369 protein-coding genes, 4 tRNA genes and 1 pseudogene (1 of these 374 running past the window's edge) are annotated in these 383977 nt (G+C 46.9%); 198 read left to right on the top strand and 176 right to left on the bottom strand.

Annotated elements, in window-relative coordinates; all coding sequences use genetic code 11:
- Window positions 1–412, top strand: the final stretch of a protein-coding gene (locus tag MF542_RS11095; protein ID WP_247019231.1) for a crotonase/enoyl-CoA hydratase family protein. Its footprint begins 452 nt before the window's first position; the window shows 412 of its 864 coding nt (coding positions 453–864); its start codon lies off the left edge, out of view; it ends in the stop codon at window positions 410–412.
- Window positions 413–414: 2 nt separating this feature from the next.
- Here MF542_RS11095 and MF542_RS11100 read toward each other — a convergent pair whose 3' ends face one another.
- The 3 genes from MF542_RS11100 to MF542_RS11110 all read right to left on the bottom strand — a co-directional run bounded on the left by MF542_RS11100 (window position 415) and on the right by MF542_RS11110 (window position 3486).
- Window positions 415–1719: a multicopper oxidase family protein gene (locus tag MF542_RS11100; protein ID WP_247019233.1), complete on the bottom strand. Its 1305-nt coding sequence runs from the start codon at window positions 1717–1719 to the stop codon at window positions 415–417.
- Window positions 1719–3080, bottom strand: coding sequence for a TolC family protein (locus tag MF542_RS11105; RefSeq protein WP_247019235.1), 1362 nt, complete (start codon window positions 3078–3080; stop codon window positions 1719–1721). Before MF542_RS11105 ends, MF542_RS11100 begins: the two co-directional genes overlap by 1 nt.
- Window positions 3081–3141: 61 nt before the next feature.
- The gene (locus MF542_RS11110; protein ID WP_247019237.1) at window positions 3142–3486 is read right to left on the bottom strand and encodes a hypothetical protein; all 345 of its coding nucleotides are present in this window, start codon (window positions 3484–3486) and stop codon (window positions 3142–3144) included.
- A 190-nt stretch (window positions 3487–3676) separates the two neighbouring features.
- Here MF542_RS11110 and MF542_RS11115 point away from each other — a divergent pair, with 190 nt between their 5' ends.
- Window positions 3677–5278, top strand: a complete 1602-nt coding sequence (locus tag MF542_RS11115; RefSeq protein ID WP_247019238.1) for a cation:proton antiporter family protein — start codon at window positions 3677–3679, stop codon at window positions 5276–5278.
- 36 nt (window positions 5279–5314) lie between these two features.
- Here the strand turns inward: MF542_RS11115 and MF542_RS11120 are convergent, their stop codons facing one another.
- The 3 genes from MF542_RS11120 to MF542_RS11130 all read right to left on the bottom strand — a co-directional run bounded on the left by MF542_RS11120 (window position 5315) and on the right by MF542_RS11130 (window position 7388).
- Window positions 5315–5689: a hypothetical protein gene (locus MF542_RS11120; protein ID WP_247019240.1), complete on the bottom strand. Its 375-nt coding sequence runs from the start codon at window positions 5687–5689 to the stop codon at window positions 5315–5317.
- A 175-nt stretch (window positions 5690–5864) separates the two neighbouring features.
- Entirely contained in the window at window positions 5865–6077 is a 213-nt protein-coding gene (locus MF542_RS11125; protein ID WP_247019242.1) for a hypothetical protein, read from the bottom strand.
- A 21-nt stretch (window positions 6078–6098) separates the two neighbouring features.
- On the bottom strand, window positions 6099–7388 hold the full coding sequence (locus MF542_RS11130) for a M20/M25/M40 family metallo-hydrolase (RefSeq protein WP_247019245.1): 1290 nt from the start codon (window positions 7386–7388) through the stop codon (window positions 6099–6101).
- A 199-nt stretch (window positions 7389–7587) separates the two neighbouring features.
- Here MF542_RS11130 and MF542_RS11135 point away from each other — a divergent pair, with 199 nt between their 5' ends.
- Window positions 7588–9324 carry a sensor histidine kinase gene (locus MF542_RS11135; protein WP_247019246.1) on the top strand — a complete coding sequence of 579 codons (1737 nt, stop codon included), beginning with the start codon at window positions 7588–7590 and terminating at the stop codon, window positions 9322–9324.
- On the opposite strand, the gene MF542_RS11140 is transcribed toward MF542_RS11135, so the two are convergent.
- The 3 genes from MF542_RS11140 to MF542_RS11150 all read right to left on the bottom strand — a co-directional run bounded on the left by MF542_RS11140 (window position 9321) and on the right by MF542_RS11150 (window position 12213).
- Window positions 9321–9620: an antibiotic biosynthesis monooxygenase family protein gene (locus MF542_RS11140; protein WP_247019248.1), complete on the bottom strand. Its 300-nt coding sequence runs from the start codon at window positions 9618–9620 to the stop codon at window positions 9321–9323. The two genes, MF542_RS11135 and MF542_RS11140, sit on opposite strands and share 4 nt — an antisense overlap.
- 71 nt (window positions 9621–9691) lie before the next feature.
- A complete protein-coding gene (locus tag MF542_RS11145) occupies window positions 9692–10027 on the bottom strand; it encodes a zinc ribbon domain-containing protein YjdM (protein WP_247019250.1) in 336 nt (111 codons plus the stop codon).
- A 62-nt stretch (window positions 10028–10089) separates the two neighbouring features.
- A complete protein-coding gene (locus MF542_RS11150) occupies window positions 10090–12213 on the bottom strand; it encodes a penicillin acylase family protein (RefSeq protein ID WP_247019251.1) in 2124 nt (707 codons plus the stop codon).
- 124 nt (window positions 12214–12337) lie between these two features.
- Here MF542_RS11150 and MF542_RS11155 point away from each other — a divergent pair, with 124 nt between their 5' ends.
- Window positions 12338–12844, top strand: a complete 507-nt coding sequence (locus tag MF542_RS11155) for an SRPBCC family protein (RefSeq protein WP_247019253.1) — start codon at window positions 12338–12340, stop codon at window positions 12842–12844.
- A gap of 37 nt (window positions 12845–12881) precedes the next feature.
- On the opposite strand, the gene MF542_RS11160 is transcribed toward MF542_RS11155, so the two are convergent.
- The 7 genes from MF542_RS11160 to MF542_RS11190 form a co-directional block, all read right to left on the bottom strand.
- Complete coding sequence (locus tag MF542_RS11160) at window positions 12882–14501, bottom strand: AMP-binding protein (protein ID WP_247019255.1); 1620 nt, start codon at window positions 14499–14501, stop codon at window positions 12882–12884.
- A 76-nt stretch (window positions 14502–14577) separates the two neighbouring features.
- Window positions 14578–14973, bottom strand: coding sequence for a RidA family protein (locus MF542_RS11165; protein ID WP_343264885.1), 396 nt, complete (start codon window positions 14971–14973; stop codon window positions 14578–14580).
- The gene (locus tag MF542_RS11170; protein ID WP_247019259.1) at window positions 14973–15413 is read right to left on the bottom strand and encodes an acyl-CoA thioesterase; all 441 of its coding nucleotides are present in this window, start codon (window positions 15411–15413) and stop codon (window positions 14973–14975) included. The genes MF542_RS11165 and MF542_RS11170 overlap by 1 nt, the downstream gene beginning before the upstream one ends.
- 4 nt (window positions 15414–15417) lie before the next feature.
- Complete coding sequence (locus MF542_RS11175; protein WP_247019261.1) at window positions 15418–16599, bottom strand: acyl-CoA dehydrogenase family protein; 1182 nt, start codon at window positions 16597–16599, stop codon at window positions 15418–15420.
- Window positions 16600–16601: 2 nt separating this feature from the next.
- On the bottom strand, window positions 16602–17417 hold the full coding sequence (locus MF542_RS11180) for an enoyl-CoA hydratase family protein (protein ID WP_247019263.1): 816 nt from the start codon (window positions 17415–17417) through the stop codon (window positions 16602–16604).
- Window positions 17407–17892 carry a MarR family winged helix-turn-helix transcriptional regulator gene (locus MF542_RS11185; RefSeq protein ID WP_247020112.1) on the bottom strand — a complete coding sequence of 162 codons (486 nt, stop codon included), beginning with the start codon at window positions 17890–17892 and terminating at the stop codon, window positions 17407–17409. The genes MF542_RS11180 and MF542_RS11185 overlap by 11 nt, the downstream gene beginning before the upstream one ends.
- Window positions 17892–18653 carry an SDR family NAD(P)-dependent oxidoreductase gene (locus MF542_RS11190; protein WP_343264883.1) on the bottom strand — a complete coding sequence of 254 codons (762 nt, stop codon included), beginning with the start codon at window positions 18651–18653 and terminating at the stop codon, window positions 17892–17894. The genes MF542_RS11185 and MF542_RS11190 overlap by 1 nt, the downstream gene beginning before the upstream one ends.
- A 188-nt stretch (window positions 18654–18841) precedes the next feature.
- Between MF542_RS11190 and MF542_RS17825 the strand changes: the two genes are divergently transcribed.
- Window positions 18842–21226 (top strand): oxidoreductase, encoded by a 2385-nt coding sequence (locus MF542_RS17825; RefSeq protein WP_247019267.1) that lies wholly within the window; start codon window positions 18842–18844, stop codon window positions 21224–21226.
- A 44-nt stretch (window positions 21227–21270) separates the two neighbouring features.
- Here the strand turns inward: MF542_RS17825 and kynU are convergent, their stop codons facing one another.
- Genes kynU through kynA form a run of 3 tightly spaced genes read right to left on the bottom strand, consistent with a single transcriptional unit; the run spans window position 21271 to window position 24002 of the window.
- Complete coding sequence (gene kynU, locus MF542_RS11200) at window positions 21271–22515, bottom strand: kynureninase (protein ID WP_247019274.1); 1245 nt, start codon at window positions 22513–22515, stop codon at window positions 21271–21273.
- Entirely contained in the window at window positions 22516–23148 is a 633-nt protein-coding gene (gene kynB / locus MF542_RS11205; RefSeq protein ID WP_247019276.1) for an arylformamidase, read from the bottom strand.
- An 8-nt stretch (window positions 23149–23156) separates the two neighbouring features.
- Entirely contained in the window at window positions 23157–24002 is an 846-nt protein-coding gene (gene kynA, locus MF542_RS11210) for a tryptophan 2,3-dioxygenase (RefSeq protein WP_247019278.1), read from the bottom strand.
- Window positions 24003–24109: 107 nt separating this feature from the next.
- On the opposite strand from kynA, the gene MF542_RS11215 reads away from it, so the two are divergent.
- The gene (locus MF542_RS11215) at window positions 24110–25009 is read left to right on the top strand and encodes a LysR family transcriptional regulator (protein WP_247019280.1); all 900 of its coding nucleotides are present in this window, start codon (window positions 24110–24112) and stop codon (window positions 25007–25009) included.
- 5 nt (window positions 25010–25014) lie between these two features.
- Here MF542_RS11215 and MF542_RS11220 read toward each other — a convergent pair.
- Window positions 25015–25091: transfer RNA gene (locus MF542_RS11220), tRNA-Arg, on the bottom strand.
- Between the two features lie 29 nt (window positions 25092–25120).
- On the bottom strand, window positions 25121–25561 hold the full coding sequence (locus MF542_RS11225) for a GNAT family N-acetyltransferase (RefSeq protein WP_247019282.1): 441 nt from the start codon (window positions 25559–25561) through the stop codon (window positions 25121–25123).
- A gap of 133 nt (window positions 25562–25694) precedes the next feature.
- Between MF542_RS11225 and MF542_RS11230 the strand changes: the two genes are divergently transcribed.
- Together MF542_RS11230 and MF542_RS11235 are read left to right on the top strand one after the other, a co-directional pair.
- Entirely contained in the window at window positions 25695–27233 is a 1539-nt protein-coding gene (locus MF542_RS11230; protein ID WP_247019284.1) for an ATP-binding protein, read from the top strand.
- A gap of 72 nt (window positions 27234–27305) precedes the next feature.
- Window positions 27306–28115 carry a thermonuclease family protein gene (locus tag MF542_RS11235; protein WP_247019286.1) on the top strand — a complete coding sequence of 270 codons (810 nt, stop codon included), beginning with the start codon at window positions 27306–27308 and terminating at the stop codon, window positions 28113–28115.
- On the opposite strand, the gene MF542_RS11240 is transcribed toward MF542_RS11235, so the two are convergent.
- The 3 genes from MF542_RS11240 to fdxA all read right to left on the bottom strand — a co-directional run bounded on the left by MF542_RS11240 (window position 28073) and on the right by fdxA (window position 30444).
- On the bottom strand, window positions 28073–28954 hold the full coding sequence (locus MF542_RS11240) for an RNA polymerase factor sigma-32 (protein WP_247019288.1): 882 nt from the start codon (window positions 28952–28954) through the stop codon (window positions 28073–28075). The two genes, MF542_RS11235 and MF542_RS11240, sit on opposite strands and share 43 nt — an antisense overlap.
- 203 nt (window positions 28955–29157) lie before the next feature.
- On the bottom strand, window positions 29158–29658 hold the full coding sequence (locus MF542_RS11245) for a CarD family transcriptional regulator (RefSeq protein ID WP_247019291.1): 501 nt from the start codon (window positions 29656–29658) through the stop codon (window positions 29158–29160).
- A 450-nt stretch (window positions 29659–30108) separates the two neighbouring features.
- Window positions 30109–30444, bottom strand: coding sequence for a ferredoxin FdxA (gene fdxA, locus MF542_RS11250; RefSeq protein WP_247019293.1), 336 nt, complete (start codon window positions 30442–30444; stop codon window positions 30109–30111).
- Window positions 30445–30759: 315 nt separating this feature from the next.
- On the opposite strand from fdxA, the gene MF542_RS11255 reads away from it, so the two are divergent.
- Entirely contained in the window at window positions 30760–31524 is a 765-nt protein-coding gene (locus tag MF542_RS11255) for an isocitrate lyase/PEP mutase family protein (protein WP_247019295.1), read from the top strand.
- Here the strand turns inward: MF542_RS11255 and MF542_RS11260 are convergent.
- Together MF542_RS11260 and MF542_RS11265 are read right to left on the bottom strand one after the other, a co-directional pair.
- Window positions 31521–31913, bottom strand: a complete 393-nt coding sequence (locus MF542_RS11260; RefSeq protein ID WP_247019297.1) for an RNA-binding S4 domain-containing protein — start codon at window positions 31911–31913, stop codon at window positions 31521–31523. The genes MF542_RS11255 and MF542_RS11260 overlap by 4 nt on opposite strands.
- A 12-nt stretch (window positions 31914–31925) precedes the next feature.
- The gene (locus MF542_RS11265) at window positions 31926–34784 is read right to left on the bottom strand and encodes a helicase-related protein (protein ID WP_247019299.1); all 2859 of its coding nucleotides are present in this window, start codon (window positions 34782–34784) and stop codon (window positions 31926–31928) included.
- A 139-nt stretch (window positions 34785–34923) separates the two neighbouring features.
- On the opposite strand from MF542_RS11265, the gene MF542_RS11270 reads away from it, so the two are divergent.
- Window positions 34924–36663, top strand: coding sequence for an amidase (locus MF542_RS11270; protein WP_247019301.1), 1740 nt, complete (start codon window positions 34924–34926; stop codon window positions 36661–36663).
- 37 nt (window positions 36664–36700) lie between these two features.
- Here MF542_RS11270 and MF542_RS11275 read toward each other — a convergent pair whose 3' ends face one another.
- Window positions 36701–37279: a carboxymuconolactone decarboxylase family protein gene (locus MF542_RS11275; protein WP_247019316.1), complete on the bottom strand. Its 579-nt coding sequence runs from the start codon at window positions 37277–37279 to the stop codon at window positions 36701–36703.
- 112 nt (window positions 37280–37391) lie between these two features.
- Between MF542_RS11275 and MF542_RS11280 the strand changes: the two genes are divergently transcribed.
- Window positions 37392–37781 carry a winged helix-turn-helix transcriptional regulator gene (locus MF542_RS11280; protein ID WP_247019318.1) on the top strand — a complete coding sequence of 130 codons (390 nt, stop codon included), beginning with the start codon at window positions 37392–37394 and terminating at the stop codon, window positions 37779–37781.
- 149 nt (window positions 37782–37930) lie between these two features.
- The gene (gene rpmB / locus MF542_RS11285) at window positions 37931–38218 is read left to right on the top strand and encodes a 50S ribosomal protein L28 (protein ID WP_247019320.1); all 288 of its coding nucleotides are present in this window, start codon (window positions 37931–37933) and stop codon (window positions 38216–38218) included.
- Window positions 38219–38297: 79 nt separating this feature from the next.
- Here rpmB and MF542_RS11290 read toward each other — a convergent pair whose 3' ends face one another.
- The 3 genes from MF542_RS11290 to cobS are packed head-to-tail and all read right to left on the bottom strand — an operon-like array spanning window position 38298 to window position 42189.
- Entirely contained in the window at window positions 38298–39290 is a 993-nt protein-coding gene (locus MF542_RS11290) for an esterase-like activity of phytase family protein (protein WP_247019323.1), read from the bottom strand.
- Between the two features lie 25 nt (window positions 39291–39315).
- Window positions 39316–41175, bottom strand: coding sequence for a cobaltochelatase subunit CobT (gene cobT / locus MF542_RS11295; protein WP_247019325.1), 1860 nt, complete (start codon window positions 41173–41175; stop codon window positions 39316–39318).
- 18 nt (window positions 41176–41193) lie between these two features.
- Window positions 41194–42189: a cobaltochelatase subunit CobS gene (cobS, locus tag MF542_RS11300; RefSeq protein ID WP_247019327.1), complete on the bottom strand. Its 996-nt coding sequence runs from the start codon at window positions 42187–42189 to the stop codon at window positions 41194–41196.
- 151 nt (window positions 42190–42340) lie between these two features.
- Between cobS and MF542_RS11305 the strand changes: the two genes are divergently transcribed.
- The 7 genes from MF542_RS11305 to MF542_RS11335 all read left to right on the top strand — a co-directional run bounded on the left by MF542_RS11305 (window position 42341) and on the right by MF542_RS11335 (window position 50871).
- On the top strand, window positions 42341–42604 hold the full coding sequence (locus MF542_RS11305) for a BolA family protein (protein ID WP_247019328.1): 264 nt from the start codon (window positions 42341–42343) through the stop codon (window positions 42602–42604).
- Window positions 42605–42691: 87 nt separating this feature from the next.
- On the top strand, window positions 42692–43243 hold the full coding sequence (locus MF542_RS11310) for a protein tyrosine phosphatase family protein (protein WP_247019331.1): 552 nt from the start codon (window positions 42692–42694) through the stop codon (window positions 43241–43243).
- A gap of 327 nt (window positions 43244–43570) precedes the next feature.
- Window positions 43571–46255: an aconitate hydratase AcnA gene (gene acnA, locus MF542_RS11315; RefSeq protein ID WP_247019338.1), complete on the top strand. Its 2685-nt coding sequence runs from the start codon at window positions 43571–43573 to the stop codon at window positions 46253–46255.
- A gap of 298 nt (window positions 46256–46553) precedes the next feature.
- Complete coding sequence (locus MF542_RS11320) at window positions 46554–47273, top strand: DUF1223 domain-containing protein (protein WP_247019341.1); 720 nt, start codon at window positions 46554–46556, stop codon at window positions 47271–47273.
- A 41-nt stretch (window positions 47274–47314) separates the two neighbouring features.
- A complete protein-coding gene (locus MF542_RS11325) occupies window positions 47315–47482 on the top strand; it encodes a hypothetical protein (RefSeq protein ID WP_247019343.1) in 168 nt (55 codons plus the stop codon).
- 83 nt (window positions 47483–47565) lie between these two features.
- Complete coding sequence (locus tag MF542_RS11330; protein WP_247019345.1) at window positions 47566–49536, top strand: DEAD/DEAH box helicase; 1971 nt, start codon at window positions 47566–47568, stop codon at window positions 49534–49536.
- A gap of 60 nt (window positions 49537–49596) precedes the next feature.
- The gene (locus MF542_RS11335; RefSeq protein ID WP_247019347.1) at window positions 49597–50871 is read left to right on the top strand and encodes a tetratricopeptide repeat protein; all 1275 of its coding nucleotides are present in this window, start codon (window positions 49597–49599) and stop codon (window positions 50869–50871) included.
- Here MF542_RS11335 and MF542_RS11340 read toward each other — a convergent pair.
- Window positions 50868–51152, bottom strand: a complete 285-nt coding sequence (locus tag MF542_RS11340) for a hypothetical protein (RefSeq protein WP_247019349.1) — start codon at window positions 51150–51152, stop codon at window positions 50868–50870. The genes MF542_RS11335 and MF542_RS11340 overlap by 4 nt on opposite strands.
- A 96-nt stretch (window positions 51153–51248) precedes the next feature.
- Between MF542_RS11340 and MF542_RS11345 the strand changes: the two genes are divergently transcribed.
- Entirely contained in the window at window positions 51249–52367 is a 1119-nt protein-coding gene (locus MF542_RS11345; RefSeq protein ID WP_247019351.1) for a M50 family metallopeptidase, read from the top strand.
- Here the strand turns inward: MF542_RS11345 and queG are convergent.
- From queG to MF542_RS11365, 4 genes are all read right to left on the bottom strand, one after another.
- Window positions 52364–53401 (bottom strand): tRNA epoxyqueuosine(34) reductase QueG, encoded by a 1038-nt coding sequence (gene queG / locus MF542_RS11350; protein ID WP_247019353.1) that lies wholly within the window; start codon window positions 53399–53401, stop codon window positions 52364–52366. The genes MF542_RS11345 and queG overlap by 4 nt on opposite strands.
- 1 nt (window position 53402) lies before the next feature.
- Window positions 53403–54071, bottom strand: a complete 669-nt coding sequence (locus MF542_RS11355) for a glutathione S-transferase family protein (protein WP_247019355.1) — start codon at window positions 54069–54071, stop codon at window positions 53403–53405.
- A 166-nt stretch (window positions 54072–54237) separates the two neighbouring features.
- Window positions 54238–58746, bottom strand: a complete 4509-nt coding sequence (gene gltB / locus MF542_RS11360; protein ID WP_247019357.1) for a glutamate synthase large subunit — start codon at window positions 58744–58746, stop codon at window positions 54238–54240.
- Between the two features lie 14 nt (window positions 58747–58760).
- Window positions 58761–60188, bottom strand: coding sequence for an NAD(P)-dependent oxidoreductase (locus tag MF542_RS11365; RefSeq protein ID WP_247019359.1), 1428 nt, complete (start codon window positions 60186–60188; stop codon window positions 58761–58763).
- Between the two features lie 338 nt (window positions 60189–60526).
- Between MF542_RS11365 and MF542_RS11370 the strand changes: the two genes are divergently transcribed.
- The 3 genes from MF542_RS11370 (at window position 60527) to MF542_RS11380 (ending at window position 63323) form a co-directional block, all read left to right on the top strand.
- Window positions 60527–61360: an undecaprenyl-diphosphate phosphatase gene (locus MF542_RS11370; protein ID WP_247019361.1), complete on the top strand. Its 834-nt coding sequence runs from the start codon at window positions 60527–60529 to the stop codon at window positions 61358–61360.
- A gap of 355 nt (window positions 61361–61715) precedes the next feature.
- Window positions 61716–63059 carry a DEAD/DEAH box helicase gene (locus MF542_RS11375; protein ID WP_247019363.1) on the top strand — a complete coding sequence of 448 codons (1344 nt, stop codon included), beginning with the start codon at window positions 61716–61718 and terminating at the stop codon, window positions 63057–63059.
- 54 nt (window positions 63060–63113) lie between these two features.
- A complete protein-coding gene (locus MF542_RS11380) occupies window positions 63114–63323 on the top strand; it encodes a cold-shock protein (RefSeq protein ID WP_247019365.1) in 210 nt (69 codons plus the stop codon).
- 67 nt (window positions 63324–63390) lie between these two features.
- On the opposite strand, the gene MF542_RS11385 is transcribed toward MF542_RS11380, so the two are convergent.
- Complete coding sequence (locus MF542_RS11385; protein ID WP_247019367.1) at window positions 63391–64416, bottom strand: DUF6782 family putative metallopeptidase; 1026 nt, start codon at window positions 64414–64416, stop codon at window positions 63391–63393.
- Window positions 64417–64464: 48 nt separating this feature from the next.
- The gene (locus MF542_RS11390; protein ID WP_247019369.1) at window positions 64465–67278 is read right to left on the bottom strand and encodes a phosphoenolpyruvate carboxylase; all 2814 of its coding nucleotides are present in this window, start codon (window positions 67276–67278) and stop codon (window positions 64465–64467) included.
- A 212-nt stretch (window positions 67279–67490) separates the two neighbouring features.
- On the opposite strand from MF542_RS11390, the gene MF542_RS11395 reads away from it, so the two are divergent.
- Both MF542_RS11395 and MF542_RS11400 read left to right on the top strand, forming a co-directional pair.
- Complete coding sequence (locus tag MF542_RS11395) at window positions 67491–67847, top strand: YigZ family protein (protein ID WP_247019371.1); 357 nt, start codon at window positions 67491–67493, stop codon at window positions 67845–67847.
- A gap of 32 nt (window positions 67848–67879) precedes the next feature.
- The gene (locus tag MF542_RS11400) at window positions 67880–68986 is read left to right on the top strand and encodes a THUMP domain-containing class I SAM-dependent RNA methyltransferase (RefSeq protein WP_247019373.1); all 1107 of its coding nucleotides are present in this window, start codon (window positions 67880–67882) and stop codon (window positions 68984–68986) included.
- Here the strand turns inward: MF542_RS11400 and MF542_RS11405 are convergent.
- Window positions 68975–69601 carry a class I SAM-dependent methyltransferase gene (locus MF542_RS11405; RefSeq protein WP_247019375.1) on the bottom strand — a complete coding sequence of 209 codons (627 nt, stop codon included), beginning with the start codon at window positions 69599–69601 and terminating at the stop codon, window positions 68975–68977. The genes MF542_RS11400 and MF542_RS11405 overlap by 12 nt on opposite strands.
- A gap of 95 nt (window positions 69602–69696) precedes the next feature.
- Window positions 69697–70230, bottom strand: a complete 534-nt coding sequence (locus tag MF542_RS11410; protein WP_247019377.1) for a MarR family winged helix-turn-helix transcriptional regulator — start codon at window positions 70228–70230, stop codon at window positions 69697–69699.
- A 103-nt stretch (window positions 70231–70333) separates the two neighbouring features.
- On the opposite strand from MF542_RS11410, the gene MF542_RS11415 reads away from it, so the two are divergent.
- From MF542_RS11415 to MF542_RS11425, 3 genes are all read left to right on the top strand, one after another.
- Window positions 70334–71053, top strand: coding sequence for a hypothetical protein (locus MF542_RS11415; protein ID WP_247019379.1), 720 nt, complete (start codon window positions 70334–70336; stop codon window positions 71051–71053).
- A 183-nt stretch (window positions 71054–71236) separates the two neighbouring features.
- The gene (locus MF542_RS11420; protein WP_247019381.1) at window positions 71237–71476 is read left to right on the top strand and encodes a hexameric tyrosine-coordinated heme protein; all 240 of its coding nucleotides are present in this window, start codon (window positions 71237–71239) and stop codon (window positions 71474–71476) included.
- 1 nt (window position 71477) lies between these two features.
- Window positions 71478–72011, top strand: a complete 534-nt coding sequence (locus tag MF542_RS11425) for a redoxin family protein (RefSeq protein ID WP_247019384.1) — start codon at window positions 71478–71480, stop codon at window positions 72009–72011.
- Window position 72012: 1 nt separating this feature from the next.
- On the opposite strand, the gene MF542_RS11430 is transcribed toward MF542_RS11425, so the two are convergent.
- Both MF542_RS11430 and MF542_RS11435 read right to left on the bottom strand, forming a co-directional pair.
- A complete protein-coding gene (locus MF542_RS11430) occupies window positions 72013–72513 on the bottom strand; it encodes a hypothetical protein (protein ID WP_247019386.1) in 501 nt (166 codons plus the stop codon).
- A gap of 47 nt (window positions 72514–72560) precedes the next feature.
- Window positions 72561–73355 carry a thioesterase family protein gene (locus MF542_RS11435; protein ID WP_247019388.1) on the bottom strand — a complete coding sequence of 265 codons (795 nt, stop codon included), beginning with the start codon at window positions 73353–73355 and terminating at the stop codon, window positions 72561–72563.
- Window positions 73356–73583: 228 nt separating this feature from the next.
- On the opposite strand from MF542_RS11435, the gene MF542_RS11440 reads away from it, so the two are divergent.
- From MF542_RS11440 to ptsN, 7 genes are all read left to right on the top strand, one after another.
- Complete coding sequence (locus MF542_RS11440; RefSeq protein WP_247019390.1) at window positions 73584–74195, top strand: ribonuclease D; 612 nt, start codon at window positions 73584–73586, stop codon at window positions 74193–74195.
- Window positions 74196–74204: 9 nt separating this feature from the next.
- Window positions 74205–74909 carry an LPS export ABC transporter periplasmic protein LptC gene (gene lptC, locus MF542_RS11445; protein ID WP_247019393.1) on the top strand — a complete coding sequence of 235 codons (705 nt, stop codon included), beginning with the start codon at window positions 74205–74207 and terminating at the stop codon, window positions 74907–74909.
- A gap of 31 nt (window positions 74910–74940) precedes the next feature.
- Window positions 74941–75465, top strand: a complete 525-nt coding sequence (locus MF542_RS11450; RefSeq protein ID WP_247019395.1) for an LptA/OstA family protein — start codon at window positions 74941–74943, stop codon at window positions 75463–75465.
- Between the two features lie 256 nt (window positions 75466–75721).
- The gene (gene lptB, locus MF542_RS11455; protein WP_281501675.1) at window positions 75722–76441 is read left to right on the top strand and encodes an LPS export ABC transporter ATP-binding protein; all 720 of its coding nucleotides are present in this window, start codon (window positions 75722–75724) and stop codon (window positions 76439–76441) included.
- A gap of 15 nt (window positions 76442–76456) precedes the next feature.
- Entirely contained in the window at window positions 76457–78043 is a 1587-nt protein-coding gene (gene rpoN, locus MF542_RS11460) for an RNA polymerase factor sigma-54 (RefSeq protein WP_247019406.1), read from the top strand.
- A 286-nt stretch (window positions 78044–78329) separates the two neighbouring features.
- Window positions 78330–78911, top strand: coding sequence for a ribosome hibernation-promoting factor, HPF/YfiA family (gene hpf, locus MF542_RS11465; protein WP_247019413.1), 582 nt, complete (start codon window positions 78330–78332; stop codon window positions 78909–78911).
- Window positions 78912–78948: 37 nt separating this feature from the next.
- Window positions 78949–79440, top strand: coding sequence for a PTS IIA-like nitrogen regulatory protein PtsN (gene ptsN / locus MF542_RS11470; RefSeq protein WP_247019414.1), 492 nt, complete (start codon window positions 78949–78951; stop codon window positions 79438–79440).
- Here the strand turns inward: ptsN and truA are convergent.
- The 5 genes from truA to MF542_RS11495 form a co-directional block, all read right to left on the bottom strand.
- On the bottom strand, window positions 79437–80180 hold the full coding sequence (gene truA / locus MF542_RS11475; RefSeq protein ID WP_247019430.1) for a tRNA pseudouridine(38-40) synthase TruA: 744 nt from the start codon (window positions 80178–80180) through the stop codon (window positions 79437–79439). The two genes, ptsN and truA, sit on opposite strands and share 4 nt — an antisense overlap.
- A complete protein-coding gene (gene fmt / locus MF542_RS11480; RefSeq protein ID WP_247019432.1) occupies window positions 80180–81100 on the bottom strand; it encodes a methionyl-tRNA formyltransferase in 921 nt (306 codons plus the stop codon). Before fmt ends, truA begins: the two co-directional genes overlap by 1 nt.
- A 22-nt stretch (window positions 81101–81122) precedes the next feature.
- On the bottom strand, window positions 81123–81641 hold the full coding sequence (gene def / locus MF542_RS11485) for a peptide deformylase (protein ID WP_247019440.1): 519 nt from the start codon (window positions 81639–81641) through the stop codon (window positions 81123–81125).
- Window positions 81642–81716: 75 nt separating this feature from the next.
- Window positions 81717–82070, bottom strand: coding sequence for a DUF1491 family protein (locus MF542_RS11490; RefSeq protein WP_247019442.1), 354 nt, complete (start codon window positions 82068–82070; stop codon window positions 81717–81719).
- Between the two features lie 17 nt (window positions 82071–82087).
- Window positions 82088–82456, bottom strand: a complete 369-nt coding sequence (locus MF542_RS11495; protein WP_247019444.1) for a PilZ domain-containing protein — start codon at window positions 82454–82456, stop codon at window positions 82088–82090.
- Window positions 82457–82600: 144 nt separating this feature from the next.
- Here MF542_RS11495 and MF542_RS11500 point away from each other — a divergent pair, with 144 nt between their 5' ends.
- Window positions 82601–84052: a sigma-54-dependent transcriptional regulator gene (locus MF542_RS11500; protein WP_247019446.1), complete on the top strand. Its 1452-nt coding sequence runs from the start codon at window positions 82601–82603 to the stop codon at window positions 84050–84052.
- Window positions 84053–84118: 66 nt separating this feature from the next.
- Here MF542_RS11500 and MF542_RS11505 read toward each other — a convergent pair whose 3' ends face one another.
- Window positions 84119–86410: an NADP-dependent malic enzyme gene (locus MF542_RS11505; protein ID WP_247019448.1), complete on the bottom strand. Its 2292-nt coding sequence runs from the start codon at window positions 86408–86410 to the stop codon at window positions 84119–84121.
- 132 nt (window positions 86411–86542) lie between these two features.
- On the opposite strand from MF542_RS11505, the gene mutS reads away from it, so the two are divergent.
- From mutS to MF542_RS11530, 5 genes are all read left to right on the top strand, one after another.
- Window positions 86543–89290 (top strand): DNA mismatch repair protein MutS, encoded by a 2748-nt coding sequence (gene mutS / locus MF542_RS11510; protein WP_247019457.1) that lies wholly within the window; start codon window positions 86543–86545, stop codon window positions 89288–89290.
- Window positions 89291–89305: 15 nt separating this feature from the next.
- A complete protein-coding gene (locus MF542_RS11515; RefSeq protein ID WP_247019466.1) occupies window positions 89306–92080 on the top strand; it encodes a [protein-PII] uridylyltransferase in 2775 nt (924 codons plus the stop codon).
- A complete protein-coding gene (gene murJ / locus MF542_RS11520) occupies window positions 92077–93639 on the top strand; it encodes a murein biosynthesis integral membrane protein MurJ (protein ID WP_247019468.1) in 1563 nt (520 codons plus the stop codon). The genes MF542_RS11515 and murJ overlap by 4 nt, the downstream gene beginning before the upstream one ends.
- Before the next feature lie 68 nt (window positions 93640–93707).
- On the top strand, window positions 93708–94706 hold the full coding sequence (gene trpS / locus MF542_RS11525; protein WP_247019470.1) for a tryptophan--tRNA ligase: 999 nt from the start codon (window positions 93708–93710) through the stop codon (window positions 94704–94706).
- A gap of 138 nt (window positions 94707–94844) precedes the next feature.
- Window positions 94845–95486, top strand: a complete 642-nt coding sequence (locus MF542_RS11530; protein ID WP_247019472.1) for a DUF4136 domain-containing protein — start codon at window positions 94845–94847, stop codon at window positions 95484–95486.
- A 69-nt stretch (window positions 95487–95555) separates the two neighbouring features.
- Here the strand turns inward: MF542_RS11530 and MF542_RS11535 are convergent, their stop codons facing one another.
- Both MF542_RS11535 and MF542_RS11540 read right to left on the bottom strand, forming a co-directional pair.
- Complete coding sequence (locus tag MF542_RS11535; protein WP_247019474.1) at window positions 95556–96404, bottom strand: AraC family transcriptional regulator; 849 nt, start codon at window positions 96402–96404, stop codon at window positions 95556–95558.
- A gap of 143 nt (window positions 96405–96547) precedes the next feature.
- A complete protein-coding gene (locus MF542_RS11540) occupies window positions 96548–97441 on the bottom strand; it encodes an MBL fold metallo-hydrolase (RefSeq protein WP_247019476.1) in 894 nt (297 codons plus the stop codon).
- 193 nt (window positions 97442–97634) lie between these two features.
- Here MF542_RS11540 and MF542_RS11545 point away from each other — a divergent pair, with 193 nt between their 5' ends.
- From MF542_RS11545 to MF542_RS11555, 3 genes are read left to right on the top strand one after another with little or no spacing between them, the layout of a single operon-like run.
- Window positions 97635–98855 carry a D-alanine--D-alanine ligase gene (locus MF542_RS11545; RefSeq protein WP_247019478.1) on the top strand — a complete coding sequence of 407 codons (1221 nt, stop codon included), beginning with the start codon at window positions 97635–97637 and terminating at the stop codon, window positions 98853–98855.
- Between the two features lie 12 nt (window positions 98856–98867).
- Window positions 98868–99623 carry an alpha/beta fold hydrolase gene (locus tag MF542_RS11550; protein ID WP_247019480.1) on the top strand — a complete coding sequence of 252 codons (756 nt, stop codon included), beginning with the start codon at window positions 98868–98870 and terminating at the stop codon, window positions 99621–99623.
- On the top strand, window positions 99616–101367 hold the full coding sequence (locus MF542_RS11555) for a Mur ligase family protein (protein WP_247019482.1): 1752 nt from the start codon (window positions 99616–99618) through the stop codon (window positions 101365–101367). Before MF542_RS11550 ends, MF542_RS11555 begins: the two co-directional genes overlap by 8 nt.
- 9 nt (window positions 101368–101376) lie before the next feature.
- Here the strand turns inward: MF542_RS11555 and MF542_RS11560 are convergent, their stop codons facing one another.
- On the bottom strand, window positions 101377–102189 hold the full coding sequence (locus MF542_RS11560) for a tetratricopeptide repeat protein (RefSeq protein ID WP_247019490.1): 813 nt from the start codon (window positions 102187–102189) through the stop codon (window positions 101377–101379).
- Between the two features lie 61 nt (window positions 102190–102250).
- Between MF542_RS11560 and MF542_RS11565 the strand changes: the two genes are divergently transcribed.
- Window positions 102251–103099, top strand: coding sequence for an SDR family oxidoreductase (locus tag MF542_RS11565; RefSeq protein WP_247019492.1), 849 nt, complete (start codon window positions 102251–102253; stop codon window positions 103097–103099).
- On the opposite strand, the gene MF542_RS11570 is transcribed toward MF542_RS11565, so the two are convergent.
- Together MF542_RS11570 and MF542_RS11575 are read right to left on the bottom strand one after the other, a co-directional pair.
- Entirely contained in the window at window positions 103100–103603 is a 504-nt protein-coding gene (locus MF542_RS11570; protein WP_247019494.1) for a universal stress protein, read from the bottom strand. It abuts the gene before it with no gap.
- A 59-nt stretch (window positions 103604–103662) separates the two neighbouring features.
- Window positions 103663–104685: a DUF2333 family protein gene (locus MF542_RS11575; protein ID WP_247019496.1), complete on the bottom strand. Its 1023-nt coding sequence runs from the start codon at window positions 104683–104685 to the stop codon at window positions 103663–103665.
- Between the two features lie 150 nt (window positions 104686–104835).
- Here MF542_RS11575 and MF542_RS11580 point away from each other — a divergent pair, with 150 nt between their 5' ends.
- From MF542_RS11580 to MF542_RS11590, 3 genes are read left to right on the top strand one after another with little or no spacing between them, the layout of a single operon-like run.
- On the top strand, window positions 104836–105237 hold the full coding sequence (locus tag MF542_RS11580) for a DUF6491 family protein (protein ID WP_247019498.1): 402 nt from the start codon (window positions 104836–104838) through the stop codon (window positions 105235–105237).
- A 47-nt stretch (window positions 105238–105284) separates the two neighbouring features.
- Complete coding sequence (locus MF542_RS11585; RefSeq protein WP_247019500.1) at window positions 105285–105647, top strand: DUF952 domain-containing protein; 363 nt, start codon at window positions 105285–105287, stop codon at window positions 105645–105647.
- Between the two features lies 1 nt (window position 105648).
- The gene (locus MF542_RS11590; protein WP_247019502.1) at window positions 105649–106716 is read left to right on the top strand and encodes a quinone-dependent dihydroorotate dehydrogenase; all 1068 of its coding nucleotides are present in this window, start codon (window positions 105649–105651) and stop codon (window positions 106714–106716) included.
- Here the strand turns inward: MF542_RS11590 and MF542_RS11595 are convergent.
- From MF542_RS11595 to MF542_RS11610, 4 genes are read right to left on the bottom strand one after another with little or no spacing between them, the layout of a single operon-like run.
- A complete protein-coding gene (locus MF542_RS11595; protein WP_247019504.1) occupies window positions 106713–107534 on the bottom strand; it encodes a putative metalloprotease CJM1_0395 family protein in 822 nt (273 codons plus the stop codon). The genes MF542_RS11590 and MF542_RS11595 overlap by 4 nt on opposite strands.
- A 42-nt stretch (window positions 107535–107576) precedes the next feature.
- Window positions 107577–108134 carry a periplasmic heavy metal sensor gene (locus MF542_RS11600; protein WP_247019506.1) on the bottom strand — a complete coding sequence of 186 codons (558 nt, stop codon included), beginning with the start codon at window positions 108132–108134 and terminating at the stop codon, window positions 107577–107579.
- Entirely contained in the window at window positions 108135–108620 is a 486-nt protein-coding gene (locus tag MF542_RS11605) for a hypothetical protein (protein WP_247019508.1), read from the bottom strand. It abuts the gene before it with no gap.
- A gap of 21 nt (window positions 108621–108641) precedes the next feature.
- Complete coding sequence (locus MF542_RS11610) at window positions 108642–109217, bottom strand: sigma-70 family RNA polymerase sigma factor (protein ID WP_247019509.1); 576 nt, start codon at window positions 109215–109217, stop codon at window positions 108642–108644.
- 204 nt (window positions 109218–109421) lie between these two features.
- On the opposite strand from MF542_RS11610, the gene MF542_RS11615 reads away from it, so the two are divergent.
- Both MF542_RS11615 and MF542_RS11620 read left to right on the top strand, forming a co-directional pair.
- Window positions 109422–110723, top strand: coding sequence for a UDP-glucose dehydrogenase family protein (locus MF542_RS11615; protein WP_247019511.1), 1302 nt, complete (start codon window positions 109422–109424; stop codon window positions 110721–110723).
- Window positions 110720–112054 carry an MATE family efflux transporter gene (locus MF542_RS11620; protein ID WP_247019513.1) on the top strand — a complete coding sequence of 445 codons (1335 nt, stop codon included), beginning with the start codon at window positions 110720–110722 and terminating at the stop codon, window positions 112052–112054. Before MF542_RS11615 ends, MF542_RS11620 begins: the two co-directional genes overlap by 4 nt.
- A gap of 21 nt (window positions 112055–112075) precedes the next feature.
- On the opposite strand, the gene arsC is transcribed toward MF542_RS11620, so the two are convergent.
- Both arsC and MF542_RS11630 read right to left on the bottom strand, forming a co-directional pair.
- Window positions 112076–112423, bottom strand: a complete 348-nt coding sequence (gene arsC / locus MF542_RS11625) for an arsenate reductase (glutaredoxin) (RefSeq protein WP_425531252.1) — start codon at window positions 112421–112423, stop codon at window positions 112076–112078.
- Window positions 112424–112548: 125 nt separating this feature from the next.
- On the bottom strand, window positions 112549–113334 hold the full coding sequence (locus MF542_RS11630) for an SDR family oxidoreductase (protein WP_247019516.1): 786 nt from the start codon (window positions 113332–113334) through the stop codon (window positions 112549–112551).
- A 107-nt stretch (window positions 113335–113441) separates the two neighbouring features.
- Between MF542_RS11630 and MF542_RS11635 the strand changes: the two genes are divergently transcribed.
- Complete coding sequence (locus tag MF542_RS11635) at window positions 113442–114347, top strand: LysR family transcriptional regulator (protein ID WP_247019518.1); 906 nt, start codon at window positions 113442–113444, stop codon at window positions 114345–114347.
- A gap of 5 nt (window positions 114348–114352) precedes the next feature.
- Here the strand turns inward: MF542_RS11635 and MF542_RS11640 are convergent.
- Window positions 114353–114427: transfer RNA gene (locus MF542_RS11640), tRNA-Gly, on the bottom strand.
- A 193-nt stretch (window positions 114428–114620) separates the two neighbouring features.
- On the opposite strand from MF542_RS11640, the gene metZ reads away from it, so the two are divergent.
- Genes metZ through MF542_RS11665 form a run of 5 tightly spaced genes read left to right on the top strand, consistent with a single transcriptional unit; the run spans window position 114621 to window position 119205 of the window.
- Window positions 114621–115829 carry an O-succinylhomoserine sulfhydrylase gene (metZ, locus tag MF542_RS11645; RefSeq protein WP_247019520.1) on the top strand — a complete coding sequence of 403 codons (1209 nt, stop codon included), beginning with the start codon at window positions 114621–114623 and terminating at the stop codon, window positions 115827–115829.
- 8 nt (window positions 115830–115837) lie between these two features.
- Window positions 115838–116260 carry a Co2+/Mg2+ efflux protein ApaG gene (apaG, locus tag MF542_RS11650; protein ID WP_247019522.1) on the top strand — a complete coding sequence of 141 codons (423 nt, stop codon included), beginning with the start codon at window positions 115838–115840 and terminating at the stop codon, window positions 116258–116260.
- 12 nt (window positions 116261–116272) lie between these two features.
- On the top strand, window positions 116273–117721 hold the full coding sequence (locus MF542_RS11655; RefSeq protein WP_247019524.1) for a TrkH family potassium uptake protein: 1449 nt from the start codon (window positions 116273–116275) through the stop codon (window positions 117719–117721).
- Between the two features lie 48 nt (window positions 117722–117769).
- Window positions 117770–118594: a hypothetical protein gene (locus MF542_RS11660; protein ID WP_247019526.1), complete on the top strand. Its 825-nt coding sequence runs from the start codon at window positions 117770–117772 to the stop codon at window positions 118592–118594.
- Window positions 118591–119205 carry a YceI family protein gene (locus tag MF542_RS11665; RefSeq protein WP_247019528.1) on the top strand — a complete coding sequence of 205 codons (615 nt, stop codon included), beginning with the start codon at window positions 118591–118593 and terminating at the stop codon, window positions 119203–119205. The genes MF542_RS11660 and MF542_RS11665 overlap by 4 nt, the downstream gene beginning before the upstream one ends.
- A gap of 21 nt (window positions 119206–119226) precedes the next feature.
- Here the strand turns inward: MF542_RS11665 and MF542_RS11670 are convergent, their stop codons facing one another.
- From MF542_RS11670 to MF542_RS11680, 3 genes are all read right to left on the bottom strand, one after another.
- Window positions 119227–119640, bottom strand: coding sequence for a tellurite resistance TerB family protein (locus tag MF542_RS11670; RefSeq protein WP_247019530.1), 414 nt, complete (start codon window positions 119638–119640; stop codon window positions 119227–119229).
- A 64-nt stretch (window positions 119641–119704) separates the two neighbouring features.
- Window positions 119705–120640, bottom strand: coding sequence for a DUF6492 family protein (locus tag MF542_RS11675; RefSeq protein ID WP_247019539.1), 936 nt, complete (start codon window positions 120638–120640; stop codon window positions 119705–119707).
- Window positions 120641–123424: an ATP-dependent DNA helicase gene (locus MF542_RS11680; RefSeq protein WP_247019541.1), complete on the bottom strand. Its 2784-nt coding sequence runs from the start codon at window positions 123422–123424 to the stop codon at window positions 120641–120643.
- Window positions 123425–123586: 162 nt separating this feature from the next.
- Here MF542_RS11680 and MF542_RS11685 point away from each other — a divergent pair, with 162 nt between their 5' ends.
- Window positions 123587–125170 (top strand): lysine--tRNA ligase, encoded by a 1584-nt coding sequence (locus tag MF542_RS11685; protein ID WP_247019544.1) that lies wholly within the window; start codon window positions 123587–123589, stop codon window positions 125168–125170.
- A gap of 58 nt (window positions 125171–125228) precedes the next feature.
- Here the strand turns inward: MF542_RS11685 and MF542_RS11690 are convergent, their stop codons facing one another.
- From MF542_RS11690 to hrcA, 7 genes are all read right to left on the bottom strand, one after another.
- Window positions 125229–126182, bottom strand: coding sequence for a metallophosphoesterase (locus MF542_RS11690; RefSeq protein ID WP_247019546.1), 954 nt, complete (start codon window positions 126180–126182; stop codon window positions 125229–125231).
- Between the two features lie 72 nt (window positions 126183–126254).
- Window positions 126255–126446 carry a helix-turn-helix transcriptional regulator gene (locus MF542_RS11695; protein WP_247019548.1) on the bottom strand — a complete coding sequence of 64 codons (192 nt, stop codon included), beginning with the start codon at window positions 126444–126446 and terminating at the stop codon, window positions 126255–126257.
- The gene (locus tag MF542_RS11700; protein WP_247019557.1) at window positions 126443–126826 is read right to left on the bottom strand and encodes a hypothetical protein; all 384 of its coding nucleotides are present in this window, start codon (window positions 126824–126826) and stop codon (window positions 126443–126445) included. The genes MF542_RS11695 and MF542_RS11700 overlap by 4 nt, the downstream gene beginning before the upstream one ends.
- Before the next feature lie 9 nt (window positions 126827–126835).
- Entirely contained in the window at window positions 126836–127699 is an 864-nt protein-coding gene (locus MF542_RS11705; RefSeq protein ID WP_247019559.1) for an alpha/beta fold hydrolase, read from the bottom strand.
- Between the two features lie 153 nt (window positions 127700–127852).
- A complete protein-coding gene (locus MF542_RS11710) occupies window positions 127853–129229 on the bottom strand; it encodes an MATE family efflux transporter (RefSeq protein ID WP_247019561.1) in 1377 nt (458 codons plus the stop codon).
- A gap of 241 nt (window positions 129230–129470) precedes the next feature.
- Complete coding sequence (gene grpE / locus MF542_RS11715; RefSeq protein ID WP_247019569.1) at window positions 129471–130076, bottom strand: nucleotide exchange factor GrpE; 606 nt, start codon at window positions 130074–130076, stop codon at window positions 129471–129473.
- Between the two features lie 20 nt (window positions 130077–130096).
- Entirely contained in the window at window positions 130097–131134 is a 1038-nt protein-coding gene (gene hrcA / locus MF542_RS11720) for a heat-inducible transcriptional repressor HrcA (RefSeq protein WP_247019571.1), read from the bottom strand.
- 160 nt (window positions 131135–131294) lie between these two features.
- Between hrcA and rph the strand changes: the two genes are divergently transcribed.
- The 3 genes and pseudogenes from rph to hemW all read left to right on the top strand — a co-directional run bounded on the left by rph (window position 131295) and on the right by hemW (window position 133802).
- Complete coding sequence (gene rph, locus MF542_RS11725) at window positions 131295–132017, top strand: ribonuclease PH (protein WP_247019579.1); 723 nt, start codon at window positions 131295–131297, stop codon at window positions 132015–132017.
- Between the two features lie 74 nt (window positions 132018–132091).
- Window positions 132092–132619: pseudogene (locus MF542_RS11730) on the top strand (non-canonical purine NTP pyrophosphatase); the annotation flags it as partial.
- Complete coding sequence (gene hemW / locus MF542_RS11735) at window positions 132597–133802, top strand: radical SAM family heme chaperone HemW (protein ID WP_247019582.1); 1206 nt, start codon at window positions 132597–132599, stop codon at window positions 133800–133802. The pseudogene MF542_RS11730 and the gene hemW, both read left to right, overlap by 23 nt.
- Here the strand turns inward: hemW and MF542_RS11740 are convergent, their stop codons facing one another.
- The gene (locus MF542_RS11740) at window positions 133803–135167 is read right to left on the bottom strand and encodes a penicillin-binding protein activator (RefSeq protein WP_247019584.1); all 1365 of its coding nucleotides are present in this window, start codon (window positions 135165–135167) and stop codon (window positions 133803–133805) included. It lies immediately after the preceding gene.
- Between the two features lie 108 nt (window positions 135168–135275).
- On the opposite strand from MF542_RS11740, the gene rsmI reads away from it, so the two are divergent.
- Genes rsmI through gshB form a run of 3 tightly spaced genes read left to right on the top strand, consistent with a single transcriptional unit; the run spans window position 135276 to window position 137517 of the window.
- Window positions 135276–136148, top strand: coding sequence for a 16S rRNA (cytidine(1402)-2'-O)-methyltransferase (rsmI, locus tag MF542_RS11745; RefSeq protein WP_247019586.1), 873 nt, complete (start codon window positions 135276–135278; stop codon window positions 136146–136148).
- 1 nt (window position 136149) lies between these two features.
- Window positions 136150–136512, top strand: coding sequence for a YraN family protein (locus MF542_RS11750; RefSeq protein ID WP_247019588.1), 363 nt, complete (start codon window positions 136150–136152; stop codon window positions 136510–136512).
- A 57-nt stretch (window positions 136513–136569) separates the two neighbouring features.
- Complete coding sequence (gene gshB / locus MF542_RS11755; RefSeq protein ID WP_247019590.1) at window positions 136570–137517, top strand: glutathione synthase; 948 nt, start codon at window positions 136570–136572, stop codon at window positions 137515–137517.
- Window positions 137518–137590: 73 nt separating this feature from the next.
- On the opposite strand, the gene MF542_RS11760 is transcribed toward gshB, so the two are convergent.
- From MF542_RS11760 to mnmE, 5 genes are all read right to left on the bottom strand, one after another.
- The gene (locus tag MF542_RS11760; protein WP_247019592.1) at window positions 137591–138514 is read right to left on the bottom strand and encodes a ParB/RepB/Spo0J family partition protein; all 924 of its coding nucleotides are present in this window, start codon (window positions 138512–138514) and stop codon (window positions 137591–137593) included.
- 37 nt (window positions 138515–138551) lie between these two features.
- The gene (locus MF542_RS11765) at window positions 138552–139346 is read right to left on the bottom strand and encodes a ParA family protein (protein ID WP_247019593.1); all 795 of its coding nucleotides are present in this window, start codon (window positions 139344–139346) and stop codon (window positions 138552–138554) included.
- A 48-nt stretch (window positions 139347–139394) separates the two neighbouring features.
- On the bottom strand, window positions 139395–140018 hold the full coding sequence (gene rsmG / locus MF542_RS11770) for a 16S rRNA (guanine(527)-N(7))-methyltransferase RsmG (RefSeq protein ID WP_247019595.1): 624 nt from the start codon (window positions 140016–140018) through the stop codon (window positions 139395–139397).
- A gap of 13 nt (window positions 140019–140031) precedes the next feature.
- Window positions 140032–141903 carry a tRNA uridine-5-carboxymethylaminomethyl(34) synthesis enzyme MnmG gene (gene mnmG / locus MF542_RS11775; RefSeq protein WP_247019597.1) on the bottom strand — a complete coding sequence of 624 codons (1872 nt, stop codon included), beginning with the start codon at window positions 141901–141903 and terminating at the stop codon, window positions 140032–140034.
- 129 nt (window positions 141904–142032) lie between these two features.
- Window positions 142033–143382: a tRNA uridine-5-carboxymethylaminomethyl(34) synthesis GTPase MnmE gene (gene mnmE / locus MF542_RS11780; protein ID WP_247019599.1), complete on the bottom strand. Its 1350-nt coding sequence runs from the start codon at window positions 143380–143382 to the stop codon at window positions 142033–142035.
- A 125-nt stretch (window positions 143383–143507) separates the two neighbouring features.
- Here mnmE and MF542_RS11785 point away from each other — a divergent pair, with 125 nt between their 5' ends.
- Complete coding sequence (locus tag MF542_RS11785) at window positions 143508–144008, top strand: methylated-DNA--[protein]-cysteine S-methyltransferase (RefSeq protein WP_247019601.1); 501 nt, start codon at window positions 143508–143510, stop codon at window positions 144006–144008.
- A 3-nt stretch (window positions 144009–144011) separates the two neighbouring features.
- Window positions 144012–144710 (top strand): alpha/beta fold hydrolase, encoded by a 699-nt coding sequence (locus MF542_RS11790; protein WP_247019603.1) that lies wholly within the window; start codon window positions 144012–144014, stop codon window positions 144708–144710.
- Here the strand turns inward: MF542_RS11790 and MF542_RS11795 are convergent.
- From MF542_RS11795 to hemE, 5 genes are all read right to left on the bottom strand, one after another.
- Window positions 144686–145210 (bottom strand): isochorismatase family protein, encoded by a 525-nt coding sequence (locus MF542_RS11795; protein WP_247019611.1) that lies wholly within the window; start codon window positions 145208–145210, stop codon window positions 144686–144688. The genes MF542_RS11790 and MF542_RS11795 overlap by 25 nt on opposite strands.
- The gene (locus tag MF542_RS11800; protein WP_247019612.1) at window positions 145207–145752 is read right to left on the bottom strand and encodes a cysteine hydrolase family protein; all 546 of its coding nucleotides are present in this window, start codon (window positions 145750–145752) and stop codon (window positions 145207–145209) included. The genes MF542_RS11795 and MF542_RS11800 overlap by 4 nt, the downstream gene beginning before the upstream one ends.
- A 70-nt stretch (window positions 145753–145822) precedes the next feature.
- The gene (rho, locus tag MF542_RS11805) at window positions 145823–147079 is read right to left on the bottom strand and encodes a transcription termination factor Rho (protein ID WP_247019614.1); all 1257 of its coding nucleotides are present in this window, start codon (window positions 147077–147079) and stop codon (window positions 145823–145825) included.
- 186 nt (window positions 147080–147265) lie between these two features.
- Entirely contained in the window at window positions 147266–147712 is a 447-nt protein-coding gene (locus tag MF542_RS11810; RefSeq protein WP_247019623.1) for a CopD family protein, read from the bottom strand.
- A gap of 23 nt (window positions 147713–147735) precedes the next feature.
- Window positions 147736–148767 carry a uroporphyrinogen decarboxylase gene (gene hemE, locus MF542_RS11815; protein ID WP_247019625.1) on the bottom strand — a complete coding sequence of 344 codons (1032 nt, stop codon included), beginning with the start codon at window positions 148765–148767 and terminating at the stop codon, window positions 147736–147738.
- Between the two features lie 412 nt (window positions 148768–149179).
- On the opposite strand from hemE, the gene MF542_RS11820 reads away from it, so the two are divergent.
- From MF542_RS11820 to MF542_RS11845, 6 genes are all read left to right on the top strand, one after another.
- A complete protein-coding gene (locus MF542_RS11820) occupies window positions 149180–150079 on the top strand; it encodes a pyruvate, water dikinase regulatory protein (protein ID WP_247019627.1) in 900 nt (299 codons plus the stop codon).
- Window positions 150080–150084: 5 nt separating this feature from the next.
- Complete coding sequence (locus tag MF542_RS11825) at window positions 150085–150681, top strand: Maf family protein (RefSeq protein ID WP_247019629.1); 597 nt, start codon at window positions 150085–150087, stop codon at window positions 150679–150681.
- Window positions 150682–150693: 12 nt separating this feature from the next.
- Window positions 150694–151521 carry a shikimate dehydrogenase gene (locus MF542_RS11830; RefSeq protein WP_247019638.1) on the top strand — a complete coding sequence of 276 codons (828 nt, stop codon included), beginning with the start codon at window positions 150694–150696 and terminating at the stop codon, window positions 151519–151521.
- Entirely contained in the window at window positions 151518–152108 is a 591-nt protein-coding gene (gene coaE, locus MF542_RS11835; protein ID WP_247019639.1) for a dephospho-CoA kinase, read from the top strand. The genes MF542_RS11830 and coaE overlap by 4 nt, the downstream gene beginning before the upstream one ends.
- Window positions 152109–152112: 4 nt before the next feature.
- On the top strand, window positions 152113–152778 hold the full coding sequence (gene dnaQ / locus MF542_RS11840; RefSeq protein WP_247019641.1) for a DNA polymerase III subunit epsilon: 666 nt from the start codon (window positions 152113–152115) through the stop codon (window positions 152776–152778).
- Between the two features lie 106 nt (window positions 152779–152884).
- Window positions 152885–154429 (top strand): AMP-binding protein, encoded by a 1545-nt coding sequence (locus MF542_RS11845; RefSeq protein ID WP_247019643.1) that lies wholly within the window; start codon window positions 152885–152887, stop codon window positions 154427–154429.
- 54 nt (window positions 154430–154483) lie between these two features.
- Here MF542_RS11845 and lepB (MF542_RS11850) read toward each other — a convergent pair whose 3' ends face one another.
- Window positions 154484–155269, bottom strand: coding sequence for a signal peptidase I (gene lepB, locus MF542_RS11850; protein WP_247019652.1), 786 nt, complete (start codon window positions 155267–155269; stop codon window positions 154484–154486).
- Window positions 155270–155435: 166 nt separating this feature from the next.
- Window positions 155436–156209 (bottom strand): signal peptidase I, encoded by a 774-nt coding sequence (gene lepB / locus MF542_RS11855; protein ID WP_247019654.1) that lies wholly within the window; start codon window positions 156207–156209, stop codon window positions 155436–155438.
- 307 nt (window positions 156210–156516) lie between these two features.
- Here lepB (MF542_RS11855) and dnaK point away from each other — a divergent pair, with 307 nt between their 5' ends.
- Window positions 156517–158448: a molecular chaperone DnaK gene (gene dnaK, locus MF542_RS11860; protein WP_247019673.1), complete on the top strand. Its 1932-nt coding sequence runs from the start codon at window positions 156517–156519 to the stop codon at window positions 158446–158448.
- Window positions 158449–158542: 94 nt separating this feature from the next.
- Window positions 158543–159688, top strand: coding sequence for a molecular chaperone DnaJ (gene dnaJ / locus MF542_RS11865; RefSeq protein WP_247019675.1), 1146 nt, complete (start codon window positions 158543–158545; stop codon window positions 159686–159688).
- Between the two features lie 37 nt (window positions 159689–159725).
- Here the strand turns inward: dnaJ and MF542_RS11870 are convergent, their stop codons facing one another.
- Complete coding sequence (locus MF542_RS11870) at window positions 159726–160031, bottom strand: ArsR/SmtB family transcription factor (protein ID WP_343264886.1); 306 nt, start codon at window positions 160029–160031, stop codon at window positions 159726–159728.
- A gap of 114 nt (window positions 160032–160145) precedes the next feature.
- Here MF542_RS11870 and MF542_RS11875 point away from each other — a divergent pair, with 114 nt between their 5' ends.
- Window positions 160146–161048, top strand: a complete 903-nt coding sequence (locus MF542_RS11875; protein ID WP_247019678.1) for a permease — start codon at window positions 160146–160148, stop codon at window positions 161046–161048.
- Window positions 161049–161082: 34 nt separating this feature from the next.
- Here MF542_RS11875 and MF542_RS11880 read toward each other — a convergent pair whose 3' ends face one another.
- Window positions 161083–161676, bottom strand: a complete 594-nt coding sequence (locus MF542_RS11880; protein ID WP_247019680.1) for a TetR/AcrR family transcriptional regulator — start codon at window positions 161674–161676, stop codon at window positions 161083–161085.
- Between the two features lie 190 nt (window positions 161677–161866).
- Between MF542_RS11880 and MF542_RS11885 the strand changes: the two genes are divergently transcribed.
- The 6 genes from MF542_RS11885 to MF542_RS11910 all read left to right on the top strand — a co-directional run bounded on the left by MF542_RS11885 (window position 161867) and on the right by MF542_RS11910 (window position 169192).
- The gene (locus tag MF542_RS11885; RefSeq protein ID WP_247019682.1) at window positions 161867–163111 is read left to right on the top strand and encodes a parallel beta-helix domain-containing protein; all 1245 of its coding nucleotides are present in this window, start codon (window positions 161867–161869) and stop codon (window positions 163109–163111) included.
- A gap of 2 nt (window positions 163112–163113) precedes the next feature.
- Entirely contained in the window at window positions 163114–164172 is a 1059-nt protein-coding gene (locus MF542_RS11890; protein WP_247019684.1) for an SO2930 family diheme c-type cytochrome, read from the top strand.
- Window positions 164173–164305: 133 nt separating this feature from the next.
- Window positions 164306–167014 (top strand): TonB-dependent receptor, encoded by a 2709-nt coding sequence (locus tag MF542_RS11895; RefSeq protein WP_247019686.1) that lies wholly within the window; start codon window positions 164306–164308, stop codon window positions 167012–167014.
- Between the two features lie 107 nt (window positions 167015–167121).
- Window positions 167122–167898: a 4-hydroxy-tetrahydrodipicolinate reductase gene (dapB, locus tag MF542_RS11900; RefSeq protein WP_247019687.1), complete on the top strand. Its 777-nt coding sequence runs from the start codon at window positions 167122–167124 to the stop codon at window positions 167896–167898.
- Window positions 167899–167908: 10 nt separating this feature from the next.
- Entirely contained in the window at window positions 167909–168322 is a 414-nt protein-coding gene (locus tag MF542_RS11905; RefSeq protein WP_247019689.1) for a DUF350 domain-containing protein, read from the top strand.
- A 12-nt stretch (window positions 168323–168334) separates the two neighbouring features.
- Window positions 168335–169192 (top strand): S1 family peptidase, encoded by an 858-nt coding sequence (locus MF542_RS11910; RefSeq protein ID WP_247019691.1) that lies wholly within the window; start codon window positions 168335–168337, stop codon window positions 169190–169192.
- On the opposite strand, the gene MF542_RS11915 is transcribed toward MF542_RS11910, so the two are convergent.
- Both MF542_RS11915 and MF542_RS11920 read right to left on the bottom strand, forming a co-directional pair.
- Window positions 169161–169670 carry a DUF2244 domain-containing protein gene (locus tag MF542_RS11915; protein ID WP_247019693.1) on the bottom strand — a complete coding sequence of 170 codons (510 nt, stop codon included), beginning with the start codon at window positions 169668–169670 and terminating at the stop codon, window positions 169161–169163. The two genes, MF542_RS11910 and MF542_RS11915, sit on opposite strands and share 32 nt — an antisense overlap.
- Window positions 169671–169719: 49 nt before the next feature.
- Complete coding sequence (locus MF542_RS11920) at window positions 169720–170946, bottom strand: UbiH/UbiF/VisC/COQ6 family ubiquinone biosynthesis hydroxylase (protein ID WP_247019701.1); 1227 nt, start codon at window positions 170944–170946, stop codon at window positions 169720–169722.
- Window positions 170947–171257: 311 nt separating this feature from the next.
- Between MF542_RS11920 and MF542_RS11925 the strand changes: the two genes are divergently transcribed.
- A complete protein-coding gene (locus MF542_RS11925) occupies window positions 171258–173618 on the top strand; it encodes an FtsK/SpoIIIE family DNA translocase (RefSeq protein WP_281501682.1) in 2361 nt (786 codons plus the stop codon).
- A gap of 28 nt (window positions 173619–173646) precedes the next feature.
- Entirely contained in the window at window positions 173647–174321 is a 675-nt protein-coding gene (locus tag MF542_RS11930; RefSeq protein WP_247019709.1) for a LolA family protein, read from the top strand.
- A gap of 8 nt (window positions 174322–174329) precedes the next feature.
- Here the strand turns inward: MF542_RS11930 and aroQ are convergent, their stop codons facing one another.
- Entirely contained in the window at window positions 174330–174866 is a 537-nt protein-coding gene (aroQ, locus tag MF542_RS11935) for a gamma subclass chorismate mutase AroQ (protein WP_247019712.1), read from the bottom strand.
- Between the two features lie 151 nt (window positions 174867–175017).
- On the opposite strand from aroQ, the gene MF542_RS11940 reads away from it, so the two are divergent.
- Genes MF542_RS11940 through MF542_RS11950 form a run of 3 tightly spaced genes read left to right on the top strand, consistent with a single transcriptional unit; the run spans window position 175018 to window position 176743 of the window.
- Window positions 175018–175605, top strand: a complete 588-nt coding sequence (locus tag MF542_RS11940; protein ID WP_247019714.1) for a hypothetical protein — start codon at window positions 175018–175020, stop codon at window positions 175603–175605.
- 22 nt (window positions 175606–175627) lie between these two features.
- Window positions 175628–176410, top strand: coding sequence for an exodeoxyribonuclease III (gene xth / locus MF542_RS11945; protein ID WP_247019716.1), 783 nt, complete (start codon window positions 175628–175630; stop codon window positions 176408–176410).
- A gap of 6 nt (window positions 176411–176416) precedes the next feature.
- Complete coding sequence (locus MF542_RS11950; RefSeq protein WP_247019718.1) at window positions 176417–176743, top strand: hypothetical protein; 327 nt, start codon at window positions 176417–176419, stop codon at window positions 176741–176743.
- 62 nt (window positions 176744–176805) lie between these two features.
- Here MF542_RS11950 and MF542_RS11955 read toward each other — a convergent pair whose 3' ends face one another.
- The gene (locus MF542_RS11955; protein ID WP_247019720.1) at window positions 176806–177501 is read right to left on the bottom strand and encodes a response regulator transcription factor; all 696 of its coding nucleotides are present in this window, start codon (window positions 177499–177501) and stop codon (window positions 176806–176808) included.
- A gap of 219 nt (window positions 177502–177720) precedes the next feature.
- Between MF542_RS11955 and ribA the strand changes: the two genes are divergently transcribed.
- The gene (ribA, locus tag MF542_RS11960; protein WP_247019721.1) at window positions 177721–178815 is read left to right on the top strand and encodes a GTP cyclohydrolase II; all 1095 of its coding nucleotides are present in this window, start codon (window positions 177721–177723) and stop codon (window positions 178813–178815) included.
- Window positions 178815–179333: a L,D-transpeptidase family protein gene (locus tag MF542_RS11965; RefSeq protein WP_247019723.1), complete on the top strand. Its 519-nt coding sequence runs from the start codon at window positions 178815–178817 to the stop codon at window positions 179331–179333. The genes ribA and MF542_RS11965 overlap by 1 nt, the downstream gene beginning before the upstream one ends.
- Here MF542_RS11965 and MF542_RS11970 read toward each other — a convergent pair whose 3' ends face one another.
- Window positions 179334–180026: a YggS family pyridoxal phosphate-dependent enzyme gene (locus tag MF542_RS11970; RefSeq protein ID WP_247019725.1), complete on the bottom strand. Its 693-nt coding sequence runs from the start codon at window positions 180024–180026 to the stop codon at window positions 179334–179336.
- Window positions 180027–180088: 62 nt separating this feature from the next.
- Here MF542_RS11970 and MF542_RS11975 point away from each other — a divergent pair, with 62 nt between their 5' ends.
- On the top strand, window positions 180089–180691 hold the full coding sequence (locus MF542_RS11975; protein ID WP_247019727.1) for a thiamine phosphate synthase: 603 nt from the start codon (window positions 180089–180091) through the stop codon (window positions 180689–180691).
- 3 nt (window positions 180692–180694) lie between these two features.
- Here MF542_RS11975 and MF542_RS11980 read toward each other — a convergent pair whose 3' ends face one another.
- Window positions 180695–181570 (bottom strand): outer membrane protein, encoded by an 876-nt coding sequence (locus MF542_RS11980; RefSeq protein ID WP_247019729.1) that lies wholly within the window; start codon window positions 181568–181570, stop codon window positions 180695–180697.
- Between the two features lie 247 nt (window positions 181571–181817).
- Between MF542_RS11980 and MF542_RS11985 the strand changes: the two genes are divergently transcribed.
- From MF542_RS11985 to MF542_RS12005, 5 genes are all read left to right on the top strand, one after another.
- Window positions 181818–182252 carry a DUF3576 domain-containing protein gene (locus MF542_RS11985; protein ID WP_247019731.1) on the top strand — a complete coding sequence of 145 codons (435 nt, stop codon included), beginning with the start codon at window positions 181818–181820 and terminating at the stop codon, window positions 182250–182252.
- Window positions 182253–182360: 108 nt separating this feature from the next.
- Complete coding sequence (gene leuS, locus MF542_RS11990; RefSeq protein WP_247019733.1) at window positions 182361–184925, top strand: leucine--tRNA ligase; 2565 nt, start codon at window positions 182361–182363, stop codon at window positions 184923–184925.
- Between the two features lie 9 nt (window positions 184926–184934).
- Window positions 184935–185423, top strand: coding sequence for an LPS assembly lipoprotein LptE (gene lptE / locus MF542_RS11995; RefSeq protein WP_247019735.1), 489 nt, complete (start codon window positions 184935–184937; stop codon window positions 185421–185423).
- A gap of 12 nt (window positions 185424–185435) precedes the next feature.
- Window positions 185436–186455 (top strand): DNA polymerase III subunit delta, encoded by a 1020-nt coding sequence (gene holA, locus MF542_RS12000; protein WP_247019737.1) that lies wholly within the window; start codon window positions 185436–185438, stop codon window positions 186453–186455.
- A 13-nt stretch (window positions 186456–186468) separates the two neighbouring features.
- Window positions 186469–187032, top strand: coding sequence for a GDSL-type esterase/lipase family protein (locus MF542_RS12005; protein ID WP_247019739.1), 564 nt, complete (start codon window positions 186469–186471; stop codon window positions 187030–187032).
- On the opposite strand, the gene MF542_RS12010 is transcribed toward MF542_RS12005, so the two are convergent.
- Window positions 187029–187667 carry a TetR/AcrR family transcriptional regulator gene (locus MF542_RS12010; protein WP_247019741.1) on the bottom strand — a complete coding sequence of 213 codons (639 nt, stop codon included), beginning with the start codon at window positions 187665–187667 and terminating at the stop codon, window positions 187029–187031. The genes MF542_RS12005 and MF542_RS12010 overlap by 4 nt on opposite strands.
- A gap of 112 nt (window positions 187668–187779) precedes the next feature.
- Here MF542_RS12010 and MF542_RS12015 point away from each other — a divergent pair, with 112 nt between their 5' ends.
- Window positions 187780–188328, top strand: coding sequence for a CPBP family intramembrane glutamic endopeptidase (locus MF542_RS12015; RefSeq protein WP_247019743.1), 549 nt, complete (start codon window positions 187780–187782; stop codon window positions 188326–188328).
- A gap of 245 nt (window positions 188329–188573) precedes the next feature.
- On the opposite strand, the gene secB is transcribed toward MF542_RS12015, so the two are convergent.
- Window positions 188574–189128 carry a protein-export chaperone SecB gene (secB, locus tag MF542_RS12020; RefSeq protein ID WP_247019745.1) on the bottom strand — a complete coding sequence of 185 codons (555 nt, stop codon included), beginning with the start codon at window positions 189126–189128 and terminating at the stop codon, window positions 188574–188576.
- A 128-nt stretch (window positions 189129–189256) separates the two neighbouring features.
- Window positions 189257–189754 (bottom strand): FxsA family protein, encoded by a 498-nt coding sequence (locus MF542_RS12025; protein ID WP_247019747.1) that lies wholly within the window; start codon window positions 189752–189754, stop codon window positions 189257–189259.
- A gap of 112 nt (window positions 189755–189866) precedes the next feature.
- Here MF542_RS12025 and MF542_RS12030 point away from each other — a divergent pair, with 112 nt between their 5' ends.
- The 5 genes from MF542_RS12030 (at window position 189867) to MF542_RS12050 (ending at window position 193372) form a co-directional block, all read left to right on the top strand.
- Complete coding sequence (locus MF542_RS12030; RefSeq protein ID WP_247019749.1) at window positions 189867–190514, top strand: Tim44/TimA family putative adaptor protein; 648 nt, start codon at window positions 189867–189869, stop codon at window positions 190512–190514.
- A 72-nt stretch (window positions 190515–190586) separates the two neighbouring features.
- On the top strand, window positions 190587–191720 hold the full coding sequence (mltA, locus tag MF542_RS12035; protein WP_247019750.1) for a murein transglycosylase A: 1134 nt from the start codon (window positions 190587–190589) through the stop codon (window positions 191718–191720).
- Window positions 191720–192322, top strand: coding sequence for a Smr/MutS family protein (locus MF542_RS12040; protein WP_247019752.1), 603 nt, complete (start codon window positions 191720–191722; stop codon window positions 192320–192322). Before mltA ends, MF542_RS12040 begins: the two co-directional genes overlap by 1 nt.
- Window positions 192319–192687: a helix-turn-helix transcriptional regulator gene (locus tag MF542_RS12045; protein ID WP_247019754.1), complete on the top strand. Its 369-nt coding sequence runs from the start codon at window positions 192319–192321 to the stop codon at window positions 192685–192687. Before MF542_RS12040 ends, MF542_RS12045 begins: the two co-directional genes overlap by 4 nt.
- A gap of 133 nt (window positions 192688–192820) precedes the next feature.
- Window positions 192821–193372 (top strand): hypothetical protein, encoded by a 552-nt coding sequence (locus tag MF542_RS12050; RefSeq protein ID WP_247019756.1) that lies wholly within the window; start codon window positions 192821–192823, stop codon window positions 193370–193372.
- A 42-nt stretch (window positions 193373–193414) separates the two neighbouring features.
- Here the strand turns inward: MF542_RS12050 and MF542_RS12055 are convergent, their stop codons facing one another.
- Window positions 193415–193951: a GNAT family N-acetyltransferase gene (locus MF542_RS12055; RefSeq protein WP_247019758.1), complete on the bottom strand. Its 537-nt coding sequence runs from the start codon at window positions 193949–193951 to the stop codon at window positions 193415–193417.
- Window positions 193952–194116: 165 nt separating this feature from the next.
- Here MF542_RS12055 and MF542_RS12060 point away from each other — a divergent pair, with 165 nt between their 5' ends.
- Window positions 194117–195655: a YifB family Mg chelatase-like AAA ATPase gene (locus MF542_RS12060; RefSeq protein WP_247019759.1), complete on the top strand. Its 1539-nt coding sequence runs from the start codon at window positions 194117–194119 to the stop codon at window positions 195653–195655.
- Here the strand turns inward: MF542_RS12060 and MF542_RS12065 are convergent.
- Both MF542_RS12065 and MF542_RS12070 read right to left on the bottom strand, forming a co-directional pair.
- Window positions 195652–196521 carry a hypothetical protein gene (locus tag MF542_RS12065; protein WP_247019761.1) on the bottom strand — a complete coding sequence of 290 codons (870 nt, stop codon included), beginning with the start codon at window positions 196519–196521 and terminating at the stop codon, window positions 195652–195654. The genes MF542_RS12060 and MF542_RS12065 overlap by 4 nt on opposite strands.
- A gap of 99 nt (window positions 196522–196620) precedes the next feature.
- A complete protein-coding gene (locus MF542_RS12070; protein WP_247019763.1) occupies window positions 196621–197613 on the bottom strand; it encodes a M23 family metallopeptidase in 993 nt (330 codons plus the stop codon).
- A 110-nt stretch (window positions 197614–197723) separates the two neighbouring features.
- On the opposite strand from MF542_RS12070, the gene MF542_RS12075 reads away from it, so the two are divergent.
- Window positions 197724–198473, top strand: coding sequence for a sulfite exporter TauE/SafE family protein (locus MF542_RS12075; protein WP_247019765.1), 750 nt, complete (start codon window positions 197724–197726; stop codon window positions 198471–198473).
- A gap of 1 nt (window position 198474) precedes the next feature.
- Here the strand turns inward: MF542_RS12075 and MF542_RS12080 are convergent, their stop codons facing one another.
- From MF542_RS12080 to hisB, 6 genes are all read right to left on the bottom strand, one after another.
- Complete coding sequence (locus tag MF542_RS12080; RefSeq protein ID WP_247019767.1) at window positions 198475–199182, bottom strand: hypothetical protein; 708 nt, start codon at window positions 199180–199182, stop codon at window positions 198475–198477.
- A gap of 90 nt (window positions 199183–199272) precedes the next feature.
- A complete protein-coding gene (locus MF542_RS12085) occupies window positions 199273–199599 on the bottom strand; it encodes a phosphoribosyl-ATP diphosphatase (protein WP_343264887.1) in 327 nt (108 codons plus the stop codon).
- Between the two features lie 2 nt (window positions 199600–199601).
- The gene (gene hisF, locus MF542_RS12090; protein WP_247019771.1) at window positions 199602–200366 is read right to left on the bottom strand and encodes an imidazole glycerol phosphate synthase subunit HisF; all 765 of its coding nucleotides are present in this window, start codon (window positions 200364–200366) and stop codon (window positions 199602–199604) included.
- Window positions 200366–201091, bottom strand: a complete 726-nt coding sequence (gene hisA / locus MF542_RS12095; protein WP_343264888.1) for a 1-(5-phosphoribosyl)-5-[(5-phosphoribosylamino)methylideneamino]imidazole-4-carboxamide isomerase — start codon at window positions 201089–201091, stop codon at window positions 200366–200368. The genes hisF and hisA overlap by 1 nt, the downstream gene beginning before the upstream one ends.
- A complete protein-coding gene (gene hisH, locus MF542_RS12100; RefSeq protein WP_247019775.1) occupies window positions 201091–201747 on the bottom strand; it encodes an imidazole glycerol phosphate synthase subunit HisH in 657 nt (218 codons plus the stop codon). The genes hisA and hisH overlap by 1 nt, the downstream gene beginning before the upstream one ends.
- A 23-nt stretch (window positions 201748–201770) precedes the next feature.
- Window positions 201771–202370, bottom strand: a complete 600-nt coding sequence (hisB, locus tag MF542_RS12105) for an imidazoleglycerol-phosphate dehydratase HisB (RefSeq protein WP_247019777.1) — start codon at window positions 202368–202370, stop codon at window positions 201771–201773.
- A gap of 240 nt (window positions 202371–202610) precedes the next feature.
- Between hisB and MF542_RS12110 the strand changes: the two genes are divergently transcribed.
- The 6 genes from MF542_RS12110 (at window position 202611) to MF542_RS12135 (ending at window position 208004) form a co-directional block, all read left to right on the top strand.
- Entirely contained in the window at window positions 202611–203576 is a 966-nt protein-coding gene (locus MF542_RS12110; RefSeq protein WP_247019779.1) for a DUF2268 domain-containing putative Zn-dependent protease, read from the top strand.
- Window positions 203577–203642: 66 nt separating this feature from the next.
- Window positions 203643–204611, top strand: coding sequence for a DUF2268 domain-containing putative Zn-dependent protease (locus MF542_RS12115; RefSeq protein WP_247019781.1), 969 nt, complete (start codon window positions 203643–203645; stop codon window positions 204609–204611).
- 123 nt (window positions 204612–204734) lie between these two features.
- Complete coding sequence (gene hslV / locus MF542_RS12120) at window positions 204735–205304, top strand: ATP-dependent protease subunit HslV (protein WP_247019784.1); 570 nt, start codon at window positions 204735–204737, stop codon at window positions 205302–205304.
- Window positions 205305–205318: 14 nt separating this feature from the next.
- On the top strand, window positions 205319–206626 hold the full coding sequence (hslU, locus tag MF542_RS12125; RefSeq protein WP_247019786.1) for an ATP-dependent protease ATPase subunit HslU: 1308 nt from the start codon (window positions 205319–205321) through the stop codon (window positions 206624–206626).
- Window positions 206627–206759: 133 nt separating this feature from the next.
- The gene (locus MF542_RS12130) at window positions 206760–207599 is read left to right on the top strand and encodes an N-acyl homoserine lactonase family protein (protein ID WP_247019788.1); all 840 of its coding nucleotides are present in this window, start codon (window positions 206760–206762) and stop codon (window positions 207597–207599) included.
- 36 nt (window positions 207600–207635) lie between these two features.
- Window positions 207636–208004, top strand: coding sequence for a histidine triad nucleotide-binding protein (locus MF542_RS12135; protein ID WP_247019790.1), 369 nt, complete (start codon window positions 207636–207638; stop codon window positions 208002–208004).
- Between the two features lie 86 nt (window positions 208005–208090).
- Here the strand turns inward: MF542_RS12135 and MF542_RS12140 are convergent, their stop codons facing one another.
- Genes MF542_RS12140 through MF542_RS12155 form a run of 4 tightly spaced genes read right to left on the bottom strand, consistent with a single transcriptional unit; the run spans window position 208091 to window position 210419 of the window.
- Window positions 208091–208270: a Trm112 family protein gene (locus tag MF542_RS12140; protein WP_247019792.1), complete on the bottom strand. Its 180-nt coding sequence runs from the start codon at window positions 208268–208270 to the stop codon at window positions 208091–208093.
- A gap of 10 nt (window positions 208271–208280) precedes the next feature.
- The gene (locus tag MF542_RS12145) at window positions 208281–208916 is read right to left on the bottom strand and encodes an LON peptidase substrate-binding domain-containing protein (RefSeq protein WP_247019794.1); all 636 of its coding nucleotides are present in this window, start codon (window positions 208914–208916) and stop codon (window positions 208281–208283) included.
- Between the two features lie 11 nt (window positions 208917–208927).
- The gene (locus MF542_RS12150) at window positions 208928–209863 is read right to left on the bottom strand and encodes a tetratricopeptide repeat protein (RefSeq protein WP_247019795.1); all 936 of its coding nucleotides are present in this window, start codon (window positions 209861–209863) and stop codon (window positions 208928–208930) included.
- 19 nt (window positions 209864–209882) lie between these two features.
- A complete protein-coding gene (locus MF542_RS12155) occupies window positions 209883–210419 on the bottom strand; it encodes a prolyl-tRNA synthetase associated domain-containing protein (protein WP_247019797.1) in 537 nt (178 codons plus the stop codon).
- A gap of 178 nt (window positions 210420–210597) precedes the next feature.
- On the opposite strand from MF542_RS12155, the gene MF542_RS12160 reads away from it, so the two are divergent.
- From MF542_RS12160 to MF542_RS12175, 4 genes are all read left to right on the top strand, one after another.
- Window positions 210598–210672 (top strand) — tRNA-Gly (locus MF542_RS12160).
- A gap of 121 nt (window positions 210673–210793) precedes the next feature.
- Complete coding sequence (locus MF542_RS12165; protein WP_247019799.1) at window positions 210794–212086, top strand: alpha/beta hydrolase; 1293 nt, start codon at window positions 210794–210796, stop codon at window positions 212084–212086.
- Window positions 212087–212308: 222 nt separating this feature from the next.
- The gene (locus MF542_RS12170; RefSeq protein ID WP_247019801.1) at window positions 212309–213406 is read left to right on the top strand and encodes a calcium-binding protein; all 1098 of its coding nucleotides are present in this window, start codon (window positions 212309–212311) and stop codon (window positions 213404–213406) included.
- Between the two features lie 229 nt (window positions 213407–213635).
- Window positions 213636–215087, top strand: coding sequence for a serine hydrolase (locus tag MF542_RS12175; RefSeq protein ID WP_247019803.1), 1452 nt, complete (start codon window positions 213636–213638; stop codon window positions 215085–215087).
- 96 nt (window positions 215088–215183) lie between these two features.
- Here MF542_RS12175 and MF542_RS12180 read toward each other — a convergent pair whose 3' ends face one another.
- From MF542_RS12180 to MF542_RS12190, 3 genes are all read right to left on the bottom strand, one after another.
- Window positions 215184–217256, bottom strand: a complete 2073-nt coding sequence (locus MF542_RS12180; protein WP_247019805.1) for a glycoside hydrolase family 97 protein — start codon at window positions 217254–217256, stop codon at window positions 215184–215186.
- 165 nt (window positions 217257–217421) lie between these two features.
- Window positions 217422–218936 (bottom strand): tryptophan halogenase family protein, encoded by a 1515-nt coding sequence (locus MF542_RS12185; protein ID WP_247019807.1) that lies wholly within the window; start codon window positions 218934–218936, stop codon window positions 217422–217424.
- A gap of 94 nt (window positions 218937–219030) precedes the next feature.
- A complete protein-coding gene (locus MF542_RS12190) occupies window positions 219031–221811 on the bottom strand; it encodes a TonB-dependent receptor (RefSeq protein WP_247019809.1) in 2781 nt (926 codons plus the stop codon).
- A 378-nt stretch (window positions 221812–222189) separates the two neighbouring features.
- On the opposite strand from MF542_RS12190, the gene MF542_RS12195 reads away from it, so the two are divergent.
- From MF542_RS12195 to MF542_RS12205, 3 genes are read left to right on the top strand one after another with little or no spacing between them, the layout of a single operon-like run.
- Window positions 222190–223713, top strand: a complete 1524-nt coding sequence (locus tag MF542_RS12195) for an MFS transporter (protein ID WP_247019811.1) — start codon at window positions 222190–222192, stop codon at window positions 223711–223713.
- Between the two features lie 3 nt (window positions 223714–223716).
- The gene (locus MF542_RS12200) at window positions 223717–225597 is read left to right on the top strand and encodes an alpha-amylase family glycosyl hydrolase (RefSeq protein ID WP_247019813.1); all 1881 of its coding nucleotides are present in this window, start codon (window positions 223717–223719) and stop codon (window positions 225595–225597) included.
- Window positions 225578–227188, top strand: a complete 1611-nt coding sequence (locus tag MF542_RS12205) for an alpha-glucosidase family protein (RefSeq protein WP_281501663.1) — start codon at window positions 225578–225580, stop codon at window positions 227186–227188. Before MF542_RS12200 ends, MF542_RS12205 begins: the two co-directional genes overlap by 20 nt.
- 43 nt (window positions 227189–227231) lie before the next feature.
- Here MF542_RS12205 and MF542_RS12210 read toward each other — a convergent pair whose 3' ends face one another.
- Together MF542_RS12210 and MF542_RS12215 are read right to left on the bottom strand one after the other, a co-directional pair.
- Window positions 227232–228257 carry a LacI family DNA-binding transcriptional regulator gene (locus MF542_RS12210; RefSeq protein ID WP_247019818.1) on the bottom strand — a complete coding sequence of 342 codons (1026 nt, stop codon included), beginning with the start codon at window positions 228255–228257 and terminating at the stop codon, window positions 227232–227234.
- 170 nt (window positions 228258–228427) lie between these two features.
- A complete protein-coding gene (locus MF542_RS12215; protein ID WP_247019820.1) occupies window positions 228428–228991 on the bottom strand; it encodes a TetR/AcrR family transcriptional regulator in 564 nt (187 codons plus the stop codon).
- Window positions 228992–229213: 222 nt separating this feature from the next.
- Between MF542_RS12215 and MF542_RS12220 the strand changes: the two genes are divergently transcribed.
- From MF542_RS12220 to MF542_RS12230, 3 genes are read left to right on the top strand one after another with little or no spacing between them, the layout of a single operon-like run.
- Window positions 229214–229840 carry a glutathione S-transferase family protein gene (locus MF542_RS12220; RefSeq protein ID WP_247019822.1) on the top strand — a complete coding sequence of 209 codons (627 nt, stop codon included), beginning with the start codon at window positions 229214–229216 and terminating at the stop codon, window positions 229838–229840.
- Window positions 229841–229864: 24 nt separating this feature from the next.
- On the top strand, window positions 229865–231874 hold the full coding sequence (locus MF542_RS12225; protein WP_247019824.1) for a pyridoxamine 5'-phosphate oxidase family protein: 2010 nt from the start codon (window positions 229865–229867) through the stop codon (window positions 231872–231874).
- 11 nt (window positions 231875–231885) lie between these two features.
- On the top strand, window positions 231886–232395 hold the full coding sequence (locus MF542_RS12230) for an HPP family protein (protein WP_247019826.1): 510 nt from the start codon (window positions 231886–231888) through the stop codon (window positions 232393–232395).
- A gap of 87 nt (window positions 232396–232482) precedes the next feature.
- On the opposite strand, the gene MF542_RS12235 is transcribed toward MF542_RS12230, so the two are convergent.
- The gene (locus MF542_RS12235) at window positions 232483–233796 is read right to left on the bottom strand and encodes a hypothetical protein (protein ID WP_247019828.1); all 1314 of its coding nucleotides are present in this window, start codon (window positions 233794–233796) and stop codon (window positions 232483–232485) included.
- A 117-nt stretch (window positions 233797–233913) separates the two neighbouring features.
- Between MF542_RS12235 and MF542_RS12240 the strand changes: the two genes are divergently transcribed.
- Window positions 233914–234534, top strand: coding sequence for a PAS domain-containing protein (locus tag MF542_RS12240; protein WP_247019830.1), 621 nt, complete (start codon window positions 233914–233916; stop codon window positions 234532–234534).
- Window positions 234535–234559: 25 nt separating this feature from the next.
- Here the strand turns inward: MF542_RS12240 and MF542_RS12245 are convergent, their stop codons facing one another.
- Window positions 234560–236344 (bottom strand): AMP-dependent synthetase/ligase, encoded by a 1785-nt coding sequence (locus MF542_RS12245; protein WP_247019832.1) that lies wholly within the window; start codon window positions 236342–236344, stop codon window positions 234560–234562.
- 216 nt (window positions 236345–236560) lie between these two features.
- On the opposite strand from MF542_RS12245, the gene MF542_RS12250 reads away from it, so the two are divergent.
- The 3 genes from MF542_RS12250 to MF542_RS12260 are packed head-to-tail and all read left to right on the top strand — an operon-like array spanning window position 236561 to window position 243222.
- Window positions 236561–237742, top strand: a complete 1182-nt coding sequence (locus tag MF542_RS12250; RefSeq protein ID WP_247019834.1) for a PAS domain-containing protein — start codon at window positions 236561–236563, stop codon at window positions 237740–237742.
- A gap of 32 nt (window positions 237743–237774) precedes the next feature.
- A complete protein-coding gene (locus tag MF542_RS12255; protein WP_247019837.1) occupies window positions 237775–242592 on the top strand; it encodes an NAD-glutamate dehydrogenase in 4818 nt (1605 codons plus the stop codon).
- Between the two features lie 12 nt (window positions 242593–242604).
- A complete protein-coding gene (locus MF542_RS12260) occupies window positions 242605–243222 on the top strand; it encodes a hypothetical protein (RefSeq protein ID WP_247019839.1) in 618 nt (205 codons plus the stop codon).
- Window positions 243223–243227: 5 nt separating this feature from the next.
- Here the strand turns inward: MF542_RS12260 and MF542_RS12265 are convergent, their stop codons facing one another.
- The 7 genes from MF542_RS12265 to MF542_RS12295 all read right to left on the bottom strand — a co-directional run bounded on the left by MF542_RS12265 (window position 243228) and on the right by MF542_RS12295 (window position 251767).
- Complete coding sequence (locus MF542_RS12265) at window positions 243228–244457, bottom strand: right-handed parallel beta-helix repeat-containing protein (protein WP_247019841.1); 1230 nt, start codon at window positions 244455–244457, stop codon at window positions 243228–243230.
- 107 nt (window positions 244458–244564) lie between these two features.
- Window positions 244565–245470 carry a LysR family transcriptional regulator gene (locus tag MF542_RS12270; protein ID WP_247019843.1) on the bottom strand — a complete coding sequence of 302 codons (906 nt, stop codon included), beginning with the start codon at window positions 245468–245470 and terminating at the stop codon, window positions 244565–244567.
- A 66-nt stretch (window positions 245471–245536) separates the two neighbouring features.
- Entirely contained in the window at window positions 245537–246220 is a 684-nt protein-coding gene (locus MF542_RS12275; RefSeq protein ID WP_247019845.1) for a helix-turn-helix domain-containing protein, read from the bottom strand.
- 210 nt (window positions 246221–246430) lie between these two features.
- Complete coding sequence (locus MF542_RS12280) at window positions 246431–247555, bottom strand: nuclear transport factor 2 family protein (protein WP_247019847.1); 1125 nt, start codon at window positions 247553–247555, stop codon at window positions 246431–246433.
- Between the two features lie 95 nt (window positions 247556–247650).
- The gene (locus tag MF542_RS17830; protein ID WP_247019849.1) at window positions 247651–248685 is read right to left on the bottom strand and encodes an AraC family transcriptional regulator; all 1035 of its coding nucleotides are present in this window, start codon (window positions 248683–248685) and stop codon (window positions 247651–247653) included.
- Between the two features lie 48 nt (window positions 248686–248733).
- Window positions 248734–249870: a tetratricopeptide repeat protein gene (locus tag MF542_RS12290; protein ID WP_247019851.1), complete on the bottom strand. Its 1137-nt coding sequence runs from the start codon at window positions 249868–249870 to the stop codon at window positions 248734–248736.
- 328 nt (window positions 249871–250198) lie between these two features.
- The gene (locus MF542_RS12295; protein WP_247019853.1) at window positions 250199–251767 is read right to left on the bottom strand and encodes a LytR/AlgR family response regulator transcription factor; all 1569 of its coding nucleotides are present in this window, start codon (window positions 251765–251767) and stop codon (window positions 250199–250201) included.
- A 192-nt stretch (window positions 251768–251959) separates the two neighbouring features.
- On the opposite strand from MF542_RS12295, the gene MF542_RS12300 reads away from it, so the two are divergent.
- Window positions 251960–253384 (top strand): trypsin-like serine protease, encoded by a 1425-nt coding sequence (locus tag MF542_RS12300; RefSeq protein ID WP_247019855.1) that lies wholly within the window; start codon window positions 251960–251962, stop codon window positions 253382–253384.
- A 250-nt stretch (window positions 253385–253634) separates the two neighbouring features.
- On the opposite strand, the gene MF542_RS12305 is transcribed toward MF542_RS12300, so the two are convergent.
- Window positions 253635–255080: a protein kinase domain-containing protein gene (locus MF542_RS12305; protein ID WP_247019857.1), complete on the bottom strand. Its 1446-nt coding sequence runs from the start codon at window positions 255078–255080 to the stop codon at window positions 253635–253637.
- 143 nt (window positions 255081–255223) lie between these two features.
- Here MF542_RS12305 and MF542_RS12310 point away from each other — a divergent pair, with 143 nt between their 5' ends.
- Window positions 255224–256639 carry a hypothetical protein gene (locus MF542_RS12310; RefSeq protein WP_247019859.1) on the top strand — a complete coding sequence of 472 codons (1416 nt, stop codon included), beginning with the start codon at window positions 255224–255226 and terminating at the stop codon, window positions 256637–256639.
- Window positions 256640–256724: 85 nt separating this feature from the next.
- On the opposite strand, the gene infC is transcribed toward MF542_RS12310, so the two are convergent.
- Both infC and thrS read right to left on the bottom strand, forming a co-directional pair.
- Window positions 256725–257261, bottom strand: a complete 537-nt coding sequence (infC, locus tag MF542_RS12315; RefSeq protein WP_255835586.1) for a translation initiation factor IF-3 — start codon at window positions 257259–257261, stop codon at window positions 256725–256727.
- 133 nt (window positions 257262–257394) lie between these two features.
- Window positions 257395–259383 carry a threonine--tRNA ligase gene (gene thrS, locus MF542_RS12320; protein WP_247019863.1) on the bottom strand — a complete coding sequence of 663 codons (1989 nt, stop codon included), beginning with the start codon at window positions 259381–259383 and terminating at the stop codon, window positions 257395–257397.
- Window positions 259384–259646: 263 nt separating this feature from the next.
- On the opposite strand from thrS, the gene MF542_RS12325 reads away from it, so the two are divergent.
- The 6 genes from MF542_RS12325 to MF542_RS12350 all read left to right on the top strand — a co-directional run bounded on the left by MF542_RS12325 (window position 259647) and on the right by MF542_RS12350 (window position 264073).
- Complete coding sequence (locus MF542_RS12325) at window positions 259647–260399, top strand: alpha/beta fold hydrolase (RefSeq protein WP_247019865.1); 753 nt, start codon at window positions 259647–259649, stop codon at window positions 260397–260399.
- Window positions 260399–261052 (top strand): endonuclease III, encoded by a 654-nt coding sequence (gene nth / locus MF542_RS12330; RefSeq protein WP_247019867.1) that lies wholly within the window; start codon window positions 260399–260401, stop codon window positions 261050–261052. Before MF542_RS12325 ends, nth begins: the two co-directional genes overlap by 1 nt.
- Before the next feature lie 77 nt (window positions 261053–261129).
- Window positions 261130–261564 (top strand): RidA family protein, encoded by a 435-nt coding sequence (locus MF542_RS12335; protein WP_247019869.1) that lies wholly within the window; start codon window positions 261130–261132, stop codon window positions 261562–261564.
- Window positions 261565–261635: 71 nt separating this feature from the next.
- Window positions 261636–262022 carry a hypothetical protein gene (locus tag MF542_RS12340; protein ID WP_247019871.1) on the top strand — a complete coding sequence of 129 codons (387 nt, stop codon included), beginning with the start codon at window positions 261636–261638 and terminating at the stop codon, window positions 262020–262022.
- A gap of 113 nt (window positions 262023–262135) precedes the next feature.
- Window positions 262136–263602 carry a M20/M25/M40 family metallo-hydrolase gene (locus MF542_RS12345; protein WP_247019872.1) on the top strand — a complete coding sequence of 489 codons (1467 nt, stop codon included), beginning with the start codon at window positions 262136–262138 and terminating at the stop codon, window positions 263600–263602.
- Between the two features lie 60 nt (window positions 263603–263662).
- Window positions 263663–264073, top strand: a complete 411-nt coding sequence (locus MF542_RS12350; RefSeq protein WP_247019874.1) for an HIT domain-containing protein — start codon at window positions 263663–263665, stop codon at window positions 264071–264073.
- Here the strand turns inward: MF542_RS12350 and MF542_RS12355 are convergent.
- From MF542_RS12355 to MF542_RS12385, 7 genes are all read right to left on the bottom strand, one after another.
- Window positions 264052–264441 carry a hypothetical protein gene (locus MF542_RS12355; protein WP_247019876.1) on the bottom strand — a complete coding sequence of 130 codons (390 nt, stop codon included), beginning with the start codon at window positions 264439–264441 and terminating at the stop codon, window positions 264052–264054. The two genes, MF542_RS12350 and MF542_RS12355, sit on opposite strands and share 22 nt — an antisense overlap.
- An 88-nt stretch (window positions 264442–264529) precedes the next feature.
- Window positions 264530–265153: a DUF6445 family protein gene (locus tag MF542_RS12360; protein ID WP_247019878.1), complete on the bottom strand. Its 624-nt coding sequence runs from the start codon at window positions 265151–265153 to the stop codon at window positions 264530–264532.
- Between the two features lie 50 nt (window positions 265154–265203).
- Window positions 265204–265650 carry a GNAT family N-acetyltransferase gene (locus MF542_RS12365; protein ID WP_247019880.1) on the bottom strand — a complete coding sequence of 149 codons (447 nt, stop codon included), beginning with the start codon at window positions 265648–265650 and terminating at the stop codon, window positions 265204–265206.
- Window position 265651: 1 nt separating this feature from the next.
- Window positions 265652–267232, bottom strand: a complete 1581-nt coding sequence (purH, locus tag MF542_RS12370) for a bifunctional phosphoribosylaminoimidazolecarboxamide formyltransferase/IMP cyclohydrolase (RefSeq protein ID WP_247019881.1) — start codon at window positions 267230–267232, stop codon at window positions 265652–265654.
- A gap of 57 nt (window positions 267233–267289) precedes the next feature.
- Window positions 267290–269029 carry a heparinase II/III family protein gene (locus tag MF542_RS12375; protein WP_247019883.1) on the bottom strand — a complete coding sequence of 580 codons (1740 nt, stop codon included), beginning with the start codon at window positions 269027–269029 and terminating at the stop codon, window positions 267290–267292.
- A gap of 22 nt (window positions 269030–269051) precedes the next feature.
- The gene (gene rpe / locus MF542_RS12380) at window positions 269052–269714 is read right to left on the bottom strand and encodes a ribulose-phosphate 3-epimerase (protein WP_247019885.1); all 663 of its coding nucleotides are present in this window, start codon (window positions 269712–269714) and stop codon (window positions 269052–269054) included.
- Between the two features lie 70 nt (window positions 269715–269784).
- Complete coding sequence (locus MF542_RS12385; protein WP_281501664.1) at window positions 269785–271113, bottom strand: RsmB/NOP family class I SAM-dependent RNA methyltransferase; 1329 nt, start codon at window positions 271111–271113, stop codon at window positions 269785–269787.
- 105 nt (window positions 271114–271218) lie between these two features.
- On the opposite strand from MF542_RS12385, the gene MF542_RS12390 reads away from it, so the two are divergent.
- From MF542_RS12390 to olsB, 3 genes are all read left to right on the top strand, one after another.
- Window positions 271219–271965: a hypothetical protein gene (locus MF542_RS12390; RefSeq protein ID WP_247019889.1), complete on the top strand. Its 747-nt coding sequence runs from the start codon at window positions 271219–271221 to the stop codon at window positions 271963–271965.
- The gene (locus MF542_RS12395) at window positions 271965–273299 is read left to right on the top strand and encodes an AmpG family muropeptide MFS transporter (RefSeq protein ID WP_247019891.1); all 1335 of its coding nucleotides are present in this window, start codon (window positions 271965–271967) and stop codon (window positions 273297–273299) included. The genes MF542_RS12390 and MF542_RS12395 overlap by 1 nt, the downstream gene beginning before the upstream one ends.
- A gap of 76 nt (window positions 273300–273375) precedes the next feature.
- Window positions 273376–274269 carry a l-ornithine N(alpha)-acyltransferase gene (gene olsB, locus MF542_RS12400; protein ID WP_247019893.1) on the top strand — a complete coding sequence of 298 codons (894 nt, stop codon included), beginning with the start codon at window positions 273376–273378 and terminating at the stop codon, window positions 274267–274269.
- Between the two features lie 53 nt (window positions 274270–274322).
- Here olsB and MF542_RS12405 read toward each other — a convergent pair whose 3' ends face one another.
- The 4 genes from MF542_RS12405 to MF542_RS12420 are packed head-to-tail and all read right to left on the bottom strand — an operon-like array spanning window position 274323 to window position 276354.
- Window positions 274323–274949, bottom strand: a complete 627-nt coding sequence (locus MF542_RS12405; protein WP_247019895.1) for a DUF938 domain-containing protein — start codon at window positions 274947–274949, stop codon at window positions 274323–274325.
- 3 nt (window positions 274950–274952) lie between these two features.
- Window positions 274953–275195, bottom strand: a complete 243-nt coding sequence (locus tag MF542_RS12410) for a DUF6460 domain-containing protein (protein ID WP_247019897.1) — start codon at window positions 275193–275195, stop codon at window positions 274953–274955.
- A gap of 30 nt (window positions 275196–275225) precedes the next feature.
- Window positions 275226–275639: a hypothetical protein gene (locus MF542_RS12415; RefSeq protein WP_247019899.1), complete on the bottom strand. Its 414-nt coding sequence runs from the start codon at window positions 275637–275639 to the stop codon at window positions 275226–275228.
- Window positions 275640–275649: 10 nt separating this feature from the next.
- Window positions 275650–276354 carry an EI24 domain-containing protein gene (locus MF542_RS12420; RefSeq protein WP_247019901.1) on the bottom strand — a complete coding sequence of 235 codons (705 nt, stop codon included), beginning with the start codon at window positions 276352–276354 and terminating at the stop codon, window positions 275650–275652.
- 137 nt (window positions 276355–276491) lie between these two features.
- Between MF542_RS12420 and MF542_RS12425 the strand changes: the two genes are divergently transcribed.
- Window positions 276492–277481 (top strand): adenosine kinase, encoded by a 990-nt coding sequence (locus MF542_RS12425; RefSeq protein WP_247019902.1) that lies wholly within the window; start codon window positions 276492–276494, stop codon window positions 277479–277481.
- Here MF542_RS12425 and htpX read toward each other — a convergent pair.
- Window positions 277478–278473 (bottom strand): zinc metalloprotease HtpX, encoded by a 996-nt coding sequence (htpX, locus tag MF542_RS12430; RefSeq protein WP_247019904.1) that lies wholly within the window; start codon window positions 278471–278473, stop codon window positions 277478–277480. The genes MF542_RS12425 and htpX overlap by 4 nt on opposite strands.
- A 155-nt stretch (window positions 278474–278628) precedes the next feature.
- On the opposite strand from htpX, the gene MF542_RS12435 reads away from it, so the two are divergent.
- Both MF542_RS12435 and MF542_RS12440 read left to right on the top strand, forming a co-directional pair.
- A complete protein-coding gene (locus MF542_RS12435) occupies window positions 278629–279501 on the top strand; it encodes a CPBP family intramembrane glutamic endopeptidase (protein WP_247019906.1) in 873 nt (290 codons plus the stop codon).
- Window positions 279502–279523: 22 nt separating this feature from the next.
- Complete coding sequence (locus tag MF542_RS12440) at window positions 279524–279679, top strand: DUF1674 domain-containing protein (protein ID WP_247019908.1); 156 nt, start codon at window positions 279524–279526, stop codon at window positions 279677–279679.
- Between the two features lie 5 nt (window positions 279680–279684).
- Here MF542_RS12440 and MF542_RS12445 read toward each other — a convergent pair whose 3' ends face one another.
- A complete protein-coding gene (locus MF542_RS12445; protein WP_247019909.1) occupies window positions 279685–281412 on the bottom strand; it encodes a hypothetical protein in 1728 nt (575 codons plus the stop codon).
- 110 nt (window positions 281413–281522) lie between these two features.
- The gene (locus MF542_RS12450) at window positions 281523–282488 is read right to left on the bottom strand and encodes an NAD-dependent epimerase/dehydratase family protein (protein WP_247019911.1); all 966 of its coding nucleotides are present in this window, start codon (window positions 282486–282488) and stop codon (window positions 281523–281525) included.
- Between the two features lie 96 nt (window positions 282489–282584).
- Here MF542_RS12450 and MF542_RS12455 point away from each other — a divergent pair, with 96 nt between their 5' ends.
- On the top strand, window positions 282585–283571 hold the full coding sequence (locus MF542_RS12455) for a DUF481 domain-containing protein (protein ID WP_247019913.1): 987 nt from the start codon (window positions 282585–282587) through the stop codon (window positions 283569–283571).
- Here MF542_RS12455 and MF542_RS12460 read toward each other — a convergent pair.
- From MF542_RS12460 to MF542_RS12470, 3 genes are all read right to left on the bottom strand, one after another.
- Window positions 283568–283990 carry a secondary thiamine-phosphate synthase enzyme YjbQ gene (locus tag MF542_RS12460; protein WP_247019915.1) on the bottom strand — a complete coding sequence of 141 codons (423 nt, stop codon included), beginning with the start codon at window positions 283988–283990 and terminating at the stop codon, window positions 283568–283570. The genes MF542_RS12455 and MF542_RS12460 overlap by 4 nt on opposite strands.
- Window positions 283990–284397, bottom strand: a complete 408-nt coding sequence (locus MF542_RS12465; protein ID WP_247019917.1) for an Hsp20 family protein — start codon at window positions 284395–284397, stop codon at window positions 283990–283992. Before MF542_RS12465 ends, MF542_RS12460 begins: the two co-directional genes overlap by 1 nt.
- Before the next feature lie 174 nt (window positions 284398–284571).
- On the bottom strand, window positions 284572–285864 hold the full coding sequence (locus MF542_RS12470) for an SPOR domain-containing protein (RefSeq protein WP_247019919.1): 1293 nt from the start codon (window positions 285862–285864) through the stop codon (window positions 284572–284574).
- Window positions 285865–286002: 138 nt separating this feature from the next.
- Here MF542_RS12470 and MF542_RS12475 point away from each other — a divergent pair, with 138 nt between their 5' ends.
- Window positions 286003–287115 (top strand): tetratricopeptide repeat protein, encoded by a 1113-nt coding sequence (locus MF542_RS12475; protein ID WP_247019921.1) that lies wholly within the window; start codon window positions 286003–286005, stop codon window positions 287113–287115.
- Here MF542_RS12475 and MF542_RS12480 read toward each other — a convergent pair.
- Both MF542_RS12480 and MF542_RS12485 read right to left on the bottom strand, forming a co-directional pair.
- Window positions 287112–287402, bottom strand: a complete 291-nt coding sequence (locus MF542_RS12480) for a hypothetical protein (protein WP_247019924.1) — start codon at window positions 287400–287402, stop codon at window positions 287112–287114. The genes MF542_RS12475 and MF542_RS12480 overlap by 4 nt on opposite strands.
- 12 nt (window positions 287403–287414) lie before the next feature.
- Entirely contained in the window at window positions 287415–288131 is a 717-nt protein-coding gene (locus tag MF542_RS12485) for a ParA family protein (RefSeq protein WP_247019926.1), read from the bottom strand.
- A gap of 207 nt (window positions 288132–288338) precedes the next feature.
- Here MF542_RS12485 and MF542_RS12490 point away from each other — a divergent pair, with 207 nt between their 5' ends.
- Entirely contained in the window at window positions 288339–288767 is a 429-nt protein-coding gene (locus tag MF542_RS12490; protein WP_247019928.1) for a MarR family winged helix-turn-helix transcriptional regulator, read from the top strand.
- Between the two features lie 50 nt (window positions 288768–288817).
- Here MF542_RS12490 and MF542_RS12495 read toward each other — a convergent pair whose 3' ends face one another.
- Window positions 288818–289582, bottom strand: coding sequence for an outer membrane beta-barrel protein (locus MF542_RS12495; RefSeq protein WP_247019930.1), 765 nt, complete (start codon window positions 289580–289582; stop codon window positions 288818–288820).
- A 170-nt stretch (window positions 289583–289752) separates the two neighbouring features.
- Here MF542_RS12495 and MF542_RS12500 point away from each other — a divergent pair, with 170 nt between their 5' ends.
- The 6 genes from MF542_RS12500 (at window position 289753) to MF542_RS12525 (ending at window position 295539) form a co-directional block, all read left to right on the top strand.
- The gene (locus MF542_RS12500) at window positions 289753–291525 is read left to right on the top strand and encodes a histidine kinase (RefSeq protein ID WP_247019932.1); all 1773 of its coding nucleotides are present in this window, start codon (window positions 289753–289755) and stop codon (window positions 291523–291525) included.
- Window positions 291526–292236, top strand: a complete 711-nt coding sequence (locus MF542_RS12505; protein ID WP_247019934.1) for a LytR/AlgR family response regulator transcription factor — start codon at window positions 291526–291528, stop codon at window positions 292234–292236.
- Window positions 292237–292366: 130 nt separating this feature from the next.
- Window positions 292367–293407 carry a GDP-mannose 4,6-dehydratase gene (gene gmd / locus MF542_RS12510; RefSeq protein WP_247019936.1) on the top strand — a complete coding sequence of 347 codons (1041 nt, stop codon included), beginning with the start codon at window positions 292367–292369 and terminating at the stop codon, window positions 293405–293407.
- A 26-nt stretch (window positions 293408–293433) separates the two neighbouring features.
- Complete coding sequence (gene fcl, locus MF542_RS12515; protein ID WP_247020114.1) at window positions 293434–294363, top strand: GDP-L-fucose synthase; 930 nt, start codon at window positions 293434–293436, stop codon at window positions 294361–294363.
- A gap of 56 nt (window positions 294364–294419) precedes the next feature.
- Complete coding sequence (locus tag MF542_RS12520; RefSeq protein WP_281501666.1) at window positions 294420–294722, top strand: glycosyltransferase; 303 nt, start codon at window positions 294420–294422, stop codon at window positions 294720–294722.
- 61 nt (window positions 294723–294783) lie between these two features.
- Complete coding sequence (locus MF542_RS12525) at window positions 294784–295539, top strand: FkbM family methyltransferase (protein ID WP_247019940.1); 756 nt, start codon at window positions 294784–294786, stop codon at window positions 295537–295539.
- A gap of 94 nt (window positions 295540–295633) precedes the next feature.
- On the opposite strand, the gene MF542_RS12530 is transcribed toward MF542_RS12525, so the two are convergent.
- The 5 genes from MF542_RS12530 to MF542_RS17835 form a co-directional block, all read right to left on the bottom strand.
- Window positions 295634–296272 (bottom strand): WecB/TagA/CpsF family glycosyltransferase, encoded by a 639-nt coding sequence (locus tag MF542_RS12530; protein ID WP_247019942.1) that lies wholly within the window; start codon window positions 296270–296272, stop codon window positions 295634–295636.
- On the bottom strand, window positions 296269–297321 hold the full coding sequence (locus MF542_RS12535; protein ID WP_247019944.1) for a glycosyltransferase: 1053 nt from the start codon (window positions 297319–297321) through the stop codon (window positions 296269–296271). The genes MF542_RS12530 and MF542_RS12535 overlap by 4 nt, the downstream gene beginning before the upstream one ends.
- Before the next feature lie 20 nt (window positions 297322–297341).
- Window positions 297342–298436: a hypothetical protein gene (locus MF542_RS12540; RefSeq protein ID WP_247019946.1), complete on the bottom strand. Its 1095-nt coding sequence runs from the start codon at window positions 298434–298436 to the stop codon at window positions 297342–297344.
- A gap of 857 nt (window positions 298437–299293) precedes the next feature.
- Entirely contained in the window at window positions 299294–300310 is a 1017-nt protein-coding gene (locus MF542_RS12545) for a glycosyltransferase family 4 protein (protein WP_247019948.1), read from the bottom strand.
- A gap of 82 nt (window positions 300311–300392) precedes the next feature.
- A complete protein-coding gene (locus MF542_RS17835) occupies window positions 300393–301700 on the bottom strand; it encodes an O-antigen ligase family protein (RefSeq protein ID WP_247019950.1) in 1308 nt (435 codons plus the stop codon).
- 336 nt (window positions 301701–302036) lie between these two features.
- On the opposite strand from MF542_RS17835, the gene MF542_RS12555 reads away from it, so the two are divergent.
- Window positions 302037–305288, top strand: a complete 3252-nt coding sequence (locus MF542_RS12555; protein ID WP_247019952.1) for a glycosyl hydrolase — start codon at window positions 302037–302039, stop codon at window positions 305286–305288.
- 174 nt (window positions 305289–305462) lie between these two features.
- Window positions 305463–306347 (top strand): dienelactone hydrolase family protein, encoded by an 885-nt coding sequence (locus MF542_RS12560; RefSeq protein WP_247019955.1) that lies wholly within the window; start codon window positions 305463–305465, stop codon window positions 306345–306347.
- 108 nt (window positions 306348–306455) lie between these two features.
- On the opposite strand, the gene MF542_RS12565 is transcribed toward MF542_RS12560, so the two are convergent.
- The gene (locus tag MF542_RS12565; RefSeq protein WP_247019957.1) at window positions 306456–307289 is read right to left on the bottom strand and encodes a helix-turn-helix transcriptional regulator; all 834 of its coding nucleotides are present in this window, start codon (window positions 307287–307289) and stop codon (window positions 306456–306458) included.
- A gap of 210 nt (window positions 307290–307499) precedes the next feature.
- Here MF542_RS12565 and MF542_RS12570 point away from each other — a divergent pair, with 210 nt between their 5' ends.
- The 3 genes from MF542_RS12570 to MF542_RS12580 all read left to right on the top strand — a co-directional run bounded on the left by MF542_RS12570 (window position 307500) and on the right by MF542_RS12580 (window position 310487).
- A complete protein-coding gene (locus MF542_RS12570; protein ID WP_247019959.1) occupies window positions 307500–308219 on the top strand; it encodes a CPBP family intramembrane glutamic endopeptidase in 720 nt (239 codons plus the stop codon).
- A gap of 220 nt (window positions 308220–308439) precedes the next feature.
- Window positions 308440–309072 carry an ATP-binding cassette domain-containing protein gene (locus MF542_RS12575; RefSeq protein WP_247019961.1) on the top strand — a complete coding sequence of 211 codons (633 nt, stop codon included), beginning with the start codon at window positions 308440–308442 and terminating at the stop codon, window positions 309070–309072.
- The gene (locus tag MF542_RS12580) at window positions 309069–310487 is read left to right on the top strand and encodes a hypothetical protein (protein ID WP_247019963.1); all 1419 of its coding nucleotides are present in this window, start codon (window positions 309069–309071) and stop codon (window positions 310485–310487) included. The genes MF542_RS12575 and MF542_RS12580 overlap by 4 nt, the downstream gene beginning before the upstream one ends.
- Window positions 310488–310555: 68 nt before the next feature.
- Here MF542_RS12580 and MF542_RS12585 read toward each other — a convergent pair.
- A tRNA-Ala gene (locus MF542_RS12585) sits at window positions 310556–310631 on the bottom strand.
- Window positions 310632–310742: 111 nt separating this feature from the next.
- Window positions 310743–311063, bottom strand: coding sequence for a TIGR02300 family protein (locus MF542_RS12590; protein WP_247019965.1), 321 nt, complete (start codon window positions 311061–311063; stop codon window positions 310743–310745).
- Between the two features lie 122 nt (window positions 311064–311185).
- Between MF542_RS12590 and aroA the strand changes: the two genes are divergently transcribed.
- Window positions 311186–312505, top strand: coding sequence for a 3-phosphoshikimate 1-carboxyvinyltransferase (gene aroA, locus MF542_RS12595; RefSeq protein WP_247019967.1), 1320 nt, complete (start codon window positions 311186–311188; stop codon window positions 312503–312505).
- A 31-nt stretch (window positions 312506–312536) separates the two neighbouring features.
- Window positions 312537–313862: a S41 family peptidase gene (locus MF542_RS12600; RefSeq protein ID WP_247019969.1), complete on the top strand. Its 1326-nt coding sequence runs from the start codon at window positions 312537–312539 to the stop codon at window positions 313860–313862.
- A 42-nt stretch (window positions 313863–313904) separates the two neighbouring features.
- Here the strand turns inward: MF542_RS12600 and MF542_RS12605 are convergent, their stop codons facing one another.
- On the bottom strand, window positions 313905–314315 hold the full coding sequence (locus tag MF542_RS12605; protein WP_247019971.1) for a VOC family protein: 411 nt from the start codon (window positions 314313–314315) through the stop codon (window positions 313905–313907).
- A gap of 135 nt (window positions 314316–314450) precedes the next feature.
- Here MF542_RS12605 and cmk point away from each other — a divergent pair, with 135 nt between their 5' ends.
- The 5 genes from cmk to pyrF all read left to right on the top strand — a co-directional run bounded on the left by cmk (window position 314451) and on the right by pyrF (window position 318700).
- Window positions 314451–315083 (top strand): (d)CMP kinase, encoded by a 633-nt coding sequence (gene cmk, locus MF542_RS12610; protein WP_247019973.1) that lies wholly within the window; start codon window positions 314451–314453, stop codon window positions 315081–315083.
- 189 nt (window positions 315084–315272) lie between these two features.
- Window positions 315273–316970 carry a 30S ribosomal protein S1 gene (rpsA, locus tag MF542_RS12615; protein ID WP_247019975.1) on the top strand — a complete coding sequence of 566 codons (1698 nt, stop codon included), beginning with the start codon at window positions 315273–315275 and terminating at the stop codon, window positions 316968–316970.
- Between the two features lie 286 nt (window positions 316971–317256).
- Window positions 317257–317535: an integration host factor subunit beta gene (locus MF542_RS12620; protein WP_247019977.1), complete on the top strand. Its 279-nt coding sequence runs from the start codon at window positions 317257–317259 to the stop codon at window positions 317533–317535.
- 44 nt (window positions 317536–317579) lie between these two features.
- The gene (locus MF542_RS12625) at window positions 317580–317933 is read left to right on the top strand and encodes a LapA family protein (RefSeq protein ID WP_247019979.1); all 354 of its coding nucleotides are present in this window, start codon (window positions 317580–317582) and stop codon (window positions 317931–317933) included.
- Window positions 317934–317986: 53 nt separating this feature from the next.
- Window positions 317987–318700 (top strand): orotidine-5'-phosphate decarboxylase, encoded by a 714-nt coding sequence (gene pyrF, locus MF542_RS12630; protein ID WP_247019980.1) that lies wholly within the window; start codon window positions 317987–317989, stop codon window positions 318698–318700.
- A gap of 9 nt (window positions 318701–318709) precedes the next feature.
- On the opposite strand, the gene MF542_RS12635 is transcribed toward pyrF, so the two are convergent.
- Window positions 318710–320224 carry a LytTR family DNA-binding domain-containing protein gene (locus tag MF542_RS12635; protein WP_247019982.1) on the bottom strand — a complete coding sequence of 505 codons (1515 nt, stop codon included), beginning with the start codon at window positions 320222–320224 and terminating at the stop codon, window positions 318710–318712.
- A gap of 109 nt (window positions 320225–320333) precedes the next feature.
- Between MF542_RS12635 and MF542_RS12640 the strand changes: the two genes are divergently transcribed.
- Window positions 320334–322052: a serine hydrolase domain-containing protein gene (locus tag MF542_RS12640; RefSeq protein WP_247019984.1), complete on the top strand. Its 1719-nt coding sequence runs from the start codon at window positions 320334–320336 to the stop codon at window positions 322050–322052.
- Between the two features lie 25 nt (window positions 322053–322077).
- On the opposite strand, the gene MF542_RS12645 is transcribed toward MF542_RS12640, so the two are convergent.
- The gene (locus MF542_RS12645; protein ID WP_247019986.1) at window positions 322078–322650 is read right to left on the bottom strand and encodes a TetR/AcrR family transcriptional regulator; all 573 of its coding nucleotides are present in this window, start codon (window positions 322648–322650) and stop codon (window positions 322078–322080) included.
- 111 nt (window positions 322651–322761) lie between these two features.
- Here MF542_RS12645 and MF542_RS12650 point away from each other — a divergent pair, with 111 nt between their 5' ends.
- Both MF542_RS12650 and MF542_RS12655 read left to right on the top strand, forming a co-directional pair.
- Window positions 322762–323388 (top strand): glutathione S-transferase family protein, encoded by a 627-nt coding sequence (locus MF542_RS12650; RefSeq protein WP_247019988.1) that lies wholly within the window; start codon window positions 322762–322764, stop codon window positions 323386–323388.
- Between the two features lie 49 nt (window positions 323389–323437).
- A complete protein-coding gene (locus MF542_RS12655; protein ID WP_247019990.1) occupies window positions 323438–324109 on the top strand; it encodes a cupin domain-containing protein in 672 nt (223 codons plus the stop codon).
- On the opposite strand, the gene MF542_RS12660 is transcribed toward MF542_RS12655, so the two are convergent.
- Window positions 324106–324567: a GNAT family N-acetyltransferase gene (locus MF542_RS12660; RefSeq protein ID WP_247019992.1), complete on the bottom strand. Its 462-nt coding sequence runs from the start codon at window positions 324565–324567 to the stop codon at window positions 324106–324108. The genes MF542_RS12655 and MF542_RS12660 overlap by 4 nt on opposite strands.
- Window positions 324567–324965 carry a DUF3052 family protein gene (locus tag MF542_RS12665; protein ID WP_247019994.1) on the bottom strand — a complete coding sequence of 133 codons (399 nt, stop codon included), beginning with the start codon at window positions 324963–324965 and terminating at the stop codon, window positions 324567–324569. The genes MF542_RS12660 and MF542_RS12665 overlap by 1 nt, the downstream gene beginning before the upstream one ends.
- A gap of 205 nt (window positions 324966–325170) precedes the next feature.
- Here MF542_RS12665 and rpmI point away from each other — a divergent pair, with 205 nt between their 5' ends.
- From rpmI to MF542_RS12690, 5 genes are all read left to right on the top strand, one after another.
- The gene (rpmI, locus tag MF542_RS12670; protein WP_247019996.1) at window positions 325171–325368 is read left to right on the top strand and encodes a 50S ribosomal protein L35; all 198 of its coding nucleotides are present in this window, start codon (window positions 325171–325173) and stop codon (window positions 325366–325368) included.
- Window positions 325369–325403: 35 nt separating this feature from the next.
- A complete protein-coding gene (gene rplT, locus MF542_RS12675) occupies window positions 325404–325763 on the top strand; it encodes a 50S ribosomal protein L20 (protein WP_247019998.1) in 360 nt (119 codons plus the stop codon).
- A gap of 136 nt (window positions 325764–325899) precedes the next feature.
- Window positions 325900–326979: a phenylalanine--tRNA ligase subunit alpha gene (gene pheS / locus MF542_RS12680; protein WP_247020000.1), complete on the top strand. Its 1080-nt coding sequence runs from the start codon at window positions 325900–325902 to the stop codon at window positions 326977–326979.
- On the top strand, window positions 326976–329375 hold the full coding sequence (gene pheT, locus MF542_RS12685) for a phenylalanine--tRNA ligase subunit beta (protein WP_247020002.1): 2400 nt from the start codon (window positions 326976–326978) through the stop codon (window positions 329373–329375). The genes pheS and pheT overlap by 4 nt, the downstream gene beginning before the upstream one ends.
- A gap of 121 nt (window positions 329376–329496) precedes the next feature.
- Entirely contained in the window at window positions 329497–330489 is a 993-nt protein-coding gene (locus MF542_RS12690; RefSeq protein ID WP_247020004.1) for an SAM-dependent methyltransferase, read from the top strand.
- Here MF542_RS12690 and MF542_RS12695 read toward each other — a convergent pair.
- The gene (locus MF542_RS12695; RefSeq protein WP_247020006.1) at window positions 330478–330870 is read right to left on the bottom strand and encodes a response regulator; all 393 of its coding nucleotides are present in this window, start codon (window positions 330868–330870) and stop codon (window positions 330478–330480) included. The genes MF542_RS12690 and MF542_RS12695 overlap by 12 nt on opposite strands.
- A 119-nt stretch (window positions 330871–330989) precedes the next feature.
- Here MF542_RS12695 and MF542_RS12700 point away from each other — a divergent pair, with 119 nt between their 5' ends.
- Window positions 330990–331652, top strand: a complete 663-nt coding sequence (locus tag MF542_RS12700) for a glutathione S-transferase family protein (RefSeq protein ID WP_247020008.1) — start codon at window positions 330990–330992, stop codon at window positions 331650–331652.
- Here MF542_RS12700 and MF542_RS12705 read toward each other — a convergent pair.
- Window positions 331649–332272, bottom strand: a complete 624-nt coding sequence (locus tag MF542_RS12705) for an alpha/beta fold hydrolase (protein ID WP_247020010.1) — start codon at window positions 332270–332272, stop codon at window positions 331649–331651. The genes MF542_RS12700 and MF542_RS12705 overlap by 4 nt on opposite strands.
- 130 nt (window positions 332273–332402) lie before the next feature.
- On the opposite strand from MF542_RS12705, the gene MF542_RS12710 reads away from it, so the two are divergent.
- Window positions 332403–332921 (top strand): SixA phosphatase family protein, encoded by a 519-nt coding sequence (locus MF542_RS12710; protein WP_247020012.1) that lies wholly within the window; start codon window positions 332403–332405, stop codon window positions 332919–332921.
- 151 nt (window positions 332922–333072) lie between these two features.
- Window positions 333073–333741 (top strand): hypothetical protein, encoded by a 669-nt coding sequence (locus MF542_RS12715; RefSeq protein ID WP_247020014.1) that lies wholly within the window; start codon window positions 333073–333075, stop codon window positions 333739–333741.
- On the opposite strand, the gene MF542_RS12720 is transcribed toward MF542_RS12715, so the two are convergent.
- From MF542_RS12720 to tsaD, 5 genes are read right to left on the bottom strand one after another with little or no spacing between them, the layout of a single operon-like run.
- Window positions 333742–334122 (bottom strand): Rieske (2Fe-2S) protein, encoded by a 381-nt coding sequence (locus tag MF542_RS12720; protein ID WP_247020016.1) that lies wholly within the window; start codon window positions 334120–334122, stop codon window positions 333742–333744.
- A complete protein-coding gene (locus MF542_RS12725) occupies window positions 334122–334532 on the bottom strand; it encodes an EVE domain-containing protein (RefSeq protein WP_247020018.1) in 411 nt (136 codons plus the stop codon). Before MF542_RS12725 ends, MF542_RS12720 begins: the two co-directional genes overlap by 1 nt.
- 11 nt (window positions 334533–334543) lie before the next feature.
- Entirely contained in the window at window positions 334544–334843 is a 300-nt protein-coding gene (locus tag MF542_RS12730) for a YciI family protein (protein WP_247020020.1), read from the bottom strand.
- A 9-nt stretch (window positions 334844–334852) separates the two neighbouring features.
- On the bottom strand, window positions 334853–335845 hold the full coding sequence (locus MF542_RS12735) for an NAD(P)H-dependent glycerol-3-phosphate dehydrogenase (RefSeq protein ID WP_247020022.1): 993 nt from the start codon (window positions 335843–335845) through the stop codon (window positions 334853–334855).
- A gap of 57 nt (window positions 335846–335902) precedes the next feature.
- Entirely contained in the window at window positions 335903–337024 is a 1122-nt protein-coding gene (gene tsaD, locus MF542_RS12740; protein ID WP_247020024.1) for a tRNA (adenosine(37)-N6)-threonylcarbamoyltransferase complex transferase subunit TsaD, read from the bottom strand.
- 144 nt (window positions 337025–337168) lie between these two features.
- Here tsaD and hemC point away from each other — a divergent pair, with 144 nt between their 5' ends.
- The 9 genes from hemC to MF542_RS12785 all read left to right on the top strand — a co-directional run bounded on the left by hemC (window position 337169) and on the right by MF542_RS12785 (window position 345980).
- Complete coding sequence (gene hemC, locus MF542_RS12745) at window positions 337169–338128, top strand: hydroxymethylbilane synthase (RefSeq protein ID WP_247020026.1); 960 nt, start codon at window positions 337169–337171, stop codon at window positions 338126–338128.
- Window positions 338125–338823 carry a uroporphyrinogen-III synthase gene (locus MF542_RS12750; protein WP_247020028.1) on the top strand — a complete coding sequence of 233 codons (699 nt, stop codon included), beginning with the start codon at window positions 338125–338127 and terminating at the stop codon, window positions 338821–338823. Before hemC ends, MF542_RS12750 begins: the two co-directional genes overlap by 4 nt.
- A gap of 16 nt (window positions 338824–338839) precedes the next feature.
- On the top strand, window positions 338840–340069 hold the full coding sequence (locus tag MF542_RS12755; RefSeq protein WP_247020030.1) for a COG4223 family protein: 1230 nt from the start codon (window positions 338840–338842) through the stop codon (window positions 340067–340069).
- A gap of 3 nt (window positions 340070–340072) precedes the next feature.
- Window positions 340073–341425: a heme biosynthesis protein HemY gene (locus MF542_RS12760; protein ID WP_247020032.1), complete on the top strand. Its 1353-nt coding sequence runs from the start codon at window positions 340073–340075 to the stop codon at window positions 341423–341425.
- Window positions 341426–341682: 257 nt separating this feature from the next.
- Window positions 341683–342120 carry a hypothetical protein gene (locus MF542_RS12765; RefSeq protein ID WP_247020034.1) on the top strand — a complete coding sequence of 146 codons (438 nt, stop codon included), beginning with the start codon at window positions 341683–341685 and terminating at the stop codon, window positions 342118–342120.
- Between the two features lie 12 nt (window positions 342121–342132).
- On the top strand, window positions 342133–342423 hold the full coding sequence (locus MF542_RS12770) for a helix-turn-helix domain-containing protein (protein WP_247020036.1): 291 nt from the start codon (window positions 342133–342135) through the stop codon (window positions 342421–342423).
- Between the two features lie 92 nt (window positions 342424–342515).
- The gene (trhO, locus tag MF542_RS12775) at window positions 342516–343514 is read left to right on the top strand and encodes an oxygen-dependent tRNA uridine(34) hydroxylase TrhO (protein WP_247020038.1); all 999 of its coding nucleotides are present in this window, start codon (window positions 342516–342518) and stop codon (window positions 343512–343514) included.
- Between the two features lie 15 nt (window positions 343515–343529).
- A complete protein-coding gene (locus MF542_RS12780) occupies window positions 343530–345188 on the top strand; it encodes a U32 family peptidase (protein WP_247020040.1) in 1659 nt (552 codons plus the stop codon).
- 6 nt (window positions 345189–345194) lie between these two features.
- Window positions 345195–345980 carry a sulfotransferase domain-containing protein gene (locus MF542_RS12785; protein WP_247020042.1) on the top strand — a complete coding sequence of 262 codons (786 nt, stop codon included), beginning with the start codon at window positions 345195–345197 and terminating at the stop codon, window positions 345978–345980.
- Between the two features lie 41 nt (window positions 345981–346021).
- Here the strand turns inward: MF542_RS12785 and MF542_RS12790 are convergent, their stop codons facing one another.
- From MF542_RS12790 to MF542_RS12820, 7 genes are all read right to left on the bottom strand, one after another.
- Entirely contained in the window at window positions 346022–346351 is a 330-nt protein-coding gene (locus MF542_RS12790) for a HesB/IscA family protein (RefSeq protein WP_247020044.1), read from the bottom strand.
- An 11-nt stretch (window positions 346352–346362) separates the two neighbouring features.
- Window positions 346363–346857 carry an SUF system Fe-S cluster assembly protein gene (locus MF542_RS12795; RefSeq protein ID WP_425531254.1) on the bottom strand — a complete coding sequence of 165 codons (495 nt, stop codon included), beginning with the start codon at window positions 346855–346857 and terminating at the stop codon, window positions 346363–346365.
- A gap of 74 nt (window positions 346858–346931) precedes the next feature.
- Window positions 346932–348173, bottom strand: coding sequence for a cysteine desulfurase (locus tag MF542_RS12800; RefSeq protein ID WP_247020048.1), 1242 nt, complete (start codon window positions 348171–348173; stop codon window positions 346932–346934).
- 3 nt (window positions 348174–348176) lie between these two features.
- Window positions 348177–349463 carry a Fe-S cluster assembly protein SufD gene (gene sufD / locus MF542_RS12805; protein WP_247020050.1) on the bottom strand — a complete coding sequence of 429 codons (1287 nt, stop codon included), beginning with the start codon at window positions 349461–349463 and terminating at the stop codon, window positions 348177–348179.
- A gap of 24 nt (window positions 349464–349487) precedes the next feature.
- The gene (gene sufC / locus MF542_RS12810) at window positions 349488–350225 is read right to left on the bottom strand and encodes a Fe-S cluster assembly ATPase SufC (protein ID WP_247020052.1); all 738 of its coding nucleotides are present in this window, start codon (window positions 350223–350225) and stop codon (window positions 349488–349490) included.
- A 14-nt stretch (window positions 350226–350239) separates the two neighbouring features.
- Window positions 350240–351709, bottom strand: coding sequence for a Fe-S cluster assembly protein SufB (gene sufB / locus MF542_RS12815; RefSeq protein WP_247020054.1), 1470 nt, complete (start codon window positions 351707–351709; stop codon window positions 350240–350242).
- Window positions 351710–351750: 41 nt separating this feature from the next.
- Complete coding sequence (locus MF542_RS12820; RefSeq protein WP_247020056.1) at window positions 351751–352212, bottom strand: SUF system Fe-S cluster assembly regulator; 462 nt, start codon at window positions 352210–352212, stop codon at window positions 351751–351753.
- A gap of 199 nt (window positions 352213–352411) precedes the next feature.
- On the opposite strand from MF542_RS12820, the gene MF542_RS12825 reads away from it, so the two are divergent.
- From MF542_RS12825 to MF542_RS12835, 3 genes are read left to right on the top strand one after another with little or no spacing between them, the layout of a single operon-like run.
- Complete coding sequence (locus MF542_RS12825) at window positions 352412–353347, top strand: thiamine pyrophosphate-dependent dehydrogenase E1 component subunit alpha (protein WP_247020059.1); 936 nt, start codon at window positions 352412–352414, stop codon at window positions 353345–353347.
- Window positions 353347–354339: an alpha-ketoacid dehydrogenase subunit beta gene (locus tag MF542_RS12830; RefSeq protein WP_247020061.1), complete on the top strand. Its 993-nt coding sequence runs from the start codon at window positions 353347–353349 to the stop codon at window positions 354337–354339. Before MF542_RS12825 ends, MF542_RS12830 begins: the two co-directional genes overlap by 1 nt.
- 1 nt (window position 354340) lies before the next feature.
- Window positions 354341–354985 carry a cytochrome b/b6 domain-containing protein gene (locus tag MF542_RS12835; protein WP_247020062.1) on the top strand — a complete coding sequence of 215 codons (645 nt, stop codon included), beginning with the start codon at window positions 354341–354343 and terminating at the stop codon, window positions 354983–354985.
- 73 nt (window positions 354986–355058) lie between these two features.
- Here MF542_RS12835 and MF542_RS12840 read toward each other — a convergent pair whose 3' ends face one another.
- Together MF542_RS12840 and MF542_RS12845 are read right to left on the bottom strand one after the other, a co-directional pair.
- Complete coding sequence (locus MF542_RS12840; protein ID WP_247020065.1) at window positions 355059–355520, bottom strand: c-type cytochrome; 462 nt, start codon at window positions 355518–355520, stop codon at window positions 355059–355061.
- A gap of 122 nt (window positions 355521–355642) precedes the next feature.
- Complete coding sequence (locus tag MF542_RS12845) at window positions 355643–356059, bottom strand: GcrA family cell cycle regulator (protein ID WP_247020067.1); 417 nt, start codon at window positions 356057–356059, stop codon at window positions 355643–355645.
- Window positions 356060–356218: 159 nt separating this feature from the next.
- Here MF542_RS12845 and MF542_RS12850 point away from each other — a divergent pair, with 159 nt between their 5' ends.
- The 7 genes from MF542_RS12850 to MF542_RS12880 all read left to right on the top strand — a co-directional run bounded on the left by MF542_RS12850 (window position 356219) and on the right by MF542_RS12880 (window position 364091).
- Window positions 356219–357043, top strand: a complete 825-nt coding sequence (locus MF542_RS12850; protein ID WP_247020069.1) for an ABC transporter permease — start codon at window positions 356219–356221, stop codon at window positions 357041–357043.
- A 164-nt stretch (window positions 357044–357207) separates the two neighbouring features.
- On the top strand, window positions 357208–358392 hold the full coding sequence (locus tag MF542_RS12855; protein WP_247020071.1) for an aspartate aminotransferase family protein: 1185 nt from the start codon (window positions 357208–357210) through the stop codon (window positions 358390–358392).
- 24 nt (window positions 358393–358416) lie between these two features.
- Window positions 358417–359355, top strand: coding sequence for an ornithine carbamoyltransferase (argF, locus tag MF542_RS12860; RefSeq protein WP_247020073.1), 939 nt, complete (start codon window positions 358417–358419; stop codon window positions 359353–359355).
- Window positions 359356–359393: 38 nt separating this feature from the next.
- A complete protein-coding gene (locus MF542_RS12865; protein WP_247020075.1) occupies window positions 359394–360344 on the top strand; it encodes an Hsp33 family molecular chaperone HslO in 951 nt (316 codons plus the stop codon).
- Between the two features lie 179 nt (window positions 360345–360523).
- On the top strand, window positions 360524–361330 hold the full coding sequence (locus tag MF542_RS12870; RefSeq protein ID WP_247020077.1) for a DODA-type extradiol aromatic ring-opening family dioxygenase: 807 nt from the start codon (window positions 360524–360526) through the stop codon (window positions 361328–361330).
- 75 nt (window positions 361331–361405) lie between these two features.
- A complete protein-coding gene (locus MF542_RS12875; protein ID WP_247020116.1) occupies window positions 361406–362461 on the top strand; it encodes a DUF418 domain-containing protein in 1056 nt (351 codons plus the stop codon).
- A 61-nt stretch (window positions 362462–362522) separates the two neighbouring features.
- A complete protein-coding gene (locus MF542_RS12880; RefSeq protein WP_247020079.1) occupies window positions 362523–364091 on the top strand; it encodes a phytoene desaturase family protein in 1569 nt (522 codons plus the stop codon).
- Here MF542_RS12880 and ygjK read toward each other — a convergent pair.
- Together ygjK and MF542_RS12890 are read right to left on the bottom strand one after the other, a co-directional pair.
- On the bottom strand, window positions 364081–366456 hold the full coding sequence (gene ygjK, locus MF542_RS12885) for an alpha-glucosidase (protein WP_247020081.1): 2376 nt from the start codon (window positions 366454–366456) through the stop codon (window positions 364081–364083). The two genes, MF542_RS12880 and ygjK, sit on opposite strands and share 11 nt — an antisense overlap.
- A 26-nt stretch (window positions 366457–366482) precedes the next feature.
- Window positions 366483–367010 carry a hypothetical protein gene (locus MF542_RS12890; protein WP_247020083.1) on the bottom strand — a complete coding sequence of 176 codons (528 nt, stop codon included), beginning with the start codon at window positions 367008–367010 and terminating at the stop codon, window positions 366483–366485.
- A gap of 149 nt (window positions 367011–367159) precedes the next feature.
- Here MF542_RS12890 and MF542_RS12895 point away from each other — a divergent pair, with 149 nt between their 5' ends.
- Window positions 367160–368656 carry a cytochrome c peroxidase gene (locus MF542_RS12895; protein WP_247020085.1) on the top strand — a complete coding sequence of 499 codons (1497 nt, stop codon included), beginning with the start codon at window positions 367160–367162 and terminating at the stop codon, window positions 368654–368656.
- Here the strand turns inward: MF542_RS12895 and MF542_RS12900 are convergent.
- Window positions 368653–369273: a TetR/AcrR family transcriptional regulator gene (locus tag MF542_RS12900; protein WP_247020087.1), complete on the bottom strand. Its 621-nt coding sequence runs from the start codon at window positions 369271–369273 to the stop codon at window positions 368653–368655. The genes MF542_RS12895 and MF542_RS12900 overlap by 4 nt on opposite strands.
- A gap of 180 nt (window positions 369274–369453) precedes the next feature.
- Here MF542_RS12900 and MF542_RS12905 point away from each other — a divergent pair, with 180 nt between their 5' ends.
- The 9 genes from MF542_RS12905 (at window position 369454) to glpK (ending at window position 381641) form a co-directional block, all read left to right on the top strand.
- The gene (locus MF542_RS12905) at window positions 369454–371241 is read left to right on the top strand and encodes an acyclic terpene utilization AtuA family protein (protein ID WP_247020089.1); all 1788 of its coding nucleotides are present in this window, start codon (window positions 369454–369456) and stop codon (window positions 371239–371241) included.
- Window positions 371241–372863: an acyl-CoA carboxylase subunit beta gene (locus tag MF542_RS12910; RefSeq protein ID WP_247020091.1), complete on the top strand. Its 1623-nt coding sequence runs from the start codon at window positions 371241–371243 to the stop codon at window positions 372861–372863. The genes MF542_RS12905 and MF542_RS12910 overlap by 1 nt, the downstream gene beginning before the upstream one ends.
- Window positions 372864–372872: 9 nt before the next feature.
- Entirely contained in the window at window positions 372873–373691 is an 819-nt protein-coding gene (locus tag MF542_RS12915; RefSeq protein ID WP_247020093.1) for an enoyl-CoA hydratase/isomerase family protein, read from the top strand.
- The gene (locus tag MF542_RS12920; RefSeq protein ID WP_247020095.1) at window positions 373691–375691 is read left to right on the top strand and encodes an acetyl/propionyl/methylcrotonyl-CoA carboxylase subunit alpha; all 2001 of its coding nucleotides are present in this window, start codon (window positions 373691–373693) and stop codon (window positions 375689–375691) included. Before MF542_RS12915 ends, MF542_RS12920 begins: the two co-directional genes overlap by 1 nt.
- Window positions 375692–375696: 5 nt before the next feature.
- A complete protein-coding gene (locus MF542_RS12925) occupies window positions 375697–376509 on the top strand; it encodes a TIGR03084 family metal-binding protein (RefSeq protein WP_247020097.1) in 813 nt (270 codons plus the stop codon).
- 11 nt (window positions 376510–376520) lie between these two features.
- Entirely contained in the window at window positions 376521–377672 is a 1152-nt protein-coding gene (locus MF542_RS12930; protein ID WP_247020099.1) for an acyl-CoA dehydrogenase family protein, read from the top strand.
- 7 nt (window positions 377673–377679) lie between these two features.
- Window positions 377680–378891 (top strand): acyl-CoA dehydrogenase family protein, encoded by a 1212-nt coding sequence (locus tag MF542_RS12935; RefSeq protein WP_343264884.1) that lies wholly within the window; start codon window positions 377680–377682, stop codon window positions 378889–378891.
- A gap of 17 nt (window positions 378892–378908) precedes the next feature.
- Window positions 378909–380033 (top strand): acyl-CoA dehydrogenase family protein, encoded by a 1125-nt coding sequence (locus MF542_RS12940; protein WP_247020102.1) that lies wholly within the window; start codon window positions 378909–378911, stop codon window positions 380031–380033.
- A gap of 117 nt (window positions 380034–380150) precedes the next feature.
- Entirely contained in the window at window positions 380151–381641 is a 1491-nt protein-coding gene (gene glpK, locus MF542_RS12945) for a glycerol kinase GlpK (RefSeq protein ID WP_247020104.1), read from the top strand.
- A gap of 9 nt (window positions 381642–381650) precedes the next feature.
- Here the strand turns inward: glpK and MF542_RS12950 are convergent, their stop codons facing one another.
- On the bottom strand, window positions 381651–382064 hold the full coding sequence (locus MF542_RS12950; RefSeq protein ID WP_247020106.1) for a VOC family protein: 414 nt from the start codon (window positions 382062–382064) through the stop codon (window positions 381651–381653).
- 218 nt (window positions 382065–382282) lie between these two features.
- On the opposite strand from MF542_RS12950, the gene MF542_RS12955 reads away from it, so the two are divergent.
- Both MF542_RS12955 and MF542_RS12960 read left to right on the top strand, forming a co-directional pair.
- The gene (locus MF542_RS12955) at window positions 382283–382735 is read left to right on the top strand and encodes a TerB family tellurite resistance protein (protein ID WP_247020108.1); all 453 of its coding nucleotides are present in this window, start codon (window positions 382283–382285) and stop codon (window positions 382733–382735) included.
- Window positions 382736–382965: 230 nt separating this feature from the next.
- Window positions 382966–383577: a pentapeptide repeat-containing protein gene (locus MF542_RS12960; RefSeq protein WP_247020110.1), complete on the top strand. Its 612-nt coding sequence runs from the start codon at window positions 382966–382968 to the stop codon at window positions 383575–383577.
- Window positions 383578–383977 lie beyond the last annotated feature (400 nt).

Below are 383977 nucleotides of genomic sequence, written 5' to 3' on the forward strand. Positions count from 1 at the left end.
CTGTGCAAGCTGGTTCCTGCCGCGCCTGGTGGGTATGCAGAAAGCCATTGAATGGTCTTATACGGGTAAAGTTTTCGGGGCGGAAGAAGCCCTTGAAGGCGGACTGATCAGCGAGATTGTGGAACCGGACCAACTGCTTGCCCGTGCTATTGAAATTGCGCGCAGTTTTACCAAGAATACCAGCCCAATGTCTGTAGCGCTGAACCGCCAGCTTTTATGGCGCATGATGGGTGCAGATCACCCCATGGTGGCCCATGCCGCAGAAAGCCGAACCATGTATCACACCAGCAAACATGACGGCAAAGAAGGTGTTCAGTCCTTCCTTGAAAAACGCGCACCTGATTTCGCGGACCAGATATCAAACGGCGCCCCAGCCGGGTTTAACTGGAACGCCGAGCCTGATTTCAAATAAGCCTAAAGCGCAATACCGTCAGCGGTTAGTTCCTCATCGGTTGCTAACCGCGCTTGCTGCTCCGGTTTTTCTTCGTACCAACCCGGATCATCATAGGATGTAATATCCGGCCGTACCTTCAGAATAGTGAACATACCGCCCATGGTGATGTAACTCATCGGGCCATTTGCCCCCACCATAGGGATACTATTTTCAGGGATATTCATATGGCCCATTTCCACATGCTTGCCGTGATCTCCCATCCCGTCTGACCCCATCATCATTGTGCCAGGCAGAGCAGAATTCAGCGCTTCGTCAAGCTTATCGCCATCAGCGCCGATCACCAGATCTAGATCATGGCCCATCTGGTTCATTACATGGTGGGTCATATGGCAGTGCATCGCCCAGTCCCCAGGGTTATCTGCGATAAATTCAACGGTGCGCGTAGCTCCTGTTGGCACAAGAACAGTGGTTTCCGGCCACTGGGCCTCCTTCGGGATCGGCCCACCATCTGTTTCCGTTACCTTGAAAGCATAACCATGCAGGTGGACCGGGTGATGATCCATCGCGGAAAGGTTACCATACCTTATCCTCACCCGTTCACCCTGCTTGGCAACCAGTGCATCCGTACCAGGGAAACAGCGGGCATTGAAGGTGAGCACATTGAAATCCGCCATGGCGTTTGGGTCTGGCCGATTTGTACCCGGTTCAATAGACCACTCAGAAAGCATCATCACAAAATCCCGGTCCGGGAGCGGACCCGCAGGTTTGCGCGGATGGATGACAATCATACCCATCATGCCCATAGCCATTTGGGTCATTTCATCATGGTGGCTATGATACATAAAGGTGCCGTGCTGGATGAGTTTGAACTCATAAACATAGGTCTCATCAGGCTCAATCGGGTGCTGGTTAAGGCCGCCCACACCGTCCATCCCGCTTGGGATAATCAAGCCGTGCCAATGCACAGTAGTGGCCGCGGGCAGTTTGTTGGTTACATAAATACGAACCGTATCCCCTTCCACAGCTTCAATTGTTGGGCCGTGGACTTGCCCATTATAACCCCAGCAATTTGCCTCCAGGCCCGGCGTAAACTCATGGGCTACCTCTTCCGCGATCATATGGAAAACCTTCACCCCGTCCCGCTGTTTATAAGGGAGCGTGGAACCGTTTGGTGTAATCACCGGACGGTAGTCCACATTGGGTTTACCAGGCGTCTGAGAAGCTTTCGGGTCAACGGTTTGCGAAGCACGAGAAGCACCGGCTGCGAGGCCCGCGAGCGAAAGTGCACCGCCTAATTTAAGCGTATCTCTTCTTGAAAATGTCATTAGTGGCCTCCCTCTTCCGCGGCTGCCATGCTTGGCATATTCACTGCACCCATCTCGAGGCTTACACCGCTGAGGAGCGCGCCTGAGATAATCTCAGCATCCAGATATTTTCCCTTTAAGTTCAAAGCGTTATATTCTGTCGTCAGTTGCTGTATTTTTGCGTCCAGAAGCATTAGGGGGCCAATCTGCATCGCCGCCATCTGCTGCTCGCGGAAAGAAAATTCTTCTTCCGCTTCCTGCCGCATACCGCTGCCAAATTCCCCGTCTGCCATCTTGAGCATTCGGGTGTAACGGTGCTGTGCATCCGCCTTGTTAGAAAGTTCGAGCAGCATTGCTTTATACTGATATTCCAAAGCTTTAAGCGCAGCTTTCGCTTTGCCCGTACGCACCTGCCCCCAGTCAAAAATCGGCACAGGCAAGCCAATTGCGAAGCCTTCTTTCACCTCGCCTTCTTCCCGTTCCAGCACGGCAGCGGCTTCAAGATGCTCGAACCACACATCCACTTTCGCGAGGCCAAGGCGTGCAGCCTGTGCCCGAAGTTGTGCCCTTTTTGCTTCTAAAATGAGGTTTTTCTCAATCACTGCGCCCAAAAATGTGCCCATTTCCATGCCCTCACCGGCTGGCGGTAAACCGTCTGTGCCGACAGATGCTGCCGGGCTTAACGGGCGACCAGCGATAGTGGAAAGCCGTTCCCGCGCGCCGTAGACCATCAGCTCAGCCGACGCTGCAGCCAACGATGCCTCAACGGCCTGACGTTTCAGTTTCGCATACTGGCCATCAGTGATGTTTTTCACACGCTTCAGCTCGGCCCCAATTTCTGCACCCGCTTTCCGCACCGTATGCATTTCCTGCATCAGCTCAAGTGCACGCTCTGCCTGCCAGAGCATAAGCGCAGCGCGTTTTGCTTCCGCTACCGTGCGTACTATCGCTTCTGTGGTTTTAAGCTTTGCTTCTTCAAGTTCCGCTTTCGCCACCTTAATTCGGCGACCACGAGTTAAAAGCTGGGTAATGTTAAAAGCGAGATCGAAATCGAGCGCCGTTTCATCCCCAAAAACAAACTCTCCCTCAAAGGTGGGGTTGATCAGCAGCCCGGCCTGCACCTCTGCGGCAGATGCCATATTCAGTTCTTCAAGGCTTGCCTGCAATTCTGCATTATATTGAAGTGCGGATTTCACCACATCTGTGGCGGTAATTCCCCCTTCAAACGGAAGCGCGGGTTCGGCAAGTTCCGAGCGTGTAATCACTTCTCCTGTGCGGGCGCGGAGATCATCATTCACCCCGCCAAGCCCACTGTCCTGCGTATATGTTGCGCAGGCGCCAAGCCCCAAAAGAGCCATTGCCACACTGGCAGATTTCATCATTTTTATCACTTGATTAGTCCTGTAACCATTAAACAAACAACTCCGATAAAAGCTGTTGGTCCTAGGTCAGCAGGCGGTCCCCCAGATCATAGGGGTTAAGGGTGGGCGGCAAACCATCTGCATCTGGCGCGCGCGGCTGTTGCGGGCGTGTACGCAGCGGGCGCGGGATAATAATTTCCGCAGTTTGCTGGGTGAATTTATCTGCGGTTTTAGCCTTGGAACCATCAAGTTTGGCTTCAAGTTCACAACATTCATCCACGCTTTTCTGAACCATTTCATCATGGCAATCCGCCATCTCGCTCTGCACAGCGGGCATAGACGCATTCGCACCGCCCATAAGCATATCGCACGGGCAGGTAAAGAGCATCACAGCAAACAGAAGCGTTATATGAAATATCCGGTTCATGACCCCTTTATAGCGGAGGCGGAGGCTTTCTGTCTATTCACAGAATGGCGAACACACCTTGCGCGCGGCACCAACACCACACAAAAGCCTACGAACCGGGCCGCCTAAACACTTGTGAAGACATACTTTTTTATTTAATAATAACGGCTTATCAACATGGTGAAATCGCACCAAACAGCCGGAGGATAGGATGGATTTCCAGTGGGTCGCAATTGCGCTGGGTGATGTTGCCTGGATTTCCCTTGCTTTCATTCTTGGCTTATTATCCCGCTCAGTAGGCCTGCCGCCACTGGTTGGCTATCTGGCAACGGGCTTCCTGCTGAATATATACGGTATCGCCAGCGGCGAAATGCTTGAAAAGCTGGCTGATCTGGGCATCACACTCCTATTGTTCACCGTTGGGCTTAAGCTGAATTTACGGGTTCTTGCACGGCCACAGGTGTGGGCGGTAACAAGCCTTCACACCGCCATCGTTGTTGTGGTTTTTGGCTTCAGCATATACGCCCTGGCGCTCGCGGGTGTGCCGTTCCTGTCTGATCTCAGCCTCTCACACGCGCTGTTGATCGCTTTTGCGCTCAGTTTCTCCAGCACTGTGTTTGTTGTGAAAGTTCTTGAGGAAAGAGGCGAGGTTGCCTCTCTTCACGGCCAGATCGCCGTTGGTATCCTGATTATGCAGGATATAGCCGCCGTTGCCTTCCTCGCTATTTCCACAGGCAAATGGCCTTCCGTTTGGGCGGCACTCATTGTTCTTCTTATCCCGCTGCGCTTTGTGCTGCACCGCCTGCTACAGTATGTGGGGCACGGCGAACTTCTGGTGCTCTACGGTTTTATGCTCGCCATGGGCGGTGCGGAACTGTTTGAACTGGTGGGCATGAAAGGTGATCTCGGGGCGCTGGCACTCGGGCTTCTTATTGCCTCCCACCCCAAAGCAGATGAAATGGCTAAAACCATGCTTGGTTTCAAAGACCTGTTTCTGCTTGGCTTTTTCCTCGCTGTGGGCCTTTCGGGGCAACCAACTTTGATGGCGGTAACCGCTGGTGTCTTGCTGGCGCCGCTTGTTTTCTTCAAATCTGCGCTGTTCTTCGCACTTTTAACCCGCTTCCGCTTGCGGGCGCGCACATCGCTGCTCGCATCTGTAAATCTCACTAACTTCAGTGAATTTGGCCTTATCGTGGCGGCCATCGGCGTTGGAAACGGCTGGCTTGATAGCCAGTGGCTTATTGCCATTGCTACAGCGCTTTCGCTTTCGTTCGCTATCGCAGCGGCGCTCACCACCATCTCCCGCAGAATATACAGGCAAAAACAGAGCTTCTGGAAATCGCTTCAGAAGGATGAACTTATTGCGGATGACCAACCGCTGGATACCAAGGGTGCCACCATTGCCGTGATCGGCATGGGCGGCGTTGGCACCGGGGCCTATAACACCATGCGGGACAAATATGGTGATACGGTTATCGGTATTGATATTGATCCGGTAACGGCCAAGAACCACAGAAAAGCCGGGCGCAATGTACTGCACGGCGATTCAAGTGATGCTGATTTCTGGGACCGTATTCAGGCAGACCATTCCCTTGAACTAGTGATGCTTGCCATGCCCAAGTTCACCACCAATCTGGCTGTGCTGGAGCAGCTTAAACAAGTGTCTTTTGAAGGCCGCGTAGCAGCCACTGCCAAATTTTCCGATGAAGCCACAGCCCTCAAACAAGCAGGCGCAGATACGGTGTTTAATATCTACACAGAAGCAGGCGCAGGCTTTGCAGGCCATGTTGTTTCTCAGAAGAGAGAGGTCTGATGTTTAAAGTTAAAGATGTTTGAATCTTTCATTCGTTTACCAAATCATATTCACAATCCATGATACAATAGTAACAAAGCCAACAGCCAATGAGCTAAAGAATAACCCGACAATTCCCCACACAATGAGACTGCGAAGCCAATCTCTGACTGGCTCTGTCAGATCCTTAGATTTTTCCGTTTTAACTTTAATCTGGGAAGGGTCAAATTTTAGGTGCCACAGTTCAACCTTTACATTCTCTGGAAAATCCTCAAACGCTGTTCTGCGAGCCATGGAAGGAAAAGCACTATAAATTTGTTGAATATCCCTTTTTCTATACCCTTCGACAAAGAGATTGATAGCACCTGAATATTCAGGTTTGCGGATTCCCGATAAAAAGAGATATTTCCCTGCCTCTAAATTATCTTTCATACTCAGTAGAAGGCTTCCATACGCTTCAAGAAGCATGGAGTCATATGCACGAGCTCTGATATTCCCTTGCAAAATCTGCTTGGCCCGCCATGGTTCGTGCTGGCTTACAATATCTGCCCAACTATTTTCTGGTAAAATGTCCACTGTCCCCAATCCAATTTGCTGTAACCACTAGCTATCGTTCTTCATTTCTTTTACTGGGAAAGGTAACTTTCCAATCATTCCTAAAAGCTAAAATCAGGGAAACAACACCAAGAACCACAAAGATTACGTTTTTGAATTCAATCAAATCATAATAATCCGACTGGTGACCAATCACTGCTAATATGGTTAGAAAAACAGCAACCGACGCAAGCAAAGTGATCACTAAGAACTTCACAAAGCGCATATATCCCCCATCACACTCAACCTACTGCGACAATCTATAAATCAGCAGCGCTGCCTTTTCTGTGTTGCGTTTGAAGCTTTCCATATCCGCGGTTTCATCTTTGGTGTGGCCGTCCATGCCCATAAGGCCAAGACCATCAAGCGCCATTTCCACATGATCAGCCGCGAAGGAGATATCAGCAGCCCCCGCCCGGCGCGGGTTCACGGCGATGACTTCACCGTAGCCTAAATCCTCGCTTACTTTGCTGTAGAGCGACAGGAGCTTATAGTTGCCCTCCGTTGGGGCCATTGGCGGATAGCCATCCCCGAACACCAGCTTGGCACTGGTATGCGCCAGATTTTCACTGGCGATTTTATGCATTTCAGCTTTCGCGGCCTCTAGCTGCTCCGGCGACAGGGCACGAATACCGCCTGTAACCCTAAGCGTTTTTGCCACCACATTATTTTTACCAAAGGCCGTGCCTGTAGCCGTGGCTGCATCTTCTGTAGTGCGTGTGCCGCCCACAATGCGGCCCGGGTTGAAGGTGAGGTTTTCAACGGTTGAAAGCTTTTCCCGGAAACCGTTCAGGATACGGGCGGCTTCAAACACAGCGCCGTAACCTACTTCATCAGTGAAAATCTGGGAGCTGTGGGCCGCACGGCCTGTAACGTCTAAGGACCAGTTCACACTGCCTCGGCGCGCCACAACAGCTGTTTTAACATTACCGTCCCCGTCTTCGAAACCCAGCGCGATATCTGCCCAGATAGCAGCATCCACCAATGCTTTCTTAGACGCGGTAAGCGGGCGGCCACTTGCTTCTTCATCCCCTGTCATCACAATGCGGATGCTGACATCATCGAGCACGCCAGCGGCCTTAAGCGCCCGCATGGCAGCGATGATGATAACATCCCCACCTTTCATATCCGTGATGCCGGGGCCTTTCACTTTGCCTTCCCCAAGCGGTTCAAATTTCTGGAAAGCATCGCCTTTCGCGAACACAGTGTCCAGATGCCCGATCATAAGAATTTTAGGCCCCTTGGTGCCGCGAGAAGCCACAAGATGCCCTGCGCGGTTGAAGCTTTCACCCGGTGCCCATTCAGTTTTGAAGCCCAGTTCATCAAGCTCTTTTATGAAAACATCGCCCACCGCACGCACGCCAGCGAAATTCATGGTGCCGCTGTTGATGTTCACCGCTTTTTCTAAGGTACTGAGGGCCTGCGGCATGCCTGCTTCCACCGCCTTCAAAATGGCAGCTTCGGTTTTATCATCCGCTTTTGCAGCCGTTACCACACATAGAACAGCCGTAAGTAGAACAAGAATTTTATTGAGCATACTATCCCTCATCACCTTAAATCGCCTCAGTACGTTAACTGCCTGCCTTAATAGGACAAGTAAAAAACATGCGATTTTCAAGAAATTAGATACAATTTTAGGAATTGGATAACGAATCAGCTATAGTGTGATCTTGTTCAGGGAGAATTTTTCTATCTGTATTGGGGGAGTGGGGTGTATTCTACGAGGGAGCCACACGATGCAGGACGGCATTTATAGCAAACATCTGGGCGATGATCCCCACCCGGTCATTGATATCGGGAAATGGAAGCAAACTGCCAATATTCTTTCGCGCCTGTATGGGGCTTCCTGCGGTACGATTGTTCAGCTTTATGAAGGGGAATTTAAAACCGTTGTCGTAAGCGATAACGAGGATAATTTCCTGAAAGAAGGGGATAGTTGGTCCCTTAAAATTGAAAGCTTTTGCCGGCGCATTATGGAAACCGGTGAAGGGCTTTATGTGGAAAATGCCCCCTGCATTGAAGAATGGAAACATATCCCCCCAGTGGCAGACGGGCCTGTGGTTTCCTATCTCGGGCTTCCGATTTACTGGCCGGATAACACGCTTTTTGGCACTATCTGCGTGATTGATACCAAAGGCACCGAGTATGACGATACACTTGTTGATCTGATGGAGCAGTTCCGCGACCTGATTTCAAAAGACCTGCAGCTTATCGAGAATTTCGAACGCATTCTTTCGCTTGCTGTGAAAGTGGCGGGGGATGCGACCCTTGAGGAGATCCTCACACTCTTGACCCGCGCACAGGAAGCAACTGCTATTGATAAAGGCATGCGCTGTTCCGTGCTGCTGCTTGAAGATGGGCGGTATCTGCGCACAGGCGCAGGGCCAAGCCTGCCGCAGTTTTATATGGATGCGATAGACGGGGTGGAAATTGGCCCCAATGTGGGGTCTTGCGGCGCGGCCGCTTATAGCGGTGAGATGGTGATTGTAGATAATCTCAACACTCATCCAAATTGGGAACCATTTAGGGAGCTTACACAAGAGGCCGGGCTTCACGCCTGCTGGTCTTTCCCTATTCTGTCCTCCAAAGGTGAAGTGATGGGGGTTTTCGCGGCTTATTTCCCTGAACCTAAAACACCTTCCGAACAGCAGATTGAAAATATTCAGGCAACCACCTTTAACCTGAGAATTGCCATTGAGCATCACCGGATGCTGGATGAGCTTGAGGAAGCTAAAAAAGTGGCTGAAGTTGCCAACCAGGCCAAGCTCGATTTCCTCAACAATATGAGCCATGAGCTTAGAACGCCGCTTAATGCCATCATCGGGTTTTCTTCCATTATGGAGGAAGGCATTATGGGCCCGCTCAATAATGCAAAATACGAAGAATATATCCATGATATCAAAACATCCGGCCAGTTCCTTCTGGATATGGTGAATGATATCCTCAAGATTTCAAAGATTGAAGCTGATGATATGTCTCGTACACCGCAGCCGGTGGAAATTAAGGAAATTATTGAAGAATGCGTACATATCCTGCGGCCGATCACTGCGGAAAAATCCCTCACCTACAGTTCTGAAATTCCAGAGGCAACACCAACCATTTATGCTGATCCACGCCACCTGAAACAGGTAACACTAAACATCCTTACAAACGCCGCGAAATACACCTCTGAAGGTGATACCATTACTATTTCAGCAGCAGAGACAGAGGATGCTGTAAAATTATTGATCACTGATCATGGCCCCGGGATTTCCGAAAAACATCTGGAAGAGATTTTCGTACCCTTCAAGCAGTTTAATGATGGCTATATTTCATCAGCCGGCGGTGTTGGGCTCGGGCTTCCGCTCGCGAAAGCACTTATGGAGAAAAACGGCGGCGGGCTAGAGATTGAAAGTGATGTGGGTAAAGGCACGCAGGTGGTTATCCACGTGCCTCAAATCGTTGCTGCCAAGCAGAAAACCTACGGAAATTAAGCGTGCTCAAACAGATCATAATGATCGAGCCATACTTCTTCCATAAAAGTATCCATACCTGACGGGATAAGTGGTTCTTGCCAGTCATCGCCTGCAAACGCTTTTACATGTTCAAGGCTTTCCCAATTGGTAACCAGCATAAAATCATGGTCAGCATCATCAGGCAGGCGCCCTGCTGAAAGCGATAATAACCCGTCGTGTGATTTGATCAGCGGTAGTGCAATTTTCCGAAAATTCACCTGAAAATCGCTATATCTTCCGTCTGCTATTTTGGCTTTAAATACCCGTGAAATCATAGTGTGATGTCCTCCCCACTTGGCACCCTAATGCGTGTCGTTTCGGGAGGGTAATCACAAAACTGTGCAGCTTAAATCTTCTTCACAAACTTAGATTTGAGGCCCATGGAGCCAATGCCGTCGATCTTGCAGTCAATATCATGGTCACCATCCACAAGGCGGATGCTTTTCACCTTGGTTCCTACTTTCACCACAGAGGACGAACCTTTGACTTTCAAATCCTTGATCACTGTTACCGCATCACCATCCTGAAGGATGTTGCCAACCGCATCACGCACCACATTTTCATCCGCTGCTTCAGCCGCATTCGGGTTCCATTCATGGGCACATTCAGGGCACACCAGAAGGGCGCCATCCTCATAGGCATAAGGGCTTGCACATTTTGGGCACGGCGGTAGATCGCTCATCAGGTAATCCTTTTACTATTCACACGCGGGTATAAGCCGCTGCCCCTTATTCCACAAGCTTCTTAAAGCCTTCGGTCGGATGTTTTCTCGGCTTCAAGTGCCTCAAGCGTCATGGGGAGCTTGCGTTCTTTCTCTGCCGTAAACAGCGGTGCCTGATCCGCATAATGAGGAGAGCTGCTATCAAGGGTCGCACTGCCAAAATTATGGATGCTGGTTGAATTCACAGTGCCGTCCGGTGCCCAATCAACAAACATGATATAGCTGTCACCCGCCGTGGCCTTAAGTTTGCCTGTGTCTGCGTTGATATCACTATAAACGGCCCTCAGCACATCAGGGGCACCAGATATAGGCCACGTGAAATCACCTCGTACCAGTTTGCTCACTTCTCCCCACTCCGGGTTCAAAACACCGTAAAATTTACTGATGAAAGCCACCACACCTTCAAAAGTTTCACGCACATCAGGTTTTGGTTCACCGCGCATTTCCGCAAGAATAAACGGTGTGGCGGTTAACACACCAAGAGCTGCCTGACGGTTTTCTTTCCCGGTGGAAAGATCCCACTTGGTGAGTATTTTTTGGGCCTCAGCTACTTCACTGCCTTCGGGGAGCTGAAGCGCCAACACCTCAGCCAGCACTTTCGCCGCCACTGAATCCCTGTGGTAACTGTTGTTATATTTGTATGTTTTGAATTCCTCAGCCGTGATGCTCTCATCCGCACCAAACAGGTCCCTGATCATCAGCGCTCGGTTCGTCATACCAGTTTCAATGCCCATGCTCGGCGTGAAATCACCTGGCTGCGCCTGTCCTTCGCCCACACTTGCAACAAACGGTGTGTTGTTCGCGTTGAAAACAAAGCCTGAAGGTGGGTTCACCGTGCGCGGTGTTTTACTGAAAGGATGATATTCCCGCCAGATAAGATCTGAGCGGTCCCCCGGCAGCAAACCGCGCCAATCCACACCTTCAATACGCTTCGGCATCATAGCGTTATAGTAATGGGCGATATTGCCGTCCTTATCCGCATAAATATAATTGATACTAGGCATCGCGCCCATACCAAGGGCGGCTTCAAAATCTGCCTGCGTACGGGCTTTATTAAGCCGGATATTCATATCAAGTGTACGCACTTCATCCATCCCTGCCCAGCGGAGCGCAAACGCCCCTTTTTTGTTCCTGAATACCGGACCATGTTCTGAATAATAAATCGGCTCTTCAAATGTCCAGCGGATAGGGCCGAGGAAATAAATTTCAATCTCCGCTGTGCGGATTTCAAAATCACTCCACTCGCCATCAAGCCTATACTGATTGGGGTTATCAGGGTTTATCACCAGCTTATATACATCAACCAAATCCGGCTTGTTCACCGTGTTTGACCACCCGAGGGTGGGGCCATGCCCATGAAGAATAACAGGGGAACCGGGGAAGGTACTGCCAGCCATATCCCAGCCTTCGTTTGATTTCACCCTGGCTTCATACCAGGCCACAGGGCCAGTGAGCGGCTGGTGGGAATTAACCAGCAAGCGCGTGTGTCCATCCGCTGAACGAGAAGGTGCCACCGCAATACCCTGGCTGCCAATATCAGGCTGTGGTTTTTCCGTTGGCTCAAGCGCTGAAGATTTATCAAGTCCAGTGCCGTAGCTGCCATCCGCCGCCGCAGCCACTGTCTGATCAAAGCCGTAAAACAGTGGGGTTTTAAAGGTGAAGCCTGCCACCACATCCTTGCCTGTTACAGGCAGAAGGTATGGCGATATAAGCCCCGGGTTTTCAGAAGCAAAATAATTAAGGCCGTCCGCATAGGCTTCAGCGTGCGCACGTGCCTCTGCGCTCAGGCGGGTATCATAGCCTGCGTTTACAACGTCCCAAACCCGCATCATCTGGATCAGATAATCGGTTTTTGAGGCTTCCACCCCTTTAAGGGTCGCAAGCTTGCCGCGAGTGGCAAGAAGCACATCCTGCATGGTGGCAAAATCATCTTCCGCATGAGCGAAGGCAAGGCCAAAGGCCACATCAATATCCCGGTCACCGTAAATATGCGGCACGCCGTAAGCATCCCGAATAATGCGGACATCGTATTTTTCGTGAAGGTTAGAGAAAGAAGCCGGATCAACAGAGCTGCGCATGGTAAGAGCAAAGCCCGCATACACCACAACGAATAGGATCAAAACCACCCCAAGGATTTTCTTCAGCATACCTGCTCCCGTTTTTAATGCTCCCGCAAATGATATAGCGCGCTAAGAGACGAAGAAAAACAAGGGGAAAATATAGATCATCACCATCACTTGAGCTAAGCTCCTCATAAAACGGGAGGCAGCGATGAAAAAAACACTAATCCTATCCGCGCTTATGGCAGTAAGCCTGAGCACGGCGGCGACAGCTGAAATTGTAGAAGCAAAATCAGATCGCTATGTACTGAAGCAAGAAGCAACCTCCAGCATGTCAGCGGAAGACCTATGGGCACGGCTCGTTAAGCCAGAAACCTGGTGGCACCCGGATCATACTTATTCTGGCAGTTCAGAAAACCTATCGCTGGATCTTCAAGCTGGTGGCCTGTGGCGCGAAGACTGGGATGGTGGCTCTGTTTCCCACGGCACGGTGATTTATGTGAAGCCCGGCAGCACGCTCCGCATGAACGCACCTTTTGGCCCCTTACAGGAAATGGCTGTGAATGTGGTGTGGACCATCACCCTCACCCCAACAGAAGGTGGCACCAAAGTAACCTTCGATGAAATCGCTAATGGCACTGAAGGCGCGGCCTTAGATAAGCTTGCCCCCGCTGTTGATTTTGTGAAAACCGAAGCCATCAAACGGCTAACCCAATAGCAGTTTTATGAGCCAGCGCTTTTGCGCTGGCTTTTTTTTATTCTTCCCGCAGCTTAAAGCGCTGCAGTTTACCAGACTGGGTTTTCGGCAAACTGTCTCGGAATTTTACCGAGCGCGGATATTTATAGGGTGCGATGGTGTTTTTCACGAAGGTCTGGATATCAAGGGCAAGAGTATCCTCTGCCTCAACACCACTCTTTAAAACGATGTGCGCTTCTACAAGCTGGCCACGTTCTTCATCAGTGGCACCCACCACCGCACACTCTGCCACCGCTTCATGCTTTAAGATCGCCTCTTCCACCTCTGGGCCAGAGATATTATACCCCCCTGACTGGATCATATCATCCACCCGCGCCACATAGATGAAACAACCATCATCACTGCGGGTAAAAGCATCCCCTGTGATATTCCAGCCGTCTTTCACATATTTCTGCTGGCGATCATCCGACATATAGCGGCAGCCGGTTGGCCCCTTAACCACAAGCCTGCCTACAGTGCCATTTGGCACTTCAAGGAAGTTTTCATCCATAATTTTTGCACTGTAACCAGAGACGCACATGCCCGTGCAGCCGGGCTTGGCATCTTCCATCCGGTTGGAGATAAAGATATGAAGCAGTTCTGTGGCGCCAATACCGTCTACGATCGGCACCTTCATTAGGCTATGCCACAGATTATAAACATCCGCAGACAGGGTTTCCCCCGCTGATACCGCAACCCTTAATGAGCGCATCTGGTAAGCACTGTCTTTCTCAGAAAGCATCACCCGGTATGCTGTTGGAGCCGTAAAGCAGATGGTAGCCTGATACTGCTCAATATATTTGATGAGATTGAGCGGAGATGCATCTTCAAGCAGCACCGCAGATGCCCCAAACCGGAGCGGGAAAACCGCCAAACCGCCAAGCCCAAAGGTGAAGGCAAGCGGTGGGGAGCCAATAAATACATCACTTTCCTTCACCTGAAGGACTTCATCCGCATAGCCGTCCGCAATGATCAGCAGGTCCCGGTGGAAATGCATGGTCGCTTTCGGTGCCCCTGTTGTGCCCGAGGTAAAGCCCAGAAGCGCTACATCATCACTTGCGGTTTCTACCGCATTAAATGTTACAGGTTTGCAGAGCGCCAACCTATCCAACTGGCCTTCGTGCCCTGTCATGCCGTCAAAGCTGATCACGCTTTCAAGCATTTCTGATGCTGCGTGGCAGAGGTTCATTTCTTCAATGATACGCATTTCGCAGAGCGCCAGTTTAATCTCTGCTCTCTCAACAATCTTCGCAAGCTCACCAGCTCTCAGCATCGGCATGGTGTTCACTGCCACTGCACCCACTTTGGTAACCGCAAGCCACACCGCCACCATAGCCGGATTATTCTGCGAACGAATAAGCACACGGTTCCCTGGTTTCACCCCAAAATCATCCACCAGTGTGTTAGCGATACGGTTCGACCAGTCCGCCAGTTCTTTATAGGTGCGCATCCGTCCGTGCCCGATAAGAGCGATACGGTCGCCAAAACCTTTTTCCACCATACGGTCCGTTAGCTCATAAGCCGCATTCAGTTTTTCCGGATACTGGAATTTAGTCTCATCCAGCACCAAATCTGGCCACTGATCCTGAGGCGGCAGATTATCCCGCGTGAAAGTATCGGTATGTCCCGTATATGACATTGGCTAACTCCCCTGCCGCACCCTGCGGCGTATTTCCCAGAAGCTAATCGGTACAGTTACTTACCCAGCAAACCGATTAATCGGCGCTGATTACACAAGTGGTTTCGATTTCAATCTTTGCGCGGTCTTCCATAAGGCCGGAGACCTCAACACATGCCATAGCCGGATAGTTTTTCCCCATCACATCCCGGTATGCCTGCCCCACTTCACGGAGCCGCGTGAGATATTCCTGTTTGTCGGTTATATACCAGGTCATGCGCACCATATGCTCAGGCCCGGCGCCACCTTCAGCCATGATAGCCTTGGTATTCAGAAGCACCTGCCGAAACTGCTCAACAAGATCATCAGACTGGAATTCTTCATTTTCATCCCAACCCACAACGCCTGCAACAAACACCATATCACCTGAAGCTTTGATACCGTTTGAATAACCTTTGGGGCGCACCCAACCTTCTGGCAAAAGCGTTTTCATCATATCATCTCCGTCTCGCCAGTATCCACCACATACTCAGCGAGCATTACCCGCATGGGGCCGCTGAACGGTATGGATTTCATGGTCTCAAGATTGGTCTGCACAATTGTAAGGATAGCGGACAGGCGCACTTCACCGCCACACAGCGCTTTCACGCAGATGGTCGCGGATGATGTACCAAGCCGCTCGATCACCAATCCCATATCAAGCATATCATCGCAGTAACTGGGTTTCTGGAACTCCACCGCGATTTGCACCGTGGGCACGCCGACCTTCTCAATCGTATGCATCTGCCCGAAAGGGCGCTCCATTGCTTCTCGGAAGAAATCCTCTACGGTATCATTGATCATTTCAAAATAGCGCGGGTAATAGACAATGCCCACCGGGTCTGTGTGCCCGTGGCGGATCAATTGTTTGCGTGTAAATATCCGGCCTGCCATAATTCTATCCTGCCGCTTCAGCAATATGAGCGCGGGCAATCACCACTTTCTGCACCTCTGATGCCCCTTCATAAATGCGGAGCGCCCGGATTTCCCGATATAATTCTTCCACCTTCACGCCGGAGACCACACCCATGCCGCCAAAGATCTGCACTGCCCGGTCAATCACCTGCTGGGCCTGATCAGTGGCATGCAGTTTCGCCATTGCGGCCTCGCGGGTTACCCGTGGCTGGCCGCTGTCTTTTGCCCATGCAGCGCGGAAAATCAGCAGTGCTGACGCATCAATATCAAGGGCACTTTCACCTATCATGGCCTGCACGAGCTGAAGATTATGGAGCGGCGCGCCAAACAGTTCGCGGCTGTCTGCCCGCTTCACGGCTTCATCAAGCGCGCGGCGTGCAAACCCAAGGGCCGCTGCACCCACGGTAGAACGGAAAATATCAAGGGTCGCCATCGCTGCCTTAAAACCGCCACCCAACTCACCCAGCTGGTTCCTTGCTGGCACGCGGCAGTTGTTGAATTTAAGGGTAGCAAGTGGGTGCGGTGCTATCACATCAATACGCTCGCTGGCATCAAGCCCTTCGGTATCCGCATCGAGCACAAAAGCTGTCAGGCCGCGTGCACCCTCACCGGGGCCAGTGCGCGCGAACACTACATATTGGTCTGCAATACCACCGTTCGAGATAAAGGTTTTTGCCCCGCTGATGATATAGTGATCACCGTCCAGTTCCGCCGTGGTGCGGGTTGCCGCCACATCTGAACCAGATTCCGGTTCCGTAAGCGCAAAAGCTGCGCAAAGCCGGCCTTCACCAACGCCCGTAAGATAGTGCGCCTTCGTTTCCTCAGAACCGTATAGCGAGATTGTGCCAGAACCCAGCCCCTGCATGGCAAAAACAAAATCTGCAAGCCCGGAATAATACGCAAGCGTCATCCGGATAAGGCATAAGGAACGCACATCAAGGCCATCATGAACGCCGCCATAAGCTTTCGGCACCGCATAGCGAGTGAAACCACCCTCTGCCAGAAGGGTAAGGATCGCCCTGCAGCTGCCGTCCAGGTCGTGATGTACATCTCGGCTTTCCACAAATGGCACCAATACTTCCTGGCACCATGCATCCAAACGGCGGGCTAAATCACGGTGGTGGTCTTCAAGAAACGGCCAGTTGAGAAAGCTCATATCCGCCATGATCAATTCCCTTCAAACACCGGTTTTTCTTTGGCAACAAAAGCGTGGTAGGCGCGCTCAAAATCCTTGGTTTGCATGCAAATGGCCTGCGCCTGTGCTTCTGCCTCAATGGCTGTATCGAGGCTCATATCCCATTCCATATTCAACTGGTTCTTGGTCATACTGTTGGCAAAGGTTGGGCCGCTGGCGATTGAACCCGCCAGCTTATAAGCTGCTTCCATCAACTCGCCTGCTTCCACCACGTCATTGAAATATCCCCACGCCAAGCCTTCATCAGGGGACATGCCTTTCCCGGTATAGAGAAGCTGTGACGCTCGGCCTTGACCGATAATGCGCGGCAGGACCGCACATGCGCCCATATCGCAGCCCGCAAGACCAACCCGGTTAAAGAGGAAATATGTTTTCGAAGCCTCTGAGGAAATACGGAGATCAGCGCACATAGGAATGATAGCACCTGCGCCCGCTGAGATACCGTCTACTGCCGCAATAACCGGCTGCGGGCAACTACGGATCGCTTTCACCAAATCGCCTGTCATGCGGGTGAAATCCATCAGTTCGGTCATATCCATGCCCACAAGCGGGCCGATAATATCATGCACATCACCGCCAGAACTGAAGTTACCGCCGTTCGGTGCAAACACCACAACCTTCACTTCCTTAACGTAGGTAAGGGCGCGGAATGTATCCCTTAGTTCCGCATAAGACTGGAATGTTAAAGGGTTTTTCCGCTCAGGGCGATCAAGCCTTACTGTCGCAATACCATCTTCAAATTCCCACAGGAAATGTTCCGGCTTATAAGTTTGCGGATCAAAGCTCATCGTCTGTCTCCTCGGTGCCCCCCATGTCGGCGGCATACTCAATTTTGGATAATAAGGTCAGCAGCTGTGCCAGTTCTTCATCTTTGAAGTTTTTGAAAAACTCACCCACCCATGCTTCATGTTCCTTGGCCATTTCTTCAAACCGGCTTTTACCTTCACGGGTGATATAAAGAAGGTGCGTACGCTTGTCTGTCGGCATTGGCGCCTTCAGGATCAAACCATCCTGCTGCAACCGGTTAGCAAGCCCCGTGAGGTTTCCGTTGGAAACCATCAACATGCTGGATAGTTCCCCCATGGTTACGCCGTTTGGGCGGCGGTAAAGTTCCGCCAGCACATCAAAACGAGGAAGCGTGGTTTCAAAATCTTCCCTGAGGCGCGAACGCACATGTTTTTCCACCTTACCAGTGGATGATAGCATCTTAAGCCAGATACGGAGATTCTGTTTTTCCCGTCGGCGGGTGCGCGGCTGTTCCATCACATCACTTCCCCACCTGCAACATTAATGCTTTGTCCGGTGATAGACCTGCTTTCATCACGGCAAAGCCAAAGTGCTGCATTTGCGACTTCTTCCGGCTCAATAAGGCGCTTTTGCGGGTTACCTTTCACCAGTTCACCGAGGGCTTCTTCTTCGCTGCGCCTGGTTTTTGTGGTGATATTCTCAATAGCATCCGCCACAATTTGAGTATCTGTAAAACCAGGGCACACACAGTTAGCAGTGATGCCTGTGCCCGCAAGTTCAAGCGCTAAGGCCTTAGTCATCCCCACCACGCCGTGCTTGGCCGCACAGTAAGCCGAGGTGTAGGCATAGCCTTTGTGCGCCGCCGTGCTGGCAATATTGATAATTCGGCCCCAGTTTTTCACTTTCATGGGCGCAAGTGCTGCCTGCGTACAGAGGAAAGTGCCGGTGAGATTCACACCGAGCATCTGCGACCAGATTTCTTCAGACATTTTATGGAAAGGCGCCGTTAATGCAGCACCTGCATTATTGATCAGGATATCCACATCACCAAGACCCGCGAATACTTCAGTGACATGCCCGGCATCTGTCACATCAAGGGAAATGGCTGAGATATTATCGCTGGTGGAGGCAAATTTCTGAAGGCGGTCCAGATTACGGCTGGCAATAGTAACACTGGCGCCTGCATGTGCGAGAGACTGTGCAATAGCAGCACCAATACCTGTGCCACCACCTGTTACCAGTACATGTTTTCCATCTAGCGCCACGAACCCCTCCATTTTCATATATTTTATATATAAAATAATAATAGCTGTCAATTTACCCTTATAATTCAATAAATTTATTCATTAACCATACTACATTCTATTTTTAGTTTAAGCTTAAACATTGTGTTTTCCTGTAATCTACGGTACGCCTTATACGTAGGAAAAGCGTACTCACTTTAATGACGCAGGGAGAATAAACGGTGAAAATCTCCATTATCGGTGGCGGGCCGGGTGGGCTCTATTTCGCGTTACTCACTAAAAAAGCACGCCCCAACTGGGATATTGAGCTTTATGAGCGAAACCGCGCCGACGATACCTTTGGTTTTGGCGTTGTATTCTCTGATGCTTCCCTTGATGAATATGAAAGTCGGGACAAAGAGACCTACACCCGCATGCGGGAAGAGTTTGCTTATTGGGATGACATCAATATCGCCTTCAAGGGCGAGATGATGACCTGTGAAGGTAATGGCTTTTGCGGCACATCCCGCGTGCATCTCCTGAATGTATTCCAGGATCGCTGCCGCGAGTTGGGTGTGAAAATGTATTTCGAGGAAACCATTGATCCAGTCACGATTGAGACTCGGTTTGCTGATTCTGATATGATTCTTGTATCCGACGGCATTGGCTCCGCCATACGCGAAGCCCATAAAGGGCCTGAAGGCTTTGATGTCAGCGTTTCCATGAAAAGCAACCGCTTCTGCTGGATGGGCTCCACCCGTCCGCTTTCTGATTTTACGTATTTCTTTAAAGAGACCGAACACGGCGCCATTTGCGCGCACACCTACCAGTACGAAGACAAGCACTCCACCTGGATTTTTGAAATGTCTGATGCCTGCTGGCAAGCGCAAGGGTTTGAGGAATTTGATGAAGAAGGCAGCGCTAAAAAACTGGAAGCCCTTTTTGCAGACGAACTTCAAGGCCATCCTCTGATCCTGAACCGGTCCCATTGGCGGCAGTTCCCTCGTATTTTCTGTAACAACTGGTCTGTGGGCAAAATGGTAATTTTGGGAGACGCAAAAGCTTCCGCCCATTTCTCAATCGGTTCCGGCTCCAAGCTGGCGATGGACTGCGCCATCGGCCTTTATGAAGCTGTGATCAAACACCTTGAGACAGACGGGCATGAAGCAGCCTTTGCCGCTTATGATAAAAGCCGCAGAGTGCCAGCCCAGATCGTACAGCATAATGCGGATGTATCACTTGCATGGTTCGAGCATATGGACCGCTCGTGGGATATGGACCCCTACCAGTTCGCCATGGTGGTAATGTGCCGGGCAAAATCAGTGACATATGATAATCTGATCGTGCGGGACCCAGTCTTTATCGAAGCCGCAGATACCGAATGGTATGAACGGTATTTCCGTGAAAGCGGTTATGATTACCGCAAAAGTCGCCCTACACCCATGTTCACCAAATTTAAATTACGGGATATGGAACTGAGGAACCGCACGGTTATGTCCCCCATGGCGCAATATAGCGCTGATGAAAACGGCAATCTGACCGACTGGCATTTTGTGCATTATAGCGGCGCAGCGCGCGGCGGCATGGGTATGATGTTCACAGAAATGACCTGCCCATCGCCTGATGCCCGCATCACCCTTGGTTGCCCCGGCATGTGGTCAGACGAGCAAGAAGCCGGGTGGAAGCGGATTGTGGATTTTGTGCACGAAAACACAGGCACCAAAATCTGTATGCAGCTGGGGCATTCAGGCAGGAAAGGCTCCACCCAGTTAGGGTGGGAGAAAATGGATTACCCCATTGAAGATGGGAGCAAAAACTGGCCGCTGGTCTCTGCGTCTCCTATTCCATATTTTGATGGTATCAGCCAAACACCCAAGGAACTTGATGAAGCTGGCATGGCAGCCATCACAGCTGATTTCGTGCAGGCAGCAGAGCGGGCGAACCGTGCTGGGTTTGATATGCTCGAGCTTCACTGTGCCCACGGCTATCTACTCGCCAGTTTCCTGTCACCGCTTACCAACACCCGCACGGACAATTATGGCGGCAGCATAGAAAACCGGATGCGGTTTCCTCTTCAACTATTCAAAGCAATGCGCGCGGTATGGCCCGAGGAAAAACCAATGTCTGTACGTATATCAGCCAGTGACTGGAAAGAAGGCGGCATCTCCGAGGCCGATACCTTCGCTATCGCTGACGCCTTTTCTGAAGCGGGTTGCGATTTGATCGATGTATCAGCCGGGCAAACAGTGCCAGACCAGAAGCCCATTTATGGCCGCATGTTTCAAGCCGGTTTTTCTGAGGCGATCCGCAATGTGCCAAAAGTGGCAACCATGGCGGTTGGGGCTATCACGGATGCTGGGCAGATCAACACCCTTCTTCACACCCGCAGGGCTGACCTGGTTGCCATGGGCAGGCCCTTTATGTGGAACCCCTTCATTGTGCGGCAGGCAGCGGCCTGGTACGGCGTAAAGCTAGAGAATGATGACTGGGAAAAACAGTATCAAGCCGGGCAGGCGCAAGCTTATTCCGTACAGCCTAAAGCGCGCATACAGCAACTTGAATGGCAGCACAAAGCAAGGCCAAAGCGGCATCACAGCTTTGCAAAAAACATTGAAGATCAGGCATAAAAAAGGGCGCGTTCAGCGCCCTTTTTTACATGATAAGGCGGAGCTTAAGTCACCTTATTCACTGTCTGGTATTTTTCCTGCTGATAAGATTTGCTTTTAAGAATATCCCGCAAAATTTCCACCGCATGATAAAGGTTTTCAAACGACATAAAGAGCGGCGAGAAACCAAACCGCATTCGGTCTGGCGCACGGAAATCACCAATCACACCCATATCAATCAGGTTCTGCATGATGGCGTAACCGTCTTTGTGTCTGAAAGAGATATGCGCCCCACGGTCGGACGCATCTTGGGGTGACACCACTTCAAGGCCCAACCCACCGCATTCCTGCAATACAAGCGCTTGGAAGGTAGCGTTAAGCTTCTGCTGCTTCTGAAACCGCACGCTATTTTCAGTTTCCAACATGAGATCAAGCCCTGCTTCAAGCGCTGAACCACCCAGCACAGCGGTAGTCCCTGTAAGCATACGGCCAATGCCTTCTGTTGGCTCAAACTCATCTACGAACTGAAACGGGGCCTTGTGACTGAACCACCCGCTGATGGGGTTTTTCATCGCCGCATGATGGCGTTTGGCTGCAAACAAAAAAGCCGGCGCCCCGGGGCCACCATTTAAGTGCTTGTAGCCGCAGCCCACCGCAAAATCAGCCTTCGCTGCATTCAGTTCAGTTTCCACAGCCCCCACCGAATGGCTCAGGTCCCATACCGTCAAAGCACCGCATGCATGGGCTTTTTCCGTGATTTCAGCCATTGGAAATATCTCACCAGAGACATAATGCACATGGGTGAGCAGAACCACAGCGGTATCATCACCGATGGCATCCATAATGTCGGCGCGCTCATGGGTCTCAACGGTATAGTGCTCACCGGTTAACTGGCGCACACCATCAATGATGTATAGGTCCGTCGGGAAATTCCCCTTCTCGCTGATGATTTTTCTGCGGCCGGGGTTCAGGTGCAATGCGGAGACAAGGGTTTTAAAAAGATTTACAGACGTGCTGTCAGCAAGCACCACTTCCCCATCATCCACGCCGATCAGCTTAGCGATTTTATTCCCCACACGGTGGGACATATCGTACCATCCGGCTGTGTTCCAGCCTCGGATCAGCTCATTGCCCCATTCATTTTCCACAGCACTTGCCATCCGCTTTTTCGCATCTTTCGTGAGCGGCCCAAGCGAATTACCGTTCATATAAATAACGCCCTCAGGGATAAGGAACCTGTCTGCATATTCTTTGAGAGGATCAGCCGCATCCATGGCTTTCAGAGCATCAAGTGTGAGTTTTTCAGCCATTTATTTGCTCCTCAAAACAGCGCGAACAGGGCTGGCATCCGCCCCTTTTATCTTAAGTGGCAGCGCGATAAGTTCATATTCGCCTTCAGGCACATCATCCAAGACAAGGCCTTCAAGAATGGCCATTCCGTTTTCCTTCATCGCCATATGGGCATGCAGCTCTTTTGATGTTTCAGGATCAAGAGACGGGGTATCAACACCGATAAGGCGGCAACCATTTTCGGCCAGATACCGGATAAGCCCGGCATCTACCGCACGGAACCCTTCAGGCCAGCGGCGGTGTGGGAATGTTTCAAAAGTTCGGATCAGCACACGCTCAAGCGTTCCAGCCTTATTGAGTTGCGGCTTGAGTTCTTCAAGCGTGATATCCCCCGTGCCGTCCAAAGCATATACAAGCACACAGTCACCCATATAAGTTTCGAGCGGTGCTTCAGCGATATCTTTCCCAGCTTTATCATAGTGGGAAGGCGCGTCTGCATGAGCCCCTGAATGGGTGGAAAGCGTGAGCTTTGACACAAGCACAGGACAGCCATCTTCAATTTCCCACGTCGCTTCAATACCGAAAGGCGTGTCTCCCGGCCACATGGGTGTCTCTGCGCTCAGGGTCTGGCTGATATCATATGTTTTCGTCATACCGTTTCCTAAAGGCCTGTACGCACATTCCAGAGCTCAGGGAAGAAGCGGAGATCAAGCGCTTTCACAAGGAAAGAAACACCGCCTGTGCCGCCCGTACCTTTGCGGTATCCGATGATCCGCTCCACGGTTTTCATATGGCTGAAACGCCACATCTGAAATTGGTGCTCAAGATCCACAAGCTTCTCTGCAAGCTCATATAATTCCCAATATTTACCCGTTTCGCGGTAAACAGTCGCCCACGCGGCTTCCACCGCATCCGAAGGCTCATAAGGCAGGGACCAATCCCTGTTCAGGCATTCTTCAGGGATATTAAAACCGCGCTTTGAAAGCAGCTCGATACAGAGATCATAAATGCTTGGTGCTTCAAGCGTTGCTTTTAAAGGCTCATAACGCTCAGGCTTACTGCGGTGCACTTCAAGAAGCTTGGCGTTTTTATTGCCGAGCGCAAATTCGATGGCTCGGTACTGGAAAGACTGAAAGCCCGAACTTTGGCCCAGTTTATCTCTGAAACTGGAGTAATCAGACGGCGTCATGGTGGAAAGCACATCCCAGCTTTGCCGCAATTGTCCCTGAATACGGGAGATACGCGCCAGCATCTTAAACGATGCCCCTAGATTATCGTTTTTGATATGCTCCATAGCCGCCGCAAGCTCATGGATACAGAGCTTCATCCACAGCTCAGATGCCTGATGGATCACCAGAAACAGCATTTCATCATGGCTATCAGTGCGTGGGTTCTGGCAATCAAGCAGCTTGTCCAGATTCAGATAGCCGCCATAGCTGATATCCTGATCCCAGTGAATGTTTTCACTTTCCACAGCCCGAAGGTCTGATTTTCCCGTCTCTGTCATACGCTTAACTCCTGCAGTTTCTCTAAAAATAGCAAAAGCACCATTTGAAGGCATTTCATAAATATGCATGATATAATGAATTTATTTAATACCTAATGGAGAAAAGCATGATCCGGCTGGGATTGCATCATCTGGCAATGATCAAAAGCCTGAATGCCACGGGGAATGTTTCTGCCACCGCGAGAGAGTTAGGGCTTACGCAGTCAGCCATCAGCCACCGGATGAAAGAAGCAGAACGCCGGATAAATACACAGATTTTCCACCGGGACAGCCACTCAATTGTGCTAACACAAGCGGGTAAACGGCTTCTTAGGTCTGCCGAGATTATTCTTGAAGAAGCTACTGCGGCGGAACGTGATCTGGATCATCTTTCCACGGGCCACCGGATGGTATTAAGGATGGGGGCTACTTGCTATATGGGTTTTGATTGGTACCCCTCTTTCCTGCATGCACTCGAAAAGAAACTGCCAGACTACATGGTGGAAATAGCACCCACTATTGATGAAAACCCAGCAAACCTTTTGAATGATCAAGTAGCAGATTTTGTATTGATGGCCGGAACGCTTGAGCAGCCAGACCTGAAAAACACTCCACTATTTACTGATGAACTTGTTGCTGTTCTTCCGCCAAATCATCCACGCTGTGGAGAAGCTTTTCTGGAACCTGATATGTTCCGTAAAGAAGTATATGCAACCCACCATACCCTGCCAGAGACAGGGCGGGAATATGAAACCCTTTTTAAGCCCGCAGGTATTTACCCCAAGGAAGTTATCTCTGCAGGCCAAACTCAGGCTATTTTTGAACTTATTCTGGCGGGTCGTGCCAGTACAATTTTACCTCGGTGGTCCGCGCAGGTTCACGCAAAAAGACTGGGGCTGACCCTAAAACCAATTGGCTCTAAAGGAACCCTCATACAGTGGCACGCAACTTACAAAAAATCTTCAAAACAGGAGGCATCTATCCAGCAAATACTGGAGATATTAAAGGAAACTACCAAAAGAGAATAAAATGGTGGTGACCCCAACTGGATTCGAACCAGTGGCCTACAGATTAGGAATCTGTCGCTCTATCCTGCTGAGCTATGGGGCCATCACATATGTCCTCTTAACACGGTGTTTCTAAAGCTTCAATTCCATATCAACACGGTGCATGCCCTTACCCCAACCATCTTTGATATTACGAATTTCTATGGCACCAAACTTGGCAAAAAACTGATCAGCATGCTGGCTGGTGGCAATATCAATAGCGGTTGCTTTCATCTCTCTTGCGCCACTTATTACTGCTTCCATCATCTGACGCCCAATACCCGCACCTTGGCCCGATGTGCTTACAATAATCCAGGTAACCCGCGCCCTATTCATTTCCTCAATATAGGCCAATCCATAAGCTGCAACCACAGCACCTCCTGTGTTTTGAAGCACCATGTACGTATCCTGATTAGCCTTCAGATACGTTGCGTAATCTTCTTTTTCATTTTCCGCAAAATAGGCAGGGCAGTTCTCATCGAACAGCGCCATACAGGCTTCGAAATACTTAGCTTGATACGGAATAAAGTGCAAAATAAGTGTCCTTTCTACGCCAAGGTCCTTCTCTCATCATAGAGGAGTATCCCCTAACATACCAAAATTTAACCATTTTCCGTTGTAATTATAGTAGCGAATTTCGGGGGGCTGAAAGCAGGAGTATTTCTTCTTGAAGCTGACGAAACTTCTTATTCCGGTTTTTGCCGTTGTAATCATCAGTGTTACAGCGATTACTGGCCTTGTTTCCTTCATGGTAAAGAAAGAAGACACAGCGGCGCTCAAAGAAGAACGCGCTATCCTTACTCATGAATTGGAAACATTTAATAACCAGTTAGCCGCACTCGCAGAAGATAATGCCGAATGGGATAAAGCTGTCGAGAACCTCTATCTTAGCGAAAACCTAGTTTGGCTAAGACACACCGTTGCATCCACCATTCACGGGAAAAACGAGACAGAAGGTATCGCCGTTATCAGGCCCGATGGTACTATTTTGTATGCAGAATTTGAAAATAATTACCCAGCTCCAGATCAACTTTTATCGGAAAACTTGATAGTTACCATCAATAGTCCGCGCCCGGCACAGCCGCTCACTGCTGCAGTTCAGGGAACTGGCATGTTTATTACGGAAAACCGGATATTCGGGTATGCGTTTCATGAAATATCCTCTGATACCACTATGGACATTGAGGGCGTCCCTTCTTTAGGTCCACGGCCTATCCTGGTATTTTTCAGGGAACTGAATGCACAATCCATTACAAACCTCAAACTTGGCAATGCCATTAAGAATCCTCGTATTCAAAATGATTTACCAACGGTACTACCTAGTGTTTCCATTGTCGGCACAAACGGCCCAATTGCATATCTGGTTTGGGAGCCATTTAAGCCGGGCAGTGATATAGTAGCAGCCGTTGGCATACCTATCTTTTTCCTGGGGTTGGTGATTTTTATCTCACTGATATTTTTCACAAGAAATGCTTTTACGCTCATCAGGGAACTGGAACGAGCCAACAAATCAAAATCAGCTTTTCTTGCTTCCATGAGCCATGAAGTAAGGACACCGCTTAATAGCATTATCGGGTTTACTGAGCTTTTATCTCTTGAATTATTTGGAAAGGTAGAAGGCGAGAAAAACAAAGAGTATCTCAGCCTTATCAAGGGGAGCGGCGAGCATCTGCTGGCTATCATCAATGATATCCTTGATATCTCCAAGCTTGAAGCGGGGAAATATGATGTTCTCTCTGAACCTATTGAAACAGATGCACAGATACGTAGCTGCTTGAAACTTCTGGAGCCTGCCGCCCTTGATAAAGCCATTACCATCACAAGCAGCTGCGCACCCACAAAAATCATCACAGATGCGCGTATCTTCCGGCAGATACTAATTAATATTCTTTCGAACGCGATTAAATTTACAGGGAAAGAGGGTAGCATTCATATAAGCGCCAAACCTGTTGACGATAGATTCCGAATTCGTGTTGTAGATACCGGGATTGGTATGTCACCTGAAGATCTGGAAAAAGCTCTTGTTCTTTTTGGGCAGGCATCTGGCGCACAGCAACAAGATATAAAAGGTACAGGACTTGGTCTTCCTCTCGTGAAACGGTTTATGCAGCTGCTTGATGGCGAGATGGATATAACCTCCGCCCGAAATAAAGGCACTACGGTTTCTCTTTGTTTTCCCATGAAAAATAAAGGGAAACGGCTTTAATTTTCTCTTTGCAGTTTACTGATTCTCTGGCTTACTGGCTCTATGACTGGGGGCTCTATACATACATTTTTCATGCTAGCTTATTTCTGGCTTTCTGCACCGCCGGAAATTGATTTCGACACAACAGATTTAGGGCTATCCAAGTGCGGCAATGCCGTTATCGCAGAAGCCATTTCTGGTGATACAGTCAGGCTGTCCTCGGGTGAAGATATTCAACTAGCTGATATTAAAGCTCCAGAATATTGGCCGGCACCTTCCCAATATAAAAGCTGGCCGTATGCTGCTATTTCCAAAGATATTCTGCATGAGATGGTAAGCGGAAAGGCAGCAGATTTTTATTGCAGCAAAAAGCATATGAATTTTCAGGGCACAAAAGTTGCCCATATACTCATAGAAAATAACATGTGGCTCCAGCAGAAACTTCTCTCCGAAGGTACAGTGTTTTTCTATCCTGGCGCTCTATCAAAGCCAGCCGTTAAATCTCTCTATATACAGGAGCAAACGGCACGCGAAAGCGGCAAGGGTATTTGGGAAAAAAGTATCTACGGCCCTAAGACAGCGCTCGATACCGACCTCAAATCTGGTTGGTTTCATATTGTCCGCGGCACTGTGGTTTCCGCAAAAAAAGTGCGCCAAACTATTTATTTGAATTTCGAGGAGAACTGGCGGGAAGATTTCACTATAGAAATCCCAGCGAAAACAGCGCGAGCCATGAAAAAAGCGGGTCTAAACCCGCTTGATATGGAACATAAATCTGTTGAAGTGAGAGGTATTATTGAATGGGGCGGAGGCCCTAAAATCATCCTCACATCCCCAAACCGGTTGAGGCTACTACCGAATCAGCCTTCTGCAAGGCCTGCCATTACGGGATCACCTACCTGATTGATAAGCGCTTGCTTCAACTTACCAAGAGCTTGAGCTTCAAGCTGGCGTACCCGTTCTTTGGAAATACCAAGCTGACCACCAAGAACCGCAAGAGTTACACCCTCTTCCTTAAGCTGACGCTCACGGATAATGAAGGTTTCACGCTCGGTTAGGTTTTCCATTGCCTTTTCAATAAGTGCTGCTTTCTTCGAGCTATCATGGGTTTCCATGATTTCCTGCTCTGGCGCGGGCGATTCTGAAACGAGCAAATCCTGCCATTCCTGTGCAGACTCGTCAGCAACAGGTGCATTAAGCGAACGATCATTAGCCGTCATACGGCCTTCCATCGCTTCTACATCCACAAGGCGCACACCCATTTCTTCAGCAATCTGGGTTCTGGCAATGAAAGAAAGCGGACGGTCAGGGTCAACCCCCATGCGGGCTTTAAGGCGTTTCAGGTTAAAGAAGAGCGCTTTATGTGCTGATGTCGTGCCCGTACGTACAATCGACCAGTTGCGGAGCACGTAATCCTGCACAGCAGCACGAACCCACCAGCTGGCATATGTGGAAAAACGAACATCGCGTGATGTCTCGAACCGGTAAGCTGCTTCCATCAGGCCCACTGTGCCTTCCTGAATAAGGTCTGAAACCGGTAATCCATAGTGGCGGTATTTGCTGGCTGCTGCAATCGCAAGCCTAAGGTGTGCTTCGGTAAGTTTCTTGAGCGCATATTCATCGCGTTCCTGCTGCCACGCAAGAGCAAGGTCACCCTCTTCTTCACGTTCAAGCATCGGAGCCTTCATCGCAAAACGAATAAGCCTACGGTCTTCTGTCGTCGCCCAATTTCCTCGCGCCAAATCACCCTCCCAGTTGACAGTGCCAGTACTATGGTCAATGCATCATTGATTTTAATGCATTCGATTAATGGAATGCATTATGAAGGATTTTTTCGCAATTGCAGCATTTTTTTTAAGGAAAGGTTAAAAAAGTTTGTGAGCATAAAAAAACCCACCTGAAAAATCAGGCGGGTTTTTCGCAGAAATCATTGGAGTCGCAGGGATTAAGCAGCTAGCTCTTTCTCTAGCTTCACCATTGCTGCTTCTTCGTCGATATCCTCAACTGCAGCAAGTTCACGAGCCAAACGACCAAGCGCTGATTCGTAAATCTGGCGCTCACTGTACGACTGTTCAGGTTGATCAGCACCACGGTGCAAATCACGTACAACTTCGGCAATTGAAACCAGATCACCACTGTTGATCTTGGCTTCATATTCCTGTGCACGGCGGCTCCACATTGTACGCTTGATGCGCGCCTTACCTTTAAGTGTTGTGAAAGCTTCTTTCAGTGTAGCATCAGAAGACAAACGGCGCATACCGCTTTGCTCTGCCTTGTTTGTAGGCACGCGGAGTGTCATCCGTTCCTTTTCAAAGCGAACTACATAAAGCTCTAGCTTCATACCAGCGATTTCCTGAGCCTCAAGCTCAGTAATTTTACCAACGCCATGTTTTGGATAAACGATGTAATCACCAACGGAAAAAGGATTTTTATTTGCTTTAGCCATTCTGGTCTATTGTCCTTCTCTATATACTCAAACTGTTCAAACCCCATAACCCCCATCGGTTATAAACCCGTCTGAACAGAAAAATGGTTTCACACGCAACCAGTTTGGCTTTAGGTCGCGGAAACCCCTGAGGAAATATCACTTGATTTTCCCCATAAAAATGCTTCAAACTCAAATCGCGAGCTATCGAGAAATGCGTTTGCAGCTTCATTAAATTGTGGTGGTGCCAGCCACCCGTGAAAAGGCTCAGCCAGTTACGGTTTGCCTAGAGACCATTCACGTCATTGAGAATGACTATAACATAAATTTCATAAAAAAAGTAGCCCTAAGGCCAGCTTTTCTGCGTTTTTTGAGCATTTACTCATAAAAACACAAAAGCCGAAGAAATACTCTCCGGCTTTTTTTGTAATAATATTAGCCTGTTAACAGACGCGCTCAAACCTTTGTGATTTAATCGCCTTCCCCAGGGTTTTCTGAAAGTAATTCAGTTTTACCGTCTTTTTTGGCCCAATCGTCAGCATCTGGCATCGGATCTTTCTTAACGGTGATATTTGGCCATTCTTCAGAGAACTTAGTATTAACTTCCAGCCAATATTCCAAACCATCTTCTGTATCAGGCAAAATAGCTTCCGCAGGGCATTCTGGCTCACACACCCCACAATCGATACATTCGTTCGGATTAATCACCAATGTGTTCTCACCCTCATAGAAACAGTCTACAGGACACACTTCTACACAGTCAGTATATTTACAGTTGATGCAGGCCTCAGTGACAATATAGGTCACGGGGTTTCTCCTTCATTATTCCTAAAACCATCAAGGGTTGGTTTCAGGGCAGTATATGCCTAAAACTGGCTAAAACAGCAATGCCTTTAGTCAAATATTCCAATCAACTATATGACATATGCCTTTTATTTAAGGCTCTTTTGCTGACTTAACAGGGAAAAAGCAAGCATCTTGCGGCTCATTTTTTCTTAACTGTCACACCATAAAACCCAGATATATTCGAAACTTCAGATTGAGGTCCGATAGTGGCCAGCGCCCAGAGATAGACTCACTTACGAAAGGAAAGCAACTAAACCACCAAACTGGAATTCAAGTATGACACATGCACTAAAATATCATCACTTCAAAACCCTACATCAACAAGAGCAACCATTTCAGCTCTATAATATATGGGATGCAGGAAGTGCTAAGGCACTTGAAGCCACAGGTACGCAGGCTATTGCCACAAGCAGCGCCGCAGTTGCCATGGCGCAAGGATATGAAGACGGCGAATATATGCCCTTTGCGGACCTTCTTAGAACAGCACAACAAATTGCCACATGTAGTGATCTGCCATGTTCCGTTGATTTTGAAGCTGGTTACACACAATCTGACAAAGAACTCGCAGCAAATACTAAAGCTCTTCTTGAAGCTGGTATCATCGGCATTAATTTTGAGGACTGGGATAAATCTGAAAGTAAATTAAGGCCCGCTGAAGAACAAATCTCCAGAATCCGTGCCATCAAACAAACATCCGACAAGCTTGACCTACCCCTTTTCATCAACGCCCGAACGGACTTATTTCTCAGGGAGAGTAATCCAAACAATCATCAAAACCTGTTAGAGGAAGCAATTGAACGCGCTCATGCTTACAAGGAGGCTGGTGCTGAATGTTTCTTCGCGCCCTGCCTGAATGACCCAGCGCTGATTAAAGAGCTATGCGAAAAAAGCCCCATCCCCATAAACATCATGATGATGGAGGGTGCCCCAACAAAAGTCGAGCTAGCGGAATTAGGAGTGAAGCGTATCAGCTTTGGATTCGCACCTTATCTGGAGGCTATGGCTGGCATTAAGAAAGCTGCGAGAGCTTTTATGGCCTAACGATCCATCAGTTTATCAATAGCACGCCGTTCGGCTTTTGTCGGGCGGCCAGCGCCTGCTTCCCGTGTTGCGCCCTGCGGCTCAAAAGCTTGCTGTTCTTTTGGTATGGGTGGCGGAGTGAGATCTTCGTAAAGCGCTTGTGCTTCTGGTGCAGGACCACGACGTACACCAGGCGCGATCATTTTAATGACCTTAATCTCATTCTCTTTTGGGAATGTCAGCACATCGCCAGTTTTGATGGTAACGCTGGCTTTCGAGATATGAGAACCATTCAGGCGCACTTTACCAGTTTTACAAACCTTGCCGGCCAAAGTGCGGGTTTTAAAAAAACGGGCGTGCCACAGCCATTTATCAAGCCGTATCTTTTCGCCCGTTTCTTCAAAATTCATTATGCGCCAGACTTACTTTTTAGTCAGAGCGTCTTTAAGGCCTGCAAGTGCCGCAAACGGCGAATCAGGGTCTGCCTGCTTTTCACGCTTAGGCGGACGTGCTGAATGAGTGCGTGGGCCAGATGGCTTACCACCTTTGCCTTTACCCTTAGGACCACGGCCTTTACCTTGAGGTTTACCGCCGTCGCGGTTGCCTTGAGGGCGACCACCAGCACGCGGCTTGCGCTTCGGTGCCCACTGGAAGAAAAAGCGTTCAACCAGTTCTTCTTCAACGGATACTTCCTCAGTGTTTTCCTCAGCAGGCGCTTCAGCAGTTTCAGCTTTTGCTTCTTCAGCCGGAGCCTCTACCGCCTCAGGAGCAGTTTCCTCAGCAGGCTTTTCTTCGCCTTCTACAGGCGTTTCTGCATCCGCTTCAGCTTTTGGCTCTTCAGCTTTCGGCTCAGGCGCGATTTTACGAACTTCATGCTTATAGCCAGCCGCCTTCATCACATCTGCGAAATCTTCACCCGACAGGCCAACAAGGCCCATAATCTCAGGTGTTACTTCAAACCATTCAACATTCTGGCCAAGCGGGCGCACAGCATCAGCCAAACGCTCAAGCATATCCATGCGAACAGCTTTTTTGCCAACCGGCACGAAACCAGCAAGTTCATAGAACTCATCAGGTGCTGTTGTTTCTGTTTCCACCCAAACCATGCCCGGTGTCGGGATTGTAGGCAGTGCAGAAATTTTACCAGCCATTGCCCACATCAGCAGGCGCAGCTCTGTTGCATGTGGCTTCATCACAAGCGGCATATAAAGGCTGGATGCACCAATACGAATACCAAAACGGCGAAGTCCTTTACGAGCTTCCTGATCAAGCTGACGCAGATCACCATCCACATTCTTACGAGACATTACACCGTAATTCTCTAGAAGGCGGAAAGCCACACCTCGCGCAAGGCCAGTAAGCGGCGCTGCATCTTCAGGCGCTTCCACTTCACCGTTCAGTTCCTGTGCAAGCTTCACAAGCGGCTCAAGCTTTTCAGCGATCCGCGTATCCAGCCATTCCTGCGTTTTGGAGAGAACAAGTTCAGCGTTTTCACCAGTTAGCAACGTGTTTGCCACAAGCTTCACACGCGGGCCGAAAAGAGCACCACTATCATGAACAGTTGCAACAGGTGCGCCTTCCCACATTAGCTTCGGGAATGCGAGGCCTTCCTCAAAATTGAACTCAAGTGTTTTCACACCGATGTTTGCAAACAGTTTTGCACGGCGTGTCAGTTCAGCCTGCAGTGCCTGCTCGGCAGCTGCTTTGAGGGTCTTCTGGTCGTCACGAGCTGCGCCCGGTTCAACACGGAAAGAGAAACCATTTAGTTCACCGATTTCGTGTCCTTCGACAGAAACCTTATTTGTATCGTTATCGATGCTCACGCTGAGTTCGCCCCTTTGCCTGAGCGAGCGCATGAGGACAGCCGTACGGCGATCCACAAAACGCTGGGTTAATTTTTCATGCAGCGCATCAGATAATTTATCTTCCACACTACGCGTTACATGTGCCCAGTGGGCACTATCCTGTAGCCAGTTTTTCCGCTGAGAAACATATGTCCAGATGCGGATACTAGCGATTCGACCGGCCAAGGTATCTATATCACCGTGGCAGTTGTCAAGCCGCTTAACCTGCTTAGCGACCCAATCATGCGGAATTCTGCCCGCCGGGCCCATTAAATCCACATAAATTCGTCTGAGCAGGCTTATATGATCTTCTTGTGACAATTTTCTGAAATCAGGAATTTGGCAAACATTCCAAAGCCTTTCCACAGATTCCGGATTATTGGCGAGCCGTGCAATCTCTTCATCTTCACCGAGAACCTTCAGTGCCCGATAATCTGTAGCTTCACGGGTTCTATGAAGGCCATCTGTCGTCGCAGGTTCATCAAGAGAGCGTAAAAGCCGGGGAATCGACGCATAGCTAAGCCTGTGATTACGCCAGAAAATTCGCTTAACAGGTTCAAACTGATGCTCTTCGATCTGGGCAACCATCATTGGGTCCATGGCGTCGCCCTCACCACCGCCGAGAGTAGAGAACGTGCCGTCTTTCTTATAGCGGCCTGCACGACCTGCTATCTGGCCAGCCTCTGCCGCTGTCAGGTCCCGGAACGTGCGGCCATCAAATTTTTGTAATCCAGCGAAGGCCACATGACCTACATCAAGGTTCAGCCCCATACCAATGGCGTCAGTTGCCACCAAATGATCCACTTCGCCTGACTGGTACATTTCCACCTGCGCATTTCGGGTACGCGGGCTAAGCGCACCCATCACAATTGCAGCCCCACCTTTTTGACGCTTAATAAGCTCTGCCATGCCGTACACATCACTTGAGGAAAACCCGACAATTGCACTGCGGCGTGGCATCCGAGTGATTTTTGTTGGTCGGATATGAGACAAGTTAGAAAAGCGCGGGCGCGTAAGAATTTCTGCTTCCGGGATCAGCCGCTGAATAAGATGGCGCATTGTCTCAGCACCCAAAAACAGCGTTTCATGTTTGCCCCGGGAATGAAGAAGATGTTCGGTGAAAATATATCCACGCTGCGGATCAGCGGCCATTTGTATCTCATCAATGGCAACAAAATCAGTAGTGCTGTAACGCGGCATTGCCTCCGCCGTACACATAAAGTAACGAGCGCCTTCCGGTACAATTCGTTCTTCCCCGGTTAGAAGCGCAACCTGATTCTTACCTTTAACGGCCACCACACGGTCATAAACTTCACGCGCGAGCAGTCGCAGCGGGAAGCCCATGACACCGCTGGAGTAAGCAAGCATACGCTCCACCGCATAGTGGGTTTTCCCTGTATTCGTAGGCCCAAGAACCGCTTTGATAATGCCTGCCATAATACTCTCGCTGGCTGAAAACTGAAGCGTCGTTGATATCGTTCCACGGATAGATTGCCAAGCCAAGAATCACCAAAGCGTGATTCTCATAACGGTTTATTTATGTATGATAGCGTCAGTTATTTCAGGGGAGGGAAATATGTCAGTTAAGAAACACACACCTAAAACGCTTGATCGCCGTGCTTTTCTGCGCTCTGCAGCCGCAACGGGCGCTGTTGCCGCTACTGGGGCTGTGCTTGCCCAAGAAGGGAATGCACCGCTTGAGAAGCCGGCAGACCTCAATTACGCAGAGAAAATACTCGGCCTCACATATACTGACGACGAACGCGCCACGATTTATGATGGTCTGGAAGGCGTAGTAGACCGTGTACGCCTACGCCGGGCCAATGCACCACTACAAAATGAAGATGCCCCGGCGCTGACATTTGACCCACGCCTGCCAGGGAAAACCTACCCAGCACAGGAAAATAAGATAGCGCTCGCTAATAGAAGCGCAGGTAATCTGCCTAAAAAAGATGAAGATATCGCCTTCGCTCCACTCTGGAAGCAATCAGAATGGATACGTACTGGCAAAATTTCTTCCGTACGCCTAACAGAGATTTACTTAAAGCGTATCAATGAGCTAGCACCTAAGCTCGAATGCTTTGTAACCGTAATGGCAGATACAGCTCGTAAAGAAGCCCAAATGGCTGACAGAGAAATGTCCGCAGATCAATACCGCGGGCCGCTTCATGGTATTCCTTATGCGCTTAAAGATCTCGCAGATACCAAAGGTGTGAAGACAACATGGGGCGCAGAACCATATAAAAACCGCGTACCTGATGAAGATGCTGAGTTGGTAATACGCCTGAGAAACGCTGGTGCAGTGCTCCTCGGAAAAACAACACTTGGCGCCCTTGCTTATGGCGACCGCTGGTTTGGTGGCCTCACCCGCAACCCATGGAACCTGGAAGAAGGGTCTTCTGGTTCAAGTGCGGGTTCTGCATCTGCCACCGGAGCTGGTCTATGCGGCTTCTCTATTGGTACGGAAACGCTGGGCTCGATTGTCTCTCCGTCCACGCGCTGTGGTGTAACCGGCCTGAGACCTACCTTCGGCCGCATCCCGCGTTCTGGCGCAATGGCGCTTTGCTGGTCTCTGGATAAGTTTGGGCCTATCTGCCGAAGTACAGAAGATACTGCACTGGTACTAGCTGCCCTTAACGGGAAAGATGCCGGGGATCCAAGTTCTCTTGATCACGGCTTTAACTATAATGCCGAGACTGCCGCTAAAGGTCTAAGAATTGGCTATAATCCTGCCTGGTTTGAAAATGCTACGGACACCGATAAAGCCGTACTCAAAGCCATAAAAGATATGGGTTTTGAAATGGTTGAAGTAAGCTTGCCGGATATGCCGTATGGCAGCCTGATCACCACCCTCGAAGTGGAAGGTGCCGCAGCCTTTGAAGAACTGACGCTTACAGACCGAGATAATCTTCTGAAATGGCAAGCACCACAAGCTTGGCCAAATACCTTCCGCGGCGCACATTTCCTGTCAGCTGTAGAAGCATTGCAAGTAGACCGTTTCCGCAGGCAGGTAATGGAGATGATGGATGGTATCTATGAAAAAGTAGATGTGATCATCTCACCAAACTTCGCGGCTGGTCTGCTCCTGATCACCAACTATACAGGCACACCGTCACTTACACTGCCAATCGCCATGGAAAAACGCCAGGTTACGCAGCGTATCCACGGTCCTGAACTAGCAGAGGATCGTGCTCCGGTTGATCTACCACACACCATTACAATGTGGGGGAATATGTTCCGTGAAGATCAAATCATCGCGCTTGGCCGGTTGCTCGAAGAAAAATTCCGTTTCGATAAAAACCGGCCTTCGCTTTAATACAAAAAGGGCAGCCTTAATCGGCTGCCCTTTTTGATTACCCTCTTAACGTAGGTTTTTTCCACGCCTTGGCTTGTGCAGCTTGATCAAGCGGTGTCTGTGCAATCGCATTTGTGTAATTGCTCATCATCTTAACAGCCAGCCCCAGCACCACTTCAAGGGCGTGTTTTTCACTGTAACCTGCATCAAAAAAAGCCTTCAATTCAGCTGGCGCCAGGCTTCCTTTTGTACGCACCATATCCCGGGCAAAAATTCTCAGCGCTTCATGCTTGGCGTTTGAAAGAGCCCCACCATTTCTAAGCGCTTCAACATCAACCTCCGGCAAGCCTGAGTTTTCAACCAGAATCGTATGCCACGGCATGCAATATTCACAGTTATTTTCAAAGTTTGCAGCTTGGTAGACAATTTGTTGCTCGGCGGCGGTAAAACTACTTTCTCCAAAGGCATCCCAGCCAGCCATATAAGTTGCAAGCAACCCTTGTGACTGCGCCATTACTTTTTCAACATTCGGAATCAGACCAAAAGCGGCTTTAGCAGCTAACAGATGTTCCTTTGATGCCTCAGGCGCCGTTGTTTCATCAAAACGGGCAAAAGGTTTAACTTCATAATCAGACATACATTTATCCTTCTCGGAATTAATAGAGAAACTCTTGTGTTTTAAACCTGATCATGAGATTACTTTTATGCAAGTACGCACCTTTTGGTAACTATGAAAAAGGTAAAAGATTATGTATGAGATGCCAAAATCAAAATCTGATGTTGCTGGCGATGTCTTTTGTGCAAAATGTCCCGCCCGATATCTTATTACCAAGCTCTCCAGCAAGTGGAGCCTGCTCATTATTGATGCGCTGAAAGATGGGCCTATGCGTAATGGTGAACTTATGAGGTTTATTGACGGCATTTCTCAGAAGATGCTGACCCAGACCATCAAAGAACTTGCGGAAATGAAGCTTGTACACAGAGAAGATCACCAAACTATACCGCCTCATGTGGTATATAGCCTGACGCCGCTTGGAGAAGGCTTACAGGAGAAAATCTGCTCGCTTGACCGATGGATCGAAGAGAATGTCATTGCGATGGTCGAAGATAATAACTCTATTCCGTTGAAGCTAATCTAGGCTTAGCACGCTAAAAGGCGCAATAAACCTTGACCCTGCTTGGCGAATCACATAAGTAGCGCGCTATCCGTGCTGATTTTAGCATGTGAGATGTAAACGATCATAAAGATTCCAGCGCATAAGCGCTGAGAAAAAGAAGGATAAAGATCATGGCTCGCGTATGTGAACTAACTGGTAAAAAAGTAATGACTGGTAACAACGTGTCTCACGCACACAACAAAACTCGTCGTCGCTTTCTACCGAACCTAACAAATGTAACTCTTCTTTCTGACACTCTAGGCCGCTCCGTGCGTCTGCGCATTTCTACACACGCGCTACGTTCTGTTGAGCACAACGCTGGCCTGGATAACTTCCTTCTTAAAGCTCGCGACGCTGATCTTTCAGCTACAGCGCTGAAGCTGAAGAAAGAAATCAAGAAGAAGCAAGCTGCTGCATAATCAGCACCTTACTTTAAGGTTTCATAAGCGCTGCGATGGCAACATCGCGGCGCTTTTTATTTGTGCAAAGCAAAGATGACTAAGAAGGCTGCCAGTCAAAGACCATCAGAAGGGTACGTTGGCGCAGGCTGAAGTTGTCGTCTGACATCATATAGATGCGGATACGGCCATCCTGCAGCGGTACGATATCCATCGCTTCCATATTATCGACACTGTAAGGCGGTTCTATATGCGCAAGCTCACGGCCTTTGAGTTCACCTGCCGCTGTTATATCTTCCGCTTTTAGAAGCATAATCTTCGCAGAAACACCATCAAGCGGTGAATAATGGCGCATCAGAAGCAGAACATCCCCGTTCGGAAGTGCTGCAGCATCTGTAGGAGAATAATTTTGTGGCGGAATAAAACTGATACGGCGGGAAGTTTCCTTACTTGTTACCCAAGCAGGTAGTGCCCCTTTGGCATCCTGTCCATGCTCGGCAAATAATAGAAGATCACCACTTGGAAGCTGAGCGATTGCCTCCATACCACTATTTGACGCCATCTCCGAATAATCCGCAGCAACAGGATACACAACTGGTTCACCAGCGATTGTATCTGTTGTCATCAAACGGTGGTCCTGTTCAAAGCTGATCAGATACTTTCCAGCCTGCGTCCGAATAATACTTTCGGCATCAAAGGAAGCTTTAGCCAGAAGGCCTACTCCCGGGAAACTATTGATACTCCCTGGGCTAGTGAACAGCGTATCTTTACCAGCATCAATGTGAGCTGCGAACCAATCACCTTTGTCGTTCACGGCAATCAGTTTCTTACCATCATCCTCCACAACCATGCCAGAGAAACCGCCGAAATCATCATTATCAGCAGTTAGGGCCCAACCTCGCATGTAGGTAAGCTCACCTACTTTAAACAAGCCCGGGTCTTCTTCATTCAACGGCAATTTTTCCACGCGTACATTAAAGGGCACGCCTTTGCCTTCCAGTTCAGCAGCCAAATGCTGGCGCCCGAAATAACTGGAAACACCAGCAAGCAAGGAAAATACAATGATTCCAATAACCAAAAGTTTGTTACGCATGTGCCGTAAACCTATTTAACTGCAACTACCGAATTTTTCGTGGTGTTGGTACTATATCTGCGAACAAGGCTGCAAGCTGTTCTGTCATCGCGCCGCCCAATTGCTCTGCATCAAGTATGGTAACCGCCCGCTGATAATAGCGTGTTACATCATGGCCGATACCAATGGCGATCAATTCCACAGGAGATGCTTTTTCAATCCATTTGATCACCTGTCGCAGGTGATTTTCAAGGTACGTACCTGTGTTCACTGAAAGCGTGCTATCATCCACTGGCGCACCATCAGAGATAACCATAAGAATACGGCGTTCTTCAGGGCGGGAAATAAGCCGGTGATGAGCCCACAAAAGCGCTTCACCATCAATGTTTTCCTTCAGGAGCCCTTCTCGCATCATAAGCCCCAAATTGCGGCGCGCTCGGCGCCATGGGCTGTCTGCAGTTTTATAAACAATATGCCTTAGGTCGTTGAGGCGGCCCGGCTTTTCAGGACGCGATGCCTGCAGCCATTTCTCGCGGGATTGTCCACCTTTCCACGCCTTTGTAGTAAAGCCGAGAATCTCTACTTTCACACCACACCGTTCAAGTGTACGAGCAAGAATATCAGCTGAAATCGCTGCAATAGAAATCGGCCTGCCGCGCATAGAACCTGAGTTATCAAGTAACAGTGTTACCACCGTATCCTTAAATTCGGTTTCTGATTCGAGCTTGTAAGAAAGCGGTCTTAAAGGGTCTGTCACCACCCGGGAAAGACGCCCTGAATCAAGAAGGCCTTCTTCAAGATCAAAATTCCAATGACGACGCTGCTGCGCAAGTAAGCGGCGCTGCAAACGATTTGCAAGCTTGGACACAGCACCCGACAAATGCGCCATCTGCTGATCGAGATATTTCCTCAGACGTTCAAGCTCTTCAGTGTCACACAGCTCTTCCGCTTTGATAATTTCATCAAATTCTTCAGTGAAGACCTTGTAAAAATGTCCTTCAGGAAGTTGATCAAGCGGGCGGTTTGGCCGCCAAGGCATTGCGCCTTCATGCTTGCCTTCCCCGGCCTCAGCTTCGGTATCGTCTGTATCTTCAACACCCGCCTCAGATGATGCTTCATCATCATCCGCTTCGCCTTCACTATCTTCCGTGCCTTCAGCGCCGTCGGCATCACCCGCTTCATCTTGGCTGGATTCTGCTTCCTGTTCTTCAGGCGCATCGGGGGCGGTTTCCTCTGGGCTTTCGGATGTTTCTTCCTTGTCTACCTGCTCGCCCTCACCTTCGCCAACAAGTGCGGAAATGATAGTGCGGCTAATCACAGACAGACCGCGCTGGTCGTCCACCTTATCCTCAAGCGTATCGAGAAGATGGCCAATGCTTTCTTCAAGCCATTTACGCTGACCTTCCACCGCAAGAGTTGCCTCTTCTGGGGGTGCCATACCTGTCAAACGTTCACGGGCTAGAAGCCCCACAACATTCGCGAGCTTTGCCTGCTCATCATCTGATGGGCGCATAAGGCCGCTTTCAAAAGCACGCTTGCTTTCAAGCACAGCCATATTGGCTTTCATACCCGGCATTTGCCGAGCACCAATTGCTTCAAAGCGCGCTTGCTCCACCGCATCAAATATCGCTCGAGACACAGCACCGCCCGGCGCCAGCTTTTGGTGAAGCGCAGCATCATGATGACGGTGCTTCATAGCCATACTGTCGGCGTGTCCGCGCACTTCAGAAATATCTTTCATCTGAATTTTGTGCGGCAGCGTCGGCACACGGGCTTCATTCCCAACAAGGCCTGGTATATCTGCTGTGAACTTGACCTCAAGATCACGATCACCGGCAGCGGCCTTGGTGGTAGAGATTACAGCCTGCTCAAAGACTTCGCGGTTTTTCTGGCTTCCATCAGCCATGAAGCGTCCTCTCCGGGCTTAACCAACAAGCAGATTTGTTGCAGATTCTTTCAGTTCATCACCAAAAGCCCGCTGATAATATTCAGCGACAATTGCGCGCTCAGCTTCATCACATTTGTTAAGGAAACTTACACGGAAAGCAAAACCAACATCGCCGAAAATCTGCGTATTTTGTGCCCATGTGAGAACCGTACGCGGGCTCATCACCGTAGAGATATCACCAGCCATGAAGCCTGTGCGTGAAAGATCAGCCACCCGAACCATATTTTCAATGGTCTTGCGGCCTTCTTCGCTACCATATTCAGGCAACTTCGCCACCATAATATCGGTTTCTGTACTGTGCGGCAGATAATTAAGCGTAGATACAATATTCCAGCGGTCCATCTGGCCCTGGTTAATTTGCTGCGTACCGTGGTAAAGGCCTGTGGTATCACCAAGGCCAACCGTGTTTGCTGTTGCAAAGATACGGAATGCCGGGTGCGGACGAATGACACGGTTCTGATCTAGAAGGGTAAGCTTGCCTTCAACTTCAAGAACACGCTGGATTACAAACATCACATCCGGGCGGCCAGCATCATATTCATCAAACACAATCGCCGTTGGGTTCTGAAGCGCCCAAGGCAGAATACCTTCCTGGAACTGAGTAACCTGCTTGCCATCCTTAAGGACAATGGCATCTTTACCAACCAGATCAATACGGCTGATATGGCTATCAAGGTTCACGCGGATAGTGGGCCAGTTAAGGCGTGCTGCAACCTGCTCGATATGCGTTGATTTACCTGTACCGTGATATCCCTGGATCATCACACGGCGGTTGTGACTGAAGCCTGCAAGAACCGCAAGTGTGGTGTCTGGATCAAACACATAACTGCTGTCCACATCCGGCACATGTTCTGTATGCTCAGCAAACGCTGGCACTTCCATATCAATATCAATACCGAAAGTTTCACGAACCGAAACTTTGGTTTCAGGCATATCCAAACTTGGCAACTTATCGGCCGCAGCTGCGGTCATATCACATCCTTTTCCCGTGACTTACAATCTGGCACTTGCCAAATAGAAATTGATCACCATCCTAAGAGGTGAGGGGCAAGTTTTAGCAGATACGCAAATTCCTGCCACCCCGATTATAGGTAATATTATTTTATGTGAGAGTAAGGCAAAAATGGGTGAAGTCACTAAACGAATTGAAAAAAGGCTAAATGACGCACTTTCCCCGCTGCATCTTGAGATTATAGACGACAGCGAAATGCACCGAGGGCACGGTGGTTATAGGGAAGGCGGCGAGAGCCATTTCACTGTTGTGATAAAAGCAGAAGCCTTCACAGGCAAAAACCGCGTAGCCATGCAGCGCATGGTGATGGATGCTCTTAAGGAAGAACTAAAAGGCCCTGTTCACGCGCTTTCCATTAAAGCAAGCGCTCCATAAAACAGAGCCCGAACAATCTTTTTACATTAATTATTAGTATATTTGCGCTATAATGCATGCGGGGTTGAGAGTGAAGGAAGCAAAAGCATGAAGTTTTTAGTACCTTTATCAATGCTCTTAGCGCTCATTTGGAATAGTCCCGTTGTTGGCCTTCAAGAGCAACAAGCGCAAACAACCCCAAAAGAGGATACTCTTCAGGTTCCAAACCTTCAGACACCTATCAAGGGCCTACTCGTTGGCGGTCAGCCTGAAAAAATGGACATAGCTAAAATCAAAGCACTTGGCTTTGATACCATTATAACGCTGCGCCCTTATACGGAGGAAACAACCGCCATAGGTTATAACGAAGAAATGGTGGTTGAAGATTTGGGTATGACCTTCGTGCGCATTCCCATTCAGACAGAAATTGATCTTAATGACAGAAATTTGGCGCTTCTAAACCAGGCACTTGAAGCCGCTGGGGGCAAAGCCTTCGTTCATTGCCGTACGGGTAACAGGGTTGGTGCCATGCTCGCGCTCCGCGCCTTTAAAATGCAGAGGGTGCCATTTGCAGAAGCGATGGAGCTTGGCAGAAAGGCGGGCCTGAACACATGGACAGACGCTACAGAAAAACGCCTTAAAGGCGAAGCTGATCAGTGATCAACCTTATTACCTTCCAACCTGACTTCGCTTCAATTGCATAGAGCTGTGGCGCAAGCCTGCGATGGTAATGGCCATTAAACTCAGGGCCACTAGAAATTCTGCTGTCGTAAATTCAGTCATTGTATTTTTCCTTCTTTGACCTACATAAAATTATATCCAAATAAGGCGCAAACATGGAGAAAATGGGGAGTCTTCGTTGCAAATTGGGCCACTTTGCGTCATAAACGCTTTGTCAGAACAAACAGCTTTATGTGGTGCAACACACCCTATCCCTGCTCTTCCATGTGATGCGCCCCAACCCCTTGATATGGAGGTCTTCGTCGCATGGCATCAGTTGGACAGGACACACTAAATACCCGCCGTACACTTTCCGTTGGTGGTAAAGATTATGATTATTTCAGCTTAAAAGCCGCGGAAGCACATGTGGGTGATATCTCTCGTCTGCCTTATACGCTGAAAGTGCTCCTTGAAAATCTCTTGCGCCATGAAGACGGTACATCTGTTAAAACTGAAGACATTCAGGCACTGGCTGATTGGCAAAAAGAACGGAAAATTTCCCACGAAATCGCTTATCGCCCTGCGCGGGTATTGATGCAGGATTTCACTGGTGTCCCTGCTGTTGTAGATTTGGCTGCAATGCGTGCGGCAATGGTGGAAATGGGCGGTGACCCTGAACTTATTAACCCACTGGCGCAGGTTGACCTCGTGATCGACCACTCTGTGATGGTAGATAAGTTCGCCACCAAATTTGCCTTCAAGGAAAACGTTGATTTGGAGATGAAACGGAATGCCGAGCGGTATGAGTTTCTTAAATGGGGCCAGAACTCGCTGGATAATTTTAATGCTGTGCCGCCCGGCACTGGCATCTGCCACCAAGTAAACCTTGAATATATCGCCGACACTGTCTGGACCACCGAGGACGATAGCGGTAATACGCTTGCTTATCCTGATACCTGTGTGGGAACAGACAGCCATACCACCATGATAAACGGCCTTGCAGTGCTCGGCTGGGGCGTAGGCGGTATTGAGGCGGAAGCGGCCATGCTTGGGCAGCCCGTTTCCATGTTGATCCCAGAAGTGGTTGGCTTCAAGCTCACAGGTAAACTTCTTGAAGGCATTACAGCTACAGATCTGGTGCTTACAGTTGTTCAGATGCTACGTGAGAAAGGCGTGGTAGGTAAGTTTGTTGAGTTTTACGGGGACGGCCTTGATGAGCTTACACTGGCAGATCAGGCAACCATCGCCAACATGGGCCCTGAATACGGTGCCACCTGCGGTTTCTTCCCCATTTCCCAGCAAACACTGGATTATTTAACCTTCACAGGCCGAGATGAAGAAACGGTGGCACTTGTTGAAGCCTATGCCAAAGAGCAAGGTATGTGGCGCGGCCCCGGCTCTGAAGAACCAATTTTCACCGATACTCTGGAGCTGGATATAGCCACCGTTAAACCGTCGCTCGCAGGCCCAAAACGCCCGCAAGACCGAGTTGAGCTTGCCATCGCAGATACAGCCTTTGAAGACGTACTTGAAAGCTTTGGAAAAGCGGGTGATGATACGGATTACAGCGTTGAAGGTGAAGATTTCAGCCTGAACCACGGTGATGTTTGCATCGCGGCAATTACCAGCTGTACGAATACATCAAACCCCGGTGTTCTTGTGGCGGCAGGCCTTGTTGCCAAAAAAGCAAATGAACTGGGTTTAACAAGAAAACCATGGGTTAAAACTTCCCTTGCCCCCGGCTCACAGGTAGTAACGGACTATCTGGACAAAGCTGGCCTTACAGAGCATCTGGATGCTCTTGGTTTTAACCTTGTAGGATACGGCTGCACCACCTGTATCGGTAATTCAGGCCCACTGGCACCACCAATTTCCAAAACCATCAATCAGTGCGATCTGGTTTGCACCAGCGTATCTTCAGGTAACCGAAACTTTGAAGGCCGCATTAGCCAGGATATCAAAGCCAACTATCTGGCAAGCCCTCCGCTTGTGGTGGCTTATGCTATCGCTGGTTCTATGAAAATTAATGTCGCCACGGATGCTATCGCACAGGATAAAGACGGCAGCGATGTTTTCCTGAAGGATCTATGGCCCACGAACGCAGAAGTTCAGGCAGCCATCAACGCCGCTCTTACCCGCGATATGTTTATTGAGCGCTATGCCAATGTATTTGAAGGCACACCAGAGTGGCAGGAAGTACCGGTTTCGGAAGGCAAAACCTATAACTGGAATGAAAAAAGTACTTATATCCAGCACCCACCTTTCTTCCAAGGTATGGGGCATGATGTTAAGCCAACAGAAAACATTATTGGCGCACGTCCACTTGCACTTCTGGGCGATAGCATCACAACAGACCATATCTCACCTGCTGGTGCTATTAAGGCAGATAGCCCGGCAGGAGAATATCTTCAGTCCAAAGGTGTGGAAAAACGGGATTTTAATAGCTACGGCTCTCGCCGCGGCAACCATGAAATTATGATGCGCGGTACGTTTGCCAACATTCGCCTTAGAAACCTGATGGCGCCAGGCACTGAAGGAGGGTGGACCACACACCAACCATCTGGTGATGTGATGAGTATTTTCGATGCTTCCATGCGATATCAGGAGGCTGGTGTCCCACTTGTGGTAGTTGGCGGCAAAGAATATGGAACAGGTTCTTCTCGCGACTGGGCAGCTAAAGGCACAAACCTTCTTGGTGTGAAAGCTGTATTGGTGGAAAGCTTTGAACGTATTCACCGCTCAAACCTTGTGGGCATGGGGGTCCTCCCGCTCCAGTTTAAAGACGGTGTCAACAGAGAAACCCTGAATCTTACAGGAACGGAAACTTTCGATATCACAGGCATAGAAGGGACGATAGAACCCCGGCAAGACGTGAGCGTTACTATTCATTATGAGAATGGCTCTTCGAAAGCCATCACGGCGCTTTGCCGGATAGATACCGAGAATGAAGTCGATTACTTCAAAAATGGCGGTATTCTACATTATGTACTGCGCCGACTGGCATCAAATTAACAGAATCAAATCGAAGATTCGGTCACGATGGGTAGCTTAAATGGTTACCCATCGCCTTATAAAACCATACTTTTTCATAAAAAATGAGATATTTTCACAAAAAAACAAACCCTTTAAACTTTAGGTTTTTCGAAGAAAACCACTCTTAAATCGCTTATATACCCTTGCTTTTCCATACAGAAACCGCATAGAAGAGAAAAATTTTACTATTAAGGCGTGTTTCAAGGCGTTGCCTCAGCAACTATTCACACACAGGTGATTGGTTAGTTACGAAGCAACATCATACATAATAGTGGTTATGAAAAAACTGTTGTTACCATTGTTGTTTGTTTTGTTTGCTTTCAGCCCGGCAAAGGCTGAGGAGCCACGCTTAACTGTGCTTGAGCTATTTACCAGCCAAGGCTGTTCAAGTTGCCCACCTGCTGACGCGATCCTCAAAACCATGCGTGATCGCCCTGGTATTTTAACTCTTTCATGGCCGGTTGATTATTGGGATCGTCTTGGTTGGGAAGATACTTTCGCAGCCCCATATAATACTATGCGCCAGACAGCTTATAATAAGCGCTTTGGTCGTGGCGGTGTTTTCACACCACAGCTAATCCTTGATGGCTCTGTTCAGTGTATTGGTTCCAAGATGGAAAAAGTGCGCAAGAATGTCGCGAAAGCAAGAGCCCGCACACGCATTGATATCACACCGGAAATGTCGATCTCGGGTAATCAACTTACTGTAACATTACCAGAAGACGCCAACGCAGAAATGATTGCTGTTCGTGTTGTATGGTATCTATCGGATGCTGAGGTGGCTATTGGCGAAGGCGAAAATGAAGGCCGCACACTCCATTATACTAATGTGGTACGTGCGACAGACCTTCTTGATGAATGGAAAGGCCGGCAGCGCACTTATACCATTGATCTAGGCACAGGTATTGATGCCGGTGCAGATAATGTCGCAATTCTTCTACAGGAAGAATATGGTCACGGCGCTATCATCGGCGCGAACCATATGCCAATTTCATAAGCTGATAGCGATACAGCTTATCCTCTAAAAACGGAATCTTCTTGACTCCTTACCGCGCGCCAGATAAACAGCGCGCGGCGAAAGAGCCGGCCTGCCTTCTGTTTGAACGCTTTCCGAAGGATTATTCAGGCCAGAAAGAACGAAGTTTCCGCGTGATGTCACGCTACCCATTTGATTTGAACGGTCAGCCGTTCCCCTCATCAGGTTAAGGAAAAAGCGTTCCCGCCACATTGTTAAAAGTTTTGACCTGCAGCAGGAGCCTGTAGGCCTTGACCTATTGATTGGAAATAGAATGACCAAATTTGCTGAGCTTGGCCTGAGCGCGCCGATTCTTGATGCGCTGACTCGCCTTGAGTTCGAAAATGCTACTGAAATTCAGGCAGCATCAATCCCACATCTTCATGAAGGCCACGATCTTACGGGTATTGCACAAACAGGTAGCGGTAAAACAGCTGCGTTTGTAATCCCCGCGCTTGAGCGTATCCTGCAGAAAGAAGAACGTGCGAAACCAGGTATGCCGCGTGCGCTTATCCTTGCACCAACCCGCGAGCTTGCTATCCAGATCACTGAAACGGTAAAGGAACTGTCTTCCTGCATGCGCGCCAGCTGCTGCACTATTTATGGCGGTGCCCCATACCGCACGCAGACGCACATCCTGCGCCGCGGTGTTGACATTCTTGTGGCAACTCCTGGCCGCCTCAAGGACCATATGAAGCGTGAAAACATCTTCCTTGATGAAGTTGAATATTTCGTTCTCGATGAAGCTGACCGCATGCTGGATATGGGGTTCATTGATGATGTACGTGATATTGCGAAACAAATCCGTGGCTATCACCAATCTATCATGTTCTCTGCAACCATGAACCCGCGCATCCGCGACCTTGCAGAAACACTTCTGAACGAACCAGTGAATGTTGAAGTTGCCACACAGGCAACCATTGCTGATAATCTTTCACACTCGGTTATGTATGTGCCTGGCCACCAGAAGAAAGACCTTCTTCTACACATGCTGGAAACCAAACAGCCTCATAAATCACTCGTATTTGTTCGCACTAAAAAAGATGCTGAAGAATATTGTGAATTCCTCAAAGAAGAAGGGTTCACAGCTGATACACTCCATGGTGATAAGGTTCAGAAAATCCGCCAGCGCACCATCCGTGATTTTAAAGCAGATAAGTTTGATTTCCTTGTGGCAACAGATGTTGCAGCACGTGGGCTTGATGTGAAAGATATCACGCACGTTTTCAACATTGATGTACCGGTTGATCCTGAGAGTTATGTACACCGTATTGGCCGTACCGCTCGCGGCGGTGCCCACGGCGAAGCTTATACATTCTGTGGCAAGAATGACATGGGTAAACTGCGTGCCGTTGAAGCTCTTATTAAAATGGAAATCTGGGTTGATGCAGATCACCCATACCCACTGACTTTCAACAAATCTAAAACCAAACGCGGTGATTTCCTCAAATCACGCGGTAAAGGCAAACCGGGTGATCGCAGAGGCCGCAGTGATAACCGTGGTGACCGTGGCGGCAGAAACGATCGCCCACGTCGTGATCGGGATGATCGCCCTCAACGCCGAGATAGAGATGAGTTCTCAGCTCGCGGTGAACGTAATAGCCGTCCAAACCGTGATGAACGCCCTCGTCGCGATAGAGACGATCGCCGTCCACAGCGTAGAGACCGTGAAGACTATAATGCGCGCAGTGACCGTAATGAATGGTCAGACCGCCCTCGCCGCGATAGAGACGACCGTCCACAACGCAGAGAACGTGGTGACTATAGCGCACGCAGCGACCGCAACGATTGGTCAGACCGTCCACGCCGTGACAGAGATGATCGTCCTCAACGCAGAGATCGGGATGACCGTCCGCAACGCGACAATTGGAAAAGCGAAAAACCACGTCGCGAACGGGAAGATCGCCCACAGCGTCGCAATCGTGATGAACGTAAAGAACGTGGCAGCTGGGATGAAAAACCAGCCTTCCGTAAAGCACGGGATGACCGTGACGAACGTAAACCACGCGGTGAAAGAACAGAGCGTTCTGAACGCCCAAATCGCAGCGAGACGCCTGAAGTTAAGAAAGACAAGAATTTCGGCAAGCCAAACAGCAAAGCGAAAGCAAAGGTTAAAGGTGGTAAACGCCCTGCAGTTGCCGCACGTAAGGCCGCAAAGAAAGCAGCAGCGATGAAAAGCAGCACACCACGCCGCGGCGCTGCAAGAAACGCTGGCGGTAATCAACCGCTGCGCCGTCGTGGATAATAATCCTAAGTTTACCTAAGGTTTATTGCCTAAACGAATAACATGCCTAGTATGATGTTCATGAAACATCTGCTAGGCATTTTTATATCTTCGTCCATCGTGGCTGGCGCCGCGCTGGCCTCCGATTCCATTATCTATGAAACAGAGAAGGCTTTTGACCGCAGTCAGGCTCTTAGGGGCGAAGGCGTTGCGGCATTTCGCACGGGTAATGTGGAACTTGCACTGGAAAAACTTCAAGCGGCGCTTAAAGAGCGGCCAAATCACCCGGTTCTTCTTAACTATCTTGCATATATTGGTGCACAGCAAAGCGATGAGGCCTTAACAAAACAAGCAGCAGAAGGCTTTTTAAAAGTTGGGCTACAGCCACCAGCAAACATTCTTGGCGCTATGGCAGAACGAACACCAGATAACAAAGCCCTGTATGATAAACTGAAGCAGTCCGGGGCCTCAAAAGGCAAGCCAGAAATTGCTTTTACCGTTGGTACTGAAGCTGGTTTGGTTGAAGGTGTGGCGATCAAAGATGCCTCAACTGCTTTCCTGTCTACTGTGGCAACTGGCACCATCTTTAAAAAGGAAAATGATACGCTCATTCCTTTCTTTAAAGCGACGGAGTTAGGAGCCAGAAATTTCTTTGGTATTGCGTACAGTAAAAACACCGATAGCCTGTTTGCAACATACGCTACTCTTGATAATTACGAATGCGGAACAAATTGCCCTACTGGGGTAATTGAGCTTGATGCCACCACTGGCAAGCTACGCAGAAATGCCTTTATAGATTCAAATAAGAAACAGCCACACCAAATTGCAGATATCGTCATAGGGCCTGATGATGAGGTTCTTTTAAGCGATGCCCAAGGTAAAGCAGTTTATAAGTTGAAAGACGACAAGCTTGACGAGATAGAAGCCCTCCCAACCAGTATGAGCCCACAAGGTATTGTGAAACTGGGTAATGGTGACATTCTTGTTGCAGATTATGGCCGGGGTATCTGGCTTCTGAAAAATGGTAAAAAGCAATTACTCGGCACACCTGATAATTTGATGCTGATTGGCCTTGATGGTCTGTATCTTAAGAATGGTAAACTGATTGCGATCCAAAACGGTACCAACCCAAACCGCATTTTATCACTCACTCTTGCAAATGATCTTAGCCATATCAAAAGCTATGAAATTATGGTGCAAGGATCAGAGGTCATGACGGAGCCCACATTAGGTACATTCTACAAAGATAGCTTCTATTTCGTCGGTAACAGCCAATGGGCCAAATACCCGAACGGACACAATATCAAAGAAGGTATGCAACAAGAACCAACGAACATCGCCAAGATTAGATATTAATTTGCAACAACATAAAAAGTTGTGCCGCGCAATATGTGTGAATATTCGGCGATATTGATAGGGTAACCTATACGAAAAAAGAAGGGGGAGTATGTTTCAACCCACATGCTTTCCCCTGTGGGCATTTTAACCTGAATACGCCGAAGCCCATTACTGTCTTCTACATCTTCAAGAGCTATTACCTCAGCTTTAACGGTTACAACAAGTTTAGGCGGCAGGTTATAGAAATAAAAATAGGCGAGAACCCCCAGAAACACAGCAAAACCGATAATCCTCAGCACTAGCCCCTCTCCCTCCACTCACTCTCAAAAGCTTGTGTAATACAATATTTGCTTTCCTTGAAGCTTCTGGGTTAACTGAAACGGGAGGACGAGTCATTGAATAAAATCGTGAAATCAATACTTAAGCTAAGCGCCTTTGCGGTAGTAGGTGCTGTTATCGGAGCAAGTGCCGCCGCCTTTGCTGATTTCCAAATGCCTGATCTGGGATTAAGTAAAACGGTTACAGTTATTTCCTTAATTCTGGCGATACCAATTGGTTTATTCACCTCTATTTTGTTTCACGAACTCGGCCATATGCTTTTTGGTGTGCTGGCTGGAATGAAAGCTCATGCATTTATCGTAGGCCCCTTTCAGTGGACCTTCGAAGACAACAGACGCCTACCATCATTTGAGTTAACAGCAAGCTTCAATGGCGGCATGGCGCTCTGCAAACCGTCCAGCCCTGATGCACCTGCCCGAGAATTTACACTGTTGATCATCGGCGGACCTGTTGCCTCTTTCCTGTTAACCGGGGTTTGCATATTGGCTCTTCCTTATACAGATCCGGTCACAACGATATTCCTTGGTATGACCGCTGGTATTTCGTTCTTTCTCGGAACCGTGAATCTTTACCCGCAAACCATCGGCAACCTTCATACAGATGGGGGCAGGCTTTTAATCAACCTCAAAGGCGGAAAGAAAGCTGCGGAAATGAACGCTCAAGTCCAGATGTCCAGCTATCTGTTTACGCCGGGGTCACCAAAGGATTGGCCTGAAACACTCATTAAAACATTACAAAACGCAGAAGAACACAGCCCTGAATGGTTGGCCGGGCAATATTATGGTTATACTTTATCGGTACTTAACCAAAATTGGAAAGAGGCGCGCACGTATCTGGACAAACTTTTGGAAAAAATAGAGGACAGGCCAGCCTACGAACAGGTTTCTTACCAACAAGAAGAGGGGCTTTTTCTTGCCATCAGTACATTCGATTTTGAAGCGGCAAAGGCGAAACTGAATCTGAGAGAGAAAACACTTTTCACATCAAAGCATACCAAAGAAATCTATCATGCTATTCACTACGTTGCAGATGCTAATTATGAAGATGCTCTATTAAGCCTGCAAAAAGCTGAAGATTTAATTCCTCAAGGCCACTTTAAAGGTTTGAGGGAGCTTTCTGAAATAGAGATTAAGATTATTAGAGGGTATATTGAAGAACAACGAAAAGCTGCTTAGCTAAGTTCTTCCAGCGCCCACCGGGCTGCATCCACCACTTCTTCCGCATCATCCGCCAAGAGCGTTCTAACTTGAGGCAAATATGCTTTATTTGCGCTATTTCCAATGGCGTAAAGCACGTTGCGTACAAACCTGTCCCGCCCAATACGCTTAATTGGGCTGCCGGAAAACACTTCCCTGAATGATTTGTCGTCTAAGCCAACTAAATCACCTAATTCGGGGGCATTAAGTTCCACACGAGCATGGAAAGCTGCTTCAGAAGAAGCTTGGGCAAACTTATTCCAGGGGCATGCAGCCAAACAATCATCACAGCCATAAATGCGGTTGCCCATCGGTTTGCGAAATTCTTCCGGAATGGGCCCTTTATGCTCAATCGTCAGGTAACTGATACAGCGGGCGGCATCCAGTTCATAAGGTTGCGGGAAAGCATCTGTCGGGCATGCAGCAATGCAGGCAGAACAACTACCGCACTGATCCCTGTGAGGGTTATCTGCCGGCAATTCCATATCCGTGTAGATAGCACCAAGGAACACCCAGCTACCAAATTCTGGCGATACCATGTTAGTATGCTTACCCTGCCAGCCAAGGCCCGCAGCAGCCGCAAGCGGCTTTTCCGGCACCGGGGCTGTATCCACAAACACTTTTAAATCACAGTTAAATTCTGGCACAATCCAACGGGCAAAGGCCTTAAGCCGCTTCTTTACCAGATCATGATAGTCCTTACCGCGCGCATAAACAGAAATATTTGCGCGATCTTTTTTGTCCAAAAGTAAACGCGGGTCATCTTTTGGTCCATAATTGACCGACAACATAATGACCGATTTAGCTTCTGGCCACAGATTTTGCGGATGCTCACGTTGATGCATACGTTCAGCCATCCACTCCATGGAAGCATAACGTTTCAGTTCAACAAATTTTCTAAAGCCTGCAATAATTTGCTCAGAAGTAGCTGCTTCCGTGATCCCGAATTGATCAAAGCCGAGCTCAAATGCTTTTGCTTCAAGCCGCTGGCGGATATCTGCATCCGCCGACATATCAGAAATCCAGTTCGGAATAATGCTCAGCAGGTGCTAAGCCATTGATTTTGTCAGATAAAAGCGACCGTACAGACCGGCGGCACTTCACGCGCATATACCATTCTTTTACCTGCGGCCATTCCTGCCAATAGATATTACCAAAATAATCCGCCACAGAGATATGCGCCGCTGCTGCCGCATCCGCCATGGTGAACTGGCTACCGGCTAGATAATGCCTACGCTCCACAAGAAACGAAACATATTTCAGGTGGGTTTTGAGGTTATGGGCCGCACAGCGAATTGCCTGCGAATCCGGCTCGCCCATACCAAAGAAACGCTTATAGAGCTTTTCCTGCACCAAATGGCGCGTCACTTCAGAACCAAGCTTGGTATGAAACCAACCCACAAGCCGCCGGGTTTCATAGCGTTCATCAGCATCACCAAACAGCATTGGTGGTTCAGGTACGATTTCTTCAAGGAATTCAGCGATTGCCATTACGCCTGAATAAGCTTTGCCATCATCCATCACCAGAACCGGAACTTCACCGGCGGGGTTAAGCGCCAAAAACTGGGGCCTGCGCTCCCACTCTTTTTCAATGCGCAACGTGAAATCAATGCGCTTTTCACTAAGAAGCACACGAACAAAACGGGCGGCAGGACTGAGCCAGTGATGATAAAGTACGGGCATAATCGGTATTTGTAATCAGTATGGATTAATAGAAACTAAAAGCAGTTTAGAACTAAAAATTCCAAAAGGAAATATCTAGTCGCCTGCTTTTGTTCTTAGCCCTATAAATACTAAAAATAAAGCCCAGAAAATATGGAAAAGCCCGGAAAAACCGGGCTTCACACATTTATGCGATATTTGCCTCAGCGGCGCTATCATCCGTTACCGGATGATCAAGCTTATCAATCATTTCCTTTGGCACCACCTGCCAGAAGTTTTGGAGCTTCGTTTCCCAGTTTGAAAGGATAGTTGCCCCCCAGCGGGAATGGGTCTCGCGGGTATGTTCTTCAATGGCAGCCTTGAGATCAGCTTCCCAATGAGCTGAAGACAAACGGTTATAAAGAAGGCTTTCGGTATTAATGTGTTCTTCAAATTTACCATCTTCATCATAAACAAAAGCCATACCACCCGTCATTCCGGCACCGAAATTATCCCCAACAGCACCAAGGATGATGGCTTTACCGCCTGTCATATATTCACAGCCGTTCGCCCCGCAGCCTTCAACTACCACAGTTGCGCCAGAATTGCGCACAGCGAAACGCTCACCCGCCTGGCCTGCTGCAAACAGCTTTCCTGACGTAGCACCATAAAGAACCGTGTTACCGATGATGGTATTAGATTGCGAATTAAATGATGCCCGATTTGACGGCCGTACAACAATAGTACCGCCAGAAAGACCTTTACCCACATAATCATTGGCATCACCCGCCACCTCAATCTTAAGGCCCTGCACCGCAAACGCCCCAAGGGACTGCCCAGCAGAACCGCGCAAACGCACGGTCACATGATCAGGCTTCAAGCCTGTCATACCAAAATGCTGGGTGATCTCGCTTGAGAAACGGGTTCCAATAGCCCTCAGCGTATTCTGTACACTGTAGGTAAGCTGCATCTTCTCACCTTTGCTGAATACAGCTTTCGCATCCTCAAGCATCTGCGCATCAAGCGTATCCGGCACTTCATTGCGGCCTTCAAGGGTACAGATGCTTTGGTGGTTCCTGCCACCTACCTGCACAAGGAGCGGGTTCAAATCCAGATCATCAAGGTGATCCGCACCGCGACTTACCTGATGAAGAAGATCCGTACGGCCAATGATATCATCCAGCTTCTCGACGCCAAGTTCAGCGAGAATTTCTCGGGTTTCCTCGGCAATAAAGCTGAAGAGATTCACTACTTTCTCTGGCGTGCCATCAAATTTGGCACGCAGCTTTTCATCTTGCGTACACACGCCAACCGGGCAGGTGTTTGAATGGCACTGACGCACCATAATACAGCCCATTGCAACGAGCGAAGCCGTGCCTACACCGTATTCTTCAGCGCCCAGCATCGCGGCTATCACAACATCACGGCCGGTTTTAATTCCGCCGTCTGTGCGGAGCTTCACCCGGTGACGCAGTCCATTCAGTGTCAGAACCTGGTTAACCTCTGCAAGGCCAATTTCCCAAGGGGTGCCAGCATATTTAATACTGGTTTGCGGGCTTGCACCTGTGCCGCCGTTATGGCCCGAAATCAGGATGACATCCGCATGCGCTTTCGCAACACCCGCTGCGATCGTACCAATCCCCGCGGAAGACACCAGCTTCACACACACCTGAGCGCGCGGGTTGATCTGCTTCAAATCATAAATCAGCTGTGCCAGATCTTCGATGGAATAAATATCGTGGTGTGGCGGCGGTGAAATAAGCGTTACGCCCGGTGTTGAATGCCGTAGTTTCGCAATCATCTCGGTTACTTTAAAGCCAGGCAACTGCCCGCCCTCACCGGGTTTTGCACCTTGCGCCACTTTAATTTCAAGCTCTTCACAGGCGTTCAGATACTCAGCCGTTACACCAAAACGACCAGAAGCAATCTGCTTAATCGGGCTGTTGGCGTTATCACCATTTTCATAAGGCGTATAACGTTTGCTATCCTCTCCGCCTTCACCAGAAACAGACTTGGCACCAATACGGTTCATCGCAATGGCCAGCGTTTCGTGTGCTTCCACTGAAAGCGCCCCAAGTGACATACCCGGCGTGATAAAACGTTTCCTGATCTGGGTGATCGATTCCACGGTATCAAGCGCTGTACCTTCCTCTGGCCTGCGGAAATCAAGGAGATCACGCAAGTTCACAGGCGGCATTGCTGCAAGACCCTTGGAATAGGTCAGATACTTGGAATAATTGTCTGACCCCACCGCGCTCTGAAGTAAGTGAATAAGCTGGCCATCATGGCTGTGCACTTCTTCACCACGGCGGAAGCGGTAGAGGCCACCAATTGGCAGAACCTGTTTGCTGCTTTCAAAGGCTTTCGCATGTTGTTCCAGCACTTTCTGCTGAACACCCACAAGACCAATCCCAGAGATTTTGGTTGGCATACCCGGGAAAAACTCTGCCACCAAAGAGCGAGACAGCCCTAGCGCCTCAAAGTTATTGCCGCCACGATAGCTGGAGATAATGGAAATGCCCATCTTAGACATGATCTTTAGAAGGCCTTGATCAATAGCTTCTGTAGCGCGCACCACACATTCAGTGAGATCATAATCACCAAACAGCCCCTTTGCCTGCCGTTCGGCAATCATATCCTGCGCAAGGTAAGCATTTACAGTGGTCGCGCCTGCACCAATAAGCACAGCAAAATAATGCGGATCAAGACACTCAGACGAGCGAACATTCAAACTTGTAAAGGTTCTAAGCCCTTCACCAACCAGATAAGTATGAAGGCCACCTGTCGCAAGAATCATCGGCACAGGTGCACGTTCCGCACTGATGTTTTCATCGGTCAGGAACAAATGGCCCCTGCCTTCGCGCACTGCATCTTCTGCTTCACGGCGAATACGGTTCAGCGCTTCACGTAGCGCCCCCTGCCCACCGTTTACATCAAACGTACAGTCGATTACCTCAGCTTCATCACCAAAGTGAGAAATAAGTGTTTTCCATTCCCGGTTTGAAACCACAGGACTATCAAGCACAATAGCGCCTGCCTGCGTATGGCCTTCATCAAGCACGTTCGCAAAGTTACCGAAACGGGTTTTAAGGCTCATCACCCGGCTTTCACGCAAACTATCAATCGGCGGGTTAGTTACCTGTGAGAAATTCTGGCGGAAATAATGTGAAAGGTTCCGGTACTGGCTTGAAAGAACCGCAAGCGGGGTATCATCCCCCATTGAACCAATAGCTTCCTTGGCTGTCATCACCTGCGGCTGAAGGATCAGCTCAAGATCTTCATGGGTGAAGCCAGCAGCAATTTGCCTGCGGCGCAGGTCTTCCCCCTCATAAGACGGGAATTCTTCACCCCGGTAGCCCGGCAGATCATCAATCCCCCGAAGATCATTTACCCAATCCTCAAACGGCTGTGATGCGGCAAGCTCATCCTTAACCTCACCGTCGTGGTAGAACTTACCTTCCTGAAGATCGAGCGCCACCATCTGTCCTGGGCCAAGGCGGCCTTTCTCTAACACATCATCTTCGTCCACAACAACCATACCGGTTTCTGAACCAACGATAAGGAAGCCATCCTTGGTAACCGTAAAGCGCATTGGGCGTAGGCCATTCCGGTCCACCGCCGCCATAATCCAGCGGCCATCTGTAGCTGCAAGCGCGGCCGGGCCATCCCACGGCTCCATCACACTGTTGGTGTAGGCATACATATCCCGGTGGGCTTTCGGCATGCTTTCCTTGTTGGACCAGGCCTCAGGCACCAGCATAGTTTTTGCCATCGGTGCATTTCGGCCTGCGCGCACCATCACTTCAAACACCGCATCAAGGGCGGCACTATCAGATGCCCCTTTTGGTACCACTGGCTTGATATCTTCAGAACTATCACCAAAAGCGATAGACGCCATCCTGATCTGGTGGCTTTTCATCCAGTTCACATTACCCCGGATGGTATTGATCTCACCATTATGAGCAAGCATACGGAACGGCTGCGCAAGCCACCACTGCGGGAAAGTGTTTGTTGAATAACGCTGGTGATAAATCGCGTAGCTGGAGGTATATTTCTCGTCCTGCAGATCAGGATAGAAAACAGATAACTGCTCCGCGAGAAACAAGCCTTTGTAAATCACATTCCGGCAGGAAAGCGAACACATGTAGAAATCACCTACCTGTGCAGCCACCACCGCACGTTCAATCCGGCGGCGGATGATATAAAGCTCACGCTCAAAAGTTTCATCATCCACGCCTTTAGAATTAGCGATCATGATCTGCTCGATTTCAGGGCGGGTTGCCTCTGCTTTCTCACCGATCACAGAAATATCCACTGGCACCTGACGCCAGCCGTAAATTGTATATCCGAACTTCAGGATTTCTGTTTCTACGATTGTGCGGCACGTTTCCTGCGCAGAAAGATCAACCCTCGGCAAGAAGGCCATGCCAACAGCCAAGCGACCAGCAGATGGCTCATGGCCTGTGGCACGCACATGCTCTTTGAAAAATTCCTGCGGGATTTCAAGCATAATGCCTGCGCCGTCACCGGTTTTACCGTCAGCATCAACCGCACCCCGGTGCCAGATCGCACGAAGCGCTTCAATACCGCGCAATACAACGTCGCGAGAAGCTTTTCCGTCCATCGCGGCAACAAGACCAACTCCACAGCTGCTGCGCTCATCCTCTGGGTTATAAAGCCCGATTGGGCCCGGAACATGTTCATTATAACTATTCATTGTCTGGCCCTCGATTATGCTGCGTCTTGCTGTTTTGCAGTGAGATAGGATTTGATGTTTTCAGCGGCATCACAGCCATCACGGATCGCCCACACCACAAGAGATGCACCGCGCACAATATCGCCAGCCGCGAACACACCCGGCAGGTTGGTCATCATGGATGCATGATCAACGGTTACCGTACCCCAGCGGGTTACCCGCAACTCTGGCGATCCAAAGAGCGCTGGCAGATCTTCAGGCTCAAACCCAAGGGCGAGGATCGCAAGATCACAATCAATATTGAAAGTGCTATCCGGCACAGGCTCAGGTGCTTGTCTGCCTGTGGCATCCGGCGCGCCGAGACGCATACGGTATGCCCGCACAGCTTCAACATTTTCACCGCCAAGGAAAGCTTCAGGGCCGCAAAGCCACTCAAATTCCACACCTTCTTCCTCGGCGTTTTGCACTTCGCGTACACTGCCCGGCATATTTGCGCGGTCACGGCGGTAAAGGCATTTTACTGATTTCGCCCCCTGGCGAACAGCAGTACGCACACAGTCCATCGCCGTATCTCCACCGCCGATAACCACAACATTTTTGCCTTCAGCGTTTAAGGCACCGCTTTCATATTCTGGTACACTGTCACCAAAACCAACTTTGTTGGAGGCTGTAAGATAATCAAGCGCTTCCCGAATATTACCAAGGCCGACACCTGGAGCTTTCAGGCCGCGCGCGCGGTAGACACCGGTGGCGATCAAAAGCGCATCATGTTTCTCGCGAAGTTCAGAAAGCGTTGCTTCCCGGCCAATTTCATAATCGAGATGAAAGGTGATGCCTGATTGCTCTAACCGCCCTGTTCTGCGGCCAACCACATCTTTTTCAAGCTTGAAACCCGGGATACCGTATACCAGCAACCCGCCTGCACGGTCATGCCTGTCATAGATATGTACCTGAAAGCCATCTTTTCTGAGCTCTTCAGCGGCAGCGAGGCCAGCGGGACCAGCACCAATAATGCCGATGCTTTCTTTGCGTTCAGCCGCTGGTGTAATAGGCTTGATCCAACCATTTTCCCACGCGGTATCTGCAATATATTTCTCAACACTGCCGATGGTAACGCTATCAAAATCCTTCTCAATAACGCAGTTACCTTCACAGAGGCGGTCCTGCGGGCAGATACGGCCGCAAATTTCAGGCATATTGTTTGTGCTGGATGCCATTTCGTATGCATCCTCAAGGCGGCCTTCTGCTGTCAGGCGCAACCAATCAGGAATGTTATTCCCTAGCGGACAATGGATATGGCAGAAAGGCACGCCACACTGGGAACAACGGCTCGCCTGTTCTTTCGCGCCTTCCGTATCAAACTCATCATAAATTTCATCAAAATCAGCTTTACGATCACCTGCCGTACGCTTGGTTGGCATTTGCTGGTTAATCGAAACAAATTTTAAAAGGTCGTCGGCCATGATCATCCCTTTTCCTGACAGTCACGAAAGGGCGCTCGGCCATAAGATGGAACATCTTTCAAGGTCGGCTGAAATGGCGCCACAGTTTCGTGAAATAATCGTGCTTACGAATCTATTTGTACGCACTATATGTTCAATTCTTGGAAATATCACTAAAAAAATTGCATTTAGGTCAATGTGACTGACCAATTAAAACCTACATCATTGGTTTCCAACAGCTTGTTAAGGAAAAATTAGGTATTTTTAGTACCGATTTGATACTAAATTGTTCCTCGCGCGAAAAATCAAGGCCTGATATATGTGGTTTTATTCTTTTAATCCTTACTCAGGAGCCTAGCGTGACCGCCCTTCAGCTCTTTATTCTTGCCCTCGTACAAGGCATCACAGAATTCCTGCCGATCAGCTCCTCTGGGCATTTGATTTTAATCCCCGCCCTCACAGGCTGGGCTGATCAGGGTGCAATGATGGATGTGGCTGTGCATGTAGGCACGCTCACCGCTGTGCTTCTCTATTTCAGGCAGGATACAAAGGGCCTTACGCTTGCGGGGCTTGGCAGTATCGGGATCGCCCCCGCCCGCCGTGCTGTTGAAGGCACACTTTACATGAAGTTATTCTGGGGGCTGATTATCGGCACCATTCCAATGGTGATTGTCGGCGGCCTGATGGTAGCCACAGGCGTGAATGATATACTACGCACCGCAGAGGTGATCGCCTTCACTTCTATTTTCTTCGGTATCCTTCTTTATATCGCAGACAAAAAGGGAGCGACTGAGAAAACCATGGAGCGTATGGCCATTAAGCCCGCGCTGATGATTGGTGTTGCACAGGTTTTTGCGCTTATCCCCGGCACCAGCCGCGCTGGTGTTACCATGACAATGGCCCGCTATCTGGGCTTCACTCGGCAGGAAGCAGCTCGCTTTTCCATGCTGCTTTCCATTCCTGCGATTATCGCCTCAGGTGCCGCCACTGCCCTTGATGCGTTTGAAGAAACAAGCAGCCAGCAGTGGGTGGATGCAGGGATTGCCGCAGGTCTCGCATGCCTCACGGCCCTAGCTGCTATCCATTTCCTGATGAAATGGTTAGAGCGTGCCAACATGACCATCTTTGTGGTCTACCGCGTTCTCTTAGGCATTATCCTTTTTGGCCTTATTGGTACGGGATATATCAACTGATCCCTGCCTCGCATAGAGAGTAATCTGAGGCTATCCGTCCTAATTTAAAACTCTATAACCACCTCATGAAATGGCGTGGTATAGCCCGTGTTATATGCAAGCTTCCTGATTCTCAATCATTACAAGCCTTGCTATTTTGCATGATCTGTGTTCTACGCTGCCGAAATGCTGTGTGTAGAAGATTTACATCAGCGGCATAAAATTCTCGACACTGGTCTTAAGATTACTGCCTTGAATAGCCAATTTTGGCACATAATATACTGGCAGTTGATCTACACTAGCTCCCAAAAATAAGCGCCTGAAATGCTATCATGTTGATAGCATAGAATGATTGCAGGCCGATTGAAGAGACTATTTGACCAATTTCCAAGATCTCGGCTTAGCCGACCCTATCCTGAAAGCCGTTAATACAGCAGGATATAGAACACCAACACCAATCCAACGTGATGTTATTCCTGCTATAAATGCTGGCAAGGATGTGATTGGCATTGCCCAAACGGGAACCGGGAAAACTGCGTCCTTTGTTTTGCCTATTCTTAATAAGATAGCGGGTACCAGGAAAAAAATCTGGCCAAAAACATGCGGCGCACTCATTCTCACGCCAACGCGAGAACTGGCACAACAAATTGCCGAAGGTATCAAAACTTATAGCACGTTCATGAAAGTCAGCGCTCCGGTTATTGTTGGTGGTGTCAGCTCTAAACCCCAGATAAAGGCCTGCGCGCGTGGTGTTGATATTATTGTCGCCACCCCTGGTAGATTGCTTGACCTTATAGAAGCGGATGCTATTCGTCTTGATCAAACATTTCAGGTGATCGCAGATGAAGCAGACCAAATGATGGATATGGGTTTTCTGCCCGCCATCCGTAAAATCATGCAGGCGCTCCCGAAAAAACGCCAGACAGTTCTCTTGTCCGCAACCATGCCACCTAAAATTCGCAGCTTGGCAAAAGATTTTATGTATAAGCCAACTGAAATCTCCGTTGCCCCAGCTTCAAAACCAATTGACCGTATTACTCAAACAGTAAAACGTGTTGAAAAAGCTGCAAAGAAAGCCGCGCTTCTGGAAATCCTCTCAGATAAAGATGTCTCGAAAACAGTTGTCTTTACCCGAACGAAACACGGAGCGAACAAACTGGCTGTTTACCTTGATAAAGCGGGATACCCCGCCCTTGCTATACATGGTAACAAAAGCCAGTCTCAGCGGGAAAAAAGTTTGGCAAGCTTCAGAGCTGGAAAAACCAAAATTCTCGTCGCCACTGATATTGCTGCCCGCGGTATTGATATTGATGATGTATCACACGTTGTTAATTTTGAGCTTCCAAATGTTGCAGAATCGTATGTTCACCGTATTGGCCGAACAGCCCGTGCCGGCAGAAACGGCATTGCCATATCCTTCTGTGACCCTTCGGAAATGGAATATCTTCGCGATATTGAAAAGCTAACGGGCCAAAGCCTATTGCCCGGCTCACCGCGTGAAACCCAAAAACGCCGGAAGCCGCGACCATCAGGGAATTCAGGGAAAAAGAAAAATTCGGCGGCCTTACGAAAGGCGCGCGCTAACCAAAAAGGTAAACAGCCCTCTAAACACAAGGCACGCAAAAACCAACAAAAAACGCGAAAACCGGAGGGCGGTATGCCCAACGACGGACTGATGCGCACGCTTGGTAAGAGCAAACCTCAATCGGCTGCTGCTTAGTAATTAGTACCCACATTAGTTTTAAAATAGTTTGTAAAATAAAAGGAAATACAAATGACTACAGGAACAGTTAAATGGTTCAACAGCACTAAAGGCTACGGTTTTATCGCACCTGACGATGGTTCTGCTGACGTGTTTGTTCACATCAGTGCTGTTGAACGTTCTGGCCTACAAGGTCTGAACGAAGGTGATGCAATTGGATTTGAAATCCGCGTTGACGAAGCACGCGGCAAATCTTCTGCTGAAAACCTTCAGCTACAGTAAATGCTATTGGTGAGGCAGCAATGCCTCACCGCTTTTATGATCTACCACTAACTACCCCCCCTGAGCCTTAAACTGAAACATCATATGCTTTAGCTTTACCAGCGGTATTTTTGTCATAGACTGTATTGTACAATCCATCTTTCAGGGACTTTGCTCCACCAAGGGTTAAATATGCCGGCCGGTCTTCTTCTGGCAGCATATCGAGAAGGTCATCCACCTGCGCATTACGGAGATAGGATTTAATCTCCGCTACATCTTGCGTTGGCAAACTTTGTAACAGTCTTTCATAGGCCATCAGGCCGCGTTTTTCATAATATACCCGGTGAGGTCCTTGATACCAGCAATCAAACGCGCGGCGGGCGGCTTCGGGTTCTGGCATACTGTCTATATCGGCAGCGTAGGCACGCGCTAGCTTGCCCCAATCAAGGGACGAGAGTGCCCCCAGCCATGCCGCATCATAACCTGCTTCCTTAAGGCGCCATGAAGCTCGAATTGCTTCCACTTCTGCCATTGCTTCAAGGAAACAGGTAACGCGCACTCTGCTTTCAGCATCCAGCATGATAGGAATTTTACCCTCCACCTGCATAGAATTCAGATAAAGACTGCGTTGATCCTGCCAGAAATGCATCAGTTCATGGAGGAAGTAGTGAGCCTGCTGCACACCGCCATAACGGGCGCTGAAAGTAAACCGTGCCTTCAGTTTCCCCGCAGCCTTGAGCGTATTTAAAGCTTCTGTAGGGTCACCTTCTTTTTTGAGTTTGATGGTATGAGGAATATAGGCACCGCTACGGCCGTAAAAACGGTGTTTGATATCATAACCGCTAGCTTCCAGCTCATCCACAATACGGCTGAAAAAAGCATCTTTCCGCACGAGACCAAACAACCACTTGGTTTTCTCAGTACCCGGCATCAGCACATACTGCATATAATGCTTCAGGCGTGATTTACCGTGAACGCTATAAGATAAGTTTTCTGCGCGTAGCATATCGCCGCCCATCACCTGCATTATTTCATCATGGGGAAAACCGTATGGTTTTAACCCGTTAATGTAAATGCCCAATGCTGGAAACCGGAAGGTTAAGGCGGCACCCATATAATACCGCCTAAATATTTGATGTTTCATGTGAAACGCCAAGGTGTTTTAACCAAAAGCACCTGCTTTCAGGGCAATCAAACCACTAAGCGTAAGGACCAGATCATAGGCTTTTTCGATTTCATCGAAAATCTGGCTATGCACTTTGCCGTACCCCGATGATGCACCTGATTTATAGGTAGATTCTTCACCAAATACATCGTCATCGCTTTGGGGGGGCGCTTCGGGGAAAATCTTCCTCAATTGCTCAAGCGTATCCGGCACTTCAAGGTGCAGCATCTCAACAAGCAGCTCCTCAAGTGAGAAATCAAAGCGCGTACTAAAGCGCGGGATTTCCATCGCCTTCATGAAGATATACTGGATAAGACCAATCCTGATCTGGTGAAATTCAAACAGTTCGCTATCCACACCTTCATCAAGAATAGTGAGGGCTGCATCATCCGTTAGGCAATCCGTAAGCATACCCGCATCCCGGCGAAGATCACGAATACAGGCATCCACCGTATCACTTTCAAAAAGCCCTTCCATAATACCAGACAAGCGGCGGAGCTGTTCCCGCTGTTTCCCAGAGTCCGTTTCATCGCAGCGATCAAGCCAGTAACCGGGGCTAAGGAGTTTGGCATAAGCTTCAATCACCCCCACATCCGAGCGTGCGAGCGCATTGAGCGCCATATTAGTGATCATCTGCAGACGGTTGCTTTCACCGCGAATACGGTTGAATTTATCAGGCGAGAGACCGATGGCCGTGCCGAGCCCTGCGCAGCTGTTCGCCAGGTAACCAAGCTGCTGCAGAACCGCATTATGTGGGATCGCTCTAATTTGCGAGATACGCTCAAGCCGCTGGTGCACCGCACCACCGCTTTGGCGGCGAAGAGACCGCGAACCGGTTGGGAACAAAAGGCTGCGACCAATGCTGTCAATCAGGCGTACATAGCCTTTGTTATCCGTAAGCGTGTTTTGATATTCCACGAGTGTGAGGAAGAAATCCAGTGCCCAGCCCCGCTCTTCATAAAGCTTGTCATCGTCAGCCGAATAACTGTCAAACCGCACTTCAAGAAAATCCGTAAGGGTTGCGAGCGCGGTTTCTTCCGCTAGGAACCAGAGAAAACCTTCACCACCCTGGAAGCTTACTTCATGCTTTTCTGCCTGCTTTAATTCAGACAGCCACTGCCGCACCCGTGGTGGGTGAGTATATAGGAACCGCTTCTTCAGGCTTTCAGGGAATGCACCACGGCCAATAGATTCGCCGTGAGTATCAAAGAACAATAGCTGCACATCACCGAGCCCGCGCTGTTTCCAGAGCCTTACCACCCGCAGTTTGAAGCGCTCAATGGCAAGTGACGCCGCCGGTTGACCGATATAGCGCCCGGAATCAGAGAAACCAAGCTGGATACAGAAACGGCCCTGCTGCTTGATGTAAGCGAGGAAATGCGGGTTATCCAGCACTTCAGCAATCACACGGTCACCACGTTCAAGCCCGATGGCTGTTTCAAAAAGCGGGGAGATTTCAACGTGATCATCCACCCCAAACAGTTTGGCATAATAAAGTGCGGTCAGAAGTGTGAAAGGTGTGTCGGATTCGGCCACCAGCATGCGAATACGGGTTGCCGCATCAAAATGCTTCATAAACTGTGCCGCCAGCATAAACACCCTGCGCGCAGTTGTTTGCTCAGCAGCTAACGTACCGTAGTGGATAGACTGCTCTTCAACGCTATCCAGCTTTTCTGTAACAGCTGCAAGGAAATGGCGGCGCACAGCACTTTGATCAGGCGCGTTAGTCATCTGTAGCTCGTGACCAATAGCATTGTGGAGCTGCTGAGCATTCAAGCGAAAATGGATATGGGAAAGCCCCATGCCCACTGTACGCCATTCTGTATAGAGCGTGGCAGCAGCACGCCACATATCATGCGGCAAATCTGTTTTGAGAAGGTCTTCAAACGCGCTGTTAATCGCATCCTTGGCCTTTTCCTTACGAGACATGTTTTCCACCGCAAGCTGGTTCAGCTTCCCAAGCCCTGTGGGGCTTTCCTTATGGGCTTGCAGCGCTTGTTCGCCCGCTTCGAAGCATTTACGGAGTTCCTGAAAACCTGCAGTTACACGAGCGGCAGCATCAGCACCCTCACCACCATAAGGAAGCGAGCGGCACAAACTGAGGCATTCATCAAGGCCTGCCAGCGCGGAGCGGTAACGGAAAATAAGCCCCAAAGACCAATCAATATCAGTACGGCCATCAAGATCAAACCCAACCCAGCTCGCAACCGTCGCCACCCGTGGGCGCAGGTTTTTATAATCATCCGGGTAAAGTTCAGCGGCGCGATCAAAAACAACTTCATAGAAACGGCGGATAGAACGGCGAATATTTGAAACAGCAACCCGCGCATACTCAAGCTCTTCATAAAGCGTTGGGGAGGTTTGCGGCTGCACGCTATCAAGCGGCATATTTTCAGTGGCTTTTGCCGTATCCCCACCTTTTGCCAGCGCACAGAGATATTTCTCAGCATAAGCCCAGGCATCTGTTGAAAGCGAAAAAGTTGGATGCGCGGTTACTACAAGCCCAGCCACATCATCTTCGATTTTGGCTTTAAAAGCTTCAAAAGGCAGTTTAGCGCCCTTGTCATCCACACCAAGGCCATCAACCAGCGCTTCAAGGCGGGTAATATTTTTATCCGCCACCAGTTCTGTCCATTGGCTGGACATACGCTTTAACCGATCATCGAGGCAGCGACGGCCCCGATCTTTCAAATCTGCAGATAAATCTGCGAGCGTTTTTTCCCCACCAATCAGGCCTGAAGCTAAGCCATACGCTGCTGATAAATGTTGTCTTCTTGTTTCGCCTTTAAGCAAAGTTGCCTGTTCAGCCATGGTCAATTCCTCAACTCAATTGCTGCTAATAAATGATGAACTTTATGGTGGGGCGTATTTGTGTTTTTTTATATGCCGCTCGTATAAATTATGTTGCGCAAAATAGCAAGTATTCAGCAACATAATTTCAAAATACTATCATAAAAATATCATTACAACCATCAAGCAAACGGAATTTGACACTCTTCCCGCCACAGGCCTATAGATGCGCCATGCAGATTTTCGAAGGCATCATATCAGACCGCGGCTCCAAATATGCGGTATCAGGCGCACCGTGCAAAAACGCTGATGAAGCAAAAGCTTTTATCAAACAGCTTTGCCGTAAAAAGAAGTTTGCCAAGGCAACCCATAACACTTGGGGCCTCTTGTCCTCCGGTGAAGGCGCTATCAAGAATGATGACGGTGAAAGCGGTGCGGGCATGATTATTGTGCGTATGCTGGAGCGGGAAGAACTGAAAGATCATATCATTGTAGTAACCCGCTGGTATGGCGGCAAACATTTGGGTGGTGACCGTTTCCGCCATGTGCAGGATGCGGTTCACTATTATATGGCACATGCTTTCAGCTAGACGCTTCCCCAAAAAGCCTGTACCTAGGCGCCATGACTGCTGATTTAGAAATATTCCTCTCGACCGTACCGGGCTTAGAGAATGCGCTCCTTGCTGAAGCTCTGGAAAAAAACTTCACAGATGCTGAAAAGACCAAGGGTGGTGTTACCGTACGTGGCAATTGGCCTGAAGTATGGCGCGCGAACCTGATGATGCGCGGTGCCAGCAAGGTTCTTGTGCGGCTTGGATCTTTCAAAGTTCAGCATCTGGCAAAGCTTGATAAGCAGGCACGCAAATTCCCGTGGGGGGATACATTACGCCCCGATGTGCCTGTACGTGTTGAAGTAAGCACGAAGAAATCCCGTATCTACCACTCTAAAGCTGCTGCAGAGCGGTTGGAGACGGCCATCCGCGAAGAGCTGGGCGCTGAAATTTCAGCTGACGCCGACCTGTGTATCAAAATACGTATTGTAAACGATATCTGTACGATCAGCCTTGATACATCTGGTGAAGGCCTTCACAAGCGCGGCCACAAGGAAGCCGTGAACAAAGCACCTATGCGCGAAAATCTAGCAGCTCTTCTTTTAAGAGAATGCGGCTATGAAGGAACAGAACCTGTTGTTGACCCAATGTGTGGTTCGGGCACATTCGTGATTGAAGCTGCTGAAATTGCAGCAAGCCTTACGCCCGGAAGAACAAGAAACTTTGCCTTTGAGAAGCTGGCAAGCTTCAATCAGGAAGCTTGGGAAGCACTGAAAGCACAAAACAAAGCCGAAGAAACAAACATGCAGTTTTACGGGTTTGACCGGGACTCTGGTGCCGTAAAAATGAGCGCCGCAAACGCCAAACGTGCGGGTGTGGAAAGCTTAACCATCTTCACCAAACAAGCCATTAGTGAACTTACCCCACCGGATGGCCCCAAAGGGCTGGTGATTATAAACCCACCTTACGGGGCGCGTATCGGTGATGTTAAAAAACTGCAGCCGCTCTATGAAACGCTTGGGAAAACCCTGAAAGCCGGTTTCAGAGGCTGGCGTATTGGCCTTGTTACCAACAACGATGATCTCGCCAAAGCGTGTGGCCTGCCTTTCAGGAAAAAGAAAACAGCTTTTTCACATGGCGGCATCCCGGTAAAGCTTTATTCCACGCTACGAATCTGATTTTTTTGCCACAATAAACAGCCCTTTATTTTTAGCGGGTTGCCAATCATAGAGAATCTCAAAGCCCGCAGCCCTCATGCTGGCTCTGAGTTCATCTGCCGAAAAGACTTTCACAAACGGCAACAACCGCAGCGCACGACCAACAGGCAGGATATATTTCATCCACGCCATGAAATCGGCAATACATGCTGTGCTGGTTATAAACACACCGCCAGGCTTTAGGGCAGCATGAGCTTTTGCCATCAGTGCCTCTTTATCCGCCACCAGATGCAAAAGACTAAGCGCTAAAACAGCATCCTTGCTTTCAGACGCCACTTGCAGATCATCAGAATCCAGAACACGAAAATCGATGTTATCTACACCTTCGCTTTCCGCCTTCGAACGCGCGATGCTGATCATGTTTTCCGATATATCCACCGCATCAATATGCTTTACAAAGGGCGCATGTAAAACTGCTGTAGACCCTGTACCGCAACCGATTTCCAGAAGTTCAGATTCAGGTGTGAAATACTCCCGGCTGATTTCCAGCTTTTTTTCGTATGCCGCTTCATCAGCAATAGGTGATTTGGAATATTTCGTTGCTATTCTATTCCAGAAAGATGCGGAATGAGCCATCTATTTCCCCTCTCATGGCAAGCGCGCCTTTAAAACATATGGAGAGGAAAAATCCAGCTACAAGCTAAACCTAGGTATAGTTCTCGTTATCTGTACTAATGAATATGTTCAGCACATATACGGTCAGCATCATCACTGGAAAGCGCCACTTTTAAAAGCCCGCAACCATGCTCTGGGAAGTCAGTGTGTTCTACCTGAAAATATTTACAAGTTTTGCAAGCGCCAAAGGCCTTGCCGCCACGTTTCTCAAGGGTATCTAAAAGCAGCTTTTCAAGCCCTGCTTCTAGTTCAGCAGAAACTGTATCTTGTACCTGTACAAACTGCCGTACAGGGTCTTCCTGAAGCAATTCACCCCCTGCCTCCGTAAGGTTGATATGAATATTTCTTTTGTCCGTTGGGTCTGATGATTTTTCAATCAAACCTTTCCGTTCAAGCGCTGCAAGCGTTTGGGAAACAGTCCCCTTTGTCATGCCCAAATAGGCGGTAACTGCAGAAGGGGAGCGTGAAAACCGGTTCGCACGCCCAAGATAACGCAAGGCTTCCCACTGAGTAGGTTTCAAACCGTGGGTGTGAGCATCATTCTGGAGCACACGCCCAATACGTTCCAAAAGGATAGCAATATTATTCATTTCAATCATGCCACCATAGTATCGACTAAAAACTTTTCTTGCAAGCGGAAGATTTCCTGTGTATATCACATTTGTTTCGAGTCGATACCAATGGAGAAGCCCAATGAAATATCTTGCTCTTACAGCCCTGTTTCTATCGCTTGCTGCCGAGCCTTCCTTTGCCCATGACATCGTGAGCAAGAAAGACAAAAGCAAAAAAGCCGCGTTCGACATCACCAAAGCCTCTGCCACCACTGACGGCAGGCTAGCGACCTTTATGATGGAAGTTGCTGGCACCGCTGGTAGTGAAAAACCAAAAGCAACTGGCCAGCTAAATGGTGCAAAGGTGGAAAGCTACGTTTGGCCAACAAGCCTTGACCCGGCAACCGTTGGGTTTGATCCCAAAAGCGGCATCCTAGCACTCGCTATCACCGCCCACCCTGATTTCGATGACACCCCCCTTTATGATGAAAATCAGGATGGTGACCCTGCAAATGACGGTAAAGACTGGCATTCCCACTGGGTAGTTCTCACCCAGGATAGCAAATGCGGCGCAGGCTTAAAGGTGCGTGATGTATCCCCTGGTGTTGATATGCTCCCCGCTACTGCCCCCATGCTTCCAATCGCGCTTGATAGCCCGGGCATGAGCCCAATCCTTACGGGTAGTACTGCAAAAATCACGGTGCCTGTAAAAGGTAGCGAAGGAATTTCTTTTGATGCTGTAACAGCCGAACTGCAAGTGAACACAAGTACTGATACACCGCTCTTATGCGTAACCGGTGTTCATGATGTAGCGTCTGGCGATTTATCACTGCCCGGCATCGTAATGGCCGAAAAGGAATAACACAGTTCCACTCTTCCTCCTCTCTGCTGGCAAGGTGACATTTCTGATAGTGTATAGACAGCTCTTCTGAATAAACCTCCATATTGAAGGCATTTGATAACAGAGCCCACTTAGCTGATATCAGATGCTATTCAGAAGACGTCACCACCGGTGGAGAGGGGGTTCCCTTGTTGGAGAACCTCAATGAGCAATACACAAAACAGTTTCCCGCAAACGCTTGTAACCACAACACCTGAAGAAGGGTTTAATCTGGCTATCAAGCTTGCCCGTCTTGCTGTGCGTGCCACCCAACCTGACAAGAATAAACTTATGGCACTGAGGCCTGAGTATGCAGAAAATGCGGATAGCTTAATTGCCGCAAGCCACGTGGTTGCTATCCATTTTCAAACCATTGCTCAGGCAAACTGTCACTGGAAATATTGATATGAAAACTGCACCAGAACTCGATGTAACGGAATGGCTCAACACCACGGAGCCGCTAAACCTTCAGAAACTAAGAGGTAAGGTGGTGGTGATTGAAGCCTTTCAGATGCTTTGCCCGGGATGTGTTTCCCATAGCTTGCCTCAGGCCATAAAAATTGCACAACTTTTCCCGCAAAAAGATGTTCAGGTTATCGGCCTGCACACAGTATTTGAACATCACGCTGCACAAGGTAGCCGTGAAGCGCTAGAGGCCTTTATTCACGAATATAAAATCCCTTTCCCTGTGGCAATTGACAGACAAACGGATAAACATCTGCCAGCAACCATGGAAACATACCAAATGCAAGGCACACCGACCTTAATTCTTGTTGATAAGGAAGGCCGCCTAAGAAAACAGAAATTCGGTATGACAAACGATATGCAAATTGGTGCTGAAATTATGTCGCTGATCGGTGAAAACTCTGCCCCTGAACCGGAAACAGAGAACAGCCCACCTCAGGCCGGAACATGCACAGATGAAGGTTGTAGCATCTAAATTACCGTAAATTCCAGAGACGGAGAAATTCGTCTCTGAGCTCCGTTTTATCTCTACTCAACGCCTGAGATGGTATAACTGGGATATCAACGAACAGTGAATAGCTTTTACCTTCGCGATCAGGAAAACGGTGAATAACCTGCCCGTTTTTCACACCAATTTCCCTCTTGGCGAAACCACCATCATCAAGCTCCACCAGAACTTGGTCAAACGGTGTATTATGTCCGTGTGATAACTGGTTTCCCGAGAACTCAAACACATCACCTAACTTCTCAGTAAAACCCATTTTTCCTGTTTTCTTGTCTCCTCTGGATAAAACCAAAGCTACAAGAATTCCTATCGCAAAACTTTGTATCTCTGGAAACTCATCAAACACAAGGTAGAAACAGACTGTAATCACTATAACGATAGCGATATATTTGCCAATAAAGAGCAATATCGATTTTAACTCCCTGAGACGGGATGGGTCATACGCAGTTTGTAGCTTTTCTTTCTCGGTCAATGCCTTCCCCCTTATGCTCATTGCGCTAAAGAAGATGTAGGCACTAGCTATTCAAAATACACCATACATTGCCGTGAGATAGCACAGAGGTTGCCGTCTTCATCGAAAATACGGCCATCTTGCTGGCTATAACCATTTGCCGCTGCCTCTAAGGTGTAATCCAGATACATCCACTCTGATGTTACCTCTTCCGGCGGACGAACAAATTCAAGTGACCATGAAAGAGAGCTTACCCTCACAAGTTTCTTGAAATGAGACAGCATGATAGGTGGCGGCATATCTGCAAGCGCTACGATCCGCTCCTCAGGGTATGCACTCATATCTTCTGTATGCTTTACCCACATGCCGCAGCGACGATCTTCCATACCAGAAAGCGGGATACCACCGCCTGTCCAGTGAATATCAAAATGCTTCAGAAAATTCGGGATACTGCCCATATTTTTGGGCATCAGCGGCACGCTTTCACGAGGCTCTGGTTTAAACTCAGATGCCTGCGGCACAAATTTAGCTTCCCGCGGCAGGCCAAAAGCTGCACTTGCATGAAGATGTATACCGGAATCGTCCGCTACATCAGCTGTCATCTGGGTAACAGATTTACCCTCTCTCAGCACACGCGGCACCACATTTGTGGGCGTGATAGGTGTAGGCCCAACAAAATTTACCAAAAGCGAACGCAAGGATTTGGGGTCTGACAGTTGCTTTTTCATGCCTGTAACCGCCATCGAGGCCACAAGGCCACCAAAGGCGGCCCGCCCCTGCTGCCAGCTCGGAGACAGGTGCGTTGACATATCTTCGTTTGTTTCAATGTCTTTCAAAATTTCCGTCAGCATCCGCTCAGACATGCATATTTCCTCATTTAATCGGTACAAACCCATCGTTTATGGGCCAAATATAAAAGCTCTTCTAGTCAATTATCGTCGGCACCACAATGGTTGTTTAATAATGAAACTAGAATTTGAAAACTTCATGTCAACGCCCCCAGAAAAGAAATTCAAAACATCTCGCCATAAGACCTTTTTTCTGCCACAAGGCCTTGTATAGTATCAGAATAACTGGTTTTCGGAGGCATTATGGCAATTTACATGTATGAAGGCGATCTGCCTGATGGGCTTGATTTTGGCGGATCTGTCGCGATTGACAGCGAAACCATGGGCCTTAACCCGCACCGTGACCGCCTTTGTGTTGTGCAGCTTTCAAGTGGCGACGGCAATGCCCACCTGGTACGCTTTAAGCGCGGTGAATATAATGCACCAAACCTGAAAGCTCTGCTTGAAAACCCTGATGTCCTGAAGATTTTCCATTTCGCCCGCTTTGATGTTGCGGTGATGAAAGCGTATCTGGGCGCTGATACTGCACCGCTTTACTGCACGAAAATCGCCTCCAAACTTGTTCGCACATATACGGACCGCCACGGTCTTAAAGACCTTTGCCGTGAACTGGGTGGCATCACCCTTGATAAACAGCAGCAATCAAGTGATTGGGGTGCAGATGAGATTACGGAAGCGCAGCAGGAATATGCCGCTTCTGATGTGCTATACTTACACAAGATTAAAGAGAAACTGGATATGATGCTGGCACGTGAAGAGCGTACACATCTTGCGGAGGCCGCCTTCCAGTTCTTGCCTGTCCGCGCTGATATGGACCTGCGCGGTTATGAATATATGGATATATTCTCCCACTAGGATGATGCAATGGTAAAGCCAACCGCAGATCATTATCATAGCACCGAAGAAGCCCGCGCTGTTGCGCGCGATGCCCTGCGCCCTATGGCGCGTCAGGCAACCAGCCCTCTGTGGGATAAATTTATCCGCACTATGCAGTTAGTACTACCTGTAACTGCTGCCGTCCTAGGTACCGTTACAATACTTTGGCCTTATCTAAATGATAATGAGGTGAGCTTTACCCTTTCCACAGAAGATGTAGCCAAAGGTGATAGCACTATCCGTATGATGAAAATGCGGTATGTGGGCACAGATGCCGTAAATCAATTGTTTGAAGTTGAAGCAGCTTCAGGCCAGCAAGATAGCCCAACAGCACCGCGGATCAGCCTTTCTGATATCAAGGCCAAAATGACCCTGGAGGAAACAGGCCCTGCCACGGTTACAGCCCGAACAGGTATCTACCGCACCAAAGAAAGTACTCTTTCCCTGGTGGGCGGCGTTAATCTGATAACCGGCAACGGCTTTACCCTTAATATGGCTGGCGCTGAAATTGATCTTAAAACCCATATTGCCGTAGGCCAAGGGTCTATTACCGGACAATCAGACCTTGGTACCTTAGAAGCAGCCCGAATGGAAATTTTCGCCGACGAACGCGAAGGTATTTTTGATGGCGGCGTAAAAATGCATATTGTACCAAAGCGTCCCACAAGTAACAAAACCACTGCCGAAAAATAGCCTAAGAAGATTGATAGCAAGGACCCTATTGATGCAAAAACTAATATCGATTTCACTGATACTCTGGGCAGCGCTAACATTCGCGACAGACGCACAGGCGCAATCAGCACTAAAAGACCATGACACGTATCAACCACTTGATGTCACTGCTGAACGGCTTGAGCTTCGCCAAAATCCGAGTCGTGCTGTTTATATCGGTGCGGTAAAGGTTATACAGGGTAACCTGACCATGACAGCTGATACATTATCTATATTTTATGCTGGGAACAAAGATTCAAAAGAAGACCCAACAATTCATCGTTTTGATGCACAAGGAAAAGTATCTTTTGTTTCCCCTACAGAATCACTCTCGGGTAATTGGGCAGTTTATGATGTAAGCGAAAACCTAATAACTTTAGGGGGCGATGTCGTTCTTACACAGAATAATAATGTGCTGCGCGGCGAACGGCTTGAATTTGACCTGGTATCAGGACTTGCAAAACTTGATGGGCAGGTGCGCGGCAAAACAGATGGCCGAGTAAGAGGCCGCTTCAGTATTCCTGATAAAGATAAATAAGCTAAATAGCTGATATATAAAGGGGCATAACCTTCACCTAAAACCCTGTGCCCCTTTTACTCCTTACAGTCTTCACACTATCGCCTCACAAAAAATATCCTCTTTTTTAATGGAACATTGAGCTTGTTCATGATTTATTGATAAAGCTCATGCATAAAATGAGCCAACCGAACTTTGCCGTGGTACAGCAAAGTCGGACCTAAAGGAGTTGGGGTTTATAATGAATGTAAATAGTAACAGCGCGAATGATGGCCACATGGGCCTGCAGGTACGCGGGATTGCCAAATCTTATAATGGCCGCCCGATCCTGCGCGATGTCTCCCTCTCCGTGAATCAGGGAGAGGTGGTTGGCCTCTTGGGGCCAAACGGTGCTGGTAAAACAACATGTTTTTACTCAATCACTGGCCTGATCGCCCCTGATCAAGGCCGTATTGAGCTGGATGGTGATGATATCACACACCTCCCCATGTATCGCCGTGCGCGCCTGGGTATCGGATACCTGCCGCAGGAAACGTCTATTTTCCGAGGCATGACAGTTTCCGAAAATATTGAAGCTGTGCTTGAGGTAGTGGAAACAGACCGCGCGAAGCGCGACGCCATGCTCAATGAGCTACTTGAAGAATTTTCTATCACACACTTAAGGAATACACCGGCGCTGGCCCTTTCCGGTGGTGAGCGCCGCCGCTGTGAGATCGCTCGTGCCCTTGCAGCACGCCCAAATTTCATCTTGCTTGATGAGCCATTTGCAGGGATTGATCCAATCGCCATCGCGGATATTCGTGATCTTACCAAACACCTGAAAGACAGGGATATTGGTGTATTAATCACAGACCACAATGTGCGTGAAACCCTCGACATTATTGACCGTGCCAGCATTATTTATGATGGCCATGTGCTCTTTGAAGGCACACCAGATGAAGTACTGGTGAATGAAGATGTACGCCGTGTGTATCTTGGCGACAGCTTCAGCTTGTAAGGAGTATCTGCGCAGATGGCCTTAACCCCAAGATTAGATTTAAGACAAAGCCAGCAACTGGTAATGACGCCGCAATTGCAGCAGGCGATCAAACTGTTGCAGCTGTCTAACTTGGAGTTAACAGATTATGTCACTACAGAGGTTGAGCGTAATCCACTTCTCGAAATGGGTGAAGCCACACCGGAAGGAGCTGACAATCAGTCTGGTGGTGAACAAGGCGGTACAGCAACTGGTGATGACCTGAGAGAGAGTGGTGGTGGTGACACACCTGTTGACGAAGGGTTAATCGCCGCTGATACCAGCATGAACACAGCGCTCGACACCAGCAGCACATCAGATAGTGCGCTTGATACCAATATGGAAACCAACATCTATAACAATGATGCGGTTTCTGACCGGGTTTCCAGCACACCTGAGGGCGGTGCCGGCAGCTTAAGCTATGATGGCGGTGGTGCTGTTAAAGGCGGCGGCGGCATGATGGACGAGCGCAGCCTTGATCAAACCCTCGAAGGTGAAGAAAATCTCCATGATTTTCTGATGCGCCAAATGGCTGTTCTATACTCAGAACCTGCAGACCGCTTAATTGCCACCCATCTGGTAGACCTTGTGGACGAAGCTGGTTATGTGGATCAAGAAGCGGTTCTTGATGTGGGGGAACGCCTGGGCGTTGAAGATGACGACGTCCTTAAAGTGCTTGGTGGCCTTCAAACCCTAGAACCATCTGGAGTGTTTGCGCGAGGGCTAGCAGAATGTCTCGCTATCCAGCTTAAAGAATTAGACCGATACGATCCTGCCATGCAGGCGCTCGTTGAAAACCTTGATCTGCTTGCCAAAAGGGATATGGCGGCTATTAAACGCCTGTGCGGTGTTGATCAGGATGATATCGCAGATATGATCCGGGAAATCCGTGCACTAAACCCGAAACCCGGCCTCGCTTACGGCGGCGTTAACGTACAACCTGTTGTACCAGATATTTTCATCCGCAAAAGCCGTGCTGGCACATGGGTGGTGGAACTGAACAGTGACACACTCCCAAAAGTTCTGGTGAACTCACAGTATGTTAGTGAGCTTAAAGAAGTGGGCGGCAACAAAGAAGCAAAGGCTTTTGTTTCAGATTGCCTTGCAGACGCTAACTGGCTTGTGAAAGCGCTTGATCAACGTGCTCGTACAATTCTTAAGGTGGCAACTGCGCTTGTTAAAAAGCAGGAAATGTTCTTTGAATTAGGTGTGCGGTTCCTGAAACCGCTTACCCTTAAAGATATCGCAGAAGAAATTGATATGCACGAATCAACCGTATCTCGTGTCACCAATAACAAGTTCATGTCCTGCCCTCGCGGCATGTTTGAATTGAAGTATTTCTTCACCTCTTCTATTTCCTCCGCAGATGGCGGGGATGCCCATTCAGCGGAATCAGTGAAGTTCCGCCTGAAGGAAATCATTGATGCGGAAGACCCCAAGAAAATTCTGTCTGACGATAAGCTGGTAGCGCTTATGAAAGCAGAAGGCGTGGATATCGCCCGCCGAACGGTTGCCAAATACCGTGAAGCCATGAAGATCCCGTCTTCAGTTCAGCGCCGCCGCCTGAAGAACATGGCATCTTAGGCTTCCCTGAGTCGTTTCAATTTTTGTAATTTTCCACAATTTTTTCTCGAATAAAAAAACGTTTAATTACAAAATTTTGACATAAATCAACGTTTGTTAACCATACTATAACCATATTCTGTGGTAGGCTGTTTTTGTAGCCGCAATGGCTACAGCCTCAGCGCCTAACGCCCCTTCTGGGATAAGGCGTATCCATAGGCGCTGTATAACAGGGTCGCAATGGCCCTGCTAGCTAGATGGCAATCCCGAATTGCCCAAAAACGCTAAGAAAGGAAGTATTGCTCTTATGGAAATTAATGTAACCGGACGGAAAATGAATGTTGGTGAATCTCTAACAGAACACGTTGAATCCCGCCTGGAAAGTATTGCTGACAAATATTTCAGCAGAACCATAGATGCAACAATCACTTTTATAAAAGAAGGACACCTCTGTCGCGCAGACATATCGTTTCATGCCAACCAAGGGATCAATTTTCAAAGCCGCGGGGAGGCGGAAGATCCATATGTTGCTTTCGAAGAAGCAGCAGAAAAAGTAGAAAAACAGTTGCGCAGATACAAACGACGCCTTAAGAACCACCACAAACAAGCTAGGCACGATGCCGCCATGGAACTGGCACATGATTTGGTAATCGCGCCTGAAACGGACGAAGGTGATAGCGCACAAGCAAGCGCTGAAACTGATCAGCCGATCATTATTGCTGAAAATCGGAGAGAAATTCCGAACGTGAGCGTAGGAGACGCAGCAATGTTAATGGATCTGGCAGACGCAAACGCATTTATGTTCAGAAACACCAAAAGCGACACACTTGAGGTCGTTTATCGCCGTGGTGATGGAAATATTGGGTGGATTAGCCCAAGCGGTTCATAAGAACCGTTAAACAGTCAGATAGGAGCGTCCGAGCCTTGTGATAAATCAGGGCTCGGCATTAAAAGGCATGGAACTCAGTGATCTGCTTCAGGCAGACAGCATTCTTGCTGACTTTAAGGCCTCAAGTAAGAAACAGGCTATTCAGTCTTTATCTCGTATGATCGCAGAACAAGCAGGCGTGGACCCTCGCGAGGTGTTCGAACGTACGCTTGAACGAGAAAAACTTGGCAGCACAGGCGTTGGCCGTGGTGTTGCTATTCCGCACGCACGTGTAGACGGCGTGGACGGCATCAAAGGCTTTTTCGCGCGTCTAAGCGCCCCCATTGAATTTGATAGCGTTGATGACCGCCCGGTTGACCTGATGTTTATGTTGCTCGCGCCAGAAGAAGCTGGGGCAGACCACCTTAAGGCGCTCGCTAAGGTTTCCCGTACACTCCGCGATGAAAAAACGTGTGAAAAACTGCGTGCAACAGACGACCCAAGCGCTCTTCTTGCCATGCTTGCAGGCCCACAGGTTTCTGTGGCTTAATATTCCACTTTTCTGAAATATAGACCATCTGGCGGCGCGTTATGACCAATAGCATTACGGTCCTTGGCATCAAGCGCCGCTTTTACATCAGCACGGTTCCATTTACCGCGCCCAACAAGCGCAAGTGTACCCGTGATTGACCGTATCTGGTGATGAAGGAAAGAACGCGCACCTGCAGTTAGATGCACTTCATCACCAACACGCTCTACACCAATATAATCAACTGTTTTAACAGGGCTTTTTGCCTGACAGTGTACATGGCGGAACGTTGTGAAGTCGTGCAGGCCAACAAGTTCCTGAGCAGCATCATGCATGGCTTCCGCATCAAGTGGTGTTTTTACGTGCCACATTAACCCCTTCTGGTGGGTAAGCGGTGCTCTGCGATTTTTGATTTTATAGATATAGTGCCGCTTAAGCGCAGAAAAGCGCGCGTCGAACTCATCATCCACAGCTTCCACTTCAAGCACAGAAACCGGATGTGGTTTCAGGTGATAGTTAAACGCACCCTGCACCTGATCAGCCGTCATATCGCGCGTGATATCAACGTGTGCTACTTGCCCAAGACCGTGTACGCCAGCGTCCGTTCGGCCGGAGCCTGACACAAGAATACGTTCGTCGCCCGGCAAGAATTTGAAAGCTGCATCCTCTAGCACTTGCTGCACAGACATAACATCCGCCTGCCGCTGCCATCCCGCAAAAGGCCTGCCATCATATTCGATTGTAAGCTTGAAGCGCTGCATTAGGTGGCTCCCAAACAAACACCAGCCGCAACCGGGTTGCCGCGAAGGAATGCTTCTGCGTCAGCAGCCCCCTTGCCCGCTTTCTGTACCTTTGTGAGGCGGTAAGCCCCCTCACCACAGCCAATAAGAAGTGTGTCATCCAGCGTTGTACCAGCATCACCTGAAACGTCCGCCACCTCGCCGGCCAACACTTTCACCCGCATACCATTCAGCTCAAAGAATGCACCGGGGAATGGAAACAATCCACGTACCTTACGGTCGATCTCAGTGGCAGAGGCGGTCCAATCAATGCGCGCTTCCGCTTTATCAATTTTATGGGCATAGGTTACGCCCTCTTCTGGCTGTACCTCAATGATTGCCGTACCATCAGCAAGTGAAACAACTGCCTCATTAATAAGGCCTGCCCCCATATCCGCCAACACATCATGAAGGCTTGCCGTGGTATCGCCAGCTCCAATAGCTACCTCATCACGAAGTATTACCGGGCCCGTATCAAGCCCCGCTTCCATCTGCATGATACAAACACCTGTTTTATCATCACCCGCCATAATCGCCCGGTGGATAGGTGCCGCACCGCGCCACCGCGGCAACAAGGATGCATGAACGTTTACACAGCCATGCCTTGGCGCATCAAGCACCGCCTGCGGTAGAATTTGGCCATAGGCCACAACAACAGCTACATCAACGTTGAGCGCAGAAAATTCAGCAATTGCCTCTTCTTTTTTCATAGAAAGCGGCGTACGCACTTCAACGCCCAGTTCTTCTGCAACAGTATGTACAGGGCTTTTACGCTCTTTCTTACCCCGACCAGCTGGTCTCGGCGGTTGGGAATAAACCGCCGCGATTTCGTGACCAGCACCATAAAGTGCTTTCAGTGTTGGCACCGCAAAATCCGGTGTGCCCATAAATACAATCCGCATAGCCGTGCCTTATCTGAAAGAATTAGAGAATAGTTGCGTCTTTAGTCGCTTTACGTACTTTTTTAATAATCATGTTGCGCTTCAGCTTAGAAAGATAATCAATAAAAACCACGCCATTCAGATGATCAATTTCATGCTGTACACACGTAGCCATCAGGCCTGTCATAAGCTCTTCCTGCTCGTTGCCATCATAATCAAGGTATTTCACCTTAACCTCAGCAGGGCGTTCAACTTCTGCATAATGCTCAGGAACAGAAAGACAGCCTTCATTATAGAGATTAAATTCTGGTGATTCCCAAGTAACTTCCGGGTTTACAAGGAAGGTTGGCTGCGGGTTATCTGCATCCCCTTCAGTATCAAGTACGATTACGCGCTTTGGCACAGCTACCTGAATAGCAGCAAGACCAATGCCCGGCGCGGCATACATGGTTTCCAGCATATCATCCATCAAACGGCGCACTTCATCATCAACCCGTTCCATCGGGTCTGACATCTTCTTTAGAAGTGGGTCTGGTACGTTAACAATATCAAGCTTCGCCATGTTACATCCGTTTCAGCATATATAAACTTGATGATTACCTATGGACCGCAGGCCTGAACGTCAAGGATTTTGGCGCTAAAACTCAGAAATTGGGGCATCAAGTTCGTAGAGAGATTTCATATCTTCAATCTCAAGCACCCAGATATCAGGATCAAAACTCCGTTTTTTAGCAACCACTTCAGCAGCACACATATCATTTTCACGCTCAAATTCTTCCGAGAAAACACCAATTTGCCGCCAGATTTTGTTGCCATCAAAATCCATGGATTGTTCAAAAAGCTGCACACCCGCCGCAAAACGGTTCAACTTCAAAATCACGCCTCCGCGCTCTGCATCACCTTTATGAAGAACAAAGGCAGGCATATCAGCTGCAAAGCAGGTACGTACCTGGGCGTCCACCCAGAGGCTGGTTTTAATACGGTTTTCCATAAAAAGGGGTATGGCCTTTACGGTGCTTCTTCGTCAAGCCCCAGAACATGGGCACGGTCTGCAAAAGCTTCCTGAATTTTTGCTGTAGAACAACGGAAAGAAAGCCCCATAGCATTATCCCTGTTCCAACTGACGGTGGCAGGGAATTCACCGCGACCAGAGATATAAAGAGTAAGATCAGTGCCTGTTTGAATTGGAAGGTCAATCCGCACACGTGCGCCGCCTAGAGACAGGTTCCACACCTGACAGGTAATTTCATGGCTATTCAGTCGTACCTTAGCGGGCCACAGCACCGACCGGCGTTGATAGTTGCGGTTGTCTTCGCCACTACCCTCATGGGTAACGTCCTCAATATCAGTCTTGTTCATACCAGGCTGCCAATTCATTCTCTTCACCCGTGTTATACTACACGAATCTAAAATAATTCTCACCAGACAATTCAAATTGTATTTATCCGTCACCCTTGCAAGGTGCTTGTTAAACAGCCGGCAATTGCATAAAATTACGGAAACAGCAAAATAGGCGACCTTATGGCACCTGAGACAGCGAATATCCTTATTGTAGAAGACAGCCCAACACTGGCCCTCACCTACCGGGAATATATGCGGCCACTGGGAACAGGCATTCATCTCGCGGAAACCGGGAAAGAAGCCCTCACGCTTATTGAAGAAACAAATCCAAATATAATACTTCTTGACCTTAAACTTCCAGATATGGACGGTATTGATATCTTGAAGGAAGTAAAAGCACGGGGACTGGCTGCCAGAATTATCGTGATCACAGCCCACGGCTCTGTCACAACAGCTGTTGAAGCCATGCAGGAAGGCGCAGATGATTTCCTTTTAAAACCTTTCACTGCGGAGCGGATCACAACAACCGTCAAAAATGCGCTTGAAATGCACCGATTATCAGGCCTTGTGGAACAGTTTGAAGGCCGGAAAGCCAAAAAGTTTGATAAGTTTATCGGTGAAAGCCCAGCCATGCAGGCTGTTTACCGTATGATTGAAGATAGCGCCCCTTCAAAAGCCAGTGTCTTCATCAACGGCCCTTCGGGAACGGGTAAAGAATTGTGTGCTGAAGCGATCCACCAATTAAGCCCAAGGCACAGCAAACATTTCGTGGCGTTAAACTGTGCCGCGATCCCTGAAAATCTGATTGAAAGCGAGATTTTCGGCCACCTTCGCGGTGCTTTCACGGGCGCTACAGCTGACAGGGAAGGCGCGGCCGTACGGGCTGACGGGGGCACTCTGTTTCTTGATGAAATCTGTGAAATGCCACTCGACCTACAGTCTAAGTTGCTTCGCTTCATCCAAACAGGGCAAGTTGTCCCTGTAGGGAGCAACACACCTATAACTGTCAATGTTCGTTTCGTATGTGCAACAAACAGAAACCCCTGGGATGAAGTGGAAGCTGGACGCTTCAGGGAAGACCTGTTTTACAGGCTTCACGTAGTTCCTATTCATGTCCCTCCACTGAAAGACCGGGGCGAAGACAGCATCGCTATTGCCGAACATCTGTTGAAAACATTCGCAGCAGAAGAACAAAAGCAATTTGAAGGCATTGATACCACTGCCAAAGACATAATCCTCTCTCATGCATGGCCGGGTAATGTACGCGAACTGGGCAATGTTATCCAAAGTGCCGTGGTTTTAAATGACGGAAAAGCCCTTACAGGCGATATGCTTAGCAAGCTAATGGGTCCAGCGCGCCAACAAAAAGCCTCCCCAGCAGGAGAAACCATTCTCCCTGGCGGCAGAAGACAGATTGTAGAAACTCAGCCCGAGCAAGAGGTAGCTTCCACAACATCATCACAAAACTGGATTAATGGTACTATTGAGCCGTTAGCTGTTACTGAGCGGAAGATTATAGAGCGCGCCATTGAACTTTGCAGCGGCAAAGTAAGACAGGCAGCCCATAAACTAGAAGTAAATCCATCCACCCTCTACCGCAAATTGAAAGAGTGGGATACATCTGAAAACTGATGCCTCTTAACTAAAAAAGGCCTTACAAAAGCAAGGCCTTTTTTGAATCTATAATTAGCTTAGTAACTATTTTTTGCTTTTCTTCATTACCTCAAGGGCATGCGCATTACTTGCCGCCAAACCAGCCATATTCACCAAATCAGATGATGAAGATGTCATACGGGCCACCTGAATTGAATGGTTCATGCCAAGTAACAGTGGGCCAATAACCTTAGCATCACCAAGTTCAGAAAGCAGCTTGTAGGCAATGTTCGCAGAGTGAAGCGCTGGCATAATCAAGATATTCGCAGGGCCTGACATGCGCATAAATGGATAAAGCTCTTTCAGATCTTTATTCAGCGCCACATCAGCCTGCATCTCACCGTCATATTCAAAATCAACATCGCGATCATCAAGAATACGTACAGCTTCCTGAAGATGGCTTGTTTTATCAGATGGCGGATTACCGAAGTTAGAGAAAGACAGGAACGCAACTCGTGGGTCATGTCCCATACGGCGTGCAAACCCAGCAGCGCTTTCAGCAATATCAGCGAGATCTTCCGCGCTTGGATTTTCATTCACTGTTGTATCAGCCATAAATACAGTACGGCCTTTGGCTACCACAATGGAAAGACCAAATGGACGCTGCCCTGGAAGCGGATCAACAACACGTTTAATGTTTTTAAGCGCACGCCAATAATGGCGGGTTACACCCGTAAGAACCGCATCCGCATCCCCTGTTGCCACCATACAGGCAGAGAATACGTTCCGGTCCCGCTTGATCATACGCTGGATATCACGAAGCAGGTAACCACGGCGGTTCAAACGCTCATACATATAATCAACGTAGGCCTGCGTGCGGTCTGTATTGCTTGCGTTCTTAATCTCAAAGGCTTTATCGTCCACACCCATCTCACGGAGTTTTTCACGGATTGGTGCTTCATAACCCACAAGAACAGGAATACCGTATCCTGCAGCTTTAAAACCAACGGCTGCGCGCAGAACTTTTTCTTCTTCTGCTTCCGCAAACACCACACGGCGTGGTTCGCGGCGCTTGAGATCTTCAAACATACCGGAAAGCGTGCCAGCTGTCGGATCAAGGCGTGCAGACAGTTCAACTTCATACGCGGCCATATCTTCAATCGGCTTACGAGCAACGCCTGTATCCATTGCAGCTTGTGCCACCGCCATCGGCAGACGGCAGATGAGACGCGGATCAAACGGTGCCGGGATAATATAGTCTGGGCCGTAATGAGGCTGCTCGCCACCATAAGCTGCTGCTACTTCATCAGGCACATCTTCACGAGCCAATTCAGCGAGAGCTTTTGCACAAGCAATTTTCATTTCTTCATTGATGGTGCGTGCACGTACATCAAGAGCACCACGGAAGATATACGGAAAACCAAGAACGTTGTTTACCTGATTTGGATAATCAGAACGGCCTGTTGCCATAATGGCATCTTTACGCACTTCAGCTACTGCTTCCGGTGTAATCTCAGGGTCAGGGTTTGCCATCGCGAAAATAATTGGCTTATCAGCCATGGATTTCACCATATCCTGCGTAATCGCACCCGGGCCAGCGAGACCAAGAACAGCATCAGCGCCCGCGATCGCTTCTTCAAGCGTGCGGTCATCTGTTTCAATAGCGTGGGCTGATTTCCACTGGTTCATACCTTCTTCACGGCCTGAATAAATCACGCCTGTGCGGTCAACCATGGTTACATTTTCATGCGGAAGGCCCATTGCCTTGATCAGCTCAATACAGGCAATACAAGCTGCACCAGCACCAATCGCCACAACCTTAGTATCTTTGATATCGCGACCAGTGATATCAAGCGCATTCAGGAAACCCGCCGCTGTGATAATCGCAGTACCATGCTGATCATCATGGAATACAGGGATATCCATTGCTTCGCGAAGACGCTGCTCAATAATGAAACACGCAGGCGCACCAATATCTTCAAGGTTAATACCGCCGAAGCTAGGGCCAAGCAGTTTCACACAGTTTACAAATTCATCTATGTCTTCACTGTCGACCTCAAGGTCAATCGAATCCACATCAGCGAAACGCTTGAAAAGTACAGACTTTCCTTCCATCACCGGCTTGGATGCCTGCGCACCAAGATTGCCAAGACCAAGAATCGCTGTACCGTTTGAAATCACCGCAACAAGGTTACCCTTGGTGGTATAGTCATAGGCTGTATCAGGGTCTTCTGCGATTGCCTCTACAGGGACTGCCACACCTGGGCTATAAGCAAGCGAGAGGTCTCTCTGCGTTGCCATTGGTTTTGACGGTGTAATCTCTAATTTACCGGGGCGACCAGCCGAGTGAAAGCGAAGCGCTTCAGCATCCGTAAACTTGGATGATTTTGTAGGCATTGGGGATCCTTTGTTCTCTTGTAGCCGTTGGGGCCATATTGCTATAAAAGCAAGCTACTTATATGCCGCATACTATGGCATAAAGCCTATGACAATTGAAATTTAACAAGTTTACCGAAGGTTTTTTATATAATGGCGTCGAGTTCAGTATCCGGAGCAGTAGCAGATATTCAAGAAGAAACATCTGCAAATACTGATAATATATGGACAAAAATGGCCAAAGCTCCGGGCGTTACTCCAATGATGGCGCAGTTTCTTGAGATTAAAGCAGCTTACCCTGATTGCCTTCTTTTTTACAGAATGGGTGATTTTTACGAGCTGTTTTTCGAAGATGCAGAACGCGCTTCAGCGGCGCTTGATATCACACTCACAAAACGCGGTAAGATTGACGGTAATGATATCCCAATGGCAGGCGTACCTGTGCATGCCTCAGAAATATATCTCTCTCGCCTTATTAAAAAATCTTTCAAAGTAGCTGTTTGCGAACAAACCGAAGACCCTGCTGAAGCCAAAAAGCGCGGGTCTAAAGCTGTGGTGCGCCGCGAGGTGGTACGCCTAGTAACCCCTGGCACCATTACGGAAGAAAATCTTCTCAACCCACGGTCAAACAACTATCTGGTGGCTCTTGGCCGCGCGCAGAAAGATATGGCGCTCGCGGTTGCTGAAATGTCTACAGGCGAGTTTTTCGTTTTGCCGACCAAGGCTGGCAGACTTGACGCTGACCTCGCGCGCCTACAACCCGGTGAACTACTCGTACCCAACGACATGATAGCAGACGATACACTCTCTGCTGGCCTGTTTGATTGGCGCAGTATCATCAGCCCAATGGATAAAAGCCGATTTGATAGCGGCTTTGGTAGCCGACGCCTCCAGGAATTGTTTGATGTTTCAACCCTGGATGGTTTCGCGAATTTCACACGCGCGGATCTAGCTGCCGCTGGCGCACTGGTTGATTATCTCGATGATACCCAGAAGGGTAAAATGCCAAGGCTATACCCACCTAAGCGCCTGTCTGCTGATGGCACAATGATGATTGATGCTGCCACACGCCGTAGTCTAGAGCTTGTGCGTACACAAACAGGCGAGACATCCGGAAGCCTTCTTTCAACAGTGGACCGCACAGTTACTGGCGCGGGGGCTCGTCTCCTTGCCAAGCGCCTTTCCGCGCCGCTTACAGACCCTGTTCGCATTAACGAACGGCTGGACTGTGTGGATTATATGCATAAGCGTAGCACACTGCGCCTTGATGTGCGGGATACACTAAAGAACACACCAGATATTGAACGGGCACTGGCAAGGCTTTCTCTAGGCCGCGGCGGACCCCGTGATTTAGCCATGATCCGCGAAGGCCTTAAGGCAGCGAAACTTATTCAGACTTACCTTAGCGGCCCAAGTGGTGCACTGGATGAAGTTCCTGATCTTATTCAGGATGCCCACGAAGATTTGGGTAGCCACAATGACCTTATTGATGAGCTTGCACGCGCCATTGTCGATGAACCACCGCTTATTACCCGCGATGGCGGTTATATCCGCGAAAACTACAGTGAAGCGCTTGATGAATACAGAACACTCAAGGACCATAGCCGCCGATTGATCGCCCAGCTTGAGGCCGAATATCAGCGGCTTACAGGTATCAACAGTCTAAAAATCAAACATAATAATGTGCTCGGCTTCCATGTAGATGTAACCGCAAAAAATGCAGATAAACTGTTACAAGAACCACTAAATGAAACCTTTATTCACCGCCAGACCCTTGCAAATGCGGTACGTTTTTCTACAGCTGAACTTTCAAAGCTAGCAGGCAAAATTTCTGAAGCTGGTGATCGCGCACTTGCGCTTGAAGCTGATATGTTCACGGGTTTAGTCGCTATGATTATGGAGTTGGCTGGCCCAATTTCTATGGCAGCTGATGCTCTCGCAATGCTGGATGTCTCCACAAGTCTTGCAACCCTTGCGGAAGAAGATCGTTATATCCGTCCTGAGGTAGATGACAGCCTTGCTTTTGATGTGATCGGCGCTAGGCACCCGGTTGTAGAAAAAGCTCTAATGGCCGCAGACAGCAAACCATTTGTTGCAAATGACTGTGACTTATCACCCGAACAACGCCTTTGGCTGATTACTGGCCCGAATATGGCTGGTAAATCTACGTTCCTTAGGCAAAACGCGCTTATTGCTGTACTCGCACAAATGGGAAGCTTTGTGCCTGCCGCCAGCGCCCATATTGGTTCCGTGGACAGGCTTTTCAGCCGTGTTGGTGCTTCTGACGACCTGGCTCACGGCAGATCAACCTTTATGGTAGAAATGGTGGAAACTGCCGCGATCCTTAATCAAGCGGGCCCACGCTCACTCGTTATTCTGGATGAAATCGGCCGCGGCACAGCTACTTATGATGGGCTTTCCATCGCTTGGGCCGCTGTTGAAAACCTTCATAACATCAACCAGAGCCGCGCATTATTCGCGACCCACTACCATGAACTGACAGCTCTTAAAGAAACGCTGGAAAGCGTATCTCTCCGGTCAATGAAGGTACGGGAATGGAAGGGTGATGTTGTCTTCCTTCACGAAGTAGCCGCAGGCGCAGCTGACCGGTCATATGGTATTCAGGTTGCCAAACTTGCAGGTTTGCCAACAGCGGTTATTAACCGCGCACGTCAGGTACTTGATCATCTTGAAAACAGCGATAAAGGCGATAAAGCCCAAGGTCTTATTCAAGATCTTCCGCTATTCCATAATGCAACTCTCAACGAACCTACTGCCAGCTACGAGATTGCACCTTCTGAAGTTGAGGAAAAACTCTCGGAAATTAATCCAGATGAACTCTCGCCAAAAGAAGCGCTTGAAATAGTTTATAATCTGAAGGACCTTTTACCGAACCCTTAAGAAGAAGACCTTGTAATGAGCAAAATCCGCAATAGGCGCGCCCTTATTAACCGCAAAGAATTGGTTATTGCGTTAGATGCACTTGTGGAAAATACACCCAAGGAAAAATGGCAGCTGGAGCTGGTAAAAGTCCTGAAAGCTGCCCACCGCTCAGGTTGGGAAGAGGTAAAACGTCGTTTTTTTGAAGATGCTGAAAAAGGTCATGTTTCAGCGGAATCCCTTTCGTATGTGATGGACCAACTACTTCGCACGCTGTTTGATTTTGTCACAAAGCATGTCTATCCACTTAACAATCCAACTTCTTCAGAGCGTTTAGGACTTGTGGCAACCGGTGGATATGGGCGCGGTGAACTGGCACCATATTCAGATGTAGATCTGCTGTTTCTTATCCCTTACAAATCCACACCATGGGCCGAGAGCGTCGTTGAATACATGCTCTATGTACTGTGGGATTTAGGCTTAAAAGTTGGGCACGCCACTCGCACACCTGATGAATGTGTCCGCCTCGCAAAAGAAGATCTGAGTATTCGCACATCGCTTCTCGAAGCACGCTTCCTATGGGGCGATGAAAAACTCTTTAAAACCGCAGCCAAACAGTTCTGGCGTCGGGTAGTAAATAATTCCGGCCCGGAGTTTATCGAAGGCAAGCTTGAAGAACGCGATAAGCGCCACAAAAAACTGGGAGATAGCCGCTATGTGGTGGAGCCCAACATCAAGGAAGGTAAAGGCGGACTTCGGGACCTTCAAACTATGTGGTGGATTGCCCGAAACCTTTACGGTGTAAACCGCTCGAACGCTGTAAAGCCCGATATTCTCACTAAAGATGAAAACCGTCAGTTCCAAAAAGCGGAATCTTTCCTCTGGACAGTACGTGTTGCCCTTCATTTCCTCGCAAACCGCGCCGAGGAACGCTTGAGCTTTGATATGCAAAGGCAACTCGCCGAAACGCTTCACTATAAAGACCACCCTGGTGCGAGCGGCGTTGAACGCTTTATGAAACACTATTTTCTTGTTGCAAAACAAGTAGGTGACCTTACTCGAATTTTCTGCGCCGTACTTGAAGAGCGGGAACAAAAGAGCTTCTTTGCACGCTTCCGCCGCACCAAAAAGCTGAAGCAATTCGCTGTTGAAAGCGGCCGCTTAACTGTAGTCAATGAAGATGATTTCAAAACAGACCCTGGTCTGATGGTGAAAATATTCCGGATAGCTGACGAGCACGACCTTGATATTCATCCATCTGCGCTACGGCTGATGAAACAGAATTTAGGGAAAATTTCCTCCCGCGTACGCAGGCATCCCGATGTGAACGATGATTTTCTCTCCGTTCTCACCAGCCAGAAGGAAGGCGAGATCAATCTTCGCCGCATGAATGAAGCAGGCGTTTTCGGACGCTTTATTCCTGATTTTGGCCGCGTGGTGGCCCAGATGCAATATGACATGTATCACCACTATACCGTGGATGAACACACCATTCGCGCCATCGGCCTTTTAGCAAAAATAGAGGCAGGAGAGCTTGCGCAAGATCACCCGCTTTCAACGGACGTTATTCAAAAGGTTATCTCCCGCAAAGTGCTATATGTGGCTGTACTTTTACACGATGTTGCAAAAGGCCGCGGCGGTGACCACAGCGTTTTAGGCGCTGAAGTAGCTGAAAAATTATGTCCGCGCCTGGGCCTTAAACCTGCAGAAACTGAAACTGTAGCGTGGCTCGTACGCTGGCACCTTCTCATGAGCAACACTGCCTTCAAACGAGACCTTTCAGACCATAAAACCATTCTGGATTTTTGCGAACTGGTAAAAAGCCCAGAACGCCTGAGGCTTTTACTCGTACTTACGGTGGTTGATATTCGCGCGGTTGGTCCCGGCGTTTGGAACGGCTGGAAAGGCCAGCTCCTCAGGGAATTATATGCTGCTGCTGAGGAAGTACTACTTGTAGGGCACGCAACTCGTGGCCGTCAGGAACGTGTAAAGGCGAAGAAAGAAAAGCTTGCAGCATCACTCAGTGACTGGAATGAAAACGACATCGACAAACACCAGAACCGTATGAACGATGCCTACTGGATTGCGGAAGAAAACGATACGCTCATTCAGAATGCTCGATTGATGCGCCGTATAGACGAAAACGGCGATATACTGGGCGTGACAGCCCGGATCGAAACCTTTCAGGATATGACAAATGTCGCCATTTATGGGGAAGATCACCCGGGCATGTTTGCTCGTGTGGTTGGCGCGCTTGGTGTTGCTGGTGCCACAATTACTGGTGCGAAAATTCATACCTCTAAAGACGGCATGGCTGTCGATAATTTCACCGTACAGGATCTGGAAGGCCATGCTTTTGATAGCCGCCGTTCACTTGATAAGCTTGAAGAAACCATTCTGGCCACCCTTAAAGGCAAGGTACGCCCCAAGGAGCGCCTGAAAAACAAAAAGGTATTTGGCAATAAATCAGACGCCTTTGAAGTAGAACCCGTGGTATTGATTGATAACAAAGCCTCAAACTGGTCAACAGTGATTGAGGTTAACGCTAAAGATCGTCCTGGACTACTTTATGATTTAGCCTATGCACTTTATGGCCTTAAACTTTCCATTTTCTCAGCACATATTTCCACCATTGGTGAACGAGCTGTTGATGTATTTTATGTACGCGATCTAACGGGCCAAAAACTATCAAACAAAGTACGCCTGAGAAATATTGAAGAAAAACTCCTGAAGGCCGCGAGTGGCAAACCTATTTTTGGCTCAAAACCAACCAAAACAGAAAAGAAAAAAACACTGGAGAAAACCGAGTGAGCCTTATTAAAGGTATTTCAACGGTAGGGGGATTTACCCTTCTAAGTCGCGTTTTCGGGTTTGTCCGAGATATGTTTATGGCCAAATATTTAGGTGCAGGCTTGGCGGCAGACGCTTTTTTCATAGCATTTAAGTTACCCAACTTCTTTAGACGACTTTTTGCAGAAGGTGCCTTTTCCGTTGGTTTTGTGCCACTTTTCTCTAGGCGGCTGGGGAAACACATAACACCTGAAAGCCGAAAGACCGCAGAAGAATTTGCCAGCCACGTGCTTAGTTGGCTGTTTCCCATCCTTCTTTTCTTCCTTATTGTTATGGAAATAGGCATGGTGCCTATTATGTTTGGGCTCACTGGTGGCTTTGAGGGCGATACTCAGAAGTTTAATTTTGTAGTAGAACTGGGCCGATACATATTTCCCTACCTACTTTTGATATCTCTGATGTCATTCTTTTCAGGCGTCCTCAATGCTTATGGTCGCTATTCAGCCGCTGCCTTTGCACCTGTAATCCTAAATATCTTTATGATTATAGCGCTTTATATCTATGGAGAAAGTGAACTGGAGGCGGCTAAAAAACTTGCTATTACAGTTTCTGTTGCAGGTTTTGCTCAACTCCTTTGGGTTTATGGCGCAGCCCTAAGAGCTGGTATTCGTATCTATCTACCAAGACCGAGACTATCAGAAAATGTAAAAGAGCTTTTGAGTTTAATTGGCCCTGCAGCAATTGGTGCTGGTATTATTCAAATCAACCTCTTGATCGATGTTGTTATTGCAGCCCGCTTTCTGCCTGAAGGGTCCGTTTCCTGGCTCTTTTATGCAGATAGACTTAATCAATTACCTCTCGGCGTAATTGGCATTGCAGTTGGCACAGTTCTATTGCCAAGTATTTCTCGTCTGCTTGCAGGCGGAGATGAAGCGGGTGCAAACCGCCAACAAAACCGAGCACTAGAGTTTTCACTTTTCCTTACCTTACCGTCTGCTGCAGCACTTATGGTAGCTGCTGGCCCCATCATAGCTACCCTCTTTGAAAGAGATGCCTTTAACAGTGCAGATACAGCAGCAACCGCACTAGCGCTTACTGTTTATGCTGCTGGACTACCAGCCTATGTAATCGCGAAAGCTCTTACACCCGGTTATTTCGCCAGAAGAGACACTAAAACACCGGTAAAGTTTGCGGCAATTTCCCTTATGATTAACACAGTGCTTAATATTATTCTTATTCAGTTCATGGGACATGTGGGATTAGCTGCAGCCACTGCAATTGCCGCCTGGGCTAGCGTATTTATGTTCTACGGCGGCTTAAAAAAACGAGGTCAACTCACACTTGAAAGAGATACAGTCAACCGATTGATGAAGTTTTCCCTATCTGCCTTCATTATGGCAGGCGTTCTCTTTTACAGCCTGCCATATGTTGCGGAGTATTTCATTACTGATGGTATTACTCGTATCTCTACGCTTGTCGGCGTCATCATTTTCGGTGTGATACTCTATTTTATCCCAGTTTTCAGTATGAAGGCGCTGACTATCACAGAATTGAAGCGATTTATCCGTCCAAATGCCTGATCGCTGCTTGACCGGATGAAACCAGCCTGTAATAAGGCAGCTACACGCTGAATAATTGGAGATATACAGTGAAAAATCGCGTTTTTTCTGGCGCTCAGCCATCAGGTAAGCTGACACTTGGTAACTACCTTGGCGCGCTCCGCAACTGGGTAAAGCTGCAGGAAAATTATGAATGTATCTACTGTGTGGTGGATATGCACGCGATCACTGTCTGGCAAGACCCAAAAGAGCTTGCGGCCCAAACTCGTCAGGCGGCGGCAGCTTATATTGCCTCTGGTGTTGATCCAGAGAAATCAATTCTCTTTAACCAGAGCCAGGTTTCAGGCCATGCTGAACTTGCCTGGATTTTTAACTGTATTGCTCGCCTTGGATGGCTTAACCGCATGACCCAGTTCAAGGATAAAGCGGGCAAGAACCGCGAGAATGCTTCGACAGGCCTTTATGTGTATCCAAACCTGATGGCGGCAGATATCCTACTCTATCAGGCAACACACGTTCCTGTTGGGGAAGATCAGAAACAGCATCTTGAGCTAACCCGCGATATCGCACAGAAGTTCAATCATGATTTTGGTGTAGACCTGTTCCCGATCACTGAACCGCTAATCCTTGGCGAAGGTGCACGAGTGATGAGCTTGCGTGATGGTACCAAGAAAATGTCCAAATCTGACCCTTCTGAATATAGTCGTATAAATTTGAACGACGATTCAGATACTATTGCTCAAAAAATCCGCAAAGCTAAGACAGATGCAGAACTGATCCCGGGTAAGGCTGATTTACTCGAAGGCCGTGCAGAAGCACAAAACCTTATTGGTATCTATGCTGCCCTTTCAGAGGTAAGCCGAGATACAGTCTGTACTGAATTCGAAGGAAAAGGCTTTGGTGACTTCAAAAAAGCCCTAACAGAACTGGCGGTTGCCAAGCTCGCACCAATCACTGAAGAAATGGCACGCATTGAGCAAGATCATGCTTATATTGATGGCATTTTAAGATCTGGCGCAGAAAAAGCTGATGCAATTGCACAACCTATTCTTAAAGAAGTGAAGAAAGCTGTAGGTTTCTTGAGCTAACATTCATGAAAGCCCCACTTTCGTTCAGCTATCGTTCATACACTGAACCCTACCATTATGTCACATTAGCGGGAAAGCTGTTGATGTGACCTTTGGGCTGTTTATAGTGTTATTCAAAGGGATGAGCGGAGACTTGTAATGACCAAATTTTTTAGCCGAGTGCTTCTGGTACTGGGTGTTGTGGCACTAAGTGCCTGTGCTAGTAATTTCCGGAGTAATGTAACAACATTCCACGAAATCACAGCCCCCGGCGGTGAACGTGTGTTGTTAACCCCAATGAACCCTGAAAAGCAGGATAGTATTGAATTCCGCCAGTATGCAGATGCAATCGCGGTACAATTACAGGGATATGGCTATAAAGAAACGGGCGAGAGCGAACCAGAATTAATTGCTGGCTTTGATGTAACTATTGATGATGGCCGTGAAAAGCTTATTAACCGCCCGGGTATCACTCCTTACCCATATTGGACAACCGGTTACTGGGGATATGGACGTTTCTGGCGTTCACCTTTCTTTGGCCCATACGGCGGCTTTGGTTATGGTTTTGGTAACGGCTTCAACAATGAAGTTGTTGCCCGTACAGTTTATCTCGCGACACTACGTGTAGAACTCCGCAAACCTGATGGTACTCTTGTTTATGAAGGTCGTGCCGAAACAGAGACACGCCGTAAAGATCTTCCTAAGGTTATGCCGTATCTCGCAAAAGCACTATTTGAACAGTTCCCGGGGAATAGCGGTGAAACTCGCAGAGTAGTGATTGAAAAAGAGAAAAAGCAGTAAATACCCCCTCTGCAATGAATATCAAAAGGCTCGCATAATGCGGGCCTTTCTTTTTTGCGTACAAGCTTACTATCGAAGCGGGATACGAATATCCGTACGGAGTTCTGAGGTCGGTGTAACTTTCGGATCATTAATATATACCTCAAGAGGCGGCATATCCCGAGGCTCCTCCCCAGACTGCAGCAACCATCTACCGTAAAGCCACTCATAAGCAGCCTTCAGGTTTGAATATGGCCCTTTATGTTCCAGCACCGCGTACTTGCCGCCCTCAACATCGAAATAATCAAGGCTATCAAGCCCTTCGGGGAACCCCTCTTTTAAGGAAACGGCGACATGAGACCGAAATTCCGCGCTTGGTTTAGAATCTGGCGCATCATGATAGATGGCAAACAAACTATTCACCTGATCCATTAAAGAATTTGCCATCAAGACAGAGCCCAGACCTTTAAACGCCTTTCCAATGCGCTGATATGGCCCAACATGGCAAACGCCTGCAGCTCGAAATCCATTCATTTCCACTATTGATATTGGATACATGCTCTCATTCCCTTCACTTAAGGATAGTAAGTTAGTGATTTGAGCACCCTGTTCCCGGAAATCATTCGGCGAAACGCCGTGAGCCTTCTTAAATGCACGAGAGAAACTAGCCAGGTTTTGGAAACCGACTTGCTTCGCAACATCCCTTACAGAAGCGTCTTCATGTACAAGAAGGTTTGCAGCCTTGCTAAGGCGTAGATTTCGCACAACACCCGCAAGTGTTTCCCCTGTCATCGCTTTGAAAACACGGTGCCAATGATAGCGGGACATGCAGGCAATATCTGCGAGCGTATCAAGGCTTAATTCTTCATCCAGATTCTCATAAATATACGAGAGAACCCGATTAAGCCTTTTCTCATAGCTGGCAAATGGTTTGTTCATCAACACCCTCCTGTCCCGGTTACTTTAGAGCTGGAGAATGCGTCAGCAAGAGTTTGCATGTATTGCTGAATGTAAAATTGCTTCGATACATGAAAAAGGCCCGCAAAACAGCGAGCCTTTCAAATCGATTGTATCAGCAAATACTAAACGCTCTTATATACAAACTCGATGAAACGGTCTGTCCAACCATCACGGAGGGAACCAACCTGCTTTTCCACTTCAGCAAGTGCTTTCATCTTCTGGATATCTTCAAGGCTTTTGCCTTCGCCTTTTAGTTTGGCAACAATTGTACGGGATTCCTGAAGCACTCCAAGATATTTCATCAAGCCAGCTTTATCCGTTACTTGCCCATGCCCCGGGATAATAATGGTTTCTTCATTCGACATAGATAGTGCTTTTTTAGACGCTGCAATCACGCCATCAATATCACCGCCATTATCTACATCAATGAACGGGAAACTGCCGGCAAAGAATAAATCGCCCATATGGATAAGGTTAGTTTCCTTGAAATAAACGAAACTATCACCGTCTGTATGTGCATTTTTCACATGGATAAGGCGCGCATCATCATCGTTCAGGTGCAAAGACATTTCATCATTAAAAGTAACCACAGGAAGCGCAGGACCTGGCTGTGCTTCCATTTTGTTATTGAACGCCTTGATGAAGGCTCCTTTTGAAAGACGAACCCGCACATTATCATGCGCCACAATCACCGTACCGGTTTTACCAACATTTTCGTTGCCGCCTGTATGGTCACCATGGAAATGCGTATTGATAGCAAAGCGAATTTCAGCATCAGAAATTTTGGCAATTGCCGCCTTGATACGGTCAGTAAGTGGTGCGAACTGATCATCGATAATGAAAATACCGTCTGGCCCCGCAGAAATACCAATATTACCACCAGCACCATAAAGTACATGCAAATTACCGCGCAAATGTTCGGTTTTAATTTCAACCTGATCCCAATTCTGGGCAGAAGCCGTGCCTGCAATGGTTCCCGCCAGCAACAACCCTTTCACAAAATTCTTGATCCTCACCCTATGCTCCTACTTCAAATTTAGCCCTGCACGGATACTAGCCATCGCCAGATAAGGGTCAATCACCACACTGAAAGTTGATAAGTGCTGTTTTGCCGTCAATCTGCCATTCTTTTTCGTTATTTGCCTTTGCTCAGCAGCCGATTATTGGCTACATGAAAGAAGAGTTTGATTTAAATCCTTAGGGGGAACCATGGCAGGTAAAAAAACCATCGCTGTTGTCTTCGGCGGCCGTAGTGTTGAGCACGACGTAAGTATTCTAACTGGCTTGCAGTTTCTTGAAGCGCTCGACCCTGGTAAATACGATGGTATTCCTGTTTATGTTGACCCCCTTGGCCAGTGGTGGACAGGCACCGCGCTGACCAAGCGCTCTCACTATCCGCTGAAGGGCGATGCACATAAGGATTTGCAGCAGATCCATCTGGATTTAGCAACTGCAGCGGCGGGCAGACCTCAGTTTACAGCATTCCAAAAAAGCTTAATGGGTGAAAAACGTATTCAGATACCGTTTGATCTGATTGTTCCCGCTATTCACGGCTCTAACGGTGAAGATGGTACGTTGCAGGGCCTTCTTGATTTTGCAGGCATTCCATATGCAGGTTGCCGTACGCTTGGTGCCGCTGGCACAATGGATAAAGTATTTGCGAAAAAAGTAGCCCGTGCCGAAGAGCTAAAGGTTTTGCCAGAACTGATAGTAAACCGCCCAGAAAAAGGTACTTTCCTGGACCCCGAGAAAATCAAGCAAGAGCTAGTGGCAGCTCTTGGCTCTGAAACTTACCCACTGATTGTTAAACCTTGTAACCTCGGCTCAAGCGTGGGGGTTGGCAAGGCTGATGATATAGATGGCCTGATCGCGGCTCTTATGACCGCCTTCCGCTTGGATAGTGAAGCAATTGTGGAACCTTTTGTACCAAATCTGGTGGAATACAACATCGCCTGCATGAACAGCCCTGACGGTTCTATTGAAACATCAGCAATTGAACGCCCTGCAATGGATGCAGATGTTCTTGATTTCAAAAATAAATATTTGGCTGGCGGTACACCAGGTGGCCCCAAGCTTGATAGCGGACCAAGCGAAGGCATGGTGTCCCTAAACCGCACACTCAACCCTGATGAACTTACAGCTGAGCAGGAGAGCTTTATCAGGGGTACAGCGAGCGGCATTTTTAAAGCCCTCAAGCTTGCAGGCTCCGTACGGATTGATTTTTTGTGTGATGGTGAAACAGGCGAAATCTGGCTCAATGAAGTAAACACCATTCCAGGGTCATTCGCTTATTTCCTATGGGAAGCCGCTGAAACCCCCGTAAGCTTTCTATCACTTACAAATCGTATGATTGAAGAAGGCTTTGCCCTCTCTTCCTCAAGACTTGGCGCGACGGATGCGCAAGCTGGCGATTCCAAAATTTTTGCCTAAGGCTAAGACATCGTGACTGATAAAAGCTGGTTTTATAAAGAATTAGGCGCAAGCGAGAACACAATTCACTGGCTTCACGGCTGGGGTACGAGCCACGCTAGCTTCAGTCGCATGGCTGAGCTTTTCAAAAAGGATGCTTCAAACCGGCTTTATGATCTACCCGGTTTTGGAAATACACCTGCCCTTAGTAAAGATGCTGGAACCTTCGAATATTCTGAAGCCTTTATCAAACAACTAGACCCGAGCCAAAGCCACATAATTATTGGCCACAGCTATGGTGGCCGCGTCGCTATTCAACTGGCAGCGAAATACCCTGACCGTATTAAAGCTATCATTCTTGTGGCAGGCGCTGGTTTGCAGCGCAAACGTTCCCTCAAATTTAAAACCCGAGCATTCCTACTGCGTACTCTTGGTAAACTGGCACGTTTCTCAGATAGTCTTTTCAAAACCAGTTTCCGAGAAGCTTATACCAACAAATTCGGTAGCACAGATTATAAAAATGCTGGTGTTTTACGGCAAACACTGGTGAAAGCAGTAACAGAAGACCTTAGCCCACAAGCAAGGGAAGTCCGCTGCCCTACCCTTCTGGTGTACGGTAGTGAAGACACGGATACACCACCAGAGATTGGCAGGAAATACGAACGGCTCATTCCTCTGGCGCGCTATGAAGAACTGAGCGGTTATGATCACCACGATATACTGAGCCGAGGTGCGTATCAGTGCGAAGCACTTATCAAAGCTTTTTTGAAAGATATTGAAAATGCCTGATCTTTCCACAAACCTGATTATGTCTGTTCTTGGCGGATTATTTATCCTGTGGTTTGCCTATGAACGAGGTCTAGCCCTTTTGATGTTCTTCCAGCAGGAAGAATATGATGGGCCAAGGTTTGTATCCTGGATCAAACAAAAACAGGGTTATGATAAAACAACCAGCATATGGCTTCTTGTGGCTGTGCTTATCGGAATTATTTCCCACACATTACTGGCAAACACCCAAGCTGCTTTCATAATTGGTGTTGCGAGCTTCCTTGTATGGCCAACAATGGCTGTAGCGATATTTCAAGGCATCTGGCTTTCACGAAAAAACCGAAAAAACTCTAAAAAGCCTCTTGTATTAACCCAGCGCGCCAAACGTATTTTACAAGTTTATATGCTGCTTTCAGCAGCAGCTTATACATTTCTGATCTTGGCTTCCAAACTATCGCCTAAGGGCTCACAGTTCAGTATCAGCGTTGAAACAGACAGCGAAAGCTGGCTGGATATGATTGGTTTTGTAAAGGTAAGTTACGATTGGCAAATTGTTGCTATAGCGGCGCTGTTGATTGTATTTGTTCAAGCTCTGCCCTTCCTTCTGGTGCTTGCCAACAAGCTTCTGGAACCATTTGAAGAACGCGTGAAGGCGAAATTTCGACAGGAAGCAATTGATAAATTTGCTGAGCTTCAGCCAAAGGTGATCGCGATTACTGGCTCGTTCGGCAAAACCTCTACCAAACATATCCTTTCCCACATCCTAGGCGCGGCGGCACCAACACTTGCAACACCCGGCAGCGTGAACACAGATATGGGTATCACACGGGTAATCCGGGAAAGCCTTACAGCTGAACACCAGTTTTTCATCGTGGAAATGGGCGCATACGGCCCAGGTTCAATTGCGCGGCTATGTAAACTCACTCCACCAAATGTTGGCTTAATCACTGCGGTTGGCGCAGCTCACTATGAACGCTTCAAAACGCTTGAAACCGTTGCACGCGCCAAGTTTGAAATCGCAGAAGCAACTTTCGCCAACGGTGGCCAGATGGTTGTGAATAAAGACGGTATCGAGGCAAGCCTTCTAAATGAGCGCCTGCATGCTGTGGCGGGCGACTATAAGTTAGTGGGCACGGAAGGTGATGTTATTTTCAAAGGATACACCTCCACACCCGAAGGTATTGAGGTAACTGTAGAAGCAGAAGGTGAAGAACATATCCTGAAATGCCCACTGTTTGGCGAGCATCAAGCGGGTAATGTAGCAACAGCGGCTGCAACAGCCCGCGCCGTTGGATTACCTTGGAGCGCGATTAAAGGCGCCCTCGCTTCTGTACCACAAATCAGATACCGCCTTGAAGTGAGCAAATCAACATCCGGGCCAACCCTTATTAATGATGCCTATAATAGTAACCCGGTTGGGTTCGCCGCCGCACTTGAAACACTTGATGTGCTGAAAAAAGAGGGCGGGCGCCGCATTCTTGTGACCCCTGGTATGGTTGAGCTTGGCTCGATGCATGATAAGGAGCACGAACGCCTGGGCGCCTTGGCTGCAAAACACTGTGATATTGTGCTCATTGTTACACCTGACCGAATCCCAACCTTCGTTAAGGGATTAGAACAGGCAAACGATGGCAGCGTGACCGTGATGACCTTTACCAAACAGGACGATGCCGAAAAATGGGCTAAAGCAAACTGGAGAGAAGGTGACGCGGTTCTCTTTGAAAACAACCTGCCTGACCTTTATGAAGCCGAGGTAAGTTTCTAAGAAAGAACCTTAATCTTTTATCTGCAGATCAAGCCGCTCGAGGTTAGCTCTTGCGGCTTCTGCATCGATACCCTCGGGATCAAGCTCAATAACTTTCAACCAGCTTTTACGGGCTAGTTCAAACTGGCCCATAGCATCTTCAAGATTCCCACGTTCCAGATAACCAATGGAGGCCTCTGGGAACAGTTTCTGATATTCATCAAGATATTGCTGCGCTTTGATATAATTATCTGATGCACGGGCAGAAGAAGCGGCAAAAATAAGAATATCCTTACGCTCACCATCAATAACGATAACCTGTTCTATCAAACCAAGCGCTTCAGAGAAGGAACCGTCAGCCGCAAAAATTTGCGCCTTATCAAGAAGCAGATTCGCATATTGCAGGGAATTTTCAGTAGCCAGCGAAAGTGCCGTATTAATTGCAGCTTCCGCATTCACAGTTTCATCAGCAAAAAGCCAGGCATTTGCCGCCTGCCCATACATATCAGCCAGCATTTCAGCCGTTGCTGTGATACGTTGACCGCGCCGGATAGGCATATCCTTACCAATACGCATATCCTCGGCAATACGTTCCAGCCTGATACCAGCTTCCGCAAATTCACCAAGCCCAAACAATCCCACCGCTTCACAGTGACGTGCAGGAACGCCCCCGCCTTCGCCCTGCCAGACAAGCGCCATATTAATCGCTTTATCAGGCGTGCGCTCAGCCATTTCAAGGCAGCGGTCATACCGTTTTTCTTCGGCTTCCTGAGCGTAAACAGCAGAAGATGTGACAGACAAAATTGCCGCACAGATAAATGATGTAATGACAGATTGCTTCATGCGAGGCACAGTGCAAAAACCACATGGCAATTTCAAGGCAGAATTATAGGGAATAGTTTCAATGGCGCATTTGTTGGTTTTTGGTCCAGGATATACAGCAACACCCATCATGGAACGCGCTATCAGCGAAGGATGGAGTGTAACAGCCACCTATCGCGACGAGGTAAAAAAATCCAACTTGGAGCAGAAAGGCATTACCGCCATCCCTTTTGATGCTGACTCTTATGACTGCCCACCTGAAACACACATTCTCATTACTCCAACGCCTAAGGATGGCTGCCCCATTTTTAAACGATGGGGAAGTTGGGCTGAACAACAAAATAACATCTCCTCCATAAACTATCTTTCCAGCACCAATGTTTATGGTGATCATGGTGGTGATTGGGTTGACGAAGAAACTCCAACAACGCCCTCCCTTAAAAGAGGGAAGTTGCGCCTTGAGGCTGAAAGAAACTGGTCAGATCTAGCCAATAAAATTGGCGCAAGGACAGGACTTTTCAGATTGGCCGGCATATATGGGCCTGGCCGCAATGCGCTTGTTAGCCTGCAAAAAGGTAAGGCGCGCCGCATTATCAAAGATGGTCAAATTTTCAGCCGTACCCACGTGACAGATATCTGTGAAGCAGTTTGGGCTTTTATGAATGATGGCAACGCAAATGGCGTTTTCAATCTAGCCGATGATGAACCATGTGCACCGCACTTGGTAATCGAAGAAGCTGCTGAATTACTTGGTGTCACGCCGCCACCTCTTGAGAATTTTGAAACCGCTGAAATGAGCGAGATGGCGCGTAGTTTCTATATGGAATCAAAGCGTGTAAGAAATGACAAAGTAAAAGCGCTTATTGGTAAAGCGTTTCACTATCCAAACTATAAAGTTGGCTTGAGAGAACTTTTAAAAACAGATGGTTGATTAAGCCATTGCATCAACTTGCTCGAAAGTCATACTTCCGGGCACAAGCATTACGATACACGGCATATCACCGACCTCTGATGTGAAATAATCTACAAGTGGGCCCGGTTCTCCTTCAGGTCCTGCACCAAGCACAAGACCAAATACATCACCGTGTTCCTTGATATATTTCCGCAGTTCGTCTTTGGGTTCACCTTCTGCGATATGAATACTAGGGCTGATACCGCAATACTCATGCAGTTTTGTGGATACACCGTTTAAAAGTTCTTCTGCTTCTTCAATAGCTTCTTCACGCATACGGTCTGCAACCGCTACCCAGTGCTGAAACTCGGAAGGGCGAATACAGTGGAAGAGAATAAGGCCACCACCAGTGATATGAGCAGCACGCGCAGCGGCAAAACGGATAGCCACTTTAGATTCTGGCGAATCGTCAACAACAACAATCAGCTTACGCTGACGTTTCTTGATAGGCCTGATTGGGCCATGAATCTCTTCCTCAATCACAAGCATTCCCCTTGAATTGAAGTTAGATTGACAGCCCAAGCGCCTTGATGCAAGCCCCTTTATTTCAGGAGAATATTTGCCACTTCTTTCAATTGGGTACGAGCCCGTAGCAGATAAAAGCCTTGGATAGACAGATGATTAGCAAGCGTTCCGTCTGTAGCACCGTTTACCACCACAGTTGGATCAAGTGTTGCGGCAGACCGCATAGAACGCAGTAGTTCATCATAGATAGAAGCAAGTTCACGGTTCTGGATCACGGGTGCAAAATCTTCCCGTAAAGCTTCAAGAAGTACCGTATAGGCATATACCTGCCCTTTAACCTGATAGAAAAGATCATCAGCACCGGTATCAGGTAGAAAACCACCTGCATTATCGCCAATATATGTCTCAAGGGCTGCAGAAGATGCACCAAGATCAAGTGATATACGATCAAGGGTCGCGAGTAAATTATCCGAACGGCGTTCAAATACTGCATCCCCAGACGCTAATTTCCGATTATATGCCTCAAGCTGTTTTACCGCTGCTTTATAATAAGCATCACTTGGTGTTGTAGGTAGAAACGAGGTTGAAAGGTCCATTACCCAAAGGTTTGGTTCTTTAGCAAGATTACCCGCAGCCGCTTCAAGATCTGGGTCTACAGCACTGGAGCCACGGCTACGCCCCAACTGATCACGAAGTTCAAAAGCAAAGCGAGACAAAGCACCTAACATGCCGCGTTGATAGTTCGGCGTATTGTCCAGATAATAACCTGGCAGGAAAAACGGATCATTTGGCGTCCAATTATAGACATTAACCTCTCTATTAACCAAATTTGATAGAACAGCAACCGATTGCGAACCACCAGCAGGGGCTTTTGCATTAAGCGCAAGCTTATCATCTATCCGGTTTACAATTGGCATACCCACAAGAATATAAATGATAAAAGCGAGCGGTACAGAAACAGCTATCTTGCGCCATGTGCTGCCAGATACCGTTTTTAGCCAGCCTGTAAGCCAGCGCCACAGCCATATAAAGCCATTCTTAAGGGCTGTGAATGCTTGCTGCATTTTCTCTTTCAGCCACAGTAAAATTTCTTTACCCACTTGGTTTTCTCCTCGCATCGCCAAGTTATTATGTCGTAATATAGTGTGGCAAAAACAAGGGAGTCAGCACTTTTTTGCTGCATTATACCTGTTCAGCTTACATTCAGCCTTAGTTTATAGGCTATAACCAGCGTTTAGAAGGAGGACTATGTGCGCATTTTAATTACCATCGCAATTATTGCCGCGACTGGCTGGGCGAATGGTGAACTATTTGCACAAGATCTCCAGCCACAGGAAAATGCTGAACAAATCCAGGATACAGGCCCTACTGAAGGAAAGTTTTGCTTAGAAACCGATAATATTACTCAGTACAAAGTGGAATCAGACCAACTGATCCGTTTCGTGATGCGATCAGATTTTGATATCCTTATGCGCGTCAAGCGGCACTGTTCCCAGCTTTATTTCCATAAATATATTTCCTACACCCCCGTAAACGGCTTGCTCTGTGAAGGTGTAGACGAAATCAAGACCCGTAGCGGTTTACCTTGCCGTATTGAAAGCCTTGAAAAGATAGAAAAAAAACAGCCCGAAGAAACAAGCACCATACCTTGAGCTATTATTGGCTTGCGTCTTAGCTGTTTCCTGCATAGTAAACAGGCATGGAACAGAGCGCGACCACCGTTTATAAAATACTGCGCCCATCAGAATGGGAAGAAGCCAGAGCGAACAGTGCTTATTTAGGCTCCGCGGACGATATTCGTGATGGTTTCATTCATTTCTCCACCGCAAAGCAGATGCCGGGTACCGCCAGCAAATATTTCACAGACACAGATGAAATATATGTTCTGGCATTCAAACCATCTGTATTCCCCACTGAAGAAATGAAATGGGAGAAATCCCGCGGTGATCAATTGTTTCCACATCTTTATGGCCCGCTTGATGTGGCACTTGCGCACATAGAAAAAAAGCTCGTGCGGCCCGCAGACAAAGATTTTGATTTTTCAGATATTATAGGCGACTAAAATGCCCAACATATTCCCGCTCATTCGCCCGTTCATCCACGCACTAGAAGCTGAAAAAGCTCATAATGTTACGATTTCGGCCTTAAAAGCGGGATTTGGGAGGTTTTTTAGTTCGCACAATCATTATCCAGCTCTGGCTTCAGATGTAATGGGTCTTCATTTCCCAAATCCAATAGGGATTGCTGCAGGTTTTGATAAAAACGCTGATGTTATTGTACCGGTAATCAATATGGGTTTTGGTTTCGCAGAGGCCGGTACCGTTACCCCCATGCCGCAGGATGGCAATCCAAAGCCAAGGCTTTTCCGACTTCCTGAAGACCGCGCTGTTATCAACCGTTTTGGTTTCAATAACGAAGGTCTTGCTTACTTTAAGAACAAGCTTAAGCAGGTAAAAACTGAAGCTCCGTTCGGGGCAAATGTTGGTGCCAACAAAACTTCTGAAGATAAAACTGCAGATTATGTGAAGGGTATTGAAGAGCTATACGGCCTTTCTTCTTATTTCACTGTGAATATCTCAAGCCCCAATACGCCTGGACTCAGGGCGCTTCAATCAAGGGAAGCTCTCACCGAACTCGTAGAACGCGTTCTGGAAGCACGTGAAGAAAAAATGAAAAGTGGTATGCAACGCATCCCTATCGTGGTGAAAATTGCGCCAGATCTGCTTGAAGAGGGTATTGCTGACATTGCCCATATCGCACTCAACACCGATATTGACGGTCTTATCGTAAGCAATACCACCATCGAACGCCCTGAGACCCTGAAGAGCAATAATAAAGGTGAAGCGGGAGGCCTTTCTGGTGCACCGCTTATGGATAAAGCTACCAGTGTTCTTGCAGCCATGTATAAGGCTACAAACGGCACTGTACCTCTTATCGGTGTTGGCGGTGTCGCAAGTGGGCACGATGCTTACCGTAAAATCCGTTCTGGCGCATCCCTTGTTCAGCTATATTCAGCCCTCGTGTATGAAGGCCCAGGGCTTGTAACCCGGATCAAAGACGAAATGGCAGTTTTACTGGAAAAAGATGGCTTTAAATCCATCAGTGAAGCTATCGGTGCTGATCACCACTAGGCAAAGAGATTAATTATCTGAGCCGCTGATCCAGAAACTCCGGAGGCACCAACAGAAGATGTTGGTCCAAAGCTGGTTGAGTTAATCGGTGTTGGGTTAAAACCATTTTCCTCTTCTTCGCTTTCTTCAGTAGCGTTAATGCTCAAGGAAGCGCCTGAACTTTCCTCACCTTCCTCAAGTTCACCAGAACGCTCAGCTGCACGGCGTGACTGCAACTCTGCTCTTGCTTCAGCAAGGCCTTGTGCAGCTTGCGCGGCCACCGCTCTATCCTGCGAAGAAGGTTCCGCAGGCGCAAGGGCCGCACGCTGTACCACTTCAAGTTTTTGAATTGTGGCTTCTGGATCATCGGGGATTGGCGCGGAATCGATCTGTACCTGTCCGGCTACAGCATATTGAACACCGTCAGGCCCACGCACAAATTCATAAGAAGGGGCGCTTGTATAAGGTGCGCCGACCGCTGCATGTGCTTGCTCATGCGTTCGCACTTCCCTGTCACGGGCTTTTAATTCTTCTACCTGCCTCTGTTCTTCTTCTGATAAATCAGCTTCAGCCGTAGATGAACGGCTACTCTCTGTTCTTTCAGAGGCTTCCACAACTTGTAGAGCAATGGAACTTGCACCACCTAAATTAGTTTGTTGGGAAGAAACTCCCGACACACCAGTCGTTTCACTTGATGCCTCTACTAGAGTGCGTGCGACATTTACCACACTTGATGGATCCGCCTCGGCGCGCTGCGCACCAATATTGGTTGGGACCGGCGGACGCCGAACACCAATAGGGGCCACCCCAGTTGCTGGAAGTGTAGATGCGCTTGTCATACGTGCATAATAGCATGCTTAACCGCAGGAGTCCGCAGGTTTTTAAAACAGGTTCTCAGGTGGAGGTCGAGCATCTCGCTCATCATCTCCTCCTCCATGTTGAGGAGGATGCTTTCTTTCGTGTGGCGAGGGACCATGCCTGCGGTATTTTTTCCTGCGTTCAAACTTAAACATTTCCTCAGAAATCTTTTTCCGCGTTTCCCAGTCAAGTGAAGGAATAAATTCAAGCATCATCATTTTTAGTGGTTCATGAACCACCGCCATCTTCTTCAGACGCTCATCAAGCAAAGTTTCAAGTGCTTCTTTATCTACGGTTTCAGCCGCCACTAAGGCTTTAATCTGAGCTTCCGTTTTTTTCATGTCACGAAAACCCGAATTCAAGGTGGGACGTTTGCTATGCAACAGCTCCCTTACCGCAACCTTTTGCTCATCTGTAAGGTAACTTCCGATCCGGCGCATATTGAAGGCAAAAGAAGGTTTGCCGTCAAACCTAACCTTTTTCATTCCTGTTTTGCCGCCGATATAATGACCAACGAAAAAAACATTTAACGCTAAGGATAACCCCAGAAGGATGAGGAGAAATTTTGTCTTGCCCAACATCTATTCCAATTCCTCTACGTCGCTTGCTGATGCAAACCAATCTTCACTAAGATCAAGATCATCATCAGCGGTCGCCACCGTTGTTTGTGCACCAACCATAATACCAGCGGTTAAAACTGCAACAAAAGCAAAACCTTGGGCAGCATATGATACAGCCGAAAAATGGAATGTTTCAGCAAACAGTGTTTTAATGTGTGTAAATAACCCCACGTTTCCTGATGAAACTGCATACATAGCTTGCGCCTGTTGTTCAGGAATACATGCCAAACGGTTCAGGAAAGCATCACTATTACCGTCACTTGCTGTTTCAGGCCCCATAGCAATACCAGCTTCAAACATTTGATCAATTTCCAGCTCTGCTTCCAAAAGAGCAATACCAACCTCTGTTTCTGCATATATCTGCGCTGCTTCCCGTACCTCTTTTGGCCAAACGGAAATATCTGCACCATACATGCAAAGCAATTCTTCAAATGTATCCTGTTTCATACGTGCCACCATATGATCACCTTATCCAAGCGCCGACAGCAGATCGGTTTTTTCTGCTGCTAACACCTGCCTCATTTTAGTGCGAGACCGAACCAGAAGCGATTCAAATGCTTTCAGTTTCAATCCCATAACATCAGCTGCCTCCTGATTAGACAGCTCATCAAAATAACTAAGTTTCACGGCGGTTTGTTGTCGTTCTGAAAGCGCATCAAGCGCACGAGATAATCTTTTTCCAACCGCATCTTTTTCAAGCAGTACTTCCACGCTTGCCGTTTGATCTACCTGATCAAAGTTCTCGGGCAACTGCTCAATTGTTTTCTTACGTTTTTCATCCAAACACCTGTTTACAACAACACGGTGAAACCATGTGGTAAATTTGGCTTTACCCGCATTAAAACTATCTGCGTTAGTCCATAACTTTACAAAAGCATCCTGAACCAAATCTTCAGCTCGAGCCATATCACCCAGAAATCGGTATGCCAGTGCCCGGTAGCGCATGCCGTGACGCAGGGTTAACTGCCGAAAAGCACCCTTATTACCTTCCGCCACCTGAACCATCAAACTTTCGTCTGTTGCATCTTCAACTTGCAAACGCACGCAATTTCACCACAATTGATTTGCATTTACCCAATTATACGAAGGAATATTTAAAATCCTTCGTTATAATTTAGATATTTACTACGAAAAGTAAGTTGTTTGTATCTTGATCACATGATGGTAACAAACAACAGTTAGCGGACTGTTTAATCTAACCATCTTTTCGGAATGATAATTTTTTAGCTCTACTCTGGAGAACTCACCATGAAAATCGCAGTTATTGGCACAGGCTATGTAGGACTGGTTTCTGGCACCTGTTTTTCTGAATTTGGCCATACTGTAACATGCGTTGATAAAGATGCTGGTAAAATTGAACGCCTGCATCAGGGGATTATGCCCATCTATGAACCAGGCCTTGATGTGATGGTTGAGCGTAACACGGAAGCAGGCAGGCTTTTCTTCACAACAGATCTGAAAGAAGCGATGGAAGGTGCTGAAGCAGTATTTATCGCTGTTGGTACCCCAAGCCGCCGTGGTGATGGCCACGCTGATCTTCAGTATGTGTTCGCAGCAGTTGAAGAACTAGCTGACTATATCTCCGATTATACTGTGATTGTGACCAAATCCACAGTACCCGTGGGGACAGGCGCTGAAATTATCAAGCGCCTGGAAGGTAAGCTCGATGAACACCTTTATAGCGTTGCATCTAACCCTGAATTCCTGAGAGAAGGTGCTGCAATCGAAGATTTCATGCGCCCTGACCGTGTTGTGGTCGGCATTGACAGTGACCGTGCAAAAGCGGTTATGAGCGAACTTTATCGCCCACTTTTCCTGAACGAGACACCTGTTGTATTCACAAACCGTGAAACATCAGAGCTTATCAAATATGCAGCAAATGCATTCCTCGCAACAAAGATCAGCTTTATTAACGAAATGGCTGATATGTGCGAAAAAGTTGGTGCTGATGTACAGCAAGTTTCAAAAGGTATTGGCCTTGATAACCGTATTGGCGGTAAATTTCTTCACGCAGGCCCCGGCTTTGGTGGAAGTTGTTTCCCGAAAGATACAAGAGCGATTGTTCACTCCGCCGATGATTATGAAGTACCGATGAAAATCATCCGGTCCGTTATTGAAGTTAATGAAGAGCGCAAGCTTGCGATGGCAGATAAGGTGATTAAAGCCTGTGGTGGCAGCGTTGAAGGCAAACGCATTGCTGTTCTTGGCCTAACCTTCAAACCAAACACAGATGATATGCGCGAAAGCCCAAGCTTGGATATTATCCCAGCCCTTCAGAAAGCCGGTGCGGAAATCCATGCTTTTGATCCAAAAGGAATGGAAGAAGCCAAACATATGCTTGAAGATGTTTCTTTCCATGATGAGCCATACAGCACGATGGAAGATGCGGATGCGACAGTGATCATCACTGAATGGAACCAGTTCCGCGCCCTTGATTTTGGCCGCATGAAAGACCTGATGAAATCTCCTGTGCTTGTTGATCTCCGCAACATCTACGGTAAAGCAGATATGACATCAAACGGCTTTGATTATACTGGCATTGGGCGTTGATCACAGAAACTTCGCCATATAAAGCAAATGCAGACAAACGTATCTGGGCCATCGCAGGCCCAGCTATTCTAGCAAACTCCAGCGCCCCTCTTGTTGGTCTTATTGATACATGGGTAATAGGCCACATGCCGGATGCTGTTCATCTGGCAGCCGTTGGTGTAGGCGCTTCTGTTTTCAGCCTACTATTCTGGGCTTTTGGTTTCCTGCGGATGAGCACGACAGGGCTTATTGCCCAAGCTCACGGCCAGCAAGATACAGAACAAATCGCACGTATTTTCATTCGTTCCAGCATGCTTGGTGTAGTAATCGCGCTAATATTACTCTCTTTTCAGGCTTTTATCTTTTCGCTTAGTATCACTGCGTTAGTGCCACCTGAAAATACACAGCCTTATTTCGCGCAGTATTTCAATATCCGTATCTGGTCCACACCGGCAGTATTATTTGTCTATACTCTCAATGGGTATTTGATAGGCACGGCACAGGCAAAAGCTGCGCTTTATCTGCAGCTTGTACTCAATATTCTTAATGCCGTCCTCAATCTCATTTTCGTACTCGGGCTTGATATGGGTGTGGCAGGTATCGCGCTGGGATCTGTTATTGCAGAATGGTCAGCTATATTTGTTGGGCTTTATTTTGTCTCCAAGCGTCTTGGTTTCTCCCCTCTCAAAATGGCAATTGCATCAAGCCAGACATGGATTTGGGAAAAAGTGAAAAAACTGGCGGCAACAAACGGTTTTATCTTTCTGCGTACACTATTACTGATGACAGCCCTTGCACTTATTACTAGGAACGCTGCGAAATTGGGGGATACGGCCCTTGCTGCTAGCCAGGTGCTGAATGTTTTTCTACTTCTTATTGCCCTAGGATTAGACGGTTTTGCTTATGCAGCTGAAGCACTGGTAGGTGCTGCTTATGGCAAAGAAAATAAAAGAGAATTCCGCTTTTGGGTAATAAGAACAAGCCTTTGGGCTTTTGGAGCGGCACTTATTTACAGCCTCTTTTTCCTGATTTTTGGTGAAACAATAATTAGCACACTAACAAATATTCAAGATGTACGGTTGGAGGCATTTTCAGCAATTTTCATCATGGGCTTAATGCCTGTTATGGCGGTGTGGAGCTACCAGTTCGATGGCATTTACATTGGTGCCACGTCTGGTAAGGGCATGTTTATCACCATGATTTTCGCCTTTTTGGCTTACCTTTTAGCACTGGAATATTTTGGCACTACGTTTGGTCTTCAGGGGCTTTGGACAGCTGTGCTTATATTCATGACAGCCCGGGGTATTGCACAAGCGATTTATTACCCCAAGCTGGAAAAAACTCTCAAATAGTTAGCGAGCTAATAAAAATTCTTAAAGAATTTCAAGCACACTTTCAGGTGGGCGACCAACGCGTGCCTGATCATCCTTGAAAACAATCGGACGCTCAATAAGCTTTGGCGTGTTGTGCATAGCTTCAACAAGCGCAGTATCATCTTCCACGTCTTTCAGGCCCTGTTCTTTATAGTCTGCTTCACCGGTACGCATGATTTCTCGTGGTGCTTTACCAAGCTGCGTTAAAGCCGTTTTGATCTCATCAACTGAGGGGGCATCTTCAAGATACAAGCGCACTTCAGGGCTTAAGCCCTTTTCTTCAAGGATCGCCAAAGTCTGACGTGATTTACTGCAACGTGGATTGTGCCAAATAACAAGGCTCATGATGATCTCCCTTGATCAAACGATATAAAGGTAAGTACCTAAAAATACTCTTTTCATACGCTCAGATAACCACACCGCCTGAAAATAACAAGTATGAGAAGTGAATATTCGTTTGGAGAGAAAAGGCTTCAAACATGCTCAGGCAACCCAACTAAAGCACGACCTTCAGGGGTTTTGATCGAAAAATCAGTGCCTACATATAACTGTCCCTCATCACCACACAAAAAAGCTATGGCTTTTGCTACCCAGTCCACCGGGATATGGCTATTCCAGTCAAGACGACTTACAGGATTAATAGCTGATGCTTTTATGCTGTGCATCATATCGGTCGCCACAGTACCAGGGCTTATACCAATCACTCGAATGCCATACCTACCAAGCTCTTGATTAGCGATTTCGGTTAACTTCTTACTCGCCGCTTTGTTCGAGCAATAATGGCTCCAGCCTTCAAGAATACTATTAGCCGCACCAGAACTTAAATTTATAATTATGCCACCACGCTGTTTCTTCATAGGGCCAATAGCAACCTTTATACCGTGGTATACCCCTTTATAATTTACATCTCCCGCATATCCCCAAGCGGCAGGGTCACTTTCTTCGAGTGTGGCGATAGGATCGATAATACCAGCATTATTGATAAGAACATCAAGGCTTCCGAACTCAGCAAGGCATGTATCCACGGCACGCTGGACATCATCAAATTTAGCAACATCGCATTGTACAGCCAGTGCTTTTCCACCACCCGCATTGATTTCTTCTGCTAGCCTTTCAATGTTCGCAGGGCTTTTGCCAACCAACAGTAAGTTAGCACCGCCCTTAGCAAAATATCTTGCTGTAGCTGCACCAATTCCTCTGCCAGCTCCAGTGATTAAAACAGTTTTTCCAGCAACATTTCTTTTCCAGTGCTCTGACATTTCATATTCCTCAGATAGACTAATCCAAATAGAGACTGCAGTGTATTTAGAAGATGTTCGGCAATAAATTATGTTTTATGCAATTAATTCATGCTAAAAATGCACGAATGAATATCAAGCTGATCCATATATTCCTTGCGGTTTACCGAACTGGTAGCTTTGCTGCGGTAGCTGAGGAAGAAAATGTTGCACCCTCTTCTATTTCCCGCGCAATCTCTAAACTGGAAGACCGGCTGACCGTACGTTTGTTTAACCGAACGACACGCACTCTAGCCCCTACTGAGGCCGGGGATTTATATTACCATAAAGTGGCGCCGCTGATTGAAGAACTATATAGCTCAGAGCAAGAGATAGCAGACCATACACAGGCCCCTTCTGGCCGCCTCAGGATTACAGCGTCTGTTTCTTTTGGTCAGCTTTTGCTCATACCACTTATCAAAGAATTCAAAACCCTCTATCCCGGCATTGAACTGGATCTATACCTTACAGATCACCGAACGGATATTATCGGCGAAAAAATAGATATCGCCATCAGACACGGTGATATTACTGATAACAGCCTGATTGTTCGTAAATTGATGGATGTGCAGTATCTTCTGGCCGCATCGCCAGCATATCTTGAAAAACATGACCCAATAGAAAAGCCCAAAGATTTAGCGAAGCATTCTCTTATTTCTTTTACACTTGACGATTATAAATCCTTCTGGCGTTTCAAAAAAGCTGAGCACACCTTTGAACTTCCAATACATTCCGCTATTTCCGTATCAAACGCATCGGTAATACGCACGCTGTTGAAAGATGATCTGGGTATTGCCCTGCTGGCAAACTGGACAATCGCCAGCGACCTATCTGATGGTACATTGGAGCAAGTTCTTCCTGCCTGGGATGTAGCAGCCACGTCTTTCAACCAAACGATTTCGCTGGTTATGCCCTCAAGGGCCTACACCCCCATGAAAACCCGAGCTTTTATTAATTTTCTATCTGAGAAACTAAACCAAGAGCGCAACTTCTAAACTTGTGGAGCGGGTGAAGGGAATCGAACCCTCGACACCAAGCTTGGGAAGCTTGTGCTCTACCACTGAGCTACACCCGCGTTTCTTGTTGGATATCCCTTCTACCCTTTGCTTTCAATCGCTATCAGCGGAAAGTTACCAGATTGGGACAAGATAAAATGTTCAAACACCAAAGAAATTCAAGCGATAGCGCGGATTGCGCCATCTGATGCCTTGACCTAAAAGGCAGTTAACGCCAACGTGGCTTAACAGGTGAATTATGGAGAAAATGCCATGAAACCAAAAACAGGAACAGACCGCAGCATTACATCAACTTGGGCACGTCAGACCCAAATGGTGCGTGCTGGCAGCATGCGATCCGAATTTGGTGAAATGGCAGAAGCCCTCTTTATGACCTCTGGCTTTGCTTATGATAGCGCAGAAGAAGCTGAGGCGCGCTTTGATGGTCGGGCTGAAGGTTTCACATACAGCCGCCAGACAAACCCTACCGTTTCTATGTTCGAAGAACGGATGGCTGTCCTTGAAGGGGCTGAAATTGGCCGAGCTACTGGTACTGGTATGGCTGCAATGACAGCTTCCCTACTCGCGAGCCTTAAGGCTGGAGATCATGTCCTTGCTGCACGGGCGCTTTTTGGCTCTTGCCGCTGGCTGATGGATGAACTTCTACCTCGCTACGGCATTGAGACAACAGTGATTGACGGCACAAACGTTGAAGAATGGAAAAATGGTGTGAAACCAAACACCAAAATTTTCTTCACTGAAACACCGACAAATCCAACACTTGAGATTGTTGATCTGCGCGCAATCGCTGATATTGCGCATGAAAACGGCGCCAAACTGGTGGTAGATAATGTATTTGCCACACCAGTGTTGCAGCGCCCGATGGAATTAGGCGCTGATATCGTAACCTATTCCACCACCAAACACATAGACGGGCAAGGCCGCTGCCTTGGAGGTATTATCCTATGTGATAAAGAATGGGATGAAGAGTTCCTTTACCCCTACTACCGTCATACTGGCTGCGCTATGACACCATTTAATGCGTGGGTAATGCTGAAAGGCCTGGAAACGCTGGGTATGCGTGTACACCAGATGTGTGATAACGCTGAGTTCATTGCGCACGGGATTGCAGAAAAACTTGATACAACACGTCACCCGGTACTGGAAAACTTCCCTCAGCGTGAACTTGCTTTCAGCCAGATGGAACGTGGCGGTACCATGGTAGTGTTCGAACTACCGGGTGGCCGTGACCAAGCCTTTAAGTTCCTGAATGCGCTTGAGATTATTGATATCTCGAATAACCTTGGTGATAGCCGCTCAATCGCAACCCATTCGTGGAGCACTACGCACAAGGCACTTGCAGAAGAAACACGGTTAGAGCTTGGCATCACACCTGGGCTTATTCGTCTTTCTGTTGGCCTTGAGGACCCAAATGATTTAATGACAGACATAAACCGCGCACTTGGAGTTGCGGGACTATAAGGAAGTTTATGTCTGAAGAGCTGATAGAAGGCGTTTTAACTTTTGAGGAAACAACACTGGAAATTAAGGTTTCAGTGCAATCCTATTTCCTCGATGGACAATCAGATCCGGAAGCTAACCAATATGTATGGGCCTACCGAGTAATGATTGAAAACCTGAGTGACACGCCTGTGCGCCTTCTCAGCCGCCACTGGATCATTACCAATGGTTCAGGCCAGAATAATGAGGTGAAGGGTGAAGGTGTGATTGGTGAACAGCCACTCATCCTTCCCGGTCAGCATTTTGTATACACAAGTGGTAGCCCTCTAGACACGCCGACAGGCTTTATGCGCGGTAGCTACGAGATGGAAGACCCTGACGGCGAAAGATTTAGGGTTGCCATTCCTGCATTTTCCCTAGACAGTCCTTATTGCTCAACAGAGATTAACTAACGAGAGCCTAAGGTGCTGGACCCTAGACCTATTCTCTATACACTTGGTGCGCTTATCTGCATGCTTGCAGCGGGTATGATCCTGCCGCTGCTGGTAGATGTAATCGCAGGTAATAAAGATTGGGAAATCTTTATGCTGGCGATGTTCCTCACGCTTACCATTGGCGGCATGCTGATGCTGGCAAATCAGGGAACCGGCGATAACCTCAACCTTCGGCAAGCCTTTCTCCTCACCAGCCTTACATGGGCCGTGCTTCCCGCGTTTGCTGCGCTTCCTCTAGCTTTTTCTGAGCTTAATCTATCCTATACAGATGCTTACTTCGAAGCTATGAGCGGATTGACTACCACCGGCTCCACCGTCATTTCAGGGCTGGATAATGCACCTCCCGGCCTACTGCTCTGGCGCGCACTTCTACAGTGGTTTGGTGGTATTGGTATTATTGTAATGGCCGTAGCTGTTCTGCCGATGCTTCAGGTTGGTGGTATGCAGGTATTCAAGGCTGAAAGCTTTGATACTGTTGAAAAAATTCTACCCCGTGCAGGGCAAATTTCTCTCAGTATTTCAGGGCTTTATGTAGCGTTTACCGCCCTGTGCATGTTGTTTTATATGATTGCAGGCATGAGCATGTTTGATGCTCTCGCGCATTCTATGACCACAATCGCCACTGGCGGATTTTCCACATCAGACGGCTCTATCGGGCATTTTGATAGCTTCGCCATTGATATGGTGACCATCCTTTTCATGATTGTGGGTTCAATACCTTTTGTATTGTTTCTGCAAATACTCCGCGGCAAGCCACTTGCAATCTGGCGAGATGAACAGGTACGGGCTTTTAGTAAACTCACCCTGTTTCTATGTTTCAGTGTTACCCTTTGGCTGGTGATCTGGAAAGATTTCTCACCAGAAGAAGCCTTCCGGTATGGTGCTTTTAATATTATCTCTATCCTCACGGGCACAGGCTTCGCCTCAACTGATTACAGCCAATGGGGTGGATTTTCTGCGACTTTATTCTTCTTTGTGATGTTCATTGGCGGCTGTGCGGGGTCAACCAGCTGCGGTATCAAGATATTCCGCTTTCAGGTGCTGTTTAAAAGCATGCAAAGCTGGGTGAACCATATTGTTCGCCCGAACGGCATGTTTGTACCAACCTATAACAAACGCCCGATAACCCATGATGTACGAAGCTCTGTTATGGCTTTCATGAGCCTGTTTTTTGCTACCTTCATTGTGCTTGCGCTTGGTGTGGCCAGCACGGGGGTAGACTGGATAACAGCTTTCTCAAGCGCTGGTACTGCACTTGCAAATGTTGGCCCAGGGCTTGGCGAACAGGTAGGCCCAGCCGGAAATTTCTCTGGCCTTAATGACAGTGCAAAATGGATGATGTCTTTTGGCATGCTTATAGGGCGGCTTGAACTGTTCTCGGTGTTGGTATTATTTTCACCCACTTTTTGGCGCGGATAACACAGCCGTTATGTGTTTATTCAGGTTTCTCGCGCTAGGATACTGAATATGAAACACATATTACTTTTGACGCTTATATTCATATCTTCCCCTGCTTCCGCCGATATTGCTACTGGTTGGAGGGCGTATGAAAAGGGTAACTATGAAGAAGCTCTTCATGCCGCAACCTTGAGCACAGAAAAGGAAAGATATGCCCTTGGCTGTCTTGCTGGCGTTGCACAAGGCGGGACCATAGATAAAGGCCAGCTCGCTGTTAAAACTCTACATTTGACAATCGAAAGCTGCACAGAAGCTTTTAAAATTGACCTAGACAACTTTGAAATTACAGCTGCACTATCAACGGCACTTAGTTTTGAAGGTAAACGAAAAAGAGCAACAGATCACGCTAACATCGCGCGCGCGCTCTTATTTAATCTTATTTCCAAACACCGTGAAAAAGCCGAAAGCTTCGGAGCTTATGCAACGTGGCATTCTGAAGTCTATGCCGCAGGCTTCTTCGCACGCATGGCATTAGGTGCCAAGAAAAGCATTGCCAAGGAAATGTTTGAAGAAGGCAAATTACGCGGTGAATTTGATACGGGCCTTCAACTTGAATACGTGAAGTTTCTTGCCCGCGGTAAAAAAGCTGAACGAGCAAAAGCTGTTATAGAAGCCGAAAAACTTATCAAGGCGGAACGGAATTCTCCGCTTGATCAGTATTTTATCACGATCGGCCGTGGGCTGCTCGAAGCCCTTAAAGCTGGTGATAAAAAGCTCCTTAAAAAAAGACTAAAAACAGCCTCTCTCTTCGTGGCTATCGAAGACGAAAAATCAGAACCAACTTACAAGCTTGATCCATGGCTTATTGAATATGCAGAAGGCTTAAAGGAATGAGATACCCTTTCATAGCTCTGCTTTTCCTGACACTTGCAGGCTGTGCTTCTGTGGCGCGAATTGTGTATCCTTTAAATGATGACCCGCTCAAAGCTGTGCCTGGTAGTTATGAACTGGACCCAACTCATGCCAACATCATCTTTTCGGTTAATCACTTGGGTTTTTCACTCCATCATGGTCGTTTTAACCAGATTGAAGGCTCTCTTGTAATTGATCCGGCAGCACCTCAAGATGCTCAGCTTTATACGCGTATTGATATGGCATCTGTGGATACCAACAGTGAAGCACTCGATAACATGCTGAGAGCAGATGGGATGTTTGATAGTGAAAACTATCCCTACGCTAGCTTTGAAAGCGCTCGCATTCAGCTTACAAGCGAAAAAACGGCGGAGATTGTCGGAAACCTGACCATCAGGGGTATTAGGAAAGAGATAACTTTATCTGCTGAATTTATCGGTAGCGGCACAAACCCCGCCACAGGTAAGAAAACCATTGGTTTTTCAGGGAAAGGTCGCTTCAAAAGGTCAGATTTTAATCTAAAGCAGTGGCTACCGCTGGTGGGTGATGAGGTTAATCTGATCTTGGAAGCAGAATTCACCCGCGCGAACTAAAACACACGGGTGATAAATTTCTTAAGCAAAGCTCTTCTGGCGGCTTGCAATGCCACGTTCAATCGCTGCCGCTGTCAGGCGGTCAATATCAAAGAAGTGGCGGATAATCTCAAGAAGACGAAGTTCTTCCTGGCTCAATGAACTATCAGATGCAGCAACTTCACATGCAAGTGCGTAAACAAGATCAATATGTGTTTCAGGCACTGCTTCAGCTACAAGGCCAAGTACAGCATCTAAGCCTTCTTCGCTTTGCATTAGATCCACACATGTATCTGTATCCTGGCGCAAACGCTCAATATTATAATCACGAAAGGCCGGCAGATAGCCAACAAGGCCTGTCATTCGGGTAAGTTCTGTATCAGATAGTTGTCCATCAGATGCGGCAACTGTCACCATCGTATAAACCAAAGCGGTTTCAGGGCTAATTGTAGACATACATAGCTCTCCTTTTCTTAAGGCGATTTATCGCCAATCAGTGACGGTATGTAAATGGATTTATTTAAAATAGGTAAAAGCGCTTTCGTTTAACCCATGAAGCTTCCGCCCAAAATTCTTTCGCTTCTTCAACCGCTGAAATTAAACCAAATTCCAACCATGTTTCTGAAACCAACTGTCTATTTAAGAGACATCTGTTTTCAATAATTTCCCGGTGCACTCCAAGGCATTTTATATTTTCCTCGCTTAGGCGACTAAGTACACCCTCAATTTCCTCGAGCTTATCTGATTTTGAAGCAAGAATGGAAATCGCACCACGTCCAGTTTCTTCATAAAACTTACCATGCCCTCCAAAACATTTTATCAGATAGGCCTGATACAGGTAAAACTCTGTAAACCCTTCCTGCATAAAGATTTCAGGGAAGTTTCTTTCATCTGTTTCAACAAGATCAGAAATCAAAGCTCTTACGATTTGAGTTTTGAAAAGAAAAGGGGGAACCGTAGGTAAAGCATTCTTAAAATTTTCAGGAAGGTCTGCTCCCAGATACATAAGGGCTTTATCAAACTGCTTTCTGAAATGGGAAACCAAAGCATGCTGGTAACTTTTAAGTTTACCCTCTTCTGTAAAGAAGTGTTGTTCCGTCACATTACGTATAAAATGGTTCTTACAATCGAGAACCAAATATTCTTCTGTTTCAACAACCTGACTAGCCATTAACTTGAGAATTTGCTGACTTCGCCAGCCTATCTTCTTTAGTTTTTGTCCTGCGACAGCATCATAAGAGTGCAGTTTCACCTTATCCTGCAGAAGCCCATAGTCCCCCAAAACATAGTTATCCAGAGATTTTGTAACAAAACGGTGCGCTCGGTCATTAACAATAATATGGATAGTACCAATCAGATCAGGCTCAACATATTTGGCAAGAGATCTAGCCTGAAGCCTAAGTAGATTCACCTCATCGCGATACGTAATCGTTACAATATCTAGCTGCCGGCTCACTTAATTAGTTCCTTCCGACGAAAAAAACTCCCGAACACTCTTTACAGCTTCCGCCAGACCAACTCGTTCAATTTCCACCCCTTCAGGCATTGCTTCCATCAACCGCGTTGGGGTTTGGCCGTCCAGCATCACAAACACGCCGCGATCATTCGCACGCCGCACAAGCCGGCCAAAAGCCTGCGCGAGCTTGAGACGGGTAAGCATTTCATCATAGTGCCTGCCGCCAAAAGCATTCCGGCGTGCTCTGTGCAAAATGGTTGGTCGCGGCCAAGGAACACGATCAAATACAATAAGACGCAGGCTATCACCGGGTACATCCACCCCGTCCCGCACAGCATCAGTACCTAACAGGCAGCTATTAGGATCATCTCTGAAAATATCAACAAGCGTTGCGGTATCCACGGGATCTACGTGCTGCGCATAAAGCGGCATGCCGTTTTCTTCCATGTTCCCAGCGATATATTCATAAGTTGTTCTGAGACGACTAATAGCAGTGAATAGCCCAAGAGCTCCACCGCCAGATGCCATAAAGAGTGCCCGGTATGCCGCCGCCACTTGAACAGCATCCATTTTATTCACATCACCAACTATCAACACCTTGGTAGATTTCGGGTAGTCAAAAGGGGACAAAACTGAAAGCCGCTTTGGCGGCACCATCAGATGCTGAGCACCTGTTCGCATATCAGCCGATTGCCAATCTTCCACTTCAGTCGCTTTGTCTCTCAACGTTGCGGATGTAATCAGGGTTCCGTGGGTTTCTGCAAGTACACATTCTGAAAATGGTTTGGTTGGGTCTATGAAATGGCGGTGATACCCGATATCCCGTTCGCGGCCATCAATACGCTCTATCTCAAACCAGTCAATAAAGCCCTCAGGCGATAGCTTTCCAAGGCCTTCAGCCATAGCAGCCCAGTTGGTAACAATCTCTGCGCGCTGTTTCAGCGACCTCGCTGAACTCTCTAACCGGCCACGAGAGGTGCTATCAAGTACATCAGAATCTTCATCTAGCCGTTTTATCAAAAGGTTTGAAAGCCCTGACATAGGCTGTGAAAGCGCAGCGAGCCCTTCAAACAGAGCTTGCCCCGCTTCCACCAATCCTTCAATTGGATCAGCGATTGAACACTCAATGGTATGCGGTCCCCGTCCATCAGCGCGGGTAAGCACTTGTGCCCTGATATGCATAAGGAAAGTTTCAAACCGCGTTACCGGAGCAGAACCCGCAACGCGGCCCATCCAGTTATCTGACGGTAACAAACGCGCAGCCTCAAGGGTTTCCTCTAGAAGCTTCTGTGCATCCATATCATCAGCAACAAGCTCTTCCAGCCGGCTTTTAAGCCCCCTTGCCCGTGTGCTGCCACCACTTTCTTTGCCTCTGATCCAGCGCCGGAGTTCGGCACCTTCAAGCCCGGATAAATTCAGGGAAAATGCACTATCTGCTGCATCAAAAACATGGTGTCCTTCATCAAACACCAAACGTTTTGGAAGATCAGGGTCTCCAATCCTCGAAACCGCTTGCGCAATCACCAGCGCATGGTTCGCTACCACAAGATCAGCATGTTTTGCTTTGCGGGCAGATTTTTCAATATAACAGCGCCTGAAATGTGCGCAGGCGGAATAGAGGCATTCACCCCTACGGTCAGTGAGCCCTGCAATACGCCCTACCCCAAAATGAGCACCAAGCCAGCTTGGAAAATCCCCACCGATCATATCACCGTCACGGGTATAACGTGCCCAGCGAGCTACAAGCCCGATCAGGATTTTATCCCGGTCTTCACCCTGATTTGGGTTAGTACGCATCATTACTGCACGGGTGGTTTCCTCAATATTCAGAAGGCAGGCGTAGTTTTCACGGCCTTTTCTGATAACTGCCCGTTTATCCTTAACCCGAGGGTCTGGATAAAGCTTGGAAAGCTCCTGATCCAGTTGCCTCTGTAGGTTTTTTGTGTAAGTGGATAGCCAAACGGCACCATCATTCCGTTCAGCCCAGCGGCTTGCGGGTGCGATATACCCGAGGGTTTTCCCTGTGCCGGTCCCTGCTTCAAGAAGTTGGATATTCGGCCCTTCAAGCATTTCACGCGGCCTGAACACATGGGTAGCAGCAGCAGCATAACGTTTTTGCCCTTCGCGCTGTTCTGATCCATTCCCCAAAAGTTCTGTGAGCCTTGAAAGGCTTTCCTCCGGTTCAATCGCTTCATCACCTGGCGGCGGCGGCGGTGCCCCATCTTCCCATTCAGGAAGAGATGTCCAGACCAGCAAACCATCTTCACGGCTATGGTCAGCAAATTCTTCCATATACCCAAGCGCAAGTGGGCCCCATGTCCAGCCCGCTTTGGCCATCATCATCAAAACCCGGCCGCCTCCAGCCCTGTAGCGGTAGGTTTCTGCCGCCATATCAGATAAAAGCCGCTCCGCAATCGTATGAAGAGCGAGGCAGATGTCTTCATGAGTGTCTGTGTTTTTATCAAGTACCAAAGCTTCAAGAAGGCCCTGTACTGTCGGCAAACAATAGCGAGCAGGCCGAACGAATGCGTATAATTCTAGCAGATCATATGCTCGTAGGTACGGCATACCAAGCCTGCGTGCCGCCATAACCCGGTTCACCAGCATATGCGCCTTTGTGCTTAGGCGTTTTGCTGCTGTTTCATGGTCAAGTTCTTCAAACTCGCCGTGTTCCGTAAGAATGGTGACAAAGCGCACGCCAACCACCGCCACAGGTATAGCCTCTAAGGAGGCTCCCGCACGGTCAGCTTCAACTACTAAATCCGGGCCAAATAAGTCAGACATGGGCGGAGCATAATGTTATGCATTCGTAAAAAACACCCGCTAATGTGATTTTATAGAATTTATGCCATAACATATTGGTGTTTTTCTTGACGAAAGCCCTTAGAAACCCTAGCTTCCGCGAGTTTTAAACCAAACAGAAACCTATAAATAACGGTGACGCTTATGACAAAAGACGTAGATTTAGCTCTATCCAGCAACGCTTGGCCTTTCAAGGAAGCAGAAAAGCTGGTCAAACGCTATAAATCTGGCGCGCCGGAAAAGGGATATATTCTGTTTGAAACAGGGTATGGCCCATCAGGCCTGCCGCACCTTGGTACATTCGGCGAAGTCGCCCGCACAACAATGGTGATGCGTGCCTTCCAGGAAATTTCTGATATTCCAACAAAACTTATTTGTTTCTCAGATGATATGGATGGCCTTCGGAAAGTGCCAACAAACGTGCCAAACCAAGAACTTCTTGAAGGTGCGCTAGGTAAGCCTCTCACTGAGGTGCCAGACCCGTTCGGTACACACAATAGCTTTGGTGAGCATAATAACGCACGCCTGCAGGCTTTCCTTGATCAGTACGGGTTTGATTACGAGTTTTACTCCGCAACTGAATGCTACAAATCAGGCCGCTTTGACGAGACGCTACTAAAGCTTTGCCGCAACTATGACAAAGTAATCAAAGTGATCTTACCAACGCTTGGTGAAGAGCGCCAGCAAACATACAGCCCGTTCCTGCCGATTGACCCAGATACAGGCCGCGTGCTGCAGGTTCCTGTTCGTGTGGAAGATCCTGAAAAGGGCATCATCAGTTTTGAAACAGAAGCGGGTGAGCGCATCGAAGTGCCAGTAACCGGCGGTAATGTGAAATGCCAGTGGAAAGTTGACTGGGCTATGCGCTGGGATGCCCTTGATGTGGATTACGAGATGGCGGGTAAAGATCTGGATGAAAGTGTGAAGCTTTCTTCTATCATCCGTCGTATCCTTGGTGGCCAACCACCAGAGGCGCTGAGCTATGAGCTGTTCCTTGATCAGGAAGGCAAAAAAATATCCAAATCCAAAGGGAACGGTATCTCTATTGAAGAATGGCTCGCTTACGCAAGCCCTGAGAGCCTATCGCTTTACATGTTCCAGAGCCCACGGAAAGCGAAACGCCTGTATTTTGATGTGATCCCAAAGGCTGTAGACGAATATTATACTTTCCTGGCGAAGTACCAAACACAGGAACTGGCAGACCGCTATAAAAACCCTGTATGGCACATCCATGGTGGTAATGTTCCGTCAGAAAGCCTGCCTGTAAGCTTCGCGCTGCTTCTGAACCTCGTTTCTGTGGCAAATACAGAAGAGAAAGAAGCGCTTTGGGGCTTTGTGAGCAAATATGCTGAAGGTGCAACCGCAGAGAAATTCCCGGCACTTGACCGCCTGATGGATTACGCACTCAAATATTATGAAGACTTTGTAAAACCAACAAAGAGCTTCCGCTTGCCAAACGAGCAGGAAAGCAAAGCGTTTGAAAGCCTCATCGGCCGCCTTGGCGCACTTGACGCAAATGAGACAGACGCTGAAGTGATCATGACAGAGGTTTACTCAGCTGGTAAAGACGCTGAATTTGAAAACCTGCGTGAATGGTTCAAAGCCTGTTATGAAGTACTTCTTGGCCAAAGCCAGGGCCCACGTATGGGTGGCTTCTTTGCGCTGTACGGTCTTGAAGATAGCATTAAGCTCGTAAAAGCAGGCCTTGCTGGAGAGCTGGCAGCATAACGCTTGGCACATAAACGAATACTGAAAAGCCCGGCAGAGTTACCGGGCTTTTTTATATTTAATCGCAGGCTTTAACGTTTTTTCCCGTATTAAAGCTTTTAAACTCAAACCCGGTTTTTCCATTCCATTTCACAAAGGAAAGATCGAGAACACCATCCCCTGCTCCATTGAAACGTGTAAGGTTATCTTCGCTGAGAAAACCCTGTTGAACGCAGTGGACCTTGGTGGAACCGTGGATAAGAAGCACAGGCTTTTCATAAGCCGCAGCTTTTTCTTTCAGGTTTTGTATAAAGCTCGCATAGGGATCACAGTTTTCCTGAAGACCACTCCCACAAGCTTCTTTACCAAGAAAAGAGGAATCCTCTGTAACATCAGCATGAATAAACACCACCATACCATCTGCCTCAGCAGCAGCATGGAAGCTTTCTTCAAGCCAGGCTTTGTTTTTGGCGTCTCTTAGATCAACAGCTATCAGGATTTCATTTTTGTTGTTCGCCACAACTTCTTCACGCCCGTTCCCCGTACCAACAATATGCTGTGTGGTGACATAAAGATTTTGATACTGAAAACGAACAAGTTCCGGATAGCTGGTATCCCGGTTAATATTCATAGTCGTGCGGTTTTCAGGTAAATAATCACTGCGGTAAGCTCGTTCACGGATTTCATAGAGCTTTGCCAGCTCATTATCGCCCTTACGGTCACAGTCAGTCCAGTCATTATCACCGAGGGTCAGAAAAACAGGCTTTTCAGTAATACTAAAAATGGCGCTAAGGTTTTCTTCGTAACGCTTTTCACTACAGCGTTTACCACCGCTTTTCATATCACCAAAGAAAAGAGCGAAAGGAATATCAGAAGCTTTCAGCTTTTTAGCAGCTTGTTCCAGATAATTAATCTGGCTACCACCATAAGGCATGTCACCAAATGCAAGGAATTCAAACCCCTTCTGATCATCTGCCAACACGGATGTTACCCCTAGTGCTGACACGGCCAAACCAGTTAATGCCTGTTTCATGATATCCTCCACACAAAAATCAACCCGCAGAATATGCAGGCTGATTATAATTATTTTGTGGGACTATAAGCCCTATTCAGGCTGAAAGATATCTTCAATTGCGCATTCAAAAATTCGGGCAAAACTGAAGGCAAGTGGCAAGCTGGGGTCATATTTCCCGCGTTCGATTGAATTAATCGTTTGCCGCGATACGCCAATTTTTTCAGCCAAAACCTGTTGGCTCCAGTCTCTTTCAGCGCGTAAAACTTTTAAGCGGTTTTTCATTCGTATTTTCTCGCAACATAAGCTTGCGCCAGTCCTTGCACGCCCATCATCATTGGCATCACCCAAATAATAGGCAATTTAGGGAACCCAATTCCTTCGAGAAAGCCATAGGCAAAAGTACTGAAACCCACAAGTAAAAAGCTGATCAGTGTCGCTTCCATTGCCTTCTTACGCTGAAGCTCATCCCAGCTTCTAGAGAACTCTAAAGCAGCTCGAAGAACCAGAAACACAGGGAACATCGGTAGAAGGGCCAAGATAATCTGTTGCCACTGTGGGAATTCGATTTGCTTCAGGGCGATATTTACTCCTATCAGGATAAAAGCATACGCCGAGAAGGCCAAAACCATTGATTTCATATATTTCTTTGCAGGTGTTGTCATGGTTTCCCCCTATTTTAGAAACGTTTCTAGAGCTGCTGTAAACACTTCTGGCTGATCAATCATAATGAAATGAAAGCTATCATCCACCATTTGCAGTGTGAAATTTTTAACGCCGCTATATTGGTCAGCATAAAAAGCCGTAAGTGCATCTTTTTTAAGAGGCATCTGCTCCGCTGTTGCCGCAAGCATAAGGACTTCTGCTTTTATTGTTGGCAAACTATCGCGGTAATCTGTTCCAAATGCTTCAGAGAAAGCGGTAGCGACTGTTGCCTGATCAGACGTTTCAGACCATTCCACAAGAGTTGGAATAAACTCAGGCGTGTTTGAAAGAATACGCAAACCCATTTTCTGCTGCTGATCATATGCATCACGCGGCATATTCATCATCGCTGTTTTCATATATCTAGCCTGTGTTTTAGCGGCATCTGGTGAAATACCAGCCACGAACAAACCAGCCATAAAAGGTGCGCTATCCACTACCACTACCTTTTCAATCATCTCAGGCGCAGCATTCGCAAGCATAAGAGACATCAATCCACCAATGGAATGGCCAACTACCTTTACATTTTCAGCATTGTTTTTCTTAAGCTCTGAGCGAACTTCTTCCACTGTTTTCGCAAGGAAACCATCAAGTTCTGCTCTTGGGGCAACGCCTGCAAACCCAGGTGCAGTCACCACAAAAATATTGTGCGTTGCTTCAAACTGCTTCACCCACGGCTGCCAAAGCTCACCGCTTGAAGCAAGCCCAGGAATGAAAACAAGGGTTTCACCACCTTTGTTTCCAAACTGTTCTATATCCGCCTTCGCCATATCTGAAATCATGCCAAAGGCAAGGAATGCAACAACCGCTATTCTTATCATCAAGCATTTCATTATATGATCCTCCTGTCGTGACTACCTGTCATAATGTCTAGCTTGCTTTACATATAAGCACACACGACATTATGTCAAGTATATTTGTCATTATGTAAAATATCACGCCAAAACATGACAAACCCCACCATTGAGTGGGGTTTGTATTGATCGTTAGAAATGTTGAAACACACCGAATTTCATATGATGTTTTCTGTTGGAAAGAAAAAGTACTCCCATAGTAAGTACCAAAAGGGCCACTTCCCCCATAGGGAAGGCATACCAAAGTCCTTTCGCTCCCCATACATTCACCGCTATGAATAAAAGAGGAACAGTAAACAGATAAGGTTTGGAAATACCGAGTATGGCAGCTTTTCCTGCTTTCCCTATCGCCTGAAAGTACATGGCTATCATCATAAGGGGGCCAGAGATAAAAAAGGCACTGACCATAATAGGTAAAACCCGAGAAACTTCAGCTATCACTGATGCTTCACTAACAAATATTTCACCAATCTCTGCCGGGAAAAAGGTGAATAGTATCTGAGTAGATACCCCATACAGGCCTGCTATTATCAATGCTGCTTTTAAACCTCGGTCACTTCTTTCCCAATTCCGGGCGCCATAATTGGTCCCCACAATAGTTTGCATTGCCTGCGCCAAACCAAGCAGCGGAAAGAAAACAAATGTCATAACCCGGGTAATAATACCGTACGCAGAGACAGTGGTCGTATAGGTATCGGAAGGCGTTCCCTGAAGAGCAAACAAGATCACTGTAGAAACCAAAGCCATTCCCATAAAATTCAGGCTTTGCGGAATGCCTAGCCCTATTATTGCCTTCCAACCAACAACAAGCTTATTTCCGAATAAAACCGCAGGACTAATTAGCTGTTCATCTTTCATTCGAAAGTAAAAAATAAGAAACAGAGCCAATATTTGAGCGGTAACCGTTCCATAAGCTGATCCAGCAACACCCCAATCCATCTCAACAATAAAGATATAGTTAAACCCTATATTCAAAAGCGATACGGCCAAGCTTCCACCAGCCATTAAGCCTAAACGTCCTTCATTTCTGAGAGCATCAGAATTCACCGATAGAAAAAATAATATCGGCGTGAAATAGATATTAATCCCGAGATAAAGGTGTGCTTGTTCTGCGATATGGCCATTCCCTGCAACAACAAGAGCAACAGCAAAGTCACCAAACAGGTAAAAACCAGCTATCAATACAAAACTGATAAAAACTGTCAGTCCGTGAGCGGATGTAAAAACCTGTTCAGCCTCAGCTTTCTTACTGCCGCCTAGGCTTCTTGCCAGTAAACTGGCCATACCTGAAGATACAAGCACAGAAAGAGCAATGATCATCATATAAGCTGGAAAAACGGCCGTCACCGCTGCAAGTGCATCTGCACCAACATACCACCCAAGAAACATAGCATCAGCAACGGCTACCAAGCCGTTGAGTACCATTACGAATATAATGGGAATTGCCGTTTTGGCATAAAGAGTGCCCATTGGCCCTCTGGTAAAATCAACATTCAACGTTGAAGACATATTCTGTTCTCCTCACGCATCAAACGCCTCATCAGGATAGGGCCCGCGTTGCCATCCTTTGCGCGATGCAAAGAAGAAAACAAAATAAATCAAAGATAGAACTTCACCGAAATATGCGGATGGCAGGTGTTCTATAACCAAGCCTTTAGCTAGGAAAGCCCCCGCTTTTTGTCAAGCAATCAAATAAAAAAGCCCTGCAGAAATACAGGGCCTTCTAAGCTTTGTTATTGGCTGAAGTGCCTTAGGCTTCAGTATCTACTTTAGGAGCACCACCTTTAGCAACACCCACCATTGCAGGACGTAGGAGGCGATCTTTAATCACATAACCTGCTGCAACAACCTGCATTACAGAACCATTTGGATGATCTTCTGTTGGCACTTCGAACATAGCCTGGTGGAATTTATGATCGAACTTCTCACCAACCTCTGGCTCAATTTTCTTGATGCCGTATTTTTCCATGGTGTTCAGAAGCTCACGCTCTGTCATCGCCACGCCTTCAACGAAGGCTTTCATATCATCAGAAACTTCTTCCGGTTGGCTATCAAGCGCACGGCGCAGGTTATCGCCAACATTCAGCATATCACGAGCGAAGTTGGTTACAGCGTAAGCACTGGCATCCTGCTTATCTTTATCAGCACGGCGGCGTACATTTTCTGTTTCCGCAGCGGAGCGCAGCAGGCGATCTTTAAGATCAGTTACTTCAGCCTGAAGCTTGGCGATTTCTTCCGCGTCAGCACCATCGGCAAAATCAATCTTTTCATCATCTTCAACGATCTGCTCAGCAGCATCGATTTCTTCTTGGGTCAAGCCTTCGTCTGCAGCTTCTTGTTTTTGTTCGTCAGTCATCTCTAATACTCAGTTTAGCCTTACAAAAGGCGGCTTACCACTTGGGCGGTGTAATCAACCATCGGGACAATGCGTGCATAATTCAGCCGTGTCGGACCAATGACCCCAATCACACCAACAATTTTATTTGCACCGTTCATATAGGGAGAAACAACGACAGATGAACCCGAAAGGGAAAATAAATTATTCTCTGCCCCAATAAACAGGCGCACTCCGCCCCCGTCTTTGGCGAGTTCCATCAATTTGATCAAGTCTTTTTTACGCTCAAGCTCTTCAAAAAGGTGTTTTACCCGCTCCAGGTCATCCGCGGCCCCTACATTCTGAAGTAAATTGGATTGCCCGGATACAATAAGCGATGCCGGATGCTCTTCGCCACCAGCCCAAACAGCAAGCCCGCTTTCCACAATTCTGGATGTGAGCCCATCTAGTTCTGCCTGTCTGCTGGATAGCTCCAACTGGATGGCAGCTTTCATTTCTTCAAGGCTTTTCCCCACAAGGCGGCTATTCAAATAATTACCCGCCTGCACAAGCGCAGATGGCGGCAAGCCGATGGGGAGATCAATAATCCTGTTTTCAACCGCACCATCTTCTGAAACAAGCACAACAAGAGCTCGGTTTGGTGCGATAGAGACAAACTCAATATGCTTCACTGCAAGCTCTTGCTTTGGCACCATTACAAGGGATGCACACTGGGAAAGGCCAGATAAAGCCTTTGAAGCCTCACCAAGTACATCTTCAACAGAGCGGCCTTCCTGTGCACACTTACCTTTAATAGATTCTCGTTCGTCTTTCGTGAGGTTACCCACTTCCATCAAACCATCTACAAACAAACGGAGACCAAGGTCTGTGGGGATACGGCCCGCTGAGGTATGCGGGGAAATAAGAAGCCCGGCTTCCTCCAGATCAGCCATGGTGTTTCTAATGGTTGCTGGCGAAACAGAAATACCCTCCGTGCGGCTAAGAGTCCGCGAACCAACCGGATCGCCGGTATCCAGATAGGTTTCAACTATCTGCCGGAAAATGGTAATTGACCGTTCATTAAAACTGGAAAGCGACATAGAAAACCAAACCAATCTCTGCAAGCATCAGAGGCCTATCCTAAAAAGCATATATAAGCGCGTCAATTAAGAGTTCCAGCCCTTCTATCCTTTGACGGGAAGCCCTTCTCACTGTAGAAGAAGCATCAATAAAAATTATCTCTTACTTGAAGGACAAGACATGCGACCAAGCGGACGTGCCGTTGATGAAATGCGCCAAATTGAAATGATCCCTGGATTTTCAAAACATGCGGAAGGCAGCTGCCTCGTAAAATTTGGTGATACGCATGTGCTGGTAACAGCAACCTTTGAAGAAAACACACCGCCATGGCTTAGAAACACTGGTAAAGGCTGGATCACAGCGGAATATGGCATGCTGCCACGCTCTACGCACAGCCGCATGAACCGTGAAGCAGCCAAAGGTAAACAAACAGGCCGGACACAGGAAATCCAACGTCTTATCGGCCGGGCAATGCGCGCGGTTGTTAACCTTGAAGATCTCGGTGAAAAACAGGTTCGCATTGACTGTGATGTAATTCAGGCCGACGGCGGTACACGCACAGCCTCTATCTCTGGCGCGTATGTTGCTCTCCACCAGTGTCTTACCTGGATGTATAACGAAGGCCATATGGCAAAGATGCCGCTAATTGACAGCATTGCTGCTATTAGCTGCGGTATTTACCAAGGTACGCCAGTACTTGATCTGGATTATGATGAAGATAGCGCTGCAGAGACAGATGCTAATTTTGTTCTGACGGGTAAAGGCGGCATCGTGGAAATTCAGGGTACTGCAGAAGAAGAACCATTCAGTGAAGAAGAATTCCTCCGTCTCCTAAGGCTTGCGCGTATGGGCTGTGACACCATTGGTAAAGCTCAGCAAGAAGCGATTAAGGAATACACCTAATGGCCCGCAAGTTTGATGGTAACAAACTGATCATCGCCAGCCATAACAAAGGCAAAGTACGCGAAATTGGGGAGCTTCTGGCTCCCTTCGGTGTGGAAACTATTTCTGCGGGCGAACTGGATTTGCCAGAACCAGTAGAAGATGGCCTTACTTTTATTGCAAACGCTGAAATTAAGGCGTTGGCCGCAGCGACAGCGGCAGGCATCCCTGCTCTTGCAGACGATAGTGGCCTTGAAGTAGCAGCTCTCGGCGGTGAACCAGGTATTTACAGTGCTCGCTGGGCTGGACCATCAAAAGATTTCAACGTAGCAATGGCTGCGGTAAATGAAAAAATGGGTGATACGAAAGACCGTACAGCAAATTTCACATGTGCCCTAACGCTTGCATGGCCTGATGGACACATGGAAAGCTTTGAAGGCAAAGTATTTGGTGAACTGACCTGGCCAATGCGCGGCGATAAAGGGTTTGGTTATGATCCAATATTTGTTCCAAATGGCCGTACAGAAACATTTGCGGAAATTGAGCCAACAGAAAAACACGCTATGAGCCACCGTGCAGATGCGTTCAAACAGTTAATCAATGCCTGCTTTGACACCAAATAACCTGCCTGCCCTTAAGGGTAGTGATTACAAAGGGCCAGCTGCCATTTATGTGCACTGGCCTTTTTGCCAAAAAAAATGCCCTTACTGTGATTTCAATAGCCACGTACGTGATCATGTTTCACATGAAACATGGCGAAATGCCCTCGTGCAGGAAATTGAAACCATGGCGACAAAGTTTCCAAACCTTTCTGCCAAATCTATTTTCTTTGGTGGCGGCACACCAAGCCTGATGGAGCCAGAAACAGTATATGTTGTTATTGAAGCCATTCAAAAACACTGGGCGCCAAACCGAGGAATTGAAATAACGCTGGAAGCAAACCCTTCAAGTGTGGAGGCTTCAAGGTTTCAAGCTTACAAACAAGCTGGTGTAAACAGACTTTCTGTTGGTATTCAATCACTTAGAGATGATGCTTTAAAGTTTCTTGGCAGATTGCATAATGCTGGCGAAGCCCTGAAAGCTTTAGAAGTTGCACGAAACAACTTTGATAGAGTTAGCTTTGATTTAATCTATGCCAGACCTCAGCAAAGCCTTACAGATTGGGAAACCGAACTTAAAGAAGCCTTGGCCTTTGATCCTACACACCTATCACTCTATCAGCTTACTATTGAAGAAGGCACGGCCTTCTACCACCAGTTCCACAGGGGTAAGTTTACCCTGCCTGATGAAGACGAAGCAGCAGAACTGTATGGTCTGACGCAGCAATTAACAGAGGCCAAAGGTCTACCCGCCTACGAAACATCCAACCACGCAGCTGCAGGCGAGGAATCCCAGCATAATCTTTGTTACTGGCAGGGGGGTTATTATGTAGGTATTGGCCCAGGTGCGCACGGCAGGCTTCCTGCGCAGGACCACGGTTCCGCATATGCGCACGCGCAAATCAAACGCCCTGAGGACTGGATGAAAGCTGTTGAAGCAAACGGCACAGGCCTCGAAACCCTAGAATATGTGGATGCCGAAGACAGAGCTGTGGAAGCATTGATGATGGGACTACGCCTAAGGGACGGTGTTGATATAGCCGCTTGGGAACAAAGATTTGGTTATCCCGCAAACCAGATTATCAATAATACAGAACTATTGAACATGAAAACTGATGGTTTTATCACTGATAGAAGCGATAAACTGCAGTTATCAGCTAAAGGGCGACCTCTGTTAAATTACATACTGCAAAAGCTTGTAACCTGATTAGCGGCTGAGTGTGAAGCCAAAGCTAGGGAAAGCTTCAGGGGCAGGATCAATCACTTTAAACCCGCGCCGATTTACTTCAAGAACCGCAAGTGTGCGTTCAATCGTACCGTCAGGCAAAAAGCGGAACAGACCATCAACCCCCATAAAACCTGTTTCACTGGTTAATATATCAGCAGAAAAACGATCTTTTACTGAGTTTACATCCATATCTTCCCTGATCAGGAAAGAAACAAGCGACATAGCGTCATACGCGAGCGTAGCGATACGTGGTGGTACTTCACCGTAAGCTTCTTCAAAACGCGCCATAAAAGATAATGGTGCTTCCGGTTGAGGACCAGCAAACCAAGCACCTTGAAGAGGAGGTTCCCTAAGGAGGCTTTCATCGCTCCAAAGGCCTGTACCAAGAAGCTTAATTTTGTTTGGGTCTACCTCATAAAAAGGCAGGAGTGGTGCGAGATTTTTAAGAAGATCGCCACCTTCCGGCAGCAAGATAGCTTCATATTCTACATCTTCGAGAACTTCACTTTTCTCAATATCGTCCGCGATTTCATCCGTAAGATCATCTCTAAGAGAGCGAAGAAAACGGATTTCATCACGGCGATTTTTCCGGCGCTCATCATAGCTTGCAATACGCTTTACTGGGTCTTCTAAAGCTTCCATATCAGGAGGATAGCTTTCAATGGCGAGGATATCAGCACCAGCTGAACTTACTGTTTCACCAAAAATGGCCTGCACGCGGTTCCCATACCTGCCTTGGGGCACAAGTGCTGCATATTTCCGCATTCCGCTTTGGTACGCATAATTCAGCACACGCTTCACCTCAGTTTCAGGCATAAAGCCCATAATGAAACGGCCTTCTTTCGCCACACCACTATCATTTGAAAAACCAATGAGAGTGATACCGTGAGGTGCAAGCACATCCCCCGCAGCTTCAACATTACTGGCAAGAAGAGGTCCAATAACCACAGAAACGCCAGCTTCTATGGCCTGTTCCGCAACAATTTTAGTTTGTGCATAATCCGCCTGCGTATCAAACGGCAGAAGCTTTACACTTGGGTTATATGCATCAAACAGCGCCATCGTGGCTGCACGCAGAAGAGCTTTTCCTGTTTCCCCTTCGGAACCAGAAAGCGGAAGCATGATACCAACAATAATATCTTCTTCTGCTTCAACTTGAAGCGTACCCACAGAAGTTTCATCAGGGAGGATGTTTTCCTGTGCTGTATCAGAAGGCTGTTCTATATCAGGGACAGTTGTCCGCGTTACCGGAGCAGGCGTTTCACCTCCACAAGAGGCCAAAAACAAACCAAGTGTGATAACAATCATCACTTTCAGCTTTGATTTTTGAATGCCTTCCAGCATAACTGCCCTTCTTAAACAATCGGTACCGCGTATGTGGAACCTACTCAAAATTTGTGTTGCTGTAAAATACTGCTACAGTTTTTTAAAGTATTAATTTGGATCAAAAAGATGGCTGAAATCAGGTCAGGGCAAAAAATATCAGCTGGGCTTTATATTGTTGCTACGCCTATTGGCAATTTAGGTGATGTAAGCAAACGAGCTAATGAGATTTTATCAGGGGTGAATTATATTGCTTGTGAAGATACCAGGGTTACAGCCAAGCTCCTGTCAGCCCTTCTTCTCAAGAAACCTCTTATTCAATATCATGAGCATAACGGCGAGATTCAGCGACCAAAAATCCTTGGCAAAATCGCAGAAGGCGCTTCTGTCGCTTTGGTTTCTGATGCAGGTACACCGCTAATTTCAGACCCAGGCTATAAACTTGTAGATGAAGCTCGCGAAGCGGGTCACCGGGTAACTGCAATCCCGGGCCCCTGTGCTCTCGTTACTGCTCTTTCACTCGCAGGGCTACCAACCGACCGTTTTATGTTTATGGGGTTTCCGCCCAATAAAACCAAAGCCAGAACCGAATGGTTCGAGGCTGAGAAAAATACAAAAGCCAGCCTTATTTTTTATGAGAGCGCAAAACGCCTACCCGCATGCCTTGAAGATGCCGCTTCAGTTCTTGAAGGCCGGAAAGTGGCTGTTTGTCGCGAACTTACTAAGAAATTCGAAGAAGTTGTTAGAGGCAACTTAAATGATATAGCAGCTCACTACGCAGAAAGTGGCCCACCAAAGGGTGAAGTAGTAGTTATTCTAAGTGCACCAGATAAAGAAACAATCAAGCAAACTGGCAGCGTGGAAGCAGATACAGATAAACTGCTTGAAAAAGCCCTTACCTATATGCGGGTGAAAGATGCTGCCAGCTTCGTTTCTGATTTAACAGGCATAAAGAAGAAAGAACTGTATAATAGAGCCTTGGAGCTTTCGGGGAAAAACTAGTTTGACGACAGAACGCCAAAAAAGCGAAGCCAGAGGCCGAAAGGCCGAAAAAATTGCAGCCAATTGGTTGCGCCTTAAAGGATATACTATTCTTGAAGAACGGTTTCGCTCAAAGCGCGGAGAGATAGATATCATCTGCAAGCGCGGTTGTGAAATCCTGATTGTCGAGGTAAAAGCCCACAAAACCCGTGAAAACAGCCTCTATGCAGTAACACCACGCCAACAGCAGCGAATAGTTCATGCCACTGAAGACTGGCTAAAAACCCAATCTTTTGAAAAATATTCACTTAGGTTTGATGTAATAGCCATTGCACCAAAGCGCCTTCCGGCCCATATCAAGGATGCGTGGCGGCCGGGCTTTTAATGTTATCTGGCTAAACCTCAATAATTAAATATGTTTCCAGCAAGTAAGGATTAAATTATGGCAACACAGCGCAAGGTCGCATTCCAGATGGACCCTATGGAAACTGTGAATATAAATGGCGACAGTACCTTTGTTCTGATGCTGGAAGCACAGGCCCGTGGCTATGAACTTTGGCACTATCTTGCTGAAGACCTGAGCTACCGCGAAGGTGTGGTATATGCGAAAGCACGCCCTGTTACGGTGCGCCGTGAAGAAGGCAATCATTTCACTTTTGGCGAAGCTGCTTGCATTAAAATTGCGGATATGGACGTCGTTTGGATGCGCCAGGACCCACCATTTGATATGGCCTATATCACTGCCACCCACCTTCTTGAGCTTGTCGCTGATGAAACGCTGGTTGTAAATAACCCCGCTGAAGTAAGAAATGCGCCAGAGAAGCTTTTTGTAACTAAATTCATAGATTTAATGCCGCCTACCCTTATCACTCGCCGTGAAGACGAAGTTAAGAAATTCCGCGCTGATTTTGGTGAGATCATAGTAAAACCACTGTATGGAAATGGCGGTGCCGGTGTATTCCATCTGAAGGAAGGTGACAGCAACCTTGGTAGCCTAATGGAAATGTTCCTGGCTTCAAGCCGTGAACCTGTGATGGTACAGCAGTTCCTGCCTGATGTGGTTAAAGGCGATAAACGCATTATCCTTGTAGACGGCGAAGCCGTTGGTGCTATTAACCGTGTACCGGCAAAGGGTGAAATTCGTTCAAACCTTGTAGCTGGTGGTTCCGCTGAGAGATCAGGGCTTACAGAGCGCGAAGTGGAGATTTGCGAGCGCTTGAAGCCTGAGCTTAAGAGCCGCGGCCTTACCTTTGTAGGCATTGATGTGATCGGTGATTGGCTCACCGAGATTAATGTAACCTCCCCCACAGGCCTTCAGTCAGTAAACCAATTTGATGGTGTAAGCCTTGAGGCAGTAATTTGGGATGCTCTAGAAGAAAAACTGAATTAACTACTTCATACAATATCCAATAAAAAAGGCTGTGAAATCGATCACAGCCTTTTTCTTTAATATATTCAGATACTTAGAATCCACAAACACCAAGCTTACTGCAAAGCTCATCAAGCTTTTCAAGGTCTTCATAAGCGATAACTACCTTGCCAGCCTCGCCTTCATGTTCGATAGATACTTTCATACCAACCGCCGCTGTAAGGTCTTTCTCGAGCGCGATAGTATCCGCATCTTTCTTCTTGGCTGAACCAGTACCACCTGGACGTGGTTGACGCTTCTGTTTGCCTTTGCTTTCGTTAGCTAAAGCTTCTGTCTGGCGTACGCTAAGCCCTTCTTTTACTACCCGTTTTGCCAGTTCAAGCGGATCGCTACTACCAATCAGTGTACGGGCATGCCCCATAGAGAGGTCACCGCGAGCCACCATCTGCTGTACTTCTTCAGGCAGTGTTAAGAGGCGAAGAAGGTTAGTTACATGACTGCGGCTTTTACCAACCACCTCTGCAACGGCTTCCTGCGTATGCTTGAATTCCTCCATCAGACGCTTGTAGCCAATAGCCTCTTCAATAGCAGTCAGATCCTGGCGTTGAATATTCTCTATGATAGCAATTTCAAGAACTTCGGTATCGCTCAGTTCCTTCACCACAACTGGTACTTCATGAATACCTGCACGCTGTGATGCACGCCAGCGCCGCTCACCTGCAACGATCTGGAATTTCTCCGGGCCTAATTCACGAACAAGGATTGGCTGTAACAGCCCCTTTTCTTTAATTGAGGCAGAAAGCTCATTAAGTGCCTCTTCATCAAAATGCACACGCGGCTGGGCAGCATTTCTTTCAAGGAATTCTATAGGCAGACGGCGGCGGCCACTTGGCGCGCCATCAGAACCTGTACCGTCCTGAATAGCAGTTTTTTCTGAAACTGTATTTAATGCTGGTCTATCATCTGCCAGAAGTGCTGAAAGCCCTCTTCCCAGCCCTTTACGAGCATTTTTTGCCATTATATAAACCCTAACTAATTGTTTTTATTTAATTATTTTAAGCAGCTATTTTACTGCCACGCCCAAGTACTTCTCGTGCCAATTCAATATAAGCTCGGCTGCCTGTGCAGCGATGATCATAAAGAATAGCTGGCTTACCGAAGCTCGGTGCCTCTGAAATTCTTACATTCCGCGGGATCACAGTTTGATAAACCTTATCGCCCAAATATGCACGAACATCTTCTGCCACTTGTTCTGACAAATTATTCCGTTTGTCAAACATCGTGAGTACCACACCGTTAATTTCCAGCTCTGGGTTCAGGCTGGCTTTAACTTGCTCAATAGTTTTTAGAAGAAGACTAAGGCCCTCGAGAGCAAAAAACTCACACTGAAGCGGTACAAGCACACTATCCGCTGAAACCAAGGCATTAATGGTAAGAAGCGAGAGAGATGGTGGGCAATCTATGAGAATATAATCATATTCATCGTAAGCAGATGCCTTCTCAAACGCCTGTTTTAGGCGGAAATTACGCTGAGGAAGCTCTGCGAGTTCAAGGTCAGCACCAGAAAGATCAACGGTAGACGGTATAATAGAAAGTCCTGGTACTTCTGTTTCGAGAACAGCATCACCAAGCGGTGCGGCTCCAAGTACAACATCATACGAAGTAATTTCACGGGCTCCGCGATCGATACCAAAACCTGTGCTGGCATTTCCTTGAGGATCTAAATCCAGAATAAGCACCCGCTTTTTCACTGCAGCCATAGCAGTAGCCAGATTAATCGTTGTTGTTGTTTTGCCAACCCCACCCTTTTGGTTAGCAACAGCAATAATATGAGCTTGCCCGTTAGACATTCCAGAAAACTCCCCCGTTTTGCCAATAAAGGCAATTTTTACATACTGTTACAGCTGTTTTATGTTGCTTAGCCTTAAGATGACCCCGCTCGGGTCCGATAGGCTATCAAAGCGGTTGATATCCATCTTCCAATAAGCTTGAGCTTCGGTCAATTCCTCTTCTGCAGTTTCTCCCTTCAGAAGCCACATTTCTACATTTTCTTTGAGGAAAGGTTTAGCCCAATTCATCAACTGAAGCACACGAGCGCATGCTCTGGAGGTAACAATATCAACGTCAAACGGCTCTAGTTCTTCGATACGAACGTTGTGAATCTGCGCGTTTGCGGATGTTTCACGTGAAACCTGACGCATAAAAATACACTTACGGCCGACTGATTCCACCATATGAGCTTCGCCAACTCCCATGCTTGCAAGAACAAGTGCCGGGAAGCCGGCTCCTGAACCAATATCAAGCATTTTGATCTGCTTTTCACCGAATCGCTCTTTAAGAAGTGGTGCCATTTGTGCCGAATCGAGAAAATGGCGTCTCCAGATGTCATCGAGAGTACTGTTAGAGACTAAGTTCTTGGCCTTCTGCCATTTAACTAATAGATCGCCATAGACCTTAATTTTATCCAGTGTTTCACGTGAAACATCTAAATCACGTTCAAGATCAGAAAAGCTGTAAGACATAAATTTCTCTATATTACGCGGCAGAACGTTTTTTGATATGACCAAGAAGAAGAGTAAGTGCTGCTGGTGTAACCCCTGCTATACGAGCAGCTGCTCCAAGCGTTGCTGGACGTGCTTCTTTAAACTTTTCCTGCATTTCATTGGAAAGTCCGGGAATATCAGCGAAATCCAGATCTTCAGGAATGACCTTTTCTTCATCTTTCCTGAAGGCAGCAATATCCTGTTCCTGACGCTCGAGGTAGCCCTGATACATCGCGTCTATTTCAAGCTGCTCTGAAATTTTAGTTTCAACAACGGAAAGTTCATCAGGCCAAATATCTTTCAGGCGTGCAAAATTAATTGTGCTAAAACCAAGCAACACCATTCCATCACGACGAACACCATCCTGCTTAATCTTCAAACCAGCCTTTTCTGCTTCATTCGGTGTAAGGCTTAAAGATTTCAGAATTTCTTTAGCTTCAGCAAGAGCTTGCTTCTTTTTATTAAAGGATTGCTTACGCTCTTCTTTTACAAGGCCAACCTCTATCCCTTTATCTGTCAGACGCTGATCAGCATTATCAGCACGAAGAAGAAGGCGGTATTCAGCCCGCGATGTAAACATGCGGTAGGGTTCACGCGTTCCCTGAGTTACCAAATCATCAAGCATTACACCTATGTAAGCATCTGCCCGGTCCAACACAAAAGGTGTTTCTTCACCTATAGCTTTAAGAGCAGCGTTTGTGCCAGCCATCAATCCTTGTGCGCCGGCCTCTTCATAACCGGTGGTGCCGTTGATTTGACCAGCTAGATACAGCTGACCTGCACGGTGTGTTTCAAGTGTTACTTTAAGTTCGCGCGGATCAATAAAATCATATTCAATAGCGTAACCTGGCTGAATAATCTCTGCATTCTCTAAGCCAGGAATAGACGCTATTAAATCCTTCTGTACTTCTTCAGGCAAACTAGTAGAAATACCATTAGGATACACCGTATGGTCATCCAGTCCTTCAGGCTCAAGGAATATCTGGTGGCTATCCTTATCTGCAAAGCGGACGATTTTATCTTCAATAGAAGGGCAATAGCGCGGTCCCTTACTATCAATTTTCCCACTATACATAGGTGCCCGATGCAGGTTATCGCGGATAATTTCGTGAGTACGAGCTGTGGTACGTGTTAGGTAACAACTAATCTGCGGCACTGTAACCTTCTCTGTAAGGAAAGAAAACGGCACAGGATCTTCATCACTTGGCTGCTCGATACACTGATCCCAATCAATCGTACGTCCATCAAGACGCGCAGGTGTTCCGGTTTTAAGGCGCCCAAGATCAAACCCTATATCCATAAGGGTATCAGAAAGTCCAAGAGCGGGAGCTTCACCCACCCTGCCCGCTGGTGTTGTTGTTTCACCAATATGAATAAGACCGCGCAGGAAAGTTCCTGTAGTAATTACAACAGCTTTTGCGGATAGCTTAGTGCCATCCATCAACACCACACCTTCGATAACAGGTTTATCACCATCTCGGTTTACAATCAGGTCCTCAACGCCGCCAGCAACCAGTGAAAGATTTTCATAGTCATTCAGAATTGCCTGCATGGCATTGCGGTAAAGCTTGCGGTCAGATTGTGCGCGGGGTCCCTGTACTGCTGGCCCTTTTTTACGGTTTAGAAGCCGGTACTGAATACCAGCGCTATCAGCAACAAGCCCCATCAGGCCATCAAGTGCATCAATCTCACGTACTAGATGACCCTTACCCAAACCACCAATCGCGGGGTTACAAGACATCTCACCAATGGTCTCAAGCTTATGAGTAACCAGTGCAGTTTTAGCACCAACACGCGCAGAAGCTGCTGCTGCTTCACAGCCAGCATGCCCACCACCCACAACAATTACATCAAAATCAGTCATTCAATTCACCAATGGCAAAACATCAGGACGTGCATACAGCACACCAAAACAGGCGCTGGGTATAATAAGAAATAAGGGTTAAGTCAAAGCTAAGCTGCTATGTGCGCGGCGCATGTTTCACGTGAAACATCATTTTCCGATACAAAAATCAGAAAACACAACATCCAGCATATCTTCCACACCAACACGGCCAGTGATTTTACCGAGCGATCGAGCAGCCATTCGAACATCCTCCGCGGCTAAAACAGGATCCAAGCCAGCATTATCCTCGAATCGGTAAAGATGATCTACGGTGTCCTCAAGCGCTTTTCTATGTCGTACTCGTGTAAGGGATGGTAGTTCGCGGGGAGCCATCGCTTCCCTTACAAAATCTTCTACAGTGGATAGAAGTTCATCCAAACCATCGTTATCTCTTACAGATGCGGTGATAGCTTTCATACCGCTTGGTACATCATCATGTTTCACGTGAAACATAGAAACACGATCTGTTTGCGTGATTACGAGAATTGCATCTCCATCAAGCCACTTGGAAGCTGCCTCAGGGATAGTTGGCCACCCATCAGCACGAACAAGTACAAGGCGAAGATCAGCTTCCTCAGCTTTCTTTTCAGCGCGCCTTATACCTTCGCGTTCAATATCTCCCTCACCTTCCCGTAGGCCAGCTGTATCAATCAACCTTACAGGATAGCCACCCAGGTCAAGGTTCACTTCAATCACATCTCGAGTAGTGCCCTTCTCATCAGAAACGATAGCAACATCAGATTTAGAGAGCGCGTTCATCAAGGTAGATTTACCAGCATTTGGCTCGCCGAGGATAACAATGCGGAAGCCGTCACGGATTGCTTCCGCCCTTTTATTATCTTTCAGGTATCCCTCAATATCATCTCTAAGCGATGTAATATTAGGGAGTACGGCACCGGCCACACCTTCAGGCAAATCTTCATCAGGGAAATCAATATCTGCTTCCAGATGGGCCAGGTGGCCAATCAACCTACCCCGCCAATCTTCGTAAAGATTTTTTAAAGCACCATCCAACTGTCTTAGTGCTTGTTCTCGCTGTGCTGCTGTTTGCGCATGAATTAGATCATTGAGGCCTTCAGCTTCCGTAAGATCAAGTTTCTCATTTTCGAAGGCACGTTTAGAGAACTCACCGGGTTCCGCCATGCGGAGACCATCAATTTCAGTGAGAGCTTCAAGAACACCCGTGATCACAGAACGCCCACCATGGAGGTGAAGCTCCACCACGTCCTCTCCTGTAAAACTGGCGGGTGCAGGGAAAGTGAGCACAAGAGATTTATCAAGCCTTACACCTGTTCTGTGATCTTTAAGCTCACGGAGAGCAGCCATACGAGGCTTTGGAAGATCTTTGCCCGAGAGTATCATAAGGGCTTCTAGCGCCTTTGGACCAGATAATCTGATAACAGCAACGCCAGCTGTACCAGCACCAGAAGACAAGGCGAAAATCGTATCCATCATCATAAGACTAAATGCTCTTCACTCAGTTTTTTATTGCAGCAAATCTTTGCGTTCATTAGCAAAAGAAAGCTATAGCCGCTATAGTGAAGTTAAGCGCATTCTTAATGCAAATTTTTCAGGGCCATCTTATGTCACAAATTTCCATGCACACCCCTATCATTGATATTACTATCACTGAGCTTGAAGGCAGTATTGTTGCACTTGATTGGGGATGGAGCCCATTTCAGGAAGAAAATCCTTCACCACTTCTACTGGAAGCTAAACGACAACTTGACCTGTATTTTGATGGTGACCTCACGGAATTTAATCTGCCGCTCAACCCAATGGGTACCAAGCATCAGGAAAAGGTTTGGAAGGCTATGTGTGATATCCCATACGGGGATACCCGCACGTACGGTGATGTAGCTAAAGAGATTGGATCAGCAGCCCAAGCAGTTGGCAGCGCCTGTGGCCGTAATCCCATTCCTATCTTAATTCCCTGTCACCGTATTATGGCATCCGCAGGCCGTATGGGCGGATACTCGGGTGACGGTGGTCTTTATACCAAAAGAGCTCTCCTGGTACTTGAAGGTGCCTTAACTGTTGACGAAGGTAAAGCTCTTGAGGCCTCTGGCGCTCTAGATGGTTAGGTTATGAATTACCCCCTTTATCTCATCCCCGGCACTATGTGTGATGGAAGGCTATGGCATAAGCTTACACCTTATCTGAGCACATATGAAATTCATCATGCAGTCTATGCAGGCCAAACCAGTATGGATGATATGTTGGCTGCTGTGGTAGAAAACAAACCTGAGAAAAGCCATCTTATAAGCTTCTCTCTTGGTGGCTATCTAGCTATGGAAGCAGCCCTTAAAAATCCTGATAATTTCGAGCGCATCATCATTATTGCGAGCTCACCTTACGGCTTATCTGATGATGAAAAACAGCTACGCAGAGTAAACGCAAAAATGCTTTCACGGATGACCTACAGAGGTATGTCCAGAAAACGCCTGAGCCAGTTTGTTTCTCCAAATAATATGACTGATAATTCAGTTACAAATACTATTCTACAGATGGAAAAAGACCTTGGTCAGGATGAATTGATCAACCAGTTGATCGCCCCAATTGACCGCAGGAACCTGAAAGAAGATTTGATAACTATTGGAAAACCAATTCATTTCATTATGGCGGAAGAAGATGAACTAGTACCAATTGGTGCTATTGAAAAGCTTGCAGAAGCTTATGAACACATCCATCTCCACCGAATGGAAGGCTCAGGGCATATGATTCCGCTGGAAATACCAGAAAAACTAGCTGAAATTATAAATTATGTAATAAAATCAGATAGATAGTTTATTTTTACATTCATTTCTTCAAATTTAGTGAGTATTTTTTCCTGAACACTGTCAGCGGACATACCGTTCATTGCAGTTGCCACCACCGCATCAGCCAAAACAGATATTTCATACCCATTCTCTATAGCGGCCTCTACAGTTGCACGAACACAGTGCTGAGTATGAACTCCCATTATCACAAGCTTTGATATCTGCTCAGCCTTTAAAACCGCATCCAGTTCAGTTCCATAGAAAGCATTGCCTGTCGTTTTCTGAATTATGGTTTCCCCACCGGTAGGTTTCACTTCATCCTTGAAATTATGCAGCGGTTGCCCTGCCCGGTACGGGGAAGATGGATCAGATGAACAGTCCTGAATATGAAAAACAGGCCAATTTTCCGATCGCACCCAATCCAGCATTCTTTTCATTACCTCTTCAGCGTCAGGGTTATTTCTTTCACCCCACTTAGGGTGATCCATAGCTTTCTGAACATCAATAATGAGAAGAGCTGTTTTCATCTATTTGATATCACCTCTGCCGAGGTACAGATAGAAGCATAATCTGCTCCAATATGAACAAGTGTAATATGGTGAACATCATCAGCAGACCATGAAGTCCCTCTGCAATCAGTTACCCCTGTTGCAGCAGTCGCATCTGAAATAACTGAAACGTGATACCCTAAAGACGCAGCCATTCTTGCAGTACAATCCACAGAATGTTGCGTTAACACACCTACAACAGCCAAATGTTCAATAGAAAGAGACTTCAGGTATGTATCAAGCTCCGTTCCCACAAAGGCATTGTTGGTGGACTTTTCAATAATCTTTTCTCCAATTTCTGGGAAAACTTCTTCTTTAAAATCGTGAAGAGGCTGTCCTTCCCTATATGGTGAAGTAAGCTCTTTTGAAGAGTGTTTAATATGAACAACAGGCCATTTTTTATGCCGCCAATGAGATAAAAGTTCAGCTATTTTCCTTTCAGCATCAAGGTTATTGCGAATACCCCATTTAGGGTGATCAATTGCTTTTTGAACATCAATAATGAGAAGAGCTGTTTTCACTGTAACTTCCATAACAAAAAAGGCCCACCACAGTATGGCAGGCCTTTCTGAAATTTCTAGCTACAAAAATTTAGTTATTCATCTGCGAGAAGAAATCTTCGTTGTTCTTTGAGTCTTTCAACTTCCCAAGTAGGAATTCCATTGCATCCACGGTACCCATCGGAGTGAGAATACGGCGTAGTACCCACATTTTTGAAAGTGTTGCAGGATCAACAAGCAACTCTTCTTTCCGTGTACCGGATTTAAGAATATCAATCGCAGGGAACACGCGCTTATCAGCAACCTTACGATCAAGGATGATTTCAGAGTTACCTGTACCTTTGAATTCCTCAAAGATAACCTCATCCATGCGGCTACCAGTTTCAATAAGGGCTGTTGCGATAATGGAAAGAGAACCACCCTCTTCGATATTACGCGCCGCACCAAAGAAACGTTTTGGTCGTTGGAGCGCATTTGCATCCACACCACCTGTTAGTACCTTACCAGAAGATGGTACCACTGTGTTGTAAGCACGGGCCAGACGGGTGATACTATCAAGCAAAATCACAACATCCTTGCCGTGTTCCACAAGACGTTTGGCTTTCTCAATCACCATTTCAGAAACCTGAACATGGCGAGAAGCAGGTTCATCAAATGTGGAAGATACCACTTCACCAGCCACCGAGCGCTGCATGTCTGTTACTTCCTCAGGACGTTCGTCAATAAGAAGTACAATCACATAACATTCAGGGTGGTTTGTTGTAATGCTCTTCGCAATATTTTGCAGAAGAACTGTTTTACCTGTGCGTGGTGGTGCCACAATAAGAGCACGCTGGCCTTTACCAATTGGAGCCACAAGATCAATCACACGCGGTGATTTATCTTTCACAGTTGGATCATCCGGGTCCAGCTTCAATTTTTCATCTGGGTAAAGTGGTGTCAGGTTATCAAAGTGAACCTTGTGGCGTGTCTTCTCTGGCTCTTCAAAATTAATCTGTGAAACTTTAAGAAGTGCAAAGTAACGCTCACCATCTTTTGGTGCACGGATCTGGCCTTCAACGGTATCCCCTGTCCGGAGGCCAAACCGGCGAATCTGGCTTGGGCTGACATAAATATCATCCGGCCCTGGTAGATAATTAGCCTCAGGGCTTCTAAGGAAACCAAAACCGTCTGAGAGTGTCTCAATAACACCGCCACCCATGATTTCTACATCATCTTCTGCAAGCTGCTTTAGGATAGCAAACATCATATCCTGTTTGCGCATGCTGCTGGCATTTTCAATACCTACTTCTTCTGCAAGCGCTAGAAGATCGGCTGGGGTCTTATTCTTGAGATCCTGTAAGTGCATGGGATCGTCCATATTATTATTTCTATTGTCCGGATTATTATTGGCTTGCGCCACTTTAATTGGAAGCTAATGCCAACTTACTCAACACGGTTGTCGGCTTTGGTGGGATTCAAAAAACGCCTCCAGTAGATCACTGAAGGCGCAATAAAATTACCATGCACTCACTGAGTGTCAAGCTATTTAGATTTAGAATGGTTTTGCCACAGCGAGGATAACAACCACAATAATGAAGATTGCAGGTACTTCATTTATCTTGCGGTAGAAGCTTTCACTTTTATCTCGTTCGCCAGCTGCAATTTTCTTACGCCATTTGGAAAGAACACCATGAAAACCTGAAAGGATAAAGACAAGAAGCAGTTTTGCATGAAGCCAACCACCTGCATCAAAACCAATATTGAAGGCAAGTGTTAGTCCTAGAATCCAGGCAATGGTCATAGCAGGATTGATGATAATCCGCATCAAACTTGCTTCACGCTCAATCCACTTACCATCTTCTTCGCTGCCAACTTCACACTGCATATGATAAGCAAAATACCGAGGCAGCATAAACATGCCCGCCATCCAGAAAATCACAAAAATGATATGGCCGGCTTTTACATAAAAATAAGCGTCACCTAGAAATCCCGGTTCCATGGCTTTTCTCTCCCTCGGGTATTTTAGCGTCTGAAGTTCTTAATAGTTTCAGAAAGCAAGGCTACATTCTCTGGCGGTGTTTCAGGTACAAAACCATGACCAAGGTTAAAGATGTGCGCGCCGCCCTTCAGGCTTTCCATAATCCGGTTCGCTTCGCTCACCATCAAATCACCACCTGAAACCACTAGGTGCGGATCCATATTCCCTTGTACACAAACCTTACTTTGAACCTCACTTGCAGCCCACTCAAGCGGTACACCTGTATCAAGGGATACAGCATCCACCCCTGTCTCCTCTACAAAACGTGCTAGAGCGGCGCCTGCAAGCCGTGGGAAGCCGATGATAGGTGTTTCGCTATGCTTCACCCTAACCTTCTCAACAATGGCTTTGGTGGGCTTTATAATCCATTCATCAAACATTGTTTCCGGGATCGCCGCTGCCCAGCTATCAAAAATTTGTACAGCATCAGCACCCGCTTCAATCTGACGGCACAGATATTCAGCTGTTGCATCCACCAGCATATCCAGGATGCGGCCAAATAGTTCAGGGTTACCGTATCCAAGCTGACGAGCAGCTGCATGGTCCTTACTACCTTGTCCCGCAATCATGTATGTTGCCACTGTCCAAGGTGCCCCGGCAAAACCAAGAAGCGTTACATTTTCAGGAAGCGCTGAAGAGAGATTTGAAACCGTCTTATAAACGTTCCCAACTTTATCGTGGAAGTTCGCCATCGATAGTTTTGAGAAAGCTTCTTCTGTTGCTACCGGATCAAGCTTTGGCCCAAACCCAGTCTCAAACCAAACCTGCTGACCTAATCCGTCTGGTACCACAAGTATATCTGCAAACAGAATTGCGCCGTCCATGCCGTAACGCCTGATAGGCTGCAAGGTTACTTCTGTCGCTTTATCGGGGCTATAGCAAAAATCCATGAAAGACGGACAGGTAGAACGTACCTCTCTGTATTCAGGCAAATATCTTCCTGCCTGACGCATGAACCAGAATGGAACTTTTTCACCGGGGTTACCCTTGAGAGTCTCTAGAAGAATTTTAGCCATAATGCTTTTACCTGACAGTTTTATACACGGGACGATCTATAGGGCGACCATACTAATACTTAAATATAAATATAATAGAATCTTGTAGTAGTAGTGAATCCCTGTGAATCATGGGGAAAACTATTTATCCACAAGCTTGTGCACAAACAAGGGTTCTGCGGCATTTTAACAGTGATTCTGTGAGTAAGACTCTGGACTGTGCAGAAAACCTCGCGATTCGAGACTTTGACTCTGTCTGTGGAAACTGGGGATAACCGAAAAAGACTCAGATTTGGCGACTCAGGTTATTAAACTTTGCACAGGCTTGGGATAAGATTCACTCCTGTGTGAACTCTCTCTATACAAATTGGGGGTAAGTGGCCTAATGTGCTTTTCAACATTTACACCAACAAGTTATCCACAGGTTATTCCCATGAGTCCTCCACTGCCCGGTTTTCAGGAATCTGAGTCAAGCAATGAAGTTCAATTTCATCTGCATCTGGTCTCTGACTCTACAGGTGAAACTCTTGAGGCAATCGTATCAGCAGCTCTTGTTCAGTTCGAAGGAGTGAATGTTCACAAACATTATTGGCCACTTGTGCGTTCGGCAATGCAAATGTCTCGTTTGATGGAAGATATATGTGAGCAGCCAGGCCTTGTTATGTATACGTTGGTAAATACAGAAATCAGACAAGTCCTTGAACAGTCTTGTATGGAAAAAAACATTCCAGTGCTTTCGATCCTTGATCCGGTGATTAATCTACTCGGTTCATATTTCGGGCAACAAGCTTCTCATAAACCAGGGCGTCAACATACGATGGATGCTCACTATTTTCAGCGAATTGATGCCCTTCATTTTACTATGGCACATGATGATGGCCAATTAGTAGAAGATGTAAATGAAGCAGATATTATATTGGTAGGTGTATCCCGTTCATCGAAAACACCAACCAGTATCTATCTGGCTAATAAGGGTTATAAAACATTGAATGTTCCGTTTGTGCCCAATTGCCCGATGCCGATGGAACTCGATAACCTCAAAGATAAATTCGTGCTTGGATTAACGACAAGTCCAGAACGCCTTGTTCAAATCCGGACTAATCGTTTGCGCTCTATCAATGAAGATGAAGAAGCGGATTATACAGACCGGGATCAAATTCAGGATGAAATCAAAGAGTGTCGCCGTTACTGCACAAAACGTGGCTGGCAAACCATTGATGTAACCCGGCGGTCTATTGAAGAAACAGCAGCTGCAATCCTGAACCGTTATTATCAGTGGTTAGAGAAAAACGGAAAAACACACGCACATGAATTACCGTCTGATCTTAGGTAAGTATGATGACTGAATTTATTTTAGCTTCAGGCAGTAAAACGCGGGCGAAAATGCTGAAAGATGCTGGCGTGAATTATACCGTTCAAACGGCATCTGTTGATGAAGATACTCTCAAAGAAGCGCTGGTTGCTGATGGTGCAGCCCCTCGCCATATCGCTGATGCTCTAGCAGAAATGAAAGCACGGGCAGTTTCTTTCATGCATCCACAAGCGCTGGTTTTAGGGGCTGATCAGATTTTGGTCAAAGACGATAAAATATTCTCGAAAGCTTCAAACCAGCAAGAAGCAGAAGCCACATTAAAAGAACTATCAGGCGGTGAACACAGGCTTATCTCAGCAGCGGTTATTTGCCAGAATGGGCAAGCGATTTGGCGCTCAGTTGATCAGGTGAAAATGGATGTAAGGCCATTATCTGATACCTTCATTAAACAATATTTAGATACACTGGGTGATGATGCTTATTGGTCTGTCGGTTGTTATCAGCTCGAAGGTATAGGCGCACAGCTCTTTAACCGGGTGGATGGTGATTATTTCACCGTGCTTGGTATGCCTCTCCTACCTGTTCTTGATTTTCTGCGCCGCTATAATTTGTTGCCGCTCTAAAGAGTATTTCCCATGAAAAAAGCCGCTGTTATCGGATATCCAATTGCTCAGTCTCTTTCGCCCGTTATTCATAACCACTGGTTTGAACAAAACGGAATTGAAGGTAATTATGAAGCGATTGAAGTGGTTCCTGAAGAATTGGGTATGGCTGTAGAACGCCTTAAAACAGAAGGATATTCGGGTTTTAATGTAACGGTGCCCCATAAAACAGATATCATCAAATATCTGGATAAAGTAGCTCCACTTGCCCGTCAGATGGGTGCTGTGAATACGGTGAAAATAGCGGAAGATGGTACATTAAGCGGGTTTAATACGGACGGTATTGGTCTTGTAAAACATTTGAAAGATATTGTGCCTGAATATCCAAAAGACAAACCTGCTCTGATTATTGGTGCTGGTGGTGCAGCTCGCGCAGCGGCACTTGGGCTCGTGAATGAAAACCTGCCTATGGTGATGATCACTAACCGGACACGAGGAAAAGCCGAAGCAATCGCGGGTGATGTTGGTCGTGGCCGTATGACGGTGGTGGACTGGAAAACCCGCGCACAAGCGGTGGCCGCAGCGGGTCTTATTGTGAATACCACGGTGCTCGGGATGGCAGGTCAGCCTGCTCTTGAGTTAAGCCTTGATCATGCAGCCAGTGATACCGTGGTGTATGATATTGTTTATAAGCCGCTTGAAACTGAATTACTGAAAGATGCAGGGGAACGTGGCTTGAAAACTGTTGATGGGCTAGGAATGCTTGTGCACCAAGGAGCAGCAGCCTTTAAAATCTGGTTCGGCGTAGAGGTAGGATTTGATGCTGACCTCCGCAAAACTTTGGAGGCAAAAATCACATGATTATTGTGGGTTTAACCGGCTCCATCGGTATGGGAAAATCAGAAACTGCCAAAATGTTTGTAGCTGAAGGGGTGCCCGTATTTGATGCTGATGCGGCAGTTCATAGGCTTCAGAAGAAAGGCGGTAAGGCTTTACCCTTAATCGAAAAAGCTTTCCCTGGTTCTGTTGCGGGTGGTGAGCTTGACCGTGCCAGCCTTGGAGCGCAGGTGTTTGCTGATCCGGCGAAGAAAAAAGTCCTTGAGAATATCATGCACCCTATGGTGGGCGATGAACGCATTGCTTTTTTTGAAGCGGCAGAAAAAGCAAACGCTGATATTGTGGTTCTTGATGTACCCCTTCTTTTTGAAACGGGTGGTGACAAAGGTTGTCACTATAGTGTGGTAGTGTCTGCTCCTGCTGAAGTTCAGCGTGAACGGGTACTTGCGCGTTCCGGTATGACTGCAGAAAAATTTGAAGATATTCTTAAACGCCAGATGCCAGATGCTGACAAACGCGCGAAGGCAGACTATATCGTTGATACAGATAAAGGGCTTGAGCATGCAAAAGCCCGTGTGAGAGAAATACTCACTACTATAAGGAACAGATAAAACTATGCGTGAGCTTATTTTCGATACAGAGACCACAGGCTTTGATCCACTTTCAGGTGACAGGCTTATTGAGATTGGTCTTGTTGAGATGGTTGATAAAAAGCTCACCGGTAATAATCTGCACCAATATGTAAATCCTGAACGCGAAGTGCCAGAAAGTGCCGTGAAAATTCACGGTCTGACAACTGAGTTTCTCAGTGATAAACCCGTATTCACTGAAGTGATGGATGAATTTCTTGAGTATGTCGGTGATGATAGTGTGCTCGTGGCGCACAATGCCGAGTTTGATATGAAATTTATCAACTGGGAACTTGAGAACGCTAGCCGCCCTATCATTCACAAAAAGCGTTTCATTGATACACTAGCCATTGCCCGGACCAAATTTCCGGGTTCACCAAACAGCCTTGATGCGCTTTGTAAGCGTTTTGCCATCAACAATACCCACCGTACCCTTCACGGTGCGCTTCTTGATGCTGAAATTCTGGCAGAAGTTTATATTGAGCTGGAAGGTGGCCGCCAAAGCGGGATGGACTTATCTGTTGCTAAATCATCCCGCGCTGTAATCCAGAAAAAAAAGCGTGAAAAGCGTACTTTCCCTGTGAGCGAAGAGGATTTGACAGCGCATGCTGAGTTTATTAAATCTTTAAAAGATCCAATCTGGAATAGTTAGAAACGCAGCAGGTATCTCCCCCTTTTCCTTGCTGTCTATAATCACTGCAGTTCATGTGGTGGGGAATTTTGGCGTTCTTAATGGCGTCAGTAATGGGGAGAAAATCATGATTAAGCATGATGTAATAGCGCAGGATTATATCGCCTATCACGCTGATACCAAACCAAACAAATTGGCAACCATGGATATGGCGAGCGGCCGCCAGTTCACCTATTCTGAAATGAATGTCAGGGTTGGTCAGCTCGCGACCTATCTGAAATCCAGAGGGATTTCCAAAGGTGACCGTGTTGCTTTTTTGGCCCTGAATTCTACCGATATTCTAGATATCCTATTTGCCGCTTGGCGTATTGGTGCCAGCGCCTTGGCCCTGAATTTCCGGCTTACAGCCAGTGAGCTTGAATATATCGTGAATGATGCGGGGCCTGATCTACTTTTCTACGATCATATGTTTGCTGATGTGGTGGAAGAACTGAAGCCGCTTGTGAATATTAACCACTATGTGGGGATGGACGGCCTTGGTGGTGTTGAGACTGATTTAGAAAAAGCGATTGCATCTTCTGAACCTCTCCTTACTCGAGAATATCAAACTCTCGATGAAGAATGCATGCTTATGTATTCTTCCGGCACTACCGGGAAACCCAAAGGGGTGATTATCACCCACGGTATGATCTTCTATTCTGCTATTAACCTGCTGCAGCGGGCACAGAATACGGCGGAATCTGTCTGGCTTACTGTTATGCCGCTCTTCCATATTGGAGGGTTGAATATTTCCTCGCTCCCTGCCCTTTGGATTGGTGGAACAACATTGGTAATGCGGATGTTTACATCTGATGCTGTGCTTGATGCCATTGATAGTTCGGACCTTGGTATAACCCACACTATTCTCGTGCCTGCCATGCTTAATGACATGCGGTTTAACTCAAAGGCAGAAACCACTGATTTCTCTCGCATGGTAGTATCAATCGCAGGCGGTGCCAGTGTGCCGGGGGAGCTTGTAAAATGGTGGTACAGTAAGGGCTTTGTTATCTGTGATGGTTACGGCATGACAGAATCTGCAGCTTCAAACTGTGTTGCTGAGCCATCAGATGTCCCTGAATTTATTGGTACGTCTGGCAAGGGATTATTTCTTACAGAAATGTGCCTGAAGGACCCGGATGGTAACGATGTGAAGCAAGGTGAAGTGGGCGAAATCTGGATGCGTGGCCCTACCATCACTCCTGGCTACTGGAACAATGAAGAAGCCAATAAAAACTCCTTTGTGGATGGTTGGTTCAAATCAGGTGATATTGCATGCCAAGATGAAGGTGGACGGTATATCATCGAAGATCGCTCTAAAGATATGTATATCTCTGGCGGGGAAAATGTATATCCAGCAGAGGTGGAAAGTGTGCTTTTCGGCCTCGAGGCTATTGCAGATGTAGCGGTTATTGGTGTGCAGTCAGACCGCTGGGGCGAAACTGGTTGTGCGGTTGTTGTGCTCAAAGACGGCATGAGCTTAGATATTGATGAAGTTCATGCTTACTGTGAAGGTAAGTTGGGTAAATTTAAGTTCCCCAATCACCTTACTTTTATGGAAGAGCTACCTCGTACCACAACGGGTAAAGTGAAAAAGTTTGAGCTTAGGGAAACGATACCTACTCTAATTCCATAAAAAGTAGGTGATTTTTATGGATAGGTAGCGGTTTATCACCGCTACCAAAGATATCTAATGGATAATATTGAAGAAGCGACCGTATGGGATGAAACCTAGGCAACCCACATCTTTACCCTGATCACAGTCATAAAGGCTGAAAGTGGTTATATCAGCTTCGCCAACAATGAATTTCTGGTGGATTGGCCCCATATTTGAAATGTTGCGGCTGTCCGAGCTGCCATCCCGGTTATCACCCATCATGAAATAATGGTCTTGAGGCACAACAAAAACTGGGGTGTTATCATAAGGACCCCTGTCAGTTGCTTCATAAATACGGTGCTTTACGCCGTCAGGCAGAATTTCTTCATACTCTTTTACCCTTTTGTCGCTACCCTGATAGTTGGTATAGTTCACGTCACGGATAAAGGTACGTTGTACCATCTTTCCATTAATATAGAGACGGCCTTCCCGCATTTGGATACGATCACCTGGCAGGCCAATGACACGTTTGATGAAATCATCCCCACCACGGTGAGGAAGTGTGAAAACAACAACATCACCACGTTCTGGATTTCCTGAAAACACCTTATCTTCTGAGATAAAATCAGGGTCAAAATAATAGCTGTAGCGGTTATAACCGTAAGTAAATTTTGAGACGAAAATCCGGTCACCTACCTCAAGAGTTGGTTCCATACTACCGGACGGGATATGGAAAGCACCCCATGCGAAGGTGGTGAAAATAAGGTAAAAAGCAACGATTGAAACAATATCTTTAAGAAGAGCTACTAGCTCATTCTTTTTGGGTTTATCTTCTACTGCTTCTTTTTCTTCTTTTATTTCAACCGGTTTATCGGTCATCTGCCGTCCTCTATTTTCATTCCGCACTTTATTATTCAGTGCATCTTTGTTGGCGAGTGTACTGTGGGCGGCAGTATTTGCAATCGCGCATTCATTAAAAACAGAAAACTCCCTGTGAGTGTACTGCAGCTAATGATGATGAACTGTAAGAGTTGGGCTCAGACTATCAGCGGATAATATTGAAAAAACGTCCATAAGGAATAAAGCCAAGACAACCCACATCTTTACCTTGATCACAATCATAAAGACTGAAAGTGGTGATATCTGCCTCGCCTACGATAAATTTCGAATGCACAGGCCCCATGCCTGAAATATTGCGGCTGTCAGAGCTGCCATCCCGGTTATCACCCATCATAAAATAATGGTCCTGAGGTACGACAAACACAGGTGTGTTGTCATAGTGGCCGCGGTCTGTTGCTTCGTAAATTCGGTGTTTCACGCCGCCTGGCAGAGTTTCTTCATATTCTTTTACGCGGCGGTCATTCCCCTGATAATTGGTATAGTTCACATCGCGGATAAATGTGCGGTCTATCATCTCACCGTTGATATAAAGGCGGCCTTCCCGCATTTGGATGCGGTCACTGGGCATGCCAATTACCCGTTTGATGATATGATCATCACTACGGTGCGGTTGAACGAATACGACTATATCACCACGATCAGGGCTGCTGGCAAACAGACGGTTCTCAGAAATGAAATCCGGGTCCATTGGGAAACTGTAGCGGTTATAACCGTAAGCAAACTTTGAAACAAAGATACGGTCACCAACTTCAAGAGTTGGTTCCATACTGCCTGACGGGATATGGAAAGCACCCCATGCAAAAGTGGTAAAAATGAAATAGAAAGCAACGATTGAAACGATATCTTTAAAAAGAGATCCGGCTTCATTCTTCTTTTCAGGGGCATTTTTTTCTGCCGCTTGAGATACGGTTTCTGTCATTTTTTCCTCAACTGCTGAAGCTGGTAAAGCCAGCTATATATCGTTCTTTATGAGGATCACTAAGTTTCAATTTCATGAAATTCAAGCTTTCCGTGGTTTTTTAGTCTCGAATAATTCAAAAAACTTACATTTTTTATTGGCCTTGAGGCTTGCGGGGCGCTCAGGCCAACCCTATATAGGCTTCGAAAGAGGTTGTTCCTTTGAACACACTTCTATTGTTAACAATAATCTAACTAAGCCCTAGAGGCTGCATTCTGGTGCTCCATGAGGCCATTCAGCAGTCGGCTATAACGGGATGAGGTATAAAATGGGTAAAGTAATTGGTATCGATCTGGGTACAACAAACTCCTGTGTATCCATTATGGACGGGTCTAAGCCAAAAGTAGTTGAAAACTCTGAAGGTGCACGTACTACACCTTCTATCGTTGGTTTTACAGATGAAGGCGAGCGCCTCGTTGGTCAGGCAGCTAAACGTCAGGCTGTAACAAATCCGGGTGATACACTCTTCGCTATTAAGCGTCTTATTGGTCGCACTTTTGATGACCCAACAACGCAAAAAGATAAGGGCATGGTTCCTTATGAGATCGTTAAAGCTGATAACGGTGATGCGTGGGTAGAAGCAAAAGGAGATCAGTTCTCTCCAAGTCAGGTTTCTGCAATGATCCTTCAGAAGATGAAGGAAACAGCAGAGAGCTACCTTGGTGAAGATGTAGATCAGGCTGTTATTACAGTTCCTGCTTACTTCAACGATGCTCAGCGTCAGGCAACAAAAGACGCTGGTAAAATCGCTGGCCTTGAAGTTCTCCGTATTATCAACGAGCCAACAGCAGCTGCGCTTGCTTATGGCCTTGAGAAAGAAGACGGTCACACAATCGCTGTATTTGACCTTGGTGGTGGTACATTCGATGTATCCATCCTTGAAATCGGTGATGGTGTATTCGAAGTAAAATCCACAAATGGTGATACGTTCCTCGGTGGTGAAGATTTCGACATGCGTCTTGTTGAATATCTGGCAGATGAATTCCAGAAGGAAAACACTGTTGATCTTCGCAACGACAAAATGGCACTTCAGCGTCTGAAAGAAGCTGCAGAGAAAGCGAAGATTGAGCTTTCTTCTTCTTCTCAGACAGAAGTGAATCTGCCGTTTATCACAGCTGACGCTTCTGGTCCGAAACACCTTCAGCTTAAGCTGACACGTGCGAAGCTTGAAAGCCTTGTTGCTGATCTTGTTCAGCGTACACTTGAGCCTTGTAAGAAAGCGCTTAAGGATGCTGGTATTTCAGCAGGCGAGATTAACGATGTTGTTCTCGTTGGCGGTCAGACACGCATGCCTAAAATTCAGGAAGTGGTTAAAGAGTTCTTTGGCCGTGAGCCACACAAAGGTGTGAACCCTGATGAAGTTGTGGCAATGGGTGCTGCTATTCAGGCTGGTGTACTTCAGGGCGATGTGAAAGACGTTCTTCTTCTTGATGTAACACCGCTTTCCCTTGGTATTGAAACACTTGGTGGTGTGTTCACTCGTTTGATCGACCGTAACACAACAATTCCAACCAAGAAGTCTCAGGTGTTCTCAACAGCTGAAGATAACCAGGGTGCTGTAACTATCCGCGTATTCCAGGGTGAGCGCGAGATGGCTGCAGATAACAAAATGCTTGGTCAGTTCGATCTTGTTGGTATTCCACCAGCACCGCGCGGTGTGCCACAGATTGAAGTTGGTTTTGATATTGATGCCAACGGTATCGTGAATGTATCCGCGAAAGATAAAGGTACAGGTAAAGAACAGCAGATCCGTATTCAGGCATCTGGTGGTCTATCTGATGCTGATATCGATGCGATGGTGAAAGACGCAGAAGCAAATGCTGATGCGGATAAAGCCCGCAAGGAAGCTGTAGAGGCGAAAAACCAGGGTGAAGCAATGATTCACTCGGTTGAGAAAAACCTTGCTGAACACGGCGATAAAATTGGCGAAGAAGATAAAAAAGGCATCGAAGCTGCAATTGCTGAACTAAGAACAGCACTTGAAGGTGATGACCTTGAAGACATCAAAGCTAAAACTGAAGCACTTACACAGGCTTCAATGAAGCTTGGTGAAGAAATCTACAAAGCTAGCCAGGCAGACGCTGAAGGTGCGACAGACGCACAACAGGCTGATGCTGCTGCCAAAGCTGCGGAAGCAGACGAAGGTGATGATGTTGTAGACGTTGACTTCGAAGAAGTTGACGAAAACGACAAGAAATAAGGCAGCTGCCTAACGTCAAACATATAGGGAGCTGCCTCCAATACAGGGGGCAGCTCTTTATTTTGACTGGATGTGAAAGCTAAAGGGTAGCTTGATGTCAAAACAAGATTATTACGAGCTTTTAGGTGTTTCAAAAGACGCTGACGAGAACACGCTTAAGAAAGCGTTCCGTAAAGCAGCGATGAAATACCATCCGGATAAAAACCCGGGTGATGCGGAAGCAGAGAAAAAATTCAAAGAGATGGGCGAAGCCTACGACGTACTCAAAGACCCTGAAAAACGGGCTGCGTACGACCGTTACGGCCATGCTGCTTTTGAAAATGGTATGGGCGGTGGCGGCCAGGGTGGCCACGGCGGTGCTGGTTTTGATTTCTCTGATGTATTTGAAGAATTTTTTGGTGATTTCATGGGCGGTGGTGGCCGCAGGCAGCGTGGTGGACGTGGTGGCCCGGCGCGCGGCAATGATATGCGCTTCAACATGGAAATCAGCCTTGAAGACGCTTTTAACGGCAAAACAGATAAAATCACCGTACCAACATCTGTTGCCTGTGATCCATGTGGTGGTTCTGGTGCTGAGCCAGGTTCAAGCCCAGAGGTATGTGGTACTTGTGGTGGGCACGGTAAAGTGCGTGCGAACCAGGGCTTCTTTATGGTGGAGCGTGCTTGTCATACCTGTCAGGGTACTGGCCGTGTTATCAAGAACCCGTGTAAATCATGTCGCGGTGCGGGCCGGGTAAATAAGGAAAAAACCCTTCAGGTGAAAATCCCTAAAGGAGTTGAAGAGGGCACACGTATTCGCCTTGCAGGTGAGGGTGAAGCAGGCCAGCGCGGTGCGCCGGCGGGTGATCTCTATATCTTCCTTTCCATCAAGCCACATCCAATTTTCAAGCGTGATGGTGATTTGCTCTTCTGTCAGGTACCAATTCCGATGTCTACAGCAACGCTTGGTGGGCAGATTGAAGTACCAACGATTGAAGGTAAACGTGCTCGGATCAAAATTCCTGAAGGCACACAATCGGGCCGTCAGTTCCGCTTGCGGGGCAAAGGTATGCCTGAGTTAAACGGTGGCTATGTTGGTGATATGATCATCGAAACCAGCGTTGAGACACCAGTGAACCTTACTAAGCGCCAGCGTGAGTTGCTGGAAGAGTTTGCCGCAGAAGGTGGAGATAATGTTTCACCACGTTCTGAAGGTTTCTTCTCAAAAGTTAAGGATTTCTGGGAAGACCTGACCGAATAGATTTCGGCACGTTTATAGAGATAATAAAAGCGTCAGCTTATCGGCTGGCGCTTTTTTCATATCCCATACAGCATTCTTCCTGCAAAAAACTGATAAGCCCTTCTAAATGCTCAAAGTTTGGTAGGCAGAAGATTGTGCGGCTTTTCTTGTTTTGAGTGATTAATCCTACCTTTACCATACGGCTCAGATGATGGGAAAGGGTAGAGCTTGGGATTTCCAGTGCCTTTTGAATATCGCCTACAGGGGCACCCTCATGGCCAGCTTTTACGAGAAAGCGGAAGATTGAAAGTCGGTGCATATTGCCAAGTTCAGCGAGGCTCGCCGCTACATTACTGTCATCCATCATTGTGATCTACTCGATAATATTTCGAAGTTTATGGAAATATAATTGACATGGCTCTTGAAATCAATATAGCTGATTATTATTTCGATATTTCTAGAAATATAGGATTATAAAATGTCCCAACAAATGTATGACGTATTGGATATGTTTTTGTTTCTGGCCGTGGAACTATCAATTTTGTTTCTCGGTATCAGTATGTTTGTGGGTGTTTTACAGAGGCATATTCCATCTGAACGCATTGAAACCCTTTTAAGCGGTCATAGCAGGTGTGGTTATTTCATTGCGGCAGGCCTCGGTGCTATCACACCCTTCTGTAGCTGTTCGACTATCCCCATGCTCAAAGGTTTGATCCGTGCCAAGGCTGGTTTTGGGCCTATGATGGTGTTCCTTTTTGCTTCTCCGCTTCTTAATCCGGTTATTGTTGTACTGCTTGCAGCAACTTTTGGCGCGTCTCTCACGCTCACCTATGTGCTTGCGGCGCTTCTTGTGTCTCTATTTGCTGGTTGGCTTCTGGAAGCCTTGAATTTCAACCGCTTTATTCGCCCAGTAGAAGCAGAGGAAAAAACGGCATGTGGAGCACTGAGTTGTGGTGATGCGGTAAAGACCAAAGGCAAGTATGAAGGTGTTTGGAAAGATGCCTGGAAGGATTTTGTTGGGGCTTTGCCGTATCTTTTAACAGGTATTGCGATAGGTAGTGTGATTTATGGGTATATGCCAACAGAGCTTGTAAGCAAGTATGCCAGTGCTGATAATCCGCTCGCTATTCCGGTTGCCGCTGTTATTGGCGTACCGCTTTATATTCGGGCGGAAGCTGTGATCCCTCTTGCTGGTGCGCTACTTTCAAAAGGGGTAGGGGCTGGCACCATTCTGTCACTTATTATCGGGAGTGCTGGTGCAAGTTTGACTGAACTCATTCTTCTCAGGTCGCTTTTCACCTACAAGCTGCTGATTGCTTTTGTAACAGTGATCTTTTCTATGGCAATAATTGCAGGTTATGCGGCTTTTCTATTCTTTTGAAAGTAAAAGAAAAGGCGCCTTGGGGCGCCTTCCTTTAACTACTGATATAGCGAAGTACCATGATCTCAAGCTCATCAACCAGTTTCTGAGCGTCTTCCTCAGTTTCCTGTTCAATAGCAATATCAATAATCATGGATATCACCGTGGTGCAAAGCTTGAGGATAGTATCATACCTGTCTGCAGGGAAATTAATACCTGTCGCGCTAAAGGCGAGCTGCATTAATTCTGTTACATCGCTTTCTTCGCTTGGCGTTACATCATAAAAACCAAGTTTAGCGTTCGCCCACCGGGTAAGCGCCCGGTAGGATGGGTGATTCCAGGCTTGTTTCCAGAAAGTTTGCAGTAGTGAATTTACGATTTCTGCAAGATCAGCATCAGAAGATAGGTCTTTTACTGTATCTTCAATAACAAGACGAACATCATTGAAGGCTTGTGTGTAGAGGGTGCTGAGGATTTCTTCTTTATCTTCGAAATATTGGTAAACGGAACCAACAGGAATACCAGCTTTTTTTGAAATAGCCGTAGTGGTAACGCCTTCAACACCGTGAAGAAGAAGCAGGTCCTGTGTTACCTGCAAAATAGTTTGTACCCGTGCTTTAGCACGCGCCTGCTTTGGTAATTTTTTCATATTTACACCAGCTGTACGCTGTCTCCCCCCTTACTGCAAACCATGAAGTGCCATAAGGGCCGTCTGATTGCAAATAAAGAAAAGTGAAATTGTTTCATATTTTATTGACACTACAGGTGTTTTTATGCACCTTAATATAGGCGGAATGGAACGTGCTGGAAGTTGGGGCTTCCGGACAAGGGGAAGAATAATGAACAAACTATTTAAGGTAGCGGCTGCCAGTATGCTTCTTATGGCAACAAGCCCTTATGCCTATGCTCAAGAGACAATTCAAATTGAAGCGGGTGAAAATATTCAGGAAAGCTTGCAGGAAGCGCTTATTCTCGCGGAGCCTGGTTCAACAATAGAACTGCCCGCGGGTAAATTCAGCTTCACTGGTGCTCTATCACTTGATGTACCAAATATTACGCTGCGCGGTGCAGGTATGGATAAAACTATCCTTTCCTTTGCGGGGCAAAAAACAGGTTCTGAGGGTTTGTTGATCACCTCAGATAATGTCTGGATTGAAGGGCTGGCGATTGAAGATACCCCGGGTGATGGCATTAAAGCCAAGGGCGTGGACACAATTTCCTTTATCAATGTGCGGGTTGAGTGGACAGGGGGCCCAAAGGCTGAAAACGGATCTTATGGCCTTTATCCAGTCGAATCAAAAAATGTCCTTATCGATGGCAATGTAGTGATCGGCGCATCTGATGCCGGCATTTATGTAGGGCAAAGCCAGAATATCATCGTTCGTAACAGCCGGGCGGAATATAATGTGGCGGGTATTGAAATTGAAAACTGCTATTTCGCTGATGTGTACGATAATGTAGCCACCCACAATACCGGCGGTATCTTGATTTTTGATATGCCAAACCTGCCGCAAAAAGGTGGGCACTCTATTCGCGTTTACAACAATAAAGCAGTGAATAACGATACGGCTAATTTTGCGCCTCCCGGTAATATTGTTGGCACAGTACCAATGGGTACAGGCATTATGGTTATGTCGAACCGAGATGTTGAAGTGTTTGGTAATGAAATGGCTGAAAATGCATCGGTGAATATGCTGATTGCCGCTTATCCGCGTGAATATAATGATCCTGAATTTAATCCGTTGCCGCGTAATATTTACGTGCATGACAACACATACGGTCGCGGTGGTTGGGCACCGGATGGTGTGGCGAAGGAAATGATTGAGCCGAAAACGGGCCTTCCAATCCCAGACATTGTTTGGGACGGTGCTGTTGGTGGTGTTTGGGCTGCCTTCTTTGGCCCGGATGATGAAGATGCTATCCATATCAAGGAAAAAGAAGGAACCACCTTCGCTAACCTTGATTTTGTCTACGATATGATTGTGCCGTGGAATGCTGGTATTGACCGGGATATTGAAGATTATAATGGTTCAATCCCACCTCGAGATCCTGTTGTGTTGCCGCAAGATAAGGCAGGGAAGTAAACATGGTGGTTGCTGTGCGCTTTTTTGTTTTCCTGAGTATGATTGCTGCCTTCTTTGCAGAGCAAGCAGGGGCAGAGGTTAATGATGCAGCGCTGATGAAAAAGCGCCCGGCAAAATTGCTTTCTGATTATAGGTTATTTTCTGATGTCTCGGCTCATACGCCTGCCGATGGTGTGTTGCCTTACGGTATGAAAATGCCACTGTTTACAGATTATGCCCATAAATACCGTTTCGTTTATATACCTGAAGGTATGTCAGCCACATATTCAGAACATGAAGTGATGGAATTCCCTGTTGGAACCACGCTTATTAAAACCTTTGCGTATCCAGCGGATTTCAGAAAACCAGATGAAAATATTCGGCGTATTGAAACCCGGCTTTTGATCCGTCAGGAAACAGGTTGGAATGCGTGGGCTTATGTCTGGAATGAGGATCAGAGCGATGCTGTTCTCAAAGTAGCGGGTAAAACACTGCCGGTAAGCTGGGTTGATGAAACAGGTGAAAGCCGCTTTATTGATTATGTTGTGCCAAACAAAAACCAGTGTAAGGGCTGTCATACCCTTGGGCGAGAATTCACCCCTATTGGCCCCAAAGCCAGATATCTGAACTTTAGTTATGAATATCATGACGAAAAGAAAAACCAGATCACAAAATGGGTTGAAACTGGTAAGCTTAGTGGTGCACCAACACCAGATAAAGCGCCTACAGTTCCAGAGTTTGATGATTTAACGGCAAGCCTGGACCGCCGCGCCAGAGCTTATCTGGATATCAACTGTGCCCATTGTCACCGAAGTGAAGGCCCAGCATCTACATCAGGTTTGTTTTTAACTTACGGAGAAACAAATAAAGTTACGTGGGGGTATAAAAAAACGCCCGTTGCTGCAGGCAGAGGATCAGGCGGATTTTCTGTTGATATCGAACCCGGGCAGCCAGAAAAATCGATTTTACTGTACCGGGTAAACTCTGTGGATCCTGGCGTAATGATGCCAGAGGTTGGCAGAACGACAATCCACACTGAGGGGGTGGACTTACTTAAAGAATGGATCAAGAAGCTTGAATAAAAGGACGATGTAAAAGTTTAAAAGGTTGCTGCAAGCTCGCCTCAAAAATGGGGCGGGCTATGATTGTTTTTGGGGAAGAAAGCAAATTAGTAGCAAAGATTACTACCGGGAAGAAATATCATAGGAGGGGGTTATGAGTTTAAACCGTGCTGTATTATTAGCCGGAGTGAGCGTATCCGTTTTAGCTGGAGCTGTAGGGGCTCTGGCACAGGATACAAGTGATGGTGGGGCCTTGCAGCTTGAAGAAATTACGGTAACTGCGCAAAAAAGGGCGCAGAACCAGCAGGATGTCCCTATTTCTATTAATGCGTTTTCTGCGAACTTTCTGCAGACAATTGCTGCGGAAAACCTAACAGATATCAGTACTTACACACCGGGCCTTGAAATCTCAGGGGTTACCCAGCCAAATTTCAGAATTCGCGGTGTTGAAACCAGTGATTTTGGTGTGGGGACAGACCCTGCAGTAGGTATTTTCATTGATGGTGTTTATGCGTCGCGTTCTGGGGCCGGGGTTATTTTCTTTAGTGATATTGAACGGATTGAGGTTCTTAAAGGGCCGCAAGGTACACTGTTTGGCCGGAACACAGCGGCCGGGGCTGTTTCCATCATTACCCGGAAACCAGATCTTGAAGAGTTTAGCGCGCGCGTAAGAGCCAGATACGGCAAATATGATAAAAAGCTGATAGACGGGATGATTAATATCCCGTTCTCAGAAACTGTTGCTCTCAGGGCAAACCTGCTTGTGAACAAGCAGAATGGGTATGAGGATGATGCCCTTACAGGGGAAGATTACGGCAGGCAGGATAATGTGACAGGCCGCGTACAGCTTCGCTGGGAGCCAAGCGAGAGAACGGCCTTCAATCTTGCTTATGAATTTGATCATACTGATCAGGATGAAGAACGACCAATTGTTGGCGTTGCAAACGGCCAGTATAGAACAGCGCCAGATGCTTCTGAATTAAATGATCTTCCGGGGCATGTAGATTTCCTCCATGCAGTGCTTGGTGCACCGCAGGGCCTAACGCGTGCGCAGTTTGGGGCACTGCCGATCAATACGGTTACAGATATTCCTCTTGCAGCTTTTTATGCAAATTTTGCTGCGGCCGGTTACGTGCCGCCATCAGGAAACCCTGATTGGACTTTTTTCCGGTCCGGCAACAGTGTGGGCGGTGCTGACCCGTTCGGGCCGTTATCATCCGATATTGCCAATGGGGAAGAACGCCGGAACTTGGACGGTATTACCCTTACTGTTACACATGAGCTTGATTGGGCGACATTCACGTCAATTTCTGCCTATAAAGCCTTTAACACCAATAATTTGCAGGATGAAGATGGTACCGCGGATGTAAACTTTTATTTCGATACAGATAATGTTGAAAGCAACAAGCATTTCTATCAGGAACTGCGTCTGAACGGGGTAACAGACAGGCTTACATGGACGGCAGGTGCCAGTTATTATTGGGAGAATGCCAAACAGCGCTCCGAAACACATGCCACGCTCGATTCAATCGATACGCTTCTCTATAATGTTGGGGCTACACCGGGTATTCTGGCGCAGTCCTTTAATCCAGCGGACGGGATCAACGCCTGTGAAAGTATCTTCCTTGATAGTTTCAGTGGTTTTATCAGCTTTAACAACCTGCCGCTTAACTGTGTGGACCCTAGCCTGCCGGCCTTATCACTTGAGGCGATTTCCAATTTAGCGCTTACATCGCTTAGCGGGCGGCTTTGGGAAGAAACCATGTTTGGTGAAGGTACGTTTAATGCCTTTGCAGCGTTTGCAGATGTAACCTATGCGGTGACAGACCGATTGAATATTAACGCAGGCCTTCGCTACACCCACGATAAGAAGTCATGGGAATGGTTCAATGATACTCGGACGATTGAAGGCAGAGAAAGGCTTGAAATACCGGGCATTGGCAACCTTGCAGATATCATGCAGGGCATCCTTGCGAATGTTACAGGCGGTAGTGGTGATTTTGTCTTTGATGTTGGGGGCCTTGAAGGCATAGCGTTTGAGCGCAAAGACAGTTGGAATAATTTTAGTCCGAGGATCGCTGTGGATTATAAAATTACTGATGATGCGCTTATTTATGCATCCTGGGCGCGGGGGTATAAGGCTGGTGGTTTCAATACTGTGCAGATCAACAGTTTCTTCGATAATGAAACTGTGTGGAACATTGAAACCGGCTTTAAATCCCAGTGGTTTGAAGACAGCCTCCGGTTCAATATGTCCTTCTGGAAATATAAATATAATGATCGTCAGTCGATCAGACTTCTTGAGGTGGATAGCAGCAGCGTGCCGCAGTATCTCACGCAAACAGAAGACATTTCCGGTAAAGGTATTGATCTAGAGCTTCTATGGGCGCCAACCGGGAACCTGCGTTTCTTTGCTAATGGCGGCTATCAGGATATTACCTGTTCGGAAAACTGTGGCCGTTCCGCGGTGGGAGACCCAACGGGTGAACCTAAATACCGGATAAGCTTTGGTGGTGATTATATCTATCCACTGGGGGATAGTGGTTCGCTTAATTTCCATGCTGATCATAGCTACACAAGTGCACGCCGCGAAAATGGCGAATGCCGGGCAGAAAACACATGTGGTATCGTATCCGTTGGTAATGTGATCTGGGAAACAGGGCTTGCCCAGCATTTCACCAATGTTCGTGTGGGATGGACCAATGCGGATGAAGATATCAGCTTCTCTTTCTTTGCGCGTAATATCTTCAATAACCGCTATGCGGGCGGTGCGGGCGGCTTAACCCGTGATACCTTTGGTACGCCTGTATCAAGGCTTACAGAACCAACCACATGGGGCTTTGATCTGATTTTCAATTTCTAGGCTAAAGCACTCCATTAGAAAAATTGATGAGGCTGGTTCTTCGCCAGCCTTTTCTTTTGGGCAAATGTCATGGTAGGCAGAAGGCAGACAGAATAAAGGGATGCATCATGCTGAAAGTTGGAATCATTGGTGGTTTGGGCCGAATGGGACAGGCGATTGCCGCTGTGCTTATTGGAAACAAAGAGGCAGAAATAACTGCAGTTTCTGAAATGGCGAGCCATAGCAAAATAGGCGCTGAAGTATATGGTGTTACCCTATCAGATGATACGGCTAGCGTGTTTGCATCCTCTGATGTTGTGATTGATTTCACGCCGCCAGGCAACACTGCAAAGCACGCTAAAATGGCAGCAGATGCCGGTGTTGCTTTTGTGGTTGGAACGACAGGCCTTACAGAAGAAGACTATGCGGCTCTTGATGCGGCAGGCGAAAAAGCGGTGATTATTCAGGCCGGGAACTATTCTTTAGGGGTGAACCTGCTTATGGGGCTAACCCGTCAGGCTGCAGCAAAACTGGGCACTGATTGGGATATCGAAGTGGTGGAAATGCACCATAAGCACAAAGTAGATGCGCCTTCAGGTACAGCGCTTATGCTGGGGGAAGCGGCAGCAGAGGGGCGCGGCAAGCCACTTTCTAATTTGCGCGCTGATGTACGTGACGGCATGACAGGCGAGCGTGAAGAAGGCTCAATCGGGTTCGCGGCTCTTCGTGGTGGTTCTGTGATTGGTGAGCATGATGTTATTTTCGCAAGTGGGAGCGAACGTATTACTCTCTCTCACAAAGCAGAAAACAGAACTCTCTTTGCTGATGGTGCCGTGCGAGCAGCCCTTTGGACAAAAGGCCAAAACTATGGCAGATATTCCATGATGGATGTTCTGGGGCTTTAGGGGGAAGAAAATGGAACTCGCACTTAATTCACTGCTGGACGGCCTGCCGTTTTTTTTGATCCATTCCGGTACAACGCTTTTGATGCTGATTATGGGTATGTTTATCTATACTCGTATTACCAATCATGATGAGATTTCCTTGATCAAAGAAGGGAATATTGCAGCAGCGCTTTCTTTTTCAGGGGCGACAATCGGCCTTGCACTGCCGCTGGCTTTCTCACTCGCAGCTTCTGTTTCCCTTTGGGATATTGTCTTCTGGGGGATTATTGCGCTTATCCTCCAACTTGTTGCGTTTCGTATCGTAGATATGTTTGTGAAAGATCTTTCAAAGCGAATTGAAGCAGGTGAACTGGGTGCGGCGATCTGTCTTATTAGTGTGAAGCTCTCTACAGCGTTTATCAATTCAGCGGCTATCAGTGGTTAAAGATCAATACCCATGCGGCGTAAGTTTGAATTAGCGATCTATTTCGTTGTTATTGTCTTCTTTATTTTCCGTTATGCGGGAAGTGAAGGGGATATTGAACGCCGCCCTGAGTTTGACCCTAAGCCAGTTATAGAGCCTCGGCCGGATTATGGTTCCAAGCCGGTGGTAAACCTCCCGCTTCCAACAGATGTGGCGAGCGCAGTGCGGGTTGAGCTTGAAGAAAAAACAACGAACGGCGTTGGTACCGCGTTTGCGGTGGACGGAAACGGTACCTATGTAACGGCCCGACATGTGGTGGACGGCTGTGCAGAGGTGTTTTTCATTGATGAAAAAAACAGGCTTTATCCCGTAAAATCAGCATTTAGCCTGAAAACCAGAGATTTCGCGATTATTAAAGCTGTGAAGGGCCCAGCAGTTCATTTTGATCTCACAGATAGTGTACCAAAACGCGGGCAGGAAGGCTTTATGATGGGCTATCCGCAAGGGAAACCCGCAGATGTACGGGCAGAGGTTATCGGCACTACTGTAATGCGCTCATCAGGGCGTTATCGTATGCGGGAGCCTGTTGTAGCCTGGGTTGAACGCGACAGGCGTCCGGGCTTTAGTGGTTCGCTCGGCGGTATTTCTGGCGGCCCGGTTTTCAATGAAGATGGTGTCGTGATCGGTACTGTTGTGGCAGGTTCTCCGCGTAGGGGCCGTGTTTATACGACCAACCCTCATGTTTTTGAAGAAACAGATCTGCTTGATGAAAGCCACAGAGGCAGGATTGCCAAGTTTGAAGAAGGTATATCATATTCAAACTATGATCTTATTGGCCGAAGGCTTCGGGCAGGAAGGCTTATTTCTCAGGTATATTGCCGGGCTGGTTAGGGCTGCGGTTTTTCCAAATGTATAGCTCTGTCTCCAGCTTTTCTTTCAGCTTTCGTTTTTCACCCGGTAACAGGAAACTGCCGATCACCACAGTTTGCTGATGTAAGCTGAGGCTAAGCTCATTTCTGTAGCGGTCAATTTTCCTGATATTCACTTTGGTCCAGTAGGGTTCAAACTGCCAGCTTTCCATCTTCCCGTTTGCTGCGTAGCGCTCAACAATCAGGGAAGCTTCTGTCAGTTTTATCACTTCTCTTACGCGGGCACGGCGGTAATTCAGGTAGAAAGCAAACCATAAGGCCAGAAGGTCAAGCACCAGAAAAATCACAACAGGCCAGGCGCCAACGATATAGAACCGGATACTGCCGAGAATACATAAAACCATCAATATCCTGAGCAATATGGAAAAATGCTCAGGCTTTAAAGATCGGTGCGGATAAAGCACCAGATCAAGTTGGGTATCTGTACCTAATGCGCTCACAATTGCTTCCCTTGACAGCCCATTATACGAGCACGGGGTAGCGTTTGGATTAAAGCGCTTTTTCGCCTCGTAGCAGTTTTGGTAGATCACCCACTGTACCACGGGCATGCGACATGAAGAAATTCTTCAGCGGTACCACTTTATCAACGGCTGCCATACCAAGGTCTCTCGCGAGCATCAGTGGTTCAATATCGTTAGAGAACAGGCGGTTGAAGATATCTGTGATGGCATAGATAGAGGCATTATCTGTGGTGCGCCACTGTGCGTAGCGGTCGAGCACCTGCGTAGAGCCAATATCAAGGCCAACTTTACGCGCATCCACGAGCACTTCAATAAGGGCTGCCACATCCTTAAGGCCCAGATTAAGCCCTTGGCCAGATATCGGGTGGATACCGTGGGCAGCATCACCAAGAAGCGCTAGTCGTTCGGCCACATAATCATGCGCATACTGAAGAGAAATAGGATAAGCCCAGCGGCCACCAATAATTTTTACGTCACCAAGGAAATCACCAACCCGGCGCTGTACTTCTGATTGGAAGGCGCGGTCTGAAAGGCCCATGATTGTTTCTGTCAGGTGGCTTTTCTCTGTCCATACAAGAGAAGAACGGTTGCCGGTAAGCGGCAGGATCGCGAACGGACCAGAAGGTAGGAACCGTTCGTGCGCAATACCGCAGTGGCCAAATTCATGCTCGATAGAACATACAATACCGTGCTGCTTGTAATCGATCTTGGATGTTGGAATGCCAGCATGCGCGCGCACCATACTGCCGCGACCATCAATCCCGAGCAGCAGTTTTGATGTGATTACACGGCCATCTTCCAGAGTGACTGTGGCAGATGCTTTATCCCGTTTTATATCAGCCACTTTTGTTGGCGCCAGAAAGGTAAGGTTATCAAGCTCTTTCATACGCTCAAAAAGGGCGATTTGGGTATGGCGGTTTTCAACCAGATGACCAAGAGGGCCATCGCCTAGTGTTTCATTATCAAAATGCAGATGCAGAAGGGACGGTCCGTCAGATACTCTGATCTCAAGGATTGGCTGTGCATACGGCTCCATATACTGCCAAACGCTAATAGCTTCAAAAAGCTGGCAGGAAGCAAAAGCAAGCGCGCTTGAACGGCCATCATAAGAAACATCCGTAAGGGCTTCTTGGGCTGCTCTGTCAACAACGGTTACATCAAAGCCGTGATCAGCCAAGCCGATCGCTGCCGTAAGGCCAGCCAAACCGCCGCCAATGATGGTGATGTCACTTGTAAGTTCTGTTGCTTCAGCCATTCTATTGTCACCTGAAAAATATCATCTGTTTGGTCTAAGCCTATTCCCTCTGGCTGTCCAGAGGCAGGTTGCCGCAGAGAGCGATTATAGCAGAAAAAGCCCGCCACTTTATCGCCGCTCTTGTCCCCTAGCATGTTTACGCACTAAAGTACTGATTGGATAAACAAAACATTCTTCACTCGGGGAAGGGAGCATCACTGGTGGCAGCACGGAAAAAGCCAGCGGCAGGCGCTGCGGCAAAAGCGAAAAAGGCACCGAAAAAAGCGGTAGTGGTCAAAAAGGACAAAGCACCTTTATTGCCCCCAGCCTTTATGCTGTTTCTAAAAAGTAGCAGTTGGCGGCTGTTTGGTGCGGCGCTGTTCCTCATTGGAGTGGCGATTGTTTTGTCGCTAGCGACCTATAATCCAAGTGATCCAAGCATTAATAATCAGACATCAGCAGAAATTACTAACCTCCTTGGAAGTGTTGGGGCCAATATCGCTGATGTGTTGATGCAAACGCTGGCACTTATCAGCTATATGCTTGTCCTGCCATTCCTTGTATGGGGTATCAAGGTGATGCGCCTTCGTTGGCTCCCTATGTTCGCCCTGAACATTGCGATGGTGCCGATTGCGCTTGTTTTATTCGCAATTGCAGCAAGCCCTGTGGCGCCTGATCCCTCATTTACTATTCAAACAGGGTATGGTGGTTCACTTGGGCAGCAGTTCTATCAGCTTCTGAATGAAATGTTTGATGGCGTCATAGTGATCCCCGTGTGGGTCTATGGTGTCGTTTTCACTATTATCGGGTTGCCGGTTTATGCCTTCTCGCTAGGGCTTAACAAAGCCGAATGGGCAGCTGTTGGGCGGACTATTAAAAATACCAGCGTTTGGATTGGCTCCAATATCTGGGCAGGCTTGCGCGCTATTGGCCGGGGACTGGCACTTACGGCACGTGTGATGTTCCGTAATAGTGATACTGCTGAAGATACATACGAAGAATATGAACGGATAGAGCCTGCAGCCACGCGCACAGAACGTAAGAAACGTGAAAAAGAGGTAGTAACACCAAAAGCCGAGAAGCGGGTGAAAGCACCAGCTGAGCCGAAGCGAGGCAGGCGAGAAGCCCGTGAAGCACAGGTAACCCTTGATTTCGGTGATACCGGTGATTTTATGCTCCCTGCTCTTGATCTACTTGCACCTTCACCACCACCTGAGAAACTGAACCGTATGAGCGCTGATGCGCTTGAGCAAAATGCTCGTATGCTTGAAGGTGTATTGGAAGACTTTGGTGTTCAGGGTGAAATTCAGGATGTGCGCCCAGGCCCTGTGGTAACGCTTTATGAGCTTGAGCCAGCACGCGGTGTGAAATCTGCCCGAGTGATTGGTCTCGCAGACGATATTGCCCGCTCTATGAGCGCTATTTCCGCTCGTGTGGCGGTGGTACCGGGCCGTAATGCCATTGGTATCGAGCTTCCTAATGCGGACAGGCAGACAGTGTTCCTCAGGGAACTACTAGCTTCTAAGGATTATGAGGCGACTAAAGCCCGTCTTCCTGTGGTGCTAGGTAAAGATATTGGCGGTGCGCCTGTAGTGGCAGATCTTGTTTCCATGCCTCACTTGCTTGTTGCGGGTACAACAGGTTCCGGTAAATCGGTTGGTATCAACACCATGATCCTGTCGCTTCTTTACCGTCACAGCCCTGAAACGCTCCGTTTCATCATGGTTGACCCGAAAATGCTGGAACTTTCCGTTTATGATGGTATCCCGCATCTATTGACCCCAGTAGTGACAGAACCGAAGAAAGCAGTTGTTGCGCTTAAATGGGCGGTACGCGAAATGGAAGAACGCTACCGCAATATGTCCAAGCTTGGTGTGCGGAACTTGGCAGCGTTTAACAAGCGTATTCAGGAAGCCAAAGAAAATGGTGAAGTACTGGCGCGTGAGGTACAAACAGGTTTTGATAAAGAAACTGGCCAACCAATTATGGAAAGCCAGGAGTTTGATTTCGAGCCACTACCGTTCATTGTAATCGTGATTGATGAGATGGCTGATCTCATGCTTGTGGCTGGTAAGGATGTGGAAGCTACCGTGCAGCGCCTTGCCCAGATGGCTCGTGCCGCCGGTATTCACGTTGTGATGGCAACCCAGCGCCCAAGTGTGGACGTAATCACCGGTACCATTAAGGCCAATTTCCCAACCCGGATCAGTTTCCAGGTTACTTCGAAGATCGATAGCCGAACTATCCTTGGTGAACAGGGGGCTGAACAGCTTCTTGGAATGGGGGATATGCTCTTTATGGCAGGCGGCGGCCGTATCCAGCGTGTGCATGGTGCCTTTGTTTCCGACAGTGAAGTAGAAGATATTGTAAATCACCTGAAGAAGCAGGGCGCGCCTGAATATCTGGATAGCGTGACAGAAGAACCTGAAGAAGGCTTTGACAGTCCGTTCATCCCAGGTCCAGCTCAGTCAGACGAAGATAAAGCCAACAGCCTTTATGATCAGGCCGTGAATATTGTACTTAGGGACCGTAGGGCCTCAACAAGTTATATTCAGCGCCGCCTGAAAATTGGCTATAATAAAGCCGCAACGCTTATTGAAGAAATGGAAGAACAAGGTGTTATCAGTGCACCAAACCATAAGGGGCAGAGAGAAATTCTTGTGCCTGAGCGTGAAGAAGAATTTGGCGGCTAAAAAGAAGAACGACACGAAGGATAAGCTAATGCTGAAAGCATTGATGTTTGGAGTTATTGCACTGTCTGCTGTGCCCGCCACGGCGCAGGACAACAGCTTGCCGCCACTTAAGGAAGAAACGGTGGTGGAAGCCCCGACCCTTAAGGCGCTTAAGCTTGTGCAAACCTTTATGGATGAGGTGAAGAGCCTGAAAGCGCATTTTGTACAAATGGCACCGGGGGGTAACCGTTCAGAAGGTACGCTTTATATGGCGCGGCCCGGTAAAGTACGTTTTGACTATGATGGTGATATCCCGTTTCTTGTAGTAGCGGATGGTAAAACCGTAAATTTCATTGATTATGAGATCGGGCAAGTAACCAAATGGCCCGTGAAAGATACACCGCTTAGAGCCCTTCTTGGGGACTCTACTGATCTTGCCTCTATCAATGCTCATATTGAATATGAACCATCTGGTATTGAAGGTCTTGTGGCACTTACGGCCCAAGACCCTGATAAGCCGGAGATAGGGCGTATCACCGTATATTTTGAAGAAGCTGATGTGCCGGGTGGCCTGAAACTTCTTAGTTGGGGTGTGGTGGATGCTCAAGGCCAACTCACCACTGTTGAGCTATCAAAGCAGGAAGCTAATCTACCGATCGCTGATAAGCGCTGGAGTTTTGATGATCCTCGCGGCGTAAACAAACGTCGTAGAAATCGTAGATAGGGTGTGTTCTAGAGAGAACAGTGTTCAGAGCTTTTGGGTAAAACGCCTTGGGCTGCAATAACCCAAGCCAATTTTATCTCGGTGCTTACGCGCAGTTTTTCCGCGGCATTTTGAAGTTGTTTACAGCTAATGTCGCTGTCTTTTAGAGCAATTAGAAATTCCTGAGTGATAACATCAATTTGTGGGCGGATATCTTTGCCGAGATCAGGGGCGGTTTCAAACTTGATGTTATTCTCAGCCCATCCTTTTATATAGGATGTTTGCAGTTGTTTAGCGGCTGTAATTTGAGCCTTCAGAGCTCGGCTTGCTCGTTCCTGAGGAATACCCACAGTCTTTGCTTTTTCCATAATGCGTTTGAAAATAATGGCTTCCCGTTTCTTATCTTCAACAGGCAGTTTATTAACATATTTATACTGCGCGACGGCTTTCATTAAATTCAAGCGCTTGGATATTATGTCCGGCATTACTTCGCCGGAAGCAGAGGCATGAGCAGTAGCGGCAACCACTAGAATACCAAGGAATGCTGTAACCTTTTTAAGAAACATAATTTATCCAGTCGTTATAGAAATAGAATTGAATTTCCTGTTGGGAAAATCATATGAGCAACAAGAATGATTTATAGAAATTATTCTACAATAAAATACAAATTAGGTTACAAACAACAGATATAGTCTGACCGATATATAGGATTGTTCATTGCAAGATATTGATAGCGACATTGACGAGTTATTTGAAGATTTCCCAAGTCTGAAATCTGTCGCCCCTTTCATTGAAGTAGCCCAGAATGTGCGCTGGTTCAGAAGCGTTGGTGATCCGCCAAGCGATTATTCCCGCCAGATTGCTCGTGATTATGCAGATTTACTCGGTTTTCCGGAAGCTGATCCTGTGTTTCTGCCAGAATGGGAAGATGCAGCGGCTGCCGCTGAAAACCCAGAGCTTAACAGCATGGCATGGGAAGCAGAAGAACAACTCCGCGCTTCTCTAACCACCGATGTGCTTGATGTGATTGATGAAAACGTACTTGAGATGGTGATGGCTCATGTTGCAAAATCTATCTCAACAGTGATTGAGGAAAGCGCACGGGAAGCGGCAGAATATCTGCGCATTGATGATGAAGAGTTTGTGCAGGCAATCTCTGGTGCTGCGGCACAGGCCTGTTATCAGGCAGCGCTTGTAAGTATGGCAAACCCGGAGGATGATCATCCGTTTGTGAAGCGCTTCCAGTTGTTTGAACAGGGTCACTGGCCTATTACTATCATTGGAAGCAGTTTCCTGATTTTCTAATTTTCAAGCGAAGAGATTTTTTATGCGGCTCATTACATGGAACATTAACTCGGTTCGCGCACGTCTTGATATCGTGAAGCAGCTTATTGAAGAATATCAGCCAGATGTTCTTTGCCTGCAGGAAACCAAGGTGCAGGACCATATGTTCCCTGAAAAATTCTTCGCGGAAAATGGTATGCCACATCTGGCAATCCACGGCCAGAAAAGCCACCACGGCGTGGCGATTGCAGCCAAAGGCGAGTTCGCTGATAGTTTCAAGATTGATTGGTGCGAAAAAGGCGATGCCCGCCATGTGGCGATCAAACTGAATGAAGGCCCGACCGTACATAATTTCTATGTGCCCGCAGGTGGTGATGAGCCAAACCCTGAAGTGAATGATAAATTCGCCCACAAGCTTGAGTTTCTGGAGGAAATGACAGAGTGGTCAGCACAGCTTGAAGAGCCAAGTATTCTGGTGGGTGATCTTAATATCGCACCTCTTGAAGAAGATGTATGGGACCATAAAAAGCTGCTTAAGGTGGTGTCGCACACACCTGTTGAGGTGGAAGCTATGCTGAAGCTGATGGAAGCCCATAGTTGGCATGATGTGATGCGTGAGTTCGTACCAGAAAACGAGAAACTCTATAGCTGGTGGTCATACCGCGCGAGGGATTGGTCAAAAGCAGATAAAGGCCGCAGGCTTGATCATGTCTGGACCAGCCCAAGCCTTAAGGGCAAAGCCGTGAAGATGGAAGTACTCAGAAATGCACGTGGCTGGGAAAAACCATCAGACCATGCACCAGTGCTTGTGGATTTTGAATTATAGAAGCGTATGAAGATAAGGAAAATACTAGCTAAAACACTGGCGGTTTTTGCCGCCTATTTGGCTATTATTGTTTCTTATATTTCGCTACTGGTGCTGGATGACCCAACTTTCGAACAAGTCTGGAATGTTACCTACAGGGTTGGATTTCCCGTTAGTTTGATGAGTTCTCTACCCTATATGCTGGTAGATATACTTATGCACCGATTTTTAAGGAAAGATTGGGTAAAGGCCTTTACAGGCACGTTTTCCTTTAGTGCAATCCTGCTTGTAGTTTCGTTCTTTATGGGTGGTTATATCTATTTCAATGTGCTGGATATCTCAGGCCTGATTTAACAGTTTGAGAATACAAAAAAGGGCGCTGAAAGCGCCCTCTTCTTTAAAACTCTTAAACCTGCTTAGTGCGCGAGGCCTTGCAGGCTATAGCCACCTGGTTCTGTAACCAAAAGGCGTGCCATACCTGGCTCGCTTTCAATCTTCTGGCGTAGGCGGTAAACGTGCGTTTCAAGTGTGTGTGTTGTCACACCGGAATTATAACCCCATACCTCAGCAAGAAGCTCTTCACGGGCAACAGCATTGCCGCCAGCGCGGTATAGGTATTTAAGAATAGATGTTTCTTTTTCGGTCAGGCGTACTTTTTTGCCAGATGCTTTTTCTTCAAGCATTTTACCAGAAGGACGGAACTGGTAAGGGCCAATATCGAAGGTTGCGTCTTCGCTTTGCTCATATTGGCGGAAGTGAGCACGGATACGCGCCATCAATACAGTGATGTTGAACGGCTTGGTGATATAGTCGTTTGCACCAGCATCAAGACCAAGCACTGTATCTGCATCAGATACGTTACCCGTAAGCATCAGGATCGGTACAGAAACGCCGTTTTTGCGAATACGCTTACAAAGCTCACGGCCATCCATATCAGGCAGGCCAACATCAAGAAGCATCATGTCCACTTGATTGTCTTTAAGGAACTCAAGTGCATCAGCGGCACAACCATGTTGCTCAACAGCAAACTCCTCATAAAGAGCAAGCTGATCAGCCAAACCCTCACGTAAATCTACGTCATCATCAACAAGGAGAAGTTTTCTTACCGCCATTCGTCTATCCTTCAGTTAAATTCTATTATTCTTCATTATAATAGCATGAAGCTCTATTAGTTTTAAATACTCTGGCCTATATAGGCGTTGAATCTAGAAAGTGATATCAACTCCGCTCACATTTGTTTGAACGGCAAGTTATTACTATATAGTTACGACGTAACATAAAAATGTAAATGCCCTACTGACAATTGAAAAAAATAGCCTATATGTGGGCACATGAAGACCTTAGACCATACCCTGTTGAGATTAGAACGTGCAGCTGATGATTTGCGGCGCGGTATCCCTGTTGTCGTAAAAGATGGTGCTCGCGCGCTGTTGGTTTTTCCTGCGGAAATGGCGAACACGCCAGCTCTTAAGAATTTCGATGATTTGGTATCCGGTAGTTTTGTTATGCTAACAAACAATCGGGCGCTTTCTCTCAAAGTGGCTGGTAAAGGTTGGGCTGTGGTACGGGTTGCACGTCCAGCCTGGATGACAGCCGAGGATATGACAGCCCTTGCGGACCCTACTCTTGATCTATCCACACCGCTGAAAGGCCCGTACAAGCGCCTCGAGCATCCTGACGAAGCGATTGATAAAGCCGCTATTAAAATGGTGAAGTGGGCTCACTTGCTACCAGCCGTTATTGCTGCTGAAATTGAAGATGCGGCTGCATTTGCTGAACAGCATGGTTTTTATACTGTGGAAGCGGATGATGTATTGAAGGTGGATTACACACAGGCAAGCGCCCTTACCCAAGTTGCCTCCGCGCGTGTGCCGCTTGAAGGAGCGGAGAACACAAGGCTTGTTTCCTTCCGTCCTATTGCAGGAGGCATTGAACATATTGCTATTTTGGTGGGTGAGCCATCCCCATCCGAGCCCGTATTGATGCGTATCCACAGTGAATGTTTCACTGGTGATTTGCTTGCGTCCCTTAAATGCGATTGTGGTGAGCAGCTTAAAGGCGCCATTAAGGCTATCGCAGAAGCAGGGGGCGGCATTGTGCTTTACCTAGCGCAGGAAGGCCGTGGTATTGGCTTGATCTCTAAGTTAAAGGCATATGCCCTTCAGGATCAGGGATATGATACGGTGGATGCCAACACCCGCCTAGGCTTTGATGTGGATGAACGTATTTTCGCACCCGCCGCAGAAATGCTCAAGGCGCTTGGCTTCGAAAGCGTAAGGTTGATGACCAACAACCCCAATAAGGTTGAAGGGCTGGAAAGTTACGGTGTGAAGGTTGCGGAGCGTGTGGAGCATAAGTTCCCACCAAACCCACATAACGTAAGATATCTTGCCGTTAAGAAGGACCGCACAGGGCATCTTCTTTAATGATTTGGCAGGTTACAGCATTAGAGCAGGATAGCAGGCAGGGCATGTTGGAAGGCCCTCTTGTTTCTGCCAAATGTGCGTTAGGGAGATCTGGGATTATCCCTGAAGACAGCAAAGAAGAAGGGGATGGTATGTCGCCTGTTGGCACATATCCGTTCCGCCGTGTTTTTTTCCGCCCCGATAAAATCGAAGAACCCATCACGCTTCTTAATGTGCAGCCGCTTTCTGCTGACCTTGGTTGGTGTGATGACCCGGAAGATAAAGCTTACAACAAACTGGTACGTCTGCCTTATGGCCCCAGCCATGAAAAGCTGTGGCGGGATGATGATGTTTACGATGTGATTGTTGAATTGGGCCACAATGATGCACCGCCTGTAGCTGGGAAGGGCAGTGCTATTTTTATGCATATTGCTCGTGAGGGTTATACACCGACAGAAGGCTGTATAGCGCTGAAACTTGAAGATATGCTTGCGTTTCTCAGGCTGGTTAAGCCTGAGGACCAGATCAAAATTGGCTGATTAAGCCCGGGAAGAATAATCCCGTTCTCCGAAAATACTGGTACCTACACGAATATCTGTTGCACCCATGCTGGCGGCTAGTGCGTAATCCTTGCTCATGCCCATTGATAGCTTTGCAATGCCGTGTTGGCGGCCAAGCTTTCTAAGAAGGGCGAAATGAAGGGATGGGTCATCGCCAACGGGCGGAATACACATCAGGCCTCTAATCTCAAGACCAAGGGTTTTGCATTCAGCAAGTAAGGCTTCTAGATCTTCCACCATACAGCCGCCTTTTTGCTCTTCTTTGCCGGTGTTTACTTGAACATAAATTGGTAGCTGGCGGTTTTGTTTTTCCATTTCGCTCGCTAAAGCACGGGCAAGCTTGATGCGGTCAACGGTCTGGATTTCATCAAACAGTGCTACAGCATTTGCAGCTTTGTTTGTCTGTAGGCTGCCGATCAGGTGAAGTTCAATACCCTCGTAGTTCGGCTTTAACTCGCCCCAGCGTTCTTCAGCTTCCTGTACACGGTTCTCTCCGAAGATACGTTGGCCAGCTTCAAGAGCCGCTATAATACGTTCTTGTGGTTGAATTTTAGAGACGGCAATAAGGCGCGGGTTTGGGTTTGGCATATCAGCATGTTTGCACATTGCTTCAACTTCATCCTTGATGGTTTCAATGTTTGCGGCAATTTGCTCTTTGAGTTTAGTGCTCATTTTATTGTCCTTAGCCGTGAAAGCGCATTTTCGTGGCTCATGGTATGTGCTAGGGAAAGAGTATGGTCAAGTCACTCCTTCATAAAAGATCAATCTGCAGCGCACTTGCTTTAGGCAGGAAGGCTGGTGTGCCCAATCTTATTTTTATGACTGATAGTGAACGTGTGCCGGATATTGTTAGTGCCTGTTCAAGGCTTCCAGCTGGCAGTATTATTATATGCAGGGATTATCACCATGTTGATCGCCGTGGTTTTGCGGCGGAACTCAGAGCTATTACCCGTGAAAACAATCAGTTTTTAATGGTGGCAGGGGATATAGAGCTGGCGCATTATGTGGGGGCGGATGGTTATCATATGCCTGAATACCAGTTGAAAAAACCACCAAATCTGGCTGGTTTTGGTCTTGTAAGTGCTGCATGTCATACACGAAAGAGCTTGAAGAAAGCGGAAAGACTTGCGGTGGATTTTGCCTTGGTGTCGCCGGTGTTTCCAACAGCCAGCCATCCGGGTGCAAGACATCTTGGTGTTCACAGGTTGAAGCGCATCATTGAAGGTGTAAAGGTGCCCGTTGTTGCCCTCGGTGGTGTAAATAAACATACAGTGGGTGCGCTTAAAGGATTACCACTAATTGGTATTGCTGCAATTGATGCTTTTTCGGCAGAATAGCTATTAGAATTTCAGGCGACCACCAAGGAAGATAGCCTGCGCACTATCAGCCTGCTCTGAATTAACCAGCCAGTGCTCACCATAATCATAGTAACGCACACCACCGGTAAGGCCTAATGTATCTGTAAGGCGATAGCTTGCACCAAGTTCAACCGAAATCACGTTACGAGCTTCGTTTTCAAGGCCGTTCAGGTCTGCACCTTCCGTATACTCACTAAGAGAAAGGCGCGCGCCAAAAGCATCGTCCTGGTAGGAAAGGCCTACATCAAAACCAATAGCGTCATTTGTAAACAGATTGGTATGGCGCGTTACTGACGCATCAACACCAAAACCTGAATACCCAAGTGCAACACCAAAGTTTTCTTCGCGGTTTGCAATGCTGCTGTCAGCAAAGGCAGTAAGTGACTGAACACCGTCCAGAGAAAGTTTGAAGCTGCTTTGAACTTCAATATTCAGACCGCTTTTTGCCTCACCATCTTTTGCGCCAAGCGTCAGGCCGATACGGCTACTACGATCAACCAGTTCTTCGCCAAATTCATTATCCAGTGAACCGGTCGGAGACAAAAGCGAAGAAAAAGACGGGCGTAATTCATAATCCTGCTTCTTCCATTTATGGCTAGAGCGCGAATCGCTCAGTTTAAATGGGGAGCTTTCTTGCCCGCTTTTATCCCTTAAACTTAACTGAAGTTCTTTAAGAGTTCTGGGTGCAGATGGTGATTTTACACTGTGAGTGTTAAGTGCTTGCTGCACAACATAGGACGCAAGATTAGGCTCGAAATCCGCAGATTGCGCAGAAATATCAGCATCGGCGGCAAAAGCTGTTGCCGTTGATGTCATTGCTGCAAGAGCAACGAAGCTATATTTTACTACGCGTTTCATACTTTGGAAGATTCCAAAAAAAGATTACAAATTCCTTACATGGTATGGGCTTATACCCCTATTTTGCAATAGGTTGAGGCAAAAATGCGGTGAGTTGTTGCTCCCTTGCCACTATTTGAACGCATTTCTGGCTAGTAACTGGAGCAATGGGTCGTTATAAACCGCATAAGGCTCTTTCTGGAATCAGTAAGTTTGCGGTATAAACAGCCGGAAAAGCACATAAAAAACGAATCTACGGGGTTTAAGTATGTATAAATTTGCCCGTTCGCTGATGATAGTTTCAATGACTGTAGCGCTTGGTGCCTGCAGCATATTCGGCGGCAATAAAAGCGGATCAGATGCGGGGCCAAAGGTCACGGCGATTGGTGTGAACGGTTATCTATGGCAGGCAACACTCGATACGCTTTCCTTTATGCCGTTTGATCAGCTCCAGCCTTCTGCTGGCGTTATTCTAACTGGATGGCATTCAACACCGGAAGCGCCAAATGAGCGTGTTAAATTGACAATTCGTTTCCTTAGTCTGGACTTGCGTTCTGATGGTCTTAAGGTTTCTGTAATTCGTCAGGAAAAGCAGAACGGCGAATGGATCAATGTACCAGTACAGGCGGGAACTGCGTTGAGAGTTGAAGAAGCAATCCTTACTGCTGCTCGCCAAATGAGAATTGAAAACACTGAAAACTAGGTTCAGTGCTTTAAAAAATGAATATGTGTTTGGCCGGGCTATTAGCGCGGCCGTTTCCGATTAAGGCCCCCGTTTTCCGGAGCCGTTACAAGGTTAAGAGAAAATACCATGTCGCGCTATAACGCAAAGGCAACTGAAGCCAAGTGGCAAAAGGTTTGGGCAGACGCCAAAACTTTCAAAACAGATACAAATTCTGACAAGCAAAAATATTATGTGCTTGAAATGTTCCCATACCCATCTGGACGTATCCATATGGGCCATGTGCGGAACTATACCCTTGGCGATGTTGTTGCGCGTTACCGTCGTGCTAATGGTTTTGAAGTGCTGCACCCAATGGGTTGGGATGCGTTTGGTATGCCGGCTGAAAATGCTGCGATGGAGCGCAAGGTACACCCAGCTGACTGGACATACGATAATATCGCCAACATGCGCGATCAGCTTAAGCAGGTAGGCTTTGCGATTGACTGGGACCGTGAGTTTGCCACGTGTGATGCTGAATATTACGGTAAAGAGCAGCAGCTGTTCATTGATTTCTTTAAGAATGATCTTGTTTACCGCAAGGAAAGCTGGGTGAACTGGGACCCGGTTGATAACACAGTGCTTGCGAACGAGCAGGTGATTGACGGTAAAGGCTGGCGTTCTGGTGCGGATGTAGAGCGCCGCAAGCTTTCCCAGTGGTTCCTGAAAATTACAGACTTTGCTGATGATCTCTTGGATGGTCTTAAGACACTGGACCGTTGGCCAGATAAGGTACGTCTGATGCAGGAGAACTGGATTGGTCGTTCTGAAGGTTTGAAATTTGATTTCACTGTTGATGAAACAGGCGAGAAGCTTCCAGTTTATACAACACGCCCTGATACGATCTTTGGCGCTAGTTTCTGTGCGATTTCTGCTGATCACCCGCTTGCGCTTAAGCTTGCAGAAGATAATGCAGAAATGGCTGCTTTCATGGAAGAGTGCCGCGCGGGCGGAACCACAGAGGAAGCGATCGAGAAAGCGGAGAAGAAAGGCTTTAACACAGGCCTTCATGTGCAGCATCCGTTTGACCCTGAATGGAAACTGCCAATCTATATCGCAAACTTTGTTCTGATGGATTACGGTACAGGCGCGATTTTCGCTTGCCCTGCTGGCGATCAACGTGATCTTGATTTTGCACGCAAGTATGATTTGCCAGTAATTCCTGTTGTACTTCCTGAAGGGGAAGAAGAAGCAGGCTTCACTATCGGTGATGAGGCCTACACAGGTCCAGGCAAGATGATTAACAGCCGCTTTATGGACGGTATGGCGCATACTGACGCTAAGGCAGCGATGATTGACCGCGCCGAAAGCGAAGGCTGGGGTGAGCGTACAGTGAACTTCCGCTTGCGTGACTGGGGTGTTTCCCGCCAGCGCTATTGGGGTACCCCAATCCCGTTCGTACACTGTGACGATTGTGGTGTGGTGCCAGTAAATTCGGAAGACCTACCGGTTAAACTGCCGGAAGATGTTTCTTTTGAAAAGCCAGGTAATCCGCTTGAACACCATCCAACATGGAAGCACACTAAATGTCCGTCATGCGGCAAGGACGCAGTGCGTGAAACCGATACCATGGATACCTTTATGGATAGTTCGTGGTATTTCCTTCGTTTCGTAACACCAGACGCGGAAGCACCGTTTGAAGCAGGTGCGGTGAATGAATGGTTGCCTGTAAACCAATATATTGGTGGTGTTGAGCACGCTATTCTCCACCTTCTTTATGCTCGTTTCTTCACTCGCGCCCTTAATCATGTAGGCCGCACGGATATTAAAGAACCGTTCGAAGGCTTATTCACGCAAGGCATGGTGAACCACGCTACATATAAAGATACAAACGGTGATTGGGTTTTCCCTGAACTTGTTCGTAACCGTGAAGACGGCACTCTCTTCCGTTCTGATAATGGCCTTGAAGTAACTGAAGGCCGCATTGAGAAAATGTCCAAATCCAAGAAAAATGTGGTGGACCCGGACGATATCATTGATCAGTACGGTGCGGATACGGCCCGTTGGTTTGTGCTTTCGGATAGCCCTCCAGAGCGTGATCTTCTTTGGACAGAATCTGGTATTGAAGGCGCGTGGCGCTTTACCCAGCGTGTTCACCGCATGGTGCTCGAAACTGCGAAAGATTTGCCTGCTGCAGGCACAGCTGTTCCAACTGATCTATCTGATAGTGCGCTTCAAATGCGTAAGGCAGTGCATAAAACGATCAAAGGTATTACTTCTGATATCGAGAACCTGCATTTCAACAAAGCAGTGGCGCGTATTTATGAATATGCAAATGCTGTTAGCGCGAAATCAGAAGGTGCTGGTAGCGCTGAGGTGAAACGTGAAGCACTAGAGACGCTTATCCTTCTTATCAGCCCGATGATGCCGCATTTGGCGGAAGAAATGTGGAAAGAGCTAGGCCACGATAGCCTTGTATCTGAAGCAAATTGGCCAAAAGCCATTGAAGAATTCACCGTGGATAACACAGTGAAAATGGCGGTTCAGGTGAACGGTAAGGTGCGCGATACTATCGAAGTAGCGAAAGATATGCCAAAGGATGAAGTTGAAGCTGTTGCGCTTGCAAGCGAGAAGGTGAAAAACTTCATCGATGATAAAACAATCCGTAAAGTGATTGTGGTACCGGGCCGTATCGTTAACATCGTTGCTAACTAAGGAAAAAACATGATGCGTTTGATTGCTGTATTTTCGCTCTTCCTGCTCACGGCTTGTGGGTTCAAGCCGCTTTATGAGGTAGGCGGTTCGAGTGCAGCGCTTCAGGCGCAGTTTTCTCAGATAGAGGTTGCGCCTATCCCTGATCGTCTTGGTCAAGTTATGCGTAACCGTTTGTTGGACAGGCTTAATTCATCGGGTAACAAATACCGTTTGGAAGTGGTACTTGAACAGTCTTCTGAGCAATATGGAACTCGGCCGGATACTGCAAAAACGCAAGAACAGCTTACTATGTTTGCGAACGTGAAGCTCATTTCCTTCGAAGGGGCTGAGCCTAAAGTAGTGATTGAAGAGCGTATGCGTGCCCGCACTTCTTTTGATGTTGTTCAGTCTGATTTTGCAGCGGTGGCACAACGGGAAGATAGCGCTGAGCGCTTGGCGCTTGAGATGGCAGAGCGTATTCAGCGCCGTTTGGCTCTTTATTTTTCTCAGGCAAACTAGGGGCGAACGCCGGTGAAGGTTAAACCAGCCGAGATACCATCTATCCTGAAGTCACTGTCACCAAACATACGGGCGGTGCTTGTTTTTGGGCGTGATGAAGGTTTGGCGCGGGAACGGGCTGATACCATTAGTAAGCAGATTGCCCCCGATCTCTCTGACCCGTTTCAAGTTGCGAAACCAAGCACAGCTGAAATTAAAGAAACTCCGTCACTTCTCCTAGATGAAGTATCGGCCATTTCCATGATGGGGGGCCGCAGGCTTGTGCGTGTGGATGGTGCAGGCAATGAAACCACACCAGCTGCCAAACTGGTGCTTGAAAGTGAGATGGGTGATGGCCTTCTCGTCATGACTGGCGGTGACCTGAAAGGTACATCAAGCCTCAGGAAATTGCTGGAAGGGGCAAAAAATGGTCTTGCGATCCCTTGCTATGAGGATAGCACGCAGGATTTGATGGGGCTTATCCATACCATGCTGTCAGAAGTGGGGCTTGGTGCTACGCAGGATGCAGTTTCTTATCTCGTGGAAAATCTGGGTAGTGACCGTATGGTTTCCCGTGGAGAAATTGAAAAACTGATTATCTACAAAGGCACAGGCACAGGGCAGGTAACACTTGCAGACGCGGAAGCCTGTGTGGGGGATACAGCTGCCCTTGGTATTAACCAGATTGCTGAGGCCGTAACTGGTGGTGATCTGGTGCGGCTTGAGAAGCTTATGGAACGTGCCCGTACATCAGGTGAAAATGCCATTGCCATTCTGCGGACACTGCAAAACCGGGTGATGCGCCTGCATTTAGCCCGCGGTTTTATGGATCAGGGCATGTCAGTTGGTGAGGCAGTTGGTAAGTTGCGCCCGCCAGTGTTTTTCTCTGAAAAGCCAAGATTTCAGCAGGAGCTTTCCCGCTGGCCCACCAAGAAGCTTGAGCGCGCGCTTGAAATCCTGATGGAAGCAGAGCTTGACTGCAAGACAACAGGTAATCCAGCAGATGTGATTTGTGCCCGAGCGCTTCTTAGTATTGCTAAAGCGGCACGTTAAGTAAGGATATTTCATGACCATCACATTCATTGGCGATAGCTTCACTCTTGGTGTTGGCGACAGCGAAGATAAAGGCTGGGTTGGCCGCGTGTGTGAGGAAGCTGGTGTTTCTTATAAGAATGCGGGCGTGCAGGGTGATACCAGCGATGATATCACCGAGCGCTGGAAAGAGGCTGCAGTAGGTGCTGATAAGCTGGTGTTTTGTTTTGGTGCTAATGACTGTCTTCTTAATGAACACCGCCGTGTGCGGGTGGGCAAAGTTGAGCGGCTGAAGAATGCTAAAGCTATTATGATGGCAGCGTCCCGTATGGCGCCTACGCTTTTTATCAGCCCGTTCCCAATTGCTGAAAATGAAATTGCTACCAAATGCATTGCAGACACCGCGCGGCAGCTAAGCGTGGTAGCGAAGATGAATAAAGTGCCTTATGTAAACATCTTTGAAGCGATGAAAGGTGCTAAGGCTTGGCATAGTGAAGCACTAGCTGGTGATGGTGCTCATCCGGGTACGGGTGGGTATGCAGAAGCGGCAAAGCTCATCACTGAGCATTCGGTGTGGCAGGATTTCCTGAAGGTTTAGTCTTCAAGGATCAGGTAACCGTAGCCAAACAGAGCGACTTCCCGACAAAACTCCTCTTTTGATAGATCATTACTGAAAGCCGCAAGCTGGCCTTCGAACATGCAGCGTTCAATAAAGATGTTGTTGAGGAAATAGGCGAGCATTTTTGCTGTTCGTTTCAAATCAGGCCGTTTTACTTCTTCCCTGTAAAGGTTCAGTACAGTTTCCATACTGGCGAGGGTCATTGCTTCAAAACGTGCTGCGCTTTCGCTTACGAGCGATAGGTGTTGTCTGCCGTGAAGGGCTACAGCGCGCATAATATGGCGCTGGTCTGTTAATTGGTCCCATGCAACGAGGGCAATTTGTTCCAGTGCGCCTTTTAGCGTTACACCATCAAGGTTCGGGCGTGCTTCAGGGGAGGCTGACCATTCTTCAATGCGCGCGATATAAAGATCAAACAGTACCTGAATAAAACCCTGTTTTTTATCGAATCGGCGATAGATTGAGGCAGCGGAAACCCCAGCTTCTTTTGCGATCTCCGCTGTTGTGATGTCAGCAAAATCTTTTTCCTTAAGTAATTTTTCAAGCGCATTCAAAAGCTTATCACGAGTTAGCCGAGAACGGGTTTGATGGGTTTTGCGAACACCTTGACTCATTGATAGAAATCCATATATGTAAAAGTAAATTACATTTACATTATAAAGTGAAATATGAATAAAAACAACACTTTATTATGAGTAACAGGCATCAAAAAGAAAGGCCCGGGTTATGACAGCACTCATTCTTCTCGTACTATTGGTTACCGCAGTGGGTATTCCTCTTATCAGTTTGTGGCTTGATAGGCGGTTTGAACGAAATCTGGAGGCGGGTAACGCTGATGCGCGCTTAATGTCCTATAAGGATGTGATGATTTTTCTTTGGAGTATGACTGCGATCGTTCTTGCTGGCCTGTTTGTGTCTAATATCCCGTTCGCTGCTATAGGTTTGCACTTTTCCTTTAGTCAATCTGTGCTGATAGGCCTTGGTGTCACGGTTATACTGCTTGTGGTGATGGTTATGCAGCATCTACATCTCTTGAAATCACCGGAGGCAATGGCTGATGTCGAGGCCACTTTTACTGGCAGCGAGGGTATCCGCAGGTTTATGCCGAGGAATGAAACTGAATATAACCGTTTTAATCTGGTTTCTATCACGGCAGGGATTACGGAAGAGATTATCTTCAGGGGGTATATTATCTGGGCGCTAAGCCTTGTGATGCCTATTTGGGTTGCTGCGGTACTATCGCTGGTGTCTTTTGTGGCAGCGCATGCTTATTAGGGTATATCCAAGGCATTGATGGGTGTTGTGCTAACAGGGGCAGCCTTAACCCTTATAACAATTCTGTCGGGCTCACTTTTACCTGCGATTATCTTGCATATCGCTGTGGACCTGAACAGTAATCTTATCTGCAGGCTCGTAAATAACAAAGCCAGCGCTTAATCTCACAGGCTTAAAAAAGAACCAGCCTCAAAGACTTGCGTCTCTGAGGCTGGTACATTTCGGAAAGTTTGTGCGCTACAATCTTAGTTAAGATTGATTGGCGCAGGTTCTTCGCCGCCTTCCGCAGCTGGGGCCGCGTCAGCGTTTTGCGCTTCCTGTGCAAGTTGTGCACGGTAAAGAGCTTCGAAGTTGATTGGCTCGAGAAGCAGTGGCGGGAAACCACCGTCACGAGTAGCATCTGCAATAATGCGACGAGCAAATGGGAACATCAGTGTAGGAGCCTGGATAAGCAGGAATGGCTTAGCGTGCTCTTCAGGGATGTTGCGCATACCGAACATAGAACCGTAAGAAAGCTCTACAACGAATGCTACATGCTCTTCGCCTGTTTCTGTTTTGTGTGTAGCTTTAGCAGTGATCTTTAGATCTACTTCAAAAACTTCTTCGTTAACTTGGCGAACACCAACGTTAACATTTACATCAATTGCTGGCTTTGTAGTCGCAGCAGCTTGAAGGCTTGCTGGAGCATTTGGATTTTCAAAAGAAAGATCGCGAATATATTGTGCCAGAACACCTGCTTGTGGTGCTGTATCAGCCGCGCCACCTACTGGTGTTTGTTCGTTTTTATGTTCTTCAGCCATTGTAATAACTCTTAATGTTTTTTGTCTCCCGCCCCCCGAGACAAAACGGACAGGCGTATCTGGGGAAAACGGCTAGCATGGTTTTAGGCCTCGAACAACATGGAAATGCGCCAAAGGCCTAGGATTCTCTATTTTTTATCTGGATTTTTATCAAAATCATGCTGAGTGATGATCTGAACGTGGCTATCTTCTTTCTCGCTCTGTTCTTCCCAGTATTCACCATCAACAACTGTGTTGTCTCTGCGGGTGTGTGATGTATGTGTGCTTGAGCGAACTACCACGTGCGCGAGCCCCGCTTTCCCAAGTAGTAGGCGCAGTGGTGGGATAAGAAGTAAGGCACCTAGTGTATCCGTTACAAAACCCGGGATGAGCAGAAACAAGCCTGCAATGAGCAGGAAGAAACCGTGGATCAGGTTTTCACCAACCGGCTTACCTTCCCGTGAAGCAGATTGCATGTTTGCAAACACCTGCATACCCTGGAACCGAACAATAGAAAGGCCTACTGCCGCAGTTAAAAGGCAGAGAAGAACAGTAGAGAAAGCGCCGATTTCGCCACCTACATCAATGAGCACACTCAGCTCTATTACCGGGATACTGATAACAAAAAGTAATATGATTAACGCCATTTCTTGTTCTTTCGTTCGATTCCTCTTATTTATAAAGGATGAATCTGGTCCAGGTTCAATAGGCAGCGTATGTAAATATACAAAAATCGAATGAAAGAGTGCGTGTAAAGCTATGATGGATATAATTCTGCTTGCAATGGTTGCGGCCTTCATATTGTTGAGATTGCGTTCCAAGCTGGGTGAACATTCTGAACAGGATCGTTTTCCGCCTCCGGCTGCGAACGGTGGCTCTATGGGACAGCAAAATAGCACCTATGATGCTGAACCAGTGCAAAATGAGAACACCGTTGTTGATCTAGAAGGTGATCCTGCTCTTCGTCATACATTTATGGATATTCGCCGTCAGGATAGTAGTTTTGATGTGAACCAGTTCCTTGATGGTGCGCAACAAGCTTATGGTATGATCCTTGAAGCTTTTTGGGCCGGGGACCGTGAAACACTAAGGAATTTCCTTGATGATTCCGTTTATGGGCAGTTTGAAGCAGCGATTACATCTCGTGAAGCGGGTGAACTAACCCTTGAGAACCGCATTGTTGATATTGATAGTACTAAGGTCGTGGCTGCTGAACTTGCTAACAAAGTGGCGGAACTTACCGTTCAATTTAAATCTGAAATTGTAGCTGTTACCCGTGATAAAGACGGTAATGTTATTGAAGGCGATGTAAGCGACGTTGTTGAAATGAATGATAGCTGGACCTTTTCTCGCAACGTGAAATCGCGAGACCCTCGCTGGACACTGGTCGCTACACGCGCAGGGTAGATCATGCGGACGCTAAACCTATTTATTTTGATTCTTGTCATTCTAGCGCTGCCCCTGTTGGCGGCGCTTTTTATGCTTGAAAGAAAGCCAGAGGGCCTCAATTTCAGCCGCGCGGCCTTTGCTGATCTCCCCGGATGGCAGAATGATGCGCTGATGGAGGCATTACCTGCACTTCTGAAAAGCTGTGAGAAAATCAAGATTATTCCAGTAGGTCGCCGTATGCCGGGGGCGTCTATTGGTGGTACTTATGGTGATTGGCGAGAGGCGTGTAATGCAGTTGAAACAGTTACCGACAGAGCTTCGCTTGAACAGGTGTTAACCACACATTTTACGCCGCTTTCTGTTTCCGCAGGCAGCAACCCTGATGGGGTGTTCACGGGCTACTATGAAGCCCTTTTGAAAGGCAGTCTTCAGGAAACAGAGCGCTTTAATGTACCGCTTTATAGTCGACCACCTGAGCTGGTTATGGTGGATCTTGGTAAATTCCGCCCCAGTCTTAAAGGCCAGCGTATCGCAGGGTCTGTTAAGAATGGCAGGCTTGAGCCTTATTCCAGTCGGAAAAATATTGAAGAAGGTGCGCTTGGTGATCGTGGGCTTGAAATCCTGTGGGTGGATAGTGCGGTGGATGCCTATTTTCTTCATGTGCAGGGTTCTGGTCGTGTATTAATGCCAGACGGCAGCTTTTACGGTATTGGGTATGCTGCGCAAAACGGTCATGCGAACCGGCTTATTGGTCGCCGCCTTATAGAAATGGGTGCAATTGCCCGTAAGGATATGTCTGGTCAGGCGATCAGGCAGTGGCTCGCAGACAACTCTGATCAAATGATGGATGTTTTGAAAACCGATCCATCTTTTGTGTTTTTCCGCCCACTAAAGAATGGTGATGGACCTTATGGTTCAGCAAATGTTGTGTTAACGCCGGGCCGGTCACTGGCTGTAGACCGCAAACATCTGCCGCTTCATGCGCCTGTGTGGCTATCCGCTTCACACCCTGATCCAACTGATCCCACTGTTGCAGAGGTGCCGCTCAACCGACTTATGGTGGCGCAGGATACAGGCGGTGCTATCAGTGGTGAAATCCGCGGTGATGTTTTCTGGGGATTTGGTGATGATGCAGAAGAAATCGCAGGTCGTATGGCAAATCGTGGGCGCTACTGGTTACTGCTTCCTAACAAACTTGCAGATAAACTGCTGGAGCAGGATTGATGCCGCCAATGGGCGACAAGAAAAAGAAGAATCCGCTTTCTGAGCAGGACAAAGCCTTGTGGGAGCAGGTTGCTAAAACCATAACGCCCCTTAAGGAACGTCCGAATGCGCCTGAAATGAAACCAAGAACCATGGTACGGCGCAAGGAAGATGCAGCCCCTATTCCTGATGAATGGCGGCGCCACAATGCCCCGGTACCAAACAACTTTGTCGAAAAACGCACTCAGCGAAAGATTGCGACAGGCAACAAAGATGTTGATCGTTCTATTGATCTCCACGGCTTGAATAAAGAACAGGCCTATGGTGTGCTCCGTTCTGCAATTGAGGGCGGTATCAGGCGCGGCGATAAAGTGCTTCTTGTGGTAACGGGCAAGGGCGGTAAACGGTTTGCCCAGCTTGCACCGGATACACCCACAGCATACCGAACGCGAGACGATTTCGACCAGCATGGTGGTATCTTAAAGCAAGTAGTTCCGGAATGGCTTCGAGGTCATGAAATGCGGCCATTTGTTGAAAGCTTTGGGCCTGCTGCAAAGCATCATGGTGGCGATGGTGCTCTCTATGTGTTGCTTCGTAAACGGTTTGCGCGGAAGAAGACATGACTCCGTTTGGTGTGAAAATGCGAGAGCTCAGGGCGAAAAAAGGTGTGAAGCAGGCAGAGATGGCTGCTGATCTTGGGGTAACACCTGCTTATCTTTCAGCGCTTGAACACGGTAAACGTGGCGCGCCTTCCTGGGCTTTTATTCAGAAGATTATCCAGTATTTCGAGCTTATCTGGGATGATGCAGAGGAACTAACTGATTTGGCACATCTCTCAAAACCAAAAGTAACCATCGATACGGCGGGCCTTGATCCCAGAGCAACACGTGCCGCTAATCTACTTTCCCAGCGTATTGGGCGCCTTGATAGTCGTGCGCTTGATCAATTACTTGCTCTTCTTGGTGAACGTCCAAGCCGCGGCCAGTAACGAAACTGTCCGCCTTGTCGTAGGAATATCCATTTCACCGCATCATGCCCCACTTCATCGATAGGCTGGTTGTCACGGCTTGGAAAATACAGATGTTTCCGTATGTCATTTGAATAAATACGGAAGAAAATCCATGAACAAGTTTACTGCGACAGCGACAGCAATCTTGACGCTTTGTATCTCAGGTAGCGCTCTGGCCTATACTGGGAGTGAAGTCCCTAAAATTGCTGCTCTTACCCTAACTCTTTCTGATCCGGGTTGGGACGGAAAGAAAGTGCCCGAAGGCCAGCAGTGTTTGAAGTTTGGCGGTAGTGGGCGAACGCCTCGGATCGAGGTGCGGGATATTCCGAAAGGAACAGATGTACTGATTTTTGAGTATAGTGATCATAATTACCGCCCTAATGATCATGGAGGGCATGGCAAGATTGGTTATACACTTACCGAAGCAAATACATACAGCATCACTGTACCCTCTATTGAGGGACATACGTTTGAATTGCCGGAAGGTTTTTTCCTTGTTGAAAAACATCGAGGCAAAGGGTGGGATAAAGAAGGGGCATATATGCCGCCGTGTTCGGGTGGGAATGGCCACAACTATTATGTCACGGTGAAAGCGGTGAGTGATATGGAAAAAACCAGTTACCGTCTGCTTGGTGAAAGCCGTCTCGAGATGGGGATTTTCTAGGTAACTGGCGGCGGCTTGCTTCCCAAGTGCAGGCCGCCAAAGCTAATCGGTTTCGGGCTTCCATTTTTCCTTGCTAAGCAGCCAGCTATTTACTTTCTGGTGGAAATTAATCCATCCGGGAATGGTCTCTCGGCTGCCTGTAAATTCAAAACCAGTCTTGGCCAGTGTTTTGTTGGGGCTTTCATTTTGTGCGTTAGGCTCGCAGCGTATCTGTTTCAGGTTGAACTGCTCGAAATAGCGGCTGATACTTTCGCTGATAAAATAGCTGCCTAGCCCAGATTTTCGGCTTAAGGGGTTCCATACATGAAGGTGGATATACCCCTCTTCTCCGTATGTAAGCTTGTTAATGCTTGAATGGCCGATAGGGGTGCCATCCAGCTCCCACATAAGGTAATGAGCCTGCTTTTCTGAGGAAGGCCGTTGATAGTCAGTCATGAGTAAATCAAGCCACTCTTCTTGCTTGGGCAGTTTCGATTTATCAACACCCATTTTCAGCAGATGAGCATCCGTAGCTTTCAGGAAATAATCAAGAACCAGCTGAAAGTCTTTTGGCTCAATATCTCTGATATGGGCGTTCATATATGTCTCCTTTAGGGAAACAATGCCTGAGTGACCAGTTTCCTGCAAAGTAGCATTCCTTTTTATGGTTTTAACTTATTCTTTCGTTCATGATTTGTTCACTTAGGGTGTGGTTTATGTTATGGCTGTTAAATACTCTTATTAAGAGTGATTCGGTGAGGGGTTATGGTTGCCATTGTTCAAACAGTTGCCTTTGAAGGCATAGCAGCAAAGCCTGTAGAAGTGCAGGTTCAGATTTCAAGCGGCTTACCTACTTTCACGATTGTTGGTTTGCCCGATAAAGCCGTGAACGAGGCCAGGGAACGGGTGCGGGCAGCACTTGCTGCTATTGGTATGGCCTTGCCTGCGGAACGGATCACTGTGAACTTGTCCCCTGCGGATATGCCAAAGGTAGGCAGCCACTTTGATTTACCTATCATCCTGGCACTTCTTATGGCTATGAAGGTGGTTGATACTGATAGTGTTGCAGATGCTGTTGTGATGGGGGAACTTGGGCTTGATGCCAGCATAAGGCCTGTGGCGGGTGTGTTGCCTGCGGCTATTTTTGCCAACAGTCTTGAGGCACCATTTATTTGCTCAAAGGCGAGTGGAGCTGAAGCCGCATGGGCAGGCGGTAGTGATATTATCGCGGCCCCCCACTTACTAGCCCTTATTAACCACTTGCGCGGTACACAGATACTGCAAACCCCAGAGCCAAAAATGGTGGAAGAAGCCAGTGAACAACTGGACCTTTCAGATATCAAAGGTCAGGAAGCAGCAAAACGAGCGCTCGAAATTTCAGCAGCTGGCGGGCATACGCTCCTTATGGTTGGGCCTCCGGGTTCTGGTAAATCTATGTTGGCCTCACGGCTGCCTTCTATTCTTCCACCAATGACACCAGAAGAGGCACTGGAGACCAGCATGGTGATGTCTGTCTCCGGGATGCTAACGGAAGGCCGGATTAACCGCGCTCGCCCATTTCGTGCCCCTCATCACAGTGCCAGCCAACCAGCGCTTATTGGCGGTGGTGCTAAAGCAATGCCGGGGGAAGTGTCGCTGGCTAATGGTGGTGTGCTTTTCCTTGATGAACTACCTGAATTTAACCGCTCCACACTTGAAGCACTAAGGCAGCCTATTGAAAGTGGTGAAGCCGTAATTGCTCGTGCACAGGCTCATGTAACCTACCCTGCGCGTTTCCAGTTGGTGGCAGCTATGAATCCTTGCAGGTGTGGATATCTGGATGATGCGGGACTGGCGTGTTCCCGTGCGCCTCGGTGTGCTCTTGATTACCAATCAAAAATATCTGGCCCTCTTTATGATCGTATGGACCTGTTTATTGATGTACCTGCGGTTTCCGCGAACGATCTTACTTTACCACCTTCTTCTGAGAGTTCAGTGGACGTCGCTGAACGGGTTGCCGCGGCACGTCAGGTGCAGTTGGAGCGATTTGCCCATATAGAGGGGGAACGGCCACCTACATGTAATGCTCATGCGGATGGTAAGCTTCTGGAAAAAATTGCGACACCTGATGCTGAAGGCAAAGCGCTGCTTGAAAGAGCGGTAGGGCAGTTAAGGTTATCAGCCCGAGGGTATCACCGTGTGCTTCGGGTATCCCGCACTATCGCTGATCTTGCTGGTAGTGAAGCTATTCAAAACGCTCATATTGCTGAAGCACTTTCTTACCGCCGTATGGATCCGCATATTGGGCATAAGGCAGCTGTTTAATGACACATAAAGAATGCACCGACGTTCTGCCCGAATTGTTCAAGGATTGCAGTTGTTTGCGCATTAGTGAAGGATAGGTGTTGTTTCACAAGCGCAAGGTTTTCCGTGGATGTTTTACCGGAAAGAGAAAGCCTTTCCATGCGCCAGCTTATTGCTTCAACAAAATCATGATCATAGTGCCAGGATACCAGCTCTGCTAAACGGTCATCAGTTTCTTCACTATACTCAGTACGGTTTAACCAATCTTCTTTGTTTAATAAATTGGTTAACCAATTTGCTGTTTCCAGATCGTACTCACACATTACCATTTTCATCTGATCCTGCACGTAATACCAAGTGGCTTCATTCAGCTTTTCATCAAGGCCCAGTTGAAACAGAAACTGCGACTTGCCTTTGCTTAACTGCCCCATAGACCAACGGTAAGCTACTTCTTTTGTTATCTTATTATTAGCTGATGCTGCAATTTCTTCTGAGTGCTTTTTCATTTCTTCAAGCGTTAGAGCAATGGCTTCTTGCGCCATTTTTTTATTAGCCTGATAGGCTTCTGCTGTTTCAGAGTTCCCTAGTAAACGAAGGTGGTTTATCAGCCTTTTGGTGTAACTAGCTTTCTGGCAATATGTAGGATGGCTTTCATGTTGAAGGCCTTTGAGAAGACTGGTTTGATTATTGGTGGCGTCCGCAGCCCAATCGTAAAGCTCAATTCTCAGGCTTTTGTTTTGAACATCAAATTTCAAAGGTGATAAATCTATAGTATCCGGATTGGTGGCTTTTGATTTAACCTTTTCTATAAGTTTAAGGGCTGTATCGTTGGCTTGTGCTGGAAATGAGCACCAAACCAATATGCAAATAATAAGTATTCTAATCATTTTATTTCCCCCTCGTTTACCACCAAGAAGGCTATGATTTTTTAGCCAGTGCTGGCTAATAAAATAAGTGTGAAAAACAAGTATTAGTAGATTGTTTTTCTATCCAACCAGTTCCACTTGTACCGTATCTTCAAATTTTTCAATTGTACCGTCTTTTGCCTGGCGGATGATGAGGATTTCCCCGGTCCATATGCCAGGCATAAAACCGCCCGCGGGCCGACGCATACCGATATAGCGGCGGTGGTTTTGTTGGTTTTTCTCTATGGATTTGGTGTATTCCTTAGCGACAGAACCATCAGGTCGCCTGATTTTCAGAAGCCATTTATCACCCTTTAACGTGCCAAAGGTGCGGCCGTTGAGAAACAGTAATTTAGTGTCCTTAGAAATTTGTGTTTGTGGTGTTTCCCATTGGCTTTCAGATGTTAAAACCTCAGTCGAAAAAGAGGCAGGCAAAAGCGTTAAACCTGTATAATTAAGCTTATTTATCCATGCGCTCTCAGAGCTGGCAACCGAACAACTAGCCTGCATTGGTTTTTTGTCAAACGGGTCATACCAAATGTTGCTTTGTCTCAGGGCAAAATGCATATGTGGGTAACCAGTAAGCCCAGACAGGCCTACCTCACCAATCTTTTGGCCGGCTTTCACTGCATCCCCTTTTTTTACGAGGATGCTGCCTTCTTTCATGTGGCCATAATAACTGATCATGCCGCCAGCGTGCTTTATGCCAACAACATTGCCGAGCCCTACCTTGGTTTTTTCAGCATGGTTAGATTTGTTGGCAAATTCATCTTTGATGCCGTCACGGGTAACATCAACCACACCGTCTGCTGCTGCAAGCACGGCTATACCTTTTGCCATTTCACCAAGGTTTGCCAATGTGAAGTCAGTGCCTTTATGATTATGTTGGCTGCGGTCACCGCAGGTGTAATCAGCGCGTTCTGTACCCGGTGCCCGGTCTACATAGCGTGCGATCCAGCAGTTTTCTCCCAGTTCACATTTCAGGGGAAATGATAGTTCCGGGAAAGAGGCTTGTTCCTGTGCAAATACTGGTGTCGAACTAAGAAAAGTGGCTAAAGCAAATATCAGTCGCATCTATGGATTCCATTTGTATGTGGCGCTATATACAACTAGCAATCTATAGCGTTATAGCAAGCGTTATAGAGTTTCACTCATGAATAGCATGTGAATAATGAGGCAATTTTATGCAGTTAATACCTGAGTTTTTAAGTTTATTTGATGCGGGTATTTTAATTGTAAGCAGTTTCTTCACCTCTTTCCTGTCAGCAGCGATTGGCCTTGGAGGCGGGGTAACGCTTCTGGCGGTGATGGCGCAAATTCTGCCAGCGCCTCATATTGTGCCTGTGCACGGCGTAGCGCAGCTCGGCTCAAACATCAGCCGTTCTACACTAATGCGGAAGCATATTGATTTCCGGGTGATAGGATATTTCCTTATTGGTAGCCTTGTTGGTGCGGCGATTGGTGGGCAACTGGTTGTCTCTATCGAAGCAGGCATCCTACAGATTATTCTGGCGGCGTTTATTCTCTATGCCACCTGGGGTCCGAAGCCGTCAGCGAAAGCATCATCCAGATATGCGGTCGGCATTGGCGGCACACTCTCTACCCTGCTTACCATGTTCGTTGGGGCTACTGGTCCGTTTGTAGCGGCACTTTTCAAACCGCAAGGGTTCAAGCGGGAAACACAGGTGGCAACCATGTCTGCAGGCATGGTGGTGCAGCACAGCCTGAAGCTGGTAATTTTTGGATTGCTTGGTTTTGCTTTTGGGCCTTATATCCCGCTTCTCGCCATGATTATTGGCTCGGGACTGCTGGGTACGTTAGCAGGAAGGCATTTACTTCTGAAAACAAGTGAGGAGCTTTTCACAAAACTCCTCAATCTGGTGCTTACGCTTCTTGCGTTACGCCTACTTTATGTAGGTGTTACTGGCCTTTAGGCTATACAAAAAGCTTTGTGATTGCTGCTGTAACTCCGGCAAGTTCTTTGATCGCTGGGGATATCGCAACAATAGAATCCCAAAGAGATTTGGTTACAACTTTATCCGGTTCTGGTTTGTTAATTTCTTTTGTAAAGCGATCAAACACCTCAGCGGCGGCTTCATTTTTACTATTTTCAATATGACCTAATACCACGCTTAAAGCAGCTGCAAGTTCAGGGTTATTTTCTTTTTTACCGTTGATAATTTCTATGGAACCAGAGCCGACAACAACAGCAGCATTTTCCCCGTTAATGATGATGTCGCCGGTTTTAATAGCGGCATTTGATATCTCGGCCATTGTTTTTTCCAATTCTTCAATACGGTCATGTACCGCCTCAGCGGCAACGTGAGCACCTTCTGCAGCAGCTTGAACTTCATCGTTTTGTTGGGCTTTTGCTTCAGCAACGGCGGTTAGATGCTGTTCCATCGCTTCCTTGTCAGCAAAATGACATACTAATCCACCGGCCATTAAAATGAAAAATAACGCTACCAAACCGGCGCCTGGACCACCATCTGATGAGACGGAGCCTATGAATACTAATAAGAAAATAAAGAATCCAACACCAGAAGCGATGTTTATGATTGTTCGGGTATTTTGGACGTTTTCATATCCTTCAGGGTCATAAATTTTCCCTTCAGGATCAAGAGGCTGCCGATTATCCCCCATACCTTCCCCCATTTGCGTTTACGCAGTGATGAGGGAGTGTACAGTAAATTAGAAAAATCACGAATGATAATTAAGGAGCGATGACACTCCTTATTTCAGGCGGTTTGCTTTCTCAACAAGGCCGGAGAGACCTTCGCGGCGTTCTAGTTCCGCCGTTACGTGCGCAAGGCCTTTGCCGCGTGCTTTGAGAAGGATCATCAGATGAAAGAGTAGGTCTGCGGATTCTTTGATAAGCTCAGCATCGTCTCCTGCCGCTACAGCCATAGCGGTTTCAACAGCTTCTTCACCCACCTTCTGAGCGATTTTCTTGTCGCCCTTTTTGTAAAGCTTGGCTACATAGCTGTGGTCAGGGTCAGCGTTTTTGCGCTCTTCAAGTAAGAGTTCCAACTGTTCCAAGGTTTGCCAATCTGCCTTCATCATTAGATTGTCTCCCGCACTGCAATGCCGCCAGCTTTCATATGTGCTTTGGCTTCCGCGATTGTATATTCGCCGAAGTGGAAAATGGAAGCTGCAAGAACTGCCGATGCATGTCCTTCTTTAACACCGTCAACCAAATGGTCAAGATTGCCTACGCCCCCTGATGCAATAACAGGCACATTCACGCTGTCTGATATCTTCCGCGTCAGATCAAGGTCAAAGCCTTCACGGGTGCCGTCTCTGTCCATGCTGGTCAGGAGGATTTCGCCAGCACCGAGGCGCGCGGCTTCCTTTGCATATTCAACAGCATCAAGCCCTGTCGGCGTGCGGCCACCGTGGGTGAACACCTCCCATTTCTCGTGCCCAACCTTTTTGGCGTCAACAGCAACCACAATACACTGGGCGCCAAATTTGGTGGAAAGTTCACCAATTACAGCAGGATTGTTTACCGCAGCTGTCATCAGAGAAACCTTATCAGCACCAGCGAGCAAAAGCTTGCGAACGTCTTCTTCTGTGCGGACACCGCCGCCTACTGTAAGGGGCATAAAGCATTCTTCCGCTGTGCGCTGCACTACATCAAGGAGGATATCCCTGCGGTCGCTTGAAGCAGTAATATCAAGGAAGGTCAGCTCATCTGCGCCCATTCCGTCATAAACACGGGCTTGTTCCACAGGGTCGCCAGCGTCGATCAGATCAACGAAATTTACGCCTTTCACAACGCGACCGTCCTTCACATCAAGGCACGGAATAATACGGGATTTAAGCATTACGCCTCTCCCGCAGAAATTTTAAGCGCGGCTTTCAGGTCCATACCGCCATCATAGATCGCGCGGCCAGTGATCACGCCTTCCAGATTGCCAGCATCCGCGACACGGCGGATATCATCCAGGTCTTTCACACCACCTGACGCGATAACCGGAATGGAAACAGCGTCTGCAAGCTCAGAAGAAGCTTCCGCGTTCACACCTGTTAGTGTGCCGTCCCGGTCAATATCAGTGTGGATAATGGCGGCAACGCCTGCATCTTCGAATTTCTTTGCGAGTGTGGTTACTTCAAGCGTACTTACTTCCGCCCAGCCTTCAACAGCAACCATGCCTGCTTTGGCGTCAATCCCAACAGCGATTTTACCGGGGAATAGCTTACAGGCTTCTTTTACCAGAGCCGGGTCTTTCACAGCCAGTGTACCTAGGATAAGGCGAGAAAGGCCCGCATCCAGCCAGCGTTCCATGGTTGCGATATCGCGAATACCGCCGCCAAGCTGTGTTGGAACATTGGTGGCTTTCAAGATAGCTTCTACAGCTGCCGCGTTCACAGGTTCGCCTGCGAAGGCGCCGTTCAGGTCTACAAGGTGCAGCCACTTGCAGCCAGCATCTACAAACTGTTTCGCTTGTGCCGCTGGATCATCATTAAAAACAGTGGCTTCTTCCATGGCCCCTTTATAAAGGCGCACGCAGTTACCGTCCTTAAGGTCAATTGCAGGATAAAGGGTAATCATGGTTGCCACTCCAAAAAGGCTTTGAGGAATTTGAGGCCAACTGTCTGGCTTTTCTCAGGGTGGAACTGGGTTCCGATCATATTATCTTTGCCGACAATGGCTGTTACCTGCCCACCATACTGGGTGGTAGCAAGAAGCGCGTTCTCGTCAGCCAGTTCCATATGGAAGCTGTGCACGAAATAAGCATGATCATCAGCGTTCAGCACGCTTGCCACCGGATGCGCTTTACCAGCTTCTGTTACTGAAACTTCGTTCCAGCCCATGTGCGGAATTTTCAGGTTTGTGTCAGTGGGCTGCATTGGTTTTACTGTACCGTTCACCCAGCCCATCCCTTTATGGATGCCGTGCTCATGGCCTTCTTCAGCCATTAACTGCATGCCCACGCAGATACCAAGGAAAGGTTTCCCATTTTCACGAACCTGTTCGCGGATAGCATCTTTCAGGCCGTCAATTGCCAGAAGGCCTCTGCGACAATCAGCAAAGGCACCAACGCCAGGCAGGATAATGCGGTCAGCTTTCAGAACAGCTTCCGGGCTGTCTGTTACGATTACGTTGGTGTTGAGCCCTGCTTCCTTTGCGGCCCGTGCCAGTGCTTTTTCAGCAGAGCGCAGGTTACCCGAGCCGTAATCGATGATAGCGGCGGTTTCACTCATTTTAAAAATCTCCGGCTGCGGGGTTAGAGGCTACCGCCCAGCGTACCTTTGGTAGAAGGCACGGCATCGGCTTTGCGCGGATCAATGGTTGTCGCTTCACGCAGAGCGCGGGCAACCGCTTTGAAGCAGCTTTCAATAATATGGTGGTTATTTGTGCCGTATAGATTTTCCACGTGCAGGGTCATGCCAGCGGCGAACGCGAAAGCACGGAAGAACTCTTCAAAAAGTTCTGTGTCCATCTCACCAATTTTATCGCGGCGGAAATCCACATTCCAAACAAGGAACGGCCTGCCGGAAATATCCATGGCAGCACGGGAAAGCGTTTCATCCATCGGGATATAAGCAGTGGCATAGCGAGTAATGCCTTTCATATCGCCAAGGGCTTTCTTCACCGCCGTACCGATCGCAATACCGGTATCTTCTGTTGTATGGTGACCGTCGATATGCAGATCACCTTCTGTGCGGACCTTAAGGTCCATCAGTGAATGCCTTGAGAGCTGCTCGAGCATATGATCAAGGAAACCAATGCCTGTATGGACATCATACACACCAGTGCCATCAAGGTTCAGCTCGATGGTGATGTCTGTCTCATTGGTTTTTCTTGCCACAGATGCTGTGCGCATTTTTTCACTCCTTCAGTGCAGAATTCTGCCTATATACGGGCGACCATAAAGGCCGGATGCAATGCTAATACTGTTAATTGCCTTCGTAAACGAGCAATTTCTTTTGCTGCCATCATAAACAAATCTTGAAGATAGGGCGAATTACGGCGAAAGAAATTCATGTCTGCAGCAGTTGTTTGCAGGCAGGAAGACCTTAGATGTAGTAGATAACAATAATAATATATGGCCAGCGAGGAATATATGAAAAATCTAATAGCAGCAGCATGCTTGGCTGCAACCTGCTTAAGCGGGAACGCTTTTGCACAGGGTGTTGATGCCCTTTCAGCGAAGGTAAATTCAGAGGATGCGGACCGTTTTGTAGCCGTGTTTGAACGCACGGGCGGCAAGCCAACGGCCGAAGATCTCTTGAAAGGGTATCTGGAGCTGGGATCAAAGGGGGTGCAGGTATTCACGCCGGGGCGTATTGTAAATGCTGAAAATCTGGCTCAGAAGATTGCCGCTAACCCAGATAGTTACCGCAGAGCCATTGATGTGTGCCTGCCAATTGCTAAAGATATGACAGCGGAACTGAGAAGTGTATATCTCGGATTGAATGGTTTGCTGAATAGTCCAGAACTCCCTGAACTGTTTGTTCTTTTTGGAGGTGGTAATTCTGGCGGTACCGCAGGGCCGGGCGCACAAGTTCTTGGCCTTGAGGTAATATGCCGTATTGGGAAAGATGAAGAAGATATCAGAGGTATCTTCCGCAGCTTCTTTGCTCACGAGACCGTGCATACCCTGCAAAACTTCCCTAGCCAATTCCCGGAACGGGGTGAGGACTATCTGATACTAGCCGTTCTTGCTGAAGGAGGAGCAGATTTTGTTGCGTCTCTGGTAACAGGGCAGCCTCCTGAGAAAGCTCGTGATGAATGGGCCGTTGAACGCGAAGATTACATCAAAGCTGAATTCCTGAAAGACTTGGAAAAAGCCAAGGGAATGACGACCGAAGAAATTCAGAAAGCGGGTTCGCCGCTCTACCGGTGGGTGCGGAACAGCACTAGTGCACCTGATGAGGGCTGGCCAGGTGAGCTTGGTTACTGGGTTGGCCGCCAGATATGGACTGATTATTTCAATCAGGCAGAAGATAAAGCTGCCGTTTTGAAACAGTTGCTTGATCTGGACAATATTGATCCCGCGCATATCTCAAGCGTATATTTTGGTAAATAAATGCCTGAAAGGCTAGGCTGGCACTATGTTCGGTGCCAGCATCTTGTAATAATTGGGGGGGATTCCATGCGGATATTTTTATTGGCAGCAAGCGTGGCTGTGTTTTGTAGTGTAACGGGTAATGTGGCTGCGGAAGGTGTGAAGCCGCTTGATGCCAGAGTGAATACCGAGGATGCGGACCGGTTTGCAGCACTTTTTGAAGCAACAAATGGCAGGCCAACGGCTGAACAAATTCAGAAACAGTATCTGGACCCGGCTTCCCACGGTGTGAAGGTTTTTACTAAAAACCGGATCAGAAATGCCGAATATATGGCGGAGCAGATTGCCAATAATCCTGAGCTATACCGACGAGGTATAGAGGTTTGTTTGCCGATAGCCAAAGAAATGAACAGCACGCTTAGAAGTGTTTACTTGGGGCTTACAGGGTTGCTTGAAAGCCCTAAGTTACCTGAAGTTTATGTCGTGTTTGGCAGCAACAACTCGGGCGGCACTGCTGGTCAAGGCGCTCAGGTGATGGGGCTTGAAGCTATCTGCCGTATTAGTAAAACGGATGAAGAAATCAGGAATCATTTCAGGCATGTGTTCGCCCATGAAACCGTGCATACCCTTCAAAAAATCCCCCGGGATATGGAGCTGATTAACGCAGATTATCTGCTCTATAACATCCTTGCAGAAGGTGGGGCTGATTATATCGCCTGGCTGGTAACGGGTACCATACGGCAACCCTCGAGAGATAGCTGGGCACGGCAGCGTTACGATTATGTGCGCCGTGAGTTCCTAAACGACCGATTGAAAGTTCAGAAGATGGCACCTGATGAGATTTCCGCTAAAGGCTCCCCGCGTTTCCGCTGGGTCAGAAACTCTAAAGGCGCGCCGGATGAAGGCTGGCCGGGTGAACTAGGCTATTGGGTTGGCCGGGAAATCTGGACACGTTATTTCGATCAGGCGGAAGACAAAGAGGAAGCGCTCAAAGATCTACTTTATCTCCGAAACCCGCAGGAAGTACTGCAAAAAAGCGGTTATCTCGATCGTTGAGGCTCGAAAAATGCTGAAATCTAGCGGTACCAGAGGGAAAAAAGCGTTTTCCAGCTTGTTCCTCGCTTAGCCTGTGCATATATGAGGCTGTGAAAAGAAATAAGAATAAGGACACGTCTTTTAATGACACAGTTCAACGATAAGCTTCCTACATGGCATGCCACCACAATTTGTAGCGTAAGAAAAGGCGATAAGGTTGTTATCGCAGGTGATGGCCAGGTTTCTGTTGGTGATACAGTAATGAAAGCCAATGCGCGCAAAGTACGCCACTTGGCTGGCGGTAAGGTGATTGCGGGTTTCGCAGGCGCAACCGCTGATGCTTTCACACTTTTTGAAAGGTTGGAGGCCAAGCTGGAGCGCCATCCGGGCCAACTTGCTCGCGCGTGTGTGGAGCTTGCGAAAGATTGGCGTACAGATAAATACCTGCGCCAGCTTCAGGCAATGATGATTGTTGTAGACCAAAGTACAAGCCTGGTTGTTACAGGTAATGGTGATGTGCTTGAGCCTGAACACGGTGTTGTAGCTATCGGCTCTGGCGGTAATTTTGCCCAAGCTGCGGCGCTTGCGCTCTATGATCAGGATATGACATCTGAAGAAATCGCGCGTAAAGCTATGAAAATTGCAGCGGATATCTGTGTTTACACAAACGAAAACATCGTTGTGGAAACAATGGATATCGAAGCCGCTGAATAGTTAGGAGTTTTGTCATGACAAGTTTTTCACCGCGTGAAATCGTATCTGAACTGGACCGTTTCATTATCGGGCAGAAAGATGCCAAGAAAGCTGTGGCTGTAGCGCTTCGTAACCGTTGGCGCCGCCAGCAACTTGAAGAAGGTATGCGTGAGGAAGTTCTGCCAAAGAATATTCTGATGGTAGGCCCGACAGGTGTTGGTAAAACGGAAATTTCTCGCCGCCTAGCGAAGCTTGCGGAAGCGCCCTTCATCAAGGTTGAAGCGACCAAATTCACAGAAGTGGGTTATGTGGGCCGTGATGTGGAGCAGATCATCCGTGATCTTATTGAATCCGCTATCCTGATGGTGAAGGAAAAGAAAAAGAAAGAAGTTGCTGCAAAAGCTGAACTGCACGCCGAAGACCGGGTTCTTGATGCGCTTGTAGGTGATACAGCAACTGAAGCAACTCGCCAGAAATTCCGTAAAATGCTGCGGGAAGGTGAGCTTTCCGAAAAAGAAATCGAACTGGAAGTAGACGATAACGCCAACCCATTCCCGCAGATGGAAATTCCGGGTATGCCGGGCGCAAGTGTGGGAATGCTCAATCTTGGCGATATGTTCGGTAAAGCCATGGGTGGCCGTAAAGTGAAGAAACGTCTGACAGTTTCTGAAGCTTACGAAGTGCTGATGGGTGAAGAATCCGAGAAGCTGATTGATGATGAAGGCAGCACCCGTGAAGCTATTTCACTGGTTGAAAACCACGGTATCGTTTTCCTTGATGAGGTAGACAAAATCTGTGCGCGTCAGGATGCGCGCGGTGGTGATGTAAGCCGTGAAGGCGTGCAGCGGGACTTGCTGCCGCTTATCGAAGGTACAACGGTTTCCACCAAGCATGGTGCTATTAAAACGGATCATATCCTCTTTATCGCGTCAGGCGCTTTCCATCTCGCGAAGCCGAGCGATCTGTTGCCAGAACTTCAAGGCCGTCTGCCGATCCGCGTGGAGCTTGAAGATCTTACAGAGGCTGATTTTAAACGTATTCTCACGGAGCCTGATTACAGCCTTATCCGCCAATATACGGCACTTATGGGTACTGAAGGCGTAACGCTTGAGTTTGACGATAGCGGTATTGATGAAATCGCTCGCATTTCAGCTCACTTTAACGAGACAGTTGAAAATATTGGTGCCCGCCGCTTGCATACGGTGCTTGAAAAAGTACTTGAGGAGATTTCCTTCACTGCGAGCGATACCTCCGGCACCACTATTAAGGTGGACGCTGATTTCGTTAAAACCAACATGGGTGAAGTTGCGGAAGAAAGCGATCTTTCCAAGTTTATTCTCTAGGGGATATTCCTTTTACCAGTTTTAGGAGGGCGCTTAGTGGGCGCCCTTTTCTTTTGGGCTTTTGGTTGACAGCCTGAAGGCATAGGCCCACTTTAGCGGTACCGATTAATCACTTCTGATATGGGGAAACAGGATGAAAAAATCCTTCCTAGCTGCAAGCGCTCTCATTTCTGCAATTTTTCTGGGTTCAGCGGATGCTACTGCTGCTGATGTGAAACTTTATACGCTCGATTGCGGTGATATTCACATGAAAGACTTGGCAATTTTTGCCAAAGACGGCGAGTTTAATGGCCGAGATAACCAGGCGGGTGACGCCTGTTTTGTGGTCAAGCATCCTAAAGGCACGCTTCTTTGGGACACAGGTCTTCCAAAGGCGATCAAGGATTTACCTGAAGGTATGTCTGTGCCGGGTTTCCATATCAGTTTAAAGAAAACCATTCAGGATCAGTTGGCTGAAATTGGTATGAGCGAGAAGGATATTGATTATGTTTCTATCTCTCACTCGCATTTTGATCACGCCGGTAACTTGAATGATTTTGCTGGGTCAAAGTGGATTGTGCACGAAAATGAATATGCACATATGTTCAGTGATGCCATGCGGGCACAGGCGCAAACATTCAGTGCCTATGATAAAATGGAAAATGCCGAGAAAATTACCTTCACTGGTGACCATGATGTGTTTGGTGATGGTTCTGTAACTATTCTCTCTATGCCGGGCCACACACCAGGGCACACCACACTGCTTGTTAATCTTGAAAAAGAAGGTCCGGTGCTTCTAACAGGTGATCTGTATCACCTTACTGATTCCCGCAAGCTGCGCACGGTGCCAACCTTTAATACAAATGCAGATGATACACTCAAGTCTATGGATGCCTTTGAAGCGAAAGCGAAGGAACTTGGTGCGCGTGTTGTTATCCAGCACGAAAAGAAAGATACAGGTGCTTTGCCGAAGTTGCCTGGCTATTTGGATTAAAAGTTGGTTTAGCCAACTATAAGTTTGGAGTATATTATGGCGTACGATCCCGAGAATGTTTTCGCGAAAATTCTGAGAGGTGAGATTCCTTGTAATAAGGTTTATGAGGATGAATTTGCGCTCGCGTTTCATGATATCAACCCTCAGGCACCTGTGCATGTACTGGTGATCCCAAAGGGGGAATATGTATCAATGGCCGATTTTACAGCAGATGCGCCTGCGGAACTGGTGGTTGGTTATATGCGTGCTGTTGGGAAAGTGGCAGATGAATTAGGGCTTATTGAGCCTGGATACCGCACAATTGCTAACGCTGGGCCTAATAGCCATCAGGAAGTACCGCATTTGCATATCCATATTATGGGCGGCAAACCACTTGGGCCAATGTTGGATAAAAGTTTTGGGTAGTTAGTTCATTAACTATTTTTTAACCATAAAAACATCAGGAAAATCAATAGCTACATCATTTTGGTGTAGCTATTTTATTTAGCTTGCTAACCATTTAACTCGCGTGCTTCATCAACAAGTAAAATTGGAATACCATCTCTGATAGGGAATGCCAGCCCTGCCTTTTCACAAATAAGCTCTTGATTTTCCTTATCATATTCAAGGGTTTCCCTCGTTACAGGGCATACCAATAGCTCAAGAAGTTTAGGGTTAGTTTGATGGTTCATAGCAATCTCGCTAGTTGGGTATTTCAGTCAAATTGCCACCAACAGCCATTTGGAGCAAGCTTGTAAATATTTCTGTTCTTGCCCAAGGGCTTTCAGCTTCAAGCAACGCTTGTTTTTCTGCAGGCTGGAATGGAATGGCCATTGATAATGTATCTATAAAAACATTGTTGGGCATATCCTCCAGCCGGCTGAAATCTGCGGCCAACTCCTTCCCTGATAGGAACCCTTGCAGCAGCTTTATCAAGTCGTCTCTATCAAAGTTGTCTGGCATGATATGTTGATCAACAAGCCATTCGGCAGCAACTTGTCGATATGGTGTTGTTGCTGGCAATTCCTGTAGAATATTAAATCGGCTGATACCTTTGAGGTTGATAAGATAGCGTCCGTCTTCAAGTGGTGTCAGGGAAGTGATGCTTCCTGCACCGCCAATATTGTATAATTCAGGGACGGGCCCAGCTTCATTTTCCGTAGGTTGGGTCATGCCGATGATTTGATCACTGTCATAAGCGTCTTCAATCATTTGTCGGTATCTCGGTTCAAAGATATGTAGCGGCAAATCACTGCCGGGCAGCAATATAACCCCGCTCAGCGGAAATACGGGTATGACAGAAGGCAAGCTTGAAATGTTCGGAATATCTTCTGTCATGTTTTTTCCTGTTAGCTGAAGAGGATTGAAGAAAGCCTTCTTCTGTATTTCAGAGTGAAAGGGTCTGTAGGCCCTGCTGCCTCGAATAACTTCAAGAGTTGTTCGCGGGCTTTGCCGTCTTCCCACTCTCTGTCGCGCATAATAATGCCGAGAAGTGCTTCTGCAGCGGCCGCCATATCGCCTGCCGCCTGACGTGCCAGTGCTAACTCATAACGTACAGAATGGTTACTTGGATCACTTTCTAACTGTTTTTCGAGGGCTTCAGCATCTCCGGCGTCCTCAGCCTGGCTAGCCAGTTCAATAGATGTTTCCAGCTTTTGAACCCGTTCTGTAAGCTTGGCTTCGGCTGCGGCTTTACTGTCTACCGCATCGAGAATTTGTTTGGCTTGTTCAAGTTCACCCATAGAGAAACTTATTTCCGCAAAGCCAACAAGCCCGCGAATGTTGGTGTTATCGTGGCTTAGCACTTGCTGATATATAGCGGTGGCTTGCTCTGCCTGCCCTGCTTCCAGCATTGCTTCCGCCTGATCCATCGCTTCATCAAGTGGATTGCCTGCGGCACCCGCTCCGCCAGAGATTTGTGTCAGCCGTTCAATGAAAGCTGTAATTTGTGATGGTGGCACTGCGCCCTGGAAACCATCAACGGGTTGCCCTTGCCAGAAAGCAAGTACTGTGGGCAGGCTTTGAACCTGCAATTGTGCGCACAGTGTTTGGTTCTGGTCTGCGTTTACCTTCACAAGGGCAACTGCTCCGCCTGCAGCATTTACAGCTTGCTCTAGTGCAGGCATAAGCTGCTTGCACGGTGTGCACCAATCAGCCCAGAAATCTACGATAACAGGCCGGGTTTTAGAGGCTTCAATTACATCAACTGCAAAACTCTGGATATCACCATCTTTAATCAGTGTGTCTTGTGCGGCTGCTGGGCCACCTGTCATCTGGTCCATCATATATCTCTTTTGTGGCCGTTTATTCGGCGGGGCTATCTAAATCTACAATAAGGGGTTCATACCCGCACGCACGAATGAACACAAGAAGGTCTTGTGGGGTGATGGCTGTGGTGGCTGCATTATGAAGCGGATGATAATTAAGAAGTTCTTCTTCCATCATGCTTTTATCAAGCGCCACAATAAGGGGGGCTTCCGCGTCCTGAAGCACTTGCAGATTAACAAGTGCAAACGGTGTAACAGAACCGGGGATGACATCCAGCATCTCCTTCAGGCTGTTTGCGCTACCAAAGGAAAGCCGTCCCATGCCTAAAAAACTGGAGAGGGATTTAAGGTCAACCCGGCGATTTTCATCCACCATAACAAGGGCGCGGCGTTTCTTTTTATCTCGTACAAAAAGGCTCTTACAGTGTCCGCCAGGCATACCACCTGTATCATCTCTTGCTAACTGCGCTTCTTCCACAGTGAATACGGGCTTATGGCGGTATGTTTTTGTGGAGATTTCAAACCTGTCCAAAAAGTCAAAAAGCTTGGTTTCGGATTCCCTTGATTCATCCATAATCTAGCCTTTAAATAGGTTGAATTCTGTAATTATATTGGCGTAAAAATGTTATTTTTCAATGCTTTATTAGAAAAATGATAAAAAAATGAAAAAAGGTGTTGCAAAGGAAACGCGGATGCCTATTATCCGCCGCACAGCAAGCGACACTGTCACTTGCGTACCCCATTTAAGCCGAGCGGGCGTAGCTCAGGGGTAGAGCATAACCTTGCCAAGGTTAGGGTCGTGAGTTCGAATCTCATCGCCCGCTCCACTTAAAAAACCCTTCCAGTTTTGGAAGGGTTTTTTGCGTTTAAGGCTATATAGTTCCTTGATCTTATAATTTCCCAGTTTGTGCTTATCTAAAATAGATAAAGAATGACAGAGGGGGCTCTATGTCAGCAAAAACATATTTGAAGCAGGGGCTTACCGTCTGCTTTGCGACAGCTTTACTGCTTACACCTTCCTATCAGGCTAGTGCCGTAGAGGACGATATTCATAAAATCGCAAGGGAGGTGTTGCCTACGGAAGCTCTTTATGAGCTTTGGGCTCAGTCGCTTACAGATAGGGAAGTGGCGAGGCGATTTTATAATAGCCTGAAAGACAAGCATACCTTCACGCCTATCAAGGGTGATGAAGATAATATGCTCGTTACCTACTTTGCTATGGGTAGTAAGGACACTGATTATATCCTTCAGTCCGGCGGGCCAGATTTTTATGGCCTTCGTTTCAAACGTCTTGGTAATACCGACTTATTTTATTGCACTCAGCGTGTGCCGAAAGATGCCATGTTTATCTATGGCTATAATGAATTTAAAAAACGCTCCTTCGGTAAAGGAGGGGTGATCCAGACAGAGGAAATGGATCATATCCATGATGGAGCACTTTATGCGCCTGATGCTCCTGTCTCGCAGCATGTTGAAGCACAGGCAGGTGTGCCGAAAGGCCAGCTGGAAACCATTACATTTAAGAGCACCTACATGAACGAAGAGCGGCGCCTTCATGTTTATGTGCCCGCAGGGTATGATGAAGCCAAACCGCATAATCTGATCATCCAGTTTGATGGCAGGCAATATGCAGCGGAGGCGAATGCGGGCCCTCTTTATCGTGGGTGGACCCCTATGACCACTATTCTGGATAATATGATTGCGGGTGGTGAGATCGTACCAACCATTGCAGTTTTAATTCCCAATCAGGGCAATCGTTCCCGTGATCTTATCAGTGATGCGTTTGCAGGTTTTGTGGCCAGGGAGCTCGTGCCCTGGGTGAAGAGCAAATATACTATTAGTGATGATACGGCTGATGTCATTGTCTCAGGCCCCAGCCGAGGCGGATTTGCGGCTGCAAATATCGCCTTTAAGCATTCAGATGTTATTGGCGGGGTGCTGTCACAGTCTGGCTCATATTGGCTTACGGAGAAGGGAGATAAAAACTGGCCCGTTTACCCCGCATATGATGGCAAGCTTATTAAGGCGTTTAAAGCTTCTGATAAAGTACCGATCAACTTCTATCTGGGTGTCGGGCTTTATGAGCTCGGTGCGGGTATGGTGGGGACGAACCGAGAGCTTAGAGATATCCTTGAACTCAAAGGCTACAGCGTCACCTACAGAGAATATAAAACCGGCCACTCCCATGTTAGCTGGCGGCATACCTTGCCTGATGGGCTTAGGGCCCTTCTTGGAGAATAACCACGGCATAAAGTAGGGTTTTTTGCCCTGCTTTTTTATTTCTCTTATTCACATATGAATAAAATTAATCAGCTAATTTTGATCTAAAGTTTAGGTGATTTTACTCAAAATATACCCATAAAGGTGAAGAAAATTCCTTCTATAGATTTGACTTAGGTATTTCTCATCACTATATAAACTTCTCTATAGGTTGATATAATAAAACTTTTAAGGGAATTTAAAGTGGTTAAGAGTTCTATTTGGGAAGATACTCTTCTTTCTTTTTCTAATGTTAATTTACTAAAAAATCTCACGTTGCCAGTACACGCAGCGGTATCTGCCAAAGCGGCTTCTTCGGAGTTTGCGGCCGCTGAACAAACCGGCACAGATGGTGATGATGTGCTCAGGGGTTCAGTAGGCAATGACACTATCAAAGCTGGCGCTGGTGATGATGAAATCTGGGCTGGTGCCGACGATGAAGGCCATGACCTTTTTGAAGGCGAAGACGGCAACGATACGCTCGGTGGCAGTGTTGGCAATGACACGCTTGTTGGTGGTGCGGGTACTGACCTGATGTTTGGCGGCGCTGGCAACGATGCAATATACGCGCACCTGACGGATGATACATCAGGTACTGAAGGTGACACGATGTGGGCGGGTGCTGGGAGCGATACACTTGTTGGTGCAGATGGTGCGGATTCGCTTGGCGGCGGAGACGGTCACGATAGCATTGATGCTGGTGCAGGTGATGATGTTATCTTTGGCGGTCGTGGTGTAGTGGGCGATGATTGGATTCAAGCTGGCACCGGGAACGATACAGTCTACGCTTCAATCGGAAATGATATCGTTCGTGGCAGTGAAGGTGAAGATCTTATCTATGGTGGCAGCGGAAATGATACCATCTTTGCAGGCGCTGATAATGACACCATTTACGGCGGCGCAGGCAACGATTCTATAGGCGGCAACGAAGGTGTCGATATTATTCGGGCCGGTGACGGCAATGATATCATTTATGGTGATGAAGGCGGTGACCGTATTGAAGGTGGCGCTGGTGATGATACCATTTATGGCGGCGCGGGCAATGATAGCCTCTTTGGTGATGAAGGGGCGGATGTGTTTGTTTTCGAGCAAGGGTCAGGCGCTGATACCATTGGCTCAAACTACAGCCTAGCGGAAGATAGCCTTGATCTCACCGATTATAACATTGCAGATATTGAAACTTTGAAGGCTGCCACAACGGACGGTATTTTCGGCCTGACGATTGATCTTGGCGCGGGTAATGAAATTCGTATCGCTGGCGTGCATATGGATGATTTCGATAACCTCACCATCCTTATCTAGATAACCACCCTGCTCAAGTGGTACCGGGCGGCCTGCAAAACCCAGTGTGTCGCCCGCCTTTAAACCGGGCCTATAAACCGAGATCACGACAAACAAAGCAGTTCCAGCCCCGCTGGCGCTGCTTTTTTCTGTGGCGGTGATGTTTCCTGATGGGAGAAGAATAAAGCTTTATTCCACTCCGATTTGCCGTAGGTTGTGTTTATGCAGGTTAGAAATAGAGGGGGATAATATGAAAGCCAAATTGGGTTTAGCGCTGATATATTCATTGGTTCTAATGCTTTTTACGCCGCTGAGCGTTTATGGTGATGTTAATAAAGCTGAACTGAAAGAACTGGTTGATGGCTATGCATCAAAACAGGGTTTCAGTGGTACGGTGCTTATTGCCCGTGGTGGTGAAATACTTGTAGAGGCTTCTTACGGTGAAGCGGATATCGAATGGGGGGTGCCTAACACACCTTCTGCGCTCTACAGAATAGGATCTCTTTCAAAGCCGCTTACCGCAACCCTTGTTATGGCACTGGTAGAAGATGGGATATTATCTCTCGATGGCACGCTGGCTGATTATCTACCTGATATATATGGCGGTACGCCAGTGGCCGGTGTAACGGTGGCACAGCTCCTCAGCCACCTCTCTGCCATTCAGGATGTGCCAGGGAATTATAATGATCCCTGGTGGCAAACGGTTGCTCGCCAAAGCTTTGCACCAGAGACCTTTGCTCGTGAGTGGATCAAACCAACCTTGAACGGAACGCCCGGCGAGAGATGGCGTTATAATAACTCAGGTTTTTATCTGCTGGGAGTGATTGTTGAACGTGTTACGGGCAAATCATATGCGGAAAACCTTCAAACCCATATTTTTGGCCCGGCAGGGATGCAAAATAGCGGGGTTTACTCCAACGAAGCAATACTAAAGGGGCTTGCTCAGGGCTATAGCCGCGATGCAAAGGGTGATTATATTAAGCCACTTCATATTGATGCGAGTGTTTCTTATGCGGCGGCTGGTGTTTATTCCTCCGCCCGCGATATCTACAGGTTTGATCGTGCCCTTTATGGCGATGCGCTCCTTAGTGCAGAAAGCCGTACGAATATGTTAACGGCAAAAACAGCCTTCCCGTACGGCTTTGGCTGGGGGGTTGAGCATTGGGATTTAAGTGGTGGTGTAACGCTGGATGTTGTTAGCCATACGGGCAGTATCCCGGGATATCAAAGCTATTATCTGCGTTCAGAAGCAGCGCAAGACTGTGTGATTGTTCTGAACAATAAAAATCAGGGTGGTTTGGTTATTCAGATGGGGCAGGATTTGATGCGGGTCTTAAATGGTAAGCACAGCCTTGCTGCCTTTCTTATGCCAATCAATGAAGCGCAGGGTACAGCTGCTATGGTTGCAGCGTTTGAAAACCTGGGTGATGACCGTAGCAGATATGATGTAAGCGAAAGCCAGATGAACAGGCTTGGGTACAGGTTTCTTAGAGGAAAGCATCTTGAAAGCGCTATCGCCGTTTTCCGCTGGAATACTGAATTATACCCAAATTCCGCTAATACCTTCGATAGCCTTGGTGAAGCATACCGAACTGCAGGGCAACAAGAAAAAGCCATTGAAAGCTATCAAAAAGCCTTAGCCCTGGCCCCTGAAAGCCCATCTGCCACAGCGGCTCTGAAGGAGCTGGAGGCAAATAAATAGAGATTGAGGTTCCGACCTAAAAAAACCGCACCCCGGAGAGAGGTGCGGTAAGGTTGGTGGGAGAGGCTCAAGGCTCTCCCGGCCCCAAATGTTCGGTTAGTCGAGCGCCTTGAAGCGCACAGCGAAACCGCCGCCTGCTGCCATTGGCAGCTTGAGCGTGTCGCCTTTTTTCACTGTTTCTTTATAAATCGCCATTGCATACGGGTTGCTTTTCCAGTCGGCATCATCAGCGTCGCGGTAAACCTGCGCTTCATAGGATACGCCCTCTTCAAGGAAGGAAAGCGCCTGCGCGTAATCACGGGCGTTATCGCCTGTAAGGCCGCCAAGATACCAATCCTTGCCGTCACGCTCCTTACGTGCGATTACAGCATAATCGCCGATCTCACCAGCGAGCGGGATGCTCTCTGCCCAGTCTGTTGGTACATCTTTAATGAACTGGAATGCATCTGCGTGTTTGCCGTAATTCTCTGGCAGGTCAGCTGCCATTTGAATAGGGCTGTAGATCACCACATACAGGGAAAGCTGTTTCGCCAGTGTTGTTTCTACGCGGTTGTTCGGCTTGGCTTCCTCGAACAGGAGATCGAAGATGCCCGGGGTGAAATCCATCGGCCCTGAAAGCATTCGGGTGTAGGGAAGGATCGCCGTGTGGGAGGGTGGGTTGCCCGGATCACCCCAGGCGTTATATTCTTGGCCGCGTGCGCCTTCGCGGGAAATCCAGTTCGGATATGTACGGCGCAGGCCGGTATCTTTCACGGGTTCGTGGCTGTTGATGGAAATTTTGCGTTTCGCAGCACTTTCCAGCACACGTACGTGGTGATCAACCACATATTGGCCATCATGATATTCATAGTGTTTGGTGCCGTCAGCCTCTGTGTGATGGGTTTTCCCTGCATCAGCCACGTAGCCCGTTTTTACCTGTGAAATATTCATTTTTTCAAACAGGTCAAAGCCATCATCCATCTGGGCTTCATAGTTTGAAATGCCACCTGATGTTTCGTGGTGGCCCACAATCTGTACACCGCGCTCTTTTGCATATTCCGCCAGTTCTGGCAGGTTATAATCCGGGTAGGGCTGGGTGAAAGAGAAGACATCTCCGTTTTCATACCAGTTGCCATCCCAGCCGATGTTCCAGCCTTCAACAAGCACGCCTTTGAAGCCGTTTTCTGCTGCGAAATCGATATAGCGTTTGGTGTTTTCTGTGGTGGCACCGTGCTTGCCGTCTGATCCCCATGTGGAGGCTGCCAGGTGCATTTCCCACCAGATGCCCACATATTTGCTTGGTTCAACCCAGCTTACATCGCCCAGTTTATTTGGTTCATTCAGGTTCAGAATAATATCCGATTTCATCAGGTCGTATGCCGTATCTGAAATTTGGATCGTGCGCCACGGAGTGGTGAACTCGCCTTCTGTGCGCACTTTATCACCGTTCGGCCAAGGGGCCAGATTAGCTTCAAAGCTGCCGTCCGGGTTCTTCAGCATGGTCATGCCGGAATAATTCACAAGCGCTGCTTCATGAAGGCTTACATATTTGCCGCCAGTGGTTTTGAGGGTGATGGGTGTGTGGGCCTCTTTCACATCCTTAAGGGGGCTCTCGTTATAGAGATATTCATACCGGTTCCACTCCCGGCCCGGAATCCACCATGCGGTTGAAGCATCATCAAACTGGAAACCAGTGATTTCATCTGTGATGATAGCGCTGTCAATTCCCTGCTGTTTTGGGAATTCATAGCGGAAACCAACACCATCATTAAAAACGCGGAAACGGATGTTCAGTTCGCGGTGCTTGCCATCTTTTTCCGCAAGCTTCACGAACAGTTCTTTGTGGTTATCACGTACAAACTGACGTTCACCCCAAGGCTGTTCCCATGTGGTATCGCTGGCTGCAATATTGGCTTCCACTACTTTCATATCGCCGCCTAGTGGTGCCATGTTTTTGAAGGCAAAACCAAGTGGGGATGGGGCAACAATTTCTTCACCGTCGCGGGTTACGCTGTATGTGGTTTGGCCCTCGCCTGCCATCAGTTTCACCACCGTGCGGCCATCAGGGGATGTTACTTCCGTGAAGGCATGGTTTTGGTCACTATTTTGGGCAGTGGTTTCGCTTTCAGCGCATGCGGAAAGGGCAAAAAAGGCTGTAGTGCCCAAAAGTGTGCCCATAAATTTATTCATTTCGTTTCCCTCCCAATCACGAATGAAACACTAGGCCGCACCTTCGGTAGTATGGTGCAGCCCAGCGGCAATGCCATAGATTATTGATGAATATAGTCTGCCATCTTTTTGCAAAATTCAATGTATATTTTCATTTATTTGCAAAATATTGCAGTTTTGCGCAATTTACATAACGGGAGCTTTGCAGTTTGCGTTTATAAATTGCTGATGTGTTGGCAGTTTTGCTACGGTGTTCTTCAGAAGCGTGTTGATGTTTGAAAGAAACTCTGTGATCTCCGCATCCGTGAAATTATCTGCAAGCGGATTATAGGTTTCAGGAATCAGGTTCTGGCCCAGCATAACATGGGTCCAAGCCTCTTCTGTGAACAGTTCACCGTCGATGCGGTAAAGATGCCCGCGTGTACGGAATGCATCAATTTTCCGCTGCAGGGTTTCAGGGATTTCCATCTCTCTGCATGTCTTCCAATATTCGCTGTCTGTGCGCTGGTTCACATGATAATGCAAAATAATGAAATCCCGGATTGAGCTATATTCAAACTGCATGCGGCGGTTATATTCATCGCGCATACTTGGCTCGATCGCTGTGGTTGGGAACATCTTTAATAGGTGGAAAAGCGCTATTTGAATCAAATGGATACTGGTACTTTCAAGTGGTTCAATAAACCCACTTGAAAGCCCGATCGCCACACAGTTTTTCTTCCAGCCCTCAGGGCGGTATCCGGTTTTGAACTTGATTGTCATTGGGTCCTTGAGTGGTTTTCCTTCAAGGTTACCGAGGAGAATAGAGGTGGCTTCATCCTCGCTCATATGTGCGCTTGAAAACACATGTCCGTTCCCGGTGCGGTGCTGCAGCGGGATACGCCACTGCCAGCCGGCTGAGTGTGCAATACTCTGGGTATAGGGTCGTGGTTCGAACCCTTCTTCGTTTTCACACGGTACCGCGATGGCTCGGTCGCTCATCAGCCAGTGGGTCCAGTCTTCAAATTCTGAGCCGACAGCTTGATCAATCAGAAGGCCCCTGAAGCCAGAGCAGTCTATAAAGAAATCGCCAGCTATCTGGGAGCCATTTTCAAGCTCAACCGAGGTGATGTGACCGTTCTCACCATCTGTATTTACTTTGCAAATTTTGCCTTCTATGCGTTCCACGTCGCGTTTTTCCGCGTAAGAACGCAAAAATTTTGCATAAAGAGAAGCATCAAAATGGAATGCATAGCCAAGCCCATCAAGGGGTGTTCCTGGAATTTTATCCATTCGGGCAAATTTCCCTGCGCGCGCTGCGAGGTTTGTAAAACTATAATTTTCAATATCCAGCGCAGTACCATTTTTCAGACTCTTGAGCCAATATTGGTCGAACCTCAATATTCCCAATGACTTACCAATGTAGCCAAAGCCGTGAATATAGCTTTCGCCAATATCACCCCAGTTCTGGAACTCAATCCCCAGCTTAATGGTAGCGTTGGTGGCACGCATAAATTCGTTTTCATCAATCCCGAGCATGCGGTTGAAAACCTGAATAGGTGGGATGGTAGCTTCGCCAACTCCAATGGTGCCGATAGCCTCAGATTCTACCAGTTTGATCCGGATAGATTTCCCCATCGTGTTGGCAAAAAGGCTTGCGGCCATCCAGCCTGCGGTGCCGCCGCCCACAATCACAACATCCTTGATCCGGTTTTCATTCATTCTTTTGCCCTGCTTCTGAAAAACTAAAAAGCCCCTGCCAACATCATATTGGCAAGGGCGGTTGTTTCAAGCTGCTATACCAGCATCATATATCTTACATTTTGTAAGAGAAGCCGAACAGGAAGTTACGGCCATATGTGTGGAAGTTCCGTGATTGGTTCACATCATCATTACGGAACTGGCGGAATGGCTCGTTTGTTAGGTTTGAGCCCTGTAGATAAACCGTAAAGCCTTCGTAGCCAATTCCATCAAGATCATACGATAACTGAGCATCAATCACTGTTTCAGCGCGAGCACGTGTTTCTTCGCGGCTCAAGCCAATTGCAAAAGATTCAGCCAGGAAGGAAGAGCGGTGTCGTGCACTTACCCGGGCCTGGAAGCCACCTTTTTCATAGTAAAGCGTTCCGTTGATCACTGTTTTAGAGAGTCCAGGAAGCTCGGTTGGTTCAGCGTCTGGCGTTTCTCTTACACTTGAATCTGTGAAGGAAGCACTACCGATGAAGCCGAAGCCGTCCAGTTTTTCATGGAGCATTGCAAACGGAATGGAAGCAGAAAGTTCAATACCGTAAATCTTACCGCCTTGGCCATTTGTTGGCACGGTTACAAAGCCTGTGAAGTTCTCAACCGGTACATCAAGCTCATCAATCGCTGCTTGGAGCTCAGGACTAAGAAGCGGACGAGCATCATATTCGATGGCACTATCAAATACATAGTTACCTAGTTTCTTATAGAAGCCAGCGATGGATGCATAGCCGCCTTCACCGAAGTATAGATCGTATGAAAGGTCAAACTGCCAAGCGAGCCATGGGCGAAGCTCTGGGTTACCGCCGCTGCCACCCCAAGGGGTGCCAAGTGTACCGCCACCAGTGTCAGATAATGTGTATTCGCGGCCAGCGCGTAGTTGGTCCATGCGTGGACGAGCCATTACGCGGGCAACGCCAGCGCGGATTACGCTGTCTTCTGAAACGTGGAAGCTCAGGTTCATGCTTGGTAGGAATTCCCAGTATGAATCGCCAGATTCAAATGGTGTGATAATTTCATTGCTGAGAATATTTGAGCCAATAAAGCCAGTAGAGGATTGGTCTGTATAAACTGCTTGAACACCAATGTTACCGGTAATGCCAACATCGCCTGCTGTTGCATCAATGTTTGCCATTACCCAGGCGTTTAGTACGTCTTCTTCAACAACATAATTATTGCGTGCTGCGGCTAGTGTGCTTTCTGGGAAGAAATTATAGAAGCCATCTGCAACCAGCCTGCGGGAATCAATGCTGAAGTGATCACCAAGGCCGATAAAATCAAGGGATGTTGGTTCGAGGACATACTCGTCAGGAACGGCTACGAGGCCGCCTGCGTTACCATTTTGTGCATCTTCGAGTGTGAAGAGTGAAAGGAAGTCACCGCGACGTGCGTTATCTTTTTCACGTTTAGCGTAGCGTGCGCCAAATTCTAGGCTTTCAATAAAGCCATTGTTTACCTGACGTTCTACTGCAAGCTTAAGTGCTTTTAGTTCATCACTGGATGATTCTGTGTTTACGAAACCGTCCTGGCTTGCACACTGCCAGCCAAGTTCTTCAGTACAGAACGGACCGCCCCAGCCAAGGTTATCACCCAGCTGCCAAGCGTTGCCATCAGAGAAATCAAGCGGTGTATCAAATACAAGGCCGTTTTCGCCGCCAATAATATAGCCATAGTCCGCACGACCAACATCTGATGTGCCGCGGTCAAGGGCTGTATAAACCTCAAATGCACTATATTCGCGTGTTGCTTTCGAGTAGCTTAAGTCTGCTTCTACAGTCCAGTTTTCATCAATGTCGTAACGTGTGTTGAAGCCAGCTGCGAATGTTTCTACATCACGGTCGGAAAAATCGTTCCGCGCTTGAGTAAGAAGGCCATTAAGTGAACCGCGGGTTACAAGACCGTTTTCCACTTCGAAAATGCTGCGGCTTTGCGCTGTGTAACCAGCAATTTCCTGGCCGCGCAGTGTTTGTTCGTCTTCAAACTTGGAATACATCACATCCAGACGAGACTCCCAGTTCTCGCTTGGGCGGAACTGTAGGACACCAAGAAGGCCATCACGTGTAAGTTCGTTTGATTTTACGTATGGCTTAGCACCATCAATGAACAGGCCGGAAAGACCAGTTTCTTCATCACTTTGCTCTGTGTAGCCCCAGGTCTGGATGTATTGTTCCTGAATTGGCTGAACAAGGCGTGCGTACCCAAGGGCATAACCTATTGTACCGTCTTCATTCTGGCCGATATAGGCAATATTGCCGCGGTAACCCCATGCAGATGTGCCAGCATTTAGAGCGCCTTGATCGCTATATTCACCGCGGAAACCAACAGCAAATACAGGCTCATCATAATCAAGCGGGCGTGCTGTCTGGAGGTCAACCGTGCCGCCAACAGCTTGAGCAAATAGGGAGGCATCTGGTGTTTTGTAAACAGTCGCACCTGTGATCAGTTCAGAAGGGAACTGGTCATATTCAACAGCGCGGTTGTTATCAGAGGAAACAAGCTCGCGACCATTTAATGTTGCTGTTGTAAAATCTGGCGCCAAACCGCGAATAGAAATTTTGTTGGCACGGCCATCAAAACGCTGAGCTGCGAGACCGGGCAGGCGTGCTAGTGATTCTCCAATAGAAGCATCAGGAAGTTTACCAATGTCTTCCGCAGAAATGGCTTCAACAATGGATGAATTGTTACGTTTAGTTTCAATGGAGTTCAAAATACTCGCACGTAAACCTGTTACAACGATTTCTTCCAGCTCTTCCTCTTCGCCGGTTTCCTGCGCTAGTGCAGGCGTTGCAGCAAAAGCAAGTGCTGATAGAGACGCAAACGATAGCAGCTGCGTTTTAAGACTAGAGGTTTTCATGCATCCTCCCCTTCATGTGCATTCCCCCTGTAACCGATGACTTATAGCGCCCTTCCAAAGCAAAGTCTTTTGTTACAGTTTTTTAATCACTGGCAAAATTGCGGAATATTTTGCAAAACTCAAGAAGTATTTTCATTTTTTTGCGTCAAATTGCATAAACTTCGCAAACTGTGGTTTAGAAATCACAAAGTAAAAGTGCTGATTTATCCTCGATTTATCTAACGTTTTTATTAGTTTATCCCTTAAGTTATGTATTCTATGTGTTGGCGACTTGTAATGTGAAAATATTTTTTGCAATTTTTTGCAAAGACTGATATGACCGGATATATATGTTGCTGGCCTGGGGAGGGCAGTCTGATTCACGAGAAAGCTTGAGGTATGAAGCAAAAACCACAGCTAGGTTTCTGGCAGATCTGGAACATGTGTTTCGGATTTATGGGTATTCAGTTCGGTTTTGAACTGCAGGTTGGTAATGTTAGTCGTATTTTCCAAACGCTTGGTGCCAATATCGATGAAATTGCCATTCTCTGGGTTGCGGCACCTCTTACGGGTCTGATTGTGCAGCCAATCATTGGCTATATGAGTGATAAAACCTGGAACCGAATGGGGCGCAGGCGGCCATACTTTTTCTATGGGGCTATTCTTTCCACGATCGCTCTCTTTATTATGCCTAGCTCTCCTACATTATGGATTGCAGCTGGTATGCTCTGGGTGATGGATGCGTCCTTCAATGTGGCGATGGAGCCATTCAGGGCTTTTGTTGGTGATATGTTGCCTGAGCGTCAGCGTTCGCTCGGATACGCCATGCAGACATTTTTTATTGGAATTGGTGCTTCTGTGGCGGCGGCGTTGCCGTGGGTAATGACGAATATATTTGATGTTTCAAACACTGCACCCGCTGGCGTGATCCCTGAATCTGTATCCTATGCCTTTTATACGGGTGGCATCATCCTTCTGGTCTGTGTGTTCTGGACTGTTTTCACCACAAAAGAATATAGCCCAGAAGAGCTGGAAGCTTTCAATAAGGCGAGCGAAGAAGCTGAAAAACAGAATGATGGCTTGGATATAACCGCCATGCGTGAAGAGGGTGTTGTACCGCCTGCACAGCACAATAAAGGCGGTATGCTTTGGCTTGTTATTGGTCTTGCAGCGTCTGCAGCTATCTATTTTCTTGGGTGGTCTTACCGTTTGCATATTCTTTCGGGCGGCGTGGCCGTTTTTGGTTTGTTGCGCCTTTTGGTGGCGAAACAGAAGGCTGCAGGTCAAAGTGAAGGAGCGCTTGTTGAAATCACCGATGATTTGATGCTGATGCCGAAGATCATGAAACAGCTGGCTGTGGTACAGTTTTTCTCATGGTTTGCCATGTTTGCTATGTGGTCTTTCACTATTCCGGCGGTCACTGCGTATCATTTTGGTTCCAGCGACCCAACAACTACGCTTTATAATGACGGCGCTGACTGGGCGGGTGTCCTTAATATGGTTCGTAATCTGGTAACCATTGGGGCCGCTATCTTTATTGCAGGGCTGTCTAATAAAATCGGCCGTCGCCGTATCCACATGTTGAACCTGTTTCTTGGTGGTGTCGGCCTTGCTTCCTTTTATGTGGTGACAGACCCGGTATGGCTTCTCGTTTCCATGGGGCTTGTTGGTTTTGCCTGGGCTTCCATTCTTTCCATCCCCTATTCGCTTCTTTCAAGTGCAGTCGCTCACCAAAAGATGGGTATCTATATGGGGGTGTTTAACTTCTTTATTGTTATTCCGCAGATTGTTGCTTCCACCACACTTGGTCTTCTCGTTACAGAGCTGTTCGATGGGCAGGCTATCTACGGGCTTATTTTTGCTGGCGCATCCATGGTGATTGCAGCGCTTGTTACTTTAATTATTGAAAAGCCAAAGGCCTAGATCATGAAAAAATATGCGTTAAAAACACTTGCTCTCTGCCTTGCAGCAACAGCCTTAACTGCTTGTGGGCAGGAACAGGCTTCTGAAACTAAAACTGAGCCTTCGGTTGCTAGTACATCAATTCGCCCTGAGCATATGGCACCTTATCAAAGTCGTCCTATTACAGATGATGTAATGTATTTCGTGATGCCTGACCGTTTCAATAATGGTGATGCATCGAATGATCGCGGCGGTATTGAAGGCGGTGTAAACGACCACGGTTTTGATCCAACCCATAAAGGTATGTTCCACGGCGGTGACCTGAAAGGCCTTACTGCTAAGCTCGATTATCTGGCGGATATGGGGATTAGTGCTGTTTGGCTCACGCCTATTTTCAAAAACAAGCCAACGCAGGGTAACACGGTGAATGTAACTGCTGGTTATCATGGGTACTGGGTAACGGATTTTACGCAGATTGACCCGCATATCGGTACCAATGATGACCTGAAGAATTTGGTGAAAGAGGCGCACAAGCGCAATATGAAGGTGATCTTCGATATCATCACCAATCACACTGCTGACGTTATTAAATATGAAGAGTGTTACCCGAGTGGACAAAACTCACTGAACGTGCCGCTCTGCGATTATCGCAGTAAAGCAGATTACCCGTATAGGACAGTTGGTAAAGCAGATGGAACCGTTATCAATGAAGGTTTTCTGGGGGATGATGTAGAGCATCAAACGGCTGAAAATTTCGCGAAACTCACCAATAATAATTTTGCCTACACACCATACGTGCCAGAAACAGAGAAGAATGTGAAAGTGCCCGCGTGGCTTAATAATATCAAGTATTATCACAATCGCGGTGACAGTGAATGGAAGGGTGAAAGCTCTCTTTATGGTGATTTTGCAGGCCTTGATGATGTGTTCACCGAGCATCCGGATGTGAAAAAAGGTTTCATCGATATTTATAAATTCTGGGTGGAAGAATTTAAAATCGATGGCTTCCGTATAGATACAGTGAAGCATGTAAATGATAGTTTCTGGCAGGAATTTGCCCCTGCTATCAAAAAAGCCGCTGATGGTGTTGGTGTGCCGGAATTTTATATGTTCGGTGAGGTTTATGAATTTAATCCAGAGAAGCTGAGCCACTATACAACAGTATCTGGTCTTCCGGCGGTTCTTGATTTTGGTTTCCAGGGTACGGCGAATGCGGTGATCAGTGAAAGCCAGCCAACAGCAAGGCTTGCAGATTTTTATGCGCAGGACCGTTTTTATAAAACAGAGAAATATGATGCGTCTATCTTGCCAACCTTCCTCGGTAACCATGATATGGGCCGTATCGGGCGTTTCATCATGGAAAAGAATGAAGGCATCAGTGATGAAGAAGCGCTGAAGCGGTCTAAGCTCGCCCATGCTCTTATGTTCTTCACGCGCGGTGTGCCGGTTGTTTATTATGGTGACGAGCAGGGCTTTACGGGTGATGGGCATGATCAGGATGCCCGCGAAGATATGTTTGAAAGTCAGGTGGCGTCATATAACGACAACCGCAACATCGGTAGTGATGTTTCCCCTGAGGTCGATAACTTTAATCAGGACCACCCACTTTATAAAACTATTCAGGAACTCGCTGCTCTGAAGCGCGCGCATGTTGCGCTTAGAAGTGGTGCGCAAACTGTTCTAAAAACAGAAGATCAGGCGGGTGTTTTTGCCTTTAGCCGCGAAGATCAAACATCTGGTGAGAAGCTCATTGTGGTTTTGAATACAGCTGAAGAACGGCGCACCTTTGAGGCATCTGCAGGCACTATGTGTTTCATCAGCGGTAGTAAGCCTGTGAGCAAAGGTGGTGTACTTGAAGTAGCACCGCTGAGTTGGGCTGTTTTTGATGCTAAAAACTGTAAATAATAAGAATAATAAGGATTTAAGAGTGCTAAACTGGTGGCAAGGCGCAGTAATTTACCAAATCTACCCACGTAGTTTTTGCGACAGCAATGGGGATGGTATTGGCGATTTGAAGGGTATTACAAGCAAGCTTGATTATGTTGCAAGCCTTGGTGTGGACGGTATCTGGATATCACCTTTCTTCAAATCACCCATGCATGATTTTGGTTATGATGTTTCTGATTTCAGGCAGGTGGATTCTATCTTTGGAACGCTTGAAGACTTTGATGAATTGCTCACAAGAGCGCATGCGCTTGGTCTGAAGGTAATTATCGATCAGGTGTATTCCCATGCTTCTATAGAATGCGATTGGTTTAAAGAAAGCCGGAAGGGCCCAAAGGGTGATAAATCTGATTGGTTTATCTGGGCTGATGCTAAGGCAGATGGTGGTCCGCCAAATAATTGGCAGGCCGTGTTTGCTGGTCCAGCCTGGACCTGGTGTTCACTCCGTAAGCAATATTATATGCATAACTTCTTGCCCGAGCAGCCTGACCTGAACCTTCATAACCCAGAAGTTCAGGAAGAAATGCTAGCTGTTGCCCGTTTCTGGCTTGAGCGTGGGGTGGATGGCTTCCGTCTTGATGCCACTAACCACTATATGCACGATCCTGAGCTAAGAGATAATCCCGCTTATGAAGGGGCTGAAAGTAACAAGCCTTTTGATATGCAGGACCAAATCTATAACCAGTCTCACCCGGATATCACCAAATTCCTAAAGCGCCTGCGTGCCTTGATGGATGAATATGATGCATTCACTGTGGCGGAGGTTGGCGGACGTCGCTCCTTGAAGGAAATGGCTGAATATACGGAAGGAGATGATCTGCTTCATACCGCTTACAGCTTTATCTTCCTTGAAGAAGATAATCTAAGCGCGGACGCGATCAGAAAAGCACTGACAGATTGGGAAAGCCAAACAGATAGCTGGCCTTCATGGACTTTCTCCAACCATGACCGTAAGCGAGTGGTATCTCGTTGGATGCGCGGCCAGAACAGGCAGGATTTCGCGAATGCAATGAACGCACTTTTGCTTGCTCTGCGCGGAACAATTTTCATGTATCAGGGTGAGGAACTTGGCCTTCAGCACGCAGATGTTCCGTTTGAACGTCTTGTTGATCCAGAGGCCATTAAAAACTGGCCTGATACGTTGGGGCGCGATGGGTGCCGAACGCCGATGCCGTGGCATAATTCGGCGGAATCTGGTGGTTGGCCAAGCTATACATGGTTGCCTATTGATGAGCGGCACTATGATTTGGCCGTTTGCCAGCAGGAAAATACACAGGCTTCAAACCTAAAATTCACGCGTGATTTGATTGCGTTCCGTAAACAGCATTCAGCGCTTAAGGCGGGATCAATTACTTTCCTTGAAAGCGATGAACCTGTCCTTGCTTTCATCCGCGAGGGTGCGGAGGAAAAGCTACTGTGTGTATTTAATCTGGGTGAAGCCGAGGCTGATTGGTGCGCTGAGGCTTATGAGGGTGAGATACTTCTACCATTGATGGGGGCTGGACCAGATAAGCCTCTTCCAGTCTGCGGTGGTTACATCATGAAGCTATAGAAATTTAAGGGCCTGGAAGGGCCCTTTTTCTTTGCCTGCGGGTTTAAGAGCCGCAGGATTCGCGGATAATTAAATCCGTTGGAAGAATAGACGGCTGCACTGTTTCACCTTCAAGAAGTCGAAGCAGCTTGCTTACCATAAGCCTGCCTGCCTTGGTCACATCCTGTTTGATTGTACTAAGAGCAGGGCTTGAAAAGCCTGCTGCGAGAATATCATCATACCCAATTACCGAAACGTCTTCAGGCACTCTTACACCAGAACGGATAAGGCCGCGCATAGCGCCGATAGCGATCATATCACTTGCTGCAACGACACCATCGAATTCGATATCCAGCTCTCGCATTTCTTCCACCGCTTCCATGGCGGATTCCGGGTAGAAATTGGTGGGCCTGATTAGGCGTTGATCCAGTTCAATACCTGCTTCTTCAAGGGCTTCCTGATAACCTTTGAAGCGGAGAGCTACTTCTGGCGCATCTGTTTCCCCCACAAAGGCAATGCGTTTTCGGCCCATGCGAATAAGGTGTCTTGTCGCGCGTCTGCCACCCTGTTGGTTATCACTGCCTACGGAACAGTAGCTTTGGTCTGGGAGCTGCGCACCCCAGGCTACAAATGGCACTTTAATATCGGCTAACTGGTTCAGTTGTTTATGAAGTGTACTTTGGCCGATTACAATCAGGCCATCACAGCGGCCACTCGCTACAAGGTTTGCCGCGCTATGATAATCTGTCAGTGTCAGGTGTGATATCAGAAGATCACAGTTTCGCTCTTTAAGCGCATCACCAATACCGCCTATTAAATCCAGAATGAACGGGTCGGAAAGTCGTGTATCCCTGCCTTGTGGTGGCGGGATGATAATGGAGATCGTTTTCTCGGCCTCTTCTGTATAGACCTTTTCTTTCAGTTTGCCGGAATAGTTGTTGCTTTGTGCGAGGGCTAATATCTTCTTCTTGGTGCGCTCAGATACCAGAGAGCTATCATTCAGTGCACGCGATACTGTAGAGATGGAAACACCAGCAAGTTCTGCCAAGTCTTCCAGCCTATACAGGCTTTCTTCTTCGTTGTCTGACATGCCCTCTCCCTCGTTGCATTATTTTGCAAAAAAGCACGATAATGTTTCCCGTTAGTAGCTTATAATAGTGAAATACCTATAAGAATAAAGGGCTTTTATTTTTGCAAAGGATATAGAGGGTTTTTCATATTTTCATTGAGGTACGTGTGTGTTTTGATCAAGCCTGTACCCTAAGCTCGGTGTGTATCAATCAGTGCTTTTACGGCTTCTTTAGCATCAATAGATGGGTCTATATCTCTGTGAAGGTGGGCGATAACGATCGCACCTTCCTTAAGAAGCAGGATTTTTCGTGATAGTTCTTCTGTGTTTTTCAAGCCTGCCTTATCAGCTAGTTCCTTGAAATATACTTTAATCAGGCGTTTATGTTCTGCGGAAACTGCATGAATGGGATGTTCTGGGTTTTGATACTCAGATGATGCTTTAATAAACATGCAGCTTTTGAATTTGTCTTCTTTGAACCATTCGGATAGGGCATCAAACACCGCCAGTATTTCTTCCTCTGGTGTGGAAGATAGTTCTTGGGCACGGCGGATCATGAAATTTCGGAACTGCTCATCCCTGAGGCGCAAGGTCGCCAGAATCAAATCCTCTTTGGTTCGGAAATGTTTATACATGGAAGTTTTAGAGATTTTTGTCTCGGCAACCAGTTTGTCCATGCCAGTTGCATGAAAGCCTTCCTGATAAAAAACCTTCAGGGCTTTCTGGACCAATTCATCTCTTTTCGACGCGCTCATACGACTCAACCTAACTCAAAATATTTACTGATCGGTACAGTATCAGTTTGTACATATCTGCACAAGTAACAAAAAATTATACTAATAAATCCAATAAAAACAGATGTTTGAAGCATTTTTAGAAAAAATATCTAAATGCTGGCTTGACAAGGTGTACCGATCAGTACATATCTTGTGTGTACCGATCAGTAAATGTTCATCAGCTTTTGTTGGGAGAGAAAAATGTCTGATACATCTTTGGTTCTTTACAGCTTTCCGCTTTCGGGTAATGCACACCGTGCCGAGCTTGCCCTAGGTCTTCTTGGTGTTGAATATGAAAACCGCACTGTAAAGCTTGGTGAAGGTGAGCACCGTGGTGAGGCGTTTAAAAAGCTTAATCCAGCAAGCCAGGTTCCTGTTCTTGTGGACGGCGAGACTGTTGTTACAGAATCTACAGCGATCTTAACCTATCTAGCGGCGAAGTTTGATGATGGTAGTTTCATGCCAGCGGATGCTGCCGGGCAGGCAGAAGTTCAGAAATGGTTCGCTAAGGCTAATGGTCCACTGCAAAATGGCCCGGCTTCTGCACGCCTCATTACCCTTTTTGGCGCTCAGTTTGATCAAGCAGCAACCATTGAAAAAGCTCACGCTTTTCTTGCGTATTTAAATGCAGAACTCGAAGGCAAAGAATTTCTGGTGGCAGGCCGCCCGACCTTCGCAGATGTAGCGATTTATAGCTACGTAGCTCACGCTCCTGAAGGTCTTGTGGAACTTACCGATTATTCAAATGTTACCTCATGGCTTGCACGTATCGAAGCACTGGAAGGCTTCGTTGGTATGCAGAAAACAGACGTATCAAACGCAGCTTAATTATATTTGAGGGAGGGCCTTACCATGCAGAATTCTTCAACACCATTTCACGCTGGTGAACTTGCAGTTCAGGACCAGTTTGGCGTTCGAGAAGCGGTGCAGGCGTATGCTCCTCGCATGATTAGGCGTTTTATGCCCGATCAACACCGTGAGTTCTATACGGCCCTTCCTTACTTTTTTATGGCCTCAGTGGATAAAGATGGAGCTCCTTGGGCTTCTGTTCTCTGGGGCGAAATTGGATTTGTCCAGTCCCCCTCGCCAACCATGCTCACTATCAGTGCTGGTCCCTTGGAGAAAGACCCCTTATTCTCCTCCCTCACAGAAGGCGCTGAAGTGGGCATGATTGGCATCCAGTTTCACACCCGTCGTCGGAACCGGGTAAACGGGCGAATTTCACTTGTGAGAGACGGTGATTTCTCTATTGAAGTGACACAGTCTTTCGGAAATTGCCCTCAGTATATTCAGGGCCGCGAAGTACGGCCCGTTGAAGGATATGTGCAGGATAAGGTTGTCTCTCAGCTAGGTGATGCACTGAGTGAGAGTGACAAAGCGCTGGTTGAACGTGCTGATACTTTCTTCATTGCGTCAGCTTCGGGCGATTTAGGGCAGGATGAAAAGCACGGTGTGGATATGTCTCACCGTGGTGGTGAAGCCGGGTTTGTGAAGGTTTTGAAAGACGGTTCGATCCTGTTCCCTGATTTCTCCGGTAACAATATTTACAACACACTTGGTAACATCCACGCAAACCCGCAGGCTGGCCTGTTGTTCATTGATTTTGAGAGCAGAGACATATTGCAGCTGTCTGGGCATGCAGAGATGATACTACCTGAGGATAGCCCGTATCATTATGATGAAGCGCTTAAATATGTGCGTATTACCCCGCGCCGCGTAATCAGACACAAAAAGGCTGTGCCTTATACATTCACTACCCCCCAGATGTCTCCATTTGTGCCGTATCAGGCACGGTGGAGCCGAACCGGCGCATTACCTGCTCTCCGCGGTGATCAGGTCTACAGCGAGGTGATGGATATTGTTGAAGAAGCGGCTGGCATTAAAAGCTTTTACCTGAAGCCGGAAGCGGGTAATGCTCGGCCTTATGCGCCAGGGCAGCACTTGCCTGTTTCATTGATGGTAGACGGTAAGCTTGAGCGCCGTACTTATACGTTATCTGCCGCACCAAACGAACATGTATACCGCATTACTGTTAAGCGGGAAAAACAGGGAACAGTTTCGCGTTTCCTCCATGATGAGCTCCGTATCGGAGACACACTTATAACAGCCAAACCTGCAGGGACTTTCACGTTAGCTCGCGAAGATGCGCCTGTAGTATTGCTTTCAGCTGGTGTGGGCATCACACCTATGATGGCTATGGCAGAAAGTCTGTTTGAAGGCTCCAACGCCGACATTCCTATCGCCTTCATTCATGCATCTCGCACCCCTTCTGTTACACCATTTTTGCCGCTTATGCGCAGGTGGAGACAGGAAAACCCAAGTGCTGAAATCTCACTAAGATTTAGTGAGGCGGCGGACAGAGATTTAAGAACTATTCCAGGCGCATCAGCGGGATATGCGGATGGCCGTTGGTTGAAGCGACAACGCCTTCCAAAAAATGCAGATTATTACCTGTGTGGCCCTCAGGGCTTTATGCAGGGGGTATATGATTTTCTTCTTTCTGAAGGCATTGATGATGCGCAAATCCATTTCGAAGCGTTTGGGCCCGCGAGCTTGAAGCGCCAACAACAAAAACCAACAGCAAACTACCGGGCGCAGAAAGTGGAATTTTCTGCCTCCAAGAAAACTATAGTTTGGGATGCAAATACGGAAACCCTTCTTGAAGCAGCTGAAAATAACGGAATAGAAGCGCCGTTTAGTTGCCGATCAGGGTCGTGTGGGAGCTGCGCAGTGCGCCGCTTGAACGGGAGAGTGCAATATGAGACCCCGCCTGCTTATCCGGTGGATAATGACGAAATTCTGCTTTGTTGTGCAGTGCCAGTTTCAGACGAGACTGATGAAAGCTTACTTCTTGACTTATAAGGTTTAACGGAATGATTGGTTATCTCCATAAAATGAAAGGTGGGGGAGAACTACCACCACGGCCAAAGAAAACACACGTGCTTCTTTCTTGGCTGGGTGGCTCTATTGCAATTGGTATTGTTGCGCTTATTACAGAACTTTGTGATCAGCCGCTATTGATGGCACCACTTGGTGCCAGTGCGGTTCTCGCGTTTGGGGTTCCCGATAGCCCTCTTGCACAGCCGCGTAACATCATTGGCGGGCATCTTTTAACATCGCTCGTAGGGTTACTGTTTCTTCACTTTATGGGGGGCGGATGGCTTTCCATCGCGCTTGCGGTGGCAACTGCGATTGCCATGATGCAGCTAACTAGAACAGTTCATCCGCCAGCGGGTGCAAATCCAATTATTGTTATTATTACAGCTGCAGATTGGGAGTTTTTGTGGGTGCCGGTATTAATTTCAACGGCCATTCTGGTGGGATGTGCTGTGATTTTTAATAATATTTCGCCTGCGCGGCGTTATCCCTCTTACTGGTTTTAAGATTTGCTGCGTTCCTCGCAGTAACTAACACCGTGAGCAAATAGTGTACCTCTCTGAAACTATTGCTCACGGTGTTCTTTTGTCTCTCTAGTCTTTCATCATAGATGCCGTGAAAGGTTCTGAAAGCAGTTTTTCATATGCGTCCCAACGGGCAGAATGATCATTGCCGCCATGCTTGTCCACGTATGCTTTTGAAAGATCCGCACCTAAGGTATAGTTAATTACGTACCCACGGTATGTTTCAATGAAATCAAGGCTTTGTTCAGCGCGCTCACGGCTGATAAGGTTGTAGCGCGCAAGCCATTCGATGGTTTCTTCACGGGTTAACTCACCATCCAGATAACGGCGAGCGCCTTCAATCCGGGCGTAGCTTAAGCCTTTGAGGGCCGCTAGAGTATCGCGGTATTTGTCTCCCTTTGCGGGGTCAAGGCCTGCAAGTGGATAGAGAACCGCTTTTTCAAATTCATTTTGTTCATTACCGGGAAAGGCCATGAAGCGGCCATAACTTGCGGTGCCCTCAGCAATAAAGCTTTGTGGGCTATAAAGAGGGTAAACGGAATATTCGGTCCAACCGCGTTCGTTTACCAGCTTTTGTTCCAGCATGGCGTTATAAACATGGTGTCCGGGATAGCCTTCATGGCAGCCCAGGTTTACCGCTGCACTCATTGGGCTTGGCAGGTCAGTGTTTACCTGAATGAGGCTGTTTGCGCCGCCCTGATACCAGTTATAACCCGACCATGGTTTGTCGGTTACAAACTCGGTTGTGAAAGATTCGTTCTGGGGCAGATCAAGATGTTCAGCTGTTTTAGTTTTGCAGGCTTGAATGGCGGCATCAAAAACAGCGTCCAGTTTATCCGCAGGGATATTATATTGTTGAGTAAAGGCCAGATAGCGTTCTCTTAAGGGGCCATCACCTTCAACTACATCTTCCAGTTTTGTTAGGGCCGCTTCAAGTTCATCCTTGGTAACCTTTGGAGCGATAGCATCGAAGAGCAGGCTTGTTTCTTCATCAAACGAGAATTTCTCTCCTTCGAGCATACGGATACGAGCATCTGCGGCAATCAGTTGTTTCGTTAAAAAGATGAAACGCTTTTTCTCAATCTCAGATTTTGCTGTTGGTGCTGTTTCCTCGACAAGTTTCTGAAGACTGGCGACTTCTTTTTTAAGTTCGGTGAGGCTTTTTTTGTTGTTTTTTACATCATCTGCCCATGCTTCTGGGCCATAATATGCATCGATATAACCCGCTTCATGTTCGCCAATACCCAGTATAGCCTTCACATAACGTTCTGAAATCTGGCTTTTGCCACCGTTTTCTGTAGTGTCAGCGGCGTCTGAACCACAGGCGCTTAAAGCCAGAATGGCGATCGCGCTTAAAGCAGTTTTTACTTTATTGCCCCGCATGGATGTCCCCCTTGGTGTTATCATTTGGTGTAATTCACTAGCGTTTAGTTGTTTTGCATACTAGAGTTGAAAACAGTTAAGCAGAAATAAGTGATAGTGCAATGCGAAGTATAGTTTATGTCTTTACCAAATGAACTGAGAGACAGATATACCCAATATCCTACACTGAAAGCCTTTGCCGACTATATGGAAAGCCTAATCACTGGTTCTGCACAAGGTATACCCTATAAGGCTGATATTCATCCCTATCATATGAAGCCGTTTTTATCTTCTATTGTGCTTTATGAAATCTTAAGTGCAGATCATGTGAAATTACGGCTTGTTGGTACCGCGGCAGAAGCGATTTTTGGTGAGAGATCAACGGGGACAAATGTTCTGGAAATTTTACCTCAAGAGTCGCGCAAACTTGTTTCATGGTTTTTTATGGAAGTTTCTGAAAAACGGTGTGCCACCTGGCAAGATGAAGAACTGGTTTTGGATAATGGTCGTTTAATTGAAGCTGTTACGCTTGGTTTTCCTCTCCTTTGTAAAGAAGGGAAGCCTAGATTTAGAATTTCTTCAACGTTCCTGTCGAACACTTCATGGGGCGCGGAACCTGTGGAAGACAGAGCGCAGGTAACCCATAGGTCTATCAATATGGTAGGCTATTATGATTTGGGGTTTGGGGTGCCGGACCGTGAGAGTGCAGGAGAAACTATGCCGCAGAGGGTTTCCTCAAAATATAGAGAAGGCGCCTAAACGTTATATCAGGCGCCCTTTTATTTTAATACATACCTTCCAGAGTGTCTTTATAGATTTCACAAACAATATGACGCCTCAGTTTAAGTGTTGGGGTCATTTGTTCATTCTCAATTGAGAAGGCTTCTGTTGCCAAGCTGAATTTCCGCACTTTTTCAATGTTGGAAAGTCGGCCATTTACACGGTTAATAGCTTCGCCAATTGCTTTCTTGAAATCTGCATCTTCTTGCAATTCTTCATACTTGCGCGGTTTATTGTGTTTTTTCGCCCAATCTGCCATCCATTCAACATCTGGCATAATAAGGCCAATAAGGTGAGGGCGGCGGTCACCATAAACCATGGCTTGAGATATTTCGTCTTCGAGCGCCAACATGCCTTCAATCCGCTGTGGTGAAACATTATCGCCCTTATCATTTACGATCAGATCTTTCTTCCGGTCAGTAATTTCAAGGTAACCTTCATCATCCAGTTGGCCGATATCGCCTGTGTGAAGCCAGCCATCAACAATGGTTTTAGCTGTGGCGTCTTCATCGCGCCAATATCCCTTCATGACAAGGTCACCCTTCACCAGAATCTCTCCGTCAGAAGCGATTTTAACCTCAACATCTTTGAAGATTTTGCCCACTGTGTGCATACGCGGTGCGCTTGGCGGATTCACTGAAATAACAGGTCCTGCTTCTGTTTGGCCGTATCCCTGAAGAAGCGGCAAGCCAAGGCTTGAGAAGAAATAACCGACATCTGGTGAAAGAGGTGCGCCGCCTGCCACAAGTGCTTTCAAACGCCCGCCAAACTGTTGATTGATTTTCTTGCGCACTGTTCTTGTCAGGAACCAGTTTTCCAATTTTTCAAAGAATGAAAGCTTTTGTTTGTCGCGCTGTACTTTCATACCCAGCTCTAGAGCGCGTTCGAACAGCTTTGCTTTGGTGCCGCCTTCTTTCTGGATCGTGCGGGTAATGCGTGTGCGCAGCATTTCAAAGAGGCGCGGTACCACCACCATGACTGTAGGTTTGGCCTCAGCCATATTAGTTGCCAACTTTTCAATGCTTTCAGCGTACCAGATTTCAGCGCCCAAGCCGATTGGCCAGCACTGCCCCACTGTATGCTCATAAGCATGGCTCAGTGGTAGGAATGAAAGGAATGCATTATTTTCCAAGCCAAGCTCGTGAATAACATTGGATGCCCCCTCACTATTGGTGAGAATAGCACCGTGATGAAGCATTACCCCTTTTGGTGCGCCGCCTGTCCCGCTTGTATAAATTAAGCAAGCCACATCATCTCGGGATACACTACGTGCTTTTTCCGCATATTTTGCTGTATTGGGTACCTCTGCATCAACAACAGTGTCCCAATGATAAATCTTTACATTCAGGCGCTGCTCAATCTGATAATCTTCCATCAGGATACAGTGCTGCATATCATCAGACTGGTGGGCAGCTTTCAGGAAAGTGCGAGCAAGTGCTTTTGTTGAAACAATAGATGCCTTGGCTTTGCTGTTTTCAAGAATATGTAAATGATCGCGGGCTGTGTTGGTGGTATAAGTAGGAACACTGATCGCGCCGATTGACATAATTGCAAAGTCAGCAATCATAAACTCTGGCCGGTTTTCACTAACAAGAACAACTCTATCGCCTGCTTCCACACCCATTTTCTCAAGGGCGGCCGCGAGTTGAGTTACCTTATCTGTAACCTCTTTCCACGAGAGGGATTGCCATTCCCCATCTTTCTTGTTGAAGAGTAGCGGCTTGTCACCAAGTTTGGCTGATTGTTCATAGAACATCGCCGTTAGGCTGTCCCACGGTATAAAAGACATACAATTTCCTCCCGAGCCCTTCCTGAGCTTTCTGTCATTTTGCGCAAAAAAAGTGGGGGAGCAAGTAGGTTTTTTACAGTTTCATTGCGTTATAGAGGCTTTTTTCCGCTGAAAGTAAAAAAGTTGTCTTATTTGACCGATCTTGCTTGCTCCAATGACGTTACGGTGCGATAAACAAAAAAACTAAAACGTCCATGTTCAAGATGGTTTGGGTCCATGGAAGCCTCAGAAGCTGATAATAATATTACCGATACGCCAATCGACGGTGTGCAAGACAACTTTGAAGCAGGTGCAGAAGTCTCAATTGAGCGGCGCTTACATCTTAGGTCTTTTGATTATTGGCTTTCCCTTAAGGGTGAACGCACTTATCCCCTTTTCTCTGATTTGCGCGCTGAAGATTTAGCACCTTTTAAGTCAAACAGCTTGCTGCTTGAATTTAACAGTCGCGGTGTTGTTGTGCGTTTTGTCGGGGATGTTATCCAATCCCTTATCGCAGCACCTATCAAGGTTGGGGCATATTTAGAGGATTTCCCTGATTGCGGTTTCTCTGTTGCAATGATTGAACAGTTTGCAGAAGAGGAAGGCCGGCGAAAAGCAGCCGAATTCGAATTTCTCGAAGAAGATACCGAATGCCGTGGCATGATGTTGCCTTTCTCCAGTGATGGGCTGCAACCAAATTTTATTATGGTAACTGCTAGTTTCCGTAAAAAGGCAGCGGAAGAAGTTATAGACCAAAGCCCGGCTTTTTTAGCAGAGGAAGTCCTCTCGGAAGAGATACCGCAAGCTGTGGACACATCCGCCTTTGACGGGATGATTATAGAGTATGCGGAGCAAGCTGGGGCCATCTCCCATAAAGATCAGCAAAATAGAATTGGGCTTTATGAAGTGTTGGCGCAGGCCTATCGGCTTTATGAACAATCGGTGGCTGACTCTGATGTATTTGCAGCAGTTCTTGCTGAAGCAGGGCTTAAGCAGCAGGCGCGCGCTCCTTTCACCCCAGCGCTGAAGCTTGTGTTTGGAAAAGGATATGATAAGACCCGTATAACAGAATATGCAGCGGCAATATCCTGTGCCAGCCGTAGCGGAATTTCGAGTACTGGGTTTGTTGAGTATCTTTTAGGTGTGCCAGGCGGCATTAAGGGTTGCGTTCAGGAAGAACGTGAGTACAAACGCCAAAAATCTGGAACACCAGCACATAATCGCCAACAAGAAGCGATTGAAGTTTTAAGGCAGAAAAAAGCGAAACCACTTAAGGATATAAACCCCGATGATGAATTCTGCTTAGTTTTGGCTCGCCGCAAAAGCGGTGGTGGTGTTGAAGCGTTGGGATGCGCAAACACCGGAAAGGCGGCGCTTGATTCAGCGATCCGCCAGCTTGCATCCTCTGATAAAAAATAGGCTCCATGCCGGGTTACGAAGGGACATTAAAAGTGACCACGGACAATACAATTAAAAAAATTCTCTCTGCAATCGGTGCAATAGCTGCCGAAAAACTTGAAAAAGGACAGTTGGTTTCCTTTGAAGGCTTCCTGAATGGTTTTTATGGTGCAGCAGCCCCTGATGACCTTCTGGAACGGGACACTGCCGAGCTTTATGCGATTGCATTTAGCATGTGGCAGGCGGCGGTAACGCGTGCGCCAAACCAGCCGATCGTGAAAATATTGAACCCGCGTGGTCAGGAAAACGGTTGGAAAACGAAGAATACCGTGGTGCAGATCATCAATGATGATATGCCGTTCCTTGTGGATTCTATCACAGGCTGTCTTGCTACGATGATGCAGTACCGCATTAAGATGATGCATCACCCTATTTTCGAAGTTTCTCGCGATGGCGAAGGTGTACGCTCTGATGGGAAAGGTGCTGAAGCCAAACGCGAAAGCTATATGTTCATCGAGATTGATACGCAGACAAATAAGGATGCGCTCAAGGAAATCGAAGAAACGGTATATAGCACACTGGCTGATGTACGTGCCGCTGTAGGTGATTGGCGCGGTATGTTGGCGAAAATTGATGAGACAGTTGCGTCCCTGACTGTTAACCCGCCACCGATTGATAATGAAGAAGTTGAAGAATTGATCCGCCTGCTACGTTGGTTGGGTGCTGATCACTTCACGTTCCTTGGTTTCCGCGAATACCGTTTTGAAGGTGACCCACAGACGTTTGATTTCACGCAGGTAGAGGGCTCAGGCCTTGGTATTCTCCGTGATGCAAAACGGAATGTTCTCCGTGATAAAGACGGCCTTACACCTATGTCGGCTGAAATCAGGCACTTCCTGACACAGCCTGAGCCTCTGATTGTTACAAAAGCAAACGTAAAGTCTACCGTGCACCGTAATTCCCATATGGATTATATTGGTGTGAAAATCTTTGATAGTGAAGGCAACGCTATCGGCGAACGCCGTTTTGTTGGTCTCTTTACATCGCTTTCTTACAGCCAGTTTGCCCATGATGTTCCAATGATGCGCAACAAGGTTGCTAACATTAAAGAGAGTGCAGGTTTTGGTGGTCGCAGTTACGCAGGCAAAGCACTGTCTCACATTCTGGAAACTTTCCCGCGGGATGAATTGTTTCAGGTAAGTGAAGACTGGATGTATGATACGGCACTTGGTGTTTTGCAGCTTACTGAACGTCCACGCCCGAAAGCTTTCATTCGTCCAGACCAGTTTGGAAGGTTTGTATCCGCTCTTGTTTATGTGCCGCGTGAAAACTATCACTCAGGCCTTCGTGAAGCGATCGCAGATATTCTCTGTACAGCTTATAACGGTGAAGTTTCGGTTTATTATGCGAAACTTAGTGAAGAAGCGCTGGCTCGCTGGCACTTCATTATCCGTACACGCCCGGGTGATGTACCTGAAGTGAACGTACGCGAAATTAACCGCAAAATTGCCGAAGCCACTCAGGGCTGGGAAGACCGTCTGCATACGGCGCTTGTTGAACGTGTTGGCGAGGAAGAAGGCACAGGTCTTAATCACGCTTACAAAGGCCGCTTTACGGCAGCTTACCGTGAAAGCTTTACACCGCCGCAAGCAGCATATGATGTTTGCAAACTTGAAGCACTTCAAGGCGGTGATGATCTGCAGGTAGATTTCTACCAGCATCTTGGTGACGGTGAAAAACGTTACAGATTAAAAATTTACCACGGTAGCAAGCTTATCGCGCTTTCGAGCTGTATGCCTATCCTTGAAAACATGGGCTTCCGCGTTCTTTCTGAGCATTCTTACGAAATGGGTGGCGGATCAACGAGCTTTATCCATGATTTCACGCTTGAACGCCTTGAAGGTACGGCCTTTGCTATTGAACGCCTTAAGCCGCTTGTTGAAGAACTTTTCAAGAAGGTATGGGACGGCGTATGTGAAAACGATGGTTTCAATGAGCTTGTTCTGACATCAGCAATGAGCTGGCAGGAACTTGTGATCCTAAGGGCATACGGCAAATACCTGCGTCAGTTGGGTATGGGCTATACACCGGATTATATTGCCGACAGCATGGTGGAAAATGATGAAATTTCCGCGCAGCTTGTCGCGCTCTTCAAAGTTCGTTTTGATCCAGTGTATGCAAATGCAAACCGTGAAGAACTTACGAAGAACATCACTACAGATCTGAGGAACTTGTTCGAGGAAGTGAAAAGCCTTGATCACGACCGTATCTTGAGAGCATACGCAAGTGTTCTTAAAGCTACGCTCAGAACAAACTTCTATCAGCCTGGTGTTGTTGAAGGTGTTGATGAGCGGGCGCTCGCGTTTAAAATCCGTACACGTGATGTGGAGGAAGCGCCTCTACCGCGCCCACATGCCGAAATGTGGGTTTACTCACCGAAGGTGGAAGGTGTTCACCTTCGTGGTGGACCTGTGGCACGTGGTGGCCTGCGTTGGTCTGACCGCCGTGAGGATTTCCGTACAGAAGTTCTTGGCCTTGTGAAAGCACAGCAGGTGAAAAACGCCGTAATCGTGCCGCAAGGCTCGAAAGGTGGTTTCTTCCCGAAACAGTTGCCGCCTATGAGCGACAGAGATGCCTTTATGGCTGAAGGTGTTGCTTCATATCGCAGCTTTATCTCAAGCCTTTTGTCTGTCACAGATAATCTGGTTGATGGTGATGTGGTTGCGCCGAAAGATACTGTGCGCCATGACGATGATGATCCTTACCTTGTAGTAGCGGCCGATAAAGGCACAGCGACTTTCTCTGATATTTCTAACAGTATTTCGGAAGGTAATGGTTTCTGGCTCGGTGATGCATTCGCATCTGGCGGCTCTCAGGGCTATGACCATAAGAAAATGGGTATCACAGCCAAGGGTGCTTGGGTTGGTGTTCAGCGCCATTTCCGTGAAATGGGCGTGAATACTCAGGAAGATGAATTCACTGTTGTGGGCGTAGGCGATATGTCTGGCGACGTATTCGGTAATGGTATGCTTCTCAGTAAAACCATTCGCCTGAAAGCTGCCTTTAACCATATGCATATTTTCATTGATCCGAACCCAGGTGATACCGAAGCGGCGTGGAACGAGCGTAAGCGCATGTTTGATCTGCCCCGCTCTACTTGGGAAGATTATGATAAATCGCTGATCTCACAAGGCGGTGGTATCTTCTCTCGTGCGGAGAAATCCATCTCGCTTACTGATGAAATTAAAGAATGGCTGGGTGTGGATGCTGATGCAGTTACCCCAACTGATCTGATCAACCTGATCATGAAAGCTGAGGCTGACCTTCTTTGGTTTGGTGGTATCGGTACGTATGTTCGTGCATCTGATGAAACCAACCAAGAGGTGGGTGACCGCGCCAACGATGGCCTGCGTGTTATCGCTGATGATCTGAAGTTTAAGGTTGTTGGTGAGGGCGGAAACCTGGGTATGACCCAGAAGAGCCGAATTGAGTTTGCTCGCCGTGGTGGCCGCCTGAACACAGACTTTATCGATAACTCTGCCGGTGTGGATTGTTCTGATAAAGAAGTGAATATCAAGATCCTTCTCGCGGATGCGATTGCCAAAGGTAAGCTTGATATGGAAGCACGTAATACGCTTCTTGAAAGCATGACCGACGAAGTTTCTGATATCGTTCTATCGGATAACTATTTGCAGACACAGGCGATTTCTCTGGCAGAAGCTAAAGCGGTTTCTGACCGTGAGTATCACCTTGGCCTCGTGAGAGCGCTTGAACGTGATGGTGGCTTGAACCGTGAGATCGAATATATTCCATCTGATGAAGGCTTTGCGGAGCTGGCAGCAAATGAGCGTGGCCTATCACGCCCGGAAATTTCTACGCTTCTAGCTTATGCCAAGATGTCACTCTTCGATATCATCGTGGACTCAGACTTGATTGATGAACCTGTTCTTCAGCCTGAGCTTGAATGGGGCTTCCCAAGTGTTCTTCGGGATACTTACGCGGAAGAGCTGGCAAATCACAGGCTGCGCCGTGAAATTATTGCAACGGTTCTTGCAAACGAAGTGGTGAACTGGGCAGGCCTTACCTTTGTGTATGAAGTGAAGGAAGAAACTGGTCTCGGTGTTGAAGATATTGTGGCGGCATTCGTGATTGTTCGGGAAGTGTTCGGCCTACAGAAAATCTGGAACGATATTAATGATCTGGATTATCAAGTGGCGGCATCTACCCAGTATGATATGCACCAGAGCGTATCTAACAGCCTGAAAACACAGGTTATGTGGGTGCTTCGGAACATTGATCGTCCGTTTAACGTGAGCAAGTTGATTGAACGCTTTAAAGCGCCGTTCAAGAGCTTGTTTGCTATCAAGCTTGAAACGCTTTCGGAACCGGCTCAAGAAGCCTTCCTTAACCGTAGAGATGTTTTAAAAGCTACAGGTGTTGGGCACGAACTTGCAACCTTCATTGGTGCGTTTGAGGTGTTCAGTAGTGGCCCTGATATCATCGCGGTGGCTGAACAAGCAGATAAGCCGGTTGATTATGTGGCATCTGTTCACTTTGCTCTTGGCGATAAGTTGGGCTTTGATTGGCTCAAGCAGCGTGCTGACCGTATTCCGCCGGATGACCACTGGGAAGTACTTGCTATTCGCTCAATCCTTGAGGATTTGGCGGATCAGCAGCGTAATCATGTGGAACGTGTATGTAAGCGAGCTGGTGATAAATCAGCTGATGCAGCCACGGCAGACTGGGCTACCGCGCAAGCAACGCGTATTATCCGTGCAGAACGTTTGATTGAAGATCTAGCGCAGGCTGGTACGCTTAGCGTTGCGAAGCTAAGCTTTGCGGCAAGACACCTTCGTTCAATTCTCAGATAAAGAGTTATAAACATGGCTGCGGAAGAAGAAACAAAACCCAAGAAGCGTTTGAAACGACCTTCAAAGGATCATCTCAATTTTGTTATTGCGGTGAGTGCGGTTCTTATTTCCGCAGCCAGTTTTATTGCCACCTATATTCAATCGGAAGCCTCTCTAAATCAGGTAAAGGCTGAAACTTGGCCCTATTTGCAGGTAGAACATGGCAATGTGAATGATGATTTAAATCAGGAAATTTATTTTCATCTGGAAAATGTGGGTGTGGGCCCAGCAAAGGTGAAAAGCTTCCGTATTAAATTGCAAGACAGATATTTGAATGATGCCTACCATCTGGTGGAACTGGTTTTCGATGAAGGCGGTACCCTGAGCTGTGAGAGTAATAACTGTTTGTTCACCAATACAGTGTCACCAAAAATTCTGCCGCAAGGTGATGTTTTAAAAGTGTTCAGCCTTTTCCCTGATGAGCAGAATTTACCGCTCTGGTACACCTTGAATACTGTGCGTTGGAGACTTCAGCCGGAAGCGTGTTATTGCTCGCTTCTTGATGAATGCTATGAGACAAATTTTGATACAGAACCTACACCCGTGGAAAAATGTAAGATTGCGCCGAAGCAGGAATTTGCCCGCAGTTAAACCGCTTATCGGCTTTGTTTTTCTTTATCAATAATGGTTTGAAGCCTCTGTCGGATATCGCAGGTTATTGGTTGTTGCATTGCACCGTGCCAGCGGGTTTGTTTTTTACCAGTACAATAATCTAGGCCTACGTATTTTGTTGGTAGGTATTTTAATGCAGCTATATTGTTCGCAGTTAGGTCAAAATTCTCTGCGCCAGGGAACAGATCACTGAGATCCTTTGCAACTAGGTTCCCAAAATCCTGGTGAACACCATTGTCTCGATCCTTGATGCGGCCTTCGATGATGTTTCCAGCAAAACCGGCTGAACTTGTAGGAAAGCGAACATCAACGCCTGCCGTATTTAAGATAGTGTTATTGATTAGTTTGGTATTGGCTGACTTATTTAAATAAACTCCTACATCAGCTGGACAGTTTAATATGATGTTTGAGCGGATCACTCCTCTTGAATGTTCCATAGCGCAATTTTGCCTTTCACAATATTGCTGTCCAGTACCGCCCCCTCCAAATGATAAACCAAGTCGAATACCGCCAGTATGGCGCCATTCGCAGATAATAAGATTCTGGTCAAATAATCCTGAGGAAGAATTACCTTTAAGGAAAGCTCCGTAACTAATTTTATTCCCCGCCGTTTTGGCAAAGTCTGCGATGAAGTTATTTTTCACACGCCAGTGTTTACCACCAACAACATCAATAGGAGTAACTGATCTATTAGTATTGCGGGGAGAGGAATTATAGATGGTATTGTTTTCAATACGAACACGATCAGGAAATTGTGTGGATGCTCCCTTTCCGTCGCCGTTTGCTTTAATAGCTGCATTAAACTCAGTAAGCGTATTGTTACGAATTATAATATCATCAGCATTGCCAACGATATGGAAGGCATGTTCACAGTCACTATCGGTTTTACAAAAACCTTTGATATCAAACCCTTCAATAATCCAGTTTTTACCAGTAACTTTGAAACCCACGGTTTTTGGAACAAATATCTTAACTGTCCCCGGTTTTACAGGCTTCAAAGTAATCGGTTTTCGAAGGGTGCCATTACCTTTAAGTTGTACTGTGCTTGTAAGAAAATAGTTACCAGGAAATACGGTGAATACGTCTCCGGCTTTAGCGTCTTTGAGGTAGCTATTGAAATCACTGCTGGATATTAAAATACCATCTGCAGAAGCATGTTGAAATGCCATCGTAACCAAACCAGACATAGCGGCAACTAAGGCAAGCTTCTTCATTTTAATCCCCATGGTATCTCTTTTTAACCTTACAAATGAGAATAACAAAAACTCTTTACCAGTAAACAGGTAACCTGTTTCACGTTAGAGCCTAAATAAAGATCATGTTATAAATGTGCCGAATTTTCAGGAACTGCAAACCAGCCTGCCATGAAATCTATGAAGGCGCGTACCTTCATGGGAAGTAAACGTCGATCTGGATAAAGAGCATAGAGTGTGAGTTCTGGCAGTTGCCAATCCGGCAATATTTGTATTAGTTCACCATTTTTTACGGAGTCTCCATAAAAGAAAGAAGGTAAACTCACGATAGCTAACCCTGCTTTGGCTGCTTCAAGTTGCATAACGCCTGAGTTTGAGGTCAGGTTACCGTTTACCCTTGTTTGTGCTGATTGATCACCAGACATAAATTTCCAAAGCCGGGAAGCCGGGATATTGGAATAAAGCGCAAAGTTATGATTCTTGAGATCTTCTATAGTTTTAGGTGTACCGTATTTTTCTAAATACTCCGGGTTCGCAGCGATCATACTGTTAAGATGGGTAAGTTTCTTAGCAATTAAGCTGGTGTCTTCCAGATTTGTAGAGATCCTGAGGCCTACATCATAGCCTCCGCCCACGATATCAACACGTTCGTCCGTGAGATTTAATTCAAGGGTCAGGTCTGGATATTCTATCATGAAAGCTGCCATGGCCTTAGAAAGATAGAGGTCAGTGAAACTTCGAGGTGCGGTAATTCTCAGGTTTCCAACCAGTCTTTTGCTTGCGCATGTAACAGTTTGCTTGGCGTCCTCAATATCAGCAAGAATATTGATTGCTCGTTCATAAAATAGGGCACCTGCATCGGTTGCTGATACGCCTTTGGTGGTACGTACAAGAAGCTTGGTACCCAGATCATCTTCCAACATATGAATACGGCGGCTGGCTACAGATTTAGTTACGTGAACGGCTTTGGCGGCAGCTGAAAGGTTGCCTTCTTCTACAGCGCGGCAGAAGGTGCGAAGGGAAACGAAATCCATAGCTTTTCCAATTTTGAAACGAGTTTAGAGAAAAGCTATGGTTTTGTTCTAAATTACGCAACAGTTTTATTGCCAGCGGCGGCTTATGTAAAAGCAAGCAATAGCACCAAAAAGGAACATGAGCGCTGGTGGGAAAAGCCAGAGTCGCGCAGCATCTCCTTGAATTTCTTTGGTCTCATAGTGGCTATATATACGATAGCCGCTCTCTAATTTATCTATGAAGCTGTTACCTCGATAGGTGTTTAACTCCTTAAACTTATAGTCAACGCGGTCCATGAGGCCTTGGCCATTTTCGTCTTGCTGCCCAACGCTTAAGAAATTAAAGATCATGGGGCTTTCACCAGCTTTGATTACACCTTCTGATTTATAAAGATGTAGTAGGTGTGGTGGGCCATTTAAGGCAAAAGTCAGCCCAAAGGATGCACCACTAATCATTAGCATGACAAGGCCTGCGATAAGCCAGCCTTGCATAAAGCGACGTTCGTTTTTCTGCTTGGTTAGAAGAGCTGTACGCACTTCGCCAATTTCGCGGAGTTTATCGATTTCTGCTGAAAACAGGTCTCGATTCATTTGTGAGACATCAATAGAATAGGCAGACATGATTTTGGCGAAAACTTCTTCCGAAGGATAGCTTTTCCCTGTTTCCAGTTTAGAAAGATAAGATTGTTCTACTGAAATTTTCGCTGCCGCCTCGGGCTGGGTCCAGCTGTTTTCCTCACGTTTTATTCTTATATATTCACCAAATCGCATGTCTGCCTCCAGTTTTTGCAGAATTATATTATCGTTGTATTTTGTATGTGCAAACAGGGCTAAACACCTGAAAGCAGAAACAAGTCTTTGGAATTCATGCTCAGAATGCCAGATGAATATGCTGGAATATTAGGTGAATATTGGAGCTATAGATGAAAAAAGGAGGCAGAAGGGGGTTTTCTGCCTCTAAGGTGGGTTAGTTTGTCGTGATTATTTATCGAGTGCTTCAACTATTTTCTGAACCACTAGCCGCGAAGAAAGGTGATTCTGTCCTGTGATCAGGCGGCCATCCACTTCAACGAAGGCTTGATTTCTGGGCCCGAAACGGAAATCACCATCATGATTTTGTACGGATTGTCCGATCAAAAGTGGGAATTGTTTGAAATACTCAGCTGTCTGGCGTTCATAATCTTCTGGGTATCCGACAACTTTTTTGCCAGCTACGAGATAAGTGCCGCTTGATGTTTTCAGGTTTACGATACCGGCGGTACCGTGACAAACAGAAGAGATGATGCCGCCATGCTTCTCATATATCTCCATAGAGATGTCCTGTAGCGCCTTGTTATCAGCAACCCCGTACATAGCGTTTGAACCACCCACATAATGTACAGCCTTATAGCGGGCAGGCTTAATATCTTCAGGTTTTTTAGTGTGAGCAAGGGCATACATCAGATCTGAATCGTAGATATATTTTCTGTGCATATCGATGGACGTATTAATATAGGAAAGTGGGAGGCTGCCGCCTTCAGGAGTTACGAAATCTACCGTATAACCATGCTTTTTAAATTCGTCATAGGCGTTGACAATTTCTGAGAAACTAGCCCCTGCTGGCAGGTCAGATGAGCCATGAAAGGCTTGGCTTGATAAGATAAAAAGTACACGGCCGCCGTGGTTGTTTGCTGGGGCGCTTGAAGCGGTTTTGGCAATGATCTTCCATTCACCATCAAGTTTCTTCACAAGAAACTGGTCTACGTACCGCATCTTGCGACCAGGAACCAAGATTTCCACTTTTGCTGTTGCGGTATCTCCGGCGATGTCCATGCTGATGATTTCACCAATACGGCCCGTATCTGTACCCGGTGTACGGCGACCAAACCAACCTGCGTATTCGTTGGATGGTACAATCCAGTGAGGTTCATCTTTCTTGGTAAGGTAAAGATTGGCGGTTTCATGGAAAGCTTGATTTATTTCTGCCGGACGGCTGAAAGATGTGCCATCAATGTAGTGGTTCAGTGTTTTTCGAATGTCTTCTTCATCTGTAGCTATGCCCGGGAACGAAATTGTGGTGGCAGCCAGCAAGATACAGGCTCCCTTTATTGATGAAAGGATGGTCATGTGGTGTTCCTTCTGTCGTGTTCAGGTTAACGGCAGAAGCAGTATGGAAAAGTGCTATGATTCACAATTTGGCGATATAATTTGGTAGTCCGAAATTATAAATCTGTAGAAATGCGATCACGGAATTTGGCCGGGGTTTCACCGGCTATTTTTTTGAAGGCACTATAAAAGGTGGACATGGAATTATAGCCGCATTCTTCAGCCAATTGTTCCATCTTGATGGATTTACCTTCAATAGTCAGGCGTTGTTTTGCACTATTGATGCGGTGTTCGTTTATGAAATCAGCGAAGGATTTTTGCAGGTTATCGTTCAAGAACTGGGAGAGTTTTGGAACTGATGTATTCAGTCTACCAGCAAGCTTGGGGAGCGTGATGGTAGATGACAGGTGTAGCTGCTCTTCGGCAATAAGTGTATCCAGCCTATCCTTAAGGGTGGAAGCCTCATCACGGGCGATACTTTTATCGGCGTATTTAACGGGAACCTCTTTTTTCCGGAAAATTACCAGCATTACAGTGAGATAAAGTATGAAGCTAAAGATAATGGCCCCAAGGATATAGGATAGGTAGCTTGCAGTGAAAAATGCTGCCCATATAAGAAGATTCCCTGCAAAAACACTCAGCGTAATGGTTTCGCTGAAGGCAAGTTGTCGCTCTTTATCCACCATTTGTTTCCAAATAGGCCTTAGTTCAAATGCACTTGCGGTGATATAGGCGAACCATACCCAGTTAATAATACGGTAAATCGGGCCGCGCCACAGTTCTGGGTATGTGTCGTAGGGTAGAAATAGCCCAACACCAATTAGAAGTGTTCCGAGAACTATAAGCTGGCCTCTATAAAACCAGTTATCAGCTCGGTATTTTCCTACCTTGCTGAGTACATGGAAATATAGAAATGGCCCGATGCTGAAACAGGCCATTAATCCCAGCTGCAGGAAGTCTCGTGCAACGTCAGGATTAAAATAGAGAATAACAGATTTAAAAATCCTCAGGCTTAGTGCCAACAGCATCAAAGAGAGAAACTTGTTGGAAGTTTCTTTTGGTTCGGTAAACCAAAAATAGGCAGCAAGCAGGAAACCGTTGAAAGCCCCCACCATTGAGAAAAAGAATAGATATTGTGTATCAATCTGCACGCTGCAGGTCTCGTTTAGCTGTTATTCCCACTGCCGTTAGGTGGCACTTTAATCTGCCTTTAAATCATTTTCAAATGACCGATAACTTGTGGCTGGTGATTGTCGTTTTTTTAGTTCTTCAATGGCGCTTTTGAGCATTGCTTTTGCTCTTGTTTTATCGCCATTACGAAGTAGTAACCTTGCTTCAAGCCCTTGTAGTAATGGTTCCCAAGCTGTTCCGGGGGAAGCTGCACTTAAAGCTGCTGCATCTAAGTTTGGAACGATATCATCGGCAGATGATGAAGCTCCAAGGTCTAGCTCCGCCATTACCTGATGATAGCCGAGAACCTGAGCGGCAGGTGAAGTGTTCCCCATCAGGTTTGCGAAGGCTGTACGGGACCTTTGAATACCCGGTAGGGCGCCTTCCGCATCCCCAAGGTTCCACATGGCAAGCGCTTCATTCGCAAGGTTCATCAGGCATGCAATGTTTTCTTCGCCGCTTTTAGTGCAAATAGCTTTCCGGACATTGGTCAAAAGCGGTAAAGCCTCCTCCCAGCGATTTGAAGAGCCGTAAAGGTTCGCAAGTGTTCCTTCCGCTTGTGATTTCTCCATGGAGTTATCGCCATATACCGTCGCTAGCATATCAATGGCTTTTTGAAGTTCACCTTCAGCAACCTCATGATCTCCTTGATATAGAATAGCAGATCCTAAAATATGTTGGGCTTCGGCAATACGCCAATCAGGTACAAGGCCGGATGAAACATACTGCGGTGTCATCAGGCTCCGCATGAGTGCCACTGCATCTTTATGGCGACCAAGGCGTGTATAGCACTGAGATAAATCTGTTTTGATGGTGTGTAACAACCCTGGATCTTTATGAGCAGTGTCGGAGTGTAAATCCCATGCTACTTCAAACGCTGTGATTGCGGCTTCAAATTCATTTTTGATAAGGTGTAGCCGAGCACGTGTGAAGTTGGCTTGTAGCTTTATATCGGCGGAAGGTTGTTTGAAAGATAGTAGCGCTGCTTCCACCTCAAGTAATTCTTCCTCCGCTTCAGAGAGTTTGCTGGCTTCAATCAGGGAGTTGACGCGCATAAAGCGTACATCCAGCCTTTCTTCACTTCCCTCTGGTAGTAGCTCAATAGTTTTTGTCCATTCTGCAATGGCTTTTTCTGGTGAGGAGAGCCCATCAAAAATGCGGGCCATTGTTTTATGAATGCCGGCGCGTACTTCTGGAGGTTCAGAGAATGTGATATCGATGTTTTCTGCTGCTTTATTAAGCGCAGTGCGGATACTGGCGTCTGGTCCTACTCCTGGTGTACGAGGATCTGCGGTAAGCAGTATGTTTTCCAGAAATTCGTTGGTTGCCTGAGCAGGGTTTGTGCTTTGTAGACTTTTTTAAAATGCCTACATTCTATCGTTTACTTATAATATCCAAAACAGTCCTAAAGTTCCTCGCTAGATGAATGCCTATATCCAATCAATAGCCTATCCGTTTACTGAACTCGTAAGTACTAAGATTGATATCAACGATCTAATGCGCTTTCGTTTCAGTGCTGTTAGCAGCGCTCAAGTTTTCTCGAACTTTCGGCATTATGCGCCGGCTAACCGGAACACTAACACCATTTTTGAGTTCGAGATGACCATTGCCTGATGGCTCTCTTGTCATTGAGACCACAGCATCAGTATTGACTATAAATGATCGATGAACCTTTAGGTATCTCGGTGGCAAAGTACTCGAAAGATGATTGAGAGTTCCCTTGTAAAGTATCATTCTTCCATCTTCAAAGTGAAGCTCGACGTAATCGTCAGCACCTCTACAGTATTGAAGCGTTTCCAACGGAATCCATTCAGTTTTACCGTTCTTTTTGATGGCTAACTTATCAAACTTATCGGCTTTTTGAAGTTTTGAGAGTGTATAGGCTAGCTGGTTCGCCCGCGCTTTTTCACTTTCATGTTGTTTCTGTTCTCGCAGGAAATCCTTAGCCTGCTGAATAAATAGAAATGAGAGTAAACTCGCTAATGCGAAGAAAAGTGAAAAATCTATAAAATGCTCCGTAGAGACACCAATAAGAACAATGAAAATGCATAAAGCACCTATTGTTGGCCATGCAGCTCTACGTGTCTTGGCTTGGGTGTTTGTCTTTGTAGCGAGATATATTAGCGAGCCAATACTCGCCAATGCGCTGATTAATAGGGAAACGTAAGACTTTAAATCGTAACTGGGTAGATATGAGGCTACAGCAATTATGAGCACACCAGTGATAGTAGAAAGTAACTTCCAGTCATTTCGGTAAAATCTCACTAGAATGTAGATATTTAACACTATACTCAGCGCTATCGACGATACACCGATGGATATCAAACGGATATCATGGATTGGATAACTATAGTCAATTATCCCGCGCGTAACTTTGGTAACCAGCAATAACGATGCGAAGAAAGAGATTAGGCACAACATGAGTGCATTCAATTGCTTTTTAGACCGATAGTACATGATCCCAAAATACAATATACCAACCAAAAACACCCCAAGGGTTGAAATTGCTGGCCAATACCGTTTGAGCAAAGCGTCTGTTGGATCTGAATATTGCCCAACCTTGATATGATGAATGACTATTCTATGGTTCAAATAATCATGATGATTTGAAAGGTACACCTTTAACTCTTGCTGGCCTTCTATCAAAACCGATCTAGGTAAATAGACAACGCCGTCCATCTTACCTGGAATTTCTGTTGCTGTGTCAATTCCTGGCGTACCGTTACTACCTATAAAGTGGCCGTTAACATAAAAGGCACTAGACGCACTGCCAGAGATAAATATGCCTAGTGCGGAGCGATCTGATAGAAACTGCTCGGGAATAGTAAAATTAGCTTTTATCCAAACTGATCTGTTAAACAGTTTTATATTGCGAACATCCGTTGGTTCACAGTCGAATAGATCGTGGCCATAAACTTGGTTGGAATTAAGACTACTCGAACAAATACTTACCTGCTTAATTTCTATTGTTTGATCAGAGCTCGTGCTTTCAGCCTGTAGTTCAACGCCAATACTCAGCATAAAAACAAACACGATAGTTCGCTGCAATTTATTGATTGCCATAGTGTTAGACCATTCACCGATAGATCAATACCGCTAACCGAATAATGCGATCAATAACATAGTAGATTAGATAATCAGGTCAATCATATACCCAAGCTGTATTTTGAGTTGGTTATCGTTCATCCATTATCTGCCCGGCAATTTCCACCAAAATACAGCTTAACTAGAGTTTTTAAATTACGAGGTTTTAAAATGAAACGCTTTTTGTCCCTAGTTCTTGGTGTGCTGGTCTTTACGTTTAATGTTGAAGCTATCGTTATACGTCATGATGTAAGGGACCAACTCTATCTGAAACTCGGAGCCGAATATTCTTCATCTGTTGCTTACATAAATGGATGCGCTAGTACTGTAATTGCTCCGGACTGGTTATTGACAGCGGCTCACTGTGTCACGGGTCGAGAGAGATTTCTGTTTAGAGTTCAGCACTTGAACAAGAGTTACCGAATAGCGTCTATTTTTGTGCATCCAGATTTCGATAAACAATATGATGAAATATATGATGTCGCACTTATTCAATTAAAAGAACCAATAGTCAACGGCAAGCCCGCAAAACTTTATCAAGATACTGAAGAGAATGGTAAACCTGTTGTTTTTGTGGGCAAAGGTACATTCGGCAACGGCAAAGATGGTCTAATCAGGGATGACTTCAAAGAGCGCGGGGCAACAAACACCGTAGCTGAAACATCAAAGCACGTTATTGGCTTTAGATTTGATAGCCCGGAAACTGCTACTAATTTAGAGGGGATCAGCTCACGTGGCGACAGCGGTGGCCCAGCATTCCTGGCTTCAGGGTCTGAACTCTATGTAATCGGTATAAGTTCATACCAAGACGGGAAAGGAATTGCAGAAGGCCACTACGGGGTATGGGAATATTATACTCGTGTTTCATCAGTGTACCCGTGGCTCATGTCTGTGATTGAAAGCACCGAGGTCGCCAGTGTACCGGAACATGCTGTCATTGATGCCATCAAAAGCAATAATATATCAGCACTCGAAAAAGCGATTGATGATGGCGTGGTCAACAATCAATCCATAATCAATGAAGCCTTCTACCAAACAATTGCTCTAAACAGGGTGAGGCATGCAAAGTTGCTCATATCCAGAGGGGTTGCACCAGAGGAAGCAAATGTAAAAGATGTGTCACTTTTCGAGTTTTCCCTACTTGAAAATCGAAAAAAGTATTTTCAGATGCTGCTGGATGAAGTCGCAAATAAGAAAATCCTACATTCTCCAGAAAGCCCGATTTTAGCATTAGCTATATTGAACTATGCAAATGATCGCAATTTGAAGGTAATGATAAAGACCCTTGTTGATCAAGGAGCCAACATCAATGCGAAGACTAACTCAGGCGATACGGCTTTAACTATTGCAGGTTGGGATACCAGTGATTTGGCTCTCATAACTCAACTGGTAATAAATGGCGCCGATGTAAATGTTCAAAATAACAATGGTGACAGTCCTCTGATGGACGCCGCTTATCTCGGAAAGCTGAGCTTCCTTCAATATCTCTTGGAGAATGGCGCTAATCCGAATTTACAAAACAATCGAGGTATGACCGCTGTAGACCGTGCAAAAAACAATAAAGTAAGAAATCTCATCGAGGCATATGTTGACTGAGTAGCAATCAGAAGTGCATTTTTTGCTTCCCTATCGGTAAGGAATTGATAGCGAGCTATTGGCGAAAGTGCCATACCCAGTATACAATGTTGGTTGCATAAGCACGCAACACCTTTGGTAGACTCTTTGAAAATCAATGAGTTTTGAATATATTATCTGCCTTTAGGTTCATCATTATCACTCGCATGCATCGCGCATAGCTGATGTTGAGATGATCGACAATATTACCCCACAGTGTTGGGTGGGAAGCCTAAGAGGCCAATGTCCTCGCTAGGTCTATAAAGTATGTTTTGAGAGCTTGCAACCGTTGCTGTTTTTCGCTTTCCTGCGCTTTTTGCTCTGATAAACCAAATATCATACTGGCTGCAATGCCAAAGAGCATTGCTGCCGCCGTGGTAATAAGCCACGGCCTCCGGGCTTTTGCTCTTCGGGTGATACGCTCCGCGGTTTCAACTTCTTTCAGTTTTTCCGCGTTAACAATGGCTTGCTCCCGCCGATCTTGCAGGGTGCGCAATCGTTCTGCCAATGTAGCTGCTGATGAAAGTCGTTCGGTAGGGTTACCGTTTGCTGCTGTACTGATATCGGCTTTTATCTGCTCGTCAGAGATATCATTTTCCCAGCCGGGGACAAGAGGTTTGCGAAGATTTCCAATCCAGACCTGATAAAGAAGTACACCGAGAGCATATACATCACTTTTCGTGGTAGGTGACTGACCAGAGAGCACTTCCGGTGCGATATATAGCGGCGTTCCAGATGTTGTATCACTTGATGTTGCTTCATCAATGGTAAGCCCAAGCATCGTAATATCAATGTTTGATATTTTATCCCGGTCTGTTAATCCGCCACTCCCAAAATCTACTAATTTGGGAGAAGGTTTTCCGTCTTTTTCATCAATCAGGATATTGGCTGGTTTCAGGTCTTTGTGGAGAATACCAATGGCATGCGCGTCTGCCACGGTTTGTGCAATCTTTGCAACGAGTGAAACCTTTTCATCTTCAGATAAAGCTTTCAGTTGATCAGTTCTGATTGCCCAGTCTTTTAAACTTACACCGGCATATTCGCTTTCAATAAAGAAAGGAGTGGTTTCAAAGTTCCAATCATAAAGCTTTACATAATTGCCGTTGTCTCCCAGTTCTTTCTGGAGCATGCGAAATAACGTTACTTCCCTTTTGAGAGAAGCGAGGCCAAGACCATCAGAGCTAAATTTGAAAACCCTTTTCTCACCCGTTTTCTGGTGCCTCGCGAGCCATACTTCTCTTCCCGGTGTGGTAGAGAGTTGTTCCGTGAGAATATAGTGGGGGCGACCGGATAAGGCCTCGCCGACTTTAAGTTTCAGAGCACTGGCTTTCTTCCTGCCAGCTGCAATACGTTCAACAGAACCAGTAAAACGGTATCCAATTCGAGCCTGGGTTTTGAGCTGTGCAGCATTTTCTTTACCCAAGGCCTTCCTGAGTTTTGCGATAGCGTTTGCGAGCACATTCTCGACAGTGATTTGATCAGCCCATATGGTGCTGAGGAGTTCTTCTTTGGTCATCACTTCATCAGTGTGTCGAAGAAGAAGTGCCAGCAGTTCTAACGGTTTTCTTTCAACGCGTTTTGTTTCGCCACCGACTTTTAAGGTGAAGGAAGTTTCATCAAATTCAGCAGAACCAAAGCGGTAAAGATACTCAACATCAGCCATAAATTGGTAACTCATTATCTACACAAACTATTGGTAAGCCTGTGTAACCCCCATCATTTTTTAATACGTTAGAATATCGTTAGAGTTTCGTGAAGACTTAAAATCCAGTGCTCGTCAATATGCAGCCGTCAATTGATGAAGCTATGTGAGGAGCATTCATGAGAAATTATGTAATACGTTTGATGGTGGTGGCTGTAGGCACTTCAATTATGGTTGGGCAAGCAGCTAAGGCTGAAGTTGCTATTCCTGAGTGCTCCTCCTTAGTGGAATGGGCGAATATCTCTATGGAGGTTGATAAGAACTTTAGCGGAAGAAGTTTTCAGCCTAAGCCCTTTAGTGGCAAGTTCCTGCTCTGGGGTTTGCGTGATGAGCAGCTAAAGCCTTATTTTGGAGAAACGCTGGATCAGTGGAAGGCTGAAGATTTCACAGCCTTAAAAGCTAAGTTTCAAGAATGTAGAAATACAAACCGGGCTGACTTAAAAGAGGCTTTCCAAGAATCTCGAGAAACCGGGGATCGCAGCCGCCATAATGAATTGCGTAATCAACACCGAGTGTTTGACCAATATGTTAACCGAAAGCTAAGCGCTGCACGCCGGGATTCATACGGTAATACATTTGAAGGTATATTGGCTCACCAGCAGGATGTTTATACCAAGCACTATGAAACATTGGCGCGCTTCAAAACAATTAATGCTGAAATTGGTGAGATGGGGCCATCTATCCAGAATATTGAACGCATTGATTATATTCTGGAACATGAAAACTTTGAATATCTGGACCCAAACCTTTTAAGCGAAGTAAAAGCCCAGCTGCCGGAAATTAAAGTGTCTCTTATGGATAAGCTTCTGGATAAAAAGCTTGAGGAATTTAATAGTCTGGAAAAGACATATACCAACATCGCAGTGATGAAGAAATCGTATGATGAATTCAAAAGTGCCAATTATCGCCGCAAAAGCAGCAAATGGCGCGCCTTTGATGATGGATTTAAGCTTGCCTATAATGCGCATGTGACCGCGAGCTTGCCCAGCTATCAGGAGCATATTAAAAGCCTGCCGACAGAACGTGATAGCGTGCGTGCAATCGACAATGAGCTGAGTAAAATGTTCCCGCGCCGTGACAGGGATAAGCCACGAGATTACATTATGTTTTTCGCCGCGGCCAATGACCAGAAAGAACGATTGAAGGCCAGAATTAAGAAGAAAGAATGCGAAGAAACCAAAGCAACGCTTGGACTGGATGAAGATGCAGCTGAGATGATTGTGCTAGGCCCTAAAGGCCCCATCCCGCTGGATAAATTTATGTGCCGCATTAACCCAAAACATTTCAAGGTTATGAAATGGGAGGAACCAGGTTTCTTCGGGTCTGAATATACTTTTTCTTTTTATGATCCGTTTGGCGGAGAAGCGCAGATTGTTTTTGAAGAGCAGGAACTTCTGGACGGCAGAGAAGCTCTTGTTGGGATTGAGATGACGGCAAATGGCAAGGAAAAGGAACTTACTCAGGCAGAGTGGCGAGATATAGCCAAGTGGCTCAATAAAATTGATGAAGAGTTCCACACACTTTGGGGTGGATAGTTTCCTCACATAAACTGGCACCTAAAGGAAAAGCCGCTCACTGTTGTGGGCGGCTTTTTTCATATCTTTTATAAAGAACGGGTCTTTATTTCGGTGCAATCACCATAATCATCTGGCGGCCTTCAAGTTTAGGACGCGCTTCGATTTTTGCATGCTCTTCCATCTCGTCTGCAACGCGGCTAAGAACATCCATACCTAGGTCCTGGTGAGCCATCTCACGGCCACGGAAACGGATAGTAAGCTTCACTTTGTCACCGTTTTCGATGAACTGGTGAACTTTCTTAAGTTTCACATTATAGTCGTGAACATCAATGCCCGGACGCATCTTAATTTCTTTAACGTCCTGCGTTTTCTGCTTTTTACGGGCAAGGTTGGCTTTTTTCTGCTGTTCGTATTTGAACTTACCGAAATCGAGAACCTTACATACAGGGGGTTCTGCGTTTGGCGAGATTTCAACGAGATCTAGCCCGCTGTCTCGCGCGATATCCATCGCCTTCGCTGTCGTTACAACGCCGTGGTTTTCGCCTTCAGCACCAATCAAGCGAACTTCTTTGGAAGTGATCGCTCTGTTAACGCGCGGGCCGCTCTGTTTAGGTGGTCCCGCAAAATTCCCCTTACGTATGTCAAGTCTCCTATGACTGTTAATATCTATATGCGGATGATGAAACCCCGGGTTCGGGCGCTATCCGCGTACGCCCAGTATAACCGCTGCATTTTCAGTTGCAAATGCTGAAAACACAGCGGAGATATTCTCTTTATGCAGTGCCGTTTGGCATTGTTGCTTCTTTCGTGAAAGCTTCAAGTGCTTCAGTGAACGGGATAACTGTTTGGTCTTTGGAACCAATACGGCGAATGCTGACAGTACCCTGTTCTGCTTCCCGCTTACCCACTACAATAATTGCTGGTACTTTCTTCACGCTATGCTCGCGAACTTTATAGTTGATCTTCTCATTGCGAAGGTCGAGTTCAACACGCATACCTGCGGCCTGCATCTTATCAAACACTTCTTGTGCATACTCACCCGCTTCAGAAGTAATTGGAGCAACAACTGCCTGCACAGGCGCGAGCCACATTGGAACTTTACCAGCATAGTGCTCAATCATAATGCCGAGGAAGCGTTCAAGTGTACCAAGAACCGCGCGGTGCAGCATAATTGGTGTGTGTTTGTTACCGTCTTCACCAATATAAGTTGCGCCAAGATTCTTCGCCATGTTCGGGTCTAGCTGCAGCGTACCACACTGCCATGTACGGCCGATGGCGTCATTCAGGTGAAACTCAAGCTTAGGGCCATAGAAAGCGCCTTCGCCCGGTGCGAAACCATAATCAAGTCCAGTTGCCTTAAGAGCATCCTCAAGGCTTTTCTCTGCGTGATCCCAGGATTCGTCAGTTCCAGAACGTTTCTCTGGGCGTGTCGCCAACAGAACCCGGAACTCAGGGAAGCCAAGATCACGGTATACGCTCGCAAGCAGTTCACAGAACTTGATAGTTTCTTCGGTGATTTGGTCTTCACGGCAGAAGATATGACCATCATCCTGTGTCATTTGGCGAACACGCATCAAACCGTGAAGGGCGCCGTGTGCCTCATTCCGGTGGCAACAGCCGAACTCTGCCATGCGAATAGGCAGGTCGCGGTAGCTTTTGATACCTTGCTTAAACACCTGAACGTGCGCTGGGCAGTTCATCGGCTTTAGTGCCATGAGTTTCGCGTCTGGCGAGATGATTGGCGCGCCTTCTTCAGTCGACGGAGTTTCATCTGGTACCACGAACATATTTTCGCGGAACTTTGCCCAGTGACCAGACTGCTCCCAGAATTTACTATCAAGCACCTGAGGTGTTTTTACTTCCTGATAGTCGAATTCCTGAATGCGTGAGCGGATGTATTTTTCCAGCTGCAGCCACATTGTGTAGCCTTTAGGGTGCCAGAAAACAGAGCCCTGCGCTTCTTCCTGAAGATGGAACAGGTCCATCTCACGGCCAAGCTTACGGTGATCACGTTTTTCTGCTTCTTCAAGACGGTGCAGGTATGCTTTCAGTTCTTTTTTATCTGTCCAGCATGTGCCGTAAATGCGTGTCAGCATTTCGTTTTTGCTGTCACCGCGCCAGTAAGCGCCAGCCACTTTCATCAGTTTGAACGCGTCGCCTAGCTTGCCTGTTGATGGCAGGTGAGGGCCGCGGCAGAGATCAAGCCATTCGCCTTGGCGGTAAATCGTTACAACTTCGCCTTCTGGCAGGTCAGTGATGATTTCAGCTTTATAGTGCTCACCAATTTTCTTGAAGTAAGCGATAGCCTCATCGCGGTCCCATACTTCGCGGATAATTTCTTCATTGCGCTTTACGATTTCGTGCATGCGCTTTTCGATCACTTCAAGGTCATCATCAGAGAATGGCTTGTCGCGTGCGAAATCATAGAAGAAACCGTTTTCGATAACGGGGCCAATTGTAACCTGTGTACCAGGAAACAGTTCCTGTACTGCTTCAGCCATGATGTGGGCTGCATCGTGGCGCAGCAGTTCAAGGCCGTCTTCATCCTTTTTGGTAACGATGGCTACATCGCTGTCCTCTTCAATCTCGCGGGACAGATCCCAAATGTCGCCGTTTACTTTAATTGCAAGCGCAGCTTTAAGAAGACCAGGGCCAATATCAGCGGCCAAGGTCGTGCCCGTCACCGGCTTATCAAACGTGCGCACGCTGCCATCTGGCAGGCGCAGGTTGACCGGATTATTGCTACTCACTTGATCGCTCATTTTTAAGGTCCTAATTATTTAAAATACAAGGGAGCTTTGCAGGTAGCCTTCGTAAGGCCCTGAGTCAAGCTACAGCATAGCTTTCATGCGGCTTTTTCTGAAAAAACATCAAAATTTACAGGCAGGTGCAGCAACTCTGCATCTGGGATGGTCGTTCAGGGTAAATACGAGCCCACAAAATCTTGTTATGGCAGGTTGTAGTGGGCCTTTTCCCCTGATAGGTTTGCGCATCAATTATTCCTAGGGCCAACGGGAGCAACTTTATGAATTCGCGGCAGTATCTGGAAACCGCTTACGGTGCTAAAATCGCTTATCACAAGCATGAAGGTAAAGGGCCGGGTGTTGTGTTTCTTGGTGGTTTTATGAGCGATATGGAAGGCTCGAAAGCTTTGGCACTGGAAGCATACTGTAAACGTGTTGGGCGCGCGTTCGTCAGGTTCGATTATCAGGGCCACGGCCAATCCTCTGGCACATTTGCGGAAGGTACTATTGGTATCTGGGCGCGTGATGCGATGACAGTGCTGGATACACTCACCGCAGGGCCGCAAATTCTTGTGGGTTCCTCAATGGGTGGCTGGATTTCCATGCTGGTTTCCAAGGCGCGCCCGGGCCGTGTTAAAGGGTTCGTAGGTATCGCTGCAGCGCCTGATTTCACTGTGCGTATGTGGAATGAAGATTTTGGCGATGCGGAGCGTGAGGAAATCCTAGCGAAAGGCGCATTTATGCGGCCGTGCGATTACGGGGATGAACCCTACACCATTACTAAAGCATTGATTGAAGATGGCTGGAATAACCGTGTTATCGCCGGACCCTTGAAAATGGATATGCCAGTACGGCTTATCCAAGGGACAGAGGACGCTGACGTACCGTGGCAAACAGCGCAGGTGATTGCCGATAAACTTACATCAGATGATGTGGAGATTATCTTGGTGCCGGGTGGTGACCACAGGCTTTCTTCTGATCAGGATCTGAAGCGCCTTATCCGTATTGTCGATGGTTTGGCGGCAGAAATCTGATGGCTGGTAAATATTCAAAGCTGAACCGTAAGCAGATTTTTGAGTTTTTCGATCGTCTCGCTGAAGATAATCCTAATCCTGAAGGTGAACTGGATTATGTGAATGAATTCACGCTTCTTGTTGCTGTGGTGCTTTCTGCGCAAGCAACAGATGTAGGTGTGAACAAAGCCACGAAAGACCTGTGGCCCGTGGCGGACACGCCAGAGAAAATGTATGCGCTCGGGGTGGATGGCCTGAAGAAATATATCAAAACCATTGGGCTTTATAACTCGAAAGCGGAGAATGTGATTAAGCTCTGCCGGGATTTGATTGATAAGCACGGTAGTCAGGTTCCTGAAACACTTGAGGAACTGCAGGCGCTTGCAGGTGTGGGCCGGAAAACAGCCAATGTGGTGCTGAATATCGCGTTTGGGCAGCCGACGTGCGCGGTGGATACACATATTTTCCGGGTTTCAAACCGCACAGGCCTCGCGCCGGGCAAGAATGTAGACCGGGTTGAAGATGCCTTGATGAAGGTAATTCCTGAGCCATTTAAGCTGCACGCGCACCACTGGCTGATCCTTCAGGGCCGTTATATTTGTAAAGCCCGCAAACCAGACTGCGCAAAATGCAAGCTCACAGATATCTGCCTCTTTAAAGAGAAAACGATCTAATTCTCTTAAATGTGAAAGGCATGCGGAAGTGAGTGTGATATTGTCTCCTCAATAATAGATATCGAGGGGCAAATATTATGTATAAGACACTTATTCTAGCGCTTAGTTTGGGCGTCGCGACTACTGCTTATGCGGGCGATAAAGTCGTTCATCATTCTTCTGCGAATCCCAATGCGCCCTACACACCAGTAGTGCAGCACGGTAATACGCTCTATCTATCGGGCCAGCTTGGGTATGATGAAAACCGCAAGTTGCCGGAAGGCATTACTGCCCAAACCCACAATATTATGAAGCGTATAAAAATGCTGGTGGATACACATGGTTCTTCAATGAAACATGTGGTGAAATGCACCGCTTTTCTAAAGGATGTCGCCGAGTGGGGTGATTTTAATAAGGTTTATACTCAGTATTTTGAACCAGGTTTCCGGCCAGCGCGTAGTGCGGTTGGTATTGGCGGTGTGCCAGCGGGTGCGAGAGTTGAAGTTGAGTGCATTGCGGCATTTAAAGAATAAGCTCAATCTTCAGCTTAGAATTGTTTGGTTTTCATGGTAGTGTTCTTTTCCAATTGATGAAGGAGTGCACTATGAATTTTGCCATTTATACAAGTATTATTGCTGCGGGAATGTTAGTTGCGAGTACTCCGTTAGAAGCTGTTTCCTTTGAAAGTACCTTTGTTTCCATTGATGATGAAAAGAAAGCCAAAAAGGGTAAAAAAGGTAAGAAAATGGAAAAGGCCATGCGCAAGGCCGAAGAAAAATGCATGAAAGCAAAGCGCAAGGCTACCAAGAAAAAGGCTAAAGGCAAAGGTGAAGAAGCTGATGCTGAAGCTAAAGCTAAATGCGAAGAAGCCATGGCAAAAGCTGAAGAAAAAAAGCGTGAAGCAAAGGAAAAGGCAGAAGCAAAGCGCCGTGAAGCAGAAGAAAAACGTCGTGAGAAAGATGATGACGACGATGATAAACCCGATGTTTAGTTAATAATCATTGCTACTGCGTGTAAGGCTCTGGTCAGATCAGAGCCTTTTTTCTGCTTTCAATCAGGCTGGTTTGGTCTACATGTTTTATAAGGCATAGGAAGGGGAATTTCATGAAAGCGCTTAGATACCTGCTCTATATTATTCTTGGGTTGGTGATTTTTACCGTTTCCCGGACCTTTCTGTTTTTTCCAGCTGCAGCGCCTGTGAAAATTACTCTGCCGACCCTAAGTGAGGCGGAGACCGCACAGATTGCGGAAAATCTGTCCAAAGCAATTACGTTTAAGACCATTAGCCAAAGTCTCAGTGTTGCACCTGATCATGAAGCCTTCACTGGCTTTCATGCTTTCCTTGCAGAAACTTTCCCTGCGGCGCACTGGGTGATGGAACGGGAGTTGGTGAGCGATTATTCGCTTATGTACCGTTGGCCTGGCAAAGCAGGTGGCTCAAAAAAACCAATTGCCTTTCTTGGTCATATGGATGTTGTGCCAGTGCCAGAATTCGGGCTGAAGGATTGGGTGCACCCGCCATATGCTGGCACAATTGATGAAAATGGCGTCATCTGGGGCCGCGGTGCTGTGGATGATAAAGGCATGTTGATGGCGCTTCTTGAGGCGGCAGAGCGGCTTGTGAAGGCGGGGTTTGAGCCAGACCGAGATATCTATTTCATGTTTGGCCATGATGAAGAGTTAGGTGGTGATAAGGGTGCAGCTGTGATGGCAGGGCTCCTCAAGGAACGTGGTGTTCAGCTTGATTGGGCGGTGGATGAAGGCTCTGCGATGGTGGACGGCGTTATTCCTGGCGTGAACTCTCCAATTGCTCTTATCTCACTTGGTGAAAAAGGTTCTGTCACTCTTAAGTTCTCTGCCACCGAAGAAGGCGGGCATTCAAGCGCACCTAAGGATTATACCGCTGCCAGTATTGCTGCTGCTGCGGGTGTTGCGGTTACTGAAAACCAATATCCGTTGGTGCTTGATGATACGCTCGAGCGTATGTTTACAGCTATGGCGCCCCAGATGAACTTCCAGAATAGGTTGGTGATTGGAAACATGTGGCTCACCAAGCCGCTTATGAAAAATGAGCTTTCGAAAAACCCTACAATTGCGGCCTTCATGCATACAACAACGGCTTTTACCATGATGCAGGCGGGTACCAAAACCAATATACTACCTCAGTATGGTGAAGCGCATGTGAATTACCGTATCCATCCGCGAGATACCGTTGATGGTGTGGTAGACCGTGCGCGCGGTATCATCAATGATGACCGTGTTGAAATCACTAAGCTTGGTGGGCGTGAAGCCACGAGCATGTCATCTGTATCATCCGAAGGGTATGCCGATCTTTCTGCTTCTATTCGGGAAGTGTTTGGTCCTATCCCGGTTGCACCTACCTTAACCGTGCAAGGTACAGATGCGCGGCATTACTATAGTGTGGCTGATAATGTGTACCGTTTTATGCCTTTTGTGTTTGAGCCGGACGGCTTAAAGCAAATTCACGGTACCAACGAAGCAATCAGCACGGAAGCTATGGTTTCACAGGTTGTGTATTTTGAAGATCTGATCCGTAGGTCGGCCCAGTAAATTCTTGAAAGCGATAATATGGCGAGGCATAACCCTCACCATATTGCAGAAGGAATATAGATGACAGATTTTGAGCTTCATCCGCAGCTTGCGGCAGATACCGTTTTTATTGTGAAGCTTGAGCTTTGTGATCTGCTCTTGCAGAAGGATGCTAATTATCCGTGGCTTAACCTTGTGCCTCGGGTGGAGAATGCTCGGGAAATACATACTCTTTCGGCAGAGCAACAGCAGCAGTTGTTGAAGGAAATATCCTTTGTTTCCGAGCGATTTGAAAATCTGACGAACGCCCATAAGCTGAATATTGCCAATATTGGCAATATGGTGCCGCAGATGCATATCCATATCGTTGCGAGGTTTGAAGGAGATGCCGCATGGCCCGCGCCGATATGGGGTGCTAACCCTAGAAAACCTTATGAAGAAGACACGTTGAAAACGCTAGTTGAAGAGCTTCAGGAAGCTTTCAAAGCCTGATCATATTCATATTCTGATTGTTGAAGCCTGATAGCGCGAACCATATCCTCAGCTAATGTTCTGTCACCTCGTGCGATTTTCAGCTTAATCTGATTTGAGGATTGGCTGGGTAGCGCCTGCGCCAAATCAAGCCTGCTGATATGCATGAAGATGTGATTACCCCAGAAACGTTTGCGAAATTCAATTGTTTCTAATTCATCAATAGAGATCGAGATATTCTTGATGGCTGATTTCATCATCCCAAAAACAGCGTCTACTGTTTGAAATTGGAGTGTAATGTTTGTGTTATCTAACCGTAGCAAACCTTCGGTTTCTGCGAAGCCTTCATAAGCGCCGGTTATTTTAAACGGCAGACTTTTTCTTTCCATTATATTTCCCCTTCCCGCATGATGCTGCAAGGATAACAAGTGGGGATTTATTAGGAAAATTTCAAGTAAAGCTGCAGTCTAGAGGCCCTTACTTGTCGGGAAAGCCGTTTACGCTGGTATAGCTGCTAAGATAGATTAAGCGACCATTTTCCAGTGATGTTCCGAAGCTACGACCGGCATCATGAAATTGCTGAGGACGGAAAATCATCAAGCGGTTAAAGCGCATGGGGACCGTCATGGTTTTTTCCCATTTATCCATATCATTGGTATCAGGCTCAATAATATCTGACCAAACCTGATCCTGTGTATCCCATTTGCTTTCTTGCCACTCTTTTTTAGACCAAGGTGTATGGTCTAGTCCTGTAGGTCTATGTTGGTAAAGGTGTGTGCCGTCTTCACAGTGTTCGGGTAGAGTAAGATATAGAATAACGGTCCAGTGGGCGGGATCAATATGTACACTGTGGGTACCATTTTCCCCATCTAGGGCAATTCTGAATTTATGATAGGAGCTGCCGGGGACAAGGGCGAGAGGCTCACCCACAATTTCTGCTATTTTTTCGTCAAAACCATTAATCTTCTGGCGGTACTGAGAGTTTCTCCCCGCAAACATGGTCGGAGTATCATATGTTGGGTATTCTTGCTGTAGCGCTGCGTTTCTCAGAACGAAGGGATCTGGCAAAAAATCATCAATTATGATCAGCGATTGTTTCATGTTGGCAGGTAACTCCGAAAGCGTTTTTATAGCCCTGTTTTAAAGGCACTTTAAGCAGATAATTCCATAAATACCAGTGTTCGGTTTTTATCCCGGTGGCAGGGTGATGTATGGGTTTCTTGAAAACCAAGTCTGCTATATAGATGACGTGCGCGCTCGTTGTCTGAATAAACATCAAGTTTGATGGTTTTGGTATCTGTGCTGAATATATGTGTGATTGTTTCCTGCATAAAGCGGGAGCCAATACCGCCTCCGGTTTTAGCAACCATAATACGGCGCCATTCAACTATATTATCGGCGTGTTTTACCAGAATGGCATAGCCGGCACGATCGCCGCCAACTTCACCAATCAGATAGATGAAATCCTTATCAACTATTTGCCGTTGGTGTGTTTCAAGGTTATCGCCATGTACAAAGTTACCATTTGGCGAAGCTTCAAGTTTCAGGATGAAGGCGAGGTCGCCTTCATCCGCATTTCTTATGTTAAGCTCGGTCATACTAGTGGCGGAAGTGGCGCATACTGGTGAAGACCATAGCAAGGCCTGCTTCATCAGCTGCACCAATAACTTCCTGGTCGCGCATACTACCGCCCGGCTGGATTACAGCTGTTGCACCAGCCTCAGCTGCAGCTAGAAGGCCGTCAGCGAATGGGAAGAATGCATCTGATGCTACCACTGAACCTTTAGCGAGGCTTTCAGCATCCCCGGCCATTTCAGCAGCTTCACCCGCACGGATCGCGGCAATACGGCTACTGTCACGGCGGTTCATTTGCCCTGCACCGATGCCTACTGTCATGCCGTCACGTACATAAACGATAGCATTTGATTTCACGTGTTTGCCAACCTGGAAAGCAAACAGCATATCCGTTAGCTCAGTATCTGTTGGTTGGCGTTTTGTTACCACTTTCAGATCATCTTTAGAGATGCGGCCAGTGTCGCGGTTCTGAACCAGATACCCACCGGAGACAGATTTAACCATCTTTGCTGATTGCTCAGGGTCTGCAAGACCGCCCGTTGTAAGGAGGCGCAGGTTCTTTTTCGCTGCAACGATTGCTTTGGCATCGTCTGTTACGTCAGGCGCGATAATCACTTCAGTAAATACCTTCACAATCTCTGTTGCGGTTTCAGCGTCTAGCGTGCCGTTCAGGGCCACAATACCGCCAAAGGCAGAAACCGGATCACACTTCAGTGCTTTCTCGTAGGCGCTCTTAAGCGTATCACCCATCGCAACACCGCACGGGTTCGCATGTTTGATAATAGCAACCGTTGGAACAGATGGATCAAACTCGCTTACCAGCTCAAAGGCCGCATCTGTATCATTGAGGTTATTATAGGAAAGTTCTTTCCCTTGATGCTGGGTTGCTGTTGCAATGCCAGGCCGGTCTTCAGCGTTTTTATAGAAAGCCGCTGATTGGTGTGGGTTTTCGCCGTAGCGGCATTCCTGAACCTTGCTGCCTGCAAACGGCATACGGTCTGGGAATGTTTCACCGTTCTGCTCAGCAAACCACTGTGCAATCGCAGCGTCATAAGAACCTGTACGGCTGTAGGCTTTAGCAGCCAATTTACGGCGGGTGTCTAGTTTGGTGCCGCCTTCAGCTTTGATTTCATCAATAACCGCTGTGTAATCAGCTGGGTCTGTAATGATGGTTACAAAGCCGTGGTTCTTAGCCGCGGAACGTACCATCGCAGGCCCACCGATATCGATATTTTCAATGCAGGTGGCGAAATCAGCGCCCGAAGCTACTGTGGCTTCAAACGGATAAAGGTTGATGGCAACCAGATCAATCGCACCAATTTCGTGCGTATCCATAGCGGCTACATGATCATCATTATCTCTAAGCGCCAAAAGGCCACCATGAATTTTAGGATGTAGTGTTTTCACACGACCATCCATCATTTCAGGAAAGCCCGTATGGTCTGCAACTTCTTTAACTGGAATACCAGCATCACGCAGAACTTTGGCAGAGCCGCCGGTGGAGAGGATTTCTGCGCCGATATCAGCTAGCGCCTGCCCAAGTTCCAGAAGCCCCGTTTTATCTGAAACAGAGAGGAGAGCGCGTTTGATAGTGACTTTAGTCATTTTTACTGTGCCTTACTTCACATTGTTTGGACACTGAACCCGCTCCCAAGCTGCGAGCTATGTATCCATTTCACTAAATACCCATCTACAGATGGGCGTTGTTTTTTCCTTAACAGGAACCCGTACAACGATTTGCCGGGAATTTGCTGGGCTGTCCGGCTTTTTGAGATAGAGGCTTTCCTCAATCTCGGCTGTGCCTTCATCCACATCAAAAATCCACACCCGGCCATTTTTGCTTTCAAGCGTGATGCGGCCATCTGGCGCTTTAAGTGCTTCAACGGATGGGTGCAGATGGAACCTGATAGCGATTGAGGCGCCACGTATTTTTTTTAACTTTGGACCAAAAAGTCTGTCTACACCATTTAGCTGTTTGCCGTTTTTTGTGAGTGTTACAGACCGCTCATGTTTTACGCCAAACCGTTTTACATACCCATCATGGGTTAGTTTAGCCGTGGTGCTGTCTTCTGTGCTTTCTCTTATTGTAAGAGTTTCACTTACACCTTTGCCGATGGTGCCGTCATCCATAATGCGGCTGTTATTGGTATCTGAAATAATAAGCGAGGAATGAGCCGCTGTTGAGCGTGCCATTGCACCGAGTTCTGCGAGTGGGCCATCGAGTTTTGCGGGCCCCATGTTTACGATCAAACGGTCTTGCCCGACAGAAAATTCAAAAGAGCCAGTACTTGCGTGTGCTTTTGAGGATAGTTGTTGCGAAGGCGGCGGGCTACAATCCATAATCAGCATACTACCGTTCATACCGATGCGCTGAATGCCAGAATGAGTGGCATTTTCAATAGCTTTGCCTTTAGCCTCACTGGCGAGGAGGATTGAATCTACCCCAAAACTACCTTCGGCAGAAACACCACCGATCTGAGCGAAACTACCATCCGCATGGCGCATGGCACGTACATAAGGCGCTAGCCTGTCGAGCGTGATCTGAACCCATGATGGCAGATCATTATCGGTATCAATATAAGCGCCACGAACAAGAATTAGCAGTTGCATACAGCGGATAGCGTCAGCCGGATTATGGCTTATCGTTCCACCATCTGGTAAAATGAATGCTTTGATTTTGGCTTCAAGGGTACGAACACCTTTTGCACGCCAACCCTCGCCACCCGGAAGGAGAAGCCCCGCAAGTGTTAAGGCGGTTGCCGTATAAATCTCTGGAAGGCCCGGTTCTACATCTCCGCATGTACGCATCAAGTGGCGGGTCTGACGAGCCATCGAATGGAGTACTTTTGAGCGGTACACCAGATCAAGAGATGACATAATAAGAGGAGCGTGGGCGAGCCAGTTAATCAATCGGCGGGCTAGAATTTCAGCGGACCAGATGTCTTTGTCCCACTGTTCGCCTACTGGGACCCACCAGCTGAGGATAGTTTCTGCAGCATCGCGGGCTTTCGTCTGGTCGCCAGACTGAGCAAGATCCTGCAACCAGTGGAAGCTATGTGCGTAGTCCCGGTAGGCTTTACTGGCTGTATCATCAATCTGTAGCCAGAAAGCTTCATGCAGTTTGTGCTTTTCACCGTCATGCAGAAGATCGCCGCCATAAATAGCGGATGCGAGCATAGCGTTGCCCGGTGCTGGGTCATCAGGACTACCAAGGAGTTGAACGGGATGGCGACCTTTAAGGCGCTGTTCGTACAGGCTGTTGCCGTAACCCCATTCACGAATAGAACGACCCATTTTCTTGAAGAGTTTTGAGAGAAAACCCTGAGAGGGCGCGCGTCTTAAAGTGCTGCGCGAAAGAGGTGCGCTTGCGGCAAAACCAGCGATTTTGTCGGCCGCGTTCATTCGTACCTCTTCCCCCTAATTCTTATTCGCCTCGGATAGTGCGAATGTTTTCTGCATACATATCAGGCCCGCCTTTAAAGGTAGCGCTCCCTGCAACTAGTACATCGGCCCCAGCGCTTATAACCTGACGAGCTGTTTCTCGGTTTACGCCGCCATCAACCTGTAGGTCAATATCCAGCCCAAGCTGATCAATACGTTTGCGGATAGCTTCGAGCTTACGTAGTTGGCTTGTAATGAAAGACTGACCGCCGAAGCCCGGGTTCACAGACATAACCAGGATCAGATCAAGCTCTTCATAGAGATAATCAATAGTGGTCTCTGGGGTAGAAGGGTTTAGTGAAATACCGGCTTTCACCCCCTGTGCTTTGATCGCTTGAAGTGTTCTGTGGGTATGGGCCCCTGCTTCTACATGAGCGGTGATAATATCAGCACCAGCTTTTGCAAAAGCTTCAATATATGGGTCAACAGGTTCGATCATCAGATGCACATCAAACACTTTGTCGCTATGTGGGCGAAGTGCTTTTACAACATCGGGTCCGATAGTAATGTTCGGCACAAAGTGGCCATCCATAACATCAATATGGATGTAATCGGCGCCAGCGGCATCGATTGCTCTAACTTCTTCACCCAGTTTCGCAAAATCAGCGGACAGGATGGATGGTGCGATTCTGATTGGTTTCTGCATGGGGCTTCCATATCAGTTCATGCCGCATCCCGCAAGGGATTGAGCGGCCAAGAGATCAATATTTTAGCGGTTATTTCAGCTTTCTTATACGTGCTGCATAAAAACCATCCATACCGCCTTTATCTGCCATAATTGAGGGCAAGCATAAAAGGTCGCCATCAGGGGTAATTAACTCGTTCAAACCGCCAAGCTCATCTTTTGTAATTGCCGTACGCTCAGCTTGTTTGGTTCGTTCAAGGAATTGAGCAATCTGCCCTTTGCCTTCACTTTCTTCAATAGAACATACGCAGTAAACCATAGTGCCGCCGACAGGTAGCATCTCGAAGGCATGATCAAGGATACGGCTCTGGAGTGCTGCCAGCTTGGCAACATCCTCGGGGGCCTTGGTCCAGATCACATCTGGATTACGGCGCAGGGTGCCAGTGGCGCTGCACGGCGCATCAAGAAGGATATGATCTACAGGTGTGTCCGGCGTGAAAGTGGAAGCATCTGCGGCATGTACTTCAGCTTTAAGGCCGGTACGACTCAAATTAGCATCGAGTCTTTTAAGGCGATTCTTTGAACGGTCCACACTGGTTACTCGTGCGCCAGCTGCCGCTACCTGCATGGTTTTACCGCCCGGTGCAGCACAGAGGTCAAGGACGTGTTTGCCGCTGATATCACCAAGTAGTTTTACCGGGATAGCTGCTGCCATATCCTGCACCCACCAAGTGCCTGCACCGTAACCCTCTAGGGCTGTTACGTCGCTGATGGTGCGCCGTAAGCTGCCAGTTGGTAGAATTTCTGCCTCAAGCTTTTCAGCCCAGGCCTGTTTGTCTTCCCCAGGTTTTAGGGAAATATCCAGCGGCGGTGTATTCCGTAATGCTTCGGCGATACCTACAGCAGTTTTTTTACCGTAAGCTTTGCTCCAGCTATCAAAAAGCCATTTGGGCAGGTCTTTTTCCGGCGTGCTGTTCAGCTTTGTTAGAAGCTTTTCCTGTTCTCGCACGGCGCGCCTAAGGATTGCGTTCACAAGACCTGAAAAGCCTCTTTCCTTACCGGGCAGATTTTTGATCAGTGTAACTGTTTCATTCACTGCCGCATGATCTGCAGTGCGCATCAGAAGGATTTGCGTAAGGCCGGTTATAAGTGCGGCTTCTGTCCATGTGGCGTTTTTTGGAAGACTGCTCGAAAGGAGTGAACCAAGAAGCGCTCTCAGGCTGCCGTACCGCCTTAAGCTCAACATCAATAGGTTCAGCACAAAAGCTCGGTCACGTGCATCAAGGTTTGCCTTCGATGCCATATCATCAAGGGCAACATCAAATGGCCGCTTTTTCAGCGTAACTGCCATAAAGGTGCGCACAGCAGTTTCCCGTGCGCTTAAGGTTCTATTGTGTTTTTTATTCTCAGAGCTTGTCATGCGGGTCTTTGACCATAAACTGATGTGGATTGAAAGCAGTTACTTGCATCATAGCCTAAATCCCCTTTAAACAAGGGAAATATTATGCGCGGGGGAGAATATAACGTGCAGCAGTCAATTTATATTAAGTCTCGATTCAATGGCCCTCCATCATCCGCCAATGGCGGATACGCAAGTGGCATGCTGGCAAATGCGCTTACGGGTGCTGTGGAAGCATCTCTCCATGCGCCGCCGCCTCTCGATAAAGAACTTGAGCTGATCGCTGTGGAAGGCAAAGCTGAGCTTAAACTTGGTGACAAGCTTTTGGGCACGGCGATAGAAAAACCACTTGAACTTGATGTGCCTGCGCTTCCACCTCAATTTGAATTGGGTATCAACCCTTATGAAGCACCTGACGCACCGGGCGAATTCAAACCATTTGGGCGGTGTTTTGTGTGTGGCGAAGACCGCACCAAGGGTGATGGTATGTGTATTCACAGCAAACGTCTTAATGAAACACCAGGTCTGGTTGGGGCTTATTGGGATTTGGGTGATGAACTTGCAGACGAAAGCGGCTTTATAAAGCCAGAATACCTGTGGTCAGCGCTTGATTGCCCGGGATACTATAGCTGTGCGCCAGGTGAACCCGCGCTTCTAGGGCGCTTGCATGCTGAAATCCTTGCGCCGCTTAAAGCTGAAGGCCAGGCCAAGATCATTGGTTGGGATATGGGTGATCCAACTAAACCAAAAGGCAGGAAGCGTATGTGCGGTACAGTGGTTTATAGTGCCGATGGAACTCTTGTTGCCAAAGCTGCAGGGCTTTGGATTACAGTAACAGCGGAATATATTCAGGCAGTGGAAGCGAGCGTTTAATGGGAAAAGTGGGCGGTATTTTAAGAGGCCTTAAGCCTTACGGTGACAAACGGGTTGTTGGTACGTTCGGGCTTGGTATGGCCAGTGGTTTTCCGCTCACATTTGTAATTTCCCTTATGGGCTTCTGGCTTTCTTATAATGATGTCAGCAAAGCAGACGTGGGTTTGTTCGCGCTTGCGACCAGTTTTTACACATGGAAATTCTTGTGGTCTCCAGCTATTGATCGGTTGCCTCTGGGGCCAATTACCAAGATATTCGGCCAGCGCCGGGGGTGGCTGCTGTTTATCCAAGGGCTTATGGCGGCCTGTTTGCTTGCGATTTCAGTTTTAAATCCAGCCGATCAGCTTTTTGAAGTGGCGGTATTTACCTGCGCAATTGCGTTTCTTTCCGCCAGCCAGGATATCGTGATTGATGCTTACCGGATTGAAATTCTTGGTGATGAAGACCAAGGGCATAGCGCAGCTTCTTATGTTTTTGGGTACCGTACAGCCAACTTCATAGCTGGTGTTGGTGTGCTGCTGATTGCAGATCAAATTGGTTGGGGGCTGGCGATTAGCTTGCTGCCGCTCTTATTACTGCCGGGTACGCTCGCGGTACTGTGGCTTGGTGAACCAACTCATAGTCGCGCGGATGATGAGTTTATGGAAGCAGAAGCTCAGCGCGCTCCAAAGTCTCTGTTTGCAGCACGTTTCCGAGAAGCGGTTATTCTTCCGTTCAAGGAATTCTCAAAGCGAGACAACTGGCTTTTAGTTCTGTTGTTTATTCTGTTCTTTAAAGCGGGTGATGCGGTGGCGAGTATTATGACAGCGCCACTGATCAGGGATATGGAGTTTTCGCTTACTGCTGTTGCATATGCCAACAAAACAGTAGGCTTTATCACGTTGATGGTAGGTGTTGGTCTGGGAGCTGCGCTTTACAAACAGATTGGTATGTATAAAGCGCTATTCCTATCAGGTATTTTAATGATGCTTACGAACCTGGGTTTTGCGTGGCTTTCTGTTGGCGAAACAGAGCAGTGGCGTTTGGCCGTGGTGATTGGGATGGAGAATTTTGCAACAGGCCTCGGTACCACTGTAATCATTGCTTATATGGCAAGCCTCTGTAATGCCAATTTCACTGCAACCCAATATGCGCTCTTGTCTTCACTTGCGAATCAAGCTCGTACAGTTCTTGGGGCTCCTAGCGGTTTTGTGGCTGAATCTGTAGGATGGGTTGAGTTTTTTGTTTATGCAACGCTACTTGCTATCCCGGGATTAATTCTCTTGTATATCCTGATGAAAAAGGATATCGCGGGGCTTAAAAACACACATGATCTTGAAAAAGTGAACATTTAGTAAGACATGTGATGTAATATTCCGGTCAAATCTATGTAATAGGTTTGACTTGAAGCGCGGCTAATAGGATTGCCTTATGAAGAAATACGCTCGTATACGCCCAAGTGTTGCTGCTGCCCAGGCTATGGCAGGTGCTCCCTCTTATGTTCGTCAGGGGAGCCTTGAAGTGCGCCTTGCTCGTTCTTTCAAGGAAATTAAAGCTGCGCAGAAGCTGCGTTACAAAATCTTCTATGAAGAAATGCATGCCAAGCCTGATTGGAAGATGCGGGTAACCAAGCGTGATATTGATGATTATGATGTTGTGTGTGACCACCTTCTGGTGATTGACCATGACAAACCAAAATCGAAACAGATCGTGGGTACATATCGTCTTCTGCGTCAGGAAGTAGCTGAAGCACACCGTGGTTTTTATTCTGCTGGTGAATTTGATCTGTCACCACTGATGACTGACAGTTTCAAAGAGCAGATGGGTGCAGGCCGCCAGCTTCTTGAGCTTGGTCGTAGCTGTGTTCACAAAGATTACCGTGCCACAAGCACTATCAACATGCTTTGGAAAGGTATTGCCGAATACCTTAAAGACCATAACATTGCATATATGTTTGGCTGTGCAAGCTTTGAAGGCATTGACCCGGCTGAGTTTAAAGAGGCTTTCTCTTATCTTTACCACAACCATGTTGTGCCGGAAGATTTCAAGGTGAAGGCGCTTGATAGCATGCATGTTGAAATGAACAACATTTCAGCTGATGAACTTGATGTTCGCCGTGCGCGCCGTGCATTGCCGCCGCTTGTGAAAGGTTACCTACGTATTGGTTGCTTTATTGGTGATGGTGCAGTGGTAGATGAGCAGTTTGGTACAACAGATGTTTTCATCCTGTTACCAGTTGAAAAAATCGCCAAGCGTTACTCTAAGCACTATGACCTTAAGGAAGAAGCGAACGATACGGATAAAGCAACAGCAGTCGTTCAGTAAGAGTAAGCTTTATACATTCATCTAAGTTTAGGCGCTGCCTTTGGTGGCGCTTTTTATTTGCGCTTGAAAACCAGTGAGAAATTATTGGCAGGCATTGGAATAACGGCTGGAGCATCAAAGCCATTCTTTATAGCAAGTGATGTGACCTCTTCCATGTGCCTGATACCCCACTCAGGGTTACGGCTTTTAAGCGAGATATCAAAATCTGCGTTACTGTCGGAAGTATGGGCACCATTTTGTTGGTAAGGGCCATAGAGAAATAATGTACCGCCAGTCTTTAGAGCATTGCCGGCTTTTTCAATGAGTATCTCAGCCACGCGCCACGGTGCAATGTGGATTAGATTGATGGCTAAAATAGCATCTGTTTTGTCAGGGAATTGGTTTTCCAGCACATTAAAATATAGGGCCTCTTGAAGGTTCTGGGTTCCTGAATGAGCCCGCCATGCGTTGATGCTGTTAAGGTGGCTTTCATCAATATCTGTTGGATGCCAGATCACATCAGGAAAAGCTGTTGAGAAATAGAGGGCATGTTCGCCTGAACCTGCGGCGATTTCATAAAAGGTACCTGCTAGTGGAAGGTGTTCTTTAAGAACATCTAAAATAACATCTCGGTTGCGCGCAGTTGCAGGTGCATGCAGCCGAGCATCGTTTTCTTCTGCAGGATTAAAAAGCGATGCCACTTTCTAATTCTTTCTGCCTGCACGAAGGCGACTGATGATAAAAACAGGAACAACAATTGTGGCGCCTAAGAGCATATACTGAAGGCCTGAACCAACCATCCAGTCCCAGATGCCTGCAAACTTATCAATGATAAAGCCGTAAATCTGGCCGGGGCTCCATTCAAGCCAATAGAGGATACCACCAACAATAAGGCTCCATACCGCTAGTTTGATAATGGTAGGTAGATCCAGTTTTAAATTGGCCATCATGCTCTCCTTACTTCAGAAGATGTACCCTTATGGGCTAGGCAGATCAAGTGAAACACCATCTCCGAGCAGACTAGCAAGGCATGCGTCTGCTTCCAGTGTTTCCCCACGTAGGGAACGGGCATTAATGTCTGTTGCCCTGAAATGATCATCAGCGTTTTTTTCAAAGAAGATAACTTCAAGAACGCAGGAAGGTTGTTCAAACAGCATAACTTGCACATTGCCGTCGCGGCGCACGAGGCTTGGTTCTCCAAGAGCTGCTTGAACATCTCTTGGAGTGTGTCCTTGAATTAGCTGTGCATCGGGCAGAACAACTTCGATGTTTTCTACGGGTGTTGGTTCAGGTTCTGCCACTACAGGTGTTTGTACCTGTGGTGGTTCTTCGGTGCCGCCCATACACGCTGACAGCAGTATAAGGAGAGACAGAGAAAGAACTGAACGCATATTTAATTCCTTATGCAGCACGACGCTGTGCAATAAGATGATGGAAAACGTGGGTCATCACAGCAGCGCCAATGATAGGTGCCAGAATATTCAAAAATGGTACCGCGAACATAGCAGCCATCATCGCACCAACCATAAAGATTTTGCTGCCGTATTCCATACGGAAACGGTTCATCATTTTTCTGTCCATATGACGCATAGCAACCATTTCATAATATTCCCTGCCAAGAAGGAAGCCGTTGATGGCAATGAAGAGCGCGAAGGCCCCAGCACTAGCTGTCATGAAAAAGAGGATAATATAAGGCACAAGTGCTAGTAAGTTCACCACAAGCATAATCAGGGTCAGCTTGCCTGCGCTGATCACTACATCTGTTATTGGTACCTCTCGGGTGCCTATTCGGTTGGGGTAGTATTCTTCCTCGACGGCAGTGGCGATTTTATCAATCAATACACCCATCACCATTGTTACAATCCCCGGGAACAGGAGATATGATCCTACTGATACAACAGCCCAAAAGCCTGCCGCAGCAATAGATTCGCCCAGTTCATCGATCCAGTCCCAGCCAAAAACAAAGGTTTCAGGCCAATAGTATGAAAGTACAAAGGTTAGGCCAATAAGGGTGATTAGGGCAGCTGCTACGGAGGTTAAAAATACACTCCTGAATTTGGGGTGCAGCAACTGTTGCCATGTTCTGTTTATCGCTGTGCCGATCATGGTTGGTATCCTCGCATATGGTTTTTGTCCGCTTATGACGCGGTTTTCCTATACATAGGAAGAACAGAGAGTTCTTGCAATCCCGCTTGTGTTTTCTATGGTGCAGGAAATAGTGATTAAAGCTGAAAGGGAATGTTGTGGCTTCTAAATATCAGGTTATCTGCATGGGTAATGCGATTGTAGATATCATCGCGCGCGTTGAAGACACTTTTCTGGAAAAGCATGAGCGTATCAAAGGATCGATGATGCTTGTTGATGCAGAAACATCTGCACGCATTTATGATGATATGCCGCCTGCGGTGGAACGTTCTGGTGGATCAGCAGGTAATACAGCTGCGGGGATTGCGTCTTTTGGTGCCAGTGCGGCTTATGTTGGCAAAGTGCATGATGACCAATTAGGAACAGTATTTGCTCATGATATTAAAGCAATTGGGGTAGACTTTGCCACAAAGCCTGCAACAGAAGGTGCGCCAACCGCTACCAGTATGATCCTTGTTTCGCCTGATGCGCAGCGTACTATGAGCACATATCTTGGAGCATGTACCCAGCTTACCCCTGAAGATGTGGTAGAAGAAGATGTTGCATCCTCTGATGTTATTTATGTTGAAGGGTATCTTTGGGACACACCTTCTATGAAAGCATCTGTACTAAAGGGCTATGAATATGCCTCTAAGCACGGTACTGAGATTTCACTCTCTCTTTCAGATAGCTTTTGTGTAGACCGTTTCCGCTCAGAGTTTGTTGAGCTTGTAGAAAATAAAGTGGATATCCTGTTTGCCAATGAAGCAGAGATTATGTCGCTTTATGAAGTTGATAATTTTGATGAAGCTGTAGCCAAAGTTCGTCCCCATGTGAAAGTCGCCGCTCTTACGCGCGGTGCTTTGGGATCGGTTGTTGTGACCCCTGATGAAATTATTGAAGTGCCTGCCGAGCCAACAACCGTTGAAGATACAACAGGTGCAGGCGATTTGTATGCGTCAGGCTTCCTTCATGGTTACACAAGTGGCAAAACGCTAACCGAAAGTGCACGCCTTGGAGGTCTAGCAGCCGCGGAAGTGATTTCTCACTTGGGAGCACGCCCTGAAGTGGAACTTAAGAAACTTGCACAAGAAAAACTGGGTCTTTAGCCCCAAGGGTTTTTGGGGCGACTAGAACTGTTTCCTGAATTAGGAACGCTGCCTCTTGCTTTAGAGCGAGGGGTATTCTTTTTGATGGTGTCTGCCCAAGTGTTTTGAGGTTTTGGCTCTGACATAGAACGAGCTTGAGTGGCTGGCCGATGTCCCATGTTCCTTGCTTGCGCTTCAAGTTTTGTGATCCGGTTTTCCATATTTGGATGGGTGGAAAACAGGCTATCGATTGAAGACCCTTTCAGTGGGTTTACAATGAACATATGAGCTGTTGCTGGATTTTCTTCAGCCCGTTGATTTGCTGTTGTTCGTGCACCGCGGTGGAGTTTTCTTAAGGCATTGGCAAGCGCTATCGGATTGCCGCTGATTTCGCCGCCTATTCTGTCTGCTTCATATTCACGGGTGCGGGAAATTGCCATTTGGACCATTCCGGCTGCCAGTGGTGTAAGAAGCATGATAAGAATGGTACCAAGGACCCCAAGTGGGTTATTACGGTTATCTCCAAAGAACATAGAGAATTGAGCCAACATAGAAATGGCACCAGCGAGTGTTGCCGTAATGGTCATTGTAAGCGTATCCCGGTTTTTTACATGTGCCAGTTCATGCGCCATTACCCCTTCAATTTCCTGACGGTTAAGCATGCGAAGCAGGCCAGTAGTGGCAGCCACAGCAGCATTTTCAGGATTTCGTCCTGTCGCAAAGGCATTCGGCTGCGCGCTGTCAATGATATAAACAGCGGGCATTGGTAGGTTTGCACGTATAGATAATTCTTCCACCATACTAACAAGTTCAGGTGCACTATTGCGGTCAACCTGTTGTGCGCCGTGCATTCTGAGTACCATCTTGTCACTATTCCAGTAAGCGAACAGATTCATGGCAACGGCTATCATGAAGGCTATAACCATACCGGTTTGGCCTCCAAGCAAAGTGCCGATTGTAACAAAAAGGCCGGTCATGACGGCCATTAATAAGCCAGTTCTGGCGGTACTCATCTCAAATGTCCTGCGGGTTGTCGCATTTTTATGGTGTCTTATAAAATATTTGGGCATTTTGGCCACAAGGTTCAAGGCGATCTTTAGTTTGTATTGATTTGCCGCAAAATGTTTGCAAAATCAGGGCTGGGTTTTGTGGGGGATAAGGATTTGGTATGTCTTTGATCAGGCATGAAGAATTAGTATCTAATGATAAAGTAGTTTCAACCGCGCTTACGTTTGTTGTGTTAACTGGATTGTTTGCTTCAGTCGGTTATTACATGCTGATTGAACTTGGTATTAAGCGGCACTTCATGGCTACTTTTATGTGGTCTCCTGCGCTTGCTGCTTTTGCTACATGTAAAATTCGAGACATTAACATTCGCTCCCTTGGGTGGGGGCTAGGACCTACTCGTTGGGCATGGACGGCTTACTTAATTCCAATTGTATATGGGCTGGTCGCCTACGGCATTATCTGGCTTGGTGGTTTTGGTGCGGTTGTTGACCCCCAATTTATCAATGAAGTTGGAGCTTTTTTAGGGCTGTCCGGCTGGTCTGATACAGCGGTGATTATCATTGCATTTTTAATGTTTGCCGTTGTTGGTCTCGTATGGCGGTTAGGCGCTGTTATTGGCGAAGAAATTGGCTGGCGCGGGTTTTTAACACCGCTTTTGTTACAGAAGTTTTCTTTCCCAATAACTTCATTAATCGTTGGTTTGGTATGGGCTTTATGGCATCTGCCAATCCTTCTTTACACTAAATATAATGCTGGCCCTCAGGATATTGAGCTGCAGGTTCTTAATTATACCGTGATGACGATTGGTGTATCCTTCATTCTTACATACGTTTACCTGCGGTCTCGTAGTATCTGGGCGGCAAGCCTTTTACACGCAGCGCACAATGCCTTTATTCTTTCAGTTCTTGACCCAATGACACTTAAGTATGAAGAGAGTTGGCGCTATACAGGTGAGTTTGGCTTCATCCTGCCATATGTGGTACTCGCCTTTGGTCTTGGCTTTTGGTATCGTGCGCGGAAAGAAGCGCAATAACTCCTTATGTGAGTATTAGGGCATGACCGAAAAAGAGAATAAAAAGCCAGTTGAAAAAACCTCAGAACAGGTGGAAAAAAAAGAAGGTGAGGCACCTAAGGAAATCGGTGGCCGTGAGGGATTAGAACCGACACGTTATGGTGATTGGGAACACGGTGGTATTATTTCTGATTTCTAAGGTATTTAACCACTATCAGAATCAAGGTTAACCTGATCTTCGGGATCTAGCCGTTTTATACCTGCTTTTGCGAGGAGAGATTTAAACAGTATCAGCCTGTTTTCAGCTTCTTCTCTACCAAGGCCACTTATCAACCCTTCTGTGAACCCTGCTTGGCGCATATAGGTGCGTACTTGCTGTTCAGCACGCATTAAACAGTCCCCGTCAGTGAAGTAGCCATCCCCCATAAGTTGAAGAATTTTAATGCTTTTGTCTTGCAGGCTGATATTTAATCGATGAAGTTTCTGAAGAAGCTGGGTGTTATCCAGAATAATTTTACAGAAACTATCCAGCTTTTCTGATATCTGTCGACGATGCATTTCTGTGAGCTCGGCCACAAGTACCTTTTTTTGCAAGTTTACTAGGTCGCCCATTCTGCTGATGCCAGAACCGTCTAATCCCATAAAGATCGTTTCATAATCTGGCCTGGAAAGAATAGGCATAATGCAATTGGCTATTGTTAATTTGTTTGATTGACCGATGGCTGCCGTTTCCAGGTCCAGCAAGGATTCAATCTGTTTGATAGGGTTATCTGTGCTGGCGATTAATTCAGCAATGGAATGACTATTGATGAGCCGTGAAGCTCTTGAGTTGAGTTCTTCTCTCAGCGTGTCAAGAGTGTGGGGGTTGTCCAGTAAAGTATAAACTGTGCGTTTCAGTTCTCTAAGGCACCCTACCTGATGTACTAAGCCTTGGCTGGATAGAGCTTGAGAAGAAGAAATCTCTTTTTTGAGGCGATCAATAAGAGCATGAGATGTGAGAGGCAACATACCTTCTTTGATAAAGCCGCTTAAACGTTTGGCTTCGTTTGAAAATTTCCGGCTTCTATTTTCTGTGTTAGCGATATCAAGGTTACCGGATGCCAGATGCGTTATATCTAATAACATATCAGCCCGGTCTTCATAACTGCCAAGGATTTCATCAATAACCGAATTATGAAGCAACAGTTCTGCAAGTAATTGATCTAGTATTTCGGTTACCCATTTGGGGCGTGTGTTGGATAGGAATACCGAGACGCGGCCAAATTTATCACTTGGTGTAACGGCAGGCCTTAAATACTCAACAAGGGAACAGGTTAGAAGGAAGTTTTTATTTGAGGCATCTTCAAGCGTTGAGATTATGGGTTTCAGTCTTCCTAGTTCTAGCGTAGGAACATTTGCCTGAGTGGACTTCATGATATCAACGCAAGCATCTATAACCTTATAGAGTTTGCGCATGCGTTCTTGGATGCTTTCATTCTCCACATCAAATGAAACGGCGGTTCGCTGTACAGCATCTTGAAGTAAAGTGCCTGTATTATAGAGCTTATTATAGTGTTCCAGACTATGGAGTAACTCTGATGGTGTTATGCGCCAATCGCTAAGAGTGGTGCTCATCAATAGCCAGATGGAGCGCCTGCCATCTGCACTATAGAGATCATCAGGCGATAGACAGGGGGTGATTTGCCCTGTCTGATCATATTTGGATTTTTTGCCAGCTCTACCTCGAGCAAATATCTCTACAGATTTAAATTCCTGTGTGGATTTATTATAGCTTTCTTTAAGAACTCTGAGGCCTGTGAAGCGTTTTCCCGCACCCCATAGTTTTTCACCAAGCTGAGTGGCGGTTTCTCTGTCATCGCATATTTGAAGAATTGTCCAACTGGCGCCTTGGCGGCCCTGAATTTCATAATGGACGAGCATGTCTCCGCTCACAGTTTAATCTCCTGCGGAAGTAGTATTAATAAAAAAGCTATAATTCCAATGTTTGAAAGCTAAACTATAAGTGCACAATCTAAGTATTTGGTAAAAATTTTAGAAAATTATCATAATAGTTTTTCGGCTCTCAGAAAAGCGATGGATTCTTGAATAGATTGCTTAAGCTCAATTTCCTGAAACCCTAACTCTGCTGTAGCTTTTGCACTTGAAGCGTTAGCGACATCGCAGGAGAAACTTGCCTCTTCAAGGGTAACCATAGGGCGGCTTTTTGAAAAGCTTAGAAGGAAAGCCAGAGTTTTTAAAATAAAGGCTGGCATTGGTTTTCTGGGACCTTTGATACCAAGTATATCAGCTGCGACAGACAGGAATTCATAATAGCTGGCTTGAGGACCGCCAAGGATATAATTCTCTGCTGTTTTCCCCTTGTGAAAGGCGGTAACCGTAGCTTCCGCAACAGCACGACCATTTGCAAAATTACCAGCTCCCGGCGGTGTACCTGGCAGTTCACCATTTGCCATCTTAAGAATAAGCCGTGCCCAGTTGTGGCTGTCATATTCCCCAATAATGTGGGTGGGATTCACGATTACTGCATCTAAACCACGGTCACAGGCTTCTTTCACCTTTCGTTCAGCATAGGATTTGGTCCGTACATAACTGATCCAGCTTTCAGCACCAAGGCGAGGGGTCTCTTCTGTGATAGTCACATCATGATGCCCGAACGTGGAAATTGAAGAGACATGCACCATGCGTTTTACTTCACGGTCCAGAATCGCTTGAAGGATTGTTCGTGTACCTTCCACATTCACTTCATACTGAAGGTCTTCTTCCGCGCACCATGTACTTGTATTAGCGGCAGTATGGAACACACAGTCCAGTTGTTGGGGCATGACTTTGTGCACCTGCTCGGGACGTGTCAGATCTCCTTCCACAAAGGTCACACCCTCGCCAATCATGTCTTTAGCAATTGCCGGGTTCCTTACCATTGCGGTAATTTCCCAACCTTGCTCGCGTAATACATTGATGAGATGACGCCCCAGAAAACCAGTTGCACCTGTAACAAATGCTGTTGGCATAAAAATTCCCCATTCCCCAAGTTCAGAACTTGTATTTCCAATTGTCTGAGGGTAGAGGAATTAATAATCCCTATATAATCCGTTTAGCAGGATTTGATGCCTATGAGACTATTTGGCCATACAAGCTGTGCATATGCAGTGATCTTCTCAGCTATGATATTTTTGTCAACTCCACTTTGGGCGGAAACACCAAAAGGTGTAACCGAAATGCTCCAGAAGGCTGCAGATACTAATAATCGCGTAAGTTTCGATGCTATTCTGGGCATGGCACTGGAAACATGGCCAGATAAACGCATGGATATCCTTGAGGCAGCAGAGGGAGTTAAGCCTTATTGGCTTCACGAGGATTTTCTGGAAGAAATAGATAAAGCTGAACAGGCAGAGGCAGCTGCTGAAGCAGCTTCAAAGGCGCGAGGTTTTGTCTATTATGTTGATCCGGAGCTTTGGAATGCCAAAATTCAATTGGGTGCTGGCAGCAGTACAGGTGATACCAACGAGAAATCGGTTACCACCGGGCTAACGTTCAAGCGCAAGTTTGGTGAGGCTTGGGAACACGCTCTTGATTTAGGGTTCGATTATGCCAGAAATGCAGGCACAACCACTAGGCAGCGATTTGTAGCCAAATATGAAACGCTGTGGCGAGCATGGAAAAAGGGTTTTCTTCTTAATTATACAGAATTGGAACTAGATCGTTTTTCAGGCTTTGATTACCGAGTTGTGGAGAATATCGGTGCCGGTGTTGATGTGTTTGATACGGGCAAGCAGAAGTTGCGTTTTGAAGGTGGGCCGGGGGTGCGTTTCAGCAAATTGAAAGAAACTGGTGTGACAGAATCTGAATATCTGGGGCGTCTTTCAACCACTTATGATGTGAAGCTGAGTGGTGATTTAACTTTGAAGGATAAAAGCTCGGTTATTTTTGCCTCAGAATCCACCACCTTTGAAAACCTGGCACAGTTTAATGCAAAGTTGAATTCACACTTAGCAGCCCGGCTTTCAGTGGAAGTGAAATACGATTCAAATGCGCCTGATACTACCTCTGCATGGGATACGACCACCCGAGCAACTCTGGTGTACGGTTTTTAACTGCCTATTAGATGTAAAGTTACATAGCGTGTGTGTGGGGCGCGTCTATGCTCAGCAATATAAAGGCCCTGCCATGTACCGAGTGTCATTCGGCCATTGTTTACGGGAATGGAAAGTGAAACATCAGTAAGTGCCGCTTTGATATGTGCTGGCATATCATCTGGTCCTTCTGCGATATGCCTGTATAAGCGGGGATCGCTTGGAGCGAGGCGTTCTAAAGCGTCAGTTAAATCCAGGCAAACATCAGGGTCAGCATTTTCTTGAATCGTAAGTGATGCACTAGTGTGTTTGATAAAAACTGTAAGCAGGCCGTTCTTTAAACCTGTGGTACGCAGCCAATCATTTACACTTCTGGAAATCTCATAGAGTCCACACCCATTCGTATGGAAGCTAAGTTCGGTTTGTGCCTGATCCAGCATTAGCGGATTTTAATCTCGCGGCTAATTTCCTGAGGTTCTGGTTTTACTAGATCAATGTGAAGAAGCCCATTTTCCATGTGTGCATCTTCCACTTCCATGCCGTCTGCCAGCACAAATTTACGTACAAACTGGCGTGCTGCAATACCTCTGTGGAGGTAGGTTTTGGTATCACTATCATCTTGCTGTTTGCCGTGGATAATCAATTGGTTGCCTTCAACCGCGATATTGAGATCACTTCTTGAAAAGCCTGCGACCGCGAGTGAAATCCGCATAGTGCAGTCATTGAGCTGTTCAATATTATAAGGAGGGTAGCCTTCGCCAGCGTTTTTGGACACTTTATCAAATACCTGCTCAAGCTGATCAAAGCCCACAAGAAACGGGCTGTTAAATACGGACATACGAGACATATCATTCCCCTGGCGAGCGAATAGTGCGGTGCTTCAAATCTGACAACGCCGCAAAACCAATCTTAAAGGCCCCTTATGGGCACCTTTCCATAGGTTGGAATTATATCAATCTGTTCAAGGGGAGAACAGGCAAAACATTAAATTTTACCTGTTTTATGCTGTTTTGGGTGAGAGTTATTCTTCTGAATTCTGGGAAGGCAGCTTTCCTTCTGTTTCCTCTGGTGGCCTGATCCAGCATTCGGTGCCGCGTTCCATCAGTTCTTTACAGATTTCTCTCGCGTGCCTGAGGGATTTCAGTGGACCAGCATTTAAGCGGAAGTAAAAACCTTTTGGTGTGCCGTCTTTCACATTTTCACCGAAGTCTATTTCAGAACGACGTGGCGGAATACCTTCCAGAATATCACTGTTTTTGCGGTAAAGGATGGTCCAGCCCCGCATAAGGCGTTCGATGTTGCGGTAAGCGCCAATTTGAAGTGCCCAGCCCTCAGGTTCTACAAGTGGTGGTACCTCCGTGAGCTCATAATCTTTAGCGGGTTCGGATACTGGTTCAGGAACTGGCTCAGGTTCTGGTTCCTCCACGATGCGTTTGCTGGCAGTTTGGTGTGATTCAGAATCAGTTAGTATTAAATTCGCTTGTTCATCGGTATCGGTTTCCTGATGAACAATGCCTGTTACCAGTGCTTGCATACGCCTCATGGGCGTAAGAGATTTTAGTGACCGGTAGAAAGCGAACGTATCGTCCAGAGTAACCGGATCAAGATCCAAACGTGCCATTTGGTATGCTTTAGCTTCTTCACCTTTAAGCAAGTAACTAAGGGCAAGGTTTTGACGCACCCTGGGGTTTGCCTGATCCGCACGAACCAAGGCTTCAAGGATTGTAATGGCTGCATCTGGGTTATCTGAAGCTGCAAGAACCAATGCCTTGTTGGAGAGAAGTAACGGGTCAGCCTCTGTGCCGAATGTTGCAAGCGCTGTTGGGATATTGCCAAGAGCCGCAAATGTTATAGCTTGCCCGGAGCGAATCTGCGCGTTTGTAGGGTTTAATCTGAAAGCTGTTTCAAAGTTCGAAAGTGCTTTTTCAAATTGCCCGTTAGAAAGATATAATTTCCCTAATAGATGATGTGTTTCCCAATCAGCTAAACCTTGTTGTTCTCTTGCTAAAAGAATTTTCTCTGCTTCAGAATAGGCGCCTGTCGCTATTAAGCTTTTAGCAAGAGCTTGTTCAGCCATCCTTCCATTTGGCATGTTGATAAGCTGCCTGTATAATGGAATTGCAGCGCTATGGTCTCCGTTTGTGGCCATGTTTTGGGCCATTGTAAAAAGATGCCCTAACGGTTGCTGAGAAGTGTTCGCAGGAATGGGCTGGGATGAGCCTTGCGTTGTCGTTGCTTGCGGGGTACTGCATGCTGCGAGTAAAAGAATAGCTGGCCCAGCTATAATTGGGAATGTACGCCTGATAATTTTCATTGCCCTCTTTCCAAGGGTAGTTGCCTGTTTTGTCAGTTTCTCACTCTAATCACAGGGTGTGAAAGAAGCTTTAAGTAGTTTTTTGATTTTTACAGGCATTTTGCTAAAATTTGAGATAGCGCAAAAACAGAGGCTGAAATGATAAAATCCACACTCCTAGCTGCTGCAATTTTATTCGGTGCGATATCAGAAGATGATATGCTCCAAACATCTGTTGATATGCAAAGTGTGGAAGATGCACTTGAGATGATGCGTGGTGGCGATATCAAAGGCGGTGTGGCCATGCTTGAAAGCCTCGCCATGACAGGTAATGCGCTTGCTTATTATCATCTGGCTGAAGTACGCCGTATCGGGGTGGGAACAGAAAAAAACATCCCTGTGGCAACAATGTTTTATCGACTTTCTTCTCAGCTCGGTCATGAAGAGGCAGCACTGAAGCTTGCAAATATCCTGTTTTTTGAAGGTGGCGGTACAGATTCCGAAGTCGCTGAAGCTGTTTCTCTCTGGCAAAGCGAGGCTATGAAGGGGGTGCCTGAAGCTCTCTATATGATGGGGATGATATATTGGAATGGAGAGGCTGGCTTTGAGCAGGACCCCATTAGAGGATATGGCCTTGTCTGGCGTGCCAGCCGTGATGGCTATTTAGAAGCAGGTGATAGCCTTGGCACTATGTCCGTGCTTCTAGAGCGTAAAGCGAAAGATGTGGGGCAGCGTTATGCGGAGCGTCTTGAAGAATTAGGGTTTGATGAAGAAGCACTTGCGCCTCACCTGCTACCTGTTGTGGATAGCGCTGATACGAGAAAGAAACGCGCTGATAATGCGTTAACGGCCGCAGAAATATTAGACCGGGAAGCGACAGCCAAGGAAACGGTTGCGGCTGAACCGGCACCTGCTGAGGAAGCTGTGCAGGAAAAAGAAACAGATGTTACTGCAAATCAAGAAGGTAAAGCGGCTCCCAAACCAGAAGATTGGGATGAGGTCTGGCATCTGGAAGTGGGTTTTGCCATGTCGGAGCTTGAGGTAAAACGCTTAAGGTCTATTGTCAGTTCCACTTTGCAGCAGGAAGTAGGCAATTTGCATTCCGATATTGTTGAATCCCCAAATCGGCCTGGGCTGTATAGGTTGGTTTTTGGTCCTGTAACATCACTTCAAAGCGCGGTTACAAAGTGCGTGGCTATGAAACGTGCGGGGCATGACTGTTTTGCCAAAGCCCCACAAAAAGATGATGATGATCTGCCTGGTATCCCTTAAGGGGTACCGCAGATACATCCATTCGGATCTGACGCTTCATTCAGCATTTTTAGTAGTGCTGTTTCCATAATTTTTTGCTGTGAAACGCCGAGGCGCGCCGCCAAAATTCGTAAGCGTTTATTATCTCGTTCTGTTACGCGCAGTGATTTGCGGATAGGCCTTTTTACGGGCTCGGTTTGCTGTACCTTCAGGTCAATATTTTGAAAAAGCGGTTCGACATTTTGTCCAGATGGAACAGCTCTTCCTTTTCGAACTAATAGGTTTGCGCTCAGGGAGGCGGTTGTCATAACTATTCTCCTTTAGAGCGCAGCAGGTTGTTCACCATAGCTGGCGGGTTTCTTACCAAATCCATTCATACGGTGATGATTGGTGGTTTTAAAACTGGCTTTTACGGGCAGCTTTTTGAGGCGCGCTTCAATATATTGCCAAAGCCCTAAAACTTCCTTGGCAGATTTCCCGTTCGCATTGGTTTCTATAACTGTTCTGCCATCAATCATGCTGGCTGCAAATTCTTGCCGATTGTGAAGGATATCGGGAGCCACTGTTCCGTGTTGTGATAGTGCAATTGCCGCTTCGCCGGTTAGCTTGGCGCGCATCGTTGCACCGTTGATGGCAAACAGCATGGGCTTCTGCGCTTCTTCGACGAGGTCAATCGTTGCACCAACCGCTCGCAAATCATGCGGACTGGGGCGCGTTGGGATGACGACCAGATCAGCTTTTGCAATCACAGTCTGATTGGCGCGAGTGATAGCTGGTGGTGTATCAATGAAAACAAGTTTAACACCTGCTTCCTTTAGAGCCTGCAGATCATCTGCCAGCGAAGAGAGGCTTGCTTTAGCAAAGAGTGGTGTCTCTGCCTCTCTCGCGTTCCACCAGTCGCTCAAGCTTCCTTGGGGGTCTGTGTCAATTAAAGCGACAGGGCCGAAACCTTCCTGTTCAGCCGCTACCGCCAGATGTCCCGTTAAGGTGGTTTTGCCTGATCCACCTTTCTGGGAGGTAATAGCAATCGTTCTCATGATGCTCTCCGGTGCCTGAAATATAGAATCAAGCATCCCGGAAAACCTTCAAAGATAGATTAATTTATGCGAGCAAATTTCTCGTAAATAGTGATTAATTAATGTAAAAATCAGTAAAAACTTCGGGAAAATTTACGAAAGTATTTTGTAAAATTTTCAAAAGTATGCATCTTGTTTTTGCGTACTGATGGGGACAGGTTTTTTACCGTGGATTATGTTGAAACATTTTCGAACCAATTGGCGTTTCGCTTAGCGGAAAGCCACCGATTGGTTAGCGAGCTATACACAAAATGCTTGAAACCACTTGGTTTGCGGCCGGTACAGGCCTATGCCCTTGGTATTTTAAAAGACCGTAAATTATGCACGCCTAGTGAAATAGCCAATGTGCTTGGTATTAGTCGTCCTTCGGTTTCTAATTTGCTGAACAGGATGGAACGCGACAAGCTAGTTAACCGTGTGCCGGATAAGTCGAATAAGAAGCAGATCTGGATTTTTGCAACACCTGAAGGGCTAGAACTTGTAGAAGAGGCCTATGCATTGATGGGTGACGTGGATAAGCAGCTTGAGGCACAACTTGAAATCAACCTTTCAGAATTGAAATCAAAACTGTTCCTACTTGGTGAATTCCAGGAATAAAAGGCCTCACTCAATAAAGAATGAGGCCATGTCGGCTCAGTTAAGCGAGATTAAAAGCTGAACCGAACAGAACCTAGAAATGTATTTTCCGATGTTCTGCGATACGAAGCGCCAAGCGATATTTTATCATTGAAATGATATCTAAGCCCTGCTTCACCCGCATATTCATCTGCTATACGGAAATCATTTCCTGCATCATTGGCTTTGATGCGACTATTTCCAGTCCACGAACCTGCAAGATTAAGTTCCAGACCAAATTCCGACATATAACGCAAACCAGCTTTTGCGGTGCCATGAATTTCTGTATTGGATGATGCTAAATTAACAACATTCAGTAAATCACCAGTAGGGCCAGTGTTGACCCCTGCTAGCTTGAGACTGAAATCGGTAACGGCAATACCTCCCTCTGCAAACAGGTGGAAGTTATCATCAAGCTCGTGGAAGATACCCAAGCCACCCATGTACTGACGGGGTTTTAGGCTGTAGAAGGCATTTGTAAATACATCACCTGTTTGGGTAGATGCTGCCAGTTCATATTTGTTTTGAGAGAAATCACCCCAAACATACATGTTGTCACCAAATTGGTAAGAGAGGCGACCGAAAAAACCATCAGTGTCTGCAGATATAAAATTAATTGCTGTATCACCATCTTGCACCGAACCACTTAAGCCATTTCTGGTGGTTAGATAGCCACCTTCGATGAAAGTATAGGAAAGCTTGGGCGCATCATCGGCATGTGCGGTAGGCATTAAGGATAATGCCCCAAAGATCAGGGTGGCAGTTGATAGACTGTTTAGTAAAGTTGCGTATTTCATAATATACCTCGCTTTAGTTACGGCATGTTATTGCCTGTTATTGGTTTCGAGGTGCATGTAGGGCGTGAGTATTGTTATTTTGAGCAGAAGCACGTCAACTGCTCAAACCTATAGGCTAACTGCTCAAAATAGCCGACGACAAAGGCTGGTTTCGTGATATTTTGCGGTTCATGAAAATAAAGCATATTATATTTCAGTTTGTATTCATTGCGCTTTTCTTTGGTGCGATGTTGATATCTTACGGCAGTGTTTCAATGCCTGGCGAGGAAGAATTCCCTTCAATTGTCCTTGGAGATTTTGAGGTTTCCCGAGAGGATAAAAGGGTGTTTTCAGCGGCTCCTTTTCAAAGTGGGAACTGGGTTACCCTTAGCGATTTTGACTATGATACTGACCAACCGGTTAATTGGCTGAGAGCAGAAATAGATGTGCCGGTAGGGATGCTTGAACAGCCGCGCCCGCTGGCGATAACAATTTATAGTACTGTTGCCTCAGTGATTTATATCAATGGTAAGCAGGTTGGTTCAAACGGTGTTCCATCGCAAACCAGTGCAGGTGAACAGCCGGGCAGAGTGCACCGTATTTTCCCGCTTCGTGTTGATGCCCTTCACGAAGGCAAAAATATAATCTCTGTTCGCTTTTCTGCACATGGTTTTGGTGAGAAATGGAGTTTTCTGAAGCCAGAATTGGAAGTTGTTGCGATTATAATGCCGCTTGAAGAAAAGGGGCATGTTGCCTTCGAGGACTATCTACCGTTCTTAATGATGACAGGTAGTATTTTTACCGCGGCAGTATTTTTCCTTATGGGAGCATTTATCCGGCGAAAGGTTGATGCTGAAATATGGCTTGCACCTATGTTTGCATTGGCATGGGTGGAGTTACTGCTTGGTATTCTTGCTACCCTATATTCATACCCGTATTCCTATCATATATTATGGCTCTATCTATGGTACGTTTGCCGTATTTATGCTGGGGTTTTTCTGTTTCGGTTTGTAGCAAACCGCCTAGATATTACGGTTGTAAGGCCTTGGGCATATACATGGATTCTTCCTGCCCTACTATTAATAACACCCGTTGTTTTTAATGATTTTTCCATAGAGTTTGGGCTGTTTCTAAGTACGGTGTTATATACTTTACTGGCTATTATAGCCGCTCTGTATGCTGCACGAAAAAAGCATCCGTACGGGAAATTGGTGTTGCTCGTTTTACTTCTGTTTTCCACAGGCTTTTTCTTCGAGCAAGATATCTATCTGAGCAATTATTATTATTACTATATGTCTGCGCTTTCGGTGGTGTTGTTTGTTTTGCAGGCCATTGCCTTTGAACATAAACGTCGTGAAGCTTTTGAAATTTCTCTGCTATCTGAAAGATTGGAGCTTGAGCTTTTAAAGAGCCACCTGCAGCCACATTTTATAATGAATACGCTATCAGCACTTGCTGAATGGATACGTGAAAATCCCGATGTTGGGGTGAAAATGATCCATGCTCTTGCGAGTGAATTTAGAATTCTCCGGGAAATAGCGGGAGAGCAATCTATTCCTTTGTTCAGGGAGATAGAGCTTTGTAATGTTCATCTTGAGCTGATGAGTTACCGAAAAGATGTGAAATTCAGGCTTGAGACCAGTGTACAGGATGGTGAAGCTCTAGTCCCACCTGCGATTTTTCATACACTTATTGAAAATGCCATGACCCATACGCGTTTTAAGAAGGATGTGGGACCTTTCAGATTAGAACAGCATCAGTTTGCAGAAGGCGGGCTTCAATATGAGCTGATTGCACCCTCTGGTGAGCCGTTGAAAAGGAAGGTCACGACAGGTGGGATAGGGCTTAGTTATGTGCGAGCACGTATGAAAGATGTTTGGGGTGAGAGCTATCTTTTTGATGATGGTATGAGCCACACAGGCAATTGGACAACCACGATTAAATTAGAAACCAAGAGACAATAGATGCGCATATTGATTGTGGAAGATGAACATATGGTGGCCAAGGCGCTTTCCAGAATGACACGTGAAATCATTGGGCCAGACCTTCGCCTTCTAGAGACGGTAGAATGTGTTTCAGATGCGGATGAATTTCTCACAGACCATGAAGTAGATGTTTTGATGTTGGACTTAAACTTGGGTGGGGAGAGCGGGTTTGATTTGCTCGCTGGTATGGTCGCGCGTAATTTTCAAACAATTATTGTTTCTGCTAACACAGATCAGGCGTTAACAGCGTTTGAGTATGGTGTGGTGGATTTTGTTGCAAAACCTTTTACCGAAGAGCGTTTGAAACAGGCTTTAGGAAAACTGGGTGGTGCTGGTCAGGGGAATAAGCATACAGGTGCAGGGAAAGCCCAATTCCTAGGTGTAAGACATGCCGGAAAAACTCAGCTCATTCAGGTGGCAGATATCGTGCGCCTTAAAGCAGATGACAAATACTGTGAGATTATATTGAAAAATGGCAGTAACTTTTTCCATGAGAAAAGTTTGGGACAACTGATGTTGCTGCTCCCAGATAATTTCCAACGGATTCACAAATCACACGGTGTGAATTTACTGGAGACGCAAGCCCTTAAGAGCTTCCCTGGCAGTAAGTATGAACTGCAATGCCTTAGTGGTGAACATGTACCTGTAGGGAGAAGCTATTTATCCGCACTTAGGGAGAGAGTTGATTGATATATAATACAACCCAAAGAAGTGAAATGGCGGATATTGAACCTATAGTATTAAACGCATTGCGTATCTTGTTTTTGTGATTATAAGTATAGTATTATTTTAAGATTGATATTTATTTTAGGGATTTAGTTTGAAGCGTGCTTTGATTACAGGAATTACTGGGCAGGACGGATCGTATCTTGCTGAGTTTCTTCTTGAAAAAGGTTATGAAGTTCACGGTATTATTCGCCGTGCTTCTAGTTTTAACACCAGCCGTATTGATCATCTGTATACAGATCCACATGAAAAAGATGCGCGTTTATTTCTTCACTATGGAGACCTTGCCGATAGCAGTGGTTTAAGGCGCATTCTAGGCAAAGCAAAACCCGATGAAGTATATAACCTGGGAGCTCAATCCCACGTTCGCGTTAGTTTTGATCAGCCAGAATATACAGGTGATGTCGTTGGTACGGGTACACTTAGACTTTTGGATGCTGTGCGAGATTATATAGACGAATCCGGCAAGGAAGTGCGTGTTTATCAAGCTGGTAGTTCCGAAATGTTTGGGGCTGCTAACCCTCCACAGTCTGAGGCAACAGAATTTTACCCTCGTAGCCCATACGCTGTAGGTAAAGTGGCGGGATATTGGTACTGCGTTAATTACCGTGAAGCTTATGATATGTTCGTCGCAAATGGTATTTTGTTTAACCACGAAAGCCCACGCCGTGGTGAAACATTTGTAACACGAAAAATTACACGTGCTTTAGGCCGTATTAAGTTGGGGTTGCAAGATAAGCTGTTCCTTGGGAATTTGGACGCAAAACGCGATTGGGGTTTTGCTGGTGACTATGTAGAAGCAATGTGGCTTATGTTACAGCAAGATAAGCCCGATGATTATGTTGTTGCCACAGGTGAAGCATACAGTGTGCGTGAATTTCTGGAAGAAGCATTCTCGATAGTTGGCCTGGACTGGGAAAAATATGTAGAATTTGACCCGCGGTATTTACGTCCAACGGAAGTTGACTTTCTTTTAGGCGATCCTGCGAAGGCTGAAAAAATGCTGAATTGGAAGCCTAAAACAAGTTTTAAACAGCTCGTCACAATGATGGTTGAGCATGATCTGGAGCTAGCTCAAAAAGAGAAGACTTTGGTAGATGCTGGGCATGATATTCCGCCAAGCATGAATGATTGATCTATTAAAATTGAGGCATGGTCATGATGGACCGAAATGCAAAAGTTTTCGTCGCCGGCCATAGGGGGTTGGTGGGGTCAGCTCTGGTACGGCGTTTAAAGGAAAAGGGTTTTAACAACCTGCTTCTTAAGACGCGACCTGAACTAGATTTAACAAACCAGCAGGCAGTTGAAGCTTTTTTTGAAATTGAGCAGCCTGAGTATGTTTTCCTTGCCGCTGCGAAGGTGGGGGGCATATATGCTAACAGTGCTTACCCAGCTGACTTTTTATATGCTAACCTGTCGATACAAACCAACGTTATCAATTCGGCTTATCAAAATGGTACCAAGAAGTTAGTGTTTTTAGGATCAAGCTGTATATACCCTAAAATGGCATCCCAGCCTATTAAGGAAGAATACCTTCTTACTGGTGCGCTGGAGCCAACAAATGAAGCCTATGCTCTGGCCAAGATTTCCGGATTAAAGATGTGTGAGGCGTATCGTCGTCAATATGGTTTTAATGCTGTATCTGTGATGCCAACAAATTTATATGGCCCGGGAGATAACTATGATTTGGAAAATAGTCATGTGATCCCAGCCCTTATAAGAAAGGCTCATGAAGCTAAAGTGTCAGGTGCCTCGGAAATGGTTGTTTGGGGGACAGGGAAAGCTATGCGTGAGTTTCTGTATGTTGATGATATGGCAGATGCAACTATCCATGCCATGATGCATTATGAAGAAGATGGCACCATTAATGTGGGGACTGGTAAAGACCTTACAATTAGGGATCTTGTAGAAACTATTGTCGATGTTGTGGGCTTCAAAGGTGAGCTTCGTTGGGATACAGGAAAGCCTGACGGGACGCCTCGTAAAGTACTGGATGTTAGCCGTATGACAAAGCTGGGTTGGCAAGCTAAAACTAGTTTACGGGATGGGTTGGTAAAAACCTATGCCGCGTTCCAGAAAGCTGAAGTATAATTATTCGATAGTGATCATTGTTTGATGATGAAAATAAGATACGAGGATGCTTTTCTTTGAAAATTTCCGTTCTGACAGTGTGTTTTAATTCGGCGGAGACGATAGATTACGCATTGTCTTCATTTATGGAACAAGATTATCCTGATAAGGAGCTCCTCATCATTGATGGTGATTCTCAGGATGAAACTGTTTCGATTGCTCGTCGTTATGAAGCTGATAATGTACGTGTTATTTCTGAGCCTGACGAAGGTATGTATGACGCTTTGAATAAAGGGTTGAAGCTGTTTACTGGTGATGCAGTTGGAATCCTTAACTCTGATGACAGATATTCTGATAGCCGTGTATTGAGTAAGTTGTGAACATAGTTAGTCCTCAATAGAGGTATTTTAGTATACTCACATCCATGAAGAAGTTAAAAATATGAGCGTTTTAAATATTACTAAAAAAATACTTAACAATACAAAACTTTACTCTACAGGAGCTCGATTATATCACTATCTTAAACAGGTAATGATGCGGCTTTCATTGATAAATTCAGAAACTCTGTATTTGAAGCCTATGAAGCCAGTTGGGCATTACAAATCGCAGTATGGTCAGGATTTCTATCTAGAGAAACTGCAGCTGATATCTAGGGGAGGCTTTTTTGTCGAAGTAGGATGTAATCACCCGCAACAGAACTCCAATTCATATTTTTTGGAACATCAATATGGTTTCAGCGGCATATCAATAGATGCCATAGATTATTCAACCGAATATGAACAGCTAAGACCAAGGACGAAATTTCACCGTATCTTGATAGATATAATACCTGGAAAACGTGATTTCTATCAAGTGATTGATGAAGAAGGTTGGGAAAATCAAGTTAGCTCAGTCTATCAAGATACCCTGTTTAGGGGTAAAGGTTTTAAGGCAAAAAAAATAGAGATAGATGCAGTTCCGTTGAAAGATTTAATAGGTGATCGTAAGCATATTGACGTACTTCTTATAGATGTGGAGGGGTATGAGTTTAATGTCTTAGATTCGCTGGAGTGGAGTAAGGTAAAGCCTAGTGTTGTTGTTGTTGAAAATAATGGAGATTTTTACCCAAGGAGTAAAATGGAAGAGTATATGAAAGGTAAAGGCTATCTATTCGTTGCTAGGATTGGTGTGTGGGATGACATATATAAATTACAATAATGGGTTTTGGCTGTGCTTTAACACAGGCATTAATTCGTTACCCTTTTTACCTGTAGGGGCTAAAGCCGCTGAATATCAATAGAATTAAAGGTGATCAATTTGATGATCTTTTTTCAGTAGATTTACATATAACTATGAAATGCTTAAATTTTATACGGTAATCCTTATTGAATAATATTTTTAATAATGCCTGAAAAGTATATTGGAGTTTCTGAAAGGTTCTTTTAGGAGAAGTTACTAAGAAATATAGCCATTCAAATCCACTTTTGGATAGTTTCAATTTTTGACTAGGTTTGCTTGCTAGTTTAGATATTGCTGCTCCCAAGCAGTGATACTCTAAGTCTGGACGAATTTTATACAATTCTGTTGCAAAAAAATTTTGTTTAGGAGCACTAATACCAATTGCTACTTTAGTTTTTGGGGGAATGTTAAGTAAAGTAGACTTAATATCTTCAGAAACTTCCATGGTTAAAGCTAGAGGTAATTCATATTGTGAATCATCCGGGATATTTTCAATTTGTACGGCTGTGAAAAAAAACCATTCTTTCTTTGAAATTACGAGATCATTTATGTGGCTGACAACATGTGTGCCCGGTAGGTAAATAGTTGATCTATTATACATCATTGATAGGGCTTTTAGTGAAATACTATCAATCCAGAAATGATCTCTAGTTGGATCGTAGTTATTCCATATACTATGCCAGCATACTAAATTAATATAATGATTTATCATTTTGATTTAGATTCTTCTATTATATTGGCTGTTTTGGTTGTTAAGTACTCTTTCTCTATGGTTTTATAGTCCTGCCAGTTATCTATGCCTCGACTAGCGCGTTTATTGCGTAGTGATAAAAGGTAAGCTGTCGCTTTACTGCAATTCTTTCCTAAAATAACGGGGTATCCCATGGCAAAGTAGTCGAATGCCTTATTCGGTAACTGTGCATATTTGTTTGATGGAAAAATAAGTTTTTGTGAAGAAGACATTATTGATATTGCTTGTTTTCTGGGAATACTCCCTAAAAACTTTGACTTAGGGAAGCTTTCTTTCCATTTATTTAATAAGGGGCCGTCGCCAAGTATAATCCCTTTTTCTTTGTTCAGAGTTTTGGCAAATTCTTGGATGTCAAATTGAGGAGTTGCTCCGCCCGCATAACAAAAATCATAATCTTCGCCACCCTTTGAAAGACACTTAAAGTCTTCTCTTTGAAATCCAAGAGGTATTAATTTAACTTTTCTTGACTTATATGAGGTGTATCTTTTTAACCATTTTGAAAAATCAGGAGCTACTATTAGTATACGGTCTGCAAATTGGAGCGAAAATTTATAAATCAAATCACAATAACGGTTGAAAATTTTGTAAATTATTGATTTACTTTTGTATGATGATAGTGCGTCAGGCCATATATCTCGTATATCTACTATAAGGGATTGTTTTTTTAAAAATATTGTTGCTAATAGCACTTCTGGTGGTATTGAAGATACAACAACAGTATCCCAACGGAAGCGTATTGCCCAAGCCCATAATTTTATCGCAACTGTAAAATGACATAAAATTCTGGCGAAGCTAACATTTTGTAAATAACCTGGAACTCTAATGACTTTTAAATCAGATGTAGATGATAGTTTATCTACTGGAATATGCTTCTTGCGAGAATGGTCAAAGTTGCATGTAAATGTAACTACTGTATGACCTCGCTGAGAAAGTTCTTTGGCGAGGCGGGTATTTCTGTCACCACGCCCCGTGGCGTGATTTTCAAAAGGGGATATTATTAAAATCTTCATGAGAGAACCCTACTCGATAATCACGTTGATAGAGGGCGAATCGGAAACTTACTGCGCAATAGTATTCCAGCGGACATGCCAACTACCGCATAGTTATCTGATAACTCTCCAGAAAAAAGAGATCCTATTAAGATAACTATAAAACTTATTGCAATGAAATTGTTTGTAATAGATTGTTTCAAAGTTTTAAATGTCCCTAAAAGTAATATTAGTAACGTTAATATACCAGTTATGCCATAGAAAGCATAAAGCTCAATAGCTATATTATGGGGGTATTGATACCCTAGTTCCCATATCCCAGAGAAGTCATAATAATCAAAGCCTAAAAACGATATTTCTTTGTTTAATATTTCGTTCCATCCGTTGAGGCGGGTATTCGCCTCAATATTTAGTATTTTATACAAAATCCTATTATATACTGTTAGCGAGCTAGTCATTATAGCTAGTCGGTCTGCGTAAAAACTAACAGTTAATACGCATATGATGGAGAGGCATCCCAAAGCAATGGAAAATGATTTGGGCATTTTAGTAACCACAAAGAGACATACCGCCAGTATGATTGCAAAGGCACCTACTGAACCAGTTAGTATTGAACCAAAAGTCGCAAAACCAAGGAAGGTTACAGCTAGTATCTTTTTGGTATGGTTCGAATTTATTAGTAAACCTGCGGATAGAAATAATAGAAGGCCAAAAAAACGATACAACATATTTGGCCCAAATACTGAATATAAACGACCGTCAATGACGGTCCCAATTGCAATAAGAGCTATACAACCAGCAAACAACATCATGCTATTACCTATCGGCCAATTTAGTTCATCACTAAATGCGATTATCATTGCTATGAAAAAAGCTTTGATTGGCCATAAGTAGTAGTTTTGTATAGGAATATCTGACAATATTGTTTGTGTAATTAAAAGCATCATTAATATTGTAAATAAACAGAAAGGCAATAATGTATGCCTTTTTAGTGTCCCATCTTTAGGGATGCTAATAAAGAATAGAGGGACAAGTAAAAAAGAAACTAAGTCTATTCCCAGTATTTGAGCATTTCCAATAAAAGCTACCAATATTAACAATAAGCTTTTAGGGCTTATGGTATAAAGCCATCTCATATATAGACAACCCAGTATGCACTAGCGACGGTTATAATTGCAGCCAGCCTTGCGCTAATAATAACTATTATAAACTCGTGTATTTCATCCTGAGCTAAATCAGCAAGCTTGGCAAATCGGTGCTCAATATAAAATACATTGATGATAGTAAAAATCACATTAAATATAGTACTAGTATTAGCGAGTGTTAGTCTGTATTCGGGGTATATCGCGCAAATAATCCATGGAACTGTTAGACCCAATAAATTACATAATGTAGCCATAAATGAGCTGAAAAAAAGTATCTTCTTTTTTAAAAATAGTGCACCTATCATAATAATATACTTATTTGTATTTATTTCTTTATACACGTTCCTAAATAAATACAGATAAGGGAAAGTAACTATGCTCAAAGTTATGGCAGCCAGTAGAGATAGGGATTTGTATGAAGTCCCACTATCTATGCTATAGGAGATGATTACCACATATATAACGGTCCAGACTCTAGTTAAGACCATCACTTTCATCGCAGTATTATACCCAGTCGCAATTTTGTTTTTCAAAACAGCCTTATATTTGACAGTTGTTTGAAGTTGATCTCCTAAAATTGTAAGGGCTAATCCGCTGTAAGCTACCAATATAGCTATTTGGAGTATTATTGTTTCCATGGTCGTTTGATAATTTAATTACAATAAAAGATAAACTTACAATTTATGTAAGTGACTGAGAAATGACAGTAACACTCTATCATAACCAGTAAGTGTTTGAAATTAGATACTTTATAAATTGATTTCTCCAGTATCTTGGAAGAGGGTAGAAAAATAGCATAAAATTATGATGTTCTGATCAGTCATTAATAGCCGATAATTTAAAATTGACTATCTTTTATGATGTTTTTGTAGAATGCGTCTGTTATGAAAATGAAGCACCGATATCAATATGATTAGTTGTGCTGATGCTAGTAAATATACTTTACTGCCTATATGGATCGATACCCATCCCAATAATGCGATATTTAACCCGTAGAAAAGAAACAGGTACTGCTTAGGAATGTGTTGCATCAGTATGTGATGTAAATGGTCTCTATTAGATTGGAATGGACTTTCGCCTTTATACATGCGCTTTAAAACGACACGTAAGCAATCCACGGTAGGGATAGTTAACCACAAAAATATGGTGTCCGCATAGATTTTAACGTTGGCGTCAATATTATATGTCAACAGGGCAACGCTGCCTATCAGTAGGCCTAAGGCATAAGCGCCACCATCGCCCAGGAAAAACTCACCTTTCAAATTGTAAATAAGCATAATGCCGAGCGCGGATGCGAGAAATAGACATATGGCTTGGCGGTGAGGGTTGGTTGCTACCAGTGCCATTAGTATAAATAATACTAAGCTTATGGTGATAACACCTCCGTTAAAACCATCCATCATATTGAACGAAATAACGAGTGTCATAAGACATAAAATAGTAAAAGCTGATCCCCAAATCGGTCCTAGATTTGTAACTATACCGAAAGACCACTCTAATTTATCTAATCGTAATTCAGGAACCCAGTAAGTTAAGGTTAAGCAAATTACGAAGATCGTCCCTAACCGCAGTTTCCATCCCAGTTGTAAACGATCATCAATAAGGCCGAGAACAGCTATCATAATGGTACAAGTACCTATACCAATCATTCGTGTGCTGGCTTCGAAAAAGAAATGATTTAAAATCATACAAATGCATAAAGCCCCTACCATTAAAGCACCAACCAGAGGTGTAGAAACTAGATGACTTTTGTGGGCTTCCCGTTTTGGATCATCCATAATGCCCATAAGCTCACCGAAATAACGAGCATTAAGAGCGATGATTAAAACAGTTACAATGCCAAGATATGCAAAAAGTAAATTCATTTAATATTTCTATCGATTATCTTTTATTCGGACTAAGTATAGTAAATATCCCTAGATTAATATACTGAATTTGTCGTATTTTTTAATCTAAAGGTACAGAATGTATTAAAGTGTCTCTTTTAAGTGTTCTATTAACAATAATAAGCCCAATTGTTAGGATTGCCGTAAATGTATAGGCGGTGGCAGGCATTTGTAGCGGGAAATCTATCAAAGAATGCACGCCTATCTGGCCAATAACACACAAGATGGCCAATAGGTGTTTCCGGTATTTCTTTGTGTGTTTCAGGGTGTTGGTAAACTGTAGAATAAGCGCCAGCATGCCAGTTAAGAAAATGAGTGTACCGGGAATACCTATCGTAAAAGCAAGTTCCAGATAGTCATTATGGGCCCTATCAAAGTATGCGGGTAAATTGTGATCCCGCAACGGTTGGAATTTGTGTTCGAAAGAACCCGCGCCATGCCCTAAAATTGGTTTTTCTTTGATCCCGTCTATGATCATTTCATAGGCAACAAACCGGGTATCCAGAGTTGAATAATTATAAAGGCGTTGTTCCAGTTTTTCGCCGCTTATAGATCCGATAATTGAAAAAGCGGCAAAGGCAAGGAAAGCACCGAGTGCATATAATAACTTGTGCTCCCGGAAAGTAAGCCGTGTATTTAACAGGAAAAATACGGCAAGCATCAGCAAAGAAGAAAAGACACCAGCTCTAGAAGTGGTAAGCAATAGAGCTGTTAACAAAATCACTAATTTCAACCCTAAGAGCCATCCTTTGCTAAAGAAGAACTGGAGGCCGTCCAAGATAATATGCCTGTATAGCCTGTTTTCTTTTTTTAGGTTCGGGAATTTCACGCTGATTTCCAGGGCAGCGAGAATAAGCCCCATACCTAGATACGCTGCAAAGCTATTTCGATTTATAAAGGTGGATGTTAGAGACCCATAAGAAGTTGTTTTTTCATACCAAAGAACATGATCGTTTCCGGTGATATAAGCAATGAAGCCCCACAGGGCATAGAGTGATATTATATTTACTATATAGAATAATAGTTTTTCGGCTTTCAGCCTGTTGGATATAATGCCCGCTATTATAAAATGAAAACCCAGAATGCTAAGAACTTGGAGAGCGAAAAAGATTGCACGTTCTCCGTCAAGACCTGGTCCAAAAGTGATTATCTGATAGAAGCAAATACATAGAAATAGTGTGAGGCTAATCTGGGTTGGCACGGGCAGGATGTTATATTGCTTATGAGATACCTTTTTATACGAAAGTTGACCTACGGTCAGTATAACGCCGACAAAAACGTAAATAATCCACATCCATTGCCATACAGGCCTTGCGCTAGCGAAGAGTGCAGGTGACATTAAAAGTAGAAAGATAATTAGTTTTTGCACCTTTACGTTCCTTGAGCCGAATTTTTCGTTGCTATCTATAATTTCGATATAGGACTATAATTGGCTTTCTATTACAACATTCGCGATTGAGAAAGTCATAGAAGTAATATTCGTTTTCCCATTTATGCAGCTAAAGGTAAGTTTGCTTTATAGTTCATTCTCTCAGTCGGCCAATTAAGTGCTTTTAAGTTAATGCATATCCGGGTCTTGGTGTGCTTTGCGTTCCCTAAAGTCGTAGGTTCCATATCTCTGAAAGTAACAATCTCGTAGTTCGCTTTACTCGCATAGGGTTCTGGCATAGCGTAACTTCCATAGTTGATAAACTAGGGGGCTCACATGCTTAAAACTTCATATGCTGCGCTTGTTGCGGGCGCACTGTCGCTCACAGTGTCTGGATTGGTATCTGCACCAGCGGCAGCCGAAAATAATCCATTTAAAAATTTGTCACCACGATTGATTGGCCCTGCCTATCCGTCTGGCCGTATTTCTGATTTCGCTTTTGATCCAAAAAGAAGCAATCATTTCTATGTTGCTACCTCTTCTGGCGGTGTTTGGGAAACCGCAGATAATGGTATTTCCTGGAAACCAATTTTTGATAAATATGCGTCATACGCTACAAGCGATATCGAAATAGATCCGAACAACCCGAGTGTTTTGTGGCTGGGCACTGGTGAAAACAACGCTCAGCGTTCTGTAGCAAACGGTGATGGCGTTTATAAATCAGTAGATGGTGGTAAAAGCTGGAAAAATGTTGGCCTGAAGGATAGCGGTCATATTGGCCGTATCTGGATTAATTCTGAAAATAGCGATCATGTGCTTGTTTCTTCACAAGGACCGCTTTGGTCTTCTGGTGGTGATCGTGGTTTGTACCAAACCATGGATGGCGGTGCTACGTGGACCAGAATTCTGGATATTGATGAAAACACCGGCGTCAACGAATTTGTAGTCGATCCGAACAACCCAGATATTATTGTTGCCAGTAGTTATCAGCGCCGCCGGCATGTGTGGACACTTATCAATGGGGGGCCTGGTAGTGGTATCCACCGCACCACAGATGGCGGTAAAACCTGGAAAAAGGTTTCGAGCGGTTTACCCGGTGGAGAGCTGGGCCGTATCGGTATTGCAGGCTCCAAAAGCGAACCAAACCTTATTTACGCAATCATTGAAGCAGAAGATAAGGGCAAGGGCGTTTATGCTTCAACCGATTTCGGTGTAACATGGAAGAAGCGGTCATCACGCCAAACCAGCAGCCCTCAATATTATAACGAGCTTTTTGTTGATCCGTCTGATGCGGATACCGTTTATTCTGTGGATACTTTTACAAGTGTATCAAAGGATGGTGGCCGTACATGGAAACGCCTGAGTGCAAAAGCGCGCCACGTAGATGATCACGCAGTTTGGATTGATCCAAACAATAGCGATCATGTGTATATTGGTGGTGATGGCGGTATTTACGAAAGCTTTGATGCTGGCAGTAAATGGCGGCATATTCAAAACCTGCCGATCGTGCAGTTTTACCGCATAACGCCAGACAATGATGTGCCTTTCTACAATGTATGCGGTGGCACACAAGATAATAACTCGCTCTGTGGGCCATCCAGAACCAATGTGGTGCACGGTATTGTAAATAGCGATTGGAACATCATTCTGGGAGGCGATGGCTATAAAGCGGTCTCTGATCCAACCAATCCAGACATCGTTTATACTCAGTACCAGTATGGCGGTCTTGCACGCTATGACAAACGCACAGCCGAGCGTGTGTATATCGCGCCACAACCGGAAAGTGGCGAGAATAAATTCAAGTGGAACTGGAATACACCAATCGTTCTGAGCCCGCATAAATCAACGCGGCTTTATTATGCAGCTGAAAAGGTTTTTGTATCTGAAGACCGTGGTGACAATTGGCGTGTTATCAGCCCCGATTTAACCAGACAGTTAGACAGAAATAGCCTTGAGGTTATGGGCAGAGTATGGAGTGTGGATTCTGTTGCCAAAAACGATTCCACATCGAAATACGGCAGTATCATCGGCTTAAGTGAAAGCTCGCTGAAGGAAGGCCTTATTTATGTAGGTACTGACGATGGCTTGATTCAGGTTACAGAAGACGGCGGCCAAAACTGGCGCAAGGTTGAAAGCTTCAAGGGCGTGCCTGATATGTCGCTTGTTGAAGATATCATCGCCTCTGTTCACAGTGAAAATACGGCGTATGCGGTGGTTGATAACCATAAGCGCGGTGACTTTAAACCTTATATCCTGAAGACAACGGATAAGGGTAAGAAATGGAAGCTAATCAGCGGGAACCTTCCAGAACGCGGTACTGTTCACACGATCGCGGAAGATCATGAAAACCCAGACCTTCTATTCGCTGGTACTGAATATGGTTTGTTCTTTACACAAGATGGCGGAGATAACTGGCATCAGGTGAAAGCGGGTTTCCCAACCATTGCGGTTAGAGATCTTGAAATCCAGCGTAGAGAAAATGATCTGGTAATCGCAACATTTGGTCGTGGTATTTATGTGCTTGATGATTATTCACCGCTTCGCAACAAAATCGCAGATGTTGAAAGTGCAGACGCTACATTATTCCCGGTTAAGGATGCATGGCAATATGTTGAAGGGGATAAGTGGGGGACATCAACAACAGGTTTCTTGGGTGATCAGTTCTGGCGTGCAGAAAACCCACCATATGGTGCTGTTATCAGATATCACCTGAAGGATAGCCTTAAAACTGATAAAGCCCGCCGTAAAGCCGCAGAAGCGAAGCTTTTGAAAGAAGGTAAAGATACACCGTATCCTGATTTTGAAACCCTTCGTGCGGAAGATAACGAAGAAAAGCCAGCGGTTATTCTTACCATTAAAGATGATGCGGGTAATGTTGTGCGCCGACTTGCTGGTAAAACAGGAAAAGGCCTGCAGCAGGTTGCCTGGAATTTACGCTATGACGCACCGGATGCGGTCGCACTTAATTCATCTCGTGAACTTAGCGGGCCAATGGTGTTGCCGGGCACTTATAGCGTGGAAATGCATACTCGCGTTAAAGGCCAGCTCTCCAAGATTGGAGAAACGCGTTCCTTTAACGTGAAACCACTGGGCTTAAGCGATGAAGCAACAACGGATCGTCCGGCGCTACTTGCCTTCCAGCAGAAAACAGCAAAACTGCGTAGTGCTGTTATCGCGGCGAATATGACAAGCCGGGAAATGGCTAACCGTATTAAGTTTTTGGATGCCGCTTTCCTAAGAACACCAAATGCGCCTGATGCGTACAAGCAGCGTCTCGCGTCACTGAAAGATAGGCTGACAAAGCTGAACTATGCGCTGCTCGGTGATCGTACTATTTCCAGCCGGAATGAATCGGTGCCGATGTCAATCAATGAACGGGTTAACTCAATTGTCTTTGGTTCATGGAGAAGTCAAGCTCCTGCAACTGGTTTGCACCAAAAGGCGTATGATATTGCGTCAGAGGAATTCAAAATCGCGCTGGCTGAGCTAAAAGCTTTGTCCGCTGATTTGACTGCAATCGAGAAAGATATGAGTGCTGCAGGGGCTCCTGCCACTCCAGGCCGTCTACCTGAATGGCAGCCAGAATAAACCCTTAAACATTGGAACGGTACCTGAAAATAAGGTGCCGTTCCTATTCTATCTACCTCGCCTGCTCCCATCACGATGCCGTGCAATACGGCTCCCTGCCGTAGTTCTGAAACCAGCTTTGTGCTAATCAGCATGCAGGGTTTCTCGTCAATAATCTAAACTTGGGAGGTGGAAATGTGTGACGATCTAACGGAAGAAGACAATATTGCCTTTGAAAAAAAAGGTGGTGCTGTTAACCGCCGCGACTTTAGCAAACTAAGTATCGCTGCAATCACAGCTATGATGGCACCTTCTGCAGGTGTGTTTGCTGATGATACTATTCTGGAAAGTGATGTCACTGTAGATATGGCTTCAGGCCAATCTGATTGTTATTTCGTGCGACCATCTACTGGCAAACATCCTGGTATTCTATTATGGCCAGATATTAAAGGCCTGCGCCCGGCATTTAAGGCAATGGGACGGCGCCTTGCAAAACAAGGGTATTCTGTTCTTGTTGTAAACCCGTTTTACCGTGATGCAAAAGCACCTGTTGTTGGCCCGGATGCTAGTTTCCGTGATCCTGATACACGTAAATTCCTTATCGGTATGGCACGCAAGCTAACCCAAGATGCCAGCATGTCGGACGCTAGGGATTACATTAAATTCATTGATGCGCAAGAGAGTGTCGATACCTCTAAAAAGATTGGTACGATGGGATACTGTATGGGTGGCCCGCTTATTATGCGAACGGCTGGTGCAGTGCCGTCACGTGTAGGAGCTGCAGCCTCATTCCATGGGGGCGGCTTAGTGCGTGATAGTGAAGACAGCCCTCATCTTCTTATTCCAAACTCACCAGCCCATGTTCTTCATGCTATTGCTGAGAATGATGATGAGCGCTTCCCGGATGCAAAAAATGTTCTGCGGGCTGCTTATGAAAAAGCAGGTATTCCGGCTGAGATAGAGGTTTACAAAGGCACATTGCACGGCTGGTGCCCGCCTGACAGCCCTGTTTACAATAAAGAGCAAGCTGAAAAAGCATGGTCCAGATTGCTGGCGCTTTTTGAAACAGCTCTAGTATAGCGCTAAGATAGTTATATAGCGTACGGTCTAACCTTCTAGAGAAGGTTAGACTAAAGTCACAACCATGATCAAAAGCTTGATCTTCTTCATATATTGAACCTGGCACTCTTATTGGTATTGGCTTGGGGTAATGCCTGTGGCCTTTTTAAAAGCGTACGCCATATGGCTTTGATGGCTAAATCCTGTTGCAGCGCTAATCTCAGAAAGCGATAGCGGTCCGGCTAGATGTTCTTTTACTTTCTCTAGGCGAGCAAGCATCACGAATTCAGCAGGCGACACGCCGAAACTTACTTTAAACATTCGTGCAAAATGAAAAGGACTTAGGTTAACAATCTCAGCCATATCAGCGAGGGTTAGCTTTTCGTGCAGGCAGTCATATATAGCGGTTTTTATCCGTCTCATATTGAATGGAGAAAGCCCGCCGCTAATCGTTTGGTCTTTTATGTGGAAACCATTGTAGTGGGTCAGAATATGATGAAGGATCGCGTATAATAATTGTTCTGTAGCAAGGGAGAATGCCTGTTCCTTGTGTTCGCAGATGTTTAGATACTCGGTAAATAAACCGCTGAGTTTTGGATCTTGCTTATAGGTTAAATCGCGTAAATCAATAAAGCGAACATCATCATCAAAATTTAAGGCAGCATACTGCTTCAGTGCTTTGTCAGTAAAATACAAATGGGCAAATTCAATGAGGCCATTAATATGCCAGTCAGATGCTTGTCCTTGTGGCATTTGACAAAGGGAGTTCGGGCCGCCTTTTCTACCCACCTGATCAGACCTGTAGCTGGTCTCGCCGCCTTTAATATACATGCTTAGGGTATGTTTGTCGGGGCTATGGTAGTTCACTTGGGCCTGAGAGATTTTCCAGCGCTTGATCTCAACCCCAGGCAGAAACTCCGATTGAGTTAATAGTGAGGCGTTAAATGCATGCAGGTCTGCCACGTCTTCATCTCCAAGGAAATACCCTGATGAAAAGGGTTCGGTTATAAACCGCAAGATTATGATATAGGGGCGTTTTTTCAAATTATAAGATGCTAAAGCTACCTTTTACGGATGAAGCGTTCGGCTGATTGTCACGATTAAGCCGAGATCGTTTCACGGATATTGGGTGGTTTTTATTTGGTTTGAAAAAGCAAGTACAAGAGAAGTGGTATGCCCGAACACAGTATTAACACTCAACCCAAGGAAAACATTTTACTCTACGGTATAGCGTTAGGGATATTTGCCATATTGTTGGCGCTACGAGAAAATACCAGTTATTCGCATATTTATGATGTGTTACCTGTTATGGGGCGTACCCTTCCATATATTGTGCTAACTTCTTTGCTGGTAATTGCTTTTAAGATGAACGGCCATCATGTGCGCAATATCGGCTTGCGTCTGCCTGATTGGAATGTTTCAAAAAGTAAAATGGTTATGTTGATCATCGGGGCGGCACTGCTAATTTTAATAGCGCGTTTTGTTACTGCTATTCCCGTATCTTTATTAATGAATCATATGGATATTCCAGCGTCGAGGCTAGGGCAAACAGGCCAGCTGTCAGGTAACTTACCGCTATTGTTGATGATACTACCAGTGATGTGGATGGCTGTGGTTAGTGAAGAACTGCTAATCCGGGGTTTCCTGATGAATACACTTGCTCGTGTGTTTGGTGATACCAGAAAAGGCTGGATTTATGCGATTATTGGCTCTGCAATCATATTTGGTATTGGGCATTTCCCTCAAGGTATAAGAGGGGTGATTGGTGCTGGCGTTGGTGGGCTTGTTTATGGAACTGCCTACTATCTGGTAGGGCGTAGTCTTGTCCCTGGTATTATTGCGCATGCTGGTGTGAACACGGTTGGTTTTATTGCTGCATATTCTGAAGTGTAGTAGCAATAATGGCCTGTATCTTCTTGTATCAATTTCGCCAGCATATCTTTCATAAAACAAAGTGAATAATAGTTCCCCTAAGGTTATGTATAGCAATCTTGCCATCTAATAATTTGAAAAGAATGAAAAAAGTTGCCTTAACGAGAGAAAAGGCGATAGCCTCAAACTAAAGATTACCAGCAGTAAGTAATGAGATCATTAAATCTCAATTAGGGGGCTTATGCTAAAACTTGATAATGTTTCAAAGCGTTATAAAAAACGCTTAATTCTCAATGATGTCAGTTGTGAGTTTAATTCTGGTTTAAACCTATTGGTTGGCCCTAGCGGCGCAGGAAAATCTACACTTCTTCGTATGTGTGCGACTGTGGAAAAACCAACCTCGGGTCAGTTGTGGTGGCATGATAAACCTTACGCCAAGGTTAAACGAAAACTGAGATCTGAATTAGGCTATGCGCCTCAGATTGTTGACCTTCCCACTGATGTGACCGGGCGAGAGTTTTTAGAGCACATCGCTGCATTAAAATCAGTAGGTAAAGATGCGAACGCTCAAATAACTGAACTTTTGGAACAGTTGGGTCTGAGCCATGATGCTGACCAGCGCATCATTGGCTGGTCTGGTGGTATGCGCAGACGGTTAATATTGGCTCAGGCATTTTTAGGGGAGCCGAAATTATTGGCGCTGGACGAACCAACTGCGGAATTGGATACTGATACAGCAACAAGAGTTGCGGAATTGATAGCCCACGCCGCCCAATCAGCTACGATATTGCTGACTACCCATTTAGTAGATCATTTTGATTCTATAGGCGCCAATATTGTACGAGTTACAGATGGCGGGGTGCATGCAGCATGAGTGCTTTAAGCGTCCTTCAATCTAGCACCCAGTTGGAACTGAAACGCTATATACGCAGTTCCGCTTTATTGTTGGCGGCACTCGCGACACCCATAGCAGCGCATTATATGGTGCCAGACAAAGAGGCATCCTACGCGGTTTTAACAATTAATCAGCAAGTGCCCGTTTTAACAGCAGCAATTTTAGGGCTTGATCTCGGTGTAATCGCAGCAACCTTGTTGACACCGCTTGCTTATATCTTTTTGAGGGCTGGGCCTACGCGGCACCGGCCATGGCAGATAACAGATACAGCAGCGCATTCACGTGTTGCTTGGGCTTTTGGCCGCTGGGCTGCTGATACATGCGCATTATGGATGTTACTGGTCGGGCTTACTATTGCTGGCTTGATCCTTGGTATCTTTAGATTAGAAGGCCAGATGAATATTGTTGAAACAACAATTGCTCTCTGGTTGCCGGCTGCGCCCGCACTTGCTTTGATTGCTGCAATTCGACTGTTTTTAGATGCACGCAACCTTACCCGTCGGTGGTTTGGTGATGTGGTCTTTTTCATCCTTTGGATAGCTTTGTTGATCGTGAGTATCATTGGAACTGTTGATCCTGAGACCAATTACATGACCAATAATCCAATGACAGACGCCTTTGGTTTTACTTCACCTATCATTGGTGCGGTAGATTATCCGGTAGATGGCGTAACCATTGGTGGTGCACCTAATAGCGGTGAAACAGTTATGGTGGATGCTTATCGCGGTGTTACTGACGCGGGTTATATGATGGCGCGTTTGTCTTGGCTTGGTATTTCAGCACTGGTTGTTGTTGTTGCAGGACTGATTTGGGCGCCGATGAAGGCTCGTTCGATTCAGGTAAAGGGCAATCCAGCCGCACCACTATCAACATATAAAACGTCCATAAAAGATGTGCCGTTTAAGGCACCTAAAGTCGTTTCCGCCCGAGTGTCTCATTATGTCGCCGGTGTTATTAGTGAAGTTAAATTGCTGTTTAGAAGCCGTTTATCTCTACTAATTTTGTTGGCGGTTGCAATTGCCGGAGCATTTTTACCTTTTAGAACGGTTGCGGGCCCTGCAATTTTCTTGGTGCTTATATTTCCAATCTCGCAGGCAAGCGCTCGGTGGCAAAACAACACTGTAAGCACTTTGCTTAATACATTTGGGCCAGGGCGTTTTGAGCGAGCGGTTATTTTGTTTTTGAGTTCAATGTTTGTGGCAATCGTGACGCTTACGCCTGCAATGATTGTTGCCGTTTTCAGCGGTAATTCAAACAGCTTAATTGATGCAGGGCTGATTGCTGTATCTGTGCCCTTGGTTTTAGTTGCCCTTGGGGCCTTAACCCGTAGCGCTGTGGCAGGTCGGTTGATTATGTTGATGGCTTGGTATGTTTATCTGTCATCTGCGACTTAAGCTTTATGTAAGCTAATTGAAATGGGCTTTCAGCTAAGGCTAGGCTATGTCGGATGAAGCTAAAGTATTGGTGGAGCCGAGGGGGCTCGAACCCCTGACCTCTACACTGCCAGTGTAGCGCTCTCCCAGCTGAGCTACGGCCCCATCTGATCGTCTGGTGCGAAATATATAGGTAACTGCTTGAAGCTAGGCAAGAAAAAAGCGGGCTAATTGGCCCGCTTTTTCATTTCGTAGAATTTGCTCGAAGCTAAACTCTTACTGGTCATCCTCAGTGAGAGATGTATCAACCATGCTTGAAACTTCAGCATCATCGTCATCATCAAGGCTTACAGCATCAATATCGTCGTCACCGCTAACTTCTAGATCATCATCTTCTAGATCCAGATCTTCGTTTTCGGAGCTTTCTTTCTCAGCTTTTTCTTCAACAATGATCGGCTGTTTAGTCTTCAGAATTGGCTCAGGTTTGAAATCTGTACCACATTCAATACATACAACTGGGTCGTCTTTTTGTAGGTCATAAAAGCGCTCGCCACACTTTGGGCATGTGCGTTTTGTACCCCATTCTGGTTTTGCCACGTGCTTCTCCTTGAAATTTGACGCGCTTTAGAGCTATGAATTTGGCGCATCCCTTGCCATGATCGGCAGCGACTGTCAAAGCAATAGTCGTTCACTTGTTTTATTAATACGGAAATTTCACTGTGCCAAGCCTTGTTTCTCAGTCTAAATCAGCACTTAAGGGCCAAATAAAGGTTCCAGGTGATAAATCGGTGTCTCACCGCTCACTTATGCTTTCAGCTCTTGCCGTTGGGGAAAGCCGAATCAGCGGTCTCCTTGAAGGAGAAGATGTGCTGGCAACCGCTGATGCTATGCGGGCCATGGGTGCAAAAATTGAAAAGGTCGAATGTGGTGATTGGGTAGTAAACGGCGTTGGTGTTGGTGGCCTTCTGCAGCCGGATGATATCATTGACATGGGAAATAGCGGTACGAGTTGCCGCCTGTTGATGGGTTTGATGGCGAGCCATGATATTACTGTAACGGTTACAGGGGATGCTTCTCTGCGTGGCAGGCCGATGAAGCGGGTCATCACGCCGCTTAGTAAAGTTGGTGCGGAATTCACAGCACGAGATGAAATTTATCTGCCGATTACAATCAAAGGCACGGATACGCCGATACCTATTGATTACACAACGCCAATGGCCAGCGCGCAGGTGAAATCAGCAGTGATGCTGGCAGGGTTGAATACCCCAGGTATTACGACGGTTCGCGAAAAAATCTCTACCCGAGATCACACTGAACGCATGCTAACAGCAATGGGCGCTAAGGTGACGACAACTGAGGAGAATGGCTATTATGTTATCCGCCTTGAAGGTCAGCCTGAATTGACGCCTATTAGCCTTGAAGTGCCGGGCGATATTTCTTCAAGTGCGTTTCTTCTGGTGGCCGCAAGTATTATTCCGGGGTCAGATATTCTGATCGAAAATGTTGGTCTTAATCCGCTCCGTACAGGTGTGGTGGATGCGCTGAAAGCGATGGGTGCGGATATTACCGTGGAAAACCCGCGTGAACTTGGTGGTGAGCCTGTGGGTGATCTACGTGTGCGCTATGCTCAGCTTAAAGCGGTTACTGAATTACCTGTTGATCCAAGTACAATGATTGATGAATTCCCAGTGGTCTTCTGTGCCGCAGCGGTGGCAGAGGGTACCAGTCGTTTTATGGGGCTTGAAGAGTTGCGCGTTAAAGAGAGTGACCGTCTCTCAGCGATGGCGGAAGGTCTTAAAGCCAATGGTGTTGAGCTGAAAGAGTTTGATGATGGTATCGAAATCATTGGTAATGCAGGCAAAGTGCCGGGCGGTGCGCAGGTGAAAACCTTCCTTGATCACCGCATTGCCATGAGTTTTGCCATTCTTGGGCAGATGGCAGAAGCGCCAATTACTGTTGATGATGCTGCTCCGATCCAAACCAGTTTTCCAACTTTTGTTGAGTTGTTGACGGGCCTTGGTGCGGGTATGACGGTGTAGCTTGTAATCACCGGTGGGGGCAATTTGAGGTATGAAATATCTGGTTTTTCTGGCTTTAGGCTTGCTGGTGTATATGCAGGCCAAGGCGACTGGTAATCTGGATGGTGTATGGAAAACCGAAGGGTACGGTTTTCTGTTTCATATTGAAGGGAGCCAAGTTTCCATTTTCGGAACAAGCGGTGTGAGCTGTTTACCGAGTGTGCTTTCTCCCGGTTCTGTGACCTACCAATCTGGTGATGAATATGTCGCTAGTTTCCCTGTAGCTGTGTCTGGTTTCATTGAAGCAGATATGCGCGTAACTGCACCAGATAATGGTATTCGCTATTTCAGCCGTTCGGATACAGGGTCAAAAATGAAGGCGGAATGCTTAAGTGAATTACCAACGTTATGTGTTCAACCCGTCGATCGTTCAGTTGAGGCTACAACGATAGCCTTTCTTAGTATTTTCGAACAAAACTACCCATTCTTCGAAGAGAAAAAGATCAGTTGGGATAAAGAAGCCATACTCAAGGGCGCGTCTGCTGTTCAATCCTCCGCTGAATTGCATGATCTCTTTGTAAACGAACTTCTAAAATTTCGGGACCCACATACAGTACTCGTAGCCCCTGATGTGGAGCGCTATTTCTTCGGGGCCGAGCATGTTGAACGTGTACCAGCCTATAATGGTTTCGAGCAGGTTAGTAGCGTTATTGAAGATCACTATCTTACGGGCGGTGTAAGCTCATACTGTAATAACCAGTTTCAGTTCGCAGATATCAAAAGCGGTATTTTATATCTCCGATTAGCTTCTTTTACACCGTGTGAAGAATACGAAGCGGCTCTGGATGAACTTTTTAAGAAGCTTCAAGCAAGCGATAAGTTGATTATTGATTTGCGCTCAAATGTTGGGGGAAGTGACCAAGTGGCGCTGCAGCTGTTATCGCGCCTGACAAAAGACGATTATGTCGCATACTTGAAGCAGGCGGCGGTAGATTTTGCAGCAACTGGAGAGTGGACTGCACCCGAATCTATCGTGGTGAAAGCGTTTGGCGAGAATTCCTATGACGGTGATATTGTTGTGCTAACAGATGCGGGCACTATGAGTGCCGCAGAAACGTTCCTGATGGGCCTTAAAGGGCGAACACCTAAAGTCACACAGGTTGGGGAAGCAACGGTTGGAGCTTTCTCAGATATCCTGCCGCGGATTTTGCCGAACGGATTTTTGCTTGGGCTTCCAAATGAACGCTATGTTGATGGAAGCGGCAAGAGCTTTGACATGACAGGCCTTAAGCCCGATATCGCTGTTGCCCTTAATCTTGAGAAGCTGCTTGCGGGGCAAGATAATCAGTTGGATACGGTGCTTGAGATATTGAATTAATAACAAGGGCGTATTCGGTACGCCCTTGTTATTAAGTATTCTTCATTGTTCAGGGAACTGGGCGAAAGTTACCAGATGGCCACCTGGCTCTCGGTATGTAATTTCGCGGGCACCATAAAAGGTGGTGCGTTCTGCCATCACTTTGTCATATCCCTTCAGTTTTTCGGCGACAGCATCTAAATCATTTACCGTTACATAGAGAAGAACCGGGCTACCTGCGGTGGCTAGGGAGGCATCATCTTCTTTCAGGCTGTCATAGGTTTGGTACATCACCTGCTGGTTGCCGTTCACAAGAATGGCAAAGCCCATCGCACCTCCCTCTGGTACGCGTACTGTTACTTCGAAACCAATCTTTGCAAAAAATTCTGCAGATGGTTCTATGCTATCAACAGGCAAATTAGGTGTGAGTTGTTGGATCATGATCTGTGCCCCCAAAATAAGTGCTTTTAACATAACATCTCTCTTTAAGTATGTTCTTGATTTGTTCCTTATCACGAGATGTGTTATTTGTAAAAATATATTCTTCTCTGGCGCCAGTAGGCTGTATTTTCTATAAGCGCCGCAGATATCGATAAAAGGTGATTCGCGTTGATTATTGCAATTGATGGCCCAGCGGCAGCTGGAAAGGGAACGCTTGCCAAGCGTCTGGCAAAAGAGTTGGGTTATGCATATCTGGATACTGGCGCACTGTACCGTGCGGTGGGGCTTGCTGTCTTGAAGGCGGGCGTGGACCCGAAGGATAATGCCTTCGCGGAGGCTGCTTCAGCAGATCTGGATCTATCCCTCCTTGAAGCACCAGAACTACGCCATGAAGCAACGGGCACTGCGGCGTCTCATGTTGCTGCTATGCCAGTAGTTAGGTCTAACCTTCTGAATTTTCAGCGTAATTATGCATCTAATCCTCCAGGTGGTGTTGAAGGTGCTGTACTAGACGGCAGAGATATCGGTACTGTGGTGTGCCCTGATGCGGACTTGAAACTGTTTGTTACAGCCAGTGCAGAAGAACGAGCACGCCGCAGAACTGCAGAGCAGGAAAGTCGCGGCGAGATGGCTGATTTTGAAGCTATTCTTGCTGATGTTAAAGCCAGAGACGAGCGCGATATGAACCGTGCGGAAGCGCCTTTGAAGCCCGCTGAAGATGCCCTCTTGCTAGATACAACATTATTAGATATAGACGCCGTGTTTCAAAGAGCTGTTGCGGTCGTACGCGAACGACAATAGTTCCAATAACCGAAGACGCATTACATGCGGTCCCCATGCTTTACGCGTGAGGGATATTTTGTGTTGCTGTTAGAGGCTTCCGGGCAGGAGAAAATGAAAGGGTTGTCCTTTCGTTATATATCCCGGGAGAAGACCGCCGGAACCAACCGGCTGGCACGAAAACAAAACTATACTGAAAGGAAGACTTAAATGTCTGACGTGGCAACAATGCCTAGCCTCTCTGATTTTGAGGCCCTACTGAATGAATCTATGCCAGCTGAAACTGGCTTTGAAGGCCAGGTTGTAACTGGTACAGTTGTTTCTGTTGAAAACGACTTCGCGATCGTTGATATCGGACTTAAAGCCGAAGGTCGCGTTCCTCTTAAAGAATTCGCAATGCCAGGCCAGCAAGCTGAAATCGCTGTTGGAGACAATGTTGAAGTATTCGTTGATCGCGTTGAGAACGCACTTGGCGAAGCTATCCTGTCTCGCGATAAAGCGCGCCGTGAAGAAGCTTGGACTGAGCTTGAAAAAGCATTTGAAGGCGACGCTCGTGTTAACGGTGTTATCTTCGGCCGCGTTAAAGGCGGTTTCACTGTAGACCTGAACGGCGCTGTTGCGTTCCTTCCTGGTTCACAAGTGGACATTCGCCCAATCCGCGACGTAACACCGCTTATGAACATTGAGCAGCCGTTCCAGATCCTGAAAATGGATCGTCGTCGTGGTAACATCGTTGTATCTCGCCGTGCTATCCTTGAAGAAGATCGTCAAGGCCAGCGTGCAGAGCTTCTTGGTAAGCTTAAAGAAGGTGATGCAATCGACGGTGTTGTTAAGAACATCACTGATTACGGTGCGTTCGTTGATCTTGGCGGTATCGATGGTCTTCTCCACGTTACTGACATGTCATGGCGCCGTGTTAACCACCCATCTGAAGTTCTTACAATTGGTGAGACTATCAAGGTTCAAGTGGTTCGCATTAACCCTGAGACACAGCGCATCAGCCTTGGCATGAAGCAGCTTGCTGAAGATCCTTGGGAAGGCATCGAAGCGAAATACGTTGTTGGCGCTAAGTTCAACGGTGTTGTTACAAACATCACTGACTACGGTGCATTCGTTGAGCTAGAGTCTGGCGTTGAAGGCCTGGTACACGTTTCTGAAATGAGCTGGGTTAAGAAGAACATCCACCCAGGTAAGATCGTTTCTACAAGCCAAGAAGTTGAAGTTATGGTTCTTGAAGTTGATGCTTCTAAGCGCCGTATTTCTCTTGGTCTTAAGCAGTGTGGCGACAACCCATGGGAAGCATTCGCTGATAAGTACCCTGCAGGTACAGAAATCGAAGGCGAAGTTAAGAACATCACTGAGTTCGGTCTGTTCATCGGTCTTGAAGGCGATGTGGACGGCATGGTTCACCTATCTGATCTTGATTGGGATCGTTCTGGTGAAGAAGCTATCCAAGACTTCAAGAAAGGCGACACAGTTAAAGCCGTTGTTCTTGATGTAGACATGAAGAAAGAGCGTATCTCTCTTGGTATCAAACAGCTTTCTGGCGACCCATTCGCGGACGTTTCTTCTAAGAAGCGCGGTGAGCAGGTTTCTGTAGTTGTTACTAAGGTAACTGAGAACGGTCTTGAAGTTGAGCTTGGCGACACTGGCGTTTCTGCGTTCATCCGCCGCTCTGATCTTGCACGTGACCGTGATGACCAGCGCCCAGAGCGCTTCTCAGAAGGTGACAAGCTTGATGCAATGGTAACTGGCGTTGATAAGAGCAGCCGTAAAGTTAACCTTTCAATCAAAGCTCTTGAGATCTCTGAAGAAAAAGCTGCTGTTGAACAGTTTGGTTCATCAGACTCTGGTGCAAGCCTTGGTGATATCCTTGGTGCTGCGCTTGAGAAAGCAAAAGATAACTAAGCCATACGCTTATTATTCTTACGGGAAAGCCGCTGCCATTTTTGGTGGCGGCTTTTTTGTATTTGAACAAGGGTAGTTAGAAAAATCTCTTACTCTGATGAGTGAAATAGGCCTGATTTTGTGTGAAAAACGAATAAATTCAAAAAAAATGTAAGAATATGCCCATAAAAGCCTTTTCTTTGAACGACTTATCTTGACGGATGCGCGATCAAGTGGCACGCTACTTCCAACGGACCACGGGTGATAGTACCGAGTGAAGTAAGACAGCCCCCACGGGAGGATGCATATGATCAAGTCCGAATTGATTAACAAAATTGCAGAAGAGAACCCTCATCTTTTTCATCGGGATGTGGAACGAATTGTTTCGAAGATTTTTGATGAAATTACAGGTGCACTTTCTCGCGGTGACCGTGTTGAACTGCGCGGTTTCGGGGCTTTCTCGGTAAAAGAAAGACCAGCTCGTGTTGGGCGTAACCCACGTACGGGCGAGAAGGTGGATGTTTCCGCTAAAAGAGTTCCATACTTTAAAACTGGTAAACATCTACGCGAGCGCCTAAATAAATAGGCACGCGCTTTAACCACACTTGGAACTACATTATGGGCAAGTCCTTGTTACTCTTGATTCGCCGCCTTTTCTGGCTGCTTATGGGGCTTGCTCTGGTGTTTTTTGCGGTTAACAATCGTACGATGGTTCAAATTTCCTTTGAACCATTCTGGAGCGGCTTTTCTATGCCGCTTTACCTTCTCTTGTTCATTGGTATTTTTATTGGGCTTTTGGTTTCCGCTTTTGTAACCGGGTGGCTGCGCCTTGAGGGCTTCACAAAGCGCCGCAAAGCTGAACGCAGAGCTGGTTATCTTGAAGATCAAATGTCTGCCATGGCAGAGGATGCTTATGTAACGCAGGCTGCACGAGCGAGAGAAACAGCTCAAACTGGCGGTAGCGCGCTTGCCAAAACAGAGTAAAACAGGCTACATGCTGGCTTCAATCGTATCTCTTATTATAAGGCGACTGAACCATGAAACCTAGCGACCGCATTTACTGTGCTCTTGATACTGTTGAAACTCAAAAAGCTGTGGATTTAGCCAAAACACTGAATGGTGTTGTTGGCGGTATTAAGCTTGGTCTTGAGTTTTACTGCGCGAACGGTGCGGATGGTTTTAAAGCGGTTGCTGAAACGGGTATGCCGATTTTCCTCGATCTGAAATTCCATGACATTCCAAATACTGTTGCGGGAGCTATAAGAGCGGTCGCACCACTTGGCCCGAAAATCCTGACCATTCACACTCAAGGTGGACCTGAGATGATGCGCCGTGCGGCGGAAACTGCTGCGGAAGAGGCTGCAAAGCATGGTCATGCGAAGCCGTGGGTAACAGGTGTTACTATCCTTACCAGTTTGGATGATTCGGATATGAAGGCGATTGGTGTTGAGGATGTGGTTGCTGATCAGGTTGCCCGCTTAGCAGCTCTTGGTGCAGCAAATGGTCTTGACGGGATGGTATGTAGCCCTCGCGAAATAACATTGGCACGTGCTGCAACAAACCCTGATTTCAAGCTTGTTGTGCCTGGTATTCGCCCAGCAGGCAGTGCGGCTGGAGATCAGAAAAGGGTGATGACCCCCTTTGATGCCGTAGAAGCCGGAGCTGATGTTTTGGTGATTGGTCGCCCAATTACTCAGGCAGATGATCCGCGAGCTGCCGCAGAAGCTATTGCAAACAGCATTAATGGTTAATTTCGGCGTTTAGGACAAAGCTTTTCTGACCTGTGGCATGATTCTGCGGCTCACAGGAATGGTTTGCGCCTCTGTGAGTTTTAAAGTCCCCTGGCCGGAAGTTTCTCTTACAAGTTCAAGAATATGATGTGTGTTCACAAGGTAAGATCGGTGAACGCGCATAAAACTGCTGGGTAAAGTTTGTTCAAACCTTGAAAGCCTGGCGGTATGCAGCAGGGTCATGCCGCCTTTAAGGTGTATCTCTACATAATCTCCAGCTGCCTGACAGTAGATGATTTGCTTTGTGTTGATACGTTTGATTTTCCCGGCTTCCGAAATCTGGATTATGCTTGGGTTGTCATTTTCCTGCTTGCTTTCCAAGACCAGTTGTAGCTTGTCGGCGCGTTTTTGTTCCGAGAGCAAAAGTGCCCGTTTTTCTTCCAGTAAAGTGGCGTGATCCCAGAATAAAAAGATAAAGAGCAAGGCTACGGAATAATAATAATAGGTATCTAAAAATGCATTAGGTGCGGCGATAATAATGACCGCGAACAGGAAAAGCACCACTGTGTAGATTTTTGCGTGGGGCTTCTGTTTGTAAATACCGTGGCTCGTTAATAGAAAAGCTCCTATCGTTGGCCCAAGCATGGCAAAGGCCGCTTTATCATTAAAGGATGGTTCTATAAATGCAGGCAACTGCAGCATGAGAAGGCCAGCAAAAAAATAGGCGGATCGGATGTTGGGACAGAACTTTTGGAATATATAATAAAACAGGAAACTACCCGTCAGCCCTGAGAAAAGGGCTACGAGAATAAGCCTTATTTCCTGAAAGGGGTATTCATACTGAAAGAGTCCGCGGGTGATTTCGGCAAAAAGCTGTAACACAGTGAAAAGCGCACCAAGCGGCAAAGCTAGCCCCTCTAAAATATTCTCCTGCCGAATTCCCTGAAAACCAAAATAAAACATACCCACTAGCAAAATGCCCAAGGGTATAGCTGAGGATAGATAGTTCTTTAACGCAACATTTGGCGGATGGTTATAAGGGCCAATCGCAAGATAATGAATCGGCGATTTCAGAGCGATATAGCTATGATGGTTCGATAGGTGGATAACGAGGCTGTTTTTCCCTGCTCTGATTTGCTGGCGCGGTAAGGAGAAGACAGCATCCATTTTTCCAGGGATTTCATTCATTGCATTAGAGGCTGGCTTCCCATTGTGCCCTAGTAGAGATCCATTCCAATATAAACTGCTTGAAATGGTGCCTGAGATGAAAAGCCCCAGTGGTTCTGGTTGCTTTAATACCTCGTCCGCAACCGTGACAGTTGCTTTAACCCAAGCTGACTTCTTATGTGGTTTGATGTCATAGAAACTGGTTTTAGTGCAACGTGCATCCTCGAAATCTGGCATTGAAGCAGCGTCACTGTAACAGATGATTACATCTTTAATATGGGTGAATTTATCTTCGGCCAGTGAAGCTTGCGTTGCAATAATCCAGCAAAGAATTACCTGACCAAAGAATCTTATCAGAGATGTTTTTGTGTATGACATCCATGTACCGCTTATGGGAAAGACTATACCGTTTACCGAACTCAGGCAGAAACCTGCCGAAAAGTTATTAACCTGTTTATAGTTTTGACTATGCAGCGAGTAAATAACTATGGAAATACCAACAATTATCAAAAACAGTTTTATTGGTGCAGCTACTATTTTTGTGGCGAGTGCTATCGCATGCGCTGAAGATATGGTCGATATTCGTCTGAAGAAGGCAATCCAATACGACCAGCTCCTTGAAAAGCACCAACTCACTGGTCTGTCAGTTGCCGTCATTGATAACTATGAACTTGTTCATCTAATCGGTGCTGGAGAAAAAGACTACGGAACAGGCCAGTTGGTTGATCCTGATACCGCTTTTTCAACGGCCTCCGTTTCCAAGGCTATTACAGGTCTTATTGCAGTGATGCTGGTGGAACAAGGTGTGCTGGATTTGGATAAGCCAGTTTCAGTATATCTGAAGCGTTGGTCTTTGCCTGAAAGCGACTTCAATAAATACCAGCCTATCACACTACGCCATTTACTAACGCACACGGCAGGAACATCTCAAAGCGGGTTTGCTGATTATTATCCGGGTGACGATATTCCCACTCTGATTGAAAGCCTGAATGGTGAGAAGCTGGCTCGCTATAAGGAGCCTATTACTATTATGTGGGAGCCCAGGCAGAGGTTTAAATATAGTGGCGGCGGGTTTGTTGTAGCACAGGTAGCAATAGAGGATGTGACAGGAAAAACGCTCCCAGAATTAGCGAGAGAAATGTTGTTTGATCCACTTGGTATGCAAAATACGACCATGCATCAGGTTGGGCATCAGGATTTCCCAAAAAATGTTGCTAAAGCTCATGCGTTTGACAGAAGCCATTTTGGTGACGGTGGTGTTCTTATTAACCCACAACAGGCAGCAGGTGGTGTTTGGAGTAGCGCTGCAGATATGGCGAAGCTGGTTTTGGATATGCAGAAAGCACTCGCCAAAAAGCCCTCAAAGGTGATTTCTCCTTGGGTGGCGAAGACTGTTACCTCGATTCAAACATTTAAAAAAGCAGGTGGTTGGGGCCTTGGTTGGGCAAGGTATGAAGCGCAAGGTAATCTCGATTGGTTTTCGCACCTCGGCTATAACACCGGCATTGGCGGCGCTGTAATGGGCAGTATGGAAGGCGGGAAAGCCATTATCGCTTTTGGAAATGGGGTCCACCGAGTGCGGGTGCCTGCCATTAATGAGGTGATCGCAACAACTATTAAAACACTGGGGTGGAAGCGAGAGATACAGGTAAGTGAGACGGATATACCTGATGAAATTCGGTCTCGTATTGTTGGGCATTACCGGAATTTGAACACGGGGTATTGGTCTCCGTTTCATGAAGTAGTGACAATTGAAGAGAGGGATGGTGCTTTGTGGCTTGATAATTCAATCAAGCGCAGAGCCCCTCGAAAGCTTATTCATATCGGAGAAGGCAGGTTCAAGATGGATGAATTCAATGGAAGTGAAATTACCATTGAAAAGAATCCTTCCGATCAATCATGGTACTTAACTATGGGCCGTAAAGGCATGAATTCGAAGGCCTATGCTCTAAGAAAATTAACACCCGGTTATAAGTTGCCATATGACCTTATTTATGAAGGGCAATTTGATGCCGCTCTGGCGGCTTATAAAGCCTGGAAACAGGAAGCGCCTGAAAGTAGCCTTCTAACTGTGCGTAATCTTTTACAGGAAGCGGCGTATGCGGCTGAGAATAATCAACAGACTATAGCGAAAGATTTCTACAGGATTGCTCTGCATTTTTACCCTGAAAATTCAGAGGTGTTGGAGAAACTTAAAGCTTTATAGGTGCTGATCGCCCCACGGGGCGATCCTATTTCAGGGTATTTGAAACCCATAACTTCAGGGTTTGTTCAGCTATTTCAAAATGACTTTTATCTGATGTGGCAACAGCTTGGGTCATAGCGCCTTGAAGGCTGCTGATCATAAAAGAAGCAATAGCACTTGCATCCACTGATGGTGCGCCGGAGGAAATGGCTGTTTCTGTCCAGCCTTTCACCTGCATGAAGAATGAAAGAACTTTAGCAGCAACAGATTCGGGCAGGTAACTTGCTTCTGAACCCAGCATGCAACAAAGGCATACCTTATCGTCGCCGTATAGGGCGGTTCTGTATGTACCAATAAGGCAGTCGAGGCGCTGTCTTACTTCATAAATGGATGTTGCTTCAGGCTCGCCGAGCGATTCGAGAATTTTCTCGGTATACCGGCTGACAACAGCCTCTCCTAAGTCTGCTTTTTGCGGAAAATGATAATGCACGCTGGCGCTTTTCACACCAACTTCAGTGGCTAAATCCCGGAAACTGACGGCGTCAAAACCGCCGGAACGCATGTGTCTTTCTGCGGCATCCAATATTTCTTGTGCTTTTGGCGAATATGTTTTTGTCATCTTTCTACTATCTATCAGAAGATAGGCTGTTGACAAGTGCCAACAACATACCCATGTTATTTTCATTATCTATCTACTGATAGGTAAGTAAGTAAAAAAGAGGAGATTTCAATGAAGGTTTATGAATATAAGGGTTTCCCAAACCCAGCTCGTGTCCGTTTGGCTCTCGCGGAAAAAGGTTTGATTGATGATGTGGAATTTATCCATGTAGATGTGATGGCGGGTGAACACCGTACACCTGAATTTCTGGCAAAAAACCCATCAGGTGTGGTGCCAGTACTGGAACTTGACGATGGTACTATTCTTTCTGAATCGGCAGCGATTACAGATTATGTTGATCACGTAACTGGAGATCAGGATCTTACAGGGAAAACGGCCACTGAACGTGGCAAAATCCATATGATCCAGCGTAAGGTCGAAGATGGCCTTCTTGAGGCAGTTGGTGCGTATTTCCACCATGCGACTGACGGTCTTGGCCCGGATATAGAAACATATCAGAATGCGGATTGGGGTAATTTCCGCCACGGTGTAGCGCTGAAGACTATGCGCTGGATGAATGAAATCCTTGAAGAGCGTGATTATTTGGCGGCTGATCATTTCACTGTGGCGGATATCACTGCGGTAGCTGGCTTTGCGTTTGCCGATTTTGCGAAAATTGAAATTCCAGAAGATTGTGCGAATGTAAAGGCTTGGCGTGAACGCGTTTCCGCGCGTCCATCTATGGCGCATGCAGTTTAAAAATTTCTGGCGCCTGCTGGCATGCGGGCGCCGCTACAGGAGAAGAGTGATGGATAAACATACAGATTTCTCAAAGCGTGTTTCCGTGCATGATGTAGAGAATGAGTGGCAAGCATCTCCGATGGCAGGAGTTGAACGGAAACTCCTTGACCGTCTAGGTGATGAAGTGGCGCGAGCTACAACGATTGTTCGGTATGCGCCGGAAAGCCATTTTTCCGCTCATACACATACGGGCGGTGAAGAATTCATTGTGCTTGATGGAGTATTTCAGGATGAGCATGGTGATTATCCCGCTGGCTCATATGTGCGTAACCCGCCAACCTCAAGCCATACTCCCCGCTCTGATGAAGGTTGCACCATCTTCGTGAAGCTATGGCAGTATGATATGGATGACCGTACTTTTGTACGCACGGATATGCATAAAATGGGCGCTGTTTCAGAAGTAAATCGCCCAGGCGTGAAAGTAACGCCGCTCTTTGAAGATGAGCGTGAGTTCGTCCGCCTTGAAACACTTTCTCCGGGCGTGGAAACTGAAATCGTGGCAGAAGGCGGGGCTGAATTGCTTGTACTTGCTGGCAGTTTTGAAGAAGAAGGTGAAACTTTCACAGAACGCAGCTGGCTCCGGGTGCCTGTTGGATATGTTGCCAAACTAAGAGCAGGCGAAGGTGGTGCGAAGATTTGGATGAAAACTGGCCACCTTAACTATGTAGCGCGTCCTTAGCTCTTAATCACATATTCCATGAAGGGCAAAACCCGCCCTTCAATGCTGCCTGATGGCACCGTTCGGGTGGTTTTTGCTCCCATATAACTATAGAAATCTTCAGCATATGGGTCTGCATGGATAGTGATTTTCGTGGCGCCTGCAGCTCGTGATGTTTCTTTCACCCAGTTGAATAGCTGTTTGCCAACCCCTCTGCCAATTGCATCTGGACAAATGAACAGCTTATCCAGCTCTGCATTTTTATCAGTGATTTCCAGTTGGGTAACACCAAGGATTTGCGAGCCTTCTTCAGCTACTACCACATGATGGTTTTCCAGGTCGCTTTTGGTGATGCGAAGTTCTTCGGTGCAGGCCTTCATAAAGGCTTCATCATATCCCCAATAAGCTTTTGAGCGCATGCAGAGATCATGAAGTGCATCAAGCTCACTACCGATAGCAGGTCTAAGTGTCATGCTCATTATCTTAGTTCCTTACGAATCATCAGCTTGAGGCCTGACCATATTTCATCGACCGCGCATACTTTTACATCAACAAGGCCAAGTGGCAGTGCAATTTCACGAATTGTATCTTCGGTGATAGTTGTTGGTACTTTGGAAGCCTTCTTTGGCCAGGAAACCCAGATCATACCATCGCGGTTTATCTGATTCATCAGATAGGGAAGGTCGGTCTCAAGATTAGTTCGTTCTTTATAGAAACCGTGGATAAAGTGGCAGTTTTCCTGAGTGTTTTCCTCTATTCTTAGGGGAAGTGGCCCCAGAAGTTCCGAATAGTTTTCTGGGGCGCCCACGAACCTGAGGCGAAAACCTTCTTTGATTCCCAGCTTTTTTATAAGTGGTGTACTTGAATAACCCGCCATAATATTCTCCCCTCACTTGTTGTTTATGTTGGCAGTTTTCTGGTGTATTTCAAGGCTTCAAAACCGCTGAAAACTGCGGTGTCTGAATCATCTTGCAATGCGTAATTACTTGCTGTATGAAGCCCACTTCACCGAACCGTCCGGCTGTTTAATGGGCTGCCGCGGGGGTTCTTGTTTACTATCTTTACGTATGTGAGGACAGAAAATGCCCAAGATGAAGACAAAAGCGAGCGTTAAAAAGCGCTTCAAGCTCACTGCTTCTGGTAAAGTACGCTCTGCTCAGGCCGGCAAACAGCACGGTATGATCAAGCGCACCAATAAGCAAATCCGTAACCAACGTGGCACAACTATTCTTAAAGATTGCGATGCGCAAATCGTTAAGAAGTTCATGCCTTACGGCTAAGCCACTCACGAATCTGAAGGTTAAGGAGAAATACCATGGCACGTGTTAAACGCGGTGTAACATCGCACGCTCGTCACAAGAAGGTTCTTGAGGAAGCTAAAGGCTACCGGGGCCGTCGCAAGAATACTATCAAAGTTGCTCGTCAAGCTGTTGAAAAAGCCGGTCAGTACGCATACCGCGACCGCAGAGCTAAGAAGCGCAATTTCCGCGCTCTTTGGATTCAGCGTATCAACGCTGGTTCGCGTCAGTTTGGTCTGCCATATGGCCAGTTCATGCACGGCCTTAAGCTCGCTGGTATCGAGCTTGACCGTAAAGTACTGAGCGACATTGCAATCAACGAAGCTGCTGCTTTTGAAGCGCTTGTGGAACAGGCTAAGGCCGCCCTTGCGAAATAAAGCTGGCTCGTAGATTTATCGCGACCAAATTTATGAAAAGGGGGTCTGGCCTGTGGCCGGATCCCCTTATTTTTTGTTTCATAGAAACTTCGTATTATTCATTTGAAACACTTGTGGTTTTGTAACTGGAAGAAAAATGCAGGAACAGATCTCATCCCTTAGGGAAGAAATTACAGCACAGGTTTCGGGCGCTGAAAACATGGCAGCCCTTGAGGAAATCCGTGTTGCGACACTTGGTAAAAAAGGCAGTGTATCAGGCTTGATGAAAGGCCTTGGTGGCATGTCTCCTGATGAACGCAAGGTGATGGGCCCTGCGTTAAACGGCCTGAAGACAGAAGTTGCTGATATTCTGGCAGCGCGCAAGGAAGTGCTTGAGGAAGTTGAACTTGAAGCCCGCCTCGCATCCGAGCGCGTTGATGTAACGCTGCCGGTGCAGGAACATGCAGCTGGTTCCGTTCACCCAATCAGCCAGGTTATGGATGAGATTGCAGAGATTTTTGCAGGCCTTGGTTTCGATGTGGCTGAAGGCCCAGATATTGAAACTGATTTCAATAACTTTACGGCACTGAATATTCCTGAAGAGCATCCTGCACGCCAGGACCACGATACATTTTACCTAAAGCCGGATGCTGAAGGTAACCGTAAAGTACTACGTACGCATACAAGCCCTGTGCAGGTTCGTACGATGATGTCAAAAGAGCCTCCGATCCGTATTATCGCGCCGGGCCGTACATATCGCAGCGATTCTGACGCAACGCACACACCGATGTTCCACCAGGTGGAAGGTCTTGTGATTGATAAAGATACGCATCTTGGGCACTTAAAAGGCACACTAGAAGCCTTCCTTAAAGCCTTCTTTGAAGTAGATGCTGTAACACTGCGTTTGCGCCCAAGTTATTTCCCGTTCACCGAGCCTTCAATGGAAGTGGATGTACAGTGCAGCTTTGATGGCGGCACAGTGAAAATTGGTGACGGTAACGACTGGCTTGAAATTCTGGGTTCAGGCATGGTGAACACGAAGGTTCTTGAGGCATGTGGTCTTGATCCGAATGTCTACCAAGGTTTCGCTTTCGGCTGCGGTATTGACCGCCTTGCAATGCTCAAATACGGCATGAACGATCTACGTGCCTTCTTTGATGCTGACCTGCGCTGGTTGAAGCATTACGGCTTCCAGGCGCTTGATCTGCCTACTATAGCCGGAGGAATGAGCCGATGAAATTTACACTGAACTGGCTCAAAGACCATCTAGATACGGATGCGAGCCTTGATGAAATTCTTGCAAAACTAAACGCGATCGGCCTTGAGGTTGATACGGTAACAAACCCTGCTGAAAAACTTGGCAGCTTCACCGTTGCTGAAGTTGTGGATGCCGTTAAACACCCTGATGCAGACAAACTGAAAGTGTGTACTGTAAATACGGGTTCTGAAACCATCACTGTTGTTTGTGGTGCACCCAACGCCCGCAAAGATATGAAGGTGGTTCTTGGCCGCCCAGGTGATTATGTGCCGGGCCTTGATGTAACACTGGCACTCCGTAAGGTACGCGGCGTTGAATCAAACGGTATGATGTGTTCTGCCGCTGAGCTTGAGCTTGGTGAAGATCATGATGGTATCCTTGATTTACCAGCTGATGCACCTGTCGGTACAAGCTATGTTGAATGGGCTGGTCTTGATGATCCGGTGATTGATATCGAAATCACTCCTAACCGTCAGGACTGTTTGGGTGTTTACGGTATTGCCCGTGATCTCGCAGCCGCTGGCCTGGGTACACTGAAGCCACTGGCTGTTGAGAAAATTGCTGGTGCATACGATAGTGACGTAACTGTCTCTATTGATCTGCCAGAAGAAGCAAAAGATGCATGTACTTATTTTGCTGGCCGTAAATTCACTGGCGTGAAAAATGGCCCAAGCCCACAGTGGATGCAGGACCGCCTTAAGGCAATTGGTTTGCGTCCAATCTCCGCGCTTGTGGATATCACTAACTATATCTCATACGAGTTTGGTCGCCCACTTCATGTTTATGATGCCGTGAAACTTCAGGGTAATCTGAAAGCACGTCTAGCAAATGAAGGCGAAAGCTTCCTCGCGCTTGATGATAAAGATTATACAGCAAACGGTTCAGAAACAGTGATTGCAGATGATGCGGCTGTTCTTGGTTTTGGTGGTATTATTGGTGGCGAAGAAAGTGGCTGTACAGAAGAGACGACAGATGTTGTTCTTGAAGTAGCGCTGTTTGATACAGTGCGTACTGCTTTCACGGGCCGTGACCACGGTATTAATACAGATGCCCGTTACCGTTTTGAACGTGGTGTAGACCCACTGTTTGTGGCAGATGCGGTTGAGATTGCGTCCAAGATGATCATGGATCTTTGTGGCGGCGAACCAAGCCATGTGTTCTCAGCTGGCGACACACCAGCATGGGACCGCAAGGTACCGTTCCGTTCAGAGCGTGTGAAAACCTTGGGTGGTCTTGATCTTCCGAAAGAAGACAGTGTCAAGATTCTGGAAACACTTGGTTTCGGCATTGAGGGCAATGATCCATACACAATCACAGTACCAAGCTGGCGCTGTGACGTGGTGGGCGAGCCTGATATCGTTGAGGAAGTACTCCGTATCCACGGATATGATTTTATTCCGAGTGTTCAACTGCCAGCAATAGACCATAAAGCTGGTTCAACGCTAAGCCCGCGTCAGAAACGTGCACGTGCCGTGAAGCGCAAGCTTGCGTCTGCTGGTATGCACGAAGCGGTAACATGGTCTTTCATGTACCGTGATCATGCTGAACTGTTTGGTGGCGGGCAGGACTGTCTGATGGTGGATAATCCAATTTCATCAGAGCTGAACTGCATGCGTCCAAGCATGCTGGCTAACCTGATGCAGGCAGCACAGCGCAACAAGGCACGCGGTGCATCAAGCGTTGCTCTCTTTGAAGTTGGTCAGGTATTCGCTGATGATACCGAGAAAGGCCAGTTGTTTGTTGTAACAGGTATTCGCACTGGCGTTTCAACTGAACGCCACTGGGCTCAGGCTTCAGAAGCGGTTTCTGTGTTTGATGCCAAGCGTGATGCGATTGCAGCTCTTGATGCGGCGGGTGCACCAACTGCCAACCTTCAGGTATTTACTGAAGCACCAAGTTATTATCACCCTGGTCGCTCAGGTACTCTTCGCCTTGGCCCGAAGAATATTCTGGCAAGCTTTGGTGAATTGCACCCGAAAGTGCTTAAGGCACTGGATGTGGATGGCCCGGTTGTTGGTTTTGAGGTGTTCCTTGATAAGATTCCAGCGAAACGCGGTAAATCTGTGGCTAAAGGTGCGCTAGAGGTTTCAAATCTTCAGTCTGTAGAGCGTGATTTCGCCTTTCTTGTGGATGCGGACGTTCAGGTGGCGAACTTGGTGCGTGCTATCCAAGGTGCAGATAAAGCGTTCATCAAGAAAGTGAATGTCTTTGATGTATATGAAGGCAAAGGTGTGCCAGAGGGGCAGAAGTCTATCGCGATCTCTACACTGCTAGAGCCGAAGAATGAGACTTTCTCTGATAAAGATATCGAGGCGATCTCTGCGAAAGTGGTAGCTGCGGCGGAAAAAGCTGTGAGCGCAACTTTGCGGGGCTAAAAAACACCTGATATAATAAAAAATCCCGATCGGGGCTTGCAAAATAGCTCCGTTCGGTTTTCATATACGGCTTGGGTAGTGATTGCTGCGAAGCAGCAGGGTATGTGCACGGGTTTTAATTGTGGCGGAAAAAAAGAATAAAAGCGCGAAAGGTAAAATGGGCTTAGGCCTTCGCCTGAAAGCATGGTGGGAAGGCTATGATGCGGATGAAATCCAGAAACGGATTGATGCACGGCTGCCTGATGAACCTGTTGAAGAAAAACCCAAGAAAGAAACTGCGGAAGAAACCAAAAGTAGCGAAGATATTGACCCTTGGAGCGATGAGGTTGTTGATATTGCCCAGTATATTTGGGGTAAAGGTTTTTGTGGTCCGGGTGGCCCCGAGTATATTATCTCCCTTTCCAAACTTTTAGCGCTTAGCCCTGAAATGTCCATGATGCAAATTGGTGCTGGCCTTGGTGGTCCTGCACGCGTGTTGGTGGACCGTTTCGGCGTTTGGATGACAGGCTACGAAGAAAGCGAAAACCTTGTTGAAAAAGGTCGTCAGCTTTCAAAAATGGCAGGGTTAGAGAAAAAAGCCGTACTTGCGCAGTATAACCCGGATGATATTGAAGGTTTTGATCGGAAATTTGATCGGGCGCTGTCAAAGGAAGCTCTTTTTACAATTAACGATAAACGCGGTGTTATCGAAAAAATTGAGGACAAGCTAAAGCCTGGTGGTTTGTTCCTGATGACAGAATATATGATCGATAACGATTCTGTACCAGGTAAAGACCGCTATAAAGAATGGGCTGTTGGTGAACGTAATCATCCTTGCCCAATTACTGCTGATGATATGGTAGGTATCCTTAAGGATAACCGTTTGCAGGTGCGTGTGTCTGAAGATATTTCCATGCAGTATATTGATATGATCAATCAGGCCTGGGCGGGTGCTGATGCAGTTGCAGCTAAACTGGCCAAGCAGGAAGACGGCGCGACAATGATTCAAACTCTTATGCGTGAAGCAGAGTTTTGGACACGCCGTAAGAAGATGCTGGAATCAGGTGATTTGAAACTATGGCGTATTGTGGCAAATAAGAAATCCACTGGCCCTAGTATGATGTCAGACTGGTAAGTCTTCAGCAAAAGCTGCTTTTAGCATATTTTCCAGATCATCAGGCCGAACGGGCTTTTCCAGGTACCCTTTAAAAGACAGGTTATTGGCTCTTTCTCTAGATTCGTCACTTATATCTGAAGTGAGCGCAATGAAGGGTATAGTGCTTTCTGGTTCCTTATTCAGGAATTTTTCATACAGGTCAAAGCCATTCATATCTGGTAAAAAAAGATCGGTCAGTACGAGATCATAATCTTTGTCTGCCAGCATCTTGAGTGCTTCCACCCCTGTTTCAGCACACTCAATTTGGTATCCCGACATACGACTGATCATGCTTTTTATAATAAGCTGATTTACCTCAATGTCTTCCACATAGAGGATATGCTTCTCACCATTATCCATTTTCTGTCCGATCAGAAACCATTCTTATTCTTTATCAAGGGTTGCAGAAGTAGCCTTTATAGGAAAGAGTATTTTTCTGACTATTTAGTTAACTTTGAAGATAATGGGTGGTGAATGTTATGATCACGCTATATACGGCCTCCACGCCGAATGGTTACAAAGCGGCAATTACCCTTGAGGAACTGAGTGCTGAATATGAAGCCAAACCTTTGAGCTTTGATAAGAAAGAGCAAAAAGAGGATTGGTATTTAGCCATTAATCCAAATGGCCGTATTCCGGCTATTATTGATCATGACAATGATGATTTTATTGTATTCGAATCTGGCGCGGTGATGATGTATCTGGCGGAAAAGTTCGGGGGGCTCTTACCTACTGAAACTCAAGCCCGTTCGCGTGCAATCCAGTGGTTGATGTTTCAGATGGGCGGTGTAGGCCCCATGCAAGGGCAGGCACATGTGTTCCACCGGTATTTCCCAGAGAAAATTCCAGCAGTTATTGATAGGTACCAAACAGAAACTCGCCGCCTTTACGAGGTGTTGAATACGCAGCTTGGCAGAAGCGAATATCTTGCGGGCAAGAATTATTCGATTGCTGATATCGCCAATTTTTGCTGGGTGAGATCTTATGAATGGGCGGGTGTAAGTATTGATGGACTTGATCACCTGGAACGGTGGCTGAACAGTATCAATGAAAGAGAAGCTGTTCAGCGTGGGTTGCTTGTTCCGCCAAAGGTAGATCCGGAAGATAAGAAAAACACCGGGCAAACTATGATTAAATCTTAGCCCCGTATGCAGAAGTTTGAGGTAGCGTTTACGGCGTTATCCCAATTTTCCTGCTCTGTATGGCCAGAAGCTTTACGTGGTTTAAAACCATGGTCACCATCAGGCAGCCAATGCATTTCAAAGTTTTGGGGCAGAGATAAACTTTCAGCAAATTCTTTGCCGCCAAATGTATCTCTTTCGCCTTGAGCGATAAATACAGGCTTTTTGATTTCACTAAAATGCTCAGTACGGAGCTTTTCAGGTTTTCCTGGCGGGTGAAACGGATATCCAAGCAGTACAAGGCCGTCAGCAATAGAGGCATCTTCAGCAAGCAACATACTCGCCATTCGGCCCCCCATAGATTTGCCGCCTATAAATACTTTTTCTCTGGGGCCTATATGGTTGATAAGCTCTCGATAATGTTCGAGAAGCACAGGTGCTCTGTCGGGTGGTCGTTTCTTTCCGTCTTCCATGCGTTTTGTCATGTAAGGGAAGTTAAAGAGAATAACTTCCAATCCTGTCTTGGCTAATTCAGTGGCAAAATATTCCATGAATGGATGATCCATGCCAGCGCCTGCACCGTGGGCTAGAATAAGTGCCGTGTTATTTTTTGTGCCAAATGATTTAAACTGTAACGTCATATCTGTAAGACTTTGATTAGATGTTAAATACCCGCTCTTGCTGGAGGGGTTCTGTATATTCTGATTTGGGTAAAACAGAAAAAAGCAAAGAGCAATGTGTTTGATAAGCGCTTATAGGGGGTGCAAAGATATGAAACAGTTATATTTGCTCAGGCACGCTAAATCCTGCTGGAAAAGTGATTTCAGCTGTGATCACAATCGTCATTTAAATAAGCGTGGGTATAGGGCAGCTGCAAAGATTGGGAAAAGGTTTGCCGAGATGCAAATACAGCCTGATTTAGTTCTTTGTTCCACGGCCACTCGTGCACAAGAAACCTTCTCTGGTATTGTTGAGGCGGGTGGATTTGAATGGAATATGAAGCCTGAACCAAGATTATATGGGGCCAGTGCTAACACTATTCTTGCGATTATCAAAGAATATGGCCCTGCTGTAAATAACCTAATGATCATTGGTCATAATCCAGGCCTTGAGGATGCCGCGATGGCACTTTCTACCAAAGGCAAAAAGTCATTGTTTGATCGCCTTTACCACAAAGTACCTACCGGGAGCTTCATTTCTATAGAGTTTGATGTACCGTGTTTTTCAGATGTTTCTGCCCGCAGTGGTAAGCTGATTGACTTTATGCGTCCAAAGATAGAATTCGCTTAATCAGGATTTGAAAATATAGGAATTAAACGCGTAACCTAATCTAAGTGTTGTGCAACTGAACCAAAGTTACCTTGCATTTCTGCTCGACAGACTTCCCTAAAACGCATCTAAGTGTTATTACCATATATGTTTTTCTCGGGAGTTGATGCGAGTGCAATCTAGTATGAAGCTGATTTTGGGTTTGTTGCTCATGTTGCTGCTTGCGGCATGTGACCCTATTGCACGCAAAACATCCAGCTCCACAGCAATGATTGGCATGAAGGCTATTATCAAGGCTGAAGGCCGTGAGGTTACATCAGAAATCACTGATGTTGACGGTAAATATGTGTCCGTTGATTGGTCTGACTGGAATGGTAATCATTTGCGTACTGTTAAGATGTACCGTGGCCTATATCCAGTGGGTGGCGTACGTCATAATGGTCAGTATGAATATGATTTCAATGAATCAAAACTGGAAGGGTTATTCCCACTGGAAAAAGGGAATGAGGCTAGTTTTGAAGGCACTTTTACCCACTTTGAAGAAAACTCAACGTATCAATTTTGGGTGCATATGAGTGTTGAAGGCGAAAAAGAAATTTCCCTACCGTCAGGTGATCGTAAAGTATTTGTAATTCATGTAACAACCGAATTTGATATTGAGGGGAAAAAACAGCGCCAAAGAGAGAAGCTGTATTATGATCCCGAATACAATATGATTCTCAAAAAGAACTTTTATCAAAAATACCGCCAAAGCCATTGGCGCGCTATTTCAATTATTCTACCCGGCGATGCCGATCAGATTGCACCACAAAGGCGCCGTTCCGGCACGGTATTGATTTAGTCAACGTGTAAAAATTGCTGTGTCAGTCATATCAACAGCAACTTCTCGAAGATATTCCCCCTTACATGGGCCTAGGATGCATTTACCGCTTTCATGGTTAAACAGCGCACCGTGTGTGCGGCAAATAAGGTGACTACCTTCAATATTCAGAAAGTTTTCATCGAACATATTTAGAGGGGTGCCTGCATGAGGGCAGCGATTGTCATAGACCTTGATGATACCATCTTTTTTCTGAACTAAAACACTTACCCGAAACCGATCTTCCCGAAAGATTATTTCTTTCCCGCCGTGTTCAGGTAAATCTGCCAGATTACATAACTTAGTACCTGCAGGAGGTCCTGCTGGTAGATCTTCCAGATGAAGGGGGGATGGCTTTTTCATTAGTCAAAAGAACAATCGCTATACATTTCAGCCCATGCTTTATCATCAATGGCCATGACTGATAGACGGGATTGGCGAACCAGTGCGATGTGTGCAAGACTTTCCCGTGATTTAATTTCGGTAAGATTCAGCGGGGTTTTTGCGCTTTTTTCTGCCTTCAGGTCAACAAGGCAAAAACGGCCTTTTTCATCATCTGGGTCAGGGTATGGCCCTCGGGCAACGGAACATAGGCCAACAATTTCACGGGATTTGCCCGAATGGTAGAAGAAGACCAGATCCCCTTCTTCCATAGCTTTCATGTTTTTCTGGGCCTGGAAGTTACGAACACCATCCCAGGGTTCTTGCGGCACAGAGAGTTGATCTTCCCATGACCAGTCACCCGGTTCAGATTTTACCAACCAATATGCCATAAGGTGTTCCTTTATTCAGATTGTGCCCAAACGCCGACTGCTGCCTTCCAGGGCTTTATCTCTACTTTCTCAAAAAGCCCTGCGGTGGCATAGGGGTCATTATCTGCAAAAAGCTGCACCGCTGCATCACTTGCTGCATCAATGATAATCACGCTGCCAATTGGCTTCGGATCTTCCCCAACAGATAAAAGTGGTCCAGCAACTTTCAGGCGATCGCCGGCAGTTTCCAAGTAAGCCAAGTGATCGGGACGAACAGACATGCGCAGATCAACGCTGTTTGCTTTATCCGTGCAGGTAATTACATAGAGCATCTATTCCTCCTATACGCCTTCTTCTGTAAATGGTCTGGTCATAAGCTTTTCCATAACCTTATTTACATTCTGACCTTCTTTTAAAATATGATAAACCGCTGCAGTAATAGGCATATCAATCCCTTTTTCCACTGCGAGTTTATGAACAATTTCTACTGTATGTGCGCCCTCTGCCACTGAGTTTCGTTCAGCCATAATTTCAGCAAAGGTTCTGCCTTCACCAATAGCTTTGCCTAGCGACATATTCCGGGACTGTGTACTGGAACATGTGAGAATTAAGTCGCCAAGACCAGATAAGCCCATTAAGGTCTCGGGATTAGCGCCATATAGTTCACCGAAACGAACAATTTCTGCCAAACCACGGGTGATAACAGCAGCACGGGCATTTTCACCAATACTCAGACCGGAAACAATGCCCGTGGCAATCGCCAGTACATTCTTAATTGCGCCGCCAATTTGGGCTCCAACCACATCATCATTATAATACGGACGGAAAGTTGGTTGGCCTAATGCGTCAATCAGGGCTTCGCCTAAAGCTTTATCTTTTGCAGCCAGTGTAAGTGCACAAGGCAAACCATTGGCCACCTCCGCAGCAAACGTAGGGCCAGACAGGATACAAGCTGGGTTGTTTGGCGCTGTTTCTTCAAGTACCTCACTCAGCAGCTTGCCGCTTGAAACCTCAATACCCTTGGAGCAAATAACCAGAGGTACACCTGGCTTTAGGTGCGTGACAAGTTCGGCAGACATAGTGCGAAGATGTTGGGCCGGGCTAACAATAAGGATTGCGTCGCTATCGGAAAGGTCAGCCATATCACCGGTTGCGATGAGCTTTTCGCTTAATGCCACGCCTTTCAGGAATACGGTGTTTTCATGGGTATTATTGATTGCAGAAACAACTTCAGGCTCTCTTGCCCATATAGTGGTTTCCCGACCTGCTGCAACTGCAGCGGCCGCTAGCGCGGTTCCCCATGCTCCTGCCCCTAAAACACCAATCTTATGCACTCAAAGTCTCCTGAAATTTTCTATAGTTTGCCTGCTCTCGTAGACACTGGCAAGTGCTTATGCCTTCGCGCCTTTTTTGCCTTTTCCGACCAGCGGTATGGCTGTGCTATCCAGCGGCCAGCGCGCTCTTGGCGCCATTTCAAAATCATCAATGGATGGATCATCAAGAAAGCGTTCCATTCCTGCCCAGGCTATCATGGCGCCATTGTCTGTACACAAAGCCAGTGGTGGAGCATGGAATGTCATATTGTTATCTAAAGCAGTTTTTTGCAGCTCCGCGCGTAGATACTTATTAGCTGCTACACCTCCTGCTACAACAAGCGGCAGTGTATCAGTGCCTGCTTCCTCGCGGAACAGTTTGATAGCATTCTTTAGCCTGTTGGTAAGGCATGCGGCAATCGTGGTTTGGAAAGCCGCGCAGATATCTGCACGGTCATCTGCATATAAAGCGCCTCGTTCTTTCACGCATGCCTCAGCTGTTCGTCGTACTGCCGTCTTTAAGCCTGAGAAGGAAAAGTCACATCCGGGTTTGCCGATAAGCGGGCGCGGTAGTTTGAAGCGGGTTGGGTTCCCTTTTACTGCTTCTTTTTCTACCGCTGGGCCTCCGGGGTACCCGAGCCCCAGTAGTTTGGCAGTTTTATCAAAAGCTTCTCCAACGGCATCATCAATTGTCGTGCCTAGGCGTTTGTATTTTCCAACACCGCTTACACTTAGGAGTTGGCAGTGTCCGCCGGATACTAGAAGAAGTAGATAAGGAAATTTAATATCCTCAACAAGCCGTGCTGTAAGGGCATGGCCTTCAAGGTGATTTACAGCCACATAGGGCTTGCCAGCGGCTCTTGCGACTGCTTTTGCCGTCATAACGCCAACCATCAGACCACCTACAAGCCCGGGGCCTGTTGTCGCAGCCACGGCATCTAAATCTGCCATTGAGATGTTAGCGTCTTTCAAGACGCCAGCCACCAGATGGTCCAGATTAGAGATATGTTGACGCGCTGCAATTTCGGGCACCACACCACCATATTCGCTGTGGTCATCAATTTGTGAAAGTACCTGGTGAGCCAGAATTTGTTTGTCAGCACTAACAATAGCGGCAGCGGTTTCGTCGCAGCTGGTTTCAATTCCAAGCACAAAGGGGCGCTGCGGCTTTTTGTCAGGCGTCTCAGTGGCTTGTGTCATGATAATAAATCCATCTTTGGGCTTGGGGCCGAACCGTAATACTTCTATAACCCTAAGCAAATAGAGTTTCAAAAACTGTGGATGCCGCTTATATATGCTAGCACACTAGCGTTTTGTAAGCCCATAGCACCGGGAGCAAGTATCTTGCAACAATCGATCAAAATCGGCACACGAGGCAGCCCTCTGGCACTCGCACAAGCAAATGATGTAAAGGCACGCCTTCTTAAGGCACATGACGGCCTGAGTGAAGAGCAGATCGAGATTGTTGTTATAAAAACTTCAGGTGATCGTATTCTTGATAAGCATTTAATGACCGCTGGTGGCAAAGGTCTGTTCACCAAGGAGATCGAAGAAGCGCTCCTTGATGGAAGTATCGATTGCGCCGTACATTCAAGCAAGGATATGCCTACAGAGTTGCCAGAAGGTTTATGTTTGACCGTATTCCTACCTAGAGAAGATCCACGTGATGTGTTTATCAGCGAGAAATTTTCTCATTTCCTCGATCTTCCTAAGGGTGCGATTCTGGGTACAGCTTCTCTGCGCCGTCGCGCTCAGGCTCTTCATCTTCGTCCCGATCTTAAGGTGGTTACTTTCCGCGGTAATGTTCAAACGCGGTTAAGAAAGTTGGGTGAAGGGGAAGCAGATGCAACCTTCCTCGCGCTTGCCGGATTGAACCGTATGGATATGCAAAGTGCTGCTACAGAAAAACTCTCACTGGAGGAATTTCTGCCGGCGCCGGCACAAGGGGCTGTCACTGTAGAAATCCGGGAAAATGATGACCGTATGCGAGATATGCTTGCCCCACTTCATTGTTCAAAGACAGAACTTGAAGTGATAGCCGAGCGCGCGTATTTGGCGGCGCTTGACGGTTCATGCCGCACACCAATTGCTGCGCATGCTACTGTTGATGGTGATCATATCCTTATGAAAGCGCAGTTGTTATCGCTTGATGGTTCGAAGATTTTTGAGCGAAACGCGGAAACGGATGCGACTTTAGAGGCTGCAAATGCTCTCGGAAATAAAGTTGGGCTGGACATAAAAGCAGAAGCAGGCCAAGCTTTCTTCGAAAAACTTAACAAGGAAGTACAAGAAGCGATCGCATGAAAACTATTCTTGTAACGCGCCCGGAGACAGAAGCCGGGGAAACAGGGCAGAAACTGGAAGCGCTTGGATATCATGTTCTTTATGCGCCCATGATCAAGATTGCACCGGTCTCTTTTGAGATTCCAGATGAATCTCGTACGCTCGTGGTAACCAGTAAAAATGGTGCACGGTATGGTCTTGCAAATATAGGAAAAAAAGATCGTCCTATCTTTGCTGTGGGCGAACAAACAGCAGAAGTTGCCCGTTCGCAAGGTTTTACCAATATAACGGTTGGCCCGGGAACTGCTCGCCAGCTTGTGCCGCTTCTTCTAGAGTGCGGCGATAAACAAAAACGGGACTATAGCCACCTATGTGGCAGTGAAATCGCCTATAATATTGCTTCGGTCCTGCGTGATGCTGGGTTGGATGCAGAAAATACTGTCACCTATCAATCTCTCCCTAATCGGGCTTTCCCGCCTGCGGTACAGGAAATGATGGAAAATGGCGGAATTGATGCAGTCCTCTTTTATTCTCCGCGTACAGCCACCATCTTTGAAGAAGCGATATCTGAATGCGGTTTCCATGACTGGCTCCCCAAACTGGATGCTTACTGCCTTTCTGAGCGGGTAGCGGATAGTTTGTTAGGGCCATGGAGAGAGATCAAGCGGTCTATCATGCCTGAGGAAAAAGCACTCTTAAGCCTACTAAGTAGATAAATTGGCGGGGAATAAAATGGCAGAAGCATCAAATACGGATGAAACCGAGCTTCCGCAAGATCAGAATAGTCAGTCAGCTTCTGCATCAGAAGCTACTGAGTTCATAGAAGCCGAAATCATTGAAGAAACTGTGTCTTCTGAAACTCCAAAGTTCGAGGATAAGAAGTCTGCGGTGGTTAAAACCTCATCAGGAAAAGCGGGCTGGATCACGGCAGGTGTTTTAGCAGCCTTTGTTGGTGGTTTGTTTGCAGCGCCTTATGCGGAAAAACAGTTAATTGCGCTTGGCCTTTTAAATGAGGGTGTAAGCGTGGGAACTGTTCCGGCTTCGGTTCCTTTTGATAGCAGCGCATTAGAGGCAGAAATTGATGCTTTGAAAGCTAGCCTTGCTACTTACAAAGAAATTCTTGCTCAGCAATCTGCTGATATTACAGCAGCCAATACAGCACGTGCGGATTTGCAGCGTCAGTTAGAGCTTGCCGCTGCTAGTAACCCTGCTGTCGGCAATATTGATGATTCTGCTCAGCTTGTGACGCTTAAGGCAGATGTAGAACGCTTAACAGGCGATATCGCACGCCTAAGCGCGCTGAATAGCGAAGCTGACCCTGAAGTTTCTCAGCTTCGTGGCGCTTTGACGCTTGCAAAAGCAGAGAATGCTCAATTCAAAGCACGCCTTGATGCTATTGAAAACAGTGTAACGGCTGTACAGGCTGGTGCTCTTGAAGCAAGTCCGCGTGGTCGTTTGGTGCTGGCACTTGTTCGTTTAAAAGATCGGGTACTTGCTGGTCTTGATTTCTCTTCTGAACTGGATGCCTTACGCACAGATATTGCAGATTTGCCAGCGATTGATCAGCAGCTGATGGGAGCTGAATTCGCGCGTTTGGAAACTCATTCGGCAGGGATCAGCCCTTATATTTCGCTGGTACGTGATTTTGATGCCGCTGTATCAGGCGCATTAACGGCCGGAGAAAAAGCTGATGGTGGTTTCCTCAGCAGTCTTTTTACCAGCCGAAGAACAGATGCTGGTGCATCGGGTGATGACGCAGTGTTTTTGCAGGCGGAAAGAAGGCTGGCTGCTCGAGATACGGCAGGTGCTTTGAAAGCATTAGAAGCTCTCTCTGTTCCTGTCAAAGAAGCTATGGCTCCTTGGACAGCAAAAGCCAAGGCCTATGTTGAAGCAGATGCTGCTGTAAGCCGTATGATCAAGGCTGCGACCAACGCCGGTTCACCAGTTAGAGCCGGAGAATAAGATATGGTACGGATCATATTCTGGTTTCTGGCAATTTTGATTGTGTCAGTAGCGGCGGTTTGGCTCGCTGATAACCCTGGTGAAGTGGCAATTGATTTTCAAGGCCGCCGAATTTACGCAAGTTTCGCTTCTCTTGCATTTGTTGCCGTTGGTTTGGCTGCGCTTACTGGTGGTATGGTGTGGCTTGTGGGCTGGATAAAGCGTGATATGCCACTTTTCGGTAGTAATCAGGTGGTAAAGCGCCAACAGCGTGGTCTCAAGCTTCTAAACCAATCTCTTGTGGCACTGTCAGCGGGTGATCATAAATTAGCCGGGCGATTGGCTGGACAGGCCGAGGTATTATTACCGCCGCAGCCGATGGTGCATTTGATCGCTGCAGAAGCAGCCCAACGTGGAGGTAATCATAAAGAAGCCGCGAAAAGGTTTGCAGCGCTTGAAGAAACCGATGAAGGGCGCTTCCTTGGGCTGCGTGGACTGCTTTCAGAGGCACGCCGTACCGGCCGGGAAAGTGAAGCTTTGCGCCTTGCTCGGGTTGCTTTTGAAGAAAACAGAAAAAGCCCGTGGGTTTTGAAAACGCTCTTTGCCCTTGAGGTTGCAGCAGGGAATTGGGAGCAGGCTTCAGCGGCCCTTTCCAAGGTGATGAAAGAAGGCTTGGTTGCTGATGATATTGGCAAGCGCCATCAAGCAACCCTTGCATACGCGGAGGCTGCGGAACATAACCTGAAAGGTGATCGCGATTTAGCACGTAAAGGCTTTAAGAAAGCTATGTCGTTACAGCCAGCTTTTTATGCTGCGGTTTCAGCGCTGGCGAGACTTGAGCTTTCAGGTGGTAACGGTAAGAAAGCTGAAAAAATCATTATGGATGCTTGGGGGCAGGAACCACATCCGTCTTATGCGAAGCTTTACAAGGAACTGGATGCCGCTGAAGCTCCGGCAGGGTGGCTCTCGCGTGTGCGAGCACTTGTGGCAAAGAATCCGGATCATCCAGAATCCTTATTACTTCTCACTGATGCCTTGATGGATGCACAGGAATATTCCGGCGCAAAACCGGTACTTGACCGTTTGCTTGCAGAACACCCTACACGTACGGCATGGCAATATAAACTCGCGCTTGTTCATGCGCTTGGCGAAGACCCTGATCCAGTAGAAACGGCTCTTGAGCATGCCCTTGAAGGTGCCATTTGGCAGTGTACAGATTGCGGGCATCAGCCGCGTATGTGGGCACCGCTTTGTGAAAGCTGTGATGGGTTTGATACGACCCTTTGGCAAAAGAAAGCTGATATTGTCTCTGGTCACAAAAAGCACCAACAAAGCGAAGCAACCATTGCACTGCTAGCTGATGATAAAGCTGTGTAAACTTGTTTAATGCGCCTGTCGTCGTGGCGCATTCATTTTAGTCTTTCAAGAATGATACCCTTAAAGTCGCAGCTTTCTGCGACTTTTTTTATGCGACACACCTTGTGTCATACGCCAATAAGGGGTACTGGCGCACTGCTGTCGGCGTATTTTTTCGTGTTTTCACCAATATGCAAATCACCGCAAAGGACAAACGGCAATAACGCCGAATGGAAAAACTTATGGCGATTAAATACATATTACTGATAGGACTAATCATGACTGCAATGACAAATTCGGTGAAGCGAGACAGAAACATGAACATTGAAGAAGTAACCTTACGTGATGGTTACTGGTTTGTTTTTGAGGATGGTGAAGAAGAAATTGCCGCTAACGGTTCCGTTTGGAACGGTAAGGAGTGGGTGTATTTCAACGATCAGCTTGTATCTGAAAAGCGCAATGCTACTTCCCGTACAACTGAACACGAATTCACCATTGGTAAGGACCGCTACAGGCTTACGTTCTATATGAAGAGCTTAATGAAAGCGGAACTTGAATGTACTCTGTATAAAAATGACAAGCAAATTGGTCATGATATCCGCAAGCCGATGAAAAGCAGGAATTTCAAGAAGACCATTTTCCAGTGCTTCGTCGCAGGTGTGGTTGCAGGAGTTCTGGGTGCCGCACTTGGCGAATATCTTGCGAAGACATTTTAGAGGGGTGGCAAGGTGCAAATTAATGCTGCTTTAATAAAAGAGAATCGTAACGCCAAGAGCTGGACCCAGCAGCATTTGGCGGAAGCATGTGATTTAAGTTTGCGTACTGTTCAGCGGGTTGAGCGTTTGGGAGTTGCGTCACCAGAGACTGTCCTCAGTCTCTGTGCTGTACTGGAAATCCCGCAAAAACAAATCATTGTGGAAGATACAGCGTCAAAGGCAGGCTTAAATATTGATCCGTTGTTGCTCGTAGTTGTCGCCTTTGCTTTTGGTATGGGGCTGGCAATTGGGATTGTACTTTAAGCATAGCTTTGCCGTATATCGCAGTTTTCTTGAACTTTTCGGGAAAACAGCGTATGAGAGCCGCCAATTATTGTATGGATTAGGAAAAGACCATGTCTAACTATTTGGTTGCAGCGCTCTATAAATTTGTGCGTCTCCCACACTATAAAGACATTCAGGAACCTTTAAAGCAGGTTTGTGACGATAACGATGTGAAGGGTACACTCCTCCTTGCGGAAGAAGGTATTAACGGTACAGTAGCTGGCCCTGAAGCTGGCGTTCGCGCGCTTCTCGCTTACCTTCACAGTATCCCAGAGTTCACAGATCTTGTGCACAAAGAAAGCTGGGCAGAGGATGCACCGTTCCTCCGTATGAAGGTTCGGCTCAAGAAAGAAATCGTAACCATGGGTGTGCCGGGTACTGACCCGAATGATATCGTTGGTACTTACGTTAAACCGAAAGACTGGAACGCGCTTATCAGTGATCCTGATGTGGTGCTCGTTGATACCCGCAACGATTATGAATATGAAATTGGTACTTTCAAAGGTGCAGTTGATCCGGAGACAGAGACCTTCCGCGAATTCCCGCAGTGGGAAAAAGACAATGAAGAAATGCTGCGTTCAAAGAAGAAAGTGGCCATGTTCTGTACGGGTGGTATTCGCTGCGAAAAATCCACAGCCTATATGAAAGCACAAGGATATGAGGATGTGTATCACCTTGAAGGTGGTATCCTGAAGTATCTTGAAGAAGTGCCAGCGGAAGAAAGCATGTGGGAAGGCCAGTGCTTTGTTTTTGATAGCCGTATTTCTGTTGGTCATGGTCTTGAAGAAGGCGAGTATGACCAGTGTTATGGTTGCCGCTGGCCTATCACGGAAGAAGAGAAAAAATCTCCGAAATATGAGAAGGGCGTAAGCTGCCCACGCTGTTTCGATAGCTTGTCTGATGAAAAGAAGGCTGCGTCAAAAGAGCGCCAAAAGCAGATTGAGCTTGCAAAGAAGCGCAATGAAGAGCATTTGGCCGTTGATATGGAACATGTGCGCACAGAAGCGCAGGCGAAAAAGGCTGCCCAAAAGGAAGCTGACCGCGAGAGGGCGGAGGCTGGCGAGGGCTAATATATAGAGGACAAGATGACAGAACGTACGCACCGCTCAGAGCTTTTAATGCCGGCAGGCAATCTGGAAAAGCTAAAGGCAGCGGTGCTGTATGGTGCTGATGCTGTCTACCTTGGTACCCCTGATATGTCGCTCCGCACCAAATCTGCTTTCTCGCTTGAGGAAGTGGTTGAAGGCGTGGAGTTTGCTCATAGCTTCGGCAAACGCGTGTATCTCACGCTCAATCTATTCTCCCATAATAAAGACATTACCAAACTGCCGCAGTTTGTGGAAACCGTACGTAAAGTAAAACCTGATGGGCTTATCGTGGCTGATCCAGGTGTATTTATGTATGTGAAAGAACATGCGCCTGAGCTTGAACTCCATATCTCAACGCAGGCTAATGTATGTTCGTGGCATTCAGTAAAGTTCTGGCAGGATCTGGGTGCAAAGCTTGTAGTACTTGGCCGTGAGGTTTCCTACGAAGAGCTGAAAGAAATCCGCGAAAAATGCCCGGATATCAAGCTAGAGGCTTTTGTCCACGGCTCTATGTGCATGACCTATTCTGGCCGCTGTATGCTTTCTAACTTTATGGCGGAACGCGGAGCGAACCAAGGCGCATGCGCAAACAGTTGCCGCTGGAAGTATAAAGTGCATATGGGCCTTAAAGACGGTACGGTTAAGGAGCTGAATCTCACGGAAGAAAACCTTGAACTATTCGAGTTTTTCCTTGAGGAAGATTACCGCCCGGGTGAACTGCTGCCGATTGAGGAAGACCAACGTGGTACCTATATCCTCAATTCCAAAGATCTCTGTATTATGCCGAAGCTCAATGATCTCCTATCCATTGGAGTTGATAGCCTGAAGGTGGAAGGAAGAGGCAAAAGCCCATACTATGTTGGCCTTGTGGCACGCGCATACCGTATGGCGATTGATGATTGGTATAATGACCCCACAAATTGGCGTGCCGATGATTATATGAAGGAGCTGTCGACGGTTCCAAACCGTGGTTACACGCTTGCGTTCCATGATGGGCGCCTTACCAACTATGCGCACGGGTTTGAAGAAACATATACACTTGCAGATTATGAATATGCGGCTGTAATTCATGAAATGCGGGAAGATGCCTATATCCTTAAGGTGAAAAACAAACTGATCGCAGGTGATGTGCTTGAGTTTGTTTCACCGAAACGCCGGGATATTATGCTTATCCGCCTATATGAATATGAAAATGCGGAAAATGGCCGTGTGACAGAAGAAGTGAATGCCAGCACGACACCGCTTATCAGGGTACCGTTCAGTCTGTTCGATCAAGAGAAGGTTTCTTCGCTCAAGAATGATTTCCCAGCGATGACCATTATCCGTAAGGAAAAAGCACTCACACAAGAACAGTGGGACCGGATTAAGCTGGATACAGAAAGCCAGAAACTGGAGCTTGGGCGAGGCACCCAGCAAGGTTATGAGGAAAAGCGGGAGAAGCTGCAGCAGTCTCTTGATGAGCGAGACAGTGACCGCACTTTTAAAACACCACGCAGGGGTACTGAAGGGTGCTGTGGGAAGGGGTGTAATGGTTGTCTGATGTTCTGGCACGATCCGTTGTATAAGAAAGCGCGAACACTGCTTGCAAAGAAAAAGCAAGGACAACTGCTTGAGAAGAAAATGACAGAAGAAGAACTGGATGAAGCTATTGGATAAGGTATAGTGCATTTTGATCAAATTGGGGAGCAGTCGGTGAAAGTATCGTTTATTATTGCAGGTGTGCAAAAAGGGGGTACTACTGCGCTTGATAAGTTTTTGCGATCTCATCCCCAGTTGGCTATGCCTAAACGTAAAGAAGTACATTTCTTTGACGATGAAACGATAGACTGGAATAGTCCAGATTATAGCAGGTATCTTGCTTTCTTCGCTCCTTCAGAAGGGCAAATTCTGGGTGAGGCGACGCCAATTTATACGTATTGGCAACCTTCAATAGAAAGAATTTACAAATATAACCCAAGTACCAAACTTATAGTTATTTTACGGGATCCGGTTAAGCGAGCTTTTTCACATTGGGAAATGGAAGTTTCACGGCAGTATGATCGCTACAAGTTTCCTGTTGTTATTCGGGATGGCCGAGTACGAGTAACGAATAACAAGGGTTCTATGTATGGATGCCACCGTATTTTCAGTTATGTGGAACGAGGCTTTTATGCGCCTCAAGTAGAGAGGTTGTTTGAGTATTTCCCTCGTGAACAAGTACTTTTTCTAGATAATGATCAGCTTCGTAATGAGCAGCGAGGTGTACTTGATAGAATTTGTGAGTTTTTGGGGGTATTACCCTTCTCCAAGTATCCCGAAAATGAAAATATCTTACCAACCAGAAAGCAGACTGGCTTAGGTAAAATCGCAGATGAGGATAAACAGTATCTTGTAGATCTATATCGTGAAGATACGGCAAAAACTGCTGAGCTTACGGGGCTTGATGTTTCTCATTGGACATCGTCATGAAGGTAAAGAAAAAGGCCCACTGTTAGGAGCCTTTTAAATTTCTAAACGTGGAAGCTTTCTCCGCAACCACATCGGCCTTTTTCATTGGGATTGGAAAACTTAAAGCCAGTTGAAAACATACTGTCTTCCCAATCCATTTCCGTGCCGAGAATGAAAAGTAGTGCTTTACGGTCTACAAACACTTTCACGCCTTTGTCTTCCACCACTTCATAGTCACCAGCATCATCCAGCACATAATCAACGGTATAACCAAGACCAGAACAGCCGTGTGTTTCCGTGCCGAGAAGTAAACCTCTAGCTTCCGGTTTTTTGGCAAGAAGCGCTTTGATATGCTCTGCGGCTTTATCTGTTATGGATACTGCTGATTTCATGCTCATATCTCCTAGAGTAGACCCAGTTCAAGGCGTGCTTCATCAGACATACGGCTCATATCCCATGCTGGTTCCCAAACAAGGTTCACAGTTACACCGTTCACGCCAGCCACACCACTTACTTTCAGTTCTACTTCACCAGGCATGGTTTCAGCTACTGGGCAATGAGGTGTTGTAAGAGTCATAGTAACGGATACCGAGAAATCAGATGCCACATCAACGCTATAGATAAGGCCCATTTCATAGATGTTTACTGGAATTTCCGGGTCATAAATTTCGCGGAGCGCTTCAATAATGTTTGCCTGCAGTGTTTCAGCATCTGCTGGTGCTTCAACGGGAGTGTTGGCTGCCTCTTCTTTTGCTGCTGCTTCAGCTTCATTTTTCTCGGTTTGCTCAAGAAACTTGTTGAGGAAATAGCCACCTTCCTGTGGGCTTACCTCTGGCTGTGTTGCAGCTTCGACGCCAGCCATATCAACACGCGGGCGTTCAACAGATTTTTTCGGCATATTATCCGCAGGATAATCAGCGTCACCACTTGGTACGCTCAGGTCCAAAATATCGCGGGTTGCTCGGTTCTCGGTCATCCAAAAATATCCATTACTTTCTTTAAGCCAACCACAAGAGCATCTACATCGCTCCTGTCATTATAAACACCAAAACTTGCCCTTACTGTGCCGGGGATGGAAAAATTATCCATAATCGGCTGAGCACAGTGGTGACCGGCACGAACGGCGATACCTTGTTGGTCAAGGATAGTACCTATATCGTGCGGGTGCGCATGTTCCATCACAAAACTAATCAGTGCACCTTTCTTCGGTGCTGTACCAATCAAACGTACGCTATTCATGGCAGATAGTTGTTCTGTGGCATACTTCAAGAGATCAGCCTCGTGAGCTGCTATGCGCTCAATGCCGATCTCATTCATAAATGCAATCGCATGGTCGAAGCCAATGCCGCCTGCAATATTCGGTGTACCTGCTTCGAACTTATGCGGCAGATCATTGAAGGTAGTCTTCTCGAATGTAACGGTAGAGATCATATCCCCGCCACCTTGCCACGGCGGCATTGCATCAAGAAGTGCTTCTTTACCGTAAATCACACCAATGCCTGTCGGGCCATACATTTTATGAGCCGAGAAGGCATAAAAATCAGCATCCAGATCCTGCACATCAATCTTGAGGTGCGGCGCAGCCTGACACCCATCAATGAGCGTAAGGGCGCCTGCATCATGCGCGTGACGGATAATTTCTTTGGCGTCTGTCTGGGTGCCTATTGAGTTGGATACATGTGTGAAAGCTACCATTTTGGTGCGCTCGTTCAGCATGTTCCGGTAGGCATCCATATCAAGGCTGCCATCTTCAAGTACAGGCACAGCTTTTACCGTTGCGCCTTTTTCTTCCGCAACCAACTGCCAAGGCACGATGTTTGAATGGTGCTCAAGGTAGGTAAGGAGGATTTCATCCCCTTCCTTCAGGTTTGCACGCCCCCATGTTTGGGCAACTAAGTTGATACCTTCAGTGGCACCGCGTACGAAAATACACTCACGCTTATGTTTTGCGCCGATGAAAGCACGCACGCTTTCACGGGTTTTCTCATAGGCAGTGGTGGCATCCTGGCTGAACTTGTAAACGCCCCGGTGGATGTTGGCATAGTATTTCTCATACAGTTCAACTTCAGCATTAATCACTGAAGACGGGCGCTGTGCGCTCGCGGCTGTATCAAGAAATACCAGCGGCTTGCCGTGTACTGTTTCCTTCAGAATAGGGAACTGTGCGCGGATGCTTGCTACATCTAATCCACCAATTGGGGCGAACTCATTCATACTCTACTCTCCAGCGCCTACATTTTCAGCGCGGCTTGCCATCCAAACACGGATACGCTCAACCAGTGTTTCTCGCAGGGCCTCATTTTCTATGTTTACCAATGCATCTGCGGTGAAGGCTTCCACAAGGATTTTACGCGCTGTTACCGGATCAATCCCGCGGGATGTCAGATAAAAGATCGCTTTATCGTCTAACTGGCCAATGGTAGCGCCGTGGCTACATTTTACATCATCAGCTAAAATTTCAAGCTCAGGCTTTGAATTGGCTTCTGCCGTTTTATCAAACACAAGGGCCTTGAAAGACTGGTCTGCTTCAGTGAGCTGGGCATCTTTCACAACAGTAACCTTGCCTTGGAAAGCTGTTTTCCCGCGTGTGTCAGCCACAGTGCGGAAAATCTGATCACTTGTTGCGTTTGGTACCATATGGCTTACGTGTGTAAGCGTATCGTGGTTTTGTCCCGTACCAGCGAGCGATACACCATCAACATGCGCATCGGCTTCTTCGCCCAGTACACGAACATGCGCTTCAAAGCGTGCAGCTTTTCCGCCCACAGACATATTCACACAGTAATACTCGCTTTCGGCATCAAGGTTCACATAAGCTTTTGCTGTATGTGTTGCTGCCTCGCCTTCTTCCTGTAAACGAACATGGCGCAGTTTAGCGCCTTCAGCGATACGGGCCTGAAGCACACTGTTGGTCCAGTATGCAGATGCATCGCCAACAAAATGTTCGATCACAGTGATTTCTGCACCTTCGCCAAGTTCTATAACATGGCGGGTGTGTGCGGCGGCCTGATCGGCACCATCCATCACATGTACAATTTCGATCGGCTCATCAATTTCAATACCTGCAGGTACAGAAAGGACAAGGCCATCACGCATAAGGGCCGTATTCAGCAGGCTTACACCGTCATTACCGCGGATAAGCTCTGTTGCGCGGTCGGGGTTCGCCATAAAATGATTAGCGAGCGGGCGAATAGGCATTGCCTGCCATAGGTCACCAAGATCGCTCAGTTCTTCAGCGTAACGGCCGTTTACAAACACAAAACGGGCAGCAGTTTCACCAAGAGGTGCTGCAATTTCCGCTGAGGTTGATGTACCTGCGAGTGCAAACTCTTCGGCCCGCAGTGCTTTGGTATCGCTATAACGCCATTCTTCGGTACGGTTGGTTGGAAAACCAATACCTTCGAATTCCTTCAGGGCACTTTGGCGCAGTGAATCTGCACCGGGTACTGTTCCCATCAAGGTCTCCGCCTGGGCTTTATATCCTTCAGTAAGTTGCTCTTGCACTTGCTTCTCCTTCAAACCCGGGGATTAGGCTACGTCTGCGTAGCCTTTTTCTTCAAGCTCGGCTGCAAGCTCTTTACCACCAGATTTCACAATTTTGCCGTCAATCATCACGTGCACCACATCCGGCTGCACATAGTTGAGAAGGCGTTGATAGTGAGTGATCAAGAGAATTGCTGTATCGTCACGGCGCTGTGCATTGATACCTTCGGAAACAATACGGAGAGCATCGATATCAAGGCCAGAATCGGTTTCATCAAGAACAGCAAGTTTCGGGTTCAGAACAGCCATCTGAACCATTTCGTTGCGTTTCTTTTCACCGCCTGAGAAACCAACATTTACAAAGCGTTTCAGCATCTCTGCATCCATACCAAGTTCGCTGGCTTTCGCGCGAATAAGCTTCATGAATTCAGCAGCAGACATATCGTCTTCGCCGTTATATTTACGCACGCTGTTCAGGGCAGTGCGCATAAAATTCAGGTTGGAAACACCCGGGATTTCTACTGGATACTGGAAGCCAAGGAAAATGCCTTCACCTACACGTTCGTGTGGTTCAAGCTCAAGAAGGTCCTGGCCTTCAAATTCAATGCTACCGGCAGATACTTCATAATCATCGCGGCCAGCAATTGTATTCGCCAGCGTTGATTTACCAGCACCGTTCAGGCCCATAATCGCATGAACTTCGCCAGCTTTCACTTCAAGGTCCAGACCTTTTAGGATTTCAGTACCGTCCACATGGACATGGAGATCATTAATTTTAAGCATATTACTTTATCCAATTAGCCCACGCTGCCTTCCAGAGAAATACCGAGAAGCTTTTGTGCCTCTACAGCAAATTCCATAGGCAAGTGTTGCATAACTTCTTTACAGAAACCGTTAACGATCATTGCAACAGCCTCTTCTTCGTCAAAACCACGGGCTCGACAGTAGAAAAGCTGGTCGTCAGAGATCTTTGAAGTGGTTGCTTCGTGTTCAATTTGCGCTGTTGGGTTTTTAACTTCAATGTAAGGTACAGTGTGGGCACCACATTCAGAAGAAACCAAGAGCGAATCACATTGTGTGTAATTGCGCACATTATCAGCGCCAGACATTACTTTCACCAAACCGCGGTATGTGTTGTGGGATTTACCCGCAGAGATACCTTTGGAGATGATCGTTGAGCTGGTGTTTTTGCCCTGGTGGATCATCTTGGTGCCTGTATCAGCCTGCTGGTAATTGTTTGTTACCGCAACTGAGTAGAATTCACCTACAGAACCATCGCCTGCAAGTACACAGCTTGGGTATTTCCAGGTTACAGCAGAACCTGTTTCAACCTGTGTCCAGCTAACCTTTGAATTCTTACCTTTACAAAGCGCCCGCTTGGTCACGAAGTTATAAATACCGCCTTTACCGTCCTTGTCTCCCGGGTACCAGTTCTGAACGGTTGAGTATTTAATTTCCGCGTTATCATGAGCGATAAGCTCAACAACTGCCGCATGCAGTTGGTTCTCGTCGCGCATCGGGGCAGTACAGCCTTCAAGGTATGAAACGTAAGAATCGTCATCTGCAACAATCAGCGTACGTTCGAACTGGCCTGTGTTTTCTGCGTTGATACGGAAATATGTGCTGAGTTCCATCGGGCAGCGAACGCCTTTTGGAATATAAACAAACGTACCGTCTGAAAATACAGCGCAGTTGAGAGCCGCGAAATAGTTATCTCGCTGCGGTACCACAGTGCCCAGATATTTCTTCACAAGTTCAGGATATTCGTGAACAGCCTCGGAAATAGACATGAAAATCACGCCAGCTTTCTTCAGTTCTTCACGGAATGTGGTCGCTACAGACACGCTATCAAACACAGCATCGACGGCTACCTTGGCTGCGCCTTCAACGCCAGCAAGCACTTCCTGTTCACGAAGTGGAATACCAAGTTTCTCATATGTACGCAGCAGTTCAGGATCAACCTCATCAAGGCTTTTTGGTTTATCCTGGCTTTTTGGAGCCGCATAATAATAAATATCGTTATAGTCGATCTTCGGGTAATCAACGCGCGCCCAATCAGGTTCTTCCATCTTAAGCCATGCACGGTAAGCCTTCAGGCGCCATTCCAGCATCCATTCAGGCTCGTTTTTCTTCGCAGAGATAAATCTTACTACCTCTTCAGAAAGCCCTTTTGGTGCCATGTCCATTTCAACGTCAGTAACAAAGCCGTACTTATATTGTTCGGCCATTTCCTCGACTTGTTGTTTGGTTTCTACTGTTGCAGCCACTTGTGTGGTTCCTTACCTAAAACTAAAAACGCGTGAAGGGGTTATTTTGCCAGCTTAAGAGAGGCTGGAGGCCCAGGTTGCATCACACCGCCAAACGCAGGTTCTGCGATTGAGGAAAGTGATACACCGTCAAGTGCCCCTTTTACGGCGCTATTGATAAGCTGCCAGCGAGGGCGCAAAGAACAAACGTCATCAAAACTGCATTCGCAGCCGCCTTCTTTGCTTTCGCTGCACATAGTCAGGGCAATCGGGCCATCTATGGCTTCGATAATGCCGCCAACCGTAATTTCATCTGCGGAACGTGATAACGCAAAGCCACCCTTTAAACCGCGATGAGAGACAAGCAGGTCAGCTCGTCCCAAAAGATTCAGGATTTTAGAAACAGTTGGTACAGGGATGCCTGTGCTCGCAGATAAATCCTGCGCGCTGAGCCGAGCATCAGAATGTGACATTTCACACATTAATATAACGGCATAGTCTGCCAGTTTTGTGAGCCTGATCATGTGCTGAACCTAAGCGTAATTGTACCAAAACTAAAATCTTACCAATTTAGTCAGGTTTACATATGGGAACTGTGGGGGAGGAGTCAACTTATTTGCGGCCTTATGGCGCATTTAGGTAAGGAAATATAGCATTTTTTATTGATTAATGCGAAAAATAGGGGTGAATTTTCAATATGTGATGAAAAAGGCGCACCTATTTATGCAGAATAAGCTGGCACAAGTCTTTAAAAAGTCAGTGGAAATAAGGGTTTTTGAAACCATGATTGCTTCCCTTGCAGATGAAGGGAAGGTACCTGGGCTTGTACATCTTTGTAATGGGGCGGAAACCCTGCAAAGTGCTGTATGTTTGGCACTTAACAGTACAACTGATTCTGTAACGGGTTCTCACCGTAGTCATGGTCTTGCACTTGCGATGGGAGCTGATCCTTACAAAGTAGCATCCGAAATCCTCGGCAAAGCAGATGGCTTGTCTGCCGGTATGGGCGGTACGCAGCACCTGTTGGCCCCGGAAGTAGGGTTTCTTTCCAGTAATGGTATTGTCGGGGGCCAGGTGCCAATGGCGTCTGGAGCTGCTCTTTCGGCAAAAGTGCTTAAGACAGGCGGTATTGGCGTTACTTTCTTCGGGGATGGAGCTGCGAACCAAGGCGCAGTTCTTGAAACTATGAATTTGGCTGTAGCACTTCAATTGCCGATGCTTTTCGTGCTTGAAAATAATGGTTTTGGGCAAAGCACATCTGCTGAGTTTGCCTCTGGCGGTGTTTCACTTCTTAAGCGTGCTGAAGGGTTTGGTCTTCAAACTTATGCATTGGATGGTGCTGATGCGAAAGACTGCATAGAGAAGGTTGAAACTGTAGTGACATCTATAAAAGCTGGTGAAGGCCCAGTCTTTATTGAGGCCTCAGTACCAAGGCTGGCAGGGCATTACCATGGTGAAACGGCTGCTTATCTCTCTGATTGCGGAGGACAAACGGACCCGCTTAAAATTTTGAATGATCATATCGGCGATATATCAGAGGGTATTTGGAGAGAAACAGAAGCCCTTATGGTAGATGTGATGAAGCGTGCTTCTGCAGCGCCAGTACCGTCTCAGGATTTACTTCGCAAGTTCCATACTGAGATGGGAGGGCAAGCGTAATGATGCTTTCAATCTCTGAAGCTCTGAATAAGGCGCATCACCAGCTTATGGAAGCTGATGAGCGTGTGATAGTGATGGGGGAAGATATCGTAGGTGGCGCTGGCCTCGGTAAAGGCGAAGGTCTTGGTGGAGTGTTCGGTGTAACTTCCGGCCTTGTAGATAAATTTGGTGCAAACCGCGTGATTGATACCCCTATCTCGGAAACTGCTTTTGTGGGTATGGGAATCGGTAGCGCCATGACAGGCCTGAAGCCGATTGTAGAGGTGATGTTCTGTGATTTCATGGGGGTTTGCTTTGATCAGATATTTAATCAGGCCGCCAAAGTGAGGCTTCTGTCTGGGGGGCGTATATCTGTACCAATGGTGATCAGAACCACGCTGGGGGCTGGTGACAGTTCAGGTGCGATGCACAGCCAAGCTTTACATGGTTTATTGGCGACTGCGCCGGGATTAAAGGTGGCTTGTCCAAGCAACCCGGCTGACGCTGCTGGATTGTTGAAAACGGCACTTGAGGACGATGATCCTGTTATTCTTATGGAACATAAAGGGTTATACAGCCTTGAAGGTGAAGTGGCAGATGATTTACCGCCTGTTCCATTTGGCGAAGGACAAGTGATCAGAGAAGGTTGCGATATAACCATTGTTGCAGTTTCTCGTATGGTTCATGTCGCTAATCAGGTAGCTGACGTTTTGGCCCAAGGTGGGGGTGAAGTAGAGATCATTGATCCGCGCACTATTATGCCACTTGATATGAATTTAATTCTTAAAAGTGTTCAGAAAACCGGAAAGCTTGTGGTTGTTGATGAAAGTTTTGGTTTTGCCGAAATGGTTATCTCTAGAGTAAGTGAAGAAGGTTTTGGGTATTTGAAAGCCGCGCCGAAAAAAGTAATCCCTCTTCACACTCCAATTCCTTATGCGCCTGGTCTGGAACAAGAATGGTTGCCGTCAGAGGCGCAAATTGTTACGGCTGTTAAGGAGCTTGTGGGAGAATAATATGAATAAGATCAAACTATGGGACGGTGCGGTTAGGGTTTTTCACTGGTCCCTTGCGCTGTTGTTTGGTCTGTCACTTTATTCTGCGTTTCAGGACAAGTTCGGCATCTATGCCGATATGCATTATTACTCCGGTGTTGCGATCATTGGTCTTGTGTTGTGGCGTATTCTTTGGGGCTTTGTTGGAAGTGATACAGCGCGTTTTGCGTTCTTCTTAAAAGGACCATCAGGCATTAGGTCATATCTCAAGGGTGATAACAGCCATGTTGGGCATAACCCTCTTGGAGCGTGGTCAGTTATTCTGATGTTGCTTGCACTATTCGTTCAAGCGGTTCTTGGCTTGTTTTCATCAGATGGCATGTTGTTCGGCGGGCCGTTTAGTGTTTATGCGAACGACAGTAATGCCATTACAAATATCCATGAATATCTGGGATATGGTCTCATGGGGCTTATTGGCCTGCATATCTTGGCTGTACTTTTTTATGAATTAATAAAGAAACAGAGACTGATCATGCCAATGCTTACTGGCTGGGCGAAGGTAGTTAATCGCGACCTTAGTCTGAAAGGTGGGTCTATAATGCTTGCAATAACAATGGCTGTGGCCGTTGCTTTGCTGCTCTATTGGTATATCCCTGCTTATCAATAAAAAAATGCCAGCTCCTTGATGAAGCTGGCCGATCGTTCCACGTGAAACAAGTCCCTATAAAATAAGTATTTTTCTACTTGCGGTATTCGTCGTGGCAGCTTTTGCAGTTTTTCACGGCTTTACCAAAAGCTGGACGCATTACAGCGGGATCACCAGTTTTTGCAGCTTCTGCAAAGGCTTTTGTGTCTGCCGCATAAGCATCCATACGTGATGCGAAATCTTCCCAGTTATCCCAAATTTTATCTTTTGCTTCGGTATGGCCTTCCGTACCGCGCGTGTCTTTTGCAAAAGTAGCTTTTGAAAGTGCTGCTGATTTAGCCATCATATCAGCGAGTTCAGCAATATGGCCTTCATGGTTTGCTTGACCGCGGAAATGCTGGAGGATACCGGAAAGCGAAAGTTTGGACATCTCCATCACATCATGACGGTACTGAGATTCTGGGAATCTCTTTTCTTCCTGTTCAAAACTGGATGCGAAAGACGCTGCGGATATACATGACGCGGCGATCATGGCCTTAATTACTACTGATTTCACTTGCTTCCCCTATGCTTCCTAAGAAGTGTATCACTTGTTCCTGACTTGATAAGTTTAACGCCTGCACCTTTCGGGGCAAGCGTTAAGAGAAAATCTGGCAAAATGTGAACTGGTTAAACCAATTACATAATTGGCGGGCGCGGTGGTTTTGCGCGGTCACGGCGTGGAGGCTGTGCCTGATATGCTTCGGCACAGTGGCCAGCACAATACGGCATGCCTGGCTCTGATGGTTTGCCGCAGAAGTGGAAATCATCATCACCCGGGTGCCCGATCGGCCATTTACACATGCGGTCGGTGAGGTCGAGAAGGGAGACAAGCTTTTTATCAACCTTCTTTGCCACACGCTTCGGCGCCGCCTTCTTCTTGTCTGTGTCTTTTTTCACAGGAGACGGGCGGGATTTCAGACCAAGCCTGTGAGCCTTACCGATAACAGCGTTTCTTGTTACGCCTTCACCCAGCTTGGCTGCAATTTGGCTTGCGCTTAAGCCTTCATCCCAAAGCTGTCTCAGTTTTTCGATACGGTCTTCCGTCCAGGCCATTTTTATTCCTTTTATACATATGGCTAATAATTTTTGCGCATGACGCCAATTAATGTTGCTTATATCGCCCTCACCCCCCTCTTGCCAAGGGGGGTTTTGACCCCATATGCTTACGGCGCTCCAGAAAATGGGGTTTTGAGGTGAAAAAAGGAGCTGTTTGTGCAGTCAGACGTGCAAAAAAACTATAGCGAACTGGGCGCTAGGTCGATTGGAACCGTAAATTGGCTTGGTTTATGGACTCTATACGTTCGCGAGTCGCGCCGATTCATGAAGGTGTGGTCACAGACGCTGGCAGCTCCTGCGGTAACCACTATTCTCTTTATGGTGATCTTCTCGCTCGCACTTGGTGGTGATGGCCGCATGATTGCTGGTATGCCTTATAACCAGTTCCTTGCGCCGGGGCTTATGGTTATGGCGATGCTTCAAAATGCTTTTGCTAATACCTCCTCTTCAATTTTGATTGCGAAAGTTCAAGGCAATATTGTTGATACGCTTATGCCGCCGCTTTCTTCCATTGAACTTACGGTTGGGTATCTGGCTGGCGGCGTGACACGCGGCCTTCTTGTTGGAGCGTTTGTAGGTGTTGCGTTTGTTCTTATGCCGGGCATCACTATGGAAGTGCAGCACTTTTGGGCAGTGATCTATTTCGCTGTATCAGCAAGTGCGATGCTGGCGCTTATCGGTGTGCTGACAGGTGTTTGGGCAGAGAAGTTTGATCATTCTGCAGCGATTACCAATTTTGTTATCGCGCCGCTCAGCCTTCTGTCTGGTACTTTCTATTCTGTTGAACGTTTGAGTGATGGCTGGCAGGTGTTTTCCAGTATTAACCCGTTCTTCTATATGATTGATGGTTTCCGGTACGGTTTCATTGACCGTGCGGACAGCGATCTCACAACAGGTATTCTTTACACACTCGTCATTAATATTGTTCTTACAATCGCCGTATACCGAGTGTTTAAAAAGGGATACCGCCTAAAAGCGTAAAAACGTAACGAAAACCTAGGAATTTCGCCTACGGTGGATTGACTTCACAAATTCCTAGAGGCATTCTGAGCCCGCCCAAATTAACCGGTTCGCAGTAGCGTGCCGGTTCACTATTTTCTAAGAGCATTTGGCCCGCCGAATGAGGCCGCCTGAGGAGACAAATCGTGATTACACCAGTAATGCCAACCTACGCTCGCCAACCTGTCGCTTTTGAGCGTGGCGAAGGCATGTATCTGTATGACACTGATGGCAAAAAATACTTGGATTTCTATTCTGGTATTGGCGTTATGTGTCTTGGCCATTCACATCCAACACTTGTGAATGCGCTTGCTGAACAAGGTAAGAAACTATGGCATACAGCCAATACTTACCAGATCCCTGGTGGTGAACGTCTTGCACAGCGTCTGGTGGATGCAAGCTGCGCAGATACTGTTTTCTTCACAAACTCAGGCGCTGAATCAACAGAGCTCTGTATCAAGATGGTGCGTAAATACCACCACGATAAAGGCAATGCTGGTAAATACCGTTTGATCACATTCGCATCTGCTTTCCACGGTCGTACTCTTGCGGGTATTGCGGCGGCTGGTCAGGAAAAACTGACAAAAGGTTTTGAGCCACTGCCAGACGGTTTTGATGTTGTACCATTCTGTGATCTGGATGCTGTGAAAGCGGCAATTGGTCCGAACACTGGTGGTATTATGATTGAGCCAGTACAAGGTGAAGGCGGTATCCGCCCAATCCCAGCTGAAGTAATGCAAGAACTTCGCAAAATCTGTGACGACAATGGTCTTCTATTTGTATGCGATGAAATCCAGTGTGGCATGGGCCGTACGGGTAAGCTGTTTGCGCACGAATGGTCAGGCGTGAAAGCGGATATCATTGCATGTGCGAAGGGTATTGGCGGCGGCTTCCCGCTTGGTGCCGTGCTTGCAACTGAAGATGCTGCATCCGGCATGGTTGTTGGTTCCCACGGTACAACATACGGCGGTAACCCGCTTGCAATGGCTGTTGGTAATGCTGTTCTTGATGAAATGCTGAAGCCTGGTTTCCTTGAGCACTCAAAAGAAATGGGTGACAAACTTCAGGGCCGTCTAGCTGCGCTTCAACAGAAGCACCCAACACTGATTGAGGAAGTACGTGGTTCTGGCCTAATGGCTGGTATTCGAGTGCCATCTATCCCAACACGCGATATCGTAACTGATTTGATTGGTCGTGGTCTATTGCCTGCTGTTGCTGGTGATATGGTTGTCCGCATGCTGCCACCGCTGATTATTGATGACAGCCACCTTGATGAAGCAATTGAAATCCTTGATGCATGTCTCACAGATTTCGCATCTAAGGCTGAATAAACCTAACTAAAGAAAGTAAATGCCATGAGTAACGCGTCTTTTAACCATTTTATTGACCTTCGGGATATTCCTGCAGAAACCCTGCGCCATATCCTTGATACGGCCATGAAATGGAAAGAGGCGCGACGAGGCATGCCTAAAGGAGCGGTGGACCAAGGTGCACCGCTTGATGGTCATACGTTGGCGATGATTTTTGAAAAATCATCTACGCGTACCCGTGTAAGCTTTGAGATGGCGATGCAGCAGCTGGGTGGTAAAACCGTTGTACTGCAAGGCAATAATATGCAGCTGGGCCGCGGTGAAACTATTGGCGATACTGCCAAGGTTATGAGCCGCTATGTTGATGCGATTATGATCCGCGCTAACACGCATGAAGCCGTGCTTGAGCTGGCTGATGAAGGTGATGTGCCAGTAATTAATGCGCTTACTGATCTCTCGCACCCCTGCCAGCTTATGGCGGATGTGATGACGATTGAAGAACATCTTGGACCGATCGCTGGCCGCAAGATCGCATGGGTGGGCGACGGCAATAATGTTGCGGCATCCCTTATCGAAGCGGCTGTGAAGTTCAATTTCTCTCTTACTATCGGCTGTCCACTTGAATATGGCCCTTTTGATGAGGTTCTTGATTGGGCTGAGGAAATGGGTGGCGATATTAAAATCACCGATGATCCGATGCTTGCTGTAAAAGGCGCTGAAGCAGTGTTTACCGATACTTGGGTTTCCATGGGGGATGACAAAACAGGTTCCCGTATGCGAGCCCTTGAACCTTTCCAGGTGAATAGCCACCTTATGGCGCAAGCTTTGCCGGATGTTTTGTTCTTGCACTGTTTGCCAGCACACCGCGGTGAGGAAGTAACCAACCGCGTAATTGATGGTCCGCAATCAGTTGTATGGGATGAAGCGGAAAACCGTCTCCATGCACAGAAAGCAGTTCTTGCATGGTGTCTTGGTAAAATATAAACCGGCACCAATTTGAATTAGTAAACGTAGTAAGTTTGATGACTGAAACACCGATTGTTGTGAAAGACCCGGAAGGTAGCCGGGATAATGAAGTTCGCCCGTTCCAGATTGAAGGAATGGATGTGCGTGGCCGTGCAGTGCGCTTTGGTACTGTAGTGGATCAGATTTTGAAAGCTCATGACTACCCTGAGCCTGTCGCTCGTATTCTTGGCGAAATGCTGGTGCTTACTGGTATGCTGGGTTCCATCATGAAATTTGATGGTATTGTAACCTTGCAAACCAAATCAGCGGGCCCTATCCCCATGATGGTGGCGGATTATGAACGCCGTGAAGATGGTATTGGCCGGGTGCGTGGCTATGCAGATATTGATCAGCAGAAGCTTTCTACATTCGGTAAAAACCCTAGCTTCCAAGGTATGATTGGGAGTAAAGGCGGCTATCTGGCGCTGACTATCGATCAAGGCGACAAGATGGATCGTTATCAAGGCATTGTTGAGCTGAAAGGCGAAACACTCGCTGAAGTAGCGCGCAACTATTTCCAGAATAGCGAACAGACACCTACCGAAATTCGTTTGAACTGTGATAAAGACCCTGTTTCCGGTAACTGGCGAGCGGGCGGCCTTATGGTGCAGCATTTGGCACGCGGTGAAGTGGGGCAGGAACGTATCCTGAACCGTGAAACCCAAGAGCATTGGGACCGGGCGTCCATCCTGATGTCCAGTGTGAAAGCAGAAGAACTTCTTGATCCGCAACTTGATCTCGATCAGCTCCTATACCGTCTTTATAATGAAGACGGTGTGCGTGTGTTTGAATCGTCTACCATGGTGCATAAATGCCGTTGTTCCCGCGAACGCCTGCAGACTGTTCTTCAAGGTTTCTCGGATGAAGATATCGCAGATATGACCAAAGAGAACGGCAAGATTGATGTAAATTGTCAGTTCTGCAACACCACATATTATTTCTTGCCCGAGGAAACACGCGCTAGCTAAGGCTATTGGCAAGATTGTGAATGTTTGAAAAGCACTGGCATGTCCGGTGCTTTTTTTATTGAGCCAATCAAGCGTTTCAAAATTTGGAACAATGCTTCCCGATATCGCTCTCTACCGAGGGTCTTAAGCCATATCTATATTCAGCAAACCAGATGAATAGAAAATGGTGGTGCTTGGAAATGGCCGAACTGGAAAAAATGCCAATCTTATTTGTTTCCCATGGCGGTGGACCGTTGCCATTGATGGGCGATATACGTCACGCCGATATGGTTGAAACCATGCAGGCTTTGAAGAAAAAGCTACCTAAACCCAAGGCTATTTTGACGTTCAGTGCGCACTGGGAGGAAGAACAAGTGCAGGTTACTGGCGCTGAAAAGCCTGAATTAATCTATGATTACTACGGGTTTCCAAAAAAGGCGTACGAAATCCTGTATCCTGCAACGGGAGCGCCCTTTTTAGCTGCAAGTACCCATCAAATACTGCGTGATGCTGAGATTGATACAATAGTTAATTCTGAAAGAGGGTTCGACCACGGCATGTTTGTACCCCTTAAGTTATTGTTTCCTGAAGCGAGCATCCCTGTTGTTCAAATTTCCATGCATAGGAACTTGGACCCTGAGTTCCATATTAATCTTGGGAAATGTATGGCTGAATTGAGGCGCAAAGGGGTAATGATTGTTGGCTCTGGTATGACATTTCATAATATGCGTGCCTTACGTCAAAGTGGGCGTACAGAAAACATAAATAAAAACAGAGCTTTTCACAGGTGGCTGGATCAAACATTGAACGCGCCAAATATTTCCGAAGAGGAAAGAGCTAGCGCCCTTTCAGGGTGGGCTGAAGCACCTCACGCCAGATATTGTCACCCCAGAGAAGAACATCTTCTGCCTGTGCATGTTTGTTACGGTGCTGCTCAGCAGCCTGTTAGCGAAATAATGCCATTCGATATTTTTGGCTATGAAACCCGGTGCTATCTATGGTCTTGAAACCGAAAGACTGATACCAACCTAAAGGTTAGATACTCAGTGACTGGCTTTATTCTGTAGGGGGATAATGTGGCGATGGATTCTTCACGGCTTGTAGGGCTTGATTTAGCTCGTTTTCTTGCTTTTTTTGGCATGGTGATTGTGAATTTTTCTATCGCTATGGGCGTTACCTTTGAACCTGATAGTTGGTCCACGTCTCTTTCCGAAGGAATGCAGGGGCGAGCTGCTGCTACCTTTGTTGTTCTTGCAGGCCTTGGATTAGGTTTGGCAGCAAACCGTTCAGAAACAGCGCCGATTTTTTCCGTTACAGTGAAACGTGCTTTATTTCTGCTTGTAATTGGTCTTGCCAATATGCTGATTTTTGAAGCAGATATTCTTCATTATTATGCCTTTTATTTCCTGTTTGGAATGTTGTTTGTAAAAGCAAAAACACCCACACTGTTTTTGGCTATCGGCTCGGTGATGGCTCTTTTCATGATCATGCTTTTTACCTTTGATTATGAAGCTGGCTGGAATTGGGAAATTTATGAATATTCAGGTTTCTGGACTTTGGATGGGTTTGTCAGGAACCTGTTTTTTAATGGCTGGCATCCTGTATTTCCGTGGCTCGTGTTTTTCCTGTTTGGCTTGCTTTTAAGCAAAGCGAAGCTTGGCGAGGTGAAAGTGCAGATAGCTCTGGTTTTTGGTGGTTTGGTTGGCTTGTTGGGGATTGAAACGTTCTCGGCCATTTTGATGGGGATGGTTGAGGGGCCTGATACAAAAGAGATTGCTATCCTCTTTTCTACCAGCCCAATTCCACCTGTGCCGCTATATAGTTTTGCGGGAATGGCTGCAGCATCTTTTGCGATAGGGGCTTGTTTGCTGGTTGCACCTTTTCTTGAGAGAATGAAGTTTTTGGGGCTGTTTACACCCGCTGGCCGTATGACACTCACGCTTTATATAGCCCATATTCTTGTTGGTATGGGAGCCCTTGAAGGGCTTGGCCTTTTGGAGCGCTCTGATCTTACCGCAACACATTCAGTTATAGCGGCTGGGCTTTTTTCTTTTGATGCGCTGGTGTTCGCCTATTTCTGGTCACGCTTTTTTAAGCGCGGCCCTATTGAAATGCTGATGCGAAAACTGGCTGGGTAATTATATCTTGCATCTTTAAATCTAGAGCGACCAAATATAAGCAGGTATTTGGGAGGACAGTATGAGTTTGGATGCAGTTATTATTGGCGGTGGGCATAATGGGCTTGTATGTGCCTATTATCTTGCTGCGGCTGGCAGGAAGGTGCGTGTACTTGAACGCAGGTCTGTTGTTGGTGGCGCAGCCGTTACCGAAGAGTTTCATCCCGGATTTAGAAATTCTGTCGCCTCCTACACTGTAAGCCTTCTTAACCCGAAAATTATCAAAGATATGCAGCTCCATGATTTCGGACTGGAGATCAGAGAGCGCCGGGTGAATAACTTTTGGCCTCATCCGAGTGATGATTTCTTGGCTTTTCCCGTTGGAAATGAGGCGCTGGAAACAGAAATTGCTCGTTTTTCTGAGCACGATGCTAGGGCACTTGATCGTTATTTCCGTGATATTGAAATGGTTGCTGATCTGGTGCGCAGTCAGCTTTTGGAAACCCCACCGAATGCGGGCGGCGGTTTGCGAGATTTGTGGCAAGCGATCAAACTTGGGAATCGTTTTAGAAAATTATCCCTAGAAGACGAGCGTACGGTGATGGATATTTTCACCAAAAGTGTCCGTGAATTCCTTGATCTTTATTTTGAAAATGAATTTGTGAAAGGAGCGTTTGCCTTTGATGGAGTGGTGGGAAATTACGCCGATAGTGAAACCCCGGGCACGGCTTATGTTCTTATGCATCACGCTTTTGGTGAAGTGAACGGCAAAGAAGGTGTGTGGGGTCATGCTGTCGGAGGTATGGGGGCTATCACGCAGGCGATGGCAAAAAGCGCGAAAGCCAAAGGTGCTGAAATCTCTACTGATGCTGCAGTGGCTCGCGTTTTAACAGAAAATGGCAGGGCTGTCGGTGTTGAACTGGAGGACGGTGAGAAGATATTTGCGAAGAAAATAATCTCTAACCTTAACCCAAGTTTACTATTCGACCGAATGGTGCCTGAAGAAGACATGCCTGAAGATTTTAGCCGCCGTATTAAGCGTTATAAAAATGGGTCTGGCACATTCCGGATGAATGTAGCGCTTGATAAATTGCCTGAATTTAAATGTCTATCACAGGAAAGAGCGACTGATGACCACCTCACTGGCGGTATTATCATTGCGCCTACAATGGATTATATGGACCGAGCTTTAAGGGGTGCCAAAGATTATGGTTGGTCTCGTGAACCCATTGTTGAAATGCTGATCCCCAGCACGCTTGATGATAGTTTAGCCCCTGAAGGCAAGCATGTGGCAAGCTTGTTTTGCCAGCAGTTTAAACCCGATCATGATTGGGTGAGGGACCGTATGAATGCGGCTGCCACTATCATTGATACGGTTGAGAAATATGCTCCCGGTTTCAGGAAAAGTATCGTCGGTATGCAAATTCTCAGCCCGCTTGATCTTGAAGAAAAGTTCGGATTAGTGGGCGGTGATATTATGCATGGGCACCTAAGCCTTGATCAAATGTTCAGCGCTCGGCCCATGTTGGGGCACGGTAATTACCGTACACCCATTGAAGGTCTCTATATGTGCGGCTCCGGCACTCACCCAGGTGGCGGTGTAACGGGGGCGCCTGGGCATAATGCAGCTCACGAAATCCTTAAGGATTAACGCTCACGGCATCTCTGTAGTGCAGATAAAGGTGAGCTGCAGACCAACTGAAGTTTGTGGCCCCCTGCATCTCGCCAGTGAGGGGGTGATAATTCTCCCTGATTGGACCATCACCTTTCAGGCCTTGCAGGTTTTCGAAAACCCGTGTGCGTAGTTTTTGAGCTTCTTCATGGTAACCGTAGTTTTCCAGGCCCTTGATCGCAAAGTAAACCTGATCCAGCCACACGCGGCCACGCCAGTAGATAGTTGGATCATAAGCCGGGTTGCTTTGACTAGCTGTTGCAAAAGGCACAAATGTGTTGAATTCATTTGGGTCAAGCATCACTGAAGCAACTTGTTTCGCTTTATCTGCTGTCGCCAGTTGTGTAAAAAGTGGTGTCCAGCCCTCTGGTCCTCTACCGCGTTTTTTCAAGGGCTGTTTGCTACATCCTGTTTCACTGGTGGCGGTATCATAGAAAAAGCCTGAGCCGTTATCGAACATGCAGTTGTTCACCAGCGTTTGAATGTGGGCGGCTTTGTCTCGGTATAAGCTTATATCGTGAGGTATTCCCAGTAGCTTTGCCATTCGAGAAAGCAGGCTTGCTTCAAGAAAAAGATAGCTATTCTGATCTACGCTTTCTTGGGCAATAGAATAACCGGTGAGCGCGCCTGTGGCATCATGGTTTTCAAGGAAAGATACCTGCCAATCCTGCAAAGCTTTTGCAGTGTCGCCTACATAGTTTTCCTGAGCATATTTATTTAGCTGCGATTCCGAAATGAAACCAAAGCGAGCAGCATTATCCATTCCAGATTCCCAACCCGCAGCAACTTGTGCGCCGCTGTAGAGTTCTAAGGTGAGACCACTTTCTTTCATAGAATCATAAAGAGGTTTCCCGGCACAGCTGTACCAACCACGGTTACCTTTTTTGCAGTTTTTAAGAAGGTCTGAATGTTTGGCTGTTTCATCTTGCGGTTTGGCGCTGAACAGTAGTTTGCCATCGTCATTGTTATGGCGTGGATGAACCGTTGCACCATATTCCACCAAACCGTTCCGGTTATGGTCTCGGTTCCTGTACCACCAGTCATTATAGGCTTTCAGTTTAGGATACATTTCCATAAGGAAAGCTATGTCACCTGTTGCTTGATAGATTTCCCAAACGGCCCAGCTGGCAAGGGATGGTTTACTGTTGCGTTCGTTCCAGTTATCACCATCACCACCTCGTGCTGGGCTTTGGTTATAAAAAACTGTGTCAATGATCATGCCGGCATCCTGCGGGCGTAGGGCATCGTCCGGCTGAATTTGATAATCAAACAGTGCGCGTATGTTATCTTTAGCAACATCTGGGGCAAAATGCGCCATTGCAGCAGCGTGTTTCCAGCTGTCCCAAGGCCAAAGGCCGCTGAACCAGCGCGCTGTACTTGAAGGAACAACACCTGCAGTTTTGATAGCCCCCGCTGGCGACCGCCAGTTCCCGATCAGGGTTTCAATGGCTTTCACCGCGACATGGTTCAGTTCTTGGTCGGTCCCTTGAAGCCCTTTTTCCAGATAATCTTTCCAGCGAGCTTTGGTGGTTGCGATCGCCTTTTCGGCATTAGTGAGAAGGGCTTTTTGATGTGTTGTTATCTGGGTAGCTTCTGTTTCATTCAGCGCATAACTTTGAACAGTATAGAAAGTTTGCTCACTCTTTGGGGCGAAGGTCGCTGATATTTCAGTTGGTGTGCTGCGCAAGGTGATTAGGCTTGATGTACCACTCAACAGCATTTGGCCTGAAGCACGTACAGCAGAATAACTGTATTTTACAGAGTTCCCGACAGTGGATTTTTCAACAAGCCATTCTGGTAGTGTGTCCTTAATGGTTTCTTTTGAGCCTTCAGCCCAAGTTTTTACCATAGTTTCAGACCATTTAAGCCCTGCCTCTATGGGGATAGTGGATGTGTTGCTGATAGTGGTTTTAATGATAGCTGACCGTGGACCTGCCATGCGCAGCTCACGCTTAATGTTTAAAGCACCAGTTTTATAGGTTTGAATAAGTGCACCGGGAATAGAATAAGCTTCGCCGTTTTCCTCAGAAGCAGCTGTAGTTTGGTCGCTCAGAAATATCTCAAGATGATCAGATTTAGCACCCAAGAAAACTGGTAGTTCCTCTGCGATGACCATTGGGCCTGAAAAATAACCAAAATTCCCATCAGCCGGTAAAAGATATCCGTGCCATGCACCTGCATCCATAAGCGGATTAAAACGCTGGTTACCATACTCATCAAAATGACGGACAGCGCTGACATTACCTTTACGGTTGATCGTGTTTTTATAGTCAGCAGGATTGTTGGCAGCGAGTGCCGCTGTTGATAAACAGCCCAATATTAGAGCAGCAAATATTTGTTTCATGGTATCCCCCATACCCTTGGTGTTTTTTATTCTGGTTGGTCAGGTGCCGGGTCAGCTTGCACGATATCGGGCAGTGTTTCACCTGTGCTGTCGTTGGGTTTAAACTTCAACGTTATAGTGGGTAAAATGCTCAACTCCAGCTCTAGCTCATTGAAATGAAATTTCTTGAATTTCAGTTTTTTGCGGGCAGCAGTTGCTTTGAAGAGAGAGCCAAGGATGGTGTTAACCAGCTTTTTATCTTGCGTTTCCATAAGAAGGGCTGCCTGCTCTTCTTCTGAAATCATGTCTTGCATTTTGAGGTGAGGTACAATTTTAGGCGATAGCCCAAGGCCGACTTCAATCTCTGTCACAATATAACCCGCGCGTTCTATATAAGGCAGGGCTTCATTGAAGGTTTGGGCTGTTTTACCGAGTGTATCGCCACCAAAGCCCTTCAACCCTTCAACCGTTGCACTGTATGCTTCGCTAGCGCTTTGTCCCCAGCTTTGCTCGGGGTTATTCCCCATTATTTTTTGGCGAATATCTTCAACAACTTCAGGCAGTTTCTTTTTCATTATGGTGTCCCTCCCTTGCGCTACTTTATTCTTTTCTTCTGTAAAATCCAGCAAAGCAGATCAACTTTTACTAAGCTACAGGGTAAGCCGAAGGGTTTGCAGTGTTTGTTTCGTACCAACTTGTTGAGGTCGGGAAGAAAGGAAACAACATGCAGGCAATGAAGCTCCCCAATATATTTGTTCTGTTTTCAGTTTTTTGCCTTATGGGCTGCGGCGGAGAAGATAACAGTACATCCACCACTTCGCCATCAACAGGTACCACTACTACACCGACCAATTCAGTTCCTGTGCTCGCGGCCCCTAATCAAGATTTTAGTGTGAGTGCAGGTGAGGTGGTTGATTATGACGTTAGCCAGAATGAAACCACTTTTACAGATGCAGATGGTGATAGCCTCAGTTACACGATTTCTATTCAAACTTTTAACAGTGATAGTATCGCCATCGAAAATGAACTGTCTTCTACAGGTACTATAGTTTCTGGAACACCGGCTACCGTAGGTACTGTTTTTGTAACCGTTACGGTGAATGACGGTAATGGTGGTTCAGCTTCAGACGAATTTGAAATTTCAGTTACCTTAGCTGTTGATGAAGATGCACCCTCCCTGCCAGCGGTGAGTTTTGAATATGTGAATATTGATCTCCCAGATCACTTTACTAACCCGAACTCTGATTTTGGGGATGTTGCTGCGCAGGATAATCAGCCTGTAAATAATAACATTACCAATGCAGGGGCCACGTTGGGGCGAGTATTGTTTTATGATAAAAAACTTTCAGCGAATGACACGGTAAGCTGTGCATCATGCCACCAGCAAGAATTTGGATTTAGTGATCCGAATGTGTTGAGTATTGGCTTTGAAGGGGGTGAAACGGGTCGTCACTCTATGGGGCTTGCGAACGCACGTTATTACGAACGTGGTCGTTTCTTCTGGGATGAGCGTGCGAATACCCTTGAAGATCAAGTACTACAGCCCATTCAGGATGCAGTGGAAATGGGGATGACGCTAAGTGCGCTTGAGACCAAGCTCGCCGCAACCAGTTACTACCCAGATCTTTTTGAAGATGCGTTTGGCTCTAGCGCGATTACCAGTGGCCGTATTGCGGATGCACTTGCTCAGTTTATTCGCAGCATGGTTTCCTATCAGTCAAAATTCGATATAGCCTTTGCCGGCGGTGATGCTGAAAACCCTGATTTCCAGAGCGTTTTCACCGCACAAGAACTTCAAGGGTTAAGGCTTTTTACAGATGAAGCGAACCTTCCAGGCCGTACGCTGCGCTGTAATGGGTGCCATACTACTGCGGTGCAAACTGCTGAGCGACCTGAAAATAACGGCCTTGATGCAGATACATCAGCGGATCAAGGAGCAGGAGCTGGCCGTTTTAAAGTTCCCTCGCTTCGGAATATAGCGATACGGGCACCTTATATGCACGATGGGCGTTTCGGTACACTAGAAGAAGTGGTTGAGTTTTATAATAGCGGTATCCAGGCACATCCAAACTTGAGCGGGCGTTTGGAGAATAATGGGCAACCTCGCAGATTTAATATGACAGATGCTGAAAAAGCAGCACTTGTGGCCTTTATGAACACGCTAACGGATAATGTGTTTCTCACGGATGAGAAGTTCAGCGACCCCTTCCCTGAGGATTAATCCCTTGGGGTAAGAAGGTTTGCCGCCATTTCTGTCCAGGCATCAATGATGCGCAGGTGAAAATTCGGGTCGTTGTTATATTGAGCTTGAATAATAAGCCCGCGCATCATGCTTGTTGTCATGGTCATGATGAGCTCAACGTCGCTATCATCACCTGATTTGGCTTCATATTGTTTCACCGCACCAGCAAGACGATTTTCTTCCCATGCCTTCAGGTTAGGGGACAGGCGTTTCTGCAGTTCAGTATCTGTTCTGATAGCGATCAAAACCTCTAAAAGGGCGCGGTATTCATCTGTGTTCACATAGCGGAGCCAGATTTGTTTCAGTTCTTTAGCTACATCCCGTTTTGCAGCGGGCTTTGATGTTTCGAAAACAGGAGCAAATTGCGCGTTTTGTAGAATACGTTCTGCGGTAGCGGCCATCAGGTCTTCTTTTGTAGGGAAGTGATGCTGAAGCGCCCCTTTTGAAACACCAGCGCGCTCTATCACTTTATGGATTGAAGTTTCCGCATACCCAATTTCAGCAAGGCAAAGGATTGTGGCCTGGCAAATTTTCTCATGTGCCAATGCGCGCTTTGCTTCCTGTTTTCCCATTGGTTTTTCTGCGGTTTCCGCCATTGTTTTTATTCCCTGATCTTGGTGTTTTTTCATCTTAATCTAGCAGCCATGGAAAAAGCGAATAAAAAAAGCAGTACAGACGGCTTGTTTTTTTAAATTTTTGCGCCATACTCACTCCCGAACTGAGATTGTCACGAGTAAGTGGCAAGCTGCGGTGTAAGCCTGATGGAGGATTAAATAGTGACCAGACCTATTTATATTGGCGGGGCTAGCGGGTTCTGGGGAGATACCGCAATGTCCACACCGCAGTTACTCGGTTCGGAAAAGCTGGATTATATTGTTTATGATTATCTGGCTGAAATCACTATGTCGATTATGGCTCGGGCGCGGGCCAAAGATGCTTCACTTGGCTATGCGGTTGATTTTGTTTCCGTGGTGATGAAGCAAAACTTGAAAACTATTGCCGATAAAGGCGTGAAGGTTCTTTCAAACGCTGGCGGCGTAAATCCCGAAGCATGTGGTAAAGCAATCAGGGCGCTGGTTGCCGAGATGGGGCTCTCGCTCAAAGTTGCCGTCATAACCGGTGACGATTTGCTGGCGAGTGCTCATGAATTATTTGAAGATGGTTATGGTGAAATGTTTTCTGATGATCCATTCCCAGATCCTGAAAAAATCGCCAGTATTAATGCGTATATTGGTGCGTTCCCTATCGCAAAAGCGCTAAGCGAAGGCGCGGATATTGTTATTACTGGGCGCTGTGTGGATAGCGCTGTAACTCTTGGTGCATGCATCCATGAATTTGGATGGGATGAAAGAGATGTTGATCTGTTGGCGGCAGGAAGCCTTGCTGGTCACATCATTGAATGTGGACCTCAGGCAACGGGCGGAAACTTCACTGATTGGGAAGATGTAGCAAATGACCTAGTTAATATTGGGTATCCTGTTGCAGAAGTATCCAGTGACGGCTCTATGGTGATTACGAAACCTGAAGATACGGGTGGCAAGGTAAGTATTGGTACTGTTGCTGAACAGATGCTTTATGAAATTGGTGACCCACAGGCTTATGTTTTACCAGATGTAGTGTGTGACTTTTCTGGCGTAGAGCTTGAAGAAATTGGTGTGGATCGGGTTGCGGTTTCTGGTGCGAAAGGCCGTGCGGCAACGGATACATATAAAGTGTGTGCCACTTATGCGGATGGTTTCCGGGGAGGGCTTCTCATGAGTTTTTACGGTATTGACGCTGCTAGAAAAGCCCGATCGTTTGCGGACGCTGCTTTTGCGCGGGCTGATAAGTTTCTTCGGCTTTCCAATGCTGGTGACTATACAGAGAAGAGTGTCGAAATTCTTGGAAGTGAAAGCCAGTATGGTGATTTTGGTTCCGGTCAGGATGCCCGTGAGGTCGTGCTGAAAATCGGGGTGAAACACCCTGATATGAGAGCGGTTGGATTACTCCTTAAAGAAGCAACAGGTCTTGGCCTTGCTACGCCGCCTGGCCTATCAATCTTCAGCTCAGGACGGCCTAAACCATCGCCTGTAGTGCGCTTGTTCTCCTTCTTGTTGCCTAAAAATAAAATAGCTATTGAGATTGATCTGGAAGGGGAGAAAATTCCTTATGTTCCAGCATTAGCGCTTGAACAAACAGATGTACCCATTGTTGAAGTACCAGAAGCGCCTGATCTTAGTGGCGAAACTGTGGATGTTCCGCTTATCAAACTCGCATGGGGCCGAAGCGGTGATAAAGGTAATAAAGCCAATATTGGTATCATTGCCCGCCGCGCTGAATATATGCCGTATATCTGGGCTGTACTCACAGAAGCAGAGGTGAAAAGTCGGTTCTGTCATTTCCTTGAAGGCGATGTTGAGCGCTTTCATCTGCCCGGCAGTCATTCAATTAATTTCTTGCTTCATGATGTGCTTGGCGGTGGTGGTGTCGCAAGCCTCAGAAATGATCCGCAGGGTAAAGGCTATGCACAGCTTCTGCTTTCTGCAAACGTAACAATTCCAAAAACTCTAGCGGAGTCTCTTTAATGCCTGTCTTCGCCTCGAAACTGAATACAGCCTCTGAAAGCTATAAAAAGAACCGGGAAGATATGCTTGGTCTCATTGGAAAGCTTTCTGAACTGAACAGCCGTGGTGCTCTTATTTCGGAGAAACGCAAACCGCGTTTTGAAAAACGGGGGCAGTTAACCCCACGTGAGCGTCTTTCCCGTTTGCTCGATCCGGGGATGCCATTTCTGGAAATTGGTAACCTTGCTGGATATTTGCTTGATACCAAGAAAGAAGAAAAATCTATCCCGGGCTCAACAGTGATTACAGGTGTTGGGTTTGTCTCTGGTGTGCGCTGTGTGATTGTGGTGGATGACAGCGGCATTCAGGCAGGCGCCTTAACAACAGCTGGCGGTGGCCGTATCAAGCGTGCGCAGAAAGTATCGCTAGAACAGAAACTGCCGTTTATTCATCTCGTGGAAAGCGCGGGTGGTGACCTTCTTAATTATACTGTTGAAGGCTTCGTATCCGGTGGTGAACTGTTTGGTAATTTGGCTGTACTTAGTGCTGCAGGTATTCCTTCGATCGCTCTTTTACACGGTTCGTCCACAGCGGGTGGCGCTTATATGCCTGGCCTCAGCGATTATGTGATTGCAGTAAAAGGCCGTGGACGTGCGTTTTTGGCTGGGCCACCACTTTTGAGGGCCGCAACAGGTGAGATCGCAACTGAAGAAGAACTGGGCGGCGCTGAAATGCATGCATCTGTTTCGGGCCTCGCAGAATATCTGGCAGATGACGATAACCACTGCGTGCAGATTGCCCGAGAAATTACAGATCGTCTTGGTTGGAATGATGCTTGCTCCGTTACGCCTGAACGTAATTATGAAGAGCCGATTTATGATCCGAATGAAATCGCAGGCCTTGTGCCGGTTGATTACCGCCAGCCCTATGATGTGCGGGAGCTTTTAGCGCGTGTGGTAGATGGCTCTGATTTCCTTGATTTCAAACCAAGATACGGTGCGTCTATGGTTTGTGTGCATGCAAACATTTTTGGTCAGAAATGCGGGATTGTAGGGAATAACGGTCCGATTGACCCTGAAGGCGCAGTGAAATGCGCTCAGTTCCTTCAGCTTTGCGACCAGTCAGATACCCCGGTAATTTTCCTTCAAAATATCACAGGTTATATCGTTGGTACTCAGTCCGAGCAGGCAGGTATGATCAAGCACGGCTCCAAGATGATTCAAGCCGTACGAAACATCGAAGTGCCCCGTATCACCATGATGGTGGGTGCGAGTTTTGGAGCTGGTAACTACGGCATGTGCGGACAGGGCTATCATCCTGATTTCATCTATAGCTGGCCAAATGCCGCAACTGGCGTGATGGGTGGTGAGCAAGCCGCGAAAACTATGTCCATGGTGATGCGCGGAAAAGCCAAAGCCATGGGACAGGAAGTTGATGAAGCTGTTGTAGCCGCGCAGGAAGCACATCTCACCCAGATGTTCGATGGTCAGTCAGGGGCATTCTACACATCTGGCCGCATGCTTGATGACGGTATGATCGACCCACGTGATACCCGCAAAGTACTTGGGTTCCTTCTGGAAACAGTAATGGAAGCTCGTCGCCGTGAGGTACGTACCAATAACTTCGGTATTGCGAGAATGTAGAGGGAAATCATGGCTGATCTTGGTGAATATAAAAACATTCTTTGTGAGCAAGCAGACGGCTGGTTAACCATCTGGTTCAATAGGCCTGATAACAGAAACGCGCTTTCAACTGAGATGATCAAAGATATCTCGGATGTATTAAATACCGTTAAAGAAGACCGCGATGTGAGGGGCATTACCATGCGCGGCAAAGGCGGTATTTTCTGTGCTGGCGGGGATTTGAAATCTTTCAAAGCCAGTATGACAGGCGGCGCTTCAAAAGAAGATATTATGGCAACAAGCCGTACCGCTGCTGATTTCTTCCATCTTATAAACACCATGCCGCAAGTGGTGATCATGGTGATCGAGGGAGCTGCAATGGCGGGTGGTCTCGGTATGGCTTGTACAGCTGATGTTGTGATTGCTGCACCAGATGTACGTTTTTCGCTTACCGAAGCGATGCTCGGCATAACGCCAGCGCAAATCTCACCGTATGTGATGCAGAAATTTGGATATGCGGTGGCTCGCCGCCTCATGCTGACAGCAGCGCAGTTTGATGGCGCTGAAGGTGAAAAGCTTGGCCTTGTGGATTTCCTTGCAAGCGGTGAGGAAAATCTTAGCCGTACTGAATGGCAGATCAAGCGGCAAGTGCTGAAATGTGCGCCGGGTGCCGTGGCGGCTACAAAGCATCTTACTCTTTCAGCGCATAAGCTCCCTCGGGAAGAGATGGTGGAATTTGCAGCAAGTGATTTTGCCGATTGTCTTCTTGGTGATGAAGGCCGCGAGGGCATCAGTTCTTTCATTGAAAAACGTAAGCCTGAGTGGTTCGTAGATTTGGATAGAAAATAATGAGCGCGAAAAACATTACACGCATCCTTATTGCAAACCGGGGTGAAATCGCCTGCCGCGTTATGGAAACTGCTTATGCGCAGGGCATTGAAACAGTAGCTGTTTATTCAGATGCCGATGCTGGCGCGAAACATACACTGATGGCTGACCATAAAGTGTATATTGGGTCAGCCCCCGTTGGTGAAAGCTATCTTTGTGCTGATAAGATTATTGATGCGGCGAAAAAGACAAGTGCCGATGCTATCCACCCCGGGTATGGGTTCCTTAGTGAGAACGCAGCTTTTGCTAAAGCTTGCGCGGAAAATGGCATTATCTTTATAGGCCCTTCTGCTGAAGCTATTGATGTGATGGGCAACAAGGCTGCCGCCAAACGCTTGATGCTTGAAGCAGATGTACCTTGCATACCCGGCTATCAGGATGCAGACCAAAGCGATGATGCGCTGGTTAGCGCAGCGAAAGAAATCGGCTATCCGCTAATGGTGAAAGCTGCCGCGGGTGGTGGCGGTCGTGGTATGCGTCTGGTAACTGAGGAAGCTGGCCTTGCTGACGCAATCAAGCTTGCACGCTCAGAAGCAGAGAATGCTTTTGGTTCAGGTGAGCTGATCCTAGAGAAAGCGATCATAGAGCCACGTCACGTAGAAATTCAGGTGTTTGCCGATAAAGCTGGGAATACCATTCATCTCGGAGAACGAGACTGTTCTGTTCAGCGTCGCCACCAGAAAGTGCTTGAAGAAGCACCTTGCCCGGTGATGACACCGGAACTGTGTGAACGTATGGGGGCCGCCGCTGTGGCTGCTGCAAAATCAATTGGCTATGAAGGTGCGGGTACCGTTGAATTCCTTCTGGATGCCTCCGGCGAGTTTTACTTTCTGGAAATGAACACGAGGCTGCAAGTAGAACACCCGGTAACAGAACTGGTCACAGGGCTTGACCTTGTGGCTATGCAGATCGCTGTTGCGCAAGGTGAAGACCTTCAGCTTTCTCAGGAAGATGTTATTCTTGAAGGGCACGCGATTGAAGCGCGGCTTTATGCTGAAGATCCGGCGAATGATTTTTTGCCCGCCTGCGGGCCAGTACATCACTGGTATGAAGCAGAAGGTGAAGGCATAAGGATTGATAGCGGTATCCTTTCTGGTCAGGCAATTTCCCCACATTATGATCCGATGGTTGCGAAGGTTATAGCTTACGGTGAAACCCGGGATATTGCACGCAAACGGCTTGTAAAAGCACTTGGGGATACGGCTCTCTTTGGCAGTAAAACCAATAAAGCCTTCCTGATTGATTGCCTTGAGCGTGAAAGCTTTGCTTCTGGTAAAGCCACCACAGCTTTCATTGCTGAAGAATATGGTAATGCGGGTGTGGAAGAAACCACGCCAAGTTTTGTGGATGCGGCAAGTGTTGCGGTTATCAGTTTTGAGCTGGCGACTGAAAAATCTTTGAATGCTTCTACGGGAGTATCGTCACACCTGCGGAATTGGTTCAGTGCTTCAATACTGCCTGTTCCTGTTACCTATGAATTTGGCGAAACTGCGTACGCGCTTTCCGTAAAACCTGTTTCGGATGATAGCTATGTAGTGACCGCAGGCGAAGAGAGCTGTGAAGTTACGCTTGGATCGCTAGAAGAAAATGAAGCTATTCTCGTTGTTGATGGTAGCACGCGAACTATTCGATTCCATGAAGAGCGGGAGGGTGTGCTCCATGCTTCTTGTGGGGCAATGTCTGCCATCTTCAAAGACCGCATCCGTATTTCTGCAAGTGATGATGAAGCGAGTGGTAGTGGCACCATCACCGCGCCAATGCATGGTGCACTTCTTGAAGTGCTTGTGATGGCTGGAGACCCTGTGAAAACGGGCGATACACTCGCGGTTCTTGAAGCTATGAAAATGCAGCATCAAATCCTCGCAGAAGTGGACGGTACCGTGAAAGAAGTAGCAGCAGAAGCTGGTGCGCAAGTGGCGACGGGTGACCTGCTTGTAGAAATTGAAGCAGAGGGGGAATAGGGCCAATGACATCACTTACCGCAGATCTTCGCACTGAAGGTGAAGAACTTTATAACCTGATGAAAAAGCAGCCGGAAAGCTTCTGGCAGGTGAAAACCCAGTTTAAGGACTGGACCGTTTGGGATGTGATCGCTCACCTGCATTTTTCTGACTATATGGCGATGACAACTGCAAAAGGCGAAGCGGCATTCGCCGAGCTTGCAGGTAAAGTGATGGTCTATTTCCAAAATGGTAAAGGCTTGCAGGGATATGCCCGCGATTGGCTGGGGGACATCTCTGGCCCTGACCTTCTGGAGAAATGGCACGCCGACTTTCTTGAGATGTGCGATTTGTTTGACGGCACAGAACCTGACGCACGTCTTAAGTGGTTTGGCCCAGATATGGGTGTACGCATGTTTGCTACAGCGAGGCAGATGGAAACCTGGGCCCACGGTCAGGAAATATACGATATGCTGGCGCTTGACCGCACCGATACGGACCGCATCAAAAATATCGTTGTGATTGGCGTGAAAACCTTTGGGTTCTGTTTCAAAACCCACGGCAAACCCGTGCCTGAAGAAGCTCCGTTTGTGAGTCTTACTGCGCCGTCTGGCGCGGAATGGGCTTTTGGTGAACCAAATAGCGCGGGCTCTATAATGGGGAGCGCTGCTGAATTTGCGCAGGTGGTTACCCAAACCCGAAATATTGCAGATACAGGCTTGAAAGTAGAAGGCGATGTAGCAAACGCTTGGATGGCGATTGCCCAGTGCTTCGCGGGGGGTGCTGAACAACCACCAAAACCGGGCACGCGCTTCAAGCATGCCACACCAGTTGTGTAAGGGGGGCAACCATGAAGAAAACACCATTTGATACAGAAGAGCGCTGCGCCTACCGCGACAGCATGGCTAAGTTTGTGCAGAAGGAAATTGAGCCTTTCGTTGATCAATGGGATGAAGATGGTGACTTCCCATGGGAACTGCACCAGAAAGCTGGTGAACTTGGAATGTTCGCGGCTGGCATTGATGAGAAATACGGTGGGCTTGGCCTTGATCATGACGATGCATTTATGCGCGCTTGGTCTGCGATTGAAATGGGGAAATCTTCAGCGGGCGGTGTGATGGCTAGCCTTGGTTCCCGCAATATTATGACAGGCCCAATACAGAAGTTAGCGTCAGATGATATCAAAGATAAATGCTTGGCGGATATTGTCTCTGGCCGCAAGGGCGGAGCGCTTGGAATTACGGAACCTGGCGGCGGCTCTGATGTAGCTAACCTTCAAACCAAAGCTGTTAAAGACGGCAATCACTATGTGATCAATGGTTCAAAGACCTTTATCACAGGCGGCATGAAAGCTGATTATTTTGTGATTGGTGCACGCACAGGTGATGCAGGACTTGCTGGTATCTCGCTTTTCTTTGTGGAAGCGGATGCAGAAGGTTTCTCTCGCCAGTCAGTTGGCGGTAAGATGGGATGGTGGGCATCAGATACTGCCACTCTATTCTTAGATAATGTTCGTGTACCCGCGGAGAATATGCTGGGTCAGGAAAACATGGGTTTCCTCTCTATCATGAATAACTTCAATTATGAGCGTCTGATGATGGTAGGTCAGATGATTGGTATGGCTGAACGCTGTCTTGATGAAAGTATCAAATATGCGCAGGACCGTGAGACATTCGGTAAGCCAATGATCAAACATCAGGTTATCCGCCACAAGATCGCGGATATGTCTGCGAAGATTGATAGCATGGCCGCATGGCTCAACCAGATTTGCTGGATGATTAACGAAGGCGATATGCCCGTTGAACAGATTACCAAAGCTAAATTCTCGGCTTCAAAAATGCTGGAATATTGCGCAAGCGAAGCCATGCAGATTTTCGGCGGTGCCGGGTATCTGCGCGGTAATCCGGTTGAACGCATTTACCGTGATGTGAAGGTAATGGCCATTGGTGGTGGCTCGGAAGAAATTATGCGTGATCTGGCTGTACGCCAGATGGGCCTATAAGGGGGATATGATGAGCAGTCCGACAACACAGGAATTGGAAGAGTTTAGAAAAGAAGCTTCTGCATGGCTAAAGGAAAACCGCCCTGCCGAGCCTGATTTCATGTTGCCGCTTACCTTTATGGAAGTGGGTACTGAAGAGCAGTTTGATTTCCTACGGGACTGGCAGCGAAAATGCTATGAAGCAGGCTTCATTGGTGCAGGCTGGCCAAAGGAATATGGCGGTGGCGGCATGCACCAGAAATTCCAGGAAGTTGCGACCAAGGAAATGGAGCGCCAGCGGGTGCCGATTATGCTCAACGCTATTGGCCTCAATTGGACTGGCCCCCTACTCCTTGATATGGGAACCCATGAAGATCGTGCTATATACCTAAAAGGCATTTTAACAGCAGAAGATATCTGGTGTCAGGGTTTCTCTGAACCAGATCATGGTTCTGATCTTGGAAATGCGCAAACCAAAGCGGTGCGTGACGGAGATGATTATATCATCAATGGTTCGAAGATTTGGACCACGCAAGGCAACTTTGCCAAATATATGATCCTGCTTGCCCGTACCAATCCGGATGCGCCAAGTAAATATAAAGGGCTGAGTTTCTTCCTTGCCCCGATGCATGTAGACGGTATTGAAACGACCCCTATCCGTAAGCTTACGGGTGAATACGGTTTTACCCAAACATTCTTCACCGATGCTCGTATTCCAGCAGACTGCATGATGGGTGAAGAAGGTCAGGGCTGGGCTGTGGCTATGCGCACGCTAGAATATGAACGTGGCGCTCGTGGCGGACAGGGAGGCGGGTATACGATCAGTATGCCGGATGTATCCAAGATTTTTGATCTCGCGAAAACAGCGATGCGTAACGGCAAGCCTGCTATTGAAGACCCGGTTATTCGTGATCAGCTTACCCAGTTTATGATTGAAGCGCGGAGTATTGCATTATCTGCCAAACGCCAGAGCCTCACGCCGCTTATTCAGGAAAAGCCGCATAGTTTGCCGCTTTCTTCCAAAGTAGCCTGGACAGAATTTATCAGGCGTTTGAATGAATTTGCTATCTCGCTTCAGGGCACAAAGGCTGCTTATTATGTGGGTGAAGAAGACGCTGTTGAAGGTGGTATCTGGCAGCGTGGCTACCTGAATGCTTTCTCGGCAACTATTGGCGGTGGCACAAGCCAAATTCAGCGCAACATTATTGGCGAGCATGTGCTCGGCCTTCCAAAAAGTTAAGGCGAGGGGACAGTATTATGGATATGGTTGGAACCATTGGCCTTACAGAGGAACAAGCAGACCTGTTGGAAGTAGCCACAAACTTTTGCCGGGATAAATCCCCTATCGAGAAAGTGCGTGAACTGCTTGAAGACGATCTGGGCTATGACCCGGATGTGTGGAAAGAAGTAGCTGAACTTGGCTGGCTTGCCATCGCTCTGCCGGAAGAATATGGCGGTGTGGGCCTTAGTCTTGCTGAAGTGGTACCTGTTGTTGAGCAGATGGGCCGTAATTTGATGGCAACGCCGTTTGTTTCCACCAGTATTGCCGCGCAGGCGATCATCGCGGGCGGTACTGAGGCTCAGAAAAAAACCTATCTGCCAAAAATTGCTGAAGGCATGGCGGCGACTGTCGCACTTTCAGAAGATAATGGCGATTGGGACCTCTTAAATATTGAAGCATCGGCTAATCTGGAAGGGAATGGCTATATGCTATCAGGCACAAAGACATTTGTGTGTGATGCTCATTCTGCTGAAATTTTCATTGTCTCAGCTGCTTTAGATGGCGGCTCAGCAAAACTGTTTATTGTTGAAAAAGATATGCTGCCAGAAGGTTCTATTCGCCGAGAGACTGTGATTGATGAAACCCGACGCTCATTCAAACTATGTTTGGACGGTGTTGGTGTGCATGAAATTCAGATGATGGATGTGAATCAAGCTGATGCAGCTCTTGCTCATATTCATATGGTGCAGGCTCTACTTCTTTCTGCGGAAATGTGCGGTGGTGCCTTCAGTACCATCGAATATACGCTTGATTATCTCCGCACCCGTAAGCAGTTTGATAAAATCGTCGGGTCTTATCAGGCGCTTAAGCATCCGATTGTAGATGCGCATATTTCTTATGAACATGCACGGTCTCATCTCTATAGTGCAGCACATAATTTTGATAAGCAGGGCGAGCAGGAAGTCGCAGTGCGTATGGCCAAATCAAAAGCGGGGGAAGCTTTCTCTTATGCGGCTGATCGGTCCATTCAATTCCATGGTGGTTTTGGTTTCACGTATGAATGTGATGCTCAGCTTTACCGTCGTCGTTCGCTCTGGTGTGAGCATATGGCAGGGGATGGCGCCTACCACCGTGAAAAGCTTGCGGCATTAATGTTTTAAATTCTTGTTTTGAGTAAAGTTCTGAGTTGAAGACAGCGTCCATTGTGGCGCTGTTTTTTCTTTTCCAATGCTATTTGTTCTGGCTATGCTTACCACCGAATGGTGGGAGGAGATTTTATGAAACAGCAGTGTATTTTAGCGATGGACCAAGGCACTACAAGCAGCCGAGCCATTGTCTTTACTAAAGAAGCAGAAATCATTGCTGTTGCACAGGAAGAGTTCCCGCAGATTTATCCCGCAGATGGTTGGGTTGAACATGATCCGGAAGCTATTTGGGAAACAAGCCTCAAGACTGCACAAGCGGCTTTCCGCGAAGCAGAAAACAAAGGCTATGAAATAATCGCTATTGGTATCACCAACCAGCGGGAAACCACCACCGTATGGAACAGGAATACAGGCAAAGCACTTTATAACGCAATTGTTTGGCAGGACCGCAGAACCTCCGAAACCTGCAGGTCTTTGATAGAAGCAGGCCATAGTGAAACGGTTCAGCAGAAAACTGGGCTGCTGCTTGATCCTTATTTCTCCGCCACCAAAGTTGCTTGGATATTGGATCATGTGGAGGGCGCACGAGCGCAAGCTGAAAAAGGTGACCTTGCATTTGGCACTATTGATAGCTTCTTGATTTCACGATTGACGGATGGTCGCGTGCACGCAACAGATGCTACAAACGCCAGTCGTACCAGTCTCTTTAATATTGAAACTCAAGCCTGGGATGAAGAATTGCTTTCGCTTTTCGGTGTGCCTGCTTCTGTTCTACCCATGGTGAAAGACTCTGCCGATAATTATGGTGAAACGGCCCCGAATATTTTCGGCCGCCCGGTGCCAATATTGGGTGTGGCCGGTGATCAGCAAGCAGCAACAATCGGGCAGTGTTGTTTCAAGGCTGGCGATATTAAAAGTACATACGGCACTGGCTGTTTTGTAATGCTCAATACTGGCATGACCCGTATTCATTCAGAAAATAAACTCCTGTCCACCGTGGCCTACCGGTTGAACGGTGAAACCACTTATGCGCTTGAAGGTTCCATCTTTATCGCAGGCGCTGCTGTTCAGTGGCTCAGGGATGAAGTGAAGCTTATCAGTTCCGCAAAAGAAACTGAGGTGCTTGTGAAAGAAGCTGATCCTGATAGTGGTGTAATGCTTGTACCTGCTTTTACAGGGTTGGGTGCACCTTACTGGAATCCAGAAGCGCGTGGCGCCATGTTTGGTCTTACGCGTGCAAGCGGTAAAGCGGAAATCGTTAAAGCTACTCTTGAATCTGTATGCTTCCAGACAGCAGATCTATTGGAAGCGATGGCTGAGGATGGTGTGAAACCAGAAGTGCTTAAGGTTGATGGCGGCATGGTGGCCAACGATTGGATGATGCAGAATTTGTCTACGCTTCTAAATGTTTCTGTGGATCGACCTGTTGTGATGGAAACAACCGCTTTGGGTGCTGCCTATCTTGCAGGCTTGCAGGCCGGGCTCTACCACTCGATTGAGGATATCAGCGCGAATTGGCAGTGCGAGCGTGGTTTCGTGCCTGAAGAAACTGAAAATGCAGTTCAGGAAAAGCGCATGCGCTGGCGCAAGGCGGTGGCTGCAACGGAAGCATTTTCGGTTTAGCTGGGCGAATCAGGCAGTAAAAATACCGCTCATGTCAGTAAAGCCCTTTATCTCAATTGCGTTTCCGGATGGGTCAGTGAAAAACATGGTGTTTTGTTCACCTGCCTCTCCTTCGAAACGGGTTGTTGGATTGAGGATGAAGTCTATGCCTGCTCCTTCTAGTTTGTGTGCTAGTATACGCCACTCTGAAGAAGGGAGGATAGCGCCAAAATGTGGCATAGGGACTTTGATGCCTTCCACGATACCTGTTGGCTGTGTAGCTAAGGGTTCTCCTATGTGCAGCGATAATTGGTGGCCAAAGAAGTCTATATCAACCCATGTTTCTGTAGATCGGCCTTTTGTGCACCCAAGAAGATCACAGTAGAATTTAACGGCATCTTCAAGGGATCTCACATGGCAGGCGTAATGGAAAAATGCAGGCATCTCTTTTCTTTCCCTTGAAGCTGTTTACTCTGTCTTTTTATGAAAGCTCGAACATATGCTTGCAACAAACCATTTCTTGAAGTAGTTCAGCAATTAAAGAATATTCTTGTGGGGTAATTTCGAAATTTTACGTTAATCCTTATTCCGGGTTGGCAATTTACGTTGAAATCCTGCAAACTATCGATACGGGTAACGTTTGAACGTTTAGGAGGGGCATAATGAGCATTGTAAGCTTTAGCCACATTGTTAAATTTTTCACTGGTGATCAGATGCCGTCTGCGGAAGAAAGCCAAAAGCTATTCGAAGAAGCACTTCTTCTTACTCTATCCCGCGCGACAAGCGCTGATTCTAATATCAATCCTGTTGAAGTGGATACAGTGCAGAAGATTTTCGCTGAATTTGCTGGCAAGGATGTGGAAGAAAGTGAAGTGCGCATTGCTGCTATCTCTGACCTTTATGATGAAGCAACCCTTGAAGGTTATCTCTCGAACGTAAGCCGTAAGATTAATGATGGTCAGCGCCTACAGATTGCTAAGTCTCTCGCAAAACTAATTAAAGCAGATGATAATGTAAGTCCGTTTGAAGTGGCTTTCTACAACAGCGTTGTTGATGCGCTGCGTGTAACACCTGCTCAGCTTATGGGCCTTGTGGAAGACCCAATCAAAGTTTAATCGGTATAGGTTACTGATTTTCAAAAAGGCCGCCTCATCAGAGGTGGCCTTTTTTGTTTTTAACGCCCTTTTAGCTCTTAACTTTTCTATTATTCGGAACCATTAGGTGTTCATGCCCAGAAATTGCTTAAAGTTTTATCTAAATCTTTACGAGTGATCCAAGCATCGGCATTATCCCGGCATTTCGGACGGTTGGGGACGTTCATGACATTAATTTGGGTGACACTGTCATGGATTTAAAAACACTTACACATATGTTTCCTTCGCATAAATTAGTTATGGGGGAACAGTTCGCGCAGGAAAATATCAGCGCACTTAAAGTGCGGGCCATTCTGGATTGGTCTGATACTATTTTCGTAAACTGCGATTTTTCTGAAGCTCGGTTCCATCTCCTGATGGTGTCTGGTGCTATCTTCTTTAATTGTGATTTCTCTGGGGCCAGTTTTAGGGCCTGTGATCTTGATGCCTGCGAATTCATATCCTGCACGCTTGCAGGAACAGACATGAAAGCGTCAGCCGTATCTGATACCAGTTTTACGGATTGTATCATTGGTGGCTTTATGGGGCCTGATGATTTCCATTGTTGCAGCTTTATTCATCCGCGTTATTCGCGAGCGGCGAAAATCGATGGGCCAATGCCTTATGTAAGGGTCACAACAATGGGCCATCCACTCTTTATATATAAGACAGCTGCAAGCTGGCATGTGCATAGCCATGACGGCGTTACCAATATTCCCTTGGAAGCATCACCTGAATTAGGTACCGATATCTTAAAAGCACTCTCTTATGCAGAGGCCTGTATCGGGCATGGTGAGCACATGGCAGTAAAGGAGCCATCTTAATCATACCGAAGATAATAGCAGCGCCGGAACATATGTTTCGGCGTTTTTTCATTATAGCGATTCACTTTGGGTGTATTTGATTCTTCAAAGTCGGTTTTCATGGTTTTAAGTGATTCATTTTACAGGTGATATTCTGTAAGCCGCGGTATCTCTAGGGTTCAGGTGTTAGTGTCTTTGCTAGCCATCTCAGTGGAAGGTCTGCTTGGGTGTAATTTACCTCTTATCCGGCTTTATCCGCTTCTTTTAAGAGATTACATTAAACCGCAGATTTCTGCGGTTTTTTAATGGTTTGTAAAGAAAATGCAAAAAACATGAAATTAGTTGTTTACAGGTTGGTTAGGTAGGCCTATAACCCGCCTCACACCGACGGGGCGCACCGCTCAAGTGTTCGCCGCGACGG

This window comes from Kordiimonas laminariae (assembly GCF_023008165.1).
GTDB lineage: Bacteria > Pseudomonadota > Alphaproteobacteria > Sphingomonadales > Kordiimonadaceae > Kordiimonas > Kordiimonas laminariae.

Coding starts and splice junctions, on each gene's coding strand:
- MF542_RS11100 (WP_247019233.1), bottom strand. CDS start 1,719: ATGACATTTTCAAGAAGAGATACGCTTAAATTAGGCGGTGCACTTTCG.
- MF542_RS11105 (WP_247019235.1), bottom strand. CDS start 3,080: ATGATGAAATCTGCCAGTGTGGCAATGGCTCTTTTGGGGCTTGGCGCC.
- MF542_RS11110 (WP_247019237.1), bottom strand. CDS start 3,486: ATGAACCGGATATTTCATATAACGCTTCTGTTTGCTGTGATGCTCTTT.
- MF542_RS11115 (WP_247019238.1), top strand. CDS start 3,677: ATGGATTTCCAGTGGGTCGCAATTGCGCTGGGTGATGTTGCCTGGATT.
- MF542_RS11120 (WP_247019240.1), bottom strand. CDS start 5,689: ATGAAAGATAATTTAGAGGCAGGGAAATATCTCTTTTTATCGGGAATC.
- MF542_RS11125 (WP_247019242.1), bottom strand. CDS start 6,077: ATGCGCTTTGTGAAGTTCTTAGTGATCACTTTGCTTGCGTCGGTTGCT.
- MF542_RS11130 (WP_247019245.1), bottom strand. CDS start 7,388: ATGCTCAATAAAATTCTTGTTCTACTTACGGCTGTTCTATGTGTGGTA.
- MF542_RS11135 (WP_247019246.1), top strand. CDS start 7,588: ATGCAGGACGGCATTTATAGCAAACATCTGGGCGATGATCCCCACCCG.
- MF542_RS11140 (WP_247019248.1), bottom strand. CDS start 9,620: ATGATTTCACGGGTATTTAAAGCCAAAATAGCAGACGGAAGATATAGC.
- MF542_RS11145 (WP_247019250.1), bottom strand. CDS start 10,027: ATGAGCGATCTACCGCCGTGCCCAAAATGTGCAAGCCCTTATGCCTAT.
- MF542_RS11150 (WP_247019251.1), bottom strand. CDS start 12,213: ATGCTGAAGAAAATCCTTGGGGTGGTTTTGATCCTATTCGTTGTGGTG.
- MF542_RS11155 (WP_247019253.1), top strand. CDS start 12,338: ATGAAAAAAACACTAATCCTATCCGCGCTTATGGCAGTAAGCCTGAGC.
- MF542_RS11160 (WP_247019255.1), bottom strand. CDS start 14,501: ATGTCATATACGGGACATACCGATACTTTCACGCGGGATAATCTGCCG.
- MF542_RS11165 (WP_343264885.1), bottom strand. CDS start 14,973: ATGAAAACGCTTTTGCCAGAAGGTTGGGTGCGCCCCAAAGGTTATTCA.
- MF542_RS11170 (WP_247019259.1), bottom strand. CDS start 15,413: ATGGCAGGCCGGATATTTACACGCAAACAATTGATCCGCCACGGGCAC.
- MF542_RS11175 (WP_247019261.1), bottom strand. CDS start 16,599: ATGGCGGATATGAGCTTTCTCAACTGGCCGTTTCTTGAAGACCACCAC.
- MF542_RS11180 (WP_247019263.1), bottom strand. CDS start 17,417: ATGAGCTTTGATCCGCAAACTTATAAGCCGGAACATTTCCTGTGGGAA.
- MF542_RS11185 (WP_247020112.1), bottom strand. CDS start 17,892: ATGGAACAGCCGCGCACCCGCCGACGGGAAAAACAGAATCTCCGTATC.
- MF542_RS11190 (WP_343264883.1), bottom strand. CDS start 18,653: ATGGAGGGGTTCGTGGCGCTAGATGGAAAACATGTACTGGTAACAGGT.
- kynU (WP_247019274.1), bottom strand. CDS start 22,515: ATGGCTGAAAAACTCACACTTGATGCTCTGAAAGCCATGGATGCGGCT.
- kynB (WP_247019276.1), bottom strand. CDS start 23,148: ATGACGAAAACATATGATATCAGCCAGACCCTGAGCGCAGAGACACCC.
- kynA (WP_247019278.1), bottom strand. CDS start 24,002: ATGACAGAGACGGGAAAATCAGACCTTCGGGCTGTGGAAAGTGAAAAC.
- MF542_RS11215 (WP_247019280.1), top strand. CDS start 24,110: ATGATCCGGCTGGGATTGCATCATCTGGCAATGATCAAAAGCCTGAAT.
- MF542_RS11235 (WP_247019286.1), top strand. CDS start 27,306: ATGCTAGCTTATTTCTGGCTTTCTGCACCGCCGGAAATTGATTTCGAC.
- MF542_RS11245 (WP_247019291.1), bottom strand. CDS start 29,658: ATGGCTAAAGCAAATAAAAATCCTTTTTCCGTTGGTGATTACATCGTT.
- MF542_RS11255 (WP_247019295.1), top strand. CDS start 30,760: ATGACACATGCACTAAAATATCATCACTTCAAAACCCTACATCAACAA.
- MF542_RS11260 (WP_247019297.1), bottom strand. CDS start 31,913: ATGAATTTTGAAGAAACGGGCGAAAAGATACGGCTTGATAAATGGCTG.
- MF542_RS11265 (WP_247019299.1), bottom strand. CDS start 34,784: ATGGCAGGCATTATCAAAGCGGTTCTTGGGCCTACGAATACAGGGAAA.
- MF542_RS11270 (WP_247019301.1), top strand. CDS start 34,924: ATGTCAGTTAAGAAACACACACCTAAAACGCTTGATCGCCGTGCTTTT.
- MF542_RS11275 (WP_247019316.1), bottom strand. CDS start 37,279: ATGTCTGATTATGAAGTTAAACCTTTTGCCCGTTTTGATGAAACAACG.
- MF542_RS11280 (WP_247019318.1), top strand. CDS start 37,392: ATGTATGAGATGCCAAAATCAAAATCTGATGTTGCTGGCGATGTCTTT.
- rpmB (WP_247019320.1), top strand. CDS start 37,931: ATGGCTCGCGTATGTGAACTAACTGGTAAAAAAGTAATGACTGGTAAC.
- MF542_RS11290 (WP_247019323.1), bottom strand. CDS start 39,290: ATGCGTAACAAACTTTTGGTTATTGGAATCATTGTATTTTCCTTGCTT.
- cobT (WP_247019325.1), bottom strand. CDS start 41,175: ATGGCTGATGGAAGCCAGAAAAACCGCGAAGTCTTTGAGCAGGCTGTA.
- cobS (WP_247019327.1), bottom strand. CDS start 42,189: ATGACCGCAGCTGCGGCCGATAAGTTGCCAAGTTTGGATATGCCTGAA.
- MF542_RS11305 (WP_247019328.1), top strand. CDS start 42,341: ATGGGTGAAGTCACTAAACGAATTGAAAAAAGGCTAAATGACGCACTT.
- MF542_RS11310 (WP_247019331.1), top strand. CDS start 42,692: ATGAAGTTTTTAGTACCTTTATCAATGCTCTTAGCGCTCATTTGGAAT.
- acnA (WP_247019338.1), top strand. CDS start 43,571: ATGGCATCAGTTGGACAGGACACACTAAATACCCGCCGTACACTTTCC.
- MF542_RS11320 (WP_247019341.1), top strand. CDS start 46,554: ATGAAAAAACTGTTGTTACCATTGTTGTTTGTTTTGTTTGCTTTCAGC.
- MF542_RS11330 (WP_247019345.1), top strand. CDS start 47,566: ATGACCAAATTTGCTGAGCTTGGCCTGAGCGCGCCGATTCTTGATGCG.
- MF542_RS11335 (WP_247019347.1), top strand. CDS start 49,597: ATGAAACATCTGCTAGGCATTTTTATATCTTCGTCCATCGTGGCTGGC.
- queG (WP_247019353.1), bottom strand. CDS start 53,401: ATGTCGGCGGATGCAGATATCCGCCAGCGGCTTGAAGCAAAAGCATTT.
- MF542_RS11355 (WP_247019355.1), bottom strand. CDS start 54,071: ATGCCCGTACTTTATCATCACTGGCTCAGTCCTGCCGCCCGTTTTGTT.
- gltB (WP_247019357.1), bottom strand. CDS start 58,746: ATGAATAGTTATAATGAACATGTTCCGGGCCCAATCGGGCTTTATAAC.
- MF542_RS11365 (WP_247019359.1), bottom strand. CDS start 60,188: ATGGCCGACGACCTTTTAAAATTTGTTTCGATTAACCAGCAAATGCCA.
- MF542_RS11380 (WP_247019365.1), top strand. CDS start 63,114: ATGACTACAGGAACAGTTAAATGGTTCAACAGCACTAAAGGCTACGGT.
- MF542_RS11385 (WP_247019367.1), bottom strand. CDS start 64,416: ATGGGTGCCGCCTTAACCTTCCGGTTTCCAGCATTGGGCATTTACATT.
- MF542_RS11390 (WP_247019369.1), bottom strand. CDS start 67,278: ATGGCTGAACAGGCAACTTTGCTTAAAGGCGAAACAAGAAGACAACAT.
- MF542_RS11395 (WP_247019371.1), top strand. CDS start 67,491: ATGCAGATTTTCGAAGGCATCATATCAGACCGCGGCTCCAAATATGCG.
- MF542_RS11400 (WP_247019373.1), top strand. CDS start 67,880: ATGACTGCTGATTTAGAAATATTCCTCTCGACCGTACCGGGCTTAGAG.
- MF542_RS11405 (WP_247019375.1), bottom strand. CDS start 69,601: ATGGCTCATTCCGCATCTTTCTGGAATAGAATAGCAACGAAATATTCC.
- MF542_RS11410 (WP_247019377.1), bottom strand. CDS start 70,230: ATGAATAATATTGCTATCCTTTTGGAACGTATTGGGCGTGTGCTCCAG.
- MF542_RS11415 (WP_247019379.1), top strand. CDS start 70,334: ATGAAATATCTTGCTCTTACAGCCCTGTTTCTATCGCTTGCTGCCGAG.
- MF542_RS11420 (WP_247019381.1), top strand. CDS start 71,237: ATGAGCAATACACAAAACAGTTTCCCGCAAACGCTTGTAACCACAACA.
- MF542_RS11425 (WP_247019384.1), top strand. CDS start 71,478: ATGAAAACTGCACCAGAACTCGATGTAACGGAATGGCTCAACACCACG.
- MF542_RS11435 (WP_247019388.1), bottom strand. CDS start 73,355: ATGTCTGAGCGGATGCTGACGGAAATTTTGAAAGACATTGAAACAAAC.
- MF542_RS11440 (WP_247019390.1), top strand. CDS start 73,584: ATGGCAATTTACATGTATGAAGGCGATCTGCCTGATGGGCTTGATTTT.
- lptC (WP_247019393.1), top strand. CDS start 74,205: ATGGTAAAGCCAACCGCAGATCATTATCATAGCACCGAAGAAGCCCGC.
- MF542_RS11450 (WP_247019395.1), top strand. CDS start 74,941: ATGCAAAAACTAATATCGATTTCACTGATACTCTGGGCAGCGCTAACA.
- lptB (WP_281501675.1), top strand. CDS start 75,722: ATGGGCCTGCAGGTACGCGGGATTGCCAAATCTTATAATGGCCGCCCG.
- rpoN (WP_247019406.1), top strand. CDS start 76,457: ATGGCCTTAACCCCAAGATTAGATTTAAGACAAAGCCAGCAACTGGTA.
- hpf (WP_247019413.1), top strand. CDS start 78,330: ATGGAAATTAATGTAACCGGACGGAAAATGAATGTTGGTGAATCTCTA.
- truA (WP_247019430.1), bottom strand. CDS start 80,180: ATGCAGCGCTTCAAGCTTACAATCGAATATGATGGCAGGCCTTTTGCG.
- fmt (WP_247019432.1), bottom strand. CDS start 81,100: ATGCGGATTGTATTTATGGGCACACCGGATTTTGCGGTGCCAACACTG.
- def (WP_247019440.1), bottom strand. CDS start 81,641: ATGGCGAAGCTTGATATTGTTAACGTACCAGACCCACTTCTAAAGAAG.
- MF542_RS11490 (WP_247019442.1), bottom strand. CDS start 82,070: ATGGAAAACCGTATTAAAACCAGCCTCTGGGTGGACGCCCAGGTACGT.
- MF542_RS11495 (WP_247019444.1), bottom strand. CDS start 82,456: ATGAATTGGCAGCCTGGTATGAACAAGACTGATATTGAGGACGTTACC.
- MF542_RS11500 (WP_247019446.1), top strand. CDS start 82,601: ATGGCACCTGAGACAGCGAATATCCTTATTGTAGAAGACAGCCCAACA.
- MF542_RS11505 (WP_247019448.1), bottom strand. CDS start 86,410: ATGCCTACAAAATCATCCAAGTTTACGGATGCTGAAGCGCTTCGCTTT.
- mutS (WP_247019457.1), top strand. CDS start 86,543: ATGGCGTCGAGTTCAGTATCCGGAGCAGTAGCAGATATTCAAGAAGAA.
- MF542_RS11515 (WP_247019466.1), top strand. CDS start 89,306: ATGAGCAAAATCCGCAATAGGCGCGCCCTTATTAACCGCAAAGAATTG.
- MF542_RS11530 (WP_247019472.1), top strand. CDS start 94,845: ATGACCAAATTTTTTAGCCGAGTGCTTCTGGTACTGGGTGTTGTGGCA.
- MF542_RS11535 (WP_247019474.1), bottom strand. CDS start 96,404: ATGAACAAACCATTTGCCAGCTATGAGAAAAGGCTTAATCGGGTTCTC.
- MF542_RS11545 (WP_247019478.1), top strand. CDS start 97,635: ATGGCAGGTAAAAAAACCATCGCTGTTGTCTTCGGCGGCCGTAGTGTT.
- MF542_RS11555 (WP_247019482.1), top strand. CDS start 99,616: ATGCCTGATCTTTCCACAAACCTGATTATGTCTGTTCTTGGCGGATTA.
- MF542_RS11560 (WP_247019490.1), bottom strand. CDS start 102,189: ATGAAGCAATCTGTCATTACATCATTTATCTGTGCGGCAATTTTGTCT.
- MF542_RS11565 (WP_247019492.1), top strand. CDS start 102,251: ATGGCGCATTTGTTGGTTTTTGGTCCAGGATATACAGCAACACCCATC.
- MF542_RS11585 (WP_247019500.1), top strand. CDS start 105,285: ATGGAACAGAGCGCGACCACCGTTTATAAAATACTGCGCCCATCAGAA.
- MF542_RS11590 (WP_247019502.1), top strand. CDS start 105,649: ATGCCCAACATATTCCCGCTCATTCGCCCGTTCATCCACGCACTAGAA.
- MF542_RS11595 (WP_247019504.1), bottom strand. CDS start 107,534: ATGACAAGCGCATCTACACTTCCAGCAACTGGGGTGGCCCCTATTGGT.
- MF542_RS11600 (WP_247019506.1), bottom strand. CDS start 108,134: ATGTTGGGCAAGACAAAATTTCTCCTCATCCTTCTGGGGTTATCCTTA.
- MF542_RS11605 (WP_247019508.1), bottom strand. CDS start 108,620: ATGAAACAGGATACATTTGAAGAATTGCTTTGCATGTATGGTGCAGAT.
- MF542_RS11615 (WP_247019511.1), top strand. CDS start 109,422: ATGAAAATCGCAGTTATTGGCACAGGCTATGTAGGACTGGTTTCTGGC.
- MF542_RS11630 (WP_247019516.1), bottom strand. CDS start 113,334: ATGTCAGAGCACTGGAAAAGAAATGTTGCTGGAAAAACTGTTTTAATC.
- MF542_RS11635 (WP_247019518.1), top strand. CDS start 113,442: ATGAATATCAAGCTGATCCATATATTCCTTGCGGTTTACCGAACTGGT.
- metZ (WP_247019520.1), top strand. CDS start 114,621: ATGAAACCAAAAACAGGAACAGACCGCAGCATTACATCAACTTGGGCA.
- apaG (WP_247019522.1), top strand. CDS start 115,838: ATGTCTGAAGAGCTGATAGAAGGCGTTTTAACTTTTGAGGAAACAACA.
- MF542_RS11660 (WP_247019526.1), top strand. CDS start 117,770: ATGAAACACATATTACTTTTGACGCTTATATTCATATCTTCCCCTGCT.
- MF542_RS11665 (WP_247019528.1), top strand. CDS start 118,591: ATGAGATACCCTTTCATAGCTCTGCTTTTCCTGACACTTGCAGGCTGT.
- MF542_RS11670 (WP_247019530.1), bottom strand. CDS start 119,640: ATGTCTACAATTAGCCCTGAAACCGCTTTGGTTTATACGATGGTGACA.
- MF542_RS11680 (WP_247019541.1), bottom strand. CDS start 123,424: ATGTCTGACTTATTTGGCCCGGATTTAGTAGTTGAAGCTGACCGTGCG.
- MF542_RS11685 (WP_247019544.1), top strand. CDS start 123,587: ATGACAAAAGACGTAGATTTAGCTCTATCCAGCAACGCTTGGCCTTTC.
- MF542_RS11690 (WP_247019546.1), bottom strand. CDS start 126,182: ATGAAACAGGCATTAACTGGTTTGGCCGTGTCAGCACTAGGGGTAACA.
- MF542_RS11695 (WP_247019548.1), bottom strand. CDS start 126,446: ATGAAAAACCGCTTAAAAGTTTTACGCGCTGAAAGAGACTGGAGCCAA.
- MF542_RS11700 (WP_247019557.1), bottom strand. CDS start 126,826: ATGACAACACCTGCAAAGAAATATATGAAATCAATGGTTTTGGCCTTC.
- MF542_RS11705 (WP_247019559.1), bottom strand. CDS start 127,699: ATGAAATGCTTGATGATAAGAATAGCGGTTGTTGCATTCCTTGCCTTT.
- MF542_RS11710 (WP_247019561.1), bottom strand. CDS start 129,229: ATGTCTTCAACGTTGAATGTTGATTTTACCAGAGGGCCAATGGGCACT.
- grpE (WP_247019569.1), bottom strand. CDS start 130,076: ATGACTGACGAACAAAAACAAGAAGCTGCAGACGAAGGCTTGACCCAA.
- hrcA (WP_247019571.1), bottom strand. CDS start 131,134: ATGTCGCTTTCCAGTTTTAATGAACGGTCAATTACCATTTTCCGGCAG.
- rph (WP_247019579.1), top strand. CDS start 131,295: ATGCGACCAAGCGGACGTGCCGTTGATGAAATGCGCCAAATTGAAATG.
- hemW (WP_247019582.1), top strand. CDS start 132,597: ATGCCTGCTTTGACACCAAATAACCTGCCTGCCCTTAAGGGTAGTGAT.
- MF542_RS11740 (WP_247019584.1), bottom strand. CDS start 135,167: ATGCTGGAAGGCATTCAAAAATCAAAGCTGAAAGTGATGATTGTTATC.
- rsmI (WP_247019586.1), top strand. CDS start 135,276: ATGGCTGAAATCAGGTCAGGGCAAAAAATATCAGCTGGGCTTTATATT.
- gshB (WP_247019590.1), top strand. CDS start 136,570: ATGGCAACACAGCGCAAGGTCGCATTCCAGATGGACCCTATGGAAACT.
- MF542_RS11760 (WP_247019592.1), bottom strand. CDS start 138,514: ATGGCAAAAAATGCTCGTAAAGGGCTGGGAAGAGGGCTTTCAGCACTT.
- MF542_RS11765 (WP_247019593.1), bottom strand. CDS start 139,346: ATGTCTAACGGGCAAGCTCATATTATTGCTGTTGCTAACCAAAAGGGT.
- rsmG (WP_247019595.1), bottom strand. CDS start 140,018: ATGTCTTACAGCTTTTCTGATCTTGAACGTGATTTAGATGTTTCACGT.
- mnmG (WP_247019597.1), bottom strand. CDS start 141,903: ATGACTGATTTTGATGTAATTGTTGTGGGTGGTGGGCATGCTGGCTGT.
- mnmE (WP_247019599.1), bottom strand. CDS start 143,382: ATGATGATGGATACGATTTTCGCCTTGTCTTCTGGTGCTGGTACAGCT.
- MF542_RS11785 (WP_247019601.1), top strand. CDS start 143,508: ATGTCACAAATTTCCATGCACACCCCTATCATTGATATTACTATCACT.
- MF542_RS11790 (WP_247019603.1), top strand. CDS start 144,012: ATGAATTACCCCCTTTATCTCATCCCCGGCACTATGTGTGATGGAAGG.
- MF542_RS11795 (WP_247019611.1), bottom strand. CDS start 145,210: ATGAAAACAGCTCTTCTCATTATTGATGTTCAGAAAGCTATGGATCAC.
- rho (WP_247019614.1), bottom strand. CDS start 147,079: ATGCACTTACAGGATCTCAAGAATAAGACCCCAGCCGATCTTCTAGCG.
- MF542_RS11810 (WP_247019623.1), bottom strand. CDS start 147,712: ATGGAACCGGGATTTCTAGGTGACGCTTATTTTTATGTAAAAGCCGGC.
- hemE (WP_247019625.1), bottom strand. CDS start 148,767: ATGGCTAAAATTCTTCTAGAGACTCTCAAGGGTAACCCCGGTGAAAAA.
- MF542_RS11820 (WP_247019627.1), top strand. CDS start 149,180: ATGAGTCCTCCACTGCCCGGTTTTCAGGAATCTGAGTCAAGCAATGAA.
- MF542_RS11825 (WP_247019629.1), top strand. CDS start 150,085: ATGACTGAATTTATTTTAGCTTCAGGCAGTAAAACGCGGGCGAAAATG.
- MF542_RS11830 (WP_247019638.1), top strand. CDS start 150,694: ATGAAAAAAGCCGCTGTTATCGGATATCCAATTGCTCAGTCTCTTTCG.
- coaE (WP_247019639.1), top strand. CDS start 151,518: ATGATTATTGTGGGTTTAACCGGCTCCATCGGTATGGGAAAATCAGAA.
- dnaQ (WP_247019641.1), top strand. CDS start 152,113: ATGCGTGAGCTTATTTTCGATACAGAGACCACAGGCTTTGATCCACTT.
- MF542_RS11845 (WP_247019643.1), top strand. CDS start 152,885: ATGATTAAGCATGATGTAATAGCGCAGGATTATATCGCCTATCACGCT.
- lepB (WP_247019652.1), bottom strand. CDS start 155,269: ATGACCGATAAACCGGTTGAAATAAAAGAAGAAAAAGAAGCAGTAGAA.
- lepB (WP_247019654.1), bottom strand. CDS start 156,209: ATGACAGAAACCGTATCTCAAGCGGCAGAAAAAAATGCCCCTGAAAAG.
- dnaK (WP_247019673.1), top strand. CDS start 156,517: ATGGGTAAAGTAATTGGTATCGATCTGGGTACAACAAACTCCTGTGTA.
- dnaJ (WP_247019675.1), top strand. CDS start 158,543: ATGTCAAAACAAGATTATTACGAGCTTTTAGGTGTTTCAAAAGACGCT.
- MF542_RS11870 (WP_343264886.1), bottom strand. CDS start 160,031: ATGGATGACAGTAATGTAGCGGCGAGCCTCGCTGAACTTGGCAATATG.
- MF542_RS11875 (WP_247019678.1), top strand. CDS start 160,146: ATGTCCCAACAAATGTATGACGTATTGGATATGTTTTTGTTTCTGGCC.
- MF542_RS11880 (WP_247019680.1), bottom strand. CDS start 161,676: ATGAAAAAATTACCAAAGCAGGCGCGTGCTAAAGCACGGGTACAAACT.
- MF542_RS11885 (WP_247019682.1), top strand. CDS start 161,867: ATGAACAAACTATTTAAGGTAGCGGCTGCCAGTATGCTTCTTATGGCA.
- MF542_RS11890 (WP_247019684.1), top strand. CDS start 163,114: ATGGTGGTTGCTGTGCGCTTTTTTGTTTTCCTGAGTATGATTGCTGCC.
- MF542_RS11895 (WP_247019686.1), top strand. CDS start 164,306: ATGAGTTTAAACCGTGCTGTATTATTAGCCGGAGTGAGCGTATCCGTT.
- dapB (WP_247019687.1), top strand. CDS start 167,122: ATGCTGAAAGTTGGAATCATTGGTGGTTTGGGCCGAATGGGACAGGCG.
- MF542_RS11905 (WP_247019689.1), top strand. CDS start 167,909: ATGGAACTCGCACTTAATTCACTGCTGGACGGCCTGCCGTTTTTTTTG.
- MF542_RS11910 (WP_247019691.1), top strand. CDS start 168,335: ATGCGGCGTAAGTTTGAATTAGCGATCTATTTCGTTGTTATTGTCTTC.
- MF542_RS11920 (WP_247019701.1), bottom strand. CDS start 170,946: ATGGCTGAAGCAACAGAACTTACAAGTGACATCACCATCATTGGCGGC.
- MF542_RS11925 (WP_281501682.1), top strand. CDS start 171,258: ATGCTGTTTCTAAAAAGTAGCAGTTGGCGGCTGTTTGGTGCGGCGCTG.
- MF542_RS11930 (WP_247019709.1), top strand. CDS start 173,647: ATGCTGAAAGCATTGATGTTTGGAGTTATTGCACTGTCTGCTGTGCCC.
- aroQ (WP_247019712.1), bottom strand. CDS start 174,866: ATGTTTCTTAAAAAGGTTACAGCATTCCTTGGTATTCTAGTGGTTGCC.
- xth (WP_247019716.1), top strand. CDS start 175,628: ATGCGGCTCATTACATGGAACATTAACTCGGTTCGCGCACGTCTTGAT.
- MF542_RS11950 (WP_247019718.1), top strand. CDS start 176,417: ATGAAGATAAGGAAAATACTAGCTAAAACACTGGCGGTTTTTGCCGCC.
- MF542_RS11955 (WP_247019720.1), bottom strand. CDS start 177,501: ATGGCGGTAAGAAAACTTCTCCTTGTTGATGATGACGTAGATTTACGT.
- ribA (WP_247019721.1), top strand. CDS start 177,721: ATGAAGACCTTAGACCATACCCTGTTGAGATTAGAACGTGCAGCTGAT.
- MF542_RS11965 (WP_247019723.1), top strand. CDS start 178,815: ATGATTTGGCAGGTTACAGCATTAGAGCAGGATAGCAGGCAGGGCATG.
- MF542_RS11970 (WP_247019725.1), bottom strand. CDS start 180,026: ATGAGCACTAAACTCAAAGAGCAAATTGCCGCAAACATTGAAACCATC.
- MF542_RS11975 (WP_247019727.1), top strand. CDS start 180,089: ATGGTCAAGTCACTCCTTCATAAAAGATCAATCTGCAGCGCACTTGCT.
- MF542_RS11980 (WP_247019729.1), bottom strand. CDS start 181,570: ATGAAACGCGTAGTAAAATATAGCTTCGTTGCTCTTGCAGCAATGACA.
- MF542_RS11985 (WP_247019731.1), top strand. CDS start 181,818: ATGTATAAATTTGCCCGTTCGCTGATGATAGTTTCAATGACTGTAGCG.
- leuS (WP_247019733.1), top strand. CDS start 182,361: ATGTCGCGCTATAACGCAAAGGCAACTGAAGCCAAGTGGCAAAAGGTT.
- lptE (WP_247019735.1), top strand. CDS start 184,935: ATGATGCGTTTGATTGCTGTATTTTCGCTCTTCCTGCTCACGGCTTGT.
- MF542_RS12005 (WP_247019739.1), top strand. CDS start 186,469: ATGACCATCACATTCATTGGCGATAGCTTCACTCTTGGTGTTGGCGAC.
- MF542_RS12010 (WP_247019741.1), bottom strand. CDS start 187,667: ATGAGTCAAGGTGTTCGCAAAACCCATCAAACCCGTTCTCGGCTAACT.
- MF542_RS12015 (WP_247019743.1), top strand. CDS start 187,780: ATGACAGCACTCATTCTTCTCGTACTATTGGTTACCGCAGTGGGTATT.
- secB (WP_247019745.1), bottom strand. CDS start 189,128: ATGGCTGAAGAACATAAAAACGAACAAACACCAGTAGGTGGCGCGGCT.
- MF542_RS12025 (WP_247019747.1), bottom strand. CDS start 189,754: ATGGCGTTAATCATATTACTTTTTGTTATCAGTATCCCGGTAATAGAG.
- MF542_RS12030 (WP_247019749.1), top strand. CDS start 189,867: ATGATGGATATAATTCTGCTTGCAATGGTTGCGGCCTTCATATTGTTG.
- mltA (WP_247019750.1), top strand. CDS start 190,587: ATGCTTGAAAGAAAGCCAGAGGGCCTCAATTTCAGCCGCGCGGCCTTT.
- MF542_RS12040 (WP_247019752.1), top strand. CDS start 191,720: ATGCCGCCAATGGGCGACAAGAAAAAGAAGAATCCGCTTTCTGAGCAG.
- MF542_RS12045 (WP_247019754.1), top strand. CDS start 192,319: ATGACTCCGTTTGGTGTGAAAATGCGAGAGCTCAGGGCGAAAAAAGGT.
- MF542_RS12050 (WP_247019756.1), top strand. CDS start 192,821: ATGAACAAGTTTACTGCGACAGCGACAGCAATCTTGACGCTTTGTATC.
- MF542_RS12055 (WP_247019758.1), bottom strand. CDS start 193,951: ATGAACGCCCATATCAGAGATATTGAGCCAAAAGACTTTCAGCTGGTT.
- MF542_RS12060 (WP_247019759.1), top strand. CDS start 194,117: ATGGTTGCCATTGTTCAAACAGTTGCCTTTGAAGGCATAGCAGCAAAG.
- MF542_RS12065 (WP_247019761.1), bottom strand. CDS start 196,521: ATGATTAGAATACTTATTATTTGCATATTGGTTTGGTGCTCATTTCCA.
- MF542_RS12070 (WP_247019763.1), bottom strand. CDS start 197,613: ATGCGACTGATATTTGCTTTAGCCACTTTTCTTAGTTCGACACCAGTA.
- MF542_RS12075 (WP_247019765.1), top strand. CDS start 197,724: ATGCAGTTAATACCTGAGTTTTTAAGTTTATTTGATGCGGGTATTTTA.
- MF542_RS12080 (WP_247019767.1), bottom strand. CDS start 199,182: ATGGGGGATAATCGGCAGCCTCTTGATCCTGAAGGGAAAATTTATGAC.
- MF542_RS12085 (WP_343264887.1), bottom strand. CDS start 199,599: ATGAAGGCAGATTGGCAAACCTTGGAACAGTTGGAACTCTTACTTGAA.
- hisF (WP_247019771.1), bottom strand. CDS start 200,366: ATGCTTAAATCCCGTATTATTCCGTGCCTTGATGTGAAGGACGGTCGC.
- hisH (WP_247019775.1), bottom strand. CDS start 201,747: ATGAGTGAAACCGCCGCTATCATCGATTACGGCTCGGGTAACCTGCGC.
- hisB (WP_247019777.1), bottom strand. CDS start 202,370: ATGCGCACAGCATCTGTGGCAAGAAAAACCAATGAGACAGACATCACC.
- MF542_RS12110 (WP_247019779.1), top strand. CDS start 202,611: ATGAAAAATCTAATAGCAGCAGCATGCTTGGCTGCAACCTGCTTAAGC.
- MF542_RS12115 (WP_247019781.1), top strand. CDS start 203,643: ATGCGGATATTTTTATTGGCAGCAAGCGTGGCTGTGTTTTGTAGTGTA.
- hslV (WP_247019784.1), top strand. CDS start 204,735: ATGACACAGTTCAACGATAAGCTTCCTACATGGCATGCCACCACAATT.
- hslU (WP_247019786.1), top strand. CDS start 205,319: ATGACAAGTTTTTCACCGCGTGAAATCGTATCTGAACTGGACCGTTTC.
- MF542_RS12130 (WP_247019788.1), top strand. CDS start 206,760: ATGAAAAAATCCTTCCTAGCTGCAAGCGCTCTCATTTCTGCAATTTTT.
- MF542_RS12135 (WP_247019790.1), top strand. CDS start 207,636: ATGGCGTACGATCCCGAGAATGTTTTCGCGAAAATTCTGAGAGGTGAG.
- MF542_RS12140 (WP_247019792.1), bottom strand. CDS start 208,270: ATGAACCATCAAACTAACCCTAAACTTCTTGAGCTATTGGTATGCCCT.
- MF542_RS12145 (WP_247019794.1), bottom strand. CDS start 208,916: ATGACAGAAGATATTCCGAACATTTCAAGCTTGCCTTCTGTCATACCC.
- MF542_RS12150 (WP_247019795.1), bottom strand. CDS start 209,863: ATGATGGACCAGATGACAGGTGGCCCAGCAGCCGCACAAGACACACTG.
- MF542_RS12155 (WP_247019797.1), bottom strand. CDS start 210,419: ATGGATGAATCAAGGGAATCCGAAACCAAGCTTTTTGACTTTTTGGAC.
- MF542_RS12165 (WP_247019799.1), top strand. CDS start 210,794: ATGTCAGCAAAAACATATTTGAAGCAGGGGCTTACCGTCTGCTTTGCG.
- MF542_RS12175 (WP_247019803.1), top strand. CDS start 213,636: ATGAAAGCCAAATTGGGTTTAGCGCTGATATATTCATTGGTTCTAATG.
- MF542_RS12180 (WP_247019805.1), bottom strand. CDS start 217,256: ATGAATAAATTTATGGGCACACTTTTGGGCACTACAGCCTTTTTTGCC.
- MF542_RS12185 (WP_247019807.1), bottom strand. CDS start 218,936: ATGAATGAAAACCGGATCAAGGATGTTGTGATTGTGGGCGGCGGCACC.
- MF542_RS12190 (WP_247019809.1), bottom strand. CDS start 221,811: ATGAAAACCTCTAGTCTTAAAACGCAGCTGCTATCGTTTGCGTCTCTA.
- MF542_RS12195 (WP_247019811.1), top strand. CDS start 222,190: ATGAAGCAAAAACCACAGCTAGGTTTCTGGCAGATCTGGAACATGTGT.
- MF542_RS12200 (WP_247019813.1), top strand. CDS start 223,717: ATGAAAAAATATGCGTTAAAAACACTTGCTCTCTGCCTTGCAGCAACA.
- MF542_RS12205 (WP_281501663.1), top strand. CDS start 225,578: ATGCTAAAAACTGTAAATAATAAGAATAATAAGGATTTAAGAGTGCTA.
- MF542_RS12210 (WP_247019818.1), bottom strand. CDS start 228,257: ATGTCAGACAACGAAGAAGAAAGCCTGTATAGGCTGGAAGACTTGGCA.
- MF542_RS12215 (WP_247019820.1), bottom strand. CDS start 228,991: ATGAGCGCGTCGAAAAGAGATGAATTGGTCCAGAAAGCCCTGAAGGTT.
- MF542_RS12220 (WP_247019822.1), top strand. CDS start 229,214: ATGTCTGATACATCTTTGGTTCTTTACAGCTTTCCGCTTTCGGGTAAT.
- MF542_RS12225 (WP_247019824.1), top strand. CDS start 229,865: ATGCAGAATTCTTCAACACCATTTCACGCTGGTGAACTTGCAGTTCAG.
- MF542_RS12230 (WP_247019826.1), top strand. CDS start 231,886: ATGATTGGTTATCTCCATAAAATGAAAGGTGGGGGAGAACTACCACCA.
- MF542_RS12235 (WP_247019828.1), bottom strand. CDS start 233,796: ATGCGGGGCAATAAAGTAAAAACTGCTTTAAGCGCGATCGCCATTCTG.
- MF542_RS12240 (WP_247019830.1), top strand. CDS start 233,914: ATGTCTTTACCAAATGAACTGAGAGACAGATATACCCAATATCCTACA.
- MF542_RS12245 (WP_247019832.1), bottom strand. CDS start 236,344: ATGTCTTTTATACCGTGGGACAGCCTAACGGCGATGTTCTATGAACAA.
- MF542_RS12250 (WP_247019834.1), top strand. CDS start 236,561: ATGGAAGCCTCAGAAGCTGATAATAATATTACCGATACGCCAATCGAC.
- MF542_RS12260 (WP_247019839.1), top strand. CDS start 242,605: ATGGCTGCGGAAGAAGAAACAAAACCCAAGAAGCGTTTGAAACGACCT.
- MF542_RS12265 (WP_247019841.1), bottom strand. CDS start 244,457: ATGAAGAAGCTTGCCTTAGTTGCCGCTATGTCTGGTTTGGTTACGATG.
- MF542_RS12270 (WP_247019843.1), bottom strand. CDS start 245,470: ATGGATTTCGTTTCCCTTCGCACCTTCTGCCGCGCTGTAGAAGAAGGC.
- MF542_RS12275 (WP_247019845.1), bottom strand. CDS start 246,220: ATGCGATTTGGTGAATATATAAGAATAAAACGTGAGGAAAACAGCTGG.
- MF542_RS12280 (WP_247019847.1), bottom strand. CDS start 247,555: ATGACCATCCTTTCATCAATAAAGGGAGCCTGTATCTTGCTGGCTGCC.
- MF542_RS12290 (WP_247019851.1), bottom strand. CDS start 249,870: ATGGCCCGCATTTTTGATGGGCTCTCCTCACCAGAAAAAGCCATTGCA.
- MF542_RS12295 (WP_247019853.1), bottom strand. CDS start 251,767: ATGGCAATCAATAAATTGCAGCGAACTATCGTGTTTGTTTTTATGCTG.
- MF542_RS12300 (WP_247019855.1), top strand. CDS start 251,960: ATGAAACGCTTTTTGTCCCTAGTTCTTGGTGTGCTGGTCTTTACGTTT.
- MF542_RS12305 (WP_247019857.1), bottom strand. CDS start 255,080: ATGAGTTACCAATTTATGGCTGATGTTGAGTATCTTTACCGCTTTGGT.
- MF542_RS12310 (WP_247019859.1), top strand. CDS start 255,224: ATGAGAAATTATGTAATACGTTTGATGGTGGTGGCTGTAGGCACTTCA.
- thrS (WP_247019863.1), bottom strand. CDS start 259,383: ATGAGCGATCAAGTGAGTAGCAATAATCCGGTCAACCTGCGCCTGCCA.
- MF542_RS12325 (WP_247019865.1), top strand. CDS start 259,647: ATGAATTCGCGGCAGTATCTGGAAACCGCTTACGGTGCTAAAATCGCT.
- nth (WP_247019867.1), top strand. CDS start 260,399: ATGGCTGGTAAATATTCAAAGCTGAACCGTAAGCAGATTTTTGAGTTT.
- MF542_RS12335 (WP_247019869.1), top strand. CDS start 261,130: ATGTATAAGACACTTATTCTAGCGCTTAGTTTGGGCGTCGCGACTACT.
- MF542_RS12340 (WP_247019871.1), top strand. CDS start 261,636: ATGAATTTTGCCATTTATACAAGTATTATTGCTGCGGGAATGTTAGTT.
- MF542_RS12345 (WP_247019872.1), top strand. CDS start 262,136: ATGAAAGCGCTTAGATACCTGCTCTATATTATTCTTGGGTTGGTGATT.
- MF542_RS12350 (WP_247019874.1), top strand. CDS start 263,663: ATGACAGATTTTGAGCTTCATCCGCAGCTTGCGGCAGATACCGTTTTT.
- MF542_RS12355 (WP_247019876.1), bottom strand. CDS start 264,441: ATGGAAAGAAAAAGTCTGCCGTTTAAAATAACCGGCGCTTATGAAGGC.
- MF542_RS12360 (WP_247019878.1), bottom strand. CDS start 265,153: ATGAAACAATCGCTGATCATAATTGATGATTTTTTGCCAGATCCCTTC.
- MF542_RS12365 (WP_247019880.1), bottom strand. CDS start 265,650: ATGACCGAGCTTAACATAAGAAATGCGGATGAAGGCGACCTCGCCTTC.
- purH (WP_247019881.1), bottom strand. CDS start 267,232: ATGACTAAAGTCACTATCAAACGCGCTCTCCTCTCTGTTTCAGATAAA.
- MF542_RS12375 (WP_247019883.1), bottom strand. CDS start 269,029: ATGAACGCGGCCGACAAAATCGCTGGTTTTGCCGCAAGCGCACCTCTT.
- rpe (WP_247019885.1), bottom strand. CDS start 269,714: ATGCAGAAACCAATCAGAATCGCACCATCCATCCTGTCCGCTGATTTT.
- MF542_RS12385 (WP_281501664.1), bottom strand. CDS start 271,113: ATGACAAGCTCTGAGAATAAAAAACACAATAGAACCTTAAGCGCACGG.
- MF542_RS12395 (WP_247019891.1), top strand. CDS start 271,965: ATGGGAAAAGTGGGCGGTATTTTAAGAGGCCTTAAGCCTTACGGTGAC.
- olsB (WP_247019893.1), top strand. CDS start 273,376: ATGAAGAAATACGCTCGTATACGCCCAAGTGTTGCTGCTGCCCAGGCT.
- MF542_RS12410 (WP_247019897.1), bottom strand. CDS start 275,195: ATGGCCAATTTAAAACTGGATCTACCTACCATTATCAAACTAGCGGTA.
- MF542_RS12415 (WP_247019899.1), bottom strand. CDS start 275,639: ATGCGTTCAGTTCTTTCTCTGTCTCTCCTTATACTGCTGTCAGCGTGT.
- MF542_RS12420 (WP_247019901.1), bottom strand. CDS start 276,354: ATGATCGGCACAGCGATAAACAGAACATGGCAACAGTTGCTGCACCCC.
- htpX (WP_247019904.1), bottom strand. CDS start 278,473: ATGAGTACCGCCAGAACTGGCTTATTAATGGCCGTCATGACCGGCCTT.
- MF542_RS12435 (WP_247019906.1), top strand. CDS start 278,629: ATGTCTTTGATCAGGCATGAAGAATTAGTATCTAATGATAAAGTAGTT.
- MF542_RS12440 (WP_247019908.1), top strand. CDS start 279,524: ATGACCGAAAAAGAGAATAAAAAGCCAGTTGAAAAAACCTCAGAACAG.
- MF542_RS12450 (WP_247019911.1), bottom strand. CDS start 282,488: ATGCCAACAGCATTTGTTACAGGTGCAACTGGTTTTCTGGGGCGTCAT.
- MF542_RS12455 (WP_247019913.1), top strand. CDS start 282,585: ATGCCTATGAGACTATTTGGCCATACAAGCTGTGCATATGCAGTGATC.
- MF542_RS12460 (WP_247019915.1), bottom strand. CDS start 283,990: ATGCTGGATCAGGCACAAACCGAACTTAGCTTCCATACGAATGGGTGT.
- MF542_RS12465 (WP_247019917.1), bottom strand. CDS start 284,397: ATGTCTCGTATGTCCGTATTTAACAGCCCGTTTCTTGTGGGCTTTGAT.
- MF542_RS12470 (WP_247019919.1), bottom strand. CDS start 285,864: ATGAAAATTATCAGGCGTACATTCCCAATTATAGCTGGGCCAGCTATT.
- MF542_RS12475 (WP_247019921.1), top strand. CDS start 286,003: ATGATAAAATCCACACTCCTAGCTGCTGCAATTTTATTCGGTGCGATA.
- MF542_RS12480 (WP_247019924.1), bottom strand. CDS start 287,402: ATGACAACCGCCTCCCTGAGCGCAAACCTATTAGTTCGAAAAGGAAGA.
- MF542_RS12485 (WP_247019926.1), bottom strand. CDS start 288,131: ATGAGAACGATTGCTATTACCTCCCAGAAAGGTGGATCAGGCAAAACC.
- MF542_RS12495 (WP_247019930.1), bottom strand. CDS start 289,582: ATGAAATACGCAACTTTACTAAACAGTCTATCAACTGCCACCCTGATC.
- MF542_RS12500 (WP_247019932.1), top strand. CDS start 289,753: ATGAAAATAAAGCATATTATATTTCAGTTTGTATTCATTGCGCTTTTC.
- MF542_RS12505 (WP_247019934.1), top strand. CDS start 291,526: ATGCGCATATTGATTGTGGAAGATGAACATATGGTGGCCAAGGCGCTT.
- fcl (WP_247020114.1), top strand. CDS start 293,434: ATGGACCGAAATGCAAAAGTTTTCGTCGCCGGCCATAGGGGGTTGGTG.
- MF542_RS12525 (WP_247019940.1), top strand. CDS start 294,784: ATGAGCGTTTTAAATATTACTAAAAAAATACTTAACAATACAAAACTT.
- MF542_RS12530 (WP_247019942.1), bottom strand. CDS start 296,272: ATGATAAATCATTATATTAATTTAGTATGCTGGCATAGTATATGGAAT.
- MF542_RS12535 (WP_247019944.1), bottom strand. CDS start 297,321: ATGAAGATTTTAATAATATCCCCTTTTGAAAATCACGCCACGGGGCGT.
- MF542_RS12540 (WP_247019946.1), bottom strand. CDS start 298,436: ATGAGATGGCTTTATACCATAAGCCCTAAAAGCTTATTGTTAATATTG.
- MF542_RS12545 (WP_247019948.1), bottom strand. CDS start 300,310: ATGAATTTACTTTTTGCATATCTTGGCATTGTAACTGTTTTAATCATC.
- MF542_RS12555 (WP_247019952.1), top strand. CDS start 302,037: ATGCTTAAAACTTCATATGCTGCGCTTGTTGCGGGCGCACTGTCGCTC.
- MF542_RS12560 (WP_247019955.1), top strand. CDS start 305,463: ATGTGTGACGATCTAACGGAAGAAGACAATATTGCCTTTGAAAAAAAA.
- MF542_RS12570 (WP_247019959.1), top strand. CDS start 307,500: ATGCCCGAACACAGTATTAACACTCAACCCAAGGAAAACATTTTACTC.
- MF542_RS12575 (WP_247019961.1), top strand. CDS start 308,440: ATGCTAAAACTTGATAATGTTTCAAAGCGTTATAAAAAACGCTTAATT.
- MF542_RS12580 (WP_247019963.1), top strand. CDS start 309,069: ATGAGTGCTTTAAGCGTCCTTCAATCTAGCACCCAGTTGGAACTGAAA.
- MF542_RS12600 (WP_247019969.1), top strand. CDS start 312,537: ATGAAATATCTGGTTTTTCTGGCTTTAGGCTTGCTGGTGTATATGCAG.
- MF542_RS12605 (WP_247019971.1), bottom strand. CDS start 314,315: ATGTTAAAAGCACTTATTTTGGGGGCACAGATCATGATCCAACAACTC.
- rpsA (WP_247019975.1), top strand. CDS start 315,273: ATGTCTGACGTGGCAACAATGCCTAGCCTCTCTGATTTTGAGGCCCTA.
- MF542_RS12620 (WP_247019977.1), top strand. CDS start 317,257: ATGATCAAGTCCGAATTGATTAACAAAATTGCAGAAGAGAACCCTCAT.
- pyrF (WP_247019980.1), top strand. CDS start 317,987: ATGAAACCTAGCGACCGCATTTACTGTGCTCTTGATACTGTTGAAACT.
- MF542_RS12635 (WP_247019982.1), bottom strand. CDS start 320,224: ATGTCATACACAAAAACATCTCTGATAAGATTCTTTGGTCAGGTAATT.
- MF542_RS12640 (WP_247019984.1), top strand. CDS start 320,334: ATGGAAATACCAACAATTATCAAAAACAGTTTTATTGGTGCAGCTACT.
- MF542_RS12645 (WP_247019986.1), bottom strand. CDS start 322,650: ATGACAAAAACATATTCGCCAAAAGCACAAGAAATATTGGATGCCGCA.
- MF542_RS12650 (WP_247019988.1), top strand. CDS start 322,762: ATGAAGGTTTATGAATATAAGGGTTTCCCAAACCCAGCTCGTGTCCGT.
- MF542_RS12655 (WP_247019990.1), top strand. CDS start 323,438: ATGGATAAACATACAGATTTCTCAAAGCGTGTTTCCGTGCATGATGTA.
- MF542_RS12660 (WP_247019992.1), bottom strand. CDS start 324,567: ATGAGCATGACACTTAGACCTGCTATCGGTAGTGAGCTTGATGCACTT.
- MF542_RS12665 (WP_247019994.1), bottom strand. CDS start 324,965: ATGGCGGGTTATTCAAGTACACCACTTATAAAAAAGCTGGGAATCAAA.
- rpmI (WP_247019996.1), top strand. CDS start 325,171: ATGCCCAAGATGAAGACAAAAGCGAGCGTTAAAAAGCGCTTCAAGCTC.
- rplT (WP_247019998.1), top strand. CDS start 325,404: ATGGCACGTGTTAAACGCGGTGTAACATCGCACGCTCGTCACAAGAAG.
- pheS (WP_247020000.1), top strand. CDS start 325,900: ATGCAGGAACAGATCTCATCCCTTAGGGAAGAAATTACAGCACAGGTT.
- pheT (WP_247020002.1), top strand. CDS start 326,976: ATGAAATTTACACTGAACTGGCTCAAAGACCATCTAGATACGGATGCG.
- MF542_RS12695 (WP_247020006.1), bottom strand. CDS start 330,870: ATGGATAATGGTGAGAAGCATATCCTCTATGTGGAAGACATTGAGGTA.
- MF542_RS12700 (WP_247020008.1), top strand. CDS start 330,990: ATGATCACGCTATATACGGCCTCCACGCCGAATGGTTACAAAGCGGCA.
- MF542_RS12705 (WP_247020010.1), bottom strand. CDS start 332,272: ATGACGTTACAGTTTAAATCATTTGGCACAAAAAATAACACGGCACTT.
- MF542_RS12710 (WP_247020012.1), top strand. CDS start 332,403: ATGAAACAGTTATATTTGCTCAGGCACGCTAAATCCTGCTGGAAAAGT.
- MF542_RS12720 (WP_247020016.1), bottom strand. CDS start 334,122: ATGAAAAAGCCATCCCCCCTTCATCTGGAAGATCTACCAGCAGGACCT.
- MF542_RS12725 (WP_247020018.1), bottom strand. CDS start 334,532: ATGGCATATTGGTTGGTAAAATCTGAACCGGGTGACTGGTCATGGGAA.
- MF542_RS12730 (WP_247020020.1), bottom strand. CDS start 334,843: ATGCTCTATGTAATTACCTGCACGGATAAAGCAAACAGCGTTGATCTG.
- tsaD (WP_247020024.1), bottom strand. CDS start 337,024: ATGACACAAGCCACTGAGACGCCTGACAAAAAGCCGCAGCGCCCCTTT.
- MF542_RS12750 (WP_247020028.1), top strand. CDS start 338,125: ATGAAAACTATTCTTGTAACGCGCCCGGAGACAGAAGCCGGGGAAACA.
- MF542_RS12755 (WP_247020030.1), top strand. CDS start 338,840: ATGGCAGAAGCATCAAATACGGATGAAACCGAGCTTCCGCAAGATCAG.
- MF542_RS12760 (WP_247020032.1), top strand. CDS start 340,073: ATGGTACGGATCATATTCTGGTTTCTGGCAATTTTGATTGTGTCAGTA.
- MF542_RS12765 (WP_247020034.1), top strand. CDS start 341,683: ATGACTGCAATGACAAATTCGGTGAAGCGAGACAGAAACATGAACATT.
- trhO (WP_247020038.1), top strand. CDS start 342,516: ATGTCTAACTATTTGGTTGCAGCGCTCTATAAATTTGTGCGTCTCCCA.
- MF542_RS12780 (WP_247020040.1), top strand. CDS start 343,530: ATGACAGAACGTACGCACCGCTCAGAGCTTTTAATGCCGGCAGGCAAT.
- MF542_RS12790 (WP_247020044.1), bottom strand. CDS start 346,351: ATGAAATCAGCAGTATCCATAACAGATAAAGCCGCAGAGCATATCAAA.
- MF542_RS12795 (WP_425531254.1), bottom strand. CDS start 346,857: ATGCCGAAAAAATCTGTTGAACGCCCGCGTGTTGATATGGCTGGCGTC.
- MF542_RS12800 (WP_247020048.1), bottom strand. CDS start 348,173: ATGAATGAGTTCGCCCCAATTGGTGGATTAGATGTAGCAAGCATCCGC.
- sufC (WP_247020052.1), bottom strand. CDS start 350,225: ATGCTTAAAATTAATGATCTCCATGTCCATGTGGACGGTACTGAAATC.
- MF542_RS12820 (WP_247020056.1), bottom strand. CDS start 352,212: ATGATCAGGCTCACAAAACTGGCAGACTATGCCGTTATATTAATGTGT.
- MF542_RS12825 (WP_247020059.1), top strand. CDS start 352,412: ATGCAGAATAAGCTGGCACAAGTCTTTAAAAAGTCAGTGGAAATAAGG.
- MF542_RS12830 (WP_247020061.1), top strand. CDS start 353,347: ATGATGCTTTCAATCTCTGAAGCTCTGAATAAGGCGCATCACCAGCTT.
- MF542_RS12835 (WP_247020062.1), top strand. CDS start 354,341: ATGAATAAGATCAAACTATGGGACGGTGCGGTTAGGGTTTTTCACTGG.
- MF542_RS12845 (WP_247020067.1), bottom strand. CDS start 356,059: ATGGCCTGGACGGAAGACCGTATCGAAAAACTGAGACAGCTTTGGGAT.
- argF (WP_247020073.1), top strand. CDS start 358,417: ATGAGTAACGCGTCTTTTAACCATTTTATTGACCTTCGGGATATTCCT.
- MF542_RS12865 (WP_247020075.1), top strand. CDS start 359,394: ATGACTGAAACACCGATTGTTGTGAAAGACCCGGAAGGTAGCCGGGAT.
- MF542_RS12870 (WP_247020077.1), top strand. CDS start 360,524: ATGGCCGAACTGGAAAAAATGCCAATCTTATTTGTTTCCCATGGCGGT.
- MF542_RS12875 (WP_247020116.1), top strand. CDS start 361,406: ATGGATTCTTCACGGCTTGTAGGGCTTGATTTAGCTCGTTTTCTTGCT.
- MF542_RS12880 (WP_247020079.1), top strand. CDS start 362,523: ATGAGTTTGGATGCAGTTATTATTGGCGGTGGGCATAATGGGCTTGTA.
- ygjK (WP_247020081.1), bottom strand. CDS start 366,456: ATGAAACAAATATTTGCTGCTCTAATATTGGGCTGTTTATCAACAGCG.
- MF542_RS12890 (WP_247020083.1), bottom strand. CDS start 367,010: ATGAAAAAGAAACTGCCTGAAGTTGTTGAAGATATTCGCCAAAAAATA.
- MF542_RS12895 (WP_247020085.1), top strand. CDS start 367,160: ATGCAGGCAATGAAGCTCCCCAATATATTTGTTCTGTTTTCAGTTTTT.
- MF542_RS12900 (WP_247020087.1), bottom strand. CDS start 369,273: ATGGCGGAAACCGCAGAAAAACCAATGGGAAAACAGGAAGCAAAGCGC.
- MF542_RS12910 (WP_247020091.1), top strand. CDS start 371,241: ATGCCTGTCTTCGCCTCGAAACTGAATACAGCCTCTGAAAGCTATAAA.
- MF542_RS12915 (WP_247020093.1), top strand. CDS start 372,873: ATGGCTGATCTTGGTGAATATAAAAACATTCTTTGTGAGCAAGCAGAC.
- MF542_RS12920 (WP_247020095.1), top strand. CDS start 373,691: ATGAGCGCGAAAAACATTACACGCATCCTTATTGCAAACCGGGGTGAA.
- MF542_RS12925 (WP_247020097.1), top strand. CDS start 375,697: ATGACATCACTTACCGCAGATCTTCGCACTGAAGGTGAAGAACTTTAT.
- MF542_RS12930 (WP_247020099.1), top strand. CDS start 376,521: ATGAAGAAAACACCATTTGATACAGAAGAGCGCTGCGCCTACCGCGAC.
- MF542_RS12935 (WP_343264884.1), top strand. CDS start 377,680: ATGATGAGCAGTCCGACAACACAGGAATTGGAAGAGTTTAGAAAAGAA.
- MF542_RS12940 (WP_247020102.1), top strand. CDS start 378,909: ATGGATATGGTTGGAACCATTGGCCTTACAGAGGAACAAGCAGACCTG.
- glpK (WP_247020104.1), top strand. CDS start 380,151: ATGAAACAGCAGTGTATTTTAGCGATGGACCAAGGCACTACAAGCAGC.
- MF542_RS12950 (WP_247020106.1), bottom strand. CDS start 382,064: ATGCCTGCATTTTTCCATTACGCCTGCCATGTGAGATCCCTTGAAGAT.
- MF542_RS12955 (WP_247020108.1), top strand. CDS start 382,283: ATGAGCATTGTAAGCTTTAGCCACATTGTTAAATTTTTCACTGGTGAT.
- MF542_RS12960 (WP_247020110.1), top strand. CDS start 382,966: ATGGATTTAAAAACACTTACACATATGTTTCCTTCGCATAAATTAGTT.